This is a genomic window from Enterococcus sp. 9D6_DIV0238, from assembly GCF_002174455.2.
Lineage (GTDB): Bacteria > Bacillota > Bacilli > Lactobacillales > Enterococcaceae > Enterococcus_L > Enterococcus_L dunnyi.
This window is the reverse complement of record NZ_CP147246.1, coordinates 1-461,373: the sequence shown is the minus strand read 5'-3', so window position 1 is coordinate 461,373 and position 461,373 is coordinate 1. Positions and strand designations below refer to the sequence as shown.

421 protein-coding genes, 4 pseudogenes, 2 riboswitches and 2 other annotated features (1 of these 429 only partly in view) are annotated in these 461,373 nt (G+C 37.2%); of the genes and pseudogenes, 181 read left to right on the top strand and 244 right to left on the bottom strand.

The window, feature by feature from the left end:
• A protein-coding gene (thiD, locus tag A5889_RS02120) for a bifunctional hydroxymethylpyrimidine kinase/phosphomethylpyrimidine kinase (protein ID WP_087640228.1) crosses the window boundary here: on the bottom strand, window positions 1-402 show its 5' end (the start). 423 nt of this gene lie to the left of the window's left edge; only the first 402 of its 825 coding nucleotides appear in the window; its start codon is at window positions 400-402; its stop codon lies beyond the left edge, outside the window.
• A gap of 556 nt (window positions 403-958) precedes the next feature.
• Here thiD and A5889_RS02115 point away from each other — a divergent pair.
• From A5889_RS02115 to thrB, 8 genes are all read left to right on the top strand, one after another.
• A complete protein-coding gene (locus A5889_RS02115; protein ID WP_087640227.1) occupies window positions 959-2,401 on the top strand; it encodes a PLP-dependent aminotransferase family protein in 1,443 nt (480 codons plus the stop codon).
• Window positions 2,402-2,429: 28 nt separating this feature from the next.
• Window positions 2,430-3,155, top strand: coding sequence for a nitroreductase family protein (locus A5889_RS02110; RefSeq protein WP_087640226.1), 726 nt, complete (start codon window positions 2,430-2,432; stop codon window positions 3,153-3,155).
• A gap of 100 nt (window positions 3,156-3,255) precedes the next feature.
• On the top strand, window positions 3,256-4,980 hold the full coding sequence (locus A5889_RS02105) for a phospho-sugar mutase (protein ID WP_087640225.1): 1,725 nt from the start codon (window positions 3,256-3,258) through the stop codon (window positions 4,978-4,980).
• Window positions 4,981-5,054: 74 nt separating this feature from the next.
• Entirely contained in the window at window positions 5,055-5,831 is a 777-nt protein-coding gene (gene proC, locus A5889_RS02100; RefSeq protein WP_087640224.1) for a pyrroline-5-carboxylate reductase, read from the top strand.
• 126 nt (window positions 5,832-5,957) lie between these two features.
• Window positions 5,958-6,242 carry an ArsR/SmtB family transcription factor gene (locus A5889_RS02095; protein ID WP_087640223.1) on the top strand — a complete coding sequence of 95 codons (285 nt, stop codon included), beginning with the start codon at window positions 5,958-5,960 and terminating at the stop codon, window positions 6,240-6,242.
• 133 nt (window positions 6,243-6,375) lie between these two features.
• Window positions 6,376-7,665 (top strand): homoserine dehydrogenase, encoded by a 1,290-nt coding sequence (locus tag A5889_RS02090; RefSeq protein ID WP_087640222.1) that lies wholly within the window; start codon window positions 6,376-6,378, stop codon window positions 7,663-7,665.
• A 4-nt stretch (window positions 7,666-7,669) separates the two neighbouring features.
• Window positions 7,670-8,728, top strand: a complete 1,059-nt coding sequence (gene thrC, locus A5889_RS02085; protein WP_087640221.1) for a threonine synthase — start codon at window positions 7,670-7,672, stop codon at window positions 8,726-8,728.
• Window positions 8,725-9,588 (top strand): homoserine kinase, encoded by an 864-nt coding sequence (thrB, locus tag A5889_RS02080; protein WP_087640220.1) that lies wholly within the window; start codon window positions 8,725-8,727, stop codon window positions 9,586-9,588. Before thrC ends, thrB begins: the two co-directional genes overlap by 4 nt.
• A gap of 46 nt (window positions 9,589-9,634) precedes the next feature.
• Here the strand turns inward: thrB and A5889_RS02075 are convergent, their stop codons facing one another.
• A complete protein-coding gene (locus A5889_RS02075) occupies window positions 9,635-10,489 on the bottom strand; it encodes a pyruvate, water dikinase regulatory protein (protein ID WP_087640219.1) in 855 nt (284 codons plus the stop codon).
• Between the two features lie 98 nt (window positions 10,490-10,587).
• Here A5889_RS02075 and A5889_RS02070 point away from each other — a divergent pair, with 98 nt between their 5' ends.
• The 16 genes from A5889_RS02070 (at window position 10,588) to A5889_RS01995 (ending at window position 26,335) form a co-directional block, all read left to right on the top strand.
• Window positions 10,588-11,016 carry a Fur family transcriptional regulator gene (locus tag A5889_RS02070; protein ID WP_087640218.1) on the top strand — a complete coding sequence of 143 codons (429 nt, stop codon included), beginning with the start codon at window positions 10,588-10,590 and terminating at the stop codon, window positions 11,014-11,016.
• Between the two features lie 204 nt (window positions 11,017-11,220).
• Window positions 11,221-11,397 carry a 30S ribosomal protein S21 gene (rpsU, locus tag A5889_RS02065; protein WP_002356740.1) on the top strand — a complete coding sequence of 59 codons (177 nt, stop codon included), beginning with the start codon at window positions 11,221-11,223 and terminating at the stop codon, window positions 11,395-11,397.
• Window positions 11,398-11,421: 24 nt separating this feature from the next.
• Window positions 11,422-11,871, top strand: coding sequence for a GatB/YqeY domain-containing protein (locus tag A5889_RS02060; RefSeq protein WP_087640217.1), 450 nt, complete (start codon window positions 11,422-11,424; stop codon window positions 11,869-11,871).
• 135 nt (window positions 11,872-12,006) lie between these two features.
• Window positions 12,007-12,975: a PhoH family protein gene (locus tag A5889_RS02055; RefSeq protein ID WP_087640216.1), complete on the top strand. Its 969-nt coding sequence runs from the start codon at window positions 12,007-12,009 to the stop codon at window positions 12,973-12,975.
• Window positions 12,976-13,006: 31 nt separating this feature from the next.
• Window positions 13,007-15,205: an HD family phosphohydrolase gene (locus A5889_RS02050; protein WP_087640215.1), complete on the top strand. Its 2,199-nt coding sequence runs from the start codon at window positions 13,007-13,009 to the stop codon at window positions 15,203-15,205.
• A complete protein-coding gene (gene ybeY / locus A5889_RS02045; RefSeq protein WP_087640214.1) occupies window positions 15,205-15,681 on the top strand; it encodes an rRNA maturation RNase YbeY in 477 nt (158 codons plus the stop codon). The genes A5889_RS02050 and ybeY overlap by 1 nt, the downstream gene beginning before the upstream one ends.
• Window positions 15,665-16,066, top strand: a complete 402-nt coding sequence (locus A5889_RS02040; protein WP_176372801.1) for a diacylglycerol kinase family protein — start codon at window positions 15,665-15,667, stop codon at window positions 16,064-16,066. The genes ybeY and A5889_RS02040 overlap by 17 nt, the downstream gene beginning before the upstream one ends.
• Before the next feature lie 12 nt (window positions 16,067-16,078).
• A complete protein-coding gene (gene era, locus A5889_RS02035; protein WP_087640212.1) occupies window positions 16,079-16,981 on the top strand; it encodes a GTPase Era in 903 nt (300 codons plus the stop codon).
• A 149-nt stretch (window positions 16,982-17,130) separates the two neighbouring features.
• Window positions 17,131-17,940, top strand: a complete 810-nt coding sequence (recO, locus tag A5889_RS02030) for a DNA repair protein RecO (protein WP_087640211.1) — start codon at window positions 17,131-17,133, stop codon at window positions 17,938-17,940.
• 810 nt (window positions 17,941-18,750) lie between these two features.
• Window positions 18,751-19,659: a glycine--tRNA ligase subunit alpha gene (gene glyQ, locus A5889_RS02025; RefSeq protein WP_087640210.1), complete on the top strand. Its 909-nt coding sequence runs from the start codon at window positions 18,751-18,753 to the stop codon at window positions 19,657-19,659.
• A 1-nt stretch (window position 19,660) separates the two neighbouring features.
• Window positions 19,661-21,733 carry a glycine--tRNA ligase subunit beta gene (gene glyS / locus A5889_RS02020; protein WP_087640209.1) on the top strand — a complete coding sequence of 691 codons (2,073 nt, stop codon included), beginning with the start codon at window positions 19,661-19,663 and terminating at the stop codon, window positions 21,731-21,733.
• A 144-nt stretch (window positions 21,734-21,877) separates the two neighbouring features.
• Window positions 21,878-22,282: a DUF2177 family protein gene (locus tag A5889_RS02015; protein WP_087640208.1), complete on the top strand. Its 405-nt coding sequence runs from the start codon at window positions 21,878-21,880 to the stop codon at window positions 22,280-22,282.
• A 7-nt stretch (window positions 22,283-22,289) separates the two neighbouring features.
• Entirely contained in the window at window positions 22,290-24,110 is a 1,821-nt protein-coding gene (locus A5889_RS02010; RefSeq protein WP_087640207.1) for a DAK2 domain-containing protein, read from the top strand.
• A 1-nt stretch (window position 24,111) separates the two neighbouring features.
• The gene (locus A5889_RS02005; protein WP_087640206.1) at window positions 24,112-24,885 is read left to right on the top strand and encodes a DUF1295 domain-containing protein; all 774 of its coding nucleotides are present in this window, start codon (window positions 24,112-24,114) and stop codon (window positions 24,883-24,885) included.
• A gap of 16 nt (window positions 24,886-24,901) precedes the next feature.
• Window positions 24,902-25,702 carry a tryptophan-rich sensory protein gene (locus A5889_RS02000; protein WP_242585273.1) on the top strand — a complete coding sequence of 267 codons (801 nt, stop codon included), beginning with the start codon at window positions 24,902-24,904 and terminating at the stop codon, window positions 25,700-25,702.
• Between the two features lie 63 nt (window positions 25,703-25,765).
• Window positions 25,766-26,335: a TetR/AcrR family transcriptional regulator gene (locus A5889_RS01995; RefSeq protein WP_087640205.1), complete on the top strand. Its 570-nt coding sequence runs from the start codon at window positions 25,766-25,768 to the stop codon at window positions 26,333-26,335.
• A gap of 106 nt (window positions 26,336-26,441) precedes the next feature.
• On the opposite strand, the gene yidC is transcribed toward A5889_RS01995, so the two are convergent.
• Together yidC and A5889_RS01985 are read right to left on the bottom strand one after the other, a co-directional pair.
• The gene (gene yidC, locus A5889_RS01990) at window positions 26,442-27,371 is read right to left on the bottom strand and encodes a membrane protein insertase YidC (RefSeq protein ID WP_087640204.1); all 930 of its coding nucleotides are present in this window, start codon (window positions 27,369-27,371) and stop codon (window positions 26,442-26,444) included.
• A 124-nt stretch (window positions 27,372-27,495) separates the two neighbouring features.
• A complete protein-coding gene (locus A5889_RS01985) occupies window positions 27,496-27,771 on the bottom strand; it encodes an acylphosphatase (RefSeq protein WP_087640203.1) in 276 nt (91 codons plus the stop codon).
• A gap of 123 nt (window positions 27,772-27,894) precedes the next feature.
• Here A5889_RS01985 and A5889_RS01980 point away from each other — a divergent pair, with 123 nt between their 5' ends.
• The 15 genes from A5889_RS01980 (at window position 27,895) to A5889_RS01910 (ending at window position 47,966) form a co-directional block, all read left to right on the top strand.
• The gene (locus A5889_RS01980) at window positions 27,895-28,659 is read left to right on the top strand and encodes a TrmH family RNA methyltransferase (protein ID WP_087640202.1); all 765 of its coding nucleotides are present in this window, start codon (window positions 27,895-27,897) and stop codon (window positions 28,657-28,659) included.
• Between the two features lie 180 nt (window positions 28,660-28,839).
• Entirely contained in the window at window positions 28,840-29,601 is a 762-nt protein-coding gene (locus tag A5889_RS01975; protein ID WP_087640201.1) for a carbonic anhydrase, read from the top strand.
• Between the two features lie 333 nt (window positions 29,602-29,934).
• A complete protein-coding gene (gene rpsB / locus A5889_RS01970) occupies window positions 29,935-30,723 on the top strand; it encodes a 30S ribosomal protein S2 (protein ID WP_087640200.1) in 789 nt (262 codons plus the stop codon).
• A 330-nt stretch (window positions 30,724-31,053) separates the two neighbouring features.
• Window positions 31,054-31,935, top strand: a complete 882-nt coding sequence (gene tsf / locus A5889_RS01965) for a translation elongation factor Ts (RefSeq protein ID WP_087640199.1) — start codon at window positions 31,054-31,056, stop codon at window positions 31,933-31,935.
• A gap of 125 nt (window positions 31,936-32,060) precedes the next feature.
• Complete coding sequence (pyrH, locus tag A5889_RS01960) at window positions 32,061-32,783, top strand: UMP kinase (RefSeq protein ID WP_069665001.1); 723 nt, start codon at window positions 32,061-32,063, stop codon at window positions 32,781-32,783.
• Window positions 32,784-32,786: 3 nt separating this feature from the next.
• Window positions 32,787-33,344, top strand: coding sequence for a ribosome recycling factor (gene frr, locus A5889_RS01955; RefSeq protein WP_087640198.1), 558 nt, complete (start codon window positions 32,787-32,789; stop codon window positions 33,342-33,344).
• A gap of 240 nt (window positions 33,345-33,584) precedes the next feature.
• On the top strand, window positions 33,585-35,048 hold the full coding sequence (locus A5889_RS01950; protein WP_087640197.1) for an ABC transporter permease: 1,464 nt from the start codon (window positions 33,585-33,587) through the stop codon (window positions 35,046-35,048).
• Window positions 35,049-35,060: 12 nt separating this feature from the next.
• Complete coding sequence (locus A5889_RS01945; RefSeq protein WP_087640196.1) at window positions 35,061-35,735, top strand: ABC transporter ATP-binding protein; 675 nt, start codon at window positions 35,061-35,063, stop codon at window positions 35,733-35,735.
• The gene (locus A5889_RS01940) at window positions 35,728-37,275 is read left to right on the top strand and encodes a PASTA domain-containing protein (protein ID WP_087640195.1); all 1,548 of its coding nucleotides are present in this window, start codon (window positions 35,728-35,730) and stop codon (window positions 37,273-37,275) included. Before A5889_RS01945 ends, A5889_RS01940 begins: the two co-directional genes overlap by 8 nt.
• A gap of 202 nt (window positions 37,276-37,477) precedes the next feature.
• Window positions 37,478-38,281, top strand: coding sequence for an isoprenyl transferase (locus A5889_RS01935; RefSeq protein WP_087640194.1), 804 nt, complete (start codon window positions 37,478-37,480; stop codon window positions 38,279-38,281).
• The gene (locus tag A5889_RS01930; RefSeq protein ID WP_087640193.1) at window positions 38,278-39,078 is read left to right on the top strand and encodes a phosphatidate cytidylyltransferase; all 801 of its coding nucleotides are present in this window, start codon (window positions 38,278-38,280) and stop codon (window positions 39,076-39,078) included. The genes A5889_RS01935 and A5889_RS01930 overlap by 4 nt, the downstream gene beginning before the upstream one ends.
• Before the next feature lie 58 nt (window positions 39,079-39,136).
• The gene (locus tag A5889_RS01925; RefSeq protein ID WP_087640430.1) at window positions 39,137-40,297 is read left to right on the top strand and encodes a 1-deoxy-D-xylulose-5-phosphate reductoisomerase; all 1,161 of its coding nucleotides are present in this window, start codon (window positions 39,137-39,139) and stop codon (window positions 40,295-40,297) included.
• Entirely contained in the window at window positions 40,294-41,562 is a 1,269-nt protein-coding gene (rseP, locus tag A5889_RS01920) for an RIP metalloprotease RseP (protein WP_087640192.1), read from the top strand. The genes A5889_RS01925 and rseP overlap by 4 nt, the downstream gene beginning before the upstream one ends.
• Before the next feature lie 73 nt (window positions 41,563-41,635).
• The gene (locus A5889_RS01915) at window positions 41,636-43,348 is read left to right on the top strand and encodes a proline--tRNA ligase (protein ID WP_087640191.1); all 1,713 of its coding nucleotides are present in this window, start codon (window positions 41,636-41,638) and stop codon (window positions 43,346-43,348) included.
• Window positions 43,349-43,613: 265 nt separating this feature from the next.
• Complete coding sequence (locus A5889_RS01910) at window positions 43,614-47,966, top strand: PolC-type DNA polymerase III (RefSeq protein WP_087640190.1); 4,353 nt, start codon at window positions 43,614-43,616, stop codon at window positions 47,964-47,966.
• 79 nt (window positions 47,967-48,045) lie between these two features.
• On the opposite strand, the gene A5889_RS01905 is transcribed toward A5889_RS01910, so the two are convergent.
• Window positions 48,046-49,035: a D-2-hydroxyacid dehydrogenase gene (locus A5889_RS01905; protein ID WP_087640189.1), complete on the bottom strand. Its 990-nt coding sequence runs from the start codon at window positions 49,033-49,035 to the stop codon at window positions 48,046-48,048.
• A 266-nt stretch (window positions 49,036-49,301) separates the two neighbouring features.
• On the opposite strand from A5889_RS01905, the gene zapA reads away from it, so the two are divergent.
• The 9 genes from zapA (at window position 49,302) to A5889_RS01860 (ending at window position 58,578) form a co-directional block, all read left to right on the top strand.
• Window positions 49,302-49,742, top strand: coding sequence for a cell division protein ZapA (gene zapA / locus A5889_RS01900; protein ID WP_162288321.1), 441 nt, complete (start codon window positions 49,302-49,304; stop codon window positions 49,740-49,742).
• Between the two features lie 17 nt (window positions 49,743-49,759).
• A complete protein-coding gene (locus A5889_RS01895; protein ID WP_087640187.1) occupies window positions 49,760-50,308 on the top strand; it encodes a CvpA family protein in 549 nt (182 codons plus the stop codon).
• Between the two features lie 123 nt (window positions 50,309-50,431).
• The gene (locus tag A5889_RS01890; RefSeq protein WP_087640186.1) at window positions 50,432-52,798 is read left to right on the top strand and encodes an endonuclease MutS2; all 2,367 of its coding nucleotides are present in this window, start codon (window positions 50,432-50,434) and stop codon (window positions 52,796-52,798) included.
• An 88-nt stretch (window positions 52,799-52,886) separates the two neighbouring features.
• The gene (gene trxA / locus A5889_RS01885; protein WP_087640185.1) at window positions 52,887-53,201 is read left to right on the top strand and encodes a thioredoxin; all 315 of its coding nucleotides are present in this window, start codon (window positions 52,887-52,889) and stop codon (window positions 53,199-53,201) included.
• A gap of 165 nt (window positions 53,202-53,366) precedes the next feature.
• Entirely contained in the window at window positions 53,367-55,151 is a 1,785-nt protein-coding gene (gene uvrC / locus A5889_RS01880) for an excinuclease ABC subunit UvrC (RefSeq protein ID WP_087640184.1), read from the top strand.
• Between the two features lie 210 nt (window positions 55,152-55,361).
• Complete coding sequence (locus A5889_RS01875; RefSeq protein WP_087640183.1) at window positions 55,362-55,670, top strand: PadR family transcriptional regulator; 309 nt, start codon at window positions 55,362-55,364, stop codon at window positions 55,668-55,670.
• The gene (locus A5889_RS01870) at window positions 55,671-56,363 is read left to right on the top strand and encodes a DUF2812 domain-containing protein (RefSeq protein ID WP_087640182.1); all 693 of its coding nucleotides are present in this window, start codon (window positions 55,671-55,673) and stop codon (window positions 56,361-56,363) included.
• A 54-nt stretch (window positions 56,364-56,417) separates the two neighbouring features.
• The gene (locus A5889_RS01865; RefSeq protein WP_087640181.1) at window positions 56,418-57,317 is read left to right on the top strand and encodes an ABC transporter ATP-binding protein; all 900 of its coding nucleotides are present in this window, start codon (window positions 56,418-56,420) and stop codon (window positions 57,315-57,317) included.
• Complete coding sequence (locus A5889_RS01860; protein ID WP_207114544.1) at window positions 57,310-58,578, top strand: ABC transporter permease; 1,269 nt, start codon at window positions 57,310-57,312, stop codon at window positions 58,576-58,578. The genes A5889_RS01865 and A5889_RS01860 overlap by 8 nt, the downstream gene beginning before the upstream one ends.
• A 44-nt stretch (window positions 58,579-58,622) precedes the next feature.
• Here A5889_RS01860 and A5889_RS01855 read toward each other — a convergent pair whose 3' ends face one another.
• Complete coding sequence (locus tag A5889_RS01855; protein ID WP_087640179.1) at window positions 58,623-59,621, bottom strand: LacI family DNA-binding transcriptional regulator; 999 nt, start codon at window positions 59,619-59,621, stop codon at window positions 58,623-58,625.
• A 178-nt stretch (window positions 59,622-59,799) separates the two neighbouring features.
• On the opposite strand from A5889_RS01855, the gene A5889_RS01850 reads away from it, so the two are divergent.
• Window positions 59,800-61,194: a 6-phospho-beta-glucosidase gene (locus A5889_RS01850; protein WP_087640178.1), complete on the top strand. Its 1,395-nt coding sequence runs from the start codon at window positions 59,800-59,802 to the stop codon at window positions 61,192-61,194.
• 57 nt (window positions 61,195-61,251) lie between these two features.
• On the opposite strand, the gene A5889_RS01845 is transcribed toward A5889_RS01850, so the two are convergent.
• The gene (locus tag A5889_RS01845) at window positions 61,252-61,689 is read right to left on the bottom strand and encodes a hypothetical protein (protein WP_087640177.1); all 438 of its coding nucleotides are present in this window, start codon (window positions 61,687-61,689) and stop codon (window positions 61,252-61,254) included.
• 102 nt (window positions 61,690-61,791) lie between these two features.
• Complete coding sequence (locus A5889_RS01840; RefSeq protein ID WP_087640176.1) at window positions 61,792-63,078, bottom strand: NAD(P)/FAD-dependent oxidoreductase; 1,287 nt, start codon at window positions 63,076-63,078, stop codon at window positions 61,792-61,794.
• Window positions 63,079-63,215: 137 nt separating this feature from the next.
• Here A5889_RS01840 and gdhA point away from each other — a divergent pair, with 137 nt between their 5' ends.
• Entirely contained in the window at window positions 63,216-64,562 is a 1,347-nt protein-coding gene (gdhA, locus tag A5889_RS01835) for an NADP-specific glutamate dehydrogenase (RefSeq protein WP_087640175.1), read from the top strand.
• Window positions 64,563-64,783: 221 nt separating this feature from the next.
• Window positions 64,784-66,133 (top strand): glucose-6-phosphate isomerase, encoded by a 1,350-nt coding sequence (locus A5889_RS01830; RefSeq protein WP_087640174.1) that lies wholly within the window; start codon window positions 64,784-64,786, stop codon window positions 66,131-66,133.
• Window positions 66,134-66,431: 298 nt separating this feature from the next.
• Here A5889_RS01830 and A5889_RS01825 read toward each other — a convergent pair whose 3' ends face one another.
• The 4 genes from A5889_RS01825 to A5889_RS01810 form a co-directional block, all read right to left on the bottom strand.
• On the bottom strand, window positions 66,432-66,704 hold the full coding sequence (locus A5889_RS01825) for a hypothetical protein (protein ID WP_087640173.1): 273 nt from the start codon (window positions 66,702-66,704) through the stop codon (window positions 66,432-66,434).
• A 12-nt stretch (window positions 66,705-66,716) separates the two neighbouring features.
• Complete coding sequence (locus tag A5889_RS01820) at window positions 66,717-67,556, bottom strand: hypothetical protein (RefSeq protein ID WP_242585277.1); 840 nt, start codon at window positions 67,554-67,556, stop codon at window positions 66,717-66,719.
• Between the two features lie 463 nt (window positions 67,557-68,019).
• Entirely contained in the window at window positions 68,020-68,610 is a 591-nt protein-coding gene (locus A5889_RS01815; RefSeq protein WP_087640172.1) for a DUF5067 domain-containing protein, read from the bottom strand.
• A gap of 115 nt (window positions 68,611-68,725) precedes the next feature.
• Window positions 68,726-69,070, bottom strand: coding sequence for a hypothetical protein (locus A5889_RS01810; protein ID WP_087640171.1), 345 nt, complete (start codon window positions 69,068-69,070; stop codon window positions 68,726-68,728).
• A gap of 189 nt (window positions 69,071-69,259) precedes the next feature.
• Here A5889_RS01810 and lepB (A5889_RS01805) point away from each other — a divergent pair, with 189 nt between their 5' ends.
• From lepB (A5889_RS01805) to pheT, 6 genes are all read left to right on the top strand, one after another.
• A complete protein-coding gene (lepB, locus tag A5889_RS01805) occupies window positions 69,260-69,820 on the top strand; it encodes a signal peptidase I (RefSeq protein WP_087640428.1) in 561 nt (186 codons plus the stop codon).
• 136 nt (window positions 69,821-69,956) lie between these two features.
• Complete coding sequence (locus tag A5889_RS01800; RefSeq protein WP_087640170.1) at window positions 69,957-73,535, top strand: PD-(D/E)XK nuclease family protein; 3,579 nt, start codon at window positions 69,957-69,959, stop codon at window positions 73,533-73,535.
• Entirely contained in the window at window positions 73,528-77,331 is a 3,804-nt protein-coding gene (gene addA / locus A5889_RS01795) for a helicase-exonuclease AddAB subunit AddA (RefSeq protein ID WP_087640169.1), read from the top strand. The genes A5889_RS01800 and addA overlap by 8 nt, the downstream gene beginning before the upstream one ends.
• A 59-nt stretch (window positions 77,332-77,390) precedes the next feature.
• Entirely contained in the window at window positions 77,391-77,735 is a 345-nt protein-coding gene (locus A5889_RS01790; RefSeq protein ID WP_087640168.1) for a winged helix-turn-helix transcriptional regulator, read from the top strand.
• Window positions 77,736-77,774: 39 nt separating this feature from the next.
• Window positions 77,775-77,985, top strand: a binding site (T-box leader).
• A gap of 77 nt (window positions 77,986-78,062) precedes the next feature.
• The gene (gene pheS, locus A5889_RS01785) at window positions 78,063-79,109 is read left to right on the top strand and encodes a phenylalanine--tRNA ligase subunit alpha (RefSeq protein ID WP_087640167.1); all 1,047 of its coding nucleotides are present in this window, start codon (window positions 78,063-78,065) and stop codon (window positions 79,107-79,109) included.
• A gap of 6 nt (window positions 79,110-79,115) precedes the next feature.
• Window positions 79,116-81,539 (top strand): phenylalanine--tRNA ligase subunit beta, encoded by a 2,424-nt coding sequence (pheT, locus tag A5889_RS01780; RefSeq protein WP_087640166.1) that lies wholly within the window; start codon window positions 79,116-79,118, stop codon window positions 81,537-81,539.
• Window positions 81,540-81,664: 125 nt separating this feature from the next.
• Here pheT and A5889_RS01775 read toward each other — a convergent pair whose 3' ends face one another.
• From A5889_RS01775 to A5889_RS01760, 4 genes are read right to left on the bottom strand one after another with little or no spacing between them, the layout of a single operon-like run.
• Window positions 81,665-82,303, bottom strand: a complete 639-nt coding sequence (locus A5889_RS01775) for an amino acid ABC transporter permease (RefSeq protein ID WP_176372800.1) — start codon at window positions 82,301-82,303, stop codon at window positions 81,665-81,667.
• Between the two features lie 30 nt (window positions 82,304-82,333).
• The gene (locus A5889_RS01770; protein ID WP_087640164.1) at window positions 82,334-83,032 is read right to left on the bottom strand and encodes an amino acid ABC transporter permease; all 699 of its coding nucleotides are present in this window, start codon (window positions 83,030-83,032) and stop codon (window positions 82,334-82,336) included.
• Between the two features lie 47 nt (window positions 83,033-83,079).
• The gene (locus tag A5889_RS01765; protein WP_087640163.1) at window positions 83,080-83,898 is read right to left on the bottom strand and encodes a transporter substrate-binding domain-containing protein; all 819 of its coding nucleotides are present in this window, start codon (window positions 83,896-83,898) and stop codon (window positions 83,080-83,082) included.
• Window positions 83,899-83,922: 24 nt separating this feature from the next.
• Window positions 83,923-84,651: an amino acid ABC transporter ATP-binding protein gene (locus A5889_RS01760; RefSeq protein WP_087640162.1), complete on the bottom strand. Its 729-nt coding sequence runs from the start codon at window positions 84,649-84,651 to the stop codon at window positions 83,923-83,925.
• Window positions 84,652-85,087: 436 nt separating this feature from the next.
• On the opposite strand from A5889_RS01760, the gene racE reads away from it, so the two are divergent.
• From racE to A5889_RS01715, 9 genes are all read left to right on the top strand, one after another.
• Complete coding sequence (gene racE, locus A5889_RS01755) at window positions 85,088-85,912, top strand: glutamate racemase (protein ID WP_087640161.1); 825 nt, start codon at window positions 85,088-85,090, stop codon at window positions 85,910-85,912.
• Complete coding sequence (gene rph, locus A5889_RS01750) at window positions 85,905-87,251, top strand: ribonuclease PH (RefSeq protein ID WP_087640160.1); 1,347 nt, start codon at window positions 85,905-85,907, stop codon at window positions 87,249-87,251. The genes racE and rph overlap by 8 nt, the downstream gene beginning before the upstream one ends.
• A gap of 10 nt (window positions 87,252-87,261) precedes the next feature.
• Window positions 87,262-87,777 carry a metallophosphoesterase gene (locus A5889_RS01745; protein ID WP_087640159.1) on the top strand — a complete coding sequence of 172 codons (516 nt, stop codon included), beginning with the start codon at window positions 87,262-87,264 and terminating at the stop codon, window positions 87,775-87,777.
• Between the two features lie 183 nt (window positions 87,778-87,960).
• A complete protein-coding gene (gene cbpB, locus A5889_RS01740) occupies window positions 87,961-88,458 on the top strand; it encodes a cyclic-di-AMP-binding protein CbpB (protein ID WP_087640158.1) in 498 nt (165 codons plus the stop codon).
• Window positions 88,459-88,533: 75 nt separating this feature from the next.
• Window positions 88,534-89,235 carry a 2,3,4,5-tetrahydropyridine-2,6-dicarboxylate N-acetyltransferase gene (gene dapD, locus A5889_RS01735; protein WP_087640157.1) on the top strand — a complete coding sequence of 234 codons (702 nt, stop codon included), beginning with the start codon at window positions 88,534-88,536 and terminating at the stop codon, window positions 89,233-89,235.
• Between the two features lie 176 nt (window positions 89,236-89,411).
• Window positions 89,412-90,566 (top strand): efflux RND transporter periplasmic adaptor subunit, encoded by a 1,155-nt coding sequence (locus A5889_RS01730; protein WP_242585279.1) that lies wholly within the window; start codon window positions 89,412-89,414, stop codon window positions 90,564-90,566.
• Window positions 90,559-91,239, top strand: a complete 681-nt coding sequence (locus A5889_RS01725; RefSeq protein ID WP_087640156.1) for an ABC transporter ATP-binding protein — start codon at window positions 90,559-90,561, stop codon at window positions 91,237-91,239. The genes A5889_RS01730 and A5889_RS01725 overlap by 8 nt, the downstream gene beginning before the upstream one ends.
• Window positions 91,236-92,441 (top strand): ABC transporter permease, encoded by a 1,206-nt coding sequence (locus A5889_RS01720; RefSeq protein WP_087640155.1) that lies wholly within the window; start codon window positions 91,236-91,238, stop codon window positions 92,439-92,441. Before A5889_RS01725 ends, A5889_RS01720 begins: the two co-directional genes overlap by 4 nt.
• Window positions 92,442-92,590: 149 nt before the next feature.
• Window positions 92,591-93,718 (top strand): N-acetyldiaminopimelate deacetylase, encoded by a 1,128-nt coding sequence (locus tag A5889_RS01715; RefSeq protein WP_087640154.1) that lies wholly within the window; start codon window positions 92,591-92,593, stop codon window positions 93,716-93,718.
• A 75-nt stretch (window positions 93,719-93,793) separates the two neighbouring features.
• Here the strand turns inward: A5889_RS01715 and A5889_RS01710 are convergent, their stop codons facing one another.
• Window positions 93,794-94,726 carry a mechanosensitive ion channel family protein gene (locus A5889_RS01710; RefSeq protein ID WP_087640426.1) on the bottom strand — a complete coding sequence of 311 codons (933 nt, stop codon included), beginning with the start codon at window positions 94,724-94,726 and terminating at the stop codon, window positions 93,794-93,796.
• Window positions 94,727-94,893: 167 nt separating this feature from the next.
• Between A5889_RS01710 and A5889_RS01705 the strand changes: the two genes are divergently transcribed.
• Window positions 94,894-95,910 carry a branched-chain amino acid aminotransferase gene (locus A5889_RS01705; protein ID WP_087640153.1) on the top strand — a complete coding sequence of 339 codons (1,017 nt, stop codon included), beginning with the start codon at window positions 94,894-94,896 and terminating at the stop codon, window positions 95,908-95,910.
• A 372-nt stretch (window positions 95,911-96,282) separates the two neighbouring features.
• Window positions 96,283-97,107 carry an aldo/keto reductase gene (locus tag A5889_RS01700; RefSeq protein ID WP_087640152.1) on the top strand — a complete coding sequence of 275 codons (825 nt, stop codon included), beginning with the start codon at window positions 96,283-96,285 and terminating at the stop codon, window positions 97,105-97,107.
• A gap of 87 nt (window positions 97,108-97,194) precedes the next feature.
• Here A5889_RS01700 and A5889_RS01695 read toward each other — a convergent pair whose 3' ends face one another.
• Window positions 97,195-97,914: a gamma-glutamyl-gamma-aminobutyrate hydrolase family protein gene (locus A5889_RS01695; protein ID WP_087640151.1), complete on the bottom strand. Its 720-nt coding sequence runs from the start codon at window positions 97,912-97,914 to the stop codon at window positions 97,195-97,197.
• A gap of 232 nt (window positions 97,915-98,146) precedes the next feature.
• Window positions 98,147-98,521 carry a VOC family protein gene (locus A5889_RS01690; protein WP_087640150.1) on the bottom strand — a complete coding sequence of 125 codons (375 nt, stop codon included), beginning with the start codon at window positions 98,519-98,521 and terminating at the stop codon, window positions 98,147-98,149.
• A gap of 164 nt (window positions 98,522-98,685) precedes the next feature.
• On the opposite strand from A5889_RS01690, the gene A5889_RS01685 reads away from it, so the two are divergent.
• A complete protein-coding gene (locus tag A5889_RS01685; protein WP_087640149.1) occupies window positions 98,686-99,135 on the top strand; it encodes an NUDIX hydrolase in 450 nt (149 codons plus the stop codon).
• A gap of 88 nt (window positions 99,136-99,223) precedes the next feature.
• Here the strand turns inward: A5889_RS01685 and yidA are convergent, their stop codons facing one another.
• The 4 genes from yidA to A5889_RS01665 all read right to left on the bottom strand — a co-directional run bounded on the left by yidA (window position 99,224) and on the right by A5889_RS01665 (window position 102,860).
• A complete protein-coding gene (yidA, locus tag A5889_RS01680; RefSeq protein ID WP_087640148.1) occupies window positions 99,224-100,030 on the bottom strand; it encodes a sugar-phosphatase in 807 nt (268 codons plus the stop codon).
• Between the two features lie 27 nt (window positions 100,031-100,057).
• Window positions 100,058-101,428: an HD domain-containing protein gene (locus A5889_RS01675; protein ID WP_087640147.1), complete on the bottom strand. Its 1,371-nt coding sequence runs from the start codon at window positions 101,426-101,428 to the stop codon at window positions 100,058-100,060.
• A 231-nt stretch (window positions 101,429-101,659) separates the two neighbouring features.
• Window positions 101,660-102,508, bottom strand: coding sequence for a lipoate--protein ligase family protein (locus A5889_RS01670; RefSeq protein WP_087640146.1), 849 nt, complete (start codon window positions 102,506-102,508; stop codon window positions 101,660-101,662).
• Window positions 102,501-102,860 (bottom strand): hypothetical protein, encoded by a 360-nt coding sequence (locus A5889_RS01665; RefSeq protein WP_087640145.1) that lies wholly within the window; start codon window positions 102,858-102,860, stop codon window positions 102,501-102,503. Before A5889_RS01665 ends, A5889_RS01670 begins: the two co-directional genes overlap by 8 nt.
• A 193-nt stretch (window positions 102,861-103,053) precedes the next feature.
• Here A5889_RS01665 and A5889_RS01660 point away from each other — a divergent pair, with 193 nt between their 5' ends.
• From A5889_RS01660 to A5889_RS01610, 11 genes are all read left to right on the top strand, one after another.
• A complete protein-coding gene (locus A5889_RS01660) occupies window positions 103,054-104,052 on the top strand; it encodes a thiamine pyrophosphate-dependent dehydrogenase E1 component subunit alpha (protein WP_087640144.1) in 999 nt (332 codons plus the stop codon).
• Window positions 104,049-105,044, top strand: a complete 996-nt coding sequence (locus tag A5889_RS01655) for an alpha-ketoacid dehydrogenase subunit beta (RefSeq protein WP_087640143.1) — start codon at window positions 104,049-104,051, stop codon at window positions 105,042-105,044. Before A5889_RS01660 ends, A5889_RS01655 begins: the two co-directional genes overlap by 4 nt.
• Window positions 105,041-105,982, top strand: a complete 942-nt coding sequence (locus A5889_RS01650; protein WP_087640142.1) for a sugar-binding transcriptional regulator — start codon at window positions 105,041-105,043, stop codon at window positions 105,980-105,982. Before A5889_RS01655 ends, A5889_RS01650 begins: the two co-directional genes overlap by 4 nt.
• A 296-nt stretch (window positions 105,983-106,278) precedes the next feature.
• Complete coding sequence (locus tag A5889_RS01645; protein WP_087640141.1) at window positions 106,279-106,713, top strand: DUF1934 domain-containing protein; 435 nt, start codon at window positions 106,279-106,281, stop codon at window positions 106,711-106,713.
• Between the two features lie 75 nt (window positions 106,714-106,788).
• Window positions 106,789-107,415 (top strand): DNA-directed RNA polymerase subunit delta, encoded by a 627-nt coding sequence (gene rpoE / locus A5889_RS01640; protein WP_242585281.1) that lies wholly within the window; start codon window positions 106,789-106,791, stop codon window positions 107,413-107,415.
• Window positions 107,416-107,719: 304 nt separating this feature from the next.
• Entirely contained in the window at window positions 107,720-108,553 is an 834-nt protein-coding gene (locus A5889_RS01635) for a PRD domain-containing protein (RefSeq protein ID WP_087640139.1), read from the top strand.
• Window positions 108,554-108,575: 22 nt separating this feature from the next.
• Complete coding sequence (gene nagE / locus A5889_RS01630; protein ID WP_087640138.1) at window positions 108,576-110,564, top strand: N-acetylglucosamine-specific PTS transporter subunit IIBC; 1,989 nt, start codon at window positions 108,576-108,578, stop codon at window positions 110,562-110,564.
• A 260-nt stretch (window positions 110,565-110,824) separates the two neighbouring features.
• The gene (locus A5889_RS01625; RefSeq protein WP_087640425.1) at window positions 110,825-111,181 is read left to right on the top strand and encodes a hypothetical protein; all 357 of its coding nucleotides are present in this window, start codon (window positions 110,825-110,827) and stop codon (window positions 111,179-111,181) included.
• Window positions 111,182-111,193: 12 nt separating this feature from the next.
• Window positions 111,194-111,355: a hypothetical protein gene (locus tag A5889_RS01620; RefSeq protein WP_176372776.1), complete on the top strand. Its 162-nt coding sequence runs from the start codon at window positions 111,194-111,196 to the stop codon at window positions 111,353-111,355.
• A 180-nt stretch (window positions 111,356-111,535) separates the two neighbouring features.
• The gene (gene tuf / locus A5889_RS01615) at window positions 111,536-112,723 is read left to right on the top strand and encodes an elongation factor Tu (protein ID WP_087640137.1); all 1,188 of its coding nucleotides are present in this window, start codon (window positions 111,536-111,538) and stop codon (window positions 112,721-112,723) included.
• A 99-nt stretch (window positions 112,724-112,822) separates the two neighbouring features.
• On the top strand, window positions 112,823-113,698 hold the full coding sequence (locus tag A5889_RS01610) for a PhzF family phenazine biosynthesis protein (protein WP_087640136.1): 876 nt from the start codon (window positions 112,823-112,825) through the stop codon (window positions 113,696-113,698).
• Between the two features lie 121 nt (window positions 113,699-113,819).
• Here the strand turns inward: A5889_RS01610 and mprF are convergent, their stop codons facing one another.
• Together mprF and A5889_RS01600 are read right to left on the bottom strand one after the other, a co-directional pair.
• Window positions 113,820-116,399, bottom strand: coding sequence for a bifunctional lysylphosphatidylglycerol flippase/synthetase MprF (gene mprF / locus A5889_RS01605; RefSeq protein WP_176372797.1), 2,580 nt, complete (start codon window positions 116,397-116,399; stop codon window positions 113,820-113,822).
• An 18-nt stretch (window positions 116,400-116,417) separates the two neighbouring features.
• Entirely contained in the window at window positions 116,418-117,137 is a 720-nt protein-coding gene (locus A5889_RS01600; protein ID WP_087640134.1) for an alpha/beta fold hydrolase, read from the bottom strand.
• A 173-nt stretch (window positions 117,138-117,310) separates the two neighbouring features.
• On the opposite strand from A5889_RS01600, the gene A5889_RS01595 reads away from it, so the two are divergent.
• From A5889_RS01595 to A5889_RS01540, 12 genes are all read left to right on the top strand, one after another.
• On the top strand, window positions 117,311-117,928 hold the full coding sequence (locus tag A5889_RS01595) for a lysozyme family protein (protein WP_207114545.1): 618 nt from the start codon (window positions 117,311-117,313) through the stop codon (window positions 117,926-117,928).
• A gap of 136 nt (window positions 117,929-118,064) precedes the next feature.
• Complete coding sequence (locus A5889_RS01590) at window positions 118,065-120,401, top strand: cation-translocating P-type ATPase (protein WP_087640132.1); 2,337 nt, start codon at window positions 118,065-118,067, stop codon at window positions 120,399-120,401.
• Between the two features lie 29 nt (window positions 120,402-120,430).
• Complete coding sequence (locus tag A5889_RS01585) at window positions 120,431-120,664, top strand: hypothetical protein (protein WP_087640131.1); 234 nt, start codon at window positions 120,431-120,433, stop codon at window positions 120,662-120,664.
• A 52-nt stretch (window positions 120,665-120,716) separates the two neighbouring features.
• Window positions 120,717-121,622: an SPFH domain-containing protein gene (locus tag A5889_RS01580; RefSeq protein WP_412523567.1), complete on the top strand. Its 906-nt coding sequence runs from the start codon at window positions 120,717-120,719 to the stop codon at window positions 121,620-121,622.
• 283 nt (window positions 121,623-121,905) lie between these two features.
• Complete coding sequence (gene dnaG / locus A5889_RS01575; protein WP_087640129.1) at window positions 121,906-123,810, top strand: DNA primase; 1,905 nt, start codon at window positions 121,906-121,908, stop codon at window positions 123,808-123,810.
• Between the two features lie 77 nt (window positions 123,811-123,887).
• Window positions 123,888-124,994, top strand: a complete 1,107-nt coding sequence (gene rpoD, locus A5889_RS01570) for an RNA polymerase sigma factor RpoD (RefSeq protein WP_087640128.1) — start codon at window positions 123,888-123,890, stop codon at window positions 124,992-124,994.
• Between the two features lie 204 nt (window positions 124,995-125,198).
• On the top strand, window positions 125,199-127,130 hold the full coding sequence (locus tag A5889_RS01565; protein WP_087640127.1) for a cell division site-positioning protein MapZ family protein: 1,932 nt from the start codon (window positions 125,199-125,201) through the stop codon (window positions 127,128-127,130).
• Window positions 127,131-127,335: 205 nt separating this feature from the next.
• A complete protein-coding gene (locus tag A5889_RS01560; RefSeq protein WP_087640126.1) occupies window positions 127,336-128,043 on the top strand; it encodes an AzlC family ABC transporter permease in 708 nt (235 codons plus the stop codon).
• Complete coding sequence (locus A5889_RS01555; protein ID WP_087640125.1) at window positions 128,033-128,359, top strand: AzlD domain-containing protein; 327 nt, start codon at window positions 128,033-128,035, stop codon at window positions 128,357-128,359. Before A5889_RS01560 ends, A5889_RS01555 begins: the two co-directional genes overlap by 11 nt.
• Window positions 128,360-128,377: 18 nt before the next feature.
• The gene (locus tag A5889_RS01550; protein ID WP_087640124.1) at window positions 128,378-129,244 is read left to right on the top strand and encodes a CvfB family protein; all 867 of its coding nucleotides are present in this window, start codon (window positions 128,378-128,380) and stop codon (window positions 129,242-129,244) included.
• Between the two features lie 124 nt (window positions 129,245-129,368).
• Window positions 129,369-129,836 carry a Fur family transcriptional regulator gene (locus A5889_RS01545; RefSeq protein WP_087640123.1) on the top strand — a complete coding sequence of 156 codons (468 nt, stop codon included), beginning with the start codon at window positions 129,369-129,371 and terminating at the stop codon, window positions 129,834-129,836.
• Window positions 129,837-129,954: 118 nt separating this feature from the next.
• Window positions 129,955-130,198: a binding site (T-box leader), on the top strand.
• A gap of 64 nt (window positions 130,199-130,262) precedes the next feature.
• Window positions 130,263-131,291 carry a 3-deoxy-7-phosphoheptulonate synthase gene (locus A5889_RS01540; RefSeq protein WP_087640122.1) on the top strand — a complete coding sequence of 343 codons (1,029 nt, stop codon included), beginning with the start codon at window positions 130,263-130,265 and terminating at the stop codon, window positions 131,289-131,291.
• Between the two features lie 70 nt (window positions 131,292-131,361).
• Here the strand turns inward: A5889_RS01540 and gap are convergent, their stop codons facing one another.
• Window positions 131,362-132,372, bottom strand: coding sequence for a type I glyceraldehyde-3-phosphate dehydrogenase (gap, locus tag A5889_RS01535; RefSeq protein ID WP_087640121.1), 1,011 nt, complete (start codon window positions 132,370-132,372; stop codon window positions 131,362-131,364).
• Window positions 132,373-132,868: 496 nt separating this feature from the next.
• On the opposite strand from gap, the gene obgE reads away from it, so the two are divergent.
• Complete coding sequence (obgE, locus tag A5889_RS01530; protein ID WP_087640120.1) at window positions 132,869-134,182, top strand: GTPase ObgE; 1,314 nt, start codon at window positions 132,869-132,871, stop codon at window positions 134,180-134,182.
• Between the two features lie 90 nt (window positions 134,183-134,272).
• Here obgE and A5889_RS01525 read toward each other — a convergent pair whose 3' ends face one another.
• Window positions 134,273-134,713 carry an Lrp/AsnC family transcriptional regulator gene (locus tag A5889_RS01525; protein WP_087640119.1) on the bottom strand — a complete coding sequence of 147 codons (441 nt, stop codon included), beginning with the start codon at window positions 134,711-134,713 and terminating at the stop codon, window positions 134,273-134,275.
• A 266-nt stretch (window positions 134,714-134,979) separates the two neighbouring features.
• Here A5889_RS01525 and A5889_RS01520 point away from each other — a divergent pair, with 266 nt between their 5' ends.
• The 14 genes from A5889_RS01520 (at window position 134,980) to A5889_RS01455 (ending at window position 149,989) form a co-directional block, all read left to right on the top strand.
• Entirely contained in the window at window positions 134,980-136,167 is a 1,188-nt protein-coding gene (locus A5889_RS01520) for an MFS transporter (RefSeq protein WP_087640118.1), read from the top strand.
• A gap of 56 nt (window positions 136,168-136,223) precedes the next feature.
• Entirely contained in the window at window positions 136,224-137,495 is a 1,272-nt protein-coding gene (gene kynU, locus A5889_RS01515) for a kynureninase (protein ID WP_087640117.1), read from the top strand.
• Window positions 137,496-137,518: 23 nt separating this feature from the next.
• Entirely contained in the window at window positions 137,519-138,631 is a 1,113-nt protein-coding gene (gene ald / locus A5889_RS01510; RefSeq protein WP_087640116.1) for an alanine dehydrogenase, read from the top strand.
• Between the two features lie 168 nt (window positions 138,632-138,799).
• Window positions 138,800-139,528 (top strand): polyphosphate polymerase domain-containing protein, encoded by a 729-nt coding sequence (locus tag A5889_RS01505; protein WP_087640115.1) that lies wholly within the window; start codon window positions 138,800-138,802, stop codon window positions 139,526-139,528.
• Entirely contained in the window at window positions 139,518-140,195 is a 678-nt protein-coding gene (locus A5889_RS01500; protein WP_087640114.1) for a DUF4956 domain-containing protein, read from the top strand. The genes A5889_RS01505 and A5889_RS01500 overlap by 11 nt, the downstream gene beginning before the upstream one ends.
• A 10-nt stretch (window positions 140,196-140,205) precedes the next feature.
• The gene (locus tag A5889_RS01495; RefSeq protein ID WP_087640113.1) at window positions 140,206-142,062 is read left to right on the top strand and encodes a carbohydrate-binding domain-containing protein; all 1,857 of its coding nucleotides are present in this window, start codon (window positions 140,206-140,208) and stop codon (window positions 142,060-142,062) included.
• Window positions 142,063-142,132: 70 nt separating this feature from the next.
• On the top strand, window positions 142,133-142,705 hold the full coding sequence (locus A5889_RS01490; protein WP_087640112.1) for a DUF1269 domain-containing protein: 573 nt from the start codon (window positions 142,133-142,135) through the stop codon (window positions 142,703-142,705).
• Between the two features lie 92 nt (window positions 142,706-142,797).
• Window positions 142,798-143,490, top strand: a complete 693-nt coding sequence (locus A5889_RS01485) for a response regulator transcription factor (protein ID WP_087640111.1) — start codon at window positions 142,798-142,800, stop codon at window positions 143,488-143,490.
• Complete coding sequence (locus A5889_RS01480; protein WP_087640110.1) at window positions 143,483-144,778, top strand: sensor histidine kinase; 1,296 nt, start codon at window positions 143,483-143,485, stop codon at window positions 144,776-144,778. The genes A5889_RS01485 and A5889_RS01480 overlap by 8 nt, the downstream gene beginning before the upstream one ends.
• A gap of 68 nt (window positions 144,779-144,846) precedes the next feature.
• Window positions 144,847-145,791, top strand: a complete 945-nt coding sequence (gene rnz / locus A5889_RS01475; RefSeq protein WP_087640109.1) for a ribonuclease Z — start codon at window positions 144,847-144,849, stop codon at window positions 145,789-145,791.
• A complete protein-coding gene (locus A5889_RS01470; protein ID WP_087640108.1) occupies window positions 145,791-146,591 on the top strand; it encodes an SDR family NAD(P)-dependent oxidoreductase in 801 nt (266 codons plus the stop codon). The genes rnz and A5889_RS01470 overlap by 1 nt, the downstream gene beginning before the upstream one ends.
• A gap of 11 nt (window positions 146,592-146,602) precedes the next feature.
• Window positions 146,603-147,028, top strand: a complete 426-nt coding sequence (locus A5889_RS01465) for a LapA family protein (RefSeq protein WP_087640107.1) — start codon at window positions 146,603-146,605, stop codon at window positions 147,026-147,028.
• Between the two features lie 133 nt (window positions 147,029-147,161).
• Entirely contained in the window at window positions 147,162-149,474 is a 2,313-nt protein-coding gene (gene recJ, locus A5889_RS01460) for a single-stranded-DNA-specific exonuclease RecJ (protein WP_087640106.1), read from the top strand.
• Window positions 149,475-149,476: 2 nt separating this feature from the next.
• Window positions 149,477-149,989 carry an adenine phosphoribosyltransferase gene (locus A5889_RS01455; protein WP_087640105.1) on the top strand — a complete coding sequence of 171 codons (513 nt, stop codon included), beginning with the start codon at window positions 149,477-149,479 and terminating at the stop codon, window positions 149,987-149,989.
• Window positions 149,990-150,076: 87 nt separating this feature from the next.
• Here A5889_RS01455 and A5889_RS01450 read toward each other — a convergent pair whose 3' ends face one another.
• Window positions 150,077-150,277, bottom strand: a complete 201-nt coding sequence (locus tag A5889_RS01450) for a hypothetical protein (RefSeq protein WP_087640104.1) — start codon at window positions 150,275-150,277, stop codon at window positions 150,077-150,079.
• Window positions 150,278-150,439: 162 nt separating this feature from the next.
• Complete coding sequence (trhA, locus tag A5889_RS01445; protein WP_176372775.1) at window positions 150,440-151,093, bottom strand: PAQR family membrane homeostasis protein TrhA; 654 nt, start codon at window positions 151,091-151,093, stop codon at window positions 150,440-150,442.
• A gap of 130 nt (window positions 151,094-151,223) precedes the next feature.
• Here trhA and A5889_RS01440 point away from each other — a divergent pair, with 130 nt between their 5' ends.
• The 17 genes from A5889_RS01440 to A5889_RS01360 all read left to right on the top strand — a co-directional run bounded on the left by A5889_RS01440 (window position 151,224) and on the right by A5889_RS01360 (window position 168,003).
• Window positions 151,224-152,066, top strand: a complete 843-nt coding sequence (locus tag A5889_RS01440; protein WP_087640102.1) for a DegV family protein — start codon at window positions 151,224-151,226, stop codon at window positions 152,064-152,066.
• A gap of 271 nt (window positions 152,067-152,337) precedes the next feature.
• The gene (locus A5889_RS01435) at window positions 152,338-153,225 is read left to right on the top strand and encodes an SGNH/GDSL hydrolase family protein (RefSeq protein WP_087640101.1); all 888 of its coding nucleotides are present in this window, start codon (window positions 152,338-152,340) and stop codon (window positions 153,223-153,225) included.
• Window positions 153,226-153,308: 83 nt separating this feature from the next.
• Window positions 153,309-153,905: a YpmS family protein gene (locus A5889_RS01430; RefSeq protein ID WP_087640424.1), complete on the top strand. Its 597-nt coding sequence runs from the start codon at window positions 153,309-153,311 to the stop codon at window positions 153,903-153,905.
• Window positions 153,906-153,907: 2 nt separating this feature from the next.
• A complete protein-coding gene (msrA, locus tag A5889_RS01425) occupies window positions 153,908-154,417 on the top strand; it encodes a peptide-methionine (S)-S-oxide reductase MsrA (RefSeq protein WP_087640100.1) in 510 nt (169 codons plus the stop codon).
• Window positions 154,418-154,421: 4 nt separating this feature from the next.
• A complete protein-coding gene (locus A5889_RS01420; RefSeq protein WP_087640099.1) occupies window positions 154,422-154,640 on the top strand; it encodes a YozE family protein in 219 nt (72 codons plus the stop codon).
• An 84-nt stretch (window positions 154,641-154,724) separates the two neighbouring features.
• The gene (locus tag A5889_RS01415; RefSeq protein ID WP_087640098.1) at window positions 154,725-156,170 is read left to right on the top strand and encodes a S41 family peptidase; all 1,446 of its coding nucleotides are present in this window, start codon (window positions 154,725-154,727) and stop codon (window positions 156,168-156,170) included.
• Between the two features lie 156 nt (window positions 156,171-156,326).
• On the top strand, window positions 156,327-156,881 hold the full coding sequence (gene lepB, locus A5889_RS01410) for a signal peptidase I (protein WP_087640097.1): 555 nt from the start codon (window positions 156,327-156,329) through the stop codon (window positions 156,879-156,881).
• Between the two features lie 8 nt (window positions 156,882-156,889).
• On the top strand, window positions 156,890-157,753 hold the full coding sequence (gene ylqF / locus A5889_RS01405) for a ribosome biogenesis GTPase YlqF (RefSeq protein ID WP_087640096.1): 864 nt from the start codon (window positions 156,890-156,892) through the stop codon (window positions 157,751-157,753).
• Window positions 157,743-158,510, top strand: coding sequence for a ribonuclease HII (locus tag A5889_RS01400; protein WP_087640095.1), 768 nt, complete (start codon window positions 157,743-157,745; stop codon window positions 158,508-158,510). Before ylqF ends, A5889_RS01400 begins: the two co-directional genes overlap by 11 nt.
• 67 nt (window positions 158,511-158,577) lie before the next feature.
• Window positions 158,578-159,459, top strand: coding sequence for a DNA-processing protein DprA (gene dprA, locus A5889_RS01395; RefSeq protein WP_087640094.1), 882 nt, complete (start codon window positions 158,578-158,580; stop codon window positions 159,457-159,459).
• 120 nt (window positions 159,460-159,579) lie between these two features.
• The gene (gene topA, locus A5889_RS01390; RefSeq protein WP_087640093.1) at window positions 159,580-161,658 is read left to right on the top strand and encodes a type I DNA topoisomerase; all 2,079 of its coding nucleotides are present in this window, start codon (window positions 159,580-159,582) and stop codon (window positions 161,656-161,658) included.
• A gap of 97 nt (window positions 161,659-161,755) precedes the next feature.
• The gene (trmFO, locus tag A5889_RS01385; protein ID WP_087640092.1) at window positions 161,756-163,075 is read left to right on the top strand and encodes an FADH(2)-oxidizing methylenetetrahydrofolate--tRNA-(uracil(54)-C(5))-methyltransferase TrmFO; all 1,320 of its coding nucleotides are present in this window, start codon (window positions 161,756-161,758) and stop codon (window positions 163,073-163,075) included.
• Window positions 163,076-163,304: 229 nt separating this feature from the next.
• Window positions 163,305-164,204, top strand: a complete 900-nt coding sequence (xerC, locus tag A5889_RS01380) for a tyrosine recombinase XerC (protein WP_087640091.1) — start codon at window positions 163,305-163,307, stop codon at window positions 164,202-164,204.
• An 81-nt stretch (window positions 164,205-164,285) separates the two neighbouring features.
• Window positions 164,286-164,834, top strand: a complete 549-nt coding sequence (gene hslV, locus A5889_RS01375; RefSeq protein ID WP_087640090.1) for an HslVU peptidase proteolytic subunit — start codon at window positions 164,286-164,288, stop codon at window positions 164,832-164,834.
• 16 nt (window positions 164,835-164,850) lie between these two features.
• Window positions 164,851-166,254 carry an ATP-dependent protease ATPase subunit HslU gene (hslU, locus tag A5889_RS01370; protein ID WP_087640089.1) on the top strand — a complete coding sequence of 468 codons (1,404 nt, stop codon included), beginning with the start codon at window positions 164,851-164,853 and terminating at the stop codon, window positions 166,252-166,254.
• Window positions 166,255-166,323: 69 nt separating this feature from the next.
• A complete protein-coding gene (codY, locus tag A5889_RS01365) occupies window positions 166,324-167,112 on the top strand; it encodes a GTP-sensing pleiotropic transcriptional regulator CodY (protein ID WP_087640088.1) in 789 nt (262 codons plus the stop codon).
• A 15-nt stretch (window positions 167,113-167,127) separates the two neighbouring features.
• A complete protein-coding gene (locus A5889_RS01360; protein WP_087640087.1) occupies window positions 167,128-168,003 on the top strand; it encodes an aldose 1-epimerase family protein in 876 nt (291 codons plus the stop codon).
• 49 nt (window positions 168,004-168,052) lie between these two features.
• On the opposite strand, the gene plsY is transcribed toward A5889_RS01360, so the two are convergent.
• A complete protein-coding gene (gene plsY / locus A5889_RS01355; RefSeq protein ID WP_087640086.1) occupies window positions 168,053-168,685 on the bottom strand; it encodes a glycerol-3-phosphate 1-O-acyltransferase PlsY in 633 nt (210 codons plus the stop codon).
• A gap of 118 nt (window positions 168,686-168,803) precedes the next feature.
• On the opposite strand from plsY, the gene A5889_RS01350 reads away from it, so the two are divergent.
• From A5889_RS01350 to A5889_RS01320, 7 genes are all read left to right on the top strand, one after another.
• A complete protein-coding gene (locus A5889_RS01350; RefSeq protein ID WP_087640085.1) occupies window positions 168,804-169,229 on the top strand; it encodes a CoA-binding protein in 426 nt (141 codons plus the stop codon).
• A 123-nt stretch (window positions 169,230-169,352) separates the two neighbouring features.
• Window positions 169,353-171,422, top strand: a complete 2,070-nt coding sequence (gene parE / locus A5889_RS01345; protein ID WP_087640084.1) for a DNA topoisomerase IV subunit B — start codon at window positions 169,353-169,355, stop codon at window positions 171,420-171,422.
• 12 nt (window positions 171,423-171,434) lie between these two features.
• Window positions 171,435-173,900, top strand: coding sequence for a DNA topoisomerase IV subunit A (gene parC, locus A5889_RS01340; RefSeq protein ID WP_087640083.1), 2,466 nt, complete (start codon window positions 171,435-171,437; stop codon window positions 173,898-173,900).
• Between the two features lie 285 nt (window positions 173,901-174,185).
• Window positions 174,186-176,432, top strand: a complete 2,247-nt coding sequence (gene pflB / locus A5889_RS01335) for a formate C-acetyltransferase (RefSeq protein WP_087640082.1) — start codon at window positions 174,186-174,188, stop codon at window positions 176,430-176,432.
• 66 nt (window positions 176,433-176,498) lie between these two features.
• The gene (pflA, locus tag A5889_RS01330; protein ID WP_087640081.1) at window positions 176,499-177,263 is read left to right on the top strand and encodes a pyruvate formate-lyase-activating protein; all 765 of its coding nucleotides are present in this window, start codon (window positions 176,499-176,501) and stop codon (window positions 177,261-177,263) included.
• 96 nt (window positions 177,264-177,359) lie between these two features.
• The gene (locus tag A5889_RS01325; RefSeq protein ID WP_087640080.1) at window positions 177,360-178,286 is read left to right on the top strand and encodes a manganese-dependent inorganic pyrophosphatase; all 927 of its coding nucleotides are present in this window, start codon (window positions 177,360-177,362) and stop codon (window positions 178,284-178,286) included.
• 91 nt (window positions 178,287-178,377) lie between these two features.
• Window positions 178,378-179,295: a DUF1803 domain-containing protein gene (locus A5889_RS01320; protein ID WP_087640079.1), complete on the top strand. Its 918-nt coding sequence runs from the start codon at window positions 178,378-178,380 to the stop codon at window positions 179,293-179,295.
• Window positions 179,296-179,379: 84 nt separating this feature from the next.
• On the opposite strand, the gene A5889_RS01315 is transcribed toward A5889_RS01320, so the two are convergent.
• Entirely contained in the window at window positions 179,380-179,919 is a 540-nt protein-coding gene (locus tag A5889_RS01315; protein ID WP_087640078.1) for a DUF2179 domain-containing protein, read from the bottom strand.
• Window positions 179,920-180,124: 205 nt separating this feature from the next.
• Between A5889_RS01315 and cls the strand changes: the two genes are divergently transcribed.
• Complete coding sequence (gene cls / locus A5889_RS01310) at window positions 180,125-181,585, top strand: cardiolipin synthase (RefSeq protein WP_087640077.1); 1,461 nt, start codon at window positions 180,125-180,127, stop codon at window positions 181,583-181,585.
• Between the two features lie 250 nt (window positions 181,586-181,835).
• On the opposite strand, the pseudogene A5889_RS01305 reads toward cls, so the two are convergent.
• The 10 genes and pseudogenes from A5889_RS01305 to cysK form a co-directional block, all read right to left on the bottom strand.
• Window positions 181,836-182,147: pseudogene (locus tag A5889_RS01305) on the bottom strand (CorA family divalent cation transporter); the annotation flags it as partial.
• Window positions 182,128-182,250, bottom strand: a complete 123-nt coding sequence (locus tag A5889_RS01300) for a hypothetical protein (RefSeq protein WP_254909548.1) — start codon at window positions 182,248-182,250, stop codon at window positions 182,128-182,130. The gene A5889_RS01300 and the pseudogene A5889_RS01305, both read right to left, overlap by 20 nt.
• 250 nt (window positions 182,251-182,500) lie before the next feature.
• Window positions 182,501-183,844: an FAD-dependent oxidoreductase gene (locus A5889_RS01295; RefSeq protein WP_087640076.1), complete on the bottom strand. Its 1,344-nt coding sequence runs from the start codon at window positions 183,842-183,844 to the stop codon at window positions 182,501-182,503.
• Between the two features lie 204 nt (window positions 183,845-184,048).
• A complete protein-coding gene (gene metA / locus A5889_RS01290; RefSeq protein ID WP_087640075.1) occupies window positions 184,049-184,984 on the bottom strand; it encodes a homoserine O-acetyltransferase MetA in 936 nt (311 codons plus the stop codon).
• 226 nt (window positions 184,985-185,210) lie between these two features.
• Window positions 185,211-191,915 carry an Ig-like domain-containing protein gene (locus tag A5889_RS01285; RefSeq protein WP_339087823.1) on the bottom strand — a complete coding sequence of 2,235 codons (6,705 nt, stop codon included), beginning with the start codon at window positions 191,913-191,915 and terminating at the stop codon, window positions 185,211-185,213.
• A 433-nt stretch (window positions 191,916-192,348) separates the two neighbouring features.
• Complete coding sequence (locus A5889_RS01280) at window positions 192,349-192,978, bottom strand: YczE/YyaS/YitT family protein (RefSeq protein WP_087640074.1); 630 nt, start codon at window positions 192,976-192,978, stop codon at window positions 192,349-192,351.
• A gap of 143 nt (window positions 192,979-193,121) precedes the next feature.
• Entirely contained in the window at window positions 193,122-194,477 is a 1,356-nt protein-coding gene (locus A5889_RS01275; RefSeq protein ID WP_087640073.1) for an NADH oxidase, read from the bottom strand.
• 253 nt (window positions 194,478-194,730) lie between these two features.
• Window positions 194,731-195,111 carry a RidA family protein gene (locus tag A5889_RS01270; RefSeq protein WP_087640072.1) on the bottom strand — a complete coding sequence of 127 codons (381 nt, stop codon included), beginning with the start codon at window positions 195,109-195,111 and terminating at the stop codon, window positions 194,731-194,733.
• A gap of 8 nt (window positions 195,112-195,119) precedes the next feature.
• Window positions 195,120-195,557, bottom strand: a complete 438-nt coding sequence (perR, locus tag A5889_RS01265) for a peroxide-responsive transcriptional repressor PerR (RefSeq protein WP_087640071.1) — start codon at window positions 195,555-195,557, stop codon at window positions 195,120-195,122.
• 190 nt (window positions 195,558-195,747) lie between these two features.
• Entirely contained in the window at window positions 195,748-196,677 is a 930-nt protein-coding gene (cysK, locus tag A5889_RS01260) for a cysteine synthase A (protein ID WP_087640070.1), read from the bottom strand.
• A 287-nt stretch (window positions 196,678-196,964) separates the two neighbouring features.
• Here cysK and A5889_RS01255 point away from each other — a divergent pair, with 287 nt between their 5' ends.
• Window positions 196,965-197,960 carry a 4-hydroxy-3-methylbut-2-enyl diphosphate reductase gene (locus A5889_RS01255; protein ID WP_087642318.1) on the top strand — a complete coding sequence of 332 codons (996 nt, stop codon included), beginning with the start codon at window positions 196,965-196,967 and terminating at the stop codon, window positions 197,958-197,960.
• Between the two features lie 50 nt (window positions 197,961-198,010).
• Here A5889_RS01255 and A5889_RS01250 read toward each other — a convergent pair whose 3' ends face one another.
• The 3 genes from A5889_RS01250 to A5889_RS01240 form a co-directional block, all read right to left on the bottom strand.
• Window positions 198,011-198,838 carry a glucosaminidase domain-containing protein gene (locus A5889_RS01250; RefSeq protein WP_087642317.1) on the bottom strand — a complete coding sequence of 276 codons (828 nt, stop codon included), beginning with the start codon at window positions 198,836-198,838 and terminating at the stop codon, window positions 198,011-198,013.
• 430 nt (window positions 198,839-199,268) lie between these two features.
• Window positions 199,269-201,263: a transketolase gene (tkt, locus tag A5889_RS01245; protein WP_087640069.1), complete on the bottom strand. Its 1,995-nt coding sequence runs from the start codon at window positions 201,261-201,263 to the stop codon at window positions 199,269-199,271.
• A gap of 98 nt (window positions 201,264-201,361) precedes the next feature.
• The gene (locus tag A5889_RS01240; RefSeq protein ID WP_087640068.1) at window positions 201,362-201,604 is read right to left on the bottom strand and encodes a DUF896 family protein; all 243 of its coding nucleotides are present in this window, start codon (window positions 201,602-201,604) and stop codon (window positions 201,362-201,364) included.
• A 246-nt stretch (window positions 201,605-201,850) separates the two neighbouring features.
• Here A5889_RS01240 and lexA point away from each other — a divergent pair, with 246 nt between their 5' ends.
• Window positions 201,851-202,471: a transcriptional repressor LexA gene (lexA, locus tag A5889_RS01235; RefSeq protein WP_176372773.1), complete on the top strand. Its 621-nt coding sequence runs from the start codon at window positions 201,851-201,853 to the stop codon at window positions 202,469-202,471.
• A 43-nt stretch (window positions 202,472-202,514) separates the two neighbouring features.
• Here lexA and A5889_RS01230 read toward each other — a convergent pair whose 3' ends face one another.
• From A5889_RS01230 to A5889_RS01125, 22 genes are all read right to left on the bottom strand, one after another.
• The gene (locus A5889_RS01230) at window positions 202,515-203,024 is read right to left on the bottom strand and encodes a dihydrofolate reductase (RefSeq protein WP_087640066.1); all 510 of its coding nucleotides are present in this window, start codon (window positions 203,022-203,024) and stop codon (window positions 202,515-202,517) included.
• A 19-nt stretch (window positions 203,025-203,043) separates the two neighbouring features.
• Entirely contained in the window at window positions 203,044-203,991 is a 948-nt protein-coding gene (locus A5889_RS01225; RefSeq protein WP_087640065.1) for a thymidylate synthase, read from the bottom strand.
• Window positions 203,992-204,003: 12 nt separating this feature from the next.
• On the bottom strand, window positions 204,004-205,890 hold the full coding sequence (locus A5889_RS01220) for an ABC-F family ATP-binding cassette domain-containing protein (RefSeq protein WP_087640422.1): 1,887 nt from the start codon (window positions 205,888-205,890) through the stop codon (window positions 204,004-204,006).
• 69 nt (window positions 205,891-205,959) lie between these two features.
• Entirely contained in the window at window positions 205,960-208,014 is a 2,055-nt protein-coding gene (locus tag A5889_RS01215; RefSeq protein ID WP_087640064.1) for a cation:proton antiporter, read from the bottom strand.
• Window positions 208,015-208,040: 26 nt separating this feature from the next.
• Entirely contained in the window at window positions 208,041-208,319 is a 279-nt protein-coding gene (locus tag A5889_RS01210; protein WP_087640063.1) for a hypothetical protein, read from the bottom strand.
• 181 nt (window positions 208,320-208,500) lie between these two features.
• A complete protein-coding gene (locus A5889_RS01205) occupies window positions 208,501-208,983 on the bottom strand; it encodes a hypothetical protein (protein WP_087640062.1) in 483 nt (160 codons plus the stop codon).
• Between the two features lie 40 nt (window positions 208,984-209,023).
• Entirely contained in the window at window positions 209,024-209,215 is a 192-nt protein-coding gene (locus A5889_RS01200; RefSeq protein ID WP_087640061.1) for a hypothetical protein, read from the bottom strand.
• Between the two features lie 189 nt (window positions 209,216-209,404).
• Window positions 209,405-210,253 (bottom strand): DegV family protein, encoded by an 849-nt coding sequence (locus A5889_RS01195; protein ID WP_087640060.1) that lies wholly within the window; start codon window positions 210,251-210,253, stop codon window positions 209,405-209,407.
• Between the two features lie 75 nt (window positions 210,254-210,328).
• On the bottom strand, window positions 210,329-211,456 hold the full coding sequence (locus tag A5889_RS01190; RefSeq protein ID WP_087640059.1) for an LCP family protein: 1,128 nt from the start codon (window positions 211,454-211,456) through the stop codon (window positions 210,329-210,331).
• A gap of 114 nt (window positions 211,457-211,570) precedes the next feature.
• Entirely contained in the window at window positions 211,571-212,419 is an 849-nt protein-coding gene (gene pheA / locus A5889_RS01185) for a prephenate dehydratase (RefSeq protein WP_087640058.1), read from the bottom strand.
• Window positions 212,420-212,431: 12 nt separating this feature from the next.
• On the bottom strand, window positions 212,432-212,932 hold the full coding sequence (locus A5889_RS01180; RefSeq protein WP_087640057.1) for a shikimate kinase: 501 nt from the start codon (window positions 212,930-212,932) through the stop codon (window positions 212,432-212,434).
• 12 nt (window positions 212,933-212,944) lie between these two features.
• A complete protein-coding gene (aroA, locus tag A5889_RS01175; protein ID WP_087640056.1) occupies window positions 212,945-214,228 on the bottom strand; it encodes a 3-phosphoshikimate 1-carboxyvinyltransferase in 1,284 nt (427 codons plus the stop codon).
• Between the two features lie 32 nt (window positions 214,229-214,260).
• A complete protein-coding gene (locus tag A5889_RS01170) occupies window positions 214,261-215,358 on the bottom strand; it encodes a prephenate dehydrogenase (protein WP_087640055.1) in 1,098 nt (365 codons plus the stop codon).
• A gap of 28 nt (window positions 215,359-215,386) precedes the next feature.
• Window positions 215,387-216,553: a chorismate synthase gene (aroC, locus tag A5889_RS01165; protein ID WP_087640054.1), complete on the bottom strand. Its 1,167-nt coding sequence runs from the start codon at window positions 216,551-216,553 to the stop codon at window positions 215,387-215,389.
• Between the two features lie 12 nt (window positions 216,554-216,565).
• On the bottom strand, window positions 216,566-217,627 hold the full coding sequence (gene aroB / locus A5889_RS01160) for a 3-dehydroquinate synthase (protein ID WP_087640053.1): 1,062 nt from the start codon (window positions 217,625-217,627) through the stop codon (window positions 216,566-216,568).
• Window positions 217,628-217,695: 68 nt separating this feature from the next.
• Entirely contained in the window at window positions 217,696-218,718 is a 1,023-nt protein-coding gene (gene aroF / locus A5889_RS01155; protein WP_087640052.1) for a 3-deoxy-7-phosphoheptulonate synthase, read from the bottom strand.
• A gap of 29 nt (window positions 218,719-218,747) precedes the next feature.
• The gene (gene aroE, locus A5889_RS01150; RefSeq protein WP_087640051.1) at window positions 218,748-219,617 is read right to left on the bottom strand and encodes a shikimate dehydrogenase; all 870 of its coding nucleotides are present in this window, start codon (window positions 219,615-219,617) and stop codon (window positions 218,748-218,750) included.
• Window positions 219,618-220,087: 470 nt separating this feature from the next.
• The gene (locus A5889_RS01145) at window positions 220,088-220,540 is read right to left on the bottom strand and encodes a hypothetical protein (protein ID WP_010772458.1); all 453 of its coding nucleotides are present in this window, start codon (window positions 220,538-220,540) and stop codon (window positions 220,088-220,090) included.
• Between the two features lie 81 nt (window positions 220,541-220,621).
• A complete protein-coding gene (locus A5889_RS01140; RefSeq protein ID WP_087640050.1) occupies window positions 220,622-220,993 on the bottom strand; it encodes a thioesterase family protein in 372 nt (123 codons plus the stop codon).
• Window positions 220,994-220,998: 5 nt separating this feature from the next.
• Window positions 220,999-222,210, bottom strand: a complete 1,212-nt coding sequence (locus A5889_RS01135; RefSeq protein ID WP_087640049.1) for a CCA tRNA nucleotidyltransferase — start codon at window positions 222,208-222,210, stop codon at window positions 220,999-221,001.
• Window positions 222,207-222,995 carry a 4-hydroxy-tetrahydrodipicolinate reductase gene (gene dapB / locus A5889_RS01130; protein ID WP_087640048.1) on the bottom strand — a complete coding sequence of 263 codons (789 nt, stop codon included), beginning with the start codon at window positions 222,993-222,995 and terminating at the stop codon, window positions 222,207-222,209. The genes A5889_RS01135 and dapB overlap by 4 nt, the downstream gene beginning before the upstream one ends.
• Window positions 222,988-223,335 (bottom strand): nucleotide pyrophosphohydrolase, encoded by a 348-nt coding sequence (locus A5889_RS01125; protein ID WP_087640047.1) that lies wholly within the window; start codon window positions 223,333-223,335, stop codon window positions 222,988-222,990. Before A5889_RS01125 ends, dapB begins: the two co-directional genes overlap by 8 nt.
• Window positions 223,336-223,497: 162 nt before the next feature.
• Here A5889_RS01125 and A5889_RS01120 point away from each other — a divergent pair, with 162 nt between their 5' ends.
• Entirely contained in the window at window positions 223,498-224,388 is an 891-nt protein-coding gene (locus tag A5889_RS01120) for a YitT family protein (protein WP_087640046.1), read from the top strand.
• 57 nt (window positions 224,389-224,445) lie between these two features.
• On the opposite strand, the gene A5889_RS01115 is transcribed toward A5889_RS01120, so the two are convergent.
• The 6 genes from A5889_RS01115 to A5889_RS01090 all read right to left on the bottom strand — a co-directional run bounded on the left by A5889_RS01115 (window position 224,446) and on the right by A5889_RS01090 (window position 231,137).
• Window positions 224,446-224,985, bottom strand: a complete 540-nt coding sequence (locus tag A5889_RS01115) for a ReoY family proteolytic degradation factor (protein ID WP_087640421.1) — start codon at window positions 224,983-224,985, stop codon at window positions 224,446-224,448.
• Window positions 224,986-224,994: 9 nt separating this feature from the next.
• Window positions 224,995-226,254, bottom strand: coding sequence for a tetratricopeptide repeat protein (locus A5889_RS01110; RefSeq protein ID WP_087640045.1), 1,260 nt, complete (start codon window positions 226,252-226,254; stop codon window positions 224,995-224,997).
• Window positions 226,241-227,305, bottom strand: a complete 1,065-nt coding sequence (locus A5889_RS01105) for a hypothetical protein (RefSeq protein WP_087640044.1) — start codon at window positions 227,303-227,305, stop codon at window positions 226,241-226,243. The genes A5889_RS01110 and A5889_RS01105 overlap by 14 nt, the downstream gene beginning before the upstream one ends.
• A gap of 475 nt (window positions 227,306-227,780) precedes the next feature.
• Window positions 227,781-228,056: an HU family DNA-binding protein gene (locus tag A5889_RS01100; protein ID WP_010761417.1), complete on the bottom strand. Its 276-nt coding sequence runs from the start codon at window positions 228,054-228,056 to the stop codon at window positions 227,781-227,783.
• 247 nt (window positions 228,057-228,303) lie between these two features.
• On the bottom strand, window positions 228,304-229,614 hold the full coding sequence (der, locus tag A5889_RS01095; protein ID WP_087640043.1) for a ribosome biogenesis GTPase Der: 1,311 nt from the start codon (window positions 229,612-229,614) through the stop codon (window positions 228,304-228,306).
• Window positions 229,615-229,796: 182 nt separating this feature from the next.
• Window positions 229,797-231,137: an aldehyde dehydrogenase family protein gene (locus A5889_RS01090; RefSeq protein WP_087640042.1), complete on the bottom strand. Its 1,341-nt coding sequence runs from the start codon at window positions 231,135-231,137 to the stop codon at window positions 229,797-229,799.
• A 204-nt stretch (window positions 231,138-231,341) separates the two neighbouring features.
• On the opposite strand from A5889_RS01090, the gene A5889_RS01085 reads away from it, so the two are divergent.
• Window positions 231,342-232,118, top strand: coding sequence for a helix-turn-helix transcriptional regulator (locus tag A5889_RS01085; protein WP_087640041.1), 777 nt, complete (start codon window positions 231,342-231,344; stop codon window positions 232,116-232,118).
• 113 nt (window positions 232,119-232,231) lie between these two features.
• Here the strand turns inward: A5889_RS01085 and rpsA are convergent, their stop codons facing one another.
• A complete protein-coding gene (gene rpsA / locus A5889_RS01080) occupies window positions 232,232-233,443 on the bottom strand; it encodes a 30S ribosomal protein S1 (RefSeq protein ID WP_087640040.1) in 1,212 nt (403 codons plus the stop codon).
• Between the two features lie 191 nt (window positions 233,444-233,634).
• Entirely contained in the window at window positions 233,635-234,303 is a 669-nt protein-coding gene (gene cmk, locus A5889_RS01075; protein ID WP_087640039.1) for a (d)CMP kinase, read from the bottom strand.
• 1 nt (window position 234,304) lies between these two features.
• On the opposite strand from cmk, the gene A5889_RS16465 reads away from it, so the two are divergent.
• Window positions 234,305-234,532 carry a hypothetical protein gene (locus tag A5889_RS16465; protein ID WP_140405323.1) on the top strand — a complete coding sequence of 76 codons (228 nt, stop codon included), beginning with the start codon at window positions 234,305-234,307 and terminating at the stop codon, window positions 234,530-234,532.
• On the opposite strand, the gene A5889_RS01070 is transcribed toward A5889_RS16465, so the two are convergent.
• The 3 genes from A5889_RS01070 to A5889_RS01060 all read right to left on the bottom strand — a co-directional run bounded on the left by A5889_RS01070 (window position 234,423) and on the right by A5889_RS01060 (window position 237,503).
• Window positions 234,423-234,956 (bottom strand): SAG1386/EF1546 family surface-associated protein, encoded by a 534-nt coding sequence (locus A5889_RS01070; RefSeq protein WP_087640038.1) that lies wholly within the window; start codon window positions 234,954-234,956, stop codon window positions 234,423-234,425. The genes A5889_RS16465 and A5889_RS01070 overlap by 110 nt on opposite strands.
• A gap of 79 nt (window positions 234,957-235,035) precedes the next feature.
• Complete coding sequence (locus A5889_RS01065) at window positions 235,036-236,472, bottom strand: RecQ family ATP-dependent DNA helicase (RefSeq protein ID WP_087640037.1); 1,437 nt, start codon at window positions 236,470-236,472, stop codon at window positions 235,036-235,038.
• Complete coding sequence (locus tag A5889_RS01060; RefSeq protein ID WP_087640036.1) at window positions 236,469-237,503, bottom strand: helix-turn-helix domain-containing protein; 1,035 nt, start codon at window positions 237,501-237,503, stop codon at window positions 236,469-236,471. Before A5889_RS01060 ends, A5889_RS01065 begins: the two co-directional genes overlap by 4 nt.
• Before the next feature lie 39 nt (window positions 237,504-237,542).
• On the opposite strand from A5889_RS01060, the gene A5889_RS01055 reads away from it, so the two are divergent.
• A complete protein-coding gene (locus A5889_RS01055; RefSeq protein ID WP_087640035.1) occupies window positions 237,543-237,755 on the top strand; it encodes a ferredoxin in 213 nt (70 codons plus the stop codon).
• A 57-nt stretch (window positions 237,756-237,812) separates the two neighbouring features.
• Here the strand turns inward: A5889_RS01055 and A5889_RS01050 are convergent, their stop codons facing one another.
• From A5889_RS01050 to A5889_RS01005, 10 genes are all read right to left on the bottom strand, one after another.
• On the bottom strand, window positions 237,813-238,538 hold the full coding sequence (locus tag A5889_RS01050) for an alpha/beta hydrolase (protein ID WP_087640034.1): 726 nt from the start codon (window positions 238,536-238,538) through the stop codon (window positions 237,813-237,815).
• Window positions 238,539-238,657: 119 nt separating this feature from the next.
• A complete protein-coding gene (locus A5889_RS01045; RefSeq protein WP_087640033.1) occupies window positions 238,658-239,266 on the bottom strand; it encodes an ECF transporter S component in 609 nt (202 codons plus the stop codon).
• Window positions 239,267-239,620: 354 nt separating this feature from the next.
• A riboswitch (FMN riboswitch) is annotated at window positions 239,621-239,745 on the bottom strand.
• Between the two features lie 252 nt (window positions 239,746-239,997).
• Window positions 239,998-240,714, bottom strand: a complete 717-nt coding sequence (locus tag A5889_RS01040) for a pseudouridine synthase (RefSeq protein ID WP_087640032.1) — start codon at window positions 240,712-240,714, stop codon at window positions 239,998-240,000.
• On the bottom strand, window positions 240,715-241,329 hold the full coding sequence (gene scpB / locus A5889_RS01035) for an SMC-Scp complex subunit ScpB (RefSeq protein WP_087640031.1): 615 nt from the start codon (window positions 241,327-241,329) through the stop codon (window positions 240,715-240,717).
• Complete coding sequence (locus tag A5889_RS01030; RefSeq protein ID WP_176372793.1) at window positions 241,326-242,105, bottom strand: segregation/condensation protein A; 780 nt, start codon at window positions 242,103-242,105, stop codon at window positions 241,326-241,328. The genes scpB and A5889_RS01030 overlap by 4 nt, the downstream gene beginning before the upstream one ends.
• Before the next feature lie 44 nt (window positions 242,106-242,149).
• Window positions 242,150-242,512, bottom strand: coding sequence for a GNAT family N-acetyltransferase (locus A5889_RS01025; RefSeq protein ID WP_087640029.1), 363 nt, complete (start codon window positions 242,510-242,512; stop codon window positions 242,150-242,152).
• A 34-nt stretch (window positions 242,513-242,546) separates the two neighbouring features.
• Entirely contained in the window at window positions 242,547-243,437 is an 891-nt protein-coding gene (gene xerD / locus A5889_RS01020) for a site-specific tyrosine recombinase XerD (protein WP_087640028.1), read from the bottom strand.
• A gap of 161 nt (window positions 243,438-243,598) precedes the next feature.
• Complete coding sequence (locus A5889_RS01015; RefSeq protein ID WP_087640027.1) at window positions 243,599-244,531, bottom strand: alpha/beta hydrolase; 933 nt, start codon at window positions 244,529-244,531, stop codon at window positions 243,599-243,601.
• Window positions 244,532-244,649: 118 nt separating this feature from the next.
• Complete coding sequence (locus A5889_RS01010; RefSeq protein ID WP_254909547.1) at window positions 244,650-245,288, bottom strand: NUDIX hydrolase N-terminal domain-containing protein; 639 nt, start codon at window positions 245,286-245,288, stop codon at window positions 244,650-244,652.
• Between the two features lie 241 nt (window positions 245,289-245,529).
• Window positions 245,530-246,624 (bottom strand): DUF871 domain-containing protein, encoded by a 1,095-nt coding sequence (locus A5889_RS01005; RefSeq protein WP_087640025.1) that lies wholly within the window; start codon window positions 246,622-246,624, stop codon window positions 245,530-245,532.
• 177 nt (window positions 246,625-246,801) lie between these two features.
• Here A5889_RS01005 and A5889_RS01000 point away from each other — a divergent pair, with 177 nt between their 5' ends.
• Both A5889_RS01000 and A5889_RS00995 read left to right on the top strand, forming a co-directional pair.
• The gene (locus A5889_RS01000) at window positions 246,802-247,548 is read left to right on the top strand and encodes a peptidylprolyl isomerase (RefSeq protein WP_087640024.1); all 747 of its coding nucleotides are present in this window, start codon (window positions 246,802-246,804) and stop codon (window positions 247,546-247,548) included.
• 75 nt (window positions 247,549-247,623) lie between these two features.
• Window positions 247,624-248,133: an AAA family ATPase gene (locus A5889_RS00995; protein WP_242585290.1), complete on the top strand. Its 510-nt coding sequence runs from the start codon at window positions 247,624-247,626 to the stop codon at window positions 248,131-248,133.
• Between the two features lie 46 nt (window positions 248,134-248,179).
• On the opposite strand, the gene A5889_RS00990 is transcribed toward A5889_RS00995, so the two are convergent.
• Window positions 248,180-248,551: a YxeA family protein gene (locus tag A5889_RS00990; RefSeq protein WP_087640022.1), complete on the bottom strand. Its 372-nt coding sequence runs from the start codon at window positions 248,549-248,551 to the stop codon at window positions 248,180-248,182.
• Between the two features lie 135 nt (window positions 248,552-248,686).
• On the bottom strand, window positions 248,687-249,214 hold the full coding sequence (locus A5889_RS00985; protein ID WP_087640021.1) for a TetR/AcrR family transcriptional regulator: 528 nt from the start codon (window positions 249,212-249,214) through the stop codon (window positions 248,687-248,689).
• Between the two features lie 213 nt (window positions 249,215-249,427).
• Here A5889_RS00985 and A5889_RS00980 point away from each other — a divergent pair, with 213 nt between their 5' ends.
• Complete coding sequence (locus tag A5889_RS00980) at window positions 249,428-250,762, top strand: DUF1576 domain-containing protein (RefSeq protein ID WP_087640020.1); 1,335 nt, start codon at window positions 249,428-249,430, stop codon at window positions 250,760-250,762.
• A complete protein-coding gene (locus tag A5889_RS00975) occupies window positions 250,740-251,078 on the top strand; it encodes a hypothetical protein (protein ID WP_087640019.1) in 339 nt (112 codons plus the stop codon). Before A5889_RS00980 ends, A5889_RS00975 begins: the two co-directional genes overlap by 23 nt.
• Window positions 251,079-251,158: 80 nt before the next feature.
• Here A5889_RS00975 and A5889_RS00970 read toward each other — a convergent pair whose 3' ends face one another.
• The 8 genes from A5889_RS00970 to A5889_RS00935 form a co-directional block, all read right to left on the bottom strand.
• Entirely contained in the window at window positions 251,159-251,704 is a 546-nt protein-coding gene (locus tag A5889_RS00970; RefSeq protein WP_422389708.1) for a TIGR01440 family protein, read from the bottom strand.
• A gap of 107 nt (window positions 251,705-251,811) precedes the next feature.
• Window positions 251,812-252,057 (bottom strand): KH domain-containing protein, encoded by a 246-nt coding sequence (locus A5889_RS00965; RefSeq protein ID WP_087640017.1) that lies wholly within the window; start codon window positions 252,055-252,057, stop codon window positions 251,812-251,814.
• 11 nt (window positions 252,058-252,068) lie between these two features.
• On the bottom strand, window positions 252,069-252,344 hold the full coding sequence (rpsP, locus tag A5889_RS00960; RefSeq protein WP_010761445.1) for a 30S ribosomal protein S16: 276 nt from the start codon (window positions 252,342-252,344) through the stop codon (window positions 252,069-252,071).
• A 223-nt stretch (window positions 252,345-252,567) separates the two neighbouring features.
• The gene (locus tag A5889_RS00955; RefSeq protein ID WP_087640016.1) at window positions 252,568-253,269 is read right to left on the bottom strand and encodes a GNAT family N-acetyltransferase; all 702 of its coding nucleotides are present in this window, start codon (window positions 253,267-253,269) and stop codon (window positions 252,568-252,570) included.
• 298 nt (window positions 253,270-253,567) lie between these two features.
• Entirely contained in the window at window positions 253,568-254,986 is a 1,419-nt protein-coding gene (gene ffh / locus A5889_RS00950; protein ID WP_087640015.1) for a signal recognition particle protein, read from the bottom strand.
• A 4-nt stretch (window positions 254,987-254,990) separates the two neighbouring features.
• Complete coding sequence (locus tag A5889_RS00945) at window positions 254,991-255,329, bottom strand: putative DNA-binding protein (protein ID WP_087640014.1); 339 nt, start codon at window positions 255,327-255,329, stop codon at window positions 254,991-254,993.
• A gap of 50 nt (window positions 255,330-255,379) precedes the next feature.
• Window positions 255,380-256,024, bottom strand: coding sequence for an NUDIX hydrolase (locus A5889_RS00940; RefSeq protein WP_176372772.1), 645 nt, complete (start codon window positions 256,022-256,024; stop codon window positions 255,380-255,382).
• Window positions 256,017-256,493: a DUF523 domain-containing protein gene (locus A5889_RS00935; RefSeq protein ID WP_087640012.1), complete on the bottom strand. Its 477-nt coding sequence runs from the start codon at window positions 256,491-256,493 to the stop codon at window positions 256,017-256,019. Before A5889_RS00935 ends, A5889_RS00940 begins: the two co-directional genes overlap by 8 nt.
• 146 nt (window positions 256,494-256,639) lie before the next feature.
• Between A5889_RS00935 and A5889_RS00930 the strand changes: the two genes are divergently transcribed.
• Complete coding sequence (locus A5889_RS00930; protein WP_087640011.1) at window positions 256,640-257,353, top strand: response regulator transcription factor; 714 nt, start codon at window positions 256,640-256,642, stop codon at window positions 257,351-257,353.
• Window positions 257,350-259,107 carry a sensor histidine kinase gene (locus A5889_RS00925; RefSeq protein ID WP_087640010.1) on the top strand — a complete coding sequence of 586 codons (1,758 nt, stop codon included), beginning with the start codon at window positions 257,350-257,352 and terminating at the stop codon, window positions 259,105-259,107. Before A5889_RS00930 ends, A5889_RS00925 begins: the two co-directional genes overlap by 4 nt.
• 65 nt (window positions 259,108-259,172) lie before the next feature.
• Here the strand turns inward: A5889_RS00925 and A5889_RS00920 are convergent, their stop codons facing one another.
• On the bottom strand, window positions 259,173-260,072 hold the full coding sequence (locus A5889_RS00920; protein ID WP_087640009.1) for a phosphate ABC transporter substrate-binding protein PstS family protein: 900 nt from the start codon (window positions 260,070-260,072) through the stop codon (window positions 259,173-259,175).
• A 286-nt stretch (window positions 260,073-260,358) separates the two neighbouring features.
• Window positions 260,359-261,519: a pyridoxal phosphate-dependent aminotransferase gene (locus A5889_RS00915; protein WP_087640008.1), complete on the bottom strand. Its 1,161-nt coding sequence runs from the start codon at window positions 261,517-261,519 to the stop codon at window positions 260,359-260,361.
• A 197-nt stretch (window positions 261,520-261,716) separates the two neighbouring features.
• Here A5889_RS00915 and hisC point away from each other — a divergent pair, with 197 nt between their 5' ends.
• The gene (hisC, locus tag A5889_RS00910; RefSeq protein WP_087640007.1) at window positions 261,717-262,772 is read left to right on the top strand and encodes a histidinol-phosphate transaminase; all 1,056 of its coding nucleotides are present in this window, start codon (window positions 261,717-261,719) and stop codon (window positions 262,770-262,772) included.
• A gap of 49 nt (window positions 262,773-262,821) precedes the next feature.
• Here the strand turns inward: hisC and A5889_RS00905 are convergent, their stop codons facing one another.
• The 19 genes and pseudogenes from A5889_RS00905 to A5889_RS00815 all read right to left on the bottom strand — a co-directional run bounded on the left by A5889_RS00905 (window position 262,822) and on the right by A5889_RS00815 (window position 281,672).
• Window positions 262,822-263,433: a hypothetical protein gene (locus tag A5889_RS00905; RefSeq protein WP_087640006.1), complete on the bottom strand. Its 612-nt coding sequence runs from the start codon at window positions 263,431-263,433 to the stop codon at window positions 262,822-262,824.
• A gap of 71 nt (window positions 263,434-263,504) precedes the next feature.
• Window positions 263,505-264,398 carry a LysR family transcriptional regulator gene (locus A5889_RS00900; RefSeq protein ID WP_087640005.1) on the bottom strand — a complete coding sequence of 298 codons (894 nt, stop codon included), beginning with the start codon at window positions 264,396-264,398 and terminating at the stop codon, window positions 263,505-263,507.
• A gap of 14 nt (window positions 264,399-264,412) precedes the next feature.
• On the bottom strand, window positions 264,413-265,114 hold the full coding sequence (locus tag A5889_RS00895; RefSeq protein ID WP_087640004.1) for a carbonic anhydrase family protein: 702 nt from the start codon (window positions 265,112-265,114) through the stop codon (window positions 264,413-264,415).
• A gap of 183 nt (window positions 265,115-265,297) precedes the next feature.
• Window positions 265,298-265,414 (bottom strand): annotated as a pseudogene (locus A5889_RS00890) (DUF3788 domain-containing protein); the annotation flags it as partial.
• A gap of 10 nt (window positions 265,415-265,424) precedes the next feature.
• Entirely contained in the window at window positions 265,425-266,060 is a 636-nt protein-coding gene (pyrE, locus tag A5889_RS00885; RefSeq protein ID WP_087640003.1) for an orotate phosphoribosyltransferase, read from the bottom strand.
• Window positions 266,060-266,776 (bottom strand): orotidine-5'-phosphate decarboxylase, encoded by a 717-nt coding sequence (gene pyrF / locus A5889_RS00880; RefSeq protein ID WP_087640002.1) that lies wholly within the window; start codon window positions 266,774-266,776, stop codon window positions 266,060-266,062. The genes pyrE and pyrF overlap by 1 nt, the downstream gene beginning before the upstream one ends.
• A complete protein-coding gene (locus tag A5889_RS00875; protein WP_087640001.1) occupies window positions 266,773-267,702 on the bottom strand; it encodes a dihydroorotate dehydrogenase in 930 nt (309 codons plus the stop codon). Before A5889_RS00875 ends, pyrF begins: the two co-directional genes overlap by 4 nt.
• The gene (locus A5889_RS00870; RefSeq protein WP_087640000.1) at window positions 267,699-268,481 is read right to left on the bottom strand and encodes a dihydroorotate dehydrogenase electron transfer subunit; all 783 of its coding nucleotides are present in this window, start codon (window positions 268,479-268,481) and stop codon (window positions 267,699-267,701) included. Before A5889_RS00870 ends, A5889_RS00875 begins: the two co-directional genes overlap by 4 nt.
• 41 nt (window positions 268,482-268,522) lie before the next feature.
• The gene (gene carB, locus A5889_RS00865; RefSeq protein WP_087639999.1) at window positions 268,523-271,705 is read right to left on the bottom strand and encodes a carbamoyl-phosphate synthase large subunit; all 3,183 of its coding nucleotides are present in this window, start codon (window positions 271,703-271,705) and stop codon (window positions 268,523-268,525) included.
• The gene (locus A5889_RS00860; RefSeq protein WP_087639998.1) at window positions 271,705-272,784 is read right to left on the bottom strand and encodes a carbamoyl phosphate synthase small subunit; all 1,080 of its coding nucleotides are present in this window, start codon (window positions 272,782-272,784) and stop codon (window positions 271,705-271,707) included. Before A5889_RS00860 ends, carB begins: the two co-directional genes overlap by 1 nt.
• 2 nt (window positions 272,785-272,786) lie before the next feature.
• Window positions 272,787-274,070: a dihydroorotase gene (locus A5889_RS00855; protein WP_087639997.1), complete on the bottom strand. Its 1,284-nt coding sequence runs from the start codon at window positions 274,068-274,070 to the stop codon at window positions 272,787-272,789.
• A gap of 9 nt (window positions 274,071-274,079) precedes the next feature.
• Entirely contained in the window at window positions 274,080-275,006 is a 927-nt protein-coding gene (locus A5889_RS00850) for an aspartate carbamoyltransferase catalytic subunit (protein ID WP_087639996.1), read from the bottom strand.
• Between the two features lie 131 nt (window positions 275,007-275,137).
• Entirely contained in the window at window positions 275,138-276,424 is a 1,287-nt protein-coding gene (locus A5889_RS00845; RefSeq protein WP_087639995.1) for a solute carrier family 23 protein, read from the bottom strand.
• Window positions 276,425-276,463: 39 nt separating this feature from the next.
• Window positions 276,464-277,021 (bottom strand): bifunctional pyr operon transcriptional regulator/uracil phosphoribosyltransferase PyrR, encoded by a 558-nt coding sequence (gene pyrR / locus A5889_RS00840; protein ID WP_087639994.1) that lies wholly within the window; start codon window positions 277,019-277,021, stop codon window positions 276,464-276,466.
• A 323-nt stretch (window positions 277,022-277,344) separates the two neighbouring features.
• Entirely contained in the window at window positions 277,345-278,250 is a 906-nt protein-coding gene (locus tag A5889_RS00835; protein ID WP_087639993.1) for an RluA family pseudouridine synthase, read from the bottom strand.
• On the bottom strand, window positions 278,237-278,713 hold the full coding sequence (lspA, locus tag A5889_RS00830) for a signal peptidase II (RefSeq protein WP_087639992.1): 477 nt from the start codon (window positions 278,711-278,713) through the stop codon (window positions 278,237-278,239). Before lspA ends, A5889_RS00835 begins: the two co-directional genes overlap by 14 nt.
• A 6-nt stretch (window positions 278,714-278,719) precedes the next feature.
• Complete coding sequence (locus tag A5889_RS00825) at window positions 278,720-279,421, bottom strand: CBS domain-containing protein (RefSeq protein ID WP_087639991.1); 702 nt, start codon at window positions 279,419-279,421, stop codon at window positions 278,720-278,722.
• The gene (locus A5889_RS00820) at window positions 279,421-279,804 is read right to left on the bottom strand and encodes a hypothetical protein (protein WP_087639990.1); all 384 of its coding nucleotides are present in this window, start codon (window positions 279,802-279,804) and stop codon (window positions 279,421-279,423) included. The genes A5889_RS00825 and A5889_RS00820 overlap by 1 nt, the downstream gene beginning before the upstream one ends.
• A 197-nt stretch (window positions 279,805-280,001) precedes the next feature.
• On the bottom strand, window positions 280,002-281,672 hold the full coding sequence (locus A5889_RS00815; RefSeq protein WP_087639989.1) for a formate--tetrahydrofolate ligase: 1,671 nt from the start codon (window positions 281,670-281,672) through the stop codon (window positions 280,002-280,004).
• 182 nt (window positions 281,673-281,854) lie between these two features.
• On the opposite strand from A5889_RS00815, the gene A5889_RS00810 reads away from it, so the two are divergent.
• A complete protein-coding gene (locus tag A5889_RS00810; RefSeq protein ID WP_087639988.1) occupies window positions 281,855-282,055 on the top strand; it encodes a cold-shock protein in 201 nt (66 codons plus the stop codon).
• 78 nt (window positions 282,056-282,133) lie between these two features.
• Here A5889_RS00810 and A5889_RS00805 read toward each other — a convergent pair whose 3' ends face one another.
• The gene (locus tag A5889_RS00805; protein WP_087639987.1) at window positions 282,134-282,574 is read right to left on the bottom strand and encodes an EbsA family protein; all 441 of its coding nucleotides are present in this window, start codon (window positions 282,572-282,574) and stop codon (window positions 282,134-282,136) included.
• An 83-nt stretch (window positions 282,575-282,657) separates the two neighbouring features.
• On the opposite strand from A5889_RS00805, the gene A5889_RS00800 reads away from it, so the two are divergent.
• On the top strand, window positions 282,658-283,053 hold the full coding sequence (locus A5889_RS00800; protein ID WP_087639986.1) for a ribonuclease HI family protein: 396 nt from the start codon (window positions 282,658-282,660) through the stop codon (window positions 283,051-283,053).
• 55 nt (window positions 283,054-283,108) lie between these two features.
• Here A5889_RS00800 and ybaK read toward each other — a convergent pair whose 3' ends face one another.
• The 3 genes from ybaK to A5889_RS00785 are packed head-to-tail and all read right to left on the bottom strand — an operon-like array spanning window position 283,109 to window position 285,588.
• Window positions 283,109-283,594 carry a Cys-tRNA(Pro) deacylase gene (gene ybaK, locus A5889_RS00795; protein ID WP_087639985.1) on the bottom strand — a complete coding sequence of 162 codons (486 nt, stop codon included), beginning with the start codon at window positions 283,592-283,594 and terminating at the stop codon, window positions 283,109-283,111.
• 10 nt (window positions 283,595-283,604) lie between these two features.
• Window positions 283,605-284,369 carry a type I 3-dehydroquinate dehydratase gene (aroD, locus tag A5889_RS00790; protein ID WP_087639984.1) on the bottom strand — a complete coding sequence of 255 codons (765 nt, stop codon included), beginning with the start codon at window positions 284,367-284,369 and terminating at the stop codon, window positions 283,605-283,607.
• A gap of 46 nt (window positions 284,370-284,415) precedes the next feature.
• A complete protein-coding gene (locus tag A5889_RS00785; protein WP_207114548.1) occupies window positions 284,416-285,588 on the bottom strand; it encodes a class I SAM-dependent rRNA methyltransferase in 1,173 nt (390 codons plus the stop codon).
• Between the two features lie 356 nt (window positions 285,589-285,944).
• Between A5889_RS00785 and A5889_RS00780 the strand changes: the two genes are divergently transcribed.
• The 3 genes from A5889_RS00780 (at window position 285,945) to A5889_RS00770 (ending at window position 289,376) form a co-directional block, all read left to right on the top strand.
• Window positions 285,945-288,014, top strand: coding sequence for an LTA synthase family protein (locus A5889_RS00780; RefSeq protein ID WP_087640420.1), 2,070 nt, complete (start codon window positions 285,945-285,947; stop codon window positions 288,012-288,014).
• 96 nt (window positions 288,015-288,110) lie between these two features.
• On the top strand, window positions 288,111-288,812 hold the full coding sequence (locus tag A5889_RS00775) for an FtsX-like permease family protein (protein ID WP_087639982.1): 702 nt from the start codon (window positions 288,111-288,113) through the stop codon (window positions 288,810-288,812).
• Window positions 288,813-288,824: 12 nt separating this feature from the next.
• Window positions 288,825-289,376, top strand: a complete 552-nt coding sequence (locus A5889_RS00770; protein WP_087639981.1) for a hypothetical protein — start codon at window positions 288,825-288,827, stop codon at window positions 289,374-289,376.
• 120 nt (window positions 289,377-289,496) lie between these two features.
• Here the strand turns inward: A5889_RS00770 and A5889_RS00765 are convergent, their stop codons facing one another.
• Both A5889_RS00765 and A5889_RS00760 read right to left on the bottom strand, forming a co-directional pair.
• On the bottom strand, window positions 289,497-290,966 hold the full coding sequence (locus A5889_RS00765) for a sensor histidine kinase (protein WP_087639980.1): 1,470 nt from the start codon (window positions 290,964-290,966) through the stop codon (window positions 289,497-289,499).
• Window positions 290,967-291,683 carry a response regulator transcription factor gene (locus A5889_RS00760; protein ID WP_087639979.1) on the bottom strand — a complete coding sequence of 239 codons (717 nt, stop codon included), beginning with the start codon at window positions 291,681-291,683 and terminating at the stop codon, window positions 290,967-290,969.
• 150 nt (window positions 291,684-291,833) lie between these two features.
• Between A5889_RS00760 and A5889_RS00755 the strand changes: the two genes are divergently transcribed.
• Entirely contained in the window at window positions 291,834-292,607 is a 774-nt protein-coding gene (locus A5889_RS00755) for a Cof-type HAD-IIB family hydrolase (protein ID WP_087639978.1), read from the top strand.
• Between the two features lie 23 nt (window positions 292,608-292,630).
• Here A5889_RS00755 and A5889_RS00750 read toward each other — a convergent pair whose 3' ends face one another.
• On the bottom strand, window positions 292,631-292,819 hold the full coding sequence (locus tag A5889_RS00750) for a hypothetical protein (protein WP_087639977.1): 189 nt from the start codon (window positions 292,817-292,819) through the stop codon (window positions 292,631-292,633).
• Between the two features lie 496 nt (window positions 292,820-293,315).
• Here A5889_RS00750 and A5889_RS00745 point away from each other — a divergent pair, with 496 nt between their 5' ends.
• Both A5889_RS00745 and A5889_RS00740 read left to right on the top strand, forming a co-directional pair.
• Window positions 293,316-294,077, top strand: coding sequence for a threonine/serine exporter family protein (locus tag A5889_RS00745; RefSeq protein ID WP_087639976.1), 762 nt, complete (start codon window positions 293,316-293,318; stop codon window positions 294,075-294,077).
• Window positions 294,078-294,089: 12 nt separating this feature from the next.
• The gene (locus A5889_RS00740; protein WP_087639975.1) at window positions 294,090-294,545 is read left to right on the top strand and encodes a threonine/serine exporter family protein; all 456 of its coding nucleotides are present in this window, start codon (window positions 294,090-294,092) and stop codon (window positions 294,543-294,545) included.
• Between the two features lie 14 nt (window positions 294,546-294,559).
• Here the strand turns inward: A5889_RS00740 and A5889_RS00735 are convergent, their stop codons facing one another.
• The 5 genes from A5889_RS00735 to A5889_RS00715 all read right to left on the bottom strand — a co-directional run bounded on the left by A5889_RS00735 (window position 294,560) and on the right by A5889_RS00715 (window position 298,944).
• Complete coding sequence (locus A5889_RS00735) at window positions 294,560-295,342, bottom strand: ABC transporter ATP-binding protein (RefSeq protein WP_087639974.1); 783 nt, start codon at window positions 295,340-295,342, stop codon at window positions 294,560-294,562.
• Window positions 295,339-296,226, bottom strand: coding sequence for an ABC transporter permease (locus tag A5889_RS00730; RefSeq protein WP_087639973.1), 888 nt, complete (start codon window positions 296,224-296,226; stop codon window positions 295,339-295,341). Before A5889_RS00730 ends, A5889_RS00735 begins: the two co-directional genes overlap by 4 nt.
• An 11-nt stretch (window positions 296,227-296,237) precedes the next feature.
• Window positions 296,238-297,227, bottom strand: a complete 990-nt coding sequence (gene trpX / locus A5889_RS00725) for a tryptophan ABC transporter substrate-binding protein (RefSeq protein ID WP_087639972.1) — start codon at window positions 297,225-297,227, stop codon at window positions 296,238-296,240.
• 324 nt (window positions 297,228-297,551) lie between these two features.
• Window positions 297,552-298,094: a GNAT family N-acetyltransferase gene (locus tag A5889_RS00720; protein ID WP_242585293.1), complete on the bottom strand. Its 543-nt coding sequence runs from the start codon at window positions 298,092-298,094 to the stop codon at window positions 297,552-297,554.
• A gap of 172 nt (window positions 298,095-298,266) precedes the next feature.
• Window positions 298,267-298,944 carry a hypothetical protein gene (locus A5889_RS00715; protein ID WP_087639970.1) on the bottom strand — a complete coding sequence of 226 codons (678 nt, stop codon included), beginning with the start codon at window positions 298,942-298,944 and terminating at the stop codon, window positions 298,267-298,269.
• Window positions 298,945-299,145: 201 nt separating this feature from the next.
• On the opposite strand from A5889_RS00715, the gene A5889_RS00710 reads away from it, so the two are divergent.
• Window positions 299,146-300,819: a phosphoenolpyruvate carboxykinase (ATP) gene (locus A5889_RS00710; RefSeq protein ID WP_087639969.1), complete on the top strand. Its 1,674-nt coding sequence runs from the start codon at window positions 299,146-299,148 to the stop codon at window positions 300,817-300,819.
• Between the two features lie 377 nt (window positions 300,820-301,196).
• Window positions 301,197-302,315, top strand: coding sequence for a 5-methyltetrahydropteroyltriglutamate--homocysteine S-methyltransferase (locus A5889_RS00705; protein ID WP_087639968.1), 1,119 nt, complete (start codon window positions 301,197-301,199; stop codon window positions 302,313-302,315).
• An 80-nt stretch (window positions 302,316-302,395) separates the two neighbouring features.
• Here the strand turns inward: A5889_RS00705 and A5889_RS00700 are convergent, their stop codons facing one another.
• The gene (locus A5889_RS00700) at window positions 302,396-303,340 is read right to left on the bottom strand and encodes a radical SAM protein (RefSeq protein WP_087639967.1); all 945 of its coding nucleotides are present in this window, start codon (window positions 303,338-303,340) and stop codon (window positions 302,396-302,398) included.
• Window positions 303,341-303,543: 203 nt separating this feature from the next.
• On the opposite strand from A5889_RS00700, the gene efbA reads away from it, so the two are divergent.
• Complete coding sequence (efbA, locus tag A5889_RS00695; RefSeq protein WP_087639966.1) at window positions 303,544-305,250, top strand: fibronectin-binding protein EfbA; 1,707 nt, start codon at window positions 303,544-303,546, stop codon at window positions 305,248-305,250.
• A gap of 81 nt (window positions 305,251-305,331) precedes the next feature.
• On the opposite strand, the gene A5889_RS00690 is transcribed toward efbA, so the two are convergent.
• Both A5889_RS00690 and A5889_RS00685 read right to left on the bottom strand, forming a co-directional pair.
• A complete protein-coding gene (locus tag A5889_RS00690) occupies window positions 305,332-307,143 on the bottom strand; it encodes a penicillin-binding transpeptidase domain-containing protein (protein WP_087639965.1) in 1,812 nt (603 codons plus the stop codon).
• Window positions 307,144-307,373: 230 nt separating this feature from the next.
• Complete coding sequence (locus A5889_RS00685; RefSeq protein WP_087639964.1) at window positions 307,374-308,822, bottom strand: DEAD/DEAH box helicase; 1,449 nt, start codon at window positions 308,820-308,822, stop codon at window positions 307,374-307,376.
• Between the two features lie 137 nt (window positions 308,823-308,959).
• Between A5889_RS00685 and A5889_RS00680 the strand changes: the two genes are divergently transcribed.
• Window positions 308,960-309,586 carry a DUF998 domain-containing protein gene (locus A5889_RS00680; protein ID WP_176372771.1) on the top strand — a complete coding sequence of 209 codons (627 nt, stop codon included), beginning with the start codon at window positions 308,960-308,962 and terminating at the stop codon, window positions 309,584-309,586.
• Window positions 309,587-309,649: 63 nt separating this feature from the next.
• On the opposite strand, the gene A5889_RS00675 is transcribed toward A5889_RS00680, so the two are convergent.
• The 12 genes from A5889_RS00675 to A5889_RS00620 form a co-directional block, all read right to left on the bottom strand.
• The gene (locus A5889_RS00675; RefSeq protein WP_087639962.1) at window positions 309,650-310,165 is read right to left on the bottom strand and encodes a YjbQ family protein; all 516 of its coding nucleotides are present in this window, start codon (window positions 310,163-310,165) and stop codon (window positions 309,650-309,652) included.
• Complete coding sequence (locus A5889_RS00670; RefSeq protein WP_087639961.1) at window positions 310,162-310,869, bottom strand: triose-phosphate isomerase; 708 nt, start codon at window positions 310,867-310,869, stop codon at window positions 310,162-310,164. Before A5889_RS00670 ends, A5889_RS00675 begins: the two co-directional genes overlap by 4 nt.
• Before the next feature lie 14 nt (window positions 310,870-310,883).
• The gene (locus A5889_RS00665; RefSeq protein WP_087639960.1) at window positions 310,884-311,711 is read right to left on the bottom strand and encodes a class II fructose-bisphosphate aldolase; all 828 of its coding nucleotides are present in this window, start codon (window positions 311,709-311,711) and stop codon (window positions 310,884-310,886) included.
• Between the two features lie 11 nt (window positions 311,712-311,722).
• Window positions 311,723-312,007, bottom strand: a complete 285-nt coding sequence (locus A5889_RS00660; protein WP_087639959.1) for a PTS sugar transporter subunit IIB — start codon at window positions 312,005-312,007, stop codon at window positions 311,723-311,725.
• Entirely contained in the window at window positions 312,004-313,362 is a 1,359-nt protein-coding gene (locus A5889_RS00655) for a PTS galactitol transporter subunit IIC (RefSeq protein ID WP_087639958.1), read from the bottom strand. Before A5889_RS00655 ends, A5889_RS00660 begins: the two co-directional genes overlap by 4 nt.
• A gap of 18 nt (window positions 313,363-313,380) precedes the next feature.
• A complete protein-coding gene (locus tag A5889_RS00650) occupies window positions 313,381-313,836 on the bottom strand; it encodes a PTS sugar transporter subunit IIA (RefSeq protein WP_087639957.1) in 456 nt (151 codons plus the stop codon).
• The gene (locus tag A5889_RS00645) at window positions 313,826-315,808 is read right to left on the bottom strand and encodes a BglG family transcription antiterminator (protein WP_176372770.1); all 1,983 of its coding nucleotides are present in this window, start codon (window positions 315,806-315,808) and stop codon (window positions 313,826-313,828) included. The genes A5889_RS00650 and A5889_RS00645 overlap by 11 nt, the downstream gene beginning before the upstream one ends.
• Before the next feature lie 232 nt (window positions 315,809-316,040).
• The gene (locus A5889_RS00640) at window positions 316,041-316,355 is read right to left on the bottom strand and encodes a carboxymuconolactone decarboxylase family protein (RefSeq protein WP_087639955.1); all 315 of its coding nucleotides are present in this window, start codon (window positions 316,353-316,355) and stop codon (window positions 316,041-316,043) included.
• A 12-nt stretch (window positions 316,356-316,367) separates the two neighbouring features.
• Window positions 316,368-316,787 carry a cupin domain-containing protein gene (locus A5889_RS00635; protein WP_087639954.1) on the bottom strand — a complete coding sequence of 140 codons (420 nt, stop codon included), beginning with the start codon at window positions 316,785-316,787 and terminating at the stop codon, window positions 316,368-316,370.
• 12 nt (window positions 316,788-316,799) lie between these two features.
• Window positions 316,800-317,783, bottom strand: a complete 984-nt coding sequence (locus tag A5889_RS00630) for an aldo/keto reductase (protein WP_087639953.1) — start codon at window positions 317,781-317,783, stop codon at window positions 316,800-316,802.
• Between the two features lie 308 nt (window positions 317,784-318,091).
• Window positions 318,092-318,607: a cyclophilin-like fold protein gene (locus A5889_RS00625; protein ID WP_140405321.1), complete on the bottom strand. Its 516-nt coding sequence runs from the start codon at window positions 318,605-318,607 to the stop codon at window positions 318,092-318,094.
• Window positions 318,597-319,172, bottom strand: coding sequence for an acetyltransferase (locus A5889_RS00620; RefSeq protein ID WP_087639951.1), 576 nt, complete (start codon window positions 319,170-319,172; stop codon window positions 318,597-318,599). The genes A5889_RS00625 and A5889_RS00620 overlap by 11 nt, the downstream gene beginning before the upstream one ends.
• Before the next feature lie 114 nt (window positions 319,173-319,286).
• Here A5889_RS00620 and A5889_RS00615 point away from each other — a divergent pair, with 114 nt between their 5' ends.
• Complete coding sequence (locus A5889_RS00615) at window positions 319,287-320,156, top strand: LysR family transcriptional regulator (protein WP_087639950.1); 870 nt, start codon at window positions 319,287-319,289, stop codon at window positions 320,154-320,156.
• Between the two features lie 36 nt (window positions 320,157-320,192).
• Here the strand turns inward: A5889_RS00615 and A5889_RS00610 are convergent, their stop codons facing one another.
• From A5889_RS00610 to A5889_RS00545, 14 genes are all read right to left on the bottom strand, one after another.
• On the bottom strand, window positions 320,193-320,381 hold the full coding sequence (locus tag A5889_RS00610; RefSeq protein WP_087639949.1) for a hypothetical protein: 189 nt from the start codon (window positions 320,379-320,381) through the stop codon (window positions 320,193-320,195).
• A gap of 399 nt (window positions 320,382-320,780) precedes the next feature.
• The gene (locus A5889_RS00605; protein WP_087639948.1) at window positions 320,781-321,479 is read right to left on the bottom strand and encodes a M23 family metallopeptidase; all 699 of its coding nucleotides are present in this window, start codon (window positions 321,477-321,479) and stop codon (window positions 320,781-320,783) included.
• A 56-nt stretch (window positions 321,480-321,535) separates the two neighbouring features.
• Entirely contained in the window at window positions 321,536-321,739 is a 204-nt protein-coding gene (locus A5889_RS00600) for a hypothetical protein (RefSeq protein WP_087639947.1), read from the bottom strand.
• 284 nt (window positions 321,740-322,023) lie between these two features.
• Window positions 322,024-322,653, bottom strand: a complete 630-nt coding sequence (locus A5889_RS00595; RefSeq protein WP_087639946.1) for a VanZ family protein — start codon at window positions 322,651-322,653, stop codon at window positions 322,024-322,026.
• 46 nt (window positions 322,654-322,699) lie between these two features.
• Window positions 322,700-323,455, bottom strand: a complete 756-nt coding sequence (locus A5889_RS00590) for a MerR family transcriptional regulator (protein ID WP_087639945.1) — start codon at window positions 323,453-323,455, stop codon at window positions 322,700-322,702.
• Entirely contained in the window at window positions 323,442-325,457 is a 2,016-nt protein-coding gene (locus A5889_RS00585; protein WP_087639944.1) for a HelD family protein, read from the bottom strand. The genes A5889_RS00590 and A5889_RS00585 overlap by 14 nt, the downstream gene beginning before the upstream one ends.
• A 131-nt stretch (window positions 325,458-325,588) precedes the next feature.
• Window positions 325,589-326,236 (bottom strand): GNAT family N-acetyltransferase, encoded by a 648-nt coding sequence (locus A5889_RS00580; RefSeq protein ID WP_087639943.1) that lies wholly within the window; start codon window positions 326,234-326,236, stop codon window positions 325,589-325,591.
• Window positions 326,237-326,342: 106 nt separating this feature from the next.
• Window positions 326,343-326,882 (bottom strand): DUF1697 domain-containing protein, encoded by a 540-nt coding sequence (locus A5889_RS00575; RefSeq protein ID WP_087639942.1) that lies wholly within the window; start codon window positions 326,880-326,882, stop codon window positions 326,343-326,345.
• A gap of 409 nt (window positions 326,883-327,291) precedes the next feature.
• Window positions 327,292-328,008, bottom strand: a complete 717-nt coding sequence (locus A5889_RS00570; RefSeq protein ID WP_087639941.1) for an ABC transporter permease — start codon at window positions 328,006-328,008, stop codon at window positions 327,292-327,294.
• Between the two features lies 1 nt (window position 328,009).
• Window positions 328,010-328,738, bottom strand: coding sequence for an ABC transporter ATP-binding protein (locus A5889_RS00565; RefSeq protein ID WP_087639940.1), 729 nt, complete (start codon window positions 328,736-328,738; stop codon window positions 328,010-328,012).
• A 71-nt stretch (window positions 328,739-328,809) separates the two neighbouring features.
• Window positions 328,810-329,235 (bottom strand): VOC family protein, encoded by a 426-nt coding sequence (locus tag A5889_RS00560; RefSeq protein WP_087639939.1) that lies wholly within the window; start codon window positions 329,233-329,235, stop codon window positions 328,810-328,812.
• Window positions 329,236-329,263: 28 nt separating this feature from the next.
• Window positions 329,264-330,613 carry a ribosome small subunit-dependent GTPase A gene (rsgA, locus tag A5889_RS00555; protein WP_087639938.1) on the bottom strand — a complete coding sequence of 450 codons (1,350 nt, stop codon included), beginning with the start codon at window positions 330,611-330,613 and terminating at the stop codon, window positions 329,264-329,266.
• Between the two features lie 651 nt (window positions 330,614-331,264).
• On the bottom strand, window positions 331,265-333,100 hold the full coding sequence (gene lepA, locus A5889_RS00550) for a translation elongation factor 4 (RefSeq protein ID WP_087639937.1): 1,836 nt from the start codon (window positions 333,098-333,100) through the stop codon (window positions 331,265-331,267).
• A gap of 170 nt (window positions 333,101-333,270) precedes the next feature.
• Window positions 333,271-333,888 (bottom strand): histidine phosphatase family protein, encoded by a 618-nt coding sequence (locus A5889_RS00545; protein ID WP_176372769.1) that lies wholly within the window; start codon window positions 333,886-333,888, stop codon window positions 333,271-333,273.
• 140 nt (window positions 333,889-334,028) lie between these two features.
• On the opposite strand from A5889_RS00545, the gene A5889_RS00540 reads away from it, so the two are divergent.
• The 3 genes from A5889_RS00540 to A5889_RS00530 are packed head-to-tail and all read left to right on the top strand — an operon-like array spanning window position 334,029 to window position 336,481.
• A complete protein-coding gene (locus tag A5889_RS00540; RefSeq protein ID WP_087639935.1) occupies window positions 334,029-335,249 on the top strand; it encodes a GNAT family N-acetyltransferase in 1,221 nt (406 codons plus the stop codon).
• Between the two features lie 50 nt (window positions 335,250-335,299).
• Window positions 335,300-335,779, top strand: a complete 480-nt coding sequence (locus A5889_RS00535; protein WP_087639934.1) for a nucleoside 2-deoxyribosyltransferase — start codon at window positions 335,300-335,302, stop codon at window positions 335,777-335,779.
• Between the two features lie 27 nt (window positions 335,780-335,806).
• Window positions 335,807-336,481, top strand: a complete 675-nt coding sequence (locus A5889_RS00530) for a hypothetical protein (protein ID WP_087639933.1) — start codon at window positions 335,807-335,809, stop codon at window positions 336,479-336,481.
• Between the two features lie 269 nt (window positions 336,482-336,750).
• Here the strand turns inward: A5889_RS00530 and A5889_RS00525 are convergent, their stop codons facing one another.
• The 23 genes from A5889_RS00525 to A5889_RS00415 all read right to left on the bottom strand — a co-directional run bounded on the left by A5889_RS00525 (window position 336,751) and on the right by A5889_RS00415 (window position 366,090).
• Window positions 336,751-337,155, bottom strand: coding sequence for an organic hydroperoxide resistance protein (locus A5889_RS00525; RefSeq protein ID WP_087639932.1), 405 nt, complete (start codon window positions 337,153-337,155; stop codon window positions 336,751-336,753).
• A gap of 188 nt (window positions 337,156-337,343) precedes the next feature.
• Entirely contained in the window at window positions 337,344-337,790 is a 447-nt protein-coding gene (locus A5889_RS00520; RefSeq protein ID WP_087639931.1) for a MarR family winged helix-turn-helix transcriptional regulator, read from the bottom strand.
• 1 nt (window position 337,791) lies between these two features.
• Complete coding sequence (locus tag A5889_RS00515) at window positions 337,792-338,718, bottom strand: TMEM175 family protein (RefSeq protein ID WP_242585346.1); 927 nt, start codon at window positions 338,716-338,718, stop codon at window positions 337,792-337,794.
• Window positions 338,719-338,941: 223 nt separating this feature from the next.
• Complete coding sequence (gene clpB / locus A5889_RS00510) at window positions 338,942-341,545, bottom strand: ATP-dependent chaperone ClpB (RefSeq protein WP_087639929.1); 2,604 nt, start codon at window positions 341,543-341,545, stop codon at window positions 338,942-338,944.
• A 369-nt stretch (window positions 341,546-341,914) separates the two neighbouring features.
• Window positions 341,915-342,379 carry a hypothetical protein gene (locus A5889_RS00505; RefSeq protein WP_087639928.1) on the bottom strand — a complete coding sequence of 155 codons (465 nt, stop codon included), beginning with the start codon at window positions 342,377-342,379 and terminating at the stop codon, window positions 341,915-341,917.
• Between the two features lie 33 nt (window positions 342,380-342,412).
• Complete coding sequence (locus tag A5889_RS00500) at window positions 342,413-343,267, bottom strand: diguanylate cyclase (protein WP_087639927.1); 855 nt, start codon at window positions 343,265-343,267, stop codon at window positions 342,413-342,415.
• Entirely contained in the window at window positions 343,254-345,329 is a 2,076-nt protein-coding gene (locus A5889_RS00495; protein WP_087639926.1) for a cellulose biosynthesis cyclic di-GMP-binding regulatory protein BcsB, read from the bottom strand. Before A5889_RS00495 ends, A5889_RS00500 begins: the two co-directional genes overlap by 14 nt.
• Before the next feature lie 13 nt (window positions 345,330-345,342).
• The gene (locus A5889_RS00490) at window positions 345,343-346,605 is read right to left on the bottom strand and encodes a glycosyltransferase (RefSeq protein ID WP_087639925.1); all 1,263 of its coding nucleotides are present in this window, start codon (window positions 346,603-346,605) and stop codon (window positions 345,343-345,345) included.
• Entirely contained in the window at window positions 346,602-348,170 is a 1,569-nt protein-coding gene (locus tag A5889_RS00485; protein WP_242585295.1) for a hypothetical protein, read from the bottom strand. The genes A5889_RS00490 and A5889_RS00485 overlap by 4 nt, the downstream gene beginning before the upstream one ends.
• The gene (locus A5889_RS00480; protein WP_087639924.1) at window positions 348,154-349,668 is read right to left on the bottom strand and encodes a hypothetical protein; all 1,515 of its coding nucleotides are present in this window, start codon (window positions 349,666-349,668) and stop codon (window positions 348,154-348,156) included. The genes A5889_RS00485 and A5889_RS00480 overlap by 17 nt, the downstream gene beginning before the upstream one ends.
• A gap of 14 nt (window positions 349,669-349,682) precedes the next feature.
• Window positions 349,683-350,855 (bottom strand): hypothetical protein, encoded by a 1,173-nt coding sequence (locus tag A5889_RS00475; RefSeq protein ID WP_207114549.1) that lies wholly within the window; start codon window positions 350,853-350,855, stop codon window positions 349,683-349,685.
• A gap of 421 nt (window positions 350,856-351,276) precedes the next feature.
• Window positions 351,277-352,206, bottom strand: a complete 930-nt coding sequence (gene dnaI, locus A5889_RS00470; RefSeq protein ID WP_176372768.1) for a primosomal protein DnaI — start codon at window positions 352,204-352,206, stop codon at window positions 351,277-351,279.
• 2 nt (window positions 352,207-352,208) lie between these two features.
• The gene (locus A5889_RS00465) at window positions 352,209-353,609 is read right to left on the bottom strand and encodes a replication initiation and membrane attachment family protein (protein ID WP_087639922.1); all 1,401 of its coding nucleotides are present in this window, start codon (window positions 353,607-353,609) and stop codon (window positions 352,209-352,211) included.
• 12 nt (window positions 353,610-353,621) lie between these two features.
• Complete coding sequence (gene nrdR, locus A5889_RS00460; RefSeq protein WP_087639921.1) at window positions 353,622-354,107, bottom strand: transcriptional regulator NrdR; 486 nt, start codon at window positions 354,105-354,107, stop codon at window positions 353,622-353,624.
• A 233-nt stretch (window positions 354,108-354,340) separates the two neighbouring features.
• Window positions 354,341-355,969, bottom strand: a complete 1,629-nt coding sequence (locus tag A5889_RS00455) for a glycosyltransferase (protein ID WP_087639920.1) — start codon at window positions 355,967-355,969, stop codon at window positions 354,341-354,343.
• A 34-nt stretch (window positions 355,970-356,003) separates the two neighbouring features.
• A complete protein-coding gene (locus A5889_RS00450) occupies window positions 356,004-356,555 on the bottom strand; it encodes a pectate lyase-like adhesive domain-containing protein (RefSeq protein WP_087639919.1) in 552 nt (183 codons plus the stop codon).
• A 40-nt stretch (window positions 356,556-356,595) separates the two neighbouring features.
• On the bottom strand, window positions 356,596-357,825 hold the full coding sequence (locus A5889_RS00445) for a nucleotide sugar dehydrogenase (protein ID WP_087639918.1): 1,230 nt from the start codon (window positions 357,823-357,825) through the stop codon (window positions 356,596-356,598).
• A 269-nt stretch (window positions 357,826-358,094) separates the two neighbouring features.
• On the bottom strand, window positions 358,095-358,688 hold the full coding sequence (gene coaE, locus A5889_RS00440; RefSeq protein WP_087639917.1) for a dephospho-CoA kinase: 594 nt from the start codon (window positions 358,686-358,688) through the stop codon (window positions 358,095-358,097).
• A gap of 5 nt (window positions 358,689-358,693) precedes the next feature.
• Complete coding sequence (gene mutM / locus A5889_RS00435) at window positions 358,694-359,530, bottom strand: DNA-formamidopyrimidine glycosylase (protein ID WP_087639916.1); 837 nt, start codon at window positions 359,528-359,530, stop codon at window positions 358,694-358,696.
• A 120-nt stretch (window positions 359,531-359,650) separates the two neighbouring features.
• Window positions 359,651-362,290, bottom strand: a complete 2,640-nt coding sequence (gene polA, locus A5889_RS00430) for a DNA polymerase I (RefSeq protein ID WP_087639915.1) — start codon at window positions 362,288-362,290, stop codon at window positions 359,651-359,653.
• A 572-nt stretch (window positions 362,291-362,862) separates the two neighbouring features.
• Window positions 362,863-363,774, bottom strand: coding sequence for an aldo/keto reductase (locus A5889_RS00425; RefSeq protein WP_087639914.1), 912 nt, complete (start codon window positions 363,772-363,774; stop codon window positions 362,863-362,865).
• 60 nt (window positions 363,775-363,834) lie between these two features.
• Complete coding sequence (locus A5889_RS00420; RefSeq protein ID WP_087639913.1) at window positions 363,835-365,313, bottom strand: helix-turn-helix domain-containing protein; 1,479 nt, start codon at window positions 365,311-365,313, stop codon at window positions 363,835-363,837.
• A 213-nt stretch (window positions 365,314-365,526) separates the two neighbouring features.
• A complete protein-coding gene (locus tag A5889_RS00415; RefSeq protein WP_087639912.1) occupies window positions 365,527-366,090 on the bottom strand; it encodes a hypothetical protein in 564 nt (187 codons plus the stop codon).
• A 314-nt stretch (window positions 366,091-366,404) separates the two neighbouring features.
• Here A5889_RS00415 and A5889_RS00410 point away from each other — a divergent pair, with 314 nt between their 5' ends.
• The 3 genes from A5889_RS00410 to A5889_RS00400 all read left to right on the top strand — a co-directional run bounded on the left by A5889_RS00410 (window position 366,405) and on the right by A5889_RS00400 (window position 369,363).
• Complete coding sequence (locus A5889_RS00410) at window positions 366,405-367,223, top strand: helix-turn-helix domain-containing protein (protein WP_087639911.1); 819 nt, start codon at window positions 366,405-366,407, stop codon at window positions 367,221-367,223.
• 270 nt (window positions 367,224-367,493) lie between these two features.
• Window positions 367,494-368,801 (top strand): murein hydrolase activator EnvC family protein, encoded by a 1,308-nt coding sequence (locus A5889_RS00405; protein ID WP_087639910.1) that lies wholly within the window; start codon window positions 367,494-367,496, stop codon window positions 368,799-368,801.
• A gap of 127 nt (window positions 368,802-368,928) precedes the next feature.
• The gene (locus A5889_RS00400; protein ID WP_087639909.1) at window positions 368,929-369,363 is read left to right on the top strand and encodes a universal stress protein; all 435 of its coding nucleotides are present in this window, start codon (window positions 368,929-368,931) and stop codon (window positions 369,361-369,363) included.
• 52 nt (window positions 369,364-369,415) lie between these two features.
• Here A5889_RS00400 and A5889_RS00395 read toward each other — a convergent pair whose 3' ends face one another.
• From A5889_RS00395 to A5889_RS00360, 8 genes are all read right to left on the bottom strand, one after another.
• Window positions 369,416-370,174, bottom strand: coding sequence for a methyltransferase domain-containing protein (locus A5889_RS00395; protein WP_087639908.1), 759 nt, complete (start codon window positions 370,172-370,174; stop codon window positions 369,416-369,418).
• Between the two features lie 196 nt (window positions 370,175-370,370).
• Entirely contained in the window at window positions 370,371-371,744 is a 1,374-nt protein-coding gene (locus tag A5889_RS00390) for a glycoside hydrolase family 1 protein (RefSeq protein ID WP_087639907.1), read from the bottom strand.
• A 735-nt stretch (window positions 371,745-372,479) separates the two neighbouring features.
• A complete protein-coding gene (locus A5889_RS00385; RefSeq protein WP_087639906.1) occupies window positions 372,480-372,815 on the bottom strand; it encodes an antibiotic biosynthesis monooxygenase in 336 nt (111 codons plus the stop codon).
• A complete protein-coding gene (locus A5889_RS00380) occupies window positions 372,816-374,255 on the bottom strand; it encodes an ABC transporter ATP-binding protein (protein WP_087639905.1) in 1,440 nt (479 codons plus the stop codon).
• Entirely contained in the window at window positions 374,252-374,950 is a 699-nt protein-coding gene (locus A5889_RS00375; RefSeq protein WP_087639904.1) for an energy-coupling factor transporter transmembrane component T, read from the bottom strand. Before A5889_RS00375 ends, A5889_RS00380 begins: the two co-directional genes overlap by 4 nt.
• On the bottom strand, window positions 374,925-375,542 hold the full coding sequence (locus A5889_RS00370; RefSeq protein ID WP_087639903.1) for an MptD family putative ECF transporter S component: 618 nt from the start codon (window positions 375,540-375,542) through the stop codon (window positions 374,925-374,927). The genes A5889_RS00375 and A5889_RS00370 overlap by 26 nt, the downstream gene beginning before the upstream one ends.
• Before the next feature lie 302 nt (window positions 375,543-375,844).
• Window positions 375,845-376,489 (bottom strand): pyroglutamyl-peptidase I, encoded by a 645-nt coding sequence (pcp, locus tag A5889_RS00365; RefSeq protein WP_087639902.1) that lies wholly within the window; start codon window positions 376,487-376,489, stop codon window positions 375,845-375,847.
• Window positions 376,490-376,721: 232 nt separating this feature from the next.
• On the bottom strand, window positions 376,722-378,221 hold the full coding sequence (locus tag A5889_RS00360; protein ID WP_087639901.1) for an Lsa family ABC-F type ribosomal protection protein: 1,500 nt from the start codon (window positions 378,219-378,221) through the stop codon (window positions 376,722-376,724).
• A 439-nt stretch (window positions 378,222-378,660) separates the two neighbouring features.
• On the opposite strand from A5889_RS00360, the gene A5889_RS00355 reads away from it, so the two are divergent.
• From A5889_RS00355 to A5889_RS00345, 3 genes are all read left to right on the top strand, one after another.
• A complete protein-coding gene (locus A5889_RS00355; protein WP_176372767.1) occupies window positions 378,661-379,044 on the top strand; it encodes a VOC family protein in 384 nt (127 codons plus the stop codon).
• Between the two features lie 15 nt (window positions 379,045-379,059).
• Window positions 379,060-379,899, top strand: coding sequence for a Cof-type HAD-IIB family hydrolase (locus A5889_RS00350; RefSeq protein WP_087639898.1), 840 nt, complete (start codon window positions 379,060-379,062; stop codon window positions 379,897-379,899).
• A gap of 154 nt (window positions 379,900-380,053) precedes the next feature.
• A complete protein-coding gene (locus tag A5889_RS00345) occupies window positions 380,054-380,905 on the top strand; it encodes a MurR/RpiR family transcriptional regulator (protein ID WP_087639897.1) in 852 nt (283 codons plus the stop codon).
• 67 nt (window positions 380,906-380,972) lie between these two features.
• Here A5889_RS00345 and A5889_RS00340 read toward each other — a convergent pair whose 3' ends face one another.
• Window positions 380,973-382,085, bottom strand: coding sequence for a glycoside hydrolase family 3 protein (locus A5889_RS00340; RefSeq protein ID WP_087639896.1), 1,113 nt, complete (start codon window positions 382,083-382,085; stop codon window positions 380,973-380,975).
• Window positions 382,086-382,442: 357 nt separating this feature from the next.
• Between A5889_RS00340 and A5889_RS00335 the strand changes: the two genes are divergently transcribed.
• Window positions 382,443-382,841 (top strand): VOC family protein, encoded by a 399-nt coding sequence (locus A5889_RS00335; RefSeq protein ID WP_087639895.1) that lies wholly within the window; start codon window positions 382,443-382,445, stop codon window positions 382,839-382,841.
• A 253-nt stretch (window positions 382,842-383,094) separates the two neighbouring features.
• Here A5889_RS00335 and thiT read toward each other — a convergent pair whose 3' ends face one another.
• Window positions 383,095-383,688, bottom strand: coding sequence for an energy-coupled thiamine transporter ThiT (thiT, locus tag A5889_RS00330; protein WP_087639894.1), 594 nt, complete (start codon window positions 383,686-383,688; stop codon window positions 383,095-383,097).
• 54 nt (window positions 383,689-383,742) lie between these two features.
• A riboswitch (TPP riboswitch) is annotated at window positions 383,743-383,841 on the bottom strand.
• Window positions 383,842-384,008: 167 nt separating this feature from the next.
• Window positions 384,009-384,470 carry a phage tail protein gene (locus A5889_RS00325; RefSeq protein ID WP_087639893.1) on the bottom strand — a complete coding sequence of 154 codons (462 nt, stop codon included), beginning with the start codon at window positions 384,468-384,470 and terminating at the stop codon, window positions 384,009-384,011.
• Window positions 384,471-384,630: 160 nt separating this feature from the next.
• Here A5889_RS00325 and nrdI point away from each other — a divergent pair, with 160 nt between their 5' ends.
• Window positions 384,631-385,065: a class Ib ribonucleoside-diphosphate reductase assembly flavoprotein NrdI gene (nrdI, locus tag A5889_RS00320; RefSeq protein ID WP_087640418.1), complete on the top strand. Its 435-nt coding sequence runs from the start codon at window positions 384,631-384,633 to the stop codon at window positions 385,063-385,065.
• 55 nt (window positions 385,066-385,120) lie between these two features.
• Here the strand turns inward: nrdI and A5889_RS00315 are convergent, their stop codons facing one another.
• From A5889_RS00315 to A5889_RS00235, 17 genes are all read right to left on the bottom strand, one after another.
• Window positions 385,121-386,092 (bottom strand): diaminopimelate dehydrogenase, encoded by a 972-nt coding sequence (locus A5889_RS00315; RefSeq protein ID WP_087639892.1) that lies wholly within the window; start codon window positions 386,090-386,092, stop codon window positions 385,121-385,123.
• Between the two features lie 83 nt (window positions 386,093-386,175).
• Complete coding sequence (locus A5889_RS00310) at window positions 386,176-387,288, bottom strand: hypothetical protein (protein WP_087639891.1); 1,113 nt, start codon at window positions 387,286-387,288, stop codon at window positions 386,176-386,178.
• A complete protein-coding gene (locus A5889_RS00305; protein WP_087639890.1) occupies window positions 387,285-388,403 on the bottom strand; it encodes an ATP-grasp domain-containing protein in 1,119 nt (372 codons plus the stop codon). The genes A5889_RS00310 and A5889_RS00305 overlap by 4 nt, the downstream gene beginning before the upstream one ends.
• Window positions 388,403-389,764: a F390 synthetase-related protein gene (locus A5889_RS00300; protein WP_087639889.1), complete on the bottom strand. Its 1,362-nt coding sequence runs from the start codon at window positions 389,762-389,764 to the stop codon at window positions 388,403-388,405. Before A5889_RS00300 ends, A5889_RS00305 begins: the two co-directional genes overlap by 1 nt.
• A complete protein-coding gene (locus A5889_RS00295) occupies window positions 389,730-390,572 on the bottom strand; it encodes an MBL fold metallo-hydrolase (protein WP_087639888.1) in 843 nt (280 codons plus the stop codon). The genes A5889_RS00300 and A5889_RS00295 overlap by 35 nt, the downstream gene beginning before the upstream one ends.
• Window positions 390,569-391,561: a 3-oxoacyl-[acyl-carrier-protein] synthase III C-terminal domain-containing protein gene (locus A5889_RS00290; protein WP_087639887.1), complete on the bottom strand. Its 993-nt coding sequence runs from the start codon at window positions 391,559-391,561 to the stop codon at window positions 390,569-390,571. The genes A5889_RS00295 and A5889_RS00290 overlap by 4 nt, the downstream gene beginning before the upstream one ends.
• Window positions 391,562-391,565: 4 nt before the next feature.
• Window positions 391,566-392,582 carry an NAD-dependent epimerase/dehydratase family protein gene (locus A5889_RS00285; protein ID WP_176372765.1) on the bottom strand — a complete coding sequence of 339 codons (1,017 nt, stop codon included), beginning with the start codon at window positions 392,580-392,582 and terminating at the stop codon, window positions 391,566-391,568.
• A gap of 119 nt (window positions 392,583-392,701) precedes the next feature.
• On the bottom strand, window positions 392,702-394,549 hold the full coding sequence (locus A5889_RS00280) for an ABC transporter ATP-binding protein (protein ID WP_087639885.1): 1,848 nt from the start codon (window positions 394,547-394,549) through the stop codon (window positions 392,702-392,704).
• A gap of 13 nt (window positions 394,550-394,562) precedes the next feature.
• Window positions 394,563-396,944, bottom strand: coding sequence for an ABC transporter ATP-binding protein (locus A5889_RS00275; RefSeq protein WP_087639884.1), 2,382 nt, complete (start codon window positions 396,942-396,944; stop codon window positions 394,563-394,565).
• Window positions 396,944-397,390, bottom strand: coding sequence for a MarR family winged helix-turn-helix transcriptional regulator (locus A5889_RS00270; RefSeq protein ID WP_087639883.1), 447 nt, complete (start codon window positions 397,388-397,390; stop codon window positions 396,944-396,946). The genes A5889_RS00275 and A5889_RS00270 overlap by 1 nt, the downstream gene beginning before the upstream one ends.
• A 180-nt stretch (window positions 397,391-397,570) precedes the next feature.
• Window positions 397,571-398,392 carry a peptide-methionine (S)-S-oxide reductase MsrA gene (gene msrA, locus A5889_RS00265; protein ID WP_087639882.1) on the bottom strand — a complete coding sequence of 274 codons (822 nt, stop codon included), beginning with the start codon at window positions 398,390-398,392 and terminating at the stop codon, window positions 397,571-397,573.
• 213 nt (window positions 398,393-398,605) lie between these two features.
• A complete protein-coding gene (locus tag A5889_RS00260) occupies window positions 398,606-399,322 on the bottom strand; it encodes a GntR family transcriptional regulator (protein WP_087639881.1) in 717 nt (238 codons plus the stop codon).
• Between the two features lie 40 nt (window positions 399,323-399,362).
• Entirely contained in the window at window positions 399,363-400,274 is a 912-nt protein-coding gene (locus tag A5889_RS00255; RefSeq protein ID WP_087639880.1) for a class I mannose-6-phosphate isomerase, read from the bottom strand.
• A gap of 15 nt (window positions 400,275-400,289) precedes the next feature.
• Window positions 400,290-401,108: a PTS system mannose/fructose/sorbose family transporter subunit IID gene (locus A5889_RS00250; protein ID WP_087639879.1), complete on the bottom strand. Its 819-nt coding sequence runs from the start codon at window positions 401,106-401,108 to the stop codon at window positions 400,290-400,292.
• A gap of 15 nt (window positions 401,109-401,123) precedes the next feature.
• A complete protein-coding gene (locus A5889_RS00245) occupies window positions 401,124-401,957 on the bottom strand; it encodes a PTS mannose/fructose/sorbose/N-acetylgalactosamine transporter subunit IIC (RefSeq protein ID WP_087639878.1) in 834 nt (277 codons plus the stop codon).
• Window positions 401,958-401,984: 27 nt separating this feature from the next.
• Window positions 401,985-402,476 (bottom strand): PTS system mannose/fructose/N-acetylgalactosamine-transporter subunit IIB, encoded by a 492-nt coding sequence (locus tag A5889_RS00240; RefSeq protein ID WP_087639877.1) that lies wholly within the window; start codon window positions 402,474-402,476, stop codon window positions 401,985-401,987.
• A gap of 14 nt (window positions 402,477-402,490) precedes the next feature.
• The gene (locus A5889_RS00235; protein WP_087639876.1) at window positions 402,491-402,907 is read right to left on the bottom strand and encodes a PTS sugar transporter subunit IIA; all 417 of its coding nucleotides are present in this window, start codon (window positions 402,905-402,907) and stop codon (window positions 402,491-402,493) included.
• Window positions 402,908-403,067: 160 nt separating this feature from the next.
• Here A5889_RS00235 and deoC point away from each other — a divergent pair, with 160 nt between their 5' ends.
• Window positions 403,068-403,778 carry a deoxyribose-phosphate aldolase gene (deoC, locus tag A5889_RS00230; RefSeq protein ID WP_087639875.1) on the top strand — a complete coding sequence of 237 codons (711 nt, stop codon included), beginning with the start codon at window positions 403,068-403,070 and terminating at the stop codon, window positions 403,776-403,778.
• Window positions 403,779-403,868: 90 nt separating this feature from the next.
• Here the strand turns inward: deoC and A5889_RS00225 are convergent, their stop codons facing one another.
• Entirely contained in the window at window positions 403,869-405,890 is a 2,022-nt protein-coding gene (locus tag A5889_RS00225; protein WP_087639874.1) for a YfaP family protein, read from the bottom strand.
• A gap of 15 nt (window positions 405,891-405,905) precedes the next feature.
• Entirely contained in the window at window positions 405,906-407,138 is a 1,233-nt protein-coding gene (locus A5889_RS00220) for an RtcB family protein (protein ID WP_087639873.1), read from the bottom strand.
• Between the two features lie 157 nt (window positions 407,139-407,295).
• On the opposite strand from A5889_RS00220, the gene A5889_RS00215 reads away from it, so the two are divergent.
• Together A5889_RS00215 and A5889_RS00210 are read left to right on the top strand one after the other, a co-directional pair.
• Window positions 407,296-408,537, top strand: coding sequence for a WYL domain-containing protein (locus A5889_RS00215; RefSeq protein WP_087639872.1), 1,242 nt, complete (start codon window positions 407,296-407,298; stop codon window positions 408,535-408,537).
• Window positions 408,530-409,513, top strand: a complete 984-nt coding sequence (locus A5889_RS00210; RefSeq protein WP_087639871.1) for a WYL domain-containing protein — start codon at window positions 408,530-408,532, stop codon at window positions 409,511-409,513. The genes A5889_RS00215 and A5889_RS00210 overlap by 8 nt, the downstream gene beginning before the upstream one ends.
• 91 nt (window positions 409,514-409,604) lie before the next feature.
• On the opposite strand, the gene A5889_RS00205 is transcribed toward A5889_RS00210, so the two are convergent.
• On the bottom strand, window positions 409,605-411,746 hold the full coding sequence (locus A5889_RS00205) for a heavy metal translocating P-type ATPase (protein ID WP_176372764.1): 2,142 nt from the start codon (window positions 411,744-411,746) through the stop codon (window positions 409,605-409,607).
• Window positions 411,747-412,041: 295 nt separating this feature from the next.
• On the opposite strand from A5889_RS00205, the gene A5889_RS00200 reads away from it, so the two are divergent.
• Genes A5889_RS00200 through A5889_RS00185 form a run of 4 tightly spaced genes read left to right on the top strand, consistent with a single transcriptional unit; the run spans window position 412,042 to window position 414,973 of the window.
• Window positions 412,042-412,461 (top strand): MarR family winged helix-turn-helix transcriptional regulator, encoded by a 420-nt coding sequence (locus A5889_RS00200; RefSeq protein ID WP_087639870.1) that lies wholly within the window; start codon window positions 412,042-412,044, stop codon window positions 412,459-412,461.
• Window positions 412,462-412,477: 16 nt separating this feature from the next.
• Window positions 412,478-413,440, top strand: a complete 963-nt coding sequence (locus A5889_RS00195) for a ring-cleaving dioxygenase (RefSeq protein WP_087639869.1) — start codon at window positions 412,478-412,480, stop codon at window positions 413,438-413,440.
• Between the two features lie 12 nt (window positions 413,441-413,452).
• Entirely contained in the window at window positions 413,453-414,346 is an 894-nt protein-coding gene (locus A5889_RS00190) for a VOC family protein (protein WP_087639868.1), read from the top strand.
• Window positions 414,347-414,373: 27 nt separating this feature from the next.
• Complete coding sequence (locus A5889_RS00185) at window positions 414,374-414,973, top strand: alpha/beta hydrolase (protein WP_087639867.1); 600 nt, start codon at window positions 414,374-414,376, stop codon at window positions 414,971-414,973.
• A gap of 105 nt (window positions 414,974-415,078) precedes the next feature.
• Here the strand turns inward: A5889_RS00185 and A5889_RS00180 are convergent, their stop codons facing one another.
• The 20 genes from A5889_RS00180 to A5889_RS00085 all read right to left on the bottom strand — a co-directional run bounded on the left by A5889_RS00180 (window position 415,079) and on the right by A5889_RS00085 (window position 436,303).
• On the bottom strand, window positions 415,079-415,573 hold the full coding sequence (locus tag A5889_RS00180) for a restriction endonuclease (RefSeq protein WP_087639866.1): 495 nt from the start codon (window positions 415,571-415,573) through the stop codon (window positions 415,079-415,081).
• 248 nt (window positions 415,574-415,821) lie between these two features.
• Entirely contained in the window at window positions 415,822-416,643 is an 822-nt protein-coding gene (locus A5889_RS00175; protein ID WP_087639865.1) for a MurR/RpiR family transcriptional regulator, read from the bottom strand.
• 113 nt (window positions 416,644-416,756) lie between these two features.
• A complete protein-coding gene (locus tag A5889_RS00170; protein ID WP_087639864.1) occupies window positions 416,757-418,037 on the bottom strand; it encodes a PTS sugar transporter subunit IIC in 1,281 nt (426 codons plus the stop codon).
• Window position 418,038: 1 nt separating this feature from the next.
• A complete protein-coding gene (locus A5889_RS00165) occupies window positions 418,039-419,571 on the bottom strand; it encodes a DUF4127 family protein (protein ID WP_087639863.1) in 1,533 nt (510 codons plus the stop codon).
• A 5-nt stretch (window positions 419,572-419,576) separates the two neighbouring features.
• Window positions 419,577-420,365 carry a Cof-type HAD-IIB family hydrolase gene (locus tag A5889_RS00160; RefSeq protein ID WP_242585297.1) on the bottom strand — a complete coding sequence of 263 codons (789 nt, stop codon included), beginning with the start codon at window positions 420,363-420,365 and terminating at the stop codon, window positions 419,577-419,579.
• Window positions 420,355-421,056: an N-acetylmannosamine-6-phosphate 2-epimerase gene (locus A5889_RS00155; RefSeq protein ID WP_087639861.1), complete on the bottom strand. Its 702-nt coding sequence runs from the start codon at window positions 421,054-421,056 to the stop codon at window positions 420,355-420,357. Before A5889_RS00155 ends, A5889_RS00160 begins: the two co-directional genes overlap by 11 nt.
• Before the next feature lie 334 nt (window positions 421,057-421,390).
• Complete coding sequence (locus A5889_RS00150; protein ID WP_087639860.1) at window positions 421,391-422,509, bottom strand: glycerate kinase; 1,119 nt, start codon at window positions 422,507-422,509, stop codon at window positions 421,391-421,393.
• A 58-nt stretch (window positions 422,510-422,567) separates the two neighbouring features.
• Entirely contained in the window at window positions 422,568-425,159 is a 2,592-nt protein-coding gene (gene mngB / locus A5889_RS00145; protein WP_087639859.1) for a mannosylglycerate hydrolase, read from the bottom strand.
• 13 nt (window positions 425,160-425,172) lie between these two features.
• Entirely contained in the window at window positions 425,173-427,083 is a 1,911-nt protein-coding gene (gene mngA / locus A5889_RS00140) for a PTS 2-O-a-mannosyl-D-glycerate transporter subunit IIABC (protein ID WP_087639858.1), read from the bottom strand.
• A gap of 127 nt (window positions 427,084-427,210) precedes the next feature.
• Window positions 427,211-427,930 (bottom strand): MurR/RpiR family transcriptional regulator, encoded by a 720-nt coding sequence (locus A5889_RS00135; protein WP_087639857.1) that lies wholly within the window; start codon window positions 427,928-427,930, stop codon window positions 427,211-427,213.
• A 350-nt stretch (window positions 427,931-428,280) separates the two neighbouring features.
• Complete coding sequence (locus A5889_RS00130; RefSeq protein WP_087639856.1) at window positions 428,281-428,655, bottom strand: VOC family protein; 375 nt, start codon at window positions 428,653-428,655, stop codon at window positions 428,281-428,283.
• A 105-nt stretch (window positions 428,656-428,760) separates the two neighbouring features.
• Window positions 428,761-429,537, bottom strand: coding sequence for a helix-turn-helix domain-containing protein (locus A5889_RS00125; RefSeq protein ID WP_242585299.1), 777 nt, complete (start codon window positions 429,535-429,537; stop codon window positions 428,761-428,763).
• Window positions 429,538-429,935: 398 nt separating this feature from the next.
• The gene (locus A5889_RS00120; protein ID WP_176372762.1) at window positions 429,936-430,931 is read right to left on the bottom strand and encodes a serine hydrolase domain-containing protein; all 996 of its coding nucleotides are present in this window, start codon (window positions 430,929-430,931) and stop codon (window positions 429,936-429,938) included.
• Between the two features lie 489 nt (window positions 430,932-431,420).
• Window positions 431,421-431,729, bottom strand: coding sequence for a hypothetical protein (locus A5889_RS00115; protein WP_207114588.1), 309 nt, complete (start codon window positions 431,727-431,729; stop codon window positions 431,421-431,423).
• Between the two features lie 21 nt (window positions 431,730-431,750).
• Window positions 431,751-433,376, bottom strand: a complete 1,626-nt coding sequence (locus tag A5889_RS00110) for an ATP-binding cassette domain-containing protein (RefSeq protein WP_207114550.1) — start codon at window positions 433,374-433,376, stop codon at window positions 431,751-431,753.
• Window position 433,377: 1 nt separating this feature from the next.
• A complete protein-coding gene (locus A5889_RS00105; protein ID WP_207114551.1) occupies window positions 433,378-433,587 on the bottom strand; it encodes a hypothetical protein in 210 nt (69 codons plus the stop codon).
• 14 nt (window positions 433,588-433,601) lie between these two features.
• Entirely contained in the window at window positions 433,602-434,363 is a 762-nt protein-coding gene (locus tag A5889_RS00100; RefSeq protein ID WP_207114552.1) for a hypothetical protein, read from the bottom strand.
• Between the two features lies 1 nt (window position 434,364).
• Window positions 434,365-434,841: a hypothetical protein gene (locus A5889_RS00095; RefSeq protein WP_207114553.1), complete on the bottom strand. Its 477-nt coding sequence runs from the start codon at window positions 434,839-434,841 to the stop codon at window positions 434,365-434,367.
• Entirely contained in the window at window positions 434,838-435,830 is a 993-nt protein-coding gene (locus tag A5889_RS00090; RefSeq protein WP_207114554.1) for a radical SAM protein, read from the bottom strand. Before A5889_RS00090 ends, A5889_RS00095 begins: the two co-directional genes overlap by 4 nt.
• Window positions 435,831-435,832: 2 nt before the next feature.
• Window positions 435,833-436,303 carry a thioredoxin family protein gene (locus A5889_RS00085; RefSeq protein ID WP_207114555.1) on the bottom strand — a complete coding sequence of 157 codons (471 nt, stop codon included), beginning with the start codon at window positions 436,301-436,303 and terminating at the stop codon, window positions 435,833-435,835.
• A gap of 396 nt (window positions 436,304-436,699) precedes the next feature.
• Here A5889_RS00085 and A5889_RS00080 point away from each other — a divergent pair.
• Window positions 436,700-436,972: pseudogene (locus tag A5889_RS00080) on the top strand (site-specific integrase); the annotation flags it as partial.
• An 854-nt stretch (window positions 436,973-437,826) separates the two neighbouring features.
• The gene (locus A5889_RS00075) at window positions 437,827-438,093 is read left to right on the top strand and encodes a hypothetical protein (protein WP_087640415.1); all 267 of its coding nucleotides are present in this window, start codon (window positions 437,827-437,829) and stop codon (window positions 438,091-438,093) included.
• Window positions 438,094-438,192: 99 nt separating this feature from the next.
• On the opposite strand, the gene A5889_RS00070 is transcribed toward A5889_RS00075, so the two are convergent.
• Together A5889_RS00070 and A5889_RS00065 are read right to left on the bottom strand one after the other, a co-directional pair.
• Complete coding sequence (locus A5889_RS00070) at window positions 438,193-440,787, bottom strand: hypothetical protein (RefSeq protein ID WP_207114556.1); 2,595 nt, start codon at window positions 440,785-440,787, stop codon at window positions 438,193-438,195.
• Window position 440,788: 1 nt separating this feature from the next.
• Window positions 440,789-443,395 carry a hypothetical protein gene (locus A5889_RS00065; RefSeq protein WP_207114557.1) on the bottom strand — a complete coding sequence of 869 codons (2,607 nt, stop codon included), beginning with the start codon at window positions 443,393-443,395 and terminating at the stop codon, window positions 440,789-440,791.
• Window positions 443,396-443,799: 404 nt separating this feature from the next.
• Here A5889_RS00065 and A5889_RS00060 point away from each other — a divergent pair, with 404 nt between their 5' ends.
• Entirely contained in the window at window positions 443,800-444,018 is a 219-nt protein-coding gene (locus A5889_RS00060) for a hypothetical protein (RefSeq protein ID WP_242585302.1), read from the top strand.
• A 190-nt stretch (window positions 444,019-444,208) separates the two neighbouring features.
• On the opposite strand, the gene A5889_RS00055 is transcribed toward A5889_RS00060, so the two are convergent.
• The 5 genes from A5889_RS00055 to A5889_RS00035 form a co-directional block, all read right to left on the bottom strand.
• Complete coding sequence (locus tag A5889_RS00055) at window positions 444,209-445,762, bottom strand: endonuclease NucS domain-containing protein (RefSeq protein ID WP_207114558.1); 1,554 nt, start codon at window positions 445,760-445,762, stop codon at window positions 444,209-444,211.
• A gap of 87 nt (window positions 445,763-445,849) precedes the next feature.
• Window positions 445,850-449,071: a type I restriction endonuclease subunit R gene (locus tag A5889_RS00050; protein ID WP_207114559.1), complete on the bottom strand. Its 3,222-nt coding sequence runs from the start codon at window positions 449,069-449,071 to the stop codon at window positions 445,850-445,852.
• 34 nt (window positions 449,072-449,105) lie between these two features.
• Window positions 449,106-450,335, bottom strand: a complete 1,230-nt coding sequence (locus A5889_RS00045) for a restriction endonuclease subunit S (RefSeq protein WP_207114560.1) — start codon at window positions 450,333-450,335, stop codon at window positions 449,106-449,108.
• On the bottom strand, window positions 450,325-451,998 hold the full coding sequence (locus A5889_RS00040) for an HsdM family class I SAM-dependent methyltransferase (RefSeq protein ID WP_207114561.1): 1,674 nt from the start codon (window positions 451,996-451,998) through the stop codon (window positions 450,325-450,327). Before A5889_RS00040 ends, A5889_RS00045 begins: the two co-directional genes overlap by 11 nt.
• Window positions 451,999-452,255: 257 nt before the next feature.
• Window positions 452,256-452,468, bottom strand: a complete 213-nt coding sequence (locus tag A5889_RS00035; protein ID WP_207114562.1) for a helix-turn-helix domain-containing protein — start codon at window positions 452,466-452,468, stop codon at window positions 452,256-452,258.
• Window positions 452,469-453,000: 532 nt separating this feature from the next.
• Between A5889_RS00035 and A5889_RS00030 the strand changes: the two genes are divergently transcribed.
• Window positions 453,001-453,312 carry a hypothetical protein gene (locus A5889_RS00030; protein ID WP_087639847.1) on the top strand — a complete coding sequence of 104 codons (312 nt, stop codon included), beginning with the start codon at window positions 453,001-453,003 and terminating at the stop codon, window positions 453,310-453,312.
• 247 nt (window positions 453,313-453,559) lie between these two features.
• Here the strand turns inward: A5889_RS00030 and A5889_RS00025 are convergent, their stop codons facing one another.
• The 4 genes from A5889_RS00025 to A5889_RS00010 all read right to left on the bottom strand — a co-directional run bounded on the left by A5889_RS00025 (window position 453,560) and on the right by A5889_RS00010 (window position 459,474).
• Window positions 453,560-456,739 carry an SIR2 family protein gene (locus A5889_RS00025; protein WP_207114563.1) on the bottom strand — a complete coding sequence of 1,060 codons (3,180 nt, stop codon included), beginning with the start codon at window positions 456,737-456,739 and terminating at the stop codon, window positions 453,560-453,562.
• A gap of 698 nt (window positions 456,740-457,437) precedes the next feature.
• Complete coding sequence (locus A5889_RS00020; RefSeq protein ID WP_207114564.1) at window positions 457,438-458,364, bottom strand: hypothetical protein; 927 nt, start codon at window positions 458,362-458,364, stop codon at window positions 457,438-457,440.
• Window positions 458,365-458,375: 11 nt separating this feature from the next.
• Entirely contained in the window at window positions 458,376-458,993 is a 618-nt protein-coding gene (locus tag A5889_RS00015) for a hypothetical protein (RefSeq protein WP_207114565.1), read from the bottom strand.
• A complete protein-coding gene (locus tag A5889_RS00010; protein WP_207114566.1) occupies window positions 458,983-459,474 on the bottom strand; it encodes a hypothetical protein in 492 nt (163 codons plus the stop codon). Before A5889_RS00010 ends, A5889_RS00015 begins: the two co-directional genes overlap by 11 nt.
• A 734-nt stretch (window positions 459,475-460,208) precedes the next feature.
• Here A5889_RS00010 and A5889_RS00005 point away from each other — a divergent pair.
• Window positions 460,209-460,808 (top strand): annotated as a pseudogene (locus tag A5889_RS00005) (hypothetical protein); the annotation flags it as partial.
• Window positions 460,809-461,373 lie beyond the last annotated feature (565 nt).

Genomic DNA, 461,373 nt, shown 5'->3' with positions numbered 1-461,373 from the left:
TGCTTTAGGCAAAAGTAAACGAGTCATAGCAGCTACATTTTCCGGCTGTAGCAACTCGCTTGTTCCTTTACAAGCCATTACCGGATCGATAACGATATTTTCCATTGAAAAATTATCAATATACTTTCGAGTAATTTCGATTGCTTCGATCGTTCCCAGCATTCCGGTTTTCATTGCATCAAGTGGTGCCCCTGCAAAAATAGTTTTAAGCTGTCTTTCGACTAAATCAGGTTCTATAGGTGTAACTAAATGACTCCAACCCTCATCAGGATCCATTGTCACAATACTTGTCAAAGCAGAAAAACCAAATGTGCCATATTCTTCAAAGGTTTTTAAATCCGCCTGAATACCGGCTCCACCACTAGAATCAGAACCTGCTACTGTCAATACTTTTTTGATCATTTCCTAACCTCAATTCACATTTAATTTAATATCTGTATTGTAAAACAAATCAAAGTTGACAAAAACAGCCAATTGGGTTATTTTCAGGTCATCCAATTACTGTGAAACACAAAGAACGAAGAGAATTGATGTTGAACAGTACAAGGCGACCGAAGGGAGAGTTGTGACCTTCATAAGAAACACGAAGAACGAAGAGAATTGATGTTGAACAGTACAAGGCGACCGAAGGGAGAGTTGTGACCTTCATAAGAAACACAAAGAACGAAGAGAATTGATGTTGAGCAATAGAAGGTGATCAAAGGAAGAGTTGTAACTTTGGTAAAAAACACAAAGAACGAAATGAATTGATTTTTGGGAAGTATACCACAACTAAAGAGAGACACGACCTTTTCAAACACCAAAAATCATGGAATAATCAAATGTTGGGTAATATAAAATGAGAAGGACGAGAAGTATGATAACTAAATTTTTACAGATAAAAGAAATGTTATCTGAACTTCAGCTGTAAAAGACAAAAAAATTCAAATAGTGATCGTCAAAAAAGGAGAGAATAAGCATGTGGACGTTAAAGAAAGAAAAGAATGTTCCTATTTATGTCAGCATTATCGATCTGATTCTTTCATACATAAAAAACGGTGACCTCCTTCCAGGGGAACGTTTACCTTCGGAAAGAAAATTGGCTGATTTATTCAAAGTGAATCGTTCAACAGTCGTTCATGCATTAGATGAGCTAGTAGCTTTAGGCTGGATCATAAGAAAACAAGGAAGCGGGACGATCGTCAATGAAGGGAAATGGGGAATCACTACCGCTCCAAGAACGAATTGGCGTAATTATCTGGAACAAAATGCTTTTGCAAAAGTTGATCCCTTTGTTGAGCAGATCGAAGAGCTTATTCGATCTTCAAAAGAAAATATACTGGACCTTTATACAGGTGAGCTGCCGTTGGATTTGATTCCCAGCTTTGCTTTTCCTCCGCTTACATGGAAGCATTTTTTAGAAGAGGAGCAGCAGGATGATTTAGGCTATTTGCCATTAAGAACGTCACTAAGTCGAGAGATGGAGAAGGAATATCGTTTTAGCTTGCCGGCTGAAAGTATTTTGATTACCTCTGGTGCACAGCAAGCACTATTTTTGATTTTACAGGTTTTATTATCGCCAGGAGACAGCGTAGCAATCGAAGATCCCTCTTTTTTTTATGCACTGCCTATTTTCCAGGCCGCTGGAATTCGTTTATATGGAGTGAAAATGAATCAGGAAGGAATCTGTTTAGATGAATTGGAAAGAGCGATTCGTCAGCATCGAATCAAAATGGTCATGGTCAATCCATCATTCCAGAATCCTACAGGCAAAACAATGTCAATGAAACGACGTGAGGGATTAGTCAAGCTTTGTCAAGAATATCAGATCCCAATTTTAGAAGATGATGTTTTCGCAAAATTAAATTTTATTCCAAGTGAGGAAATTCCACCGCTAAAAAAACTAGATCCTGAAAATGTGCTCTATATTGGTTCCTTGTCCAAAATTTTAGGGTCAACGACCAAAATCGGTTGGCTAAGTGCTCCAGCCTCTGTTAATCAACAAATAGCAGAAGCAAGGAAGATGATGGATTTTTCTTTGAGTATTTTTCCGCAGGTTTTAGCGAATCTAGCATTGACAGATGAAGACTATACAAAAAAAATCGCTACGTTGACACACGAGGTTGAAGCAAGATGTCAAGCTGTTTATGACGTTGTCACTCAACTGTCTGATTGGGAAGCTGAAAAGCCAAAAGGTGGTTATTATCTCTGGGCTAAATGGCAGCATGGGGAATTACGTCAAAAAGACTGGGCTATATTTTTGCAAGAAGGATTGCTGATTGCGCCTAGCTTTTTTTACAGTGAGAAGCGTGATAGTATTCGCATCAATTTTTCTAGAGTCAGTCAACAAAATGTTATAGAGTTTCAAGAAAAGCTTGCTCGTATTACCGAAAAAATTAGATTAGATTTCCCAAGACTATGATAAAATGAAGAAAACGGAGGGGTTTACTATGAATGAAACGTTAGAATTATTGAAAAATCGTCGTAGTTTTCGGGACTTTGATGAAGAGTATGTGCTGCCTAAAGAAGAGCTGCAGGAAATTTTGGATGCGGCACGTCAAGCGCCTAGCTGGATGAATGGTCAATTTTACAGCATTATCGTCCTTCAAGATAAAGAGATAAGAAAGCAGCTGGTTGAATGGAATCCGGGGAATCCTCAGATACTAAAAAGTTCTGTATTTTTGATTTTTGTTGCAGATCTTTATCGGACGAAAATGGTTAGTGCTGCGTATGAATCTGCGTATCAAATAGAAGAGAGTGTTGAATCTTTGTTAGTCGCAACAACGGATGCGGCTTTGGCATTGGAAAATGCCGTCATTGCGGCCGAAAGCTTGGACTTAGGTTCTGTCGTTGTTGGTAGTATTCGTAAGCATGGAAAAGAAATCAGTCGATTATTAAACCTTCCTGAAATGACTGTACCGTTGTTTGGTCTTAGTATTGGAAAGCCGATCGTCGAAATGAATGTCAAGCCTCGACTACCGCAAGCAGCAGTTATACATTTTGAACATTACCAGCCATATACTTATGAACTGATCGAGCAATATGATCAAACCATGGAACTGTTTGGTGAAGCGAGAGAAACGAAACGCTGGAGTCAAAAATTTTCGGATTACTTTGCAGCTGATGCAACGATGGTTACGGATCAACTGTTAAAGATGCAAGGTTTACTGAAATAAGAGCAGCTGTTCTTTTTGCGAGCCATTACTTTCTTATAGCGCAATGGAATGGTATACTTACTAATGGGTAAGATCACAAATGATAAAAGAGGTGCTAAACATGTCTTGGGAACAAGTCTATGAAAAGTGGATAAATGAAGAAAATATACCAGAAAATTTAAAAAAAGAGCTAAAAGATTTAAAGGAAGACCCTGAAAAGTGTGAAGATGCTTTTTACGCGCCGTTAGAGTTTGGAACGGCAGGTATGCGTGGGATTTTAGGTGCGGGAATCAACCGTATGAACATTTTTACGATTCGTCAAGCGACAGAAGGTTTGGCTCGTTTTATGGATGCTCAAGATGCAGAGACGAAGCGACGTGGTGTTGCAATTGCGTATGATTCACGTCACATGTCACCAGAATTTGCGATGGAAGCCGCTAAAACATTGGCGAAGCATGATATTCCAGCATTTGTCTTTGAAAGTTTGCGTCCAACACCAGAATTGTCTTTTGCTGTTCGACACTTAAATGCTTTTACAGGAATCATGATCACAGCGTCGCATAATCCAGCTGCGTATAATGGATACAAAGTTTACGGAGCAGACGGTGGACAAATGCCTCCGGCAGATGCAGACGCTCTGACAAGATATGTTCGTGAAGTTGAAAATCCCTTAAAAGTGGAAGTTTTGTCTGAGAACGAAGCGAAGACAAGTGACTTGATCACGATCATTGGTGATGAAGTAGACAATGCATATTTGAAAGAAATCAAAGCTGTAACGATCGATCAAGCATTGATCGACGAGATGGGCAAAGAACTGAAGCTCGTTTATACACCGCTTCATGGAACAGGTACGATGCTAGGTGAGAAGGCATTGAGACAAGCAGGGTTTGAAAAATTTGTATTAGTTCCTGAACAAGCTATTGCTGATCCGGATTTTACAACAGTTAAATCTCCTAATCCAGAGGAGCATTCAGCATTTGAGTATGCTATTCGCTTGGGAGAAAAAGAAGATGCTGATCTGCTGATTGCAACAGATCCTGATGCTGATCGCTTAGGAGCAGCTGTTCGCTTACCGGATGGTTCTTATCAAGTCTTGACTGGAAACCAATTAGGCGCGATCATGATCCAGTATATTTTGGATGCACATCAAAAAGCAGGGACGCTTCCTGAAAATGCGGTCGTCTTGAAATCGATCGTATCCAGTGAATTAGCAACAGCAGTCGCAGAAAAATACAATACAAAAATGGTCGATGTTCTGACTGGATTCAAGTTTATTGCGGAAAAAATCGAGCAATATGAGGAAGATCATTCCCAAACCTTCATGTTTGGTTTTGAAGAAAGTTATGGCTATTTGATCAAGTCATTCGTACGCGACAAAGATGCGATTCAAGCACTCGTTTTACTGGCAGAAGTTGCAGCTTTTTATAAGAAGCAAGGAAAAAACCTTTATGACGGCTTGCAGGATATTTTTGCAGAATACGGCTATTTTGAAGAAAAAACTATTTCTGTGACCTTGAGCGGGATTGAAGGTAGTGCTAAAATCCAAGCCTTGATGAAAAAATTCCGTGATGAAGCGCCATCATCTTTTGCTGGGATCAATGTTGTTCAAACAGAAGACTTCAAAGCGTTGACACGGACATTTGTAGATGGAAGACAGGAGAAACTTTCAACACCACCGTCAGATGTGCTCAAGTATTTCTTGGAGGATGGCAGTTGGATCGCTATTCGACCGTCTGGAACAGAACCGAAAATCAAATTCTACTTGGCGACAAAAGCCTTGTCTAAAGCAGAAGCAGATCAAAAGATTTTGGATTTTGAAGCGGCAGTTAATGCATTAACTGAATAAAATGATCAGGACTGAAAAAACTAGAGATAAAGGTTGATTCAGTCCTTTTTTCGAAAAGAATAGGAGTGAAAGAGATGAATATTGGATTTATCGGAGCAGGACATATGGGAAGTGCGATGATCGAAGGATTATTGAAAGCTCAAATAGTAGCACCAGAACATTTATTTGTTAAAGGCGGTTCAAGTGGTACAGCTGAAGTTCTTCAGCAAAAATTAGGTTTTAACCTAATCAAAGATTATTCAGCATTCAAAGAATGCCAAGTGATTTTTATTGCTACAGGAGCGAAGATCGTTTTGGATATATTGAAGGAAGCTGCTTCATTCATGTCAGAAAATACCATTCTGATTTCTGTTGCAACAGGCCATACAGTTGCAGACGCAAAGGAAATACTAGGAAATGAAATCTATGTGGTTCATGCGATTCCTAATACACCAGTCAGTGTGAATGAAGGAATGATCGGTGCCGCTTTTGATCCTGACATGCCGAATGCAGTCAAAGATGAGGCGCTTCGTGTCTTAAGTTCTTTAGGAAAGGTAGAAGAAGTCAATGAATCGATTCTTGGAACCTTTGGTACAGTGGCTGGTTGTAGTCCAGCTTTTGTAGATATCTTTATGGAAGCTTTGGCTGATGGGGCTGTCATGGAAGGAATGTCTCGTAACTTGGCCTATGAAGTCATCGCTCAAATGATGCTAGGATCAGCCAAACTAGCGATCGAAACGAAAAAGCATCCTGGAGAGCTGAAAGATGGTGTGACCTCACCAGGCGGCAGCACGATCAAGGGAGTAGCCGCTTTAGAGAAAAATGGGTTCAGATACGCAGTTATTGATGCGATCAAGCAAGCAAATCAGTAAGAAAACGGCAACTGGAATTCTCAAAGGATTTCAGTTGTTTTTTCATATTATTAAAGAAAAACGTTCCTCTTTTGAAAAGATATTTGTTATAATAAACGAGACTGAATCACGAAAGGAGACACAACGGTGACTGAAGAAGAAATAAAAAAAGTTAGCCAGCTCTATAAAGTATTGAGTGACCCAACAAGATTACGTATTTTATTACTGTTGAAGCAGGGAGAATTAAATGTGACTTCAATTGGAGAAGAACTCTCAATGGAACAATCTGCCGTGTCTCATCAATTAAGACTTTTACGCGATACACATGTTGTGAGATCGAGAAGACAAGGGAAAACAATTTATTATGCCTTGGATGATCATCATGTCATCGATATTTTGAATCAAACATTTGAACATATCAAACACCAATAACTTACCTTTTCTTGGATTCTTAAGGGAAATTCAAAGAAAAGGGTAGTTTTTTTTGTGGCAGTTCGTTATACTAGAAACATGATTTATTAGAAGAAAATGAAATATTTCTAATTTTACAGTTGGAGGAAGAAAAATGAAGGAAAAATTGAACATCGGTTTACTCGGGTTAGGGACAGTTGGCTCTGGTGTACCAACGATTTTAAAAGAACACCAAGAAAAGATTTCTCAAGTGACCGGGATGGAGATCGCCATTTCTAAAGCACTTGTGCGTGACGAGGAAGAAAAAAGACGTCAAGCAGAGAAGTTTGATATTCAACTGACCACAAACATCGACGATATTCTTAATGATGATGACATCCAGATCGTTATTGAATTGATCGGAAAAGTAGAACCGGCTAAAACCTTCATTACTCAAGCTCTTGAAAAAGGGAAACATATTGTTACAGCTAATAAGGATCTACTTGCACAGCACGGCAGTGAATTGGTAGCTTTAGCCCAAAAGAATCATTGTGACTTGTATTATGAAGCAAGTGTTGCAGGCGGCATTCCTATTTTACGTACGATCGCTAATAGCTTAGCAGCGGATAATATTCAAAAGGTTTTAGGGATCGTCAACGGGACAACGAATTATATGCTGACCCAGATGGTTTCAGAGAAAAAATCATATGAACAGGCTTTAAAAGAGGCGCAAGAATTAGGTTTTGCTGAATCGGACCCAACAAATGATGTAGATGGAATCGATGCAGCATACAAGATGGTTATTTTAAGTCAATTTGCATTTGGCATGAATGTACGTTTAGACCAAGTGGATACACGTGGTATTAGGGGATTATCTTTAGATGATGTTGAAATGGCTGCTCAATTAGGGTATGAAGTAAAACTAATTGGTTCTTCAGAAAAGCAGTCTGGTCGTATTGCGGTCGAAGTTGGACCGATGTTAGTGGCGAAAGCTCATCCAATTGCTTCTGTGAGAAATGAGTTTAATGCTGTTTTTATTGAAAGTTCAGGCGTAGGTGAGTCGATGTATTATGGACCAGGAGCTGGTGCCAAACCGACTGCAACTAGTGTTGTTAGTGATATCATTACCATTGCTAAAAACATCCGATTAGGGACAACAGGCCATATGTTCAATGCCTATCAACATGACACTAAATTGGCAGATGACCAGGATACTTCAGGAAAATACTATTTTTCTATAGGAGTGCCGGACAGACATGGTCAAATCTTGAAATTGACTCAAATCATGACCAATGCCAATGTCAGTTTTGATCAGTTAGTACAGCAAAAATCAGATGGAACAAGAGCGAGAATCGTTGCAATTACCCATACGATCACTAAGGCGCAAATGAAAGCAGTCATCAAAGAAATCGAATCAACGAATGACTTTGAACTTTTAAACACATTTAAAGTATTGGAGGACTAGAAACATGTATGAAGGATTATTAAAACAATATAAGGAATATTTACCTATTACAGATAAAACACCTATGATTTCATTAGCAGAAGGAAATACTCCGTTGATTCCTTTACACAATTTATCAAAAGAATTGGGAATCAACTTATATGGAAAATATGAAGGGCTGAATCCGACTGGTTCATTTAAGGATCGCGGAATGGTCATGGCAGTTGCTAAAGCAGTTGAAGAAGGTGCAAAAGCAATTGTTTGTGCTTCTACGGGAAATACTAGTGCAGCAGCAGCAGCTTATGCAACCAGAGCAGGAGTAAAAGCCTATGTTGTGATTCCAGATGGAAAAATTGCTATGGGTAAGTTAGCACAAGCAATTATTTATGGTGCAGATATCATTTCTATTCCTGGAAATTTTGATGAAGCACTTAAAGCTGTTCGCGATATTGCTAAAACTGAAGCAGTTGCGTTAGTGAATTCAGTTAATCCTTACCGTTTGGAAGGACAAAAGACAGCTGCTTTTGAAGTTTGTGAGCAGCTTGGGAAAGCACCAGATGTTTTAGCGATTCCTGTTGGAAACGCCGGAAATATTTCTGCTTACTGGAAAGGCTTTAAAGAATGGCATGATGTGAAAGGGACACTTTTACCACGTATGCACGGTTTTGAAGCAGAAGGAGCAGCTGCGATCGTAAAGGGTGAGCCGATCGATCAGCCGGAAACAATTGCTACAGCAATTCGAATCGGTAACCCTGCTAGTTGGAAGTTAGCCGAAGCTGCTAGAGATGAGTCGAATGGACATATCGATGCAGTTACAGATGAAGAAATTTTAAATGCTTATCGTAAAGTTGCTGCACAAGACGGTGTATTTGTTGAACCAGGTTCTGCAGCATCACTTGCAGGCGTTATTCAACATGTTAAAAATGGGAAAATCAAAGCAGGTGAAACAGTGGTTGCTGTTTTCACAGGGAATGGACTTAAAGATCCTGATACTGCAATCAACGCAACAGATGTGAAAATTTCTAAAATGAGTGATTTAGAAGAGATGCGGATGCATCTACGTAATGGAGTGTCTGAACTATGAAAATAAGAGTTCCTGCTACGAGTGCAAATTTGGGTCCGGGCTTTGACTCATGCGGTATTGCATTGTCACAATATCTGAGTATAGAAGTCTTGGAAAATGCGGATGAGTGGCAGATTATTCATTCTTTAGGAACTGATATTCCGTCAGACAAAACAAATTTACTGCTTCAAACGGCACTGAGATTAGCACCGAACCTTACCCCTAAAGTGTTAAAAATGACTTCTGATATTCCTTTAGCTAGAGGGTTAGGCAGTAGTTCCAGTGTGATCGTTGCCGGCATTGAGCTTGCAAATCGCTTAGGAAATCTGAATTTATCACAAAAAGATAAACTTCAAATTGCGACAGAGATCGAAGGACATCCCGATAACGTTGCTCCTGCGATTTGCGGGGATTTTGTGGTTGCAAGCTATGTGGACGGAGATGTTCATTATGTTAAGCATCATTTCCCATTGTGTGACGTGATCGCATATGTCCCCGATGTTCATTTATTGACATCTGAAAGCCGTAGTGTGCTGCCTGATAGCATGCCTTATAAAGAAGCAGTCAAGGCGAGCTCGATTGCCAACGTTATGATCGCAGCAATTTTAAATGGTAATTTACCTTTGGCAGGAGTGATGATGGAGGAAGACCGGTGGCATGAAGCTTATCGTCGTAAATTAGTTCCTCATTTGGATAAAATACGTGCATTAGGCCAAGAGGTCGGTGTTTATGGGGCTTTTTTAAGTGGAGCGGGACCAACCGTATTAATTTTATCTCCGGAAGAAAAGACCAGTCAAATGGTCAGAGAACTGGAAAAACTACCAATATCAGCATCGATCAATGTCTTGTCGATCGATCAAGAAGGTATTCAAGTATTTTAACAATAAAAAAGACGACGGAGCATTACGATCCGTGCGTCTTTTTTTGTTATTCTGGTGATTCCGTTGCGTAATAGCTATGGTCTTCTAAGTTCAATGCATTTAAAATCATGGAAGCTGTTTCCTCAATCGATAAAGAAGCTACATTGATTACTTCGCAACCAATTTTTTTATAAAGATCGTTGGCGAATGTCAACTCTTTTTTGATTTTTTCGATATCTGAATAAGAAGTATCTGCCGGCAAGCCATAGGTTCTCATCCGTTCTTTCCGAATTCCATTTAAAATATCTGGATCATTCGTTAGACCGACAATTTTTTTAGGATTCGTTTCCCAAAGCTGTTTCGGTAAATGTGCTTCAGGGATCAATGGTAAATTTGCCACTTTCAGATTCTTATTCGCTAAGAAAAGGCTAAGTGGTGTTTTTGAGGTTCTTGAGACGCCTAGCAAAAGAACATCAGCCTCTAAAAATCCGCGAGGGTCTTTGCCATCATCGTATTTTACCGCAAATTCCATTGCTTCGATCCGCTTGAAATAATTCTCATTTAAATGGTGTAAGGCACCTGGCTCACGTGTTGGAGCAATTCCAGTCAAGCGCTCGATCTCAGCGACAGGAGGAGTCAATATATCAAAGTGGTACATATTGTGTTCTTCAAAAAAATCATTTGCAATTTTTACAAGACGATCATTAACAATAGTATGAAGAACCATTGCGTTTTCACGCTTGGCATCTTCTAAGGCTTTTTTCAATTTTTCTTCTTCTTTTGCAAAAGTTCGTCTAAATAATGAAAAGTCTACAGTAGGATATTGCGCCATTGATGCAGCTGCTAATTTGGAAGCAGTCTCACCTGCAGAATCAGAAATTACAAAGATCGTTACGCATTTTTTTTGTTCGTCATTTGTCATAGTAGCATTCCTCTCTTGCTTTTTTGATAATTTTATTATACCATACCTTCATAAATCTTATTCGTAATGATTCTGATTTATTGATTGGAGGAAAAGTTATGTCACAGTCAAATTCAAAAGTCGAGCAATCGTTAATGGTCATGAAGGAAAATGGTTTAAAATATACAAAAAAGAGAGAAGCAATCATCACCTACCTGATCCGACGCAACCGATATATAACAGCAAAAGAAGTCTATGAATTCATGAACAAAGAATATAAGGGGGTAAGTTATGATACAATCTATCGTAACTTACATGACTTTGAAATGATGAATCTATTAGAAGCAACTGATTTGAATGGAGAAAAAAAATTCCGTTTCCATTGCTGTCAAGAAGTTGGTCATCATCATCATTTTATTTGTACAGTTTGCGGAAAAACGAAAGAGATCCATATGTGTCCAATGGACTTCTTCAAAGAGCAATTGAGCGGCTGTGAAATTGAAGGACATCGCTTTGAAATTTTCGGTCGTTGCGAAGAATGTCGATGAGATGTTTCAAGAATTAAGCGTTCGATTCTGCAAGTGTTTAAAAAAATAATCATTTTGCTACTTTTTCCTATATTTTTTACGAGTAAAGGTTGACGTTAAAATAACCTTTCGATATAATATAGAAAGAACGGTATTTTGTTTATGACTAAATATTCATAAATATAAAAAACGGTTACTTTTTAAGCTCGGAGGGAGGGAATTAACATGTCAAAAACTGTCGTTCGTAAAAACGAATCTCTTGACGATGCTCTTCGTCGCTTCAAACGTTCCGTTTCAAAAGCGGGTACTTTACAAGAATCTCGTAAACGTGAATTCTACGAAAAACCAAGTGTAAAGCGTAAGAAAAAATCTGAAGCAGCTAGAAAACGTAAAAAATTCTAGTCTCGATGAATTGGAGTTGGTTGTATGTCATTACTAACAACATTGAATGACGATATCAAAACAGCGATGAAGTCTAAAGATAAAGAAACGTTATCTGTACTTCGCATGTTAAAAGCAGCCATTCAAAACGAGCAGATTAAAGCCAACCGTGATTTGGACGGAGAAGAAGAGTTGACAGTTTTATCTCGTGAGATGAAACAACGTAGAGACTCTCTATCAGAGTTTGAAAAAGCGGGACGTGATGATCTTGCTGACAAAGTAAAAATCGAAATCACAATTGTTGAAAAATATATGCCGAAGCAACTTTCTGAAGAAGAAATTCGTCAGATCGTTCAGACGGCAATTGATCAGACTGGAGCTTCTTCACCAAAAGAATTTGGTAAAGTCATGTCAGCTGTGATGCCCGCAGTTAAGGGGAAAGCAGACGGCAATCAAGTCAATGCAATTGTAAAAGAATTACTACAAGAGAAATAACCGAGATAAAAAAACCAGCGGATATCCGTTGGTTTTTTTGTCCTAATGTACATAAGAAAGTGATGACTTCTTTTTAATAAATAAATTGTGTGGTATGATTGTAGAGAACGAAAAAATAAAGGAGCTGGGCGTTTTTTGACAGAAAATCAGTCAATATCGTTGGAATTAAAATTAACAGATTCTGATGATGTGAGTATGCTTTTAGGAACCCACGATAAACATATAAAATTTTTAGAAGAAAATTCAGCGATAACGATCAATACTAGAGGAGAAACGATACAATTGATCGGGGAAGAAACCGAAGTCCAATTGATTGCATCAGTAATCCGTACATTAAAAGTGTTGATTCAGCGTGGAATCAAAATCAGTACGCCAGATGTCGTATCAGCCCTAAAAATGGCTAGAGCAGGAGATCTTGATTCATTTGTTGCAATGTATGAAGAAGAGATCATTAAAGATCATCACGGGCGTGCGATCCGTATTAAAAATATTGGCCAGAAAAAGTATGTGGATGCAATAAGAAAGCATGATGTTATTTTTGGAATTGGTCCTGCTGGGACAGGTAAAACGTTTCTAGCAGTTGTTATGGCAGTGTCAGCCTTAAAAAAAGGGGAGGTACAAAAAATCATTTTAACTAGACCAGCTGTTGAAGCGGGTGAAAGTTTAGGTTTTTTACCTGGCGATTTGAAAGAAAAGGTCGATCCATATTTACGCCCAGTTTATGACGCGTTATACCAGATTTTTGGGATGGACCATACAAATCGTCTGATGGAGCGCGGCGTGATCGAAATTGCGCCTTTAGCTTATATGCGTGGGCGTACGTTGGATGATGCGTTTGTCATTTTAGATGAGGCACAAAACACAACAGTTGCCCAAATGAAGATGTTTTTGACGAGATTGGGCTTTAATTCAAGAATGATCGTCAATGGAGATGCAAGCCAGATAGATTTACCAAAAGGTGTGACAAGCGGACTGATCAATGCTGAGAAAACATTGCGTTCGATCGAAAAAATCTCGTTTGTTCATTTTGATGCGGGTGATGTTGTTAGACACCCAGTGGTAGCTCAGATCATTCGAGCGTACGAAAAGGAAAATCAACAGTAAAGATCGTCCACGGAAAGGAGTGAGAATTCCGTTGAAGTATTCATTAATAAAATTACGTGATAAGTTAGGAAAAGCGTTTATTCCGATTTTATTATTGGTTTTTTCCTGTTTCTTATTTGTGATCATGCTTGGCAGTGTTCATCAGAAAAAAGTTGAAATCAAAGAAGGACAACTAGCTGAAAATACAATTCGCGCTAATAAAAACGTTGAAAATACCTATGAGACAGAGCAAAAGAAAAAATTAGCAGCAGAAGCAGTCACTCCAGAATATATTTATCAGGAAGAGACTGCTGGTATTCAGCATAAACGAATTGAAAAGCTCTTTAAGCTGATCACTACTGCAAATGAAAAAACAGATAAAGATTATGAAGAGAAAAAGGCAAAAGCTAAAAAAGACGAAACCATTCCGAAACCAACCATTGAGGAAAGGGTAGCCAACTTAAAATCTCAGTTTGAACAGTTAGATCAAGATGAGGTGGCTTTCTATCAAAAATTTCCAAATGTCTTTTATCAAAATATCTTTTCTTTAGATGCGACTCAAATTCAACAAGTAAAAACAGAAAGCTTGAAAATCATTGATGATAAAATGAAAGATCATGTTCGTGAAGCTGATTTGGAGAGTATTCGCCAAAGTGCGATCGAGAAGATCCAGTTTCTTGATGTGACCAGTGTGATGCAGCAGGAAATTCGTTATCTTGTCAATGAAGGAATTGTCGCAAATGATTTTGCAAATGATAAAAAAACAAAAGAAATGCGTCAAAATGCAATGGATGCTGTTCCACCTGCAATGATCTATCAAGGAGAGATCATTGTTCGTGAAGGAACGCAGATCGATAGTAAAGCGATGGAGAAACTTGAGCTTTTAGGGATGACAAATCAAAGTACTTCAGTATTTCCAATGGTCGCTCTGGGCTTAGCGATTGTTTTGCAAGTGCTTGTCTTGATTTTCTTTACAAAGCAAGTAACAGAAGAAGGCAAACGCCGTCACTTTATTTTGTTTTATGTAGCGGCTATGTCGCTAAGTGTATTGCTTATGAAGTTCTTCCAAATTTTTCAGACAGAACAAATGGCTTACGTATCATTATTTTTCCCAGCGGCCTTCACGCCATTGGTGTTGAATTACTTTGTTAACCGTAGAGCAGGGATTCTTGCTGCTATTTTTCAAGTAATTTTTGCATTGTTTGTTTTCTATAATTCTATTGGGACCAATTCTCTGACGATCATCATTGTCAGCTATCTATTTTCTGGTCTGCTTGCAACGGTCGTTAAACGCACACGGATCAGTGAACAAGGTATGGTAGCTGTATTTTGGGTGATTATTTTTCCTATTTGCTTAGACTTTGTCTTGATCGTTTATCAAGGAATGAGTTTGTTTGATGGAAAATCTTGGACAATGATGATTTGTGCATTAGCTGGAACGGTATTATCTTTCCTTGCTACTATGGGTCTTCATCCATATATCGAGTTGCTTGTGACTGATGATAGTATGATCATCTTGAATGAGTTGAGTAATCCAAATCATCCGTTGTTGAAACGATTGCTTGAAGAGGCGCCAGGAACGTATCATCATAGTATGATGGTTGCTAGTTTGAGTGCTAATGCGGTCGCTGAAATCGGCGGGCGATCATTATTGACGCGTGTTGCTTGCTATTATCATGATATTGGAAAGATCAAACATGCTAATTTCTTTGTTGAAAATTTACCTGCCGGAGCTGAAAACCCGCATAATTTTCTACTACCAGAAGACAGCAAGCAGATTATTTTTGGTCATGTCATTGATGGTGCAAAAATTTTAGAAGAATATCATATGCCTGAAATGGTGATCGATATTTGCCGTCAGCATCATGGGACTACATTGATGAAATTTTTCTATGTAAAAGCTAAGGAACGAAATCCGGAAATTTCTGAAGAAGATTTCCGTTATCCAGGTCCTAAGCCGCAAACAAGAGAAGCTGGGATCGTCAGCATCGCAGATACTTGTGAAGCTGCAGTACGTGCAATGGATCATCCGACAAATGAGAAGATCCAAGCGTTTGTGCACAATGTGATTCAAGACAGGATCTCAGATGGCCAGCTAGATGATTGCGGATTGACGATGAAAGAAATCAGAGTCGTCGAGAAGTCATTAGTCAGTGGGTTATGCAGCACATTCCATTCAAGGATCAAATATCCGAAAATGAAATCAGAGGCGGAAAAAATGAAAGATGAACAAGAAAAGAGAGATGACTAATGGATATAACGTTCATTGATGAAACAAAAAGCGTGTCAGAACTACATTTAAAAGAAGTTGAGGATTTGCTGCAGTTTGCAGCTGATTTTCTTGAAATTTCGGATGATACTGAGATTTCCGTAACTTTTATGGATAATGCGGGCATTCAAGTGATCAACAGAGATTATAGAGGAAAAGATGTACCGACGGATGTGATCAGTTTTGCTTTGGAAGAAGCGGGAGAAGATGAACTGCAGATCATCTTTGAAGACGAAGACGATATTTTCCCTAGGAATCTAGGCGATCTGATGATTTCTACTGAAAGAGCAGCAGAACAAGCAGCAGAATATGGACATACTTTTGAACGGGAGCTAGGTTTTTTAGCGGTGCATGGTTTTCTTCATTTGAATAGGTATGATCACATGGAGCCAGAAGACGAGAAGGAAATGTTTGGTTTGCAGAAAGAGATTTTAGATGCCTATGGACTCAAAAGATAAACAAACAGAGAAAAATAAACATTTTATTGCTTCGCTGGAGTTTGCTCTTCAAGGGATCAAAACGGTTTTTAAAGAAGAAAGAAATATGCGCACTCATGTATTGATGGGAATCATAGCTGTTGTTATCGGATTTGTTTTTGGACTGTCGATAGCAGAATGGTTATGGCTACTTCTGGTGATTTTTCTTGTACTAGTGGTTGAAATCATCAATACGGTCTTTGAAAATGTTGTCGATATGTTTACGGATTTTCATTTTCACCCAATCGGGAAAAAGATCAAAGATATGGCTGCTGGAGCGGTCTTGTTAACTAGCGGCTTTGCTGTTATCGTAGGATTACTTTTGTTTGTTCCAAAAATATGGCAAATAATTAAAGACTTTTTATAGAGGAGAGAAATAATGACAGAAGCACATAAATCTGGATTTGTGGCTATTGTAGGAAGACCAAATGTTGGAAAATCTACTTTATTGAATCGTATCGTCGGACAAAAAATTGCGATCATGAGTGATAAGGCACAAACAACGAGAAATAAAATTCAGGGGATCTATACGGTTCCTGAAGCGCAAATCGTTTTTATTGATACACCAGGAATTCATAAGCCTAAACATCGTTTGGGGGATTTTATGGTGGAGACTGCCTACAGTGCATTACGTGAAGTAGATGCAACTTTGTTTATGATCAGTGCAGATCAAAAAAGAGGTAAAGGTGATGATTTTATCATCGAGCGTCTGAAAACGATGAACAGTCCTGTTTATTTGGTCATCAATAAAATCGATACGGTTCATCCAGATCAATTGCTGGGAATCATCGAAGATTATACAAGCCAAATGACATTTACTGAAGTTGTGCCGATTTCTGCCACAGAAGGAAATAATGTCGATCGATTGATGGATGTTTTAGTTTCTCAAATGCCTGAAGGTCCGCAATATTTCCCAGATGATCAAGTGACAGATCACCCGGAATATTTTATTGTTTCTGAATTAGTTCGTGAAAAAGTTTTGCTTTTGACTCGAGATGAAATTCCTCATTCAGTTGCAGTAGTTGTTGATTCGATGAAACGCGATGAGAATGATAAAGTCCATATCCAAGCGACGATCATCGTTGAACGAGATAGTCAAAAAGGGATCATCATAGGTAAAGGTGGTAAAATGCTGAAGCAAATCGGTACAAAAGCGCGGCAAGATATCGAACACCTACTGGATGATAAGGTCTATTTAGAGCTTTGGGTAAAAGTGCAAAAAGATTGGCGCGATAAAAAAGTTCATTTGCAGGATTTTGGGTACCGTAAAGACGATTATTAATGAAGAAAAGAGGATGAGACAAAAGGAATTATTTCTGAAATAGATGCCTTTTTCTCAACTTTTATTCAGGTTTAGAGATCGAAACAAAACTGATTTTTGGTTTTGTCCCGGTCTCTTTTCTTAAGATATGCGAGAACGGAGGTTTGAAGATGACATTAGGTGAAACAAAAGGAATTATTCTTTTTACGAAGGATTACAAAGAAAAAGATAAATTAGTCAAGATTTTCACAGAGTCATTTGGCAAATTGATGTTCTTTGTAAAAGGAGCACATCGGAAGAACAATCCGATCGCTCCTGCTATTTTACCATTTACAGAAGCTGTTTATATTGGGGATTTTAGAGAAGAAGGACTATCTTTTCTAAATGGCAGTAAAGAAGTTGCACCATTTCGGAAAATTCAGGAAGATATTTTTATCAATGCCTATGCAACGTACATCTTAAATTTAGTAGATGCAGCTATCGAAGATCGCGTATATGATCCTAACTTGTATCATTTCACTGTTCAGGCGCTAACTTTGCTAAATGATGGGAAAGATGCAGAAATCATCACCAACATTTTTGAGATCCAGTTGCTCCATCGTTTTGGTATCACTCCTGAATGGTCTCATTGTGCAGTTTGCCAGGAAACAAGAGGGAAATTTGATTATTCATCAAAGTACAGTGGTGTTCTTTGTGAACGCCATTGGCTGTTGGACGAGCATCGTTATCATGCAGATCCTAGAGCAGTTCACTTTGTTCGTTTGTTTTCCGCAATTTCCTATGATAAAGTCCAAGATATCAATGTAAAAGCTGAAACAAAAACAGCGATTCGACAAATGATCGATGAATTGTACGATGAATATGTAGGAATTCATTTAAAGAGCAAGAAATTTATTGATCAAATGAAAAGTTGGGAAGATACTTTACGTATCCCAAAAAGAAAAGACAATGATAAATTAGATGAACAGTTAAACGATTGATCGTTGAGAATTTTTCGGTTTATTCTTTGATACTATAACAAAATCATTTGACAACTTACGCCGTAAAGATTATGATAAAGAAGAATTAAATACGTACATTGATAAAGAGGAGTAAAAAGATTTGCTTGTTTAGCGAGTCTGGGAGAGTGTGAGCCAGATACTAGCAGCTTTTGAAGGGCGCTTTTGAGTATGATAAATAAAGCTGTCGGCAAATGCCGGAAGTAGGGTGGAACCGCGATTATTCGTCCCTATGTCTCTTAGAGACATAGGGACTTTTTTGATTTGCTGAGAAACACAGTGAATGAAATGAACTGATGTTGAAGAGTACAAGACTTTCTAAGAAAGTGTTGATCATTATTGTTATCTAGCTACATGAGCCAGTCTCTCGAGAAAAAGATAAAACCTGAATGAGGCAAAAAGCGCCTCAGTCATGTTTTCCTATTTTCTTGTCGAGACTAAACAGGCTCATTCCGCTTTTACTGAGAAACACAGTGAGTAAAATGAACTGATGTAGAACAGTACAAGACTTTCGAAGAAAGTGTTGATCATTATTGTTATCCAGCTGCACAAATCAATCCTTAGGAAAATAGATAAATTGTCAGTGAGGTAAAAAGCACCTCAAAGGCAATTTCCTAATTTTCTACCGGATTAGACGATTTGTTCCGCTTTTATAGTTATCCAGCTGCACAGGCTAGCTCTTCGGAAAAAAGATAACTATTGAGTGAGATAAAGAGCATCTAACTCAATATTTCCTATTTTTCTGTCAGAGCTGGGCAAGCCTGTTCCGCTTTTATATTAAGGAGGATCTCAATGGAGAAGAAACTTACTGTGCAAGATATGATTTTAACGTTACAAAAATTTTGGTCGTCAAATGGCTGTATGCTCATGCAGTCCTATGATACGGAAAAGGGAGCGGGAACGATGAGTCCGTATACTTTTTTACGAGCGATCGGACCTGAACCTTGGAATGCGGCTTATGTTGAACCATCACGTCGTCCTGCTGACGGTCGTTATGGAGAGAATCCTAATAGACTTTATCAACATCATCAGTTTCAAGTGGTGATGAAACCTTCACCAGAAAATATCCAGGAACTGTATCTAGAAAGTTTAGAATTGCTCGGAATCGATCCGTTAGCTCACGATATTCGTTTTGTGGAAGACAACTGGGAAAACCCTTCAATGGGCTGTGCTGGTCTGGGCTGGGAAGTTTGGCTTGACGGTATGGAGATTACTCAGTTTACCTATTTCCAACAAGTGGGCGGGTTAGCTTGTCATCCGGTGACATCTGAGATCACTTATGGGATCGAACGACTAGCTTCTTATATTCAAGAAGTTGAAAGTGTGTATGATCTAGAGTGGACCAATGGCGTAAAATATGGTGAAATTTTCAATCAGCCTGAATACGAGCATTCAAAATACTCATTTGAAATCAGTGACCAAGAGATGCTCTTAGAAAACTTTGATAAATTTGAAAAAGAAGCAAAACGCTGTATCGATGAAAATTTAGTACATCCAGCATATGATTATATTTTAAAATGCAGTCATACTTTTAATTTACTGGATGCTCGCGGGGCAGTGTCCGTGACAGAACGTGCAGGATATCTTGCACGTATTAGAAATATGGCACGTGCAGTAGCGAAGATTTTTGTTGCAGAGCGTGAGAAATTAGGATTCCCATTATTGAATAAAGAAGAACAAGTTACGAAGGAGGCAAACTAATATGGCGAAAGATCTATTACTCGAAATTGGATTGGAAGAAATCCCAGCACATATTGTCACTCCAAGCCGTTTACAATTAGAACAAAAAGTAGTGAAATTTTTAGAAGAAAATAATTTAGCGTATGAAACAGTTCAAAGTTTCTCAACGCCTCGTCGTTTAGCTGTTCGTGTCACTCAATTACCTGAACAACAAGAAGACACACAGGAAGAGGTCAAAGGACCAGCAAGAAAAATTGCTCAAGATGATCAAGGAAATTGGAGTAAGGCTGCCGAAGGTTTTGTTAGAGGGCAAGGACTAAGAACGGACGCGATTACGTTCAAGGAATTGAATGGAGTAGAATACGTATATGTCACAAAGCATAATCATGGCCAAAAAACGATTGATGTATTAAGTGGATTAAAAGATGTGATCACAAGTCTGACATTTCCTGTAACGATGCATTGGGCTAACTATGATTTTGAATATATTCGTCCGATCCATTGGTTGGTTGCACTCTTAGGAGACGAGATCATTCCTTTTTCTGTTTTAGATGTGGAGACAAGTAATCAATCGCGTGGCCATCGCTTTTTAGGTGATGATGTGACAATAATGCACTCTAAAGAATATGAAGCGAAACTGAAAGAGCAGTATGTGATCGTCGATCCAGCAGAAAGAAAAGCGATGATTGTTGCCCAAGCTGAACAATTAGCAGAAAAAAATCATTGGACCTTAGATTTAGATGGGAAATTACTAGAAGAGGTAACCAATCTAGTTGAGTATCCAACAGCTTTTGTTGGTGGTTTTGATGAAAAGTATTTGTCTGTGCCAGATGAAGTTTTAGTGACATCAATGAAAGAGCATCAACGCTATTTTGAGGTACGTAACGATCAAGGGATGTTATTGCCGCATTTTATTTCAGTTCGAAATGGAAATGATGTACACCTTGAAAACGTCATCAAAGGGAATGAAAAAGTGTTGATTGCTCGCTTGGAGGATGCTGAATTTTTCTATAGCGAAGACAAGAAATTAACGATTGAAGAGTGTGTCGATAAATTGAAACACGTGACCTTCCACGAGAAAATTGGAACGATTTATGAAAAAATGCAGCGTGTGGGTCTTATCGGACAAGTGATCGGTAAAGAAGTTGGCCTTTCTGAAAATGAACTGACAGAGTTGAAACGTGCTTCTGAGATCTATAAATTTGATTTAGTCACTAACATGGTGGGTGAATTCCCTGAACTACAAGGAATCATGGGAGAAAAGTATGCCTTACTTCAAGGAGAAACTCCTGCAGTGGCCCAAGCGATCAAAGAGCATTATATGCCGACTTCAAGTGAAGGTGACCTGCCTGTTTCTGATATTGGTGCAGTCTTAGCGATTGCAGATAAGTTAGATAGCGTCTTTTCATTCTTTGCTGTGGGAATGATCCCTAGCGGTTCGAATGATCCGTATGCGCTACGTCGTCAAACATATGGTGTGATCCGCATTATTGAAAACAAGAACTGGAGATTCCCGCTTGATCAATTACAAAGAGAGATCGATGCTGCGATCAATGCAGATGACAGAAAATATGGTATTCAATTGAACAGTGGACAAGCAGAAGTTATCGACTTCGTCAAAGCTCGTTTGCGTCAATTATTATTGACGAAAGATGTACGTCATGATGTGATCGATGCTGTGATTTCAGCAGAACAAAAAGACTTAACGAAACTTTTTTCATCAGCAACGATCATCAAAAATCATTTGTTAGATAAAGAATTTAGACCATCGATCGAAGCGTTGACTCGTGTCATCAATTTAGCCAAAAAAGGACAAGATCAATCAGCAGAAGTAGATGTGACCTTGTTTGAAAATGATGCTGAAAAAGAGCTGAACAAGGCGGTCAATGCTGTTGAAGCTGGCTTTAAAGACAAGACGATGGCCGAAAATTACCAAGCATTAGTTGATTTACGTCCATTGATCGAGCGTTATTTTGATGAAACCATGGTAATGGTCGAAGATGAGCGTGTAAAAACAAATCGTTTGAATGAACTGAATCGTATTGCTAAAATGGCTTTATCTTTAGCAAGTTTAGATTTATTGATCGTAAAATAATATAAAAAGTGAAAAAGACTTCCCTATTAGTGCCTGTTCTTCTTTCATGAGCAAAATAGTTTTCTAATTTTTTTAAGCATGATACGATTACCTTATCAATTGATAAGGTAATCGTATCATTTTTTATTTTAGGAGGGAACATACATGAATTTTTCATTTAAACTTTTTGGTACCACCGCATTAGTTTTTTTGATTCTTGATTTTATCTGGCTATTTTTGATTTCTAAGAAAATGTATCAAAATTATTTAGGTGATCTAATGGGACAAACCAAAATTTTACCAGCTGTACTATTTTATCTCATTTATGTCATTGCTGTACTATTTTTTGTCATCCAACCAGCGATCGAAAAGGAAAGTTTGCTTTTTGCGATTGGAGCTGGTGCTTTATTTGGCTTAGTTTGTTACGGAACGTATGATTTAACAAATCTAGCAACGTTGAAGAACTGGCCAGGCGTTATAACCATCATTGATCTAATTTGGGGAATGTTTGTAACAGCGACAACTTGTGGTATCACTGTTTATCTTGCCGAACATTTCAACTGGAGGTAATATACCCATGGAAAAGGAAACGGTTAATCAAATGATCGATCATCAAGAATTATTATTTGCCTTTCAACAAGGGGCAATTCAATTGATTAACGAGAAAAAGGAGTTAAATCAAATCAATGTTTTTCCAGTATCAGATGGAGATACCGGCAGTAATTTAGCATCATTGATGCAATCGATACTAGAAGTAACTCATGAAGAATCACAATCAGTTCTTGATGTTTTTGAAAAAGTTGCTGATGCTGCTTTGGTTGGTGCTAGAGGAAATTCCGGTATTATTTTTGCACAATATTTTAATGGGATCTACACCCATTTATTGGATTCAGAGGAAAAAAATTCGGTGAAAAGTCTTGTGAGTAGTATGAAATCTGCTATTAGTGAGGCGTACCAAGCAATTGAAAATCCTGTAGAGGGAACGATCATTACAGTAATGCGTTCATGGGCAGAAGCATTAAACGAAGGTGAGCAAAGATCGACGCTTGAAATGAAATTATCTAAAGCACTTACTGCTGCAAAAGAAGCGTTGGAGAATACGACAGAGCAGCTAAAGGTGCTAAAAAAGAACCAAGTCGTAGACGCTGGTGCACAAGGATTTTACGTCTTTATCAAAGGATTCACGCAAGCCTTTATCGATAAAAAAAATGGAAGTCAGCATGTAGTAAGTGTTGAAACGCCATCTAATCCAGCATTTCAAACTATGACACACCCTGACACAGAAGAACCGGCTTATCGTTATTGTACCGAAATCCTTTTAGATCAAGTTGCTTTAACAAAGCAAGAAATCCAAGATAAAATCAAACATCTGGGAGACTCATTGATCGTGGCGGTCAATCGTGGCAAGGCAAGAATTCATATTCATTCGAATCAACCTGCTAAGGTTTTGGAAATAGTCGGTGAAATTGGAGATGTGCGACAACAAAAGGCAGATGATATGCTATTACAGTATCAAATCAGTCAGGATAAAAAAGCTTCTATTGCTCTAGTCACTGATTCCATCGCAGATTTGCCAGCAGATTATTTGTTGGAAGAACAAATCCATGTTTTACCCATGAATATTTTATTAGGTGAAACGAGCTATATCGATAAAGTGACGATTCAAAATCAACATCTTTTCACTTTGATGAAAAAGCAGCACCAACGTGCAACAAGTGCACAGCCCGCGGTAAGAACTGTTGAAAACCTCTTTTCGTTTTTAGAAAATAAATACGATTCGATCATTGTCATTACTGTAGCGGACAAATTGAGTGGAACATATCAAGCGGTGAAACAGGCAGTAAAAAGAACGACATCACAAGCTCGTATCGAAGTGATCGATTCTAGACTCAATTCAGGTGCCGAAGGACTTTTGGTGATGAAAGCAAATGAGTGGATCAAAGAGGGATTAGCTTTTGAAACGATCGTTGAACGAATCAAGGCGAAGCGGGCGCATATAAAAATTTTAGTGAGTGTTGATGACTTGAATCCGATGATTGATTCGGGAAGAATTCCGCAAATCGCAGGGAGAGCAGCGAAAAAAATAAATGTAAAGCCAATCGTTAGTTTAAGTGAAGAAGGCGAAGGGAAGCTCAGTAACTTTTCGTTTAGTTTAGAAGGAAATGAACGAAAAATTTTCAAAAAGCTAAAAATGATGCATAAGTCTCAAGGGATAAAAAGCTATTCCGTCCTTCATGCCGATTCTTTTGAAAAAGCTGAGGTTTGGGGCAAAAAATTAGAGACAGAATTTAGTTTGCCAGCAAGTTATATCATGGATATTTCTTCAGTTGTTGCGTTAAGTGCAGGACAAGGTTGTGTTGCAGTAGCAGTTGAATTAGCAGATAAAGGAGGAAATTAGAATGACGATTTGGATCATAAGTGGGGTACTATTTGTTTACTTCACGGCATTGTTCTTTTGGGCACAATATTTGAAAAATAATTCGATCGTGGATTTAGCATGGGGAATCGGTTTTGTCATCGTTGCACTAACAGGTTATTTGATCATGCCGAATAAAACAAAAGTAAGTACGATCATCGTAAGTTTAGTTGCAGTTTGGGGGATTCGCTTGTTTCTTCACCTAGCGAAAAGAAATATTGGTAAGCCGGAAGATTATCGCTATGTAAATATGCGTAAACGTTGGGGCACACATTTTGCCAAATTGAAAGCTTACTTGAATGTTTTTGTATTACAAGGTGTGTTGCTGATGATCGTATCATTACCGATTTTATTGGTCGTTACAGGATCTTCCAATTCATTTTACTGGTGGAACGGAGCTGGAATCGTTATTTGGTTACTTGGCTTTGGTTTTGAGGTGATCGGTGATTATGAATTAGCAAAATTTAAACAGGATAAAACGAATCATGGAAAGTTATTGACAACTGGTTTATGGTCGTTGACTCGACACCCAAATTATTTTGGTGAAGCACTTAGCTGGTGGGGCATCTTTTTGATCAGTTTGAATGAAGTGCGGAATGTTTGGGGGATCATTGGGCCTTTGACAATCACCTTATTATTATTATTTGTTTCAGGTGTACCTTTGCTTGAAAAAAAATATAAAGAACGTCCTGACTTTTTAGCATATGCAGCAAAAACACCAAAGTTTGTCCCTTTTATTGGAAAGAAAGGATTATAAAGAAGGAGGAGTTAACATGAACCAGATGAAAAAAGAGTTGTATCAGTGGCTGGTACCGATCATCTATGTTGTAATGATCGGCGTGAATGCTGCTGCGGTCTTATTGCCGATGAATGGAATGACGACACAAGAAGTTTTAGATAGTTATTCAAATTTGTTTGCTCCAGCAGGACTTACGTTTTCGATTTGGTCAGTTATTTACTTACTACTGGGTGCCTTTGTTGTATATCAATGGATAAAACCAAAAAATGGGTCGATTTTAGCCAATAGACAGATAGCGCAAAAAATACGTATAGTCTTTATTATTTCTTCAGTTTTAAATAGTCTTTGGTTAGTTGCTTGGCAATATTTATATATCAATATCACTATTTTTATTATGTTGGGATTATTGATCACCTTGATTTATTGCAATAGAATGCTAGCGATGATGTCTTTGACTAAGGGCGATTACTTTTTTATACGTTTGCCATTTAGCGTGTATTTTGGCTGGATCACGATTGCAACGATTGCGAATATCACTGCTTTTTTAGTTGATAAAAATATTGCTTTTTTACAAGACAATCAGCAAGTGTGGACAATAGTCATTTTACTTGTTGGTGTGGTGATCATTGGCGCAACAGTTATCAAGAATAGAGATATCGCTTATGGAATAGCTACACTTTGGGCGTATTACGGTATATTAGTGAAGCATCGTTCAGCAGATGGCTGGAATGGTGCCTACCCAATGATCATTACGACCGTTATGATTTGTTTATTGCTGATTTCACTCTTTTGTTTGTATGATTTATTTCTTTTATCTAAAAAGAAAGCTAGCTGATATGTTTTTCTTCAATTATTTCTGTTAAAATAAGAGTCATATCAATTATAGGTGGCAATGTAAATGGAAAAAGAAATAGTAAACACGAGAGATCGAATCATTCAAGTAGCAACTAGATTGTTCATGGATAATGGTTATTTAGGGACATCTACAAGACAAATTGCGCAGTTGGCCGAAGTGACGCAACCTAATTTGTATCATCATTTTAAAAATAAAGAAGAAGTCTATATCGGTGTCATTGAAACCTTATTAAGTGATGTGAATGAAGAATTAGTTGTGATAGTGGAGGATCAGACGCTGGATACGGTTAGCAAATTAAAAAGATTTGCTGAGTGCTTAAAAACAAAACATCCATTTGATTTTGATTTGATGATGCATGATTTTAATACAAAATTAATGGAAGAAACCCAATATAAATTATTTATGCTTTGGAATCAATCCTATAAAGAGCCGTTGCTCCGTCTGTTTAAAACAAGTGATTTTCCGATACGTTCTGGAGTATCTCCTGAAATAGCAACAACTCATTTCTTGAATACATTATCACCATACATCAAAGCAGAGCAGCGAACAACAACATTGACGATTGATCAAGTTGTGGATTTATTTTTAAATGGTATCACAAGTAACGAATAAAGTAGAAGTTGGAGCGGATTCTCAAAAGAGTATTTCTGCATTTGCTGTCTATTTGTTTTAAAAAGGACTGAGACCTAACTCTAAAAGTTAGGTCTCAGTCCTTTTCTTATTTTCTATTTTGTTTACCAGCGTTTCGACCTTTAGGTGAGCTAGTTGTTTTCGTAGGTGTTTTTTCTGCTGGTTTCAAATCAGCTGGAGTAACATCTTTTCTAGGTGTTACCACTTGTTTAGGCGGATTCTTTTTCAATTCCTCCGCAACCTGCGCTTTGATTCTTGGTTTTAATAATATGTTTGTAATAAATGTTTGGATACAAGTGAAAATACCGCCGACTACCCAATATAGCGTAACGCCTGCTGGCGAGCTGATAGACATAAAGACGATCATCAAAGGTGAAACGATCAACATAGATTTCATCGTTTTCTTTTGTTCTTCCGGAATACCGATCGTTGAAAGATACCCTTGTAGTAAGTAAGCAACTCCGGCTAAAATAACGAAGATCATACTTGGTTGACCAAGGTTGACACCAAGGAAGCTAGCTTCACTGATACCTTTCGTATAACGAGCTGCAAAGAATAAGGCAGAGAAAATCGGCATTTGGATCAATAATGGTAGACAGCCGATACCGCCCATCATACTCATGTTGTTTTCTTTATAGACAGATTGTAATTCTGCTTGCGCCTGCATTTGTTCTTCTCGAGTGGTCGCTTCTTTTAATTTTGCTTGTGCAGCATCAAGTTGAGGCTTGATCGCTTGCATTTTTTCTGTTTGGATCATACTTTTTTTCGATTGGCTCAAGCCTAAAGGCATGATGACCAGCCGTACAATGATCGTGATGAAGATAATGGCCCAGCCGTAGTTCCAGTTGAAATTATCAACAAGATATGTAATGGCGCTGCTCATTGGTTTTACTAGGAAGTTATAAATGATTCCTTCACCTGTTGGTTGACCATCAGATCCAGTTTTTACACAGCCTGATAAAAACAATACCAAGGTGAATAGGCCGGAACCCAGTAGCCACTTATTTAATTTTTGCATTTCACTCTGTCCTTTTCTAAAAAATTTGCACATGTCTAACTATACTTGAAAAAGCGTTTTTTTTCAATAAAAAATAGAAGAATCCGCCTCAAGTCTGAGTAGGATCCTTCATAATTGCTTTCGACTAGTTAGTGACTTTAAAAGAAGAATATTCTTCGAGTAATGGGTCGTCTTGTAGATCAACATAAGTTACTCGCCCAGCAGGACTAGGTGAGTCTTTGACTCTTTGTATGAATTCAGCCATTTTTTCATCTGTGCCGAATGCTTCTATTGAAACAGAACCATCGTCTTCATTTCGGACGGTTCCTGCTATACCAAGCTCATCTGCAGCAAGCTTAGTCATATAGCGAAAACCTACACCCTGGACTCTGCCTTGAACATTCATGCGTACTTTTCTCATAAGTGTGCACCTCGCTTTTAACTTACTATCAATGATAGCGTTTTTTTGATTATCTGACAAGTAAAGTAGTGATTGTTTGAGGTGAAATAGTCATGGTATAATAAATGCTGGTGAGGTGTAAAAATGAAAGAAATTTTGTCCAGCAAAAATACAATGATGAAAGAATTAAAAAAATTAAGAATAAAAAAACATCGTGAAGCGCAACAACGCTATTTGATCGAAGGTTTTCATCTGATCGAAGAAGCAATCAAGGCACATGCTGAAGTCGAGTGGATTTTGATCAATCAGCGTGGGATAGAGGAATGGGCTGAGTGGATTGCTTTACATGAAGATGAACGCTTTATTTTCGTGACAGAAGAAATTTTAAGTTCTCTTTCTGAAGTACCGACACCTCAAGGGATGCTAGCAGTTGTTAAGATGCCAGATCAGGAACAAGGGATGTCTCATCATGGGCGTTGGCTATTGTTAGATAATGTTCAAGATCCTGGGAATGTGGGTACGATGATTCGCACAGCAGATGCTGCTGGGCTGACTGGCGTTGTCCTAGGCTCTGGTTGTGCAGATATTTATAATACAAAAGTTCTTCGGGCGATGCAGGGCAGTAATTATCATTTGCCGCTCTTTCGTTTGCCGCTTGCAGAAGTAATCGAAGGATTTCAAAAAAACGGAATTTCTGTCTATGGCACTGAATTAAATAAAGAAGCAGTTGCTTATCAGACATTACCTAAACAAGAAAATTATGCTTTGATCATGGGAAATGAAGGACAAGGGGTCTCAAGAGAACTATTGGAAATGGTCGATCAGTCTGTTTATATTCCGATCGTCGGAAAAGCAGAATCATTGAATGTTGCGATTGCTGCTGGGATTTTGATGTATCATTTCTTGTGAAAAAAATTTTAAACAAAAAGATAAAATAACAAGGAGAAATTCCTGTTATTTTTGTTTGAAATATTGGCGCAGAAGCAGTATAATACTTTAGCCGGCAAGCGATGAAAAGAGCATAGCTATGTTTTTTATAATGATGGTAAATAGAAGTAAGTTTGCTAAATTTGAAAGAAGGAAACAAATATGAAAAGAACGTTGCTTATGTCGATGGTATTACCGTCGTTGTTATTAGTAACAGCTTGCAGTCAACAAACTGCAACAAAAACAAGCGAAAGCTCTTCACACACACAAGAAAGTACAACAAAAAAAGAAGCTGGTCATTTTGATTATGATGCACAGGAAGAGTGGGAGCAGGTTGCTGGGAAAATGCAGTCGCCGATCGATATTCCGGCTTCATCATCAGTAGAAATGACTGATAAAGGCGGAATCACACTTGACTATAGTGCTAAAATCACAAAGGCTGAAAATAATGGTCACAGCATTCAATTGACTGATTCAGGTACAGCCGTGATCAATGGACGAAATTTTGAATTGACTCAATTCCATTTCCATGCTGAGAGTGAGCATACTGTTGATGGCAAGCATTATCCAATGGAAGCTCACTTTGTCAATCAAGCACAAGATGGAAGACTTGCGGTGATCGGTGTTTTCTTTGAAAAAGGTCAGGAAAACAAAGGATTCCAAGAAGTATTAGATGACGTGAAGAACCAAAAAGATAGTGAGATCACAGATATCGAAACAATGTTCCCTGAGAATAAAAGTTACTATCATTACCTAGGTTCACTTACGACACCGCCACTTTCTGAAAACGTGGAGTGGTATGTGCTTAAAAATCCTGTCGAAGTTTCTGCTGAACAAATCAAAGATTTCCAAGAATTCTATGATCATAATAATCGCGAGATCCAACCGTTGAATGATCGTGTAGTATTGTCTCATAATGAATAGTCTACTATAGTAATGCAAAAATAGGATGAACAAAGAGACTGCACTAAAGTTCAAATATGAAGTGATTGAAATATAGCAGATATGTTATGTCTCAGTCACTTCTTTTTAATGGAGTTGTAGTCAACGGAAGTGAGAGGCAGTCTTTACATAAATTCAGAAAAACCTTTTTTTATTGTTGAAATATCTATAAGAGTAAGTTATACTAGTTAACGGTGTGAAAACACTAAATCCACATCCTTGTTTGATTTATAAGGCGGTGCTGCGTTTAGTAGTTCCTTATAAAGCTGAGAACAGGAGAGGGAACAAATAAAAACCAATTGGAGGAAACAAATCATGGCAGTAATTTCTATGAAACAATTACTAGAAGCCGGCGTACACTTTGGTCACCAAACTCGTCGCTGGAACCCAAAAATGAAGAAATATATCTTCACAGAAAGAAACGGAATCTACATCATTGACTTACAAAAAACAGTTAAATTAGTAGATGCTGCTTACGATTACATGAAAAACGTTGCTGAAGACGGCGGTGTTGCATTATTCGTAGGAACAAAAAAACAAGCACAAGAAGCAATCAAAGACGAAGCGATTCGTTCAGGTCAGTTCTATGTTAACCACCGTTGGTTAGGTGGAACTCTAACTAACTGGGATACAATCCAAAAACGTATCAAACGTTTGAAAGACATCAACAAAATGGAAGAAGATGGAACATTTGATGTACTTCCTAAAAAAGAAGTTGTTGGCTTAAACAAACAACGCGAACGTTTAGAAAAATTCTTAGGCGGTATCGCTGATATGCCTAGAATTCCAGATGTAATGTACATCGTTGATCCTCGTAAAGAACGTATTGCTGTTCAAGAAGCACAAAAATTGAACATCCCGATCGTTGCTATGGTTGATACAAACTGTGATCCTGATGAGATCGATGTAGTAATCCCATCAAATGATGATGCGATTCGTGCGGTTAAATTGATCACTGCTAAAATGGCTGATGCTTTCATCGAAGGAAACCAAGGTGAAGATCAAGTCGTTGAAGAAACATTCGTTGAAGAAGCACCAGAAGCTGCAACTTCTATCGAAGAAATCGTTGATGTTGTTGAAGGCAGCAACGAATCAGCAGAATAATATAAAATTACAGAGCTGTCTTGAAGGCTAGGCGAACAAAAGCCTGATTTTACCTTTGAGATAGCTTTTTTTAAACAAACATGAGCTAGCGCTTTGGAAAATGGATAAAAATGAAGTGAGACAAAAGACATCTCAATCAATTTTTCCCATTTTTCAGTCAAGGTTAAACGAGACTGTTAGGCTTTTAAAACTATCTAGCTTCATGAGCTAGACTCTCAGAAAAAAGATGAAATTTGCCTGTGATTAAAAGCATCACATTCATATTTCTCTATTTTTCAGTCGAGTCTTATCGAGCTCATTCAGCTTTCAAAACTTAGGAGGAACAAGAAAATGGCAGATATTTCAGCAAAATTAGTTAAAGAACTACGCGACATGACTGGTGTCGGTATGATGGACGCAAAAAGAGCGTTAGTAGAAGTAGAAGGAAACATGGATGCAGCTGTAGATTATCTACGTGAAAAAGGTATGGCAAAAGCTGCTAAGAAGAATGACCGTGTAGCAGCAGAAGGTTTAGCTAACGTTGCAACAGATGGAAACTTCGCAGCAATCGTTGAAGTAAACTCTGAAACAGATTTCGTTTCTAAAAATGAAATGTTCCAAGACCTAGTTAAAAAAATTGCTACTGAAATCGCGAAAAACAAACCAGCTTCTATGGAAGAAGCTTTAGCACTTAAAACAGATAAAGGTACAATCGAGTCTGAATTAGTAGAAGCAACAACTGTTATCGGTGAAAAAATCAGCTTCCGCCGTTTTGAGCTAGTTGAAAAAGCTGATAATGCTGCTTTCGGCGCTTACTTACACATGGGTGGACGTATCGCTGTATTGACAGTCTTAGATGGCACGACTGACGAAGAAGTTGCGAAAGACGTTGCGATGCACGTTGCAGCTATCAACCCTCGTTATGTGAACGAATCACAAATTCCTCAAGAAGAATTAGATCATGAAAAAGCAATTCTTTCTGAGCAAGCATTAAATGAAGGCAAACCAGCGAACATCGTTGAAAAAATGGTTATCGGTCGTTTGAACAAATTTAAAGCTGAAATTTCATTAGTGGATCAACCATTCGTTAAAGATCCTGATATGACAGTTGAAAAATATGTAGCATCTAAAGGCGCTACAGTTAAATCTTTCACTCGTTTTGAAGTAGGCGAAGGAATCGAAAAACGTGAAGATAACTTTGCAGACGAAGTTATGAGCCAAATCAAAAAATAATTCTGTTTCTGCTTTTGAGACAGTCGGGAACGCATGAAGATGCGCTCCCTTTTTTTAGGAATTAAAAGAAATAATAGTCGAAATATGTTAAACTATTGATAGATAAATGGTGGAGGGAAATCAAAATGGTAAAACCTAAGTATCAACGAGTTGTATTGAAGTTAAGCGGCGAAGCGTTAGCCGGAGAAGATGGGTTTGGAATTAAGCCTCCTGTAATCAAAGAAATTGTAGAAGAGATCAAGGAAGTACATGAATTAGGGATCGAAATGGCGATCGTTGTTGGCGGTGGAAATATCTGGCGTGGACAAATTGGTGCGCAAATGGGTATGGAACGCGCGCAAGCTGATTATATGGGAATGCTTGCAACAGTCATGAATGCGTTGGCGCTGCAAGATACCTTGGAGAATCTAGGCGTTCCTACACGTGTTCAAACATCGATCGAAATGCGTCAAATTGCAGAACCGTATATCCGACGTCGGGCAGAGCGTCATTTAGAAAAAGGTCGTATCGTGATTTTTGCCGGTGGTACAGGAAATCCGTATTTCTCAACAGATACAACAGCGGCTTTACGTGCGGCAGAAGTTGATGCTGATGTGATTTTGATGGCAAAAAATAATGTTGATGGTGTCTACTCAGCAGATCCTAAAGTAGATGCAAATGCAGTTAAATTTGAAGAATTAACACACTTAGATGTTATTTCAAAAGGACTACAAGTGATGGACTCAACAGCAAGTTCATTGAGCATGGACAATGATATTCCATTAGTTGTTTTCAATCTAAATGAAACTGGAAATATTCGTCGTGCATGTTTAGGCGAAAATATCGGAACAACAGTAAGGGGGAAATAAGGAATGAGCGGAACAATTTTAGCGACAGCAAAAGAAAAAATGGGTAAAGCAGAACAAAGCTTACAACGTGAACTAGGACAAATTCGTGCCGGTCGTGCGAATGCCAGTCTTTTAGATCGTATCCAAGTTGATTACTACGGTGCACCAACACCTGTCAATCAGCTTGCAGGAATCAATATTCCAGAAGCACGTGTTTTGATGATCACACCATTTGATAAAAATTCACTGGAAGATATTGAAAAAGCGATTCAAGCGAGCGATATCGGTATCAGTCCGACAAATGATGGAACGGTTATCCGATTAGTTATTCCACAATTGACTGAAGAAAGACGTAAAGAATTAGCGAAAGATGTAAAAAAAGCTGCTGAAAACGCGAAAATCGCTGTTCGTAACATTCGTCGTGATGCGATCGATGATTTGAAAAAACAACAAAAAAATAACGAAATCACTGAAGACGAATTACGTAATTTAGAAAAAGAAGCGCAAAAGCTGACAGATGATAGTGTGAAAAATATTGATACGATCACAGCTGAAAAAGAAAAAGAGTTGTTAGAAGTTTAAATTTTTTCCTAAATCGAAAAAATAGAAAACAGCAAAGATGCCTGATGTTAAAAGGATATCTTTGCTGTTTATTTATTTTTATTTTGAACATTTGTTATTTAAATAGAAAAAACTCAAAAATATAACTTTATAATTTATTAAAAATCAAAGATTAATAGTGGTAAGTAAAAATTAACTTGTTAATCAATCGGTGTTATGAAATAATGTAATCAGCTATATTTTTTTGAAGGAGATGAAAAAATGAATTTTATTAAGCGTGCATTATGCAGTGTGACAAGAAAAAAGGGAAAGTCACTTATTTTATTTGCTGTAATTTTTGTATTAGGGAATGTTATCGCTGGTGCTATTGCAATTCAGCAGTCTACGCAAAATGTTGAAAAAAGTGTAAAAAAAGAACTTGGTGGCATGGCAACGATTCAACTTGATTATGAAAACAATCAAGAAGAATTTATGAAAGAAGACGTTGAGATTGAACCACTCAAGGTAGACTTGATTAAGAAAATTGGAGAATCTCCCTACGTTAAATATTATGATTATAGCGCAATGACAATGGTTCAAACAAAAGACCTGAAAAGTGTATCTACAGAGTCAGAAGAATTTGGTATGATGGAAGGCTTTACCTTAAAAGGTGTGAACTATAATAAAGTTTTAGATATAGAAGAAAAGAAAATCAAGCTGATCGAAGGAAACATATTTACACAAGAAGATATCGAAAATGGTAAAAATGTCGGCTTGATTTCATCAAAAGTTGCTGAGGAAAACGGACTTTCTGTTGGAGACCAAATGGTTGCCGACTCAAGAGGCTACGACTATGCCGAAAATGGTGAAGAAAAAGAATTATTCAAGCAGGACATACCGATCCAAATCATTGGTATTTTTGAACCAACGACTGTTGAAATGAAAGAAAAAGATAAAGAAAAAAATTCTGAACAAAATATGAATCAGCAATTTATGTCTTTACAGCAGATCAATACAGTTTATTTACCGAATAAAACAGTGTTGGAAATCAATAAAAACTACATGGATAAGTTGAAAGAAACTTCCTCAAATAGTGAGATGTTCGATGGTGAAAATGAAGAAGAATACTATACACCAATATATGTATTGAAGAGCCCAGAAGATGTAGATGCTTTTAAAGAAGAAGCTCAACCGCTGTTGCCTAATCTTTATACAGTGAAAGCATCTGCTGATCAGTATGAACAAATCGGCGGGAGCATGAAAAAAATGTCACAAATTTCAGGTTATGTTGTTTGGATTGCTGTAATTGCGACATTATTGATTATTTCGCTGGTTGTTCTCTTATTTATGAGAGATCGTAAGCATGAATTGGGCATTTACCTGTCACTTGGAGACAAACGCAGTCACGTTATGGGGCAAATAATCATTGAAATGCTGTTGATCAGCGGAATCGCATTGGTTTTATCATTGATTACAGGAAACTTCTTAGGAAAAATGGTTTCTGATTCTTTATTGAATAGTGATATTTTAAACAATACGAATAATCAAATGAATACTTTTATGGTTATGGATGGACTTGGCACTGCTGATTTAACCGCAGATGACATCATGAATGCCTATGAAGTGAAATTCTCGCTTGGCTATATCGTGACCTATTTAGTTGTTGGTTTAGGAACGGTCCTACTATCAGCAATTTTACCATTACTATATATCGTACGATTAAATCCAAAGAAAATAATGATGTAGGAGGTCAGGAGAATGGCGATTTTAGAAACAAAAAAGCTTAGTTACTTTTACCAAGATGGTGATCAGCGCCGCTTCATTTTGAAAGATACCAGCGTGTCTTTTGAACAGGGAAAATTCTATACGATTTTAGGTCAGTCAGGATCTGGAAAAACGACCTTTCTTTCATTGATCAGTGCATTAGATACACCAAAGGAAGGACAAATTTTGCTGAATGGAAAAGATATCAAAACAATCGGGTATGAAAAATACCGCCGTGATGATATCAGTATTATTTTCCAAAGTTATAATCTCGTTCCGTATTTGACTGCATTAGAAAATGTGTTAGTTGCCATGTCGATCACAGATAATGAGTTACCACCAAATCAAAAAGAAGTTGCCTATAATCTACTGGATTACATTGGGATCACTCACGAAAAAGCGGATCGCTTAGTCAATCAATTATCAGGTGGTGAACAGCAGCGTGTAGCGATTGCCAGAGCACTATCGACGAATGTGGATGTTATCTTAGCAGATGAGCCCACTGGAAATTTAGATGAAGGAATGGAGCAAGAGATCGTTCACATTTTCAAAAATCTTGCGAAAGTTCATAATAAATGTGTGATCGTAGTTACTCACTCGAATGAGATTGCTGCCCAGTCGGATGAGACGTACTACCTGAAAAAAGGTGTGTTAAAAAAATATGAGTGATTTTCTATCAAATTTCAGCGGTGAGAATTATGAAAAGACCCGCGAAAATAAAAATAAGCAAAAAGAACAGAAAAAAACTAAAGCAATCAAAAATGACGAAGAACAATCATCTGCAAAAAAGGAGCCAACACCTGCTTTTGTTGGGCCTAAAAATACAGTAGATTCTACTTCAAAAAATATTCAGCAAACCACAAATGAAAAAGAAGAACCTAAACAAGTAGAAAATACTGACGATGTTATCTACACCAAGAAGCGTACAAAAAAGAAAAAATATGAACCAAAAAAAGAAGCAGAAACGCCAGTTGCTAAAGCGGAACCTGTGACTACGTCACAAAATCCGGATGAGTTTATCGAAACGGATCCAACGTACAAAAAGAAGCGTAGAACAAAACTGATTTTAATCGGTATGGGAAGTTTGGCGGCTGTAATTTTATTGTATGTTGGATACTATCAATTGACACATGTAAAAGTCCCTGATTTTGAAGGGAAAGAATTATCAGAGGTTCGTGAATGGACGGCTGAAAATGGAGTGAAACTTCAAGTCGACCAGAAATATGATTTTGATAAAGCAGCGAATTTGATCATTGATCAAACGGTCAAGAATAAAAAGATCAAAAAAGGCAAAGAATTAGTTGTTGATGCTAGTTTGGGTGCTGATCCGGAAGAGCAGATCCAGTTACCTGAATTTAAAGAAATGAAAATCAGCGAAGCAAAGAAATGGATCTCAGAGCAAAAAGCAGATAATTTAGCGATTATTGAAGAATACAGTGATAAAGTAGCACAAGGAGATTTCATTAAATTTGAGATCACGAATAAAGATGTAAAAGCAGAAGAATATAAACGTAAAGATAAAGCAAAAGTCTATTTCTCAAAAGGTAAAGAGATTTTTGAAAAAAATATTGCCATGCTAGATTTTACAGGAAAAACAAAAGAAGAAGTCACGGAATGGACGAAGAAAAACGAAATCACATTAAAAGTAGAAGAAGCAGATTCTGATAAAATCGAAGCGGGCAAGGTGATATCTCAAAGCATAGGTAAAGACACAAAAGTTGCCAAGAGAGATACACTGACAGTGACAGTCTCTACAGGAAAAGCGATGATCGTACCCGATTTTTCACAATTTACTGCAGAAGAAGCAGCGGACAAAGGGAATGGGCTGCAGGTACAAGTGAAACAATTGTATAACAACACGGTACCGTACGGGCATTTTATCAGTCAATCAGTAGAAGTCGGAAGTAAGTTTACCGAAAAAGATGATAAGCCTGTCATTCAGGTTGTATACTCGATTGGTAAGCCTTATATCAAGGATCTACGTGATAATACAGTAGAAGGCGATCTTCAAAAGATATTCTTTGATGACTATCAATCAAAGGGTGCAAACATAACCTATCAAGTGTATTATGTTGATTCAACTGTTACCAAAGGAACTGTTGTAAAAATGAGTAACTATAATGAGTTTGTTCCGATCGATTCAGTTATCCAAATTGGTATAAGTAAAGGGAATCTTAAAGCGGAAGCAACGAAAGAGTCAGAAGAATAAAAGTCAACAAGCGTGTACGGAAAACGATCTTGCCGTTTTCTTTGCACGCTTTTTGTAATGGAATAGGAGGGTGAATCGGGGATTTTTTTTGTAAATTAAGTGAATTTGTTAAATAATCTCGAAAAATTTTTCATTTGCATAGGCTTTTCTGAAAGATATTGCTATAATAGTCTAGACAGATTTTTGGATTGGAGGGAAAAATATGTTACGTTTTTTTCCGCAAAAGAATAAATATATACAGCAGGAAAGTGACTTTACTTTCAATAATGAGGGAGCGATCCCTAAACATGTAGCTGTGATTATGGATGGTAATGGCCGTTGGGCACAAAATCGTCGTTTACCTAGAATTGCTGGACACAAAGAAGGGATGAACACCGTCAAAAAGATCACAAAGCATGCGAGTAAATTAGGGGTCAAGGTTCTCACGTTATATGCCTTTTCTACTGAGAATTGGAAGCGTCCGACAGATGAAGTAAGCTTTCTTATGCAGCTGCCGGTTGACTTTTTTGATACATTCGTGCCGGAGCTGATCAAAGAAAATGTAAAAGTCCATGTGATGGGCTACAAGGAATTTCTACCAGAACACACACAAGACGCTATTACGCGTGCTGTCGATCAAACAAAAGAGAATACGGGCATGGTCTTGAATTTTGCGCTAAATTACGGTTCAAGAGCTGAGATCGTTACTGCGGTAAAAGAAATAGCTGGACAGGCAGCTAGTGGAGAGCTTCAGGTAGATGCTATTACAGAAGAGTCTATAGCGCAACATTTGATGACAGGTTTTTTGACTGAGGAGTTAAGAGATCCTGAATTGTTGATTCGTACAAGCGGCGAAGAAAGGATCAGTAACTTTTTACTTTGGCAGATTGCTTATAGTGAATTGTTTTTTACGGATGCTTTATGGCCTGATTTTAATGAAGAACTATTGGAAATGGCTTTAGCTTCATTCCAGAATAGAAACCGTCGTTTTGGTGGTCTGAAAGAAACAGAGGAGGAAAATAAATGAGACAGCGTGTTATTACGGCTGCCGTAGCTTTAGTTGTGTTTATTCCAATTATTTGGTACGGAGGTTTTCTGATCGAATTGGCTGCTGCTGTGCTTGCAGTGGTTGGTGTTTACGAGTTATTTAGAATGAAGGGGTTAGAAATCGTTAGTTTCGAAGGGGTCCTTTCTGCTTTGGGTGCAGTATTGCTAGTGTTGCCGAAAGAGCGTTGGTTTTTCTTTTTACCTGAAAAAGCTGACAATTTTATTTTGTTTTATGTTACAGTGATGATTTTACTAGGCGGCCTTGTGGCGTCAAAAAATATGTATACTATTTCTCAGGCTGGTTTTCCAGTGATCACTAGCTTGTATGTTGGTGTTGGTTTTCAAAACTTCGTCAATGCAAGAGCTACTGGCTTTGTTGTACTGCTTTATGCATTATTTGTGGTTTGGGCAACAGATATCGGCGCTTATTTCATTGGGAAACGCTTCGGTCAAAGAAAATTATGGCCGGAAGTTTCACCTAATAAGACGATCGAGGGTTCTTTGGGCGGTATTCTTAGTGCAGTAGTTGTCGCGTTATTATTCTTGACGTTAACACCAAACAAAGAATTATTTACGTATAATTTACCCATCATGTTAGCAATGACTGTGGTCTTTTCGATCGTTGGTCAATTTGGTGATTTAGTCGAGTCATCGATCAAGCGGCATTATGATGTAAAAGATTCTGGAACGATTCTACCTGGGCATGGCGGGATTTTGGATCGTTTTGATAGTTTGCTTTTTGTTTTTCCAATCATGCATTTATTCGGATTATTTTAATTTCTAAGCAAGAAGGGAAGGTGAAAAACTCTGATTGGTCAGAGTTTTTCTTTTTACTATGAAGAAAATAGCATTACTAGGAGCAACAGGTTCGATCGGTTCAAATACAGTTGATGTAGTCAAAGCTTATCCTGAATTATTTCAAATCGATTCCCTTACATTTCATTCAAATGTGGAGGCGGGCGCAGATTTGATTGAGCAGCTGAATCCTCGATATGTCGGGGTTGGCTCAGAAGATATCAAAGAAATTCTTGCTTCTCGTTTTCCGGCAGTTGAATTTGGTGTAGGAGAAATAGGCTTGGTTCAAGCTGCTACGTTAGATTCTGTAGATGTTGTCTTGACTGCTGTCACAGGAAGCGTCGGGCTTGCGCCGACGATGGCCGCAATAGAAGCAGGAAAAGATATTGCACTGGCAAATAAAGAAACTCTGGTCATGGCAGGCCAATGGGTCATGGAGGCAGCAGCTAAACACAAGGTGCAAATATTACCTGTAGACAGTGAACATTCAGCCATTTATCAGTGTTTAGAAGGACAACCAAAAGAAAATTTGAAGGAATTGATGATCACAGCTTCTGGCGGCAGTTTTAGGGATCTATCACGAGAAGATCTAAAAAAAGTTACTTTAGAACAAGCGTTAAAGCACCCAAACTGGTCGATGGGCAAAAAAATCACGATCGACTCTTCCACGATGATGAATAAAGGGTTAGAAGTTATTGAAGCCCATTGGTTATTTGGTGTAGATTATGATAAAATAAAAGTTGTTTTACATAAAGAAAGTATTGTCCACTCAATGATCGTTCTAACTGATGGTGCTTACTTAGCTCAATTAGGACCAAGTGACATGCGTGAACCGATCCAATACGCATTGACGTATCCCAAACGCTTACCGATAAAAAATGAAAAAGCATTTGATTTGACTCAGATCAGTCAGTTGAATTTTGAAGTAATGGATTTTGAGCGTTTTCCTATGTTGAGATTAGCATTTGAAGTAGGGAGAAAAGGCGGCGCTTATCCAACTGTTTATAATGCAGCAAATGAAATCGCTGCGACAGCTTTCATTGAAGGCAAAATTTCATACTTGCAGATTGAACACTTTGTTCAGCGAGCAGTGAACGAGTACAATGAAACAACCGAAGTCACTTTAGAAGAAGTGATTGCGATCGATAAAAAAACAAGAACTATCATAGAAAGATGGATCAAGGAAGAAGGTCATTTATGAAAACGATCATTACATTTATAATTGTCTTTGGTATTCTCGTCCTTGTGCACGAATTTGGCCACTTTTTCTTTGCAAAACGCTCAGGGATTTTAGTGCGGGAATTTGCGATAGGTATGGGACCAAAGATTTTTGCTCATCAAGGCAAAGACGGCACAGCTTATACGATTCGTATTCTGCCGATCGGCGGGTATGTCCGAATGGCTGGAATGGGGGAAGATGAAACTGAGCTAGCCCCCGGGATGACTCTTTCTGTTGAGTTGAATGAACAGGAAGAAGTCGTAAAAATCAATACAAGTAAAAAAGTTCAGCTGACAAACAGTATCCCGATGGAAATGTTGGAAGCAGATCTAGAGGAAGAATTATTCATCAAAGGTTACGTGAACGGTGATGAAACAAACGAAATCACGTATAAAGTAAATCATGATGCAACGATCATTGAACAGGATGGTACTGAAGTGCGAATCGCGCCTATCGATGTCCAGTTTCAGTCAGCTAAATTATGGCAGCGAATGTTGACGAATTTTGCCGGACCGATGAATAATTTCATTTTAGCTTTTGTTTTGTTTACATTATACGTCTTCATGCAGGGCGGTGTAACATATACAAATACAAATCAGATCGGCGATGTTCAGGCAGATAGTCCAGCACAAAAAGCAGATTTGAAAGCAAATGACAAAATTTTAGCAATCGATGGCAAAGAAGTTTCGACGTGGGAGGATTTTACAAAAATCATCCAAGCTAGTCCTGAAAAAAAATTAACACTAGACGTAGAGTCTGATGGAAAGACAAAAGAAGTAGCAATCACACCTAAAAGTCAAAAGTCAGGAGAACAGGAAATTGGTATGATCGGCATTACACCGCCGAAGAAAACTAGTTTCACAGACAAACTGGCTGGGGGCATCCAGACGACTTTAGAGAGTTCCATGCAGATCTTTAAAGCACTAAAATCACTGTTTACCGGTTTTAGTTTGGATAAATTGGGCGGACCGGTCATGATGTTCCAAATGTCTTCAGAAGCTTCTAAAGCTGGATTGAATACAGTTATCTGGCTGATGGCAATGTTGTCGGTCAATCTAGGAATCATCAATTTATTGCCGATCCCAGCTTTGGACGGCGGTAAAATTGTCTTGAACATTATCGAAGGACTTAGAGGGAAACCTTTGAGTCAAGAAAAAGAAGGGATACTAACACTTATTGGGTTTGGTTTTATCATGGTATTGATGGTGTTAGTGACCTGGAATGATATTCAACGTTTTTTCTTTTAATTAAATAAACTGCAATTTATAACGGACTACTTGAGGAGTTTTGTGGTATTCGTTTAAACAAAGGAGAGTTCTGATGAAACAGTCAAAAATGCTAATCCCAACATTACGAGAGGTACCAAATGATGCTGAAGTGTTAAGTCATCAAATGCTGCTTAGAGCGGGCTATATCCGCCAAGTATCAGCAGGAATTTATTCTTATCTGCCTTTAGCTAATCGTGTCCTCGAAAAATTGAAGAAAATCATGCGTGAAGAATTTGATAAGATCGATGCAGTCGAAATGTTGATGCCGGCATTACTACCAGCTGAATTATGGAAAGAATCTGGTCGTTATGAAACTTACGGTCCCAACTTGTATCGATTAAAGGATCGTAATGATCGTGACTTGATTCTTGGTCCTACACATGAAGAAACATTTACTGAGCTGATCCGTAACGAAATCAATTCATATAAACGTTTACCATTGAATCTGTATCAAATCCAAACAAAATATCGTGATGAAAAACGTCCACGTTTCGGTCTATTGAGAGGCCGTGAATTTATTATGAAGGATGGCTATTCATTCCATTCAAGCGAAGAAAGCTTGGATCAATCTTACCGTGATTATGAGAAAGCTTACTCAGCTATTTTTGAGCGCTGTGGTCTGAATTTCCGGGCGATCATCGGTGACGGTGGTGCAATGGGCGGAAAAGATTCAAAAGAGTTTATGGCCATATCTGACATCGGTGAAGATACGATTTGTTTTTCAACTGAAGGTGATTACGCGGCAAACTTAGAAATGGCAACTAGCCTTTATACACCAAAAAAATCGCATGAGACACAATTAGAAATTGAGAAAACGGCAACACCAAACGTCTCTTCGATCGAAGAAGTTGCAGCATTTTTCAATGTTGAAGCGCAAAAAATAATCAAGTCAGTTCTATTCATGGCTGATGAAGAACCTGTGTTAGTTTTAGTTCGTGGTGACCATGAAGTCAATGACGTCAAATTGAAAAACTTCTTAGGCGTTGATTTCTTAGATGAAGCAACAGAGGAAGATGCGCGTAAATATTTAGGTGCTGATTTTGGTTCAGTTGGACCAGTTGAGTTATCTGAAGAAGTTAAGTTATACGCTGATCGACATGTTCAGGATTTAGCCAATGCAATTGCTGGAGCAAATGAAACTGGCTACCATCTAACTAATGTGAATCCAGGGCGTGATTTTACACCGATCAGTTATGAAGATTTACGCTTTGTTCAGGAAGGGGACCCTTCACCTGATGGAAATGGACTATTAGAATTTACAAAGGGGATTGAAATAGGTCATATCTTCAAATTAGGCACACGTTACAGTGAGTCGATGGGCGCAACGGTCTTAGATGAAAATGGTCGTGAAAAACCTGTGATCATGGGTTGTTATGGTATTGGCGTCAGCCGACTGTTATCAGCGATCGTTGAACAAAATATCGATGAAAATGGTATTAATTGGCCAACTGGAATTTCACCATTTGACTTGCATGTCGTTCAAATGAATGTCAAAGATGAATACCAATCGAAACTGGCTCAAGAAGTGGAAGAAATGATGTCTGCTTCTGGCTATGAAGTTCTTGTGGATGACCGCAATGAACGTGCAGGAGTGAAATTTGCTGATGCTGATTTGATTGGTTGTCCGATCCGAATCACTGTTGGGAAAAAAGCGGTCGATGGTGTTGTTGAAGTGAAGATCAAACGAACAGGTGAAATGGTAGAAGTACGTAAGGAAGAACTTGAAAGTACTTTGACTATCTTGCTTAATCCAGAAAAAGAATAATTTAAACGTCTATGAAATCAGTTTTTATATGGTTTCATAGACGTTATGTCTTTTCTAGCAATTGTATTTCACTTTGAAAAATAGTATACTAAACTGTGGCGAGGCACTTGGCAGAAATGTCTAAGGGCCTCTTTCTTATCAAATGTTTCTGGCGGATTTTTGCTCAGATCAATAAAATTCGAGAAGATATGTTTAACTTGGCAAGACTCTTACAAGAGAAAAGAGCCGAGTTTGTTTCGTTTTTAAATTAAAGGAGGTTCGTTTGGTGGCAGAAAAAGCACAAAACTTATTTGAAAAGTTGATCGATCAGATTCAATTAAGCGAACAAGAACGGCAACATCCGTTGATCCAACAAGGAAAAATCAATAAGGTAATTGTTCACCAGCAAAGCCGTCATTGGGAATTTCATTTAGGCTTTTCAGAAATTTTACCAGTAATGCTGTATCAATCATTTATGCAGCAATTACAATTAGCATTTCAACAAATTGCAGGTGTTTCAGTGAAAATCACGACTGAAAAGACCGAGTTTACCGCAGATCAGTTAACAGACTACTGGCAAGTAGCGTTACTGAACAGCCAGTGTGATACTCCTTTAGTGCAGCGTGTGATCAAGAGTCAAACACCGATCATTGAAAATAAAAAAATTATTTTACCTGTTGATAATGATGCAGTCATTCCCTATCTAAAACAACAATATTTGCCGATTATCGAAGATCTATTTCTTGACTATGGCTTTCCTAAATTCCATATTGAACCTAAAATGGATGAACAACAGGCGAAGCGTGTTTTAGCCTTATTTGAGGAACGAAAACAAGAACAAGACGCAGCTTTTCAACAGCAGGCAGCAGAGTCGTTGATCAAGCATGAACAAAAGAAAAAACAACAGCAACAACAAGGTCCAGCGTTGGAAGGTCCTATTCGTTTGGGTAGAAATATTCCAAATGATGAACCAATTATGCCGATGGGCAACATTTTAGAAGAAGAACGCCGTATTACGATCGAGGGCTTTATTTTTGATAAAGAAGTACGTGAATTGCGTTCAAAACGAAAAATCTTGATTTTAAAAATCACAGACTATACCTCTTCTTTTATTGTTAAAAAGTTCTCGAATGGTGAAAAGGATGAACAAGTCTTTGATGCGATCCAGAAAAATAGTTGGGTTCGAGTTCGAGGCAGCATTCAAGAAGATACCTTTATGCGGGATCTAGTCATGAACTGTCAGGATTTGATGGAAGTCAAACATGCACCACGTAAAGACTATGCACCAGAAGGAGATAAGCGGGTAGAACTTCATTTACACAGCAACATGAGTACGATGGACGCAACGAATAATGTAGGTGATTTAGTCGCTCAAGCAGGTAAATGGGGACATAAGGCCATCGCGATCACCGATCATGGTGGTGCTCAAGCTTTCCCGGATGCTCACAGTGCTGGTAAAAAAGCGGGCGTAAAAATTTTGTACGGTGTCGAAGCAAATGTTGTGGATGATGGGGTGCCGATCGCCTATAATGAAGCGCACATTGAATTAAGTGAAGCTACTTATGTTGTGTTTGACGTGGAAACGACTGGACTATCAGCAGTTTATGATACGATCATTGAATTGGCTGCGGTCAAAATGCACAAAGGAAATATCATTGATACATTCGAACAATTTATCGATCCGGGACATCCTTTGTCTCAGACGACCATCAATTTAACGGGTATTACGGATGAAATGGTTCGTGGGTCAAAATCAGAAGAAGAAGTATTACGTCTTTTTAGAGAATTTTCAGAAGGCACGATTTTAGTTGCCCACAATGCTTCGTTTGATATGGGATTTTTAAATACGAGTTACGGTAAATATGACATACCAGAGGCTGAAAATCCAGTCATCGATACATTGGAATTATCTCGATATTTGCACCCAACCTTCAAAAGTCACCGTTTAAATACCTTGTCTAAAAAATTCGGTGTCAATCTAGAGCAGCATCACCGGGCGATCTATGACTCTGAATCAACGGGTCACTTATGCTGGATCTTCTTAAAAGATGCGAAAGAAAATCATGGCATGAATTATCATGATGAACTGAATATGCATATTGGAGAAGGCGATTCGTATAAACGAGCACGTCCTTTCCATGCAACGATTTTAGCAACAACACAGGCTGGTTTAAAAAATCTCTTTAAGCTGATTTCAATGTCTAATGTGAATTACTTTTTCAGAATTCCGCGGATTCCTCGTTCTCAGCTGAATAAATTACGTGAAGGCTTGATCATTGGTTCGGCTTGTTCGAGTGGTGAAATTTTCGAAGCGATGATGCAAAAAGGGGTAGAAGAGGCTAAAAATCGGGCAAAATTTTATGATTATATCGAAGTGATGCCCAAAGCTGTCTATGCGCCTTTACTTGAACAGGAATTAGTCAAAAGTGAAGCTGACTTGGAAGAAATCATTGCGAATTTAGTCAAGATCGGTGACGAATTGGATAAACCGGTTGTTGCAACGGGGAATGTCCATTATTTGAATGAAGAAGATAGTATTTATCGTAAAATTTTGATTGGTTCGATGGGGGGAGCAAATCCTCTGAATCGCCATAGTTTGCCGGATGTTCATTTTAGAACAACGGATGAAATGCTGACGGCTTTCCAATTTTTAGGAGAAGAAACAGCTCATAAGCTGGTTGTAGAAAATCCTAATATGATTGCAGATATGTGTGATGAAATCACTCCTGTTAAGGATGATTTGTATACACCTAAGATTCCAGGTTCTGAAGATGAGATCAGAAACTTGAGCTATACACGTGCCAAAGAATTATATGGCGATCCACTACCGGATATTGTTGAAAAACGATTGAAAAAGGAATTGGATAGTATCATCGGAAATGGCTTCTCAGTTATTTATTTGATTTCGCAAAAGTTAGTGCACAAGAGTATGGAAGATGGCTATTTGGTTGGTTCCCGTGGGTCAGTGGGGTCGAGTTTTGTCGCGACGATGACTGGGATCACAGAAGTTAACCCATTAGCACCTCATTATCACTGCACGAACTGTCAATATTCTGAATTCTTTGAAGATGGTTCTTATGGTTCCGGGTTCGATATGCCGGAGAAAAATTGTCCGAACTGTGGGCAGCGTTTGTTTAAAGATGGTCATGATATTCCTTTTGAAACATTCTTAGGTTTCCACGGAGATAAAGTACCCGATATCGATTTGAACTTTTCAGGTGATTATCAGGCTGAAGCTCATAACTATACGAAGGTGCTGTTTGGTGAGGAATATGTGTATCGTGCCGGAACGATTGGTACCGTTGCAGACAAAACGGCTTACGGTTTCGTTAAGGGCTATGAGCGTGATCACAATCTTCATTTCAGAGGAGCCGAAGTGGATCGTTTAGCAAAAGGTTCAACTGGGGTGAAACGGACGACAGGACAGCATCCGGGCGGAATCATTGTTATTCCGGATTATATGGATGTCTATGACTTTACACCGATTCAATTTCCTGCGGATGATCAAAATGCGGAATGGAAAACGACTCACTTCGACTTTCACTCGATCCACGATAATATTTTGAAACTTGATATACTAGGACACGATGATCCAACAGTCATTCGGATGTTACAGGATTTATCCGGAATCGATCCGAAAACGATACCGACAGACGATTCGGAAATGATGCGGATTTTTGCAGGACCAGAAGTTTTAGGTGTTACTCCGGAACAGATCTATTCTAAAACGGGTACGTTAGGGATTCCGGAATTTGGGACAAGATTTGTACGAGGAATGTTGGAAGAAACACACCCGTCGACTTTTGCAGAGCTATTACAAATTTCTGGTCTATCTCATGGTACAGATGTTTGGCTGGGAAATGCGGAGGAATTGATCAAACGTGGAGAAGCGAACCTGGCAGAAGTAATTGGTTGTCGTGACGATATCATGGTTTATTTGATCCATGCAGGACTGGACAGTGGGATGGCCTTCAAAATCATGGAAACGGTACGTAAAGGTTTATGGAATAAGATTCCTGATGAGCTGCGTGAAGAATACTTGAAAGCAATGAAGGAAAATAATGTACCCGATTGGTACATCGATTCTTGTTCAAAAATCAAGTACATGTTCCCGAAAGCCCATGCGGCAGCATACGTATTGATGGCTTTGCGGGTAGCGTATTTTAAAGTGTATTTTCCTATTCTTTACTACTGTGCTTATTTCTCTGTTCGTGCAGATGACTTTGATTTGGTGGCAATGTCTCAAGGTAAAGAAGCAGTCAAAGCTCGAATGAAAGAGATTCAGGATAAAGGACTGGAAGCCTCTACAAAAGAGAAGAATTTATTGACTGTTTTAGAATTAGCGAATGAAATGTTAGAGCGCGGATTTAAATTTGGGATGATCGATCTGTATAAGTCAGATGCTGAAAATTTTGTCATCGATGGAGATACCTTGATTGCCCCATTTAGGGCAGTTCCAAGTTTGGGTCTCAACGTGGCTCGCTCTATCGTAGAAGCAAGGTCTGAACCGTTTTTATCAAAAGAAGACTTAGCAACACGAGGAAAAGTCTCTAAAACATTGATAGAATATATGAATGAAAATGGCGTGTTGAAAGATTTGCCTGATGAAAATCAGTTATCCTTGTTTGATATGCTTTAAACAATGGAACTAGGTTTCTAGGGAATTCTACTTAAAAGGATCTGGGATATTTCCCAGATCCTTTTTAACCGTCTTATAATTAGATCAAAGCATCGCTAGAACCAGTTGTATATAGAGTAAATAAGCTGTTTAAAGAGCTTTCCATCAAAATTTTTGAGGCTTGTAATGTATAAAAAGCAATGTGCGGACTAACAACAACATTGTCTAATGCCAGTAATTCTTCAATATAAGGATTTTGCTTTTCTTGTTCAGCTTTTGTTTTGTTGACGAACATCATTTCGTCTTCTAAAGTATCTAAACCAGCACCAGCAATTTGTCCATTTTTAAGTGCTTGGATCAATGCAGAAGTATCAACTAGAGGTCCTCTAGCTGTATTGATCAAAAGAGCATCAGGTTTCATTTGCTTCAATAAAGCCGCATTGATCAAATGATGATTCTCTGGAATATAGGGAGTGTGGAGTGTCAGAATGTCTGCTTCTTGAGCAACTGCTTCTAAAGAGCTGCGGTAAGTCAAAACAGAACCAACATCATCTTTAGGGTTTTTATCATAAGCAATGACAGTTGCACCTAAGGCAGTGAATAATTCTGCGGTAACTAAACCGATATGACCGGTTCCGACTACACCGACTGTCAGATCGTGAATTTCTCTCCCAATCAAACCGTCCAATGTAAAATCTTGTTGCTGCTCTCTTTGTAGAAGTCTTGGAATTTGACGCAGCAGCATCATTGTCAAAGTTAAGGCATGCTCTGCAATTGCTCGCGGACTATATACTGGCACGTTGCATGCAGCGATCTGATATTTTTTTAGAAAATCTTTATTTAATCCGTCAATCCCTGCAGAACGTGTAGAAAGTAAACGAATATTATTTTCTGCCATGACTTGATAGATTTTTTCATCATGCACAGCGGCCATTTGTTGAAATGAGATTGCATCATATCCCTTTGCTAAAATAACTGTTTGGGTGTTCAATTCTTGATCCGTAAATGCAATCTCAACGTTATGCTCTTTGGCCCATTTTTCTGCAACAGGCTGTTCCTTTTTTCCAATCCCGTAAATAAAAATTTTCATGATTATTTCTTCCTTTCGTATAAACAGAACAGTTATTAAACTAATATAAATAACTTTTCTCTTGCTATTGTATGAAAATTAGACAAAATTTCCTAGTAAGAAGTCGTTTAACGAAAAAAATCTAATGAAAAACGTAATAATGCGCCTAGACCTTTAATTTTTCTGTTTAGTAGCATATAATAAAAAAGGGTTTATTTAAGAATACAATCGAATGATTTTCATGGTACAATAGCAGTTGATGGATCATTACAGGAGGGAACACGATCATGGTCAAAGAAAAAACAAGATATAAAGCAGTGATTGCTGATCATACGTATACAATAATCGGGCAAGAAAGCAAACAACATATGGATTTAGTCACAAAACTAGTGAATGAGCAGTTAGCTGAAATCAAGCACATCTCACCACAGACAGATAATGAGCAAGCATCCGTGTTACTTGCGATCAATGCAATTTCTGATCAATTAAAAAAACAAGAGAAAACGATCAATTTAGAAAAAGAAGTGGCAGAATACAAAAAACAAACAATCCGTTTAGCTGAATTGGAAAATCGAATCAAACGGATCGAAGCAATCGAAGAAGAGGCACGAGATGTTTTGAAGAAGAACGGTCAAGAAGGTGTTGAGATCCATAATCACATGGAAGCCCAACAAATACTCAACGAAAACCGAAAACAACAAATTCAAAACAAAAGTACAGAGCAATAGTCTGAAAGGATGACAGGATGTTAACATTACTCATTTTAGTAATACTAGCGATTGGATATTATACTGGTTCCAGACGTGGATTGGTTTTGCAGATTTTGTATACATTCGGTTATCTTTGTACGTATCTTATCGCAAAATCAAATTATAAAAGCTTAGCTTCTCATTTAGAATTGTATGTCCCTTATCCTTCGCCAACGGAAGAAACGAAATTGCTTTTTTTCAACCAAAAACTGACGTTGGATTTAGATCAGGCATTTTATGGTGCTGTTGCATTCTTACTGATTATGACAGCAGGCTGGTTAGTGGTTCGCTTTTTAGCGATTTTTGCTCATGGGTTGACTTTTTTACCAGTATTAAAACAAGCAAATGGATTGGCAGGAGGACTATTGAATTTTATTGTAGTGTATGTCGGGGTCTTTTTAGTACTGTATACCGTTTCGATGCTTCCTGTCGATGCCGTTCAAAATCAATTCAAAAATAGTGGACTTGCACAATTTATCGTTAAAGATACACCGATATTTTCCAAGCAAATCTACGATTTATGGGTCGAGCAAATGATTAAATAGAAAATAAAGAGAACATCTGGATAGCTAGAGAATGAAGGTAAACATAACTTGTTTCAATGCTGAATCAGTTACTGTTTGCCTAATTCACGTTACACAGTAAAAAAGAATAGAAGGTGAGAATCAATGAATACCCGTATTTTAACAACTTTAGGTTTTGATAAAGTCAAACAAATGCTTGCCCAATACATTGTTACAGCACAAGGGATGGAAGAAGTTGAGCATTTAGTTCCTGTCAATGATGAGCTGACGATCCAATCATGGTTGGAAGAAACCGAAGATAGCCTAAAAATACAGCGATTACGCGGTGGAATACCTATTCCCAAGCTGGAAAATATTCGTCCGCATATGAAACGAATCGAGATCGGTGCCGATTTGAATGGCTTGGAATTAGCACAAATCGGTCGAGTACTATCTACGACATCTGAGATCATTCGTTTTTTCAATGATCTACAGGATAGTGAAATCGACTTGTTACGTCTTTATTCATGGACAGAGCAATTAGTTGTATTACCTGAACTAAGTCGCCGTTTAAAAGAGTCCATCGATGAAGATGGACGCATTACGGATGACGCCTCCCCAGAATTGAAGGGCATCCGTAATAATATTCGTAAAAGTGAGCAAACGATCCGTGAGCAATTAGATGGTATTGTAAGAGGAAAAAATGCGAAATATTTAAGTGATGCGATCGTTACAATGAGAAACGAACGCTACGTTATTCCAGTGAAACAAGAATATAAAAGTGTATTTGGCGGTGTTGTCCACGATCAAAGTTCTTCTGGACAAACCTTATTTATCGAACCAAAACAAATCGTGGAACTCAATAACCGCTTACGTCAGCATCAAATTGCGGAACGAAATGAAATCGAGCGGATCTTATCAGAACTATCAGCTGAGTTAGTTCCTCATCGTAATGATATTCTGCACAATGCTTATGTGATCGGCAAATTTGATTTTGCCAATGCAAAGGCTCGTTTTGGTAAGGAACTCAAGGCAGTTGTTCCCGAAATCAGCGAAGAAAACCATATTTATTTCAAGCAGGCAAGACATCCTTTATTAAATCAGGAAAAAGCTGTACCGAATGATATTATGATTGGTGAGGATTATCAGGCAATTGTCATCACTGGACCAAATACCGGAGGAAAGACGATCACATTGAAAACCTTAGGACTGCTGCAGTTGATGGGACAATCAGGCTTGCCGATCCCAGTAGGCGAAGAAAGTCGTATGGGAATTTTTGACGAAGTCTTTGCAGATATCGGTGATGAACAATCGATCGAGCAAAGTTTAAGTACGTTTTCTTCCCACATGACGAATATCGTCAGTGTTTTAGAGAAAGTGGACAGTCATAGTTTAGTTCTCTTTGACGAGCTGGGTGCTGGTACCGATCCGCAGGAAGGTGCTGCATTGGCTATTTCGATTTTAGACGCATTAGGCAGTAAGAGTGCGTATGTCATGGCGACAACTCATTATCCTGAATTGAAAGTTTACGGCTATAATCGTGCAGGTACGATCAATGCCAGCATGGAATTTGATGTAGATACTTTGAGTCCAACGTATCGTTTGCTGATTGGGGTTCCAGGAAGAAGTAATGCGTTCGAAATTTCTAAACGTTTAGGTCTAGATCAAGCAATCATCGATGAAGCCAAGCATATTATGGATGGAGAAAGTCAGGATTTAAATGAAATGATCGCTGACTTAGAAAATCGTCGCAAGATGGCTGAAACAGAATACTTGGAAGTTCGTCACTATGTGGATGAATCAGAGCGTCTATATAAAGAATTGAAAGATGCTTACGGCTACTTCTTTGATGAACGTGAGAAAGAGATGGCTAAAGCACGTAAGAAAGCCAATGAGCTAGTTTCTGAGGCACAAGAACAAGCAGAAGCCATTATTTCAGATATTCGTAAAATGCAGTTGACCAGCGGCAATCAAGGCGGTATCAAAGAACATCAACTGATTGATGCGAAGTCGAAGCTTTCTCAACTCCATCAAGAAGAAACACGCTTAGAAAAAAATAAAGTATTGAAAAAAGCAAAAGAACAGAAACAGCTAAAAACGGGTGATGAGGTCATCGTCAATACGTATGGCCAACGAGGAACCTTGATTCGCAAAACCGGCTCGCAAGAATGGCAAGTACAGCTTGGTATTTTGAAAATGGCTGTGAATGAAAACGACATGACACCGGTAGCACCTGAGAAAGAACCAAAACAGCGGGTAACTGCTGTGCGCTCAAGCCAAAGTAGTCATGTACCGAATCAGTTGGATCTACGAGGAAAACGCTATGAAGAAGCTTTGGCAGAAGTAGATCAATATTTGGATGCAGCAATTTTAGCCGGCTATCCGCAAGTCACGATCGTTCATGGAAAAGGGACTGGGGCATTACGGACAGGAATCACCGAATATCTTAAAAATCACCGCAGCGTGAGCGGATTCGAATTTGCACCGGGGAATCAGGGCGGTAATGGGGCAACAATTGTTAAATTCAAATAGTGTACTTACCTTTAGTAAGCAGAAAACTAGTCGGATAAAGGAACAAGTGCTATAATCACAATAGAAGTAAAAGTAGGAGGTAAATCAAATGACACAAGTAATTACAGATAAAGAATTTGCAGCAGAAACAGATAGCGGTCTTGTATTGATCGACTTTTGGGCAACATGGTGTGGACCTTGTCGGATGCAGGCACCAATTTTAGAACAACTAAGTGAAGAATATGATGAAAGCGAACTGAAAATCGCAAAAATGGATGTGGATGAAAATCCGGAAACACCAGCTTCATTTGGTATCATGAGTATTCCAACGCTTCTTTTGAAAAAAGATGGCGAAGTTGTAGAAAAAGCAGTTGGTGTCCATTCAAAAGAACAATTACGTACATTGATCGAAAAATATTTATAAAAAGCAAAAGGTTGAGACGAATGATTTTTTCGTCTCAGCTTTTTTGAATGAGCGTTTTTGGTGAATGAGATAAGACGGAAAGTTTTGTCTGACTCACCTTTTTTCTGTCTAACAGTCGAGAAAATGGTATAATAAACTTTATCAAAGAAAGAGAAAGGAAGTACTATGAACGAAAGAATCAAGAATAAATTAGCATTGCTTCCTGATCAGCCAGGCTGTTATTTGATGAAAGACAAAAATGGTACCATTATTTATGTCGGGAAAGCAAAAGTATTAAAAAATCGTGTTCGCTCTTATTTTACTGGCAGTCATGATACAAAAACAGAACGACTTGTCAGTGAAATCGAAGACTTTGAATATATTGTCACCGAATCAAATATCGAAGCACTCTTATTGGAAATCAATTTGATTCATAAGAATGATCCTAAGTATAATATTATGTTGAAAGATGATAAAAGTTACCCTTTTATCAAAATCACGAATGAAGATTATCCGCGTCTATTGATCACACGTAAGGTTGTAAAAGATAAGGCTCTTTATTTTGGTCCCTATCCGGATGTTGGCGCAGCAAATGAAACGAAACGATTGCTTGATCGCTTATTTCCTTTAAGAAAATGCCGTGTACTTCCAAAGGAAGTTTGTTTATATTATCATATGGGGCAATGCTTGGCTCCTTGTGTATTTGACATCCCTAAATCAACATATAAAGAAATGGTGGGGGAGATCAAGAGCTTCTTGAATGGCGGACATCCTGCAATTCAAGAGGAGCTTCAACAGAAAATGGCTGCTGCTGCTGAAAATATGGAATTTGAAAAAGCAGCAGAATACCGCGACCAGATCAAAGCGATCGAGACTGTAATGACCCGTCAGAAAATGACCAATGCAGATCTAGTCGATCGTGATGTTTTTGGCTATTCAGTGGACAAAGGCTGGATGTGTGTGCAAGTCTTTTTTGTTCGTCAAGGAAAGTTGATTGAACGAGATGTTTCGATTTTTCCATTCTATAACGAAGAAGAGGAAGACTTTTTGACGTTTATCGGACAGTTTTATCAAGAAAATGAACATTTTATTCCAAAAGAAGTGTTGATCCCGGACAATATCGATATTGAAAGTGTTGAAGCGATGCTTTCAACAAAAGTGCTGCAGCCCCAACGAGGAGAGAAGAAAAAACTGGTAAAACTTGCTGGGAAAAATGCTACAGTCGCATTACAGGAAAAATTTGATTTGATCGTCCGCAAACAAGAGCGGACGATCGGAGCAGTTGAAAAGTTAGGCAATGCAATGAATATTCCAGCTCCTGTACGAATCGAAGCGTTTGATAACTCGAATATTATGGGAACTGATCCGGTTTCTGCGATGGTCGTTTTTGTCGACGGCCGTCCTGATAAAAAAGAATATCGAAAATACAAGATCAAAACGGTAAAGGGACCAGATGACTATGCATCCATGCGAGAAGTTATCTATCGCAGATATTCCCGTGTTCTAAAAGAAGGATTGCCATTCCCTGACCTGATCGTCATCGATGGTGGGAAAGGTCAGGTAGATGCGGCAAGAGAAGTCCTAGATAATCAGCTTGGTTTGGATATCCCGATCGCTGGATTGGCTAAAAATGATAAGCATAAGACAAGTGAGTTACTTTTCGGTCCTGAACTAGAGATCGTTTCTTTAGAAAGAAATTCTCAAGAATTCTTTTTACTACAGCGAATTCAAGATGAGGTCCATCGATTTGCGATCACGTTCCATCGTCAATTGCGAAGTAAGAATAGTTTTGCTTCACGTTTAGACGGAGTTGAAGGTCTAGGTCCCAAACGAAAAAAAGAACTTTTAAAGCAATTCAAATCTTTAAAAAATATTACTGCAGCAAGTATCGAAGAATTAAATGCTTCTGGACTGCCAAAAAATGTGGCTAAAAATGTCTATGACCATTTACATGAAAAAGAAGAGAAGTGACTAATTAGTGAAAGGGAACAAGATTACTTCTTAAACACTAATTTTCGGATTCAGAGAGCGGAACAAAACTGATTTTTAGTTTTGTTCCGCTCTCTCTTTTTATGATCAAAGAGGAAATTATGAATAAAAAAACAATTGACAGCAGAAACAACAAACGATACTATATCAGTATATGATATATCGCTTGACGATATAAAGGGGCGGAGCATCATGGAAGAAACATTGACAGACTCTACCTATTTGATTCTGTTAGCATTATTAAAACCACAGCATGGCTATGCTATAATGAAAGAAGTAAATCTTTTAACGAATGGTCAAGTTACGATTGGTCCAGCAAGCATGTACACTATCTTAAAAAAATTGCAAACAAGCAAATATATTTCATTAGAGGAAAGTAGTGATCGGAAAAAGATTTATTTGATCACTGATAAGGGACGAATCATCTTAGAGCAAGATGTAGAACGACGGAAACTTCTGTATCAAGCTGGAAGTCGTCTGTTAGCAAAAAAAGGAGATTGAATGAAGATGGTTAGGGGAAAAAAATACATTTTTTCTAGAGGTGTAGCATTTTATCCTGAGAAAGAGATGCAGATTTTAAAAATGATGGCTGAGGATGGCTGGCTTTTTAGAAAAATGAATCGGTTGGGATTTTTGGTTTTTGAAAAGGGAGAACCAGAACAGAAGAATTTTTCTGTTGATTTTTTTGAAGGGTCAAAAGAAGAATTGTCTGAATATTTGGTGATTTATGAGCAGGCAGGCTGGGAGAATATAGCAAATTACAAAAATAAATATTTTTATTTTAAAGCTGATCTTGATACACCGACTATATACTCAGATCCAGAGAGTTATTGGCAGCGAATGAAGAAAGAATGGCTTTGGATGCTGCGGAGTTATTGGATCTATTTTCCTATAGGACTCATTCTTTTAGGAATACTTCTACATACAAAGGAGTCGAATAATCTGATCCTTTCTAATTTAGCATTTCGAGTAGCTCTTATGTTTGTGGGTATGCTTTTTGTTGCACTGCCACCAGGAGTTGTGATCAGTGTGATATTTTCTCTAGTATTTTATCGAGACAGGACCAAATACTATAATCATCCGGAACGTTTCGCGAAACGACAAAAGGTAATGAGAGATTCTTTATTTCTAGGGGCAATTGGCTTTGTTCTGGGCGTCATGGTTAGTCTTATTTTAGGTGAAACATTTTATTGATACGTGAATTAGTTATTTACAAAATAAGTCAAGTATGAAAATAGGGGGATGAAAATGTTAGAAGTGAATAATTTAGTCAAAACATTTGGGGACTACACAGCTGTGGATGATATTTCTTTTGAAATTCCGGACGGAAAAATCCTTGGATTGATCGGCCAAAATGGGGCGGGAAAGACCACAACATTTCGTTTGATTTTAGATTTTTTATCGCAAGACAGTGGAACAGTCCTGTGGAATGGTCACTCGTTAAGCGGGAAAGACTATAACGATATTGGTTATCTGCCGGAAGAAAGAGGATTATATCCAAAGATCTCAATTCAAGATCAGTTGATTTATTTTGCAGAATTGAGGGGAAAAACAAAAAAAGAAATCGAACCTAAGATCGACGAATGGATGGAAAAATTCAAAGTTAAAGGAAAGAAAACAGATAAAGTAAAATCACTTTCCAAAGGTAATCAACAAAAAGTTCAATTGATCGCAACGTTGATCCATGAGCCGAAACTAGTTATTTTAGACGAACCTTTTAGTGGGTTGGATCCTGTGAACGCTGAGCTTTTAAAGGATGGGATTCTTGCATTGAAGGAAAAAGGTTCCTGTGTCATTTTCTCTAGTCATAATATGGATAATGTTGAGAAAATCTGTGACCATTTGGTGATGTTGCGTAGTGGAAAAATGGTGTTGAATGGGAAAGTCCATGACATTCGTGAAAGCTTTGGTCGTACTAAGGTTTTCTTGGAATCACCATTGGAACCAGCGGATGTCCTAGCAATCGATGGCGTTAAAGCCGCGGTCAAGCGTGGTGATGGAGTGGTCGAAGTAACCTTGGAAGATCCAAAAGCGGGTGAAGAAATATTTGCACGTGCGACTCAATTTGGGTATATCCCAATGTTCAATCAGCAGCCACCAACATTAGAAGAAATATTCAAAATGAAAGCAGGTGAACCAAATGAATAAATTTTGGATCATAGCAAGCGATGTATATAAAAAGAATGTGAAATCCGTTTCTTTTGTCATTATGATATTGGTGCCGTTTATAGTAATGGGGATCATCTATATTGCTGGTTCACTTGCTGGTGGTTTTTCTGAGGATACAAAAGTTGGACTTGTGTCAGATAACCAAGTATTGGCAGAACAGCTTGCAAAGTCTGAAAGTGATGAATATACATTTAAAGTTGTTACATCACAAAAAGATGCAGAGAAGCAATTGAAAAAGAAAGATATCGATGCTTTTCTTGTACTTGATACAAAAGAAGGACAGATTCAAGGAAAATTATACGTCGAATCTTCCTTAGGAACAACGACAGAATTGATGATGAGCCAAATGCTCAATGGATTACAATCTTCATTAAATGCAAGTAAGCTGAATCTAACTGCTGAACAAGTATCTAGTCTAAGTCAGCCCGCAAATTTCGAAAAAACAAAAGTTAGTTTTGATGAAAATGGCAAGATGACTACCGGTCAAGATAATACAGCGATTCAATCTGCTTTATCATTTGTCATAACGATTATTTTGTGGGTAATTATCATCACCTATGCATCGATCATTGCTCAGGAGATTGCTTCAGAAAAGGGCACGCGGATCATGGAAGTCATTTTGTCCAGTACAAAAGCTCAAACACACTTTTATGGCAAATTGACTGGGGTGATCTTGGTTGCATTAACGCAAATTGTGATATATGCTGCGGCAATCGGAATTGGTTATTCACAGTTAAAGAATTTAGAGATAGTCAAAACATTTTTAGATGGGATCTCATCCGCTAATATCTTTGGCAGCTTCTTATTCTTCACGTTAGTATTTTTTGTTTTAGGTGTCTTAGTCTATTCAGTTCTTGCCGCATTGTGCGGTTCATTGGTTTCTAAGCCAGAAGATACTGCAAAAGCAGTTCAACCAATTATCTATATCGCAATGATTGGGTACTTTATCGGTATTTCATTGGGACCGACCGATCCGCAAAATATTGTGATCAAAGTTACTTCTTATATCCCATTGATTTCATCGTTTATTATGCCGATTCGTTTAGCAAGTGAGACAGTAAGTACGACAGGCGCTGTGATTTCTGTTGTGATCTTGGTCGTTTTCGGTATATTATTGACACTATTTTCTGCTAAATTATACAAATCAAATGTATTAGTATATAGTGACGGTGGTGTATGGAAGTCATTGAAACAATCGATTTCTATTTTAAAAAATGAACGAAAAAAAGTAACTGATTAGGGAAAAAATCAATTTAACGAAAAAGGCCTGAACTAAAACTAGTTTTAGTTCAGGCTTTTTTCTGATTTATATTTTGGCACTGTATTTCTTTTGACTAACCTGACGTGAATTTCACGTTCAGGAAGCTGCGTTTTATTTAATTGATTATATAAATAAATGAAAGAATTCTCAGCCTGATGATTGATAGAATAATCGACCGTCGTAATATGCATTAAATCACTGATTTCACTGTTATCAAATCCAATAACTGCTACGTCTTCTGGGATAGAATAGCCTAATGTTTGCAATCTTGAAATAAATCCAGCGGCTACGAAGTCAGTATAAAAAGCCATTGCAGTTGGTTTTTCCATCATTTCATGCCACAAATCAGCAATAGACTGTCCATTGTTGCTGTTGCTTTCTTCATGAAAGGTCCAGTTTTTTCTAATAGGTAGTTGCTTTTCCTCATGAAAATCATCGATCGCTTTTAAGCGAGCTTTGGTATTTAGATTTTTTACGTTTCCTAAAACATGGCCGATAGAACGATACCCTTGATCGAAAAGATACTCTAATGACTTATAATAGCCTTTATAATGATCGATATAAGAAGAATAGATCCATTCAGAATCTATTCGGTGCCAGGTTGCGATAGGGCCATAAATGCTATAAGATTCTATGACATCCCATTCATTTGCTCTAGTTAAGATAAATACGCCGTCAAGCTGCTTGTACTTCATTTGATTGAGTGCTTCGATTTCTTTTTTCTTATCGCCATCAGTGAAATAGACAGTGACATAATAATTATAGGTTTTTGCAATTGAAATAAAGCTTTCTAAAAAAACACCCAAAGGACCAAAAGAACCATGAGCTAAAAAACCAATTGTTTTGGTTTCACCACTTTGAAGGTTGCGTGCAATTAGATTAGGAGAATATGCGAGCGTTTCCATTGCTTCCAATACTTTTTTTCTGCTTTCTTGACTGACATAGCCATTTCCGGAGATGACCCTTGAAACAGTTGATTTTGATACATTCGCTTGTTTTGCTACATCAATGATAGTCGTCATGTGTGTACACCTCATAGTTTAAATTGAGTAAGGAGAAAAATTGCCTCGACACTTACTAAATAAGTATACCATAAAAAAATTATAAAAAGTCCTTGACATGGGAACATTCCCACAGATTATCCTATAAATGTAAACGATGTCAGAACGTATTCTGAACAAAAAATCAGGAGGGAAACACATGACAAGAGATGCATTGAAAATCGCTACAATTGGTGGAGGATCTAGCTACACACCAGAGTTGATCGAAGGATATATCAAAAGAAAAGATGAATTACCGATCAAAGAAATTTGGTTAGTTGATATTGAAGCAGGAAAAGAAAAATTGGAAATCGTTGGCGAGATGGCAAAACGTATGGTCAAAGCGGCTGGCTTAGACTGGGAAGTTCATTTGACTTTGGATCGTCGTGAAGCCTTGAAAGATGCCGACTTTGTTTCTACACAATTCCGTGTAGGTTTATTGGATGCTCGTATCAAAGATGAGAGAATTCCTTTATCCCATGGTGTTTTAGGTCAAGAAACAAATGGAGCAGGCGGTATGTTTAAAGCATTCCGTACAATTCCAGTGATCTTAGGCATCATTGAAGATATGAAAGAACTATGTCCAAATGCTTGGTTGGTAAACTTTACAAATCCTGCTGGAATGGTCACTGAAGCTGCAATCAAACATGGCGGCTGGAAAAAGACGGTTGGATTATGTAATGTACCGATCGGTCACCGCAAACAGGCTGCTGAAAAATTAGGTGTTCCAGAAGAAGACTTATTCTTCAAGTTTGCAGGAATCAATCATTTCCACTGGCACCGTGTATGGGATAAAGAAGGAAATGAGCGAACTCAAGAATTGATCGATTTGATTTATGGTCCGCAAAATGAACAAGAAAGTCATCTGAAAAATATTTGGGATGCACCATTCCATTATGAACAATTAAAAGACTTAGGTATGCTGCCTTGTGGCTATCACCGTTATTACTACATCGAAGATGAGATGCTGAAACATTCAGTTGAAGAATTTGAAAAAGGTGAAACAAGAGCACAAGTCGTAAAAGAAACGGAAGCACGCTTGTTTGAATTATACAAAGATCCAAAACTAGATTACAAGCCAAAAGAATTAGAGCAACGTGGCGGAACACACTACAGTGATGCTGCTTGCGAAATGATTGCTTCGATCTATAACGATAAACGTACAGACATGGTCGTTTCAACAGAAAACAATGGTACAATTACTGATTTGCCATATGATTGTGTTGTAGAAGTTTCAGGTCCAGTAACTTCTCATGGACATGAACCATATAATTGGGGTGCTTTCCCGCCAGCAGCTAGAGGGATCATCCAAAATATGAAAGGAATGGAAGAAACAGTGATCCGTGCTGCAATCGATGGAGATTACGGAGCTGCTTTACATGCCTTTACAGTGAATCCATTAGTTCCTGGAGGCACAATGGCTAAAACACTCTTAGATGAGCTATTGATCGCACATAAAGATCATTTACCAAACTTCTCAGAATCGATCGCTAAAATCGAGAAAGAACAACCAGATACAGTTGCTTATGTGACTGAATTGATGAAAAGTAATTAATGACTTAAAAAACTCCGATGAAATAATCGGAGTTTTTTGCTTATATTTATATTTAAATTAAATAATTTTAGTTGTCATCGTGTTCTTCAAGAAAGAGCGAATGGGTTGCTCTGGTTCAACGCTAAATCGATAAGAACGGTAACGAAACAATTGGCTCAAGACTCCAAAAGAAATCATTTCAACGAAAAAGAAAATTTTCAAAGAATCAATGGAAAGGCTAATCAATGAAATAGCCAAAAATAATGTTATGAATAGAGCGAATAATTGCTGGATTTGGTTTGTATTTGTGATAGTTACTTCTTTAGTATCAGATGTGACTTTGATTTTTTGAGAAAAACGAAAAAGACCTTCTCTAAACTCTAACGTATCTCCTTCATTAACTTCTAATTCAGTTGAAAAATTATTGAATAGTTTCCCTTGGTAATCGCCATTTTTATACACAGAGAAATGACGAACACATCCCCACGTTGTTTGTCTTTTTAGTACAATTTTCATTCATATCACCTCTTGTAACTATTTTCCCATGATTTAAATAAAAAAGAATCAATCAAAAGACTGATTCTTTTTATCACTTTTATCGTTCTTAAGTCTTAGAAGTTAAATATCTTCTAAAGGAAGATAGGTATACTCGGCTATTTCAGCCGCATGAGTTCCTGCAACATGTCCTGTAACAAAAGCTGCAGTCACATTATAACCGCCAGTGTATCCATTGATATCCAATAATTCCCCTGCAAAGAATAAGCCATTGATCAGTTTACTTTCCATTGTTTTAGGTTGGACCTCTTTTAAAGAAATTCCGCCTCCAGTAACAAAAGACTTTTCGATAGGCAAAGTTTTTTCTGCTGTTATTGAAAAAGACTTTAAGGTTTTTGTGAACTGTTCTAATTGTGTTTCAGAGACTTTTTTTGCTGTGGTGTCAGTCAGCTCAAGCTCTGTCAATAGATAATCCAAAAGACGCTCAGGAATCAGATTTTTCAACGCATTTTTAAAAGATTTTTCAGGTTGCTCCGACATCATCGACTGGACGCTCTTATTTAATTCAGCTTGTGTATTTTCCGGGAAAATATCTAAGCGTAATGAGACAGCAGCTTCGGGATTTTTAGCTAATTCTTGATTGACAAAACTAGAACATCTCAAAGCTGTAGGACCAGAAATGCCAAAATGAGTAAAAAGAAGATCCATTTGGTGCGAAACAATGACTTTATTTTTTTGATTTAAGACAGAAAGCGAAACATCTTGTAAAGATAGACCTTGAAGTGTTTTTTTCTGAATAAATGAATCATTTGAGACAATAGGGGACTCAGTTGCATAAAGTGTGGTGATCGTGTGACCTACTTTTTTAGCTAGCTTGTATCCATCTCCAGTAGAACCAGTAGAAGGATACGTTCTTCCGCCAGTTGTTAGAATAACACAAGGCGCATATAGCTTTTGATCGGCTAACGCAACTCCGATCATTTGACCCTCTTTATGTAAAAGTTTTTCAACCTTTGCTTCTGTATAAATAGTGACATCAAGTTGTTGTAGCTGATTAAAAAGAGTTTCTACAATCGTTTTTGAACGGTCAGTGACAGGGAACATTCTTCCGTGATCTTCCTCTTTTAAATGAGTACCGTTTGATTCGAAGAACGCCATAATATCATAGTTATTGAATTGAGAGAAAGCACTGTACAAAAATTTCCCATTTCCAGGAATGTGGGAAATGATTTCTTCTGCTGGTCGATTATTGGTCACATTACACCGTCCGCCGCCAGTCATCAATAATTTTTTTCCGACACGTTTATTTTTTTCTAGTAATAAGACTTTACTACCTGCTTGAGCTGCGGCGATTGCAGCCATCATACCACTAGTGCCGGCACCAACGACAATAACATCAAAAAGTTTCATATATTTGCCTCCAATTCAATGGTAGTTTAACACAATTTTCAACTTTTTTCTCACTTTCTTGCAATTTACAGTAAAAAATTGTGGAAATTTTCTGAATTTAGGTTAAAATAGGATTATAACTATGAGAGGGTGATTAAATGGAAGCAAAACAGTATGTGGAAGAGATTCAAAAAAAGATTCATGAAAATGATCGAGGACAAGTAGAATACTTGCAAGCAGTCGATGAATTTTTACCAACGGTAGAGGTATTTCTAAAAGAAAACCCAGCATTCATTGAAGCCAATATTTTAGGGGTCTTGATCGAGCCAGAAAGAATTTTACAATTCAGAGTACCGTGGCAAGATGATCAAGGCAACTGGAAAGTCAACCGTGGTTATCGTGTGCAGTATAATTCTGCGATCGGTCCATATAAAGGTGGCTTGCGTTTTCACCCTAGTGTAAATTTGAGTGTGATGAAATTTTTAGCATTTGAACAAATTTTTAAAAATAGCTTAACTGGATTACCGATCGGCGGCGGTAAAGGTGGCAGTGATTTTGATCCTAAAGGAAAATCAGATGCTGAGGTCATGCGTTTTTGTCAAAGCTTTATGACGGAGTTACAAAAACATATCGGTCCAAGTACAGATGTGCCTGCAGGAGATATCGGTGTGGGAGCAAGAGAGATCGGCTACTTATATGGACAATACAAACGTTTGAGAAATTATGACGCGGGTGTTTTGACTGGGAAGCCATTAGGTTATTGGGGTAGTCAGGCTAGAACGGAAGCTACAGGTTACGGCTGTGTCTATTTTGTGAAACATCTATTGAACGATGCAAATGATTCTTTCCAAGGGAAAAAAGTTGTTGTTTCTGGTAGTGGAAATGTATCGATCTATGCGATGGAAAAAGCTAAAGAACTTGGTGCGACAGTTCTCACTTGTTCTGATTCAACTGGTTTTGTCTACGATCCAAATGGCATCGATGTGGAACTTGTCAAAGAATTGAAAGAAAAAAATCGTGAACGAATTTCTAAATATGTTGACACACATAAAGAGGCAGTCTATTATGATGGTCAATCTGTGTGGGATTTTGATGTGGCGTATGATATTGCTTTACCATGTGCAACACAAAACGAAATCAATGTAGAGCAAGCAAAACGCTTAGTTAAAAATGGCGGTAAAGTTGTAGCAGAAGGGGCAAACATGCCTTGTACGCTAGAAGCTGTGGATGTTTTAGCTGAAGCTGGTGTCTTATACTGCCCTGGTAAAGCAGCAAATGCTGGTGGTGTAGCAGTTTCTGCACTTGAAATGAGCCAAAACTCTGAGCGCTTATCTTGGTCATTCGAAAAAGTGGACGGCATGTTGGATGCTATCATGAAAAATATTTATGAGACTTGTCGTGACACTGCAGCAAAATATGATGCTAAAGATAACTTTGTTTTAGGTGCAAACATTGCAGGTTTTGAAAAAGTTGCAACGGCTATGCTGAGCCAAGGTTTAGTCTAAGAAAAAATCTAAACGTTAACGAGAGTGATGAAAGAACGATCGAATGCTTGGTCATGGTCGTTCTTTTTTCTTGGAATGAAGGCATTATGTTACGAGATAATTTCGTTATTTTAAATGAATTAACATAAAATTGGTACAGACGGTCATAATTTGCTTGAAAAATACAGGAAAAGAACGTAAAGTAGTTAATGTAGTAAGTTTAAATTCAAGGAGGAGAAGGAATGTCACACATTCAATTTGATTATTCCAATTTGACACCATTTATCGCTGATCATGAATTGGAATACATGCAGACACAAGTGACTGCAGTAGACAAAGCATTACGAGAAGGAACTGGAGCAGGCAGTGATTTTACTGGCTGGATCGATTTACCGGAAAATTATGATAAAGAAGAATTTGCCCGTATCAAAAAAGCGGCTGAAAAAATCCAGTCTGATTCTGAGGTTTTAGTTGTTATTGGGATCGGTGGTTCTTATTTAGGTGCTAGAGCAGCAATTGAATTTTTACATCATTCATTTAACAACTTATTACCAGCAGATGAAAGAAAAGCACCACAAATTTTCTTCGCCGGAAATAGTATCAGCTCAACTTATCTAGCAGATTTGATCAATGTTATTGGTGATCGTGACTTCTCAGTAAACGTGATCTCAAAATCTGGTACAACGACAGAACCTGCTATTGCGTTTAGAGTATTCAAAGAATTACTAGTTAAAAAATATGGTAAAGAAGAAGCAAACAAGCGTATCTACGCAACAACTGACCGCGCGAAAGGTGCTGTAAAAGTTGAAGCGGATGCTGAAGGTTGGGAAACATTTGTAATTCCTGATGATGTTGGCGGACGTTTTACTGTATTGACACCAGTAGGCTTGTTACCGATCGCTGTTAGCGGAGCGGATATCGATAGTTTGATGAATGGGGCAAATGATGCTCGTAAAGAATACGCTTCAACGACAGATTTAAGCAAAAATGAAGCATATCAATATGCGGCATTAAGAAATATCTTATACCGTAAAGGTAAAACAACAGAAATGCTGATCAACTACGAACCAGGAATGCACTATTTCTCAGAATGGTGGAAACAATTATTCGGTGAATCAGAAGGAAAAGATCAAAAAGGTATTTTCCCAGCTGCAGCTGACTTTTCTACTGACTTGCATTCAATGGGTCAATATGTACAAGATGGTATGCGTAACTTATTTGAGACAGTCGTTAAAGTTGAAACACCGCGTCATGTTGTTTCAATTCCTGAATTAGAAGAGGATTTAGATGGACTTGGCTACTTGCAAGGTAAAGAAATCGACTTTGTAAATACAAAAGCGTTCCAAGGAACGTTGCTTGCTCATACAGATGGCGGCGTGCCAAATATGGTAGTAAAAATTCCTGCAATGGATGCTTATTCATTAGGTTACGTAATGTACTTCTTTGAAATCGCTGTTGGGATTTCAGGATACTTGAATGGCGTAAATCCATTTGACCAAGAAGGTGTGGAAGCTTACAAGAAAAATATGTTTGCTTTACTTGGTAAACCAGGCTTTGAAGAATTAGCGAAAGAATTGAACGATCGCTTATAGGTCGCTATTTACAGCGCTCTAACAATAGTAAAAAAAATGTCGCCAAAGCAGATACTAAAATCGCTTTGGTGGCATTTTTTTAAGTTTTGGTTTTCATATAACTATTTAATTTATCCATAGCACTCTGTTTTACTTCTGCTGTTATATGAGCGTAGATAAGGGTAAGGGTGGCAGTTAGATTTTTATGTCCTAATATTCCCTAAAATTTGAGTATTGCCCGTCTCCAGTTTTCCGTTTTTCAAAAGATACTTAGCTTCAATGGCTGATTCTTTCGCTTTTGTATAAAAAAAGCAACCTATTAAGACTGCTTTTCCTTTTTGTATTTTGTTAGGAGAAAAGAAACGATTGTGTAAATAGTTAAGGCTATCAAAGGTACCTCACTTATTTTGATAAACAGATGCCCTAAATCGTAATTAATAGAAAATTGTTTTTGAAGATTAATCTTCTCATCCAATGTTAAAGTATCTGGATCTTGCATAGGGAGAAAATTTAAAGTTAGGATAACTCCTATTAGCCAAATTAGAAGAAGAACAAAATACAAGCTTTGTATTATTTTTTTTCTATTGATCACAGTAATAAACTCCTATCTTGACATAGTCCTCACAATTTCAATTTTATAAGGTTTGATGGCACCTAATGTTTGGACAAATACACAATAATTATTTCCGAAACCTACACCAAAATTATTACTATATCCATTAACTTCCCACTTAAAGTCAAATATATCAGTAACTTTCACCGTAGTAAAGTAGTTACCATTTGCTTGTCTTTTATATGATACGGTATAAGATACTCCTCTCAACGCAGTCATAAGATGTCCACTAGGGAAAGTATGTGTACCTGAAAACGATCCTGAAGCTCGTCCACCTCTGAACGCTTCAGCTTTTAAACGACTGTAATATGCAGTCATAAGACTTTCACTGTCTACCATTCTTGCCCAAGTATCGTCTTTATTATAATAAGTTGCTGGAGTGTAATTAGTACCAATTTTGTCTAACGGTACAATCGCGCGTCTCATATAGTTTGCAGTTTGCCAATGTCCCATACGATCAACAACAGCGATGCCTGCTTTATAAGCTGCAATTGCTGTTGGATATGGTGTAATAACTCTTTTTTGTGGAAGGTTGGAAGACTCAATCACGTCTTCTAGTTTTTCATCTTGTGTAGAATCAAAATTATCTAACTCGGATAGCGCAGAATTCAAAAAGGAATTAAAATCTTCCGCAGAATCATTTTCAGAAGCTGCCTCATAATACATGTCGATTGTACTTTCAATATAGTCCTTATTTGCAGGTTCAGAAGCTGAAAGTTCTGCAATTAAGTTACTATTTTCCTCATTGATTTCAAATTTTTCTTGGGCTTCAACAGTTGTACTAAAACCAAGACCTAACAGTAATAAAGTAACCCCTAGTAATTTTTTCAAAATATTCCTCCTTTTTGACGTGACAAAAGTATACTATATAATTCTATTAGAATCAAATTTATTTTTTATTGGTGGATTTTATGTGATGTGTAAAAAGGCGGTTGAAATTGTTCCTTTAACGTATGTCTCTTGAAAGATAATAAAAATCCCGACCGATTGAATAGACATACGAAGTAGGAGTTTTTTTGTATATCTAAAAGGGTGGCATATTTTGATAAAAGTGGCATAAAAAGATTTTTATGGTGAAAGTAGATAATAGAAATGCCTATAAGTAGCCAATTATGGCTACTGTGATAGTTATAATAAAGAATAACTTACAAGAAAAAAATGTTTGCTTTACTTGGCAAACCAGGCTTTGAAGAATTAGCGAAAGAATTGAACGATCGCTTATAATTTTGATTATTATTCAGTTGAAAAAGGAACGCTCAACTCATGAGCGTTCCTTTTTCTAAGTATAAATAAATTAGTTAACTGGAAAATCAGCTTTTCCATATTCTGTTCCTAATATGTCTTGTGCGATTAAAGTAACAGGTGTCTCAGTATCAGTCAATTCATAACCCATTGCACTTGCTACAGTTCCGCCAGGTTTGATTTCTGCCATTTGAGACTCTAAAAATTGAGCATCTGGTAAAGGTGAAACATTTAACTTGTTCACTTTATTTGGATCATTATCTTGAACAGCTTTGAAACTCATGATCCATGCCATATTTGGATTGATCTCAGCTTCATCTTTGTAATCAGGTGAAACTAAAGTATCAAACCAAAAAGCTAGTACTGGTTTTTCCCCATATTCATTGCCAGGTTCACCCGGTTGAATCACTTTATTGCTTGTGATTTTGATGGTGTATGAATTGCCTTTAAGTGTTGTACCATCAAAAGTTGAGTCTGCAGCTGAAGAAACGAAATCGCCCGTTGTTTCAGTCTTTTCCTCTTTTTTTGTAGTTGAGCTGGTTTCACTGGCTTTTGACTCTTTGCTTCCAGAATCAGTTGATCCGCAGCCCATAAGTGCAAATAAAAGTATACCACCCATAAACATAATACTTGTTTTTTTCATTTTCGAATTCCTCACTTTGTGATATAATATTTTTGCTAAGAGAAATTCTGTTTGGTTGCTCCGTTATGTGTCAGCATAACAGAGCTTTTTTTATTGATCGATTTTTAGCTAGTTGTTATTTATATTCATCATCTTTGGGATAAGGCAGGACGTGAAGATAGTCATCGTCTTCTACGGGGGCATCTACATTATCTACCTCGTGTTGTGAATAGGTGTTTTGCTGAAAGTCGTGTTGTGTTTCTTTTGGAAGGTCACTAGTATTCATTGTTGAATGAAGAGTGTCTGTCTGCTCTGGATTATGTTGAGCTAGACGAGCCTTGGCTTCTTCTTCAGCTTTGATTTGATTGTCGTGTTTAGTCGTGTGACCTTTTCCACTTGTAAAAGTTAAATAAATGATCAATAAAATCATGATGATCGTTGCTATGATCAAAGCAATAAACATACCGAATGAGATAAACATATTGATTCAACCTCCTTTATCCATTATTGACATGTACTAGTGTATCAAATGTTAACGCTATCGTCATCTGTTTCTAGCGAACAATTGCGTTTTTCTTAAGAAGGATTAATATAATTTGCATAAAAAGGAAAGAATTGTGTAGGAATTTGCTCCTTTGTGGTAAACTATAGAAAGCAAGTTTTTGGAGGAATGAAATTGAAATCAAAAGAGCTATTACATACAGTATTATATTTTGCAGCTTTTGCGCTGATCCTATTTTTATTAAGACAATTTGTCTTCACCCCGGTGGTTGTCAAAGGGCATTCGATGGACCCGACATTAGCTGATGGTGAACGAGTGATCGCGCTGAAAAATACTGAGATCAAACGATATGACATTGTGACATTCCCAGCGCCGGATGAACCTAAAAAAAGCTATATCAAGCGAGTGATCGGACTTCCAGGAGATTCTATCGAGTATAAAGACGATGCGTTATATATCAATGGTAAAGAAACAAAAGAGCCTTATTTGGATGAATTTAAAGGTGAACTGACAGATGGAATGCCATTTACCTTTGATTTTACCTTGAAAGAAGTCACAGGTAAGGACAAAGTTCCAGCGGGCGAATATTTCGTGATGGGAGACAATCGAAGGAATTCTAAAGATGGAAGAATGATCGGTTTCATCAACGAAAAGGATATTTCTGGTGATGTTAAATTTGTGTTATGGCCGTTCAGTCGTTTTGGAACTCTTTCAAAAGTTGAGCAGTAGATACGTTGCACTTACTAAAAAACAGAAAGCTCTCTTTTAATTAAGAGGCTTTTTTTGTTAGATATTGTCTATGATAGTCATAAAGATTATGTGCTACACTATAAAAAGAATCAACAGCTAAAAAGGATGTGACAAAATGAGTCTGCAATTTGTACGTGGAACAGCTGATATGGATTTGGAAGAAGAATTGATAAAGGCTTCATTGGACTGGCTTTCAAAGGACAAAAGAAATGAAGTTTTTTATCTAGTACCCAATCATATGAAATTCGAACAAGAAATCAATACATTGAAACGAATGCAATCACTCAAAAACCAATCGAATGATTCGATTGCGACAATGCGTCTACAAGTGTTCAGTTTTTACCGCTTAGCTTGGTATTATCTTCAAAATACACAATATTATAGCTCAGAAGTGTTGTCAGAAGCTGGAGCCGCTATGGTGTTTAGGAAGATATTGTCTGAAAGTGAAGAAGAGCTGAGTGTTTTTCGTGGAGAAATCAACAAAGCTGGCTTTATTCAACAGTTATTTGAACTCTATCAAGAGATGAAAGAGGGGAATATTGAAATCCAGCAACTCTCTGATTTTCTAAAAGAAACTAAACTAGGCGGGAAAGAACAGGATCTACAATTAAAGATTCAAGATATTCAATTGATTTTTTCACGATTTGAGGAGACTATGAGTCATTATGGCATCAAGTCAGCTGAGATCATCAATTATTTAGCGGAATATCTAGAAACGAAAGAGCTTAAACATGTTTTGTTTGTGATTACAGGATATCATCATTTTTCTGCGAGAGAATTAAAACTGATCGAGGTTTTATTGCGACAAAGTGGAGAAGTAAAGATATCTATGGTCGTCGATAAAAAATATGCCGTAGAAATACCGACATCAATGGATTTATTTTATGAAACTGGAACGACATATCAGCAGCTATATCAATTGGCTAGAAAATCAAATATCGCTGTTTTACCAGATATCGTCGAACATGATAAGCCATTGATCACAGAAGTAGATCTTCAAGCTCTTGGCGATTACTGGATCGATTCGCAAGAGAAAACAATCAAAAAAAGTAAAACAAGTATCAAAAATGACCATCTACAGATATGGCAGGCAGAAACGCCAAAAGAAGAAATCGATCATATTGCTAAAGAAATTAGAAGATTAGTTGTGGAAGATGGTTATCGTTATAAAGATATTCAAGTGTTAACTCGTGATCTGGATAGCTATGAGACACTTCTTGAACCACTTTTTTCACTCAACGATATTCCAATTTATTTGGATCGAGATATGGCGATGGAGCAGCATCCGTTGGTTGAATTTATTCAATCCTTATTCGCAATAAATGCTTATCGCTACAGATATCGCGATGTTTTACGATTCTTGCGAACAGAATTATTCTTTCCTATTGAAGATGAGATTTCCAGTGAAGAATGGCAACAACAACGAGATGAATGGCGCAGGAAAATCGATGTGACTGAGAATGTTGTGCTTGCTTATGGTTATGAAGGTTATCATTGGGAACAAAGTAAAGACTGGCGTTTTATCCGTTACGATTTTGAATCAGATCAACAAGATGATACTGAACAAATTGAACAGGATTCAAATGTCGTTCGTAAAATGATCCAGCAAACCATTCCTGCTTTTTTTAAAGCCATTCAAAAAGCGAAAATAGGAATTGAAGCTGCGGATTGCTTTTATCGTTTTTTAGTGCACAGCGGCGTTGAAAAGCAATTGATCATGTGGCGAAATCAAGCAGTTGATAATGGAGAGCTTGAAGCAGCTAGAAACCATGAGCAAACTTGGGAAGCTTTGATGACTTTGATGGATGAATACGTGACGATCTATGGTGGAGATTCGTTTGACCTATCCACATTTGAAACGATTTTTTCAAGCGGTCTAGAAGGATTACGTTATAATAAGGTACCTACAGCTATTGACCAAGTTCAGGTAAGAGCCATTGACTTAGCGCGTCCAGGTCAAGCAAAAGTTGTTTTTGTTATTGGCTTGACTGATCAAGTCTTGCCGCAAAAAATCGAAAATAAAACATTGCTTTCAGATGAAGAACGACAATTTATGAGTGAACATCTTGATGAAGGTCAATATTTGCTAAACGATACAAGAAAAAATATCGCTAAAGAGCCATTTATTGCTTATATCATGCTTAGTTCGGCTAGAGAACGTTTATATCTATCATATCCTAGTGTAAAAGATACAGTCAAAGATGTTAAAATGTCTCCTTATTTATTGAATATCCAAAAAGATTTAAATTTGTCTATCATAGAAAAAAGAGCACTGCTGATTTCAGATGATGAGCAGGGAAGCTTAGCACATATTGGGACTTATCGGACATTGATCAGTGATTTAACCAATCTAAAACGGCAGAAAAAGGAAACGCAAGCACCGTATTTAACATTTTGGGATCGTTTAGAAAAAGTGTTGATGAAAAAAGAGCAAAGTCTGTTGGCTCAGCATGTCTTTGAAAGTTTAGCCCACAAAAATGTTCCTGAAAATCTACAGGAACAGCTGGCGCAAAATTTATATAGTAAGCAGATCTATACTTCTGTTTCGAGAATGGAAAGCTTTTACCGTTGTCAGTATCAGTATTTCTCTCGCTTTGGTTTAGGCTTAAAGGAACGGGATGTATTTGGACTATCTCCAGCAACTACAGGTGATTTTTTCCATGAAGCACTTGATCAGTTTTTCAAATTATTGATCATGGAAAAGAAACAATTGACTGATTTGACAGATAAGGAAGTCAACGAGTTTACAGAGAAAATTTTGAATTCTGTTTTTGGCGAAATCAAATTTTCGATTTTAGATTCTTCCAGTCGAATGAATTATATTCGCTATCAGCTCGGTCAAACGATCAAAAAAGTCAGCTGGGCATTGAAGCGTCAAAGTGAACGGAGTGGAATGAGCACAGTCCAAACAGAAATTTTATTTGGGCAGCTAGCAAGTCAAAAAGGTATCAAGGGACTAGAACTACCTCTTAAAAATGGAGGGAATATCAGTGTACGCGGGAAAATCGACCGATTGGATCAATTAGTTACACCAGATGCTCTTTATTTAGGTGTTGTAGATTATAAATCCAGTCATAAAAAGTTCAACATCACAGAAGCATATTATGGATTAGCTATGCAGATGCTGACATATTTAGACGTTGCGTTGATGGATGCGGTAAGCTTGGTAGGTCAAACGGCTAAGCCGGCAGGATCTTTGTATCTTCACGTCCATAACCCGATTCTTCCATACGAGGTTGAAGATAAAAAGGAGCAGCAACTACTGAAGAAATTTCAATTTGATGGTTTATTACTAAATGATCCGGTTCTATTAGAAAATTTAGACAAAAGTTTGGAACCAAAAAAGAGTTCTTTACTTTATCCGATCGAAGAATCCGCTAAAGAGCTGATCAAACCTGGCCGCCGTCAGGAAGATAAATTTGTAACGGAACCTGAGTTAGATGCATTATTGACCCATAACCGCAGTAAATTTATCGAGGCTGGAAATAAGATCACAAGTGGCGAAATCGAATTGAATCCTGCCTATCAAGGCAAAGAAAGAATTGCTTGTAAGTTCTGTCCATTTAGAAGCGTCTGTAATTTTGATGTGATGCTAAAAGAAAATAACTACAACCGAATTGAAACATTATCCAAAAAAGAAGTAATGGAACGATTGATGCTTGATGAGCAGGAAGGAGGACGAAGTGATGAGTAAGGAGATTCCTTTACGTCCAGAGAATGAGCTTTTTACGGACAATCAGTGGCAAGCAGTATTTGACGGGGATGAAAACATTTTGGTTTCTGCATCTGCGGGTTCTGGAAAAACGACCGTCCTTGTTCGCCGTGTGATCGAAAAACTAAAAAGTGGGACCGATATTGATCGATTACTGATCGTTACTTACACTGAAGCTGCCGCAAAAGAAATGAAAGAACGAATTCAAGTTGCCTTGCAAAAAGCAATTACCAATGAAAGTGATGCTGAAAAGAAACAACATTTTATTCGTCAATTGACATTGCTTCCTACTGCTAATATCAGTACGTTACATGCGTTTTGTTTGACGGTGATTCGTCGGTTTTACTATTTGATCGATATGGATCCTGTATTTCGACTGTTAACGGATGAAACAGAAATGCTTTTGTTAAAAGAAGATGTTTGGGATGAGTTGAGAGAAACATTTTATGCAGAAAACCGCGAACCCTTCTACCAATTGACAGGGAATTTTTCTAACGATCGAAGCGACGAAAGGCTAACACGCTTGGTATTTTCACTTTATGAATTTGCTAAAGCAAATCCTGATCCTAAACAATGGCTTACTCATTTGGCGGATAGCTATCGAGCAGATGGTAAACTGGGAGATTCGATCTTATTTCAAGAATTTATAAAGCCCCAAGTGATGGAAACTTTAATGCGCTGTGTGGAACGTTATGAGGAAATGATACAGTTGACTGAAGGGGAAGAAAAACTCGAAAAAATCGCTGTACTTGCTCGAAATGAAAAGGAGTTTGTAGAGACATTCAGCAGTCTGTTAGCAGACGATGATCTAGAAGCTGGTTTTGAAGTTTCAAAAACAGTGACGTTTGAACGATACCCAACAGTTAGAGTTGAGGAATTAAAAGAAATTGCCAGTCAAGCAAAGGGATTACGTGAGCAAAACAAAAAGGCGATCACTACAGTTATTGACGATTTGTTTACTTTATCTCCGCAGAAAATGAAAGAGATCATGGCTCAGGCCTTCCCTGTTGTTGAGGAAATGGCACGAGTCGGTCAAGCTTTTATCAAGGCGTATGGTAGACAAAAATTAGCCAAAGGCTTGGTTGATTTTAATGATCTGGAACATTTTACCTTAGCCATTTTGGCAAAAAAAGATGCGGATGGCTGGCATGCCACAGAAGCATCCACTTATTATCGGGATAAATTTGATGAAGTACTTGTCGACGAATATCAAGATATCAACCGGCTGCAGGAAACGATTCTTTACTGGCTGAGACGACCAGATGCTTCAGAGGGGAATTTATTCATGGTGGGTGACGTGAAGCAGTCGATCTATTCCTTTCGTTTAGCAGATCCTACGTTGTTCATTGAGAAATATAACCAATATGGACAAAATAAAGAAGGAAAAAGAATTGTTTTAGCAGAAAATTTCCGTTCGAGAAAGAATGTATTAGACTTTACGAACTTAGTTTTTGAACAGCTGATGGATGAACGAGTTGGCCAAATTGCCTATGATGAAGCAGCGCGATTGGTTCATGGATTTGATCAATTTGAAGAAGCTGAAAATTATGATACAGAACTATTGATTTATGAAAAAAAAGCTGCTAAAACTGAAGAAGTGACAATAATAGATGAGAGCCAGCTGGTTTTAGAAGACAAAACAGAGGGCGAACTGCACATGACTGCTTTGAAAATCAGAGAATTAGTGGATCAAAAATTCATGATCTATGATAAAGCAAATAAAACCAATCGCCCTGTAACATACAAAGATATTGTGCTGCTGACGCCAACGAAGAAAAATAATTTGACGATCTTAGAGATTTTTAAAACAGCAGGAATTCCAATTCAAGTGAATGATGCACAGAATTATTTTCAAGCAACAGAAGTACAAAGTATGGTTTCTCTTCTACAGATCATTGATAATCCATATCAAGACATCCCACTCGCTGCAGTATTACGTTCGCCGATTGTTGGTTTGAAGGAAAATGATTTAGTCGAAATTCGTCTGGCAGCGAAAAAAAGTATGTATTATGATGCTTTTTTAGCATTCAACCAAAAAGTAGAGTTGACCAAAGAGCAACAGGCAATACAACTGAAAACAATGGAATTTGCACAAAAATTGACAAAATGGCGGGAAATGGCAAGACGTAATCAACTAGCTTCTTTGATTTGGATGATCTATCAAGATACTGCTTATTTAGATTATGTTGGCGGACTGCCTGCTGGTAAACAGCGTCAAGCAAACTTGTATGCGCTGGTCGATCGTGCTGCGGCATATGAACAAACAAGTTTTCGCGGGTTATTTCAATTTGTACGATTTATTGAAAAAATGCAGGAAAAGGACAAAGATTTAGCTGAACCTGTCATTTTGAGTGAGGAAAATGCTGTTCGTGTCATGACGATCCATGCTAGTAAAGGGCTTGAGTTTCCGATCGTCTTTATTTTAGATATGACTAAAGAATTCAATTTAGGAGATTTAAATGAACGATATATCTTTGATGATCGGTTAGGTGTAGGAATTCGTTATCTTGATCAGACAGAGCGGATGCTGTATGATACATTGCCGTTTTTAGCAATCAAGCAAGCAAAATTGAAAAAATTATTATCAGAAGAAATGCGTAAGCTTTATGTTGCATTGACCCGAGCTGAGCAAAAACTTTATTTGGTCGGTTCTTACAATGATCAGGATGCACTTTGGAAAGAATGGCTAAAAGTCGGGGATGTTACAACAAAAGTGCTGCCTAGTGAAAATCGTCTTCAAGGAAAAAGCAGCTTGATGAATTGGGTAGGGATGAGTTTGATCCGTCATCAAAGTATGGCAAAGTTTCAAACCGAATTTGTGACCGAAAAAATAGCGGGAATCACAACACATACGGCTGATTTTACTCTTTCATTTATGACTGAAAAAGAGATTCAAGAACAATTTGCTGCGCTTCAATTTACCAATACAGCTGTCGAGAACGCTCAAATAGATCAAACTGTTGATCCAAATAGGATAAAGCAAGCACTTCTTCGGTTGGATTATCATTACCCATACCAATTATCAACAAAAACGACCAATTATCAATCTGTTTCGGAAATCAAGCGTGTCTTTGAAGATCCTGATAATAAAGAAATTGCAAAAATCGAAGTAAGTGATAAAAACACCTTTCAGCCGACCCCCTTGATCGTTCATCGAATGACTGAGGGAGAGCTAGGAAAACCGAGATTTATTGAAAAAATCCAGCGGGCTACTTCAATGGAAATCGGTACGGCAACACACTATTTATTGCAGCTTTTAGACTTGAAGCAAGAACCAACAACAGAAACAATTGAACGACTAAAGAATGAACTAGTAAAAACAAAGATCATTCAGGAAAATATAGCAAGGGAAATCAATATTGAACAAATCCTGGCATTTTATCAGACGAGTTTAGGGAAGCAATTGTTAGCTGAGCCTGAAAACGTCGTTCGTGAACAACCATTTTCTATGTTGTTAAAGGCAGAAGAGCTGATCAAGGATTATCCACGAGAAACAGAAGATGATCTTTTGATTCACGGGATGATCGATGGGTATATCGAACAAGAAGAGTCCTGTATTTTATACGATTATAAAACCGATTTTGTAAAAGATCATAAAGATCCCGCTGAAGTGTCAAAAATCATTCAACGCTATAAAGGACAATTGAATCTTTATAAAAAAGCATTGGTAGAAGCAACGAATAAACCAGTAAGTCAGGTACTTCTAGTCTTACTGACTGCAGGGATCATCATTGATCTAGACAAAGAAGCAATAATTGAAGAAATCAATAAGAATTGAAGCAGATGTACTTACAAATTGTAAGTTGTGTGCTATACTCAATTCACGAGGTGAGGAAAATGGAGCAAGTAAAAACAACTGAATTTGCACTATGCCCCAAGTTTGAAAAGGCCTTTGCGATTCTAGGAAAGAAATGGAATGGTTTGATCATTGATGTGCTATTAGAAAATGGCCCTCAACGATTTGGTGAACTGCGCCAAAAAATTCCTGAATTAAGTGATCGCGTGTTAGTCGAAAGACTAAAAGAGCTTGAAGCAGAAGGCGTTATTGCAAAAGCTGTTCGTTGTGACGAAAGCAGTCGCTTAGAATATTTCCTTACAAATAAAGGTAAGGATCTGCAGCAAGCGATGGAACAAATTCAAGAATGGGCAGAAAAATGGGTCACTGCTGAAGAATGCAGTTGACCAAACACCAAACTTCTTGTAAACTATACTCAATTGAATAAAAAAATGTCGATGGAAAAGAGTAGTTTTCACTGGTACGTTCAAGGGAAAATCTGTCATAGACTGAAAGCAGATTACGTTATCGAAAAATGAAGTTCACTTCCGGAGTTTGTCTGCTCCATAAAAGCAGACCGGTGAAAGCCGTTATTAAAATTGAGTGCATGACTATTTGTCATGAAGTAGGATGGTAACACGATAGCTCGTTCCTTATTAGGAGCGGGCTATCGTTTTTTGTTTTACCGATAGATGAAAATGTGAACATTAAACAAAAGAAAGGGATAGAAAAAAATGACATTGAAAGCTCAGTTAGAAGCATTAAGAGATGAAACATTGACTAAGATCCAGCAAGTGGATGACCTTAATGCACTAAATCAAATCAGAGTAGAAACATTAGGGAAAAAAGGGCCCATCACAGAAGTTTTGAGAGGCATGAAAGATTTATCTGCAGAAGAACGTCCGATCGTGGGGAGTTTTGCAAATGAAATCCGAGATTTATTGACAGAAGCACTGGAAAAACGTAAAGAAATTTTGGAACAATCAGCTTTGAATGCTGCATTAGAGCAAGAAACGATTGACGTTACACTTCCAGGAAAACAAATGACTCATGGCACACGCCATGTCTTATCTCAAGTAATGGAAGAAATCGAAGATATTTTTGTTGGCATGGGCTATCAAGTTGTTGAGGGATATGAAGTCGAGTCAGATCATTACAATTTTGAACGGATGAATTTACCGAAAGACCATCCGGCACGTGATATGCAGGATACGTTTTACATTACAGATGAAACATTGATCCGCACACATACTTCTCCAGTTCAAGCACGTACAATGGAAAAACACGATTTTTCTAAAGGTGCACTTCGTATGATCTCTCCTGGGAAGGTTTTCCGTAGAGATACAGATGATGCGACTCATAGTCATCAATTCCATCAAATTGAAGGTTTAGTGATCGATAAAAATGTTACAATGGGTGATCTTAAAGGAACGCTAGAGGTTGTGATGAAAAAAATGTTTGGTGAAGATCGCAGCATTCGTCTGCGTCCAAGCTATTTCCCGTTTACAGAACCGTCTGTTGAAGTGGATGTCAGCTGCTTCAAATGTGGCGGAGCAGGCTGTAATGTGTGTAAACATACTGGCTGGATCGAAATTTTAGGTGCAGGTATGGTCCATCCTGATGTACTGAAAATGTCCGGCATCGATCCAACTGAATATACAGGCTTTGCCTTTGGCTTAGGTCCTGATAGGGTTGCTATGCTGCGTTATGGTGTCAATGATATTCGGAATTTCTATCAAAATGATTTACGTTTCTTAAATCAGTTCAAGGTAAAGGAGTAGTCGACAATGTTAGTTTCTTATAAATGGTTAAGTGAGTATTTAGATCTTTCTAAAATTTCTGCTAAAGAATTATCTGATAAAATGTCTGTGACAGGGATCGAAGTCGAAGGTGTGGAAGTACCTGAAGATGGATTGAAAAAAATTGTTGTGGGCGAGGTCAAAGAATGCATTCCTCATCCCAATTCAGATCATTTATCGATTTGCCAAGTGGACATCGGTGAAGAAGAATTGTCTCAGATCGTCTGTGGTGCGCCCAATGTTAAAGCTGGGATCAAAGTGATCGTGGCTCTGCCTGGTTCTCGTATTACAGGAAATCAAAAAATCAAAAAAGGAAAAATGCGTGGAGAGGTTTCAAATGGAATGATTTGTTCTCTTCAAGAATTGGGTTATTCAGATAATGTTATTCCTAAAGCTTATTCGGATGGAATTTATTATCTGCCTGATGAGGCTGTGAATGGGACAGATGTGTTTCCTTATTTAGATATGGATGATCATATCATCGAATTATCGATTACACCAAATCGTGCTGATGCGCTGAGTATGCGCGGTGTAGCTTATGAAGTTGGCGCGATTTATCGTCAGACACCTTCTTTCAATGACGAACCCTTGATGGAAGATATGAGCGAAACAGCCTCTGATTACATTGATGTTGAAGTAATGGATACAAAAGATGCACCAGCGTATCAAATCAGAATCATCAAAGATGTAAAAATTGCAGAAAGCCCACTCTGGCTGCAAAATCGTTTGATGAATGAAGGAATCCGTCCAATCAATAATGTCGTTGATGTAACGAACTATATTTTATTGCTTTTTGGTCAACCATTACATGCGTTTGATTATGATAAATTAAATAGCAAGAAGATCCTTGTTAGAAGAGGAAATAAAGGGGAAGAGCTAGTAACCTTAGACGGGGAAAAAAGAGAGCTATCAAGCGAGAATATCGTTATTACAAATGGTGACATTCCAGTTGCCCTTGCTGGTGTTATGGGCGGAGCAGATTCAGAAATCACAGATGGGACAACAACTGTAGCGTTAGAGTCTGCCTTGTTTGATTCATTATCTATCCGCAGAACATCCAAAGAATTCAATTTACGCAGCGAATCTTCCAGTCGTTTTGAAAAAGGAATCAATCAAGCAACGGTTGGAGAAGCGGGAGATGTAGCTGCTGCAATGATTGCAAAACTTGCAGGCGGAACTGTTGTTTCAGGAAAGAGTGTAGGTTCAAAAGTCACTCTTGAGGAAGTAAACGTTAGTGTGACGATCGATCGTATCAACGAATACCTTGGAACGACTTTAAATGAAGCAATCATCAGCGAAATTTTTGAAGCATTAGGATTTAACTATTCATTCAATAATGGAGAATATACAGTGACTGTACCTCCAAGACGTTGGGATATTTCAATTGAAGCGGATTTGATCGAAGAGGTGGCTAGAATTTATGGCTATGACAATTTACCTTCGACATTACCAAAAGGAGAAACAGTTGCTGGAAGCTTAACTGATAGTCAACAGCTAGTCCGTAAAATAAAAGGGCTATTGGAAGGCAGCGGACTTAGTGAAGCGATTAGCTATGCATTGACAACAGAAGAAAAATCTAGTCAATTTATGATGAGATCAAGCGAAGCAACAAAACTTCAATGGCCAATGAGTGAGGAGCGTTCTACGTTAAGAATGAACCTGATTTCAGGTTTATTGGATGACGTTCTTTATAACACGGCGCGTAAGAATTCAAATGTTGGCTTATATGAAATCGGACGAGTTTTTTATAAAAATGAAGATGAAGCTCAAGAATTACCCTATGAAGAAAATCATTTAGCAGTAGCTATTTCAGGAAATCAAACGATAAAAGATTGGCAAACAAAAGAAACACCCGTTGATTTTTATACAGTTAAAGGGATCTTAGAAGGTATGTTTGATTCGATCGGATTAAAAGATGTCGTGACGTATGAAGCGGTCAATGACTACGCTGAAATGCATCCAGGAAGAACAGCGTTAGTAAAAATCGATGAGAAGGTCATTGGCTTTGTCGGACAAGTTCATCCCACAATTGCAAAAGAATATGATATTCCAGAAACTTATGTTGCGGAATTGAACTTACAAGCGATCGTTGAAGTAAGCGGACATTCGTTTGTCTACCAACAAGTTACAAAATTCCCAGCGATTTCTAGGGATATTGCACTTTTAGTAGATGAAACTGTCACAAATCAAGCATTAGTTGAAACAATTACAATGAATGCTGGAAAATACTTGCAATCTGTTCATTTGTTCGATGTATATCAAGGCGCGAACATTGCAGACGGGAAAAAATCAATGGCTTACAGCCTGACATTTGTTAACTCAGAAGCAACGTTAGTAGATGAAGAAATCAACCAATCGCTAACAAAAGTGGAAAAAGCATTAGTTGAACAATTTGATGTAAGCATTAGATAAGTTAAAAAGGAGCCTCATACAAAACTAAAAAAGTTTTGTATGAGGCTCCTTTTCTATAAAAGATGCTAAAAAATAGCTTCTTCGGTAATTTTGCACCAACTAATTGAACTCAGGTGATTTTTGTTTTAGACCCAGTTTCGAGACAACCATCTTGAAAACTGAGAAATAGAAAAATTAATAACAAAATACATCAAGGCAACGAGACCGTATATCATAAAGACCTGCTCTGTCTGAGCATAGCGTCCCATCAAAATATAAGACTTGCCAAACAATTCTTGCAAAGCAATAACTGAATATAAGAAACTTGTATCTTTGATCACTGTAACGAACTGAGACACGATTGCCGGCAGGACATTTCGAATCGCCTGAGGTAAGACGATATACAAAATGATTTGAAAATTGCTGAATCCCTGCGAGCGTGCCGCTTCTTTTTGTCCTTTGTCAACACCATTTAAGCCACCGCGGATAATTTCAGCTAAAGCAGCTGTAGTGAAAACAGTGAAGCTGACGATTCCAGCTGGCGTTGATTTGATCTTGAAGATCAAAAATATTACATAAATCCATAGTAAATTAGGAATATTGCGGACGATCTCGATGTAGAGACTGGCCAAAAACTTTAAAGGTCCTTTTTTCTGATTTCGAAGTACAGCTAAAATAGTACCAAAAATCGTACTTAAAACGATCGAAATAAAAGAAATATAAAGAGTGAGCTTCAATCCATCGAATAAAAAGCGCAAATTATTCCCCGTCAAAAGTTGACTCATTTGTTCTGAAAAAGACATTTATGCACTCTCCTATCTGGTATAAGCTTTCTTATTATTTTCTTCTAATCTTCGTGCTAGTTTAGCTAACGGGAAGCACAGAATGAAGTATAAAAACCCTGCTAAAGCAAAAGCTGGAATATAATTCAAGTTGATAGAAGACCAACTATTTGCCGTGAACATGACATCTGCTCCCGAAATGATAGCGACCGTCGATGTATTTTTAATCAAGTTGACCACTTGATTTGTTAATGGCGGCAACATGATCCGCCAAGCTTGCGGTAAAACAACGTAACGCATCGTTTCGCCATAGGAAAATCCTTGGGAATAAGCTGCTTCAAATTGTCCTTTCGGAACTGCACCGATCCCTGAGCGAACAACTTCAGAAATATAAGCGCCATGATATAAACCAACACATAGAATGGCAATAAATGTTGTCGGAAAGGTCAAAGCGGGGCTGATCAAAGGAAATCCATAATAAACAACGATAAATTGAATCAATAATGGTGTATTCTGAAAAAACTCAACATAAATTCTACTGATTATTTTTGGTAGTTTATTATGCATTGAAGATAAACTACCGAAAATAATGCCGAGAATCATTGCAACGATCAGAGAGCCGACAGCCAGAAGAATTGTATAAAGAAAGGCGTCGCCAAACAGTTTCCAGTCCTTAAGCAAAGCTTCCCAACGGAAAAGAGCAAAAGGGCTGGCATTTAATATAATCAACATCTAATTCCCTCCCAAGTCCAGAAAAACTAAATAAAATCGACTGGGATTTAGTTTAGATTCCATGTTTTGTAGATTTTATCTAATGTTCCGTCTTTTTCCCATTTTTCGATCGATTCATTCAAGAAGTCATTTAACTCAGTATTCGACTTTTTAGTTGCAATCCCATATTCTTGTGGTGAGAATCCATCCTTGAGAATTTCAGTATTATCATCCACATAGCCGGTCAAAATAGATTTGTCGACAGAAAAAGCGTCGATACGTTTTGACGTTAATGCAGTTTTTAATTCTGGATAAGAACCTAGCTCTTGATATTTAAATGTGACACCTAATTCTTTTGCTTGCTTCTCGATCGCATCTTTTGTTGTCGAAGATTGAACAACGCCGATCGTTTTTCCATCAAGACTCTTAGTATCTGTAAATTTATCTGCTTTTCTTACAAGGAAGCCTACTTCATCTTTATAGTAAGGGGTAGTGAAGTTATAAGTTTCTTTTCGCTCATCGGTAATCGTAAAGGTTGCGATGACCATATCTAACTCACCGTTATCCAAAAGAGGACCACGAGTTTTAGCTGTTACACCGACAAATTCAACATTATCTTCGCTGCCAGTCAACTCTTTTGCAAGCAAACGAGCAATATCTGGTTCCATTCCTTCGTTTTTATTCGTATCAGGATTCATATAACCGAAATTAGGTACATCTTCTTTTACACCGACTTTGATAACACCCGCATCTTTTATTTTCTGAAGATCTGTCGTTTTACCTGATGAATCAGCTGACTTTGTATCATCTCCACTGCTGCAGCCTACAACTAAACCAAGTAATAAAGTAAGGGAAAGGGCTCCTACAATTTTTTTCATCTTTTTCATATTCAATTCCTCCTATTTTTATCATTAATTATGAATGATTTTGCTTAAAAATTCTTTTGCACGTTCGTTTTGTGTATTTGTAAAGAAATGTTCAGGAGTCCCAGTCTCAATAATTTGACCGTCATCCATAAAAATCACTTTATCGGCTACTTGACGGGCAAATCCCATTTCATGAGTAACGCAGATCATTGTAATATTTTGTTTAGACAAATCGATCATTACATCTAATACTTCTTGAATCATTTCAGGATCAAGCGCTGATGTTGGTTCGTCAAAAAGAATGATCTCCGGATGCATATTCAATGCCCGAGCAATGGCGACCCGTTGTTGCTGTCCGCCTGAAAGTTGCGAAGGGTAAGCATTTGCTTTGTCTGCAAGTCCGACTCTTTCTAAATATTCCATACCAGTTTTGGTTGCTTCTTCTTTGCTGACACCTTTTACTTTGATAGGGGCTAGGGTCAAGTTTTGAATAATTGTCTTATGAGCGTAAAGATTGAAGTTCTGAAAGACCATCGCTACTTTTTGGCGAACTTCCTGCACAGGGGCTTTTGGTTCCGTTATATCGATCCCATCAACGAAAATATGTCCATCACTAACTTTTTCCAAACGGTTGATACAGCGAATCAAAGTGCTTTTTCCCGAACCAGAAGGTCCGATAATAACAATTTTTTCCCCTTCGTTGACATTTAAAGAAACATCTTTCAAGACGTGATGTTCTCCAAAAAACTTATTTACATGCTCCAACGAAATCATAGCAAATCTCCTTTATGTATAGATTTATCACATGAATATCAAAAGATTATGAGTGAATAGGACAAAAGAATAGTGCAAGAAAAAAGAAAAAGTATTACCTTCAATGAAATGAAACAAAATAGAATTTTGTGAAAAAGCGTTTTATCGTCGTTCATTGACAGATGCCTCGTTTTTTACTCCGAAAGAATATTCTTTTTCTAAGCACATTTATCTTTTTAATCTAATCTAATAATCATAATTCTATTCGTTTGTTAATGTTAGAAATTATAACATATGAAAAAAGAGATTGCTAGTTTTTTTTGTTAATGGATAACAAACAATAAAAAAACATCAAGAAGAATGGTATAATAGAGGAGCTTTGATAATTAAACTTGAAATAAGACGTTAAAAAGTAGAAAATAAAAGTGTTGAAATATACTGTAAAGGTTTGATCAATTTGAATAATCGTGGAGCGATAGGTTTTATGGATTCCGGAGTCGGAGGACTTACGGTTGTTAAGGAAGCGTTAAAGCAGCTTCCCAATGAGCAGTTGATTTATTTAGGTGATACAGCGCGCTGCCCTTATGGTCCTAGACCAGCCGAACAAGTTATCCAGTTTTCCTGGGAAATGACTGATTTTCTATTAGATAAAAATATAAAAATGCTAGTGATAGCTTGTAATACTGCAACTGCTGTAGCATTGGAGTCTATCAAGGCACAATTAGATATTCCTGTAGTTGGCGTGATTCTTCCAGGTACTAGAGCGGCATTGAAAGCAACAAAAAATAATCGAGTTGGAGTGATCGGAACAGCTGGTACGATCAAAAGTGGTGCGTATGAATACGCATTGAAAGGAAAAGCGCCAAAAACATTTGTTAGTAGTTTAGCTTGTCCTAAGTTTGTTCCGATCGTTGAAAGTAATGAAACACATTCTTCGGTTGCTAAGAAGGTAGTATCAGAAACATTGCATCCATTGTTGCTTAAAAAGCTGGATACATTGATTTTGGGATGTACGCATTACCCGTTGTTGCGTCCGTTGATCCAAAATGTGATGGGCAATCAAGTAAAGCTGATTGACTCAGGTGCTGAGACAGTGGGAGAAGTTAGTATGCTTTTAGATTATTTTGACCTTGCTAATACACCATCATCAGAAAAGGCACCTCATGAATTTTATACGACAGGTTCCGCTAAAATGTTCAAAGAAATTGCGGATGAATGGTTAGGTTTAGAAGGTCTTACTGTAAAACAGATTCGATTAGGGGGAAAGTTAAAGAATGAATAGACATGATGGTAGACAAGCAAAAGAATTGAGAAAGATCATCATTGAGACGAATGTCTATAAACATCCGGAAGGTTCCGTAGTCATTTCATTTGGTGATACAAAAGTCATCTGCTCAGCAACGGTGGAAGAAAAGGTTCCACCATTTTTAAGAGATCAGGGAACGGGTTGGGTCACAGCGGAGTATAGTATGCTACCGCGTGCAACCAACACCCGAAATATTCGCGAAAGCGCCAAAGGAAAATTGACGGGCAGAACAATGGAAATCCAAAGGCTGATCGGCCGCTCTTTACGTGCAGTGGTGGATCTGACTAAACTTGGAGAACGAAGTATCATCGTTGACTGTGATGTAATACAAGCAGATGGAGGAACACGTACGGCAAGTATTACAGGAGCATTTGTAGCAATGAAGTTAGCAGTAGACAAACTGATGAAAAATGGAGAATTAAAAGAAGATCCGATCAAAGAATACTTGGCAGCTGTCAGCGCGGGAATTTTAGAGGATGGTTATTGTGTCTTGGATCTAGATTATGAAGAAGACTCTGCTGCTGCAGTTGATATGAATCTAGTGATGACAGAATCAGGAAATTTCGTGGAGCTCCAAGGGACGGGAGAGGAATCCACTTTTTCGGGAGATGAGCTGAATGCCTTGCTTTTTTATGGAAAAACGGGAATCGAAGAGCTGATTGCGTATCAAAAAGAAGCACTTTTAGCACCCGATCTACAAAACCATTCTGTAGAGGAAAATACGATCGTTATTGCAACTAGAAACCCTGGAAAAGCAAAGGAATTTACGAAAATTTTTGCAGAAAAAGGCTATCAGGTAAAAACGTTATTAGATTATCCAGAGCTTCCAGATGTGGAAGAGACTGGAAAGACATTTGAAGAAAACGCACGTTTAAAGGCGGAAACGATTGCTGAACTTTTACAACAGCCGGTCTTGGCTGATGATTCTGGTTTGATCGTTGATGCATTAGGCGGACGACCAGGGATTTTTTCTGCAAGATTTGCAGGTGAACCAACGAACAATGCTGCGAACAATGCGAAATTACTTCATGAAATGACGGGAATACCGCCAGAAAAAAGAACGGCAACATTTCATTGTACCCTTGTTTTTGCAGCACCACATAAGGAAAGTTTAGTGGTTGAAGGTGATTGGGCAGGTATTGTTGGTACGATTCCAAGAGGTGAGCATGGCTTTGGGTATGATCCATTATTTTTCGTAGCCGAAGAACAAAAAACTGCCGCAGAATTGTCTGATGAACGCAAAAATGAGATCAGCCATAGAGCTAAAGCAGTCGCAAAATTAAAAGATCAATGGGAAGATTGGTTGAAAAAGTAGGAGGAAATCAATGAAATATTTAGTAGTGAGTGACAATCATGGAGATCGTGATGTTTTAGTGGATTTGGCTGAAACCTATCGTGGCAAAGTCGAACGAATATTCCATTGTGGTGATTCAGAACTTGAACCAACCGATTCCTTATGGCAGGATTTTAAAGTTGTGAAAGGAAATTGCGACTATGATCCGGCATTTCCTGAGAAAATTGTTGAAAAAACTGAAATGGACACGATTTTTATGACACATGGGCATCTGGCAAACGTTCGTTATGATTTAACGACGCTCTCTTTGCAAGCATCACAGGCTTCTGCCAATATCGCACTATTTGGTCATACACATGAAATCGGCTGTGAAGTCCGGGCCAATATTTTATACCTGAATCCTGGAAGTATTCGGCTGCCCAGAGGACCGATCCAATTACAATCGTATGCGATCATTGAAAGTACAGAAGATAAATACCATGTTCAATATTTTGGACGGAATCATCAGCCATTTAAAGAGCTATCATTTAATTTTAGCAAATATTGATCATCTAACAGCAAGGTGTTGAACAATCGATTTGTTTTCACCTTGCTTTTTAAAAGTGAAGAAATTGTGTTCAAAGCTTAATTTTTTTTAAGAGTTATGAAAAAAGTTTGAATTTCAAGACATTTGCATCCGTTTTCGGTAAAATAGAGTTTGTGGCAAAGAAAATGAAATGGAGGCACTCCAATGATTGGATCTGCTGTAAAAGAATTATTATTAGAAAAAGAAAATACATTTTTAATACCTGCGGAAAACGTTGCAAACGTAATGTGTTTGAATCCGCTTAGTCATGCATTATTGGTTTTATCACAAGTAAAGTATTCAAAAATTCCTGTTTTGGATAAAGGGGACCGATTTGTCGGATTGATCAGTTTATCAGATGTTGTAGATAAAATGTTTGATATCAGCTCGGTTGATTTTGATAAATTGAAAGAATTTACGGTTGCAGATGTGATGGAGGTCAATGTTCCTGTGATCGGTGAAAATTGGGAACTGGAGGATATTCTACATTTATTAGTAGATGCAGCATTTTTACCTGTTGTTGATGATAATCAACGATTCAAAGGAATCATTACGCGCAAAGAGCTACTTAAAGCAATCAATCATATGGCTCACGAATTAGAGCGAAAAAATATCATTTTACCAAAATCAGAAGAGGATCATCGAGAAATAAAAGTTGTTTGATTTTTTTCGTTTTTCTGTTAAGCTAAAAATCTGTAAAATGATTATTTTACTGTAAAGTTTGAAGGGAGTTATTTAATGGACGCATATGAAATTATCAATTATATTGGAAATGCCAAAAAGAAAACGCCTGTCAAGGTGACATTGAAAGGAAAGCTAAAAGAAGTTACGTTTCCAGAAACGATCCAAGCTTTTACGAACTGCAAAACAGGAACGTTATTTGGAGAATGGGAAGATATTAAGGCTTTTCTAAGTGAAAATGAAGCAGCGATCGAGGATTACGTTGTTGAAAATGATGCTCGAAATTCAGCGATCCCGATGCTTGATATTAAAGAAATCAACGCACGTATTGAACCGGGAGCGATTATTCGTGATCAAGTGGAGATCGGGGATCAAGCGGTCATTATGATGGGTGCTATTATTAATATTGGGGCGGTGATCGGTGAATCCTCAATGATCGATATGGGTGCAATTTTAGGTGGAAGAGCAACCGTAGGTAAGAATTGTCATATTGGTGCTGGAACAGTACTGGCTGGTGTTGTTGAACCGCCAAGTGCTCAACCTGTCGTAATTGAGGACAATGTCTTGATCGGAGCAAACGCCGTTGTTTTGGAAGGCGTTAGAGTAGGTGAAGGAGCAGTGGTTGCTGCTGGTGCAATTGTGGTCGATGATGTTGCGCCGTACACAGTTGTTGCGGGAGTTCCTGCTAGAAAAATCAAAGATATCGATGCTAAAACTAAAAGTAAAACAACGATGCTGGATGAATTGAGAAAGCTTTGATCATCCACACTAAATGATAACGAGATATGAAAAAAAGAATAGGTGGGACGCTTAGGCTGTCTCATCTATTCTTTTTTAAGCTTTCAAATATGTAAGAAAACTGTTCGTTTATTCGCTTTTTGAAGTGTCATTAAACATCTATAATCATTATTAGATAGATTGTAGGAGGAATTATGATGATGAAGAACAAAAAAGTAAAATGGGTTATCGGCGGCGTTATTCTTAGTTTAGGGATCGGAGGATATTTTTTCTTATCTTCTTCAAATAAAAATAGTGAACCAAGTTATAGTGCATTTAAGCTGGAGCCGCTAGATCCTCTTGTACTAAAAGGAGAAATCAGCGCTACTCAAAGCGAAGATATTTTTTATGATCAAACTTTAGGAACGATCGCATCGATCCCAGTCAAAAATGAACAGGAAGTCAAAGCTGGAGAAGTAGTGCTGAACTATCAAAATAGTGATGCTCAGACTCGCGCCGATCAACAACAGCGAACAGTAAATAAAAGTAGCTTGACAGCACAACAAGCTGCGCAAAACTTAACGAATGCACAAACGAAATACAATGAGGCACAAGCTGCTTTAAACCAAAGTAAAGCAGACGTGGATCGTGAAACTGATCCAGAAATAAAAGAAACACTAAAAAGTAAGGTAGAGCAGCAACAAACTGAATTGACTGCTGCTAATAGTGAAGTGATTCAAGCACAACAGGCATTAGAATTAGCAAATACTGATGTGAATGACGAAGCAGCAGCACTGGAAACGGAGCAAGGAAAAATCGTGACGACAGTCCAAGCTACCCAAGATGGAATTGCAATCGTGAATGAAGCTGGGAAAAAGTCATTAGATATTCCTTTGGTAAGAGTTTTGAGCAAATCAAAACAAATTAAAGGAACTGTAACAGAGTATGATCTTTCAAAATTAAAAACAGGTCAGGAAGTTAGTGTTACTTCTATCGGTTCAAACCAAGAAGTTGCAGGGAAAGTTGGAACAATCAATCAATTACCTAAAACAAGTACTGGCGGAGAAAGCGAGATCCCGACCTATGAGTTTACTGTAGAAGGTGATTTTCCTTGGCCCTATGGCTCTTCAGCACAAGTTTCTTTGCAGCAGCCTCAATTGATCTTACCTCAAAGTGCAATTGTGACCGAAGGCAAACAAACTTTTGTTTATATCTATAAAAATGGCCGAGCTAAAAAAACTGAAGTGAAACTTTCTGACAGCAATAATGCTAAAGTTGTAGAATCCGGTGTTTCAAAAGGAATGACAATCATTGATAATCCTGATGAATCATTAAAAAACGATGCAGAAGTGCAGGTGGTCGAAAATGATTAAACTGGAACATATAAACAAGTATTACTCACTGGAAGAAGAACAACTTCATGTGCTGAAAGATATCAACTTTGAAATCAATGAAAAGGAATTTGTGGCAGTCATGGGGCCGTCTGGTTCCGGTAAATCAACCTTGATCAATTTGATCGGTTTTATTGATAAGAAATTTGAAGGGAAATATCTTTTTGAAGGAAAAGAAATCACTGATTTTTCAGATAAAGATCTTTCTGCGATTCGAAATCGCTCTGTCGGTTTTGTTTTCCAAAATTTTAGTTTGATTGAAAATAATACGGTTTTTGAAAATATTGAATTACCACTGCTTTATAATGGATCAGCTTACGAGAATACCAAAGAGAGAGTTCAGGAAGTTCTTGAAAAAGTAGGCTTGCCGGATAAGGGCAATAAATATCCGAAACAGCTTTCCGGTGGTCAGCAGCAACGTGTGGCGATTGCTAGGGCAATCGTCAATTCTCCTAAATTTATTATTGCAGATGAACCAACAGGCGCATTAGATTCAAAGACCTCAGAAGACATCATGCAGTTATTTCAGGAATTAAATCGTAAAGAAGGCGCAACGATCATTTTAGTTACGCATAATCCAGAAATGGTTTCTTACTGTGATCGATTGATCCGTGTAAAAGACGGCATGATCTTGGAAGAGGAGCTGATTAAATGAAAAGTTATGTTCTCTGGAAGACAGCACTAAAGTCTATTTTAAAAAATAAAAAACGTAGCTTTCTGACGATGTTCGGCATAATCATCGGTATTGCATCAGTAATTACGATCGTGTCGATCGGTAATGGGTTCAAACGAGATATGATCGATAAAATGTCAATGACTAACACTAACGAAAACGTCAACAATTTAACGTTTAATTATTATGATGTTGCTAATGCATTCACTGAAAATGAAGTTTTTAAAAAAAGTGATTTAGATTTAATAAAAAATGTAAAAGGTGTTAAGAAAGTAGATTTTTACGAGCCGAAGCAAAAATTGACTGAACGTCAAGTGGAAATTCATATCAGAGAAAAGAAGTTGACAAAAACAGTTGAACGTGTGGAACAAACGACTCTTCAATTATTGAAAGGCCGTCAACTTGAACCCAAAGACAGTGAAACATTGAATAAAGTTGTTGTGATCGATGAGATTTTAGCACAAAAATTATATGGTGACCCTGAGCAAGCATTGGGGAAAGGGTTTGAAGTTGGCAGCGAATTATTTACGATCGTCGGTATTACTGCTAATAAAAATGGCACGTTATCGATGGAAAATCAAGCACCTTTGGCTTATTTTCCGATAAACAGTTATGATCGTTACTTTAAGAAAAAGGAAAGCCAATCAATTTTAAATTTAGAAGTAGAAAATGTACGAGATAAGGAACGAATCACTGCAGAAGTATTGAAGCAGTTGAATTTTAATGGTAGTTTGCGTAATGTTGGAGAATATGAACAGTATAACCCTAAATCAGATATTGCTGAAATGGGTAAAATTTTAGATAACTTAACGTTGTTTATCTCTGCAGTTGCTGGAATTTCATTGTTTATTGCAGGTGTGGGTGTGATGAACATGATGTACATTTCTGTTTCTGAACGAACAAAAGAAATCGGTATTCGTCGTGCGTTGGGAGCAACAGAGAAAGATATTCGCAAACAATTTTTGGCAGAAGGACTGACATTGACTTTACTTGGCGGTTTGATCGGCTATCTTCTTGGTATGCTTTTAGGGCTTTTGACCTCTCTATTTTTACCGTTTGCGGTTCGCCCAGATTTATTTACAATCTTCTTAGCAGTAGGAATTTCAGCTTTGATTGGGATCGCGTTTAGTTATATGCCTGCATCAGCAGCTTCTAAAAAGGATCTAATCGATATTATGAAATAGTTGCTACTGAAGTAAGACCAAACAGAAATCTTGTTTGGTCTTATTTTTTTATTTTCTCGACAATCAGTGTTAGCGTAATTCAACGATTGACAGATTCTTTTTTTTGTTGAACAATAAGTCTTATGAAATAGAAAAGAGGCAGATAAATAGTGATTAATGATCGATTGATAGAGATTCGCAGACAGTTGCATCAAATACCTGAGATTGGCTTGGAAGAAATTGAAACACAAAAAAAACTATTGACGTTGATCCGTCAAATTGAGAAGGACTATATAGAAGTAAAGGTTTGGCAGACAGGTATTTTAGTTTTTATCCATGGGAAAAGCCCTAAAAAAACAATCGGTTGGCGGACAGATATCGATGGGTTACCCATTACTGAAGAGGTTATTTCTAATTTTAAATCGATGCGAGAGGGATTCATGCATGCCTGCGGGCACGATTTTCATATGACGATTGCTTTAGGACTATTGGAACAGTTAGCAAAAGAGCAACCTGAAAATAATTATTTATTCCTTTTCCAACCTGCTGAAGAAAATGAAGCAGGAGGAATGTTGATGTATGACGGAGGTGCCTTTGGAGAATGGTTGCCTGATGAATTTTACGGATTGCATGTCAATCCTGATCTGCCGGTAGGAACGATCACAACCAAAGTTGGAACGTTGTTTGCTGCGACTTGTGAGGTACAAGTTACATTGGTTGGCAAAGGCGGACATGCAGCGTTTCCTCAAGATTCCAATGATATGATCATTGCTGGTATGAGTTTTGTGCAGCAAGCTCAGACGATTGTCAGCCGCAATGTTAATCCGGTAGAAGGAGCAGTTGTGACTTTTGGGACGTTCAATGCAGGAAGTGCTACAAACGTGATCGCTGGAAAAGCAACGATTTCTGGAACGATTCGAACACTTACAGATGAGATGAATCAATTGACTCAAAAAAGAATCAGGGAAATTGGAGAGGGAATTGCAAAATCATTTAATTGCGAGGTAGATGTTTTTTTAGATCAAAAAGGGTATGTTCCTGTTATCAATGATCAAGTGACAACAGAGCGTTTTATGCGTTTTATGGAACAAGAAGAAGAGGTTTCATTTTATGAAGCGGGAGTAGCGATGACAGGTGAAGACTTTGGGTATTTATTATCGAAGGTTCCGGGAACAATGTTTTGGTTAGGTGTAGATAGTGTTTATGGACTACATTCAGCTAAATTCGATCCGAAAGAAGAAGCGATTCCTTTCGCAGTCAAGCACATTTCTGCATTTTTAAAATCATTAGATAAATAAAAGAGGGACTAGGGCATAACTCGTAGAGTTATGCCCTAGTCCTTTTAAAACGAATAAACGATAAGACGAAAACATCTATTTTAAAGTAATCGGTGTATTTGGTATGGAGAAATTCGCTTCTGACAATTTTTTGACGTACTGTGCCAAAAATTCTTCTCGGATCACTGCTTGTTTTCCATTTAATACATACATCGTCGTCCGAATAGCAAAGTTTCCGTTGCCTAAATCAACCATTCCAAAAACCGTTGGTCCAGACTGGATACTTTCGGAATATTTTTCTTTAAGCTCCTGATTTACCTGTTCGATGACTGCAACGATCTGGTCATATCCTTCATCAGGAATAATCCGCACATCGATCAACACCTGCATATTAGAGCGTGAAAGGTTACTGATAGTTGTAATATTACGATTAGGGATAAAATGGACAGTTCCGTCAAGAGCCTTCATTTGAATCGTTCTTAGACCAACGGAAGTCACAGTTCCTTCAATACCTAAGGCAGTCAGACGAACATAATCACCAACATCCATCTGTTGTTCTAAAATAATGAAAAAGCCGGTAATGATATCATTCATAAATCCTTGTGCGCCTAAACCAATTGCTACACCTGCGATCCCAGCACCAGCAAGTAAGGACCCTACAGGAACACCGACAGTTGTCAATAAAGAATAAATAAAGAAGAAAAATAATGTATACTGAAACGCATTGATGATCAATGTATGCAAAGTTTTTAGACGACTTTCGCTAAAAGATTGCTTTTTGCTATAGTTGTTATATGCTCGATCGATCAATAGTTTTCCAATACGATTTAAAACGATAAAAAGTAAAATCAATAAAACTAAATAGATCGTTTTTTCAATCACAACAGCTAAAATGTGATCCCAATTGATATCGTTCCAAAAACGCTGTAGAGCATTGACTTTTCGTTCAGTGGCTACTTTTATATCAAGCGTAGAATCTGTCGTGCTGTCTAATGTACTGCTGGAAATAGATTGTCCCAAAATAAGCAATAATAACCCAACTTTCTTTGACTGTTTTGAAAGGAGAAAGCATTCCTCTTCCATTTGTCCTCTTCATATTATACTTGAAATTGAAAAAAGATGTCATTATTTCTGTAAAAAGGTTAACAAAGTGATTGGGAATATGTTACAATATTCTGAAAATAAGGAGTGATTGCATGACATTAGATTGGGATAATTTAGGCTTCGACTATATAAAAACACCTTTTCGTTATATTTCGATGTGGAAAGATGGTCAATGGGATGAAGGGAAACTGACTGAAGATAATGTTCTTCATTTACATGAAGGCTCTGCAGCCCTCCATTATGGACAGCAATGTTTTGAAGGGCTTAAAGCTTATCGGTGCAAAGATGGTTCTATCAATTTATTTAGAGTAGATGAGAACTCAAAGCGTATGAACCGCAGTGCCAAAAGACTATTGATGGCTGAAGTTCCAGAAGAAAAATTTATTCAAGCAGTTGAAGAGGTAGTAAAGGCAAATGAAGCTTTCGTTCCACCTTATGGAAGTGGTGGAACCCTCTATATCCGTCCGCTGTTGATCGGAGTAGGTCAAGGGATCGGAGTTCATCCAGCCCCTGAATATTTGTTTACTGTGTTTTGTATGCCAGTTGGTGCTTACTTTAAAGGCGGCTTAGTACCGACTAATTTTGTGGTTTCAGAATATGATCGTGCGGCCCCTCATGGCACAGGAGCGATCAAAGTTGGAGGAAATTATGCTGCAAGCTTACTTCCAGGTGAAGAAGCAAAAGAGCGAAGTTTTTCAGATTGTATCTACCTTGATCCGGCGACACATACAAAGATCGAAGAGGTAGGTTCAGCTAATTTCTTTGGAATCACAAAAGACGATCGTTTCGTTACACCATTGTCTCCATCTATTTTACCGAGTATCACAAAGTATTCACTTTTGCATCTTGCCGAGCACAATTTGGGCTTGGAAGCGGTAGAAGAAGATGTTTATCTTGATTCGCTGGATCAATATAAAGAAGCCGGAGCTTGCGGAACTGCTGCTGTCATTTCACCGATTGGCGGGATCCAAGTTGGAGATGATTTTCATGTGTTTTACAGTGAAAATGAAGTTGGTCCAGTCACTCAAAGATTATATGATGAGCTTACAGGCATTCAATTTGGTGATATTCCAGGACCATCAGGCTGGATCAGAAATATCAGCGTATAGAACTTTGCAATAAAATCTTGAGAGCTCACTTGTTAAAAGTGACTTTCGAGTTTTTTTGTTTCTTTAAAAGACTTAGCTTAGATACAGAAAATAAAAAAAGGCAGGTTGTCATGGACGCTACTTTGCGATTAATAAGTCTTCATCAGATTGAGAAACTTGCAGCTCCCAAAATAGAATGATCAAGGTGTGATTAATAGTGGAGAGTCTATGTATAAGCTGATTTAAAGCTCTTTTTTAACTTATTAACTCTTTTATAAAAGTTATCAATTTAGGAAAACAGGGCTTTTTATAAAATGAGTTGTTTTTCATCTGGATACTTTAGGAGTATAATAAAGTAAGAAAAAATTTTATATGGAAAGGAATGACCGATGTATGTCTTTTGAAACAACAAAAGAATTGGCTAATGGTTCTATCATTCCTCGCTTAGGTTTAGGCGTTTGGAAGGTAGAAGATGGGAAAGAAGCAGTAAATTCTGTAAAATGGGCGCTTGAAACAGGATATCGTTTGATCGACACTGCTGCAGCTTATAAAAACGAAGAAGGCGTAGGAGAAGGGATTAGTCAGTCTGGAGTTCCTAGAGAAGAGATTTTTGTTACAACTAAATTATGGAATGCGGACCAAGGATATGAGTCAGCTCTTAAAGCCTTTGATAAGAGCTTAGAGAAACTTGGGTTAGACTATGTCGACTTATATTTGATTCACTGGCCAGTTGAAGGGAAATATAAAGATTCTTGGCGGGCGATGGAAGAGATTTATCATAGTGGCCGAGCAAAAGCAATCGGTGTTTCTAATTTCCACGAACATCACCTTGAGGATCTCCTTAAAGACGCAACGGTAAAACCTGTTGTCGATCAAGTTGAAATACACCCAACATTAACACAAGAGCCTTTACGTCGTTTCTTAGCTGAGCATAATATTGCTGCAGAAGCGTGGTCACCTTTAGGTCAAGGGAAAATCCTTGAAAATTCAGTCTTGGTTGAAATTGGGAAAACACATAATAAAACTGCTGCACAAGTTATCATTCGCTGGCATTTACAAAATGATATCATTGTTATTCCAAAATCAGTGCATGAGGATCGAATCAAACAAAACTTCGATGTTTTTGATTTTGAATTAAGTAAGGATGAAATGGAACGAATCGATCAGTTGAATACAAATGAACGTATTGGTCCAGATCCTGACAATTTTGATTTTTAGTTAGCGAAAATAAAGAGAGCAAAATAAAAAGTACGGGACAAAACGAATGATAAGTTTTGTCCCGTACTTTTATTTTTGTGATAATGGCTAAAGCTCATTGACGAAATAGTCGAACAGTTTGAACTCGTTTCTTTCAGCTTCAAAACGTAATTCAGGATGCCACTGAACACCTAGAATACGTTGTACAGGATCAATTGACTCAATGCTTTCTATCAGTCCGTCAGTAGAAGTAGCACTGACCTTTAATGTATCAGCTAATGTGTGGATCGCTTGATGATGGTAAGAATTGACCCGAGCTTTTGCACCGAAAAGTTGATAGAGAGCGCTATCTTTTTCTATGTTTACATCATGCGTCGCGAACTGTGGTTGTGTTGGCTGTTGAACATGCTTGACTTTCCAATTTGCATATAATGAGAGATCTTGGTACAATGTTCCGCCTAAAGCGACATTGAGTAATTGCATACCGCGGCATACAGCAAAGATTGGTTTTTGTTGTTTGAGTGCTTCCTCGATCAATGCAAGTTCAAAAAGATCACGGTTTCGATTCGTTTCTTCAAGCTTTGGGTGAGGTTCTTCTCCAAATAAATCAGGAGATATATCTTGTCCGCCAGCTAACAATAATTTGTCGATTTTTTCAATATATGCTTTCGCTGCTTCTTTTGATCCGATCGGTAATACTAAAGGTAATCCGTTCGCTTGCTGAACAGCCGTTACAAATCCTTGTGGAGTATACGTTACGTGATTTCCGTGAAAAACATCAACGTGTTGAATAATTTGGTTAGCAGCAATGCCTATTATTTGTTGCATATAAACACATCCTTTATTATCATGTAGCAATAGTTTATCATTCTTTCTCAAAAAAAGAATAGAAATAGCTTTATGAGACACCAATAAAAAAATACCCAAGACAAAACTAAAAAACGGTTTTGTCTTAGATACTAACTCTTAATAAATGAGGGCCAAAAGTCAGATTCTTCGGCAACTTCGCGAAAAAAGGACCGATTGTTCGAAGTGAGTTTTATCTCCTCTTCTTTAGTGATTAACGAGCACGAATGACTTCGATTTTATATCCATCGGGATCAGTAATAAAGTAATACGATGGCGGAGTACCAGGTAAACCTTTCATGTCAGTAACATTAAAACCAGCTTCTTTTTGTTCTTCGTGAAGTTTCTCGATTTCGTCTGTACTAATAGCGATATGACCATAGCCATCACCTAAATCATATGCTTCATGATCGTAATTATATGTTAGCTCAAGTTCGTATCCGTCGCCAGGAAGTGTTAGATAGACTAATGTAAATTTATGTTCTGGAAAATCACGACGGCGACTTTCTTCAAAATTGAAAGCTTTTTGGTAAAATTCTAGAGATGCTTCTAAATCTTTGACACGTACACAAGTATGGGCCATTTTCATATGAGGTATCATCCTTTCAAATATAAATCTATCGTAGAAAAATCTACTGACAATCTTATAGTAGCACAAATATTCCTCGATTTGTGATTGAAAAGTTTAGATAATACTTGTTCATTAGAAAATTCTCATGTAAAATTGACTTAAACGAAAAGGGAGTTGTTTGTATGGAAACACCGTCGTTCGGTGAAAAATCGGAAAAGTTGGTCTATAAAAAAAGGTTAGGTGCTTATATTATTATTTCCAGAAAAAACAATAGTGAGATTGTTTTAATCCAAGCACCAAATGGGGCCTATTTTTTACCAGGCGGAGAAATTGAAAAAGGGGAAACTAAAGAAGAAGCTATAGATCGTGAAATGATCGAAGAATTAGGTATTGAAGTAGCTATCGGCTCTTATTTAGGGCAAGCGGACGAATATTTTCACTCAAGACATCGTAGTACCGATTATTATAATCCTGGGTACTTTTTCGTTGCAGATGCTTGGAAACAAATTTGTGAACCTTTAGAAAAAACAAATGGAATTGAATGGGTCAGCGTAGAAGAGGGGAGCTCTCTATTGAAGCGCGGCAGTCATAAATGGGCAGTAAAAAAATGGCAAGCGAGTTTATTACACTAAGAGATCGAAATAGATAGGTTCCACTGATGACTCATTTTTAAAAGGAGCAGGGCATAACTCATAGAGTTATGTGCCTGCTCCTTGTTTGTTACAAATATTTTAATAAAACTTCAGCAACACCGTCTTCATCATTACTGCTGGTTTGAATATCTGCTGCCTGTTTCACACTCTCAGTCGCATTACCCATCGCTACACCGATTCCGGCATATTCGATCATAGATAAGTCATTTTCGTTATCGCCGATAGCCATAACTTCTGATTGTTGGATTCCTAAATGATCAGCTAATTTTGCTAGTGCATTTCCTTTACTTGCTTCTTTGTTTAAAATCTCATAATAAAAATCTGTGCTTTTAACTGTTGTATATTTATTAGAGAATTCTTCCGGTAACTGGCTGATTGCTTTATCCAAAATCTCCGGCTCGTCAATCATCATCATTTTGATAATTGACAAATCAGGTGTCATTTCCTCAACAGTACGATACTTTAAAGGCATGTCCACTAAATAAGCTTCGTGAACAGTGTATTTCCCAATATCACGATTTGCAGTATAGATTGCTTTGTCATCGATCGTATGCAGATGAGTACCAACTTTGCGAGACATCAATTCGATTTCTAAAAAGTCATCATAACTTAAAGAATATTCAGAAATGATTTTATTTGTTTTGGTAGCTTGAACTAAAGAGCCATTATAAGTGATAACATAATCATTATCACCATATAAATCCAATTCAGTTAACTGATCCTTCACTCCAGGTAATGGACGACCAGTACAAAGAACAATGTAAATACCTTTTTCATTGGCCTTTTGAAGTGTCTCTTTCACTTTCGGTGTGATCTTTCTGTTTGAATCAAGTAGTGTTCCATCGATATCTATTGCTACTAATTTGACTGACATAACTTCCTCCTGTATCTCTCTTTTTAATTATTGTTTTCCTTCGACTAATGCACCGTTATGAATGTAGGCTGCAAATTCACGATACGTGTCATCGAATAAATCAAAATGTTGCTGTCTTTTTGGGTCGATCATTTCCTTTGGAAAGAAAAAGCGTTCATCGATTTGGGTCTGACCAGCTAAAGCAGCAACTAAATGACTAACTTTAGATAACTCGACCAGAGTACCATCTTTTTGCATAATCTCGATTTGGGTGCGATGACTATGTTTTTCCGGCCGATAAAAATCATATGGAAGGTCATAGCTCGAATTGATCGCTGTATAATATTGAGGATTGTAACCAACTTTTTCGATCAATGCCTTTAAATGCCTGATTGTGACAGAATCGCGATTGCCTGAAAAAGTGGCTGATTTGAGTGGTCTACGAATCAAAAATCGATTTGCTAAATCTGTCAGAATAGGATCTGGCAATGACGTCCACTGAGTAAAGTAAGTATTCAAAACACCGTCATCCAATTTCAAATAATCCTGCAATGAATAATTTCCTTTAAAGAAAGGAACCAGTAACTGAGAATGAAGCTGGTAATCTTCTGGTGCTTCTTCATATAGCTCTTTTGCGCGATTAAGCAGATGGTCTAAAATCACTTCCATACCACGTGAAACAGGGTGGAAGTAGACTTGCACATACATCTGATAACGACTGACGATATAGTCTTCGACAGCATGCATACCATTCATTGCAAAGGCCAAGCCATTTTTATATGGACGAATCACGCGTAAAATTCTGGTTAAGTCAAATGTACCGTATTCTGTTCCTGTAAAATATGCATCACGAAGAAGATAATCCATTCGATCAGCATCGATCTGACTCGAAATCATTTGAACGACCTGTGGGTTAGGATAGGTTTTCTTGATAACATTAGCTACCTTATCCGGAAAATCAGCCGACACGCGATTTAATATCTGGAAAACTTCTGTTTCAGGTGAGGTAATGATTTCTACGGTGATTGCTTCATGATCCGTTTTAAAAATGTGCTCGAACGTATGAGAATAGGGACCATGGCCGACATCATGCAACAAAGCAGCACAAAGTGCCACTAATCGTTCATTATCATCCCAACCTTCTTCACCTAAATATTCTGCAGAGTAATTTCGCTGGAAAATATCACAAATTCTGCGTGTGATCTCATAGACGCCCAATGAATGAGCAAAACGACTATGCTCTGCACCATGAAAAGTAAAAGAGGACGTGCCGAGCTGCTTGATTCGACGTAGTCGTTGAACTTCTGCAGAATTGATCAAATCAAGGATTACCTGATGTTGCACGTGGATATAATTATGAACAGGGTCACGAAAGACTTTTTCGATCGGTAAAATTTGGTGTTTATATGGGGTTGGCATCTGTTCACTCCTTTAGTGAGGATGGGACAAAAGTATCAGGCTCCGAAAACCAAGTCCTTCAATTCTTAGTATCTTTGATATTTAGAGATTGATGTGATCGGAACAAAGTGAAGTAGGTACTATGCAACACAGTTTATCTACTTTTGTTTCCACCTTTTTTTAAGTTTCAGAGTGCAAAATAAAGCTGATTTTTTTTACTTTATCTCACGCCGAAAATTATTTTTGAAAAAATTAATCTAATAGCTGATTACGCTGCTTCATTTTTTCGAGTTGTTTATCTGTTTCAGTGATAAACCATTCTGATCGAAGTAACGTAGAAAGAGCTTGGTCATTTACTGTAAATTCATTTTTTGATACTAATGTATCAAACAGCCTTTGTTTGACGTCATCAACAGAGAGTCTGATCTGAAGTAAGTCTTCCAAATTTGCCATGACAGCCGGATTGACAGGTGGGTAACCATTTTTGCCGAAATCTATCCCTAAGCTTGCTTTGTAAAAATCACGGACACTCTCACTACGCTTTTGTTGATCTCCGTTTACGCTTAAATAAATCATAACAGAAATACCATCTTTGACGCGGCGTTGAGCAATTCCTGCAAATTTTTTTCCATCAATGCTTAAATCAAAAGTGCCTGGGCAGTAAGATTCTGTCACTTCAAAAGCATTGATTTTATGCGTAGAATCTTCAAACGTAAGCTTTATCAATTCCCACATCAGCGTGTACCCCTGATCGATACTCAGCTTTTTATCAGCAGTATTTGGTAAAATCAGTGAGATGTTCAAGACGCCCTCATCTGCAATCACGCCCAATCCGCCTGCATTACGAACAACAGGATGATAGCCAGACTTTTCTAAAGAGGTCAGACCAGCTGAAAGGTCAGTGACACGAGTGTCTTTCATTCCAAGGATCATCGCTTGATCTAACTGCCAAAAATGGATGATCGGCTGTTGGTGGATACCTGTATATGTCGTCAGAACATCAGTTAAGGCAAAAGGCAAAAAATAATCTTTTTGAGTCAAACACTGCTGATCATACAAAAAGATAGAATCGAAGTGGGATAAACGTTCTAAACTATTCATCTGCATCGTCATCCTGCTTCACCCGAGAGACATAATCTTTTACTTCTTTATTCATCTGGTTATATTCATTTGTAAACCGCATTGGCTTGCTGATGATACGCATAGGCATCGTTGCGAGAAATTTACTGAAATCTTGACGGGCTTCTTCTGTTAAGCGACCGGGTTTTGAAACTAAGCGTTCGTATAAGTAGTGATAAAATTGATTCATCGCATCAATGTCAATACTCATCTGGTTATGGCATTCAACGCATTCGATGCTGGAAATGATTTCATTCATATACTGAATATCATGTAGTGTTTCTTTTTGACAATGCATACAAAAGAGCATTGCTTTTTCATCGTGAAATAACATCTTTATCCACCTCCATTATCTATTATATACGATTTAAGCGAAAAATCATGCTTCATTGCGGATAAATAATAACTAAAGTTGAAAAATCTTAAAGAAATCAAAAAAAGATGGAGAAAATCTTGCTATTGAAGCAGGAAAACTATAATATATTTACATATGATCACAAGATGAACAATTGTAAAGGAGCAAGTGCATGAATCCGAAAATAAGCATGACCGAAAAGAATGGTCGACTTGATAATGTTTCTGCATTAAGAAAAATGTGGGAGATTCGAATATTCGAAGAAATGATCCAGCAACTTTTTGATGAGGGAGAGTTGCATGGCACAATGCATCTATGTATAGGTCAAGAAGCAACAGCGGTCGGTGGAGCCGGCATTCTTGATCAAAGTGACTGGATTGTGTCTACACATAGAAACCATGGGCATTGTATTGCAAAAGGAACAGACATCCGTGCAATGTTTGCTGAAATGTTAGGGAAAAAAACAGGAACGAATGAAGGAAAGGGCGGTAGTATGCATATCGCCGATTTAGATGTTGGTAATCTAGGTTCGAATGGTATCGTGGGCGCTGGTTTTCCGATTGCAGCTGGAGCAGCTCTTAGTGCCCAAATGCAAGGGTCAAATCAAGTAGTGTTATGCTATGCTGGCGACGGAGCCACCAATGAAGGCAGCTTTCATGAAGCATTGAATTTAGCGTCTATTTGGCAATTGCCGGTGATATATTTTATCGAAAACAATCAATATGGAATGAGCAGCTCGATCGAGCATATGGTCAATATCGACCTGCTGTCTGAACGTGGAAAAAGCTATGGTATCGAAGGGATTACAATCGATGGTAATGATTTGGATGAAGTTGCTCAAACGGTTGCTAAAGCCGTTGAAAAGGCAAGAAATGGCGGCGGCCCTACACTTATTGAAGCATTGACTTATCGGCATAAGGGTCACTCAAAATCGGATAAACTAATGTATCGATCAGAAGCAGAATGCCGTCAATGGCAAAAATATAATGACCCAATCGTTCGGCTGGAAACGAAGTTGATCCAACAAGATCAGATGACTCCAGAAGATATTCGTTTACTGGAAGGGTCGATCCGAAATGAGTTTTCAAGTCTTGTTGCTTCTGTCAAACAAGATGAAGAACCCACAAGCAATGATCTTTGGACACATGTCTATGCGGAGGAGAATAAATGAGAACGATCACTTACTTACAAGCAGTCAATGAAGCTCTTGACGAAGCTTTAGCTCAAGATGAACGTGTGTTTCTTTTGGGAGAGGATATTGGGATTTATGGCGGTGGTTTTGGTGCAACTCAAGGCTTGCAGGAAAAATATGGTGCACAACGGGTTCGTGATACGCCTATCTCTGAAAGTGCGATTGCAGGAGCAGCTGTAGGGGCAGCTATGACAGGGATGCGTCCGATAATGGAGTTACAGTTTTCAGATTTCATCACTGTAGCTATGGATCAATTAGTCAATCAGGCTGCAAAAATCCATTATATGTATGGTGGGAAAGCAAATGTTCCTTTGGTGATGCGAACGGCAGCTGGATCGGGAACAGGTGCGGGCGCTCAACATTCGCAAAGTTTGGAGAATTGGATGGCGCATATTCCTGGTTTGAAAGTTGTACAGCCGTCAAATGCATATGATGCAAAAGGGTTGCTGCATGCGGCAATCAAAGATAATAATCCTGTCATGTTTTATGAACACAAATTACTATATAAGACAAGCGGAGCTGTTCCAGAAAAAGCGTATGATTTACCGCTTGGTGTAGCAGATATAAAATTGACGGGATCAGATATTACGATCATAGCGACTGGGATTATGGTCGACAAAGCATTACAGGCAGCAGCAATCGTCAAAAAAAAAGGCATTTCGGTCGAAGTAGTCGATCCGAGAACTTTAGTACCGTTAGATGAACAAACATTGATTCAGTCTGTTGCAAAAACCAAACGAGTGATCGTAGCTACTGAAGCTGTTAAAAATAGTGGATTTAGTGCGGAGTTGACTGCGGTTATCGCGGAATCTGATTTGGCAATAAAATTAGCTGCACCGATTATACGTTTAGGTGGAGAATTTGTTCCAATGCCGGCTCAAAAATCACTCGAAGCACAAGCAACACCTCAAGTTGATTCGCTCGTTCAGGCAATCGAGCAATCGATGTCTTATAAAGAGGATCAAGCATGAAGATCAGTGAAAATCGAAGAAAAATGTTGAAGATCGTAACAATGTATTACGAACAAGGCCTGACACAAGCAGTTATCGCCAAAAAAATGGGCATTTCTCGTCCAGTGGTTTCTAAAATCCTCCAACAAGCGAAAGATAGTGGCATCGTATCTATTTCAATCAAAGATGAATCAGCTTATGTGGTAGAATTAGGATTGCGTTTGGAGAAAAAATTTCAATTGCGAGACGTACTTGTTATTCCTGCAAATGAACAAAAAAGACCCGAAGCGATCAAAAGAGAAGTCAGCAGTGCCGCTTCGATGTATCTTAAAGAACATTTGACACCGGATATGTCTGTTGGGTTATCGTGGGGAACGACCTTAGCGGATATGATCGATGAAATGCCTTATTGCTCTTTTCCTACGATCAAAGTTTGTCCTCTAGTCGGAGGGGTTTCAAGTGAGCATTTGTATTTTGATACGAACCATTTAGTTTTTCGTTTAGCGGAAAAATTGAATAGCCGCTGTCAGTATTTTTATGCGCCTGCACTTGCGGAAAGCATCGAACTGGCTGAGATCTTAAACAAGACTGATCTAGTCAAAACCGCGATGGATCAAGCAAAACATGTGGATTTAGCAATTATTGGTGTTGGAAATCCGAACGAAAGCTCTACTTGGAAAAGATTAGGATATATTGGCGTTGAGGAAGCACATATGATCGAACAAACCGCAGTTAAGGGAGATGCAGTAGCGTCACTATTTGACAAATATGGCCAAACAGTCAACAATGAAATAAGCAAACGAATGCTTGGAATCAAGGTAGAAGATCTTGCTGAGATGCCAGAAGTTATGGTGATTGCCATTGGTGAGGAAAAAGCAGAAAGTATTTTGCCGTTACTGATCGGTAAATGCTGTACAATACTGGTGATCGATCAGACAATTGCAGAAGCATTGCTATGAACAATGCACTCTAGGTAAGAATTAAAAATATGACGGTTTTTATTATCTAGTTTCATGAGCTAATTTTTCGAGAAAAAGATAAAATCTCAAAGTGGTAAAGAGCACCACCTTTCGATTTTCCTATTTTCTGTCAAAATTGAACGAGCTCATTCCACTTTTATTATCTAGTTTCGTGAGCTGACTTTTCGAGAAAAAGATAAAATCATAACGCGGTATAAAGCACCGTATTTGATTTTCCTATTTTCTGTCAAAGTCGAACGAGCTCATTCCACTTTAAAATTAAGGAGCGTGTCATTATGGATTTATCACAAGGAACACCAGTGTCGATTCAATTGAAGACAATTGTCGATCAAGAGGGAGAGAAGAAGAATTTTTATTTTGATTTAGAAGGTCAAATCGTCAAAATTGGCGATACACTTTATATTCGTTATAAAGAAGAGCAGGAAGAGGGGGAACCTGTACCTGTTACGATCAAGGTCGAGCCTGATGGGAAAATTCAGTTGATCCGCGCAGGAGGATTACGGATGCGTTTGAAATTTGCTTATCAAGAGCGTTTAGATACTAGTTACAGAACTCCTTATGGACTATTCCAAATCACGACGTTCACGCGCAATCTACGCTTTAGTTTGAAAGATCAGCCGGTAGCAGGAAGCATTCTAATCGACTATGATTTGTACTCTCAAGCAGAAAAAATCGGCGAATATCATTTAGAATTAGAATTTACTGCGTAATTATGTAAGAATCAATTGATTTTTTCTTCATGTTTTTGTATGATAAAGAGTAGACTGTGAAAGGACGTGTACCGTTTGGAAATTAATGTATTTGACGGGTTGAACAAAGATGAACTATCCATGATCGAAGTTGCGCACGCAATTTTAGAACAACGTGAAGATGTGATGGATTTCTCTGATTTAGTAAACCAAATTCAAAATTATCTTGGAAAATCTGACAGCGAAATTCGTGACTCTTTAGCACAATTTTATACTGACTTAAATATTGATGGCAGTTTTATCTCTCTAGGAGATAACCGTTGGGGCTTGCGCTCATGGTATCCAATCGATTCTATCGACGAAGAAGTAACACATGGTTTAGAAGATGATGAAGAAGATAAACCACGCCGTAGAAAACGTAAGAAAGTCAATGCCTTTATCATTGATGCCAATGATGAAGACGTGATCGACTACAACGATGATGATCCGGAAGATGCAGAATTAACGGATGAAGACGAAGACGATATTCTTTATGATGATGATGACGATGAGGATGAAGAAATCAAAGCATACAACTCTGATCTTCAAGAAATCGGTGCAGATTCAGATGATGAAGAAGAAGAGCTTCCTGGCATTGAAGAAGACTTGACTATTATTGATGAAGACGATGTAGATGACGACTTTGACGATGAAGACGAGTATGCCGACGAAGAAGAAGAGTAAACTGATTTCAGCGAATGTTTTTACATACAAACATTCGCTGATTTTTTTATTTTTCTGAATGGAAAATTTTTTTGATCAATTTTTTGAAAAAAAAGAAACAAATTGATTGACAAATGGTCTATATCTTTGTAAACTATCACTGTTAACAAAACGAATAGCGTTTTCATGTGACTGGATAATACTAGGCATGGAAGAATTTCTTTAAAATATGATATACTCATATTTTGACGGGATTGTTCTATGCTTTTTTTGTTGCTCTGGCACGTGAATGCGGACGATCTACTTCTGCAGAAGAGGAATGTTTATGAAAATCAAAAAGGTGCTTAATCAAAATGCAGTACTTGTTGAAGATGTCGGGCAGGAAAAAGTAGCTGTTGGCAAAGGAGTGGGCTTTAACAAGAAGAAAAATGACTTGTTATTCCCGCAACAGGTGGAGCGGATGTTTGTGATGGAACCAGACGGTGTAAAAAAACTGCAAGTTCTACTATCACAAATCGATGAAAAGTATTTCTTTGTAACAGAAGAAATCATTGCACATGCTGAGATGGTTTTAGGTGAAAAACTAAATGAGCATATCAATATCGGGCTAAGTGATCATATTGCCTTTGCGGCTGAAAATATTCAAAACAATATCATTGTGCGCAACAAACTTTTAAATGAGATCGAAATTCTTTATAGTGAAGAATTTTCAATTGCACAATGGGCTGTTGAATATTTAACACAGACATTGGAAATCCCATTTAGCTATGATGAGGCAGGTTATATTGCTATCCATATTCATAGTGCTCGCAGCGGGCGGACGGATAATAGTAAAAGTATCCGTGAAGTCACAATCGTTTCAGAAATCATTCATTTAATCGAGCAAGAATTGGGGATCAATATTCATGATGAAAAGATGAGCCTAAGTTATTCTAGGTTAGTCAATCATTTGCGCTTGTTTATTCACCGTTTTCAGCAAAATCAATATGCAGTACTGGATGATGAAATTTTAGATGTGGTCCGCAAGAAATATGCGGAGAGCTATGAAATCTCTAAAAAAGTCCAGGTTTTGTTAATGAGGAACTTTCACTATCAGGTTCCAAACGAAGAATTAGGTTATCTCGCGATTCATATCGAACGCTTGAGGATGACCAAATAAAAGAATAAGGGGAGAAACTAAAATGAAAGCATACATGCAAAGAATGGGACGTTCATTGATGCTTCCTGTAGCCGTATTACCGGCAGCAGCGATTTTGATGGGGATTGGTTATTGGATCGATCCAAACGTAATGACTGGATTAGGCGATCCGAATTTCTTATCTGTTTTCTTAGTGAAAGCAGGGGGCGCGATCATTGATAACTTACCAGTATTATTCGCGGTTGGTTTGGCATTAGGTATGTCTAAAGATAAAGACGGTGCAGCAGCCCTTAGTGGACTAGTAGCGTTCTTAGTTGTAACAACATTACTTTCAAGTGCAGCAGTTGGTGCGATGAAAGGAATTCCAGTTGAGCAGGTCGATCCTGCATTTGCGAAAATCGGTAATGCCTTTATCGGTATTTTATCAGGTTTGATCGCAGCTGCGATGTACAATCGTTTCAGCCAAGTGAAATTACCGATGGCTTTATCATTCTTTAGTGGGAAACGATTAGTACCGATCATGACTGCTTTAGCAATGTTAGTTGCTTCAGGCGTATTGTTCTTTGTTTGGCCAGTTGTCTTTTCTGGCTTAGTAACTTTTGGTGAATCTATCTCTAAATTGGGTGCTGTAGGTGCTGGTCTTTACGGATTCTTTAACCGTTTATTGATCCCGACAGGTTTACACCACGCTTTAAACTCAGTATTCTGGTTCGACGTAGCTGGTATCAACGATATTGGAAACTTCTTGTCAGGTGCTGGTGAAAAAGGTGTCACTGGTATGTATCAAGCTGGGTTCTTCCCAATGATGATGTTTGGTTTACCAGCTGGAGCATACGCGATTTATCGTAACGCTCGTCCTGAAAAGAAAAAAGCAACTGCTTCATTGATGATCGCAGCAGCTTTTGCTTCATTCTTCACAGGTATCACTGAACCATTAGAATTTTCATTCATGTTCGTAGCATGGCCATTATATGTATTACATGCTATTTTGACAGGTATTTCATTATTCATCTCAGCAATTTTCCACTGGACAGCAGGTTTTGCATTTAGTGCTGGACTAGTCGACTTTGTGTTAAGCTTACGTAATCCAATCGCGAACCAACCGTACATGTTGATCGTTCAAGGATTAGTAATGGCTGTTCTTTACTTCGTAGTATTCGACTTTGCAATCAAGAAGTTTAACTTGATGACACCAGGTCGTGAAGAAGGTGAAGGCGAAGAAACACCAGATGTTGCAACAAGTGGAGATAATAAATTCGCTGTATTAGCAAGCAGAATTTATCAAGGTCTTGGCGGAGATGCAAATGTTACTTCTATCGACAACTGTACAACTCGTTTACGTTTAACAGTGGCTGATACAAGTAAAGTCGATCAAGGGAAAATCAAAGCAACTGGCGTTCCAGGTGTGAAAGTCATTGATGATACAAATATTCAAGTGATCGTTGGGACAGAGGTTCAATTCGTTGCAGACGAAATGAATAAAATTCGTAATGGAGCTGCTCCAATTTCAGGTGAACCTGTAAAAAAGCCTGAAGTGAAAGAAGAAGTATCAACACCTGCTGCAACAACAAAAGAAACTGAGTTATTTGCAGTAGCGAACGGGAAAGTTATCCCGATTTCTGAAGTACAAGATGATGTTTTCTCAGCAAAAATGATGGGTGATGGATTTGCGGTCATTCCAACAGATGGTGAAGTAACAACACCAGTTGCTGGTAAAATCACTAGTATTTTCCCAACTAAACATGCCTTAGGAATCCAAACTGATTCAGGTATCGAAGTACTATTACACATGGGCTTAGATACAGTTGAACTAAAAGGTGCACCATTTACGCTTCATGTTGAAGAAGGGCAAATAGTAAAACAAGGCGATAAGATCGCTACAATGGATCTAGCTGCGCTTGAAGCGGCAGGTAAAAAATCAGATTTGATCGTTGTATTTACAAATCAAGATATTGTTGATAGCTATGATCTAGCTAAATCAGGTCAAGAAACTTCAGCCAATGATACAATTGGTAAAGTAACAGTAAAATAATAGCCGTTATTTACAGCTGAACAAAGATAGAGCCGTCGTGATTCTATCTCGTTCAGCTGTTTTTTTAACCCTCGTTTTATTTTTAATGTTTTTGTTCTCTTGCTTTATTTTTTTTCTATGCTATGGTTAATGTGTAATTGTTTTTAGGAGGAGATTATCTTGCGCGAATAAGGCTGGACACAAAGAAGTGCCAGTTGATGATCCTATGGTTTCTTTGTGTCATATTGATTGAATATGATGAAGAAAAGGGAGATAGATCAATGATTATTGTTAAAGGAAAGAATTCAAGAAAAATCGAGAAAGTCTGGGATTTAGTCAAGAGAGAGCACACTGGTAAGAAAGTTGCGGTTGTCGGATATTCTGGAGAGATTCCTTATAATTTTATTCGAGCAAAACAAATGCCAGCCTATGAAACAATGACAAGACATAATACGCTTAACGACTTAAAACGTTTTTTAAACGACACTAAAAATAGATTTGAAGCGATTATTCTTTATATTGATTGTGACACTCATATGATCGATCAAATTAAAGAGATGACAAGATCTTATCAAGAGAAATTTATTTTGACGGTTTATGATGAAAAGGAAATCGAGCAAGTCGTTGATAGAATTTAAGGTGGGAAAAACATGAAGGAAAATACAGAACGGTTGTTGGGACTGATCGAAAAATTTCAAACAGAGGAGCTTTCCCTGGATGATGCAATAGAGTTACGTCGCTTATCGGCTGAATTTGCAAATGTATGCGGCGAAAACGTCGAACGTAAGATGGATCAATTTTATAAAAAGTAATTTATTAAAAGGATGGTGCTTAAAACCATCCTTTTTTCTTTCTGTTTCACCACTTACAATTAGTAAGCATATAAGTTGTACTTTTTTTAAATAGGTATATAATAGCATTACAAAGGTCAATAAAGGTCAATTTAAAATCCTTTTACTGATCCTTTGAAGAAAATAGGAGGTTTGTAAATTATGGCAAAACAACATTATGACAGAAGTAAACCCCATGTAAATATCGGCACGATCGGTCATGTCGATCATGGGAAAACAACATTGACTGCTGCGATCACTACAGTATTAGGAAAAAAAGGCCTAGCAAACCCGCAGGACTATGCTAGTATTGATGCAGCACCAGAAGAAAGAGAACGTGGAATCACAATCAACACCGCCCATGTGGAATACGAAACAGACGCTCGTCACTATGCTCATATCGATGCTCCGGGACATGCGGATTACGTGAAAAATATGATCACAGGTGCAGCTCAAATGGATGGTGCGATTTTAGTCGTTTCAGCAACTGATGGTCCAATGCCGCAAACAAGAGAGCATATTTTATTGTCTCGTCAAGTCGGTGTTAAATATCTGATCGTCTTTCTTAATAAAACAGATTTAGTAGATGATGAAGAGTTGATCGATTTAGTTGAGATGGAAGTTCGTGAATTACTTAATGAGTACAATTTCCCAGGCGATGATACGCCGATCATCAAAGGCTCTGCATTAAAAGCACTTCAAGGAGATCCAGAAGCAGAAGCTGCCATCATAGAGTTGATGGATACTGTTGATTCATATATTCCTACACCTGAAAGGGATACAGATAAACCGTTATTACTACCAGTAGAAGATGTCTTTTCAATTACAGGACGAGGAACTGTTGCTTCTGGTCGTATCGACCGAGGAAAAGTGAGCGTTGGTGACGAAATTGAAATCGTAGGGATTAAACCAGAAACACAAAAAGCCGTGGTAACTGGAATAGAAATGTTCAGAAAAACATTGGATTATGGTGAAGCAGGAGATAATGTTGGTGTACTTTTACGTGGAATCACTCGTGATGAAATCGAACGTGGACAAGTAATTGCTAAACCGGGTTCCATTACTCCACATACAAAATTCAATGCAGAAGTCTATGTTCTTACAAAAGAAGAAGGTGGACGTCATACACCATTCTTTACAAATTATCGTCCACAATTTTATTTCCGAACAACTGATGTAACGGGAGTTGTTGAACTCCCTGAAAATGTTGAAATGGTTATGCCGGGTGACAATGTGACGATCGATGTTGAATTGATCCATCCAATTGCTGTTGAAAAAGGAACGACCTTTTCAATTCGCGAAGGTGGACGCACAGTCGGATCCGGCATTGTGACAGAAATAGAAAAATAGAAAACGTCGTACTAAGCGTGTATGTCAAAACAAAAATCTGTTTTGACGTATACGCTTTTTTATTATATGATATGGACTAAAAAAAGGGAGCGTTCGTTAATGGAGTGTTCGGTTTTGAGGGTAGATGCATTTACTAAGGTCATTGGGCAAGGGAATCCAGCAGGTGTTGTCTTAAACGGTGATCAGTATAGTACAAAAGAGATGCAGGAAATTGCGAAAAAAGTCGGCTTTAATGAAACAGTTTTTTGTTGTGCGAGTGATCATGCGGATATCAAATTACGATATTTTACACCAGGACACGAAACACCATTATGTGGTCATGCGACGATGGGGAGTATTTTTGCTTTATATCATGGAAAAGGAAATCAAAAGCGAGTCATTGAAACGAAAGCGGGGCTTCTTTCGGTCGATTATAATGATGAACAATGTGAAATCACGATGACTCAAGCGGAACCAAAGTTTATCGACTTTATGGGAGATAAAAAAGCGCTTTGTCAGAGTTTAGGGATCGAAAAGACAGATCTTGATCCCAGTTTACCGATTCAATATGGAAATACAGGCTCATGGACCTTGCTAGTTCCGGTTAAAAATGAAACAGTTTTGGACAAAATGTCAGCAGATACACAATGTTTTCCTGAGCTGTTGACTGAAATGTCAAAAGCTTCTGTTCATCCTTTTGCAGTGCTTTCAAAAGAAGCCGCTGTGATGACTGCAAGGCATTTTTCATCCCCATTTTCAGGAACGAAAGAAGATTCTGTTACTGGTACCGCTTCTGGTGTGATGGGAGCTTATGCTCTAAACCATATTTATCTTGATGATCAGAGAAAAGAAATCACTGTTTTCCAAGGGAAACATGTAAACAGATCAGGACAGGTTTTGGTTGATGTGATCAGAGGGGAAAAGGCAGCTCATTCGGTCAGAATAACTGGCACAGCCTGTTTGAACGAAGAGATAAAAATAACATTAGATGAGTAAAAAACGAGACAAAACTGAAAATCAGTTTTGTCTCGTTTTTTTCTAAATCATGATCAATGATGGTCTAAAAGTAGATTATTCAGTAATTCTGTAACGATTTGTACCAATTACAACGTACTTCTTAACGTTGAGATCTATTTCTAAGAATACGGCGAATCCCGTGAACATTTTTTTGCTTTTCAATAGGTGCGTTGTCAATGATCAATAGTGCGATCATAACATAGGCGATAAAACTTTCTCTGGAATAAAGGGTATAACGTGAAACCCAGGCAGTTGCATATTTTTCTTTATAATCCCGTAATCCTTGAAAAGAATAAAAGCGAGAGCCAAATTCATAAACAAGATAAGCGATCCGTTCTTGGATAAAGCTTTTTCTCGATGTTCCTACATTCGATAAGGGAGCCATTCCTAAATTGAAGTAAGCTAAGCCTTCTTCTTGCATATGTTGGAATAAGGAGATAAAAAGATAGTCCATTACGCCAGAGGGAGCTTCCTTGCTGTATCTCATTAAATCGATCGTTCCTTCTTCTTTTGTGTAAGTCGGCATGATATTTGCAAATGCAATGATTTTTCCTGATTGATTTTTCGCTACAGCGATTTGGCTGCGAGCTAGGTAATCTTCATTGAAAAAACCGAGAGAAAATCCTTTTTCTTTGCGGCTGCCGAGCCACTCATCTGAAACTTGTTTTAGCTCTGACACTAACTCATCTGAAAAAGGAGGGGACAGAACCTCGAAAGAATAGTTCTCTTTAGTGAAACGATTCATGACAGCCCGCTCACTTTTCATTTTTTTGCCGGATAAAGTAAAGCTTGGTAAATCAACATGAGCCTCTTCGCCCATTTTAATGAAATCATAGCCAAACTCGTGTAAAAACATTACACATTCTTCTGAAACTTCATAGAAAACAGGCAAATATCCCCAACGATCAGCTTCGTTGATGAACTGTTCGATCGCATCAGAAAAATCTTCTTTATTCCCGGAAGGATCTCCCATAACGATGCATTTGTTGTTGATCGTTTTAAATTGTATCAAGACAGTATCTTCCTGAGCACTATTTTGATAAATATACATATCTTTGTCACCAAGAAAAACCAATTGACTGTCAGTATTTCCTCCATAATTCAGCAAAAGTGATAATGCCCGTTCGTCATCTAGCGGCATACCGATTTTATAGCGTTTGCCTTCGAGATAACGAATGAATAAGTAGCTGACTAAAGTGACCAGTAAAATACCAATAAGACCAGATAACCAAATTTTCTCAGATGGGAATAAGAAAAAGGAAATAAATTTGTGCTTGTGGTGAGGGAAGGCCGGCAAGTTATAGACACCGATCACGATATATAAGATTGTCAGCGTTAGAAAAATCACGCCATCGACTGTGATCATCTCCCAAGAATACACAAGTTGTTCTCTAAATAATTGTCGCTTAGAAAAGACAATGATAAGTAAAAGTAAACTTAGAAATAAAATCACTCCCCAGCTAAAATCTTTCATAAAGGTATAACCAAGTGTAATGACGATCAATCCGATCGTGGGAAAATAAGCACGTTTCACACGAGCCGCGATGCCTCTACCAGTAATCAAGAGCAAAAAGCCTAGTAAAATTGCTGGAATTTGTGTAATGATCCGAAAAGAAAGTGGATTTAGCTGTTTGAGCCAAGTCAACTCTATAAAAGCTTCAGGAATCGTAGCTGATAAAACAATCATAATTCCAGAAAAATACATTAGGAAAACGACAAATTTATGTGCTACTTCAGTTGAAAGCTCTCTGGGAATACCAGAATATCTTTTATTTAAGGAATAACTCAAATTATTCATGAAGAAAATCACACCGATCAGAAACGGTATAATATAGTAAAAGAGTCGATAAAGTAGGATCCAAGCAACGACAACCTCGCGAGAGATACCGAGCGCAGATAATCCGAGGATCATCAATAAGTCGAAACTACCAAGTTCCCCAGGAATCATCGAAACGATTCCGATAACAGAAGCAGCAATAAATAATGGGATGATTTGTAATGGATTCATTTTGACACCCATCAGCATACCGATCAACAAGAAGCTGCCTAAAACGCCTGTCCATTCCATGAAAGAGGTCAAGATCAAGCCAGCACGCGTTTTTCTATCGATATCCCCGATATAATTGTCTTTCTTGAAAAAACTAACAAGTAGTACGATCGGAAAATACAGACTACCGCCAATTAACCAAACCCAATATTGTTGGATATAGTCATTTGTATGTCCCAGTGTTACTAATAAAAATGAAATAAGACTATAGATTGAAAGACCCGACATCAAAAATAGTAAAATTTTCGAAAGTGCCTGAACAACTCTTTTACCATCTTTTTCTTTACCGTAGAATTCAGAGCGTAGTCCGATACTGATCAATCCGCCGAAGCCTGCAATATTATTGATCGTATTGATCATCCAGCTGCTTTCAAATAGAAATCTTTTCTTGGGATGTTGTCCTAGTATCTTGTTGAGGATTACATCATAATTAAGCATCGGCAGCACAGAGACCAATCCAATAAGCAGCATCAAAGCAATTTTCCAAAGAGGAATATCTTGAAAAACGATACCTAATTGATTGAATGAGATCGTTTTACTGATCGTAAGAAGTTCACGCAAGATGATAATAATAACTGAAAAAATAAAGATTATTTTAAAATAACTGATTCGTTCCTTGAACCATTGCAGCATTTTTTTCACTAAATACACCTACTTTTCTAATAAAAATGAGAGCACTTCTTGATTAAATAACTCAGGATTCTTTCTTGCAAAAGAGTGTCCTTGTCTGGGGACTAAAACAAATGAAGCCTTCGGAATATTTTTTGCCAGATACATCGAATGGGCACGTTTGATCACATCGTATTTTCCGACAATAACTAATGTCTTAGCTCTAAATTGGCTTAAATCAGTTGTTGAGACATCGATATCTTTTCGCATCAACTGAATAACTGGCAAATATCTTTTTGCTGTTTCACTAATCACTGCAGCTAGGCGAACTAACAGATATTCTAATTCCGTTAATCCTCTAAAAAAAAGTTTGACTCCTGAAACGGTTGTATTACCAGCGTTTAATACAAGTCGATGAACAGCTTTGGGGTACTTTTTAGTGAAGACCATTGCAACATTCGCACCATCGCTGAAACCGACAAAATCAGCTTGCCGAATATCCTCCTGCTTCATAATCAAATGTAAATCTTCTGCCATTTGGTTAAATGACAAGGTAGTACTTTGATTCGTAGAACGCCCATGTCCGCGGCTGTCTACGGTGATCACTTTAAAATGTTGACTGAATTCAGGTAACTGTTTTTCGAAATATTTTCCGCTTCCGCTATTGCCATGAAGAAGAAATAAAGGGAAGCCGGTGCCGCAAATTTCGTAATAGATTTGACTGTGATCAGCTGCTAATAACACTCTTTTTTCTCGTTTCATTTTATTCCCACCTGTCGTTCTTAGTATATCGGTTTTTGACTCGTTTTCAAACCGAAAAGATATTTATTTAGGAACCTTTTATTAAAGAATAATAAAGAATTCAGCATTTATTTAGATTTTTTTTTTAGAATAACGTATGATAAGTAATACCTTAAAAAAGTTTGGATGATATGATGGGCAAATTAGCGAGATTATTTAAAAGATCACTATTATTAATATTATTACTATTGATTATTGTAGCGGGTTATCTTGGCTACGACATTCGTAAAAATGTCAAACATGTGATGACGTTTGAAGCAGAGGTCGAGGAAGCTGTGAAGGAAAACAACATTCCTGAATATAAGAATGTGATTTTAGCAATTATTTATACAGAGTCAAAAGGTAGAGCAGACGACCTGATGCAAAGTAGTGAGAGTGTCTATGGTCAACGACATATGATCGGAACGACCAAAGAAAGCATTGACGCAGGTGTCGCTTACTTAGCTCAATCAGTTGAAAAGGCTGAAGCAGCTGGTTGTGATCAGTGGACTGCGGTGCAGGCTTATAATTTTGGATTGGATTATATTGAATTTGTTAAAGAACGCGGAGGCAAAAATACGGTTCGTTTAGCTGAAGAGTATTCAAGAGATGTTTTGGCTCCTTTATTAGGAAATGACGAGCAAAAAATGTATCGTTATTATCGGCCGCAGGCAGTTTTTCATAACGGTGGTTTTTTATATCGTAATGGCGGAAACATGTTTTATGCAGATATTGTCAAGATGAACATGCAATTTATCAAATGGCTCAAATAAGTAACTACATAATCCTTGAGAATGATCGTTTGTTGAAATTATACGAATTCTCAAGGATTTTCTTGAAGTTCTTTCTATTAACAAGTAAACTAAAGAATGTGTATCTTTAACAAGGAGAAAGTAGGGAAGCTAATTCATGGCAAATAATTTTGATATAAAACAGGGTCTGACTCAATCGGAGGTAGAAGAGAGAAAGAGGCAAGGCCTACAAAATGATTACGAAGAAAATGTTGCAAAATCAACGAAAGACATTATTTACGACAATGTAATGACCTTGTTCAACTTTTTGAACTTTGCCATTGCTGTCTGTTTATTTTTTGTTGGGGCTTATTCTAATCTAGCCTTTCTAGCAATTATTTTAGTCAATATGGGTATGGGGATCTATCAAGAGATACATGCCAGAAATTTAGTCCAAAAGTTATCGATCGTTGCCAAAGAAAGCGTACATGTCGTACGTGATGGAAAAGAAGTCGAGATCGATACCAAAGAATTAGTCATGGACGATATCGTTGTGATTGCAGCAGGTGAACAGGTTCCTTCTGATTTAGAAGTAATTGAAGGAAAAGCAGAAGCAAATGAAGCCCTGCTGACGGGGGAATCTGATTTGATCGAAAAAGTGAGTGGAGATATCCTACTTTCCGGCAGTTTTTTAGCGAGTGGACAAGTCTATGCTAAAGTTATCCATGTCGGAGCTGAAAACTATGCGGTCAAAATTACAGCGGAAGCAAAGGTCCATAAACCAATTCAATCAGAGCTAGTAAACTCAATTCGAAAAGTATCGAAATTTACCAGTTTAGTGATCATTCCATTGGGTATCATTTTATTTTTAGAAGGATTTTTGATCAGAGATGCAGGTCTAAAAGGATCTGTGGTCGCTTCAGCAGCTGCTTTGTTAGGGATGCTGCCAAAAGGATTGGTTTTACTGATTAGTATCGCGTTGACAACAGGTGTTGCCAAGCTAGCTAAAAAACGAATTTTAGTTCAAGATATGTATTCTATCGAAACGTTGGCACATGTCGATACACTATGTCTAGATAAAACAGGGACGATCACCGAAGGAAAAATGAAAGTCCAAAAAGTAACAGTGCTTCATGCTGAATATCACGAGAACTTTCCACAGATTATAGGAAGTTATCTAGCTGAAAGTACAGATAATAATATTACGATGCAAGCGATTCGAGATCATTTTGACTTATCAAATCGTTATGGTGCAGAACAAACTTTACCATTTTCTTCTGAGAGAAAATGGGGAGCGATCGATTTTACCGAGCTTGGGACTGTGTACCTTGGAGCGCCTGAAAAATTATTCTCAGCTGAACGGCTACCTAAAGAAGTTTTAGATGCTCAGGAAAATGGCTATCGTGTGCTGATGCTGGGGATTGCTGAACACATTCGTTTGGATGAGCAAACGATGCCGCACCTAGAGCCTTTAGCTGTGTTAGAAATCGATGATCCAATTCGCCAAAATGCAAATGAGACACTAGCTTATTTACGTGAAGAAGGCATTGATTTAAAAGTCATTTCCGGAGATAATCCAGTGACGGTATCGAATATCGCTCGCCGAGCAGGTTTGTTCGGTTATGAGTCATATATCGATTTATCTACTTTAGATACAGAAGAACAGGTTCGTAAAGCAGTACATGAGTATACAGTTTTTGGTCGAGTGACACCACAGCAAAAACGAATCATCGTTCGTGAACTAAAAGATAATGACCATGTTGTCGCGATGACTGGTGATGGAGTAAATGACGTTTTAGCTTTACGTGAAGCAGACTGCAGTATTGCAATGGCAGAAGGAGACGGCGCAACAAGACAGATTTCTAATTTGGTTTTACTGGATTCTGATTTTACGACCTTGCCGGATGTTTTATTTGAAGGGCGTCGTGTGGTCAATAATGTCACAAAAGTTGCCAGTATCTTTTTCATTAAAACGATCTATTCATTCATTTTATCCATGATCTGTATGTTCACTGCAATCGCATTCCCATTTATACCGATTCAGATTACATTGATCGATTTGGCTATTGAAGGCTATCCAGCTTTCTTCCTGTCATTCGAAAGTGATAAGCGGAAGGTTAATGGGAAGTTCTTACCTACGGCTTTGAGAAATGCTTCTGTAAATGCCGTATTAGTTGTGTTAAACATCGTTGCTGTTTACCTGCTTGCTCAAGGACGAGGGTTTAGCCAAATGGAAACAACGACTCTAATGTATTATCTATTGATCGGGATCAGTTGTATGGCTGTTGTTAGAGCGTGTTTACCGTTTAATCCATTACGGATTTTCCTTGCGGTAACAACCATCGGCGGTATTTATGTTGCAGCGATGCTGTTCCACCATATTTTAGAAGTCGGATTTTTAACTAGCCAAACGTTACCGATCTTCGCTGTGATGATGGTGATAAATATTGTCGTAAGAATCATCATTGGATTTTATCAAATGAAACGCGCAGGTAAAACAATCAAGGAGCTTTAAAAGTGAGTGAAAAATAAGGAGGGGAAATGATGAGCGGCGAATATCAAATGCGCAAAACGATTGGAAAATGTTTTCGGTCTTCAACAGATAATTTTAATGGAGTCGTTCGAATCTATGGCAGTCCTTATATGTATCGTGTGATCAACGGTATCCCTGAAAAGGGTGCAATGTTGGAAGTCGTTGATTTTTCTAGTACAGAATTATTTGTAACTGTAAACAACTATTTATTCGAAAGTGATGTGAATTATATTGATAATCCTTAATATTTTAATTTTTATTGTCGTTCTTATTTTAATTTTGGTACTTGTTTCAAAAATGGTGATCATTGTACAGCAGGGAGAAGTGAAGATCGTTGAAAGCTTTGGTAAATATGTTAAAACGATCGATCCAGGGCTTCATTTTCTAATTCCTGTACTTTACAAGGTTAGAGGAAGAGTATCACTAAAGCAAACGCCTTTAGAAATCGAGTCTCAAAGCGTGATTACCAGAGACAATGTAATCGTGGAAGTTGATGAAGCAATCAAGTACCATGTAACCGATGTTCGTGCATTTGTTTATGACAACGAAGATTCTGTGACTTCGATGATTCAAGATTGTCAATCAAATCTACGCGGTATCATTGGGAAAATGGATTTGAATGAAGTACTGAATGGTACGGAAGAAATCAATGTGAGTTTATTCGAAAGTGTCAAAGACATTACTGCTGGGTACGGCTTATCTATCGATAGAATCAATATCGGAGAAATCTCAGTTTCAGATGAAATCGTTAATTCAATGAATAAATTGATCACCGCCAGTAGAGATAAAGAATCAACGATCACTATTTCTGAAGGTAGAAAGCAATCGATTATTTTGGATTCTGAAGCGAATGCGTCGCAAATGCAGATCGATGCTGAAGCACGTGCTAAACAGACAAAAATCGACGCTGAAGCTCGAGCTGAACGTACGAAAATCGATGCCGAAGCCGAAGCAGAAAGAATTCGCATTACAACTGAAGCCGAAAGACAAAGGATTTTTGCATTGAATCAGGCAATCAAGGATAGTGATTTAAATGATCAAGCCTTAGCTTATCTTGGAATAGAAGCATTTAAAGAAGTGGTGAAAAGTGATACTAATACAGTGATCTTACCAAGCAATATGACTGAATTAGGAAATATTCCTGTAGCAAAAGAATTATGGTCCGCTCAAGATAAGAAAGAGCATTCGACTCCAGAACTTTAAGGGAAATATCGTATTAAACAAGAAAAGAAAACGGTAAGCTGATTATCTGTCTTCTTTTTTTGTTTATATCATGATTTAGGTGACCATATTTATTTTATGTAAACTATAAAAAAGGATTTTTGAGTGAAGAAAATAAATAGGCAATTTACTTGAAAATAATGTTAAATATGATACAATGAACCATGTGTAATTGTGTCTTTTTAAAATCGCGCTGAAGGTTTCAGTGCTTTTTTACTGACTATCACGTGAATTAGCTTTTGGCTTTTTTTAGGAGGTGAGAACAGTGGCACAAAGAATTCCTCAAGAAGTGATCGAGGAAGTGAGGCAACGAACAAACATCGTTGATGTTGTTGGACAGTACGTTCAATTGAAAAAATCCGGCAAGAACTATATGGGTCTATGTCCGTTCCACGAAGAACGTTCCCCTTCATTTTCGGTAGCAGAAGACAAGCAGATATTTCACTGTTTTGGTTGCGGAAAAGGTGGAACTGTTTTTAATTTTCTACAAGAAATAGAAGGAATCAGTTTTCCTGAGTCGGTAAAAAGAGTCGCGGAGCTTGAAAATATTCCGGTATCTATCGACTGGAGCAATTCTTATGATGCGGATACAGCTGAAAATAGCCAAAATCGTAAATTGATCGAGCTGCATAAAAAAGCTGCTGATTTATATCACCATGTATTGATGAACACGCAAATCGGCGAGCCTGCGTTGAACTATTTACTAGAACGTGGCTTGACGAAAGAGTTGATTGAAACATTTAAAATCGGCTTTGCTCCGAAAAAAAGAGATTTTTTAAGCCAGGTTTTCCAAAATGAACAAACAGCCGAAGAATTGTTTAAAGAATCAGGTTTATTTATTCAAAGAGACAACGGTGAATTTTTGGATCGTTTTTATCAGCGTGTGATGTTTCCTATCAATGATGATCGTGGAAATATTATTGCTTTTTCTGGACGATTGCTCAAAACAGAAGATTTTTCTGGCGAAGACATGCCTAAATACCTCAATAGTCCCGAGACCGTCTTATTCAATAAAAGAGATACACTCTTTAACTTTGATAAGGCCCGTAAAGAAATTCGTAAAGAGAATACAGTCTTTTTGTTCGAAGGCTTTATGGATGTGCTTGCTGCTTGGCAGGCTGGCATCACTAGTGGTGTTGCCTCGATGGGAACCAGTTTGACGAATGAACAAATCCGAAAGCTAGAGCGAGTCGCTCAAGAACTTGTTATTTGTTACGATGGGGATAAAGCAGGGATCGAAGCAACCAATCGGGCGATTTCCTTATTAAGTGACCATAGTCGTTTTAAGTTGAGTATCGTTAGTATCCCGGAAAAGCTTGACCCGGATGAGTATTTAAGGAAATACGGCAGTGATTCTTTTCGTGAGCTTGCACTTCATGGTCGCGAGACAGTTTTCAGCTTTAAAATGCAGTATCATCGTTTATCAAGAAATATGAACAACGAAAAAGAACAGCTGGACTATGTTAATGATTTACTCCAAGAGCTGCTACTTGTTCAGTCACCATTAGAAAAAGACCGTTATCTGAACCAACTTGCTCAGGAATTTCAATTATCCTTTCATTCTTTGGAAGAACAGTTGAGACAACTTGAAACACAACAGCGTTCCGTCAAAAGAAGCGAACGACAGCAAGCAACAGCACCGCCGCCTGTTTTAGAAATAGACGGGATGATCGAACCACCTGAATTTTTTGAAGAAGAAGCGATGCCGTCTGCTCAAAATAAATTGCCTTTGACTCAAGTAGAAAAGGCAGAGCGAACATTGATTTATCGTTTAATGAATGAACAGGGGATTCGTAATCAGGTCATGCAGCTGGCTGACTTTAGTTTTGCTCATGATCAGTATCAAGAATTATATTTACTTTTGGATGGCTATATGAGTATTCATAGTGATTTTTTACTAGCTGATTTTGTTGATTATTTGAAAGAAGATTCGACAAAGAAACTCGCTATTGATATCTCTCTTCAAAAGATTTCTGAAGAAAGTTCGGATCGTGAAATTGCAGATGTCATACGAGTGATCCAAAATTCCAGCTTGGAAGAACAAATTTCTTTGAAACAACAGCAAAAAAAGGAAGCAGAACGTATCGGCAACAAACAATTAGTTGATGAATTATCCATTGAAGTCATCGGCTTAGTAAGACAATTGCAAAAAAGTCGTACAGCCTCTTAACGAACTGTTCAAGAGCATGTATTTGACTATTATTTATAGATTTAGCTGAATGGAAAAATGAAGGGGGCCTTCTTTTCATGGAAAAAGAAACAGAAAAAAAATATGCAGCTGCACTGGCAGCCTTTATCAAGAAAAACAAGCCTAAAGGAACTGTTTTTTATGATGATTTAACAAACACATTAGCAACACCATTTACATTGAATGCAGATGAAATGGAAAAATTGATTCAAAAAGTTGAAGACGCTGGAATCAGTGTTGTAGATGAAAATGGCGACCCTAGTGAACATAGTCTGAAAAAAGATGAAAAAGTTGCTGAAAAGGCCCAAATGGAAGATTTATCTGCTCCTACGGGTGTCAAGATCAATGACCCTGTGCGTATGTACCTAAAAGAAATCGGCCGCGTTCAATTACTGACAGCGGCAGAAGAAGTTGAACTTGCCTTGAAGATCGAAGAAGGCGATCAAGAAGCGAAACAGCGTTTAGCTGAAGCTAACTTACGTTTGGTTGTTTCTATTGCAAAACGTTATGTTGGCCGTGGTATGCAGTTCCTTGATTTGATTCAAGAAGGAAATATGGGCTTGATGAAAGCCGTTGAAAAATTTGATTATCGTAAAGGGTTCAAGTTTTCAACCTATGCGACTTGGTGGATCCGTCAAGCAATCACACGTGCGATCGCTGACCAAGCAAGAACGATCCGGATTCCAGTGCATATGGTAGAAACGATCAATAAATTGATCCGAATCCAACGTCAATTACTGCAAGATTTAGGCAGAGAACCAACGCCGGAAGAAATCGGAGCAGAAATGGATCTACCTACTGAAAAAGTACGTGAGATTCTAAAAATCGCTCAAGAGCCAGTTTCTTTAGAAACACCGATCGGTGAAGAGGACGATTCTCATCTTGGTGATTTTATCGAGGATCAAGATGCAACAAGTCCGGCTGAACATGCAGCTTATGAATTGTTGAAGGAACAATTAGAAGATGTCTTAGACACACTAACTGACCGTGAAGAAAATGTTCTTCGTTTGCGTTTCGGTTTAGATGACGGACGTACTCGCACATTAGAAGAAGTTGGAAAAGTTTTTGGTGTAACTCGTGAGCGTATTCGTCAAATCGAAGCGAAAGCATTGCGTAAATTACGCCATCCATCTCGTTCTAAACAATTGAAAGACTTTTTAGAATAAGAATGGGTACAGTTAAAAATGAATAAAAATAGCTGATAGGACGCTGTTTATCTAAGTTTTAAAGTGAAGCAAAACTTTTGTTTAGTTTTGCTTCACTCTTTTTTTAAATAATCGTAACAAAAAAGTTAGATAGTACATATTGGAAGAACAGCATTTTTATGGTAGATTAGATTTACTTGAATGATAGAATGTGAGGCGGAATGAATGACGAAACAATGTCCAAATTGCGGAACTGAAATAGATAATAAAGAAGAAGTCTGTCCAAACTGTGGTCATTCTTTTAAAGAAGACCAAAAAAGTGAAAAGATTTCAACTGAGGAAACGAACACTGAAGCGACGATCAATGAGGAAGAATCATCCTCAAGTTTTCTTAATAAGGAACAAAATGAAAATATTGAATGGTCTGAATTGAAAGATATGAGTATTGGTCATGTAATGACGATGTTCAATGAGCAGCAAGAAGATACAAGTGCGACTGCTGAGGAAATCACAAATGACTCTGAGGAAATAGTCGAAGAGAAAAAGACTAACCTCGAAGACACAGCTGCGTTAGCCCAATATATCAATGACCATAAAAATGAAGAAATAAAAGACGAGTTATCTTCTGATGAGAAAACAAAAGATGCTGAAAAGACCAATGAAAATGAAGAGCTTGAAGAGCCAATGACTTCTGAAGAGACAGAACAAGCGGCTGAGCCGGAAGTAGAATCTACTGATAAAGGACAAGATGAAGTGAAGCCTATAGAAGAGGATAAAAAGCAGAATGAAAAACCGATAAATAATACATCAAAAGAAGGAATTTCTAAATTCGTTAAACCAGAAGAAAAACCAATCGGTCCTAAAGCATTACCAAAAGAAACAACTGAAATCCCTTCAAATAGTAAAAAGCCAGAAGAAATCGAAATGGACGCAGCACCGATCTTTTTTAAAGATGGGGAAGAAGGATCGTCTTCTGCTAAAGATCATTTCGCTAAACCGGCGGCTCCATCTAGTAAAGCTGAACCTAAATCTGACAATCCAAAACCATCAAAACCAAAAAACTATAAAAAATTATCGATTATTTTGGCGGCGGTCGTAGTACTAGCAGGAGGATCGTGGTTTGCTTATAGCCAAACACAAAAGAAATCTTCTGATGGAACAAAAGTGTCTGAAACGAATGAAAAACTTGCTTCTCAAACAGAAAAAGAATTGAATAGTTATTTTACAGATGATAAACAGCTGTTTATCAAGCCGGAGATGGTCAATCTTAGTCCGAAAACCATCAAAGAAAATTTGGACACATTGAAAGATGATAAAGATCACAAAAAACTACAAACATTGTATGATAAAGTGACGACGAAGCAGGCTGCACTTTCACAGGTCAATGAGCTATTTGATCAACCAGTTATTTCTGGAAACAAATTAAATGATGTTGCAATCAAGGCCGATAAAAAAGTCGATATTAGTAAATATGATGAAAAAGATGCTTTTGACAAATTGATCAACCAAGGAATCAATCAAGCAATCGCACAATATGATCAATTACAAAAAGCCAAAGCTGCAGTTGAAGTTGTCTACAAGGATAACCAAACGACTGAAGCCTTGACAAGAGAAACCTATAATGCTGCAAAAGCCGAAGTCGATCAAGTCAAGAGTGAAACGTTACGTAAGCCGTTAACAGAAGCACTGGCAAAAGCTGATCAAGCATTGACTGAACTAGAAACAGCAAATGCAGCACAACAGCAAGCGGCATCTGCTCAAGCGAGCGGACAGTCGTCAGCGGGGAACACAGCAGTTTATGATGAGCAAGGAAATACTGTACAACCTGCAAATGGCGGACAACCAGATGCAAGTACATTCACACCCGCAAATGCTGATGGTGTTTATACAGCTCCTGTTTATACGGCAGATGCAAATGATGTTAGCGATATGAGTAACCCAGCATGGGTTTGGGCACCTGGGATTCAAGATAAAGTCATTGCTACTTGTATTGAACGTGGATACATTACAGCAGGTAATTACTCATTACAACCCGCTAGAATCATTGATGGGGAAGGCTATTATAACCTCTATGGTGGAGATGGTCAGTATTTAGTTACGATCAATGCTAAAACAGGCTGGTTCAAAGGAAATGCTTCAAGAAATGCTGGAAGATGATCATTTTTTGAGAAGAAATAGATGAGGCAAAGGTCTTTGTACTTTTGTCTCGTTTTCCTTCTGAATCAATCTATATAGGCGCTTATGCAAGCACGAAACAGAAAAAATGAGTTTCTGCATTTTTAAAGACATCACTGATTGTCTTGATAAACGCCCTATGGTGAAAATAGCCAATGACGATTGGCTAAATACAAGGAGAAACAGTATGGAAAAAAAAGAATATAACACATTCAAAGAAGGGGTAATGGCTTGTGTACCAACCATTTTAGGCTATTTAGGCATCGGAATCGCTGCAGGAGTCGTTGGGAAAAACGTTGGCCTATCGATTTTGGAAATTGCTTTAATGTCCATTTTGGTTTATGCCGGAGGTGCACAATTTATCATTTGCGGCATGCTTGCAATACATTCACCAGTTTCTGCAATTATCTTTACCACTTTTTTAGTAAATTTACGTCATTTTTTGATGAGCATGTCCGTTGCGCCATATTTTAAACAAGAGCCTCTGATCACAAGTATCGGGATCGGAACACTTCTGACAGATGAATCTTATGGGGTTTTGATGTCAGCTTTAAATAATGAAAATCGTGTCTCTTCGGCATGGACACACGGCTTGAATATCACAGCTTACGCTGCTTGGATTTTCGCCACCGTTATCGGAGGATTATTGGGTACTTGGATTCCAGATCCAAATTTACTTGGCTTGGATTTTGCGTTAGTTGCGATGTTTGCCGGCTTATTCATATTACAATTGGATGATCCAATAAAAAAACATACCAAAGAAACATTGATCGTTTTAGGAACGGTGATCGTTTCACTTTATCTATTTATGGGATTCTTTTCCCCAGAACTTTCTGTTTTATTTTCTACACTATTAGGTTGTACAGTTGGGGTGGTGAATTATCGTGATGAATAATTATGTGCTGCTGACTATTTTAGGATGTTCATTAGTTACTTGGATTCCGCGGATTTTACCGTTCCTGATCTCAAAACGTATAGATTTTCCTAAATGGTTTTTACGATTTTTATCGTTTATTCCTATTTGTATCTTGACTGCACTTTTATTTCAGAGTATTTTAGAGGCTCAGACAACAGGTTTCCCCCGGGTAAAAGTAATAGAAGCATTAGGCTGTATTCCCACTTTACTCGTAGCTATTCGTACGAAAGACTTAATGAAAACCGTTTTAGTCGGGATTGTAACGGTAGCTTTACTACGCATTTTTTTAGGCTAAGGCCAGAAGGAGCATACTATGAACGAATTATTAGCAAAAATTTTTACCGCATTGGTGATCGATGAAAATGACGGATATTACTTTTTACAAAAAAACGGGATCACTTTTCGTTTAGCAAAAGAAGAAGGAGCTCATGAAATCGGTGAGGCAGTTGAAGGATTCGGCTACTTAAATCAAAAACAAGAGCCGGAAATGACAACGGTGATCCCAGCAGCTCGAATCGGTCAATTTGCTTTCGGGACGGTAACGGGTACTAGAAGAGATCTGGGCGCTTTTGTCGATATTGGCTTAAAGGATAAGGATGTAGTAGTATCTCTTGATGAATTGCCTGTTATGCGCGAATTATGGCCTAAGAAAGATGACCAACTAATGATTGCACTCAAAGTCGATGACAAAGACCGTATTTGGGGTGAATTAGCAGATGAAAAATTGTTTAAAGCAATGGCTAAGCCTGGAACTGAAGACCTTAAAAACAAAAATGTCAGCGGCATCGTTTATCGTTTAAAGATGGCAGGTACTTTTGTTCTAACAGATGATTTTCAAATTGGCTTTATCCATCCTTCCGAACGTTATCAAGAGCCGCGTTTAGGTGAGAAAGTAAATGGCAGAGTCATTGGTGTGCGTCCTGATGGTGTGCTGAATCTTTCATTGAAACCTAGAGGATATGAAGTCATTAGTGATGATGCCCTGATGATTTTGACCTTCTTAGAAAGAGCCGCTGATCATAAAATCCCTTTTACTGATAAATCGAATCCTGAGGAAATCAAGCAGACATTCGGTATCAGCAAAGCTCAATTCAAGCGGGCGATCGGCAGCTTGCTAAAACAAGGGAAGATCAAGCAGGAATCTGGCTTTACTATTTTATTGGAAAAAGAAGAGAAATAAATCTTTTTTCATTCTAATTGAGAATCACTTGCAAATGTTCTTCAGTTATTTTATACTAATTATAATTTAATTCTAGGAATTACATTCCTAGTTTAAAATCATTCTAAATAAGGGGCTGCCAACTATGGATTCAACTGCTGCTTTAAAGAAAACGAAACAACAATTGCATGAATCTGGATTCAAACTAACGCCTCAACGAGAAGCAACGGTTTTAGTCTTACTAGAAAATGAAAAAGATCACTTATCAGCAGAAGAAATTTATTTTTTAGTCAAACAAAAAAGCCCTGAAATTGGTTTAGCAACTGTTTACCGCACACTGGAAATATTGACGGATCTAAAGGTCGTCGATAAAGTAAGTTTTAATGATGGATTAGCCCGTTATGATTTACGTAAAGAAGGTGCAAAGCATTTCCATCATCATTTGCTATGTTTGGAATGCGGCAATATTCAAGAAGTAGAAGAGGACCTTCTCGGTGAAGTCGAGCAAGTGATCGAGCAACGCTATCATTTCATGGTGAAAGATCATCGCTTAACCTTTCATGGTATTTGTGAAGAATGTCAGCAAAAAAAGAAAAATCAAACAAAAGAATAGTGTTCTATTTGAAAAAGCCAAACGTGTATTTTAGATACTTTTGTTTGGCTTTTTGTCGTTTATTTGCAAAAATGATTGACAATCCTTGAAGAATCTCATACAATAGCTTCAATAAACAATAAAAGTATCGATAAGAACTAGTAAGATAAGACAGTTGTACAGAAAGTAGCCGGTGGTTGAGAGGCGCACAAACTTGGATTATCCGAATTCCTCTTTGAACTTCACACCGAATGAAGTAGGCTGTGACGGTTAGTGCGCGCCCGTTATTGTGCCAGGGTATATATTTGTACCTATTAAGGCAATGAGTGTGAGCTGATTGTAAACAAAGGTGGTAACACGAGTCAATACGTCTCGTCCTTTTCAGAAATGAAAAGGCGAGGCTTTTTTTATTGTTTGAGTACTAGAAAAATGAGGGGGAGTTATTCTATGAGTTTTAAAGCATTAAGCAAGACAATCGATTTTGATCAAGTAAAATCTTTGTCTACATTAACGAAAGAGCAAGCGGAGAAAAAAGCACTTCGGGATCATGAATTGAAGGAGATCATAGAAGGGAAAAGTCAAAAGATTTTATTATTGATCGGCCCATGTTCTGCTCATGATGAAGAAGCTGTGATGGAATATGTTACTCGTTTAGCAAAATTGCAAGAAAGGGTACAGGATAAAGTTTTTATGGTTCCGCGTGTTTATACCAATAAACCAAGAACAAATGGCGACGGCTATAAAGGGCTGCTTCATCAACAAAATCCAGAAGGTGAAAGTAACCTGATCAAAGGTATCGCAGCTGTGCGCAGTCTCCATAATCGTGTAATCAGTGAGACAGGATTGACAACAGCAGATGAGATGCTTTATCCAGAAAATTTAGAATTTGTACAGGATCTAGTCAGCTACATTGCAGTTGGTGCTCGTTCAGTAGAAGATCAGCAACATCGTTTTGTGGCAAGCGGAATCGACCAGCCTACAGGAATGAAAAACCCAACTAGCGGCAACTTAAATGTACTGTTCAACTCTTTATATGCAGCACAACAAAAACAAGAATTTATTTTTAATGGATTAGAAGTGGAATCTAGCTCAAACCCATTGGCTCATGTTGTTTTACGTGGAGGGTTAAATGAGTATGGAAAAAATATTCCTAATTATCATTATGAAGATCTATTGAAAGTAGTAGAATTATACAAATCAGGTGGGTATAAAAATCCATTTATTGTGATCGACACTAATCATGATAATTCTGGTAAGCAATACAAAGAACAGATCCGAATCGTCAAAGAAACATTGATCAATCGTTCTTGGAACAATGATATGAAAGAATGGGTTCGCGGCTTTATGATCGAAAGTTTCCTTGAAAGTGGACGGCAAGAAGCAAACGGCAAGGTGTTTGGTCAATCTATCACCGATCCATGTTTAGGCTGGGATGAAACGGAACGTTTAGTTGAATATATTGCTGAGAATGCGTAAATAATTTCTGCAATGAAAAAAGCTCTCAAAGCAAAATAATTGCTTGTGAGAGCTTTTTTACGATCATGATTTATAAATTAGCAAATTTTTCCAGTAAGCGGATCATTTGGCAAGTAAAGCCATATTCATTGTCATACCAAGCAACGGTTTTAACTAATTGGAATTCACCAGCAGAAGTGACTTCTGTTTGAGTTGGGTCGAAGATCGATCCTTCTGTAGTACCAATGACATCACCTGAAACGATTTCGCGGTCGTCATAGCCGAATGAAGGATTATCAACTGTATGTTTTTTGATTGCTTCATTGACTTGGTCTGCAGTTACTTTTGTTTTTAGAATCGATACTAATTCAGTTAATGAACCGTCAACAACAGGAACACGTTGCGCATGGCCTTGTAATTTTCCATTCAATTCCGGAATAACTAAACCAATTGCTTTAGCTGCTCCAGTAGAGTGAGGGATCGTATTATCAGCTGCAGAACGAGCGGCACGCAAGTTTCCACCTTTGACTGGACCGTCTAAAAGCATTTGAGTAGAAGTATACGCATGGACCGTAGTCATTGTGCCGACTTCAATACCAAACTCATTGTTTAAGAAAAAGGCCATCGGTGCTAAACAGTTTGTTGTACATGAACCAGCTGAAATAATTTTGTCATCAGGAGTCAATGTATCATCGTTTACGTTGTATACGATCGTTTTCATGTCTCCAGCAGGAGCAGAGATCACAACTCGTTTTACACCAGCATCTAAGTGAGCTTGTGCTTTCGCTTCAGAAGTATAAAAACCAGTACATTCTAAAACGATGTCGACACCATTTTCTTCGACCCATTTCAATTTGCTGGCATCAGCTTCTGCATAGACTTTTGTTTCTTGCCCGTCAACTACAATTGAATCGTCAGTTGCAGTTACTTTTCCAGGATAAGTACCATGAGTAGAGTCGAACTGCAATAACTGAGCCAACATAGTCGGACTGGTCAAATCATTGATCGCCACCACTTCAATATCATCAGAAACCTCTTTGATTCGACGGAACGCAAGGCGTCCAATACGTCCAAATCCATTAATACCTACTTTTACTGTCATGCTAAATTTCCTCCTTTGATAGTTAAGGTTAAGACAATATCAAGAAATAGGTTAGCTATTTTGATACCTTCTCACCATTTATCCAAAATTTTGAACACAAAAACAGTACATAAAATGAATAAAGCAGTCAACGTAATATCCCTTTTGAGTTAAGAACAGATAGATATACGCTATACCTGTAGCATGAACGCTTTTTCGATTTTTGTCAAAAATCTTGTCTTTTGATCAATAAAGGTCACAAAAAATATTTGCTGTTATAGCGTAAAAGTGAAAAAAAGAAAACATGGACATTTGTTAATTTAAGCTCATAATAACGAAAGTAACTAGACAAATGCAGCATTAACCTTTACAATAAGAAAGGCTTTCAAACAGCATTTCCTTTTGAGGAAAATAGTAAAACACTAAGCTGTTTTACGATCATCAATTAAATCCAATGAATGAAATAATGAATATCGAAAGAGTTTATTTCAATTTCTTTAGAATAGGAGGACAAATTATGTCCATGTTTTTAGATCAGGTAACGATCGACGTCAAAGCCGGTAAAGGCGGCGATGGAATGGTAGCTTTTCGTAGAGAAAAATATGTACCGGACGGAGGTCCAGCAGGCGGTGACGGAGGTCGCGGCGGTGATGTGATTTTAATCGTTGAAGAAGGCTTGCGTACATTGATGGATTTTCGTTTTAACCGTCATTTTAAAGCACAGCCGGGCGAAAATGGTATGAGTAAAGGAATGAACGGGCGCGGCTCGGAAGATACGTTTGTCAAGGTTCCGCCGGGTACAACCGTACGCGACGCAGATACGGGCGTTTTGATCGGTGATTTAATCGAAAATGGTCAAACTTTGACTGTAGCTAAAGGCGGACGCGGCGGACGTGGGAATATTCGTTTTGCCTCTGCGAAAAATCCAGCACCGGAAATTGCTGAAAACGGTGAACCAGGCCAAGAAAGACGAATCGAATTAGAGTTGAAAGTTTTAGCTGATGTCGGACTCGTTGGTTTTCCTTCTGTTGGGAAGTCTACGTTACTTTCAGTCATTTCATCTGCACGTCCTAAAATCGGTGCCTATCACTTTACGACGCTTGTACCAAATCTTGGAATGGTTTCAACAACAGATGGGCGCAGTTTTGCTGCTGCTGATTTACCTGGATTGATTGAAGGCGCGTCGCAAGGTGTCGGCTTGGGTACACAGTTTTTACGCCACATTGAACGAACACGAGTGATTCTTCATGTGATCGATATGAGTGGGATGGAAGGCCGTGATCCGTACGAAGATTATCTGGCAATCAATAAAGAGCTTGCCTCTCATAATTTGCGCTTAATGGAGCGTCCGCAAATCATTGTCGCTAACAAGATGGATATGCCGGAAGCTGAAGAAAACTTAAAAAAATTCAAGGAACAGATTGAGAAAGAACGGACAGATGAATATGCTGATCATTTACCGATTTTCCCTATCTCTGGTATTTCCCGCAAAGGGATCGAGCCTTTGCTGAATGCAACAGCGGATCTACTTGAAGTTACTCCAGAATTTCTTTTATATGAAGAGGAAATCGTCGAAGATACTGTTCATTATGGGTTCCAATCCGAAGGTCCGCAATTTAGCATTGACCGTGACTCTGATGCCACTTGGATCTTGTCAGGTGAATCATTGGAGAAATTATTCCAAATGACGAACTTTGAACATGACGAAAGCGTGATGCGTTTTGCTCGTCAGTTACGCGGAATGGGCGTTGATGAAGCTCTCCGAGCACGTGGAGCAAAAGATGGAGATATCGTGAGAATAGCTGAATTTGAATTTGAGTTTGTTGAATAAGAATAGATGAAAGAGCTGATCATTGATCAGTTCTTTTTTAGATGATTTTGGTGAATTTATTCACATGATTTAAGGCAAAGACTCTTTGATTTAATTGTCTACTTCAAAATGATAGTGATTTTCAATAGGAGTTTCTAAGACAATTGAACTCTTGACTTTAGCAAATCTCATCCATTTTGCAAGCAGCTCCTTCATCTCAGTGGTATTTTGAACGGTAGCTTTTACAAGATAATTCACTTCTCCACTGACGATATGGACTTCGTTGACTTGCGGCAGCTGTTTTAGCATGGGAATTATCTTTTCAAGGGGCAAGGTGACTTGGCTTAGTTCGGAAAAGAAGGTGATTGTTTCGTTGTACTGATTTAAAGATGTTTGGATCGTAAAGCTTTTGATGATCCCTTTTTCGACCAATTTATCGATTCGTTCTTTTACGCTGGGACGACTTAAATTAACCTGACGAGAGAGCTCAACGATTGAAATACGTGAGTTTTCATGCAGGATCTGTAATAGCTTATAATCAGTTCTATCCATCGATCTACCTCCTAATAGTGCTGTGCGACTTATTTTGTACAATTATTATAGTGTATAACTCGTGTTTTTTCTAGCTATTTCAGATTGTAAAAAAAAGGAAGGAATAATTTCTAATATGAAAAGAATGCGCTTTCATTCCATGCTTTTTTTTATATACAAAAATAGAAAGAATCCTTTATGATAAACCTATCTTGAGATGTAAGCTATTTTACTAGTAAAAGCAGTGTTTCTTCAATCAAAAAAGGAACCAAGAAGGAGTGTTCTTTATGGTGGGAAACAAATGGTTGAAATTTTTGTTGCTTTATTTAGGTGGAGTGGTCGTTTCATTGAGCCAATTGAAGTTGGTTCCTATTCAGAATGAATTAAGTCAGGAGCTTGGCGTTAGTCTATCGATGATTTCATGGTTGATGGCGATCTTTACGGTTTCTGGTATCTTTTTAGCAATTCCAGGAGGCGCTTTAGTGGCGCACTTTGGAGCGAAAAAGCTATTAGTTGGGTTGATGAGTTGTTTAGCTATAGGGAACCTTTGGGGATATTTTTCCAAGAGCTATTTCACATTATTACTCTCCAGAGTCATTGAGGGAATTTCGTTTTCGATGATCATTATGGTAGGCATCGTATTGATCAATTTTTGGTTTAAGAAAGGAAATAGCGGCATTGCAACTGGCCTTTGGGGAACATTTTCAGCATTAGGTTCGATGTTGGCTATGAATGTATTTAAACCATTGACTCAATTGTACGGTCTTCGTTTCTTGTGGTTGCTTATCGCAGTATGTGCCGTTTTCTTATTGTTTATTTATCTGTTTCTATTCGACGAACCCGCAGTATATGAAAAGGAAAGTCAAAAAGAAGAGAAGACAACTATTAAAAAGACGATCAAAAATAAATCGATCTGTCTTTTGGCTTTAGCACAAGGCGGGATGGCTTTCATTTTGTTTGCTTTTATCAATCTTTATCCATTGATTTATACACAGCTATATGGATTATCAGAAACAGTGGCAAATCGGTATACAGGTTACTTTGGTCTATTCGGTATTCCTTTTGGTGCTGTAGCCGGCTACTTGATCGATAAAACAAGAAAAGGCAAAGTCGTGATTGTTTGTTCATTTTTCTTATTATTTGTTTCAACATTGTGGATGGCATTTTTATCCAGTGAAGTGACATTTATTGGACAATTGTTTACTCTATCTGCCGGAGCAAGTCTAGCATCATCCTGTGTGATGATCTTAGCACCAAAAGTGGTCAAGCAAGAGCAATCGATTGGTTCAAGCATCTCGTTTATCAACTTATTTTATTATATAGGTATTTTTATAGGCACACCCATAGTTACAGAAATCAGTGAAAAAAATCAATCGTGGACGATCGCGATTTATGCGCTGAGCGGTATTGGAATTTTCTCTTTGCTGGCGATCATAGCCTTTGTCAAATTGAATCGAGAAAAAGTTTTAGCCTGAAAGAGCGATGATTGATTTATTAAATAGGAATTGTAGAGAAAAGAAAGGTGATAGCAATGAAAAATAATTTTCAAGCAGATCGTGCATATGCACAATGGTTGGATGATAATGACCCGTTAAAAGAAATTAGAGGTCGCTTTTATGTACAGGAAGATGAAATTTATATGGATGGGAATTCTTTGGGGCTAGCCTCCAAAGATGCAGAAGAGGCCTTGCTGAAAATGCTGGAAACTTGGAAAAAGGAAGGCATCAAACTATGGGACGGCTTATTTCATTATGCCGGAAAGTTAGGCGAACTATCAGCACCATTGATCAATGCATATCCAGATGAAATCGTGATCACTGGAAGTACAACGATAAATATTCATCAATGCATTAGTACATTATATAAACCAACAAAAGATCGTTATAAAATATTAGTAGATGATCTAAATTTTCCAACAGACCGATATGCCATCGACAGTCAAGTACGTCTGCGTGGATACACCCCTGATGAAGCTGTTAAAGTAGTCAAAAGTTCTGATGGTCGTTTGATCGATGAAGAAGCGGTCATCACTGCAATGACAGACGATGTTGCGATCATACTGCTGCCAACTGTGTTGTATAGAAGTTCTCAAGTACTAGATATGAGGAAAGTAACAAAAGCCGCACACGACAGAGGGATCTTGATTGGGTGGGATCTGTGCCATGCGATCGGTGCGATTCCAATGGATTTTAAGGAAGTACAACCGGATTTTGCAGTGTGGTGTACGTATAAATATCTCTCAGCAGGACCAGGATCGATTGCTGGTCTATACATGAATAGAAAACATTTTAAAGAAACTCCCGGATTAGCTGGCTGGTGGGGGAATAAAGATGAGACTCAATTTGAATTGAAGCATCAGTTCGAACACCAACAAGATGCCAGTGGTTGGCAAATCGGTTCACCAAGCTTTTTAGCTATGGCGCCTTTAGAAGGAACCTTAAACATTTTTAATGAAGTGGGAATAGAAAAGATTCGTGAAAAATCATTGTTGATCACAGCCTATTTAATGTATTTGATCGATGAAAAACTTGAACGTTATGGTTTTAATGTAGGAAATCCTCGTGAAGACAATCGACGTGGCGGTCATGTTTGCTTAGAACATCAAGAAGCATACCGAATCTGTAAGGCATTAAAGCAAGCAGGGATTGTTCCGGACTTTAGGGAACCAAATGTCATTCGGTTGGCACCAATAGCTTTGTATAATACTTATCAAGAAGTGTATACACTTGTGGAAACACTAGAGAAAATCGCCGTAGAAAAGACATATGAACAGTTTAGTAATGAACGGACATTAGTTGTTTAAAATAAATCAGCGAGGTGATAAAAATGCGTATTGGAATTCCTAAAGAAATTAAGAATAATGAAAATAGAGTAGCCATCACACCTTCTGGAGTCGTTAGTTTAGTTGATGCTGGTCATGACGTCGTTGTTGAACGTGGAGCAGGTCTTGGTTCAGGTTTTACAGATCAGGAATACAAAACAGTTGGTGCAGTCATTGAAGCGGATACTAGTAAAGTTTGGCAATCAGAAATGGTGATCAAAGTCAAAGAACCGCTGCCGCAAGAATTTCAGTATTTTCATGATGATTTAATTTTGTTTACCTATCTGCATCTTGCACCTGAACCTGAATTAACGAATGCTTTGATTAGTAGTAATGTCACCGCTGTAGCCTATGAAACAATGAGCTTGAACCATACATTACCTCTATTGACTCCAATGAGTGAAGTTGCTGGTAGAATGTCTGTTCAAATCGGTGCACAATTTTTAGAAAAACCAAAAGGTGGAGAAGGAATCCTGCTTTTCGGCGTTCCTGGTGTTGAGCGAGGAAAAGTGGTCATTATCGGCGGAGGTGTTGCAGGGACGAATGCCGCAAAAATCGCTATTGGGTTGGGGGCTAAAGTTACTATATTGGATGTCAACCCGAATCGCTTGGCAGAATTAGATGATTTGTTCGGTAATAATGTGCAGACGCTGATTTCAAATGCTTATCATATCGAAAACAAAGTCAAAGAAGCGGATGTGGTCATTGGTGCAGTGTTGATACCAGGTGCTAAAGCACCGAAGCTTGTCACTGAAGAAATAGTCAAGCAAATGAAGCCTGGTGCAGTCATTGTTGATATCGCCATCGATCAAGGAGGAATCTTTGAAACAACGGACCAAATCACGACTCATGACCATCCGACTTATATCAAACACGGTGTTGTTCATTACGCTGTTGCTAATATGCCGGGTGCTGTACCGAGAACCTCTACTTTTGCATTAACAAACGCGACGATTCCTTATGCTGTAACAATTGCTAATAAAGGGATCGTTCAAGCAGCAAAAGAAAATGACACGATTGCCACAGGAATAAACACGTATAAAAATCATTTAACAATAGAGGTAGTCGCAAAAGATCAAAATAAAGAATATACACCAGTATATGAGCTCTTAATTTAAACGATCTATAGGCTATATCAACATTTATTCAATTTCCAAATGACTGAGAAGTAATTTCAAAAGATTACTTCTCAGTCATTTTTTATATTTCCCCAGAGCAATCAACCAACTTTAAGTTTTATTTATGTTTCCTTTTTTACAATAAATTCAGTTAAAGGAGAGACAAATATGGTTAAACTAAAAAATAGTTTTCAAAGAAAAGAAAAAAAATATGCGCTATCTTATGAAATGTATCATAAATTAAAAGAAGAACTACAGGTCTACATGCAAGAAGATGAATACGGACTACACACGATCATCTCTGTCTACTTCGATACTCAAGATTATGAAATGATCAGACAGTCGATCGCAAAGCCAAACTATAAAGAAAAATTTAGAATCAGAAGCTATGGTGTTCCCAAAGAGCACTCAGAAGTCTTCTTAGAGATCAAAAAGAAAGTTCAAGGAGTTGTTTATAAGCGTCGAATATCATTGCCTTATCGATCCGCAAAACGATACATTCAACACCCGCATTCACTTAAGTTAAGTTCAGCGAAAGAGCAGCAGATCAAACAAGAAATCGACTGGCTCTTTGCTCGAAAAAGATTACAGCCAAAAGTCATGATCGCCTATGACCGTCGAGCATTATTTGCTTTAGACAATCATGACTTCCGGGTCACTTTTGACTTTAATATCCGTTTTAGACAAGAATATTTAACTAAAGAAATAACTGATTTTGGCGAACGTGTGGCTCCAGAAATCGATGTTTTAATGGAAGTAAAAGCATTGGGTGCATATCCTTTATGGTTCTCTGAAATTTTAGCAGCATTCGGGGTCTATCCATGTTCATTTTCTAAATATGCCCAAGCGTATCAGCGTTATTTATATTGTAGGGAGGATTTTTATCATGTTGTCTAGTCTGTTAGTTGAAAGCTCAGTCGATCTATCCTTTAAACAATTGCTTATTTGTATCGTAACATCGGTTCTTTTAGGATTATTGGTAGCATGGGTCCACATGTATCGCAATGTTTACAGCAAAAACTTTGTGATCACATTGGCAGTCTTACCTGTTTTGGTACAGTTGGTCATCATGCTGGTCAATGGAAATTTAGGCACAGGCGTAGCAGTACTTGGTGCATTTAGTTTGATCAGATTTCGTTCGGTAGCTGGTGGTGCAAGAGAAATTACAAGTATTTTCTGGTCGATGGGGATCGGGTTAGCAACAGGTATGGGATTTGTTGGCTATATTGCACTATTTTCTGTGATCATTGCTCTATTCTTATTATTGTTGAATACTATCCATTTTGGTGAAAAACAAACAGTTGCGGAACGAGAAATCAAAATCACGATTCCAGAAGATTTAGATTATCCTGGTTTATTTGATGATTTGTTTCAAAAATACACTTATTCTTCCTCTTTGGATTCTGTTAAAACCACGAATATGGGTAGTTTATATGAATTACGCTACCGGATTAATTTGAAAGACAGCCGAAAAGAAAAAGAGTTGATGGACGCCATGCGTGTTAGAAATGGAAATCTAACGATCGTTTTTGGAAAAGTATCAACAAATAGAGAAGAATTGTAGGTGGCATATCATGAAACGAAAAAAACTAAGTTCAACTTTGGTAATCTTGATTTTGATGACACTTGCTGGTTGCGATCGTCAGGCGTCGAATACAGATGAAAAAACAACTACCGATACATCACAACAAGCAGCAAAGACCGTTGCACAAGCTACACAAACATCTGAAAATACATATGGCTCATATGACGATGAAGATTTTGAAGAAAGCTATGATGAAGCTAAAGCTACAAACATCACTTTAAAGAACTCTGGAACTGAGATCGATGGCTCCGGCGCTTCTGAAAAAGACGGGTCGATCGTGATAACTGCTGGTGGAACGTATGTTTTTTCCGGTGATTACAATGGTCAGGTGAGGATCAGTGCAAAAGATGAAGTCGTTCATTTAGTATTAAATAATGCGAACATCACAAACGATTCTTCTTCTGCGATCTACGTTGAGCAGGCGCAAAAAGTAATCACGACTTTAGTAGATGATTCACACAACAGCTTATCTGATGGAGCCAATTATACTTTTTCTTCTTCAGATGTGACTGAGCCGGATGCTGTATTTTTCAGCAAAGATGATTTGACAATAAACGGTTCAGGGACACTGAATGTGACAGGAAATTATAGCAACGGTATTCGTAGTAAAGATGATTTGGTTATCACGAACGGGACGATCAATGTCACAGCCAAAAATAATGCGCTGAAAGGCAAAGACTCTGTATCGATCGCAGACGGCACATTTAGTTTAAAGACGTCAGAAGGAGATGGTATCCAGGCAAACAACGCAACAGATGCTGAGAAAGGGTGGATCGCTATCGATGGCGGAAAAATCAATATTCAATCCGGAAATGATGGGATCCAGGCTGAAACAAATCTATCGATCTCTACTGGGGATATAACGATTCAAACAGCTGACGGCTATGACGATTCAGCTATCGATACAACCAAAAGCTACAAAGGATTGAAAGCTGCAGGGAACATTATAGTTGATTCTGGAACATTTGACCTAAATACCGCAGATGATTCGATCCACGCCAATGCAGCAGTTACCATCAACAATGGGACGTTTTCAATAACAAGTGGTGATGACGGGATTCATGCTGATACTGATTTATTGATCAATAATGGGAAAATCAAAGTCAGTCAATCATATGAAGGACTGGAAGGAGCAACGGTGACAATCAAAGACGGGGATATTTCTGTCAAAGCTTCAGATGATGGAATCAATGCAGCTGGTGGCAGCGCAAACGAAAATGAACAAGAAGGTCCTTTCGGTACGGATTCATTCGGAGGACCAGATGGAGCTGGAGATAGTACAAAATTCATAGAGATTTCTGGTGGCACGGTTTTTGTTGATGCACAGGGTGATGGAGTCGACAGTAATGGCGATATACGAATGACCGAGGGGACATTGATCGTAAATGGACCATTGGATAATGGGAATGCAGCATTAGACTATGATGGTTCCTTTACCATTGATGGCGGCACATTTATCGCGAGCGGAAGTTCAGGTATGGCAATGAGTGCGAGCGACTCCTCTTCTCAAGCTAGCCTTAGTATTTATTTTGACGAAACAAAAGCTGCAGGTACACTGATCAATGTGAAGGATGAAACAGGGAAAACCATTGTTTCAGTTGCACCAGCAAAAGATTTTTCTCACATTGCGATTAGTTCACCAAATTTAAAAGTCGGTGAGACAGTCACTCTTTCTATAGATGGGGAAGACTCCGGGACTATGATAAACGGGGTGTATCAAGATGGAAACTATTCAAACGGAACCCAGCTAGCTTCTATTTCGATCGACGACGTATTAACCTCAGTGGATCAGTCCGGGAATGAAGTCAGTGGGAATCAGATGGGCGGAGGACAACCGCCGATGTAATTGATTTTCATTGCTTTTGCTCCTACTTTATTGATAAAATGAAGACATCAAATAAAATGAGGTGGATACGATGTCAAAACGAGTAATTATTATGCATTTTGAAGTAGAAAGTCAAGCGTATCAAGCATTTTCAGAAATAAAAAAATTGTATGTAGAAAAACAGGTCAAAGGAGAACAAATGGCGGTAGTCACTCATATCAATGATGGCGTCCATCAATTTAAGATCGATGATTTTCTTGATTTTACAGGTAATGACCATACATCAAAAAATAGTATGATCGGGATGTTGATCGGTATTTTAGGTGGTCCCCTAGGTATTTTACTTGGCTGGTTTGCAGGAAGCCTTTTAGGTGCCAGTCAGGACGCGAAAGAAATTCAAGGGGCGCAAACCGTTTTCGAACATGTCACAAAGCAAATTGGCGAAGGTGAAACGGGACTGATCTTGATTGCAGAAGAAGATGATAATCGTCCATTGAATCATTTGATCATGAATGAATTAGGCGGTGAGATCACTCGTTTAGATTTTGAAGATGTGGAACAAGAAATCTCAGATGCTAAAGCTGTCGAAAAAGAAACAAAGGACTCAGCAGAAAGATCTTGGCGCAATAAAAAGCAAGAATCAAGCGAAAAAGTGGATCATTGATTTTTAAAGCAAATTGAAATAAATAGTTCATGAAGAAGACGTGACAAATGCTGCTTTCGTCTTCTTTTTTTGAGTAAAAAGGTGGGAATAAGATGCTTAAGATACTTTTAGTAGAAGATGATGAAATTTTGTCAGATAGTATTTTGGAGATTTTATCTGAAATCGGAGAAATCGACCAAGTCTATGATGGAGAGGAAGCTCTTTATGAAGGCGAGCGCGGAATTTATGATCTAATTGTTTTGGATCTGATGTTACCGTTAATGTCTGGAGAACAAGTTCTGACAGCACTCCGCAAAAAAAATATTTATACGCCAGTTCTTATTTTGACTGCTAAAGACGGTTTAGAAGATAAGGTAAATGGATTTAAAAATGGGGGAGATGATTATCTGACAAAGCCCTTTCACCGTGAGGAGTTACTACTTCGTGTTCAAGCGTTGGCGAGACGTTCTTTAGGAATGAATGGGAAGAATGAGTTAGTGGTAGCTGATTTACGTTTAGATCCAGATAATCGCCAGGTAAGCTTCAAAAAGCAAGAGCTAGTTCTTCAGGGAAAAGAGTTTGATCTGCTGCACTATCTTATGCAAAACCGCGGGAGAATCATTACTAAAGATCAGCTTTTCGATCGGATTTGGGGATTTCAATCGGATACGACATTAACTGTAGTCGAGGTTTATATGAGTAATCTGAGAAAAAATATGAAACCGTTCGGACTGGATAGCTGGATCAAAACATTACGGAATGTAGGTTACCTCTTTGAAGTGCCTGAAGGTCATGCCCATGAATAAACAACTCAACAAAAGGCAGCGGTTCAATTATTTCTTGATGAATTTAGTTTCCTTTGCCAGCATCTTTTTGATTTTAGGTGTTATCGTATTCCAGCTGGTTCAAACATCGATGTATCAATCTGTAGATAACGATTTGGAACGACTGGCGACAGATCAAAAATTTATTCAACATCAGTTGATGAAAAAAGAACAGCTGCAAAATCAATCACCCATGTTAGGAAAGCTTGACGGTCCGCCTCCAAACAATTTCCAACAGCAAGTGATCCTCTGGTCTGCAGATGGAAAAATTTTGAACGAAAGAGAGCTAGGTTCTCGGCTTTATGATTTTCAAGCATTAAAGCTATCCACTGATGACTTGAATAAAATTGCTAATGTCCAAACGAAAGACAGTAATGACCGTTCATTACAGTTTCGATCGATCATTCTTCCTACAGAAGGGAAAGAAGATATTGCATATATCCAATTATTAGTGAATACAGATCCTATCAAAGGAACTGTCGAGCGATTCAAACAAATCTTGATCATTTGTATGATCATTTTCGGATTACTTTCGATTGGATTAAGTTATTTTCTTTCAAAATGGTTTATGAAGCCCATATTGATTTCATGGAAAAAACAGCAGGAATTTGTTGAAAATGCCTCTCATGAATTGAGGACCCCGCTTGCGATCATCCAAGCAAAATTGGAAAAACTATTTACGAAACCAAATCATACCATTATGCAGGAATCTGAAACGATCGCACTTTCGTTGGATGAAGTACAGCGTTTGAGTCAATTGACGAGTGACCTATTACTATTGGCTCGTTCGGATTCCAACTCTTTGACATTAGAAAAAACACCTGTGAAAATCAATCACTTTCTAAACACATTGTTACTGCCGTATCAGGAGTTAGCTATTGCTGAAGAGAAACAATTCACGATTGATCTAGGTGAAGAACAGCAACTCTTTTTTGACAAAAAGAGAATCCACCAATTGTTGATCATTCTTTTGGACAACGCTTTGAAATATACGTCATCGGGAGAGCGGATCATCGTTTTTTCTACTGTAAAAAATAGTGAATGGATCATCAAAATCAGTGATACAGGAATCGGTATTCCTGATGATAAAAAAGCGGCGGTGTTTGAGCGCTTCTATCGCGGAGAAGAATCAAGAAATCGCAAAACAGGAGGCAACGGCATAGGTTTAGCTATTGCCCAGTGGATCGTAGACGAACATCAAGGAAAAATAGAGTTGACTGATACTAATCCGAAAGGGACGACCGTCACACTACGTTTTCCTGTAAAATAAATATTATTTGCTAAAGCGAGCACTTTCTTCTAAAATAAAGAAGAAGTTTAAAGAAAGTTAGGAAGCCGATGGAATTACAATTTTTAGGTACAGGAGCTGGGGTTCCAGCAAAACACCGCAATGTCAGCAGCATTGCATTAAAGTTATTAGACGAAAGAAATGCCGTTTGGCTATTCGATTGCGGAGAAGGAACACAACTGCAAATTTTAAAAAGCAATATTCGCCCTAGAAAAATCGAGAAAATCTTTATTACTCATCTGCATGGTGATCATATTTTTGGTCTGCCTGGATTATTGAGCAGCCGCTCATTTCAAGGCGGGAATGAACGACTAGAACTGTACGGCCCTGTTGGAATTGCTTCATTTGTACGTACAGCACTAAAAGTGTCACAAACGCGATTATCTTATGAATTGAAGATTATTGAGATCGACAAAGAAGGCGGTACTATTTTTTCTGACAAACAATTCAGTGTTTCATGTTTACCGTTAGATCACGGAATCGCTAGTTTTGGTTTTCGAATCGTCGAAGCAGATCACGAGGGAGAACTACAAGTTGAAAAACTAAAAGCTTTAAATATCCCATCTGGTCCGATCTACGGGAAAATCAAACGCGGAGAGACGGTCACATTACCGGATGGACAGGAAATCAACGGAAAAGATTTTGTTGGAGAACAAAAAAAAGGACGAACAGTAACGATTTTAGGTGACACTAGAAAAACTAAAAATAGTGTGTTATTAGCTGACCATGCTGATATTCTCGTTCACGAGAGTACGTTCAATAAAGAAGAAGAAAAGATGGCGAAGGCCTATTTCCATTCTACAAGTCATCAAGCTGCGCAGGTGGCTCTAAATGCTAATGTTGAGAAATTGATCTTGACTCATATTAGTGCCCGCTATTTAACTGGTGATATTATTCAACTGGAAAATGAAGCCAAAGAAATTTTCCAAAAAACAAAAATCGTGAAAGATATGGATATCATCGATATACCGTTTAAGGATGAGGGGGATAAGTGATGTTTAAAGGACAGGATTTAACAAATAAAGTGATCGTTGTAACAGGCGGTTCTGCTGGTTTAGGTGAGCAGATTTGTTATGAGGCAGCTAAAAAAGGCGCTATCGTTGTGGTGTGCGCTCGCCGAATCAATCTAATCGGCAAAGTCAAAGAAATGTGTGAAGAATTGAGTGGAAATGAAGCATACTCATTTCAACTAGATATTGCTGATCCGGATAATGTAGATGCCGTATTTGAAAAAATCGAAGCAGAAGTTGGACCGATCGATGTTTTGGTCAACAATGCTGGTTTTGGTATTTTTGAGAATTTTTTAGAAACAGATTTGGCTATTGCTAAAAACATGTTTGAAGTGAATGTCTTAGGAATGATGGTTTTCACTCAAAAAGTAGCTTTACAGATGGCTGAAAGAGGAACAGGTCATATCATCAATATCGCTTCTATGGCAGGAAAAATGGCGACAGCGAAATCAACGATATATTCTGCAACAAAATTTGCTGTACTTGGCTTTTCCAATGCTTTACGCTTAGAATTAAAACCTTTAGGAATTTCTGTAACGACCGTTAACCCAGGTCCGATCAAAACAGAATTTTTTGATAAGGCGGATCCTTCTGGAGATTATTTGGCATCAGTTGATTTATTTGTATTAGAGCCCAACAAGTTAGCGAAAGAGATCGTTTCAGCGATGGGGACTTTTAAAAGAGAAATCAATCGTCCATTGGCTATGGAGGGGGCATATCGTCTTTATGCGTTATTCCCGCACATTGGTGATTTTTTAGCTGGCGGTTTATTAAATAAGAAGTAGGAGGAAAATACATGAAAAATCAGTGGCGAGTAGTGATTGGCCTTGTTTTAGTTCTTATTATCGTAGTCTTTGCAGTTTTGAACAGTCAGACAGTTCCTGTTAATTTCGGAGTCGCAAAAATCTCAGGTCCTTTGATCTTAACGATTTTAGGATCAGCAATTATAGGAGCGCTAATTGGTCTGTTGACATCAACAACAACGATGTGGAAACAAAAAAAACAAGTAAAAGAACTTGAGAAAACGATTGAAACCTATAAAAATGATAGCGAACAAGCAACGCAGGCAGAAGTGGAAGAAATCAAACGCAGCTATGAAAATCAATTGGCAGAATTACAAGCTAAATATGAAGCGTCCCTTTCAATGAATACGGCTGAACCTGTTGATCCTGAATCTGTAGGAAGCCGTGTCGATCATTTCACTAAGCCGAGAAATAATTGATCCATACATCAAAAAGACTGATCAGACTGCTCGATGAGCCGCTTGTCCAGTCTTTTTTCTTTTGCATAAAGTGAGAGACTTTCTTTAGTTTTCCGTTTGAATTTGTTATAATTACTTGGTTAGGAGTGGTGACGTGAAAAAAGCAAAATATGCATGGCGATTGCAAGAAAAGAGCGAATTGCCGGCAGAGTTTACAGAAATACTAACAAATGAAAAAATCAATCCCTTATTAGGACAGATTCTATGGCATCGCGGGGTCCAGTCTGCGGAAGCCTTAGAAACTTTTTTACGTCCAACGATAGAAAATCTTTATGATCCTTTTTTGATGTACGATATGGAAAAAGCTGTTACTAGAATTCAAGATGCTGTTGCGCAAGGTGAAAAAATTTTAGTTTATGGTGACTATGATGCCGATGGGATCACAAGTACGACTGTGATGAAAGAGGCGATCGAGCTGATTGGCGGCGAAGTGGATTATTTCTTGCCAAATCGCTTTAAGCATGGCTATGGTCCAAATTTGTCTGTCTTTAAAGAGCAAATAGAAGAAGGCGTTCAATTGATCGTAACGGTCGATAATGGAGTTGCTGGGCATGAAGCGATTGAGTACGCTGAAACTCAAGGAGTCAATGTGATCGTTACCGATCATCACGAATTGCCTTCAGATTTACCGAATGCTTTTGCTATCATTCATCCAAAACATCCTAAAGGCTCATATCCGTTCAGTGATCTAGCTGGGGTGGGTGTTGCATTTAAAGTGGCCACAGCCTTGTTAGGAGAGTTGCCAGTTGAGTTTTTAGACTTAGTTGCGATCGGCACGATCGCTGATTTAGTTTCTTTAACAGACGAAAACAGAGTTCTTGTAAAAATGGGTCTTGAAATGATTCAGACGGGTGAACGAATCGGTCTAGATATGTTGATTCATTTAGCAGAATTAAAAAAAGAAAGTATCTCAGAAGAAAATATTGGTTTTACCATTGGTCCTCGTTTAAACGCGTTAGGCAGATTAGGAGATGCCGCACCTGGTGTTGAGCTGATGACGACTTTTGATGAAGAAGAAGCGCAGCAGATCGCAATGTATGTCAATAGCCAAAACGAAGAACGAAAAGAAATCGTATCAAGGATCACAAAAGAAGCCTTTGAGCTGATCGATCCTGCTGATTCAGTTCACGTTCTTGCAAAACAAGGATGGCATGAAGGGGTTTTGGGGATCGTTGCCGGCAGAATTATGCAGGACACTGGAAAGCCAACGATCGTTTTGACGATCGATGAGCATAATGAATTGGCTAAAGGATCTGGGCGAAGTGTTTCAGCACTGAATCTATTTGATGCTCTAAATGAGATTCGTGAATCGTTCACGCATTTTGGTGGACATCATATGGCTGCTGGAATGACTTTACCTGTTGAAAATATTTCTAAAGTAAAAGAACATTTGCTGAATTATCTGGAAGTAAAGCAAATTGATCTTTCTCAAGGTCAAGAACTATTGATAGATGAAACATTAAAAATAGAAGAGGTTACACTACCTTTTATTCAGCAATTGAAAATCTTGGCTCCCTTCGGTACGGATAATCCTGTTCCTAACTTCCTATTCGAAGATGTTTCCATCGAGCATAGCAAGCAAATCGGTGCGGATAAAAGTCATCTTAAGTTCCAATTAGTTCAATCTAGTGCAAAATTAGATGCAATTGCCTTTCAGATGGGCAGCCAAATCGATGAACTAGGGCAAGGGAAGACGAACGTCTCCGGACAATTATCGATCAACGAATGGAATGGCAATAAAAAACCACAATTGATGGTCAATGATTTTTCCGTTGATGGTATGCAGTTATTTGACTTGAGAGGAAAAAATAATCGTCAAAAAGAAATACCTGTCACTAACACTTTATTTATTTATTTTAACGAAAATAATCAAAAATTGATCGATAATCCTGCAGCAAATCGAGTGCTGTTTAGTCAACTCGAAGATATTTTAGAAACGATCAAAACAAATCAAATTGAACAACTAGTATTTGTTGATTGTCCGGATGATCACTCATTGATCAAGCAAATTACTTTGCAGGGACAGATTGAACGAGTATATTTGATGGGCATTTCACCAGAAGAAGCTTATTTAAATGGTGTGGGCACAAGGGAGCAATACGCGCAATTGTTCAAATTCGTCAAACAACAAGAACAAGTCGATGTTCGGTATAAGCTGGATAATGTAGCGCAATACCTAAATATTCAAAAAAAATTATTAATTTTTATGATTCAGGTGTTTTTTGACTTGGGATTTGTTACAATAGAAAACGGTGTTTTAAGAAAAGTTGAAAAACCTGAAAATCATCCGTTGACAGAGAGTACAGTTTATCAAACTCGCTTAAAACGAATCAAAACAGAAGAATTTTTGTTATACAGCGATCGTGAGACATTACAACAATGGCTGTGGAATGAGGAGGAAGTATAAAAATGAATTTGAAAGATTATATTGCTAGTATTCCCGATTACCCTGAAAAAGGCATCGTTTTCAGAGATATCTCACCATTGATGGCAAATGGAGATGCGTATCGTGAAGCAACAAAGCAAATCGTTGATTATGCAAAAGAAAAAAGAATAGACATGGTCGTAGGACCAGAAGCTAGAGGCTTTATCGTAGGCTGTCCAGTCGCCTATGAATTAGGTGTAGGATTTGCTCCAGTTCGTAAAAAAGGTAAATTGCCACGCGAAACAATCGAAGTTACTTATGATTTAGAATACGGAACAGATACATTGACGCTTCATAAAGATGCGATCCAGCCTGGACAACGTGTTTTGATTTGCGATGATTTACTAGCAACTGGCGGAACGATCAAAGCAACTGTTGAATTGATCGAATCTTTGGGTGGAATCGTTGTTGGCTGTGCCTTCTTGATCGAGCTAATGGATCTTCATGGACGAGATAAAATCAGTGACTATGAAATTGTTACATTGATGGAGTATTGATAAAACAAAAAGATGTTGAAGGGGGACCGTAAAGGTGGTCTACTTCAACATCTTTTTTAGTTATAAACACAACGAATCGTACTACTTTTATGGATACTTCCGATAGACATACCGTTGATGTTCACTTTTTTTTCGAGTATGAATATATCTTTTCTCATCCCATAACATAAACCATATAATAAAGAGAGGGCTAACGATAAGTAAAGCTAAACGCAACCCTAATGTTCCTAAGAAAATACCAATAATCAATACAACAAATAATAACCCGCCACGACGAATAGCTTTCATTCTTAATCACCTCATAATTTTTTGTCGAACAAATGTTTGTATAGTTATTATACGAATGTTTGTTCGGTTTGTAAAGAGATAAATGCAAAAAAAGTTCTTCTTTTTTTATAAAAGAAGAACTTTTTTGATTCGTGACGTAAAAAGATAAGCTGTACATGATTTTTAAGTGAAGAATAGAATAGAGAAAAACATAAAGCCAGCACCCAACATAACGAACAGATGCCAAACAACATGCATAAATCGTACACTCTTTAAACTATAAAATGCTGCTCCTAGCGTATATGAAACACCGCCGGCAACCAATAATGCAGTTCCTGTGAATCCTAAAGAATCATATAGTGGTTTAGCTGCGGTTAAACAAAGCCAACCCATGATAATATAAATCACTGTAGAAATATTTTTGACGGTCTCTTGCTTGTGTAGTGTAAGAGACTTATAAACGACACCGCTGATTGCCATCAACCAAATCAGTACGAACAATAACCAGCCCAGCCAACCTTTGACGCTTAATAAGCAAAAGGGGGTATAACTACCTGCGATCAGTAAGAAAATCGAGCTATGATCGAAAACCTGAAAGACTTTTTTTGCTCGCGTAAAAATTAGACTATGGAACAATGTCGATGACAGGAACAATAAAATCAAAGTTGATCCATAGATTGCATAGGAGACAACATGAACTGCGGAGCCAAGACGTGCCCCTTTGACGAGTAAAATCACAAGTCCAGCAATACTTAAGCCGGCACCGATGCCATGAGTCACTGCGTTGAGGACTTCATTTAAAATCATGTATTTTCTGGAGAATTTTGCTTTTTCCAAGAAATCAACTTCCTTCATTTTAATTTGGTGAAAAATACTTCTTTGTCTGTTATACTATAAACAGACATTCAAGCCTCAAAAGTATTTTACCACGAATTGGGGTTGTTTTTAAAGGAAGAGTGATAAAATTATGACAAATGTTAAAGTTGTGACGGATTCTTCTTGTACGATGTTGAAAAGTGTACGAGATGAACTAGACATTCAAATGATGCCTTTATCTGTAATGATCGATGGTGTTGTATACGCTGATGATGATCATTTGGAAGGTGAACACTTCATGGAACTGATGGCTTCAGCTAAATCTTTGCCTAAAACAAGCCAACCGCCAATTGGTGAATTTGTTGAGCTTTATGATCGTCTAGGGGCTGACGGCAGTGAAATAATTTCCATACACATGACTAAAGGACTAAGTGGTACAGTTGAAGCTGCGCGACAAGCCAGCAATCTAAGTACCAGTAAAGTGACAGTTATCGATAGTGATTTTACCGATCAAGGCTTGTCATTCCAAGTGATCCAAGCTGCAAAACTTGCTAAAAATGGCGCAAGCCTTCCTGAGATATTAGCTGAGATCAATCATGTCAAAGAAAATACCAAACTATTTATCGGCATTTCTACATTAGATAACTTGGTTAAAGGTGGTCGTATCAGTCGGGCAACAGGGCTTTTGTCGAATATTTTCAATATGAAAGTGGTCATGGACTTTGAACATACAGAATTGATTCCAGTGGCTAAAGGTCGAGGAATAAAAACCTTCAACAAATGGTTTGATGAACTTAAAAATGAATTAAGTCAATTATCCAATGTACGCCAAATTGGTATTTCACATGCTGATGGTTTAGAGTTAGCGAATGGGTTCAAAGAAGGTTTACAAGCTTTGTTCCCTGATATGGATATTCCTGTGCTGCATACTAACCCTGTTATCGCGACACATACAGGTAAAGGTGCTTTTGCCATCATGTATTATACAGACTAGCAATAAAACACTTAGCTTTAGTTTGATTTAGAATTATTTAAGATGTAAGACGAGCAATTTTTTGAGCTGTACCATTTCAGAAAATTTGTGACTGAGGAATAACTGGACAAGTTATCGCTCAGTCACTTTTTTCTAGTTTTCTGATGAAAGTGATATAAAAGCATAGAAAATCAGTCTGATTTTGTGTATCATAGCGATTAATAGTAAGTTTAAATGACCGTTTGGAGGTAGCAATCCTACCTCATTTGATTTATGTAAAGGAAGGGATAGAATGAACTATTTTTTTCAAAAAAACTGGCGAAGCTTTGCAATTTTCTTTGCCACGATCATCAGCGTTTTCTTGCTCCTGATGATCACAATCCCTAAAGCGAAACCGATTTTAGGAACTGGTGACCAAAAAACAGAAAAAAGAGCGACAAAAGAAGTGATACATTATGCGGCAATAGGTGATTCATTAACTGAAGGGATCGGCGATTTAACTAACTCTGGCGGTTTTGTTCCGTTAGTTGCCAACGATTTACAAGAAGAATATCATTTGAATGGTGTTCAAACAGATAATTTTGGTAAAAATGGCGACCGCAGCGACCAAATTCTTAAAAGAATCAAGAAAAAAGAAGATATCCAGACAGGATTAGCTTCTGCCGATTTGATTTCTTTAACAGTTGGCGGAAATGATTTGATGAAAGTCATTAAAGGAGACGTTTTTCGTCTAACACAAGATTCTTTCAAAAAACCGCTCAAAAAATATCAGAGCCAAGTGGAACAGTTACTTGCTGAGATCCGTAAATACAATCCAGAGGCGCCTATTTATGTAGTGGGCATTTATAATCCATTTTATCTCTATTTTCCTGAAATCACTGAGATGCAAGATATCGTAGATAATTGGAATGAGGGAACTAAAGAAATCGTTGAAGCTGAAGGGAATTCTTATTTTATTCCAATCAATGATTTATTATATAAAGGCGTTGACGACCAGGTTGGGATCGTTAGTGCTGATCAGACTACCTCGTCAAGTGAAAATCGTGATATCAAAAACAATGCTCTTTATGAAGAAGATCGATTCCATCCAAATAATTTGGGTTATCAACTTATGGCAAGTGCGATTCGTGATGAAATGGTCAAAACAAATAATAAGTGGCTAGAAAAAGGAAGTGAGTGAACAAGATGAACAATGAACAAGAGACTTCTAAAAAGGAAAAAGACGCTAAGCAGAGAAAACAAAAGAAAGACGTGCAAACGCCAATGAATCGTTGGAAGATCGCTTTTCTTATTTTAGTTGGTACTATTATTGCAAGTTTAGCTTTTATTTTTGTAAGAATCACTCAAGTTCGTGAGCCTAATTATAAACCGGTTCCTGAACTGGTTGCTAAAGAGGGAACACCTGTAATTGCTATTCAATCAAATAAAAAACAGGTCAATGCATTGATCGATTTTTTCCTTAGTGATTTTCAAAAGGATTCTGACATTAACTATAAATTTTATTTAGAAAACGAAGCTATGTTGAACGGAACTTTTGAAGTTTTAGGCTATCCAATTGAATTCAACCTTTATTTCGATCCATTTGTGATGAATGATGGCAATGTTCAACTAAAGGCTAAAAGTTTATCAATTGGAACGCTAGGTTTACCAATAAAAGAGATCTTGAAGTTTGTTCAGCGAGATTATAAGCTACCAAGTTGGGTAGAGGTAAATCCGGATGACAGTACTATTTTGCTGCGTTTAGATCAGTTTAGAATGCAAAACGGCCTGTTTATTCGAGCAGAAAAAATCAATTTAGTGGACGATGATATTCGAATGAACATCTATCTACCAAAAGATACTTCAAGTAAGGAGGATTAATTATGAGTGAAAAAGCAATATTTGCTGGAGGTTGTTTTTGGTGCATGATTCAGCCGTTCGATACCCAACCTGGCATTCTTTCGGTTACCTCTGGGTATACAGGAGGACATGTGCCTAATCCCACTTACGAGCAAGTCTTGAGTCATACTACTGGGCATACTGAAGCTGTCGAGATTGAATTTGATCCCGAAATCATGTCATATGAACGATTAGTAGAAATATACTGGCAGCAAACAGATCCTACCGATGCTCTTGGTCAATTCGAAGATCGCGGGGACAATTATCGACCAGTGATTTTTTACACAACAGATGAGCAAAAGGAAATTGCGATACAAAGCAGAAAAGCATTAGCAGAAAGTGGACGCTTTGATGATCCTATAGTTACAAAGATCCAACCGGCTGTCACTTTTTATCCTGCCGAAGACTATCATCAAGATTTTTATCAAAAAGATCCTGAACGCTACGAAGATGCTCACGCAAATCGAGCAAATTTTATAAAAGAAAATTGGTGAATCAATGAGAAGAAGTTTCTACCATTACTTAATGACTTTACGAGCTCCTAAAAAAACTGCAGAAAGTCAATTTGCCAATGACGCTGCAAAAGACATTCAATTCCCAAAACAATCTGAAGATTATCATGAAATATCCAGTTACTTGGAAATGAATGTAGATTATATAAGCAATATGCTCATTTTTGATGAGTTGTGGGAAAAATACTTAGAAAACAACAAATAAAAAGCGGGGAAGACTTTTCCTTGCTTTTTTTTCATGTTACACTGGAATGCATGCAGTATAAATTAGCAGGAAGGGGAGAACGCTATGAAAGAGAAACGACAAGTGCCTTATTATCAGTACATAATTTCAATTTTATGTGTCGCGTTTCTTGTTGGAAGTGGTAGTTATATTTATTTTGATCACCAATATAAAAAACAACTTGCTGATCGTCCAATGCAAAGCAGTGAGCTAAAAAAAGTTGACGCTCTTTACAACGAAATTGTCACAAATTACGTTGGAAAGGTCGATGAAGAAAAGCTAGTAGATGGTGCACTAAAAGGAATGACAGAAGCGTTAGATGATCCATATTCCAGCTATTTAAATGAACCCGAAGCAGATGAACTGGATCAAAGTCTTTCAGGAAGTTTTGAGGGAATTGGTGCAACCATGACCATGACCGATGAACTACCTACTGTGGCACAAGCACCGATCGACGGATCTCCAGCTGCAAAGGCAGGAATCAAAGCAAACGATCAAATCATCAAAGTGGATGATGAGGAAACGAAAGGAAAAACACTCACTGAAGTTGTAAGTAAAATACGAGGAAAAAAAGGGACAGAAGTCCGCTTAACCATCACTCGTGGTTCTGAAACTTTTGAGCTAAAATTAAAACGAGATACAATCCCAATCGAAACTGTTAAGGGAGAACCCGATGCCAAAGATAAAACGATCGGCAGCATCAAAATTTCTTCCTTTGGTGAAAATACATACCAAGAGTTGAAAGATACGATCATCTCATTAAGAAAAGACGGGGCAACCTCCTTCGTGATCGATTTACGTCAAAACCCTGGGGGCTTATTGGATCAGGTGGAACAGATGGCCAGTATGTTCTTAGAAGATGGTCAAACTATCGTGAAATTTGAAGATAAGCAGGGAAATACAAGTGAAGATACGGCTTCTTCTGAATTAGATGACGGGTTTAAAGTAAAAGAGCCAACTGTTGTTTTGGTGGACGAAGGCAGTGCGAGCGCTTCTGAAATTTTCGCAGCGGCTCTAAAAGAATCTGGAAATAAAAAAATCATTGGGATGAAAACCTTCGGCAAAGGCACTGTCCAATCAGTGAAGAATTTGAACGATAAAAGTGAGATCAAATTGACTGTGATGAAGTGGTTGACGCCTAAAGGTGAGTGGATTCATGAAAAAGGATTAGAGCCAACGATCAAAGCAGATTACCCTGACTATGCCTATCTAGCTCCGATTTCTAGAGACAAAACGTTGAAAATAGGCGATTCTTCTTCTGTTGTCAAAAATCTCAATGCTTTATTAAAAGCTTTGGGATATGAAGTAAATGCCGAAAGCAGTGATTTTTCTGAAGAAACGAAAAATGCTGTAGCTGCTGTTCAAACTGAGAACAGTCTTCCAGTTACTGGTGAAGTAGATAACGAAACTGCAGATCATATCGAAAAAGAAGTAGCGAAAAAAATTGTTGAAAATGATCAAGCCTATGATTTGGGCATCAAAGAATTACAGGAAGAACGAAACAAAAATTAAAAATGATGGTGTGAACTGGGGTGATTCATTAAACGATATTTTACCTTTTTCACACCTTTACTTTATTTTGCAAAAGGATTCATTTTTTTTCTATAAAAATAGTCGCTTTTTCTAATGTTCTTCCTTTATAATAAGATAGACGAAAGGATGGGGAAGATGGATCAAAAGAAAAATTATGTTGGTTACTTTATTTCTTTCATGAAATTACTCATTCCTTCTGTTGTCTTAGTTTTTATTTTGAGAGGTTTTTTCTTGATTCCTGTTCCGGTTGACGGAAGTTCAATGGCCAAAACACTGAATCAAGGGGATATGATCGTGATGGAGAAGTTCACTTCGATCAAGCGGTTTGATGTAGTTGTGTTTAAATTACCGAATGGATCGATTTATATTAAACGGATCATCGGGCTGCCGGGGGATGCAATTCGCTATGAGAACGATCAGCTTTATGTTAATGAAACTCCGATAGAAGAACCCTTCCTAGAAAAAAATCTGAAAAAAGATCATGAAACGGTTCCTTACACGACCAATTTCGATTTGAGCGATCTGATTGCAGAAAAGGTGCTGCCTGAAGATCACTACTTTGTACTAGGTGATAACCGTCGGATGTCAAAGGATAGCCGTTCTTTCGGAGCAGTCGAAAGTAAGTATATTTTAGGCAAAGCTCAATTTGTGTACTACCCATTTTCACACATGAAATTTATACCAAGATAGGTGATAAAATGACAATACAGTGGTTCCCAGGACATATGGCAAAAGCCAGAAGAGAAGTATCAGAGAAAATCAAATACGTAGATATCGTATTTGAACTGATTGATGCGAGGTTGCCGCTTTCATCCCGCAATCCAATGATGGATCAAATCGTTCAACAAAAACCTCGATTGATCTTATTGAATAAGGGAGATTTGGCAGATAAGGAGCAGAATCAAAAATGGCAACAATATTTTCAAGAAAAAGGTTACCATACCCTGATTATCAATGCTCAGCAGAATAAAGGAGTCAATAAAATCGTTCCGGAAGCCAAAAAGGCTCTGAAAGAGAAAATCGAACGTGAAAGAGCAAAAGGACTGAAGCCTCGCGCGATCCGTGCCATGTGCATTGGGATTCCTAATGTCGGGAAATCAACACTGATGAATCGATTAGTCGGGAAAAAAATAGCACAAACAGGCAACAAGCCAGGAGTTACCAAAGGACAACAATGGCTGCGTTCAGGAACGGAGCTAGAACTTTTAGATACGCCGGGTATTTTGTGGCCTAAATTTGAAGATCAGGAAATTGGAAAAAAATTGGCATTGACGGGAGCAATCAAGGATCAACTTCTTCATTTAGATGATTTAGCCATTTATGGTTTGTCGTTTTTTTCTCGTTTTTATCCTGAGCGTTTGATTGAACGATACCGTCTAACTGAAGAAGAAACTTTTTTACCACCTGCGGAGCTTTTGATGCTGATCAGTCAAAAACGTGGGTACCGTGATGATTACGATCGAGCAAGTGAAATGATCATCCAGGAGATCCGAAGCAGTAAATTGGGACCTTATACATTAGATCGTTGGGAAGAATTAGGAGCTATAAATGATGAAAGCTGAATCGATTCAACAAATAAAAATGGCTTTAGCTGAAATTGATAGAAGAGATGACGAACGAATTGAGCACTGGCAGCAAGATGAGCGCAGCGGAGTACAACAAGCTCTCAAGCAATGGGAACGCAGAATTCAACGACATGAAAAGGACATAGCGCTTTTAGATGAGATGCAAGTGTTTGAAAGGAATGCCCGCGCACAAGGACATCGTTTGATCGTAGGAATCGACGAGGTTGGTCGAGGTCCTTTGGCTGGACCAGTTGTTGCAGCAGCGGTTATTTTACCAGAAAAATTTCAATTGCTTGGTGTTAATGATTCTAAAAAGTTATCTGCTAAAAAAAGAGATGAGCTTTATGATCAAATTCAAAATCAAGCTATTTCTATCGGTATTGGCATGGTTGATCACAATAAAATCGATGAAATCAATATCTATCAGGCATCTAAACTTGCAATGGGAATCGCATTAGAAGATCTATGCTTCATTCCTGATTATTTGTTGATAGATGCAATGACTTTGGATGTCAAGATTCCTCAAGAAAATATCATAAAAGGAGATGCACGTTCTGTTTCGATTGCAGCTGCAAGTATTGTAGCAAAAGTTATTCGTGATCGATTGATGGAGGACTATGCTAAAATGTATCCCGGTTATGGTTTTGAAAAAAATGCTGGTTATGGAACAAAAGAGCATTTACAAGGGATCAAGGAGCTGGGAATTTGTAAAATTCATAGAAAGACCTTTGCTCCAATAAAAGATTTTTGCTAAAAAATAAAAAAGACCTTTTTTTGCGGATACTTACTATAACAAGTATACACAAAGGAAGGTTTTTTTTATGAATGAAGAACAACGGGCACTATTTTTTAAACTTTCGGTATGTAAAGGCATAGGCAATCTAGGAATGCTAAAAGTATTAGATTTTTCAATGAATTATAATAATATAGCTGATTTCTCCAAAGAAGAGATTATTCACATAGCTGAAATCCGAACCTATCAGAAGATTTTTTTACACTCTTGGGAGTATTGGACTAGAGAAAATAAGAGCCTAAGATCTTTTCAAGAACATCATAGTTTTATTACAATTTTAGATGATGACTATCCAACATATCTGAAGCAAATCTACAATTGTCCAGTTTTATTATTTTACCAAGGAAATATTGCTCTTTTAAAGAATCCTTGTTTATCTTTTGTTGGCGCTAGATCTTCTTCTGTTTATGGAATAAATGTCGTTAGGCAATTAGTACCTAAAATGATTGAACATGGGCTGACGATCGTCAGTGGATTAGCTAAGGGAATAGATAGTGTAAGCCATCAAGTAGCAATGCATCATTCAGGTCAAACGATCGGTGTAATCGGAACGGGACTAGACTATTGCTACCCAAAAGAAACAGCTCATGTTCAACGCAAAATGATGGCAGAACAGCTAGTGATCAGTGAGTATCCTAACGGAACAAAGCCAAGAAAATACCATTTTCCAATGAGAAACCGGATCATCGCAGGCATCAGTTTAGGTACATGTGTGATCGAGGCCGGTAAAAAAAGTGGCTCTTTAATTACTGCACAAGCAGCATTAGAATACGGAAGAGAAGTATTTGCAGTTCCAGGAAATTCACTAGATTTGCGTTCTGATGGCTGTCATACACTGATTCAAGAAGGTGCAAAGTGTACGATTTGCCCTCAAGATATCCTTGAAGAAATCCAAAATTTTTCAATTTAATACTATCAATCCTTGACAAACCTGTGATGAATAGATATGATGAAGTACGATTTGTGAGTTCTCTACATTTTGATATATATAATAGAAGAAACACAAAAACCGAAAGGAGCCACACGTTGAATGGCGTATAAATATCTAGTTATTGTAGAATCCCCAGCTAAAGCCAAAACGATTGAAAAATATTTAGGAAAAAATTATAAGGTAGTTGCCAGTGTTGGACACATTCGTGATTTACCAAAAAGTAAAATGGGTATCGATATTGAAAATAATTATGAACCGCACTATATCTCGATCAGAGGTAAAGGCGATGTAATCAAAAGTTTAAAAGCAGCTGCTAAAAAAGCTGATAAAGTCTATCTCGCAGCCGATCCGGACCGAGAAGGAGAGGCAATTGCCTGGCATTTATCTTACCTTCTCGGCCTTGATCTGAAAGATAAAAACCGAGTTGTCTTCAATGAAATTACAAAAGAAGCAGTCAAAGCTGCGTTCAAAGAACCTCGAACGATCGATCTAGATTTAGTAGATGCGCAACAAGCTCGTAGAATTTTAGACCGTCTTGTTGGCTATTCACTTAGCCCCATTCTATGGCGTAAAGTCAAAAAAGGCTTAAGTGCCGGCCGTGTTCAGTCTGTTGCATTGAAGATTATTATTGATCGTGAAAATGATATTCGTAAATTTATTCCAGAAGAATACTGGAGTATTGATGGAAATTTCCAAAAAGCAAAGAAAAAATTCAAAGCGAATTTTTGGGGTGTGGATGGAAAGAAGAAAAAATTACCTAATGCTGAAGCAGTCAAAGAAGTGACCACTAGAATTACGGGAAAAGATTATGATGTTACCAAAGTTGAGAAAAAAGAACGTAAACGTAATCCAGCATTACCTTTTACCACGAGTAGCCTACAACAAGAAGCAGCTAGAAAATTGAATTTTAGAACGAGAAAAACAATGATGGTTGCCCAACAGCTATATGAGGGAATTGCTTTAGGAAAACAGGGAACAGTTGGTTTGATCACTTATATGCGTACCGACTCAACCAGAATCGCGGATTCAGCGAAAGAAGAAGCTGCAGAATATATCGAAAAAAATTACGGCAGTGAATTTTCAGCACACGGCGGGCGTAAAGCGAAAAATTCACAAGGGGCGCAAGATGCCCATGAGGCTGTCCGACCATCAAGTGTATTGCGCTCACCAAATGAAATCAAGCAATACTTAGATAAAGACCAACTTAAATTGTATACATTGATTTGGTCCCGATTCGTTGCAAGTCAAATGACACCAGCAGTGCTGGATACAATGAAAGTAACCCTTGAGCAAAATGGCGTGATTTTCATTGCAAACGGTGCAAAAGTAAAATTCAAAGGGTTCATGCAAGTTTATGTTGAAGGTAGAGATGACGGAAAAGAAGACAAAGAAAATATTCTTCCTGATTTAGTTGAAGGAGATAAAGTCAAGGCTGTTGATATCGAACCAAAACAACATTTCACTCAACCTCCAGCACGATTCAGTGAAGCAACATTGATCCGCGCATTGGAAGAAAACGGAGTGGGACGTCCATCAACGTATGCACCAACTTTGGAAACTATTCAAAGACGTTATTATGTTAAATTAACGAATAAACGTTTTGAGCCAACAGAACTTGGTGAAATCGTTAATTCTCTGATCGTGGAATTCTTCCCGCAAATCGTTGATGTCCATTTTACTGCATCAATGGAAGGGGATTTGGATAAAATCGGCGTTGGACAGGAAAAATGGGTGGAAGTTGTGGATCGCTTCTACCAACCATTTGAAAAAGAATTGACCAACGCAGAAGAGAAAATCGAAAAAATTCAAATCAAAGATGAGCCAGCTGGTTTTGACTGCGATCTTTGCGGACACCCAATGGTCATCAAACTCGGACGCTACGGAAAATTTTATGCATGCAGTAATTTCCCGGAATGTCGAAACACTAAAGCCATCGTTAAAGAAATCGGTGTAACATGTCCAGTTTGTAATGAAGGCCAAGTTATTGAACGTAAATCTAAGAAAAACCGATTGTTCTATGGATGCAGCCGTTATCCAGAATGTGACTTTACTTCTTGGGATAAACCAATTGGACGTCCATGTCCAAAATGTGGTCAGTATCTTGTTGAAAAGAAAGTCAAAGGCGGAAAACAAGTTGTCTGTATCAATGGTGATTACGAAGAAAATGTTCAAAAATAGCTATCTTGACTACAAATAAAATAATCAATTATACAGAAGCAATTACTTTTTTAAAGTCAATTGTTTCTGTATCTATATAAAAGAAAAGAGGATCTAAATGACTACTACTTCTGTAACAGTTATTGGCGCCGGTCTAGCTGGCAGTGAAGCTGCTTGGCAAGTTGCCAAAGCGGGTGTGCCAGTTACTCTATATGAAATGCGACCAGTAAAAAAGACACCAGCTCACCAGACTGAAAATTTTGCTGAGTTAGTTTGCTCTAATTCCTTAAGAGGAAATAATTTAACGAATGCAGTAGGGGTTTTAAAAGAAGAGATGCGCCGTTTAGACTCAATTATAATCAATAGCGCTGATTTAACGGCAGTTCCCGCAGGAGGAGCTTTGGCGGTCGATCGAGATACCTTCTCTCAGGAAATCACAGATCGGATCAAAAATCATCCGTTAATTACTGTAAAAAATGAAGAAATCACTGCATTACCAGAAGGAATCGTTATTGTAGCAACAGGACCTTTGACCTCAGAAGCTTTGGCAGAACAAATCAAAGAATTCAATGGCTCAGATGGTTTCTATTTTTATGATGCAGCTGCACCGATCGTTGATAAAGCAACGATCAATATGGATAAAGTTTACCTGAAATCACGTTATGATAAAGGAGAAGCAGCTTATCTAAACTGTCCGATGACAGAGGAAGAATTCACTGCTTTTTATGAAGCATTAGTTTCTGCCGAAGTCGTTCCGTTAAAAACATTCGAAAAAGAAAAATTCTTTGAAGGATGTATGCCGATCGAAGTAATGGCTAAACGTGGAATCAAAACAATGCTATTTGGACCACTAAAACCTGTAGGACTTGAAGATCCTAAGACAGGAAAACGTCCGTATGCGGTGATTCAATTGCGTCAAGACAATGCAGCAGCGTCTTTATACAATTTAGTTGGATTTCAAACTCATTTAAAATGGGGAGAGCAAAAACGTGTTTTCCAAATGATTCCTGGGTTAGAAAATGCTGAGTTTGTGCGATATGGTGTGATGCATCGAAACAGTTTCATGAATTCACCAGAGCTTTTAAAACCAACCTATCAATCTCAAAAGAGAGAGAACCTGTTTTTTGCAGGTCAAATGACTGGTGTTGAAGGATATGTTGAGAGTGCGGCTAGTGGTTTATTGGCAGGTATCAATGCAGCGCGTTTAGCTAAAGGGGAAGAGCCTATTGTCTTCCCAAGAGAAACGACACTTGGCAGTATGGCCTATTACATCACTCATGCAGAAGGCAAACATTTCCAACCAATGAATGCCAATTTCGGTCTCTTTCCTGAGATGCCTGAACGAATTCGTGATAAAAAAGAGCGTTATGAAGCAATTGCCAATAGAGCATTAACAAAATTGGCTGAGACAAAACAAGAATTTGATCTTGTCGATTAGTAACTAAAAACTAAGGTATTTAGGATGGAAACATTCTGTACCTTAGCTTTTTTTGTCTGCCTTTTGACTTGTCACAGATTAGATTTCCCTTATAAAACACGAGTTATTTATCTTCAAATATGAATAAATTGTTACTAAATTTGAAAATATTAATTAAATTCTGACAATTCATTTGTTTTTTCAAAATGGTTATGCTAAAGTTACCTTGTAATTTGATGGAGGGAAAATTATGCAGCAAAAAAGCTGGCCGGAGATGTTCTTAACTTACTTGATCGTGGAACGCGGTTACTCTGAAAAAACACGAATTGCCTATGAAGAAGACATTCTAAATTTTTTTGATTTCCTGAAAAATTCTGGAGACGCTGATTATTTAACAGTCGATCATTTGGATATTCGTACATACTTAAGTTTTCTGTACGATAAGAAATACAGTCGCAATTCGATCAGTAGAAAAATTGCTAGTTTACGTTCATTCTATCAATTTTTACTTAAAAATGAAGTAATCAAAGAAAATCCATTTTCCTATGTTCATATGAAAAAAAAGCAATTAAGACTTCCTCGTTTCTTTTATGAAAAAGAGATGGATGCACTTTTTGAGAGTGCTAAGGGAACAAAACCACTGGACTTAAGAAATCAGGCACTGCTTGAAATTTTATATGGAACGGGTATTCGTGTGAGTGAATGCGCTAACTTAACGCTCCAGTCAGTGGATTTTTCTGCAAATGTATTACTCATTCATGGGAAAGGAAACAAGGATCGCTATGTTCCTTTCGGCTCATTCGCTCAAGATGCATTAAAAGAGTATCTTGAACATGGTAGAAAAGTTTTGATGGACAAACACGGGAAAGATCATGCATTTGTTTTCGTCAATCATCATGGGGATCAAATCACATCAACAGGGATCGAATATGTGTTGAATCAATTGATCAAGAAAAGTACGCTAAACGGGGATATCCACCCTCATATGCTGCGGCATACATTTGCGACTCATTTGCTGAATAATGGCGCTGACATGAGAACCGTCCAAGAGCTCTTAGGACATTCGGATTTATCGACAACTCAAATTTATGCGCATGTAACAAAAGAAAGTTTACAAAAAAATTATCGAACATTTCACCCTCGAGCTTAGCAAAAAAATATTAGCTGCTTTAAAGGCGTGGATCTATAAGACAACAAAAGCATGTGAGCTTTTGATTTAGGAGGAAGTATCATGGTTGAATCACAATTTCACTCCACAACGATTTGTGCGGTTGAAAAAGATGGAAAATTTGCGATGGCTGGTGACGGTCAAGTTACGATGGGTGAATCTGTCGTGATGAAAGGAACAGCTAAAAAAGTTCGTAGAATTTATAATGATGAGGTCGTTGTCGGTTTTGCAGGCAGCGTTGCAGATGCATTTACTTTAGAAGAAAAATTCGAAGGTAAATTGAATGAATATAATGGAAATCTGACTCGAGCAGCTGTTGAGCTCGCTCAGGAATGGCGTACACAGCAGTCTATGCAAAAGTTAGAGGCAATGTTGATCGTCATGAATAAAAAAGAAATGCTTTTAGTTTCCGGAACGGGAGAAGTGATCACACCAGATGATGGCATTTTAGCTATTGGCTCAGGTGGCAACTTCGCACTTTCCGCTGCAAGAGCGATGAAACATTACGGTGATAAAGAGATGTCTGCCAAAAGTATTGCGGAAAATGCATTGAATATAGCCGCAGATATCTGTGTTTTTACAAACCACAATATTATTGTAGAAGAATTATAGATGGAGGATTCTAGCTATGAATGAACTGAATAAAACACCTAGAGAAATCGTGAAGGAATTAGATGAATATATCATTGGCCAAGAAACGGCTAAAAAATCTGTCGCTGTTGCTTTAAGAAATCGATACAGACGTCTGCAGCTCGATGAAAAAATGCAGCAGGATATCACACCTAAAAATATGCTGATGATTGGTCCTACCGGGGTCGGAAAAACTGAAATCGCTCGACGTTTGGCTAAAATCGTCAATGCTCCATTTATAAAGGTTGAAGCAACTAAATTCACGGAAGTTGGCTATGTAGGTCGTGATGTGGAATCAATGGTCCGCGATTTAGTAGAAAATGCCATTCAAATCGTCGAAAAAAAACAATACAGTCGAGTCTATTCTCAAGCGTTAAAAAAAGCGAATAATCGTCTGGTAAAAGTATTGGTTCCTGGGATCAAAAAAGAACAAAAACAAGCATCAACTAATCAATTTGAACAAATGATGCAAATGTTCTCAGCAGCACAACAGCCACAGGAAACACAAGAAGAAGTAACGGAAGAAATCAAAATCAACCGAAAAACCGTTCTTGAGCAGTTAGAAAAAGGACTGTTGAATAATCGTGAAGTCACAATCGAAATCGATGAACCTAAGAAAAATATGCCAGCGATGAATGCAGGGATGGAGCAAATGGGAATCGATCTAAACGAAACGCTAGGGGCATTGTCACCAAAGAAAAAAATAGAGCGCACGGTCACTGTAAAAGAAGCGCAAGAATTACTAGTCAAAGAAGAATCAGCTAAAATCGTCAAAGATGCTGATATTCACAGCGAAGCGATTCGTTTAGCAGAGAGTAGCGGGATCATTTTTATTGATGAATTCGATAAGATCACATCAAAAAGCCAGCAAAATTCTGGAGAAGTGTCACGCGAAGGAGTACAACGTGATATTTTACCGATCGTTGAAGGCTCACAAGTCAATACAAAATACGGTCCGATCCAAACAGATCATATTTTATTTATCGCGTCGGGTGCCTTTCATTTATCAAAACCAAGTGATTTGATCCCGGAACTGCAAGGTCGTTTTCCGATTCGTGTAGAACTAGATGATTTAACCGCTGAAGATTTCGTTAAGATTCTGACTGAACCAAATAACGCGTTGATCAAACAATATATAGCATTGATCGGAACAGAAAATGTAACAGTCATTTTCACTAAAGAAGCAATAGAGCGTATTGCTGACATCGCTTTTGATGTCAATCGCGACACGGACAATATTGGGGCACGTCGTCTGCATACGATTTTAGAACGTCTTTTAGAAGATTTGTTATTTGAAGCACCAGATATGCAAATGGGTGAAATTACGATCACAGAAGCCTACGTGAACGAAAAATTGAACAGCATCGTTCAAAACGAAGATTTAAGCCGCTACATTCTTTAATCCTAGTAAACGTTCTTCGGACATCTTTTTAAAGCAAGCTTGATAGTTTTTAAATTAGGAGGAGTAAAAATGACTACTTTATTAGAAAAAACGCGTCAAATCAACAAATTATTACAGCAAAAGAATACGTTTGATCAAAAAGCTGATTTACCTTACGATAAAATGGCGATGATCTTAGGGGACGTATTAGACAGCAATGCTTACATCATCAGCAGTGAGGGCGTACTGTTAGGGTATAATGAAAAACTAGATGTTAATAATGCACGTGTCAAACATATGTTTGAAGAAAAACGCTTTCCTCAAAGCTATACAGATGCAGCGGACAATTTAGCTAAAACAGAAGCAAATATTTCCATTACAAGTGATCTGACAGCTTTTCCTGTGGAATGGCGCGAAAAATATCCGTTTGGATTGACAACGATTGTACCGATGTTTGGGGCAGGAGAACGTTTAGGGACGATCATTTTGGCGAGAGTGGAACAGTCTTTTGATGATGAAGATCTAGTTCTAGCTGAATATAGTGCGACCGTTGTTGGCATGCAGATCTTGTATCAACAATCCAGATCGATCGAAGCAAGTGTTCGCAGTGCAACCGCTGTTCAAATGGCGATCAACACATTATCTTATAGCGAACTGAAAGCTGTTCATGCGATTTTCAAAGCTTTAGATGGGGAAGAAGGTCGTTTGACAGCCTCAAGTATTGCAGATGAGATTGGAATCACGCGATCAGTGATCGTTAATGCGTTGAGAAAATTAGAATCTGCCGGAATCATTGAATCTCGTTCGTTAGGGATGAAAGGGACTTATTTGAAAGTCTTGAATAAGCAATTCATGAAAGAACTAGAAAAAGAGAACTAGTAGGGGGCATGACAAATGACTGTACAAATTGAAAATGAATTTTTGATTGCAACGATCGCAGAAGACGGAGCGGAATTGATCAGTTTAAAATCTAAAAAAAGTGATATCGAGTATATTTGGAACGGAGATCCAGCTTTTTGGGGACGTCATGCACCTGTTCTTTTTCCTTTTGTAGGCAGATTGAAAGAGGATCGATACACATATGGGGGCAAGACTTATCCGATGGGACAGCATGGCTTCGCGAGAGATCAGGTCTTTGAAGTGATCGAGCACGGGACAGAATTAGTTTCCTTGTCGCTTAAAAGTTCAGCAGAAACGAAGGAAGTCTATCCTTTTGATTTTGAATTGATTCTTTCTTATGCCTTAGAAGAAAACAACCTTACTGTAAACTATCAGGTTGAAAATACAGGCAATGAAAAAATGTACTTTTCAATCGGCGGTCATCCAGCTTTTAATGTGCCTTTAGAAAAGAACTTATCATTTGATGATTATTATTTAGGGTTCTCACCACAAAAGTCACGCATTCAAATTCCGTTAAGTGGTCCTTATGCTGATTTTGCTCACAAGACACTTGGACAGACAAATACAAGTCTAGATTTGCGCAGAGAGTTATTTAAAGAGGATGCGATCATCTTTGAAACAAAAGGAGTCAATACCTTTACGATCGCAACGGATGAAAGTCCTCACAGCATTAGTTTAAGCTATGCTGATATGCCTTATGTCGGCTTTTGGTCTCCTTATCCAAAGGAAGCCCCATTCGTCTGTATCGAGCCTTGGTGCGGAATTGCAGATAGTGTAGATGCAACAGGGAATCTTATTGATAAAATCGGCATCAATCAGCTTGATAGCTCAGGCATATTTAAGACACACTATACACTAACAGCGAAATAATAAAAAAAGCCAAAGACGAACACCTAATATGCTCGAGCTTTGGCTTTTTTTATTTACTATTTTTTGCACCTAATCCAAAGGACACACGGCTTTCTGTTCCTTCTTTGATTCGTTTGATGTTGTCTTTATGGCGGACAAAAATAAAAATCGTCAATGCCACAGCGATCAAAGTCAGCAACCAGTCAAATCTCGGCAAAATCTGTGGGATCGCGAAAGGAATAATGATCGTTGATAATGTGATCAACACAGCACTAACCATACTAGTCAAACTTACCATACTGGTAATATACAATGTAATAATAAAAATCAATGCAGAATAAACAAAAAATGTTGGACTATAGGCTAAAATCATCCCCGCGCTTGTTGCAACAGCTTTGCCACCTTTAAAATTCGCAAAAAATGGAAATGTGTGTCCCAATACAGCTGCTACACCGAAAACCAACGGATTGACATTCAAAGAAAATAAGAGTGGTAAACTAGTTGCTAAAGTTCCCTTTAAAATATCCATCAATAAAACAGTGATTCCAGCTTTTTTCCCTAATACTCTAAACGTATTGGTCGTTCCAGTGTTGCCGCTCCCGAAAAGGCGAATATCTTTTTTGAAAAAAAGTTTTCCGATCCAAACGCCAGACGGAATCGAACCTAATAAATAGGCAATGATCAATAATACTATAAATTTCATCAAGTGACCTCTTTCTGTTCAAGCTAGCCTATATTTTATCATGAATAGAAACAGCTAACAATAATTAACTATTCGTTGTATAATAAAAAAGAAGCGAAATTAAGAGAGGATGACAAAGATGTCTGTTGAAAATCCATCACAAGAACAAATCTTTACTTATTTGAAAGAAGCGAAACGAATCGCCGTTGTCGGTTTAAGTAATAAGCCTGATAGAACAAGCTACCAAATTGCAGAATTGCTGCAGGAATATGGATATGAAATCATTCCAGTCAATCCAGTCTTGGCAGGGCAAGAAATCCTTGGTGAATATGTGTATGAAAAACTTCAGGATATCCCTGGCTCAATCGATATTGTCGATATTTTCCGCAGAAGTGAATTCTTACCAGAAGTTGCCCGTGACTTTTTAGAAACAAATGCGACAGTTTTTTGGGCACAACTAGGGCTAGAAAGTGAAGAAGCTGCGGAATTATTGAAAAAAGCAGGAAGAAATGCTATCATAATGAATCGTTGCATTAAGATCGAACTCGCTAAAATGCCGAAATAAGCACAAATGATCTTAAGAAAGAGTTACCGAATAGGAAAGCTCTTTTTTTTTGAGAGTTTTTAGAGTATTATTGTAATGATGTGGCTAAGGGCCCTATAATTCAAGTATAAGGAGTTTTTTTCTTTGGCGAAAAAGGTAAACAATGAATACAATGACGCCTCCATCCAAGTCTTAGAAGGTTTGGAAGCGGTACGTAAAAGACCAGGGATGTATATCGGTTCAACAGATAGCCGCGGATTACATCATTTAGTGTATGAAATCGTAGATAATGCCGTCGATGAAGCATTATCAGGGTATGGAAATGAAATCAATGTAGTCATTCAAAAAGACAATAGTATAAAGATCGTCGATTCTGGACGTGGTATGCCCGTAGGGATGCACGCATCAGGAATACCAACTGTAGAAGTGATTTTTACCGTATTACATGCAGGTGGAAAATTCGGACAGGGCGGTTATAAAACATCCGGTGGACTTCACGGAGTAGGTGCCAGTGTTGTAAATGCATTATCCTCATGGCTGGAAGTAACGATCGTCCGCGATGGTGTTGAATATAAAGAGCGTTTTGAAAATGGCGGGAAGCCTGTCGGTACATTGAAAAAAATCGGTAAGACAAATAAAAAGAACGGGACAACTGTTACTTTTTTACCTGACGATACGATTTTTTCTACGATCCATTTCTCTTATGAAACATTAGCGGAACGCTTACGTGAATCTGCTTTCTTATTGAAAGGGGTAAAAATCACACTTGCTGATCTGCGAGGAGAAGAACCTAAAGAAGAAGTCTTCCATTATGAAGAAGGAATCAAGGAATTTGTCTCATATTTGAATGAAGAGAAAGATACCTTGACGCCAGTTGTTTATTTTTCTGGTGAAAAAGAAGGGATCGAAGTTGAATTAGCTTATCAGTATAACGATGGCTATTCAGAAAATCTTTTGTCATTTGTTAACAATGTCCGAACAAAAGATGGCGGAACTCATGAAGTCGGGATGAAAACGTCTATGACGAAAGCATATAATGAATATGCTCGTAAAGTAGGTCTATTGAAAGAAAAAGACAAAAATCTTGAGGGCAGTGACTTTCGTGAAGGTTTGGCTGCAGTTTTATCTATTCGTGTACCTGAAAACCTCTTGCAATTTGAAGGTCAAACAAAAGAAAAATTAGGCACACCTCTTGCTAGAAATGCAGTGGATAATGTTGTCGGTGAGCAAATGGGCTTCTACCTCCAAGAAAATAGCGAAATGAGTCAGCAATTAGTTCGTAAAGCAATCAAAGCACGTGAAGCACGTGAAGCCGCTCGTAAAGCACGTGAAGAAAGCAGAAACGGAAAGAAACGGAAAAAAGGGGAGTCTCTTTTATCCGGTAAGTTAACACCTGCTCAATCGCGAAACCCTAAGAAAAATGAACTCTACTTGGTCGAAGGCGATTCTGCCGGCGGCTCTGCAAAACAAGGCCGCGATAGAAAATTCCAAGCAATTTTGCCGCTTAGAGGAAAAGTGTTAAATACAGAAAAAGCAAAAATGCAGGATATTCTCAAAAACGAAGAAATCAATACGATGATTTATACGATCGGCGCCGGTGTTGGCCCTGAATTTTCAGTTGAAGACTGCAATTATGATAAAGTCATTATCATGACCGATGCAGATACCGATGGTGCGCATATCCAAGTCTTGTTATTGACGTTCTTTTATCGTTACATGAAGCCGCTGATCGAAGCAGGCAAAGTTTATATTGCTTTACCTCCGTTGTATAAGGTTTCAAAAGGTCTTGGTAAAAAAGCAATCACTGAGTACGCGTGGACTGATGAAGAGCTGGCTAATGTTACAGCACAAGTTGGTAAAGGCTATATGCTGCAACGCTACAAAGGTCTTGGTGAAATGAATGCAGATCAGTTATGGGAAACAACGATGGACCCTGAAACTCGTACGTTGATTCGAGTTCGTATCGATGATGCAGCTCAGGCAGAACGTCGTGTCACCACTCTTATGGGAGATAAGGTAGAACCGAGAAGAAAATGGATCGAGCGTCATGTTCAATTCACTTTAGAAGAAGACGGCAGTATTTTAGACCGTAAAGATGGCGAAACAGAGATTGCGCCCTCAATTTCAAACGACGTTTTGGATGAAGAGAAAAAAATAGAAAATGAACAAAAAAAGACAGAAACTGAAGAAATCAGTTTGTTCGATTTAGAGTAGGGAGTGATGAATGTGGAAAAACGCCAAGAAGTTCAAGAACTGACTCTTGAAGAAGTAATGGGCGATCGTTTTGGAAGATATTCCAAATATATCATTCAAGAGCGTGCCCTGCCAGATATTCGTGATGGATTAAAACCAGTTCAGCGCAGAATTTTATTTTCCATGAACAAAGATGGCAATACATTTGAAAAGAGTTTTAGAAAATCGGCAAAATCTGTCGGAAATATTATGGGGAATTATCACCCCCATGGAGACAGCAGTATTTACGAAGCGATGGTTCGTTTAAGTCAAGACTGGAAGCTTCGTGAAGTTTTGATCGAAATGCATGGGAATAATGGAAGTATGGATGGTGATCCGCCCGCTGCCATGCGTTATACTGAGGCCCGCTTATCAGAATTAAGTGGAGAAATGCTGAAAGATATCGAAAAAGACACCGTCGACTTTGTGTGGAACTTTGATGATACAGAAAAAGAACCAACAGTTTTACCCGCAAAATATCCCAATTTGTTAGTCAATGGCTCCACAGGGATATCAGCAGGTTATGCGACGGAGATCCCTACGCATAATTTGGCCGAAATCATAGATGGAACGATCTATCTGATTGATCATCCAAATGCTTCATTAGAAAAATTAATGGAATTTATCCCAGGACCTGATTTTCCTACAGGAGGTATTCTGCAAGGAAAAGAAGAAATCAAGAAGGCCTATGAAACAGGACGAGGAAAAGTGATTCTCCGTTCGAAAACAAAAATCGAACCATTAAAAGGCGGTAAACAGCAGATCATCGTCACTGAAATTCCTTATGAAGTGAATAAAGCGACACTAGTGAAAAAAATCGATGAAGTACGTCTGAATAAAAAAATCGAGGGGATCGCAGAAGTTCGTGACGAAAGTGACCGAACGGGGCTGCAGATCGCTATCGAGTTGAAAAAGGATACCAACGCTGAAGGAATCTTGAACTATCTTTTTAAAAATACTGAATTGCAAATCAATTACAACTTTAATATGGTTGCCATCGATAACATGACACCGCATCAAGTGGGGCTCAAACGTATTTTAGACAGCTATGTTGCGCACCGCAAAGAAGTGATCACAAACCGCAGTCAGTTTGAATTGGATAAAGCGCAAGCCCGTCAACATATCGTATCTGGTTTGATCAAAGCCTTATCGATCCTTGATCAGGTCATTGAAACGATCCGTGCATCAAAGGATAAAAAAGATGCAAAAAACAATTTAGTGAAAGAGTACGCGTTTACAGAAGCACAAGCGGAAGCAATCGTTACTTTACAATTGTATCGTTTAACAAATACAGATATTACACAGCTTGAAAAAGAAGCGGAAGAACTTAGTCGTTTAGTTGCTGAATTGACAACTATTTTGAATGATGAAAAAGAATTGTTCAATGTCATGAAAAAAGAGCTTCGCGAGGTCAAAAAGCAATATGGAAATGAACGCTTGACTCAAATCGAAAATGAGATCCAAGAGATCAAGATCGATACACAAGTATTGGTTGCTCAAGAAGATGTTGTAGTCACAGTAACACACGAAGGCTACATCAAGCGGAGCAGTTTGCGTTCTTACAGTGCATCCAAGCCGGAAGAAATCGGGATGAAGGAAGGGGACTTCCTGCTTTATACCGGTGAAGTCAATACGTTGGATCATGTTTTATTGATCACTAATAAAGCGAATGTGATTTATCGTCCGGTCCATGAATTACCAGATCTAAGATGGAAAGAAATCGGCGAGCACATTTCTCAAACGATTCTAAATCTGTCGATAGATGAGTCGATCATCGCTGTTTATACCTATAAAGAACTGTCACCGACAAAAACATTTGTTTTCATGACAAAAGAAGGTATGATCAAGCAAACAAAAATGACTGATTTTGAACCTTGGAGAACCTATAAGAGTCGACCAACAAACTGTATGAAACTGAAATCCGATACAGATGAAATCGTCAATGTTTATTTGACGAATGAGCAAAAGCTCTTGGATGTCTTTTTAGTTAGTCATCGAGGATTTGGCCTCCGTTATCCATTAGAAGAGGTGCCAGTCGTCGGAGCAAAAGCTGCTGGGGTAAAAGCGATGAACTTAAAAGACCAAGATTATGTGGTCAACGGTTTATTAGTTTATCAAGAAGGAGATACACCGGTCGTGATCTTAACGCAGCGTGGAAGTATCAAGCGAATGCTTGCACAAGAACTCACACAGTTAGGTAGAGCAAAACGAGGACTGATGGTCTTAAGAGAACTAAAGAAAAATCCACATCGTGTGAGCTTTATGTCAGAAAGCAGTACGCTAGAGCTTTTAGTAACTACTCAAAGTGGCAAACAATATACGATTGATTCTCAAACATACCCAATTAACGACAGAACTTCTAATGGTTCATTTATGTTGGATGAGAAACAAGATGGAGAAATCCTAGAAGTCCATGAAATGCATACAGCCGAGTTGCCTGAAAAAGAAGAGACTGAATAAATCAATTCTGTTCTATAGAATTAGAAAAAAGCTAGAACTGTACTAATACAGTTCTAGCTTTTTGTATTACAGATTTCTTACTTTTTATATAAAACTGATTCTAGTTCGTTAATCATATCACAAATATTAAATCCCTATAAATCAACGTTTCATACTGTTTTATTAAAAAAAATAGCGATTTCGCTCAAAATATAATAAGGAAAGGCTTGCATAAAAATCGCGATGTGTTATACTAATCACATAAAGCTGTTACAGTAATCAACAGCATACTAAGGAGGCCCATCAATGGAGCAATGGAAAGGCTTTAAAGGCGACAAGTGGAAAACATCAGTAGATACACGTGATTTCATTCAAAGAAACTATACTGAGTATACAGGTGATGACTCTTTCCTAGAACCGATCGCACCAAGCACAGACAAATTATGGACAAAATTACAGGAATTATTTGAAGTACAGCATGAACAAAATGGTGTGTACGACATGGACAATAATATTCCTGCAACAATCACTTCTCATGAACCTGGGTATTTGATCAAAGAAGAAGAAACAATCGTAGGTCTACAAACTGACGTACCTTTGAAACAAGCATTCATGCCATTTGGCGGTATCAACATGGCGAATAACTCTTTAACTTCAAACGGTTACGAAGTAGACGCTGAAATGTCTAAAATCTTTACTGAGTGGAGAAAAACACACAACCAAGGTGTTTTCGATGCTTATACACCAGAAATGAGATCAGCTCGTAAAAACAAAATCATCACAGGTCTTCCAGATGCATACGGACGTGGACGTATCATCGGTGATTACCGTCGTATTGCTTTATACGGTATGGATTTCTTGATCGCTGAGAAGAAAAAAGACTTAAGCAACACAGGAAACAAAGTGATGACTGACGATGTTATCCGTTTAAGAGAAGAAATCTCTGAACAAATCAGAGCAATGGCAGATCTTAAAGAAATGGCTTCAACTTATGGTTTTGATATTTCTAAACCAGCAGCAAATGCTAAAGAAGCAATCCAATGGTTATACTTTGGTTACCTAGGTGCAATCAAATCACAAAATGGAGCAGCAATGTCTATCGGACGTATTTCTGCATTCTTAGATATCTATATCCAACGTGATTTAGAAGCTGGATTGATCACTGAATTTGAAGCGCAAGAAATGATCGATCACTTGATCATGAAACTACGTATGGTTAAATTCGCTCGTACACCAGAATACAACCAATTATTCTCTGGTTACCCAATCTGGGCGACATTATCGATCGCTGGTATGGGCTTGGATGGACGTTCATTAGTAACTAAAAATGATTTCCGTATCCTGCATACTTTAACAAACATGGGACCATCACCAGAACCAAACTTAACTGTATTGTATTCATCTCATTTACCAGTAGGATTCAGAACATTTGCATCTAAAATCGCAAAACAAAGTTCTTCGATCCAATTCGAAAATGATGATCTATTACGTGCTAACTGGGGATCAGATGACTGTGCGATCGCATGTTGTGTATCTGCAACAGTTATGGGTAAAGATATGCAATTCTTCGGTGCTCGTGCCAACTTAGCTAAAGCTGTGCTTTACGCGATCAATGGTGGTGTAGACGAAAAAACAAAAATGCAAGTAGCTCCTAAATTCCGCCCAATGACTGGTGATACTTTAGACTACAACGAATTTATCGATCGTTACAAAGACATCATGGATTGGTTAGCTGAATTGTATGTAAATACATTGAATGTTATCCACTACATGCATGATAAATACTCATATGAAGCAGCACAATTAGCCTTCATGGAAAGTAACTTACAACGTACATTTGCAACTGGTATCGCAGGTATTTCACATGCTGCTGACTCAGTAATGGCTATCAAACATGGTAATGTAAAAGTTATTCGTGATGAAGACGGATTAGCGGTTGATTATGTTCCTCAAAATGAGTTCCCAACTTATGGTAACGACAATGAAGAAGCAGATGCAATGGCTAACTGGATCCTTGAGTACTTCATGACTCAAATCAGACGTCAACATACGTACCGTAACGCTAGACCAACAACTTCATTATTGACAATCACTTCTAATGTAGTTTACGGTAAAGCAACTGGTAACTTACCAGATGGACGTCGTGCAGGTAAACCATTGGCACCAGGTGCTAACCCAAGTTATCAAGATGGCAAATTCTTAGGTGAGAAAAATGGTCTTTTAGCTTCACTTAACTCAACTGCTAGACTTGAGTACACAAGTGCATTAGATGGTATCTCTAATACACAAACGATCAATCCTAACGGTTTAGGTAAAGATGATGAAACAAGAATCGAAAATCTACGTAACGTAATGGATGGCTACTTCGATAAAGGTGGTTACCACTTGAACGTTAACGTATTCACAAATGAATTGCTTTTAGATGCACAAGCACATCCAGAAAAATATCCAAACTTAACGATCCGTGTATCTGGATATGCCGTGAAATTCCGTGACTTAACTCCTGAGCAACAAGCAGACGTTATTTCTAGAACTTCACACGATAGACTGTAAGAACATACAATTGAAGGGGTGACCTCGTGTCATCCCTTTTTTCTAAAAAAGAAATGAGGAATCGAAATGACGACACCTGTAATTGGTAGAATCCACTCTACAGAAAATTTTGGAACGGTTGATGGACCTGGTGTCCGCTTCATCGTGTTTACGCAAGGGTGCCGCATGCGTTGTCAATTTTGCCATAATCCTGATACATGGAAAATAGGTTCAGGCGGCCGCGAAGTTACAACGGATGAAGTATTAGAAGAAGCTATCAAGTATCGTTCATATTGGGGCGAAAAGGGAGGAATAACTGTCAGTGGTGGCGAACCATTACTACAGCTGGAATTTCTCACAGACTTATTTAAAAAAGCAAAAGACAAAGGCATACATACAACGATCGACACTTGTGGGAAACCTTTCACAAGAGAAGAACCATTTTTCAGCCAATTTCAAGAATTAATGAACTATACTGATCTGTTATTATTCGATATCAAACATATCGATAATGAACAACACAAATTATTGACTTCTTTAGGAAATGAAAATATTTTAGAAATGGCTCAGTATCTTTCTGAAATTGGAAAACCAGTTTGGATCAGACACGTATTAGTTCCAGAGCGTAGTGACTATGATGAGTATTTGATTCGCCTAGATTCATTTATCAAAACCCTTAAAAATGTCGATAAAGTAGAAGTTTTACCTTATCACGTAATGGGTAAATATAAATGGGACGAATTAGGGTTAGACTATCCATTAAAAGGAATCGATCCACCAACAGAAGAGCGTGTGACTAACGCAAAAAAAATATTACATGTTGCAGATTATCAAGGATATGCAACTAGATAAGTATTAAAAATAGAAAAGTGCAGCAAATATTGTTGTTTCTTTTCTATTTTTTGTTATTATTAATAATGAAGAAAAAAGAAGGAGTGAACCCTTATAATGTCAAAAATTCTTGTTTTTGGACACCAAAATCCTGATACTGATGCAATCGGTGCAGCGATCAGTTTTGCCTATTTACAAAAAGAACTTGGAAAAGATACTGAAGCTGTAGCTTTAGGTGCACCAAGTGAAGAAACACAATATGCTTTAGATTATTTTAACGTAGATGCACCTCGGGTAATCGAGAATGCAGCTGGAGAACCGAATCAAGTGATGTTAGTCGATCATAATGAATTTCAGCAAAGCGTTTCAGATATTGCAGATGTAACGATCTTAGCTGTTGTTGACCATCATCGTATCGCAAACTTCGAGACAGCTGATCCATTGTATTATCGTGCAGAACCTGTTGGCTGTACAAGTACGATTGTTTTGAAGTTGTTTAAAGAAAATAACATTGTTGTACCAAAACAAATCGCAGGAATGATGGTATCAGCGATCATCTCTGACACTTTATTATTTAAGTCACCAACCTGTACTCAAGAAGATATCGATGCCGCTCACGAACTAGCAGATATCGCAGAAATAAACTTGAACGGCTACGGACTAGATATGTTAAAAGCCGGAACGAATCTAAGTGACAAATCAGCTGAAGTATTACTGGATTTAGATGCTAAAAGCTTCCCAATGGGCTCTAAAAACGTCCGAATCGCTCAAGTTAATACCGTTGACCTGAATGAAGTTTTAGACCGCCAAGAAGAGCTGGAAGCAGCTATGAAAAATGAAAATGCGATGAATGGATATGATTTATTCGTTCTGATCATCACAGATATTTTGAATAGTGACTCTGAATTACTAGTGATCGGAGAGTCACTAGATAAAGTAGAATCAGCTTTCAATGTAACCTTGGATAACAATCGTGCATTTTTAAATGGTGTCGTTTCGCGTAAAAAACAAGTAGTTCCTCAATTAACAGAAGTATTTAGTTAATCTGGACATATCAATGAAAGAGCTTGGGATATAACTCTTCGGGTTATTTTCTAAGCTTTTTCTTATTATAAAAAGAAAGCGTGGTCGAGCTTTGGAAAAGGTAACCTACTATTATAAAAGAGAAAACACCGCACAGCTGAACAAGTTGATTTCCACACCATTATTTGAAGAAATCATGCTGCATTTGATACGGAATCAGCAACAAGAACTTATTTTACGACAGTTAAAAGCGGCTATTCCAACAACAGAAAATTTAGAACTCTATTTAGAACAAATGATCAGTCAGGGGATCATCCAAAGAGTAAATCGACGCTATTATTTATCCATACCGATTTTTTCTCAGCAAAATCGCCTAGAGATACCAGCTTCTACCCAATTATTCTTAGATGATTTAATGAAAAAATCCAGCAACCAAGACCAGTTTTTTGGCGAAGTTTTATGGTCGGTATTCTTTGATGACAATACGGACTATTTTTTTGGTGTACAAACGGAGGATTCTTCGACTACTTTTGTGAAAAAAATAGAAGAGGGGAATGAGAAGCTGAAATTTGTTTCTCTTCATCTGGAAGATACGTTTCCGCTTTCTCTAGCCGACTATTTTTCTCTACTCTCTAAAAGAACGGCTTTACCAGATACATTCAAGCCAATAGAGCAATTGATCGGAGATGTTGATATTGATTATTTCATCACTCAAGCACTAAAAGTGATACGTTCTAGTATCAGGTCAAAGTCCAAACAAATGAAGAGAAATATTTTTCAGGAGACTTTTGTAATCACAAATGACTTGCAAGAAAGAGCTGATGCCACTTTTTCTTTGACTTCACCCATCTTAGAAAATGGTAGTTTAGCGACAGCAGACGAACTAGACGAACTCAAAAAAATCTTACCGCCACTTTGGGAAAATATCAAAGACGATAATGAACGCATATTCTATAAGAAACAATTATATTCTTACTTGTTTCATTATTATTTTCCTGAGATAGACTTTTTACACTACTTAAAACATTAAGTTACCTATAAAAATATTATGTAAACTTTGAAATTGATTAACTAAAGAGCAGCATCTAAAGTAGAATAGATCCTGCTCTTTTACTTAACTATTTCGTTTACGCACTTTTTTAGTCCAGAAACCACCTGAAATAAACTTAGGTTCATAAGAAATGATAAATGCTCTAGGTTCTTTTTCATTGATCAGTTTATACAAACTACGTTCATTTTTGCGAGGAGAAAGAATTTCAAGAATCATTCGTTCACCTTCACGACCGGCACCAAAGCTTTGGGTCACACCATATCCATTTTCTCTTAATATCTCCGGTAAATTCAGTTGTTCTGTAGAAGAAGGCAAGATCGCTGTAACCATGATATAGCCTAAAGCTAAGTAATCTTCGATTTTGATTCCAACGCTGATTCCGACTGCATACCCTAAAGCGTACACGATTAAATTGATGGGCTCATCTAAACGATTCAATACCATACTTAAGCCTAAAACGTAAATCGTGATCTCGGCCATGCTGACTAATGGTGCAATCAAACGATAGCCTTTCATGGTCAGCATAAAGCGGATAGTGTTCAAGGTAATATACGAAAAATTCACAAAAAAGATAGTTGCAAGCATCTTGACATCCATTCCAATTAATTCCTCTTTTCAATTAAAGATATCTGCATATTATAGTACACTATTCACTGAAATTAAATAGGTTGAACAAAATTAAAGAAAAAAACTTATGCTCTATTTTATTCAAAATTGATTATGAAAGATTAGAGTGTTTTGTGTTGGAGCAGGGGATAGTTTTTGCTATAATCAATGTATTATGTGTATAAGGGAGAAATGAAATTAAATGAGAATTTTTATCCTCATACTTGTGGGTTTATTGTTATTAAATACAACAGCAGCACTTATTACCGTATTTAGAAAGCCGCGAAGTATTTCCAGTGTTTTGGCCTGGATCATGACCTTGATTTTTTTACCAGGAATCGGCTTTATTATCTATCTTTTTTGCGGTAGAGGGATCGATGGGCAAAAAGTATTTCAATTAACTGACTATGATAACGAAAAAATAGCAGAAATCAAAAAAATTGTCGATAAAGATAATTTAAAAGCTGATAGCGGATTAAATATCAATTTATTGACAGATGCACGTGTACTGAATCGCTATTTCAGAAATATGGATTCATCTCCTTTAAGCAAGCGTAACAGTATACAGCTTTATACGGACGGTAAGGAAAAATTCGAGGCCTTATTTGATGATATCCGTAAAGCAAAAGAAACTGTTCATGTCGAATATTATTCTTTTTTCAACGATAAGATCGGTAATAAATTTCTTGATCTATTGGAGGAAAAAGTAAAAGAGGGGATAGAGGTCTATTTAATCTATGACCCATGGGGCTCACCTGGTGCTGATAAAAAATTCTTTGCTTCATTTGTTGCTGCTGGCGGAAATGTCGCACCTTTTATCACTTCAAAAAATATGATCAGTAAAACTCGACTAAACTATCATTTGCACCGCAAGATCGTTGTGATCGATGGGAGGATAGGCTGGACTGGCGGATTTAATGTCGGTGATCAGTACTTGGGTGAAAGTAAAAAATTTGGTTACTGGCGAGATACACATATTCGAATTGTCGGTTCTTCAGTCTTTTCTCTTCAGGAGATTTTTATCATGGATTGGAACGCGTCTGTTGCAGATAAAACAAAGAAAATGGACTATTTAGATAAGTATTTCCAATTTTCTGCTGATGATCAATTAGAAGATTTATCATTGCAAATCGTTTCTGATGGACCTGATTCAGAAGAAGAAATTCTAAAAAGCGGTTTTATAAAAATGATTTTAGCGGCCGAAAAATCGGTTTGGATCCAAACACCGTATTTAATACCAGATGACAGCATGATCAATGCGCTGCTGATTGCTGTTCGATCTGGAATCGATGTACGTATCATGATTCCATGTATGCCAGATCATCCGTTTATTTATCGCGCAACTCAGTACTATGCAAACTATCTTCATAAACGCGGCATAAAAATTTATCTGTATCAAAACGGTTTTTTACATGCAAAAACAATGATCATCGACAATGAAATCTGTATGGTCGGCACCACAAATCAAGATATCAGAAGCTATGCATTGAATTTTGAAGTAAGCACATTTATTTATGATACTAAGTTTTCTTGGAAGCTCACTCAAATATTCAAAGAAGACATAGAGCAAAGTCTTTTACTGACTGATGAGATGATCAAAAAACAGTCCCATTGGTTACGATTTAAGCAAAATTTCTCAAGATTATTATCACCAATCCTGTAGTTAAACTGAAAAGTAAGTAGATATCTAAATCTATTTGCTTTTCTATTTTTTTAGACTGGAGTATAGGGTCTTGAGTGATAATTTTTTATTTTATTCTAGTTAACATAATATACATTATACAAAGTAGTTTTGATTGAACAATTATCGTTACCTTTCAATAACATCACTAAGATGACATAAAACTACTTTTGAACTGGAGCTTTAATCGATGCTAGCTAGTTGTTATTGATTAATATTCGTATTTTTATAATTACTTCATCAGTCTTCGTAAAACCAATGACAAACCAAACCATAACACGACGCTGATCAAGATCGTGATCAACCATCCAAAAATATTATGCTCTAAAGGCAAAGGCATATTCATCCCAAAAAAACCAGAAATAATTGTAGGAATGGTCAATAATATCGATAATACAGTTAAAATCTTCATTGTATCGTTCAAATTATTGTTCAGTACATTATTATACGTTCCAGATAATTGTTGTAGAATTTGTGAAGACAGTTGTGTCATTTCAACAAGTTGCTTCGCCTCAATCAACACGTCATCTAATTCCTCTTTCTCTAATTTTATATTCTTGATAAAATTTTGTTAGTGTTTCTTTGTCATCAGTTGCAATATTGATCCAATAATCCCCTTTATGACTCAAGGCAGTTTTAGTAATCAATTTTTTCACTCCTTACCTTTGTGAAATATGAATCCCCTTCTATATTTTCTGACTTTTCAGAAAAAGTCTTTTCAAAATAAGAGGAGTATTCTGGAAAGTTCAAAAAGACTTTTTGTTCGAACCTCTTAATTATAATGAAATTATTCTTTTAAAACAACTAAGTTCAGGTAATAAATGTATAGTAAAAAAAACTGAAACAAAACTTTTGAAAGTAAAGTTAAGCTCCAGTTTTTTTATACTAATATTGATGCTATCTTTCGTTTTTCATTGCTTCTAAGGCTGCTGTATTAATAATATTCCAAGGTTTATCAAATGAAGGTTGGAAGAAGAAATCTGCATAAGCTAAATCTTCGATCGTCATTTTCGCTTTAATTGCTAAGGAAATGGCATTGATATTTGCTGTTAAATCGGCTTTAGACATCAATTGCGCACCTAAAACTTGTGTTGTTTCTGGATCATAAACTAATTTGAACCACGCTTTTTGTTTATCCGGATTAAAGTCCATTAAATAATCTTCAACCACTAGTGCTGATTTCGTTTGTTTATTTAGTTTTTTGGCCATCTCTTCATTGATACCAGTTGAAGCAAATTTATAGTCAAATACGGCTAGTCCTGATGAACCTTGAATTCCTGGGAATGGTTTTACAGGAGCCTCTAAGTTTTTCACTGCAAAGCGACCTTGTTTTCTAGCATTCGTAGCTAATGCAATATTTACCTCTGTTTGTCCAGGATTGTATTTGATCAAGGTTGCGTCACCGACAGCAAATACATCCGGCGCACTTGTCTGCATGTATTCGTCCGTCTTGATCAATCCATTAGGATGAAGTTCAAGGGTATCCTTCAGCCATTCTGTATTTGGGCGAACACCAACAGCTACAACAACTAGATCAGCGTCATATTCACCCTTATCTGTGACAACTTTTTGAACATGCCCAGCGCCTTTATAGCTTTGAACTGTTTCGTTTGTTACTACTTTTATATTATTTGCTTCCATCTCTTCAGTCAATACATCTGTAAATTCTTTATCGAGATAAACGCCTAGTGGTCGATCCAAAATATCGATGACAGTAACATTTTTGCCAGCTTTTGCAAATGATTCTGCTGCTTCGATTCCGATATAGCCACTACCGATCACTACCACATTATTTACTTCTGAATCTACGGTTTTTTGTTTTAATTTGATTGCCCATTTTCTGCCGCGCATCAAATAAATATTATCTAAGTCCTTTCCAGGAAGATTTAATTCAAATGGGACAGCTCCAGGACTGATAATAAGCTTATCATATTGCTCAGTACGCTCAGCTCCAGTTACTAAATCTTTCACAGTAACATAGTGATCTTCAGGTTTGATCGCAGTGATTTCTGTATTTGAAAATACGTTGACTCCTCTACTTTCCATACCTTCTGCTGTCATATAACGAACTGAATTTACATCTTTAACTTTACCTTCTAGATAAAGCTGCATTCCGCAAGAGAGAAAAGAAATGAAATCCCCTTTTTCGTACCATTGAATTTCTGCATCCGGATGAGAAATCAACAACTCCTCTACTGCTTCATAACCTCCGTGGGATGAACCTAAAACGATAACTTTCATACTTCTATTCCTCCAATACTATTTATTATATAATAAATAGTATCATATAAACAGCTTATAAAACAAGTCATTTATATATATATTCTCAATTAAGTGTAATTAAATGAGAATATGCAGCTAACTAAATGAACATAATAATTTTATTGTAACTAAAAATAGCAACCGATGCAGAGATCTCCCCTGAATCAGTTGCTATTCAATCTCTTACTCTTGCGCTTGTTCTTTGGATAAAGTTGATAAATCATAAGGTGTATTTTGATATACTGCATAGTTTAGCCAATTAGAAAAAAGCAACGACGCAGCCATGTGCCAACGCAATTGAGGCGTTTTTCCTTGATCATCGTTAGGAAAATAATGATCAGGAATATTTGGGCCGATCCCCTTCTCTAAGTCTCTTTTAAATTCTTGTTCTAGAGTTTCTCTATCATATTCCAAATGCCCCATTGCATAGAAAGCTCGGTTGTTTTTATTACCTACTAAAAAAATACCAGCTTCTTGTGATTCAGCCAAAATTTCCAGCTCAACCGTCGCTTCTATGTCCTTTTTTTGAATAGTTGTATAACGAGAATGAGGAGCAAAAAAAACATCATCGAAACCTTTCATAATACTCCAAGTTGAATCGAGCACATCGTGTAGATAGATTCCAGATAATTTTCTATTTAATTGATGTTTGTTAATATTATGATGATAATACAGACCTGCTTGCGCTCCCCAACAGATATGAAACGTTGAAAAAACATGGGTTTTACTCCATTTAAAAATATCCGACAACTCTGACCAGTAATCAACCTCTTCAAAAGGTAACTGTTCCACAGGAGCTCCGGTAATGATCAATCCATCGTAATAATTTTCTTTAACTTCATCAAATCGATGATAAAATCGTTTTAAATGATCTTTAGAAGTATTTTTCGCTATATGACTACTCATGTGCAAAAAATCAACATTGATCTGTAAAGGTGTATTGCTCAACAAACGTAATAATTGAACTTCAGTTTCATCTTTTTTCGGCATTAAATTTAAAATAAGAAGTTGTAACGGACGAATATCCTGATGCATGGCGCGATCTTCGTCCATTACAAAAATATTCTCTTTCTCTAAAACTTTAATTGCTGGCAGTTCTTTTGGCACTCGAATCGGCATGCACATATTCCTCCCTTTCTTATTATGTAAATCTATTCTACGCTATAAACAGCTATAAAGGAAGCTACTTATTGCTAAACGCCGTCTTTTAAAAAAATAATGGCTGATTCTCTCTAGTCACCTATATGAACGCCATACAGTTTTTGCATACTAAATAGAAAAAACATGAGATGAAGAGTATTTCTTCATCTCATGTAACTTATGGAAGTATAAAATGATCTTTTATTTATTCTTCTTCTTTTTTGTTTCTACGGTTAAGACCAAAGATTCCTAGTGCGCCTAATAATAATGCGCCTACTAAGCCCCAGTTGTTTACGATCTCACCATTGTTAGGGAGGTCTTTTCTAGAGCTAGAGCTTAGAGTCTTCAAGCCAGAACCATTATTGTTCAACCCGTTATTGCCGGTACCATTTCCATTTCCGTTGCCGTTGTTGTTATTACCATTCCCGTTACCATTTCCTGATCCAGGATCGACTGGGATTAAGAATTCAGTTGGCAAACTTTGATTACCATCTTCATCAAAAGCAACGGCCGTATCTGTTTCTCTAGGTGATACCATACCTTTAGGGATAGCGATTGTGTAATTTCCGTTTTCATCAACTTGGCCGGCACCTACCAACATACCTTCATCACTATATAAATTGACAGTGTTGCCAGGGTCAGCTGTTCCAGTTACTGTATAACCAGTTGTTGATGTTCCGGTAACATTATTTACAATTGGTGCAGAAACAGTTGCGCCAGGATCTGCAGGTAATTCAAATAATGTAGGAACACTTTCGTTATTTGCGTTATCTTTTGCAATTGAAGTCAACTGTTCATTTGGAGAAGCCATTCCCATTGGAATAGTGATCGTGAAGCTTCCCTCTGCAGCTGCTCTATTTGTATCTGTTGGAAGTTCTCCATCAGCTACTGCTTGTCCTAATAGGTCACCGTCTGCATTGTAGATTTCAACTTTATTACCAAATGTCGTTTTACCGAAAACAGTATATCCAGTAAGTGAAGTTCCTTCAACGTCTAAGATAATCGGCGGAGCGATATTTATTTTAGGATCTGCCGGCGTTGTAAATGGTGTAGCCGAACTTGTATTGCCAGCTCCATCTTTCGCTACAGCACTCAATTGTTCTCTAGCAGATGCAGCACCTACTGGAAGTACAATTGTGTAGTCTCCGTTGGAATCTGCTACGTCTGTTCCCAACACAGTTCCATTCGTATTGCGAATTTCAACTGTATTTCCTGCTGTTGCCTTACCAGTCACTGTATAGCCCGAAGTTGAGCTTCCTGTTACTGTATCAACGCTTGGTGCAAGGACATTTACAGGATCTGCTGGTGTCGTAAATGTAGTACCTGGGCTTGTGTTACCATCTGCATCTTTCGCAGTTGCAGTCAATTGTTCATTTGGTGTAGCAGAACCAGCTGGAATTGTTACCGTGTAATCGCCGTTTTCATCAGCTGTAGCTGAACCGATCACTGTACCACCACTATTTTTGATTTCTACAGTACTGCCAGCTGGTGCTGTACCTGTCACTGTATAGCCGGTAGATGAAGTTCCTGTGACACTATCTACGGTTGGTGCTGCAACGGCTACAGGATCTGCTGGAGTAGTAAATGTAGTACCTGGACTTGAATTGCCGTCTTCATCTTTTGCTGTTGCAGTCAGTTGTTCGTTCGGTGTTGCTGAACCAGCTGGAATCGTTACTGTGTAGTTACCATTCTCATCAGCTGTAGCTGAACCGATCACTGTGCCACCTGCGTTTGTAATTTCTACAGTGCTGCCAGCTGGTGCTGTACCTGTGACAGTGTAACCAGTAGATGAATCTCCTGTGACACTATCAACAGTTGGCGCTGCAACTTCAACTGGATCTGCTGGAGTAGTAAACGGTGTTGCTGGGCTTTGATTACCACTGCCATCTTTTGCTACTGCAGTTAATTGTTCATTTGGTACTGCAGAGCCTGTTGGAAGAGTGACTGTGTAATTTCCACTGCCGTCTGCCAAACCAGAACCGATCACCAGGCCTCCCGTATTCTTCACTTCTACAGTGTTCCCTGGTGTTGTCGTACCTGTCACTGTATAACCAGTAGATGAAGTTCCTGTGACACTGTCAACAGTTGGTGCTGTAACTTCAACTGGATCTGCTGGAGTAGTGAATGGTGTTGCTGGACTTGTATTACCATCTGCATCTTTCGCAGTTGCTGTTAATTGTTCACTTGCTGATGCAGCCCCTGTTGGGATTGTAATAGTGTAATCACCATTTGCATCTGCCGTTGCAGAACCGATGACTGTGCCGCCTGTATTTCTCACTTCTACTGTACTATCTGCTGGTGCTGTACCAGTTACAGTATAACCAGTAGAAGAAGTTCCTGTTACGCTATCTACTGTTGGCGCTGTAATAACAACTGGATCTGCCGGAGTAGTGAATGGTGTTGCTGGACTTGTATTACCATCTGCATCTTTTGCAGTTGCCGTTAATTGTTCACTTGCTGATGCAGCCCCTGTTGGGATTGTAATAGTGTAATCACCATTTGCATCTGCCGTTGCAGAACCGATGACTGTGCCGCCTGTATTTCTCACTTCTACTGTACTATCTGCTGGTGCTGTACCAGTTACAGTATAACCAGTAGAAGAAGTTCCTGTTACGCTATCTACTGTTGGCGCTGTAATAACAACTGGATCTGCCGGAGTAGTGAATGGTGTTGCTGGACTTGTATTACCATCTGCATCTTTTGCAGTTGCCGTTAATTGTTCACTTGCTGATGCAGCCCCTGTTGGGATTGTAATAGTGTAATCACCATTTGCATCTGCCGTTGCAGAACCGATGACTGTGCCGCCTGTATTTCTCACTTCTACTGTACTATCTGCTGGTGCTGTACCAGTTACAGTATAACCAGTAGAAGAAGTTCCTGTTACGCTATCTACTGTTGGCGCTGTAATAACAACTGGATCTGCCGGAGTAGTGAATGGTGTTGCTGTACTTTGATTTCCTAATAAATCTTTTGCTACAGCTGCCAATTGTTGACTTGGAGCGGCAGAACCAATTGGAAGATCAATTGTGTAATCGCCATTTAAATCAGCAATTGTTGACCCAATGACTGTACCACCAGTATTTCTGATTTCAACAGTATTTCCGACTGTTGCTTTACCTGTCACTGTATATCCAGTTGTAGAGGTTCCTGTTACATTATCTACTGTTGGCGCTGTGACAACGACTGGATCTGCTGGGGTAGTAAATGGTGTTGCTGGGCTTTGGTTGCCATCTAAATCTTTTGCTACAGCTGTTAATTGTTGATTTGGCGTTGCTTGTCCTGTTGGAATCACAACTGTGTAATTGCCACTGCCGTCTACGATAGTGGTACCGATGACTGTGCCGCCAGTATTCTTGATTTCGATAGTATTACCAGGAGTTGCAGTTCCTGTCACTGTATAACCAGTTGCAGATGTCCCAGATACTGTATCAACAGTTGGTGCCGTAACTGAAACTGGATCTGCTGGTGTGATAAACGGTGTTGCAGTACTTTGATTGCCTAACAAATCTTTGGCAATTGCTGAAAGTTGTTGATTTGGTGTTGCCAGACCAACCGGGATGACTACCGTATAATTCCCGTTTAAATCAGTGATTGCTGTACCGATCACTGTGCCACCTGTATTTTTGATCTCTACTGTATTGCTAGGAGTTGCAGTTCCTGTCACTGTATAACCAGTAGACGATGTTCCGGTTACTGTATCAATAGTTGGTGCCGCAACGAAAACTGGATCTGCCGGTGTTGTGAATAGTGTTGCAGAACTTTGGTTGCCATCTAAATCTTTCGCTACTGCTGAAAGCTGTTGATTTGCTCCTGCTAATCCAACTGGAATCAAGACTGTATAGTTGCCGCTACCGTCAGCGATCGTTGAACCAACAACTGTGCCACCAATATTCTTGATTTCTACTGTATTACCTGGTGTTGCAGTTCCTGTTACAGTATAACCAGTAGAAGAGGTTCCTGTTACCGTATCAACAGTTGGTGCTGTAACTTCGACTGGATCTGCTGGTGTTGTAAATGGTGTTGGTGAGCTTTGATTACCTAAGAGGTCTCTTGCAACTGCTGACAATTGTTCATTTGGTGTTGCTGCGCCAACTGGGATCACCACTGTGTAATCACCATTCAAATCAACGAGCGCTGTCCCAATTACCGTACCACCCGTATTCTTGACATCGATAAAATCACCAGGTGTTGCAGTTCCCTTGATCGCATAACCTGTTGTTGATGTTCCTGTTACACTATCAACAGTTGGTGCTGTAACTTCGACTGGATCTGCTGGTGTCACAAATGCTGTCGGTAAACTTTCGTCAGTTCCCACTATAGCTACTGCAGTTAAAGCTTCATTTGCAGTGGCTTGTCCTTGAGGGATCGTAACGGTGAAATCACCATTTCCATCAGCAATACCTGAACCGATTGTTGTTCCACCAATATTGTGGATTTCAATGGTTGCACCTGCTTCGGCAGTTCCTTTGACCGTATAGCCAGTTGCAGCAGTCCCTGTTGTATCCGTCACAACTGGAGGTGCAACAACCACAATTTGATCCGCTGGTGTGATAAACGATACTGGTAAACTTTCGTTTGCACCATTTTTGGCTACTGCAGTCAGCGGCTCAAGAGCCATTGCTTGTCCTTGAGGGATCGTAACAGTAAAATCACCATTCCCATCTGCAGTTGCTGTACCGATCGTTGTGCCGCCAAGATTTCGGATATCAACTGTATCACCTGCAGTAGCAGTTCCCTTAACTGTATAGCCAAGCGTTGAATTACCTGTTGTACTTGTAACCACTGGTGGGGCAACTACTACTGTATCTGCTGGTGTCGTAAAGGCTGTTGGTAAGCTTTCATTCGTTCCATCTTTCGCTACAGCAGTCAATGGTTCAAGAGCTGTTGCATCGCCTTGTGCGATAGTAATGGTGAAGTCGCCGTTAGCATCTACAGTTGCTGAACCGATCGTTGTACCGCCAATATTACGAATATCCACTGTATTTCCTGCCGTTGCTGTACCTTTAACGGTGTAACCTGTTGCAGATGTTCCTGTAGTACTTGTAACCACTGGCGGTGCAACTACTACTGCATCAGCCGGTGTTGTAAACGGCGTTGGTAAGCTTTCATTTGCGCCATCCTTTGCTACAGCTGTTAATGCTTCGTTTGCGGAAGCTTCACCTTGAGGGATTGTGATCGTGAAGTCACCGTTACTATCTGCTGTTGTTGTACCGATAGTTGTGCCACCAATATTACGAATATCCACTGTATTTCCTGCCGTTGCTGTACCTTTAACGGTATACCCTGTTGCAGATGTTCCAGTTGTACTTGTAACTACTGGCGGAACGACTAAAGCGACATCTAGCGGAGTTTTGAACGAAGTTGGTGTACTTTCATTCGTTCCATCTTTCGCTACAGCAGTCAATGATTCATCTGCAGTTGCTTGCCCTGAAGGGAGTGTAATCGTGAAATCACCATTTGCATCTGCGACTCCTGAAGCGATAGTATTGCCACTTCCGTTACGAATATCCACTGTATTCCCAGCTGTTGCTGTCCCTTTGACTGTATAACCAGTCAACGAAGTTCCGGTTGTACTTGTAACTACCGGCGGAGCAACTACTACTGCATCTGCTGGTGTTGTAAAGGCGGTTGGTGTACTTTCATCCGTTCCATCAATAGCGATCGCATTCAACGATTCATTCGCAGTTGCAGCTCCTTGTGGAATCGTAACAGTGAAATTACCACTTCCATCAACAAGTCCTGTCCCGATCGTTGTTCCTCCTGCATTTCTGATGGCGATTGAATTTCCTGCTGTTGCTGTACCTGTCACTGTATACCCAGTTGCAGATGTTCCAGTTGTATTTGTAACAACTGGAGGGGCAACAGCTGCTGCTGTTCCAGCATAATAAATATCAGATACACCATTCGCCGTTTTTATCAAAGAAACATCGATAGCATCTGCTTTGATAACTGTTCCAACAAATTTAGCGTCTAAATCTTGTGTTAAGTTTTGTGGGCTAAGCACCGTTGTTGGAATATTGATGGTTGTTCCACCTAAAACAGATGCATCAGCTAATTCATTAACTCCTGAACCGCCAATTGCAATAAGAGGTAGAGCAGCATTGATCGCTGTGTCAACCGTTCCTTTCACTGGAAGTAATGCCGCATTGATACCAGCTGCAACAACATTACTTGCAATGCCACTACCAGTCGCATTTAAAGCATCGACTGCTGCTTTTAAGTCTTGCAGCAAAGATGAAACATTTTGTGCTAAGACTAATCCTAATCCGTCATCAATATTAGCGTGAATATAAGAACCATCTGGTGAGAGTACTGCATTACTAGTGAATGAAGCACTTCCAAAGTTTTCAAGATTATTCAACGCATCGATTTTTTGATTGACTGTCGTTAAATCAAGTGTAACACCTGTTAGACTTCCCAAGGTCCCATCGGTAATGTCCGTTAATAAATTAGTCAATTGATTAACGGCATTTAAAGTTCCTGTCAAAAATGTTAAATCCCCAACGGTTATTGTAACGTTTGTATCTATTTGTGCTGCTCCGTTAGGAGATACACGCCCTTGTAATTCATTTGGTATAGCTAAAACTGCTTGCTTTGTTCCGTTTGTGATAACTGAACCACCAACTAGCTCACCACCAGAAATGGAAAAATCAACATTTTGGGAAGAACCATCGGCTGTCCAAGGATTAGCCGCACTTGTTCCACTGTTGTTTGAACTAGAAATATTAGATAAGATTTCGGCATCTAAAACCGCTGCTGAAGCAGTAATTCCTCCTGGCAGATAAAATGATAATGGAACAGTCAACGGAGCAATGATTAAACTACTCGTCATCACTAAAGATAATGCACGGTACTTATTTTGTTTTTTTGACTTTGTAGTGCTTTTCTTTTTTTGCTGATCATTTTTCATGATTGTCCTCCTCTTTACTTATAAGACTTAATAACACAAAACAAACAGATAGAAGCTTTCCAAAACCCGTAAGACACTCTCCCTTCATAAATTGTGAGCAACATAAAAATTTATTTAAGCTTCTACCAAAGGATTTTATAACCTTTATAATATTTTTGGAAATAATATGTACTGAAAACCAACGTTTTTTTAATAAAGATAAAAAAATAAGTAGAAAACAAGAATGGAACAATCTTAAAAAAGCCTTTAAATCAATGTTAATTGGCTATAATTAAACTAATCTATATTTAATAAAAATAATAAAAAAAAGAATCAACATATTATTCAATTAATATGTTGATTCTTTCGAGCTTCTGGGTATCCGCTTACATTTTTCTTTTTATAAAAATAACAACTACGATGACTCATTTTTTTGATTTTCAAACGATAAATATTAAACTTTCGTACTTTTCTTGATCAGTGGCAAGCTGACTTTCTTATTCCAAAAATCGATCAGCGGGCCAGTCAAGAATGCATTGATAACTGTACCGATTCCAACAGGTCCGCTGAATATAAAGGCTAACAAGACAAAAAAGACATCTTGCGAAATTCGAACGATTTTGTATGAACCATGTGTTCTATCTACGATGATCGGCGCAATCGCATCATAAGGAGCATTTCCTAATTCAGCAGACATATATAATGATGCACCGAAAGTAAAAACTATCACCCCGATCAATAGTAACAACACCTGTATGAAACGTGTGATCTCAAACGGAATAAATGTTTCATAAACCCATGTATAGAAATCAATAAAAAAACCTGTAAGAACCATATTGACAACCGTACCGATTCCAATGTATTTTCTTCCAAATAGAAATACTAGCACTAAAATGATACAATTCACAATCAATTGGTAAACACCTAAAGAAAGACCTAAACTCTTACCGATCCCGATATTTGCAGCTGTATAGGGATCCAATCCCACCTTACCAACACGTAAGGTCGCTGCACCGAATGCCAAAATAGCCACTCCTAAGAAAGCGTAAGCAGTTCGTATGCTAATTTCTTTTATATTTTTCATTCTATTCGATCTCCCCATTCTTATATAGATAAAGCATCTCAAACTAATTAAAAAAAAGCAAAAAAACAAACTCAAAAAAGTCAAAAAAATGAGCTCGGAGCAAAACCAAAATTTAGTTTTGCCCCGCACTCTAAAACTTGATACTATTTTTGATTTTCAGCAATATCTTTTAACGCTGCTTGTGCTAATAGGTTTAAATAGTTCCAAGGACGATCGAAATGCGGCTGGAAGAAGAAATCAGATAAAGCAAGATCTTCAACAGTCATTTCATTTTGAACTGCTAATGACAATGTATTGGCAGATTGTGTAATATCATATTTAGACATCAATTGTCCACCAACAATTCGATTTGTTCCTTTTTCATATACTAATTCCATCATAACATTTTCAGTCGTTGGCATAAATTCTGGGCGATAATTATCTTCGAATAAAGTTGCATCTACTTCTAAATTGTTCATTTTCGCACTTTCTAAAGTGACCCCAGTTGAACCTATTTTCCAACCGAATAAATATAAACCAGAAGTTCCCTGAGTACCACGATAAGCTAATTTTTGCTCAACTAGGTTATACCCAACGAGCATCCCTTGGCGAACAGCGTTCGTTGCTAAAGGAATGTAATTTGTCGAACTGCTTGGGTTATAGTGTACAACTGCACTATCCCCTGCAGCAAGGATATCAGGATTACTTGAGCGCATAAACTTATCTACAACAATTGCTCCATTAGGCAACATGTCAACTTTATCTTTCAACAGCGTTGTATTAGGGCTGAAACCTACGCACATAATTACCATATCAGCATCAAATTCTTGACTAGGAGTAATTACTTTATTCACATGACCAGCCGCATCAGCTTTAAATTCTTGAACATTTTCTCCAAGCGCTAGAGTCACACCACGATCAACAAGTTCTTTTTCTAATACATCAGTGAAAGGCTTGTCCAAGTATTTATTTAGAATACGATCCAAACCATCGATTAGAGTGACTTCCTTACCAGACTCTACAAAAGCCTCAACCAATTCGATACCGATATAACCGCCGCCTACTACAACAACCTTTTTCGCATCTTTGGCACGTTCGATAATAACATTCGCCTGATTAAAGTTTTTACACAATAAAATATTTTCCGCTTCAATGCCCTTGATTGGAGGCACGATCGGCCAAGAACCTGTAGTCATTACTAATTTATCATATAAAACTGTTTCAACATTACCAGTTGTTAAATCTTTCGCTGTAACTGTTTTATGATCAACATCGATGGTTTCGACTTCATGTTCCATTTTAACTGTAGCACCTAGTGACGCTAGTTCTTCAGGACTTGAATAAAATAAGCTATCAGCCTCCTTCACTACCCCGCCAACATATAGAGCGATACCGCATGATAAAAATGATACATTATCATTTCGTTCATAAACGGTTACCTCCGCATTTGGGTGATTTGTTAAAATACTTTTGACTGCAGCTGTTCCTGCATGCGTACATCCTACGACTACGACTTTCATTTTGTAAATCCCTTCTTTCAAGTTAAATTTTTCACCAATATAAGTTGTATTCTACACTGGTCTGCTTAAAATATAACAAAGCAAGGAGCGACTTTCGAGTTCTTTGCTTGTGAATCACAAACATATTTTTTCACAAACTATTGTTCATTTAATCATTTTCACAGCATAATCTAAATAGACGATCTCATAATCGTTGATTTAACAACAAAAAAAGTTGAGGATATTTCATTCCTCAACTTGTGAAAACGCTATGCTATTGATTAACAGCTGCAATAATTTCTATCTCTACAAGAACATCTTTTGGCAAGCGGGCTACCTCAACTGCAGAACGAGCAGGTAATTTTCCCGAAAACGCTGAAGCATAGACTTCATTGAACCGCACAAAATCATTCATGTCCTTTAAAAAGCAAGTCGTCTTAACAACATGATCAAAATCGCTACCTGCTTCTTCTAAAATTGCTGAGATATTTTTCAATACTTGCTTTGTTTGTTCTTCTATCGTTGCTCCCACGACCTCTCCTGTTTCAGGATCTAAAGGAACCTGACCGGAAGCAAACAATAATCCATTGATAATATTTCCTTGAACATAAGGACCTATCGCTTTGGGTGCTTTTTCAGTATGTATCGATCTCATTTTTTCACTCATTTCTTTTCAGCGGCTTGGCATTCTGGACACAAACCATATAACTCTAATCTGTGTTCATTGATTTCAAAGCCCGTTAGTTTACTAGCAGCCATCTCTACATCTTCCAATCCTGGATAATGAAAGTCAACGATCTTGCCGCAGTTTTGACAAATCGCATGGTAGTGTTTTTTAGAACTAAAATCAAAACGGCTGGATGCATCTCCATAGTTCATCTCTTGAACGAATCCAATATCTGTGAATAATCGTAAATTATTATATACGGTTGCCACGCTCATATTCGGAAAGCGATCTTCCAAAGCACGGTAAATTTCGTCAGCTGTCGGATGACTATGATTCTCAATTAGATATTCTAAAATCGCATATCTTTGAGGAGTGATACGGATATTGGCTTCTTTTAGCTCTTCAAGTGCATTTTTAACCAATACATTGTCCATTTTGTTCCCCTCCAGTCTTCTTTCTTAAATAATACTATTTCTAATCTGACTTGACAAGAATAATTGAGCAATAAAGCGGGAAAATCCCGCTTTTATTTCAATTTTCCACATAAAAAAGAAATAATACTTGCTTTTTGACAAAATATATAGACGCATCCCGTTTTGCGTGTTCATTCTTTTAAATGATCAATCATTCAGGAAAATTGTATAGTGCTGTTGATAGATAACGTTCGCCATTATCTGGAACAACAGTCAAGACTTTTTTCCCTTTGCCTAATTCTTTTGCTTTTTCAATCGCAGCGTAAACTGCTGCACCAGCAGAGATCCCAACTAATAGACCTTCTTGAGCGGCTAACTGGCGTGCTGTTTCCATAGCCGTTTCACTTGGAACAGCAGCGATTTGTTCATAAATTTCTGTGTCTAATATTTTCGGTACAAAGCCTGCACCGATCCCTTGAATTTTGTGAGGAGATGGACTACCGCCTTCTAAAACAGGAGATTCTGAAGGTTCTACTGCAATAATGGAGATCGTTGGGTACACACGTTTCAATTCTTTTCCAACACCAGTGATTGTCCCACCGGTACCAACGCCTGCCACAAAAGCATCTAACCCAGAAGGACCAAAAGCATCCTGAATTTCCTTTCCAGTCGTCTTTTCATGAGTTTGTGCATTTGCTGGATTTTCAAATTGCATTGGCATGAAGTAACCGTCTTGCTCTGCTAACTCAGAAGCTTTAGCAATAGCGCCTTTCATCCCTTCTGATCCTGGAGTCAATAATAGCTGTGCACCATAAGCCTGCATCAACTTTCTACGCTCAATACTCATTGTGTCAGGCATGACAATGACCACTTTATACCCTTTAGCTGCACCGACCATCGATAAGCCGATACCTGTATTGCCGCTTGTTGGTTCTACGATCGTATCCCCTTTTTTTAAATGACCATCTTTTTCAGCCGCTTCGATCATACTAAGTGCAACTCGATCTTTGACACTTCCACCAGGATTAAAGAATTCCAGTTTCACAAATACATCTGCGGCATCTTCAGGAACAATTTTCCCTAACTTGACAATGGGTGTCTTTCCGATTAATTCTGTAACTGAATGAAAAATTTGAGTCATTAGCTATTCCTCCATTTTCTATTATGAGACTTGGTAATTTTATAATAGCTCATATTTTTTCGTATGGCTATCATTTTGCAAGTATTTAACGAGCATTATGAATGGGTTTCTCGTTTTTGTTCATTAAACTACGTTTGAATAGCCTTAGCAACCAATTTTTTATGATATAATTGCTGTCTAAATAGTTACACTTATTCTCCCCTTTCTTATCATTTAAGACAAACTTAATAAAAATAGTGTATAGTAGTAAAGATAGTAAAAACTTAAAAATAGGAGTTATTTTATTTATGAAAATAGTAAATATTAGTCCTAGAGGCTATTGTTACGGCGTTGTTGATGCTATGGTCATCGCCAGAAATGCTTCTCTTGATGAAAGCTTGCCTCGCCCTATCTATATTTTAGGAATGATCGTTCATAACAAGCATGTCACTGATGCCTTTGAAAGTATTGGTATCCATACATTAGAAGGTGAAAATCGTGAAGATATCTTAGCGCAAGTCGATCAAGGGACTGTTATTTTCACTGCTCACGGAACATCCCCTAAAGTAAAAGAAATGGCTATTGAAAAAGGCTTGACGGTTATCGATGCGACTTGCCCTGACGTGATGATCACTCATGAGTTGATTGCTGAGAAAGCCGCTGAAGGCTATGAAATTATTTACATCGGTAAAAAAAATCACCCAGAGCCAGAAGGAGCACTCGGTGTTTCTCCTGAACATGTTCATCTAGTATCGAATAACGATGAAATCAAACATTTAGAATTAGTTGCTGATAAGATTTTTGTTACGAACCAGACAACAATGAGCCAATGGGACGTCAGTGATTTAATGGATTTGATCAAAGAAAAATATCCCAATGTGTTGATTCACAAAGATATTTGTAAAGCAACACAAGTTCGACAAGAAGCAGTTGTCGAACAAGCGAAGGGTTGTGACCTGACGATCGTTGTAGGAGATCCTAAAAGCAACAATAGTAATCGATTAGCTCAAGTTTCGATCGAACAAGCAGGTGTCAATGCTTATCGTATCTCGGATGTTTCTCAAATAGATCCCGCTTGGCTTTTGAATGTTGAGACGATAGCCGTGACCGCTGGGGCCTCAACCCCAACTCAAATCGTTCGAGAAGTAATCGAGTATTTAAAAGAATTCGATCCAAATGATCCACAAACACATAAAAAAGAATCAACAACGGTTCCTGAAGCAATATTACCAAGACCTAGAATCAAGGACTTGACCAAAAATCGACAACGACGTTTAGAAGAATTACGCTCAGGAAAACGTTAAAAAAGCAACAGCTTCACATATTCTGTGAAATGCTGTTGCTTTTTTATATACTATACTTGTAAAGTTTGGCCAACAGTGATCAACTCAGCAGATAATCCATTCATTGCCATCAGTTGATCAACAGAAACACCGAAGTTTTCTGCAATCCCCCATAAGGTATCTCCTGAAGCAACTGTGTAAGATTGTCCTGAAATAGTTGCTGTTTCAGTGCTTTGGCCAATCGTCGATTGATCAGTTGCGGTCACCGAAGTTTCAGAGGAGCCCCAATCGTATGCTGTTAATCCATAAGTAGAAATCAACCAATTTAATTTATCTGCATAATTGGGATCAGTCGCATAACGTCCTGTCAAAGCAGCTGTAGCATCCATATAGCTCGTCGTATTGCTTCTCCAAGCACCCGCATAGTGTGCGCTCATAAGAACATTAGCATGGTCCTGGAATGAATCTGCATAAGAAGGATAACTTCTAAATGGTTCGGTAAGAGTGACCCACTCTCCATTTAAATATTCTTTCGTAGGCATGTAGACAGTTTGTCCACCATAGCTACCTTTCACTCCAAATAAATTATAATTAGGCGCCGATGCTAAGCCTGATGTACCGTAGCTACTTTCTAGCAAAGCTTGGGCAATCATAACAGATGCATATAAATCATTCGAACTAGCTACAGAAGCAGCTGAATAACCAATAGAATCAATAAATGCTTGTTGAGAAACCGCTTCTTGTTGTTCATACTCTGTCGCTTGTGCACCTAATGGAAGTAAATTCCCAGCAATTGGTAAAAATATTAATGACGTTCCAATCACCGATGCAGCTTTTTTGCTGTTACGTTGCTTCGCATTAAGTTGATGCCTGCTACTTCTTGTCATTTTCTTGTCCATCCATTTGTTCCTCCTCAATAGAACATCGTACAATCATTCTACTAGGAGTTTTTTTTATAAACAATCATTTAGATTCGAAAAATAGATATTTAAAGCTAGTGTAATCCTGTTGAAATGTTTGTTTTATTATTTTATTGTCATTTGTTTTACATTTTTCACACTGTGTTTTTTATATTTATGACTAATTATTGAATAAAACGCTCACTGATAGCTTTCTGAGAAAAATATTAATAAAGTAGAAAAACTTTCTGCTCATTTCTGTTTTGTTACATTTGTTACACAAACTTGATCAAACAAAAAAGAGACTAAAACATAACTCTTAGAGTTGCGTTTAGTCTCTTTAACTTTTGAAAACGGCAATATCAGAAATCAATCTTTCTTATTTCTCGGAAGTTGACCGTTCTGTCTCAGCCCTTTTTTTATTTAGCAATTATAAGGAGTTGAATTTGGCAGAAACATTTTCTGGTGTGAAACCAAACTCTTTTAAGACTAGATCACCTGGTGCAGAAGCGCCGAAATGATCGATCGTTACCGTTGTACCCTCAGTGCCGACATAACGCTCCCAACCGAATGAAGAAGCCGCTTCAACTGCTACTCGCTTAGTTACTTCTTTAGGGAGAACAGATTCTTTGTATTCATCTGATTGTTTTTCAAATAAGTCGAAACTTGGCATTGAAACAACTGAAACATCTTTTCCTTGTTCTGACAACAATTTTTGCGCTTCGATTGCCAAATTAACTTCAGAACCTGTTGCGATCAAAATACCTTCAGGTTTCGCTCCTTTTTGAGCTGATATCACATAGGCACCTTTTTTAACAAGATCACCTGCATGTTCTTTAGTGCCTTCAATGACTGGTAAATTTTGACGGCTCAATACTAAAATAGTAGGTGCATCTTTTGTTGTCATTGCGATCTTCCATGCTGCAACTGTTTCATTACCATCTGCTGGACGAATAACTTGGACACCAGGCATGCAGCGAATGCTTGCCAATTGTTCCACAGGCTCGTGTGTTGGACCGTCTTCTCCGACCGCAACTGAATCATGTGTCAAAACATACGTCACAGGTGTATGCTGAATAGCTGCTAAACGAACTGCCGGACGGAGATAATCAGTAAATACAAAGAATGTTCCTCCGTAAATACGGCTTCCTCCGTGTAGCTGAATACCGTTCATAGCCGCCGCCATAGCAAATTCACGAACACCGAACCAAATATTGCGGCCTTCATATTGTCCAGGTTCAAAATCTTTTTCAGCAGCAACCATTGTATTGTTTGAGGCCGATAAATCAGCAGATCCGCCCCAGAAGCTAGGAATAGCTTTAGATAGAGCTTGAATCGTTTCTTTACTAGTCACACGGCTTGCTGCACTAGTTCCAACTTCATAACTTGGCAACTCACTATCCCAATTTTCAGGAAGTTCATCTGCAAAAGCTTGTTTGAATTGTTTTGCTAGTTCAGGATGTTCTTTTGTATAGTTCTCAAACATTGCATTCCATTTGTTCTCAGCCTTTTCGCCTTCATCAACTACTGTTTCTTTGAAACGTGCTGCAACTTCATCTGGAACTGTAAAATCTGGATAATCCCAGCCGTACACTGCTTTCGCTGCAGTAATACCTTCTGCTCCCAGGGGTGCTCCATGAACAGCTGACGTTCCTTCTTTAGGTGAGCCAAATCCAATCACTGTTTTCACTTCGATCAATGTGGGTTTGTCAGTCTCAGCTTTGGCTGCTTCGATTGCTTTTGAAATAGCTTCTAGGTCATTTCCATCTTTTACGAGGATATGCTGCCAGCCATAAGCTTCATAGCGTGCACCGACATTTTCAGTGAATGCTTTAGACGTTGGACCATCTAATGAAATATCATTTGAATCATATAACACGATCAATTTACCGAGTTTCATATGACCAGCCATTGAACTTGCTTCTTGAGAAACACCTTCCATCAAGTCACCATCACCGCAAAGTGCATAAGTGTAGTGATCGATCACAGGGAAGCTGTCACGATTATAAACTGCAGCAGTATGTGCTTCAGCCATTGCCATTCCTACAGCCATCGCAATACCTTGACCTAATGGACCAGTCGTTGCTTCAACACCATCTGTGTGATGGACTTCAGGGTGACCAGGAGTTAGGCTTTCCCATTGACGGAACCCTTTCAAATCATCGATAGAAAGGTTATAGCCTGCTAAATGAAGCAAACTATATAACATCGCCGAACCATGACCAGCAGAAAGAATGAACCGGTCTCTGTCAGCCCAGTTTCTTGAAGTTTTAGGATTTACTTTTAAATGTTTTGTCCAAAGTGCATAGGCCATAGGTGCTGCCCCCATTGGTAATCCAGGATGACCTGAATTAGCTTTTTGGATCGCTTCGATACTTAAGGTACGAATGGTATTGACGCCTAATTGATCAGTGTTGTCGAACAAAAAAATCATCTCCTATTTAGGTTTTTTTTACCTTTATTAAATCCATTTTAGCGTATTTCTTTTATGAAAGCAATTACTTTCAGTAAAAAAAACTGAAATTATTTTCTATTATGCAGCCCTTTTTGTTTTTGGATTTTCTTCAATTTATCTGGGGTCACATCTTTTCCTTCTGGGTCTACAACTTTCATTCCTTCGATATGATGACGCATACCGCTGCGGAATGTAGCCAAATATTCTTGTCTAAGTTGATTTTGTTCTTCTTTTTCAATTTCTGATAATCCGCTTTCTTTCGCTTTTTTAGCAAGCTCGTTGATACGGTTCATTTTTTCTGCTGATAGCATTCATTGTCCTCCTTTAATAAAAGGTCATCAAAATTAAGATAGTAATTACATAAGAAATAAGAGTTTACTTTCCATGTCTATCTTATAAGATGTGCTATAAAAATACAACTATATTCTAGATAAAACCATGTTCTCGCCCCTTTTTTCACATTTAATAATACTTTCAACAAAAAACACGAACGCTTGTTTGATTCCTAAAGAATTCTATGGTACACTAAATTTATAAATTGAAAGAAGGTGCGGGTTTTGGTGAAACGTACAGATACAAGACAAGTCGAAGTATTAAAATATATATATGAGCAAGTCGAACTTAAAGGATACCCCCCAACCGTTCGAGAAATCGGAAAAGCAGTAGATCTTTCTTCTACCTCTACCGTTCATGGACATTTAGCACGTTTAGAGAAAAAAGGATTGATCCAACGAGATCCAACAAAGCCTAGAGCAATCGAGTTGACTGCTGAAGGCTTAGAAAAAATCGGCATCAAGCCATCCGTCATTCCTATGTTAGGAGTAGTTACCGCCGGTGAACCAATTCTGGCTGTTGAAGAGGCATCTGACTTTTTCCCATTGCCTCCTGATTTACAATCCGAAGAAAATTCCCTATTCATGTTGACGATCCGCGGAGAAAGTATGATCAATGCGGGAATACTAGACGGCGATCAAGTCATCGTTCGTAAACAAAGTGCTGCAGCAAATGGGGACATCGTTATTGCGATGACGGATGAAGATGAAGCGACATGCAAACGGTTCTTTAAGGAAACAGACCATATTCGCCTACAACCTGAAAATGACGCATTAGAACCAATTATTCTGCCTAATGTCAGTATCCTTGGTAAAGTTGTTGGTTTATATCGCAATCATATTTAATAAAAAAGTTAGCAGATCTTTTTATAAGATCTGCTAACTTTTTCTAATTTTCCTGCTCTGGGCAGACTTTCCTTTGATATGTTTCAAATTGATAAGGATAGTGATTCTGCTCGTCCTGCTCACCTGGGCTAAGATTGATCAATGTCCAATCTTCCCAAGAAACTTCTGGAAATACTGAATCTCCATCAAAAGTATGGTTGATCACTGTACGATATAAAACGTCACAGTACGGCAAAAATTCTTCGTAGACTGCGGAACCTCCAGCAATAAACGTAATTCCTGAAAATTCTTGGGCGTAGGCCAATACTTCGTCTATATCATGAACAACAATAACACCAGAAGCCTGATAGTCTTTGTCCCTAGTCATAACGATCGTTTGGCGATTAGGCAGCGGACGACCTCCCATCCCTTCAAAAGTTTTTCTTCCCATGACGATTGTATTATCCTCCGTCATTTGCTTAAAAAATTTTAGATCATTCGGCAGATGCCATGGTAATCGATTGTTCTTTCCGATCGTTCCCTGTTCATCTTGTGCCCAGATAGCTGCTAACATAAGGTGCTCCTTTCAAATCTTAGACGGCGATAGGTGCTTTGATTGCTGGATGAGGATCGTATCCTTCAATCACGATATCTTCCATTTCAAAATCAAAAACAGATTCTTTCTCTTGGTTTAATTTAAGTGTAGGAAATGAACGAAGCTCTCTCGAAAGCTGCTGTTTCATTTGATCAACATGATTTGTATACAAATGCGCATCACCTAGTGTATGAACGAAATCCCCAACTTCTAAGCCAGTTTCATGAGCAATCAAATGAGTCAATAACGCATAACTAGCAATATTAAATGGTACTCCTAGAAAAACATCCCCGCTACGTTGATATAATTGACAGCTTAATTTACCATCATTCACATAAAATTGAAACATGGTATGACAGGGTGGTAAAGCCATTGACGGTACATCTTCTGGATTCCAAGCAGAAACGATCAATCGACGAGAATCCGGTGTTGTTTTGATCATCTCAATGACATTTTTCAATTGATCGATAAATCCACCATCTTTTGTTTCCCAATGCCGCCACTGTGCGCCATAAATATTACCAAGTTCTCCATACTTAGCTGCAAATCCGTCGTCTGATACGATCTTTTCACAAAACGCTTTATGTTCAGCCTCATAGCTTATTTTGAATGCGTCATCCACTAAAACTCTACGACCAAAATCAGTCATATCCGGCCCTTGATAGTCTTCACTTTTGATGTATCGCTCAAAAGCCCATTCGTCCCAAATATGATTATTGTGCTCCAATAAGTAACGGATATTCGTGTCTCCTTTTAAAAACCACAACAACTCACTTTTGATCAAGCCAAAAGGAACTCGTTTTGTCGTAAGCAATGGAAACCCTTGGGATAAATCAAAACGCATTTGATGACCAAAAATACTTTTGGTTCCAGTTCCAGTCCGGTCTTCTTTTACATGACCCTCTTCTAAAATTTTACGGCCCAGCGCTAAGTATGCTTCTTCCATCGTTATTGCCTCCTAATTTTCTGCAAATTCACTCAAATATTCCCAACGTTCCAATTTTTCTTCCAATTGTTGTTCAACAGACGTCAATTCTGCCTGCAACTGCTGAAGCTTTGTGAAATCATCTCCTTGGTGATTCATCTCTTCTCCAAGTTGAGCTGAACGATTTTCTAGTTCACTGATTTCAGTTTCAATTGTAGCCCATTCTTTTTGTTCCATATAGGTCAATTTTACTTTTTCTTTTTTTTCGGTCACTTGAACTTGTTTCGGCTCAGATTTAACTGTTTTTTTAGCAGATTCCTTATTTTGTGTCAAGTAATCACTCATCGAACCAAAATACGTACTTATCTGCCCTTCTCCTTCAAAGACAAGTAGTTTTTCCATTGTTTTATCAAGAAAATAGCGGTCATGTGATACGGCAATAACTGCACCTTTGAATGTACGAATATAATCTTCTAAAATTGTCAATGTGTCGATATCTAAATCATTTGTCGGTTCATCAAGCAGCAAAACATTTGGCTGTCCTATCAGTAGCTTCAATAAATACAAACGTCTCTTTTCTCCACCGGAGAGCTTACCTATGATGGTGCCATGCATAAAACGCGGGAAAAGAAATTGTTCAAGCAGTTCAGCGACTCCAATGCTGCTACCGTCATTTCTTTGTACCTGTTCAGCAGCTTCTTGAAGATACGCAATCATCCGCTGATTTGGGTCCATGGCTTCATTTTGTTGGGTGTAGTATGCTAATCTCACTGTTTCACCGATCGAATAGAGACCACTATCTAAAGGTAGACGTCCAGCTAAGATATTTAACAAAGTTGATTTTCCTGCGCCATTTTTTCCTGTGATCCCAACGCGGTCTTTTGCCTGTACTAGAAGGTCAAACTGCCTTAAAATAACCTTCTGTTCAATTGAATAATTTCCGTCTTTTATTTCAAGTACTTTTTTCCCAAGCCGCTGTCCAGCGATATCGATCTCTAATTGCCCTTTTTGATTGACCTGATGCAAGTTTTCCTTAAGATCATGAAACCGATCTTGTCTAGCTTGTTGTTTGGTTCCGCGAGCCTGAACTCCTGCGCGCATCCACTCAAGCTCTTGTTTATACAGTTGTTTTCGTTTTTCTTCTTGATCGACTTCGATCCGCTCACGTTCAGCCTTAGCTAAAATATATGCTTCGTAATTTCCTTTATATTCATATAATTGTCCAAATGACAGCTCAAAAATCCGATTGGTTACTCGATCGAGAAAATAACGATCATGTGTCACCATCAAGATGGATCCGCGATAACCATTCAAAAAGCTTTCAAGCCAGCTGATTGCTTCGTAATCCAGGTGATTGGTCGGCTCATCCAAAATCAGTAGATCTGGTGACTCGATCAATACCTGTGCTAAACTAACACGCTTTTTTTGACCGCCGGATAATTCTCCAATTTTTTTATGAAGTGTTTCGATTCCCAATTTTTGTAAAATGATTTTAGCATCTGTATCTGCTGTCCAAGCATCTTCTTTGTTCATCAATTCTTCGGCCTGAGCATATTGTCTTTGAGCAGCTTCACTACTGCCGTCTTTTGCTAAAGCAATAAGTGCCAGCTCGTAACGCTTGACCGCTTGAATAATCGGAGTTTCTCCTTGGAAAATAGCATCCACGACTGTCAATTCTGGATCAAAGAGCTGATCTTGAGAAAGGTAGCCGATTTGATAATCATTTGGTTGCTGAATTGCTTGAACATCACCATCTCCACTATCTTTACCAGCTAATATATTTAACAAAGTAGTTTTACCAGTTCCGTTCGTCCCAATTAAACCAATACGATTTTTTTCGTGGATATGGAAGGATATATGATCAAATAATGTTTTTTCCCCATATGTTTTGGTTAGTTCTGTCACTTTTAATTCTTTCATCTGTTTGCTCACACCCTTTTCATCCTGCTTATTGTATCAAAAATAAACAAAAAAAAGAAGCTTGTTTTCTCACTCAGCTTCTTTTTCTAATTTTTTCGCTAACTTTCTAAATGGGATCGTATTAGAAACATCATTGATCGAATACGATTCTAGTAAATTAACATTTTTTCTAAACTCGTTTGCTTCTATTGAAGATATCTTATCACATAATTCATATTCATCGATCACTTTTCGTTCTTCTTGATAACCAATCAATAGCTCTTTGACATAATTTGATTGAGAATGAACAATAAAGGAATCGATAAATGTTCCATCTTCTAAACGCTGTGCTAATTGTAGGCGGCTATCAATGAAGAAACGGATGATTTCATCGTCATAGACACCTTTTAAATTATCCAAACTCTTTAAAATAACTTCCGTATTTTGTAAGAAAACTTGTCGGACATTTTCTAATTCTTCTGATTGCAGCTCTCGTCTGTCTTCTTCATTTTTACGTGCAAAAAGAAAATTTGGATGAACGAAAAAAGCAACGATTTGCCGGACGAACAACAGCCAAAAACCAATAATTGAAAGAAGCTGTCGCGCAATGGATCGTTCCATTCTAGAAATCAGACGGGCATAAAGGCGATAGCCGTCAACGCCAATTTCTTTTTGACGAAAGCTTTCTTCCAAACCATCACGCTCAATAGAAACGATCAAGGCCCGCAGTTCCTGAACTTCTTGTTTCTGATCAGAAGGTAGTTGACTGGTATACAGTTCTTTTAAGCGGTCTTGGTAATTCTCAATGACCACATTCATTTCTACATGCGGATCTTCTTTGTTGATAACTTTCAGTTTTTCAATCACTTCTTGCAACAAGGTGATTCCTTGAGGATTTATCTCCTCTACTTCTTCTGAATCTGTCAGAAAAGGTAATACTAAGATACCCCCAACTAGTGTAACTAAAATGACACAGGCCGTTATGAATAATAGTAAGGAACGTTCTTCAAACGTTTGCCCATTGATCGTGATCGGTAAAATAAAAATAGTGGCTAGACTGACCGTTCCTTTTACACCGCCAAACGTTAAAATCAACATTTCATTCATAGATTGCCAAAGATTTTTGATTCCTTTTTTTACACTATAAATCAAGACGATCGAAAGGAAGCGCGCAACAAATAACGTTACACTCAAAAGTAAAATGACCAGCATCAAAAAGCTGTTTGAATAGGTCTCGCTATTCCAAATCGGTGAAAATACTTGAGATAACTCGATCCCAAGAAATAAAAAGACTAACGCATTCAATGTAAATGTGATCGTGCCCCAGGTAGTCTCAGACACACTAGAAAGTTCTGCTTCAAATAACGATACTTTTTTGAAAGTCGCAGCTTGCATGACCCCAGCGACTACCGCAGCAATAATTCCTGAAACATTAAACAATTCTGCCACCATATAAGCTAAAAATGGCAGTAATAATTCTAATAATAAATACCCAGTTACATCTCTTGCTGATGCTTTTTCTAATATCATAACTATTTGTCTTTTGATCATCACTAAAATTGCTCCAACGACAGCACCGCCAATACTGGAAACAATCAACATGATTCCCGCATCTGCTGCAGAAAAAGAGCCTGTAAGCAACGCAGCCAATGCAAATTGAAAGGCAGTAACGCCGGACGCGTCATTGATCAGTCCTTCACCTTCAAGAATGTGCATCGCTTTTTCCGGGATTTGAATTTTCCCTGATAATGAACCAACTGCCACGGCATCCGTAGGTCCTAAAGCTGCTCCCAAAGCAAAACACGCTGCAATCGGCAACGCTGGGAGAATTATATGTAAGGCCCAGCCAACACTGATCAGTGTGATCAGCACACCGAAGAATGCTAAAAACAAGATCACACTAAAATTTTTCAGTGTGGATGAAATATCATTTCTCTCACCTTCTCGAAATAACAAAGGTGCAATGATCATTACTAAAAATATTTCTGGTTCAAATACGATTTCATGCCCGATCTCAGTGATTCCGATCAGTACACCCACGATGATCTGTACGATCGGCAACGGAATGATCGGAAAGATACGGTTAAAGACATTAGAAAAAGTAATAGCAAAAGCAAATACAATAATTAAATAGACAAACTCCATCTTGTATCCCCCTTTGACTAATGGTTTTATTGATCGATTTGTTTTCCTAAATAACGAAGTAATTTCTCTTTTTTACAGCTGATTTTTTTCTCAATCAAGCCTAGTTCTTTTTCTCTATCACAAAGTTCCAGTTGTGCACGTCGAGCTTCCAAACGAAGCAAATCAGATTTAATGTGCTCAATCTTCTTATAGTTCAGGAAATTTTTCTTTTTAATATGGCGTTCCAGCTCTGCTTTTTTCTCTGGCGGCAACGCTTTATACTTTTCACGTAATTCAGCAAGCCGCTCTTCTATTTCTTTATGCACAATGATACTTCCTTTCAGAATTTCTCTGACACATTATAGCAAACTGTTGAGAAAATACCTATCAAAATTGATCATTATTTTGAAAAGGAAAGTTCTTTTACTCTTTTCTCTTAATAATTTAATAAAAGTGAAAACGACGTACCTTATTGCATACGCGATTTCACCTTTACTTGGCTATTACTTATTGATTTTCATCAACAAGTATGTTGATTTCTGCGTCTTCATTCAATCGCCCAGAGAGAAAGGTCAGCAATTCTTCTAATGGAATAGAAAATTTCAACACCGGACCTCTCCTGTCATCTTTGAAATAATTCAACCAAATTTCTTTTTCTTTTAACAACAAAGCCATCTTGTCGATCTCATGATACTCTACCCCTTTACGGTCAAAAGGTCCTAAGATCAAGCGATCATCTGAAAAGCCTTTTGCATCTAATAAGAAGCTTAAGACAAGTAAAATCGCAAGAAAACTGCGGATCCGCTGATCAAGAGTTTGTTCAACACTTAAAGCTAAAAATAAAATCAGCAAACTGACTATACTGATAAGAACATAAATAATTTTTTTCTTCACACTTTTGATCAGAATACTTTTTCTGACTAAAAACAAATAAACGTATAAAAGTACGACAAAAATGAAAAGTATTACAGTGAAAAAGTCGATAATCAAATCAAGCTCCTTTTTGATGAATAACCGCCTACATCAGAGACTATTCTTTATTATTTAATTCTGTTAATTTTTGATTGATTTTTTTTATTCTATCTTTACATGCGAGTATATCGCGGATCATCTGGTCTCTCTCGTCTCCAAGGGGCAAACGGTTGATCACCTGGTAATATGCAGCGAGCAGTTGAACCTGCTTCATTTTTTCTTTCTGTAACCGCTCTTCATTTAGATTCATCCACTCGCCTCCTTTTCTTTAAGTATACCTTACTTTTAAAGAAAAATGACTATCGAACCGTTATTTTTATTAAAAAATAGGATCTGTCTTCTATTTTAACATACTATTCATTATCTGTTGAATTATATGAAAAACATAGGATAAAGTAAAACGATCGATCCGTCTTACTTCATCCTATGTCACCTATTATTATTGAGCTGAGATACATAAACCAATTGCTTTTTCACCTAAATGTGTCCCAATAACAGGACCAAAATGACCGATTTCAATAATTGCATCAGGATATTGTTTTGCAAGCTTTGCTTTTTCTTCTTCAGCGACTGCCAAATTATTTGCATGGATCACATATAATTTTACTGGACGATCAATTTCTTTATCACGCATACCGATAATTTTTTCCGCTCGAGCAAAAGCTTTCTTAGTCGAACGGATTTTTTCAAACAGGACTATTTTCCCTTCTTCGAAGGTCAAAATCGGTTTGATTTTCAATAAACCGGCAATCAGTGCTGCTCCATTTGTCAAACGTCCGCCACGAACTAGATTATTTAGATCATCAACGATCAGATAAGCGTAAGTATTATCTCTAATAATATCCAATCGTGCAAAGATCTCTTCTAGGCTTGCGCCTTCTTGGACTAAATCAAGTGCAACCTCTACCATATGGCCCATCGGCACACTTGTGATCTTAGAATCATAAGGATAAAGAGTGATTCCTTTCACTGCATCTGTCAAAGAAAACAATGTATTGACAAAACCAGAAATTCCAGCAGAAAGATGAATACTGATGATCGTATCGTAGCCTTTTTCTGCAATTTTTTCATACAAATCGATGACTTCTCCTAAAGCTGGCTGAGACGTCGTTGGGAATTCTTTACTGCTATTCAATAAGCTGTAATATTCATCTGCTTCAATGTCGATTCCTTCGTTATATATTTTACCGTCCAAAATGACTGGGATCGGTATTACAAACAAATCAGGTGAATTCTTAATTCGCTCAGGTAAATAAGCGGTACTATCTGTCACAATAGCGATTTTCATTCTGTAACCTCGTTTCACTAATTTTACACGATATTATAAATATAGCATAGATTACCTGATATTTAAATAAAATAGTTATTGATCAAGAAAATTTTGTACAGCTGCACGGTTCATATCTGGATCGATTTGAAGCACGCTGCCAGCGTAATCATAATCGACGTTCTGCCAAGAATTTTCCACTGGAACTGTTAATCTTTCGATGCCGCTGCCGCCTTTTAAAAGAAGAGACGGACCATTTTTGATCATAAAACTAGTTGGAACATCGGTTGACATATATCCTACTAAACGCCCAAGCGATTCTGGTGTACGCAATAATGCTAATGGATTTTTCAACTGTCCCATCACTGCCGTCATCACTTGTTGTTGACGACGAACTCGGCCAAAGTCACCTTCTTCATCCATTCTAAAGCGTGAATATTGTAATAACGTATGTCCGTCCATCTTCTGACTGCCTTTAGCAATATCGACACCATCTAAATTCAAATCTTTTTCTGCATCTATTTTGACACCGCTAGGGAACATCGAGTCAACGATTTTTTCAAATGATTGAAAATCGACTTTTGCATAGTAATTACATTGGATATTAAAGTTTTCAGCTAAGGTTTGGCGAACTAACTCTGCACCACCTAAAGCGTAAGAAGCATTGATTTTATTATCATCATAGCCTGGAATATCAACAAAGGTATCACGCATGAAAGAAACCAACTTAGGTTTTTTAGAAGGTCCATCTAGCTGCAGAACCATGATCGTATCTGCACGACCGCTATCTTCTCCCCGTGTATCACTTCCTAAAATCAAAATATTGTGAGCACCATTGGAGCTTTTCACTCCATTAAATATTTCAAGTTCTTCTTTGGGAAGAGAAGTATCATTCTCAGCATAAGACTTACCTTTGAAAAAGAAGCCAACAGCTAATACGATCAATAATAGCAATACAAGTAAAATTCTCTTCGGCCAACTAAACCTTTTTTTCTTTTTTGGTTTTTTAGGCGACTTTTCTTTTTTAAAAAAACGTTTCTTTTCATTCGGTTGATCCATAGGTTCATTTGAACGTGATTCTATTTCCGGTTCTTTAAATGACTCGGACTCCTTGTAGGATGCTTCATCACTGGAATTTTTTTCTTTTCTTGGATTGAATGATTTTTTCTCTTCAATTGGTTTTGCTTTTTCATGGATATGTTTATAACGATCCACTCGGCTCATCATTTCCACCTCACTTAAATATTACAACACTAACAAGCATACCTTATTTTACACTAAAATCCTAATGCTTCGTTAAAATTTTAACAAAAAAATAAAAAGACCTTTGCAGATCTTTTATACACCTTCTATCAAATGAACATTATAGTTACCGAATACTTTGACCGTTCCACCCATTAAACGCAGTTCCTCAAGTGCATAGTCAATCAATGGTCGTGGTTGCTGGATATTGATATCGATAAGAAAGAAATACTCCCCCAAGGTTGTTTTTAAAGGTCTAGATTCGATTTTACTCAGATCGATCTCTCGCCAACTAAATACGGAAAGTGCTTTATGCAGCGCACCTGGCATATTATTCGGCATCGTCACAGCAATAGTCATCTTTTGGTTTTCGATAGCCAACGGCAGATGAACATCTTCAGCACCCAAGATCCAAAAACGTGTCTGATTGCTTGCAACATCTTGAATGTTTTCCCCAACAACAGCAAGTTCATATGTTTCTGCAGACTTTTTCGGTGCGATCGCCGCCATCTTTTGCTCCGGATGGTCAGCCACAAAACTCGCAGCATAAGCGGTTGAAGGTGTTGCTTCTAATCGAGCATTTGGAAAATACATCCGAATAAATTCTTGTGATTGAGCTAATGCCTGCGGGTGAGACAAAATCCGTGTTGTTTGCTGCCAATCTTGTTGGTTTGATTTAGCGACCATAAATTGTTGATAGATCGGCAGAACGATTTCACCGCCAACTGGAATCGTCGTCTGATGAAACAGATAATCTACTGTTGTATTGACAGAGCCCTCGATCGTATTCTCGATTGGTACAACGCCAAGATCGACTTCGCCAAATTCGACCCCTTTGATACAGGCTGGAATTGAATGAAAAGGAACCAATTCTTCTTGTGGAAAAGCTGTTTTTGCTGCATTATGTGTAAAAGAAGCTTCTGGTCCTAAAAAACCCACTCTCATTTGCTCACCTACTTATATTTTTTCTAGAATCTCTTGAACAATGCTTTCTGGTGTTCGATCACTTGTTGGAATGATCAGACTTGCACTTTCTTCATAAAAAGGAATCCGTGGTTCAAAGATTTCTTGGATTTCCTCCGCTGTTTTTGATATGATCAAAGGCCGTACATTTTCCTGATCTTCTTTTAACCGGGAAAGAAAAGTTTCTGGTTCTGTCTTTAGATAAACGACTGGCGCCAATTGTTTCAATAACTGGCGGTTTTCTGGCTTTAAAACAATACCGCCACCAGTAGAAATGATTTGTTCATGATCGATATAACGTTTCAATAATTTTGTTTCTTGATCTCTAAAGGCTTTTTCTCCATAAAGGCCAAAATACTCCTGAATCGTCATTCCCAGTTCGATAACTAACTGTTCATCGAAATCGACGTGCTGCATTCCTGTTTTTTCAGCTAACAATTTTCCGACGGTCGTTTTTCCTGACCCCATGAATCCTATTAAAATGATACCTTTCATTTATATCACCGCCTATTGATACAACTTGTTTAAATCATCGAAAAAGGCTGGATAAGAAACGGAAATGGCTTCTGCTTTTTCAAGTTCAACAGTACCAGATTTAACTAAAAGCGCTGCGATCTGTAACATCATCCCGATTCGGTGATCCCCGTAACTAGTCACTTTTGCCCCATGTAACGGTGTCTTTCCATGGATGATCAATCCATCATCGGTAGGTTCGATCGAAGCCCCCATTTTGTTCAATTCTGTTGCTACAGCATCAATTCTATTTGTTTCTTTGACTTTTAATTCTTCCGCATCGCGAATGATCGTTGTTCCCTGTGCCTGTGTTGCTAAAAGAGCAATAACCGGTAATTCATCGATCAAACGAGGAATGATTTCTCCACCGATCTCGATCCCTTTTAAATCGCTTGTTTCAATAATCAGTTTGCCCGCTTTGTTTTCTTTATTACCAGTTTCTTCTACGGTTAGTTTACCACCCATTTGTTCAATGACTTCAAGAATACCCGTCCGAGTTGGATTCAATCCGACATTATTCAAAATGATTCGGCTATTTTCAATGATGGAGCCTGCAACAAGGAAAAAAGCAGCGGATGAAATATCTCCTGGGACATTTATCTCTTGACCAGTCAGTTTTTGCGGTCCTTTAATGCGAATTTCTTTGCCTGAAATTGCAATCTCACCGCCAAATTGACGAATCATATCCTCAGTGTGATCTCGCGTCTTTTCTTTTTCAATGATTACTGACTCGCCTTGCGCCTGCAGTGCTGCAAATAAAATAGCTGACTTGACTTGTGCACTAGCAACCGGCATTTGATAATGAATGGGTTTCAATGTTCTTGTGCCTTTGATCGTCAACGGTGGAAACTCTGTACCATCATGTCCAGAACATTCTGCTCCCATTTGATTGATGGGGAGCATCACTCGATTCATCGGACGCTTAGCTATGGAGTGATCACCGAATAATTCCGTACTGAAATCTGTTCCAGCTAAAATTCCGGTGATCAAGCGGATCGTTGTTCCAGAATTTCCTACATCGATTGCTTTTTTTGCTTGGGTCAAACCGGAAATTCCCTTTCCATGAACGGTAATTGTTTCACCATCATCTTCAATCAAAACGCCAAGATCTTGAAAGGCTTTTAGTGTACTTAAGCAATCATCACCACGCAGAAAATTCTTGATCGTTGTTTTCCCATTTGCAATCGCTCCGAACATAATACTTCTGTGAGAAATTGATTTATCGCTAGGTATATCGATTTCTCCATTCAATCCAATCTGGTTCACTACTAGTTCCAAAATATCCCTCCTTGATTTAACTATTTTCATACTTATTTTTCATAACATAAATAATTTGTTTGTTTTTCTATATATTCTTTGGCTGCTTCTACATCTTTTTGTCGTTTAAACGTCAATTGTAGAATACCATAAATATCTTCTCGTGTTTCAAGAATTTTTAAATTGATCAATGACAGTTCCGCTTTTCCTAGTAAGCCCGTGATTTCAGCAATCACACCTGGAACATCCGGTACATCTACAAACAGATCATGGAATGCCGGAATCGCCCCTTCTTTATGGACAGGCAGCTGGTTTCTCGTTTCTTTTGCCTCAAAGAAAAATTGAAAGATAGCTTCAGAATTTTCAGAAGCGATCCAGTCAGCCACTTGTGTCATTTCCTTTTGCCAAAGATGCATTAGGTCCAACAGCGCTTCTTTATTACTTAATAAAATATCTGTCCACATTTGCGGATCTGATGAAGCAATTCTCGTAATATCTCTGAAACCACCTGCAGCTAATTGCTTAGACCGAGGGTGTTCTTCATTAAATTGCTTACTTTGGTTCACTAAACCTGCAGCAATAATATGTGGAAGATGACTAAGCATTCCTGTGATTTGATCATGTTCTTCTGCTGTTAAAACGACAAATTTTGCTCTGGTTCCCTGCAGTAATTCCTGCAATTGTCGAACATTCTTCGCATTTGTTTGATCTGAGTTTGTGAGGATATAATAGGCATTCTCAAATAAATCTTCATCAGCTGCTGTTACTCCGGACTTGTGTGAACCAGCCATTGGATGACCGCCAATAAAAGAATCTAGTCCTAATGATCGGGCTTTAGCTACGATTTCTTTTTTTGTACTGCCGACATCTGTGATCACCACACCACTTTTAAGGTCTGCACTACTTAAAATTTCTAGTTGTGTTAAAGTACTTTTGACTGGGGTACATAAAAAAATTATATCCGCTTTGGCAGCTGCTTCTTTTAATGAATCCGCTTTTTGATCGATGATCTGCCTTTTCAAAGCAAAAGCCACCGAAGTTTCTTCCTTGTCTAAACCAATGATCGTTACTGAAGGATGTATTTTTTTGATACACAATGCTATAGAACTGCCAATCAATCCTAATCCAACAATTACTACTCTTTTTTTCATATCGTGTCACTCTCCACTTATTTTTTGATCAAAACGATTGAGTATAACGACGATATGCTGAAACCTCTTCTTTCATTTGTTCAAAGGCATCACTGCCAAATTTTTCAAGCATTGCTTGAGCAACTTCTGTTGCAACGACAGCTTCACAAACAACACTGGCAGCTGGGACAGCAGTGCTATCAGAACGTTCCACACTTGCTTTGTATGGCTCTTTCGTGTCGATATTGACACTTTGTAATGGTTTGTAGAGCGTTGGGATCGGCTTCATCACCCCTCTAACAATAATCGGCATACCGTTGGTCATTCCGCCTTCAAAACCGCCCAAATTATTTGATGTCCGAGTATATCCAGTTTGTTTATCCCAGACGATTTCATCCATGACTTGACTCCCTGGACGACTGCCCATTTCAAAACCGATACCAAATTCAACACCCTTAAAGGCATTGATACTCGTAACAGCTTGAGCAATTTTAGCATCTAGTTTCCGGTCCCATTGGACATAACTACCTAAACCAATCGGCACTCCGCCAACGATGACTTCAACAACTCCACCGATCGTATCTCCGTTTTTCTTAGTTTGATCGATCAAGTTTCGCATTTTTTCTTCAACCTCAGGATCTAACACTCGAACATCTGATTGTTCGGAGCGCTCACGGATTTCAGAAACAGTCAGATTTTCCGGGATTTCAGCTCTGATCCCGCCCAAAACAGCCACATGACCAGCTACCTCGATATCCAGCTCTTTCAATAATTTTTTGGCGACAGCACCGATCGCGACACGCATCGTTGTTTCACGCGCTGAGGAACGCTCTAAAACATTTCTAAGATCGTCATGTTGATATTTGATTCCGCCAACTAAATCTGCATGTCCTGGTCTTGGTTTGTTGACACGACGAATTTTCTTTTCTTTTTCAGTCACTTCTTCAATAGACATAACTGAGGTCCAGTTCTTCCAATCTTTATTTTCAACGACTAGCGTCACTGGCGATCCCAGTGTTTTGCCATGTCGAATACCAGATGTGATTTTCACTTGATCTTTTTCGATCAACATTCTGCCGCCGCGCCCATATCCGCCTTGTCTTCGTGCCAATTCAAAATTGATATCTTCAGGTGATAAAGGCATACCGGCTGGCAAACCTTCAATGATTGCTGTCAATTCTGGTCCATGAGATTCTCCTGCAGTAATAAAACGCATATCTATTCCTCCCTAGTCTAAATAACTCTTCATTTCTTCAATCGGCATACGAACGATCTTAGCTTCACCAATTGATTCTAATAAAATAATATTGATTTTCCCGCCACGTGTTTTTTTGTCATGCGTCAATGCATTATACAGTGCTTGTTTGTCCCAATTTTTAGATGAAGTAGGCAAATGAAATTTTTGAATCATTTGGCTCAATTGTTCCGTTGTCCCTACAGGTGTCAACCCGTTTTGCTCTGCTATACGAGTAATTTGAAGCATCCCGATAGCTACTCCTTCTCCATGAGTCAACTTACCATAACCAGCTGTATTTTCCAATGCATGACCAATCGTGTGTCCAAAGTTTAGCAACAGTCGTACACCGTTATCAAGCTCATCTTCCTCTACAACTTTTTTCTTGATCTTACAGCAAGCTGCAATAATTTCAGTTGCATGGGCTAATAAGTCATGTTCATCTTTTAAAGCAGCTAATTGCTGCCAAAGTTGTTTATCAGCAATTGCCGCCGATTTGATGATTTCAGCGATTCCTTCTTGAACGCGACGGACTTCCAATGTATTCAAGGTGTCTGGATCGATCAAAACGCCATCTGGCTGAGCAAATGTTCCAACTAGATTTTTTGCTTTAGATGTATTGACTGCTGTTTTGCCGCCGATACTGCTGTCAACTTGAGCCAACAAAGTAGTCGGCACTTGTAAAAAGTGCAGTCCGCGCATATAAGTCGATGCTACAAATCCGGCTAAATCACCGACCACACCTCCACCTAAGGCAATGATCCCATCACTTCTAGTTAAACCTTCCTCTGCTAAAAAGTCATATAGCTCAGCAGCGACTTTTAACGACTTACTTTGCTCTCCAGCTTCTATAACAAATGTTGCTGCTTCAAATCCGGCATTCTTCAAACTTGTCTCAACCTGAGCTCCATATAAAGGCTGAACATTCGTATCAGTTATGATAACAACCTTTTGCGGAGACCAAATAGTCGCAGCCCATGAACCTATTTCAGTCAACAAGCCCTTTTCAATCGTCAAATCATAGGAATGATTTGGTAAGGTTACAGTCAATTTCATTTTCGTTCAACTCCTGTATTTGATTGGAAGAATGACCGTCCTGGAACATTCTGCCTTCTTTTTTTGGATTAGTCTAATGCATTGATTTCCTTCATCGCTTTTTCCATGATATGCACTTCTTTCATCATTCGCATGTATGTTTTTTCATTTAGCGATTGTGGACCATCTGACCAAGCATTGACTGGATCTGGATGGATTTCAACGATCAAACCATCAGCACCAGCTGCAACACCTGCACGAGCCATTGGCGGAACGAGATCCCAAATACCTACCCCATGACTAGGATCAACGATGATCGGAAAATGGCTCAATTTTTTGATTAGCGGCACTGCACTTAAATCTAACGTATTTCGTGTAGCTGTTTCGTATGTCCGAATCCCACGTTCAATGAAAATCACATTAAAATTACCTTGCGCCGCGATGTATTCAGCAGCATTCAACCACTCATCAATTGTACCAGATATCCCGCGCTTCAGACCAATCGGTTTTCCTGTTTTCCCAACTGCTTCTAACAGCTTAAAGTTTTGCATGTTTCTGGCACCGATCTGTAAGATATCACTGTATTCAGCTACCATATCGATATGCGCTTCATCCATTACTTCTGTGATGACTTTCATGTCTAGTTCATCTGCTGCTTGACGAATGTATTTTAGCCCTTCTTCCTCCAAGCCTTGGAATGCGTATGGAGATGTTCTTGGTTTAAAAGCACCTCCGCGCAAAATAGTCGCGCCGCCAGCTTTAGCGATTCTAGCACATTCACGGATTTGATCCAGCCCTTCAATCGAGCAAGGACCAGCCATCATTGTCATGCTTCCGTCACCGATTTTTACCCCATCTACATCGACTATTGTATTTTCTGGGTGAAACTCACGACTTGTCAATTTGTAGGTCAAAGAGATTCTTACTGCATTTTCTACTCCATCATAGCTGTTAAACGCTACATCTTGCATTTTACGTGTATCTCCGACCAATCCAATGATCGTTTGTTCTTTTCCTTCGCTTAAATGGACCTCAAGTCCTTCTTTTTTTACGCGTTCAATCACTGATTTAATTTGTGCTTTCGTTGCTTCTGATTTCATGATTACGATCATTCTAATTCTCTCCTCTAGTTTCGTTCTTTTTATATATTCTCAATAATGGGTTTAACTAGTTCAATAGGTAATTCTTGTCCAGTCCATATTTTAAATGCTTCTGCTCCTTGATAAAGCAGCATTCCCAAGCCATTTGCAGTGTTTGCACCACGTAATCGTGCTTGCTTTAAAAATTCAGTTTCTCTTGGTGTATAAATAGCATCATAAACTGCTAAATCGGATCGGATAACTGAAAAATCTTGAATAGGTGTTGCTTTCTCTAATGGTTTCATCCCAACAGAAGTTGTGTTTAACAGTAAAATACTTTCTTCGATATCTTTAGCTAAAGCTTGTTCGTCAGCCAAGTCATTTAAAATAATACTGCAACCCGTCTGTTCAGCGATGGCTTTTAACTTCAATTGAGCTTTTTCGTATGAAGGGCTTTTGCGGTTGTATACGGCAATTTCGTTAACCCCATCCAGTGCTGCTTGTGCTATGATAGCTGCTGCCGCTCCGCCTGCTCCGAGAATGGTTATTTTTTGACCAATAATATTGACATTCATATCTGTTAGGCTTTTTAAAAAGCCGATGCCGTCCGTATTGTGGCCAATTAGTCGACCATTGTCATTTTTGATCGTATTGATCGCCCCGATCAATCGGGCCGACTCACTTAACTCATCCATGTAATCAACCGCTAAAATTTTATTCGGCATCGATAAATTGGCACCTAGCATATCTAAGTTTTTGATTGAATCGATCGCCCTTTCAAGACTACTTGTCCCAACATCAAAAGCTAGATATACAGCATCGATCCCTAATGCCTGAAATGCTGTATTATGGATCATTGGCGAAACACTATGTCGAGCCGGTGTGGCAAATAGTGCAGTCAACCTCGTATTTCCTGTAATTTTATTGCCCAACTCATCTCCTCCTCTAACAATCTTTTCAACAAAAAAAGGGTTCACGTAAATTTTCAGAAAAATCTACAGTGAACACCTTGCAAAAAAATAGGTAAAATAAAAGCCACTATAGATTTCTCATCTACGCGGCTGAAAGTCATCTCAAAATTCCCTAGCCATCATAGATACAAACGCGTCTGTTTGCATCCACAATGTTCATGAACACAAACTCATCTAAAATAGCTAAAGTAATAATTATTCAGTTGTAATTGGTTATGCTTCATGCTTGTCATATGAATCACTCCGTAACTGATTTATTTAAGAATTGTTTTTAGTATATACCTCAAATTTATAAGTGTCAACAATTTTTTTCTGGCATGTTTAAAACAGCCACTCATTTTATCTGAATTTTCTTATTTTTCTAATTATTTTCGATCGTAAAATGAAGAGGCAAAACTATGAGATTTGCCTCTTCATTAGATCATTTACTATTAAAGCTCTTCACCATAAACATCATCAACTGTTTGTGTTGGATCGATCACGATATACAAGCTTTTTGTTTTTTCGCTGACTTTAGTTGATTGGTATACGTTGTCTAAACCTTCGTCAGTTTTGTCTTTGTATGGGAAGTATACTAAGTCGGGTGTACCTGTTTTGTATAAAATTTCCATACGTTCAATATCTTCATATTTTAAGGCACGGGCGAACATACCTAATTCTAATCCACCAAGGTTGATGTCATGTGTTTGAACATGATCCCCTTCTTGGAAAATTTCGATTTTAAAGCCTTCACATGGATGGATTTCCATAAATTCGCTTCCGTGGATGCGACCAAAACTTGTCGTGATTTGTTTAATCCATAGGTCTCCGATAAAACGGCGTCCGATCGTCCATGTTTCACCATTTCTAAAATAAAACTTCAATCCTGTCATTTCTCTACTCATGATATAAGTCTCCTCACTAAAATATTTTATACATTTTTAAGTTTAGCATAACTTTTAAACTAGGTCACTCTATTCGCTTCATCATTTAGAAAGCGCTAATTTGCTTAAAAATACATCTGTTAAGATAACAGCTCTTTGATGTGTTCCAGAAGCTACGACTTGCTCATTGTCTAAAACCTCAAAAGAAAAATCGACTTTAGATTTCCCCCTTGTTTCAACCTTGATATGAACGAAAATTTCAGCTCCTACTTTTGAAGGTCTTGAATGTTTCGCACTGATCATCGTACCGACTGTCGTTTCTTCTGGTGTCAACTCTTTAGCCAAGAAGTCTTTAGCTGTATTTTCAACCATCGTGATCAATACAGGTGTTGCAAGAACATCTAGATCACCTGATCCGATCACTTTTGCAGTATCTTTTTGACTGACAATAAACGACTTAGAAAATTTTTCCATGGCGCTCACTCCTTCTCAAGGTTGTCTTTTGCAAAAGAAAGTAATGCTTCCCGCGTATTTTCAACCTGTCCATCAACAACCGCTCTCTCGATCGTTTGAATTAGATCACCCAACCATTTTCCAGGATTTTTGTCAAAAGACTTCATCAGGTCATTGCCTGTAATGGTTAGCTCTTTCCGATCATGGATAGGTAGACTTAAATATAGTTTACTTGCTTCTTCAATTTTACTCTTTTGGTTGTAATAAAACAATAGTTTTTCAACGGATACGACCGCTTCTAATCCTAAATCGAACAAATCGATGGCTTGCCAATCAGCAATGAGACGTTGCTCTAAACCATATAATAATTGTTGTACTTCCTGAAGTAAATGATTGGAAAGCTTCCATGATTTTAAAAAGCTGCGCAGGTCATTTTCTTTTAGCCCGATCGTTTTGATCAGTAATGTCCACGCTTGCGCTTCCGTCTCTATCCTTCGTTCTGGGAAATCAGCAAACCTTAGTAAAGCGTCACCTGATTGTTTTAATCCTGGACAATATTGATAACATTCCGTCTCGACAAAAGGTAAGATTCCAGCCCGTCTATTTTTCCCTAATAACAATTTGCTGAACTCAACAGCGATCCGCTCCACCGAGATTTTTTCAAGTAACGAATGAAATTCTTGGATCGCAGCTAGAGTATTATCTTCAATCGAAAAATCAAGCTGACTGGCAAACCGTAAACCGCGCATCATACGTAAAGCATCTTCATGAAACCGTTCTTTCGGGTTTCCTACTGCTCGAATGATTTGCTGATTCAGATCTGACATACCATCAAATAAATCAATGATTTCACCTTCGACAGTCATTGCCAATGCATTGATCGTAAAATCACGTCGTTTCAGATCCTCTTTTAGTGTACGGACAAAAGTAACTTTGTCCGGTCTTCTATAATCTTGGTAGGTAGATTCCGTTCGAAAAGTCGTAATCTCATATTGTTCTTCGCCTACTAATATTAGAACCGTTCCATGATCGATCCCAACATCGATCGTCCGTTTAAATATTTGCTTGATCTCTTCTGGGTAAGCACTAGTAGCAATGTCTACATCATGAATTTCTTGACCTAATAAAGCATCACGAACACTGCCCCCAACAAAATAAGCTTCATATCCATGCGAATGGATTTCTTTTAAAATATCAGATGCTTTGATAAATTCATCTGGAACTATCTCTAATTTCATAGAAGATTTTCCAATCCATAAACTAATTTGTCTAAATGAATCACTTTTTCACAACCTAAAGCGACTCCAGTCATAAACGAGCTACGGTCATAAGAATCATGTCTAATCGTCAATCCTTCACCAACACCGCCAAATTGAACTTGCTGATGTGCGATCAATCCCGGCAAGCGCACACTATGGATTTTCATCCCATCAAAATCTGCGCCTCGTGCACCGGCGAGCAGCTCTTTTTCTTCTTGATGTCCTTGCGTTTTCTTTTGACGAACTTCACTCATCATTTCAGCTGTTTTAAGTGCAGTTCCGCTCGGAGCATCCAGCTTATTATCATGATGAAGCTCGATGATTTCCACATCTGGAAAATACGCTGCCGCCTTTTGAGCAAACTGCATCATCAAAACTGCACCAACAGCAAAATTAGGTGCTATTAACCCACCGACTTTAAGTTCTTTAGAGAGCGTCGTTAATTCAGACAGTTGTTCTTCTGTTAACCCCGTCGTTCCAACTACTGGTGAAATGTGGTTTTCGATCGCAAAACGAGTATTTTCATAGGCAACTGCTGGAATAGTAAAGTCGATCCACACATCTGGCTTAACAGATACTACTTCTTTTTTATTTTTAAAAATAGGGACATCGCTCCCTTTATATTCAGCTAATTCATTCAGATGATTTTTTTCCTCAAACGGATCTAATACACCTACTAATTCAAAATCCTCATGGTCTAACACCATTTTGGTCGCTGTAGCGCCCATTTTCCCTTTGAAACCTGCTACTAACACTTTAATCATTTGTCTGACCATCCTTTCGTTCAAAACGATATTTGTCTCGCTGATTGAATTTTTCCATATTCTTTTGAAATGCTTCTGTTAAATCTATATCTAGAGAGTTGGCCATGATCATCGTCACAAACAATACATCTCCTAATTCTTCGGTAACTGTTTTTGGCTGTTCGTTTGCCTTTTTAGGCTTTTCGCCATAATAGTGGTTGATTTCTCTTGCTAGTTCCCCAACCTCTTCAGTCAAACGAGCCATCTGACTCAATGGAGAAAAATAGCCTGTTTTAAATTGCTGGATATACGCATCGACTTCTTGCTGCATCGAGTACAATGACTGTTTATTCTCTTTCATTTTATCGCAACCTTTCTTACTCTATTCATCTTATCAAAAACTTTGTGATCTGGAAAGGTTCTACTTGTTGTTTTATCTGTAGAATGCTAAAGTGAGTACTGGATATAGACAACTTATCATAAAGAATAATAGCTAAATCTTGTGTTGTTAGGGAGTGGAGTTATGGAAGAAAAGAAATTTTATATGAAAGACGTTTTGCTGATTTTAGCCGGGACCTGCCTCTATGCGTTTGGTTTAGTTACTTTCAATATTGCAAATGACTTAGCCGAAGGCGGCGTGACAGGGATCACCTTGATTTTACGAGCATTATTTCATATTGATCCAGCGTACTCAACGCTGATCATCAATATTCCACTGATTTTGATCGGTGGCAAAGTTCTTGGTAAACATTCATTTTATTATACTATTTTAGGAACGGTCTCTTTATCCGTTTTCTTATGGCTATGGCAACGTTTCCCGATCGAAGTTAATCTAGATCACGATTTGTTGATTGCCTCTTTACTTGCGGGGTTAGCTGCAGGCTTAGGCAGCGGTTTTGTCTATCGTGTTGGCGGAACCACTGGTGGAACAGATGTTATTGCTCGGATTTTAGAAAAGAATTATGGGGTCAGCATGGGACGCTCATTACTGATTTTTGATATTTTAGTCCTTGTTCTGTCACTAAGTTACATTGATGTTAAACGAATGATGTATACACTGATCGTATCGTTTGTATTTAGCCGCGTGGTTGATTCTGTGCTGGATGGAGCATATGCTGCAAAAGGGATGTTGGTCATTTCTGATCATACAGAAGATATTGGTGAAGTCGTTATGGCTATTTTAGAACGTGGTGTTACTTATTTGAATGGTCAAGGTGGTTACTCTCAGGGAGAGAAAAAAGTGCTTTATATGGTCGTTAGTCCAAGTGAATTGATGGAAATCAAACGAATCGTTCATGAACTGGATCCGAAAGCGTTCATCTCAGTCATCAATGTTCATGAGGCCATTGGTGAAGGCTTTACTTATGCCCGTCCAACTAAAACATTATTCAAAAAGAAAAAGGTCTTAAATTGACTTTAAAAGGAGTGAAGCAAAGGGTCAAGCCTTTCGTTTCACTCCTTTTAATATTTATCATGAATTTTTCAAATGATTCAGTTCGTCTGATAATTCAAGAAACGCTTCATAATTATCATCTTCCAACGCTAAATCAATTTGACTATACAATAAGTCGATTTTAGCTTGTTTTTCTTCTTGAGCAAAAAAAGTATTGATATTTCTCACGATTTCTTCACTGACCTGTTCATTCCAGCGAGCATACGGATTATCCTCCAAAATGGATAAATATTGGCTATTTTGCCAAGAACCATCGAATATACATTCAATATACAGGGCCTCTTTCCAGTTCATTCGAATTTCATGAAAAATCTGATCCGTATCTGTAAACTCTTTTCCTGAAAGAAATAAAATAATAGGGTCATCTTCCATTTCCTTTGATGTGACTTTTATCCCTCGCACCGCTTTATCTGCATGCTCAACAAAATGCACATTATTTAAAATCGCTTCATGGTTGATCAAATAATTCAAGATCCATAAAACTTCTCTTTGACTAAAAGAAACGTTGTTCACTAACCAAAGTAAAAATTCTTTCTTATCAGAGACATTGACAAACATCGTCATCACCTATCTTTCTTCTATATCATCCAGTAATGATTGTGCTTCTGTATCACCAGGCTCATGGTGGAGATAATGCTGTAATAATTCCTTCGCTTTTTCCAACTGACCTTCTTCACGTAGAAATACCGCATATTCTTTCAAAAAATCAGGTTCGTGGTTAAGCTCTTGATATGCCTGCTCGTAGTGAACTTTTGCCAATGCAAATTCTTCCAGTTCATTATATGCATGAGCGAGATTCCATTCAGCATATGGATGTCCTTGTTCTTCCATCTTTTGAACGACTTCGACAACTTCATCAAAGCGTTCTTCATTTAAATACAAATTACTTAAGGTAAGAAGCGTTTCATCTGTTTTTTCCCCAAGTTCTAGAGCTTTTTTCAATAACTCTTCTGCTTGTTCTGTATCATGTAAACGATAAGCATTTTCAGAAGCAAGATGGTATAAATCAACTTGAAATGGATTTTCTTTGATTCCTTCTGTCAAAACGCTTTGAGCTTCTTCAAGTTGTTCCTCTTCTTGTAACGCTTCCCCTAATGAAAGATACAACGACTGATAATGAGGATTTAAAGCTCTCAATTGCTGCAGCAATGCAATAGCTTTTTGATTTTCGTGCAGCTGTAAATACGTGAACGCAAGCTGAAATAGACGCTCATCTGTCTGCCCTTCTCCCAAAGCCTTTTCCAAGTAGGGAATAGCTTCTTCAAATTCACCAGTCATACTGTAACAGCTTCCAAGGCGTTCATTGATCGAAACTCCGGAAATTTCTGTTACTTGTTCCTCAAGCAGAGTAGTGTAGGCTTCTACAGCTTCACCAAATTGTCCATTTACAAAATATAACTCGCCTAAAGCGAATAAAATAAGTGGTTCATTCGGTAAAATCTGTTGTGCTTCCTTCAATTTTGCTTCACTGACTTCCGGAATACCGATCACTTGATATAAATCTGCTGTAACAAGCAGGCTTTGAACATAGCTATCACTGTCTTTCGTTACTTTTTCTAAATATTCAAAGGCTTCATCGATCAAATTATTCTCGATCGCAATCTCTGCCAACGGAATATTTAATCCTTCCGCATCTGGGAAAATCGATAGTAAATGGTCAAAAATCAATTTTGCTTCTTCTAGGAAACCTAATGACAACAACTCTTCACCTAAATCTGCAAGAGTATCATCGTCATCTTTTCTAATTGCTTCTGCAAGCATCAATTGCGCTTGCGCTAAGTCATCTTCATGTAATGCTTGTAGCATTTTTTCGCTATATGTTGTCATCGTTCTGCCCTCTGATTTCGTTTATTATTCGTCTATATTGTTCAACAGTCTGTAACAAGTCTTCTGCTTTTGGCTTTTCAAGCTGATCCCCATTGCCGATTTCGCTTAACAAAAGTGCCCGCTCTCCACGGTCAACACAGGTCAAAATCCCTTCCACATAATCGCTAGTCAAAATTTGTTCTGGAAAATCGACAGGAAAGCCTAAGTGGATCAACCAGATGACAAAATTTTTATAATGAAAAGAAAAACCACTAATTTTCTGTGCCCAAAGTAACTGTAATAAACAACCTAAAAGACGCTTCATATTTCTAGATAAAAGATGTCCATTGGCTGCTTCAGAAAAGCCGTGCTCGAATAGTGTACCAAACTGATCTATTTTTTGTCCATCTATCTCATAATAATGAATCATTTCATTCAATAAAGCAGCAAATGACTGCTGATTTAATTTTGAACGATCATTATAGTTTTTAAAAAGGACTCTTAAATAATCATGACTTCGCACAATACCGCATCGGATAAAAATCAGAAAATCTACCAATTTTCCATCCCCATGGTCTGTGATCAGCGTATGATCATAGATAATTTGTTCCGGGAGCACTGTATTTTTTAATACAGGATGATTGCTTAGTTCTATTTCAGCATCACCAAGTAAGCTCTTACTAAGTGCACGAACTGATAAAGGGAGTAACCAGCAGGTCGATGTCAGCACTGAGGTACTGTGCAAAAAACTAGTCAATTGAATTACTCCTTCATTTCCGATACCTAAAAACAAGAAGTCCTGTTGCTGGTCAAAATCTGCGATAAACGTGAGAAGACTTTCAAGTTCGTTCATATTATTGCAATGCGCATCATTCTTACAAATAAACCAATCGATCTCCTGTCCCTCATCAAAAAACTGAATAAATTTATCCGCAAACCAATCATAGTATCTTTGATTGGTGATCAAAAAAACATGTGTAGCCTTCACCGTCGTTGCTCTGAGCTGAGAAGCGAAGGTTTTTCCATATGTAATCGTGGTTTCTTGATCATTCTTTGCATAAGTGAACTCCATCGCTGTCACCCCTCTTCTTTATTCTACCATTATTTGCTGGAAAACATAAAGAGGGAGGACTATTTTCCCAAACGATCACTTTGACCCAATAATAATGCTTCTTTAGGGTTTCTTAAAGAACAGACATTATTGATTCATATTTCCCTACAAAATATTCCTTTTTCCAGCATATAAAATTCTCATATGCAACTTATAATAAAATTGCTTCAAAGAAAATGTATGATGTGGACTTTAGCGCACTCCTTAAACATACAAATTTCTAGGAGCATAGTGATTCGATCTAATTTGAATAATTAGTCGCTTTAACTGTTCATAGGAAAACTTGTTTTTGACATAACTAATTATTCCTTATCCTTAAAAAACTGAGATAAATGCTGTCAATATCCATCTATTATGGAAGCAGCACTTATCTCAGCTTTTTATCATTCCAAAATAAAGAAAGAACCCCTGAATATCAAGGGTTCTAAGAACTGTCTTATTTAACAGCATCTTTCAAGGCTTTACCTGGTTTGAACGCAGGTACTTTACTTGCAGCGATTTGAATTTCTTTACCAGTTTGTGGGTTACGTCCTTTACGAGCCGCACGTTCGCGAACTTCAAAGTTACCAAAACCGATTAATTGAACTTTTTCACCTTTAGCAAGAGATTCTTGGATTGTTGAAAATACAGCATCCACTGCTGCAGTTGCGTCTTTTTTAGTTAGACCAGTTGAAGATGCAACGTTTTCGATTAATTCTGCTTTATTTGCCATGGATTATTTCACCTCCTCCACAAGGGATAGGATATCTAATAGATATCGAATTTACGTTCATTTTTGAGTGGTCCAAAAATGACGTACAAATATTGATTTGGTTCAATATTCTGTTATCACGATATCATAGGAAGCTTGTAATAGCAAGGTTTTTGATGCTTTTTAACCAGTTTTTTCAAAAAATGTCATTTTTTTTTAGAACTCAATGAATTTGTTTGTACATTTGAAAAAAGTGTGGTAAAATGCGCTATTTCCGTCTTCTTGGAATAATTTTGATCGGTGTTCCTTCAAAAGTGAATGCTTTTCGAATTTGATTTTCTAAAAAGCGTGCGTAAGAAAAATGCATCAATTCTTCTTCATTCACGAAAATCACGAAGGTTGGCGGTTTGATAGCCACTTGTGTAGCATAAAAGACTTTCAAACGTTTCCCTTTATCTGTCGGTGTTGGATTGATCGCGATCGCATCCATCACTACGTCGTTCAATAACGCTGACGGAATTCGTAGGTTTTGGTTCATGCTGACAGTTTCGATCAGCTCAGGCAGCTTATTTAAACGCTGCTTCGTTACAGCTGAAACGAAAATGATCGGTGCATAGTCCAAATATTGGAATTCATCACGAATTTCTTCTTCAAAATCACGCATGGTATTTGTTTCTTTTTTCAACGTGTCCCATTTATTGACGACAATGATGATGCCTCGGCCAGCTTCATGTGCATAACCGGCAACTTTTTTATCTTGTTCACGAATACCTTCTTCCGCATTTAGAACCATCAAAACAATATCTGAACGTTCGATCGCACGCATCGCACGCATTACGCTATACTTTTCAGTACTTTCATAGACCTTTCCGCGTTTACGCATTCCTGCTGTATCGATCATCAGGAACTTTTGCCCATTTTCAGATTCAAAGTGTGTGTCGATGGCATCTCTCGTCGTGCCTTCAATATCAGAAACGATCACTCGTTCTTCACCTAGAATTGCGTTGATCAATGAGGATTTCCCTACATTCGGACGTCCAATCAGGCTAAACTTGATTATGCCTTCCTCTTCTTCTTCGATTTCAGTTGAAAAATGCTTAACTGCTTCATCCAGTACATCACCGATACCAAGTCCGTGACTTCCTGAAATTGGAAATGGATCTCCTAATCCTAACGCATAAAACTCATAAATATCATTACGCATTTCTGGGTTATCGACTTTATTCACAGCCAAAATGATTGGCTTTTTACTACGGTATAAAATTTTTGCTACAAGTTCATCTGCATCTGTCACGCCTTCTCTGCCGCTGGCAACGAAAATGATGACATCGGCCTCTTCGATCGCGATTTCTGCCTGATGCTTGATTTGTTCCATAAACGGCTCGTCACTAAGATCGATACCACCTGTATCGATTATACTAAATTCGCGACCTAACCACTCTCCTGTGGCGTAAATACGGTCTCTGGTGACACCTGGTGTATCTTCAACGATAGAAATTCGTTCACCAGCTATACGGTTAAAAATCGTCGACTTTCCTACATTCGGGCGACCGACAATTGCAATTGTTGGATTTGCCATTCAAACTACCTCCTTGACAAGTTTTCAATCTTTACTAGTTTACCTAATGCCTGTCGAAGATGCAAGAAAAACTAGTGAAATATATGTTTAAAGATGAAAAAAGAACGGTACTGTACAAATGACTTCATTTGTCATTAATTACAGTACCGTTCAACTATCCCTGTCATTCTTCTAATGATCGATCATTCTACACCATAAGCTATACGTTTGATATTCATCAAATGACGTGCTGTTACATTATCCGTTGTACTACTGCCGCCCATGGCACCACAGCCTAAAGTCATCGAAGGTGCCAGTTTTGTCGTCGCTCCGATTGCGCCTAAAGCGCCAAGTGTATTGACTAAAATACGAGAGGCTTTCATTTCTAAACCAAACGTTTCCGCATTCGCATCCGTTGTCGTATGAAGAACAGCAGTATGACCTGTTCCTTCATTTGCTAGTAAAGCTTTACATGTATCGACACCTTCTTTGAAAGAAGTTACAGTATACAACCCTAGGATCGGTGTTAGTTTCTCTCTAGAGTATGGATTGTGCCGACCGATCTCTGTCTGTTCTGAAATTAAAATACTGGTACTTGCTGGTACATTAATACCTACTAATTCCGCTACATCGACTGCACTTTTTCCAACTATTTCAGGATTCAGAGTGCCTGTCTCTCTCAAAATGTAACGGCTGACTTTAGCCGCTTCTTCCTCATTCATAAAATAAGCATCCTTCGCTTTTAATTGTTCAATAACTTCATTTTTGACAGATGTTTCCACGATCAAAGCCTGTTCTGAAGCGCAAATGATACCATTATCAAAAGTTTTACTGCTGACAATACAGTTTATTGCATGATTAATATCTGCAGAGTGATCGATCAATACAGGAACATTGCCAGGCCCTACACCAATTGCTGGATTTCCCGAGCTATAAGCTGCTTGGACCATTGCCTTGCCACCCGTCGCAAGAATCAAAGAGACATCCGGATGCTTCATTAAAGCTCCTGTTGCTTCTAAAGTGGGCTCTTTGATCACTTGAATCAAACCTGCCGGCGCGCCAGCAGCAACAGCTGCGTTTTCAATAATTTCAGCAGCTAATAAAATTGCATTCAATGCTTTCGGATGTGGTGAAAAAATAATTGCGTTTCCAGTTTTTAGAGCAATCAATGATTTAAAAATGACCGTTGCCGTTGGATTTGTTGATGGAATCAAGCCAGCAACCACTCCTAAAGGTATACCGATTTCGATGATTTTTTCCTGTTCAAGGCGATTGATGATTCCAACTGTCGCTAAATCTTTGATGCTCTCATACACTTGTTCACTTGCAAAAGTATTCTTGATGATTTTATCAGATACTTTCCCAAATCCTGTCTCTTCATTTGCTGCAATAGCTAATTTTTCTGCATTCTTTAGCGTAGCTTGGTAAACACTCCTAACAACCGCATCTACTTGTTCCTGCGTAAAGTGCTCGTACTTCTTTTGCGCACTCTTTGCTGTCTCAACAAGAGTTTCGATTTCTTTTACTTTGATTTCTTCTGTCATATCGGCCACCCCTTCTTTTTTAAACGCTTACAAATAGAGTTTAATTTATTTTAGCCAATTTGTTAGGGACAAATTTAAGAAGATTATGGACAATATTTACTTTTTTCTGTAATTTTTTCACAAAGAATTACACTTGAAAGCGCTACTTATTCAATGTATGATAAGGTTGTAAAATAAATTTCACAAAGAAATGAGGGTTTGTTTATGTGCCGACTATTGATTGTCAGTGATGATCTACAGGAACAATCGATGCTTCAACAATCGATCAACGATTCTTTCATGAATATAAAAATCCTACCTCCAGCTACAACTGAAGTAGAAGCACTAAAAATCACAGAAGAATTTTTACCTGAGATTTTGTTGATTTCGATTGACCATTTGGACATCGACGGATTTATTGTGAAACGAAAAATAGTTCAAACTTTGCCGAATATCAAAGTGATCATTTTGACTGAACACGAGAGCTTTCAAAGCCTTCATCAGGCTCTGCGCTGTGGAGTCATCGACTATTTACTTACACCCGTTGATTTTGATGAATTGAAAGTTGCGATCGACCGTTGTGTCAGATCCTTAAATCAAGTTTCACTCATGGATATATTAAATAATAAACCAACTGTTTTAGCTAAAGAACAAATCAATACTATCTTAGATTATATTCACGAACACTATAATGAGGAGATCAACTTGACCACCTTAGCTGACATCATGCACCTAAATCGTCACTATGTCAGTCGCTTCTTTAAAGAAGCTGTCGGAATGAATTTCATTGATTATTTAACTGCTTATCGGATTGAAAAAGCGAAACAGCTATTGATGAAAACAGAGGAGCCTATTACTGAAATTTCAGGAACAGTCGGTTATATAGACTCAACCTATTTCAGTAAATTATTCAAGAAAAAAGTGGGACAATCGCCTCATCAATTTCGTAAACAGTATCATGGGGAACATACCCCAGCTGATTTAAGAATTATTTATCAATGAACAAAAAAAATCCACGATAAAACTAGAAAACAGTTTTATCGTGGATTTATATTCTTGATAAACGGTGATAAAAATCAGACCGAGCATTTATACTCTACCTTCAGACTGAAAAATTATTCCGAGTCTGTGTCCTGACCTTTTAATGCATCACCTAAGATATCACCCATTGTGAATCCAGTATTTTCTTCTGGAAGTTCATAATCTTCAACATCTTTTGGTTCTTCTTTAGATTCTGGTTTTGCTTCTAATGCCTTAATACTTAGAGCAATACGATGTTCTTCAGGATTGACTTCTAACACTTTTACTTGGATCGCATCGCCTTCTTGCAGTACTTCATGAGGAGTTGCAATATGTTTATGCGAAATTTGAGAGATATGCACTAAGCCTTCCACACCAGGGAAAACTTCAACAAATGCACCAAAGCTAGTTAAACGCTTAACAACTCCGTCAAGAACAGAGCCGACAGCTGCTTTATTTTCGATATCTTCCCACGGTCCTGCCAATGTTTCTTTGATAGATAATGAAACACGCTCTTCATCTGGATTGATCGAAAGGATCTTGACTTTCACATCATCTCCAACTGATAAAACATCGCTTGGTTTACCGACATGCTGATGAGCAATTTCTGATACATGAACCAATCCGTCAATACCGCCTAAATCGATAAATGCACCGAAATCAGTTAAACGAGCAACTTTACCATCCACGATATCACCATCATGCAATGTTGCTAGAATATCTTTTTTCTTTGATTCCTTTTCAGCTTCAACAACAGCTTTATGAGATAAAATCAAACGATTTTCTGAAGGTTCGATTTCAATGATTTTGAACGTCAACGTCTTCCCTTTGTATTCAGAGAAATCATCTACAAAATGATCTTCAACCATTGATGCAGGAACAAATCCACGTACACCAACATCAACAACTAAACCGCCTTTTACAACATTTGTAACAGGGGCTTCGATGATTTTTCCAGCTTGGAAATCTTGCTCGATCTCTTCCCAAACTTTTTTAGCATCTAAACGGCGTTTTGAAAGTAAATAACTGCCATTTTCTTTATCTTTACCGATTGATGTGATGACTACTAAATCTAATATGTCACCGACTTTAACTAATTCATTGATATCTTCTACTTGAGTCGTAGATAACTCTTTAGCGGGAACTACGCCTTCAACACCGGCGCCTTCAATACCAACAATCACTTGTTTGTCCTCAACGGCAAGTACTTCACCCTTAACGATGTCGCCAACGTTTACTTCTTGGACGCTGTTCATTACATCTTCCATTGTTTCATTGCTGTTTTCCATTTGTTTGTCTTCTGTCATGAATACTAATCCTCCTATGCCACCAAAAATTCGTAAAAAACTGACCTACTCCCTTAATAGTACGGGATTTTCCAGAAAAAATAAAGCGATTTCTCTCATTTTCTTTTTTTTCTTTCAGAGAAGAAGAAATTTTCTTGCTTAAAGACAAAGAAACTATATCCTTATCTGATTTGTAAAGGTGAAAGTAGCATTTAACTAGCTGCTAAAATACCTTGCTCAATCGCTGCTACGACCTCTTCTATAGTTAAACCTGTCGTATCGATCTTCACTGCATCTTTCGCTTGCTTCAAAGGTGACACAGCTCGAGTTGAATCAAGGTGATCGCGCTGCTCGATTTCTTTTTTCAATGTTTCAAAATCTGTTGTGATTCCTTTTTCCTGATTTTCTTTATAACGTCTTTCTGCCCGTTCTGAAACACTGGCAACCAAAAAGATCTTGACTTCCGCATCTGGCAAGACTGCTGTACCGATGTCTCGGCCATCCATCACTACTCCTCCTGCTTGACCGATCGCTTGTTGCAGTTCGACCATTTTTTCTCGAACTTCTTTATGTTTCGCAACGATCGAGACAGCGTTTGTAACATCCGGCTGTCTAATTGCTTCCGTGACTTCATTGTTGTCGACAAAAACTAATTGCGCTTTATCAGTTTGCTTAAATGAAATCGTATGCTCCAAACATAATTTGACTAAACCCGTTTCATCTTCAAAATCAATATTCTTTTGGATCGCTAAATAGGTCAATGCACGATACATCGCACCTGTATCACAGTATATATAATTTAGTTTTTTAGCTAAAATCTTTGCTACAGTACTTTTGCCGGATGATGCCGGACCATCGATTGCAATACTAATCTTTTTCATAATGCGCTCCCTTGTTTATCACATAGTAAAAGAGTCTGGGACAAAACGATCACTGTTTTGCTTCAGACCCTTAATAACAGCAGAAAACATTGGGACATTTCCTGCTGCTTTATTTTTTATTATTTTACACGTAATTGATCACCTGGTTGCAGTGTTTCGTCGCCAGTCATACCATTCAATTGTAATAGTTCCTCTAATGTTATGCCGTTTCTTTGAGCAACTTGGTTAGGACCTTCTCCAGACTGAACAGCATCATAAACTGCACCAGTCTCTGTTTGACTTGATGATGGTGTTGTTACACCATTTGGATCTGTTTCACCTTCTGATGATGAAGTAGACTGCTGTTGAGATTCACTTGATGACGAAGGTTGTGTCGTGCTGTTTTTAGTTGACGATTGAACGACAACTGACGATGACGGCTGACTCGCTTGTTTACTTGCATCAGGCTTTTTATCTCTCATTACATAAAGGTAAGTTCCTACTGGAAGTGAAATGATCAATAGTAATAAGATAACTAAAATCGTTAGAAAAACTGTGTTTCCTTTCTTTTGTTGACGCTTTTCTGAACGAGAACCTCCCGCACCCTTTTCTGTATCATAAATTGACTGCTCCCATGGTTCGCGTACACCATTTTTCTTATCTCGTTTACTCACGTATCTGTTCCTCCTAAAAATTCTCTTTTGCTATTATACCACAGCTTTTTCTATGCTGCAGTCTAAAAAAAGATTATTTTCATTCTTTAAATAATCTTATCAAAATGTCCTCCCACCGATCGAGGATTTCGTTTTCTTCTGGTGATTGTACTATTTGTGCTTGATAACTGTCAAAGGATAAGCCACAATTATCACAGCAGAATCTTTGATGATTTTCTTCTACTTCCTCTGAGAAATACTGTTGAATGAATCGACGTCGGCAGTTTGAATGCTGGATATAGTTTAACATAATTCTCAATTGTTGTTGACGTTCTTTCTCTTTTCTTAATAATCTTTGTTCCAACTCTTCAATTGTATATTCTTGATCCAGAAACCCTTGAATCCATTTTTGTTGGATCTCACTCAATTCTAAATCTGCCAGTTCATTTTCAGAAAGTGAAGATATCAATGCATGTAGGATTTCACGATCCATCCGACTTTCAGTTTGAAAATAATAATGGATCGATTCATCGCCTTTTTGATAAAGTAAGATCGCAATACTTTCCAGTCCATCTCGTCCTGCGCGACCGATTTCCTGAACATAATTTTCTAAACTATCTGGACAGTCATAATGAATAACAAAACGAACATCTGGTTTATCGATGCCCATTCCAAAAGCATTCGTCGCACATAAGACATCTAGTTGATTTTGGACAAACTGCTGCTGCAGTAAGCTGCGTTCAACAGGAGTCAAGCCGCCATGATAATACGCTGTTTTCAAGTTCGTTTGTTCTTTGATAAGACGGTCAAGTGCTTCGGCTGTTTTTCTGGTCGCACAATAAATGATCCCTTTTTGTTTCAATTGCATCAGATAAGAAATCAGCTGTTCTTCTTTTTCCGTCGTTTGATCGACCATGAGTCCAATATTTGGCCGATTGACAGAGTATACGATTTGCGACACTTCTCGGCTGTGAGAAAACAATTGAGCGATGATTTCCTCCTTGACTGCTGGTGTTGCGGTAGCCGTTAGTGCTAGAGTCAAAGGAAAATCACATTCTTGCTGAATTTGAGCAAGTTTCGTGTACTCTGGTCTAAAATCGACACCCCATTGAGCAACACAGTGCGCTTCATCTACAACAAATAGTGACACGGTCTCTTGAGCAAGCTTTGTCCGAACATCTTTTTGCAGTAATGTTTCAGGACTGACAAAAATATAGTTGTATTGACTCAAATGAGCCAACACATATTGTTTTTCAAAAAAATTCAAGCTGCTATTTAACGCTATCCCTCTTGTTTCTCCTTGCTTTTGTAATTGAATCACTTGATCTTCCATCAAAGATAGCAAAGGCGATACGATAATAACCAATCCTTCAGTAAGTTTTCCGATCATTTGGTAACAAAGTGATTTCCCTGTCCCTGTCGGCAAAACAGCCAAGGTATCTTTTTTATCCAGCAATTGCTGGATCACTTCTTTTTGTCCTGGTTTAAATGTAGAAAAGCCAAATTTATCATGTAAAAACTGCTCTAGATCGATCATGGCAATTTATCAGCTCTTTCTTTTTTTAGTTTTTCAATTTGATATAACCGATATTCAAAATAATCAAGTTGTTCATTTTCTTGTTTTAAGGAACGATATATCCATTGTGGACATGGGCTGGAAAGCTGGTCCAAAAATCGATAAGTTTCCTTTGAAATATAGTGTTCAAAAGGGATCTCTTCTGTTAAAGCAAGTTCCAGTAAATGATCTTGAATCGTACTTTTTTTCATCCCTCTTTGTTGTGCAATTGTTTCGATTGAAGTCTCTTGATGTAAGTAGCTTTTTGTTTGATTCATACTCTGATTATCATTTTTTGTTATAAAGGGTTGAATCGATTTTTTTAAAAACGTTTCTTTCGGCATATTTTCAATCTCATAGAGTAAATGGTGCAGCCGATCTTTTTTTATTAGAAGCTGTTCAAATGGAGTTGATTCTTTCTGCAGTATTTGAACGGCGATCTTGCCGGTTTGCTGATAACCAGAAAATTGCTGGGCAAAATAATCAGCTTCGCTTTTTGATAAACGTGATAGTAAAAAATGCCATTCGGCTTTCATCGTTTGAATCAATTGTTTTTTTGAAACGGATGCGATTCTGCGTTTTAAGTAAACTTGATAAAATGGTGATTGCTCGAGCGGGATATATTCTTTATCTCCATAAGATAAATGAGACGTCACTTGTACTAAAAATTGCAAAAAACGCCAGATTTCTTCGTCTGTTTTGCCAAAGCGATAATTATCCAACCAATGAATTGATTGATCGCTTTCTGATAATAATCGTTTTCCTTGCGTTGTTATCTGAACCTCTCCCGTTAAGTCTGTTACCAATAATTGAGCTTCGTTCAATGTGTGTATCTGCCTGTTGAATTCCTGTTCCGACAATTCTGGACACAGTTGAAAAAAACGAAGATTTTCATAAAGAAAACCATAGACTAAAACGGAGCTTGTTCGCTTTCCTTTTAAAAGGTGATATAATGTCGATGTTCGAACCTTGTATCCGTGCTGAAATAACGTTAAAATAAAGTGCGGCTCCATTGTTTCACCTCTTTAAATGCTAGAATAGGATGTGTCACTATGTTATGTAAAATAATTCCAGATAAATGTATTGCCTGCGGGCTATGTCAAATCTATGCGCCTGAAATTTTCGATTATGACGATGATGGGATCGTACTCTTAAATCATGATCATTCTGCCCAACAGGAAATGATCAGTGAAAATGAACAGTCTAATGTCTTAACAGCGTACCGCAAATGTCCTGTCCGTGCAATAGAGATCACTGAAAAATAAAGAATAACAGAAAATGGATGCCATTTATCGCCTCCGATTCTGTTATTCTCTATTTTTTTACTTTATATTCCTTAGCCAGTTTATTAAGTGTTCAGCTATTTCATGTTGTTGTTCTTCGTTATCGATTGATGCAGGATGATCCCCTTTTTGTTCGCCATAGCTTCCAAAACCTGCGTGATTCCCTCCGCTTATTTTTTCATAAAGCGTCTGTTTCGGTAAATATCTTTTTGACTCATCATAAGCTGTCCAGTTCAATACGCCATCTTCTGAACCTGTCAACGATAAAACCGGTCCTGTAAATTTCGCTAAACTTCCTTTTTCATCTGGGTAACTTGCAAGAAAAAAAACACCTTTAGGAGCAGCTTGTTTCTCTTGGTCTGCTGCGAAACGACTAGCCATGACACCACCCAAAGAATGTCCTCCGATCACATAATTGCTCAACTGGTTCTTTTGGATCACTGCTTCTGCCTTGTTTTGTCCTAATACTGCTAGATTTAAAGGTTGTTTCACTAAATAAACTGAGTATCCAGCTTCAGCAACTTGTTCAGCCCACAAACTGTAACTAGTATTTTCTACTAAAGCACCTTGATAAAAAATCACTGATGGTTTTTCTGGATCACCTTTAAATACTAAAGTCCCATTTTCATTTTTGGCTTTTTCAGCACTTTCGATCGCTGAGGTAGTTGGCGTATAGGTGATCGTTTTAAGATAAAACAGACCGATCAACAGCAGCGCAACAATCACTCCTGCTATCCAAAGCAAGCGTTTTTGCCATTTTTTCAATTTTAGATTCGCCCCTTTCTTTTCCCTTATATTTTATCAGAAAGAAGCACATTAGCAGATAATTTTGTTTTCAAATAAAAAAAGAATCGAGGATGCTCCCCGATTCTTTCATCTATACATTATTTCATTATTGGTTTTTTATTTCCTAACTGATGTTGTTTCCTAGAAAGCCATGGTAATAACTTGGCGTGAAGGACTAAGAAAACAGCACTCACGATAGCTCCTTTGATTAAATTGAATGGAAGAATACCGATCGTTACATATTTCGCTAAAGACATTCCTAAAAATTCTCCAGCTGACACACCAAACAGCTTCAAATAAATTGGCGTAATCACAAAGTAGTTGGCCACACTCATAAATATAGTCAGACTAAAAATGCCTGTTATTACACCTAATACCTTATTTGTTGTTTTATGGCTTCCTCGTTCAAAAAAGTAATACATTGGTAAAGTGAACATTGTGGTTGCAAAAAAGCTTGCAGCATCTCCCACAAAATTTTGCGGCGATATTCCCGTTGTAAACAAATGCAATGCAGATCGGATAAAAGCCGTACTGATTCCTGCTAACGGTCCAAATAAGAACATGCCGATCATGACTGGAATATCACTAAAATCGATTTTTAAAAAACTGAATGCTGGCATAATCGGAAAATCCAAGAATTGTAAAACCACACTGATTGCTGCTAGCATTGCTACACTTACCATTTTTTGTACCTTGTTGTTTCGCATATGAAATCCTCCTGTTAAGGACCCATCTTCAAATGAACTTTTCTAAACCAACACTTTCAACTAAGACTCTCGTTTAACTGTGAGCAGCGCTTGATGACCTTCTAATTATAAGACCCAAAAAACTCAAGTGACTCAAAACGGTAACAACTTCTGCTAAGCATCATACCTGATCTTGCACGGTCATAGATCATAAATAACATCATCTACTTCTAATTAATTAATTTTAGGTACATTAACTTTTAGCAGTTGATGAGATCGAAGCCTAGCGTAGTGATTCACAGCAAAAAAACTCTATTTTCCAACAGGGAAAATAGAGTAGAGTTATCTTATTTGAAAAATGCCAATTCAAATAAGCCCTATCTTCTTTATCCAGACTTTACTGTCGGTATTGGATTTTCACCAATTCAACTACTTCAAAAGAAGTAGGTCGTGGACTATAACCACCGGTCGGGAATTTCACCCTGCCCCTGAAGACGAACCTTTATTAATTTTTTAGTACAACTACAGTATACAACCTTTTTGAGAAAAATCAATCTTTATGTTCATATTATCACATAACTTTTCATTTATTCAGACAACATTTGCTAGCTTCACATTGTTTCTTGAATAATAATGAAACTATATACATTAACTGAGGGGACCGAAACAGTTGCTTCTGTTTCCAGCTTTTATAACGTTTTAGAGTGCGAAGCAAAACCATTTTTTAGTTTTGTCCCGCACTCCTTCTCTCTTTATTTTGACTGGTTCATCAACACGCTGATTTCTTTTTTATTCAACGAACGGTACTCACCCGGACGAAGTCCTTTTAATGTTAAATCACCGTATTTTTCTCTTTTAAGTTTTTGAACTGGATAACCAACTGCTTGGAGCATATTTTTCACTTGGTGGTTACGCCCTTCATGGATCGTCAATTCGACAATACTTGTATTTGTCTTTAAATCAACAGAAATGATTTGAAAAGCTGCTGGCGCAGTTTTATAGCCGTCGATTTTGATTCCTTTTGTTAAGGGAAGAAAATCATGCTTTTTAGCTAAGCCTTTGACCTTTGCTACATATACTTTATCTACCTCATGGCTCGGATGTGTCAAACGTTGTGAAAATTCACCATCATTTGTCAATAACAGCAATCCTGATGTGTCATAATCCAATCGACCGACTGGATAGATTCGTTCTTTGATATGAGTAAAGTAGTCAGTAACGACTTTCCTTCCCTTATCATCTGATACTGCTGAGATCACTCCTTTAGGCTTATAGAACAAATAATAACCGTACTCTTCTTTATAGATCGGCACATTATCGACTTCTACTAGATCACTTTTCCCAACTTGTGTTCCAAGTTCACGTACGATTTTTCCATTTACTTTGACCCGACCATTCACAATATATTCTTCTGCTTTTCTGCGGGATGTGATGCCGGCATGAGCAATTACTTTTTGAAGTCTCTCCATTTAGCTTTCTTCCTCCGATTCGTTGATCTCCGTTTGTTCTTCTTCATTTAATTCTTTATAGCGGTCAAAAAAGAGGTCTAATGGCAATTCTTCAGCGATTTCTTCTTCCATTTGCTGAATATCCGGCAACTCTTCTAATGATTTTAAACCAAAATAATCCATGAAATAGGCAGTCGTCCCATATAAAATTGCACGCCCCGGGCCGTCTACTCGCCCTTTTTCTTCTATTAATTGACGTGCAACCAATTTTTGCATGGAACCTGCCGACTGAACTCCTCGGATCTCGTCAACCTCTACCCTTGAAATTGGTTGTTTATATGCTACGATCGACAATGTTTCTAATGCAGCTTGTGATAAAGCATTTGAAATCGGTGACTGCGCATATTTTTTCAACAATGGCGCAAAGATTTTTTTTGTTGATAAGACAAAATGATTGCCAACTTCTAATATATTCAATGCAGATCGATCATCTGCTTCATAGCGCTCTTTTAATGCAGTCAGTGCTTCGTAAGTTTTCGCTGTAGAAAGTTCTAATAAATACGATAATTCTTCCAGTCCGATTCCTTCTTCACCAACAACGAATAGAATCGCTTCGATTTGACTAATTGTGGTCACGCTGTTTCCTCCGTACTAGATTCGATCTCATTTGCTGTATTGTACAGCAAAATCGTGCTGTAATTTTCTTCTTGCTCAACCTGGATCAACCCTTTTTTCATCAACTCTAATAAAGCCATGAAAGTTGTGACGATCTCTTGTTTTGAATGGGATGTAAAAAAATCTTCAAAATTCACTGGTGTTTGCCGATCGATTTGAGCCATCTTTTGTGAGATCGCAGTTATTTTTTCTTCGATCGACACATCATCTCCAGCCACTGTCGTTTCTACAGGCTGTCGATTTTTTTTCTTTTCAAGCATTGCATGAAAAGCCAAAAATAAATCGATCGTATTTAATTGATTGGGTTCCAGCAAAGGATTGTCTTCCTTATATTCATCGACATCCATTGGTTCTTTCGTAAAATAAAGACTTCGTTCAGACTCTTTTTCATGTAAAAGTCCTGCTGCATATTTATATTTACGATATTCCAACAATTGGGCAACAAGTGCATCCCGCGGATCTTCACCAGTTAAAAGCTCATCATCATCTGTCACTTCCAACTCTTGTTTCGGCAACAGCATTTTACTTTTGATAGCCATCAATGTTGCTGCCATAACGATATATTCTCCAGCCACTTCCAGTTCCAAGGTTTTCATCGTGTGAATATAATTCATATATTGTTCTGTTACAGCAGCAATCGGAATATCGTAAATATCAATTTCAAGTTTCTTGATTAAATGTAAAAGAAGATCAAGCGGTCCTTCAAATACATCTAACTTTACATTCATTTCTTGCAAGATCATCCAACTTTCTTTTTCGACTCTCTAGTTTACCATAAAAATTATTCATTGTGTTCTTTCCATTTAGATAAATAAGCAGAAGTGGCAGCAGTGCCGTATAATTTCAGCTCTGGATATCGCTCCAGCACTTCGTTCAAAAGCTCAAAGCCAAGTTTTTCGCCACGAAAAGAAGGCGTGATCGAAATATCATGAACGACTATCCCAACAGAATCTTCTAACTCGATCCCTATGATTCCTTGGATATTCTGTTCTCCATCCGGTGTCCAAAGAAGTAAATGAAGATTTTCGTCATTTTCATACATATCGATTTCTTTCAACAACGAACGATATTCTGTCAGTTTTTGGTGGAAACTCAACAAACCCATAGCTATTTTTCGCTGTTCTTTTCTATAATACGTTAACATGATCTCACCTTCTTCTGTAGAGTACCTACTTTGATCAGGCTCTTGGAAAATGCTGTTTATAAACATCTGCCATTCGCTGTTTTGTGATATGAGTGTATATCTGAGTAGTTGAAATATCCGCATGCCCAAGTAGTTCCTGGACGATACGTAAATCTGCGCCATTTTCCAACAAATGAGTAGCAAAACTATGTCTTAAGGTATGCGGTGTGATATTTTTATCGATCCCCGCTTCTTGGACGATCTGCTTCAAGTTTTTCCAAACTCCCTGACGAGAAAGCGGCTTGCCATGATGATTTACAAATAGATGTGTTTCATTGGGATTTTTTTTAGTTAACATAGGCCGGGCTTCTTCTAAGTACTTTTCGATCCATTGTATCGCATAATCCCCTAAAGGAATGATACGTTCTTTGTCTCCTTTACCAATCGTTTGTAATAATCCGATCGATAAATGTAGATCGCCAATTTTTAAATCTACAAGCTCACTCACACGTAATCCTGTAGCATACATCACTTCTAGGATCGTACGATTTCTGATGCCTAATGGTTTTGTTGTATCCGGGGTTTCGATCAAAGCCGTAACTTCCTCTATCGAAAGAGTACTAGGTAGTTTTTGCGCTTTTTTCGGTGAATCGATATGTTGCATCGGATCATGATCTGTCAGGCGTTCCTGTCTCAAAAATTGATGAAACCCTCTCAAAGTCGAGATCATACGAATGATCGTAGCAGAAGAATTACTGTCATTACTCAAGGATTGTAAATATTCCATGATTATGTATCGGTCAACTGATTGCCAAGAGTCTAGTTGTTGTTCTTTCAAAAAGGCATTATATTTATGTAAGTCGCGTTCATAGCTTTTTCGTGTGTTAAGGGAAAGTCCGCGTTCGATTTGCAAGTAGTGCAAATAATCGGTTATTTGTTCTTCCATTCATTTTACCTCATTTCTTTTTATTATCATATCAAAGAATGCTGACCTCTGACTAGTCTCCACAAGAAAAAAGCATAGCCTCTTCTCTCTAACACTTTAAAAATGACTGAAATATAACTCATCAAAGTCATATCTCAGCCACTTAAGGATTTAAGTTCTTGTTAATCCACGTATTGAGTTAGAAATTTATTGACCTCTTCCTTGTAGCCTTTTGGATCAATAGAATAGGCCTTCGCGTGTTCAGCACCTTCAACAACATATTTTTCTTTTGGTGCGTCAGTTGCATTATACACCTCATCCAGCATTTCAAATGGGACAAATGTATCAGCATCACCATGAATAAATAGCATCGGTGTTTTATTTTTTTTCAATTGCGCAACAGAACTTGCTTCACCAAAGAAATAGCCTGCACGAATTTTAGTGATCATACTTGTTACTGGAATCAATGGAAAGGCCGGTAAATTAAACATGTCTTTCAATTGATAAGTCAATTCATCATTGACTGAAGAATAGCCACAATCTTCAACGATCGCCTTAACATTTTGAGGCAATTTTTCACCACTTGTCATCATGACTGTCGCCCCGCCCATACTAATCCCATATAATGTGATTTGTGCATTTTCTCCATTTTTTTCGATCATTTGGTCGATCCAGTTAAGATAATCTTTACGTTCCGGCCAGCCAAAGCCGATATATTCTCCTTCACTTTCACCATGTCCGCGAGCATCAGGAACTAAAACATTATATCCCCAGTCGTGATACATTTTTGCAAACTTCGCCATTGTTTCTGCGGTTCCCATATAACCATGAGCCATAATCACATTTTTATCCGTTTTGTCATCCGCTGGCAAATAGATGGCATGAAGCTTTAATCCATCTTCCGATTTTATTGACCAATAAGAACGGTTTTGATCATCTTTGAACCACTGTTCTTCTGGACTTTTTGCCTCTATATTAGTGCCTGGAGTATCTCCTGCTAAAAAATCTTTTTCAGAGGGAACCACTGCGTAATTATAGAAGTACATCCCTGCGCCGATCAAGATGATCGTGATGACCACAAAAACGGCAATCAATATCTTTACTATTTTTTTCATTTACTGACCCCTTACTTCATAATAGTGCTTTATCATTGAGAATCACCATTTCTCTCAACGTATTATTCACTTTTTAAATCCTTAAATAGTATAAAGTTTTATTCTCTTTTTCGCAATCTTAATCACAAATCATTTCACTTTTTTCATGCTGGTAATCATGAAAAAGCATCTCATAATTTTGTTTGATCGTTCGCGCTTCAGAAAGTTTCAGTGAGTAAATTTCTTCAAGTGTAAAAAAAGCTGCGGCACTTGTTTCAATACCCGGCTTGATTTTTTGACTAACTGGCTGACATCGTATAAAAAATTTATACACATAGGTCAATGATGGCGGGTATTCATGTTTGGCTTTATCTAAAACTGCTATTAGTCGTTCCGCTTTGACTTTTAGTCCTGTCTCTTCGAGAACTTCTTTTTCCGCAACTTCTTTGGGAGAATACCCGATATCAGCCCAACCACCCGGTAAAGCCCAAGAATCATCACTTTTTTCTTTAACCAATAATAATTTACCTTCTTGATTGAAAACAACTGCTCGAATATCGACTTTGGGTATCGCATACCCTTCATCTTTGTCGAAAAATATCATAAGTTCTTGTTCAGATAACTCCGGATATAGTAAGTGAGTGAGTTCTTTAGCAACGATCGAGAGTTCCTCGTATCGTTCTTGATCAAAAATATCTTTGCCAAACTGTTTACCAGTCTGTGCGATCCCTTGAAGTTTCGACAATAAAATACTTAATTCCTTCTCCAATACTACCACCTCATTTTACCTATTATACCAAAAGGAATAGCTATTTACGCAGAATGAACAAAAAAAGGACTGAGACATAACTCTACAAGTTACGACCCAGTTCCTTTAAAAATGAATAAACAGTGAAAACAAAAGTAAATACTAAGCTTCAACCATACCGGCTAGCCAAATTGTAACTGCTGAAGCACTAAGACTTGAAGGCCTAGAAAATAAGCTCAACTCTTCTGTCTCAATTTCATTGTTTTTTCAATTATTTTTTGTTTTCGATCAATTTAAAACTTGACCATGGTTTTAGAAAGTCTAATAAAAATAGTTCGTCATCAGAGATACGGCCAACCACATTTACCCGACCATCGTTTTTCATTGGCTTCAGTGCAATTTGTGTTTCTCCTTTATATTGACCATAACCCACATTGTCGATCAAAACATCACCTTTAGTCATGTCGATCGTATTATGCGCTGGAAATTCACGATCTTTGAAATGGATACGGGTCATTGTAGAACGTAAAATATATTCTGAGCGATCACCGCGGTAACTGTGCAGACTAGTAAATAAAACTTCTTTTTCATCATCTGAAATATCAGCTGCGACATCTACTTTTACAGAAGGATATTCGGCATTGAAGGCCTCTGCCATTGCTTTTAATTCAGCTTCTGAAGCATAAGCGTTCCCTACTAAAATATCATCGATCAAGCCCGTTAAAACAAGATGTTTTACTTGTGTAGCAATTTCAAGATCACGATGATCTTCTAGCGAACACAAGCCATCTTGTGTCGGCCACGGACCAAACGTTGCGTCATGTGAATTCACAAAGGCCATTGTATTTAAATTATATTTTCTGAATTTCTCAGAACAAAAAACAAAGTGATCATAACTTAAACCTGAATAGCGGTGCGGATAAAAATTATGTGAACCTAATAAATTCTCCGTGTTAGGTGAATAGCTCATGATATTATCAACATAACTTGTACCGGTACTCATATTGATTTCTATTTTGATTCCATAAGGGTTACGGGTCATTTTTGCTTCTTCCGCTCCAGTAAAACCGATATCTAAACGTACACCATAAGCGCCCATTTCATTGAAGAATGATAAATCATCATAAGAAATCTCTAATTGTTCAAATAAAGCAGGATTGATATCTACCATTACTTCCATGCCCAGACTATTTGCGTAGTCTACGACTTTTTTAAATTCTGCTAATACTTTTTCTTTATTTTCTGTAATTTGAAGCAAGCTGGTAAATACACGTTTGAATCCATATTTATGCGCTAAGTCTAAATATTCTTTATCCTTTTCAAAAGTTGAACGTTCTGGATAAATCGAAATGCCTAATTTTCCCATTGTGCTGCCCCCTAAGAGTTTTATTGATTATAATGTATCCATTATCATTATAGCAGAATGAAGAAAAGTGGTCTACACCTTTCCTAAATTTTAAAAAAAATCTATTTTGACTAGCAGTTATATCGATCATTTGTTATCATGAAATGTAAACTATTTTTGAAAGGAAGAATTAACCTTATGAAAACAAAAAAATTCATTGCTGCTGCTACACTTCTAGCATCATTAGTGTTCTTTACAGCATGTGGATCTAAAACAGAAAACAAAGCAGATTCATCTTCAAGCTCAGAAACAAAAACGTCTGAATCCGTTGACCTAAATGCTTTAGAATTACCTCAACTATCAGAAAAAGTTAGTGAAGATGAAGATTTAGTTGAAATGGTCACAACAGAAGGCACGATCGAAATCAAGCTTTTTCCAAAACAAGCACCAAAAACAGTTGAAAACTTTATGACTCATGCAAAAGACGGTTATTATGACAATGTTACTTTTCACCGTGTGATCAAAGATTTCATGATCCAGGGCGGCGATCCTAAAGGTGATGGGACTGGCGGAGAAAGTATCTGGGGCGATTCATTTGATGATGAATTCAGCAACCAACTATACAATATTCGCGGTGCACTATCTATGGCAAATGCTGGTACAGATGCTGACGGCAACGGAACAAACGGCAGCCAATTCTTTATCGTCCAAAATGATGAAGATGTTTCTGATGGACTATTGAAAGATGACTACCCACAAAAAATCATTGACGCTTATAAAAAAGGCGGAACACCATTCTTAGATGGAAAGCATACTGTCTTCGGTCAAGTGACCAAAGGAATGGACGTTGTCGATAAGATCGCTTCAGCCGAAACAGACGAAAGTGACAAACCGAAAAAAGATATCCGTATCGAGAAAATCAACATTTTACAAGAAGCTAAATAATGATAAAATGAAACCGGACATGACCTTGTGTTATGCTTCGGTTTCTTTATTGTTCTTAATTAGGAGGTACGTATGATGAAAATAGTTATTGCGGGTCCTGTCGGTAGCGGGAAAACTACATTTGCCAGAGAATTAGCTAAAGAACAAAAAGTTCAACTATATGAACTTGACAATCTTATTTGGCAACGAACACCACAAGGAGATCAACGCTTTTCTAAAGAGAAATCTGCACAACTATTGCAAGATATTTTAAACTATCCAGAATGGATCATTGAAGGGACTACCACTCAATCTTGGATTCAGGATGCATTGATTCAAGCGGATAGTGTTTTACTTTTACTCCCACCTTATCATATACGCCTATATCGTATTCTGAAACGCTTCATCAAGCAAAAGCTGCAACTAGAACGAGCAAATTACACTCCAACGATGAACTTGTTAAAAATGATGTTTGTGTGGAATCATCACTATGAAACAAAAAATAAATTGGAACTGCAGCAATTGATTGCAACAAGTCCTGCTAAACTGCATATTTTAAAAGACCGAAACGCTTATTCTGCATACAAAAAAATGATTGAGACATAACTAGTTGCGTCATATCCCCATCATAATGTATTTTGTCTATTCTTTTTTAACCTATTTTATCTAGTGCTTGTTGCGGTACTTGGTCTTTTGTTACTTCTTCATAAGTTTCAACATGGGCACCCTTATTATAAATTTTTAAATAGCGATCTTGGATCAATTCATGATCTGCCGTGAAGGTGATTGCTCGTTTTTTGCCTTCTTTATCTACTGCTTCTTGTTTATATACCGCAATACCGTGTTCAATAACTTCATTAGCTTCTTTAGTCTTCACATAGACTTCACCTTCTGTAACCAATGGATTCAATTGATCCAATACACCTGGAAGCTCGCCAGACTGATTTTGCGTGTATGCTTTAGCTCCAAAAAGAGCAGCTGCTCCAAGTAAAAGAAAAATTCCGATCGTTTTAACTAATTTCATTTTTGTTCCTCCAAATTTATTTGATAAAACTACTTTAACAATAAATGTAAAAAATGAAATCAGACAAATTAATGAATTTTCTTTCCAACCTTCGACCTACTTTTTTCTAAGACCAGCAGTACATAAATGCCCAGTTCAATTATTTTTGAAAATAGCGATGATTTCTTCTTTTTTCAAGCTCATGATTCCAGAAGTACTTAACGAGGCCAATCCAGTCGCAATGACCCAGACTTTGATAAATAACTTGTTTAAATTTTCTGGTGAAATCGCTGTATAACGTTCGTCTCCTTTTAAACTTTTAGTGAATAAGTCCAAAGTCAACTGATTGATTTGTTGGCCATATGAATGATGCTCAACAAATAGAACGATAAATAAATTTCTTTTTGTCTTAGCGAATTCAATGTAATTCAAAACGAAGTTGATTAAAAAATCGTCCGATTGAATCGTCGAAAAATAGTCTTTCTCCAGAGATTTATAAATTGTTTGTAGCAGCGTCAATTTTAAATCTTCCATATTTTTGAACTCCAAGTAGATCGGCTGAGTTGAGATTCCCATGTGCTCAGCTACATTTCTTGCAGTTATTGCAGAAAAACTTTTTTTTTCTAGTAAATCAGAGGCAGCAGCTAAAATATGTTGCTTTTTATATACTTTTTTCCTAACCAAAAAAATCCCTCCATACCTATGCTTCTTTAAATATTTATTTAAATTCCATTTATTATTATTACATTTTACACTGTTTTAAGTGTTTATTTTCTCAATAATTATAGATATGGTGGAAAAATATGATAATTTTCAAACGAAATACGAAATAAGATTGACCAATCAGAGTTTGACAGGATATAGTAAACTTATCAATCGATAACGGAGGTAGTCTTCATGTCCAGCGATCAGCATTCGCGTCAGCCATTTTTTTTACATACTGATAAAAAAACAGAGAAAGAAATCATTCAAAACAGAAATTATTACCTTTTGATCGGCTACTGTCTACTCCTGATCTTGATCGGGCTGAGTAGTGAATCTTTCAATACACTTTTAGGAGGCATGCTTCGGATTTTAACTTCTCCTAGTAATTTACTTACTGATTACATTGCTTTAGGTAGCTTCGGCAGTGCCTTTGTTAATAGTGGTTTACTCACCTTATTTAGTGTACTGATTGCTAAGAAAGAAAAAATCCCTATCAATGGTGCTATGATAGCTGCGTTGTTCACTGTATCGGGGTGTTCTTTTTTTGGAAAAAATATGTATAATTCTATTCCAATTATCATTGGTGGAATTTGTTATGCTAAAATTGTCAAAAAGCCCTTTTCTCAATTTATTGTCGTTAGTTTATTCGGCAGTGCATTGTCACCGATCATTAGCTTTTTCACTTTTGGCTTATCGATCCCTTTGATGTTTTCTTTGCCATTAGGCTGCATTATCGGTATTTTTATCGGTTTGATCTTGCCGCCACTCGCTTCTCATGTTCTAACTTTCCATCAAGGATTTTCTTTATATAATGTTGGATTCACTTCTGGATTGATCGCTATGATGTTTACTGGTGTACTTAGAATGTTCGGCGTGAGCATCGAAGGAAAAAACGTTGTATCTGACGATTATCATAATCAATTACTATTTTTTATGTTATTTTTATTTTTTATGTTATTTATTGTAGGGTGTATCATTAACCACTTTTCCTTTAAAGGGATCAAGGAGATCAGTCGCACCTCCGGGAAATTGATTACTGATTTTACATTTATCTCAGGAATTGGTGCAACAATGATGAATATGGCTTTTATGGGGTTGCTCCTGATCGGTTATACTCAGTTTAGTCATTGTACTCTTAATGGCCCCATTGTTGGTGCTATCCTATCAGCAGTCGGCTTCAGTGCTTTTGGTAATCATCCATTAAATAGTCTCCCCTTGCTTATTAGTGTCTTTTTCACTGCACAATTATCATCTGTTTTTGCTGTCGATCAGACAACTGTAGCTCTAGCTGGAATTTTTGCCACTGGGTTGGCGCCGATCGCTGGATATTATGGTTTTCACTATGGTCTTGCTGCCGGTTTCTTGCATATGTCATTGGTTACTAATGTGAGTTACCTTCATGGTGGATTAAATCTTTATAATAACGGATTTTCTACTGGTTTTGTTGCGGCTGTCATGGTACCATTACTAGATAATATTTTACAAATCAGAAAGGTGAAACAACATGCAAGAAAGAGAAAAAGCTAAGCGTATTATAGATGAGCTTCTCACTTATTTTTTTTCAAATGATATTGAGGACATCCGAATTGGACTCGATTTTACATCTGAAGGTTTTTATATAGAAATGCAAGGACAAACCAAAGACGAACCAGAAGGTGTTTTGAACTTATTGGAATTGTTGAATACACCAAGAGATTTGAGTATTGAAAGCTATTATGATGAACTGCTGGGCATCACCCATCATGAAGAAGAAGATTATCATTTACTAGGTTTAATGATCGACGAGGCCGAAATCAATTTTGACTCTCCTATTTTCGATATTAAAGTTTTTAGAAAAAAATGATCGTAAAAAGCTTGATATAAAAGTATATTAAAAAATGTACTGGGACATAACTCTTAGAGTTAAAACCCAAGTACATTTTTTTAATATACAGCACGAGCTCCGCCAATCAATTTCGGTCGACTATACAAAAAAGTCGTATGCGCTTCACCAATTTCCTTGATAGTTGTTCTGATTGGGATCTGTACATGTTTCACATGCATGCCGATAGCCGTATCTCCTATATCGATTCCTCCTCTAGCAACGATTTTTTCTACCACGACTGGATCAGTAAATAAATGAAAGGCTGCAACAGCAGCTGCGCCGCCTGCATGAAGGGCAGGAACAACAGACACGATTTCAAAATCATGTGCTTCAGCAACTTCTTTTTCAATGACTAATGCCCGATTGATGTGTTCACATCCTTGTACAGCAAGGTATACCCCTTTTTTATCCAGATGCTCTTTTAGAGTCGAAACGATCCCTTCACCAATATCAAGTCTAGAATTTTGACCGATCACGCCACCAAATATTTCGCTGCTACTGCACCCTAAAACAAAAATGTCTCCAGCTTTGAATGACGTTTTTTCAAAATATTCTTGTATCCCTGTCGTTAACTGTTCCTGATAGCTATTTCGTTCATTCATCACTCACGCCTCCCGATCTTATTCATTTTGTTCATTATGCACAAGATTTATTCTTTAGTCAAAAAAATCGTGAAAAATAACTCAATGAGTTACCTTTCACGACCTTGATCTTATTTACCATCTACGATATTTAAACGAACTTTCTTAGGTCCATCCACGCGTACACTGTAAACAATCGTACGAATTGCTTTAGCAACACGGCCTTGTTTACCAATAATACGACCAATATCTTCAGGTGATACAGTTAAATTATATTCTAGAAAAGCATCAGACTCTTCTACTTCCAATTTAACCATCTCAGGTTGACTGACTAATGGACGAACGATAGTTAAAACTAACTCTTTCACATCTGCCATAATCGGTCACCTTATTTCTTTTCTAATTTAGCTTCGTGGTGTTTTTTCATAACGCCTTCTTTTGAAAGGATGTTACGAACTGTATCTGAAGGTTGAGCACCTTTAGACAACCAGTCTAAAACTAAATCTTCTTTTAAAACTACTTCTGCAGGATCTTTCAAAGGATTGTAAGTCCCAACAGTTTCGATGAAACGTCCATCACGTGGAGAACGAGAATCAGCGACTACGATACGGTAAAAAGGACTCTTTTTAGAACCCATACGTTTTAAACGAATTTTTACTGACATTTTATCTATTACACCTCCATTAACTTAATCACAAATGTTAGTTTAACAGATTTCAAGTGTGCTGTAAAGAGTTTTTTCTTGACACCCTTAAAATTGCTTCATTCTATTGATCTATACAGTTTTTCATCTTTTTATGATATACTACTATTACCTTGGCAGGGGCAATTATTTGCTTCAAAAATCAGTCTGGCGATTTTCTCTTGAGAAGAACCAGACTGATTTTTTAAAACACTGAAACGTAATAGTCGAAGCATGCTTTTTGCTTGAAACCGATCGACTGATAGAGGCCCATAGCAGCTGCATTCGTTGACTCAACTTCTAAATAAATTTGTGAGTAGCCTTCTCTTTTTAATTGTGAAACAATCGTTGTTAAAATTTTACGACCGATTCCTTTTCCGCGTTGGTCAGTTCGAACAACAAAGCCATGAATTCCACACTCTTCTTGATTTTTTTCGAGTCGAATACTGGCTATGAGTTCTTTCCCTTCTTTAAGCACAAGAGTTTTAGCCAAATCGACTTCATCAATCGGCTGAATCTTATCAAACTCTGATTCTCCATCCAGCTGTGCGATTTTACTAGCATCAGCTTTTTCAGCTGATACTAATGAGCACTCTTCTGAATGGATTTCTGTCTTACTATCGAATAACATCGCATATTCTGAGAAAGAGTGGCTATAAAGTTTCATTTCTTTGATGAAAGATACAATCAAGTTATCTCTTTGGTCAACGATCCATAATAACCGTACAAACTTTTTTTTCTGAGCAAAGATGCGTGCGGCTTCATGCATAGGAGCAATTGCTTCATTAGTCGTTGCAATCATAGTTACCTCTAACTCCTCAGGGTCATAGCCGCTTAACGCTGTATAGCCCAAAAGCTCTTCATCTTTCCAGAGCAACAGATGCTGGACTTTCTCCGTCGATTCCATAAAAAAACTTAAGTCTAACTTATATTCCACACCAAGTAATTGTTGATTTCTAGCTTTTAACAGCTTGATCTGGCTTAACTCCGTTTCACTGAGCTGTTGCTTTATACTAAGATTAATATCGAGTTCCTCACCTTCATGCTTTTTTACTGAATTGTAGCTTAATTTGAACGAAACAGCAATCCTATTTTGATCTAATTTATACTAAAATAGAGACAAGCATCAGTTCACCAAATCAAAATACAAAAAACTACCCAACTTTGAAAAATCGGGTAGTTTTTTTAATGAGCTTACTGTTAAATTATTTTTTCTTCTTTTTCTTCTTTTTGTTTTTCTTGACCATTCGGTTCATTGCCATTTTCCCAAGTTTTCCTTTGATACCGCCACCCAGCATTTGATCCATACCAGGGATATCCATATTACCTTTAGACATTTGCTGCATCATTTTCTTAGATTCTTTGAACTGTTTGATCATTCGGTTGACCTCAACAACACTATTCCCAGAACCTGCTGCGATCCTTCTGCGTCTACTTGGATTCAGTAAATCAGGATTTTCTCGCTCTGCTGGTGTCATTGAAAGCACCATAGCTTTTTTACGTGCAACATCTTTAGGATCTACTTTGACATTTTCAAGACCAGGCATTTGACTCATGCCAGGGATCATTTTTAAAAGATCTTCAATCGGTCCCATTCCCATGACTTGATCTAATTGCTCGATAAAGTCATTGAAATCAAAGCTGTTTTCTTTCATCTTTGTTGCAAGTTCTTCAGCTTTTTTCTCATCATAATCCTGCTGTGCTTTTTCGATCAGCGTCAGCATGTCTCCCATGCCTAATATACGGCTGGACATACGATCTGGATGGAAAATTTCTAGATCAGTTAATTTTTCACCTGACCCAATAAATTTGATTGGTGCACCTGTAACAGCACGAATAGAAAGCGCCGCACCACCACGCGTATCCCCATCTAATTTTGTGATCACGACACCAGTGATACCTAGCTGCTGATTGAAGCTTTCTGCAACATTCACCGCATCCTGTCCTGTCATTGCATCAACAACAAGTAAAATTTCATCTGGTTCAGCGACTGCTTTGATTTGTTTCAATTCATCCATGAGCGCTTCATCAACATGAAGACGTCCTGCTGTATCGATCAAGACGTAGTCATTTTTCTGCTCTTTGGCTAAGGCCATCCCTTGACGGACGATCTCAACAGGATCAGTATCTGTTCCCATATCAAAGACAGGTACATCTAATTGCTGACCCAAGACTTTCAATTGATCGATCGCCGCTGGACGATAAACATCAGCTGCGATCATTAAGGGACGCGCTTTTTCTGTTTTGATCAAGTGATTTGCTATTTTACCGCCGAAGGTCGTTTTACCAGCCCCTTGTAAACCAGCCATCATAATGACTGTTGGAATTCGTTCGGATTTATTCAGTCCCACCGTTTCAGAACCTAACGTTGCAGTCAATTCTTCATCTACGATTTTAACGATTTGTTGGGCAGGTGATAAACTTTCTAAGACCTCTACACCAACGGCACGTTCCCGTACACGCTTTGTAAAGTCTTTTACTACTTGTAAATTTACGTCTGCTTCTAATAACGCAAGACGAATTTCTCTCATCATTTCTTTTACATCTGCTTCAGAGACTTTCCCTTTGCGACGTAATTTACTCATTGCCTGTTGTAAGCGGTCTGTTAAACTTTCAAAAGCCATACTCTCATTCCTCTACTTCTTGTATTTGTTCTATATAATTTGCAATCGTTATATCTTTAGGATAGGTTTCACTCACATAGTTCTTAAGTGCATCCAATAACTCGCCACGTACGACATAATCGGAAAACAAATGAAGCTTTCGTTCATATTCTTCTAATATTTTTTCTGTTCGCTTGATATTATCATAAACGGCTTGACGACTGACATCGTACTCTTCAGCAATTTCACCTAAAGAAAAGTCATCAGCATAATACATCTCCATGTAATTCATTTGCTTTTCAGTCAGCAATGTGGAGTAAAATTCAAATAAAGCATTCATTCGATTGGTTTTTTCAATTTCCATAATTGCTGCTCCTATCTTCAATCCCTTTTAGGTTACCGATTTCAAGGGAATTAGTCAATAGTTCTCAAGTGATTTCCTTGGATTTCTTCAAAAATTTCGACCAGTGCCTCATAGTAGCTTTCCGCATTTGCACAGAAATCTTTTTTTGATACTACTGCTCGTGTGATCGTTTGTTGATAGTTTTCTTGGCGATAGCCTGTTAAGGCAACCTTTAAAGTAGGATCTGCCAGCATTCTTTTTAACTTAGAAAGCGGGACACAAAATAAACTTTCAACTTCTTCTTCCTGTAAAGTAAAATTTCCTATCTTGATTTCTTGCTGCACAAGATAAACATTCGTGAATTCATTATCGATAAAGGTTCCTAAGTTTATACTCACCGGAAAAACACCTAAAAACGCTGCTTCTTCAGGTAAAATCTCCACACCTAATTCTTCCCTGACCTCTCTAAAACCGTCTAAAACAGTTTCATTCGCCAAAAGATGCCCAGCAGCTGTGATATCCAACTGATTAGGAAAGTCTTTCTTTTTAGGTGAACGTTTCTGAAAATAAATGATTACTTCATCTTGTTCCATTATATAAAACCAACAATGAAAGGTTTCGTGCCACAAACCTTCTCGATGCGCACGTTCTCTGGTCGCTGTCCCACATTGCTGATAGTCTTTATCAAAAATCTTTAGTATTTCCATTTCAGCCATTTGATCCCTCATGCTGTACAATTGTTTGCCATTCATTTTCTGATACAACGCTGATCCCGTTCAAAATAAAATAAGCCGTCGCAACACCAATACCAGCTATTTTATTTCCGGAAAACGTACCATCATAGATCCTTCTGTATCCACAAGAAGGACTATCTTCTTTAACGATCAATGTATCGATTTGATGTTCTAGAAGTTTTTGATACGCAATTTTTGCCCCTTCTTTGAAACACTCGGTCACATCTTCACCCGATACTGTCAACACGCTTGCTTGTCCTTGCCAAACAGCAAAACCGTCTCCACTTGTTATTTCGGCCGGTTCTCTTGGAATCGGCAATCCACCTAAAACCTCTGGGCAAATAGGCATTGCCTCTTTCTTTTCAACTAATTCTTTTAAAAAAGATAGTTCTTTAGACTGACCATCATATCGACAACAAATACCACCCAAACATGCACTGATTCCGATCATTTCTTCCCCTCTTTTCAATCTTTATTATTATACCATTTCTTTGAACCAGAATGTAGCATTAGACCCATTCCTTAAAGTTTTTGATCGTTGCTGATTTATGATAAAATAGCGTTGTATTGATTTTCCATATAAAAGGAGCTAAACGAATGAAAAAAGTACTTGTGGTTGACGATGAACCTTCGATCGTCACATTGTTAACTTTCAATTTAGAAAAAGACGGGTATGAAGTTATAAGTGCCACTGATGGAGCTGTAGGTTTTGAATTGGCTTCAACCAATCAATTTGATTTTATTATCCTTGATGTCATGCTGCCGAATATGGATGGGCTGGAAATTACAAAAGCCTTGAGAAGAGAAAAAATCGACACCCCTATTTTGATTTTAACTGCAAAAGATGATCAAGTAGATAAAATCATCGGTTTGGAAATCGGTGCAGATGATTATTTAACTAAGCCTTTTAGCCCTAGAGAAGTTTTAGCACGAATGAAAGCCATTTTCAGACGATTGAAACCAACAGTTGAAAAGAAAGAGGACATTAGTGAACCTGTGAAAGCACCATTGATCATAGGAGACATTATGGTCGATGAACAAAACTACGCTGTCTCTGTTCGTGGTGAGAAAATCGAATTGACACCAAAAGAATTTGAATTATTGGTTTACTTTATCAAACGTAAAGATCGTGTGATCGATCGTGATACATTGCTTGATCGTATCTGGAATTATGATTTTGCAGGGCAAAGCCGTATAGTAGATGTCCATGTGAGCCATTTAAGGGATAAAATCGAAATTGATCCAAAGCATCCGGCTTACTTAGTCACAGTCAGAGGATTTGGCTATCGTTTTCAGGAGCCTAAAAAATGAAAAAGCGGCAACGTTTTGAATATCTTTTAGTCATACTTATGATGCTAGCTCTTTTTGTTGGCAGTATTTTTCTGACAAACTATTTTTTCCGAAAGGAATTATTGACGCAACAGGAAGAATATTTGCAAAAGAAAGCAACGCTGCTTTTAGATCAGTTATCTCCTGAAGTTTTCACTCAGCAGGCTTTTACTTCTCAGGAAAAAACATTAGTAGATCACTATTTGACTGATGAGAATGAACGATTGAGTCTAATGAATAACACAGGTGATATCTTCTATGACAGTGTAGACACAAGATTACATGACTCTAGAAAAAACCGGCCTGAGATCAAAGCGGTTCTTTCAGGTGCTGACTTCGGTTCTGCTCTGCGCAAAAGCGCCACTTTAAATAAGGAGTTGCTCTACCTTGCACTTCCTGTGAAGAAAAATGGCGATCTAGTTGGGATCATTCGCATGTCAGAAGAAACAACCCAATTTTCGAGTAGTATACAATCATTCAAACGGTATATTTTACTAACTTTAGGCATTTTATTTATCATTATCACTGGGTTTGTTTTTGTCCTGCTTCAGCAGAAAAATGAACCACTAGTCACTGTATTACCTGTATTGAAAAAAATCGTCAAATACCCTGATGAAGCCCGTTCGATCATCCAAGATTCTCCTGAATGGAATGAACTTTACCAAACGGTCAATCTTATCAGCCAGCAAATGAGTCAGACCTATTTAGCCTATACTTCAACTGAGGAACAATTTCATGCACTACTAGATGAACTGATGATCGGCGTTTTTATTATTGATGTCGAAGGAAAATTACAGTTGGTCAATCCAAAAATGCTGGATATTTTGAATATCCAACCGGATGCTGTCGGCAAAGATTATTTTGATGTGATCGAAGAGCCAGCATTGATCCACCTGATTCACCAAGTAATTACTGAAAAGACGACTCTTCATCAAGAGATTTCTTTAGCTGAGAGCTTGAATGAGACCATTTTGGATATGTCCTTACGTTTTATAGAAGAAAACGGTAATAATTACCAAGTGCTAGGAATCGCTTATGATTTGACGCGTGTCAGACAATTGGAAAAGATGCAAAAAGACTTTGTCAGTAATGTCTCTCATGAATTGAAAACGCCAGTCACTTCTCTATTAGGTTTCACTGAAACTTTACTAGATGGTGCGAAAGACGATCCTGAAACATTAACTCAGTTTTTACAAATCATGGAAAAAGATGCTTTACGTCTACAACAGTTGATCCAAGAAATATTGCAGCTTTCTCGTGACGGCAAAAATATCACTTATGATGATCAAATCATTGAGCTTTTCCCGTTTACAGAAGAAATTCTACGATCTTATCGAAAGACGATCAAAGAAAAGAATTTGACGATCCAAATCAGCGGTTCAAAACATATAACCTATACAACAAAATATGAACTTTTTTATCCTATCGCAAAAAATCTTATTGAAAATGCTGTTCAGTACTCACAAATCGATGAAACGATCACCATTGATTTTGGCTTTACAGATAGATTTTACTTTATGGTGAAAGACACTGGAATTGGGATCAGTCAAGAGGATCAAGAACGAATTTTTGAGCGGTTCTACCGTGTAGACAAAGCACGAAGTCGTCATTCCGGCGGGACTGGCTTAGGCTTATCGATCGTGCAAAATTACACTGAATTACTTGGCGGCAAAGTGACCATCGACAGTCATTTAGGTTTAGGAACGACCTTTACCGTCTATTTACCAAAAAAATAATCAGAGAGAAAACTTGATGATCACAAGTTTTCTCTCTGATTTTTTCTATTTCTAGGGGGAAATATTTATTTTTCTTTGATCGTTCCTGAAACGTCACGTTCAACTTTCATATCTGTGATCGGTAAGTAACCTAATTCTTTGACCACTCCTTTTTGAACATCTTCTTCCAACATAAAATCTAAAAAGGCTTTGACTTCTTTATCTGGCTCGCCTTTTGTATACATATGCTCATAAGACCAGATTTTCCAAGAGTTATCTGCGACATTTTCTTCAGTCGGCTTAACATCATCTACGCTTAAAGCAATCGTTGAGTCATCCATATAAGAAAAAGCAAGATAGCTGATTGCTCCTGGAGTTTGGGCAACGATTTGACGTACAGTTCCTGATGAGTCCTGTTCCTGTGATTGAACGGCTGTCGCTCCATCCAGTCCCCATTTTTCAAATGTTGCACGTGTTCCGCTTCCACTTGGACGATTGATCACTGCAATTTCCTGATCTTTGCCTCCAAGTTCTTTCCAATTTTTCGTTTTTCCAGTAAAAATATCGATCAATTCCTGTTTTGTCACGTTTTTAACGCCGACTTCTTTGTTAACAACAGGCCCCATGCCAACTACTGCAACTCGATGATCGACTAATTTTGACGCATCAACACCAGATTTTTCTTCTGCAAAAACATCTGAATTACCAATCGTCACAGCACCATCAGCTACTTGAGAGAGTCCTGTTCCGCTGCCCCCACCTTGAACAGAGATCGTATAATTAGGATGTTCAGAAATAAATTGATCTTTTGCTGCATCAACTAGCGGCTGTAAAGCCGTTGAACCGACTGCTACGATTTTAACTGGTTGATCGTTGCTTTCCTTACTTTTATTACTGCTTTCGTTAGTTGCTGCGCCTTGACTGCCGCAACCTGCGATTAATAGTCCTACACTCAAAACAATTGCTGATAATAAAGGTTTCTTCATTTCTGCACTTCCTTTTCAATTAGTTACAAGCTTAGTTTAACAGCGGAGTGTTAATTCTAATCCAATGTTTTGTAAATAATTCGTAAAGGAGTGTAAAGGTTTTGTTTAAGTGAAAAATAAAAAAGTGTTAAAGACAAGCCTAAAAACTGGTTTGTCCTTAACACTGATCAGAAGTCAGGTGCTTTAGCGATTGGAAAAAACAGAGAATATAAATATCCTACTATTCATTCTTTTCCAAAAGCTCGAACCTAAACGATTTACATCACATTCTCTATTAGCTTCTCATTTATTTTATATAAGCGCCAATACGTCTCATAGCTTCTTTCAAGGTACTCATATCGGCCGCGTAGCTGATTCTAACATACCCTTCAGCTTCTTTTCCAAAAGCAATACCGGGAATGATTGCGATTGCTTGTTTCTGTGCTAAATCAACACAAAACTTCATCGAGTCTTGCTCATAACCGGCTGGGATTTTAGCAAAAATATAAAAAGCGCCATTTGGTCTAGCAACTTCAAACCCGAATCCTGTCATTTGTTCATAAACAAAATCACGACGCTCTCGGTATTCTTCTTTCATCACAGAAGCATCATTGATACCTTCGACAAGCGCTCTAACAGCTGCTTTTTGTGAAATCGTAGAAGCTGCAGTAACCAAATACTGATGGACCTTGATGATCTCTGCAATCAATTCTTCGGCTCCAAAGATAAATCCGATCCGCCAACCGGTCATAGCATGGGATTTTGACAATCCGTTGATCAGGATCGTTTGCTCCGGAATAAATTCTGCAATAGATACATGTTCGTCTTCATACGTCAGCTCACTATAAATTTCATCACTGATAACGAATATTGGATATTTTTTTACTACATCAGCAATTGCATTCACTTCTTCACGTGTATAAGTGACCCCCGTCGGATTACTTGGATAATTCAAGATGATTGCTTTCACTTGATCCCCGTGCTCTGCCATAGCTTCTTCGATCATTTGTGGAGTTAAAACAAATTTATTTGGTCTCGTATCGATATACACTGGTTCAGCATTTGCTAAAGTGATCACCGGCTCATAACCTGGATATATCGGAGCAGGCATCAAGATTTTATCTCCTGGCTCCAAGATCGCCAATAAGCTTGCCGAAATCGCTTCTGTTGCACCTACAGTTACTAAAATCTCAGAAGTCGCTTGGTAGCTCACACCATACTTCTCTTTCATAAAAAATGCGGCTGCTTCTCGAACATCAGTCAACCCTGCCATACCTGAGTAGTGAGAGAAATTGTCATTAATAGCGTCATGTGCCGCTTTTTTTACATGCTCTGGTGTATTGAAATCAGGTTCACCTAACGTTAGTTTTAAAATTCCATCGATCGATGACACTTGCTCATCAAACTGACGAATCAATGATACAGCGATTTTAGATACTTGTTTATTGAATCTTTTAGTTAAATCCATGAACTTCTCTCCTTCTCTATTTAAATGCCCAAACCGTTCATACGGCTTATTTTATCAATGGAATTATCATAGCATATTCTCTTGCAAAATGAAATTTGTATTTAAAAAAAGTGTATTTTCTTTTCAAATTCTCAGATTGCACTTGCGAAACCTTCTTTGCTTCTTTATAGTAATAAGAAATGAAGGGAGTTATGTTTATGAAAGGACTCAGAAAAATCACACCCTATGTTCCAGGTGAGCAGCCAAATTATTCGGATATGATCAAGCTAAACACCAATGAAAATCCTTATCCGCCCTCTCCAAAAGTAACGGAAGCTTTAAAAAATTTCAATCCAGAATCATTGAAGCGCTATAGCTCCGTTGATAATTTTGAGCTAAAAAAAGCCTTGAGTGATAAATTCAAATTATCTCCAGAACATTTTTTGATCGGTAATGGTTCAGATGAGGTACTGGCATTTTGTTTTCTAGCTTTTTTCAATAGTTCAGATCCACTGCTTTTTCCAGAAATCACTTATGGTTTTTATAAAGTTTGGGCAGACTTATTTCATATCCCATTCAAAGAAATTCCATTGAAGAAAGATTTTAGTATTGATCTTGATGACTATCGTCAAAACAACGGCGGAATTATTTTAGCCAATCCTAATGCACCTACTGGACTATTTCAACCACTTGAAGCCATCGAAAAGCTATTGTCAGAAAATGCCGATGTTATCGTAATTGTTGATGAAGCCTACATTGATTTTGCTGGAAAATCAGCTATTACCTTGCTAGAAAACCATCCAAATCTCATTATCGTCAGAACCTTATCAAAAGCGAACTCTTTAGCTGGTCTACGTGTTGGTTATGCTATTGGAAATCCTCAGTATATCCGTATTGCTGAAAGTATCAAGTCTTCTTTCAATCCTTATTCGGTCGATCTACTAGCGGAAACATTGGCCACAGCTGCTATTGAAGATACAGACTATTATGACAAGATTACAGAAAAGATTTGCCAAACACGAGAGTGGTTCATTAGAGAACTGCATGCTGTAGGTTTTGATTCTCTACCATCAAAAACGAACTTCGTTCTGTCGACACATCCCAAACTCGAGATAAGTGACCTTTATCAACATTTAGAAGAACAAGATGTTTTTGTTCGCTATTTTCCTACTATTGAGCGTTTGCAATCTTATTTGAGAATTTCGATCGGCACTCAGAAAGAAATGGCATCCGTTTTAACAATTATCAAAGACTATTTATCTCAATTGCGATAAAAAAAATAGCTTGATGCACACCTTTCAGCTGCTTCAAGCTATTTCTTTTTTATTTAGATATATCTTGAATAGAATCTAAAACTTCTTCCAATTCTTTTCCATTCTTACTTTTTTTGCTATTCATCGTCCAAGCCATTTTCTGAACATAGTGCCCCGCATCAGATTGTGCGACATCATACACATAATAAGCGCGCATGCTATCAATTCTCGCTGTGATCAGATAGCGTGTACCTTTCCAGCCATTTCCATTGATTTCTTGTTCTGTTTCGTCATCTACTTCCAACCATTGATGAAAATCGATTGCTTCCTTGAAACTATCGAATCCATCATAGTCATCAGCTGATTCACTTAAAACAGCTGCATACATGATTTTTTTGTCATTTTCTAACGCAATATCCGCATCATCATTCAATTCCGTAGGTTCGATTTCTTCCCAACCATCTGGCAGTACTACAGAAAAATCTCCATTTTCAGTTTCGATCGTTTTCTTTTCCGCGTCCGCTTTACTTGACTCAGACGCTTTAACTGGTGCCTTTGATGTGTCGGTCTGTTCATTCTTTTCTGAATTTTTGTTTGCTTTTTCCACACGCGATGTTGTGCCGCATGCAGATAAAACAAATCCTAAAGCAATGACCAACGCTGCCTGTCCCATTTTTTTCATTTGTTACACTCCTTTTATTTCAATAAAATATACCAAAATAAGTATAGACTATTTAGAGTGTACTGGCAACTTTAGCTGAATAATCGTTTCAGTTCTTGAATAAAATAGTGACCAATTTGACTAATGCTTTTATTTTTCTGATAAAGTACACAAATTTTATTATTTGGACTATCAGCAAGCGGGATCAGCCGTATTTCTTTTTTTGTAAATCCAGTTACAACCCCTGAACCAGACGCATATGCATCAGTTTCTACCAGCAGATTCATCAAAGTCCCTCGATCATTTGTGTAAATCACCGTTTCCTGCTCTTGATTTTCAATCAAATCCTCCGAAAAATAGGCAAAATTACTTCCTTCTTGCGTAAAACGCACCTGAGGATAGCAGCATAACTGCTCTAATGAGATCTCACTCATCTTCGCTAGAGGATGATCATTGCTCACAAAAATATGGGTCTTAAAACTTCCAACAACATCATAGGTTAAATTCGCTTGTTCAAGATAGCGTTCGATCCCCGATTGATTCTGATGATTTAAATAAATGATCCCTAATTCACTATGATAACTTTTCACATCTTCAATGACTTTTAACGTCGTTGTCTCGAATACACGAAAATTTTTGTATTGCTCTTTAAACTGCTTGATCACATTCCCCATGACTACGCCAAGAAAATCATAATGTTGAGAAGAAATCGAAAACCGTTCACTCGTTGTGACTTCCTGATATCGATTCTCCAGCATTTCCATCTGGGTCAAAACCTTCTCCGCATGCTCCAAAAACACTAGGCCTTCCTCTGTCAAAGAAGCTCCTTTATTCGTTCGGATGAACAGACTTACCCCAATTTCATCTTCAAGCTCACGAATTCCGTTAGACAAGCTAGGTTGAGTGATAAACATCTTTTTAGCTGCTTCCCTAAAACTGCCATTATTAGCAACAGCAACGACATATTTCATTTGTTGAATATTCATTTTGGTCCTCCATTTTATTCCGTAAAATAAACTTTACGACCATTTAGTTCTTGAACAGGCCGATTATTGAATGGCAGCATTCCTTCATCTATTCGTTGGAAAAAATCATGGTCCATCTTCTGAACTGTATCAAAAACAAACCAATGCACGGGTCCTTTTGTTGGCGGAGTCGTTAGAGACCCAAGATAGTGAAAATGAGATTTTTTTTCAGGTAAAAAAATCGATGGATCAAACCACTGCTGATGGGTTTCCGTTTCCCAAATAAATGCTTTCTGATCTTTAGAAAACTTATTCGCTTCTTTAGTGATCGTAAATAGACAACCTACGACCAAGTTTTCTCCCGAATTATTCATATGCACTAGGTGAAATTCTAATGGACAATGTTCTCCATCAAATGTATGCTCACTTGGTGTATGAAAATGGATATCCGTTAGATAATACTTTTCTTCTTCAAAAATAACATAGCTTTCTGTATTTGGCGGTACAAAGTGAAAGGTATTTTTAAATTCTTTTTCTGTAAATTCTTCATTTTTATAAAAAAAAGTTATCTCTCTATTCGCTTTATTTTCACTAATCAGTGTTTTGGATAGATTTACAGGTGATTGATATGGATATTTGGCTCCAAGTGAAAACCAATCACAAAGCGTATGCCAATGCTCCGGCCCTGTATCTCCTGTATATCCCCATTCTACATCCATGTTTCGAATATTTTTCATCAAACCCCACCTTCTGATTTTTCATTTGAATGACTCTATCACTAATAGACATGTAATTCACTATTATCGTGTTGCTTTAAATTTTTAATAGTCAAAGTATAGCATAAAATAGCAAAAGCTTATAATAATAAAAAGTGTCTGGGAGAAAACTCTGCGAGTCAAACCCCGGACACCTGAAATCCAGATAAACGGTGAGAGCAGAAGCAATCCCTTCGGAAATAAGCTAGAATTCACAAAAATTTGGAAAACAATTTTCAGGAATTCTTTCTTATTTCTCGGGATTAAACACTTCTGTCTCAACCTCTCTTACTTATTTTTTTAACCAATTTTCAGGATCTTTTTTCCAATCCTGTAAAAGAGAAACATCTGTAGATTCGATATAATTTGATTCCAGCGCTGCATCGATCAACGTAGAATAATTTGTCAACGTAACTAACTTCGTGTTTTGAGCAGTAAAATTCTCGATCCCTTTTGGTAACTCATACGTGAAAATTGCTGCAACTCCTAACACATCAGCTCCTTCACGAGCAGCTGCAGATGCTGCTTCCAACACACTGCCACCTGTTGAAATCAAGTCTTCGATCACAACCATTTTCTGCCCTTTGAAAATGCGGCCTTCAATTTGGTTCCCTTTTCCATGTGCCTTAGCTTTACTACGGATATAGACCATTGGTAAGTCTAAAATATCTGCTACCCAAGCAGCATGAGGAATCCCAGCAGTGGCTGTGCCCGCGATCACTTCTACATCAGGAAAGTCTGCTTTGATTTTATCCGCTAATCCCTGTGCAATCTCTTTACGAACAACTGGATAGCTCATCGTAATACGATTATCACAATAAATTGGGCTTTTGATCCCGCTTGCCCATGTAAACGGCTCGTTTGGACTTAGGAAAACTGCTTCAATTTCTAATAGATCTTTGGCGATTCTTTTTGCTAATTCAGTCATTACGATTCTCCATTCCATTCTTGTTTGATTGTTTGATAAGCTTCATAAGGTCGATCGGCTTGAGTGATCGGTCTTCCCACCACGATAAACGTTGCGCCAATTTTTCTTGCTTCGCTTGGAGTCACTACACGTTGTTGATCGCCTACAGCGCTACCGCTTGGACGAATGCCCGGTGTTAGACAAACAAAGGCCTCGCTGGTTGCTTGATGAATATCTTTTGCTTCTAGTGCTGAGCAAACAACTCCATCTAGTCCAGCTTTTTCAGCACATGCAGCATAATGAGTCACACTTTCTTTTAAGGAGACATCGATCAATTGATCTTGATGCATTTCTGTCTCACTCGTTGAAGTCAGTTGAGTCACAGCGATCAAGATCGGAACATCCTGACCAGCTACGGTCCCCTTTTTCAATCCTTCTTTAGCAGCCTTCATCATCTTGATTCCGCCTGCCGCGTGAACATTTGTTATATCTACTCCTAATTTAGCTAATCCAGTCATCGCTCTCTCTACTGTATTAGGAATATCGTGAAGTTTTAAATCTAGGAAAACAGAATGGCCTAAGGACTTCAACCAGCGAACAATTTCAGGCCCTTCTTGATAAAAAAGCTCCATCCCTACTTTTACAAATAAAGATTCCTCTGATGGAAATTTCAATAAGAAGACTTCAACTGCTTCTTTTGAAGGAAAATCTAAGGCGATGATCGGTCTTTGACTCATTGATTTTTTGCCTCCTTCACTTCTTTAATTAGCTGTTCAAGCGATTCGATGCCTAATTCCGACATTCTAATCGGTAAATCTTCAATCAATTTAGGACAAATATAAGGATCAGTGAAATTAGCAGTTCCAACCCCAACGGCACTTGCACCAGCTAGAAACATTTCTAAAACATCATCGACTGTTTGAACTCCACCCATACCAATGATCGGTAAATCAGAGATTTGTGATACTTGTTTGATCAATCGTATTGCAACCGGCTTGATTGCAGGACCGGATAATCCACCTGTTTGATTGGCTAAAATCGGTTGACGCGTTTTTAAATCGATCCGCATTCCCAACAACGTGTTGATCATTGAAAAACCGTCAGCTCCTCCAGCTTCGATGGCTTGAGCGATTGGTACAATATCAGTAACATTTGGGGATAATTTAACGTAAATCGGAACCTCTGTTACTTTTTTTACTGCTTGTGTTAATTGGAATGCTACATCAGGATCCGTCCCGAAGGCGATCCCCCCATGCTTGACGTTTGGACAAGAGATATTTAGTTCAATTGCTTTCACATTGACAGCCTCACCAATTTTACTACAAACCTCGACATAATCCTCTTCGCAAGCGCCAGCTACATTAGCGATAATTGGCAGGTCGTACTTTTCTAAAGCTGGAAGCTTTTCTTTCATAACAACGTCCAGTCCTGGATTTTGTAAGCCAATAGCATTTAGCATACCGCTCGGCGTCTCCGCTACACGAGGTGTTGGATTACCAAAACGAGCTTGCGGTGTTGTAGCTTTGATCATGATCGATCCTAATTTTCCTAGATCGTAATATTTAGCATATTCTTCACCAAAACCAAAACAGCCACTTGCTGGAATAATTGGATTTTTCAGCTCTAAGCCAGGAATAGTTACAGCTAATGGATTTTTCATCATAAAACCACCTCACTTGCTCTGAAAACCGGTCCTTCGTCACAGACTTTCACACTTTTTGTCCCAGTTTCATCATCCGGCACATGACAAACACAAGCATAGCAAGCGCCCATTCCACATGCCATACGCTGCTCTAAAGATAGGAAAACATTTGGTTGATCAGGAAAAACCTGAGCGATCATTTTCAGCATTCCATTCGCGCCACAAGCATAAACAGCATCCGGCTGCTCTGTTTTGATTGCTTCTAGAATAAGATTACCAACATTACCTTCCACGCCAAACGAACCGTCATCTGTTGCAAAGCGAGTATCGCCTAATGCAAGAAACTCTTCTTCGAAGTAAGCCACTTCCTTAGAAGCATACCCTAAAAAATGAATGACTTCCACGCCTCGCTGCTTCAACTGCTTTGATAATTCATACATCGGTGGAATCCCGATTCCTCCGCCAACTACAAATGCTTTTTGTCCCTTATTTAAGCAATCGACATCAAAACCATTACCCAAAGGGCCCATGACATCAAGCTTATCACCTGATGTCATCATAGAAAATTCTTTAGTGCCGTCTCCTTCGGTCCGATAAATGATCGTACAAGTTTTAGCTTGTTGATCGATTTGATTTAAACTGATCGGTCTTCTCAAAAGAAGGTCTGCTCGGGGCACTTTTATATGAATAAATTGACCTGGCTTTTTCATTTCATTGACAAGCTCACCTGTCAACGTCATTTGAAAAATTCTAGGAGCTAGCTGCTTTTGTGAAACGATCGTCATTATTTCCTGTTTCATGTTTTCTACTCCTTTGAAAGATTATATATTGAGTTCTAAAATCAGATAGCGTCAGTAGAAAAAGCTCTTGATTCTAGAACTTTAAGAATTGCTTCCGCAGTGTCTAATGAAGTAAATAGTGGAACGCCATGTTCAACTGCTTCTCGACGAATCAAAAAGCCATCTTGATTTAGATCAGAACGATTTTTGTCCATGGTGTTGACAACGACTTGTGCTTCACCTGTTCGAATAAGATCGAGGACCGTTTCGTCATTGTCTTGATCGATCTTAGAAACTGTTTTAACAAATAAACCGTGCTCTTTTAAATACTCAGCGGTGCCTTTAGTAGCAATCAGACTATACCCAATGTCATTAAAGCGTTTCGCCAAATGTAATGCTTCTTCTTTTGTTTCATCAGCGATCGTGAACAACACCGCACCATAACTTGGCAAATGCAATCCTGACGCTTCAAAAGCCTTGTATAAAGCTTTTTCTAAGCTAACATCTGACCCCATGACTTCTCCTGTCGACTTCATTTCAGGCCCTAAGTAGGTATCCACTTTTTGCAGCTTAGTAAATGAGAAGACAGGTGCTTTGATGTGTACTTGTTTGCTTTCAGGATAAAGTCCATCTTGATAGCCTAGAGATTTTAAAGTTTGACCTAAGATTGCTTTTGTTGCCACTTGAGCCATTGGAATACCTGTGATTTTACTTAAAAATGGTACTGTGCGACTTGCACGAGGATTGACTTCAATAACATAGACCTTTTCCTCATGAATAACGAATTGAATGTTCATCATCCCGATACAGTTTAGCCCTAAAGCTAATTTTTTCGTATAATCTGCAATGGTTTGCTGGATTTCCGCAGACAAAGTTTGAGGCGGATAAACAGCCATTGAATCGCCAGAATGAACGCCGGCTCTTTCGATATGCTCCATGATTCCTGGGATCAACACTGTTTCCCCGTCACAGATTGCATCGACTTCACATTCTTTCCCTAAAAGATAGCTGTCGACTAAAACTGGATGCTCCGGTGAAGCTTTTACGGCATTTGCCATATAATCTTCTAGATCTTTTTGATTTTCGACAATTTCCATCGCTCGTCCGCCCAATACATAACTTGGTCGAACTAAGACTGGATAACCGATTTTATTAGCTACAGCTACGGCTTCCTGCGCACTGGTCGCTGTATCTCCCGGCGGTTGTGGAATATCAAGTTCTTGTAAAGCTTGTTCAAATAAGTCACGATTTTCAGCTCGATCCAAATCTTCGATCGATGTACCCAAGATCTTGACTCCTTGCTTAACAAGGGGCTCGGCTAGATTGATCGCTGTCTGCCCACCGAATTGAACGATCACGCCAGTTGGTTGTTCTAATTCGATGACATTCATGACATCTTCCAGGGTCAGTGGCTCAAAGTACAGTTTATCTGAAATTGAAAAGTCAGTTGACACGGTCTCTGGATTACTATTCATAATAATCGCTTCAAAACCGGCTGCTTGAATGGCTTTTACAGAGTGCACCGTTGCATAGTCAAATTCCACTCCTTGACCAATTCGGATCGGTCCTGATCCTAAAACTAAAACAGATGGTTTTTCAGAACGCAGGCTTTCATTTTCAAATTCATATGTGCTATAGAAATAAGGTGTTTGTGATTCAAATTCAGCCGCACAAGTATCGACCATTTTATAGACAGGTAAAACTTTTTCCTTATGACGATAGTCAGTGACTTCTTGTTCTGTCACTTGCCAAAGATCGGCAATTTTTCGGTCTGTAAAGCCGTTTTGCTTCGCTTCTTTTAGTGTTTCAAGATCTTTGACGTTCGCTTTCAACGCTGTTTCGATTTCATAAATATGCAGAAGTTTATCTAAGAAGAAGAGATCGATTTTTGTCAGCTCTGCTAATTCTTCAATTGTGTAGCCGCGGCGAATCGCTTCAGATAAATAGAAGAGACGATCATCTTGAGCTTTAACAACCTTTTCAGTCAGAAACTCATCCGTCACTTGCTCGATTTCTTTTAACTCATTATGATACGCACCGATTTCAAGAGAGCGAACAGCCTTTAGCAGAGATTCCTCAATATTTCTACCGATCGCCATGACTTCGCCTGTAGCTTTCATTTGAGTGCCAAGACGACGTTCCCCTTTTTCAAATTTATCGAATGGCCAGCGAGGAATTTTCGCTACCACATAATCTAAAGCTGGTTCAAATTCGGCATAAGTGGTTTCTGTAACGGGATTTTTCATCTCATCCAGAGTAAGTCCAACTGCGATTTTAGCTGCTAATTTAGCGATTGGATAACCTGTAGCTTTACTTGCTAATGCAGATGAGCGTGATACCCGAGGATTGACCTCGATCACATAATAATTGAAACTATGCGGATCAAGAGCTAGCTGAACGTTACAGCCACCTTCGATTTTTAAAGCCCGAATGATCTTTAAGGAAGCATCGCGCAACATTTGGTACTCGTAATCAGATAGTGTCTGGCTTGGTGCAAAAACGATCGAATCCCCCGTATGGATCCCAACTGGATCAAAGTTTTCCATATTGCAGACTACGATCGCATTGTCAGCTGAATCTCTCATCACTTCGTACTCGATTTCTTTGTAGCCGGCAATACTTTTTTCGATCAAACATTGCGTTGCTGGTGATAATTTCAACCCATTTTCTGCGATGATTCGAAGCTCTTCTTCATTATCACACATACCACCACCTGTGCCGCCTAATGTGAAGGCTGGTCGAACGATGATCGGGTAGCCGATTTTATTTGCAAAAGCTACTGCTTGATCAACTGTATTGACGATTTCACTTTCAGGAATCGGCTGGTCCAATTCTTCCATCAATTGTTTAAATAAATCTCGATCCTCAGCTTGATCGATCGCACTCAATTTTGTACCAAGCAGTTCAACATTCAATTCATCGAAAATACCTGAAGCAGCTAGTTCCATTGCCATATTCAAGCCTGTTTGACCGCCTAGTGTCGGTAGCAATGCATCTGGACGTTCTTTACGTAATATCCGCGAAACAAATTCTAATGTGATAGGTTCAATATAAACTTTATCGGCGATCTCTTTATCAGTCATGATCGTAGCAGGATTTGAATTGACCAAAACAACTTCATATCCTTCTTCTCTCAAAGCAAGACACGCCTGCGTACCAGCGTAATCGAATTCTGCTGCCTGACCAATGATGATCGGACCGGAACCGATCACCATAATTTTTTTGATATCTGTTCTTTTTGGCATTAGTCTTGCTCCTTCCATGCATCCATTAATTCCATAAATTCATCAAATAAGTGCAATCCATCATGCGGACCAGGTGCAGCATCCGGATGATATTGAACAGTAAATGCTGGATATTGACGATGTCTGACACCTTCTACTGAACCGTCATTGACCTCCACATGTGTCACCATTAACTTCTCTGGATCTACTGTTGCTTCATCGACCGCATAACCATGGTTTTGTGAGGTGAAATCGATTTTTCCAGTTGCGATTTCTCTAACAGGATGATTTAATCCGCGATGGCCAAATCTCATTTTGTAAGTGTCTGCCCCATTTGCTAAAGCAAAAAGTTGGTGTCCTAAACAGATGCCAAAAATCGGCACTTTTCCTTGGATTTTTTGAATCATCTCGATCGCTTCCGGTACATCCTTTGGATCACCCGGTCCGTTTGTCAACATCACACCATCTGGTGACAACTCTAAAATCGTTTCCGCATCCGTATTGTAAGGCAAAACGGTCAAATTACAATGACGCTTTGATAGCTCTCTTAAAATACTGTGTTTCAAACCAAAGTCCACTACGACCACGTTACGACCGATTCCTGGGCTAGGATAAGGTTTCGTCGTCGAAACCTGTGCTACTTGATTTTTCGGTAAGACAGTTGCTTTTAATTGATCAAATGCATGTGTTAAATCATCGCCTGCATCGATAAAACCAGCTTTCATTGTTCCTGCTGACCGCAATTTTTTTGTCAATGCACGCGTATCGATACCGGAAATCCCGGGAATCCCTTTTCGTTTCAAAAACTCATCCAATGTCATCTGCTCACGCCAATTTGAAGCTAGACGAGCATGCTCTTTCACAACTACACCTTTACATGTAGGAGAAATCGATTCATAATCGTCACGATTGACACCGTAATTTCCAACCATTGGATAAGTAAATGTAATGATTTGACCATTAAAACTTTGGTCAGTAATGGTTTCTTGGTATCCTGTCATACTTGTGGTAAAAACAACCTCACCAACAACATCTACATCAGCACCAAAAGCTTTTCCTTCAAAAACTGTGCCATCTTCCAGTATCAATAATCGCTTCAAATCTACGCATCTCCTTTAGACCATGCTGATTTTCCATCAACAAAAGTCATTAATGTATTCCCTTTTACTTTCCAGCCAACGAATGGAGTATTCACACCCATTGATTCAAACTGCTGGTCATCGATTTCTTCTTCAAGTTCTAAATCAAAAACAGCGATATCTGCTGGACTTCCGATCGTTAATGTGCCCGCATCCAATCCAAAGATTTCTGCAGGTTTTACAGCCATCCAGTCAATCACTTGTTCTAAAGTGAATTTTCCTGTTTCAACAAAATGAGTGTAGATCAGTTGAAATGCTGTTTCACTACCAACGATGCCGAACGGTGCTTTCAAAAATGTTTGATTTTTTTCTTCTAACCCATGAGGTGCGTGATCCGTTGCAATACAATCGATCGTGCCATCCAATAATCCTTCGATCAAGGCGTCTCTGTCTTCTGTCCCACGAAGCGGTGGATTCATTTTCCAAAAGCCGTTATCCTCTGGAATATTTTCGTCTATCAAAATTAGATGATGTGGTGAAACTTCCGCTGTTACGTGAACTCCTGCACGTTTGGCATCACGAATCACACGGACACTTTCTTTTGTTGAAACGTGGCAGACATGATAATGGACACCAGTTTCACCAGCTAGCACAACGTCCCGTGCAATTTGAGATGCTTCAGTAGAGCTTAAAATCCCAGGTAATCCTAGTTTTTTTGAAATTTCGCCTTCATGCATCACACCGCCGAACAATAATGACTCATCTTCTGTATGAGCAACCAGCGCCATTCCTAATGAGGCAGCTTCTTTCATTGCCAAGTACATCGTACCTGCTGTTTGTACGCCAACCCCATCGTTGGTAAAAGCGAATGCACCAACTTCTTTTAAGGCCTTTTGATCGGTAAGTGTTTCACTGCGTAATTCTTCTGTGATCGGTGCATATTGCAGCACTTTGACCACAGCATTTTCATGAATGATGTCATAAACTTCTCGTAGTTTTTCTGGTGTATCTGGTACTGGATTTAGATTAGGCATAGCGCAAACAGTAGTGAAGCCGCCTCTTGCAGCAGATTTGCTCCCCGTTTCGATCGTTTCTTTATAGGTAAAGCCTGGTTCTCTTAAATGAACATGGACATCCACCAAACCTGGTGTAATCAATTGGCCTTTGGCATCAAAAACTTCATCGAACATAGCTTCATCAAAAGTCGTTCCGATCGCCTTGATTTTTTTATCTTCGATCCAAATTTCTGCTGGGATCAGTTGATTGTCTTTTTTAATGATTTTTCCATTTTTGATCAGTGTCTTCATATTGCTCACCTAAGCCTTTCCGTGTAATACTGCTTCTAAAATTGCCATTCTCATATAAACTCCGTTACTCATTTGTTGAATGATTCGTGACTGAATGCCTTCCACCAGTGAATCTGCTAATTCAACGTCACGATTGACTGGTGCCGGATGCATGATGACTGCATGTTTTTGTAATCGTTTTGCTCGCTCAACAGTCAATCCATAATTTTGATGGTACTCTTCTTTAGAAAAAATTTCCGATCCATCATGACGTTCATGCTGGACCCGAAGCAGCATCATGACATCCACTGTTTCAACTAACTCATCCAACTCCATATAATGGCCATACGCCTCAAACTGTTTGTCATACCATTCTTCCGGACCTGAGAAAAAGATCGTAGCACCTAATCGTTTTAGCATCTGCATATTTGATTTTGCAACACGGGAATGTGTAATATCACCGACGATTGCTACTTTCAAACCTTCGAAATAACCAAACTCCTCGTAAATCGTCATCAAATCTAGTAAACATTGTGTTGGATGCTGACCACTACCGTCTCCCCCGTTGATAATAGAGCATTGGATCGTTTTACTTTGGATCAGTTCATCATAATAGTTTTCTTTGCCATGACGAATGACTGCCACATCTACACCGATCGCAGACATTGTCAGTACAGTATCGTATAGTGTTTCACCTTTTTTCACTGAACTCATGCTTTCTTCAAACTCGATCACTTCGATTCCGAGTTTCTTCTCAGCAACATCAAAACTTTTATGCGTTCGGGTACTATTTTCGAAAAACAAATTTGTCGCAAAGTATTGTTTTTTCTCAGGCTGCCAAGATGCACCTTGCTTAAATTCCTGCGCTCGGCGAATTAATCCCATAACTTCTTGATCGCTAAGTGCTTCAACGGTCAAAAGATGCTTCAGACTAATACGTTCAGATGTGATGATCATTCGTTTTCCTCCTTAATATTAAAAGCGTAGCGGGCTCGTTTAGTCTTGATAGAAAAATAGGAAAAGATGTTCGTGACACTGTTTATCACTGATACATCCTATTCTTTTTCTAAAAGACTATGCTTTAAAAGCTAAACAGACTTTTCTTCACTGCGTGCTGTTTCGGGTAAAATCAGGTTCAAGATAATACCTAAAACGGTTGCCAAGGCCATCGATGAAAGTTCAAATGTATTTAGTTTGAACACTAGCCCGCCGATTCCAATGACCAGAATGACAGAAGCAATCAATAGGTTCTTTTTCTTATCAAAGTTGATTTGATTGTCGATCAAAATTTTTAAACCGCTGGCTGCAATTACTCCGAATAAGACAAAGCTGATTCCAGAAATAACAGGTCCAGGAATACTTAAGATAACTGCACTCAATTTCCCAACAAAGCCAAGGCCTACTGCAAATACCGCTGCTCCTCCGATTACAAAGACACTGTGGACTCTTGTGATTGCCAGTACCCCAATATTTTCACCATAACTCGTTACAGGAGGTCCTCCCACAAGTCCGGCTACTATTTGCGCTGCTCCATCTCCCATCAATGTTTTCGATAAACCAGGTTCTTGGAAGAAATTACGCTTTGTCAGCTTATTTAACACCATCAAGTGTCCAATATGCTCCGTCATTGTTACAAATGCGATCGGCGCCATTGTTGTGATTGCATTTAGATAAAGTTTAGGCTGATATTGAACAAAAGGAATTTCAAAGTTCGGCATAGCAAGCCATGCTGCTTCTTTGATTGGCTCGACATCTACAATACCAAAAGCTAATGCGATCAGATACCCGCTGACGATCCCTAATAAAATCGGAATAAGTCCTAAAAACCCTTTGAAAAACATGTTGTAAAAGATCGTCAAGCCTAATGTCAGCAAGGCTACAGCTATATATTTGAAATCATACTCACCATTGTTGAACATTGCATTGTTCGCTGCGTTTGAAGCAAGACCTAATCCAATGACCATTACTACAGGGCCAACTACAATCGGTGGTAAAATTTTATCTAGCCAATCTGAACCGATTTTTTTAATGATCAATGAAACAATCAAATACACTAATCCAGTTGTGATCGCACCTTGAGCAATCGCCGGATATCCATCGCTTTTCATCAGCATCTGCATTGCTGCAATAAAGGCAAAACTACTTCCTAGATACGCTGGAATTTTTCCTTTGGTCACGAATAAGTAGACCATGGTTCCTAACCCCGAACTAACTAAAGCAATTCCTGGATCGATACCGACCAATATCGGTACTAGTACAGTTGCACCAAACATGGTGAATAGATGCTGTAAGCTCAGCCCGATCCAATGTGCCGGCTTTGGCCGATCGTGGATGTCTAAAACTGCTTCTTCATTACGAAATTCTTTTTCTGTCATGTCAAATTTACCTACCCTATCTTTACTATTTCAATTGTTTTATTCTTCAACGCTGGCAATCAAAATGCGGTCTGCGCCGTCTTTTTCTTCCACTTCAACGATAATTTCTTCTTTCATAGATGTTGGAATATTTTTTCCTACGTAATCTGCTCGAATCGGTAATTCTCTATGTCCTCGATCTACTAAAACCGCTAAGGAGATTTTTTTTGGTCTACCTAGATCCATTACTGCGTCCATCGCTGCTCGAATAGTCCTGCCTGTAAAAAGCACATCGTCGATCAAAATAACTTCTTTTCCTTCTAATGACACTGGAATACTTGACGAATGTAATTCTGGTTCTTCAAGCGAGCGTTCCTTCATTGTTTGTCCATCCATATCATCACGATATAAAGTGATATCCAATTCACCAACTGGAACATCGGTATGTTCTAATTGCTTAAGACGTTCGGCAATCCGTTGAGCAATATAGATTCCTCTTGTTTTGATTCCCACAAGTACAATGTCTTGGACCCCTTTGTTTCTTTCGATGATTTCATAAGTGATTCTTGTTAGTGCGCGTTTCATCGTTACAGCATCAACGACTTCTTTTCCTTGCATATCTATTCTCCTTTATCAAAATATTTTTAGTGTTTGCTGCCCTTCGAGCTTCCTGTTTCAGCGGCTGGGCTTCCGCTTGCTCTTTTAGCATTTTTTGTGTTGGTCATCCAAACAAATTCTGGACAACAAAAATCCTCCTACCCGTGTTTAGGTAGGAGGATGGAATACATCTATACAAAGATACCATGTATCACACACAGACCATGACTAAGCGCACCTAGTTGGATCCTGCATGTTTCCTTCTTAGCCTCACGGGACTATTCTTAAAGGAGAAATTATTCAATTTTCTTTCTCAAACAGTGTACCTTTTCTGAAGCAATAAATCAATCATTATTTCTTAAATCATCTAAAGTTTTTTCAAACAGTTCAGGTAAAGGTGCTTCAAAGACCATCATTTGTCCAGTTGTCGGATGTTTGAACCCCAGCATTTGTGCATGCAAGAACTGACCGTTACCTTTTAGCGTCTTTCTAGGTCCATAAAGAGGATCACCAGCTACTGGATAACCAATGTATTTCATGTGGACACGAATTTGATGCGTCCGTCCTGTTTCAAGCTGTAACTGTACTAAAGTAAAACCTTCAAAACGTTCCAACACTTCAAAATGCGTCACTGCTGGCTTCCCGCCTTCAATAACTGCCTGCATCTTACGGTCATTCTTGGAACGTCCGATCGGTGCATTGATTTCGCCTTTATCATGAGAAATCTCTCCGTGAACAAGAGCAACATATTTTCTAAGAGACGTTTTGTCTTTCAGCTGTTCTGCTAAAGCAACATGCGCATGATCATTTTTAGCGACCATCAATAAACCAGATGTGTCTTTATCGATACGGTGAACGATTCCAGGCCGAATCACCCCGTTGATCGAAGATAGATCTTTGATATGATACAACAAGGCATTGACCAGTGTTCCTTGAGAGTGACCAGCGGAAGGATGAACGACCATTCCCTGAGGTTTATTTATGACCAAAACATCATCATCTTCATAGACAATATCAAGTGGAATATTTTCCGCTCGGATATCCAGCTCTTCTGGTTCAGGAATCGTGATCAATATCTCATCAGATGGTTTGACTTTATAATTTGAACGGATGATTTCACCATTGACCTTTACGTGGTTCTCTTTGACCCATTGTTGAATTTGTGAACGAGAATGCTCTTTCAATAGATCACTTAACACCTTATCGATCCGGCCAGTTTCTGTGTTTATTTTTACATTAATTTGCTCCATTTTTTCCGTCCTTCGCTGCTTTTTCTTCCAATATCAAATAAATAAAAATACAAGCTACTCCGACTACCAGCACGCTGTCAGCCACATTGAATATTGGGAAATTCATAAATTCAGTTTGAAACATATCTACTACATAGCCTAAGCGCAAACGGTCGATAAAATTACCGATAGCACCTGCTAAAATCAAACTCAAACCGATCGTGAACCATTTACTTCCATGGATATTTTTGATCAAGATATAAAGCACCACTGCAACTACAATAATAGTGATGATATAAAAGAACCACATTTTCCCCTCAAGTAAACTCCAGGCTGCTCCTGTATTACGAATATTCGTAAACGATAAAACTCCAGGTATAAATTCTTTCGTTTCACCAAGATTTATATTGGCAACGGTCAAAAATTTCACCCACTGATCTAAACCAATCAATACGGCGCTGATAATAAGATAAACTGCTAACAAATAACTTCATTCCTTCTCTAAAATATTGTATATATCTCTCGGACGGATAATCCCTAGCAAATTGCCATTTGGATTCCCATCAGAGGTAATCAGAATCGCTTCCAATTTAACTTGGGTAGAAAACATCTCTTCCACTTGAAATACAGTCGTTTCTTGATCGACAAACTGATAATTACTTTCTTTGTAATTCGTCAATAAAAGCTCGGATGCTTTGCGTCCATCCAAATGAATATCTCCATGAGAACTTTCGATAGCAAGCCAAATCCCTAATCCGCGGGCAGTGATCAATCCTTTAAAAATACCTTTATCATAAATAGGAAATTGAGAATATTGCTTCCTAGCAACAATAGATAAAATCTCTTTGATCGAAATAGAGATATCAAAGCCCGTAACTTTTTTAGCAAAACGCGGTAAAACCTTATCCGGGCTGATCAATGCTTGTTCGATTTCTTCTATACGTCTAACAGCCCATTCGTTTGGTTCAGCTATGACAAAGTCATTTGAAATTCGTTCATGTACGATAGCATTCCTTAATTGAGCCATCTGCAGCAAATCATCCTGAAAGTGCAGCACTTGACTATCCTTTTTCCTGGCTAAACGCCGAACCATTTCACTGAAACCCATATTAGTCGGGTTATTCAGCTCTTCACGAAACCATTTTTCAATTCGATTAAATGCAGCTAAAAATGACTCAGCTCTTTCTCCCATTAGTGTGTCTCCTTAATGATATATGCCTTTTTAAACATAGAAAATAAAAACACGATATATGCAACAAGCAAAAATAAAATACCAAATATATTTAAATGAAAAACAGGAACTAAGAGCATCCCTATGAAAATTATAACATAATTTGATACCAAAATCGGATTCATTGTTATTTCTATACTAATTGGCTGTCCTTTATCGATCAAGATCAACGGCTCGCTTTTTAAAAGAAAGAAGCTCACCTGAACAGTACACTGATCCTCTGTAACTTCCAGTTCTTTTGTCTGATTATGATTTAAGTAAATCCACTTTTCTCCGTTTTTCTTTAGTTCGATCGGGCTGCCCATTCCATAGAATCCTGTATTTCTTGTACAACGAACATCCATTTTGATTCCTCCCTGAGCTTTAATTAGAAGTATATACCAAAAACTCGGACACGAAAAGAAAGAAGTTACTATAAAGAGCAGAACCATGACGTATCGTTCGGAAAAAATAACCACCAAACATTGTATTTTTTACGTACAACCTTTGGTGGTCACCTCAAAACTAAAAACCTGCTTTGTCCTGGTTTCTATTTATTATTTTAAAATAATCCAATTGCTTGTCCATCTTGATCTACATCCATATTCAATGCAGCAGGTTTTTTAGGGAGTCCCGGCATAGTCATCACATCTCCAGTCAGTACTACAATAAATCCAGCACCGATCTTTGGTACCAATTCGCGAACTGTGACTGTAAAATCTTCTGGGCGTCCTAACGCTTCTGCATCATCTGATAAAGAATATTGTGTCTTAGCCATACATACAGGCAAACGATCCCAACCGTATTTTTCAAATACCGCAAGTTGTTTTTGGGCTTTTTTTGAAAATAAAACACCGCTTCCCCCATAAATTTTTGTGACGATCGCCTGAATTTTTTCTTCTAGATCCATCCCTTTTTGATAAATCGTTCGAAATTCACCTTGTTCTTCTTCGATCAATTCAACCACACGTTTTGCTAAAGCAATCCCGCCTTCTGGTCCATTTGCCCAAACACTGGTCAACTCTACTGGAACATTTTGCGTCCCACAGAGCTCTTTTAGTGTAGACAATTCCTTTTTAGTATCCCCCGAAAATTCATTGACTGCAACGACTACTGGTAAACCATAGCTTCTCATATTTTCAATATGTTTTTGAAGATTGGCGAATCCTTTGACCAAAGCCGCTATGTTTTCTTTAGTCAACTCTGTTTTAGAAACACCGCCATGCATTTTCAATGCTCTTATCGTTGCAACGATGACAACTGCATCAGGTGCTTTTTTTAGATTAGGCACTTTGATATCCAAAAATTTTTCTGCACCTAAATCAGCCCCGAATCCTGCTTCTGTTACAGTAAAATCCCCAAGCTTCAATGCTGTTTTTGTTGCTAAAATACTATTACAGCCATGAGCAATATTCGCAAATGGACCACCGTGAACCAATGCTGCCGTTCCATAAATCGTTTGAACGAGATTTGGTTTCAACGCATCCTTCAACAATAATGTCAAAGCACCTTGAACCCCTAGATCACTAACGGTAACCGGCTCCAAATCAAAAGTGTACGCAATCACGATATTTCCTAAGCGAGATTTTAAATCCTCTAAATCAGAGGCTAAACACAGTACTGCCATAATTTCACTGGCAACTGTAATATCGAATCCATCTTCTCTTGGGACTCCTTGGATTGGTCCACCTAAACCGACCATCACTTGGCGCAGTTCTCGATCATTCAAATCAACCACACGTTTCCAGATCACTCTTCTTGCATCGATGCTCAACCCATTCCCCTGGTGTATGTGATTATCCAGCAACGCAGAAAGAGCATTATTGGCTGTAGTAATCGCATGCATGTCCCCTGTAAAATGCAAATTGATATCTTCCATAGGTAAAACTTGAGCAAATCCTCCGCCAGCAGCACCGCCCTTGATTCCCATAACAGGGCCTAATGAAGGCTCACGTAGAGCAATCACGGTTTTTTTGCCGATCTTATTTAATGCATCCCCCAAACCTATCGTGACAGTTGATTTTCCTTCTCCTGCCGGAGTCGGATTGATCGATGTGACTAATATTAGTTTTCCGTCTGGCTTTTTCGACAAATGTTGGATGGCAGAAAAGTTGATTTTCGCTTTATGTTGTCCATATAATTCTAAATCATCCTCTTTTAGATCGATCTTTTCTCCAATTTTAATGATTGGTGATAATTGAACTGACTGTGAAATTTCGATATCTGTTTTCATTACGCCCTCTTTTCCCGAACTTTTTCTGTACAACAAGTGTTTTTCGTTAAGATATTAACCATTATACCTTTTCTTTCTCCCTATTTCTATGGTAAAAAAAGCATTTTTGCAAAAGATTGACGAGGATTTGTTTTCACTTTATAATGATGCTAGACTTTAGAAAATAAAGGGGCGTGATTTGAATGGAAAAAGGGTTCGTCAAGTGGTTTGATAATAGAAAAGGTTATGGTTTTATTAAGTACAATGAAGACGATGAAATTTTTGTTCATTTCACAGCAATTGAAGGCGATGGGTTTAAATCATTAGATGAAAACCAAACGGTAGAATTTGAAGTTATGGAAGGTACACGCGGTCTCCAAGCTGCACACGTGAAGAAAGTATAAACAAAAAGCTGAGAGGCGTATTTCCTAGGAAATGTCCTTCTCAGCTTTTATTTTGCTTTATTCTATTTAGTCATTCCGTTATTGCTTTCCAGCCTTTTGGTTTGGGTCTTCATGAATAAGCACATGATCAAGCAGCATTGTTTCAATCTGAGAAATAAAAGCAACTTTCGTTTTTTTTGTCATTATATAGAGCTGACTGCCTTCTTTAAACTCACTAGAAATAATTTTGATCGATTTAGGACCAACAAAAATAGCCTCGATCGTTTGTACTTTTATTTTCTTACGTCTAATTGGTAATAATGCATGGATGATCAGCTGATCATCTTTCAAAATAAAATAACGATTCAATCCTAAAAGTGCGAAGAAAAAGAACACGCCTAAAACAATGTTGCTCACCAAATAAGGGCGAGTGTGCTCCAACATCAAAATCAAACTTAAAAATAAAATGCCAAATGTACAGGACCAATAAATTATCGTTGTTGATAATTCTGGCTGCCAATGATAGACTCTTTTCTTCATACAGCGACCCCTTAGTAAAAATTCAGTATGTTACAATAATAACATACATCAACTTTTAACGAAAAGAAAATAAGGAGATATTTATGTTACGAATATATGTCGATGCTGCAACAAAAGGAAATCCTGGTCCAAGTGGCGGAGGAATCGTGATCGTTGGCGAAGAACATCACGAACAACATCATATTCCTCTAGGAGAATGTTCAAACCATGAAGCCGAATTTAGAGTATTTATCCAAGCACTTCAGCTGTTGATCGAAAAGAATTATACGGACCAGACGATCGTGATTCATTCTGATAGCAAAGTGGTCGTTCAAACGATCGAAAAAGATTATTCAAAAAACCCTTTATTTCAGCCATACTTAGCTACTTATAGACAATTGGAGCCCAGCTTTTCGTTACTATTGATCAAATGGATCCCGGAAAGTCAAAATAAAGGCGCTGACACTTTAGCAAGACAGGCTTTACAAAAATACCATTAGACGAGAAAATAAAAATACTGATCGAATGCAACAATTAGCATTCGATCAGTATTTTTTACATTGTTATGTCTGCCATTTTCCCTTTAGTTATCTTTAAAATGGCCTCTGGAGCTAATTCTATCTGTACACCTCTTCTGCCAGCTGAAACAATGATTTCCTCAAATTCATTCGCTTCTTGAGCAATGTAGGTTGGAAAAAGTTTCTTCATCCCAATCGGCGAGCAACCTCCGCGAATATAACCTGTAGTTTCTTCGAGATCCCTCAAATGAAGCATTTCAACTTTTTTATTTCCGCTGACCGCTGCTATTTTTTTTAAGTTCAATTCCTTTTCACCAGGTATCACTGCAACAACAGGTCCAGTTTTATTGCCGACAGCGACCAGTGTTTTAAAAATTTTGCCTTCGGTCACGCCTAATTTTTCCGTAACACTTTCCGCACTTAAATGATCTTCACTCCACGCAAACTCATATTCTTTGTAAGGAATTTTTTGTTGTTCTACAATACGGATCGCATTTGTTTTTTGTGCTTTCTTTTTTCCCATAGTCCACCTCTCAGTTTTTTGATAATGACAGGAGATTTAAAAGTTGGCGTAGTTTCACAACAGAGATTTGACCAGGTGCAGAAGCTTTTCGATCAGCACCAAAGGTTAAAGCTGAACCAAAAAGCTCACCAGTCAATCGGCTGACCAACCCCAGTTGCCCCATGGACATCGTTACGATCGGACGATCTGCATGATCCTTTTTCATCTCATTGGACGCCGCAAGTAAGGTTATAACATCTTCGGAGGTTTGCGGCATTACAGCGATTTTACAAATGTCCGCATTCATTTCCTGCATCCGACAGAGCCTAGAAATAATCTCACTTTTTTCTGGCGTTCGATCAAAATCATGATTACACATGATCACTTTGATGCCTTTAGAATGAGCGAGCTGAATCGTCTGCTTCACAAGTTGCTCATCCATGAATAGCTCAATATCGAGTAAATCAAGACAGCCTCTTTGAATCATCGTTTGATACAATAAAAAATAGTCGCTATCTTTGAGATCAGTCACTCCACCTTCTTTTTTGGTGCGAAAAGTAAAAAGTAATGGTTTATCCAAAAGATATTCTGTGATTTTTTTAGATAATTCCGCTACTGCTTGGAAATCAGTAACCTGTTCAAAAAAATCGACCCGCCATTCCACTAAATCACATTCGATTTTTGCTAAATGTTTGGCATCATTGATTATTTCGTCTTCTGTTTTTCCAACAAGCGGCACAACTATTTTAGGACTGCCACTGCCAATACTGATTCCTTTAACATCAACTGTTCTCATCTTTCCTCTCCTTCTATCCCGAGTTGCAAATGATCCTATTTTTGAGCTATTTTTTGATTTCAATAAAGAATACTTTCAAATAATTACCTTCTTGAAAATGTTTATTTGTTTTGAAGTCAATTGGCAATTGATACGTTTCTATAAATTGATAGCGGACATGCTTTTTATCTAGTGCCTGAATGATTATTTTTTTATATTTTTCAATTGAAATATTCGCAGCATTTGTTGAAGCGATCAATAACCCTTTATCAGCTAGAATAGTCACTGCATCTTCTACTAAATCACCGTAGTTTTTTGCCACTGAAAAGACTTTCTTTTTGTTTCGAGCAAAACTTGGCGGATCTAAAACGATCACATCATAGTGTAGTTCTTTACGCACAGCATATTTAAAGTACTCAAAGACATCCATCACAATGATTTTTTGCTCGGCTGGGTCGATTTGATTTACTTCAAACTGCTCTTTGGTTTTTGGTAAACTTCTTTTAGCTAAATCAACACTGGTCGTTTTTGCAGCGCCGCCCATAGCACTCGCAACTGAAAAGGCGCCCGTATAACTAAACATATTCAACACAGTTTTACCAGCTGCTGCCCCATCGATCAATCGTCCGCGAACCTCTTTTTGATCTAGAAAAATTCCTGTCATCAAGCCATCATTCAGATAGGTTGCGTAAGTCACACCGTTTTCCAAAACCAATAAGGGTTCAGGAGCATCCTTACCGAATAATTTTTGTGATTCAGGCAAAGACTGAGTTGAAAAGCGAATTTTTTCGTATCCACCGATAATCTCAGGTACGCTTGCTTTGAAAGCTTGGATGATTTGTTCTTTCATATTATATAGCGTTTCATTGTACCAAGAAAAAACGGCAAACTCATCATAGCGATCGATCGTTAAACCGCCTAACCCGTCCCCTTCACCGTTGAACAACCGATAAGCTGTAGTCCCAAGATCTTGTTCGAAAACCGCTCGCTCATTTTTCGCCTTTAAAAATAGATTTTCCAAAAATTCGGAATCGATACTCCCTCGTCGATTGACTAGCCAGCCTATTCCTTTATTTTGTTCGCCAAGATAGCCTGATGCAACGAAATTTCCTTTGCTATCAAGAAAATCAAGCCATTCCGCAGAAAATTTTTGTGGTGTCTCCTGCAAATCTTCCTTTTGGACTAAGGGATAGCCTGCTTTAAGTTTTTTCTCTGATTTTTTTGTTATTCGTATGTTCATTTTCTACATCCTTTAGCTTTCAATTAAGTATTCTCCATTATATTCTTTCTTGGTCAGTATATCAAAAAAAGATCAAGCTGTCGTTACCTATAAGAATCGTTTTTATCCCTCTTTGACTGAAGATGAGCTAATTTCTACTGCTTCTTTTTTAAAGAAAAGTAAAATTTCATTAACAATCCGCTCCCAATTCTTGATTTAAATTGACAGGGCTTGAGGAACAGAGTAAAATTAATGCTGTATATGTAAAGCTTGTGAAAACTTTTCATTGGCTTTCTCTTAGATTTGATCGTAGAAAGGATTCGTTCACTTTGAATATTTTAAAAAAAATACATACACCTAAATTTTTAGATACCCGTATGGGACTGTTTCTCTTTATAGGTGTCCTGATTTGGATGAAGTCGATTTTTGCTTATGTTGTCGATTTTCATCTTCGTATCGAAAATGCTTTCGAATATTTTATTCTCTTTATCAATCCAATTGCTTCAACTTTTTTCTTGTTGGCAATTGCTTTGTATGTGAGAAGAAAAAGAGCTTCCTATATCACTATGATGGTGATTTATTTCCTAGTTAGCCTGCTTCTTTTCTCAAATGTTACTTATTATAGAGAATTTACTGATTTTATCACTGTTAATACTATGCTTGGTGCCGGAAAAGTTGCCAGCGGTCTTGGTGAAAGTGCATTGCGTCTTTTCAGACCTTATGATGTGATTTACTGGCTCGACTTTATTATCGTTGGTATTTTATTACTGACGAAAACAATCAAAATGGATGAACGTCCAGTTAGAGCTAGAGTTGCTCTTTCTATGAGTTTATTATCTGCTTTGTTCTTTGCTGCAAACTTAACTTTAGCGGAAACTGCAAGACCACAATTATTAGGTCGTCAGTTTTCTCGTGATTATATCGTGAAATTTTTAGGCTTGAATGCTTTTACTGTTTATGATGGTGTCACAACGTATCAGACGAACCAAGTACGAGCAGAAGCAAGCGAGAACGACATGGATACAGTTTCTGACTATGTTAAAGGTCATTATGCTGAGCCTAATCCAGAAACATTCGGAATTGCCAAAGGAAAAAATGTGATTTATATCCATTTAGAAAGCTTCCAACAATTCCTGATCGATTACAAGTTAAAAGATGAAAATGGTGTCGATCATGAAGTTACTCCATTCCTTAACAGTATTTTCCATAATAATAGTACGTATAGTTTCGACAATTTTTTCCATCAAGTAGGACAAGGAAAAACGAGTGATGCTGAAACGATGTTTGAAAATTCATTATTCGGTTTAGATCAAGGATCATTGTTCACTCAAGTCGGCGGAAAAAATACATTCGAAGCTGCTCCAGCAATTCTAGATCAAGAAGCTGGTTATACTAGTGCTGTTTTCCACGGAAATGCCGGTAATTTCTGGAATCGTAACGAAACTTATAAGCATTTAGGGTATGATTACTTTTTCGATGCTAGTTATTATGATGTTAACGAAGATAACTCTTTTCAATACGGATTGCATGATAAACCATTTTTCAACCAGTCCGTTCAATATTTAGAGCATTTACAACAACCATTTTATTCTAAGTTTATCGCTGTTTCTAATCATTATCCTTATTCTCAATTTACAAATGATGAAGCAGGATTCCCGATTGCAAATACGTCAGATGAAACAATCAACGGCTACTTTGCTACAGCGAATTACCTTGACAAATCTGTTGAAGAATTTTTCAATTATTTAAAAGCATCTGGATTATATGATAATTCAGTGATCGTACTTTACGGCGACCATTATGGTGTTTCGACTTCACGTAATAAAAATTTAGCTGAACTCGTTGGTAAAACAAAATCTACCTGGAATGATTTTGACAATTCAACAATGCAGCGTGTACCATATATGATTCATATTCCAGGTCAAACAAATGGCGGGATCAATCATACGTACGGTGGTCAAATCGATGCACTCCCTACCCTACTTCACTTGCTGGGTATTGATACAAAGAATTATATTCAAATGGGACAAGATCTATTCTCCAAACAAAATGAACAGCTGGTTGCGTTTAGAAATGGTAACTATGTTTCACCTAAATATACGATGTTAGGTTCTAATATCTATGATACAGCAACTGGTCTATTGATCAGTGAACCAACTGAACAACAACTGCAGGAAACGAAAGCGTTAAAAGACAAAGTAAGCTTACAGCTTGAGATGTCTGATCAAACGACGAACGGTGATCTTCTTCGCTTCTATACAAACAGCGGTTTGACGCCGGTAAATCCTGATAATTACAATTATAAAGATCAGCTGGAACAAATGAAAAAAATCGAATCTAAAAAAGGGAAATCATCAACGAGTGTCTACAGCAAAAATAACAACACATCCACCGTTGATAAATACCACACAGAATCCTACCAGGATTACCAAAAAGCAAATAAATAGTCATGAAAGCTTGAGTAATTACTCAAGCTTTTTTATACCTTTTTCATAGATTATTCATATTCTTATTTTATACTTGTTCCTGTGAGGTGAATCTATTTGAAAAACATTCGTTACGCCTATGCCAGTGTTTCCTATCATAAAAAAACATCCTTTAGTCTTGGACTTTTTTCTGGACTTTTTCTCGTACTATCGACAAGCATTTTGAACCTCATCGATTTAGAAAACACATTTTATCAACAAGTAAAGGATTTGGCGAATCTATCTGATTACTTAAAAAACCATCAGAAATTTATTCACCTATTCTTAGTGATGTACATAGTACTCTTAGTCGTTGCATTGTTTATTATCAGCCTTTTACTTTTTTCGACTCTTCGGTTAAAAAGACAAGACATGTTAAAATGGCGGATCATGGGATTTAAACGTTCTTTTATCATCAAGCAAGCTGTCTTAGAAACGCTGATTCCATTGATGATCGGGATTTTTTTCGCGGCTTTTGCTTTATTAGTTTGCCAGCATACCTATGAGTTTCTTTTGATCAGGATAAAACCTATATTAGCTGCTCAATTTGGAATTGAACGGGTTACGTTTTTTTCTCCGAATTTTGTTGTTGAAAGCACACCAAATCAAGTAATGACTGCTAATGGCAATACTACCTTTATTTCATTAGGCATCACCAATCTGCCTATTTCTGTCATATTCAAAGCTTTTCTAAAAAATTGTTTGATTCTTACTGGTACAACTACACTAGTAACATCGATTTCTACCTATTCATTTTTGAAAAAAAGAATTCAGTATTAAGGACGTGAATAAATGGATTTTTCTTTACAAAATTTCTGGACGCAAGAGCGTTTCAATGAATTATTTCAGGAACAACATATGACAGTCATTTTAGAAGATCAAAGCCGTATTCAAGCTGATTTTTTCTTTCTTATCGATAAGACATTTGATTTAAAACAAACGATGGCGATCGGTTTTATTCTATCTGAAAATACGTTTCTCCCTTATCTCTCGATTCGTGATAATCTATTTCTTGGTACATCGATCAAAGAGAAAAATAAAAAGCCTCTGCTAATAGAACAGCTTAGTTATGTTGGCTTAACACACGATGTACTGATTAAATCTGAATCTGATTTAAACACATTAGAAGTAATCAAGCTCCAATTAGTTCAACTGCTATTGCTTGATAAAGACATCATCATCATTGATGATATCTTCCAAAAATTATCAATTGGACAGCGGCAAGAGCTACTTCCATTGCTGCAAAAAATCGCTAAAGAAAAGAAAAAAGCGATTTTAGTATTGACTAACGACATTCAGATTGCAGAAAGTCCTTATATGGATAAAATCATTCATACAGCATAAAAAAGGTTTGGCGGCCCCTCTATGAGCGGATACTGCCAAACCTTTTTATAGCGATTAAATAAGCTGGGTAAAGAGAACAATCATCTTCACCCAGCTTATTCTTGTTATTATCCTCTTTCCTTACTCTTCGTCTTGAATTTCAACATCCGGGAATGAAATTGTAAAGCTTGTTCCTTTCCCCTCTTTACTTTCAACGTTGATCTTCCCTTTATGCAGTCTCACTAGCTGCTGAACGATAGACAATCCTAAACCAGATTCTCCATATTTCGTGTTTTTCCTAGATGGATCGACCTTATAGTAGCGATCCCAAATATTTTGTACTTGGTCTTCTGACATTCCAATTCCTGTGTCAGTAATCGTCACGATCGTTTCCAAATAACCTTTTTGTAAATGAACACGGATTTCTCCGTCTTGAGTAAATTGTATCGCGTTTTGCAGGATATTGACCATTATCTGAACGAAGCGATCATAGTCAGCATAAACGTCAATAGGTTCGTGTGTTTCAAGAATCAAGCGATCATTAGCAGATTCTGCTTTCACTTCTAATTGTGTTAAAATATTTTCCAGTGTCTCTGTAGCATCGAATTTTTTCACAACAATGCTGATTTGATTCGTTCTGATTTTCTCATAGTCTAGATTCTCATTGACTAATCGTATCAGACGAGAGGTTTCATTTTGCATCAATTTAATAGCATTAGCCCGTTGATTTTCAGGTATTGCGTCATACTGGAGTCCTTCTAACAAACCATTGATCGTTGTTAAAGGAGTTCTCATTTCATGAGAGGCATCGGCCATAAATTGGCGGCGGCGTTCTTCTTGACGATCGATTTCTTCCCTTGATTCTTTTAGTGACTCAGCCATCTTGTTGAAATCTTCTGCTAAGTCATCAAATTCATCTTTGTCATGGGTTGCTAATTTTACATCAAAGTTTCCACTGGTTATTTCTTTTGTAGCTTTCCTCATTCGATTGATCCGTTTAACTTGGAAACTCGCAAAGAAATAGCTCAAAATCAAGCCCACTATACTAGATATGATAAAACCCTTGAATAAATTCGATGTAATAGCATCCATACTATCAGACACGTTTTTTGCTGGTTGGGTAACCACTAACGCGCCAATGATCGTATTTTGTTGCGACTGAATATCGGTCATCGTCACAGGCAGCATAACGTAGGAGGAGACGTTCTTGTTTCCGTAAATATCTTTATCTACTGTGGCAAACTCCTGTTGTCCTTGCATCAATCCATCCCAGTTAGCTTTGATCACTGTATCGTCTAGCTTTTTTTCAGGATTAAGTGGGTATTGAACATTCATATTCGTATCATAAAAAACGAATTGAACATCCTGATTGCTTAAAAAGCCTTCAAACAGATGAAAGGAGGCATTCCACGTATCCTGATCTGTCATCCCTGGGGCTCTATTGATCGAGTCTTTCGCCTGCCATGCTGATTTGGCATAGCCTTGTAATTGTTCATAATTCGTATCCTGTAAGGTTTTTTTCGTTAATTGCGTAAAAGATGTCCCCACGATCAAAATGATTAAAATGATCACACCCCAAAAAGCGAGTAATTGCTGATGTAAATATTTCATCTAAGCAACTCCAGAATCATCAAATTTATACCCTACGCCCCAAACCGTTTGAATAACTTGCGGTCCCACTTTTTCAATCTTTTGACGCAACTTTTTGATATGAGCATCAACTGTTCGCTCATCTCCAAAATATTGATAATCCCAAACCATTTCTAGTAGTTGCTCACGGGAAAAGACCTGTCTTGGTTTTTTTGCAAGTGTATACAGTAAATCAAATTCTTTCGGTGTCAAACCGTCGATCGGTTTATTATCAAGATAAGCTTCCCTAGTTTTTGTATTCATTTTGAAATGTTCTGTTGTTACATCAAACTTTTCATCTGAAGGTTCAGAGCTATCAACATGCTCTCCGATCTCAGAACGACGATGAAGAGCTTTGATACGAGCGATCAAGGTCAACGGACTGAACGGCTTAGTCACATAATCATCTGCGCCCATCTCAAGCCCTATCACCTGATCACTTTCAGAATCTCTGGCAGTCAGCATAATGATCGGTACAGTATTTGATACCTTGCGAACTTCACGGCACACTGACATTCCATCCATCGTTGGTAGATTCAGATCCAGTGTGATCATATCCCACTTCTCCGGCGCTTCTAAAAAGGTATCCAATCCTTCTTTGCCGTCATATTTGAAAGTTGCTTCCCAACCTTCGTTCAAAAAGAACATTTGCATCATTTCTGATACAGATTCATTATCTTCGATCATTAATACATTCATTTATATACCGCCTCTTTTCTTCATAGTTAACGTCAGTAATATTATACTCTAAAAATCGCTAAGCTCCAATAACTTCTATCTTTCTTCAAAAAAGCTTTGTCTTTTTTTCAATCTTTGATAAGATTAAGCATGAAAGGACGTTGAAAATTTATGGAAAAGATTCAAGCAGTTGCTTTTTTTGATTTAGACGGCACATTACTGAACGAAAAATCTGAAATTACTTCTGAGATCTCAACCGCTATCCAGGCATTGAAAGATAATCAAGTATTACCTTTGATCGCTACTGGTCGGACGATAGTAGAGATCGAGCATATCATGAAAGATAGCGGGATCGATTCTGCTATTGTGATGAATGGTCAATTGATCCAAGTTGAAGGAAAGAAAGTGTATTCAAATGAGTTTACACCGGAAGAAGTTGCTAAGATGCAAAAACATGTCAAACAGCAAGGACACGAGATTTCTTATTATAATGATCGCCATATTTGGTGTTCAGGACACAACGAAATCGTTTCAAATGCCTATGCTTTCATTCATTCAAAACCACCTATGATCGATCCTTTTAACACTGAAAATAAGACTGTTAATATGATGTTAGTACTCTCAGAAGATGGCGATGAACATTATTTGGAACACTTCCCTGAGATGACGTTTTACCGAAATGGTCCCTACTCTATTGATACAGTCAGAAAAGGTGTTTCAAAAGGTTCTGGTGTTCAAAATCTATTCAAAAGTCTTGATCTTCCAAAAGTTCCGACATTTGCTTTTGGGGATGGCATCAACGACCTTGCGTTGTTTGAAGCATGTGATAATAAAATTGCGATGGGCAATGCTCGAGCTGAGTTGAAAGAACGCTCAAGTTATATCACAAAGAAAAATACGGATGGCGGTATTGTTCATGCTTTGAAGCATTTTGATTTGATTTGATCAAAAATAAAAATCCCACTTCTTTATTTAGAAGATGGGATTTCTTTTTTTTGTCTTTTTTGATGAACACAGATAACTGTTCCTGTCACTTGTACCAATAAAAGCACCGCTAAAAAAATACTTAAAGCAATATGCCCTCGTTCAAACGTTTTTACTAACAATACAAGTAAAATGAAGCTGCTTATTGAATACAGTGACCATTGTTTATCCATAATATCTAGACCCCTTTGGTTTGTTAAGATAAGGATAGGACTTTTACTGAGAAAAAGCAAGGATGTTTTGACTATCTGAGAGTTTTCCTCTGTTTTTTTAGTATATCTTTATAATTCTAAGCAAAATTTAAAGAATGGATCAGAAATACGATTATTTTTTATCTTAGAGTAGATTTCATAGCGTATACTCCTTATAAAAAGAACGATCTTATGGATGAAAGAAAGCAATCTCTTTAGTGTCAGCTCCGAATTATCACAGGTTTATTGACGTCTTTGCTCTGCCCTATATTGATCAGTAGTTTTTTTTGATAACTTATCTCAGAAAATTTTGTTATACACATTCGCTCACAAAAAATTTCACACTCTTTTTAGAGTATAGCGGAAATATGCTTTAAAGGTGTAAACATTTTTATTTCTAATCACTCAGTGATTTCAAACTTTCAGAAAAAGTGATACACTGTTTCTATCGCCTATCTTACTTCAAGGAGTTTTTTGAATGAAAGAATCAAAACAAAAAAATTTACAACTCATTTTAGATACTTGCTTATTAGCTGGAAAAATAATGACAGAAAGTGGTTCTGAAGTGTATCGTGTGGAAGATACAATGAACCGCATCGCAGAAAATGCTGGTCAAAAAGAAAGTGTTAGCTACGTAACTGCTACAGGTCTTTTTATGGGGTTTCGCTCGAGTAATTTTACGCAATTAGAAAATGTGACTGAACGCAGTATCAATTTGGAAAAAGTGGCCATTGTCAATAATCTTTCTCGACAGTTCGCTAACCAAGAAATTTCTCTAGCTGAGCTTAACCATAAATTAGTCAATATCGACACTGAAGCACCAACATATTCGATGACGCTGCAAATTTTTGCAGCCGGTATTGTCAGTTGCACCTTGATGTATATTTTTGGTGGGAGTTGGGATGATTTTCTAGCTACATTCTTTATTGGTATGATTGGCTTTAGTGTAGCTCACTTCACAAAGGAGTGGCTCCGCATTAAATTCTTAGATGACTTTCTGGCTTCTTTTACAATTGGTCTGCTCGCATATTTTGCAGTGACCTTCCATCTAGCTGGTAATGTCGATAACATCATTATTGGTGCTGTGATGCCATTGGTTCCTGGTGTGGCGATCACAAATTCATTCAGAGACATTTTAGCTGGACATCTGTTAAGCGGAACAGCACGGGCAACAGAAGCGATATTTATTGCAGGTTCGATCGGTATCGGCATTGCGATCGTTTTCAAACTATTTATGTAAGGAGAAATTATTTTGGAAATTGTGATTCATTGTCTTTTTAGTTATTTAAGCACCATTACATTTGGAATCGTGACGAATGTCCCAAGAAAATTGCTAAATGCTTGCGGAATCACTGGTACTGTTGGCTGGATGATTTTTTGGTCAACTAAAAACCTGGAGGCCGGAGCGATTTTTGCAAATTTTCTCGGCGCCATTGGTATCGGTTTGATGAGCATCTTTTTTTCACGACGGAAGAAAATGCCAATGACTATCTTTAATATCCCCAGCCTTGTTCCGCTAGTTCCAGGCGGTCCGGCTTATCAAGCAGTTCGCAGTATCGTTTTAGGTGACTACGTCAACGGCATGCATTTCATTATCAAAGTGATCATGACTGCTGGAGCGATCGCAGCTGGTTTCATGGTCACAGGAATCGTAGAACGTCTGTTAAAAAATATTTTAGATAAAAAAGAAGTCAAGACTAATCGATAGTCTTGACTTCTTTCTTAATCTACTGACAGCTCTGCTTCTTCTTCAAAAAACAGCAATAAATCTTGTAGGGTCAGTTTTTCCTTCTCGCTTTTATTCAAGTCTTTAATAATTCGACCTTTTTGTAAGACGATCAGCCGATTGCCATATTCTAACGCATCTTCCATTCGGTGAGTGATCATTAAACAAGTCAAATCAGCTTCTTTGATTCGTTGATCGGTTAGATGCATCAATTGTTTTGACGTTTTAGGATCTAAAGCTGCTGTATGTTCATCTAACAATAGCAACTCTGGTTTAGTCAATGTCGCCATCAGCAAGCTCAATGCTTGTCTTTGCCCGCCAGAAAGATTGCCAGTTGGGGTATCCAAATGATTTTCCAGTCCATTTCCTACTTCACTGCAGATTTTTGTAAAAAATGTTCGCTGCTCACTGATTTTTCTTAAGCGTAAGCTTCTTTTTTGTCCTCGGTACATTGCCAAAAGTAGATTTTCTGCAACAGTCATTCGTGGTGCTGTTCCCATTTTAGGATCTTGAAAAACGCGGGAGAAAAAAGTTGCCCGTTTTTCTTCAGAATAATTCGTGATTTTTTGTTGATTGATAAACAAGTCACCTTCACTTAGAGACAATGTTCCAGCGATGCTGTTGAACAGCGTGCTTTTACCAGCCCCATTTCCACCTAAAACAGTGACAAATTCACCTTTTTCAATCGTTAGATTCACATTATTCAAAATGATCTTTGTTTCATTTAGACCATTATCGATTCTTTTAGTCGCATGTTTCAATTCAAGTACAGTACTCATTTTTCAGCCTCCTTCTCAGGTAGAAAGTGAAGATTCAATGCTTTTTTCAACTGCGGTATCATTAAACAAACTGCTAAAATCACAGCAGAGAATATTTTCAAATAGGTCGTATCAAAGCCTAATTTGATCACAGCTAAAATCAATAATTGATAAATGATGCTACCTACAACGATCGCGACCAAACGCTCTGCAAATGTCAACTCACCAAAAAGCACCTCGCCAATAATGATCGATGCAAGTCCAATGACGATCACGCCTGTTCCCTTATTGACATCCGCATAGCCATCATTCTGGGCAATCAGCGCCCCTGATAATGCGATCACGCCATTTGATAACGTTAAACCTAAAATTTTCATTGAATCTGTTTTGATGCCAAGTGAACGAGCCATATGTTCATTGTCTCCTGTAGCAATATAGGCCTGTCCTAGATTCGTATTGAAGAAAAAAAGTAATAAACTAATGATGATCACAAGAAAAATCACACCTAGAAAAACGATATCGTAATAATTCGGTAAATCAAATTGTAAAAAGAAATCCTGAATTTTTGGCTTATTTAATAATGATAGATTGGGTGTCTGCATGACATACAAAATCACTGAATTTAGTCCTGACATCACTAATATTCCAGCTAAAATCACTGGTATTTTTCCTTTTGTGAATAGCAATCCTGTGACCAATCCAGCGCACATACCAGCTAAAACACCTAATAATGTCGCAAAAACTGGATGGATCCCTGAAGTGATAGCAGTCACACAAACCGCTCCGCCTAATGGAAATGACCCTTCTGTTGTCATATCCGGAAAATTTAAAATTCGATAGGTCATAAAAATACCTAACCCTAAGATTGCCCATAGCATCCCTTGTCCAATTGCTGAAACGATCATTTCTTCCACTCCTATTCTACGATTTTAGCTTTTTCTCGAATGTTTTCAGGAATTTTGATTCCTAATTTGTCTGCTTGTTTTTGGTTGATAATGATATCACCTGAATCAAAAGTATAAATCGGCGTCGTTGCCGGCTGTGATTTTCCTGAAAGAATCGCAGCTGCCATTTTCCCAGTTTGAACACCAAGATCAAATTGATTGATTCCTACAGTCGCGACTCCTCCTTGTTCGACCATTGTATCCACAGAAGGGAAAATCGGCACTTTCGCTTTGTCTGCTTCATTCACAACGGTTTGCATCGCATTAGCAATTGTGTTATCTGTCGGAATATAGATCATATCCACTTCACTAGCCATCACTTGAACCGTTTGCGCAATTTCATTACTTGATGGCACAGCATATGTTTTGACTGTCATGCCTTTTTTCTCTGCAACTTTCTTTGCTTCCTCGACTTGGTATTTAGAGTTTTCTTCGGATGAAGCGTATAAGATACCTACTTTTTTATTGTTCGGCACTAATTTTGCGATCAAGTCAAACTGAGCATCAACAGGAGACTTATCACTGACACCTGTAATATTCCCTCCTGGTTTTTCATTGCTTTTGACCAAACCTGCACTCACTGGATCAGTGATCGCTCCCAGAATGATCGGACGCTCAGAAGTTGTATTTGCCAATGCTTGTGCGGCTGGTGTCGCTATGCCGATCAGGACATCTGATTTTTTCTCCTGCACTAGCTGTTGACTCATTGTCGCAAGTTTACTTTGATCAGCTTGTCCGTTTTGAAAAACCAATGTCATATTTTTGCCATCTTCATAACCTTCTTCTTTCAGTCCCGCTTGGATACCTTTATAAATTTGGTCTAATGCAGGATGGCTCACAAATTGAAGCACACCAACTGTAGGTAATTTTTCTTTTTGCGTTTCTCTTTTTTCTATAAAAAATGACCCAATCAAAAAGATAATAATGGCAGCTACTACAAATGATAAACGATTTTTTCTCATTTTTTCTCCTCCTAAATTGAAATTTTCTAAACAAAAAAACAACAGCAAGTCCTAAAAAGGAGCGGCCGTTGTTTTAAACAAAAACCGCATAGATCAAACATCTATGCGGTCAGAAATCATTTTTAATAAACCGACATAGATACAAACTTTAGAAAAAATTCTAATTCGTTGTATCTATGAGAGCACCATACATACAACTATCTACGCCAGTTTTGCCATGAGTTATTCAATTGGTTGTTTGGTGTGGATAGCTTCATCATGTAATCACTCCTATAGTTTTTCTGTTAAATGTAGTCTACACTACTTATGATTTATTCGTCAAGGTCAAAAAACGTTAAATTGAATTTTTTTTTTTCGTAAATGCTGATTTTTCAGGCGCTTTCGATAGCTCCAACTATCCTTTTGTTTCTTGTATGGATAAAAGTTTAAATGGGTGAACATTTTTTGCGACGGTTCATTCCAGTTGAAAATCTCACTTACCGTGATTCGTTCTCTACCAAGTTTTTTTGCTTTATAGATAAAGTATTTGGTAACCATACGACCGATATGACGATTTTGAAATGCCTGATCGATGACAATTGCATAATCATCCTCTGCCAGCCAGACATCTCCGATCGTTTGAAAGCAATCGCCATCACGATATTCAATGTAGTAAAGAAATCCATGCTCATTTTGCCAATGATACATTTGCTTTATCTGCTCTTTACTGTAAATCGTTTCTATTCCTACGATATTACGCATATTTTCCGGATCTTGATACCATTTCAATGCTTCATTTCTAAATTTATCAAAAGGACTTAGCCGGATCGATTCATTTATACGGACTTTTTTTAGGCTATTTTGATTGAAAGAGGACTCAGTAGACATCTGAGTCCTCTTTCTTACTAAATCAGTTGCCAACGTCCGCCATTTAATACTTGTCACGTCGATCACTTCTTACATAAACACGCTGCATAGCAGGTTGGATTATCCCAAGCTTCAATAATAGGATCAAAATCAATTCTTTCATCGTAAGCCCTTCTTTCTAGTAGTTACGTCATTATTCTGCAGGAACTTCAGCTTCAGTCGGCTGTTCCTGCACTTGTCCTTGTTCGTCGACTTCTTGCGTTTGTGTCTCTTGTGTTGTCTGAGTTGTTTCAGCAGTTGAATGTGTTGTATTTTCTGCCGGTGTTTGGACCGTTGGCTCCACGCTTGACAATGGCAACTGATTCAAAGCAGGGATCAATGTTGTCTTTATATCTTGACTAGTTTCTAGAGTAAAGCGATTTTTTTCTTTGCCGCTTTCAAAAAAGATCACCGTAGTTTCATCTTTTTTTAGCTTATACTTTTCTTCGATTTTTTCAGCATTATAAACAATTGGGTAGATATAAATACTATGATTGAATGTCTTCATCTGATCCGTATCTTTTAAAACATCGATTACTGCATCATACGTCTTTCCACTCGGAACAGAAAATAAAACCGTCATTGCTGTTTTCTCACTAATTTGCTGATCTGCCGTTTTAGCATCTAAATAATTTGCTTTTTTTGCTAATTTGGTTTGACTCACAATCGATTGAATTTGAGAGGCACGAATATTTGCCTGTACTTTAGGGATCATAAAAAATAAACTAATAATAAATAAAACTGCGATACCAATAATGATAGCTGTCATTTTTTTCTGTTTATTTAAATAATCAATAACATCATCTTTTGCATCAATAAAATTTTTCTTCACTTTACTCTCCCCTTATCACTTCTCTCCTTTATTATACCTTTACTTCTTTTTTTTTCCTAGTATAAAATATTTTCCTGGATTTATTTTAAAAAATTATAATCTAACAACTTAATAAACCAATTATATAATTTTAACGCCATAGTTTTGCAAGCGGTTACTTTGTGATAAAATATACATAAAGAGAAATCAGGAGGGATGATCATGAGTTCTGTAGAAAAGTTGAGCGTCGATCAGATTACGAAAGAAAATCCACTTTTATCCAATTTTCGAAGCATCATTGAAACAAGTTTTTACAGGAATAACGTTCATAAAGTGACTCGATTAAGCGACTGTTATACCTTAGCAAAAAAGGCTTCGGGCACAATTGTCACTGATATTCCAGTCTATCAGCCAGAAAAACTCGAATTACCAGCCGATGCAATGGTCCTAGTCTCAAACGATGGAAAAATAGTCGGCAGAAGTGCGATGGCCAGAAGAATTATCGGTGATCCTGAGGTGGACACTGCCTTTTATAGCGGACTTTTACGTGAAGCAATCTATCAGAGTTCTCAAAAAGATTGTTATCATAGCGAGGTTTATGTCGGACTTTCAGCAGATTTCATGATCAAATGCCACCTTCAACTTCCAAAAGGCTTTGAACACAGTCTTTATGCCTATCTCTTAAATTTCCAATCCACAACGAGTGCTTACCATACGCAATACACTGCTTCGGCTCATTATGAGGAAGGAGATATTTATGTTTATGCCGATCCTACATGGGTGCACCCGGATTTTCCAGATGGTCTAGTATTGATCGATCACAAGCACAATGTTGCTGCTGTTTTGGGACTGCGCTATTTTGGAGAATTGAAAAAGGCTACTTTAACATTAGCTTGGGCGATCGCACATCGAAATGGCTTCATTGCTTGTCATGGTGGGCTAAAACAATATAACTTAGTTGAAAAAAAATATACTATGGCTGTTTTTGGTTTATCAGGTTCAGGTAAATCAACGATTACTTTAGCCGACCATCAAAATCAGCATGATGTGACCGTTCTTCATGATGATGCTTTTATCATATCTAAAAAGAATGGCACCACTACTGCCTTAGAGCCTGCCTATTTCGATAAAACACAAGACTATCCAATGAAAGATCCAAGTATAAACTTTTTTTTAACTGGTCACAATATTGGTGTTACTCTAAATGAACAGCACCAAAAAGTTCTAGTGACTGAAGATATTAGAAACAATAACGGTCGAACAATCAAATCACGGTATGCCACGCCTAATAGAAAGGATCATCTGCCAGAAAAGCTGGATGCTGTTTATTGGATCATGAAAGATGACAGCTTACCGCCGATCGTCAAGATCGATGATCCTGTGTTAGCTGCAATCTTTGGTTTGACCCTAGCGACCAAACGATCGACAGCCGAGAATGTCTTACCTGAGACAGACTTAGATCGATTGGTTATTGAGCCTTTTGCGAATCCTTTCCGTGCTTATCCATTAACAGAAGATTATCATGATTTCAAGGAATTGTTTGAACAGCAAACGGTCGACTGTTACGTTTTAAATACTGGCTATTTTAATGGACAAAAAATCAGCCCGCAGCAAACATTATCCTGCATCGAAGCCGTGATAAACAATACAGAGACATTTCTCCCTTTTGGTCCATTATCTTCAATGAGTTATGCACCAACAGATTCATTGCTTCCTGATTTTCATGATCCAAATTATTTAGTAAAAATCCAAGATAGTTTAAACTATAGGCTTGATTTCATTCAACAACAAAAAAACGAGCGACAAGACGATCCTGTCCTTCCAAATGAAATCGAGTTGTTCATACAGAAATTAATAAACGAGTTAGAAGCTGCCAAAGCAACGATCAGTGAATGAACTATAAACAGCTGTTGACAAACATTTTGACCTAGCCTATACTTTCAGTAATGATAAATAAATTAGAATACGATGAAAAGAAGAGTACTGTTTTTAGAAAATTGATTAGAGAGTCTCGGTAGCTGAAAAGAGATAATTTGCTATTACAGGAAAATGACCTTTTCGTAAGAAGATGTGAGCTGCGGTAAGCATGTTCTGGGTGCGCCCAATATAGTGCAATGGTATTGAAAAATTGATTCTGTACCTGGTTGAGGGAAATCTTGTGAGAGATTTCCAAAATGAAGGTGGTAACGCGAGCATTCGCCCTTTACTTTGAAAAAGTATAGGGTTTTTTTGTATTTTTGAACTTACTAAACTGAAATAATGGAGGAATTATTATGACAAACAACAAACAAAAAATCCCTTTTCGCTATGATATCGTTGGTAGTTTTTTACGTACAGAGCCTTTGAAAGAAGCTCGTCAAGCTTTTGCTGACGGAACGATCTCAAAAGAAAAGCTAACTGAAATCGAAGATCAAGAGATCATCAAATTGATAGAAAAACAAAAAGCAGCAGGGCTTTCAGCTGTAACAGACGGTGAATTTCGTCGTCGCTGGTGGCATTTAGATTTTATTGCAGGGTTGAACGGGATCACTGTTTTTGATTTTGAAACAACTGCTTTTGGAATTACCACTGAAGCTCAAGGGACATTTGTCAGTGGTCCGCTCTCTTTTTCGCAAGACCACCCGTTTCTTGATCATTTTCGTTTTACTCAACGCCATGCAGCACCACTTCTGGCTAAACAAACGATCCCTGGCCCGAATATGATTTTTCTAGACTCATTGATCTTATCCAAACAATATAATGAAAATCCGATCTATGATTCTTTGGCTGCATTCAAACAAGACTTGATCAAAACGTATCAAGATGCGATCCAAGCGTTCTATGATGCAGGCTGTCGATACTTGCAATTGGATGATACCAGTTGGGGCGGGTTGTTTGATGATCGTTTCCGTGAAATGATCAAAGCAAATGGCTTGAATCCAGACCAATTGCTTCAGGATTTTCAGGAAGTAACAGAACAAGCATTAGCTAAAAAGCCAGCCGATTTAGCTGTTACCTTCCATTTTTGTAAAGGGAACTTTCAGTCTCATTGGTTATATAATGGCTCTTATGAAACAATTGCCAAAAACCTCTTTTCGATCCATGCATTCGATGGTTTCTTTTTAGAGTATGACGATGAGCGTTCTGGCGGATTTGAACCATTAGAAAAATTACACGATCAGCGAATCGTTTTAGGCTTGATCACAACAAAAACAGGAAACTTAGAAAGTTCTGAGGCGATTATTGCTCGAATCAAAGAAGCAAGCCAATATGTACCTTTAGAGCAAATTTGCTTGTCTCCGCAATGCGGTTTCGCGTCCACCCACGAAGGAAATCATTTAACAGAAGAAGAGCAGTGGGAAAAAATCGCGCTTGTTAAAACAATCGCTGAAACTGTTTGGACAGATGCATAAACAAAAAAGCAGGAAAAAACGAATTCTTCGTTTTTTCCTGCTTTTTTAGTCGAACCGTATGCTTAATACATTCCTGTTCTCTATCGATTGACTGAACGAGCCATACGATTGATCGTATGGCGCATTCCTCGAATCGCCAATGACATTTCGTAAATATTTTCAGCTGGAGCTAATCCTCCATATCCAGCGTCTCCGATGTGTTGGATGTCTACTCCACAGATCTTATTCAGCAAAGCGATTTGACGAATCGTTTCTTTACTAGCACTTTCTTGACTCGTACCAATCGCTGACATTGTCAATAGATCGTATTTTTTGGCAATAGCGATCGCTGCCTTCATATCTTCTTCAGAGAATCCTTGAACCGTTCCAACCGCCGGTAATAGTAGAATATCTGCCCCTGCTTTAGCGTAAGCTTCAACTGCTTCGGTAGAAACAACTGGTTCATCTGAACCAGCACTGTGCATTTTCCCAGCAATGATCAACCCAGAAAAATTTTCCTTCGCTATTTTTACTGCTTTAGCAATTTCAGCATTTGTCACACCTGTTCCAGGATTTCCTGTTAAACAGATAAAATCAACGCCCATCTCTTCTGCTCGCTGAATCGTTTCTTTAGAGCTTGTACGCCCTTTTGCAATCGTCAGTTTTTCGCTAAACATTTGAGAAGATTCGTCTACAGGCTCTAAATTCACACCCACTGGACGCCCGATCAATTTTTTCAAGATCGGAATTGGGTTGATCTGATTTTCTTCTGGATGCTGCCAGTAGTTCATTACCTCTTCAAGGGACATCCCTGGAATCCCTTGTACGACTGGATTAAAACAATCAAATAAATTCAGTAGAATCAAATCGGCACCAAAAGCCGCTGCTACCTCTGCATTACTGATATCTCCTGCCTGTGGTGATGCAGCTACGACATTCTCTGAAAGGATCGTCCGCCCTTCACTTGCTTTGATGGACTGTTTTAGTTCCTGAGCAGTCATCTTAGCAACATCACTGTAGCTTGCACTGATCAATCTTTTTACCATACTTCTGCCTCCTTATAATAAAAGCCATTTGCTGATTAAAAATTGGTACTCCATTCATTATACTAAACATTTGAAAAATACGCAGACATTTACTGATCCATGTCTAGCCTATTCATTTTTTATGTTTTATTCCTCACTCCTTTATAAATAAAAAGAACTCCGTTATAATGGTACTATTATGTTTATAGAATTGAGGGATGTTTATGTCATTTGATGGCGTATTTACACATACCATGGTTTCGGAATTATCTGATACCTTAGTAACAGGCCGAATTTCTAAAATTCATCAGCCTTATGAAAATGAAATTGTTTTAGTTATACGATCAAAAGGAAAAAATCATAAATTACTTTTATCTGCTCATCCGAGTTATGCGCGAATCCAGCTGACAGACATTGCTTATGCAAATCCTGATACACCGCCTAATTTCGTGATGATGCTGCGTAAGTTTTTGGAAGGAGCGATTTTAGAACAGATCCATCAAGTCGATAACGATCGAGTCGTCCATTTTACTTTTACAAAAAGAGATGAACTAGGTGATTTACAAAATATTGTACTGATCGTTGAATTGATGGGTAGACACAGCACGATCATTTTAATGAATAAAGAAAATGGAAAAATCCTGGATGCAATCAAGCATATCGGCAGTTCACAGAATAGCTATCGTTCCTTACTTCCTGGTGTTGACTATATCGATCCGCCCAAACAGGAATCTCAGAATCCTTTTTCCGCAAGTAAAGAAAAAGTGTTTGCGATTTTATCCCAAGCTTCTGTTTTAGATGGTAAATATCTTCAGTCTCAATTTCAAGGCTTAGGCAGAGATACAGCAGATGAGCTTGCCCATCGATTAAATGAACGGCCAAATGAAAAAATGCTTGTTTGGGAAGCCTTCTGGTTCGATCTTTTAAGTAAGACCACCCCTACTTTGACGATAACTGAGAAAAAAGAGTACTTTACTCCTCTGCCGTTTAAGTCACTTGAAGGAACACAAACGACTTATCGAACCTTAAGTGAATTACTTGATGCTTTTTACGGTGGTAAAGCTGAGAAGGATCGTGTAAAACAGCAAGGTGGAGAACTGATCCACAAACTCGATAATGAGCTGAAACGCAATCAAACAAAAATTCTAAAGCTTCAACAAACATTGGCTGATACTGAACTTGCTGAGAACTACCGCCGAGATGGTGAACTTTTGACGACTTTCATGGCACAAGTTCCTAAAGGAGCTGAATTTGTCGAATTGCCGAATTATTACGAGGAAGACAAGCCATTAAAAATAAAATTGAATCCTGCTTTAAGCCCTAATCAAAATGCCCAAAAATATTTCCAAAAATACCAAAAACTTAAAAACGCCGTTAAAATCGTTCACAGTCAAATTGAACAGGCTACACAAGAAGTCGGTTATTTGGAGTCCGTTTTAGCTCAGTTGGAAATCGCAGGCCCCATGGATATTGATTTGATTCGTGAAGAATTGATTGAACAAGGCTATATCAAAAAACGCGCCGCTAAAAAACAAAAGCAGTCTAAGCAAAGCAAACCAGAAGAATTCTATTCTAGTGATGGTCCATTGATTTTAGTTGGACGTAATAATCTGCAAAACGATCAATTGACTCTCCGTTCTGCTAAAAAAACTGATATTTGGCTACATGCAAAAGATATTCCCGGTTCACACGTGATCATCAAGGATAACGATCCATCTGAAACCACATTACTTGAAGCTGCAATGTTAGCTGCATACTACTCTAAATATCGTTTATCAGCTCAAGTCCCTGTGGATTATGTTCAGGTGAAATACGTGCATAAACCGAATGGTGCTAAACCAGGGTATGTCATATATGAAAATCAAAAAACACTCTATGTTACACCAGAAGAAGATTCAATAAGAAAATTGAAAGAAAACAAAAGTAGTTGATTTTATAGGCTATGACCAAATTTAATCGAACAAAAAGAGGTATAAATTCGCATTGTACGCGAGCTTATACCTCTTTTTGCTTTATTTCTGGGCAACCATTGCCCGTTTGACTAAACTATTGGCTACTTCCGAAATAATGGTATTTGCTGAAGTCCCATTTAATACTGGTCTTTTTAGTGTCATATAAAAAATATATTTAGGATCTTCCGTCGGTGTGATCGTCACAACAGAATGCAAATAATCTTGTTTCTGATATATGCCGTTTTCAAAAAACTCCGCCGTTCCTGTTTTAGCAGATACATTTAGACCATCTATGGCATATTCTTTTCCCATGCCATATTTAGGATCTGTCGTTACATCTTTCATGTATTCCAATACTTTTGAGGCTGTTTCACTTGAAATCGGTGTGCCTGTCACTTGAGGCTCGACCAGCTTTTCTTCCCCATTTGAAGAAACAACACGACTGATGATATTTGGTTTCAACATTTGTCCATTGTTAGCAATCGCTGTGTAGGCCTGTAGCATCTGCAGATGAGTAACGGAAATTCCTTGCCCATAAGAAGTCATTGCTCTATCGACAGTCGTTTTATTCTGTATCTCTCCAGCGGCTTCACCAGATAAACCAAAATTAGTCGACTGTCCAAAACCAAACTTCGTTAAATAGTCTTGCCACAGTTCCGGCATTCGTTCTTGAAGTGTGACCATCCCAACATTACTTGACCACGCTAGCCCTTGCCTAAATGTCATATTCCCTTCGCCCACACCATTATTCCAATCACTGATGGTGGTATCATCCACCTTGATTTTGCCCGAAGTAAACTGTTCATTTTCATCAAATTTATGTTCTTGTAAAGCACTGGCGACCATCATACTTTTCATGGTCGACCCTGGTTCGTAAACTTCCTCCAACAAAATATTGGTCCAACGCGGATTAGGGCCATCCAGTCCTTTTCTTGTATCTAGTTCAAAAGAGGGACGCTGTGATGTCGCTAAAATATTCCCTGTTTTAGCTTCCATAAGTGTTGCCGTCACATGTTCAGGCTGATAAGTATTCACAACATTATCCATGAGTTCTTCTAAATAGAATTGAAGATTGCTATCTAATGTTGTGTAAATATCACTGCCATTTTCCCGTTTGGTTTCTTTTACACTTCCTGGCTTTACATCGCCGAGGGAAGAATTTTTTTCATAGCTTCTTGAACCGTTTTTACCAGCGAGTTGATCATTATAAGCTTCTTCGATCCCCATTACACCTTGCTCATTTCCCAGATCATCTTGTTGCGTGTAGCCAATAAAGTATGAAGCAAAATTGCCAACCTGATAGCTCCGTTTTTTCTCTTCTTTAAAATAAATTCCTGAAATCTTTTGATCATCTAATGCTTCTTGAATTTGTCGTTTCGTTTCAAAGTTCAAATTTTTGCCATTTGTACCAAATTCCACTGTAGTGATTGGTTCTCCGTCCTCGTTCACACTGGGTTTTAACTGTTTTAATGTCATATCTTTATCGATTCCTACCACTTTTTGAAAAATGTCAGCAATGGTATTCCAATCTTTTTCTTGTACATAAAGCTTTTTACCATCTAAATCTGTATAATTTTTATCTAAAATTGCATAGAGAGAAAAAGCACTGGAATCTTCGACTAATACATTCCCATCTTTATCAAAAATCGATCCTCTTTTTGCCTCTAGTGTTTCGTGTACTTCATAAAGTTCTTTCGTTTTCTCAGCCAAAGAATTTCCTGCAACTTTGCCAGTGATCACAATATAAGACAAACGAATGGTAAATAATAAAAAGATCAAAATGATCAAAAATAAAACGATCACACCTACTCGTTTTCGGTTTTTTAGTGTTGAAAGGTTACGACTATTGAAGAATTCTTTGATTTTTTTCATTCTTGTTCTCTCCGTTGGCAGTTTTATGGTGAAATCCGTTTTGACTCAGCATTTTTATTTTAACTCTTTTTCGATGTTATTTTTAGTTCTTCCACTTTTCTTAAGCAAAAATTAGACACTCATTTCTGTCCATTTTTTCAAAGAATTTGTAGAGAATCGAGCATTCGGAATTATGACTAAAAAAAGAGTGCTCCGAACATTTGCCGTTCAAGATCACTCTCATTTTTGCTTTATTTCTTTCTTGCTTTGTGAACCTTGAGTTGCTTCCCTTTGATCGTTCGATCTTTCATTGCTTGAAGGATAATGCTACCTTTCCCATTTAAGATATCAATATAGGTCACATTCTCTTGAATTGTGATGATGCCGATATCTTCAGCAGTGATTCCTTCGATTGAAGTAAGAGTTCCTACAAAGTCCAATGCGCGTAATTTTTTCTTTTTCCCACCGTTAAAATAAAGTTTCATGATATCCTGCTCTAATGCTTTACCTTTTGGCGATTGCAGCACTTGCTTAGTAGTGATTTTCTTCTTAAATGCTCCTCGGCTGCGTGCGACTTGTTTCGCATTTGGTAGACTTATCTGGTTCATTTTAAACCCACCGTATGCTTCTATTTCTTTTTTCAGTTCTTGATCTTTTGCTGTGAAAAAGGTTAACGCAAATCCCTCCTTACCTGCTCGTCCTGTTCTCCCCACTCGATGAATGTAACTTTCTTTTTCATAAGGAGCATCCATATTGATCACATGAGTGATATTCTCAATATCGATCCCTCTTGCTGCAACGTCTGTTGCCACCAAGTAACGAAACCGCTTATTTCTAAAGGCATCCATCACTTCAAAACGATCTTCTTGGATCATTCCCCCATGAATTTTACCAACAGGGTAGCCAGCGTCGACGAGATGATCGTAAGTATTATCTACTTTCTCTTGCGTGTTACAAAAAATGATACATGAGTCAGGATTTTCAACAACTGTCAGTGCTTCTAATGCAGCAAATTTTTCCTCATCAGCAACTGGTAAAAATGCATGTTGGATTTTTGGGACGGTCTTTTCAGTTGCTTCGACTGTTATCATTTTCGGTTCTGATAAATAGTTTTGACTCAATTCTACGATTTTTTCAGGCATTGTTGCAGAAAACAATAATGTTTGTCTTTGCTTCGGCAAAGCCTGAATGATCTCCTTGACTTGTTCGATAAACCCCATATTCAGCATTTCATCCGCTTCATCGATCACTACATAGCGGATCTTGTCAAGGGACAACGTACCTTTCAAAATATGATCAGATACACGACCTGGTGTTCCAACCACAATATGGCTTTTTTGTTTGAGCTCTGACTTTTGCTTGATAAATGATGCTTTACCATATACTGCTGTTGTTTTTACTCGCTTGTACCGTCCAATATTGATTAAATCTTCTTGGACTTGTTGGGCCAACTCTCTTGTTGGTTCGAGAATCAAAGCCTGTGGTTTGTTTTCAAGCCACTCAACTTTTTCACATAAGGGAATACCAAAACTAGCAGTTTTCCCACTGCCAGTCTGCGACTGAACAAGCAAATCTTTTCCAGCCAGAAGCTCTGGAATCACCGCTTGTTGGACGATCGTTGGGTATCTATAGCCTAAATCAGACACTGCTTTTCTTATTTCTTCTTCTAATGGAAAATCTGTAAACTTATTTTTTATCATAAGAACCTCATTCTTTTGTCTAGTCATCTTTTTGATTGTATGTAAAAAAAGATCGTAAGTGTAATGTTTGTTCAGATCAAACATTTTCCGCTACAATGGACTATAGCACAGCTAACTTATATAGAGAAGGTCTTTTTATGAACTTATTGAAAAAATCCGGTTTTTATTTACTGGTCATTGTTGTGATCGCCGAATTAAGCGTTCCCTTTTTTCTTGCTAGATACTATCCTAATTATGACTCTATCACTATGCTGATCAGTGATTTTGGCGAAGAAGGCAGTCCAGTACGACATATGTTTAAACTTTGGCAGCTGATTGATGGTAGTTTGTTTTTACTAACAATTCCTAGTTTTTATCTGCGTTTTAGCCAAACATCTCCCATTCTTAGTAAATGGCTAGGAATAATGATGGCGGTTTTCGCGATCGGTGATTGTATCACAACTGGTATTTTGGATCGTTCAACCAATCCGTTAGAAGCTGGAATTGAATCCTTTGTCCATGATTATGCTTCTGGAGCCGGTTTTACAGCTTTGTTGGCAGCGACTTTTCTGTTGATCCTGCTTTATAAAATGGAAAATAATTCCTTTGTGGTTCGGACATTTACGATGATTTTTATCGTTTCATTATGTTTGCTGCTTCTTTATGCTGCCCCAAAATTGCCTGGGCTAAATACACTGAATATACCTTTTCGCGGCTTATGGCAACGATTGAATCTACTTTTTTTGTATTTGCCGTTCTTTTTCGTTGCTTTGAAAAATCTGTAAATCAATCAATAAAAAAATCATTACTACACTAGAAATAGCTAGTGAGTAATGATTCTTTTTTTATCATTCACCGAGGACCATTAATTGACATTTTCGATTACGCTGACGGTTTTGATCGAAGTCGATGAAATAGATATAGCCAACGGAACCGATCTGCAGCTGTTGTTCTCTAAGGATAAATGTTTCACTTGCTCCAAACAGTGAAGCGCGGATATGAGCATCACCATTCAATATCGTTCCCGGATCACATGGGTAATTCGGATCATCTAAGCTCATCAAAAATTCAAGATGTTTTGGACCTGGATAACGGTAATTTGTTTCTTCTGACAATTCTCTTGGGATTATTTTATCCAAGATACGATTTAGATCTACTTGGAGAAATTCGTCTCCATTAAAATCCGTATCATGTACATATTCCTCAAAAATCACTGAGCAGGTTGTATGAGGTGATTGAACGACACACAATCCATTATTTATTCCACTTTCTGCTACAGCAGCTTTTACCTGCTCGGTAATATTGTGATAGCTCACACGTTGGCCATTAGAAGTCAAAACTAAGTCTTTGGTATAGGTTTTCATTTTCTTTGCTCCCTTTGTTCACTGTGAACTGCTGCAACTGTCTCCACCATTTCCATTAAGGTTTGTTCTGGATCTACCGCGCATACAATTCCGCTTGTACCGCCCGTTCCATCTGCACCAGACTCTATCGCCAGACGCACATCTTGCGCTGAACTGATTCCTGCAGCTTGTAGAACTAATGTATTTGGTGAAACACTTTTAACTGCTTCATTTGTTTGCTTCATATAAGAAGCATCACTTGTTTTGCCAGTTCCGATCAATTCTGTTGGCTCACAAACCATGACATCTGGCGCCAACGTAGCGATCGCTTGTGCTTCAGCGATCGAATCTGCACAGGCAATGACCAAAATACCCAACTCTTCTGCCCGCTTCATAATTTTGACTAGATCATTTACGCCAACTGGATGTTCAGCATGGTTCAAAAACGTTGCTTGAACACCTGCTGCCACAAGTCCTTCTGGTAAAATATAACCCATTCCCGGCCCTACATTCAGATTATCCATATGCTGAACAGTGATGATCAAATGCTTCGTTTCTTGTGCGATTCGAAAAGCATCTGCATACTGAACAGTGAAAAAGATATCGATTGAATATTTCTCGGCTAGTGCATCTGCTGTTTTAGCCAATTTTAAAGCTTCTTCTCCATATAAATAGGCTTTAGGATTCACACAGAAAAACGGCGGGTTGATTGTTCTTTTTTCCACTTATACTTCACCTCTCATTTTGTTTCAAAAACTTCGTAATAGTGACTTAACGTTTGTTCGATCGCTTGATTCGCTAATTTTTTCAGCTCAAAATAATCTGTAGGTTTTACTCCTTCGATTTCCTTCATCGCTGCTGTGATAAAATCAGTGAAAATATTGATTTTAGCAATTCCTTCAGTTGCACAGCGTTTCAGATTGGCATCTCCAGATGACGACCCGCCATGTAAGACAAGTGGTGTTGGTAGTGCTGCTTTCAATTCCGCCAAGCGTTCAAAACTGATTTTAGGTGTTCCTTTATAAAAGCCGTGAGCGGTGCCGATCGATACAGCTAATGAATCGACCTGTGTCTGATTTACAAACGCAACAGCATCAGCGACTTCTGTGTAGATCGAATCACTTTGATCATGATTTTCGTAATTCACACCGGAACCAACAAAGCCAATTTCTGCTTCGACTACGACCTCTCTTGCATGAGCGTAATCAACGATTGCTTTTGTTCGGCGAACATTTTCTTCAAAGGAATCTTGTGAAGCATCGATCATGACAGAAGTAAACCCTAGGTCAATTGCCTGCTTTATGATATTCTCATCCTGTCCATGATCTAAGTGTAAAACGACTGGTACTGCAGCTTTTTTAGCCAAATACTTACCGACCAGCGCTGCTTCTTCCAAAGACATCATCTCTAAATGTGCCTGAGCGAATGCTAATATCAGCGGCTTGTTCATTTGATTTGCGACGGATGTATAAGCCCGAGCAGAATCCAGATCGAAGAAATTGGCAGCCGGAATAGCATAATGATTTTCTTGTGCCTGTTTAAATAATTCTTTTGACGTAACTAACAAGGGTAGTCCTCCTATTCATTGAGTTTTGCTTCGATTTCTTGATACATTTCATCTGTCCCGATACCTGTTAACAAGGGTAAACCCATAATAACTTTTTCTTTGATTTGATCAGGAACAACCGTTGTACTGACGATAATATCGTAGTCATCGATTCGATTCATTTCATCAGCAACTTTTGATTGGTATAAACGAACATCATTTTCATATCCTTTACTTTTTAGCCATTCTTTCACCTTGTTCGTCACGATCGTCGAGGTTGCAACGCCTGTGCCGCACATGATCAACATTTTTTTCATTTGATTTCTTCCTCTCTATTCAACAACTTTATTTTTTTAGGGAGAACTTTATTTACATAGATCAAGCCTGCTAAAACTACAGCGCCGATGATCGCCAAGCCGCCCCAACTCAATACTTTTGTTAAGCCAACATACATCCATGTAGTCCATAATCCGCCTTCAGCAAGTGCTGTAATACTTGAATTTCCTTGCAGGTCAAAATTAGCTGCTTTAGCAGACATTGTTACAAGCGGTGCGACCCATGAAGTAATATACAAAATGCTAACCATATAAAGAGAACCTGCAATCACTGTTCGGACAATATTTCCACCAAAAACAGCAGCCATCAAGCAAACTAAGAATGGGATCGTTGCAAGGTCTCCAAACGGTAAGGTGGTATTTCCAGGAAGAACGACTGCCAGTAAAATAGTGATCGGTACTAATAATAAAGAAGAAGATAAAACTGCTGGATGACCTACAGATAAAGCCGCATCCATACCAATATACAACTCTCTTCCTGGGAAACGTTTTTTAACAAATTCATTTGCTGCTTCTGAAATCGGCGTTAAGCCTTCCATCAGCAAGGCCACCATTCTTGGCATCAAAATCATGACAGCTCCCGTTTTAACAGCCAACTGACCAACGCCAGCTACATCATACCCTGCAAAAATACCGATCACTAACCCGATCAAAAAGCCCATTACCGCAGAGTCACCAAAAATTCCAAAGCGTTTTTGAATCGTTTCAGGATCTGCTTTCCAATTCTTGATACCTGGAATTCGGTCAAATAGCCAATTCATCGGCAGTGCGAAGATAAAGCCCGGCGCTGCAGTTCCATGAGGAAACGTGATATTTGGGAATCCATAAAACTTCTTGACGATCGGTCCTAAAATATCTCCAAATAAAAGAATCATCATCATATAAACGACTGTTGCAGCAATTCCTATAGCAAAATTGCCAGTTAATGCATAGACAAGTGAAGCTACAAACGCAGCATGCCAAAAATTCCAAATATCAACATCTAATGTTTTTGTTAAACCTAAAATGATCAAGAGTACGTTTAGTAATACACCGATCGGAATCGCTAAACTTCCTAATACTGTTCCATAAGAAATTGCTGCAGCAGCAGGCCATCCCACATCGATGGTCGTCAAATTAAGCCCAAAACGCTCAACCATCGCTTGTGCTGCAGGCCCTAAGCTAGAACTTAATAGATCGATCACTAGGTTTAACCCCACAAAGCCAACACCAACAGTCAATGCTGAGGTAAACGCCTTTCCAGGCTTCGTTCCAAGAATAATACCAAACACAAAAATCAGGATCGGTAACACAACGATCGCACCTAAATCAACAAACCATTGTAATGCATTTAACATGTTTTTTCCCCCATTTCCTTATGCCAAGCCAACCTGATGAATAAGTTGAATAAATTCTGTTTTTGTACGGCAATGATACAGTTGCTCCATAATTTCCTGTTGCTGAATCATACTGATAAGCTTTTGCAGCATTTCCAATTGTTCGTGTGGTTCTTTTAACGCCAGCATAAAGATCATCTGAACCTCTACTGGTTTGTCACTTGTTCCCATTTCAAAAAAAGTGATCGGATTTTTCAAAGACATAAAAGCGATCTGCGACCGTTTGACATATTCGCTGTCTGTATGAGGGATCGCCACACCCATATTTTTGACTGCTAAACCAGTGGGAAAATCTTTTTCCCTTTCAATAAGATGCTCAAGAAAATCTTCTGTAATAAAATTTTTTTCAGTTAATTGTTCTGTCAAACGTTTAAACGCGTCCTCTTTATCTGTTACTTCAACTTGAAATTCAGCGATTTCACTATCAAAATACATCCTCCGCTGTCCTCCTTCTCACATAAGCCATCAGCTCTTCAGCATTTTGACTCTCGATTATTTGTTGTACGTTTTCTTTAGAATTGATAACATTATATAGATCAGAAACTAAATCTTTGGCAATAGCCATATCTTTTTCTGCAATCGCTATTGTGACAATCAATCGAACAGCATTTGTATCCCATTGTACTGGGTGTTTTGTTGTCATAAATGACAGACTTGTTTCTTTCACAGTATCTGGTGCACCATGAGGAATCGCTACACCGCTCACAATACTTGTATTACCAAGTTCCTCCCTTTGAAAAATCGTTTCTTCAAACCCATGCTCGACTAAACCCAATCGCTCATATTGTTCAATCAAATAATTCAGGATCTCCTTTTTCTCATTAAACGCCATGTTCAAAAAAATCAGATCTTCATGAATAAATGATGCTAGAGAAACAGTCGTATTCTTTTTAGAATACGTCATCGTTTTTTCATGTTCACTCATAGTCGATAAATAAGCGGCGATCATCGCTACTTCATCTGCTGTTGGTAGCGCTGATACATGCAGTACTGGAATCTGACTTATTTCAAGCGGCACTGCTGCAATGATCAAATCGATATCATCAACTGGATTTTCCTTGATCTGCTTTTCTGTTGCGATCTCTATTACGACACTTGCGGGCAAATTTTGTTTGATACGATTGAAGATCAATTCTGAGGTTGCCAATCCATTCCCGCAAACAATCAAAACATGTTTTGTCAATTGGATCTTCTCAAATGCAAGCTGAAAATGAATCGTCAAAAATGATACTTCATCTTCATTCAAAAATAATCCATAATGCTTTTCAAAAACGGCAGAAGCAAATTGTGTCAATGTAAACATAGTCGTATATTGTCTTTTTATATTTTCTTTCAAAGGATTGCGGACATAAATATCATTTTTTAGCCGATGAACCATAGGGATAATGTGCGAAATCAATGAGTGATACAATTGTTCATCCTCATCGACTCGGACATTCAACAAATGTGTCATTTCGTCGATCAAAGCAATGGTTATCATATGAAGCTTTTGATCGATCGGCAGATCGGCAACACCCGGAACGACCCCATGTGCAAATAACAGTGAACATAAGTATTGAATATCATGTTTGAAAAAAACACAGTTCAGCTCTTGACTCATATCTTCTGAAAATGCCAAAGCAATCATATAAAGCTGCATCTTTTTTAAATCTTTAAAGACAAATTCATTTTGCTCTTCAACATGATGTCCTAGATTCAAACGAGTCAACAAAATGCATAAAGAAAGTCTAAGTGAGTAAACAAAATAGTCATTTAATACTTTCCCAGTATGAATCATTAGTTTTTCAATGAATAAATTGACTTGATAAACAATTTGTGGATCTAGAATCTCTGAAAAATAGGTAAGGTTATCTCGTTGATCATGTTCGGCTTGTGGATGATACTTTTTGCTATAGCCGATCAGATATTTTTTAAATACCTTTTGAATCATTGTTTCTTTTTCCTGAGCAGTTTGTTTAGATCCAGTCTTCACAGTTAGACCATTTTTCTTTAGATAGGTGAAGACCTCATCCATATCCTTCTTGATTGACTGCTTACTGATCAAGAACTGCTCGGCATAGTCCTCGTATGTCCCTCTTTTTTCGTAAATCAATAGATCAGCCAATATGATTAATTGGCGATATGCAGGTGTAAATGCTTCATTTTCTAAAACTACCATCGTCTCGTTTGACAATACCGCTTTTAAATGTTCTTTCTGTGCATGACTCCCAATCAAATAGATTCCTTTTCTTGGTACCCGGTCGATCGTTAGTTTCGTTTTTTCCAAGTATTTCTGAATATTCTTTAAATCTGAATAAATCGTTTTGTTTGATACTGATAACTGATTTCCGAAAAACGTAGTTGCTTGATACTCATTTTGTAAAAGCAAAAGATCAAGTAATTGGTTCTCTCGTTTTGTTAATTTCATCATCACACCTCCGGAAAGCGCTTTCCACATTTAAAGTATATAGGCATTTACGCCGCTAGTAAATTACCTTTCGCTTCCACATTAATGTGGAAATCTGTATCATTGATTAAACTATTCAATAAGAAACAAAAAGAATGCAGGATAAAAGAAAAAACACTTTTATCCGCATTCTATTTTTAGACCACTGTAAAAAAATAAGCAATTATTTTCCTTACCTGTGTACACTGATCAGTTACTCTTCAAATATTTCTTTTGCTAGTGAAAATGCTGACCAAGCTTTTGGCCAACCGGTATAAAAAGCTAAATGAGTGATCAACTCTACGATTTCTTTTTTGGTTACACCGTTTTGCTTGGCAATTTTCATATGTGCTTCTAGCTGAGGTGCGCCTTGAGTGAGTAGGCTAGCACAAGTGATCAAGCTTCGATCACGGGCAGATAGTTTCTCTTCTCGAGACCAAACTTCGCCAAATAATATATCATCATTCAGCTCGGCAAATTTTGGTGCAAATTCTCCTAACTGATCACGTCCTGCTGTTTGTTTTTTCATTTTCCCTCTCCTTTAGTGGTTCGTGTTTAACGTATTATAAAGCTCATCCGTTACCGGTTCCAACCATTCAGGTGTTCCTGCTGTGATGGCAAGATGCGAAAACCAGCTGTCTTTTGCTGCACCATGCCAATGTTTTATGCCATCGTGGGTGACGATCACATCACCAGCAGTCAAGAATACCGCCTCTTTTCCCTCTTCTTGATACCAGCCTTCGCCGCCGGTAATTAAAAGAATTTGATACCCATCGTGATGGATATGCCAGTGATTACGGCAGCCTGGTTCAAAAGTCACATTTCCGACGCCAACAGAAACTGCCGGATCAGCCACTAACGTTTTCAGATAGCTTTGACCAACAAAGTAATCTGCATACGCATCATTTTTTTCGCCAGATGAAAAAATCACACCATCTTTTACTTCTCTATATTTTGCCATCTTTGATTCCTCCTATTGATGTCCGACAATGACATGGGGAACATAAGGTTCTTCTAAAAATCGAATATCTTCTTCTGTCAACCTTAATTCTAAAGCTGGAAGAGCCTTCGTTAAGTGACTTTCTTTTGTTGCCCCAATGATCGGAGCAACCACCTGTTCTTTTTGAAGGAGCCAGGCCAATGCAACTTGTACTCGTTCAACATTATATTTCTCTGCGATTTCTTTTACACGTTCAACGATGATTCGGTCTTGCTCTGCTGTTTTATCATATTTTGATTGAGCCATTTTATCTGTTTCAAAGCGTTTGGTTTGGGCGCTCCAATCACGAGTCAAACGACCAGAAGCTAGCGGACTATAAGGTGTCACCGCGATTTTTTGATCTTGACATAATGGCAGCATTTCCCGTTCTTCTTCCCGATAGAGAAGGTTCAAATGATTTTGCATCGAAACAAACTTTGTCCAGCCGTTTTTCTCTGCAACTGCTTGTGCTTTGGCAAACTGCCAGGCGAACATTGCTGATGCACCGATATAGCGGACTTTCCCTGATTTTACGACATCATGTAATGCTTCCATAGTTTCTTCGATCGGCGTATTGTAGTCCCAGCGATGAATGATATATAAATCGACATAATCCATATTTAAACGTTTTAAACTTTGATCGATTTGATGAAAGATTTCTTTTCTTGAGAGCCCGCCACTATTCGGAACATTCTTTTTCATCGTTGTAAATAATTTTGTTGCAACCACGATTTCATCACGGTTAGCATATTCGTTCAGTGCTTTACCCAAAATTTCTTCACTTGCACCATAAGAATAAACATTTGCAGTATCAAAAAAATTGATGCCTAGATTAAGAGCTTTCTTGATAACAACTTTGCTCTCCTTCTCTTCTAACACCCACTCGTGAAAACCACTTGCTGGATCACCAAATCCCATTGCTCCTAAGCAAAGACGCGAAACCTCCATACCAGTGTTGCCAAATTTTACGTATTCCATTATGATTCCCCCTACTTGATAAGTTGCACTTTTTATTACTAAAGTTAGTCTACCTCTTAAAGTGCACTCTAAGTCAAGCTGTTTGGCGAAAAATATTTTCTATTAAAATAAGTGACAGAAAAAAATACAAGTTAGTACAACCATTTTTATTGGTATAAACTAGTTTTTACTTTATTATCTTTACCGAAGCTGAATCATCAGTCTGCCAGAAACCTCATTTCTTCATGTCGTTAGAAAGTCTCTATTCCATTTTTTTATTAGAATTGCTTTAACTTCTTTCTTTTTTGGTGATTCATCTGCACTGATCACTAATCTATTTTTTCACTGGTAAACAAAACATTTAATTTCTTTTGGTGACTGATTTGATCCAAACCTTCAGGATCAATTACTTTTCCTAATCGTGTGTAAGCATAATTCGTTTCAAGATCTTCATAAAATAGTACAAGACAATCCTTGCCAAACAACATAACATCACCTTTACTTATTTTCCCAGGAGATTGTGCTTCTGTTGGAAGCGGCTTTGGTAAATAATAATATTTTTCATTGTTGTGGAGATCATCCATCATGATTTCAAGCGGGAACATACGCTGTAATGTTTTAGCTGATGCGTTATCACACCATTCAATATAAAAATCAATTTGATCGATCGTAACTTTGTTAATAGTTATCTTCTCTTCCTCACTCTCTGTTGGGTAGTTTTTCACCATACTTGTATCTAAGCGCTCTTCGCTAAACGATGGATCATTTCTCAGAACATTTTTACAACCGAATAAGAGTAGTAATGAAAATGAAAACATCATCTTAACACCAATTTTATTCATCATTTTCATCGATCATACGCACGATTTTCGCTGGGCTTCCTACAACAACTGCGTTCTTAGGAACATCTCTAGTGACAGTAGCATCTGCTGCGACAATGGCATTTTCTCCTATTGTCACTCCTGGTAAGATCGAGACATTTGCACAGATCCACGCATTTCTTTTGATTACAATCGGTGCTACCGCAACTCCTCTTCTATTTTGGGGATCAGTCAAATGATTGACCGTAATCAGCCGACTGTCTGGACCAATCAGCACATTGTCTTCTAATGTGATTCCTCCAAGATCCACAAAGGTTACATTCTTATTGATAAAGATATCTTTCCCAAAAATGATATGTCTGCCAAAATCAGTGTAAAAAGGCTGAGAAACAGTCACCGACGCGTCAATTGAATGACCAGTGATCTTTTCAAGATACTTCAGCATCTCGCTATTTTTACGATACTGTGTATTCAAATCCATTATTAATCGTTCGTTATTTTCTTTGATCATATGGACTTCTTTGAATAATGGTGAATCTGGTAAAATCTCTTTGCCCAGCAATCTTTTTTCTAAACTAATCACTTCCATCTTTTATTCCTCGCTCTCTATTTTATTACTAGCTTCATTTTACAAAATCATGTTATGATTAACTAATACTTATAAGTGATAGCTAGACATAATTTTTAATTATAGGAGGATCTAATGGATCTACGCGTATTGAATTACTTTTTAACTGTTGCGAGAGAAAAAACGATCAGCAAAGCTGCTGAAGTTCTTCATATTTCACAGCCTGCTTTATCTAAACAATTGAAAGAGTTGGAAGAAGAATTAGGTGTAAGACTGTTTACCCGAGGGAGTCGATCGATCACTCTGACCGAGGAAGGCGTCTATTTGGCAAATCGAGGAAAAGAAATACTTCAATTGGTAGAAACAACCACTACGAATTTAAGTAACCATGAGGTGATCAGCGGTAAAATCATTATTGGCGGTGGAGAAACACAGGCTTTTTCTTATATTGCTATGTTGATCAATGAATTACAGCAAAAACATCCTGATGTTCGTATCGAACTTTATAGTGGAAATGCGGATGATGTATTAGAGAAAATCGATAAAGGGATTCTTGATTTTGCGCTGGTCATCGATCCTGTAGAAAAGCAAAAATATGAATACATTCGTTTGCCTCTATCTGATCATTGGGGGATTTTGATCAATAATAGTCATGAATTAGCTAAGAAAAAAACGATATCACCAACAGACTTGCATAAACTTCCCTTATTGATTTCCAATCAATCGTTTGTCGATAATCAATTAGCCGAGTGGTTAGGAGAAAATATTGAACATTTTAATATTATTGGAACATACAACTTACTTTATAATGCTTCTTTATTAGTTAAGGAAGGAACGGTCAGTATACTTTGTATTGATGGTATCATAAACACAGCAACTACTGATTTGACCTTCATCCCCTGTTCACCTCCATTAACAGCGACCATCAATATCGTCTGGAAAAAAGGACACGTTTTCTCAAATGCTTCAAAAGAATTTTTACGTTTACTACACGATCTAGCATAAAAAAGCAGCGGCTTTCATAAAACAGCCGCTGCTTTTCTATTTAAATCGATCTTTGATGCCACTAGAAAGGTCTTTAAATTGCTTTCCTACTTCCTTTCCTTTGTTTTTATATTCTTCACCAATTCCTTTTCCTTCCTCAGCGTATTTCTCACCTAAAGCTTTTCCTTGTTTTTTAGTTTGTTGAAATGTTTCTTTTAGTTGGTCGATTTCTTCTTTAAATGACATGATTACTTCCTCCTATTATTTATGATTTAAGCTCTAAAGAATGGATTTCATGTTTCCTTTTTTGGATACCTTTAAAAGTTCAGTCGCATGATCATCCTATATTTACAGATATTATACATCTGCAGATATATATTGTCTATAGATAGAACAAAAAAGATGGATCACCTTATTAGGAGATCCATCTTTTGATTGCTATTTCTTCGGTTCACACTCGTCCATTGTCGCTGTGGATAGACAACCAATAAACAATGATAAATCAATATTTAAATTAGAAAAACTAGCATTTTGATAACCAAATCTCTTTAGCATGAACAATTAGTTTATCGCTCACGACATAATTTTTCCTTCTTCTAAAATAAATACTTCTACTCACTGTTTTCTACGTATACTGTAAAAAACTTAACTTTTATTAAAGCGAATTCGATCTGTTTCTGCTGGTATCTGATTATGGACTGATTCCCAGACACCATTTCGATATACTTCATATTCTTCAAATAAAAAGGGCAGACCATTTGACTGTGCGATATCGACGCTATCCATCAATTGAAAATGTAAATGCGGGGAGGTAGAATTCCCTGAATGTCCAACATTTCCCAGTCTCTCTCCTTTTCTGATCCGATCACCAACGGCTCCTTTTATCGAATTCGTTTGTAAATGGACAAATGCCATATAGACATTATTTTGACACTTTATAACAAGGTAGTTCCTAGCAATTTGACTGAAGTCGTCTTTATATTCATTAAAGAAGTGAGCATTTTTTATAGCAATTGCCGAATCTACTACCCAATGCACAACAGCACGTTCTGGAACACCATCTCTAACTGTTACGATTTCACCATCACAAGGCGCAAAAATTGGTTTCCCCCAGCAATAGCATTTATCTAACGTTACTCCAAAGAAAAAGTACTTAGCAAAACTAGTGTTGTAAAACGGCTTTCTCTTATTTTCCCAATCAACCTGTACAAAATCAAACGCAAATCTTAACCCCATTCGATCCGTACCATGGCTAGGAATTCTCTTTACTGGTGTGATAGGAGCATGCCATTCGCCTCTAAGAGGAAATTCGATAATAATTGGTTGACACTGGTCTTTATTCATCACTGTTTCCTCCTTTCAAAAAGATCTTCTCAAACCGCTTTTGAGGCTAGATAATCCTATATTTTTTTGAAGTGTACCTTTTTTTCTTTCATTGAAATTTTACCTACCTCATAGCCGTAGTTCTTCGCTTCTTTTTTATACGTCAGGAAAGAATGATCAATTGGAAACCCTAAAATAGTTTCTATTTCTTGAAAGTTCAAATAAATATCTTCATTTCCATTTAATACTAACGCTTTCCATAAATTTTCATATTTACTCATTGTTCATTTCCTCATTTCCATTTTTTACTTTTGGACTTAATAAGGCTGTTTTCTAGTGCTTTTACATTACAACAACTAAAATGCTGGAATTCACTTCTAATTTTCGATAACTAATCAATACATGCGTTTTTATTGTAGCTATTCACAGTCCATATAAATCTCTTTTTAGAGAGGTTTGAAGCAAGTTTCTGGAATTCGTTTACGGTTCACCATGGAGAGGTTTGTCAAATTATTTTGGTTCATTAGAAATAGTATTTTAATGTTTCCAGAAAATTCAACTCTTTCTAACTAAAAAAAGTCATTACAAAAGCCAGTAACACAATTAGTATAGGTATCATTCCGGAAAAAATAAATTCTTCATTAGGGCTTGCTGTCACTTTGTTTCTTGTTCGTTTTGATACTAATATAAAAATGATGCAACCAATCACTGTTCCCAAACTATTTGCAAGTAGGTCGTCAATATCTGTAGCTCTGCTAACGGTAAATAATTGACTGATCTCGATCACTAATGAAATGCTTATACCAATTAAAAAAGCATATTTTATTTTTCCATACACCCTACTAATTATCGGACACAAAAAGCCTATTGGTATAAAACAAGCGATGTTAAACAGAAAGCCTAAACTTATGCCTTCTCTAAATGGGATCAGATTGATGTTCGGATTGAATACTTGCTTTTTAAAGCCGTTAATCCTATATAACTCACTTAAAGTTGGTATACCGAAAACGTTCAAAAATGTCACACTCATATAATAAAATAGTAGCAAGGAGGCGACCACTATTCTTGAAGACTGTTTATTTTTTCTTGTAAGACACAATAAGAAACTAAACACGGCAAATGCGCCTAACCCATAGATTGGTTTCAAAGTTAAAATAGCTACTATTGATTCCCAAAGTCCAAGTTGTTGCTCCATACTTATGCCTCCTTCCTTTAAAACTTATAACTTTTTACATGACAGTTTACACATCCATTGTCGCAGCAATTTTTTTCAATGTATCGATACGTTGGGCTAATTCGACTGTATTCATTTTAGCCTTCTCCAAAGAGAGAATCAGCTTATCACAGACGGAGATGATGTCCTCTGACGGTTCAGGGGTATTCAAAATAGCTTTTATATCATGTTCTTCTTTGCGATCGACAAAATGAAGTAAGCGTAAAATGGATTCTAATGAATATTTTGCTGAACGTAATATACGAATGATTTTTAATCGCTTCAGATCATCTGCTGCATAAATGCGATAGCCATTTTGACTTCTCTTTAACGATAACAAGCCATTCAGCTCCCAGTTTCTTAACGCATCTGTCGTCACGCCTAAGTAATCCGCTGCTTCACTACGCTTTAAAGAAATGTCTTCCTCTTCGATCTTTCCATTGATCATATCTTCAACGATATGAATCGCTTCATTCGCCTCATCGATCTCTTGATCGATAGCCAATACATAATCGTTGAGCAGTGCTGTTGCTGCAGCAAATTCATATTTTGCCAAAGCTTTGATCAGCTCTCTCATCATTGCTCTTAATCCAGATTGGAGCACCTCGACCTGGAAAGCAACTTTTGCAGTTTTTATCAATTCAACATGATACTCATTGTATATTCTATAGCCATTTTTAGCTCTTTGAGGCTTAGGAATCAGTTCCCACTCTTCATAGCGTCGAATCGTGTTAGGATGAAAACCAACTATTTTTGCTACTTCAGAAGTTTTATACGTGTCCATCCGTTTCTCCCCCATCATTCAAAATAAAAAGCGTTAGTTCATGAAGTGCTCTAGAACAGCTTGTATACAGAAGATTGCTTTTTGCCGATAATTGTTCCTTCCTGATATCTGTCAGGATCACTTGGTCGAACTCTAAGCCCTTAGCATATTGAGGCGTCGTGATAATGATACCTTCAGTCATAGCTGAGGACTGCTTCCCAAAACGAGTGATCTCATAAGAAGAGAGCTTTTTTTTAATTTTAGCAACTTCATCCCAAGTTTGACAAATGATGCCGCAGGTTTTATGAGCTGACGTTTCAAATCTTTCTACTATTTTGATTAGCTTTTCTTGTTTTTCCTTTTGGTGATCAACATACATAAGTTCAACTTCTTTATTGTGACGTTCAATCGGAGTGAGTGCATTATTTGTCGTAAATCGTTTAGCAAATTTAATTATTTCATAGCTGGAACGATAACTGGTATTGAATGTGACTACACGGTTGTTTGGAACAACGGTTTGTAGTCGCTCTAAAAAATTCATTTCGGTTGTCAGTAAATCTTGATTGACATCTCCGCAAATTGTTTTTTGGCAAGGAAACAAACGATCCAGCACATAAAAGTGCAGCAGCGAATAATCTTGCATTTCGTCAATAACAATATGTTTGATTTGACGATTGGGAAGAATTCCCTCAATGTTCATTTTGAAATAGAGATATGGAAATAGATCAGCATAATCAATCTTATTTTTGTTTTGATTAAAGGGAATCTTTTCTAACATCAAGAAGTTCACGTACTCATTCAAGCTAGTTGTTATTTGCAACCTGTTTCGCAACTCTTTTTCTATTGCTTCGCGTATATGATTTTGTTCATTTTCAGGCGCGATCTTACTTAATTGCCGTGCTAATTGCTTAGCTCTATCGAACAATGCGCTTTCCGTAAGAGTATTATTTACTTTTTCCAATTCTTTTTTTGAAAATGTGTACTGATGATCAACGATGATATCTTCAGAAAACAATCTATTATTTAGCTGTTGGATATGGTTTTTCAAGGACAAAAAGAATTTCTCTGACCTTTTATACAAGTAGGTTTCAGCCTCTTTTGACTTTGGCTTTTCTACGATTCGATCTATTTCACCTTGTCTGTCAGTTACTGTTAGCTTTTCTTCAATCATTGGTTGGACAAGTTGCGTGATTTCAAGCTGATTTAGCTCATCTTCTCCTAATTCAGGCAAAACAGTTGAAATGTAACTCGAGAAAACATCATTTGGTGATAGAATCAAAATATCTGAAGCCTGCAGCTCTTCTCTTTTTTGATAAAGTAAATAAGCAATTCGATGGAGGGCGATAGATGTTTTTCCAGAACCAGCCACACCTTGGATAATCAAGTTCTTGGCTTTTACATCTCTGATTACTTCGTTTTGTTCTTTTTGAATCGTGTGAATAATGGTCTTCATTTCATTTGAAGTATTTTTACTCAGCTCATTCATCAAAAAGTCATCATTCACTGTATCATCTGTATCGACAACAAATTTAAGCTCGCCCTTTTCAATTTCAAACTGCCGTTTACCTTTTAAATATCCATAAAATCTCTTTCCTAATGACTCGTAGTAAGCAGAACCTAAGCTAAAATCATAATACAATGAGGAAATCGGTGCACGCCAATCATAGATCAGCTGTTGTCCTAGATCATCCGCAAATCCATACCTACCAATGTAAAAATTCTCTACGTCTTCGTCATCTTCAAACTGAAACTTAATTCTTGAAAAGTAAGGTGTTTCTTTTAAATATGCCAGCTTTTTTCTGATGTTCGTTTCAAAGTTATTACGCTTATCAATAAAACTTAAGTTTTGCTGGTGATTGTAAACCTCATACTTGTCCAATTCATTTTTATACTCAACTGTATATTTTTTGATATCTTTATAAGCTTGTTCATTGGCAATTACAGTCCCATCGATTTGTTCAATTTTCTTTTCAATTTTTTTTATGACTTCTTTTAGACGTTCATTTTCTTTAGTATTTGACATGATAACTTCCCCTTTCTCAATGATCTTATCAAGAAAGGGTACATTGGTGTTATAGTGTAGGGTTTCGAAAACTAAAAATGGATAGATTGTTCTTTTCTAATTTTCTATAAAAGTGATTCGCTCATTTTCAATCAGTAATCATACGTATCAATTTCACTGACAGCTTTTTCAAAGTCTGATTGATGCGGTAGAACTTTTTTTTCTTTTGGTGGGAATGTTTTGTCAAAATCATCTAAGATGGATTCATCTGGATACATCGCTTCTGAAAAATGAACGCTACCGCTTATGCCATCTAATGCACCTTCAAATAGAGGCAATGCCATTACGCCAGTATAAAATTTACCATCAGGCATCGATATATTATATTTCTTTGTCCCTACAAATCCATATGGATGGTAATGATACGTAAAGCCGCCAAGAATAATGGCATTAAAGCCTAGTCTTTTCGCTTCAGCAAGTGAGTGCTCAATCAACATCCGACCGAATCCCTGTCGATGATATTCTGGTGAAATACTCACTGGCCCGAAAGTTATGATCGGATGCTCGATCCCCTCCTTATCGATCACTTTCGCTTTTGTGTAGAAAATACTACCGATGATCTGATTGTCTAATTCAATAACGAAGGACAATTCGGGGATAAAGTCAGGATGTTTTCTGATGTTGTGAACCAGTAGATGTTCGACTGCTCCTGGAAAATATAAATTCCAAAATGCTTCTCGTGTGATTTCTTCTACGATTCTATAATCTTTTTCGTCTTCATGTCTAATCGTAATAGTCATATTTTCCTCCTAGTAATAGTTCTTTTATTTTTTTTAATATAATCTGTCTTAACAATCCGGCCATCTAAATGAGTATCATTAAGATATTGAATATGAATCTTCCTGACTAAATTTCAACTATTTTTCTTACTGTATTTGCTGTTCTAACTGTGATCTTGTCACTTACTTTAGAATGGGCAGTTTTTGACCACCAATTTGTCTTTTGATAATCCTTACGCTTAAAAGACCAGAAGATAGCATTTTTATAATTGTATACTTTCTCATACTCATCTTTAGGACTCCCAATCTCACTATAAAACTCGTCATACGATAATTTAGGAAACATAAAAATTAAATTATCATATAGTTCTTTGTTATTTCCCCCCCACCATGCAGGAGCCTTAGCTAATATATCTTCCAGTTCTTTCTGGGAAATAACAAAAACTGGTATGTCCAGTTTGAACTTATTTTTTATCGTCGTTTTTATTGTATCTGCAAGAATATCTATAGTGTCTGTATCACTGGAAAAAACAACATTCCCACTGTTGAGATGTGTAGAAACTGCTGAATATCCCAGTTCTGTAAAACTTACTTTTAACTCAGACATAGCTATCTTATTCTTGCCGCTTATGTTGATACCTCTTAATAGTGCAATATATCTTTCCATATAGCAATTCCACCTCTATAAATTTTGGTTTAGTAAATTGTAGCAGAATCAAAAGTAAAAAAGTACGATTGAATAATTATAGACGCATATTCAATGTTGTTTTTCAAATTTAATTTTGTTTACAGGCTTAGACGATAGTATAAAACTATCGTCTAAGTCTACAAAAATCCTATGATTCCAAAAAGACTACTTCTACCAGCTTAACAAATAGACCGTAGTCTATCCGTTTTTCAGCTTATTGATCAGATACCTGTGATGCTCACCAGACATGCTCCTTTCAATTTTTAGATGGTTCGATTATTTTCGAGATAAGTAGAATAAATAAGAGTAGCTATTTTAATCATGCTTTCGCACAAAGTTTATCTAAACTATTCTCAACATATGAAGAATTAGCTATAAACAACTATCCTTATTCCCATCTAAAATAGCGCACAGCAATAAAAATTCCAATAATGGAAATAGCTGTTAATAGTAAAACCATATAAAGTATCCCATTTTCTTCTCGAAACGTAACAGCCTTTAATAACTTGATGCCTTGCGTCAATGGCATAATATCCGCTATTTTCTGTAGTCCTTTTGGCATGATTTCATAAGGAACTGTCGCTCCTGATAAAAAGAACATTGGAAAGAAGATTGCTGAATTTATCGCGCCCGTTGCTTTTTCACTAGGAGATAAACTGGCAACGATCAAACCAATGGCATGAATGGAAATCATCACTAAAAGATAAGCGAGGATAAAGTAAGCCCAGTTGCCAACATAAGAAAATTGAAAGAAAGCAGCTAATACGCCTAATAATAAAAGCATCGATACAATGCTGATCGTAAAGCAAAAAAGTAGATGAGCCAAAAGTAATTGGATCGGACTAATTGGTGTAACCTGATATCTTTTCAAGATTTTTCGTTCACGGTAAGAAGATAATGCCAGAGGAAGACCCATCACACCTGCTGAACAAATTCCTACAGTCGAAACTGATACAAAAGCTGTATTCAGCGAATCATTACTAGAATCCATAAATCCCATAAGAGAAACAATGCCAAGCGGAACAAAAATACCAAAAATAATGGAAGACATTTCTCTTATCGACAGTTTTGCTTCTGATTTATAAAGTAACCAAAATGTCTTCATCTTAATATTCCTCCCCGATAAGTGTTAGAAAAGCTTCTTCAAGTGTGTCTTTTTTACTTTCTAATATTATTTCTGCTACTGTACCGCTTGCCACTTCTTTGCCCTCTTTTAGGACTAAAATACGATCACATAAGGTTTCTACTTCATCCATATAATGTGAAGTCAGAAAAATAGTCACACCTTTTTCTTTAAGCATCAGCAAGTACCGCCAAACGTCTCTTCTTGCTTTGGGATCAAGTCCTGTTGTCAACTCGTCTAAAAATATGATCTCCGGATTTCCCATGATCGCTAGTAGGATACATAGCTTTTGCTTTTCTCCGCCTGATAATGTAGCCAAAAACGAATTCAACTTTGCTGAAAGACCAAATTCATCCAGTGTTTTCATCCAGTCAATCGGCTTTTTGTACAAGGAATGAGTAATTTCACAGATTTCTTTGACCTTCAACTGATTTTGAAAAGCTGCTTCTTGAAACTGGACACCCACATATTGAAAAAGCTTCTTTCGCTCTTTTCTTGGGTCTTTGCCTAACAAGGTGATACTTGCGGAATCATATTTTTGCGTACCTAAGAGGCAATCGATCGTCGTTGATTTCCCTGCCCCATTATGACCGAGCAATCCAAATATCGTCCCTTTCTCTACAGTAAAACTCAATTTATCAACTGCACGTTTTTCTCCAAATGTTTTTACTAGATCTTTCACTTCAATTGCTTTGTTTTTTTGATCGATCATCTTTTCCCTCCAATCATTTTCTAGATTCATTCTAGCCAAAAATGATTGGAAGGTGGTCTAGTGGAGGGTTTTCAATAATGGAAAATTTCAAAACAAATACCATCTGGACTTTCAAAAAATAATGCGTAATAATCTGGTGCGATCCGCTCTTTATATTCCTTAGGCTTGCCATGAAGAATTTTTACACCCAGCGCTTGAATTTTTGGAAAAATTTCATCTACTTCTTGCTTACTCCCTGCTTTAAAAGCAATATGCTGAATAGAACCGGGTTTCCTTGAATCAACTTTCTCTTTAGTAAATGTTCTTTTGGGCGAAGAAATACCGAAATCAAATGCATCACTTAAATATTCGATCACTTCCATATCTGCGTGCTCTAAATAACCAGAGTATTTCTTTTGTATATCGAAACCTAAGAGTGCAAATAGTTGATCATAAAATGGCTCAGCTTTTTTTACGTCCTCTACTGTGATCTGTATATGATGGATATTGTAAGTCATAGCGTCTCCTACTTCTTATTACTAAAAGTTATTTTGTATTTTCTATTATAAAAGGCGGGTGTTGTATCGCTTTATTTGCTAAATCAACTAAACGATTTTGATCATCATCTGCTGCGATTCGATTTGACTTTAAGGTTCCGCAGCTTCTACAACGATGAATTATTGCCCACTCACCATCTTTTTTTGACCAAATACTGATTGCATCCATTTTTCCCTTGCATAATGAAGCACGATCGCCAGGTAAATTATCTGCATGGATACTTGTTAAACAATAAGGACAATGATTTCGGTGATTACTTCCAGCGTATTCTGGATTTACTAGTCTTCCACATTCTTTACAAATAAAACTTTCTAAGCAAGCATTGACTTGATAGATACTTTTTAATTCTTTGACTAATTTACTAATGCCTTTTTCTGTCTGCGTTTTTTCTTTTAAATAGGCAGTTTTGTTGCTGGTATATTTTGCTTCTGCGTGTAACTTCAAGTAGCTTTCCCATCTTTCAAGAGATAGGTCACCGGCTTGTAGCGCTATTTTAATGGCACAGTTTTGTTCACTTTGATGCTGACAATCTCTAAATTTACATTTTCCAAAGTAATGCTCTACATCAGAAAAACTTTGCCCCAGCCCTTCTGACGCATTCCATATGCCGACTTCCCGCATACCTGGTGTATCAATTATTTTGGCACCATTACTCAAAACAAATAATTGACGATGACTCGTTGTATGTCTACCTCTTCCATCTTTTTCACGAATTTCTTTGATCTTCATAACCTTTTTATCCATTAAACCATTGATCAATGTTGATTTGCCAACTCCTGAAGAACCTACTAAAACAATTGTTTTATCTGGTTTCAAATAACGATCAAGCTCCTTCAGTCCTACTTTTGTATGTGCACTAACAATATGAACGGTTGTTCCAATTGCGACTTGCTGTGCTGCTGAAATCAGATCAGCATGATTTTCATTGAGGTCACTTTTAGTCAAAATCACTACTGGTACTCCACCGGACTGCCATGCAAGAGTTAGATAACGTTCTAAACGGCGAATATTGAAATCTTGATTTACTGCTTGAAGAATAAAGATATAATCAAAATTCGTAGCGATTATTTGTTCTTTATTTTCAACATGGTCAGCTCGAGTTAAAGTAGAGCGTCGAGGCAATGTACGAAGAATTTGACTTTTATCTTCTCCTTGCCAATTTATCATTACATAATCACCAGTTGCTGGATAATCTACTTGTTCATTGAAGTAATGTCCTCGTTTAATATGGGCAAATCTTGTACCTTCCTCACTTATTATTTCAAATATATCTTTGTGAACAGCAGCTACTTGAGCTTTTATTTCAACTATCTGATTTACTATTTTTGTTGTATTCATACTTTTTCTCCTATTTTCGAAAGGGAAATCTTTTCATTGATACGAAAATCTATTTGATTTCATCGATTTGTAAATATTCCCATTTGTTCTTAAGAGATACCTGTCCAAAATAATCAGCCTTCTAAAAAATACAAAAAAAGACGATAGTCACCCTATCGTCTAAGATTACAATAATCCTATTTATTCGACAGATATCACTTCTACAAGCAAAACAAATAAACCTACGTTTATTTGTCTATTCAGCTTATTGATTAGATACCTGTTACACTCACCAAGCATACTCCATTCATTTTTAGATGGCTTAATTATTTTCAAGGTCAGTATAGCAAAATTGTTAAACTAAATCAACTTTCAATTTCGTATTTTGGAGCTTCTAAATCTGAACCATCAAAATGAAACTTTTTAAAGAAACAACGTTTCTTCTCTTATTTGGCAACTTATCTTGATTCATTTTTTTTTTAAAGATATTTTCTTCTCATAAGCTCGATTTCTTACTCAATTTGATTGTACAAAAAAAGTACCTTCTTTCGAAGATACTTTTATACTATACCAATAGTGAAACAAGCATGAATAAAAATGTTTATTAAAGAAGTTTGGATGTTTTTTAGCAACCAAAGACGGCTGATAACACTAAGCTTCCTATTTAAAATCCTATTTCTTCGGTTCGTCCTCGTCCATTTTCAGAACCGCCATGAAGGCTTCCTGAGGTACTTCCACCGAACCAATTTGTTTCATTCGTTTCTTCCCTTCTTTTTGTTTCTCTAATAATTTACGTTTACGAGAAACATCTCCACCATAACATTTCGCTAAGACATTTTTACGCAATGCTTTGATATCTGATCTAGCCACGATTTTTTGCCCGATCGCTGCTTGGATCGGCACTTCAAATTGTTGTCTTGGAATCAGTTTTCTTAATTTTTCTACGATAGCTTTGCCCCGTTCGTAAGCAAAGTCTCTATGCACGATAAAGCTTAAAGCATCGACTTTTTCGCTGTTTAATAAGATATCCATTTTCACAAGACGGCTCGTTCTATAACCAGACATTTCATAATCTAGTGAAGCATAGCCTTTTGTACTTGATTTTAGCTTATCAAAGAAATCAAAAACAATTTCCGATAGAGGTAATTCATACACTACATTTACACGATAATCATCTAAGTAATCCATGGTTACGAATTCTCCCCGTTTACGTTGAGACAATTCCATTACCGCACCAACATACTCATTCGGTACCATGATCTGTGCTTTAACAAAAGGTTCTTCTACAGAATCGATCGTTACTGGTTCAGGAAAATCAGCTGGATTATCAACAACGACTTGTGAGCCATCCGTTTTATTGACATGATAAATAACAGAAGGCGCTGTCGTGATAAGATCTAAATTAAATTCACGTTCCAAACGCTCTTGAATAACATCCATATGCAGCAATCCTAAAAATCCGCAACGGAAACCAAACCCTAAGGCTTGAGATGTTTCTGGTTCGAATTGTAATGCAGCATCGTTCAATTGAAGTTTTTCCAATGCTTCTCGTAAATCATTGTATCGAGAATTGTCAATTGGATATAGACCACAATAAACCATTGGATTCATTTTACGATATCCAGGCAAAGCTTCTTGTGCTGGATTCTCTGCTAATGTGACTGTATCCCCAACTTGAGTATCTTGTACTGTTTTGATGCTGGCCGTGATATAACCGACATCACCGACCATCAAATAGTCACGAGCAACCGCTTTTGGTGAGAAGACGCCGACTTCGGTTACATCAAATGTTTTACCATTGTTCATCATCTGAATCTTATCACCTGGTTTAACTACACCATCCATGACCCTAACATTCAATACGACACCACGGTAACTATCATAAACAGAGTCGAAAATCAATGCCTTCAACGGTGCATCTAAATCGCCAGCTGGTGCTGGCACATACTCTACGACCTGCTCTAAAATATCTTCAATACCGATCCCTGCTTTAGCACTAGCCAAAACTGCTTCACTAGCATCGATTCCGATCACATCTTCGATCTCAGTCCGAACACGTTCGGGATCTGCCGCTGGTAAATCGATTTTATTGATCACCGGTAAAATTTCTAAGTCGTTATCCAACGCTAAATAAACATTAGCTAATGTTTGAGCTTCGATCCCTTGGGCTGCATCAACAACTAAAACCGCACCTTCACAGGCAGCAAGACTACGAGATACTTCGTACGTAAAATCCACATGTCCTGGGGTGTCGATCAAGTGAAAAATATAAGTTTCGCCGTCTTTTGCAGTATATGTAAGCTCGACTGCATTCAGCTTGATCGTGATTCCCCGTTCTCTTTCAAGATCCATAGAATCCAACAATTGATCCTGCATCTCTCTTGATGTAACCGTATTTGTTTTTTCTAAAATACGGTCGGCAAGTGTCGACTTCCCGTGGTCAATATGGGCAATAATGGAAAAATTACGAATTTTTTCTTGTCTTTGTTTCATTTCATTTATATTCATTTATTGTCCTCATTTCTTTAATAAACAGCTAAATCAGTTTTGCTTTTTCAATACCTTCAGCAATGACTCTTAGCTCCGATCATTTTCAATCAGCACTTACCATTATAACAAGGTTTCACCTAGAATTAAAGAACTTTCCCATGAATCAAACGACTTATACTAGAATCAATCTACTCGTATTCGTCAAAATGGTCTGTCACGTAGATGGACTGTTGGTTTTCCAATAAAAAAAAGCCTCTTTGCTGCACTTCTAAACTTAACAACTCTTCTTCTTTCAGCTTTGAGAAACAGCCTCGCAGTACTCTCCCAAGAAGTCCATGAGCCATGATGATCACATGTTCTTCCTCAGCATTTTCCAAATCAGCTAACCATTCATTACAACGACTTTCTACATCAGAGAGAGTTTCGCCATTTGGTCCTTTAAAGTACCAATTAAAAGTATTTGACTCAAGCTCTGGCTGTTGTGCTTGAATCTGTTCTCTATTTTTCCCATTCCACTCACCGATATCAACTTCCTTCAAACGCTCGTCAGTCATTATAGTCAATTCTTTGCGATCTAATATTTGCTGTATTAGCTTTGAACTTTGAATAGCTCTTCCCAACGGACTTGATAGAAAAAGAATCTGTTGGTCTTGAACATCTGCCAACTTTCGTTTAAGTAAAAAAGCATTGGCCTGAACTTGCTGTACGCCCGCTTCCGTCAATGGAGAATCTAAAATCCCCTGATAGATCCCTTTTTTATTGAATTCCGTTTCACCATGCCGTAATAAATAAAGCTTCTTTTTCATTACATCATCTCCTCTCATCAAAGAGTAACATACTTTTAAGCCAATCGATTGCCTCTTAATTCTTTTTTAATAAGCAAATACTCTGTATATTCCATTTTTTTTGATATACTGAGGATAGAAAATTAATTGGAGATGGAAAAATGGACCAAAAAGAGTTCAGAGAAAATTTAGAGTTAAAAGTTGTTGATGAAAAATATGTTGATCAGTTCAATGAGCTATTGAGCTATGTTTTCCAATTTACGGAAGCAGATTTAGAAGAAAGCGGTTATGAAAGTAAAAAAGAATTGATTAAATCCAAACAGCCAATTTTGGAACAATCAAAAGTTTTTGGCTGGTTTCACGAAGATAAGTTGATTTCTCAAATCGCTATTTATCCCTGTGAAGTCAACATCCATGGTACCTTGTTCAAAATGGGCGGAGTCACTGGTGTCGGTACCTATCCTGAGTACGCTAATCATGGATTGATGCAGGATCTGATCCATCTAGCCCTTAAAAACATGCGGCAGGATAAACAATGGATCTCCTATCTTTATCCATATAATATTCCTTACTATCGTAGAAAAGGCTGGGAAATCATGTCTGACAAGCTGTCATTTAAAATACGTGACACACAGCTGCCCAAACAAGTGGCTGTTCCTGGAATGGTAGAGCGGGTCAATGTAGATCATGAGGATGTTTTTTCGGTTTATGCAAAGTTTGCCCGTCAAAATCACGGAGCATTGATTCGCAGTGAATTCAACTGGGAAGAATACTGGCGCTTTGAAAATGAAGAGGAACGAACAGCCGCCGTGTATTATGGCGCAAATCAGGAGCCTTTAGGTGTCTTGTTTTATTGGGTCGCTGAAGAAGTATTTCACATCAAAGAAATGTTTTATATCAATCAGGAAGCCAGAAATGGCTTATGGAACTTTATCTCCGCTCATTTTTCAATGATCTATTGGGCTACTGGCGATATTTATAAAAATGAGCCCCTCGCTTTTTTACTTGAGGATAGTCAAATCAAAGAGACGATCGAACCTTACTACATGGCGCGAATCGTTGATGTCAAAGAAATGCTTCAAGCTTATCCTTATTCAAGTACTGCAAAGCCGTTTCACTTCGTAGTCAGTGATCCGGTGGCTGAATGGAACAATGGCATTTTCAGTTTGATGTGGGATGAAGAAGATCAAGTCACTATTTCCGATGAACCCTTAGGACAGCCTGTAACGATCGATATTCAAACATTGACTTGTCTTTTGATGAATTATCGCAGACCAACCTATCTTCACAGAATCGAGCGTCTGATCACTGATAAAGAAACATTGCATTCATTAGAACGGATCATTCCTGATCAGGAAGCTTATTTTAGCGATTATTTTTGAGTCACTTTTTTAACGAGTAGCTATAAACAATTATTGGAGGAACTTATAAGATGAAAATTTACTTTGCTGGTCCCATGTTTGCTAAAGCAGACTTACTTTATAATGACTATTTGGTCAAGAACATCCGTGCTCTAGATGATAAAATAGAGGTCTATCTGCCTCAGGAGAACGGTGCAATCAATGATAAAACTGCTTACGCTGACAGCAAAATGATTGCTCTCGCTGATACCGAACGAGTCCTTGAAAGTGATTTGTTGGTTGCAGTTCTAGATGGCGCTGTCATCGATCCTGGTGTCGCTTCTGAAATTGGTGTAGCCTATGCCAAAAATATTCCAATGGTTGGATTATATACAGATACACGGCAGCAAGGGGCAGATAATCAAAAAAAATTAGATGCTTTAAGTGACACCGCTGAAAATCAATTTCACTACTTGAATCTCTACACAGTAGGTTTATTAAAATTGAATGGAACAGTGGCAACTGATGAGCAGACGTTTCTATCCTTGATCGAAGAACATCTGAAAAAATAGAGCACATATAAATCGGGAGGTTTTTTTATGAAAATAGAATTTGAAGATCAACAAGAAAAGCGGTTGTTCTATTTTTTACTCGCATTTGGCTTCATTACTTTACTGGTAAATATCGTCAAAAGTTTTGTCGTTCAGCCTAAAGAACAATACCTACTATTGACTGTTGAAATGATTGCAGGGATCGCAGTGATTTTTGTTCCTTTTATTTTTACACGATTCACTGGGTTGATTTTCCCAAAAATGGTTCGGCTTTACTATTGGTTTTTTCTTTGGATCGCTGTGTTCCTTGGTACAGGGTTACGATTGATCATCATCGTGCCATTCTGGGATAAAATTCTACATGCAGTCAGCCCTATCTTATTGGTAGCTGTTGGTTATGCGATTATCGGCTATTGCTTGAGAGAAGCTGATTTTTCCAAGATCAGTCCTTGGCTTTTTATTGTAATGGGCTTTGCTTTTGCTGGTTTGTGTGGTGTTTTTTGGGAATTTTGGGAGTTTTTATGTGATTCTATCGGGAATATGAATTTGCAGCGGTATATGACTGAAGCTGGGCAACCATACATCGGTCGTGCTGCATTGATGGATACAATGGGTGACTTATTGACCAATACAATTGGTGCATTGCTTTTAACTTTTTATAGTTTTATCAAACGTAATGATCCTGATTATTTTAAAGCATATGCGTTTAGAAAAACAAAATAATGCTTCACGCTAAAAAAAGGAGTTATTATTGTGACATCGATTTACAAGAAAACAGGAATCCTTTCAAGTGAAAGAGTGGAGTTTTATGACGCGGCGGCATTAATAAAAAGACGGGATTCTTATCAAGTGAGATGATCGGCTCATATGATAGTAAAGATGATGGCGCTGCGGCGGCTACATTACTTCTATTGAACTTATAGAAAAAGAGAGCTTGAAACAAAACTAAAAACTAGTTTTGTTTCAAGCTCTCTTTTATTTGTGTGAACTAATTATTCTACTTCTAACTCTACAGAAATGTTCCCTTTTGTTGCTTTTGAATATGGGCATACTTGATGTGCTGTATTGACTAATTCAACGGCTGTCGCATGATCTACATCATCGATTTTGACAGATAAGACAACACCAACTTGGAAGCCAGTCTCTTCATCACTAAACAAAGAAACAGTTGCTTTTACTGTACTCTTAGAGTGGATGTTCTTTTGTCCCATCACAAGTTCTAAAGCACTGTTGAAACAAGAGCTATAGGCTGCAGCAAATAGTTGCTCAGGATTGGTCTTATTTTCTTTATGCGGACCGGGTGATGTTACTTCGTAGCTGAATGATTTATCAGGCGAGTATACTTCACCTTCTCTTCCACCCGTATTGATAATTGTTGTTGAATAAATTTTTTTCATATTCTCTTCCTCCAAATCATAGATGTTTTATTTACCTTTCATACAATTATATTGTACACAATATTTTTAGGGAAGTACATTATTTTGCTTCAAATAGTTTACTCGATTTTCAACAGCTTTCCTTTTGTTTCCATCGTGTATTCAAAATTAAAAGGGAGTGGCACATAAAAGTTCCAGTCCCTCATTTATCATATTTTATGATCGATCTGTGCAATTTGTCCACTTAGCTCATTGAGTTGTTTGATCAAAGAAAAATAGTCATTTTCTTCAACATTCAACTGTGTCAAACAGCTCTCTACTTTTTCGTAGATTTCCTGCTCTAATTCGACTGCCTTTTCAGAAAGAGAAATAATCACGATCCGTTCATCTTTAGCTAAACGATTGCGATGAATGTATCCACTTGCTTCCATTCTTTTCAGCATCGGCGTCAACGTTCCTGTATCCAGTGCCAGTTTTTCTCCTAGGTCAGTGATCCGTTGATCAGAGTGCTCCCATAAAACAAGTAAAACTAGATACTGCGGATAGGTCAAATGAAATGGTTTGAGTGCTTTTGCATACATTCGATTAAATTGCTTATTTACTGTTTGTAAGGAAAAACATAGCTGTTCATCCAAACGTCTGCTCTTTTTTTCCATATCATCCCTCTTTTGACTCTCGTGGTCTTTGGTGTTTGTCTGAGATCATTCTTGCATAATCATCAATTTGCTTTCTCTGATTTTCCAGTTTTTCTTTTTTATGATTTAAGTATTGTTTTTGTGACGGATCATCTGTTTTCGCTAGTTCTTGATCTATTTCTGTAATTTTACGATCTACTTCTGACTGCCACTGATGATTGAACTGATGCCACCATTCTGGATCTTTTTGCGCACCTTGGGCATTATTCATAGAAGAACGCAATAAAGCAGCATATTTTTGAAAGCCATTATCCCAAGGCTGACTTTGCGACTGAAAATAATATTTTCTTTGTTCGTCATTCATTTGATCGACATAAATATCTTCCTCATGTGTGACGATGTTTTGTAAAAAGCCAAAAATTGGTAAACCAAGATACACAACAAGTCCTAGTTTAGGATAAAAATAAGCTAACACTAAAAGAAAAATTCTAAAAATAAAAGTTCCTCTATGTTTGAATCTGATCTTTCGTTGGACCCCATCTTTCACTTTCTTTTCCTCATTGATCTGTTGCTCCAGCGAATTAAGTAAGATTTGCAAAAAGATAGTAACGATAAAAGTCAACAGTCCATACATGAGGACGATCTCCCGATTCGTATCTTCGATCAACAATCTAGTGAATGCTGGCACAAGGGAAAGAAAAAACATCAGGATCATGTAAACAACAAAATCTTTATTCTTGATCTTATTAACGAGATTAAAAACTTGTGCAGTTTGATACCAAAAATTGCCTACAAAACAAAAACTAATAAAATAAATGCCTACAGAACGAAATAATAGCTCTAATTCTATATTCCCAGATTGATTTAATTTTATCGGCAGATCTAAGACCATGATCGTAATAATAATTGCTATGATTGCATCGCCAAGCATAACGACACGCTCTTTCATTTTCTCCAAAATATCCACTCCAATCTTCTACTCTTCATTATTTTATAGTAAAAATGATTTTTCGCAATCATTTTGTATTCAAACAGTCAAAACACTTCATTGACCAGAAAAAATGCAGGAAAAAAGTAGCATTTTACTTTCTCCTGCATTCTAAATTCAACTGGTGAAGATACCACTTGCTATAATCATGCAACGTTCTTTCTATCCCTTCAACTCACACTATCTACTCTTCAAATACTTCATTTTCAAAGACTAATTGATTGTTTAATAGACTGATCGTTACTTTTGTTTTTGGTAATACTCTACCAGAAACGATTTCTTTGGCTAGTGGTGTTTCTAGTTCTTTTGTAATGAATCGTTTCAAAGGACGAGCACCATATGCTGGATCATAACCACTTTCAGCGATCCAAGTTTTCGCCTCATCAGAAATCACTAATTCGATCTCTTGATGCTCTAAACGCTTAGAAAGCTGCTCTGTCATTTTTTCAATGATTCCTTTGACATTATCCAAGCTTAGAGGAGTGAATAAAATCGTATCATCGATTCTATTTAAGAATTCAGGTTTAAAGTTTCCACGTAAAATCGTCATCACCTGTTCTTCTACCTCTTCAGGAATCGTTCCTTCAGGTGTCACACCCTCAAGCAGTAATTGAGAACCAATATTGCTGGTCATGATCAAGACTGTATTTTTAAAATCAACGACACGGCCTTTAGAATCTGTCAAACGTCCGTCATCTAAGACTTGAAGCAAAATGTTAAATACGTCAGGATGAGCTTTTTCGATTTCATCTAATAAAACGATCGTGTACGGATTCCGGCGAACGGCTTCAGTCAATTGGCCGCCTTCTTCATAGCCAACATAGCCTGGAGGCGCACCGACTAAACGAGACACACTATGTTTTTCCATATATTCACTCATATCGATCCGTACCATATGATCTTCAGAATCAAATAAATCTTCTGCTAAAGCTTTAGCAAGTTCTGTTTTCCCTACACCGGTTGGTCCTAAGAATAAGAAGGAACCTAATGGGCGATTTGGATCTTGCAATCCTGCTCTTGAACGTATCACCGCATCACTGACTGCATCGACTGCCTCATCTTGTCCTATGACACGTTTGTGTAATGTTTCGTTCAATTTCATCAATTTTTCTCGTTCGCCCTCAACTAACTTCGTTACAGGGATCCCTGTCAAACGGCCAACAACCAAAGCAATTTCATTTTCTGTCACTGCTTCTTGAACCATTTTGACATTATCTTTGGCATTCTTAGCTTCTAGATTTTTTAATTCTTCTTCTAACTGTGGAATAGTTCCATGACGCAACACCGCAGCACGTTCAAGATCGTAATTGTTTTCGGCGTCTTCTAATTCATGTTTAGCTTTGTCGATTTCAGCACGCTTGTTGCTGACTGCATTGACCTCTTCTTTTTCTGTTTCCCACTGCATTTTCATTGCATTTGCTTCTTCACGCAAATCAGCGAGTTCTTCTTGTAAGGCACTTAGTCGTTTTTTACTTGCATCATCAGATTCTTTTTTCAATGCAGCTTCTTCAATTTCTAACTGCATCAAACGACGAGTGACCTGATCTAACTCAGTCGGCATCGAATTCATTTCCACACGAATCGTTGCACTTGCTTCGTCGACTAAATCGATTGCTTTATCTGGTAAAAAGCGGTCCGTGATATAGCGGTCTGATAAAGTAGCCGCTGCGACTAAGGCATTATCATGAATATTCACACTATGATGGATCTCAAAACGTTCTTTTAGTCCACGTAAAATACTGATCGTATCTTCGACAGTTGGTTCTTTCACCAATACTTTTTGGAAACGACGTTCTAAGGCTTTATCCTTCTCCATATATTGACGGTACTCATCTAATGTGGTTGCACCGATCAAGTGCAGTTCGCCACGAGCTAACATTGGCTTCAATAGATTTCCTGCATCCATGCTTCCCTCTGTTTTACCTGCACCAACAATATTGTGGATCTCATCAATGAACAAGATGATTCGTCCATCACTTTTCTTCACTTCTTTTAAAACAGCTTTCAAGCGCTCTTCAAATTCTCCACGGAATTTTGCACCCGCGATCAATGCACCCATATCCAAAGAGAAAATCGTCTTATCTTTTAAGTTTTCAGGCACATCTTTACGAACGATCCGTTGAGCTAAACCTTCAATGATCGCTGTTTTACCAACACCTGGCTCACCGATCAATACCGGATTATTTTTTGTTTTTCGCGATAAAATTCGAATCACATCGCGGATTTCCTCATCTCGTCCAATAATTGGATCTTGTTTGCCGCTTTTCACTTGTTGGACTAAATCCACACCATATTTTTCTAATGCTTTGTATTGCTCTTCTTGATTTTTAGAAGTCACACGATCGCCCCCTCTAATGTCTTCAATATTTTTACGTAATTCTTTTTCTGAAATACCTTGGTTTATTAAATATTTTGTTAATCGGTAATTTTTAAGTTTCATCAACGCTAATACTACGATTTCCGTTGCCAAAAACTCATCTTGAAAAGATTCTCTTAATTTATCTGCTTCGTTCAATAGGTTAAACAAATTTTGACTCATGCTTTGACCATACTGAATATTCCCACCTTGAACGATTGGGTACTCATCTAAAGCTTTATCTACCTCTCGTTCAAAAGCTTCGACATCAACACCTGCATCCGTATAAAAATTACGACCAAAATGATTCGGTTGTAAAAAAACTTTCCATAAATGGGCAATATCGATTTCCTGATGACGACGCGTAACTGCAATTTGCTGTGCTTCAGCGATCGCCTCTTGTAACGTAGTAGTCATTTTTTCGATGTTCATAGAATTCCCTCCTAAATTTAAAAGCTGATCAGGCTCGTTTCACTCTGACAGAAAAATAAAATACTGATCTATTTGATCTTCAACTTTTAAAAAGATTGTTTGCTTTAAATAATCTATATAAATAGTACCGTTTCTTGAGCAAAAAAGCAGTACTTCTTTTGGACTATTTTTTAAGGTTAAAATGACTGATCAATTTTGACCTTATGAATCAATTATACTCAATTAGTCAGTAAAGGTCAAACAAAATCAATTGGAAAACGATCGATTTCTCTCACTTTTTATGATAACTCAATCACTGATTTTAGCAACAGATATGCAGGCAAACAAAAAGATCAAGCACGAACCTTGTGCCTGATCTTTTAAACTTATTTAAATTTTTTCAACTTTAACAACTGCATTTCCCGCGATTTGCGGTGGAATCGACATCGTCATTACGGGTAACCCACTTAGTGTAAATTTAACACTATCGCCAGCTTTTAATTGATCTTCTGTAAGGCCATCTGCTAGCTGTTCCTTTGTGACATTCAAAATGACACCATCATTTTTCATTGTGCCGATGATTTCCTCTGGGTCCTCAACTGCTTTTACGTCATTTAAGAAAAGACGGATCGACTGGTCAACCGTTTCATTTTGCACGGCATCTTCCACTAAAACTGCCGTAAAAATTGATTCCTGATCCTCTTTAACATTAGAGCTTGTATTTGTACTTTGATTTTTTTGACTGCTCATTGTCGTATCTTCACTTCCTGATTCGCCTGTCTTCTTATTCCCGCTGCACGCGGCTAAAGAGATTGCTGCAAAAATCGTTACTAAAGTGATTGCGAGTTTTTTCATATAATTTCCTCCAATCTATACACTTTATTATAACTAGACATCATATTGAAGTCCATTCAGAGCTTCAGAAAGAAAATCTGATGCCTTTGTCATTTCTTCAGGATCATATTTTGCTTGAGAAACAAGTAAATCGATCGTCAAATTATTCAGGTTAGTTGTTTTTTCAAGTTCTTCTAAGAAGCGTTCTTTCAAAAGTTCCCGAAATTCACGCAATGATTCAGGGGTTGAAAACGTATAAGAGCTCCACGTTGGGGTTACTTGATTGACCATATATAAGCTATTGCTTTGATCGGAGCTTTCTTGAAAGACCCGCGTGATCATTTTCAATAACTCTTTAGTCTGTTCTTCTGTCATCAATTTTTTGAGACTGTCCCAATAGCGAATACGAACCACCACAGTGTACAAGTCTGTCTGAAAGCGTTCAGACATAGTGACAAACATCGGGAAATCACTTTCGTATAGCGTTAAGGTTCTCAAGTGTGTCTCAGCATCCAGTGCGTTGTATTGTACATTGTTCTTTTTCAATCGCTCGTTCTCTTTTTCCAATAAACGAACTTGATAGGTGATCAAAAAAATACTCAGGCAATATAATGGAGGAATGATCAACCAAAATAGCGAAGCATAAGTAAACTGTTTCATAAACACATATTGATAAGAAACATAGCCCAACTGAACGAAAACAAAAATCAAGGTAAAAATCAGGCCTGACACAATACCTGTAAAATAAGTAATGATCACAAGAATCAATGTGATCAATAAACTGATCAAGTCAATGAAAAAGCCGTTATTTCCCAAACCGACAAAAATGACGGTGATGGAGACTAGACTGATAAAAAACAAAAGGGACAAATCCATGATCGTACTCGCATAGCGTTTATTCAGTTTCATCGTCATTTCCCCCTTTAGTGTCTTTTTTCAAAATAAAGAATGCGGACAATCCAACGATCATGACCACAAGTAAGAAGACAACTAGGTAAATACCTAATTTTTGATTATTGATGAGCCTTTGACCTAAGTTTTCTTGTTGAGATTGACTTACTTCTTTTTTAAAGCGGTAGTCATAGCGTTTGTAATTATTATCGACAACCAGTGCATCGCCTTTATATGTCGAGGTATTTTTTTCAGTGGCGATTTGGGTCGAAGCCAGAAAAACATTCTCAGGAGTCGTTCCTGTCAAAATCAACATGGCCGCTTTGCTTTCAAAAGGTGAAAAGAGCAGTTGTGCTGTTCCGATACTTTTTCCATAGTCTTCCTCAATACTTAGTTTCTCATTCGAAACGAATGTAGCGAATGACTTATCGTAAGCGAAAAACAAGTCATTGTTCAACGATTTGATCAACGCATTATCATTTGGTGTCCCTAAAACAATTAGATTATGTGTCGATAGCGCTGATTCTTTCGGTTTTGTTTTATAATAAGTGATTTCTCCGACATTACTTTGAGTGTAGTTTCCAATCAAATTGAATATGTTTGTCAATGCTTTGAAATAATCCTTATTAAGTTTCTCAGGAAGCACCACACCTAAATCTGCAAACGACTGACTTTTGACAAACATATTAGGATAGTTTGTAAAAAGCATCGTATCAAGCTCTTGCGTTTTAATAAATGCGTTAGAGGTATTCTCGATATAAGCCCATGGAGTTTGGTTGCTTCGGATATTTTCCGGATTTTCAACGACTAAATCAAAGCTAACTTTTAAAACAAAGCTGTCAGTGATTCCTAGATCATTCGGAAACTCTACTAAAAATTCATCCCCGTTGGCTTTGGCTGCACTTAACCGCTGACTTCCAATTGGACGATCATTGACTGAGACCGTCACTAATGAGTTATCAAAGTCTAAATTATCTGCATATTTAAAATTCAAATGAACCGAGCTGCCATTTGCATTATTTTGATCGACAGGCAAATTGACGAAGTAAACTTGTTCCTGATGATTCACACCACTCAGTTTATCACCAGTAGAAGTTAACGGATATGTACCGTCAAACTCTAAAGATGAAGTAAAAGTCAACGTCTCTTTCGTGACTCTTTTTTCAGTTTTTTCTGTTTGTGTCATCAATTCTTCATTGCCGATATATCGGCCAGCTCTGATCAGCAGTGCTTCATCTTTTGAAGTGGCAACTAAAATATGCTTTCCGTTAGATTCAAAACGTTTTAAAACCGCTTCGTTCTCTAAATTTTTTGCATCGATTTGCTGACGATACTCTTTAGGTATTTTGTCATAAAGTCCTATGATCAGCTGATAAGGCTGGTCGTGCTGTCCATTTAATGAATCAAGCTGCAGTAGTTCACTTTTGGTTGTGATGATCCTTGAAACTCCAGCCAAAGCGTATGTTGCAGCAGATAATTCTTTTTCAGTAGCATCTTCTGGTACCAAGATCACGCTTTGTGCATTAGCGATCGTGTCTGCTCCTATAAAATGGTTGTAAAACGAATGAATACTTGCTTCCGGCAATATAAGATCATATTGAAAATTGACATTCGATCCTTCATAAATCGTCAGCCAGTTCGCGGGTGTTTCAATCAACGTATATGAATCTTCAACTGAATGATTGATGATTTGTCCCTCTACTGTCAACGTATTCGTTCCTTGAACTAAATCAAGCGGAATCGTAATTTCCTGTTCTTGGATCTCCGTTGTATTTTTTGGTCTGAAAGAGAAAAACTTTACACCATTGACTGCAACGGTCAAATCAGACTCTTGAGAATTTTCAAGTTGAGTAATTTGAAATTTCAAGTTCAATGTTGCTTTTTTTACATCCCAATAATCGATTTTTGTGAAATACATCGTTGCTTTTACAGAGGTTCCTGTAAGTGATGTTGTTGGGTTTTGAAACGGCTGAGTAAATGTATGGTTCTCTTGCTCTGAGGTTTCTGCGAATACTGTCCGACTCCCAAGTACGAACACTAGACTTAAAAAACTGATAAGAATGATAGGCATCTTTTTCATGATTAAACTCTCCTTATTTAAATCGTTCCGTCTTATACCATTTTGTTTGTGTCTGTTTATGAAATACTGATTCCTTAATGTACATGAACATACCGTATGCAGCAACAACCAGCCACATTTGGCTATAAGTGATATACATCAAAGCGATCACTAAGACATTTTGCAGCTTCATTTCTCCTTTTTCTGTGGAGATACTGACATAGGTGCTAAAAATAAAGAGTAATACCGCTAACAACCATAACGAATTACTGAATCCTTCTAAAGTTGTACTCAAATAGCCCGAAACGGACAAGACAAGCATGATATCCGATAAAACTAAAGAAGTCATTAAAAGAAAGTAAATCGATAAGAAGTATAAGATATCAAAACGAATCCGTTTTGCACTTGGATGAAAAATCAATTTCGCATTTTTAACAATGACATAAATATTTCCTTTGACCCAGCGTGTTCTTTGGCGGAACCAGACCGAAAGTGTTTGCGGCTCCTGCTCCCACGTGACTGCCTTCGGCTGAAACTTGATCTTATACCCCATCATATAAATTCGAAAGCTGATTTCTGTATCCTCTGCTAAAGCTTTATCATCCCAGCCGCCGATCGCTTCTATGATCGAACGTCGAACCACAAAATTCGTACCAGGGATCGTACACAGTTTAAACAATTCAAATCTTCCAGCCTGAGCCATCCATTGAAATGCGAGAGTCTCGATATTGATAAATCGGGTTAGGAGATTGGTGTCTTTATTACGTGTCCTAAACTTACCGATAACAGCGCCATATTCATTGCCATCCATCAGTTCGGCGACTAAGTATGTCAGCGCATGTGCTTCGGGTGTATTATCTGCATCGTAAATCGCGATAACCTCTCCCTTTGCTTCTTTAAAGCCGATATTCAAGGCATTCGACTTTCCTTTCCCTCCAGTAACTGCATCTGTGTTGATGACTTTCAAATTTCGTGTGGGAAATTCTTTGCCGAGAGCCTCAAGTAATTCAGCGCTGTTATCACTTGAGTTATCATTGATCACAATGACTTCATAGCGGTCAGCCGGGTAACTAAAATTTAATAACGCCTCAACTGTACGTACGATCACGATCCCTTCATTATGCGCTGGTACCATGATTGATACAAAAGGAATCTGCCCATTTTTTAGTTTTGGAGGTTCAAGATGATCTGTTTTTAAATAGTAAATATAACCGAAAATAACTAGTACAATATTTACAAGCAGCAATGACCAAATAATGATCGTTGCCGCAAGCATGATTCCGTCAGCTATTGTCATTTGCTCCCCCTCTTTTTCTGAATATATTTTGATCGATAGTTTCTTCGTCCAAAGATGAACAATATACTTAAAATGGCTAAAGTCGACAATACAAATACGATCAAAACAATGTTCGTCACATTGAAAAATCGAGCAAATTGCCCTCTAAATACTGTTTCAGTCACTTCAGTATTCGGTATATTTTTTAAGGAGTTGACTAATTTTCCATTTAAATACCTGCGACTATTAAGAAACTCGATATGCTGAGTCTGCGTTTGAACGTCAAACTGAAACCTGTGTTGACCTACTTTATAAAACTGTAATGGAGAGTCAGAGATATCTTGGATGATTTTTTTTATTTCTCTTTTGGAATCTGGAAACGAAAAACTCATAGTTACTGGCATTGGAAAATGATAATCAGCTGTCACACCATCTTTTTTCCACGAAATTCCAGCAAGATACTCAAAAGGAAAATTATAAAATGCCGTATTAAAGACATCTGAGTTGTTCGTCTTACCTCTATAATGTTGATCTTCAATCGGTGGATTCTCACGTAAAATGATCGTCTTACTGATTTTCAACCCATCCGCTTGATACTGTGCATCCTGATTCCAATAGCCATGAGCTGAGAATCCAACAGGAAATACACTTCGATCGATCAGAAGACTGATCTGCTGCTCTAAAAGCTGGGCTAAAGCATGGTTATCATTCAAATTGACATTATTTACGACCGGCATCTCTAAAAAAATGATTCCAGATCCCGATTCAAACGAGCGAAGCACATCTGTGAACACATTATATGGTTTTGTTGTATTGTTTCGGTTCACACTTGTAGTGGAAACAATATAAGGGATACTCACTTTTGATAACGCTTTTTGAAAATCAGAAGCAACACCCATATCTTTCATTGGATTTAAACCATCTATCGTCAAAATAGGGTTATACGACTGCTCTACTCCTAACCAAGAACCCATCAACTCTGCACTTTTCAAAAAAACTGCTCCTTTTTTATCAAAAAAAGTCAAAAATCCGTGACCATTTTCCAGCACACCAAATGGGATTGCTTGATCATCGATTTCTTGAGCTCTTAACCGACCAATTTTTTCTCCAGCTGCCTCTTCTAAAACGGTTGTCTTTTCTCGATAATTGAGAATTTGAGAATAACGGTCACGCTCATCTTCCAGCGTAAATTGACGGTGACTTAAATCCCGCCATTTTCCTGTAAAAAGCTGCTGCTCATCTGGTGCGACTTTCGAACCGATATGTAGCTTTTTCCCAGAAAATCGGCTTCTATCCTGTATAAACTGTTCATTTAATTCTTTATCAGACCAATTGATCATCGTAATGACTCCGTCAAATTTTTGATCGAACATCATCCCACTTATATATTTATCTTCTTCAACCGTTTGGACGCTTGCGCCAAAACTTGTTAAAAGACGCTGGATAGAATCTACATCATTTTGTTTATTCTCAGCAATATTTAAACTGTCATAGACAAGTAAAATGTGTTGTTCTTCCGCCAAAGCCTTCTGTGGAATGAAAAACAAGCAGCATAAAATGAAGAATAGACTATATCTGAGTTTCATATTCCAGCCCCTCCTTTTGCACTGGTTCATCATTCCAGATTCGCTTGCCTACAACATCTGACCAAAGCAATAACGAAATCAAATCGAAATAGAGTGATACGAGGAACAATAAGCGGATTAAATCTGAATCCCCATTGATCACTATAGATGAAAGAAAAATAAAGATCATATTCACTAAAAATCCAGCAATCAAAAAGAATCGTACGACCATACCTGGTCGTCTTTCCCTAAATCCATTGTAAAAGCCCACCCCATAAATGCCGATCAACACAATACTGAAAAGAATATAGAAACCAAAAGACTTTGGATAGCCGGCTGCTTTGATTCGATTGTATAAAGTAAAGAACCGTGTTTGTTGTGCCGGCTCTCCTCCAACTGATTTTTCATAATTGCCGAGTTCGGATGGCTTAACAAAATATACATCTTGTACGGCTATATCCAATAGCTTATTGAACTCATCTGGATGATTGATGTAATTGATGATCACCCAGATCGTACCAGCTTTTCCAAGGAAATTTTCTTTTACTTGCTCTGATTTTGGAGATACAGGACTATATTCATCAAAATAAGTCGTCCCTTTTTCCAATCCATATTGACGATTGATACCACCTTCACGCATTCGTGCGTCAGGATTCGTCGTTTCAAGCATGACACCTCTAGTTAAGCTGTGATATAGATCGATCTCGCGCGTCGAATAGGGGACAAAAATAGTGCCCATGATGAGAAAGCCAACAAATGTTACTAAAACAGCACTTAATGCTAGTCGTGCCCCTTTACTTTTAGTAAAAGCGAAAAGTCCAAAACCCATGATCAAAAGTCCAAAAATCAAAGAAAATTGCCGTTTAGTTACACCAAGCAAGATAACTGTACTGATAAACAACAGAAGCCAAATCAAGCCTCTTTTGCCAAAATCTTTTGTACGATATAAATAAATGACCGATGCAAAAATATACAAAGATGCTATCAGGGAGGTCGCTTCTGGATAAAATGAGTTGAAATAAATCGTATATGATGTATCTCCTAAAAGAAAAATCACAAACAAAGAAACTAAATAGCTCCGCCCTTTCGATAAACCAGCACTCAGTCCTCGCACCAGTAAATAGATTCCAGGTAAATAAAACAACAAATAAACCGCACCCAAAAATCGAATGTCAAACTGATGCGCACTGTAAAAAAGTTTATTTAGCCAAATAGCCAGTGTAATAAACAGTTGTTGAGAAGAGATAAATATACTGGAGGATTGGTTGTAGTATTGCATGATGGAAAAGTCTTTTTGAAAATAACTTAAATAAGAATGATCTTCAATATTTTGAATATAAAGACCACTGCCGTTTAAAATGCGATAATAATTGCCATTATCCGCTAATCCATTGACTGGTGGAATAAACAATAAAATACTTGTGACGATACCTATTACAAGTACAGCAAGTAACGGTGGAGAAATATACTTAGAGAAAACAGTAATATAATGTTGGAACCTGCGCACAAAACTCTTCACGCTTTTCACCTCGATCATAAATCATATGCTATAAGAGCCATTAAATTATTATAGGAAAACACATCTTTTGTCCGGATATCACCAAATCCTCCATAAAACAAACTACTTGGATCGGTGATTTGAAAATTATTTAAAATCAAAATCGAAGAGTCGTATAACTCCTTATCATGGATAATTGCTCCAATCACTGCTGCTAAAGCATACGCAGCAGCTGATTGATTTTTATCCACCGGAACGCCTGTTAAATCATAGGAGTTGAACAAGGTCCCCTTACTGACCTGATCCTTAATAAAATCAATACTCTCCTGCTTTTGAAGACCAGCCTCCCCTAAGTGCAGGATCGTAAGTAAGGATTCAATCACATTGATCGTTCCAGTATTTTCATATTTATTCGTTTTGTGGTTGTATCTAGTTTGATAAAATGGAAAGGTATCAGATATATAGCCGTTTTCAATCAAAGAATAATGATATTGTAAATAATCAGCAGATACATCATATTTTTTATAAAGATAACCCATTGTTTTTAAATCAATATAAAAAAGCGAGGTACTATCAGATTTTTTCTTTTGATCAACATCATAAAAGTCGATCAAGACATTATCATCCATTGATGTTTCCATAAAATTTTTAGCTAAGGTATCGATTTCCTTTGTATAGTCTTCGGAACCAAATCGAGCGCTAGCACCGATCAACGCTCGAATGATTCTTAAATCATCGACCGAAGCATTTACAGGAAATTTCTTGCCATTTTCATCTATACGATAGCTGAATTGGACTTTATCATAAAAAAGCTTCTTTGTTTCTTTATAATACGCATCAAAACGGCCTTTTGTATCAGTCATTTCAAGATTTCTTAGGTATAAACCAGAAGATTCACTTAGCATTTCATGCCCCGTTGCTACCTCAGTTGACTCTGTATTTTCCAGGAAGTTGGTTATTATTCCACCACTTGGAAGCAGCATCTTTGTATCGATAAAGAACTTAAGATTATCTCTGCGTTCTTGCGTCTCTGATGATTGTTTCACAGTTTTATGCCTAAAAGTCTGTTCATCCGTTGTCATCAGTTTCATGATTTCCGGTTCCACCTTTTTTACATTGATTTCTTTTGTCGTTTGTCTGAAAAAAAGAAAATAGGCGAACACGCCCAAAATTAGTATCCCCCCAAAAAAGACTACTTTCTTTCTCATAATTCACCTCAGTCATTTGTTTTTATGTCTTTAGTGTACACATTTCTTTGTAATAAAGCGAATAATCCGCAACCTAGCCAGCAACTTTAAAAAGAAAAAAAGGACTAGGACATAACTCTACGAGTTACGACCTAGTCCTCTTTAAAACGAATAAACGGTGGAAGCAGAAGTAACTACTCCGCTTCGATCACATCAGCTAATGCATACAGTTTCACTATTGTTCAAAGAACAAAGTGAAGCTAGCAACATTCTAAGTGCTAAAGCACTAAGAGTTGAAGGTTTCGGAAATAAGCTGAAATTGCTGTAAAACACAACAAAGAATGAGTTGATGCTTTCTCGTCAAAAACTCGTCGCAGATAAACAGTGTTGCACAGTACCTACTTGGTTCTCGGAGTTGAACACTTCTGTCCCATCCTCTTTTCTAACCATTTCTCCGATCATTTCCGGACATTGTGATTTCCTTTGCCAAGTAGCGAACACGCTCCATGATCCTACGTGCTTTCAATGGCTCTTGTTCCCCTCGTTGTGTAACAGTTAAATGTTTTTCAAGATCTTTTAAGTTTAGATTTGATGAAAAGAAAGTGACTAATTGCTCTTGCATTCGATATTGCAAGATAACACTCAATACATCGTCACGAATCCATGACGTCATCGATTCAGCGCCCAGATCATCGATCATCAACACTGGAGATTTTTTGACTGCATCCAGCTTTTCCCCTACTAGATCTTTCGCGATTGCCTGCTTCATTTCTACGGTAAAGGTTGGAAAGTGAACGATCGTTGTGACAAATCCACGCTCAGCTAAACTATTGGCGATGGCACCTAAAAGGAAGGATTTTCCTACACCAAATGTCCCTTGTAAATATAAGCCTTTATGAAATTCTTTTGGCGACTGCGAATATTCCTTAATAAATTTCATCGCTCCGGCAAACGCTTCCTCCCGTCCATCTGAACTTAGATCGAAGGATTTCAAGCGAGCCTCGCGGACATCTTTTGGCATATCCATCGCCTTCACACGTTTTCTGATCTCTTCTTCTTGCTGCTTTGCAATCAAAGCCTCTGTTGGAATATAAGTGACATCGATATAATGGAAGTTCAAAGCTAATTTTGGTTCGTAACCAGGAGCGATCATCGTAGGATCGTTTAGCTGATACTTTCTTTTCTCCTGAACAAACTCATATAATTTTGAATAGCTTTTTCGGATATCATCATCTGTCAAACGGTCGCGATGTTCTTCAATAAATTTTTGGACATCATCATCTTTCAAAACAACATTCACCAACTCGTTATAACGTTCACTCATATCCCTGTTTCGAATGATCTTTGACATTTCTTTTCCTACATCTTCCATTATTAATCACCTTCTTCTTTTAATAATTCTCGAAGCTCCCTTTCAAGCTCGGCTTGTCTTTCTGGAGATAATTTCTTTTCCTCCACTGGATTGTCTACCCAGTCAGGCAATGTTTCCTGACGAATGACTCGATTATTTTGTGGATAACGGGGCTTGCTTTGATTTGTCTTACTTTTTTGAGCTATTTCACGGACATGTTCGATGGCTTTCTCCGGTGAAACGATTTCGCTTTGAGCCCATTCATTGGCAATTCGATTTACATAGTCTGCCTTTAGCGTAGGCTGCTTTTGAATATTGTATACATAATTGATCAAAATATTGATCACACTATTCGGTAAGCCAGATTTTGAAACTAGATATTTCACTAAAGACCGCTCTTGCGGTGTTGTATACCCGCCTTTGCTATTTTTTAAGGCCTCTAAGTAGTTCAACGGGAAGTTATTTTCACTATCCATGATCATCTGAATATCCATTTCTGAAAAACCAGACATTTTCAATGAATTATATCGATAGGTCTGCTGATCCGCTTCTGAAAGATTCGCCTGTTCATTTTGAACGACTTCACTTTTTCTTTGTTGTTTGTCAGGGTCGTATGTTCTATAAACCGCACGTTCAAAATCCTTAGCATCGATCTTACCCGTATAATAATCAAATGATTTTGAACAAAAATCGACCATATCCAATTCTGTGATGCCAAACAAATTATGAAAAATAAAAACTTCTTCCTTAAATCCATCCTTATTATCCGGCAGTTTTATACCTAAACGCTCGATTCCCTGAATAAAATAGGCCCAGTCAAACGACTCATTTACAGCACTGATTTTTTTAGCAGGACGTGGATCCTCAAATGACGCTTCAATCTGTTGTAATTGCTTATTTTGAGCAACTATCTGTTCTTCTTTAAATAAATAGACATCCTTAAAACTTGCTGAAATCTCTTCATAACCAGCTAATGAGAAAAAGTTTGGCCTAAAACGAGCAAATAGCTTATCCAGCTTTCTTTGACCGACCGTATTCAAAAGAGTCAATGTCAAAACTTCATCTTTGAAAAAGCGCTCAACAGTTTCCGGGTGATTCAATCGATAGAAAAAAATAGTGCCTAACTCTGGATCGTTTTTGACAAACGTATCTAAAAGTCCTATTCCTTCTAATTTTTTTCTTGCGTCTAGAATTTGTTTGATACTCTTATTCATCATCGTGATCAATTCAGCATGAAACAGTGATTCACTCGTACCAGTAGTCTCTATTTCCGACAAAAGTGTCGTATACAAACTAAAGGCATCTGAGCCAATGATCGGTTGATACAAAAGCGTCAATACTTCCCGCTCTTGATCAGATAACGGTGAACTTATACCAACTTGAAAAATGCTTTTTGGTTGGACTTCTTTCCAATTACTTTTCAAGGAAAGACCTCCTTATTTATTGGTTGCATCATTATTTGACGACTTAGCTTTATCAACGATTCCTTGTAATTCTTTCAAAAAGACACTCATATCTTTAAATTGACGATAAACACTCGCAAATCGAATATAAGCAATCTCATCCAGATTTACAAGATCTTCCATCACGTATTCACCAACTAAAGTGGTCGAAACTTCATTTTCCCCTAAACTACGTACCCGGTTTTCAACATTATCAACAATTTGCTCCATTTGTTCCATTGCAACAGGTCTTTTTTCAGCTGAACGAATCAACCCACGCAAAATCTTTTCTCTATTAAATTCTTCTCGATCACCATTCTTTTTGATCACTAGCAATGGCGCCGCTTCGATCCGCTCAAAGGTTGTAAAACGGTAGTTACAATTTTCGCACTCTCTACGACGACGAATCGCACGCCCGTCATCTGCTTGACGGCTATCAATGACTCGAGAATTATTATGATGACATCTTGGACAACGCATAATATTCACCTCATTTATCTCTATTATTATCTATTATTTCGTATAATCGTTGTTTACTACTCGTATTATAACATGAAATGGCTGAGAAACCAGACATTAACTATCTATCTCTATTAATTTTTTCTTATAGTATGAGTTTTATTTAATAACAATTATCCATCGTGAAATAAAATAACAAACCACGCGAAGAAACTTTTCCTTACATGGTTTGTTACAGTTGTATGATTTAAAAGTTATAGCTCTATTTTATTTCTCGTCCCCCAGCCAGTTTTTTTATGAGTAATGTATCCCCAAATTCGCACAGGTGAAAGAACAAAAACCATCCATAATACGGTAAAGGGAAACGCACAAAACACGATCCACTTATCTCTTTTAGCCAAGTCATTTCTTGGAATCGAAATATATGATAACGAATAAACGGCACTAAAGGCTAATGGTGCTAAAAGTAAAAATGGAATATCTGTCATCACGAAAATCAGCCAATACAATAATTGCAGCTTGATCACAATCATCGAAGCAAACATTGCCCAGCCAAAAGCTTGCCTAAAAAACACAAAGCTATTGATCGGAAAAAGGGACAGACGCCAAAAGCCTCTAATAAAGCTTCCTCTGCTCCAACGAAGGTGTTGCCGAACATGATGGCTAAGTTTATTTGGTAACTCAGTATAAGAAACCGCGGTTGACTGAGCAACTGCTCTCCCTAATAAAAGAGCCGCCATCGTCAAAAAACTATCATCTGAAAACTCCACTCTTGCACGGCCAAATCGTTCATTTTCATACCCAAGAGTTTCCGCTAAATTCAGAACCTCCGCACGATAAAAAGCGATCGGTCCACTGTTAACTGCTACACTGCCAAACATCGAATTCATCGATCGTTCTATCAGCACCATATGGCCAACAACCAATAGGTCCGTAATGATCGTTAGGATATTATCTGTAATATTTCGCGTAACAATAACTCCAGCAACAGAATAAACTTGCTCGTCTTCAAAAGGGATAATGCCCTGCTCGATCGCATGCTTTTCAAAAACAGTATCACTATCCACAGTTAAAATAAGTTCATTGTGAAAATCAGCGATATTCAACGAGCGATAGGCTAGTAACTGAGCCGCCCGCTTCCCACTATTTTTCTGAGTTAAAAATTGAAATCGAATATCTTTTTCGGCAAAAATCCGTTGGTACTTAGCAGAAAGTTCAGCATAATCAACTAGTTGACTGCCATCATCCACTGCAACGAAAGAATAAGGTTTTGCTGTTTGATTCAAAATAGAACGAAAAGCATTCTCGATATTTTCAACCGGCTCATTATAGATGGGCATCAGGATATGAACGTTTCGTTCTTTAGTGCCATCACTTGTATAAGGCGTATATAAAGCACTCAAAACGAGTGTTGCAAGTGCCATTCCTCCACTCATCGTAAAAAATGGAGCAATACCACTCAAAGAGTGACGGGAACCACCTGAAAGTCGATAACCAAACCAGATAATACCTAAAATGATCGTCGCAACGACAGTGACAACTAGCATGCTCGTACTTTTTTTAAACAGGATCTGTTCTTTTCCGGTTTTTCGTTTTATTGACCAATAACCAATTTTATACCGTCTAATTTTTGGAATGATTCCAGAATCTTTAAGGACTCTTTTTTTCTGATTATTAAACGTAAAATGAATGATCAAAACGAATAGAACGACAAGAAAAAAGGCTGTCATTGGTAATTTTCCAGATAAAATAAACTGCTCGATCATCTGATCATTAAAATGAGTGAGCTCATAAAAAATAATGTAACCGATAGAAAAAACAGGAATTAAAAATAACAGAGATTTACCAGTTACCTCAAGCAAGAAAAAAAGACTTTTTTTCATTGAAACATCCTTTCTAAATAATCAGTAAACCCAATCAATAGTGATATGCTCTTAAAAGAACCACATCTTTAAAATCCAGCTCCAAACCTGCTGGAAGGTTCAATTCAACTTTACCTAAATCGATACTCTTGCCTTCCCCTTGAATCACCACAGATCGATCAAAACTTTTTTCAGGAAAGTTGAGCAGCAAAATAGAACGACGTTGCTGCTTCTTTTTAGTCTTATCAAAATGAAAGATTTTTTCTTTTTGAACCGTTATTCGATTTTCTGTTGTCAGTTCTTCTTCCGTTTGGGGGAACTTGATATCTTTCTTTAGATCGATTTCACTTATATGCGTGTTTGATAAAGCCTCGACCAGCTCGGACCATGAAGAAACCTCAGCATATTTTTTTTCCTTTATCACTAGTTGAGTGGGTTGACTTTCTTTCGTCGTTTTTTTAGGCGCTTGTTTAACTAGATGTACCCCAAAAACAAGAGCTGGTATAGATAAGAGTAAAAGCAATGGGGCCAGCACTGTTTTTAGTAATTTTTTTGAGCGTCGATTCTCAATAACCTGTTGTTCTTTACGCTTACTCTTTCTGGACATTTCAATCACCTCACCCATTTCCTATCCAGATTTCAATCATTTAGACTGTCGTCAAATCGTAAAAAAGACGGCTATTTTCAATGATCTTTGGCTTGTTTTCTTCATAGCGTTCATGATCCACAGCATAGATCACTAAATCAAAAGAAGTAAGTTCATGGTAATTGTTCTCTAAACAGCATATCTTCTCATCCTCTTTGGTGTAGTAAGCATGCAAGACATCGTCATAAGCAACAATGTGTTCGGTTGTTTCTCCTAATTTTTCCATCAATTTACGAACTGATGACATTCGGATATCTGCTACATTTTTCTTATAGGTTACTCCCAAGATCGCAACTTTCAGTTCTCCAAGTTTTTCTCCCCGTTCAACGAGATAGTCATTGATCTTATGTAAATGATAGTCGAGCATTGAATCATTGATTTGGCCTGCTGTACTGATCAATGGAGTATCGATTCCTCTTTTTTCCATCAACCAAGTGAGATAATATGGGTCAACTGGAATACAATGACCACCAATCCCTAAGTTTGGTGTAAACTTCATAAATCCAAACGGCTTGGTTGCTGCTGCCTCCAAGACTTCTCCTACACTGATTTCTAAATTATCCGTGATTTTTTGCAGCTCATCTGCTAAAGCAATGTTGACTAGTCTAAATGTATTTTCATAAATCTTTGCAAGTTCTGCTATTTTTAAGCTTGAAACCGCTGATACATGATCTCCGTATAACGCTTTTGCTTGCGCAAGACAGTTTTTAGTATATCCTGCTACGATCCTTGGAATTTTCGCACTTAAAGATTCTGTATTTCCTGGATCGATTCGTTCAGGAGAATACGCAATGTACAAATCAGTACCTATGTTGTAGCCTTTTGCAGCGAACTTTTCCACCAGATATTCTTCCGTCGTTCCTGGATAAGTAGTACTTTCTAAAATAATCAATGATCCTACTTTCACTTTATCTTCAATCAGACTTACTGCGGATTTCACATAACTCAAATCAGGAATTTTATGATCGTCAATCGGCGTTGGCACATCAATAATGTAGACATCTCTATCCTTCAGCATTTGTTCGTCAGCTGTAAAAACTGTTTCCTTTTTTAACATCTCAGTAATCGATTCGTTTGACATTGTATCAAGATAGCTGACACCTCTATTCAGTGACTCTATCTTCCTTTGGTCAATGTCAAATCCAATTACCTGATGACCATTTTCTACATGATTCATAACACTCGGTAATCCTACGTAACCTAAGCCGATCACAACTATTTCTTTTTTCATCCTTAATTCCCCTATGTTTGTTTATTTTTTTCATTTTTCTTTTACGTAAGATAACACAAATCAAATATAATTGTCTATATATTTTTAAAATATTTAGTTATTAAAAATTAACTATATAATTATTTCCTAAATACTAATAAATCGAATTAAACCTCATAAAAACGCAAAAATAGCCATGTGATTTTTTATTTTCACATCGCTATTTCGAAATTAACTAGCACTATCTATAAACATAAATAAAATAACTATATAACACTAATTTTATATAATCAAAAAATATTTTTTGAAAGCCATTTCTTGACTTGTTTTTTTGTCTCTTCCGTTGTTTTTTGATTATCAAAAATGATATCTGCACGATTTTTTTTCTCTTCGATCGGCATTTGACTATCGATTCTTTGTTCAGCCTCTAAAGCTGAAAGATCATCTCTCTTCATTAAACGAGATAATTGTAGCTCTTCTGGAATGTAAACCACTGCGACTTGGTCGACAACCGCATCATAGCCTCCTTCATAAAGCAAAGGAATATCTACAATAACTAAGGATGACAGATTTTTCTTCCGAGCGATATCCGTTAAGATAGCTTCTCTTAAAAACGGTGACAGTACTTGATTCAATCGCTCTCTCTTTTGCTTATCTGAGAAAATGATCTTTCCCAGTTTTTTTCTATTTAAGGAACCATCAGCAAACAATAGTTCAGAACCAAATGCATCAACGACCGCTTGAAGTCCGGGAGTCCCCGGCTCAACTATTTCTCTTGCGATTACATCCGCATCCACAATAGGAAAACCTTCCTCTTTAAAAATCTCAACGACTGTACTCTTGCCTGTAGCGATCCCTCCAGTTAATCCTAATATCATTCCCATCTATCCTAGCTCCTCACTTTCAGTGTTTGACATTTCGGACAAAAATGAGTGCCTCTTTGAGCGACTTTGATTTTTTTTATTGGTGTGCCGCATTTTAGACAAGGCTGATTTGTCTGACCATATACATTTAATGAAACTTGAAAGGTCCCAGCTTCTCCTAATGCATTTAAATAGCTGCGAATCGTTGTCCCGCCAGCTTCAACAGCTCGGCCTAAAACATCGATGATCGCATAATAAAGCTTACTTACTTCTTTGCCATTTAACGAATCCGCGGGTTGTTCTGGGTGGATTTGGGCCTCCCACAATGCTTCATCAACATAGATGTTCCCTAATCCAGTTACTAAACGTTGATCTAAAAGCAAAGGTTTGATTGCCTTGTGATGTTTTTTTAGACCTTCACGAAATGGTTTCAATTTGAACTCAGTTGGAACTGGTTCCGGGCCTAGAGCTAGAATACTTTTATAATTTATCCCCTGATCTTTTTCAACCAGCGTCATTCGTCCAAACTTACGAACATCTAAATAACGAAGTTCTGTGCCATCCGTAAACTTAAATATTACATGAGTATGCTTATCCACTGCATCTGCGCTATCGTGTGTTTCGTATTTTCCCTCCATACGTAAATGAGAGATCATATCATAATCAGTAAACTTAAATAGCAAATATTTTCCTCGTCGTTCCATTTTTTCTAAACGTTGACCAACAAGTTTTAAAGCAAAAATCTCTGCTTCAGGTGCTTCAATGATTCTCGGCCATAAAATCGTAACTTCTTGTATCGTTTGTCCGATGACTAATTTTTCCAACCCTTTTCGAACCGTTTCAACTTCTGGTAGTTCAGGCATTTTCCATCTCTCCTTAGCGGAAAGAGACTGATGATGATGGCAGTGAAACAGATAGGCTTATCTTCCGCATTAAGCATTCTCTGAACCAACCGATCAACCAGTCTCTTTTTAATTTATTTATTATTTTGCTTCATACCATGTTTTGCCCCAGCTACTATCTGTAATCAGAGGTACATGAAGGGCAACTGCATTTTCCATAACATCTTTGACTAAAGTGTTTAGTTTTTCAAGCTCTGTTTCAGGAACTTCAAAAACGAGTTCATCGTGTACTTGAAGCAGCATAGTCGCCTGCATTTTTTCTTCTCTTAAGCGTTGATCCATTTCGATCATTGCAATTTTCAAAATATCCGCAGCACTTCCTTGAATCGGCGTATTGATAGCTGTCCGTTCAGCAAATGATCGCAAATTAAAGTTTCGTGAATTGATATCAGGCAAATAACGGCGTCGATGATACAACGTTTCAACAAATCCTTTATCTTTTGCATCACGAACGATTTCTTCCATATATTTTTTAACACCTGGATACTTTTCAAAGTACGTATCAATGTACTCCTGTGCTTGCTTTCTAGTGATTCCTAGATTTTGAGATAAGCCATAATCACTGATTCCATAAACAATTCCGAAATTCACTGCCTTTGCTTGACGTCGCATGTTTGGCGTTACATCCTCTGCTTTTTCAATTCCAAAGACTCGCATCGCCGTACTAGAATGGATATCCTGTCCTTCAATAAAAGCTTCTTTTAGATGCTGATCGTCTGAGATATGCGCCAATACCCGCAATTCAATTTGTGAATAATCTGAAGAGAAAATACGCCAATCTTTTTCTCTTGGAACAAATGCCTGACGAATTTTTCTACCTTCATCCAAACGGATCGGAATATTTTGTAGATTGGGATCGATCGAACTTAAACGCCCGGTTTGTGTCAAAGTCTGCACATAACGTGTATGGATCTTATCGTCAGGCTGGATCACTTTGAGCAAACCTTCTACATAGGTCGATTGGATTTTAGCGATTTGACGGTACACTAAAATATCTTCGACGATCGGTGCCTGTTCCTTCAATTGCTCCAAAACATCCACAGCTGTAGAATAGCCTGTTTTCGTCTTTTTGATGACTGGCAAGCCCATTTTTTCAAATAGGATCACTCCTAATTGTTTTGGCGAATTCAAGTTGAATTCTTCACCCGCTTCAGCATAGATTTTTTGTTCGATTTCACGTAGACGATCTGAAAATTCGATGCGCATGTCTTTCAACCGCTGCGCATCTACTCTGATTCCAGTAATTTCCATATCAGCTAAAATACGAGACAACGGTAATTCCATTTTGTAAAATAGATCAGATTGATTTTTTTCAGCTAATTCATGATCCAGCTTTTCTGTCAGAAAATGAATCGCATTGACTTTTCTTGCCAAGTGACTAAAGAATACTTCTTCGTCTTCCGGTAAGCCTTTTTTAGCCCCTTTTCCATAGATCGCTTCATCTGATCGAATGTCACCATATCCGTAATATTGCGCAACACCTTCGATATCCGCACTATTGTCATTTGTATCCAACAGATATGCCGCCAATAATACATCAAACTTGATGCCCTTTGTTTTGCCAACATAACGATTAAGTGCTACATACGTACGTTTCGTATCATATACGACTTTCTGATATTTATCTGACAATAGCCAGTCGATAAAGGGCTGACTTTCAAAAAGAGCTAAATTGTTTGTTGTATAAATCTTTTTCTTAGTTCCCCACGCTACCCCGACGATCGGCGATGTATGATAATTGTCTTCCATCATTTCTACATACAAAGCCATATCTTCTGTAAACATTTCCTTTGTAAATGTGTCCACTACATCAAAATGAACATCCGCTAAATCAACGGTTTCTTCTTCAATGTCCAATTTACTTAAATGTTGTTTAAACTCCATCTCACGATAGAAAGGAACTAATTTGTCTAAATTTTTTCCATTATAAACTAAACTGTCGATAGAAATATCGATCGGTGCATTGACATCGATCGTTGCAAGCTTTTTACTTAAAAAGGCCTGTTCTTTATCATTGATCAAGTTTTCTTTCATCTTACTTGGTTTTAACTCATCGATATGCTCGTATAAGCCTTCAACCGAACCGTACTCTGCCAATAACTTGATCGCTGTTTTTTCTCCTACCCGAGTGACCCCAGGTATATTATCTGAGCTGTCTCCTGCAAGACCTTTCATATCGATTATTTGCAAAGGAGTCAAGCCATATTTTTCTTTAATAAATTCTGGTGTATAAGTGACTAATTCACTAACACCTTTTGCAGTCACCTCTACCCTGATATTCTTATCAGCCAATTGCGTTAAATCTTTATCCCCAGAGACAACAACTACTTCAAAATCATCTGCTTCCACACGACGTGCAAGAGTTCCAATAATGTCATCTGCTTCGTATTCCGGCAACTCATAATGTTGTATCCCCAAAGCATCGATCAGCTCGCGAATATAAGGCATTTGTTCTTTAAACTCACCTGGAGTTTTAGCTCGACCAGCTTTATAGTCATCAAAAAAAGCATGGCGGAAGGTCGTCTTTCCCGCATCAAAAGCAATCAAGACGTGGCTCGGCTCTTCTTTTTGCATGATATTGTCCAACATATTGTTGAAAAAAAGAATCGCATTTGTATGTAAGCCATTTTTTGTTTTAAATGACTCAAAATTTTGAACAGCATAAAACGCTCGAAACGCTACACTATTCCCATCTACTAATAATAACTTCTTTTTTGTCATTCTATTTCTCCTCATCTTCAGCAAACTGGTGTCCTTCTCTATTCTAACAAAAATCTTAAAACTTTGCAGTAGAGAAGAAAGGAAAGAGCACATTCAAATTTAAAGCACAAAAAAACCGCTCTGCACACATTCAGAGCGGAACATTAGGATTCACACAAATGAAACAAACACACACTTTTTTTGTTTTGTTTCGATAGTTAAATAATACAAGGAAGTTATGAATAAAATGTGAATGAAAGATTTCTAAAATGTAACTTTTCTTCGATAAAATCCTTCTTCTTAACTACTATTTTTTGATGCATCTTTTCTACCATCGATTTACATTATTTATTGAAAGACTACATGAAAATATTGGAAGATCACTCACTTGCGGATAAAATAGAGGAACAAATAAAAACACTACTTCAGCAAAAAGCATCATTACCAACGAATCAAAGCAAGTAACTTTAGCCAAAAAAGTCCATTCCCCACACACGGAATGGACTTTTTATATTATTCACACACAAAATAGAATTGCTTTACAAAAAGAATGATACTAAATCATTGTGAAGATTATATGAAAAACTTGTATTTTAAGGTAGAATATTCCCCGCAGCACGATAAATCTCATACCATTCTTCTCTTGAAAGTACGATATCAGCTGCTTGCGCTATTTCTTTGATACGCTTAGTATTCATCGTTCCTGCAATCACTTGCATATTCGCAGGGTGTCTTAAAATCCAAGACGTTGCTAAACCAGTTGACGAGCAACCATACTTTTCAGCAATGCGATCCAGTATTTGGTTTAACTCTGAGAATTTATCATTTCCTAGAAAAACACCTTCAAAAAATCCATATTGATAAGGAGACCACGCTTGGATCGTCATTTGATTCAATCTAGAATAATCTAAAATACTCCCATCTCTGTCAATACTTGCTTCATCAGTCATATTGACATGAATTCCTTGATCGATCATTCCAGTATGCTTGATTCCAAACTGTAGCTGATTTGCCAGCAATGGTTGTTTGACGGTTTTTTTCAGCAATTCAATTTGCATTGGTTTTTGATTGCTTACACCAAAATATTTTACTTTCCCTTGAGATTCTAATTGATCAAAAGCTTCAGCAACTTCTTCTGGTTCTACTAAAGTGTCAGGGCGATGTAATAATAAAGCATCAACATAATCCACACCCAAACGCTTTAAACTGCCTTCAACAGAAGCAACAATATGCTCTTTTGAGAAGTCAAACATTCCTTTGCGGATCCCACATTTTGTTTGGATAATGATATCCTCTCTATTAATTGCGGATTCTTTTAAAGCATTGCCAAAAATCGTTTCACATTCTCCTCCTCCGTAAATATCCGCATGATCAAAAAAATCAATGCCATTCTCATATGCGGTTTCAATTACTTCTGTAGGATTTTCTGCTCCATTCATCCTCATACATCCAAGAATGACCGATGCCGCTTCTAACTCACTTGTTCCAAATTGAATTTTCTTCACTGTGAAACCTCCTAAATTTGTCTTTACTTTTATAGTGTACCACAACTCTATGAAAGGGCTTCAACTAATCACTTTTTTTAAGTATTTTTCCAATTGAAAAAACTGTTTTTCACAAAATTCAATATCAATTAGCATCACTGGCCTTTCACACTGATGAAATAAATTTTGGTGGTATGTGGTCGTTAAAATAAGCGTTGCATAACCGATCGTACTGGATGTTCGAGCATAAATAACGACTAAATTATATTTGTATTGAAAAAAAGCAGTGATTCGCTTACCTAATTCGTATTCTTTTTCAATGGAGAAATCTGTCATCAAACAAATAACGATCTTTTTTTCATTGTAAACCGGTGATGTTAGTGTCGATAAGATTGTGAAATAGCGATGAACAAGTAATTCTCTCTTCACTTTTTTATAGATTGGAATTTCTACTATCAGTTCATCAACACACGTATGAATCCTTTTCAGAAACTTAGGGTACATTTCCTGCAGTTTGTTGACAGAACGATTTCGGTCGAATGATAAATCAGAAACTAATTCATAAAGTAAGTGAAAAGAGAGAAAGCTTATCACACTTGCTTTGGAATGCTCGATCCTTTTCTCCCAAAAAATCTGTCGAAATCTAGTTGTTGCTATTAGCGTATTTAAATAGCAGGTTGTTTTTTTCAAAAAATGTTCTTCAATAATAAAAGCTTGCATACTTGCACCATAGTAGGGTAAAAAATTTGCCTGAATCATTAAATACAGATAGGCAAATTCTGACAAAGGTATTTTTTTAGCGAAGTCTTCTTTTACAATCGTCTGAACAAAATTTGAAAAAATGGCACTTTCTTTTAAATAAGGAGACCACTCACTTTTTTGACGAATCTGATGTCCATTGTTTTCGCGCCATAATGCAATCTGGATCATGCGGGAAAAAGATAGTTTCTGAAGATCGTTGATTTTAATCTGAAAAAAATGAATGATCGTTTCTGTTAATTTATCACTAGATTCTATTTCAGATGAGAGAAAGCTGCCGATGGTTCCTCGGTAGACAAGCCAATAAAAATGCAAAATAAATGCCCGAATTTGTACTTCATCTCCTACAAGTTGATAACTGCCTCTTCTTAAAGAGAGTCCACTTTTGCTTAACCATAAATCGATTTTTTTTATTCGTCTTCTTAAACTAGACTCACTAATTGAAAGTCTTTCTGAAAATTCTTTCGTTTGAATAGTTGTATCGTCTATTATTGCCTTCAAAAAAATAATTTCAGGGAGCTCACACAAAAATCTAGTTAAAAATATTTCTACATAATAATCACTAGATTTTTTTAAATAATAGTAATTTATGGATTTGCGACTGATCGATAACTCCGCCTCCAATTGAAATCGTTTGATAAGAAGCTTTATCTTCTTTATGTAACGCAAAATCGTTTTTGCATTTATAGATAATTTTCTTGAGAATATCTCCAACTTTTCTTTGCCATCAGCAGAAGCAAGTAATAAGAAAAGATCTAGTAATTTTCTGGCATCGTAATCAATAAGTTCTTTGTAATCCATCTCCTATGTGTTCCCCCAATAATTAGTTTTTGATGTTTTCTAAATACAAAAATGAGTCTACATAGATAAACTACGCAGGACTCATCGATTTTCATTTTTTATTCAGTTTTTGTATTAGACAATCAAACTTTTGAGTACACAAATTAGAAAAATCATTATTGCGCCGCAAATAAAAAGACTTTTTATGCGTATGTTATTCATTAAGGAGTTCCTTTAACGCCATGTATAACTTTTTAGTCGCCAACAAATAGCTGCCTTTTTCATTTTCAATTTTTGGTAGCCCCTGTCCCATAACTCTTGCGCAAATTTCAATCGGTTTTGTTCAGATGCCTTTTTTATCACAATATACATTTGAGTGATCGCTTTACGGTTCATTTTATACTTTTTACGGTTTCCACCGGTGAACCCATAAAATATTTCTACGCCCTCAGATTTTTTTGTTCTAGGAGAATTTTGAACCAATTCATTGTGTGCCTTCTTGATTCTTTTTAATAACATTTCTGTGTGCTGAGGATCAAACTGATGATGGATGATGAATTTATGCAAACGTGTGTATTCTATCTTAGCGATATGATTATAAAGTCGTGAAGCATAATCAAGTCCTTTATATAATATATTCGCACTGAATGACATGTTTACCATCATCTTGTATTGCTGAACAAATGCTTCTTCTAGTTTTCGTCCGTCATTTTGAAAAGGAACTTCCCTATTCAATTTTTCCAAAAATTCATACAATAAATAATTTTTGCGTTCTTCCAATTTGGCCGTTTTTTTCATTTTCTTCTTCCCCCTCTTTATAAATAATGAATAAATTTCGGTAAAAAATAAATAAAAACAAAATGCTGAGATAGACAATTATAATTTTATGTACCAGTTTTTAAAACAAAGGAATAAACTAAAAACATTAGCTAAAATCAGCTCAATAGCATGTCGTGCTTTCACCTCCTTCACCAAACGAATGAAACTATTTCGGGATAAAAACAGATTATCATTTAAAAGAACAAAAATCAACAACAAATTGACAATTAAACACTACAATTAATCTTCAAAAAGTGATATAGTAGAAAAGAGAAAAAACAGGAGGTACTATCTTGAAAATAGATTTAAAAGCAGCAGGACAGCGAATCAAAGACATTCGTTGTCAGCATAATTATTCTATGGCACGTTTTTCAAAATTAGTCGGAAATTCTAGTGCCAGCACAGTAAACAATTGGGAAAAAGGCAACAATCTGCCAAAAGAAGAACGTTTAGAAAAATTGGCTATTCTTGGCAATACAACAGTAAATTGGATTCGTTACGGTAGCTTTGAAGAATATGTGATTCGTTTACTGTCTCAAAATAAATTAAAGGCTTCGCTTCAAAAAGATCAATTACAAGTACTGATGCAAACATTAACAAAACAGAAAATTTCTTATTTGCAAGATTTAGAAATCTTGACCACTGCCCATGAGCTATTTCCAGAATTATTTGAAACAACTTATCAAATCAAGCTCTCACAAAAAAGTAATTTAGTGATTTCAGAAGATCCTACGGTCTATAGGATCGAACAAGATCATCGATATCGGACAGATTTTCTACCAAAGATCGATGCTTTATTTCACAAATCGAGTCAGAAGCAAATCAATGATATTCTCTTATTTCAATTATTTGATCTATTAGAGCGCGCTGAAAAAAATCAACTTCTGCCTTCTCTTACCCAGATTTTCTCTATCATATCTGATGTCGTGACCAACGATATTGCCTATGATGACCCTCATGAAGCAAAAATCGTGGATTATTCAGCATTTACCGATAAAAAAATACGTCAAAAGAAGTTGCCTGATAAAACAATTCAAAAGAGGTTTACTCAGGAGAAGGATACTCTTCTAGCACTTTTGGATGCCTTCTACATTGATCACAATACAAAGTAATTTAAGGTGTCTTTCTATATACTTTTCTTACTGTAAAGACCTAGATGTCATATATTACAATTAGATGATAAGTTTATTTCCAGATTTTAAATTTCATCGTTTTTTATTAATCTTATGGTTCTTAAAGGATTATTCCTCGTAGATTATGGTATACTTTTATTTGTGTTATCAAAGAATATATGGTGGTGCAAAACTAGTAGCTGGATGTCTTTTGAGCAGCACTTCTTGTTCCATTTCTAAAATATGAAAATTAAAAGCGAGGATGTTACTTTGAAGAAGAAATTATTACTTACACTTTCATTTATATTGTTAGTCCATACAGCGCCTATGAGTGTATCTGCTGAAGACATCGATCAAAAAATCGATAGCCAAACGAAAAAAATAGAAGAAATCATAAAAAATGAACAAGATGCTAAAGAATATTTAGCTACTCTAGAAACTGAGATCGAAACAATCGAAAATGAATACCAATCTGTGCTATCTGAAAAACAAAAACATGAAAAAGAAATGAACAAACTAAATACAGATATCGCAACTTTGGAAACAAAGATCGAAAAAAGAAATGACCAGTTAAATGCTCAAGCAAGAGTTACCCAAACAAATAATGAACAAGAATCAGTTCTAGCTGTCATTCTAAATTCTGAGTCGATTTCAGATGCTATTTCTAAAGCGTTGGCAGTAAACACATTGGTCACTGCGAACAATGATATTTTGACCGCTCAAAAAGAAGATAAAGAAGAACTTGATAAATTGAAAGTTTCTTTAACTAAAACATTAGAAACACTTGAAAAGAAAACTGCTGAGCTTGAAGAAAAAGAAGCTGCATTGACTGAAGCGAAGTTAGAGCAAAATGTAAAAATCAATGAGATTTCAGCTGCCCTTGCAACTGAAAAAGCAGAGAAAGATAAATTTGTTAAACAAAAAGAAGAAGCTGCAAAGAAAAAAGCCGCTCAATTAAAAGCGATCGCCGAAGAAAAGAAAAAAGAAGCTGAAGCAAAAGCAATCGCTGAGAAACAAGCCAAAGAATTAGCAGCAAAAGAACAGCAAGCTGCAGCAGCTTCAAAAACAACTGATTCAGAGAATACCACTACAACAGTTCCAGATACAAACACAGTTAGTACGGTTGAGACCCCTTCTGACTCTAATGACAGTCAAGAAGTTGTGACGCCACCGACTTCTTCAGGTGGCTGGGCTTCTCCTGTTGCAAGCATGATCGTAACAAGCGGATTTGGCGGAAGAGAAGATCCTACGGGGATTTCTGGTTCTTTCCATGATGGTATCGACTTTGGGGGCGCTAGCGGCACTCCAATCATGGCCTCACGCGGCGGTGAAGTCGTAACAGCAAATTACGGCGGCATGGCTGGAAATCATGTTGTTATCAAACATGATAATGGCTATTATTCTTACTACTTACACATGAGCAGTCTGAGCGTTTCAGCTGGGCAAAGTGTTAGTGCGGGACAAACATTAGGTGGTATGGGAACAACTGGTAATTCAACAGGAGTCCATTTACATTTTAGTATTTCTACTGGTTTATGGAGCGGCTTTGTAAATCCTGCCCCATTCCTAGGTTTGTAATCATTTATATAAAGATAAGAATTTTGGGAAGTTCCTGATTTTCTTATCTTTTTATTTTGTGCAATTATTTAAAGTCCTGTACAGAACATGATATAATTAAGATAGATAAAGAAAGGTGATGAGTAAAATGATCAATGACTACAAAAATATTTTAGTTGCTGTTGATGGATCAAAAAATGCTGAGTTAGCATTGCAGCATGCAGTTGCAATCGCTAAAGAAAAAAATGCCACCTTATACTTGCTTTCTGTCGTTGATGAAAATGCAATCAGCCACAGCTCTTATGCATATTCAAAAGTTTTAGCTGAAGAGAAAGAAGCGATCGAAAAAGAATTATTGAAAAATATCTATTATGCCACACAACAAGAGGTCCATGATGTGATTCCTCTTGTTGAAATCGGAAATCCTAAAGAAACGATCGCAACAATCGTTCCCACCAACCAATCCATTGATTTAATCGTAGTCGGAGCAACAGGAAAAGGACAGATTCAGGCAAATCAACTCGGTACTACTACAAGCTATGTTGTACAGTATGCACCTTGTAATGTTTTAGTAGTTAAATAAATAATAAGTAAAAAAAGTAGGAACTGCTGATAAGCGCTCCTACTTTTTTTACTTATTTCTCTAGTTTAGCGATCAAAATAAAACGATGTTGAAGATTTTTGACTTCACCATTTAGTGATAATTCGTTTTGCAGCCTTAGTAACTCATCAAAATGGACCGATACCGAAAAATTGGGGTACTCCCAAGGAATTCTTTTCATGTAGTAAATCAGTCCTTCCACATCATAAAATTTTTGATAAGGAAAAAATTCTTGACTGAAAATCAAGCTAAAATTTGCTTTTTTTAGTCCTTCTCCAGCAACATTTAATGACCACTTTCTATGATCTCTTTGCTCAACCATCTTCATTTTTTCTGAAAGAATAAGCCCATTTTTTTCTCCAACCTGTTGAGTGATAAATAATCCACCCGATCTCAGAACACGTCTAACCTCTCTTGGATCATAGGACTCATGACTATTTAAAACGATGTCGAATGAATCATCTGGAAAATCTAAACGATCTGTTTCATCAACATAAACGATTGTAATTCCCAAAGGCTTCAGTACCTTTTGAAGTCGCTCATAGTTAGGCAGCCACCCTTCCGTTACACTTGTTCGCTTATAGGGGTGACCAAAAGTCAATAATCGTTCCCCTCCTCCTGTTCCCATATCTAATAGAAACATTGATTCTTTTAAATATTTATGAACAAGATCATCATAAGACCAAGGTAACTCTTCCACGTTCCACCGATTCTCCATATAAGAAAAATCCCATCCGAGAATATTCTCCTGTTCAAGTGATTGCCAATATTTCTTTTGTTTTTCTTTTTTCATAACCGCTTCTCCCTTACTTAATCGTTATACAGTAAGATCAATACAGTTATTTTTCTGATAGATAAAATTTAGCTCAATACAATCTCTATCAGTTCATAACTGTATTGAGCAGCTACCTCGATGCATCACTTTTCCTCCTTTCATTCTAGTAAAAAATAAACAGCCATTGAGATTTTTTTAGTTTAGTATACTGGTATTATTTTAGCCCATTATGATCGATCAGTTCTTTAAACCAATGTCCGCTTTTTTTCAATCTGCGCTGATCCGTTTCTAAATCTAACTGATAAAAACCATATCTATTTTTATAACCATTCAACCATGACCAACAATCGATGAATGTCCATGAATGATAGCCAAAGCAATTACTTCCTGCCTCGATCCCTTTATAAAGCTGTTCCAAATGTTCTTCCATAAATTCGATACGATAATCATCCTGAATCATCCCTGTTTCATCCATAAATCGTTCTTCATCAGCGACGCCCATACCGTTTTCAGAAACATACCAAGGAATATTTTTGTATTCATTTTTGATCATCATTGCCACGTCATAAAGCGCTTCTGGATAAATTTCCCAACCGCGGTAAGGATTGATTTTTTTATTTGGCCAGTCGTAATGAGCGTAGAAATCTTCTGGTGAGCTTGTCGGATGATTGACCCGTTCGGGTGCTTTAACACGGCGCGGCTGATAGTAGTTCATACCAATAAAGTCGACTGTATTTTGTTCAATTTCTATTAAATCTGTTTTTGCCGTAACTGGAAGTAACTGGCTCTCAGCCAAACAATCGATCAGTTTCTTTGGAATCGTTCCTAAAACAGCTGGGTCTAAAAAGCTTTTCGTGTTCAATAAATCTGCGATTTCCGCGGCCTGTCTATCTTCTACAGACTCACTTCTTGGATAACAAGGAGAAACATTCAAAATAATACCGATTTCACCTGGATAGTTGCCATTTCTAAACATTTTTACAGCCATAGTATGTGCCATCAACGTATGATAGCCTACTTGAACTGCTTTTTTAAAATCATTGACTGCCGGATAATGGTAGCCATACAAATAACCACATTCGACATGAACCATGGGCTCATTGAAAGTCGTCCAATACTCAACTAGATCGCCAAACAGATCAAAACAGGTCTTTGCATAAAACGCAAATGCATCTACAGATTCACGTACTTCCCATCCACCTTTTTCCATCAGCCACCAAGGCATATCAAAGTGAAATAAATTGATGATCGGTTTTACCCCATTGACACGAAGTTCCTCAAAGTAGGAACGATAAAATTCGACTGCTTCTTGATTGATGGTTTTTCCATCTGGTAATAAACGAGTCCAAGCAATAGACGTCCGAAAGGAGTTCATATGAATGTCTTTCATCCGCTTCACGTCTTCTTTATAAAGCTCGTACATATTTGTTGTGTGTTCAGGCCCTTGGTCTTTTTGGAATTTTTCCGGTGCTAATTCATACCACTTGTCCCATGTCGAAGGACTTTTTCCGTTTAATGAGCTGTGACCTTCTGACTGCGGAGCTGAGGTCGCTGCTCCCCATAAAAAATGTTTTGGAAATTTTTTCATCTACCCGTCTCCTAATTACCTATTTTTAATGTATCTAACACTAACTCGTAAAACATCATATTTGCCTATGAGAACCATTCATGAGCCCATTGGCTTGGAGCATTGATTGATTCTTTCAAGCATCAACTTGGGATCGTCTTTTGCTTGAATGAGCATCTGTTAGAGAACTTCTTTCTCTGCCTGATCATTCGCCGTTAAAAAGATTTTTTTTAAGAAGTTGCTTTATCGTATTCTGATAGATCTTATCATCCATCAATACGTAGTTCTCTACGTCATCTACTTCATAAGCATAAACGTTTTTCCCTTGATGTTCAACAATTCTCCATTGTTTTATAGCTATTTCTATTTATCTTGCTTGCTCTGTTTAGGATCGATCTGTATAGATAGTTAAAAAGATTTCCTTTAAGTAACCTAAATCACAACGGCAAACGATTTCACAAAAATCAGATAATTGTACGTACAACGAACGGCACTTAGACGAAATCCGAATCAAACTGAAAAAACAATTCCGATAATCTATTTTTTGAATTTTTTTATAAAATTATTCCAATGTCATTCATATTGAACAGATACAAAAAAGGCCATGACATAACTCTATAAGTTACGGCATGGTCTTTTAGCAATGAGTAAACGTAGAAGTAGAAATGACTTAACTTTGTTTTAATCATCTCTCTAAGTATCAACATCAAGGTCTTTATTCTCAAAGCTCTATGCTTCTGGTTTAACTAGTTTTCCTCATGTCAACACTTCATATTCGGCAATCGTGCTAGAAATAATCCCAGAGGATTTTGACTTTTCTCTCGACTCTTTCTTTTCTGAATTTCTTTGATGCATTTGTTTAAAAGACTGACTTTTTACCCAATTTTTTTGGTGCTCCTTTGATACCCAGCGACTTAGTACAACTAATTCTGTGATTTCTGGAGTTTCTGGCAACACTCGATACATCAACTGAAAATTTAAAAATCCTTCAACTGCTTCCATGCTTTCTTTCGTATGACCTGCAGTAAACTGCTGAATAATTCGCTGGGAATGTTCTGTTTCTGCCTGGATCGTATTCGTTACAATATACATTTATTTCCCTCCATGATCGATCTCTGTATTTTCAATAAAATAGTCATCGATGATTTCTCCTTGATCAAAATGCACGATTCGCTGGCATGTTTGGCTAAGAAATTCTTTATCATGTGAAATGATCAAAACCAAAATATCTCGCTCCTTCAACCAACGTATTGTTGCGGCAACTTCTTCCATATGCATCAAATCAAGTCCACTTGTAGGCTCATCAAAAATAATAATTTTCTTTCCAGATAAAACAGCACTGGCAATCGCAACCCGTTGTTTTTCTCCACCTGATAAGGTTTGAGGATGGCGAAAAAGCAGCGGTTCTAAATGAAGCATCGCGATGATTTGATCGATTTCTTCACTTTCTTTTGCATGTAGACAAATTTCTTTTTCTACAGTTTCAAAAAATAGCTGTAAATTCACATCCTGCATGACAACAAAACTTTCTTTGATCAGCTCTTTAGGCGTCATTGTTTTTTGGTTCAATAGGATTTTCCCAGAACGCGGCTTAATGAGACCTGATATAAGTTTCGAAAAGGTAGATTTTCCTGCACCATTATGACCAATGATACCTGTTACAGATGAACTAGCTAGCTCTAAATCAGGGATTCTTACAGAAACTGATCCGCTTCTTCGATAATAAAAATCCAAATTTTGACAAGTTAGTACATGTTCTCTTGAAACTTTCTGTGATTCTTTTTTTATAAAAGTCGTTTGCTTAAGCGAACGCAATCCTAACTGACCTATCTCATCAGGTGATTTTTCATTCATTTCTTGTCGTGTATATTGTGCAACGATCTCCCCTTCATCCATAAGTATATAGCGATCTACAAGCTCTTTTAAATAGTACAAACGATGTTCAGAAACTATGATCGTCATTCCTAAATTCTTGAAGATTTGCAAATACTCTTTCAGTTTTTCAACTGTTTCACCATCTAAGTTACTTGAAGGCTCATCTAATAAGAATAAGCGATGTTCCAACATACTTGCAGAAGCAAAAGCAATCAACTGTTTCTGCCCTCCAGATAAATGAAACATGCTTCTATCTAAAAATGGTGTCAACGAAAATAATTCTGTGATTTCATTGATCCTTTCAATAATTTCTGTCCTAGGTATACCATAATTCTCCATAGCAAATGCTAATTCTGAATAAACATCATTTGTAAAAAATTGTGTTTTTGGATTTTGAAAAACCGTACCGATATCACGAACATACTGGTTAAATTCTTTTGTTAAAAAGTCGTGTCCTAAAATCGTTCCTTCTCCTGTCAGATCTCCCGTATATAATTCCGGTATCAAGCCATTCAACAGTCTAAGCAGTGTCGATTTTCCACAACCGCTTTTTCCACATAAAACAATAAATTCACCAGGCTGAACAGATAGATCGATGCTCTTGATCACCGTCTCTTTATCCTCATAAGCAAATGTCATCTTTTTTAAGTCGATCATCCAATCTTCCTCCCAAACAACATACCTAGAATAATCAGGCCGATCAATACATAGTCCTGTATTTTTAAACGAATCTCATAAACACTTGTATGAGCTGTTGGGTTAGCCAATCCTCGAGCTAGCGCAGCTGCTGATAAATCCAATGACGTATTTTCTGCTGACATCAGTACGGGAACAATGATGTATTCCATTGTTTGAAAAGGATGCATAAATAAATCTACTGTCGAGACAGCGATCCCCCGATACTTCATGGCATTTCGGATACTTTTAAAATCTTGAAAAAAAGTTGGGAAAAAGCGGAATAGCACCGTTAAAGGAACGATCAAGCCAAAAGGTATACGGCATTTTTTTAATGCTGCGATCCATTCACTGATTTTTGTCTGATTCATTGCAAAAGCTGCTGCCATAACCGTCGGTAATAAACGACGATTCCCAACCAAAATAAAATCAAAAAAAGCTGCCGCTCCATTATCTATGTAGGGAAATAACAAATGATCACCAAGAATGAACAACCAGAAAATCGCATAGAAAATCGTTCCTTTTTTAAATGCACCATTTAAAATAAACAGTCCATATAACAAGCTCACAAAAAGTATTTCAGCAACAAATGGTAAAGGGAACATCAGCAAAAAGCTTGCAAATAAAATCGTACATAACTTACTTCTAGGATCAAACGTTACGCATACTTTGCTCATAATTCTTCCCTTTGGTTTTATCAAAATGTTTCACATAGATTTTTTGTCCAATCAATATACCTAAAACACTACAAACAATAACAGCGATTGTACAAAAATAAAACATGCCCGTCGTGATCGGTGTAAAGACTTTTTCGATGTACACTGAATCTTTGCCGCGAGCAATCAATGCATCGATGTATGCATTTTTCATAAACCACAATGGCAGCACAGGACCCATCAATCCAAAACTAAAAACAGTATAACTGATCACCGTCCGAGCTTTTTGTGGTAATCTCGTTTTATATTGCAGCAAATCTGCAGCGACTGCACAAATAATACTTGGTAAGAATGATAAAGGAAAATGTCCAGATATCAGGAAAAATAATCCCATCACACTCCCCATGATTGTAATCGCACCGAATCGAGGAATACGCTGGATCACTAATAAATAGACGATTCCAGCGAACAAAGCAGTCGCACTAGGAATCAAAACGTTGTTAAATGTAGGAATCGTGAATGTTAGGATCGCCAAGGCGATCGATACAATCAAAAAATAAATAGCAGTATAAATACCAATTGAAATAAAATCTTGAATTTTTAATTTTTTCATTTTTCCGGCCCTTCTTGTTTTACTATAGATAAAAATAATAACTGCCCATAGACAGGACTGTTTATTTTAAGTTGATATCGTCCTTTAGCCAACAGATCAGTTAAAAAAATAGCTGATTGTCTGTTACGTTTGAAAGGATGGATAGCCCGTCTAAAGAATCCTTGATCCACTCCTTTCCTTATTGAGTTAGTATAACACAAGCGTATGATAATGAGAATCATTATCAGTAAAATAAAACTCACCTTTTATAACTGATCAAAAACCAATCCCAGTCAGATATCTGCACTAGGATTGGCTTTTGATCATTGAAGTGTTCCAGCATTTTCTTCACTATCAAACGGATTCGTTACACACGCTTCAATAGCATAATAAAGACTGTCACAAATAGTTGGAAGTGGTAAACAAGCAGTTCCAGGTGCCCGATCCAGTACCTGTCCAGGCTCAAAAGGAACATGGATAAAGCCACCTCGTACATCGGGATATTCTCGATCGATCAGATATAATAATCGATACATCACTGCGTTACAGACAAAAGTACCTGCCGTATATGAAATATCTGCAGGTAACTCATGAGCTACTACATTTTTTCTCATTGCTTTGATCGGTAGGTTCGTAAAGTAGGCCGTTTCTCCATCTAGCTCTAGTTTAGCACCTATCGGCTGATTTCCTTTATTATCTGGAATTCTTGCTTCGGCCAGATTGATCGCTACACGCTCAAAAGAAATGGCACTACGTCCACCAGCTTGCCCAACACAAATGACGATATCAGGCTCCATTTCTTCGAGAAGTCTCTTCAAAATAACACTACTTTTTTCAAATTCAGTGGGAATTTCAGCTTTGACTATCGTCGCTCCAGCAATTCTATCCGGTAAGAGTTTTACAGCTTCATATGAAGGATTTCTTGATTCTCCTCCAAACGGATCGAACCCAGTTACCAATACTTTCATTGTACAAATCCACTTCCTTTCAGCTAAAATACACCGATTTCTTCTTCAGCGTTTTCATATAACATTTTTTTCTTCCCATCTTCCATCGTTTCCCAATTTTCATCATAAATGTGATCTAAACATCCATGATCATCATAAGAAAGAATGAATTTGTGCTCTCCCGTTTCGTCACGGAATAAAAGAAAGTGCTCTTTTATTCCGTACTCTACATTTAAATCATCAATAGCCTAGATCATGCTTTGACTAACGGTATAATCTGTGTGGCAATTTTTTCTAAAAAAGCTTGATCATGCTCTACTAAAAGCATGGTTGGCTTGACGGATAAAATCAATTGTTCTAACTGCTCTTGATTAAATATATCCAAATAATTCAAAGGTTCATCCCAAATATAAAATTCTGCTGGCATCGCCAAAGATTTTGCCAGTTCAACTTTTTTACGTTGCCCCATACTCATTTGCTCGATCCGATTATGAAAAACGTCTCTTTCCATCCCGAGTTTATGCAAATTATTGAGAAATTCCTGGTGATTTAGTCCTTGTGTTTCTGAGAACTCCGTCAATGTTCCTCGATTATCCTCATAATTTTGGCGGACATAGCTGATGTTCAATTTTTCAGGACGATTGATTTCTCCTGAACTTTCTCCTTCGAACTGATTCAGTAATAAACGAATGATCGATGATTTTCCTGAGCCGTTTGCACCAGTCAATGCAAGTCGATCTCCTTGACTTAAAGTGAAAGAAACAGGTTGAAACAGAGGCTCACCTTGATAGCTTAAAGCTAAGTGTTCAACTGTCAATAGGCGCTTATTATGTCCAGGTTGATAGTTCATGGTCAATGGATCGATATACTCGATATCTTTCAATAAGCTTTCTTTTTCAGCGAGCTGTGTTTCCATCCTACTCTCGATCGATTTTGATCGTTTCATCGTACGTGCTGCCCGAGCACCAATAAAACCTGTATCGTAAATTGCTCCACTACCTTTTTCAGAAGCTTTTCCATACTTATCTTGTTCTTTCGATCGAGACCATTCAGCTTTTTCAGCAGCTGTTTTTCGGAGACGAGTGACTTCTTTTTTTAGCTTTTCATTTTGCGCTAGCTCAAACTCATCTTTTATCTTCTTTTGTTCCTCATAAACAGAAAAATTTCCTTGATATAATTCCAGCTGACTCTTCTCGATCGATAATACATGATCAACGACGTCGTCTACAAAAGATCGATCATGACTAACAACGATAAATCCCTGACGTTTCTTTTTCAAGTATTCTGCTACTTGCTTGCGACCTGCGATATCTAAATGATTAGTCGGTTCATCGATCAGCGGAAAATACTGATCATCAATGAATAATAAAGCCAGCAGCACTTTCGTCTGCTCCCCACCAGATAATGTTTCAAACTCACGCCATAAAATTTGCGGATCGACGTTCAAAAGATTCAACTCACGTTCGATTTCCCATTGTTCAAAATCACTGATCTCCTGTAAAACATAAAAAGTCAGCTGTTTTTTATCCTTGATCGGCTGCGGGAAGTACAAAAATTCTAATTGATGGTTGATTTGTCCGCTATAGCTTAGCTTGTTCTGTAAAATATTTAGGAGCGTCGTTTTTCCCCGCCCATTTCTTCCAATTAGACCTAATTTCCAGCTGGTATCGAAATTTAGATTTGCTTGGTCAAATAAGAGTGTTCCTTGATTATCATATCCAAACGTTAGTTGTTTGATTTCAATTTTTGACATACTATCACCTCGTTAAAAAAAGCGGAAGGCTGCTTTAAACACCTTCGACACTTTTCAGAACTGGCTTACTCATTTATCTGTACACAAAAAGACCCGTACACTGAAAAATCATCGCCAATCCTGAAAATCTGCACACTGCTCCCTTGAAACACTTCAAGATACAGTCTGAATGCAGCTTCAACAAATTGACTTAATTTTTCAATGCACGGATCCCTCTCTTCGTTTTTATTGTTTTCAATATAGCATGAGGAAATATTACTTGTCAAGAACTGCCTTTTACGGATGGATAAAGTAAATAGCTCTGATACTTTTTTTTCAGAAAAAAACTTACTTTCATTATACTTTTGAAAAGATTCTATCAATCTTTCTAGTCCCATACTTTATGTGATGGTTTTGTTTTATACTGAGAGTGTAAACATTTGCAAACGGAGGGATTATTTTGAAAATAGAACATATTGGATTATGGGTTCGTGACTTAGAAGCCATGCGAACCTTTTATCAGACGTATTTCAATGTAACATCATCGGAGCTTTATCATAATACTAAAACAAGTTTTCATTCTTATTTTTTGACTTTTGAAGATGGTGCTAGATTAGAGATCATGCAGCGTGAAGATGTTACAAATAGCACTGGCACCAGTGAAAGCTTAGGCTTTGCCCATTTAGCGATTTCTTTAGGTAGTAAACAAAGCGTTGATGCGCTGACGAACGTTTTAGTGCTGGAGGGCTATGAATTGTTAAGCCCCTGCCGAACAACTGGTGACGGCTATTATGAATCAGTGATTGCTGATCCAGAAGGAAATCGATTGGAATTAACTGTATAGTGAGGAGAAACGAACATGACTATTAAAGCAATTGTATTAGATATCGATGGTACTTTGTTAAATGATAAAAAAGAAGTATCAAAAAATACACGAGAGGCCCTGATCGATGCACAAAAAAACGGGATCAAAGTCGTATTGGCTTCCGGCAGACCAACTCCCGGTATGTTAAAATACGTTGAAGAATTGAAATTGGATCAATATAATGGGCTGCTTGTTTCATATAATGGCGCACATGTTTTAGACGTTTGCACGCAAGAAGAACTGTTCAGTCAACCTCTTTCTACTGAAACAGCAAAAGCTATTTTAGAACATTTAAAACAGTTTGATGTGAAACCAATGATTGCTCACGGTGACTATATGTATGTGAACGATGTTTACGATGGTATCCTTGATCTTGGCGCTATGGGTAAACAGTTCAATATCATTGAGTATGAATCTCGCGGCGGGAACTTCCAGTTATGCGAAAAAACAGATTTAGCTGCTTTTGTTGAATTTCCATTACACAAAATTTTAGTGGCTGCTCAACCAGAATATTTACAAAAACATGCTGAAAACATTTTAGCCCCTTTTAAAGATACAGTGAGTGGCGTCTTTTCTGCTCCAATGTATTTCGAGTTTACTAATCAGGGGATCGACAAAGCTCATGCTCTGGAGCAATCGCTTAAGCCTTTAGGAATCCAGCAAGAGCATATTGTTTCATTTGGTGACGGACATAATGATTTGTCGCTCATCAATTACGCTGGAATCGGTATTGCAATGGGCAATGCGGTAGATGAATTAAAAAGTGCAGCGAACAAAGTTACAGCGACTAACAACGAAGATGGAATTGCAAAAGCGTTGGCAGAGTTACTTTAAAACAGCCGTTTCAGTTTTCATCATTTATTCAACTTTTGAGTGTCGAACCAAACGTAGAAATAATGCTTGGTTCGACACTCTTTTTTACATAAATGGTCATTATCAGGTATACTGAATTTAGTAACACGAACATCATTGAAAGGTAACTGATATAATGAGCCTATTTTTTAAATTAAAAAGCTTAGATTCTTTAACTGCTAGTGAACAAACTCTCGTTGATTACATTTTAGAAACGCCGGATGAGGTGATCCACTTTTCTCCACAAGAGTTGGCAGAACATTCTTACGTGTCGATTTCAACCATTTATCGTTTGATCAATAAGCTTGAGCTTGATGGTCTGAATGATCTTAAACTCGCCTTAGTCAATGATTTAAATGAGCACCGAACGACACCGATCATCGATATAGACTATCCTATTTCTGCCGAAGACAATCTCTATGCAATGACGACAAAATTGAAAACAGTATACGAACAAACAGTACAATCCACCATCGATACAAACAATTTTGATCAAATGGCAGCAAATAGTGATTTATTGAAACAAGCGAAATATATCGATGTTTATGCTTCTTCCGCAAATATATATTTTGCTCAAAACTTTCAATTTCAACTGCAGGAAATCGGGAAACGAATCAATGTCCCCATCGATGATTACACACAAAACCTGAGTGCAGCGAATAGTACACCAGACCATCTGGCGATCGTTGTTTCATATGAAGGACGAGGTTCCAGTGTCAAAAAAATCTTAGATACCTTAAAAAAGAATCAAAGTAAAGTACTATTGATCACCTCTAAAAATAGCCCTTTACTTAAAACAAAAGTTGATGGCGTCTTTCTTTTTTCATCCTTGGAGAACCATTATAACAAGATTTCTTCTTTTTCCACTCGCATGTCCTTGATGTATATCTTTGATTGTCTCTACCTTAGCTTTTTTAATCAAGATTATGAAAAGAACCTTGCCTATAAATTAGCCAACTATCAAAAGATGAATCCTAACTTGATATAAATGAAACAGCCAGCTGAAAATTTACTCTATCAGTTGGCTGTTTTTTCAACTGTTTAAAACTAGACATCTACCGATTTATCAAGCCTATGTCCATTTTCATTTTTAACACACGATACACAGATTGATCCAATGCCTCTGTTGTATAGACTCCTTGTTCGATTCCTTGCAGCACATAGGGAATCTGTTCTTGAAAGGAGGAAGATAGAATCAAGTCATTGCCGGCTTGCAGTGCAGCCAAACCTGCTTCTTCCTGGGGAATAAATTCGGCTAATCCCGCCATATCCATATCATCTGTCATGATCACGCCCTGAAACCCTAACTCATTACGCAATAAATCATGGACTGGTTTTGAAATAGATGCCGGCATTGTTTCATCAATACTTGTTACAATATTGTGAGATACTAAGACACTATCAGCACCAGCCGAGATCCCTGCTTTAAAAGGTAAAAAGTCGCTCGTTTGTAATTCAGCTAAAGTTCTTGTATCATAAACGATTTCGACATGAGAATCTCGATTATTCCCATAACCTGGAAAATGCTTCAACGTAGAAATAAGCTTTTGATTTTTCAACTCTTCTACGCTTGTTTTTATATACTCACTTGTTTTATCTGCATCTAATCCTAGCGTCCGATCGTAAATAAATGCTTGAGGATCAGTAGCAACATCAGCGTCAGGGAAAAGGCCGGCTTGAATACCGTAAGAGTGTAACACAGTGGCTTTTTGCTGAATATCCCTACGAATTCCCGCTAGACCTGAAGCTTGATAAATTTCTTGGGGTGACTGAAAAGCATCTGCAACTAAATCAGTTCCTCTACTTAAACGAGAAACAGTTCCCCCTTCCTCATCAGAGGCAATCAATAATGGAATTTTACTTGCTTCTTGATAAGAAGCAATTTTTTCTTTTAGTGTCTCTGGCGTCTCCATTTCTACATCGCGCCCAAAAAGTAAATAGCCGCCTAGATGATTCAGTTGAATACTCTCGATCTGACCTTCAACCGGCACACGAGCTAAGAATAACTGACCGACTTTTTCTTCCAAACTCATGGAAGCCATCAACTTTTTGATTGCTTCATCTTGCGTTTTAGCTGAAGTTCTTTTTTGTGTTGAAGAAGTTGTTGTACTGCTCGCCAAAGTTGTTTCTGATCGTTGACTTGTTTCCTTTTGTTCTTTTTGATTCATGACTAAAATCACTCCCAAGCTGATAACAAAAATAAGTAATAAGAGTAAGATCGCAGTAATAAATGTTCTTTTTTGATTGATAGTCGTTCCTCCTAATTTAAAAGCAGCTCATTGCTTTGATGCTGTTTATTTTCTTCATACCGCTATCACCCATCACTTTAAATCTCTATGTTAGCTTCTGCAGCGAAAGATCTAGGTGACAATCTAAGTATTCACTCCACTCATTTTAACAGTTTCTACCATTTAAGTGCCAGTCACACAACTTTTTTTGAAAAGTGAACGCTAATTTTTGACAAAAAAGTAGCTGCGTGAGATGCTCTAGTCGTATAAAAATAAAAAAAGAGAGGTTGATTTTCTATGGCTACAATGGTATTTGTCAATTTTCCAGTAAGTGATGTTAAACGAGCGACAGAATTTTATGAAAAATTAGGTTTTAAAAAGAATGAAGAGTTTTCTAATGAGGAAGCAAGTTCAATGGTTTGGGATGATAATTTTTGGATCATGCTGTTGAACCATGACTTTTACAGTAAATTTATCAAAGAAAAAACAATTGCAGACGCCAGAACGACAAGCGGTGTCTTAGTATCATTCAGTATGGAAAGTGCGGATGCTGTAAAAAAATTTGGTGAAACAGCCAAAGCAAACGGTGGAGATTTTTATAAAGTTGATATGGGCATACCAGAAGATCAGATGTATGGTCTTGAGGTACAGGACTTAGATGGCAATACATTAGAACCAACTTGGATGCAAATGTAAACCAATAAATAAGATGAAAAACGATGACTCAAAAAGTACGCGACACTTAAAATCAAAATTAGTGCATCTTTTTATCATCGAATATTTTAGAGGCTGTAATATAACTAATTGCTAGTTATATTACAGCCTCATTTTTTCCTATTATTCAAGTAAAATTTTCTTCTTTTTTAATGGACAGAATTTACTCTAAAATAAAGAATACGAGTTGATCTGTTAGCATAATTTACCTACTAAAACATCGGTCAAGTCTTTTTTATTTTTTTTGCTGAAGAACATTCACTAGTTTTCCTGGAAAAAATAAATTCGGATTGATTTTTAGCAGAGCAATCAAGAATAAAGCTGTCACAACTGCTGTTGCTAGACCGCTGATGCCATTCATAACAAATGAAAACAGCCATGGGTTCATTCCCCACAATGCAAAGCTTCCCCAGAAAATCACACCGGCAATAAAATGCCAGAAATAACGCATCAATGTCCCTAAAAATGTTGCATAACAAATGATCGACACACTCTTTTTAAATGTCCCATTTTGGATCGACTGCTGTAGCTTCCCACTAAAAACGCCAGCAAATCCTGCGAAACCAAAGGCCAAAATGTATTCAATCACCACTTGAACTGGGGTCAAATAATACACTTGGGCTAACGGAAAATGAAGTAATCCCCAGATGAATGCTGAGAAAAACCCAGCCTTCGCCCCTCTTCTTAAAGCAAAAAGAGTCACAGGAATCATCCCTAAAGAAATTGAAAAACTGCTGCCGATATTCGTTGGAATAAAAGACAAAATCATGGCAATCGCCGCAACGATCGTTCCTTCGATCCAGACTTGTAATTCTTTTTTTCGTTGCATAAAAAAACTCCTCCTTTAGAACAACCAATTCACAAAGGAGGAGTAAAATGCATATATTTACTCCATCACAATTCCTACGCTCGTATTAACGAACAGGTTCGAAGGGTTTAGAGTAGGTACTCAATCTCAGCCAAGGCTCCCCTTTGTGATGGGTTCTATTTAATTTTTAGTTCGCATCTATTAGACACTACAATAAGCCTATCATGTCTAGCGAAAAATGTAAAGCTTTCCATTTCGCCATATTTCCATTGGCTATAAGATACACAAAAAACGTTTAGAAACTAACTATAGACTTTTTTATAATGCTTATCCTCAATTATTCAATATTCACCTTTGATCACAAAAAATGATCCGCGAATCGTCCCCGCAAGCTTTGATTTTTGGCGTGCAAATTTAAATTTCCCTTCAAACTCAGCCGGGATATCGATTCCATCAGATAATTTGAATCCAACAGCTCGTTTTCCCCCTTCTTCTAACGTATACATCACGTTGACAGATAAACCATTCTCGTAAAACACATAAGCCATTTTGATTCCATCAACTTCAAAATTTGAAACTTCTAGTGGTTTATACGGAAACGTCAAATCACGTTCTGCCAGAATTTTTTCGATCCAAGCTAGCGTTTTTGGATCTTCACTTGCAGGTACTGTTACAAATTCATGCTTGTATTTATTCCAATAATAACGCGCCTCATTTGCTCGTAGACCAGCTAATGCTTCAGCTGCTGGTGAGCTTTCAAAGCCAACTGTCGATACATTTTTAAAATCTACTTTATAAGACATGAAGGTTCCTCTTTTCTAGTTTTATATGCTTATTATAAGAAGACGATCAATTCTTTACAACTATTAGAACTGACAATTATTAATAGAAAACTATTGTAATTTCGCTATCCTTTCACTATAGTAGACTTGTAAAACATTTAACAAGCGGAGGGGCTAAATGATGAAGATCTTATATATATCTATCTCGGGAAATACCCGTTCCTTTGTAAAACGTCTCGTTGATTATGCCGATACTCAGCATAATGTTCAAATCAACGTACAGGAAATCCATGAAAATTCAACGTTCGAAAATGAGACAGAACCATTTTTCACCTTCGTTCCTACTTACTTGGATGGTGGAAACGGCGTAGATAATGGTGATACCGAAATATTGACAGAAACGATGCGGGAATATTTAGATTATCATGATAATTATCGTTATTGTCTAGGAGTTGTCGGTAGTGGAAATAAAAATTTCAATCATCAGTATTGTTTGACTGCTAAGCAGTATGCAGAAAAATTTGATTTTCCTTTTTTGGCAGATTATGAGCTGCGCGGAACACAGGAAGATATCGAACATGTCTATCGTATTTTAGCCGATATAGCTAAAGACTAAATAAACAAAAAAGCTTGCGTTTCAGTTATAGCTGAAACGCAAGTCTTTTTGCTTATTATAATAGTTCTTTTCTTAATTCTTCATCTGTTTTTGGTGACAAATATTTCGGCGGAATATCTAATACAGTAAATGCACCGAACTGTTCCTCCTTAGCCAAACGAACACACGCTCTCGCATAAGCGACCAAAACGCTTGCTGTAAATTCTGGATTACTTTCTAGTTGAAGATTGTATTCAATGACTTGCTTCGTATCTTCATGCGTTGTTCCAGTGTGTAACACAGTACCTCCATGTGGCATTGCCTTATGCTCTTGATCCAATTCAGCTTGGGAAATAAAATGCACTTCCGTATCATAATCTGCAAAATAATTCGGCATCGAAATGATTTCTTCCCGGATTTTTTCTGCATCACTGCCTTCTTCCAACACAACAAAACATTCTCTAAAATGTTTATCTCTTGTTGTCAAATTCAATGTTTCACCAGCTTTAAGTTTAGCGATCACTTCGCTATTTGGGATCGTATATTGAACAGCATCACTAACACCTTCGATTCTTCTGAGCGCATCTGAATGTCCCTGACTGACTCCTTTGCCCCAAAACGTATTTGTCTCACCAACAGGCAAAATACTTTGTGCATATAAGCGATTTAAGCTGAATAGACCTGGATCCCAGCCAGTAGAAATGATCGATGTTGTTTGATTTTCCTTTGCTGCTTGATCAACTTTTTTAAAATGCTCTGGAATCTTCGCATGGGTGTCAAAGCTGTCGATCGTATTGAATTGTTTTGTCCACTCCGGTGTTTGTGTTGGCAGATCTGTTGCTGATCCACCGCATAGAATACACACATCGATAGCGTCTTTTTTACCGTTCAATTCATCCATCTTATAAGCTTTTGCCCCTTCGGTTTGAACGGTCTCAGGTGCTCTTCTTGTGAATACTCCGACTAATTCCATATCTTCATTTTGTTTGATCGAACGCTCAACGCCGCGTCCAAGGTTCCCGTACCCGATAATTGCTACTTTGATCATACTTACATTCCTCCACTTCTCTTGAATTTGATTATAACAAAAGAAAAGATTTTTTGACAATCCTCTTAAAAAATTTCTGATTATTAAAACACATGCTTCTTGCTGATATAAACGAGCAACTTGTTTAACTTCTGTAATAACCATAAAGAATACTTTTTTCTAGAGGAAGCCGATGATTTGAAATAGATATACTCAGGAAGGTACACTGCTCCCCGTGAAAGTTTAAAAGAGCCTACTCCAGAACTCATATGAAAGACTTTTGTTTCATCAACACGCAACAATGTATAATAGGTCAATAACCGATAGATCCCAACTTTTTTAGGATAACTTAAATCATAACCTAAAATAGGAACCGTAAGCATACCATCCAATTCCCAACTCATTGTCACTCCGACTAATTTTTCATCTTCAAATATTCCTGTAAAACAGGTATTTTCCGCACTTGCCATCGATTCAATAAATGTTGGTGTGTATTGCGGATTAATTTGAGAATATTTTGTAATGTACAATTGCGAATACAGTTCCACGATGCGTTCGCTGTACGCTTTAACATCAAAATCTGTACGCACATCCAAGGTTGTTTTAGCAGCTAGTCTACGGTCATTGTTAAAACTCTTTTTTTGTTTAATGGTTTGTGCTTGATGAGCGATAAACACCTGTCGAGATATAAAAGGCTGATAGTTTAGAGTAGCTAAATGGGTCATCAGCTGCTGATTTAGCAATTGATTTTGTGAACGATAAACGATCGTTTTAGTTGGGAATCGTTGCTTCAAAAGTGTTTCGATTTCTTGAAGCTCTTCCAATGAAAACTCTTGAAATAAATTTGTCGATAATAAATAATTTCCCACATAAACCGCTTCATCTATTGTTTTCGGGACAAATATTTTTATAATCTGAAACACCTTAGTTAAAATTTTTTTACCTTTTATATTGGTTAAGAACAGCTCCTCTTGCGCATAATCTAAATATTGCGCTCTTAAAGAGGTGGGATAAGTTTGGCTATCTTCGTACGTAGCATCAACAACTAGGAGAAGCTTTTGTCCGACTTCTAATGCATAACAATCAGCATTGCTGCAGTTTTCAACTAAATTGGAAAGATCATTCCTTAGAAAAGTTTGAATGTAACTGTACAATGGATGTTTGGTCAAGGGACATTCAGCAAAATCAACACTTGAATATAAACGTGCTTTCATCATTCCATTTCTCCTTTACTACTCTGCTGATAGGGGTATGAAATATCATGAACTACATAATCCGTGATACTAAGCTTTCGTTTTCTTGCTTTGATGAAATAAGACATTAAGACCCATGGCATCCACAACCAAGTCTGCCAATCGAATGCTTCAGCTAGCACATCACGTGATTGTCGATATAGCCTGAAAGTTTTTCTCCATTCACGATGATAAAGTATTTTCCCCAACCAAAGCAGTTTGATTCCATAATGTGTCTGATTCACCTCTGATAAACTGCTGCCATTTTCTTCTAGAAGACCTGCCAGAATCCGCTGACTGTCCAATATTGAGCCGAATGTCAGGCGCGGATTACACTCGATCGAAAAAAAATTTTCTCCATCAAACATAAAGTCAAAGCTAAAAATCCCTTGATCCCCTAAATTTTCGCTTAACCGTTTGACGATTTGGGTCAATGTAGCATGTTCAAATGGAATATACGTGATACTGGCATAATTTTCTATTCCTAAATTGGTATCATATGCACAATATGAAATCAAGCGACTTTCTCGAATTATCAATGAAACACAAATCTGCTGACCAACGATTTTTTCTTGGACAATCATTTTAGCCTTTGGTTGCTTTTGGACAAGCTCAATCTCCGAAGTTATGACTGATTGACCAAAGCGAGAATACACAGGTTTTAATAATTGACTGGAAAAGTCAATCGAATGCCCTTGATACAATTCAGTTTTTGGAGCAGTTAAACCAATATCTTTACACCAGTTGATAAAATCTAATTTATTGTGTAACTTTTCCAATAGGTCCTGAGAACCAATCAAAAATGTCGTTCCCAGCGCTCGAATTTCCTCTTGAAGCAGTCCATAGTAAAGCGTCTCTTCATTGATTGGCAAAAATAACTCGATATCAGTCACTTCTAGAAAGTTCAAAACTTCCATTCGAAAAGTTTCCCAATGAAATACAGGTGAAGCAACCACTTGAACTTTCGTAAAAATAGATGAATACGTTGCAAAAGTCGGTGAAAGATGTTCCAGCATAAAGATCTCATGACCTTGTTGCTTCAGTTTCTTCCCGAAAAAAAGGGCTAACGGAGAACGCCCGCCTGATAATGCGATCCGCATCAGCGCTCTCCTCCTTTTACATTAGAAATCACACGGCGCATTTTTTGGTCTTGTTCATAGTCTAACGAAGCGACATTAATAGTGATCGTTAATGCCTTTTGTTCATCGACATCTTTTACTAATGCTTTAAGCTTTGCTTTTACAGTCTGTATGATTTCTGATTCAAGTGCCTGCGGTGAAAGTTCCAAGGTTACCTCAATTATTTGTCTCGTTTGCTGGATGCACTTAAATTGTCGGATTTCCTCACTTGAGCGTGTGATCGCATAACGAATAAAATCAGGAAAAATGACTTGTGCTTCTTTCCCTTCACCAAAAATAAAACAATCATCCTCACGGCCTTCAATTTTTTCCAAGGCTATAAACGAACTACCACAAGGGCAAGGAGTCACCCGCTCAACTAAGATATCAGTATGACGATAGCGAATCAAAGGCTGAGTAGTTCTATAAAGATCCGTGATAATTGGTACAAATCGAGTAGAATCATCTGCTAAGTACTCTTTTTCAATATAAACAATCTCTTCATTCAAATGTAGTGTCCCATGATGACAGCTGATTCCAAGAAAGCCTTCCGTTGCTTGATAGATTTCTTTTAATCGACAGGATAATCGCTGCTCAATAAATTCTTTGTCAACTTCTTCCAAAACTTCGGCAATGCTGAAAACTTCTTTTAGTGAGAAATCCAGTGATTCTTTGTCAAAAAAATTAGCAATCATTCTGAGCATCGACGGCTGTGCAACGATCACATTGGGTTTCAATTGTTTTAACTGCTTCAAATTTTCTTCTACTGGATGCAACAAATCAAAAAAATGAAGCTGAATATTTCCTTGGTTGATTGTCTCATACAAATTGTTATTGGCGCGCATGAAAAAGGCGATCACAATTGCTTGTCCATGAAATTTTTTACGGTCTAAGGCTTTATTCATCATAGCTGCAGACCACTGGACAGTCTCTTCATCGCTTACTAAAAAGACGCCTTGATTCCCTGTAGTCCCAGAGGAAAGACCAACAGAAACTGTGCCTATTTTAGGGGCAAAATCACGATTCTCTTCCGCTTGAAGTGCAACTTTTTTGGCTTGCAACAGTGAAATTCCCTTGGTATTTAGCTGGTCGAACTCTTTCATCATCACAGCCTTATTCATGATTGGAAAATCGCTGAGACTGATTTCTTCTTGTTCGTTTATAAGGCTTCGATAGTAAGGGGATTTAGACACTATCCTTTTCAAATGACGGTTTAAACGTTTTTTCTGAAATTGTCGGAACCTTTCAGGGTGCTTTATGCTTAAATACCTTTGATAGCTTACATCTAAATAGGTACTTATAAAAGGTTTAATTTTCTTGATAGTCAACGATGCAGCCTCCATTCTCTTGATCCCATCGTTTTAGCCAATTCAGTGAGTTTTGACAATGGGAAAGCACGATTGGAAGATCAGGATTTTCTTGATGAATTTTCGCTAACATCCGGATATTGCGTTTCATTTCTTTATAATCGTGCACGATTAATTTAGTCACAATTTTTGGAAAACGGTGTTCGGTAATCGATTCTACATGCCAGGCAACATCAATGGCCAGTAAAACGGGGCCTTCTACTGTTTGAACATAAAAAATCGATTGTCCGACAGCATGTCCTTCCATTGGAATCGCACAAACACTGCGATCGCCAAATAGATCATATGCTTCAACTTGTAGCTCGGGTAGGTTTATTTTCTTACTATGTTCAATAAAATCCACCTGTTCTATTGATTTAGGCATTAGCTCTGTAAAAAAGCCTTGTCTTAATTGTTGAATACGCGGCTGCTTTATTAGCCCTTCGATTTCAGAAGATATTATCAATTTACGATAGTTCAGCTCCCCTAATCCGCCTATATGGTCCGGATGGAAATGTGATAAAATCACCCATTCGTAAGTCTGTACAGCTATAGAGCATTTTTCATTTACAGACTCTTTCTTTTCAATAAATAATTTCCCGTAGACAATTCGCGGCAGTGATGCTAAGCGAGATAAAAACTGATTGCCATAGCCTGTATCAATTAAAATCTTCCCTAGTTTTTCGTGCTCAAGTTCAATGCAATAAATGGGGTATTCCTTTTTTCGAAATGTTCCGCCAGCTTTGGTCCAAAACGGACGCTGCATCGCCTTCCCCGTTTTAATAACAGTTATATGATTGATCATCGGCGACTGATCCTTAGTAACTGTCCGCCGATCGACATTCCTGCCCCTGTTCCTAGAAGTAGAACAATCTTTTCTTTAAATTCTTCTTCTCGTTTCAACAAATACTCGAAGGTGAATGGAATTGAAGCTGCAATCGTGTTTCCAGTTTCTTCAATGATATTGATTAGCTGCTTATCTGAAAATTTAGCCAACCGGCCAGCGATCTTCATACCAGGACCACTCGCTTGATGCGGCACAACAAAATCGATAGCTTTTATCTCCACTTGAGCTTCTGCTAAAAGATCACTTAAAAAATCCGGCAATTTACGGCGCATCGCTTTGATCAATTCAAAACCGTCCATATGGAAATAGCGGTCTTGCTCATTTTCAGGAATAAAATCAGCGCTTCCTCCAGCTTTGATCTCTGCTGCATGAGCATATTCAGGATAGGTCATAAACCTTGCGCCTAAAACCTCAACATCATACTGTGCTTTGGGCTGCTTAGCTGTAGAAAAAATAAACGCTGCGCTCGCATTTCCGATTAAAGCACTGCTCTCAAACTCTTCTGGATCTAGAGCATCATCACCAGCTTCCGCAGAAACGATTAAAATAGTCGAGTATCTGCCAGTTGTAAGAAATGACTGTGCTATTTCACAAGCGCTGATGAAGCTTAAGCAGGTGGCATTAACATCAAAGCACGGAATCGGATGATCCTCTGCTAAAAAGTGTTCTGCAATTAAACTCGCTGTACACGGAATTGGCTGCTCAAATGTACCTGACGCACAAATCAAAAGATCTAAGTCCTGATACGTCAATTGTGCATCATTTAGAGCCGCAGTCACTGCTTTTGCCGCTAACTTTGATGTTCCTTCATCATAAAAATGACGTTTGGCAATACCTGTTCTGCGTTGTGTTTCTCCTGGTTCTAAATTGAAATGCTGATCGACTTCTGTCGATAAAACGACTCTTTCAGGCAAATGACGGCCTGATCCAACAATTGTAAATTTCATTTTTTCACCTATCCAATTTCATTTTATAGTCCGTAATATATTTTTGAATTCCTTCATCAACCGTCATGATCGGTGTATAGCCTAATCGCTCCTTTGCCGCACTGATATCTAGTGTTTGACTATAAGCCAAAATACTCACAGTATACCTTGTCAAAAGCGGTTCTTTATTCCGCTTCAAGCCATAGTGGATACCTTCTAACATGCTTGCAAAACGATAGATCAGCTGTGCGTTCAATTTACGATAATGGACTTCTTCTCCCAAAAGATCAAAAATCCGTTCAATCAATAGTTTAAAAGGCATCGGTTCTCCATTGGTGATATTAAAAATGCTTCCTTGAATGTCTGCTTTTTCAACACAAAGCCGTAAAGCATACGCCACATTTTCGACGCAAGTGATGTCCATGATATTTCCTTGTCCCTTTCGGAATAAAGGAATACCTATCTTATTATTTACTTCCATCAATCGAGGAAAAATACTAGTATCGCCAATACCAAATAAACCTCTAGGTCGAACGATAACTAATTCGATTTGTTCTTGATAAGTTAGCAGTAGTTGTTCAGCTTCAATTTTTGTCTGGATATAATAATTCAAGTAAGACTGCTTAGACAAGTCTTTGAATGGATCAAGCTCTTTGATATCAAAATCATCTCTGCATTTTGCATAGACACTTGGTGAAGATACAAAAACAAAGCGCGGAATGTGAGCTGCAATCGAAGCTTCTATCACAGTTTTTGTCACCATTACATTTGCTTCATAAAAAGCAGTATAAGGTCCATAAACAGTTGACAGTGCAGCGCAATGAATGCAAGCCGATACACTCTTCGGCCAAACCTTCAGCACTTGTTCTCGATTCGATAAATCCAATTGCAAAGCCGTTACACCATATTTTCCCACCAACATCGCCAGATGTTTGCTATTTCTACCAACCGCAATTACATCGTAATCTTGGGCAACTAGCTCCTGTATCACATACTCTCCTAAAAAGCCTGTTGCACCTGTAACGATTATTTTTTCTTTCACTGGCTCCTCCTTAAGTGTTTCCTTTGGTTTAAACTTGATAAGTCCTTCTTCATTTTACCATAATTAAAAAAAGCTAGAAACGACCTCTTAAAGATCATTTCTAACTTTCTTTTTACTATCTAGTTTTCGTCTGCTAAATCCTCAAACTGAGAATTGTAAAGTGACGCATAGTAGCCACCTTCAGCAAGTAATTCATCATGTGTTCCTTGCTCTTTGATATCTCCGTCTTGCATATAAAGGATCTTATCTGCATCTTTGATCGTAGATAAACGGTGAGCGATAACAAATGACGTACGTCCAGCCATTAAATTATTCATCGCCTCTTGGATCAATCCTTCTGTTCGTGTATCAACAGAAGAAGTTGCTTCGTCTAGGATCAAGATCGGTTTGTCGGCTAAAATAGCACGGGCGATCGTCAATAATTGTTTTTGACCTTGAGAGATATTAGAAGACTCTTCATTCAATTCCATATTGTAGCCGCCAGGCAATGTTTGGATAAAATGATGGACATGGGCCGCTTTCGCAGCAGCGTAGACTTCTTCATCCGTTGCTTCAAGACGACCATACCGAAGATTTTCCATGATGGTTCCTTTGAATAACCAAGTATCTTGTAAAACCATTCCGATATTCTTACGTAGATCGGCACGATTGAAATCTTTGATATTGTGGCCATCGATCTTGATTGCACCAGAATTGACATCGTAAAAACGCATCAGCAATTTGACCATTGTTGTTTTCCCTGCACCCGTTGGACCAACGATCGCAACTGTCTGTCCTGGTTCCACATGGGAACTGAAATCATGGATAACGATTTTATCTGGTGTATAACCAAATTGTACATGGTCAAAGTCGACCATTCCTTCGGCTTTATCGATTTTCACTGGATTTGGTACCGTTTGATCTTCTTCTTCCTCACCAAGGAATTCAAAGACACGTTCAGCAGCTGCCGCCATTGATTGAAGCATATTAGATACTTGCGCTAATTGAGCGATCGGCTGTGTTAAGTTACGTACATATTGGATGAACGCTTGGATATCCCCAACTGTGATCGAACCATTATATGCCATGATCCCACCAACGATCGCAACTGCAACATACCCTAAGTTTCCGACAAAGTTCATGATCGGCTGCATCAAACCTGAAAGAAATTGAGATTTCCAAGCTGATTTGAATAGCACATCATTTTGTTCTTTAAATTCATTCAAAGAGTTTTCTTCATCATTGAACAAACGCACGATATTGTAACCGCCGATCGTTTCTTCAACTTTACCATTGATCACACCAAGATATTCTTGTTGTGTTTTAAAGTATTTTTGTGAGTTTTTTACAACGATCATGATCAAAATAAAGGAAATCGGTACGATCAAAATCGCAATTCCTGTCATTTTAACTGAGATCGAAAGCATCATCACGATAACTCCAATGATGGTGAAGACAGATGTAATCAGTTGTGTGATCGATTGGTTCAATGATTGTCCTAATGTATCCACGTCATTTGTGATACGAGATAAAACTTCCCCAGTCGTCCGACTTTCAAAATAGTTCATCGGCATACGATTGATTTTCTCTGATATTTCTTTTCTCATGCGGTAGGTGATTTTTTGCGAAATCGTCGACATGATCCAGCCTTGGATGATCCCGAATAACGATGCAACAAGGTATAAACCTAGCATGAATAATAGGATACCACCGATTTTTTCAAAATCGATCCCACCGGTTCCTTGATATTTCTTGATTAAACCATTAAATAATTCTGTGATTGCTTTGGATAAAATTTTTGGTCCCCAAATATTGAATACGGTTGAGGCGATCGCAAAGATCATCACAAAGAATACAGGAATTTTATAGGCGCCGATATACGACACTAATTTCTTGATCGTTCCTTTGAAATCTTTTGCTTTTTCTACTGGAGCAATTTGTCCAGGACCACCGCCGCGACGAGGGCGGTTTTGTTTTTCTTCTGCCATTATTTGCTCCTCCTTACTCCGCTTCTTCTATGCCTAATTCAGCATTGCTTAATTGTGACTGAGCGATTTCTTGATATACTTTTGATGATTTCATCAGTTCTTCGTGCGTTCCTTGATCAACGATACGTCCTTCATTTAACACGATAATGTTATCTGCATGAAGGATCGTTGAAATTTTTTGAGCAACGATGATCTGTGTTGCATCTTTGATATTTTCAGACAAAGCCTTACGTAAAGCAACATCAGTTTTATTATCAAGTGCTGAAAATGAGTCATCAAAAATCAAGATCTTAGGATTTTTAGCTAGAGCACGAGCAATGGACAAACGTTGTTTTTGACCACCGGAAACATTCGTTCCACCTTGAGAAATCTCACGGCTGTAGCCTTTTTCATTCGAATCGATAAATTCTTCTGCTTGTGCAATTTGAGCTGCTTTTTTCATTTGTTCATCTGAAATATCTGCATCTCCAAATTTGATGTTTGACGCGATATCACCTGAGAAAAGTACCCCTTTTTGAGGAACAAATCCGATGATTTCATGTAATTTATGCAAGGACATTTCCCGAATATCGATGCCATCGATTGTGATTCGTCCACCTGTGACGTCGAATAATCTAGGAATCAAATTGATGACCGTTGATTTACCAGATCCTGTTGAACCAATCAATGCGGTCGTTTGCCCTGGTTTTGCCACAAAATTGATATGATGTAAGACATCCTCATCGGCATCGCCATATCTAAATTGAACAGCTTCGAATTTCACTTCGCCATTGAATTCATGGTCGTCTTTTGATTGTTTTGGATCTTCGATCGTCGGTACGGTCTCAAGAACTTCTTCCACACGGCCTGCTGCTACATTTGCACGAGGAAGAATGATCGATACCATCGACAACATCATGAAGGCCATAACGATTTGCATTGTATAGGTGATGAAGGCCATCATGTCCCCAACTTGAAGTTGGCCCATATCCATATTATGACCACCGACCCAAACGATCAAGACAGAAATCCCATTCATCAATAGCATCATTACCGGCATCATGATCGACATTGCGCGGTTGACAAATAATTGAGTTTTCATTAAATCTGTATTTGCACGGTCAAAACGTTTTTCTTCAAATTTTTCACGAGAAAATGCCCGAATAACAGGTAGTCCAGTGATGATTTCACGAGAAACTAAGTTCACTCTATCCACCAAATTTTGTAACGCCTTAAACTTAGGCATCGTTGTTGCCAATAAGGTTAGAACTAAAACCAATACCGCGCCGACCGCTACTCCAACGATCCAGCCCATACCAGTTCCTGTTCGGTAGACTTGGTAGATTCCGCCAATACCAAGGATCGGTGCATATAATACGATACGCATGATCATGACGATCCCCATCTGCATTTGTTGGATATCATTGGTATTACGAGTGATCAATGATGCTGGTGAGAATTTTTCCATTTCTGTGTTGGAGAATTGCAATGTTTTTTCATATTGTCCCACACGTAAATTTCGTCCGACAGATGCTGCCACGATCGAAGCGATCAAACCGACAATAATTGCAGCGACAGCAGAAATCAATGTTAACAAGATCATTTTTGATCCAGTTTTAATAATATAATCCGTTTGAATTTGTTGTGTGTCCATATTCAACGCCTTATATTCAGCTAACGTTAATTGGATCCCCACAGTTCTAAGTGAATTTGTTCCGAGATCACCTAAGTTATCTTCTGTTTTCTTTCTAGCAGCTTCCACTTTTGCGGGCATTTCATCCGTTCTTGTTTGTAAGGAATCTGCAAGCTTCTGTGCTTCAGCCCCTTTTTCCTGTGCTTGCGCCGCTAAAGATTGAGCTTCACTGGCATTGGCTGCCGCAGTAGCGGCATCTGTTGCACTTGCTGCAGCTTCGCCAGCTGCTTTTGCTTGTTCGCCTAATGCCTTAGCCTCTGCTCCTAACTTTTGGGCTTTTTCAGCATCGTTTCCGATTGCTTTATAGTCTTCGATGATTGCTTTGGCTTCACTTGCACTTTTAGAATCCTTTGCTTGAGAAGATGCTAACATCATCATCGGTAGATCAAAGACCTTAGCAAGCTTTTCTTTTGTCATTCCTTCTTGCAGATCTAGTTTATAAATGTCTACTTTTTCACCATCGATTTTTTGAGTTGTTTCTTTGTAGTTGTCCTCAATGGTTTTCTTTTCATCTTCAGTCATGAACATTTCAATTCCCTGAAGAGTTGATTTTCTGATTTTTTCAGGCGTAGAGTTTTCAAGCCCTCCTTGTTGAATACCGATATCAACAATGTCGGATGTTAAGTTTGGTAAGCTTAGATCACTATTGGCTTGTACGACTAAAAGCACAAGAACTGCGATGACCGCATACCAGTATTTGCCTAGATATTTAAAAATCTTCACTATTGGTCACCTTCCTCTTTCAGAGATAATTTTTGGGCGCAGTCAACAAATTTCGCAACGAGTTCAATAAACAGTACTGTATCGTCTTCGCCCATCATTTTGAAAATTTGAACGACTTTATCACGCATTTGCTTTTTCTCTTGTTTGGCCGCTTTCTTGCCGCACTCCGTCAAAGTAACATTGATTCTTCTACGGTCATTTGGGTCCATATTACGCTCGATCAGTCCCTTTTTTTCTAAACTTCCTAAAACAACAGCAATTCGGGCACTGGATAAATTCAGTGATTCCGCTAAATGCTTCGGGCTAGTGGGTTCACCATGTTTATAGAGAAATTTGATGACGATATTTTCACCTTGATTACTCTTTTCAAACTTGCTGAAGGCACTATTACGGTTTTCCACCATCAAACGAATAAGCTCTTGTTCAGCTTCCTCTGCGAATGACATATGACTCCTCCTTCTTTTAAAATAATCACTTTCACCGTTAATAGCTAACAGCGTTAGTAATTAATACTGTTCGATATTAACGCATATAGGTTTTATTGTCAATAGTCTTACAAGAAACAAAAAAATAAATACGTTTTCATTTTAATTCAGGGAAATTATCGACAAATTCAATTGCGTTTTCTATCTTTTTTTACGTTGAATTTTATTTTTAAGCTGTTGATATTTCATAAGATTTTGACGAGCACGCTTCATTTTTCTATATCGTTTGGGCTGTTTCTTATAAAATTCTTGATGATAATTTTCTGCAGGCCAAAATCCCGTTGCTGACTGAATTTTTGTCACGATCGGCTCTTTGTATTTTCCAGAAGCTTCAAGCGCCTCCTTTGATTGTTCAGCAATCTGTCGTTGTTGCGCATTCTGAACGAAAATGATCGGTCTGTATTGATTTCCGCGATCCTGAAACTGACCAAATGCATCCGTTGGGTCAGAAATCTCCCAGTATAATTCCACTAATTCTCTATAGCTGATCATGCGTGTATCAAAAATAATCTCAACTGCTTCTACATGACCTGTACTTCCTCCTATTATTTGATCATAAGTCGGATGTTCAACAGATCCTCCTGTATAGCCAGATAAAACAGAAATGATCCCAGGACGTGATTCAAACGGCTCGACCATACACCAAAAACAGCCGCCAGCAAAAACAGCTCGTTCTTGATGGTCGACATCTAAAACGATATGTTTTGAAAAGTCATACACCTTTTCTCCAATTGGGTCGTTTGTGATTTTCGAATAAAAGTCAGCTACATCAGGAGTTAGATTGTTTCTCGTATTCAGAGGGCGCAAGGCTGCTTCAAGTTTAGCTAGCTGGTCTTTGAAATTCGCACCAATTTCTATTTGATTCTTCGCTTCTATTAACTGCACTCGTTCCCAATCACGTGTTCCGGGATTTAAAATAAGGTTATAGAGCTCTTTCATTACTTCTTCCTGATTATTGGTCATCGCAACTTCACCTCTGGTCTTTTAATCGTGTAACAAAAAAAGCATGTATACTAAAATAATGGCACATTGACGTTCAATTGAAATGTAACATATTTTTTTATTCTTATCTAATAAATGATTTTCTAGTATAAAAAGAAAACAAAAAATGTGTATGAGACATCACCTACGGCATATCACATACACATTTTTTACAGTCAAACTATGATTCAAGTTCTATCCATTTTCAGTTATCTCAAACACAAAGGAATTTATATCTCCCCGATATTTTGAAATCGAATACTCGATCGGTAACTTCCCGTCTGTAAATCCTCGAGTATGGAAATAAAACAGCGGTGCGCCTACCTCAACATCCAATAAATCACTCACCGTATCATCCGCTTGAATCACATCTAGACGACGTGAGACAGTCTTGATCGGAAAGCCTTTTTCTTTAAAGATACTGTAAAGTAAATTTGTAGAAAAATCGACTTCATCAAGTTCCTTAAATAGAAATGCCGGGATATAGGTAGTTACTAAAACTGTCGGTTTTTCTCCAGCATACCGTAAACGAATCAGCTTATAGACGTCATCACCTTCTAGAATCTCTAAGTTTTCAGCCACTTCTTCATTGGCAGCGTCTTTTCTAAAAGCAATGACTTTCGTCTTTGGAACCAAGCCTTTTCGGCTCATCTCAGAATCGAAACTTTCGATCACTTTGGTAAATTCCTGCTCGATTTTTGGGCGTTTAACGATCGTTCCTCTTTTTTTTCTCTTCTCTAAATAGCCAGCATCCACTAATGTTTGGACCGCCTGTCTTACTGTCGGTCTGCTTACTTGATATTCTTCTGCTAATTCTAATTCTGTTGGGATCAGCTCATTTTCAGCATAGGTTCCATCTTCGATCTTATCTAATAGATCCTGCTCGATTTTTTTGTATAAAGGCAAATTCATAAACTACCTCCTCGCTCATGTATCTTCATTATACAATAAATTAGACAGAAGTCTCGCGCCAATATGCTTTTGGTGTGGCAATCATACATTCAAATGGTGTATCGATCACTAATTGTTCATCTGGCAAAACGATTATACTCTGGCCTTGCTTAATCTCTTGTTCTGCGATTTTAGTTGTTCCAGTCAAAACAGTGATCACTTGTGCTAAGGATTTTTGATTTCGGTAGTTCTTTGCTAAAAGAGCTCTTCTGACAGTAAATTCTTTCACATCTAGGGTTTGTCCTAAGTCAAAATTAGCCTTTAGCACAGTTTGTTGTAATTCTAGTGTTTCAGTCGCTTGTTTTGTATGCAGTTCTCTTTTGATGCCAGAATCATCGGAACGATCATAATCATAAAAACGATATGTGATATCTGTAGACTGCTGAATTTCATAGACTAATGCGCCTTTGGTCAATGCGTGAATGGTTCCAGAAGGAATATACACGACCGATTCTTTCGTCACTGTCGTTTTTCCTAAAATCGTTTCATACTTATTCTCTTGGATCGCTGTCATAAAGGTTTGTTTGGAAGCTGCTGTTTGACCCGCGATGATCGATCCACTTTTTGGTGGAGTTAAAAAGAACCAAGCTTCACTTTTTCCATACGGCTTATTGACTGTTTTTTCAGCATAGTCATCAGTAGGATGCACTTGAATGCTCAAATCCTCATCTGCGCCAGTCATCGAAATGATCAAAGGGTATTCTTCTCCTTCAAGCAAACCAAAGGATTGTGGATTTTTTTGAACTACCTCACGTAATGTCTGCTGTTTCGAAACAATAGGGCTATCGATTTCTTCAGTTGCAGATGCAGAATACACAGAACCGATTTTCCCCTCACAGCTTTCTGTTGAATAGGCTTGTAAACGAGGAGTTCCCCAAATTCTTTTTTTGGGGATCGATTTTAATATAAACATGCTTTTTCACCACTCCTAAAAAACGCCGACGGCAACACCGATCGCAGAAATAACCGTCAATACTAAAATAACTTTTGTTGCTGTCAATTGCTTAGACGTCAATAAATACCAAGCTAATAATACCATCGCCAACGGTAGTACCTTAGGAAAAATGCCATCCAAGACATCTTGTAAGGCTTGGACTTCTTCGCCCATTGGAATTTTTAGTTTTGTCACGAGCGCAATATTCGAAGCAGCTAAGCCTCCGACAACCATCACACCTAAAATGTTGAAGGCATCTGTGATTCGTTTCGCATTTTCGCCAATAATCACATCAATGGCGTTTACACCTAATTTATACCCATTCATAAACGCAAGGTAAGAAATCAGTACCCCAACTACTCCATACGATAAGATATAAAAGATCGGTCCTAGGGCATTCCCGCCAGAAGCCAAGCCCATACCGATCGACAATAGGATCGGTACGATGATGCCCTGAATGATCGAATCTCCAATTCCTGCTAAGGGTCCCATCAGCGTCGTTTTGATATTGATCGGCATTTCCTCCGGCACATCGCCGCCAATAGCTATCTCTTCTTCTAAAGATGCTACGATCCCATTGATCAGTTGTCCCGTTTGTGGTTCAGTATTATAGAACATTGAATGACGCATCAATAAACGTTTCTTTTTTTCTGGATCATTCTTATAGTATTTTTCAGCAAATGGCAGATAGGAATACGCCCAGGCATGCGCTTGTAATTTTTCATAACTCATCGAAGAAAGATGGGTGAAGCCCCAACGTTTCCAAATTTGACGTAACTCTTTCTTTGATAAACGCTTCGTTGTTTGTTCCATGTCAGTTCATCCTTTCTAGAATAGATCATCATCTTCAAATACAGTAGAATCAGCCGATTGATTTGCTGCTTTAGGTTGAGCATTAGACGCATTGCCTGTTGCTAAAAAGACGATATAAGCGACAAGTGCCGCTATAAATACTAAAGCGATCATATTCAACCCGGCAAATGCCATTAAAACAAAACCAGCAAAAAAGAAAATCAAGTGCGCCTTTTCTTTGACTACGATGCTCATTAGCATAGCGATTCCTAATGCCGGTAAGACGCCGCCCAAAACAGAAATAATATCCGTTACGACCTGAGGAACGTTTGAAAGAAGCCAATTCACTAATCCTTTTCCTAAAAATATTGCTAAAAATACTGGTACTGCACGCAATAAGAAGGTCGTGATCTGAGGATAAACAACATGATTCAAAACGATTCCTCGATCATCATTTTTCTCTGCGGCTGTTTGCGCCCGAGTATTCCAAAAAGAATACGCTGCCATTCTAGAATTGTAAAAAATAAGTCCAAATGTTTGCCCGATCAAAATCGCCAAAGTAACTGCAACAGCAGGGTCTTTAGTCGTTGCTAAAGCCAAACCGATGCCGCCATATGCCGCATACGTGATCTCACTGTTCGTTGCTCCCCCAGTGGTTAAATTGGCAATAAAAACGGCTTGAACAGCTAAGCCACAAAGAATCCCCGCCTGCACATCACCAAAAGCGATCCCTACCAGTAATCCTGCAACCAAAGGCCGGCCAACAATGTAAAAGCCGCCCGTCATGCCGAAAAGCCATGGGGTTTCGATCGCACCTAAGTAACAAAAAATTCCAGTCAATAATGCTGGCAATAATAATCCTGTATCCATTTTGGTTCCCCCTATCTGTTTTTCCCATTACATCCCATCATATTTGGCTTTTAATTGTTTCCAAGGTTTAATTTCATCATCCGGCAACAATTGAAATCCGATTTCGATTCCTTGTTGATCCATATATTCGAAAGCTTCATAATCTTTTTCATCGATGGCTACTGTTCGTCCTAACACTTTTGCTCCAGCACGAGTATTCATCGGTCCAACATTGAGTTTTTTACCAAAATCAACGCCAAGCTTTACCAATTTCGCAAAGGTTTGCGGCGAATTACTGATAAGAAAGAAATCTTTTTGTGAGTTTTTCCCTTTCGGCACACTTTCAACTGCTTGCTCTACGGTATAAATTCCTAATTTCAAGTTTCCAGCCGCTGCCTTCAGTACTTTTTTTCTTAAGTCATCCTGAGCGATATCATCCCCTACAACTAAGATCCCTTGGACAGGTCTTGCTTTGGTCCATCGTGTCGTTGTTTGTCCATGAATCACTCGGTCATCGATTCTTGCTAATGTAATTGTCATGTTGTTTTCCTCCTTTAAAAGTCGATCTCATCCTCTTGTTGTGCTAATACCTCAGTACCTTCAACAGAGCTTCTACCCGTATTGACTGCTAGTTCAAATAATTCTTCAAGCTTTCTACCGCTTTGAAGGGCGACGCCTGTTTCAATCAACATTGGTAGATTCATCCCTGTCACCACTTTTACTTGCTGCGGATTTGCCAAAAATTCCCGATACGCCTCATTGAAGGGCGTTCCTCCTTTAATATCACACAGAATCAAAAGACCTTCATCAAGATGCATTTGTACAACGTCCTGCAAACGTTTAGAGAAATCTCCAATCCCATCATCTGTCAAACAAATTGCAGAAATATCACTATTTTCGCCAGCGATCATGACATAGCTTTCCAATAAGCCAGTTGCAAAGGTTCCATGCGAGACAAGTAATAGCTTCATTTTATAACCTCCATTTATGTAATTACATTAATTCTTACCGCACCCAAATAGTAACCCCTTACAATTAATATGTCAATAACTTATTTGAATATTTTTTCTCTTGACAAGAAAAATTTTTCGTTTTACACTCATTATGTAATTACATATAGGAGGGATTTACATGTCGAATTATACTATCGATGAGTTAGCACGTTTTATCGATCATACCAACCTGAAGGCTGATGCTACCACCGCAGATATGAGCAAGCTTTGCCAAGAAGCGAAAGACTATCATTTCAAGATGGTCGCTATCAACCAAGTCCAGTCGAAGTTATGCGCTGAATTATTGGCAGGGACGGATATCAATATCGGCGCAGCCATTAGCTTTCCTTTAGGACAAACTTCTAAAGAAGCGAAATTTTTCGAAACAGAGAACGCAATCAAGATCGGTGCCACTGAAATCGATTATGTAGTCAACCTGACTGAGGTCAAAGCTCAAAATTGGCTATATATCGAAGAAGAGATGGAAGGTATCGTTGCGATTTGCCGTAAAAACCATGTGATTTCTAAAGTTATTTTTGAAAATGCTTACCTGACTGATGAAGAAAAAATCAAGCTTAGTGAAATAGCTAAAAAAGTCGAGCCGGATTTCATCAAAACATCGACAGGCTTTGCGCCGACAGGAGCAACTTTCGATGATGTTAAATTGATGAAAACACATGTGGGTGATAAAGTGAAGGTCAAAGCGGCCGGTGGAATTCGTGATGCCGAAACTTTCAAAAAAATGATTGCCTGTGGCGCGGAAAGAATTGGAACGAGTGCAGGAATAGAAATTATTGGCGAATTGAAGAAAGAATTAGCTGAAACTGCTAAAGAGACGATTACGATTTAATCGCTCTTACGAAAAAAAGAACAACCGTCTCAATAAAAATAATTGGGACGGTTGTTCTTTTTAAACATTTTTTTATCCATTTAATCGAAATCAGTCAAATCGATCAATTTTGATCAATCGCTCCATACCATCGATAGAAATTTTTAATAACACATTCCATTCAGCTTCTTTACTAAATCCAAGCCCGCAAGCTGTTGCCATCTCTGCCGCTTTGATCGGTGTCATCGCCGTATAAATTTCTAGAGTCTTTCTTATTTCCCTCAACTCAGGTATCAACATTTCGTTGAAGAAACCACGACCTTTGCCTTGACTCTCATCACGACAGTCCTTTAACAAGAAGAATGTATGATTTCCGTTTTGTTCCCAATTTCTTTCTCCCCAAAGATTGGGTGATTTAGTGATCCCTGTAACTTCCACAAATGCTCCTTGTGTAAGATTCCATGTATCATACTCTCTGCTTTGATTACTAGTCAACATTTTGGCTATCTGTCCTTTTTTATAGATGAACTCAAAAACTGTTTCTTGCGCACCTGTTACACTCAACTCTCCTTGATGAGTATAAACTTGCCCCGCGACTTCCAGCTCTACTTTAAAAGGCGTGCCCCATCCATTGCTCCTATCCCGATAATTATGAACATAAAACCGATAGTTTCCTTCCACACCTTCTCCTTTCGTCCAGCGAATATTTTCAACTGGATACATCGTTTCTCCACGAACATTCATATCAACATCCAGCCAACCATTTGTTTCACGTTTTCGGTTATAGAAAATATGTTTACCAGCCGGTGTCAAGCAATGCAAATCCAAATCCGTACGATTTTCCCAAATGAGCGAACAGCGGATATCATTTTCTTCATATCTGCCACCCGCTTCTTGGACACGACGCTTGATTTCACCATCTACCCCGCCGTGATAATACCAAGAGAATGGATTATCCCATTGGAAAATGCTTTTAGAGTCTGGTATATTCTCCGTCACTAAACTCATCAAACGATTCGTATCATCAACTCTAGCTTCAATTTTATTTACTTGCGGCAGAAGAGTTTCAGAAAACTTTTTCCAGGTCATTGTAGTGATCGGCCAATCAATAATCTTGACCTTTGGGATTTTCGGAATAATCCCACTAAACAATCCCATTTTTTGTTTTTCCACTTTCTTTTCAGGAGAACGCCAAATGAATTCTGGAATCTCATCTAAACGAGCAAAACGACGTTCTAACGCATCTGTTATGCCAATTTTTTCAACTAATTTTTCTGCTTCGATCAAAGCACCTTCAGTAGGAGCCGATTGCGCACGCATATATTGTGATGGGTCCATTTTATCGTTATAGCGTCGGATCAATTCATCAGTATTTATACCTGCCTGATAATCATCAAGCAAGGTGCCGATCATCGAATTTTTCAAATGGCAATAGCCTGTTTTGGCTTTTGCTATATAACGCCACATCAAACGTTCTCTCACGAGAGCATCTTTTTCTTTCAAAATCACTTGTTGTGCTTCGTCAAACCATGAGATCATACCGATAAATCGTTCACTGCGATAAAGAGCACCTGAGTCGATAAGTGTTTTCATTATAGAAACACTGTCTCTAGAATACATGTGTAAGGTAGCTTCAAAAAGTTGAAATTCTGCTTTCTTTTCCGCCATCAGCTGATTGGCTGTTTTCAAAGCAGACTTACTTACATAGTGTTTAGGCAACATCAGTGATAAGTGGCTTCTTTCCCCAGAAAATGGCGTTCCCAGCTGACGCTGATCTGAATAAAAAACTGTTTTGATAGAACTCGCTTCAACCACTTTCTTGAGTTGTGTTACTGCTGCTTTAAAATAATCAGGTACAGTTTCTGGATGCCAAAGTGCAGATTTTATTTGACCATCCTCTGTCAGAATAACTAGATCTCCATACTTTCTAATAAATGCTTTGCAGCAACTACAGTTATACTGTTGTCGACTTGATAGCTCAAGTGATTCCAGATAATGAAGCCACAAATCGTCGGTAAGCGCGACTTTGAACAATGGTTGATTCTCATAAAGCAATTGATGAAATTCTTTTTGCATATTTTCCTCAAGCTGTCTATAATGCTGATTATTATTTGTAAATTCTTGATTTTTCATTTTACTCCCTGCTTTCTATCCTTTGATGACACCTATTGTAGTTAATTTTTTGATAGGCGTGACTAGTTCTTCTTGATTTCCCATCACTTCATCGATATTTTTATACGCAAAACGACTTTCTTCTGCGACATCTGCCTTTTTCACTTTGCCAAGGATAACTTCTCTTTCTTTCAAATCAACGATCACAGATTCAACAGAAATTTCTTCTTTCGCTTTTTTACGTGAATACACACGTCCAGCTCCATGAGAAGATGAATGAAAGCTTTCTGGTTCACCTAATCCTTTTACGATATAGCTCGATGAACCCATTGCTCCAGGAATAATCCCCAACTCACCTTTTCTAGCACGTGTTGCTCCTTTTCGATGTACCCAAACATTTTGACCATAATGATGTTCTAACGCTGCATAGTTATGGTGACAGTTCACACGCATACTGTAATTCACTTCTTTTTCCAAATACTTATCAACAAAATGAGAAAAGATTTCCATTGTTTTTTCAAGCATCTGTTCACGATTCTCATAAGCATAATCCAGCGCTATATTCATCCATTTTAAATACGATTTACCTGCTTCAGTTTCTGTCGGTAAAAAAGGCAATTGATTGCTTTCAGGTACTCGACTATGCCAGATTTCGTTTAAGTTTTTCGCTACTTTATTAAAATGTTGACAAATCTTAGCACCCAAATTTCTACTTCCGGAATGAAGCATGATCCCGATATAGCCCTCATCATCTTGCTGAAACTCGATAAAATGATTGCCTCCGCCCAACGTACCTATTTGATAATACGCATTCTCTAAAATTTCTTTTGCTTCTGGAAGTCTTCGATCATCCCTCATATCGATCAATGCTTGGTCGATCACTTTAGAAGATTGCTTTTCTTTATGCAATGCAAAGCCGACTGGTACATCACGCATCACTTGATTGACGATCAATTTTAAAAGTGGTTGTCTATCATGTTCTACTTTTTGCAAATCAGCGAACAAAATATCCGTTTGAACGTAGCACATCCCACAACCAATATCCATACCAACTGCATTAGGAACGATCACATCTTTTGTCGCTAAAACTCCTCCAATCGGCATCCCGTAGCCATAATGACAATCCGGCATCAAAGCAACCCATTTAAAAACAAATGGTAATTGAGCCAAGTCCAGCGCTTGTTCTAACACATTTTCCTCAAGCGTCCCCTTAGGCAGCCAAACTTTGATCGGTGCAGCATTTTTTGATTTATCATAATGTACAAACATTATTTTCACTCCTTTTTTCGATATGTTTTGTCAGTAATGACTTAACTGAATTCATTGTAAAACACCCCGTTCATTTCAGCCTTAAAAAAATGTTGCGAACTTTGATCAGTGAATTTGCTATAATAAAATGACCAAATAAAAATAGTGAGGAAAAAAAATGAGTAGGTCTTTTAATGAGTTGATCAAAGATTTTAATACGATTCGCTCGTATGCCAGAGAATTTTATATCAATGGTTTTAAACATCGAGAGGAATTTCAAGAAAAAAGTTTACGTAGCTATGATAATGAGCGTCGTCGCATAGAAAGCTTCTTAAGCGAATATACTGAATGGGAACAAACTGCCCAAGGGAAAACGATTCGACTTGAACTCAAGCAAGAACCCTTAGACACAAATCCACTCTTTAAATTATGGCAAACAAAAAGTTTCACTAAAAATGATGTTTTTCTTCATTTTACAATTCTAGATTGTTTGACAAGCTATGAGTCATTGTCCCTAAGTGAATTGACAGAATTGCTTCACCAAGAGTACTTGAATCATTTTGACGGTGCACCGACACTCTCAGAAATTACCATCCGAAACAAACTGAAAGAATACAGTGGACTAGGTGTCCTTCAAGAGATAGAAAAAGAGAAGCGACTTCATTATCAGTTAGTCGCTCCTCTAAGTTTAGAGAAAAAAATGATTCCTGTTCTGCATTTTTATAAAGAAGTTCTGCCTGGTGGTGTTATTGGCCAATTTTTATTGAATAAGCTAAATCAGAAAACCGAAAGTCCGTTTACGTTCAAGCATCACTTTATTGTTCACAGTTTAGATGAGGAAATTGTTTTAACCATTCTTGCTGCAATTACGGAGCACCGTTATATATCTGTTTACCAATATAATGGTAAAGAAGCTGAACTAATACCACTGTCTTTATATGTTAGCACAGAGACCGGCAGACAATATCTAGTCGGCTTGCTTCACAAAAACTTACTTACTTCGATCAGAATCGACAATATCAAAGAAGTTATTTTGAAAGAACCTGTTGAACAATATTTAGATTTTCAAGAACAGTTTTCTGAGAAGAAAGAGACTTCTTGGAACGGAAGTTTTAATCAAAAACCTTTAAAAAAATTACGCGTATTGCTTCAGATTTTGGAGGGATATGAGGATTATTTGATGACAAGAATCGCTCGCGAACAGCGAATGGGAATTAGCTATCGAATCGATCAAAAGACAGTCGTTTTTGAAATTGAATTGATTGATCTATTTGCTATCAACCCATTCCTCAGAACATTTGTCGGAAGAATCATTTCTATTGAAAGTACAGATAAAGAGTGGGAGACATTATTTATTAACGACTTAAAGGAACTTATTGCACTATACTCCCCTTCAAAGGAGGTAAAAATAGATGACTGATTTTTTATTTCATGAAATACATGGAATCTATTTTGCTATTGTAAAGGAAATTTTAAATCAGAAGCAAGCATTATCAACAAAAGAACTGGACCGTATCGTTCGAATGAAAGGATTTGACGAGTCTGTGATGCAGCTCCTTCCTTCTTTGCAGAACAAAAATAATCCTTGGTACTTATTATTTGAAAAAGAACCTGATTGCTGGTTTCCAATCACGAAAAATGAGACACCTAGCACATATACGGCTTTAGAACGTCGCTGGCTCAAAACGATAATGAAGGATCCTCAACTTTCATTTTTCTTAGAAGATCATGAGATTTCTGATTTAGATCAGCAACTTAAAGGAATTCAGCCACTTTTCGATTTAAACGCTATCACTTATTATGATCAGTTTAACCAAATCGATTCGATCATTGATCAGAAACAGCAGCAGCGCCATTTTAAATGCTTGATCGAAGCCATTCAGGAAAAAAGGCCTTTGTTGATCGACTATCAACGACATAAAAAAGTATCCAGCAAAATCGGTCTTTTTCTGCCCTTCAAATTAGACTATTCACCCAAGAATAATCTTTTTCGCTTAAAGGCTTGGCGTATCTTACGGACCAGCCGATTTGAAGTAACACTTAATCTTGATCGCATGCTTACAGTCCAGTTAGCTGAAGAAAAAAGAGACTATTTGGCTCTACCGATCACCTCTTATCGAAAGCAAGCACAAATGACTTGTCAATTGATCGATAAGCGACAAGCGTTAAAACGAAGTATGCTTCATTTTGCTGATTACCACAAAACGACTCGTCGATTGGATGAGTCTCACTATGAATTGACCATTCAATATGATACGAGCGATGAAACAGAGCTGTTGATTCGGATATTGTCATTCGGACCATTTTTGACCGTGACTAGCCCAGATAGTTTTATTATCAAGATCAAAGAACGGATTGAAGCTCAAGCTAAGTTAATGGAAAGCTTTGATCAATAGAGCTAATAAAAACAGAGGAGCTGCACATCAACTGATGATGATCTCCTCTGTTTTAGTTTGTTCTTTTATTTTTATAAAAAGTAACTCTTCTCTATTTTTTAATCTTCAACGTCATCGCATTCAACGCTACAATGATCGTACTTAAAGACATCAAAGCAGCCCCGACAGCAGGATTCAAGATGATTCCCCAAGGAGCTAAAACACCAGCAGCTAAAGGGATAGCAACGATGTTATAACCCGCTCCCCACCATAAATTTTGAACCATTTTGATTCGAGTTTGTTTCGCCAAATCAATAAAATGCAAAATATCCAGCGGGTTACTATTTGTTAATACAACATCTGCAGAATCGATCGCTACATCCGTTCCAGCTCCGATCGCAATTCCGATCGTCGCACGTGCAAGACTCGGTGCATCATTGATTCCGTCACCCACCATTGCTACTCGATGTCCCTCATTCACTAACTTAGCAACGATTTTTTCTTTTCCTTCAGGTAATAAACTAGCATAAAATTGTTCGATACCTAAATAGTTTGCAACACTAGATGCTGCTTCTTCATTATCTCCAGTCAGCATAACGGGCTCAATCCCCCGTGCTTTCAACGCGGCAATAAATTCCTTCGCTTCAGGTTTGACTTGATCACCTAAAGCAATCAAACCGACTAATTGATCTTCGATCAACAAATAGCTGATCGTATTGCCTTGTTCTTGATAGTGCGTAATAGCTGACTGATCAACTGTCATATTCAATTGACTCAATGCTTTGGCATTGATGATTTTTACCTTTTTACCTTCAACTTGCCCTTCTAACCCAACACCAGAAATATTTCTTTCATTCGAAGCTTTAAACGGTGTGATCTTCTGTTCCTTTAAGTAGTTCATGATTCCTGTAGCAATTGGATGATTTGCGCTAGTTTCTAAAGCACCGATATATTGTAACACCGCTCTTTTATCTAAAGTTTCAGCAAATGTTTCCACACCAGTTACAGTAAAAGTTCCTTGAGTCAACGTGCCTGTTTTATCTAATAAAATCATATCTAGATCATGAGCATTTTCAAGTGCATTGCGATTTTTTAATAATAAGCCATTTTTGGCTGCAATAGAGGTTGAACGGGCAACTACTAACGGGATCGCTAATCCTAACGCATGAGGACAAGCAATAATAAAAACGGTCACCATTCGTTCTAAAGCAGAAGGCAGATCACTGACAAACAACCAGACAATAAATGCTAGAATCCCAGCAAATAATGCCACATAAAACAACCATTTTGCTACCTTGTCTGATAGTGCTTCTAGTTTTGATTTGTCCGCTTGGGCTTTGCGCACCATGTCCATTACTTTTGCAAGATAACCGCTTTCGCCTGTTCCTGTAACTAAAATCGTCATAGTTCCATCTCCGTTGACAGAGCCACCGATCACACGATCTCCTACCTTTTTGATCACACCGCGAGACTCACCTGTAACAGCTGATTCATCAACAATGGAATTTCCTTTTTCAATAAGTCCATCTGTCGGCATTTTGTCACCCGCACGAACAATCAAATGATCGTTTTCGTGGACCGCTTGTAGAGAAACTTTTTCCTCAGTGCCATCGGCTCTAACTCGTGTCACCTCATCCGGCAGCAGTTCTGCTAATTCTTGCAACGCATCACTGGCATTCATCACCGCATTCATTTCGATCCAATGCCCTAACAACATAATAACGATCAATGTCGCAAGCTCCCAGAAAAAATCCATGACATGTGCATGAAAAAAGGTATTTGCAACAAACGAATATAAGCTGTAAAAGAAAGCGACAGAAATCCCCATTGCAATCAACGTCATCATTGCCGGACTTTTCATTTTCAATTCCATTTTAGCGCCACTTAAAAATGGTTGACCACCATAAACAAATAAAATAGTGGCTAACACTAAAACGACCCAGTTAGAACCTGGAAACGAAAATTGAAAAGGCAACTCCATTCCCATCATTGGTGATAGTATAATGATCGGAATAGCGATGATCAAAGATAACCAAAATTTTTGCTTGAAGTTCCCCATATGCATACTATGATCCATACCGCCCATATCGTGTCCTTCATGCATTGAATGGTCCATGTTGCTCATATCATGATCTTCGTGCATCGAATGATTCATGTTGCTCATATCATGTTCAGTATGGTCCATTCCTTTCATTTCATGATCTGCGTGCATTGAATGATTTTTTTCATCACTGCCTGTACTCTTATTACTCATTATTTATCCCTACTTTCGCTTATTTCACTTTAGCTGCTTTCGCTCATTCATCAAAACCAGATTATTTATATGTTCTAAAACCTTTCGACAAAACAAGCATAACAAATGCGACTACATTTGTAAACGAAAATGTTTTAATCCTCTAAAGTCAACCGCTCCTCTTTCTATTCTCTCTTAAGAGTACAACTGACGCTGCTTTTAAACAATCATTTTGAATGATCGAAACAAAAAGCTTGCATACTTATTAAAAGTAAGTTATATTTATTTCGAATTCGAAATAAAAAGAGGTGAAGTCATGGATCATCAAGAAGAATCATTAAAAACATATATCGGAATTTTACGCACCGCTAGTCAACTAGAGCAATTAGCCAAAAAGGATGTTACCTGTTACGGCTTGAATATTACTGAATTCTCAGTTTTGGAATTGCTTTTCCATAAAGGAAGACAAACGACACAAACCATTAAGGAAAAGATTCTGATTGCCAGCAGCAGTACCACCTATGTCATCGACCAGTTAACGAAAAAAGGCTATGTAAAACGGCAAACAAATGAAAGCGATCGTCGAATCATCTATGTCGATATTACCTTAGCAGGAAAAACTCTGATGGAGGAAATTTTTCCTACTCATGCTCAGCAAATAGCGGCTAGTTTTTCTGATATTACTATCGAAGAATTACGATCATTACAACACATATTAAAAAAAATAAACGATTAAAAGTGAGGCTATTAAAATGAGAAAAGAAGATCAATTATTAGGAGTACATCATGTCACAGCAATGACTAGCGATGTAGAAAAGAATTATGCATTTTTCACAGATATTCTAGGCATGCGATTAGTGAAAAAAACAGTCAATCAAGATGATATCTATACGTATCATACTTATTTTGCAGACGACTTAGGTTCACCCGGCACAACGATGACCTTTTTCGACTTTCCCAACAATCCAAAAGGAACCAAAGGGACGAATTCGATCAGCAGAACTGGATTTCGTGTACCAAGCGATGCTGCTTTAACTTACTATGAACAACGTTTTAATGAATTCAATGTAAAACATGAAGCTATTTCAACTGAATTCGGTAAAAAAGTATTACGTTTCTGGGATTTCGACGATCAAGCCTATCAATTGATTTCCGATGAAACAAATACCGGTGTCAAAGCAGGAATTCCTTGGAAAAAAGGGCCCGTCCCAGAAGAATTTGCGATTTACGGTTTAGGACCAGTTGAGATTTCTGTTTCTTATACGGCTGATTTTAAAGGTTTATTAGAAAATATTTTCAACTTTAAAACTGTTATCCAAGAAGACGATCGATATTTGATGGAAGTTGGCGAAGGTGGTAACGGCGCTCAAGTAGTATTGGTGGATGATACGACCAGCCCGCAATCTCAACAAGGTTTTGGCGAGGTTCACCATGTTGCATTCCGTTTAGCTGATCGCAAATCATTAGCTGTTTGGCAGGAAATTTTTGATAATCTAGGATTAGCCAATTCCGGCTATGTCGATCGTTACTACTTTGAATCTTTATACGTTCGTGTCGGCCATATACTTGTTGAGCTAGCAACAGATGAACCAGGTTTCATGGGGGATGAGCCTTACGAAACATTAGGAGAAAAATTATCACTCGCACCATTTTTAGAAAATCGTCGCGAATATATCGAAAGTGTCATCAAACCTTTCAATACCATACGCGCTTAAGGAGAATATCCAATGAACCCGATCGATAAAATCCATCACATTTCTGCCATAGTCGGTGATCCGCAAGAAAATCTACAGTTCTATCGCGATGTTTTAGGTTTACGTTTAGTCAAACAAACGGTCAATTTTGATGACGAATATACTTACCACTTGTACTACAGCAACCAATCTGTCGATAATGGAACGATCATCACTTTTTTTCCTTGGAGCAATGCGCATAAAGGACGTGTAGGCAGCGGCCAAGTGGGAACCATTGCTTTTCGTATTCCGAAGGGAACTACCGCTTATTGGAAAGAGCATCTAGCTAAACATCAGATTTCTGTAAAAGAAACGGAGCTATTTAATCAACCAACATTGGAGCTACAAGACTCTCATGATTTATCTTTGGCACTTGTTGAAGGAGTCGAAACTGCAGATTCAGCCGCAATTCTTGGATTTCACGGGACAGTGCTGCTTTCAGCTGATCCTGAGGCAACAAGCAACACCTTGGTAAACGATCTCGGATTAGAATCTGCGGTAACAACTGAGAAAAGCTATTCGTTTTACACAAAAGGCACTCAAAAGCATCAAATCATCGTGCCAAAAACGGTGATGAAATTTGGTCGCTGGGGAGTTGGTACCGTACACCACATTGCTTGGTCTGTGCCCACTTACGAATCACAGAAACAATGGCAGGATTATTTATATACTCATCATTATTCAGTAACTGAGATCAAAGACCGCAACTATTTTAAAGCGATCTACTTCCAAGAACACGGAGATATCATCTTTGAAATTGCGACTGAAACACCTGGTTTTACTGTTGATGAATCTTTTGAAAATTTAGGCAAACAATTAATGCTGCCGCCCCAGTTTGAAGCTCAGCGAGCAGAAATCATCTCTCGTCTACCAAGGCTAGATGTTTGATCACGATATACGATGGAGGGAACAACAATGAACTATATAATAGAACAAGGCAAAGCAGATGCTCCTGTTTTTATTCTCCTTCACGGAACAGGAGGAGATGAGCATTCTCTGCTTCCGATCGGAAAAGAATTGAATGCTGATGCTACACTGATCGGGATTCGAGGAACCGTACAAGAAGATGGCATGAATCGTTATTTCCGTCGGCTAGCTGAAGGAATCTATGATGAAAAAGACTTGGAATCACGGGGAAAAGAATTAGACGATTTTATTGATGGTTTAACACAAACATATGATTTTTCATTTGATCAGGTCACATTGATCGGTTATTCCAATGGAGCAAATATCGCCGTCAATTTGATGCTGAGAGATTCTAGATTGAAAAAAGCTATCTTACTACATCCCATGTATCCAATAAATGTAATGAACTCAGAGCATTTGAAAAATACCGAAACTTTTATGACATTTGGAACACATGATCCGATCGTACCGATCGAAGAAAGTCACCGTGTGCTGAATTTATTTGCGGAAAATCATGGAGATATCACTTATGTATGGACACAAAGTCATCAATTGACTTATGAAGAAATTAGCGAAGCAAAAAAATGGTTAGAAAATAAACGTAGTTAATACGATAAAAAAATCGATTTATCCTATCTTTTTTCTAGATGGAAAGGGATAAATCGATTTTTTTTGTTATTTTTTTCTATTTGAATGGATTTCTATAAAGCTTTGTCATTTTTTATTTTTCATCATTCTGAATAACTCGTCTCTATCAATTAGATGAACCCCTGTTTTGTGTGCTAATTCTTTTGCAGGTTTAGTAAAGTAACTGTTCGTCACGACATACACCTCATCTAATTCATAATAACTTTTACCAGCATGTGCCTCTTGAACGGCTTTATTTCCAACATTTCTTTTATATCGTTTACACTGATACCCTATTTTCCAATCATCATTGTGAGCTAGAACATCGATTCCCTGATCCCCCTGATATTGCGTAACCTTGACTCGCTGATAATTTGATTTTCTTAATAAATTGGCAAAATAATGCTCGAACTTTTCACCTGACATAGCATCGATGTCACTTAATTGATAGTTCTTATTGCGTTCAACAAAAAATGAAAAAATTTTAGAAAGATAATTGATAATAATCAGCACCATTAAAAACCACATTACTTTACTCTCAAACAGCGGCTTCAAACTATTTAGCAAATCGATCATGTTCATAACTTCTCCTAACTAACTCCAACATAAAATATATTCCTTTCTTAAAGTATACTATATACCAACAAGGATAGAAATAGATTTTTTCTATATTCATCAATTAAAAAAAGGTGCCTCTTCGCTTTTTGCTTGAGAACACCTTTCATACGGCTAATAAATTATTTATTTAACATTCGATCGCTAAAAATAGGGACTGTCCGTTATGATAAACTCTAATCCCATTATTTTCTAGTGGTTTAGATACCAACCGTTTAATTTATGCGATTCATCAACGCTTCATTACGCTTCATACGTAGCTCATGATAATGATCAGGAGCAAGCTTGACTAATTCTTTAGCCAATACATCAACAATGAACATTTGGTTGACCATCGCCGCAAATGAACCCGCATCCGAAATATATTCTTTAGATGATCCAATTAAGGCTAGATCGCTGATTTCAGTTAGTTTAGAGCCAAGATAGTTTGTTAATGAAATAGACTTACATCCATGAGATTTAGCCATCTCTACATTGATGATCACTTCATTCGTATTACCAGAGGTACTGATAGCAAAAGCTAAATCATCTTTTGTCATCATCGTTGCATAAATACTTTGTAGTTGCCCATCTTGAACAAACTCGACCCATTTTCCTAAACGCTTCAAGCGATTACTTAAGTTCATTCCGACAAGACCTGAATTTCCCACAGCAAATATATAAATACGTCTCGCTTCATGGATAGAAGTAACAGCTTTTTGAATTTGATCCTCTTTTAAAAAGCCCATCGTTTCAGCTAAACTATCGATATATTGCTGATAGATGATTCCCTTCTCCCCATCACTTTCTCTACTATCCTTTTTGATGACAGTTGCTTGATATTTAGCTAAAGCCAGCTTCAAATCTTGAAATCCAGAAAAACCGATTTTTCTAGCAAAACGAACAACCGTGCTTTCACCCACACTTGCCATTGCAGAAATTTCATTAATCGATAAATATTCTATTTCATCAGGATTACTTAAAATCAATTGAGCAACTTTCTTCTCAGACTTACTTAACGATGGAAAAAAGCTGCTGATCATTGCTAATAAATCCATATTACGTCCTCCTCTTTATAGCTTGATTATATCAAACTCGATTCAAATCTCCAAAAGAGGAAAGAAACTGAAGCAAACGCTGATTTTTAGTTTTGTTTCACTTTTTTTAATGATCAAGCACTTTCTTTGTTTGTCATGAAAACGAATGGTAGATAAATCAAGACGCCGATGATCAATAAAACAATTTGTAACAGTGCTGCGCGCCAATCACCATTCGTAGCCAAATACCCTGAAAGAATCGGTGGCGTGGTCCAAGGAATCAACACAGAAGTTTTAGCGATCAAACCAATGCTTGTCGCAAAATAAGCGAGCCCTGTAGTGACCATCGGAACAATCACTAACGGAATGCCTAGCAAAGGATTGAAGACGACCGGTATCCCAAACATCAGCGGTTCACTAACATTGAATAAGGAAGGAATCACACCAACTTTAGTAATTGAACGATAATCTGAACGTTTAGAGCCTATAAAGATAGCGATAACTAGACAAATCAACATTCCTCCTCCACCCATCCAGCCGAAAGCATCTAGAAATGGTTTAGTGACGATGTTCGGTAATTCTGCATTGTTTTTCAATGCGTCCATATTTTCCTGAATCGCAGTCATCATGATCGGTTCCCCGATCGAACCTAAAATGAACGTCCCATGTAACCCAAAAGCCCATAAAAGGTTACTTAGAAAAACATAAACCAACAGTCCACCGATCGATTGAAAAGATGCAACCAATGGCGCTTGGAAAAATTTTGTAATGATCGTTGGGATATCCGTATGAGCGAACCAAACGATCATTACTTCTACAAGTCCTATGATCGTTGTAACTAAAAAGGCTGGAATCAGTACATTAAATGACTTTGCAATCAATGGCGGAACACTCTCATGCATTCTAATTTTCAGCGCGTTCATTTTTGAAAATTTTGAAAGAAGGGTGACAGAAACCAAGGTGGCAACGATTGCCAAAAACATTCCAGTCGCACTAGTCTGCGCTTGTGTGAATGCTGCGGCTGTAAAGGTTTCTCCGTTACTATCTGTAACAATATTTTGAGCAGGCAAGACAAGGAAGAAAGCTATCACACCCATCACCGCACCAAATAGCCCTTCTTCTTGGTAGCTGATCGCTAGTTTATAACCAATCGTCGCAGCAATCAAAATCGCTAAAATTCCTAATGAAGAATTATAGATTTGATTCCCTAAGTCCATCCATCGAGCAGCACCGCTAAAATGTTTCAACAAACCGTTGGATGGACTCAATACGAGATTATTGATCAACACCCAAAAAGATGCAATGATCGTAACTGGTATCAAGGCCACAAAACCATCTCGAATCGCCGCAATATGCCTCTGACTAGAAAACTTATTTGCAACGACCAACATTTTTTCGACTACGTTTGATTTCATTTTATTCTCCCTCCGTCACTCTTACTTGACAGTTTATTTCAAACATTCGATTCCAAGGTGAAGACATTTCTGTAAATTCAATATGCTTTCCTTTAAGAGATTTCTTTAAATAACGTTTTTCTAAATGATTCATTTCACTTTCGACTTTCATTAGTACCGCTTCAACTTGATCTTTCAAATCAAAATAATTTGCATCGATCTGAGGTAAATAATTCTCAGTGACGTCCATACGAATAAGTGCTTGATAAAAGATATCTTCAAATAGATTTGAATACAAATTATTCATAAGTTGTGAATGATCGACCTGCTCATCGATCAGCGCCAACGCCCCTAATGCACTACCTAAGGAATTACAATTTGTATTCCACGCCTTATAAACAGAAAGTTGATTGATCAAGCCCAGTTTATCTAAAAGTTGAAGTAATTCACGATCTCCGCCATTCGCGTATGCGCTATCACATATTCCAATGATTTTCCCTGATTTTGCAGCACAAGCAATCTCATCGACAAAAGTCATAAGATGGCGATAAGAGTCATAAGTGACGTCTTTATTTTCAAGCTGATCCCATGATTCCTGCATTACTTTTCCAGGAGTATTATACGCTAAATAATAATCAGCAGAGTCCTGATTTTTCGTCAATCTCATTCCCGCAGCCATTACGTGAGCTTTTAGACTTTCATTGATGATTCGATCTTCGTATAGCGGAACGATTTCAGGACCTAGTGTTGAAGAAAATTGAACGTACACAGTAGGTACTTTATTTTTATACTGATTATAGGCTCTAGCTAATAAAGTAAAGCCAACTTCATCTGCCCCTGGATAAACCATGATTTGATCTTTTAAGTTTTTTTCCTCAATAGCATGATAAACCTTCTTTTGATCCATTGCAGTATAGCCGTAAGCTGCTGAATCATCTTGCGGAATCACAAGAAAATCGATCACTCCTTCTTCCACAAGTCGAATATTTAAAAGATTTACTTTAACGTTGAACGAACGACGGTCTTCATAATCCTTGATGATCGCAATTGGGAGCTCTTGTTTCAGCTGATCAAGCTCCAAATTTTCATCTGCATCTAAAGATTCCCTAGTTTTTTTGTCTAGCAGCCAGCCATAGCGAAAAATTCGTTCACCGTATTCTTCATAATACTCTGGTTCTTCATCTGAACTATTATATTTTGGTGTTCTCATGATCAAATTGGATGCATAAATTTTTAATCGAGGATTCGTTTTCTTTAACGATCGTATTCTTTTCTCATACGTTAGCAATGCAGCTTCTTTTAACTCATGTAATCTGGAAGCAAGCAACCCTCCATAAAGAACCATTTCTGTTGATATAACAGCTGCATCACTATTTTCGGCTGCTTCATTAATAAATTGCCAAATAGCATCAAGATCACCAGGCTTCTTTTTATTTCCCATCCTTTCTTTTGGCAACATCGTACACTGTATCTCTTTAGAAACTGCTGCTGCATTCAGCGGATAATCTGCATTGCACGGTCGCTCATCTAAAGGAATATACACAATTTTCAGCATTTTTTTCACCTTCCTTTATACATTTCGTCAATGATCACTCCAACATTCTCTGCGTAAAAATCAGCCTGCTCTCTTATTGCCGCCTCTGCCTGTTGGACAGCATAAGAATTTGGTGTCACATGAAACATTGACACATCACTTTCAGCATCTCCCGCAGTATAAACATTTTCACGTTCTAATTGCAATTGCTGAATGATTCGTTCCACCGCTTGTCCTTTCGATACTTTTTTTGAAAAGATTTCTAATGAATTGGGACTAGTCATGACAATGTTGACAGCATCTTCTCCTAACTCCTCTTCGACCTTTTCACGAATTTCCTGAAACTGTTGCTTTTCTCCAAACGTAAGATAGATCGTTGGATTTTTTTCTTGTTCCAGAACAAAATTCTCCAGATTCTCAATAATGATCGATGAATCAACAAACTCCGCAATATCTTTAGGATCTCTCGGACTAGGAAAAAGACGGTTCGTAACATTAGATACTTCCGTACGTAGTCCCACGCCAAAAATAATCCTGTTTAAAGTAGCAATATATTTTTGGGGGATCGTTTCATAGTACAATTGTTCACTTTTGTCATAAATCACAGCTCCATTTTGGCTAATTCGATATTCACTTTTGAACCCTAGCTTGTCTTCGATATAGCGAATGTCTGTATCCATCCTGCCTGTGCAAACAACAAAATGTCCACCGTCTTCACAAAACTGTTTTATTTTTTCTAAACTAACTTCATCAATGGCTCCATTCGCATCTAGCAATGTGCCATCAAGGTCACAAACCAATAATTTATCTTTCATCATTTTCCATCCTTACTACCTTATCTGCTGCTTCAACATAACGCTTTGTGATCAATTGCGGTCTTGTGATGATCGAGCCAACCACAACAGAAAATGCACCTAACTCAAGTGCTTTAGTCACTTGTTCTGGAGCATCTGTATGCCCTTCCATAATTACCGGTACATCAACTTGCTGAACGATCTCTTTAAGTAGATCAAAATCAGGCGTGTCCGTTTTTCTAGAATAAGATGTATATCCAGCCAATGTCGTTGACACTAAATCAAATCCATCCTTCTCCGCTTGCAATGCTTCCGACAATGTGGAGATATCTGCCATTGCTAATCTCCCTGATCGATGGATCCGTTCGACTAAATCACTTGCTTTTTCATTATCCGGTCTTGTTTGCTTCGTTGCATCTAAAGCGATGATTTCTGCTGAAGTCGTCAACAGCTCTTCAACTTCTTTCATTGTCGGCGTAATATATACCTCTGAATCATCATAATCCCGCTTGATAATACCGATTACTGGCAATTCTGTTTGTTTTTTGATCTCATTGATATCAGTTACTGAATTGGCTCTGATTCCCTTTGCACCACCTTCTTCAGCAGCTAGCGCCATCCTTCCCATTATAAACGAGCTATGCAGGGGTTCATTCTCCAACGCTTGACAAGACACGATCAATTTTCCTTTCAATGCTTCTAACTGGAACATTTTTTCACCTTCTTTACATTTATGGTGTAATTTTACATTATTTTCTAGTTTTTGTAAATGTTTTTCTTTATTTCGATCCTATAATTTTTAGAACCTTGATTTCTAAAGCTTTTTATCGTCTAATGAGCTTTCGAAAATAGAAAAATATAGTGGTTTTAAAAAAAAGAGTTCGAGACAAACACTAGAAAACAGCTTTGACTCGGACTAAGTGGTGGCAAAAACCAGATTTTTCGGCAATTTTACAATAAAGGAGCAATACGCATAGCGTATTGCTCCTTTATTGTCCCATTAAAAATGAAAAAATATATTCTCTTCTAATCTTAAACCAAATAAGCTACGTTAACAGAAAAAGAAGTTTTTTCGTTCTTTCTGCTGCCTGACGCAGATTTTGTTCAGCATACATAAGCGCTTCGTTCAAAGTTGTTACCTCGTTTACGATAGGAATGATCACTGATAGTCCTGCTTTTTCAAATTCGTCAGATTCTCCTTGCATCGCACCTACAAATACGAGAACGGGAACTTGATGCTTTTGCGCCATTGCACCGATACCTACTGGGACTTTTCCCTGTAAACTTTGGCTATCGATTTTTCCTTCACCTGTAATAACCAGATCTGCTTGTTGGATTATTTCTGGTAAATGAGACTGTTCAGCGATCAGGTCCAAACCAGATACCACTTTTGCCTGCAGGATCGCCCGAAGAGCTAATCCAATCCCACCAGCTGCGCCATCACCTTCTTGCGACTCTGCTCCTTCCAATAATAATTTACTATAATGTGTCATCTCTTCTTCAAAAGTAGCTAGCTCATTGCTTTGCAGACCTTTTTGCTCTCCAAATAAATAGACTGCTCCTTTTTCACCTGTAATCGTGCTTTTTACATCTGCAGCAACGATGATTTCAAGCTCTTTTAACATCATTGGCATTTTTTGGGTTTCTACTCTGGTGATTTTTTTAAAATTACGAGGAATCGGTGAAACCAATTGATTTTGGCTGTCGAAAAATTCAACGCCTAGACAGGCTAATAAACCGATTCCGCCATCGATCGTTCCTGTTCCGCCTAAGCCAATAATGATTCGCTTAGCTCCTTTTTGTGCTGCAGAAAGAATTTGTTCGCCCAAGCCATAAGAATTGGTATTGTGGGGATGTGTTTCAGATGTCCCCTTTAAAAATTGGATCCCGCAAGTCGCTGCCGATTCGATCACAGCCGTTTTTTCTTCTCCCAGCCAACCATAATCAGCTGTTATTTCATCTCCTAATAAATTATGACACTTAACTGATATTACTTCCCCATTAGCATTCGTTACAAAAGCCTCTACCGTTCCTTCCCCACCGTCAGCAATTGCAATTTCTGTGACCTCTATTTTTTCATCTCTAAAAACTTCTGCCACAATTTGATTCGCTTGCTTGCTCGTTAGGGAGCCTTTCATCGAATCGATCGCCGTCACAATTTTCATTTTTTCACCCTCTTCTGCAAAGAAACTGAACAGCTATATTAGCTGTTCAGATACTCATTTATTTTTTGATACTGACTGTCACTACTTTATTTGCACCGATTTGTTTTGAATCATTTTCCAAGATGAGCTCCTCGTTTAGTTGATAATGAGCTGGTGCTTGAACATCTTTTAACCTTAAACTTTGATCCTCTTTAGTCGGATTGAAAAATCTCGCTAAAAGGTGCGAGCCCTCTTCTGCTTTTTTGACTACACTTAAAATAAGTGTATCATTTTCTTGACGGAACAGCGAATAACTTGTTGGCACCTGTAACATTGAAGAGTTCAGTTTCATTGCATTATACCCCATCTGATTATAGGCTAAAATTGGTGTTAGGTATTCTTTTGCGTATTTTGCTGGATTCGCTATTTCGATCGGTTCATTCGAAAATAAAAGCGCAAAGTCTAACTTAATTGTTTTCAACATTTGCGAATCAGGAGTCGCCAGTTTTATTCCTGAGGGCCTTCCTGGACGACGCACTAAATTTTCTTTCCCCAACACACCAACGCTTCTGAACAATGTGATCGCCAAACAATCATAGTGTTCACCAACGACTTCATACTCTCTTGAGCTATTTGTTAAAACGGAGACCGTCCGCTCACTATTTGTTAATGAAACGTTTGTTAAAAATGGATAGATCGCATCCGGGCGTTCATCCCACTCTTCTTTTTGCCAAAATGTCATCGCTTCGTCGATCACTGATCGTTCAACTGTTCCAAATTGATTGTCTGCGATCGAAAAAGTCGAAGCAATTTCTGTCGGCAATAATAGGCGCATCCGATGATCTTCACATTGATTATTTACTTGAACAGACAGTTGGAGAATCGGCTGATTTTCTACCGCTTGAATGGTAAATTCCAGCTCGATTTTACCTGTCGTCTTTCCACTTTTACGTTCTTCAAGTTTTTTCGCTAATGACCACTCATAAGAAATATGCATCGAGCTTGCAAGCAAGCTATGCTTATAGGAGATATTTGCTGTGACTTCATCTTTTGATAGACGAGGTCGATCATTTTCTAAGGGTGAAAAATCATACTCATCACCATCATCCGCTACATCTTCCACTGCAAGAATATCTTTATACTCCTGATTATTTCGTTTATCAAGAACTGTTATTGTGCCATTAGGATTACCGAAAATCTTGAAATACTCCGTATCTATAAATTCTTTTTCAGTCAATTCCGATTTTGGAAGACTTTCTGCTGTTTCTATATACACTACTTCATAGCCCATTGCTGGTAATTTTTTTTCAAAGCAAATCGTATATTTAATAAATGGTTCATAGTTCCCGTAATGTACGATCTGTCGGTCAATCAATCCTGGATCGATTATTTCTTGCTGAATGATCTCAAAAGGAAGATTTTCCCCTCGATCATTCACTAAATGAAGAGCTGAACGTTTGGAAATAATCTCCGTTGTTACAACTTCAGTTCTTTCATAAGGCAATAGATTAAACAATATCAGTTTTTCTGAGTCCTCTTTATCAGGCGTACTCTCTGAAATTTTTCGTTGATAAAATTCGATCAGACGATCCGTACGTTCCTCAGCATTGATAAAACGCGCCATGATTTCAAAATGCACTTTATCCGAACAACAACAGCCGATACTATCATGCGCATGATTTTTCATGATTTCTTTCCAGATTCCTTCGATCAACCCATGATGATATTCGTGCCCTAGTGAATAAGCAATCGCTGCTAGAGGTTCTAAACTGTTCGTAAGCTTGTTTTCAATGCGCGCATTCGCTGCCTTGATATCCATTCTTGTCGAAAAAATGCTTCGATGAACACGACTATATTTCCCATCAATAAATTCCCCTTTGACCGTTGGTAAGTCCGTCTTCTTCTCTAAAATATTAAACACATTCTCATAGCGGCTAAGGAAAAATTTTCTTTCGGGATATAATTCTTCAAGCGTTTGAATCACTTGGAAAATATTCTTTTGAATCGGCATTTGATCGTGACCATTTGGAATAATTTCTTCATTACTTGTTGCCCCATGATCAAGAACGCTAAAATACTTGTCCATTCGTTCTTTCAAAGCATTCTTATCTTCCGGAAGATACTTTCCGATAGCATATCCCAATGGAAATAGTTGGGTCAGAACCTCAGATCCGTCATTTCCCTCCCAATAAAACTCGGTTTTGTCTGTGCCATGACGTTCAGAAATCCCCCGCCAAAAAATCGCTCGTTGAATATTGAATCCATTTAAAATTTGCGGCATCTGCCCGCTTTGACCAAAAGAATCCGGTAGATAGCCGATCATCATTGGATCACCCAATTTTTTGCTATCCTTGATGCCATAAAGTAGATTCCTGACGATCGATTCTCCGCCTACAACTAGTTCGTCTGTTTGGCTATACCATGGACCAATGATCAGTTTTCCAGCTTGAACAAGCTTTTTGACCCGTTTTTTTTGGTCTGGGCAAACTGCAAAATAGTCTTCTAAAACAGCTGTTTGTCCGTCTAATACGTAATAGGGATATTCTGGATCATTTTCTAACCTCTCTAAAATTTCTGCCATATTATTCACTAATAAAATTCTAGATTCCTCTGTTGAAAAATACCATTCTCGATCCCAATGCATATGGGGCACAATGTGTACATTCTTCATAAATTTTCTCACCTTATCTATTTGCTTGTTTTCGCAATTTATGTTGTCTTGTTACAATTAATAAAATAGTAGAAACCGCCGCACCTAAAATTGCTGCGCCTAACCAAATGAACGCGCCCATTACACTGCTATAGTCACCTTCCAGTAAAAACATCGAGAAAATTCCTGCTCCTGGAACATTCAAACCAAGTCCCGTATAAGCAACGATCGCCCCAGTGATGATAGAGCCTCCAATAAATGAACCAATCACTCGAATCGGATCGCCCATCGCAAACGGGATCGCTCCTTCAGTAATTCCCGCTAAGCCTAATAACCACGTTTGATTGCCGATTTCTCTTTCTTGTTCAGTAAATAAATTTTTCTTCAATAAGCACGCTGCGGATAAAGAAAATGCAGAAACCATTTTAACCGAAGCAAATGTACAATAAGGAATAAAATTACCATTTGACATCGCCGCAATACAAAATGCATAGGCAGCTTTATTGACAGGTCCACCCAAATCGAATGACACCATCGCTCCTAATACAGCGCCCAGCAATAACGCATTCGTTCCTTGCAAAGTATCTAACCAGCCAATCAATCCATTATTGATTGCTGCAACTGGCTTTCCGATAAGAAAAAGCATGACCACACCAACAACCAGTGAACCGATCACTGGATAAACCCAAAAGGTCACAAAGCCTGAAAAAACACCTTTAGCCTGAATATTTTTCTTCATCCAGTTCATCAAGAAACCTGCCAGTAAACCGGCCAACATCCCGCCAAGAAATCCACTATTGATCGTCATCGCAGCTAAACCACCAGCGAACCCTGGCGTCAAGCCTGGTTTATCGGCAATCGAATACGCCATATACCCTGCCAATACAGGAATCATCAAGCTTCCCAATAATCCGCCGCCGAGCCCTTTTAGTAAAAACAACCAACTACCTTCAGCTGCAGCCATCTCCTGCAACCCAAATAATTGAGTGATCAACACTGCAACCGTTGAAATCATTCCGCCTGCAATGATGATCGGAATAATATAGGAAATTCCTGTTAAAATTGCATCTTTTATCTGCTGACCGATCGATTTCTCTTGTTCATCAGTATCGTCAAAATCTGCCACATCATCTCCACTAGGTACATAATTCTCTGCCTTATCCAATAATCGCTGAACGACTTCATCAGGATGTTTGATCGGCTCTGCCACTGTGGTATCGACCTTAGGAAGCTTCGCAAAGCGTTCCATTCCTTTAAGAGACACGTCATGAGCCAAAATAATTCCCACTGCCTCATTGACTTCTTTTGCTTTGATCCGGTCTTCCATTCCTTTCGCACCTTGCTTCTCGACCCTAGCCTGATAGCCAAGTCGGTTCGCTGCTTTGGTGATCGCCTCAGCAGCCATATAGGTGTGTGCGATCCCTGCGGCACAAGCTGTGATTCCTAAGATCAATCCTTTATCACCTTGAGGAACTGTTACAGTTTCGTCTGGTTCATCCAATAAAGTCAAAATCTTAGAAGCAGTTTCTGCACGCTTGAATTGTTCTAAATAATCGCTATCGGATAAGCGGCCAGCCAATTTTGCTAAAATATCTAAATGAGTACTACCTGCCTCAGCCTCCGGAATTGCTAACATAAAAATCAACGATACTTGGTTCGCAGGATCTAAACTAGGATAATCTGCTAACGGCTCCTTCAATCTCAGTATCGCAAACGAAGCTTCCTTGACTACTGAAGATTTTCCATGTGGAATCGCCAGCCCATTTTCAAACCCCGTCACCGACAATGCTTCTCTAGCTTGAACTGCTGCTAAAAATTGCTTAGGATCTGATACCTTCCCTTGCTCATAGAGTTTTTTCGTCATAAATTCAAAAACTTCTTCACGTGTTTTAAAGGATGCTTCTAAAAAAATAAGTGCTTCTGACGTTGCGTGTGCTAGATTCATCTTCTTTCCTCCTCCTTATGGCTAAACTTTAGCACTATTTAGGCCCAGAACTTTGATTTTTAAGAAAAATAAACCCCTTTCATTCTTTTGAAAGAGGTTTATGTGTAATTTTACACGTCCATTGATCTCACGAATCGATATAGGTTTCAAAAAGACTGTTCATAATGACCAGCAACGGCGTTTTATCTGTGATATTATAATGATTCCTGATCACTTCAGGCGAATAACAAAATAAACTGATATCCGCTAATCTCGCTAAAGAATTGCTACTTAAACCTGTCAGAGATATCACCTTATGTTGATGCTCATGCGCCAATTTCGCTAATTCTAATATTTGCTCCTTCTCTCCTGAAAGACTAATAAAGAAAAAAACTTCGTCTGTTGCATGCTGAATTTTGTGCCTTAACTCATTCGCATAGGTATAAAAAAACGCCTTATCATCTATTGCATAAAAATTATCAACGACGATTTTTGCTGCATAGGCGGTTTGACCGATCGCAAAAAAATTGATCCGTTTAGCAGCTTTGAATAATTGTACGACACGCTTTTCCCGCTCAAAATCAATGAGTTCAAAATTTTTAAGTAACAGTTCTTTCTGCTTGAACGCGATATCTGATGGCTGTTCACTTTCTCGTTTTAGCTCATTTTTCAACTCAGAATACCCAGAGTAACCGAGCTTATGGCACAACCTAGTGATCGTATTTGGAACAGTGAAAAAAAGAGAGGCAAGCTCTATGATCTTCATTTTGGAAACACTCGCTTTATTTTTAGCGATATAGGCTACAAGCTCGTCTTCTAAATCAGTCAAACGATACTCTTGATTGATCACTCTTTGCTGAAACTCCATGAACACCCCTCACCTTCAATATCTATATAGTATGATTATAACGAGCGGTCAATCAAATAGCTAGAATTTAATTATTTGCATTTTGCTAGGTATTTTTTGAGTGATGCAAATAGTCGTTAACCACAATTCAATACTAAATTGTTCTGTCTTAGACTCTACCGTTCGATCAATTTTGATAAATTTTCTTCCGATAAAATCTCATATATACAAAAAAACAGCCGCTTTGATTTTCTCAAAGCCGCCGTTCTGCGTTAAATTAGTTCACTGTCATCATCTACCGCCAAACAACGGTTTCCACTTGCACAAATTGTTGCAAATTTTACTACTCGCTCAATCTCAACGAACGTAAATCAATTCGGCGAATGTAACCCTAGTTTATTCCCTTCAGTATCAATAAACAATGCAAAATAGCCGCTCTCATCAGCATGAGGTGTTTTTGGAGCAATAACCGTTCCACCATTTTTTTCGACTTTATCTAGTGCGACCTGAAGATCATCACCAGCATCCAGATAGACTGTTACACCATTTGAAGAAGGTGTCAGACCCTCTTCTTGCAACAATGTTACTACTACCATTTGTCCTTCTGTTGGGAATACCCCCATTTTCATGTTAAATTCTGGGAACTCAAATTTCTCAATTTCAATATCCAAAATTGATTGATAAAAATTAACTGCTCTTGAAATTTCTAATACTGGGACTTCTAATATAGCTGCATAACTTTTCATATCAATTTACCTCCATTTTTTTTGAGATCTTTAGCCTAAAAGTTAAGTGTACTTTCAAATTCATCTCAATTGTATTTTACTATGGCATCCAGTATTAATATTGTTCTAGATTGTGTTTTTCAGACTTGATATCAAGAGCTTCGCGACACTTAGCAAAATGGGAGGATCTTCTGGTATAGGCGGTCTTAGTTTTACTGTATAACGCTCCCCAGAGCACTCAGGAAAAGACAATTTCTCCATTACTCTTCCTCTCAAACAGTTTTGCAGATTAAAGTAGGAAAAAATATTGGTTGAACGATCAATAGCGCAAACCAGTAAGTAATATTCCCCATTCGGCACGTTCTTCAACACATTCAATTTAGTTCTTTTAGTAGCTATTCCAGATATCGGTCTATGATTTGGGATTGGTGTGCGGAATAATCCAATAAAAAACAATCCTTTGTCAAAGTTTTCAGGCACTTCGACCGTTACATTACAATAGGATGCATCTTGCTTTTCATAGTATTCCACTGCATGATATTCATTGCTGCTTTCGAAACTTTTTACCTCAGAGAATAATTCAGTCATTTCATTTTTATATTTTTTAGGAGCACTTCCAGTGAATTTTTTAAAGGTATTCGTAAAACTGCTACTGCTTTCAAACTCTGAAATATCTTGCAGCTCAATCATTTTTTTTGGTTGATCGATCGCTGTAACTGCCTTTTCAATTTTCAAACTTGATATATATTCTGCAATGCTGAAGCCATTTATTTCTTTGAATTTTCTGCTGAAATGATATTTATCATAACCAAAATGATTGGCGATTTCTTCACTGGTCATTTTTTTAGCTAGTGCTTCTGTTTTTATGAAGTCAATAATATCAGGCATCATGCTTTTTATCATATTGTTTTCTCCTTTCTTAATTTTCAGAAAGTTACTCAAATTTATTATTGTTGCTGATAGGATTACGTATCGACTTCAGATACCTTTGCTACTAGAACTCTCTTTTTCCGTGGAGTAATTCATTTATAATCAGTTGATTTTTTTCATGTTCATCTTGATTCTCAACGTTAGACTATTTAAACCTATTATATACTAAAAAAAAGCTGAGTAAGTTCTACTTTAGAACATTACTTAGCTTTACAATATTTTATAAAATTAAATACCTACAAGACCATTACTAATTAAAACAATTTTGACTGATAGCTGTATCTGAAATAATGAAACAAATATTTAAAGCTGCTTTGTAGCCTTTTAAATCAATCTGATGTCTCTAATTCAAGGTACCTTTTCTCAGCTATCTATACATTATTCTTTTTATCAGCTAAGTAATTTCGAGCAAGTTCCCAAACATTGTCTTCATAATTACTAAAAACTGTGTATATATCTTTTTCCAAAGGATTGAACAGTGAAATACAGGAAACACCGGGATCGCAACCTTCAATATAAATATGCGTATGTTTTTTTGTTGGATTCGCCAACCAAATTCCAAGTCCGTATTGTTCTTTTTCATTTCCTGTATGTTTTTTAATCATCTCTGAAATGCTCTTTTCAGATAAGATTTCATAGGAGAACAGTCCATCCCAAAAGTTACAAATGTCCATTACTGTTGTATAACATCCACCAGCTCCTGTTCCTTTACAATCAATAGAATAAATATTACTACGAGGTTGTTCACCTTGTTTTTTTATATAGCCAATTGCTGTATTCTCAGGTAAATTGTCCAATTCAAAATATCCAGTATTTGACATATGAAGTTTATCAAACACCATGTCTTTCAAAACTTGATCGAAATAACGATCCGTTATTTTTTCAATAATATCTGCTAAAAGCACATATCCTGCGTTATTATAAATAAATTCTCCTCGTCTTTTGCTATCTTGTTTTTTATCAACAAACAGCGGCATTATATCACTATTTTTTCGAATAGAGTAATTAGGAATTTTTTGCCAAAGTTGCTCGTAATCCGCCTCAATCGATTCATCAAAATAGTCCTGAATACCTGAAGTATGGGTCAATAATTCATATATAGTTATATCTCCATCAATTTCTTTTAAAGAAGTACCATAAAAATTATTCAAAGTTGTTTCTAATGACAGTTTCTCTTGCTCAATCAGTTTCATTATAGCCACTGCCACAAATATTTTTCCCATAGAAGCAGTTCCAAACTTGGTATCGATATGAATAGCTAGTTGATTTGACTTATCACGATGTCCATACATTTCAATCTGAAATTGTTGCTTCTCTCTTTTCAGAATAATTCCTGAAAATCCATTCTCTTTCTTCTCATTTTCCAATACTTTCACCTCCAATTAAATATAGTTAGTTACTAAAAGTTCTTTGATTGCTACTTCATCTAAATTCATTACTTTATTGATCACTTGTTTATACAAAAAATCGAATTGTTTGATCAAGGTTTTACAAATAAATAGTTCTAAATGATGAATCGAATTGATATTTTTAAGAAGTACTAAAGTGAAATAAAAAATGTACTAGAGGTACTTTAATCTAGCGGCGACTAGAGTATTTATATAATCGTATTTAAAATGTTGAATTGAAATACTTACGGTTTTAGTGACGTTTACAATTTCAAATTAAGGATTTCTTTATGCATTGACTCCATTCTTTTTCAAGAATACAAAAGCCTAGAGGGGATTTCCTCTAGGAGTCATACTGATCGATTTAATTCTTTGAATTTTCTTCACCAACATTAGCTAACAAAGAACTTTTTAGTAGTAGCTTGTTTATAGATTGTTTAATACTCTCTTTCTTACTAAATAGTTTCTTTATTTCCCATATTTAATGAAGTGTTTAAGATATTTGTATATTGCAAACATAGAATATACTATCACTATTACAACTACTGGAATGATTAAAAATCTCGTTTGAATACCAAAAAACATTAAAATATAAACGATTATTAAAAAGCCACCTACAAGAAAAGCAATAGATGAAGCTCCTATTGCACCTTTTTTTTGAACTTCAATCGGCTTATCTTTAAAAGTATTCCCAGCAACTATTCCATACCATTTGCCTCTTCTAAGTTGAATACCAACGACTATTAGTAAAAGTCCAATAACAACTAACATGAACAACACTACCACCTCCTTCGATCTCTATAGTTGAATTATTTTATTTGCCAATTGATCAAAATAATTATCATGAGTCACGACAAAATAAATTTTATTGTTTTTTGTAGCGGCTAAATATTCAAGTAAATTTTCAATTGATTGTTGATCCAATCCTGAGAATGGTTCATCTAGAATCATTATTTCCTTATCTCTAACAAAGGCTCTCATTAAATTTATTTTTTGTCTTTCACCTCCAGACAATACTCTAACATTTTTTTGAGTTAACTTATCATCAATACTTAAAATTTGCTTCATTTTCATATATATATTATTATTTCCATCACTTAAAAAGACATTTTCTTCAAGTGAATTTTGAAAAATATATGAGGTTTGAGTTGCAACAGATAATCGTTCTCTTAAAGATCTTTTTTCAACTTTATTTAAATCAATGTGATTTATATGGATATTACCACATTCTAATGGTAATAATTTTGATAAAATTCGTATCAAAGATGATTTCCCAGCTCCATTTTCCCCTTTGATCAAAACAAAATCACCCTTTTCAACAGATAAATTGATTTCTGGAGAAATAGTATGGCTATTCAAAATTACTTCTACATTTTCAAATGTGATTGAATCAATACTGTAAATCTTGACATCTCCTTCATTTAATTGAGAGTCTTCCATAAATGTTTTAAACCTTTGAATACTTACTGAACAATCTTGATACTCCCATACAGTATTTAATAATGAACCAATTGATGTAGGTAGAAAATATACCATCTGTGATAAAAGTACAAACTGTCCTAGAGATATATCTCCTGTACTCAATAAAACCATTGAAATTACTGTAATTCCTATTAACCAAACTTGTACAATAATAGAAGAAAAACTTACTCCTAATAAGTTAATTTTTTTTTGTTTCAGATATTTCGCAATAAGATCTCCAAATTTCAAATCAAAACTAATAAGCGAACTTGATTCTTTATTATATAGCTGAATTATCTCAATCCTATCAAAGTGTTCATTCATTTCCCCTACTAAATCTTGTTCCAACTTTTTGGTTTCCTCAAATGATTTTTTTAATGGTGATTGAAAATAAATAAACTGAATTACAAGTACAATAATCATGATAATCGAAAATATTAGGATGAGAAAACTAATTCTGGCAACTATAATAATCACAATTAATAAAGTAAGTAATACAGATGGTGTATTAATATAGAATGTTTCTATCCCCCTAATCATAGTTGCAATATCATTAAACATTCTATATTGAACTTCACCAGTTCTTTTTGTTAGAGAGAATGTTAAAGTTTTTTCTTGAAGAACACTTAAAAAATTTGATTTAAGGTTGAAATCTGTATAAAACAAAAATTTCGATTTTTTATATTCATAGAAAAACCTAAAAACCAAAAATATTATCTGAATACTAAAAATAAGAATAAGATTTCTTATATTTTCTACTAATTGCCCCTCTACATATTGACTCACTATAAAACTAGATAGAAAAGGAGTGATTAAATTAGAAAGTGATATAAATAAAAACAAAATACTAAAAGCTATTAACTTTTTTTTCGATAGTTTTTTACTTAAGAAAATAATATTTTTCATGTTAATATTTTGCAAGGAATTGAAAAGAGTAAAAGCCCCAAAAGGGCTTTTATCCACTCTAACAGCCTTTCACACCTGCAACACAAGCTAATAACCCAGCAAAAACTCCTGCTACATTTACTAAACCAGCATAATTTACAGCAGCGGCAGCAGACCAAACAGCCAGCGCATAAACCACACAAACAGCTCCTGCGACTCCGCAATAAGGTTGAATACCACCGGGATTTCTTACTTCTGTAATCTGAGGGGCTTGAAAATCTCCTTGCATTATAATTCTCCTTTCTATATTTTTTGTGAATATATATATATACTATTCAATCCAATTTCATTATTCAACACTCCTATAGGAGTTAAAGTTGGATTGAATGGTTTAACATCTCCACTAATATAAATAAGTTCCATCTCTTGAAAAGATTGGAAAGTTTCCCCAAAAAAGTCAAAGTATCTTAAAATACACTTTTTTATGCTTTCCCCATTATTCTTACAAAATTCACTTGTAAATTCTCCATAAAGACTATTGACAATATAAGAGTTTGTAAAACGTGTAACTTCAACAACTAACATACCTGTGCAATTTCCTATTTTATCAAATTTACCTATATAGAAAATCTTATATCCTAACTCTGATTGTAATAATTTGCTATCTTGAAATAGACTATCAATTAGTAGATAATTATGAAAGTTTAAAGATAAGCTATTAAGATAAGGTGTATCTATGAAAGATGGTAATACTACAAAATCCTCCATTCTTAGTTCTAATTGACATATTTTAAAATCATTTGTTCTTTCAAAGTATATAGCCTGTTTCCAGATTGATATAATAAAACTTTCAGTAGCTGCTACTATTTCACTTTTTTCAGTGTTAGGATATTCTCTCTCCAAAATTTCAACTATTTTGGAAGTTGGTGTATTCTTAAATATCTCTTCACAGATCAGCATCCCAACTTCATTTATTACAAGTGAATTTTCTCCAGAAAAAATTTCATTATTTTTTAAAAATACATGTTCTAAAAAGCTAAAGTTGATATCAATTAAACTCTCCATACTAGCTTTCCTCCAAATTTAATGAATAAATATAATCATTTCCTGAAAGATATTTTACGGTCTCTTTAATTCCAAATCCAAACTGCATTCCCAACTCATCAGCTTCTTCAGTTAAAGTCAACTTTATTTTATTGTATTGCTTTTGAAATTGCTCTATGAGAACATTTTCACTTAAAGCTATGTCAACTTGGTTTCCATAGTAATGAATTAATTCCAATGTAGTCGTTTTGGAAATTTTTGATGGCGTATAGAGTACATACACTGCTAAAATATTTTTATCATCTTTTATAAGTAAAACTCTACTATTATAATCAAATAATAATGTTCTTAAATATCTTGGATTAGCTATTCTTTGCCGTTCCAATTCATCTTTATAGTCTGCTAAAAAATTGAGAATTCTTCCATTTTTTTTTCTTAACTCACTAACAAAATCTATTATTTCTTTTAAGTCATTATCATTTGCAATTCTAAGTATCATACCTTCATCTCCTCAATTTCCCTCATAAGATTTAAATTGTCTTCTAAATACATTCTTGGAAGTTCCTTATCAGGGTAATACATATCTTCTATAGAATAAACTCTGGATATATATTTTTTTATCAATGGATGAACCAAAACTTTTTCTGGAATTCTTTTTTCAATGAACTCTGGTAATCCTTCTTCTTTTAAATCCCAAATTGTGAATGGTAAATATGGTGTTATTTCTATCTCACCATAAGCATTAATTGTCAAAAAAGGCAAGTACTCAACTTCTTGTAACATAAAATAATGATCTACAGGATCTCCCCAATTAATTTCAGTTCTTGATGATTTATTTTTTAGTTCAAAATCTTTCTTTTTAAAAATATTTTTTAACTCTTCATATTCTTCCGAAGACAATGCTAATTCCATATAGTTTTCTTTCCCTCTACCTAACGGCATAAGAGGCTGTGCACGTAGCTCATAAAGAGCATTATCATGGCAATAATCAATTATTTTTTCAAATTCATTTAAACTTTTTTTATGAGGCAATGTAGCAATACTGACCTCTAAACCCGATTCTTTAGCATTGATGATTCCTTCAAACACTTTTGAAAGACATCCATTTGATTGTCTCACAGCATCATAGGATTCATCTGTAAAACCATCTAAACTTATTTGTACCATATGAATGCCTGAGCTTTTTAGTCTCATAGCTTTTTCTTTAGTCAATAAAATACCATTGGTAACTATATTTACTAATGTTTGTGGTGAATTCTTTTTTATGATTGAACTTATTTCACAAACAAGCTCATATCTATATAAAGTCTCACCACCACATAAACAAATTGAATCTATATTCAATTTAGATAAATCCTTTGCTAGGTTTCTTAATTCTTCGTCTGTCATTTCTTGCTTGCGAGGTACCCCACTAAAATTAAAACAATGTTTACATCTTAGGTTACACCTATAAGTTATATCTATAGATGCAGTTTTTATATTATACATTCTCATTCCTCTTTTTCCTGTAACCATTGTTTCAAATCGTTTTCACCTGTATTTTTAAACTTGGCTACATTTTTTTTAAACAGTAAATCATTATTCAATCGATCATTCTCCTTCGAATTCTTATAATATATTAGTGTTGGGGTATAAGAGAATTCAAAAGTCTTTTTTACTTTATTCTTGTCTTCATTTTCAATATAAAATACATATACTTTCTCCCTTATATTAGAATCCAATTTGTTCAAGTGAACATTAAGTTCCTTGCAATAAACACAATCCTTTTGAGAATAGTAAATAATAACATCCTTATTTGATTTGATAGTTTTTAATGCTTCATCCGAACTTTTAATCGTATTTTTTGTTTCAAACTGCTTATCTTCCCTATTTGATGTTAATTTGTCAGAAAGATTTGTGGATAATATCACAATCAAGATTATCAAAACAATAGACAGTCCACCTAATAATTTCTTATTCATATTCTCCTCCTTTATAAGGCCAGTGTAGCAATTATAGAAAGCGCTGTCAATATAATGCTAACAAATAAATACAAATAAATAATTAAATGGAACTAAAAAAAATCATTTGGTATGAACTTACAATAAAGTTCCTAATAGGAAAATATGTTACCAAGAAAAGGATGCTGAACTTACGCTAAAAAAAATATCACAGTAGGCATTTTCTATTTATAAGAAAAGTTTGTTAGAACAGTTAAAAGGAGTAAGAAGGGATGGAATATGGAAACTCTTACTACTTTAGCACTTAAAGCTCAAAAAGGTGATCATGAAGCAATGGTATATTTTTACCAACTGTTTCATCCCTTATTACTAAAAGAATCTAAACGAGCTGGTGAGTTTAACAATATTTTAGGGTTTAAATATCTCCTTGCCTTCTTCAATAAAGAAAATAAATTTTGCGGTGCTGATCAAGCTAATGACTGGTATCATGTGATTATAGCTAAATACCACTTAAAACGAATTACCCTCCATGAATTTAGAAAGACCCATGTCACTCTTTGTGCATGGGCGAATATGAGCTTAGAGAATGTTATTTATTGAGTAGATCATAAAGATTCTAAAATGACTCGCCAAATTTATAACTACTTCTATCCTGAACGTGAAGAGCGAAGTGCAGATCAGTTCACATAATTTATTGAAAAGAGAAGCAAAAGAATCACTAATAATTCAACGCTTCTAGCGTCATAAAAGCTTTTCCTCGCTTTGAGTATACTTTAAGGAAATGATTCCTATTATTTCATACTAACCTAGTTTTTCAAGCTTCAGGATTATTTAAAAATTAATTTTATACTACAACAAAACCGAATTTTCGTTTGTTTTTTTCTCTGTTCGCCTTGATTCTCGCTGTCGATTTATTTATACTTAGTGTATAGAATGGAAATAAAAAAGCTGAGTAAGTCCTGATTCAGAACATCACTCAACTTTATGACAATTTAATCCTTGGCACCTTTTTGTTTGGCTGGCACCGAACGAAAATGGTCTTGAAAACAGCAGGAACTGTCCGCGCAAGTATGCCAATAGTAAATGAATCACTAGCTTTTTTGTCATGTCTCTTTTTGAGCGACAACTTGAAAAGAATGCTAGGTTTCTTTAAGGTACTATTGACTTATTCAGGTATTGGACATTGCGCCAATGCCTTTTTTGTTTCTATTCTATGGTTGATTTTTTCTAAAGTTACAATGCATGGAGTTAAAAATAGAAAAATAAAAAACGGCACCTTACAACCTGACTGGCATCACGTTGCAAGGCCCCGAATAAGCAGCAGGAACTGCATAATCGAGTTGCCGATAGCGCGTACCGAAGTACTCGCATGTTTTATTGTACTTAATTTTGATTGATTTGACTAGGGGTATTAGTGGATTCTTTCATTTTCTGACGATTTCATGCGTTCTTTGACGAACTATTGCACACGATGAGGCACAGGTAGGTCTGATCGTTTTTTATTTTCCTGTTGGTTTTACAAAAAAAGGAATGGATGTGTAATGATGAGTAAAGAACAGAATTTAAAGGCGGTACCTTATCAGGGTATTTTGGATGTGCAGAGTGAGTTGATCAAGCCTCGGTCTTGGCAGAAGTCATTGGTCTATTTGGATGAGTTTTTTGATGGAAAAGTTACGAGGAATAAGAAGGATATGCGGATGCGGTACTATTCTTGTCAGCAGTTGTATCAGGTGTTTTCTGGGGATTTTGAGGAGGTTTTGAAGGAGAGTGAGGAAGTTTTGGGTAAGATGATACAAACCAAAAAAATTTAACTACTAAAAAGCGCGAGTAATACATGCACTATTAATTATGCTGTTACTCGCGCTCGTTGATATATCTGGTATCTAATGATTATATGCATACATAGAGAACTAATATTCTGAAATAAAAGAATGAACATTTGACGCAATAGCTAATTTTTCGATATATGAATAGACATCAGTTTCGGAATATCCATCCCTAATGAGAGAAGCTGTTAACATCGAATACTCATTGACAAGATTCGTTAAAAAGATTGAACTATCGTCTGTATTGATGGACATTGGAATTTCAAGATTATTCAATTTACCAAAAATTGGACCACTAATATTTAAAGCTGGTAGTTCAGAATACTTTTGAACATAAGAAATTTTTTTATTAGATGATGGATTCGCTTCAATAAAAATATTCATTCGTAAAACCTTTTCCTGTAAAAGTCGCTGGACTCTTGCTACACATTGAACATATAACTCACTGGTTTCTATGTGAAAAACTTGTTCCGCTTGTTTTCGATAAGAATCATCAAAAGAGTAACGTAGATAGAGGGATCTTGCATCATAATTTAAAAAAGCTGCTTTATGTCTATTTGAATGAATATTTAATTTATAAGCATATTTTTTACACAAAAACTCATAATTTATTTCTGTTGATGCTTGGTCACTTAACTCCAAATGAAGATCAGGACAGTCTCCTCTTAAATAGTAGGCTGCTAAATATACGTTAAAATCTGGAATCTCTTTTAAAGGCATGATTGATTCAAAAAGTTCTAACTTATATTTTTCGAACTCATCTCTTAAAAAAAGTTTCAATGAGGCATCCTGATTTGACTCCACCAACACAGAATACATCCAAACTAAATCATCTAGATAATCACCAATTGAACACAAAATATTACTTCGTTTCTTTCCGTAATAATCATCAGGATCTATGCCTAAAGCAAGTGCATGCCCTAAACGATCATTAGATCGATAATCTAAAAAATTAAGCACTTCATCTATTGCACGTAATCCATTTGCTAATGTAGGAAACTCCTCTCCAACATGATAAGTTGCTTTCAAAACAAATCCTGATGTTCCACCTTGTCGTATCCTTCTATAGATAGGACCAAATAGTTCAGGACGATTATCTTTTTCATAATTTGCGGTATCTATCCCCACAATTGTATGAGTCAATTGTCCCTTAAACCAGCCTATATTTTTAGGATTTTCTGCATATTGTTTGATTGCATCCAAGGTTTCCAAAAGAGCAGTCGTTTGTTTAAAAAGATTCTTTCTTTTTTCTATCCAGTCTTCTGTCATAGATAAACTTTTTGATTTTAAAGGCTTAATAAAGTGGATGATCAAACCAAAGTTAATTTTTTTTAAGTTCAAGATACTATTTTTCTTTTTTAATTCCCGTTTCGCCTTTCGATATTCTAGATCGTTAAAAGTATGCATATCCTCAATAGTTTTAATATACTCTTTTATTGAACTTTCGGGCGTAATTCGTATCTCTACATTATTTATATAACGTTCTCGATAATATTTATGGAAAACACTTCGCTTTACAGCATTATTTTCAGCGAAGGAAGCTCCTTTCAAAAAATAGGTTTTCATCTCTTCCTTATCTTTAAATTTAGAAAAACCCATTCCTAGATTGTCTTGAATAAATTGAAATTTTAGATGCGTTGTTCCCGAGATATAAAGATTAAACAAAAGTGTGACAAAAATGGACGCTGACTTTTCTTCATAAATATACTTCATGATCTTTTGATAAAAAAGGAATTCATGTGAAGCATACTTTGTTAAATCATATTCATCTTTTAGCTGCTGTTCCCAATACTTCGTTTGCGTTTCCTCACAATGAATCATATCAGATAAGATATTAAGGCTATCTAAACAATTTAAAACATCATCTGATTGAAAGATTAAATTAAAATTATTAAATAACGTCTTTAATAACTTGTCTTTTTTAGTCGTTTCAAAAAATAAATTTTCTTGAATAATGTATAGATTTAAAACGATTCGTATGACTTTAATTTTTAGTATTGATTGAACTAAAAAGTTCGCATTCTCTTGCCCCCTATCCATTTCTTTAAATACTTCTTGCTGATTAATAAAATCAGTAAAACGATTCATTTCTTGTAATCCTAACTGTAAAAAATGATACCAATTGATATCATCTGTATAGCCAGAAGCTTTCAAATGCATATGATTTTCTGATATTCCTTGACGTTTGATAATTTCGTATAGTCTTTTATTATTGTGCTTAACAATACTATTTTCATAATAATTCGTTGCTTCTGGTAAATGTTCAACTTTATATGCAGCAATAAAAAGCTTTGCATCTATTTTATTTCTAAATCCATCCCATTCAATCAACTTGTCAAATTCTACATACAATTCATCTCGATCCAGCTTAAAAAGATGCTTTGCTGTATAAAAAATTAAAAAAATAGCATCCGTTTGACCATATTCTTCTTCTAATAGTTTCGTTATTGAATGAAGTAGAAACTTTAAATCATCATAATTATAATTATTAGGATATACTTGCAAATATTTTCCGAATATTCGTTGCTGAAAACTTTCATCCCTTAAATCAAATAAGTTTTTATAGTAATAAATATCATGCTCTATATTATATTTCTGATAGTAGTCATGCGTTAACTCTCTATAAATAAGCCGAATCATTCGATCTAAATCATTATAGAGTTGATTATAATTTGCCATGTCAAACCTCTTCTTGTTGCTTTTGCATATAAGCCGAACGGTGCCCATTTATTGTTGCATTCATTAATCGTAAATTATTATCTAGTTCTGCAAAATTTTGTGAGCGTTCTTTTTTTATAAAATTATTCATGCGTGTTATTTGATCTAGCGACATGTTTTTAGGCCACTTACCAAATGCTGAATAATAGGCTCTAGCAAAATCTCTTTTCACTCTTACATGAGACGAATTAATAGCTGAAATAGCTATAGCTGCCAGTTCATCATAATCATCTAGGCTTAAATTTACTTTTTTACCACCATTTTCATCTATATTTTCACGTACTTCGAACTCTTCAAATACTTCTTTTAAAATTTTAATTTCATTATTCTCAAACAAAGGTAAAAATAAATCTTCATTTTCACTACCATTAATTACTTCAGGTTTGAGTAATGGCGAAACCATGTTGCGACGAAGCTTTCTTTCATCTATATTAGATAGACGTTTATTATTAAAACAATCATTAACTCTTTTTAATGAATATTCTAATCTTTCACTTTTTTTAGAGAGCGAACGTCTCGTATAGTTTTTGTTGACGAAAAAATCAAGATCAAATAAAGAATAAAAAAGGTAATAAACTTTTTGTTCTTTTACAATTCCTAATAATTTTGCTTCAACTCTTTCAAGATCAGTCAATTGCGCAAATAGATCAATATAATAACTCGTTTTTTTGGTAAAATCACTTTTTTTATATTGATTCCGAGAGCGATAAATATGTGTTTGCCAATAACCTTCAAAAAAATTGTCTTTTTTCGGTAATGTACGAATATCACCATACGCTGCTACTGAGCTATATAGAATTTTATTTAAAACTACTTTTTTGTTTTCCTCTTCCTCTACACCATAAGGATAAGATAAAACGGTTGCTCCTGAAATAAACGACTCATTATATGGAAACCAATCCGGCATTACTTTTCCACGAGCTAAACACAAATATTGTTGTAAAAAATTCTGATTAATTTCATTCCCTTGGTTCTCTGATAAGATGATACTTTTAAGCAATAATTCTAACATTTCCAAAGAATATAACATTTTAATTGCATACAAAAGGTATTGAGTTTCATTAGAGTCACGATGTTGTTCACGTAAAAAACTAAGAACAGTATAGACATCACCCAGAGCAACATTAGTAGGCGCCTTCTTAGTTATTGAATCAAAACTAGCGACTTCATCTTCTTTAGCAAGGGTATAAACTAATTTATTACATAGATAACTGTTTCGAACTTCGACTTCATGCCCATACCAATCAGAAATAATACTATATAATTCCATAGAAAAATTATCCTTAAACGTTCCTAGAAGATATTGACGATAACGTATCACATTTTTTTTCAATAAATCAAGACATTCTAATACCTCTTTACCTCTATCAATTTCTTGTTGATAGTTTTCAAACTGATATATAAATTCTAAAAATCGTAAGGCACTCCTTAAATTAGTTGGATAATTATAATGAGTAACTTCTATTTTTTCTACTGGTTCCATTTGAATTCGCGTTTGTTCCATGATCATTTTTTGAACAAACGATTGGAAGGATAATTCTCTTTCCTCACTTTCTCTATAACGATCAAAAAATTGCAAGCATTTTTCTTGTCCCTCACTCTCAATAAATGGAGCAAGCAAATCTTTTATTCCAATTTGTAATTTAAAATCTAGATTCACTTGTTGAGGTAGTGGTAAGACCTTATCGATTAAGTTTAGTGCTTGATTTCTTAATTCTTCAATACTAATTTCTGGATGAGATAATAATTTTTTATTTAATACGTTCTCATTTTCAGAAATTAACTCACTAAGAACCGAGTTCACTAATTGTTCTCTTCGTAAAGCTACTAAAACATATAGATTAGGTTGATAATTCAAAAATTTTTCAAGTAGCTGTAATGTTTCATAAGCAAACTCGTTAGGAACCAAATCTAAGTCGTCTATTGATAAGCAAATAAAATTATATTTCGTTCTATTTGTACTTTTTAATTCTAAAAAAAGTTTAAGTAAATTAGTTATGGTTTTAGAGAAATATTGTTGTTTTTGAATATTTTCAAGTACTTCAATACTTGAATTTTTTTCGGCAAATGAAGAATTTTTTATTCTCATATTTTTTAAAGTTTCAACACTTTCTTTCACGATTTTATTAAATTTAGTTAATAGTTTAAAGTGCTCATTATCTTGATTGTTAACAGGATTGCAATCAATATCTTTTTTTAACATAGCAATAAATAATTCTAATATATTAAGCTTCCCATTAAAAATTGTTGGATCAATGATTGGCAATGTATAAATCGAATAATTAGTTTTTTGCTTATTGTTTTTGAATAAATCCACTGCTGATTTCACAAATGAGCTTTTTCCAGTCCCTCTCTCACCAACAATACTAAAAATATTGTTCACTTTTGACACTTTTGTACATTGAAGATTGTTATAATAATCTACCCATGAAACTAACTGCTTTAATTGATCTTTGTATAAATAGCCACTCTTATCTAGCTCAGTTGAATCATCAAATTCTACAAATAAAAATTCTTTAGCTGCTTTACTCCAATCGATTTTTAAATCTTGAAAATATACAGTTTCCATATTCCACCTCATAATAGTTGTTTTATCATACATAAAGTATACAACGGATGCTTCCAAAAAGAAATGTAGTTTTTATAAATAGTTTGAAATTAAATAAAAAAATTCTATCAGTTTCTTTTTTATAAAATAATACTTATCTCTTCTCTCATAAACGCAAATGGATGTTAAGAACTATCACAACATTTAAAGAACAAAAATAAGTCACAAGAAAGTGAAAAAAACTTAGAAAAGATTGCTAGGCTTCTTTAAAGTACTATTGACTTATTCATTTATTGAACATTGCGCCAATGCCTTTTTTGTTTCTGTTCTAGGTCTGATTTTTATCGATGGTGTTGACAGATAGGTCTGATCGTTTTTTATTTTCCTGTTGAGTTTTACAAAAAAATGGGAATAGATGTGTAGTGATGAGTAAAGAACAGAATTTGAAGGCAGTACCTTATCAGGATATTTTGGATGTGCGGAGTGAGTTGATCAAGCTTCGGTCTTGGCAGAAGTCGTTGGTTTATTTGGATGAGTTTTTTGATGGGAAGGTTACGAGGAATAAGAAGGATATGCGGATGCGGTATTATTCTTGTCAGCAGTTGTATCAGGTTTTTGCTGGAGATTTTGATGGGGTGGGATGAAGGAGAGTGAGGAGATTGTAACGAGGATAGTTCAGAGAGAAAAAATGTAAACATACACGCACTATTTAGGAACATCGCTATCGAAAAGAATACAAGTCCTGTTTTAGTTTTTAACCCTAAATTAAGGACTTGTTTTCATCTATTCATTTTTATAGACTAGAAATAATCTAAAGACAAGCTATCTACTTATTCATAATTTTAAATTATAATTTGAAAAGAGTTCTTTTAAATCTGAAACTAAAAATTGATCGTATTTCAAATAATCTTGAAAGAGTGTTTTCTCTTCACGAGGAATATAAAATATTTCTCCATATTCTGAAATACATACATCATAACAATCTGTTTTATCATCAGAAATATCATATCTCTTACTACTATATTTTAGCCCGATATCTTTCATTATATCCATTTCTTTCATATATAATTCTCCATAATTTAGTACAATAAACAACATCATGGGATTACTATTAAAATATCGCTCTAATAACTTTTCTAAAGAAATTTCTTTAAAAGTATACTCGATAGTTCCACGATAGATCTGCATTGTTCCGCAATCTTTATGATCTATAATAATTTCATATGTAGGCCTTATTCCATATACTATACATTCCAAGATACTTTCAGGATTTGTTATGGAGACAACAATCGTGTAGTTGTCGTATTTCTCTTCTAATTCATTAAAGATACAAGTAAAATGTTGTTTCCAAATTTTGTTACCATAAAAAACATTTTTTGCATTGTGAAACACTTCTTTTAATTTTGCTAAATGCTTAGAGTTGTCATAACCATAAAAGAAAACATAGTTTGTCTCGTTTAATCCTACTATGTCTTGTACTAATTTCTTTACTGTGTATAATTGGTCTTTAGCAAAAGCTCCTCCACATATATGATGCTCAATCTTCCAACTAGAATTCAACATATTCAAAAATTTCTCTGGGTAACCAATCTCAGATGTATCACAATATGATCGGTTGATCACTTCATCTAATATTGCTTGTTCTATTTTTCCTTGTAGTTCTTCTCCATCATAATTTTTTTCAATTTCTAATAATTCTTCATATAAATTTCCATAATCTATTAAGTCATTTTTATTCTGTTTTTCACGAAATTCTATATAGTTACTAAATGGTACTGTTTGGAAAGCAAGATATATCGCTTTTGGATAGATAACCTGATTATTATCACCTTGATAATTTAGATTTAATAAAATGTATTCCTTAATACCTAATTTTTCTAAAAGATAACTTATTATTGATAGTTCATCATCTATACAACGTTTAGCCTCATAGAGGAAAATATGTTGAATTCTTGATATTTTTCTTTGGATAGAATTAGGCACTGATTTTATCTTTCTTTTAGCTATTGGTATAAAATGATTATTGACTTCAATCTCATAACCTTCAACGAGTAAATCAGTCTCTAGTACAAATTGAGAAAAAGGAACCAATAATTCATTCCAAGTTGTAGAAATTAAAATAACTCTAATTTCACTTTGCTTAATATATAGATTTCTTTTTAATAGAGCTGAATATTTGAAAATTTCGTGTAGCGCTTGTCGTGCAGTTTGATTACTTCTTTTTATTTCAATAATCACGTAGTTTCCTTGCTTATCTTTAGCTAGTAAATCTACATATCCTTTTGTCCCATCATTATTGGGTAATAAGTACTCTTTTCCAATTAAACTTAGTTCATCCGATAAAAAGTTTAAATTTTCTGATAAATAATCCCGAATATGGGACTCCATTTCCAAACCTCCTTCATAGGTTGAATAAAAATTTCTATACAAAAATAGTATTGAAATTTGATCATTCATTCCAATACTATTCTTATTTTATAAGTTCCCTACATATCCTCTACCTGATACAGCTCTATTCAAGATAAATTGGAAGATGGTTTCTGTCTTATTTTGAAAAACTTCTTTATCGTATGAATCTGGCAATGCTTTGTCAAGCACTGTTTCTATTTTATTTTTCACTCGTTGTTTTGGTTGTTCATCTTTAAACCAGTCAACACTCAAAAATTTTCCGTTTTCTTTCATCAACGAATGATACAATTGGGTAGCTGCTGATTTCACTTGCTTTTCTTCTTCTTTTGTTAGTTTTTCTTTCAAAAGTAAATCATATAAAACCAATTCTTCTTCGGAAAGATGTTCTGTTGATGCACGAGCATCTTCTTTTTTCAAATCTTTTACAAATTTCTTTAACTCTTCAAAATAATTCTCATTTGCGGTGGCACCAGCGTTATATCCTTGAACTAATTTTTCATACCTTTGAGCAAAAGAAACTCTTGTTTCATTTTTATTCAGCATTGCTTCTAATTTTTGTTCGATAAAGTTTCTCAATTCGATAAGTTCAATATTTACAAATTCTGATTTTTGAATTTTTGCAATCATGGATTCCACATCTAACTCAGAAAGTGAGATTGTTTTATTATAATCAGCATCTGAATCTTCTTTGATATAAAATAAATTCTCCGAATCCACACTCACATCCAATAACGCTTCAACTTTCACTTGTGCATCTTCAATACGTTCATTTTGAATCAAATTTCCCATCATTTTTGACATGTATTGAACCAACTTATAGATACGATTATCCCAATCATAGTGGAAAATTTCAGGACAAGAAGCATCATAAATATTCTTTAATAAATTCGTATAAATAATAAATTGTGCTTTTTGCTCATCGGTTGCTACAACAGCATTAACTGCTGCTTTTGCCTTACAAGTTTTTGAAAATGTCTCTTCAGCATTTACTATTTCCATTAAATCAATGTTCAAGGATGCACAAAAACGAATCATTTCTTCTTGGGTTAAAACAAGCATTTCAATCAACTCATCTACTTGTTTTACTGGCAAGTCTAATTCAGCCTCATGATGAGAACCGCCGTAGTCTTTCAGGGCTTTTTTCATATAATGGAAAATATTCACATGATCCACAATCAAGCCATTGATCTTAATCCCACGTTTATCATCTGAATACACACGATTCGCACGGGCAATGGCTTGCATTAATGTATGACTCTTCATTGGTTTATCTAAATAAAGCGTTGAAACAGAAGGCACATCAAAGCCTGTTAGCCACATAGCGGTTACAAATACTAACTGTAAAGCATGATCTGGATCTTTGAATTGTTCTTCAATATCACGACCTTCATCATCAACTTGGTGATATCTTTTTCTATGTTGCGTAATATCTAAGCCAAACCGCTCGAATTTTTCTTCTTCTCCGCTTTCTTCGCTTACCACAACAGCCATTTCGACACTATTCATGAATGTTTTCTCTTTTAATAAAGCTTCTTTCTCTTCATGAGAATCTGTTTGTTGCAACTTAGAATTAATGGCTCGTATTCTTTTTTTCCAATGCTCTTGCACTTTGTTATACATCATAACTGTCGCATATTTATCGACTGAAATAACCATCCCTTTTCCTAAAAAACCTCTTTTTGGAAAGTGTTTCACGATGTATTGAGCAACTTCGTCTAAGCGATCGTCTCGCTTCATTACATTTAAAGAACTACGGTATTTATTCTCTAATTTCTTTCGTTCTTCGTCTGTCAATTCTTCCTTATCAATAATATCCAAAAATTCATCATTTAATAGATCATTATTTAAATTAACTGTAGGAACTTTTTTTGTATAGAATAAAGGAACTGTGGCACCGTCATTAATGGAATCATTAAATGTATATTCACTCACTGGCTTTCCAAAATAATCATAGGTTAATTGTTTGCTACCTAACAATGGCGTTCCTGTAAAAGCAATATATTGTGCATTTGGTATGCCCTTACGCATGTTTTCAGCTAAATTCTTATATTGGGTTCGATGTGCTTCATCTACAATCACAATAATATCTTTACGTTCAGAAAGAAGAGGAAAATCTTTGTATTTATCGTATCTAAATTTTTGTATCGTAGTGAAAATCATTGAAATATTACTTTTAAGTAATTTTCTAAGTTGCAACCCACTTTTTGGTTTAACCATGTTTGTATCTTCAACCACACCTGTTCGCACAAAATTTTTGATTAACTGCGAATCTAGATCATTGCGATCTGTTACAAGTAAAAAGGTATAGTTTCCTGCAAATTTCCGTCTTATTTTCCGAACATACATCACCATAGAAAAACTTTTTCCACTGCCTTGTGTATGCCAAAATACCCCTAATTTTCCATTTCTAGCTTCTCGGTTCTCAAAAGCTTCAATCGCATGATTGACACCTAAAAATTGATGATTTTTCGCAACGATTTTCGTATCTTTATTTAAATACAAAATAAAGTTTTCAATATAATCTAGTAATTTGGCCTTTGGCATAAGTCCTTTAAGTAAATATTGAATGGATAGCTCTTCATCATGAATTTTCGTTCGATCAATCACTTCTTTTTCATCCTCAATTTTAAGCCATTCAAAATAATGAGAGAAGGTCGAATTATAGCTGCCAGCCTTCGTAATATGCCCATTTGAAATAATACATAATTGATTGAAGAAAAATAATTGCGGAATGTCCTTTTTCTGATCCATCAGATTTTTTGAATACCCTAATTGGACATTTTCACTTGGTTTCTTTAACTCAATCCAAACTAAGGGGAGTCCATTGATATACACGATAATATCAGGTCGACGGTACCCAATCTCACCAGCAATCCAAACTTGTCGAGCGGCAATAAAAGAATTATTTTCAGGATGCTCAAAATCAATTAGCTTTAATGTTTCAATCTGTTCCTCATCATTAAGAGCGAATTTTATATTGATCCCATTAATTAAAGACTGATAATACTCATAATTTTTATCTTTTAATAACCTAGAATTTAAAGAATCATCCTTGATAATTGCTTGTACTTCCTCAACAATGAGTGCATCTGGAATTGAAGGATTTAGTTTACGAGCGTATTCTAAAAGAACATCAGGCAAAACGATTTGTTTTTTTGTCTGTCGATGTGTTCCGTCCTTAAGAGAAGAATTTGTTTTTGTGTAAGCATTCAAAAGTGAATAACCTAAATCTTCAAATTCTTCCATAATACGCAATTCCAGATCATCTTCCGTGATAAAATCAACCATTTTTAGACCTCCTTTAGTTCAAATTTCATTTTTCTTATTCTAGTTCAATTTCTCCCGAAAGAAGTTTTGGGAGTAGAGTATCTCTAAGTTCTTTTAAGGATTCAATTTCAATTCTTTTGTTTGCAATCAATTCAAAAATACTCATTACAGATTCATGAAACTTCAATATTACTTCAAATGATGGACTTATAAACTTATAACTTTCAAAATCATTTTTAGAAATATTAATATACACACTTCCTGATCCCGTATTCGCAAAATATTTAAACATTTCTTCTAATAACAAAAATACAAATTCTTGATAATGATTATTTTTAACTCTTGCTATACCTGCTCCTCTACCGATCGCATATTCTTGCTGAACAATTGTTGGATTCCCAATAGTTGCTCGAACTCCAAAAATAATATCAGCTTGTTTTGTCACTTTTTTAGGCTCAGTAGTATACTTTTTGGGGTTAACAAAACCATTCTTAAAATCACTCGCACCATTGATTAGTGGTAAGCCCATATCCTCATTATTATATGATGTTCCTTTTGGTGATTGTCCCATAATAATTTCTGTAATATTCTTTAATGAGCTTACTTCCCATCCTTCTGGAATTTCACCCAGTTCACTTTCAATCATTTTCCCACCGCTTGATTTGTATGGATTTCCACTTTTATCTGGAAATTCAAAATCAATGAACCAATGGTTGAAAAGAGTCGTTGCTGTTTCTTCTAAAGTGTTTATAATTTGATCGTTGAGTTCGATTTTTTTTCTAAGTCTATTTAGAATAGTTACTACCTTTTGCTGATAATCAATTTTAGGTAGCTTGATACATATTTCTTTTAACTTAATCATAGTTAATGCTTTTTGAGATGTACCAATTTGAATACTCTCTAGCTTTCTTTTTCCTATTGGTGATATCAACCAATAAAACAAATATTCATTTGATAAATCATTGCTAAAATTAGTAAACCATGTCAAGTTTCCATCTTTAAAATAAAACTCCTCATTTTCTTTCACTAGGTAAGGTACTCCAATTGTTCCAACCGAAGTTAGTAGCATATCCCCCTCTTTAGGAACTCCATACTTTTTTTTAATTTCAGTAAATTTTTCTTGATTTATGAATAATAATTCTTCTAGATAAACTCCTTGACTTTTTTTTATAATTTCCTTAGAACGATAAAATGGAATTCCTTGGGAAACATAATCTTTATAATATATTCTTTTACTTGAGCGAATATCTACAATATCCTTAAGTATATATTCTTCAAATCTCATACCCTATCCCTCCTAGGGCATGGCGAATTTCTTTTTCCAACTCATTTGATTGTTGGAACTGTTCCGATAATTGCTTCGTTAATCTTTCCATCTTCTCTTCAAATGGTTCTTCATCTGCTTCCATCTCTTCCACACCAACATATAAACCAGGGGATAAACTCCAATCTTTTGATTCAATGCTGTTTTCTCCATGAACTGGAACAACACTACATAATCCTGGTATATCCTGATACATTCCTTCTGGAAATTGTTCATTGACCCAATTTAGTTGTTTTTGCCAATATTCCTTTTGGTCATCGTTTAAATCAATATTTGCTTGATACCAGCTTTTGAGTTCTTCATACTCTTGGGTGTTTTCTTCATACAATCTTGTAATCAAAGCAAGATTTTTAATATGTGCTTCATCAAATTTACGATGTGCACGATCTACCTGTGTGTATAATTCTTTTTTATCTGCATTAATAAACAAAATTTCATCATGTTTTTTTGATTTATCAAAAAACCAAAGAGTTGCTGGTAAAGTTACTGTATTAAACATATTTGAAGGTAACACAACAATTTGAAAAACATGTCCACTTTCTAACAATCTTCTTCGTATCTCTTTTTGTTCACCATCTCCTGCCGTGGAAGCTCCATTTGGCATAACTAATGCTGCTTTTCCATCTTTTTTCAATGCAGTAGCAAATTGATTAATCCATAAGTAATTGGCATTTGGGACTTTCTCAATTTCATCATTTTTACTAGAATTTCTTGGAATGCCATATTCATTAAATCTTTTTTGATTGCATACGCGCTCGTATTCGACACCTCTTACATTAAACGGAGGATTGGCAAAAACAAAATCAAACTTTTCATAGCTCGTGTAGGGATCTTCGTAAAATGAATTGGCTTGAGTAATATCTCCATTCATGTTATGAAGCAATAAATTCAATTGTGCTAATTTTACAGTTGCCGGTTCTTTTTCAACCCCATAGGCTCTTAAAGCATTTGGATTATAGCCATGTTTTTTCGCATAAAGAGCCGATTGAACAAACATTCCTCCTGAGCCACATGCCGGATCTAATATTCTACCTTTTTTGGGTTGGACAACTTCTACCATATATTGAACAACTGATGCTGGGGTGTAAAAGACACCGCCACCTTGTCCTTCAGCCATGGCAAATTTTCCAAGAAAGAACTCGTAGATTTCTCCAAAAATATCAACTGAGCCCTCTGTTGGAATATCTTTGAAATTCTTCAGCAAATTTTTTAAATTCGTTGCTGGTATTTCTTTGTATTTTTCTTTGGGTAATGCTCCTTCTACAGAAGATGCGTATCTTTCCATTTCTGTCATTGCATTCACAATTGCTGGTGCGATAACATCTTCTTTTTCTGGAAGATTTAATAAATAATCGTACCTTGCGTCATCTGGTACATAAATTCCTGCTAATTCAAGGGCAATTTCACTTTTATTTGCTGAAATACGTGTACTTTTTTGTCTTTTTTCAAATTCTTCTTCAATAGATTTTTCAAATTTTTTATATTTAGCGTCAGCAAAACGCAAAAAAATTAGCCCTAAAATGGGTTCAGCATAATCATGGGCACTTAAATTAGAGTTGGCACGCATATCAATCGCCGTCGTCCAAAGATCGTCTTTCAGTTTTTTTAATTCTTTATCATTCAATTTCAGTTGCCCCTTTATCTATAAAAATATGTTTAATTATTTATATACGTAGTCAAGTAAATTATATATTAAACCGATGTAAAAGTATACTTTTCAGTGTATTTCATGCTATCTTTTACCTGTTTCGATGTAATTTATTCTGTATATCTAAATGAATAAAAAAGCCATTCTCAACATTTTAAAGAATGACTTATTCCTATATCCAATTAATTCAATACCATCAAGCAGATTCACATTAAATATTTACAGAAGTGAGCTTATTTCTTTATCAATAACTCATAAGGTTTTACTTCTAGTGCAAGAGCGATTTTTTCAATATTATCAATCGAAACATTACGTTTCCCTCGTTCAATATCAGAAATATAAGTACGATGCAGCTTACAAACGTAGGCAAGTCCCTCTTGGGATAATTTTTTATCTTGCCGAATTGCTTTAACATTATTTGCAAAAATAATTTTTAATGAAGTCATAATACTCGTTTCCTTTCTTTTATTGACTATGTTATATCTACATGATATAATTTTTGTATACTTTAAGTCTACAGATTATAAGTTACATTTCTTTTAACATTTAAATAAAAAATGCTTTAATATTTAGCGCCAACTAAATATTAAAGTAAGGATGGATAGCGTACACTATCAACAAAAAAAACTTTTTTCCTAATTAACGAACAGGTTTATTTACAATGTTTTTCTATTGTAGCAAACCTTAAACATACACAGGTAAAAAGCGGTGTTGGAGTGTATCCAATGCCGCTTTTTATTTACTTATTGAAAGATAGTAGATAAATTTAGAATTAAAGTAATTAAAAAGTGGCTCTTCAAAGTTTAGCGCCAACCAAACAATGAAGACTTGTATGAACAGCGTACACTAGACATACAAGTTGCCACAAATACTGATGCACAGCATCAGCAACTCTTATTTTACCTAAATATAATTGAATTATCTACTATTTTCTTTATTTATAGGTAAAAAAGTAAAATCGAAAAGGGAGGAACTATTATGAACGAAGAAAAAGTAAAGATTATGATGACACCAAACCAGCAACCAATCAAACAAGTCTCCTACCAAGACATGTATGCTATGAAAGATACTCTGGAACAGCTTGAATCATGGACAGATATTTTAATGGTAGTAGATAAACACTTTGCCAACAGAAAGCTACCGCTAAACAAGAAAAAAATTGCCAGAGACTACTACTCTTTATCTCAAATTTTTGGTTCATTTATGGATGATTTTTCTAACTGTATTGACCGATTAGAAACACAACTTGACCAATTAATGAAAAAAGAAAAAGTGAAAATCTCTCAATGAATCAATTATTATTTTATGAGTTCTTCGAACATTGATAGATCTAGCTAATAAACGAAGCCAACAGCTATGCTAAAACTACATAATAGCTGTTGACTTCTTTTTTTGCATTAATACGTGTAAAATATCATTTTATTCGTTTCATACAATTAGATAAGATAATCCTTTGTTCTATCCATATCACTTCATGTCGAACCTTCCAACACTACTTTAACCCAACGCCTTAATAGTCATCTTACAAATTTCAGCTTTAATCAATAGCTCTTTTCAACTCATCAATCTCTAATGGTGAAAGAACCGTTGAAAGATTTGCATGACCTGCAAGTCTTTTCTTTGATTCCAAAGGTAATTGTTGCATGATGCTTAATAAAGTACTACTGCCAAAATAACTTTTTTCAATTTTTGAATTTTCTAACAATAAAAAGAACAGCTTAATCAATAAATCTTTTTTCTCTCTATTTTTTTGTTCTTTAAGACTATCAGTAAGTGAATGAATGTTTACCTTCCCTTTGTAATCAGCAATATTTTCGCCAAATATCTGTAAAATCTTTTCTCCTTTAAATAATAAAGTGCTATCTTCGTCTAAATAATACAAAATGTCTCTTCCAAAATTCCCTTCCTTATCATGCAGCATTATTTCTCGAAGCCACTCCTCTTCATACTCAAACTCAGATTCACTTTGAAGAACAAAAACAAGCATCCAAGAAAAATTGATGTTATTCCAATTTATCTCCATTTCTTCATCACTAGGGTTTATCTTAGATAGAGCAAGCAAGAACAGATTATTTTGATTCACATTGTTTACATAGCCTTTTTTTAGTAACTCTTGACCTATAAGCTTAAATTTGTCTAAATCACCTTTCATGAACCCGCTTATTGAAAAAGAATATCCTTGGAAAGTATTGATCGTAACATTTTCTAAATCTGCTGAATTGTCAGTTGTTGTCAAAGCTCCCTGTGTAAATTCTCTAAATTGATCAAAACTAACTTTAGATACAATCTCTTTAATTACACCACGTTTAGATTTGTCCTTTTTGTTTAGTAATATCAGTATATTCAAATACCTTCCTAACTCAGTATTAATAAAATCATCAAGTTCAATTAATTCAGGCCTCTCTTTATTTGTATACACATAATTATAATTAAGATTATTAACGTTAACTTGAAATAGCTTTTCAAACGCTTTATGTTCAAATTCTTTTTTAGAAATCAACTCTTGAAAGAAGAATTTTTCTTCCCAACTAAAGCTATCTAAATTGAATTTTTCTAAAAATATATTTAAAGCCTTATCTTTTAACTCAGAATTATAATCATCCGTTAAAATTTTGAGAAACAGTCTATCAAATTTTGGATATAGCAGTGACCCCTTATCAATAATTATCTTTTCTATTTTTTGCGAAACTACATCATCTTTTCCCAATAAATTTAACAAATAATTGGAAGTTTCTTTATTTGTTTTTTCAGAATAAAAGTCTTCTCTCTGTGAAAATGACTCATCTTGACTACCTAATAAAATCTCCAAGATGGATTCTTCATTCTCTTTAAGAATCTGGCTACTGTCTATAAATGAACGAGGATGAACAACACAAATTGGTTCTGATTCAATTGCATTTTTATAAGGTTTAAGAGCCTTGTCTCCTATTTCTATTTGATGATTTTTTACAAATTCATTTAACTCAGTTCCAAAAACAGTGTCAGTAAAATCAATTTTAGCTATTAACTTTTTTAGAATTGGACTAGGCTGTTTCTTTTCATTATCAAAATTAACTAGCATTCGCTGAAATAAACGCGTTTCCAGTAAAGGTTCGGGGAAATTCTCTAAAATAAACGTATCTTCGAACAATAATTTTTCATCTAAGAGAGAATTATAGATAATTTCTATTAATCCACCCATTGAAACAATGTCATTAAAAGGCCAATAGCGATATATTCCTTCGTCTTTTATTGACTCGATAATTGGCAGAATCAATTCACTTCTAAGATTAATTTTAAGACTTTGTTCACCGTAAAAAATATTTCTATGGGGTGAGTTTTCTTGCTGAAATTGTTCACTTAACCAATACCCCACCAAATCTGAATCTTCAGAAAAAGAGGTATTAACTAACGATTGGTTTTGTGCCAGATGTTTTCTTATTTCATTAATATCTTCCTTTAGAATATTATCTGAGTTCAAAAGTTGTTCATATACTTCAAAAAGATCTTGGCAGTACATATTTAGTCTTTCAACCTTAAAAATTTCAATAATTCTTTTGAGTTGTTCAGTGTCTATAACATTAAAATTTTTACTAACCATATTCCAAAAACTACTTATATTGCAAATTTTCTTCAATAAAATTGAGCTGCATAGCGTAATTTTTAAAATCTTTTTTTGCATATCGATATCATCCGTTTTAAAAATATCGGATAAATATCGTTCATCTTCTGAATATTTTTCAAGTGTTTTCTGATAAATTTCATTATCGGTTGATATACTATGAAGTATAGCCCAATCCTCACTAGACTTAGATACTTCTAATTTTTTCTGAACGGCACTTACCACTTTCTCTACTTCTTTTGGCAAATCGCTATAAGTATCACCATACCAAAAAATGGTTGTACGATTATTTTTTTGATAGGTTTGATTATAAAGTTCTCTAAACTCTGGAGATTCATTCCGCTCTGCTTTCATCATAGCAAAATTTTTAGAAGTTGCTGGTAATAAGGATAAAATCTCTTCTTCTTCCATACTACTTCCAAGAAATAAAACAATAGGTTGTTTCGTTTCAAACCATGTTCTTAACTTCTGAAATTCCTGTGTCTCTTTTAAATATTGCCTAGAATAATCCAAGGATGAATTAACAAAATAATGCCCTTCTCCTTCAGTTGTTCCATGTAAATGCAAAATATCACCTGATATTAGTCTACTACTCCAACTGGTGAATTCATGTAGATTATTTATAGTTTTAAATGCATCTTTCTGCTTGATACGTTTCAAATGTTTCTCAATTTCGAAATCATAATTTGAAGTTATAAAGATTGGATCTAATTTTATCAATTCAACTAACACACTATTTTCTAAATAATCTGGTACGACTTCTTTAAAAAAATATTTTTCAAAATTAAGCTTTACATCGTCAAAGTCTTCTCCCAAAATATCGTGCAACAAAGTATGTAATAAATCAATCTTTCTTTTTGGACCATTTTTTGATCTCAAGATTTCATCAAATTGCGAAAGTAATTTATTTGATACTTCTATCTTTCCCCCCGCAACATGTTGTATATTGAATTGCCAAAAATGAATTAATTTTTCAATATAACCATTCCAGTTAGGATATCCTTGCGAAAGTGAAATACCTGCTCCTACAAAAACAACTAGATTAAAGTTTTTTACTGCTCCTGCTAATGAATCAACTAACTCATTAAATTCGTTTTCTGTATAATAGTTGTCCATAATAATCTCCCATCTTACTGTAAAAATTTGTTAGCAGTCCATTTTCGCCTATTTAATAAGTATTATTCACTTATTTTTTTCAATAATCCTAACACTTTTTCTTGCAATACACATACTTATCTTTATTATATCAAACTTTCTAGTGTTCAACATATTTTCAATCAACACCAATTTATAAACACATCGAGATAGAAAAAGATTTGCTCTAAAAATGCCCATTGGCGCTAGTATAAGTTCTACTTTTATTTCCATGTATCAAAAAAGCTAGAAATGCCTATATGATAGCGTTCCTAGCTTCTATTTTGTTATTAATCAACTGACCATTCCATTTGAGATTTTACAAATGAATGGGCTGGAAAACCTGTCATATTAACAAATCAATATTTTCTTATTAAAACTAAATGTCATTGAAAATCATTAAAAATCAAGCAAGCGGATTCATCGGTTGTTTTAGAATATAAACTAAATTCATTAAAACTGCAAAGAAAACAAACGATATTAAAAATGCTCTAAAATGACCATTTTAATAATAAAAACTCCTTTTGAAAAAGTCATTTGATAAAAAAACACCGCAAATGAGAGTAGATCTAAATAGACACGCCTCTGGATTCACCCAATAAAAAATGAGTATCCATATTCTATGATATTGTACTTAGCGGATCAGTAAACAGATTTACTTTTGTTTTTAAACCTCAAAATTATTTTTTTTTCAATAACTCTGTAATATTTTTTTTAATAGTTTTTCCTATTTCATTAAAAAATGCTCGCTCTTTTTTTTCACTCCAATTAGCCCTCGGTGGTGTCTGTTCATCTGAAAAAACTTTTATTAGGTTAGGTATAAGCTCTATGAATGATCTTAAAAGTATTTTTGATTTTACAACTTCTTCAATACCAAACATATCAGGTCCTTCATAATCAATTATAGACACATCTATGAAACTTTCTTCTCCTAATGTAATATCATAAAAATGGTTATCATCTTCAATTTCTATATTCACCTTCGATATATTTTGATTTTCAAATAAAAATAAAAGAGTTGTCAACATATTCAGAATTCTTTTCCCAGTTCCTTGGATTGTGTTTATTTTGTCTTCTGTTTTCCCCATAAAACCTGTTAGACTTTTTAGGTACAGGCTTGAATTCACACCTAACGGTAGGCTAGGATTTTCAATTAAATTATAGACTAACCAAATAAAAAGGTCTGACTTAATGCCACCTATAGTTTCTTCTTTAATTTCATATTTTCCCTCATAACCGTGCAATTTCCTTAGTACAGATAAAGTAGGTTGTGTATATCCTCTATTAACTATATACTTAACTTTATTTTTATGGCTGTAAATTATTATCTCATAATCTTCAGTTCTAACTCTCTTTTCTCTATTACTGTTATTTTTTTCACTATTTCTAACTCTTTCAAATTGAAACTCTAAAAAATTATACTCTACAGTTTCATTATCTAGTTGTATACTTTCATTTTTTGGAAAAGCTTTTGTTATTCTAAAAGATAAATTACTATTATCAAATGGATCTATACTAGGTTTAAGCCATTCAGAATAAGACATTATATGATCTATTAAGCTATCTATATCTCTATTTATCGTATTTTGCCACTTTGAATATACCATATTGACACTCCTTAATTTTGTTTCAATTCTAATTTATTCTTTTTAATACTAACAAAACCTAACCAGATTGGTTTTTCTAAAACAAGGTAATCTTTATCACCCTTGTGATATTCTTCCAAAACTAGACTTAATTTAATTGTTTTAACAGTTGAAACGTCCTTCTTATATCTGGATATCATTTTATTTATATCTAACTCGTAATTTGAACCGCCTGAGTCAATAGAAATAAATTTTCTACTCGAATTTTCATGTAACTGAATCATATAGGATTCAGGACATACCAAAGTAATACTCTTATAAGTTTTCCTGACTTTTCCTTTGGCTACTATTTTCATTTCTATATCCATGCTTTTTTCTAAATCTGATTCAGAAAAAACAATCTTATTAGTTTCTTGATTTGGGTAGCTAATATTTACGTCAATATGTAGTAAGTGATTGCTAACGAAATTAAACACTAATGCAAATATCACACTAAAAACAAAATTATAAAAACCAATGTCTAATGATGCCAAAACTTTTTGATCAGTTATATTTAAAAAAATGGTTGCCAGAGGAAATTTATATGCGCATATACATGAACCTATCATTATGAATAAAACTTTAACTTGTTTTAACACTTCACTCCCCATTAAAATACCTCGTTAAAACTGGAACAATGAAATTATTAAATATTTTTTCATCTCCGAAATATATACCATTTGATAATATTTTTGCATTGTCGTAGTTTTCGCCTCTACTTACAATTTTTATTTCACTAATATCTATAGATTCATTATCATAACACCAAGACAATTCCTCTATTAATCTTACTACATTTGAGTAATCAGTTCTCATAGAAAGAATTATCTTATTAATATTCTCTTGTACTTCTAAATCATCTTCGCTTCCAATTTTCAGAGCTGCTACTATATATTCTTTATTATTTATTGCAGTTTCTTTTATTAGCTCTATCATAACTTCAGAGTTAAACAAAACTTGACGGCTATTTTCCTGTTTTAATTTTTTTATCAATTGAGAATATGAAATTTTCTCAGCATTATAAGAAATTAATTGAAAAGAGTAACAATTATTTTGGAAATGTTTAAATATTTTTTTATTTATTGCATTCATATTCCATCCCCCATTTCTTATATCAGGATAATTATATCAAGCATTACAACACATTACCATTAAAATTCATAAAAATTTGGCCTTTATTTCTAATTGGTGCTAATTTTATTGTTACTCTCACCACCACAAAAACAAAAAGCCAGAAACACCTGCAATCAGACATTTCCAGCTTTAAAAATTTAATTATCCGACAGAACCTTCCAGCAAAAGGTTAGCTTTTTCCAGAGCTTCTGATAAGCTCTAATCGTTGGTATAACAGCATTCTAATTTTTCAGTGAATGCTGCGAAATTCTGATAATTTTTGTCAATTGTAGTTAGTTTTGATTTAGTTTCAAACTGTTTTAACTAGAAAATTGGGATATTTTGGATGTTTTTAGTAAGAAAATTGCGAGCTGGAATAAATACTTAAAATTCCCCAATAATTCTTTTGTTTATGTCTATCATTTTAGATTTACTATAAATACTATGATCATATGTTTTTTAGTTGATAAAGACTAGTTAAATTTTGAATTCAAATTATTTATAGTGCTGTTCTCAATAAATATGACACATACTCTTCTTAGCAAATATAAAAGCGAACCTTAGTTCCCTTTATGGTATAATATACATGTGATTATTATTTGGGAGGGAACTATTTGAGAAAAAGAATAGCTGATAGCGTTACTAAAGCAATTTTTCAAACTATTGACAACATTCCGTCACTAGGTTATGAAAGCAGAGAAGCTCAAGAAGATATGATGTTGAATATTACGGATTCATACAGAAATCAAGATAACTTATTGATAGAAGCCGGTGTGGGTATTGGGAAATCTCTATCTTATTTAATTCCGGGTATACTAATTTCAAAATTGTCTGGCAAGCCATTAATTGTTGCTACGTCCTCTATCCAATTGACTGAACAGTTATCACAAGATATCGACTTAGCAAAAGAGATACTCCAAATTGATATTGATAAAACTATTGGTAAGGGACAAAAGAATTATCCCTGTATCCAAAGAATTACTAAACATTTTGAAAATACAAAAGATGAAAAATATACACATTATCTTAATTCTGTAAAGACTGGTGTGGATAAGCAAAACCCAAAAAATTTGAATATTGACGAGTGGGATGATATTTGTGTGGATGGCTGCTCTTTTAATTCCTGTAAATACAAGTCAGAGTGCTATTTTTTCCAAACTAGAAATAAATTGAAAGAGCCCTGTAAACGAATTGGATTTACTGGAGTCTACATTCCGAAGGTAATAATTGTTAACCAAGATTTATTAATCAGTCATTTATTTAAGTTAAACAATACTTCAAGAGGTATTATTTACGAGGAACCTTGCCTTTTAATAATAGATGAAGTTCACAATATTGAAGAAAAAACAAGAAGTGCCTTAACGAATGAACTAAATAAGGCATCAATCAACAGAACTTTAAACGACTATCTTAGCTTTATTTCTCAAACTTCCAATAGTCAAAGCTCTATAAAAAATGCGAAAGATTGTTTTACTCGAATAAGAGAATCTTTTAATTATATTTCAAAAGAACTGTTTGAAGAATCAAAAAAATTAGACTATGAAGGAACCCTTGATCGACTATTTATTGAAGATGGAGATTCCGATACATGTGAGAAAATATGTTCTAGTATATATCAATGTATTGAAAACCTTAACATTGCTGCTACTTTCAAAATGAATGATAGACTAGAAAATATATATGATTTATTAGATACACAATTAAATAAATTGATCATATTTTTTGAGACATATGGAAAGCTGAACGATAAAAACTTGATGTGGGGTACTACCACAAAAAACGGAAAGAAAGTAACAGTTAACTACTGCCCAAAGAAAATTGATAAAGTATTAAGTCAATTAATATTTAGAAAAAAATATCCCACAATTGGTTTATCCG

Bases quoted from the DNA above. Each gene is read 5' to 3' on its own strand.
- A5889_RS00055 (WP_207114558.1), bottom strand. From the start codon at position 445,762: ATGGAGTCCCATATTCGGGATTATTTATCAGAAAATTTAAACTTTTTA.
- A5889_RS01005 (WP_087640025.1), bottom strand. From the start codon at position 246,624: ATGGGAAAATTAGGCATTTCGATTTATCCAGAACGTTCAACTTTTGAA.
- A5889_RS00185 (WP_087639867.1), top strand. From the start codon at position 414,374: ATGAACTATATAATAGAACAAGGCAAAGCAGATGCTCCTGTTTTTATT.
- A5889_RS02115 (WP_087640227.1), top strand. From the start codon at position 959: ATGTGGACGTTAAAGAAAGAAAAGAATGTTCCTATTTATGTCAGCATT.
- A5889_RS00660 (WP_087639959.1), bottom strand. From the start codon at position 312,007: ATGAAAAAAATGTTGATCATGTGCGGCACAGGCGTTGCAACCTCGACG.
- A5889_RS00720 (WP_242585293.1), bottom strand. From the start codon at position 298,094: ATGTCTACTGAGTCCTCTTTCAATCAAAATAGCCTAAAAAAAGTCCGT.
- A5889_RS01485 (WP_087640111.1), top strand. From the start codon at position 142,798: ATGCTTAAGATACTTTTAGTAGAAGATGATGAAATTTTGTCAGATAGT.
- A5889_RS00300 (WP_087639889.1), bottom strand. From the start codon at position 389,764: ATGGAGGCTGCATCGTTGACTATCAAGAAAATTAAACCTTTTATAAGT.
- A5889_RS01760 (WP_087640162.1), bottom strand. From the start codon at position 84,651: ATGATTTCGTTGGAGCATGTAAATAAGTTTTTTGGAGAACATCACGTC.
- cmk (WP_087640039.1), bottom strand. From the start codon at position 234,303: ATGAAAAAGATTAGTATTGCAATCGATGGTCCGGCATCATCCGGCAAA.
- A5889_RS01700 (WP_087640152.1), top strand. From the start codon at position 96,283: ATGTCTTTTGAAACAACAAAAGAATTGGCTAATGGTTCTATCATTCCT.
- topA (WP_087640093.1), top strand. From the start codon at position 159,580: ATGGCGTATAAATATCTAGTTATTGTAGAATCCCCAGCTAAAGCCAAA.
- A5889_RS00920 (WP_087640009.1), bottom strand. From the start codon at position 260,072: ATGAAGAAACCTTTATTATCAGCAATTGTTTTGAGTGTAGGACTATTA.
- A5889_RS01625 (WP_087640425.1), top strand. From the start codon at position 110,825: ATGATTATTGTTAAAGGAAAGAATTCAAGAAAAATCGAGAAAGTCTGG.
- A5889_RS01250 (WP_087642317.1), bottom strand. From the start codon at position 198,838: ATGGACAAGAAAATGACAAGAAGTAGCAGGCATCAACTTAATGCGAAG.
- A5889_RS01690 (WP_087640150.1), bottom strand. From the start codon at position 98,521: ATGAAAATGGCCCATACTTGTGTACGTGTCAAAGATTTAGAAGCATCT.
- A5889_RS00340 (WP_087639896.1), bottom strand. From the start codon at position 382,085: ATGAATCAAAAAGAACAAAAGGAAACAAGTCAACGATCAGAAACAACT.
- A5889_RS01975 (WP_087640201.1), top strand. From the start codon at position 28,840: ATGAAAAGAACGTTGCTTATGTCGATGGTATTACCGTCGTTGTTATTA.
- rsgA (WP_087639938.1), bottom strand. From the start codon at position 330,613: ATGAATACAACAAAAATAGTAAATCAGATAGTTGAAATAAAAGCTCAA.
- A5889_RS01505 (WP_087640115.1), top strand. From the start codon at position 138,800: ATGGTTAAACTAAAAAATAGTTTTCAAAGAAAAGAAAAAAAATATGCG.
- addA (WP_087640169.1), top strand. From the start codon at position 73,528: ATGAGTAAGGAGATTCCTTTACGTCCAGAGAATGAGCTTTTTACGGAC.
- recO (WP_087640211.1), top strand. From the start codon at position 17,131: ATGACATTAGGTGAAACAAAAGGAATTATTCTTTTTACGAAGGATTAC.
- A5889_RS00770 (WP_087639981.1), top strand. From the start codon at position 288,825: ATGGATTTTTCTTTACAAAATTTCTGGACGCAAGAGCGTTTCAATGAA.
- ald (WP_087640116.1), top strand. From the start codon at position 137,519: ATGCGTATTGGAATTCCTAAAGAAATTAAGAATAATGAAAATAGAGTA.
- A5889_RS00130 (WP_087639856.1), bottom strand. From the start codon at position 428,655: ATGAAAAGTTATGCAGCTATATTAGAAGTCCCAGTATTAGAAATTTCA.
- A5889_RS00415 (WP_087639912.1), bottom strand. From the start codon at position 366,090: ATGAAAAAAACGGCCAAATTGGAAGAACGCAAAAATTATTTATTGTAT.
- A5889_RS00335 (WP_087639895.1), top strand. From the start codon at position 382,443: ATGGCTACAATGGTATTTGTCAATTTTCCAGTAAGTGATGTTAAACGA.
- aroD (WP_087639984.1), bottom strand. From the start codon at position 284,369: ATGAGAACAGTTGATGTTAAAGGAATCAGTATTGGCAGTGGCAGTCCT.
- hslU (WP_087640089.1), top strand. From the start codon at position 164,851: ATGAATGAACTGAATAAAACACCTAGAGAAATCGTGAAGGAATTAGAT.
- A5889_RS01230 (WP_087640066.1), bottom strand. From the start codon at position 203,024: ATGTTAGCAGCTATCTGGGCACAAGATGAACAGGGAACGATCGGAAAG.
- A5889_RS01100 (WP_010761417.1), bottom strand. From the start codon at position 228,056: ATGGCAAATAAAGCAGAATTAATCGAAAACGTTGCATCTTCAACTGGT.
- A5889_RS01490 (WP_087640112.1), top strand. From the start codon at position 142,133: ATGTCAAAACGAGTAATTATTATGCATTTTGAAGTAGAAAGTCAAGCG.
- A5889_RS00585 (WP_087639944.1), bottom strand. From the start codon at position 325,457: ATGTCAAATACTAAAGAAAATGAACGTCTAAAAGAAGTCATAAAAAAA.
- A5889_RS00195 (WP_087639869.1), top strand. From the start codon at position 412,478: ATGAGAAAAGAAGATCAATTATTAGGAGTACATCATGTCACAGCAATG.
- A5889_RS00100 (WP_207114552.1), bottom strand. From the start codon at position 434,363: ATGGAGAGTTTAATTGATATCAACTTTAGCTTTTTAGAACATGTATTT.
- pyrH (WP_069665001.1), top strand. From the start codon at position 32,061: ATGGTAAAACCTAAGTATCAACGAGTTGTATTGAAGTTAAGCGGCGAA.
- A5889_RS00270 (WP_087639883.1), bottom strand. From the start codon at position 397,390: ATGTCATTCGCAGAGGAAGCTGAACAAGAGCTTATTCGTTTGATGGTG.
- A5889_RS01180 (WP_087640057.1), bottom strand. From the start codon at position 212,932: ATGAAAGGTATCATTTTAATAGGATTCATGGGGTCAGGAAAAACGACC.
- A5889_RS00700 (WP_087639967.1), bottom strand. From the start codon at position 303,340: ATGGTAAAAAGATTGATCAGTGCAAGCTACAGTGATGTTGCTAAGATG.
- A5889_RS01190 (WP_087640059.1), bottom strand. From the start codon at position 211,456: ATGAGCCGAGTGGATCGTTATAAACATATCCATGAAAAAGCAAAACCA.
- A5889_RS01935 (WP_087640194.1), top strand. From the start codon at position 37,478: ATGTTACGTTTTTTTCCGCAAAAGAATAAATATATACAGCAGGAAAGT.
- A5889_RS00255 (WP_087639880.1), bottom strand. From the start codon at position 400,274: ATGTTTATATTAAAATCGATCCCCAAAAAAAGAATTTGGGGAACTCCT.
- A5889_RS00485 (WP_242585295.1), bottom strand. From the start codon at position 348,170: ATGAAACTCAGATATAGTCTATTCTTCATTTTATGCTGCTTGTTTTTC.
- A5889_RS00090 (WP_207114554.1), bottom strand. From the start codon at position 435,830: ATGTATAATATAAAAACTGCATCTATAGATATAACTTATAGGTGTAAC.
- A5889_RS01595 (WP_207114545.1), top strand. From the start codon at position 117,311: ATGGGCAAATTAGCGAGATTATTTAAAAGATCACTATTATTAATATTA.
- pheA (WP_087640058.1), bottom strand. From the start codon at position 212,419: ATGAGAGTGGGTTTTTTAGGACCAGAAGCTTCTTTTACACATAATGCA.
- A5889_RS00855 (WP_087639997.1), bottom strand. From the start codon at position 274,070: ATGAAGACACTGATCAAAAATGGAAAAATCATTAAAAAAGACAATCAA.
- trxA (WP_087640185.1), top strand. From the start codon at position 52,887: ATGACACAAGTAATTACAGATAAAGAATTTGCAGCAGAAACAGATAGC.
- A5889_RS00475 (WP_207114549.1), bottom strand. From the start codon at position 350,855: ATGAGAAAGAAAGTAGTCTTTTTTGGGGGGATACTAATTTTGGGCGTG.
- A5889_RS01775 (WP_176372800.1), bottom strand. From the start codon at position 82,303: ATGAGTCAACTTTTGACGGGGAATAATTTGCGCTTTTTATTCGATGGA.
- A5889_RS00015 (WP_207114565.1), bottom strand. From the start codon at position 458,993: ATGGGGAGTGAAGTGTTAAAACAAGTTAAAGTTTTATTCATAATGATA.
- A5889_RS01135 (WP_087640049.1), bottom strand. From the start codon at position 222,210: ATGAAATTAGAGATAGTTCCAGATGAATTTATCAAAGCATCTGATATT.
- A5889_RS00730 (WP_087639973.1), bottom strand. From the start codon at position 296,226: ATGATCGTTTCAGCAATTGGACAAGGGATGCTATGGGCAATCTTAGGG.
- A5889_RS00990 (WP_087640022.1), bottom strand. From the start codon at position 248,551: ATGAAATTAGTTAAAACGATCGGAATTTTTCTTTTACTTGGAGCAGCT.
- A5889_RS00835 (WP_087639993.1), bottom strand. From the start codon at position 278,250: ATGGAGCAAATTAATGTAAAAATAAACACAGAAACTGGCCGGATCGAT.
- A5889_RS00560 (WP_087639939.1), bottom strand. From the start codon at position 329,235: ATGACTTACAATATCCATCATATACAGATCACAGTAGAGGACGTAAAA.
- A5889_RS00745 (WP_087639976.1), top strand. From the start codon at position 293,316: ATGAAAGAATCAAAACAAAAAAATTTACAACTCATTTTAGATACTTGC.
- A5889_RS00845 (WP_087639995.1), bottom strand. From the start codon at position 276,424: ATGACAGAAAAAGAATTTCGTAATGAAGAAGCAGTTTTAGACATCCAC.
- pcp (WP_087639902.1), bottom strand. From the start codon at position 376,489: ATGAAAGTATTGGTAACTGGGTTCGATCCGTTTGGAGGAGAATCAAGA.
- A5889_RS02110 (WP_087640226.1), top strand. From the start codon at position 2,430: ATGAATGAAACGTTAGAATTATTGAAAAATCGTCGTAGTTTTCGGGAC.
- plsY (WP_087640086.1), bottom strand. From the start codon at position 168,685: ATGAAATTTATAGTATTATTGATCATTGCCTATTTATTAGGTTCGATT.
- A5889_RS00060 (WP_242585302.1), top strand. From the start codon at position 443,800: ATGAGTAAAGAACAGAATTTGAAGGCAGTACCTTATCAGGATATTTTG.
- perR (WP_087640071.1), bottom strand. From the start codon at position 195,557: ATGGACAATGTATTGGTTAAAAATGCACTTGAAGAGCTAAAAGAAGCC.
- A5889_RS01765 (WP_087640163.1), bottom strand. From the start codon at position 83,898: ATGAAAAAGATGAAAAAAATTGTAGGAGCCCTTTCCCTTACTTTATTA.
- thrC (WP_087640221.1), top strand. From the start codon at position 7,670: ATGTATGAAGGATTATTAAAACAATATAAGGAATATTTACCTATTACA.
- A5889_RS00210 (WP_087639871.1), top strand. From the start codon at position 408,530: ATGACTGATTTTTTATTTCATGAAATACATGGAATCTATTTTGCTATT.
- mngA (WP_087639858.1), bottom strand. From the start codon at position 427,083: ATGAATCTAGCACACGCAACGTCAGAAGCACTTATTTTTTTAGAAGCA.
- A5889_RS00965 (WP_087640017.1), bottom strand. From the start codon at position 252,057: ATGGCAGATGTGAAAGAGTTAGTTTTAACTATCGTTCGTCCATTAGTC.
- rnz (WP_087640109.1), top strand. From the start codon at position 144,847: ATGGAATTACAATTTTTAGGTACAGGAGCTGGGGTTCCAGCAAAACAC.
- obgE (WP_087640120.1), top strand. From the start codon at position 132,869: ATGTCCATGTTTTTAGATCAGGTAACGATCGACGTCAAAGCCGGTAAA.
- A5889_RS00810 (WP_087639988.1), top strand. From the start codon at position 281,855: ATGGAAAAAGGGTTCGTCAAGTGGTTTGATAATAGAAAAGGTTATGGT.
- A5889_RS01675 (WP_087640147.1), bottom strand. From the start codon at position 101,428: ATGCCAACCCCATATAAACACCAAATTTTACCGATCGAAAAAGTCTTT.
- mutM (WP_087639916.1), bottom strand. From the start codon at position 359,530: ATGCCTGAACTACCAGAAGTTGAAACGGTTCGAAAAGGGTTGGAAAAA.
- A5889_RS01125 (WP_087640047.1), bottom strand. From the start codon at position 223,335: ATGAAAGAGAATAAACAGTCATTGTACTCGATGCAGCAAGAAGTCGAT.
- rpsA (WP_087640040.1), bottom strand. From the start codon at position 233,443: ATGACAGAAGACAAACAAATGGAAAACAGCAATGAAACAATGGAAGAT.
- frr (WP_087640198.1), top strand. From the start codon at position 32,787: ATGAGCGGAACAATTTTAGCGACAGCAAAAGAAAAAATGGGTAAAGCA.
- cysK (WP_087640070.1), bottom strand. From the start codon at position 196,677: ATGACTCAAATTTTTCATTCAGTTACAGAATTAATCGGAAAGACACCC.
- A5889_RS01655 (WP_087640143.1), top strand. From the start codon at position 104,049: ATGAGAACGATCACTTACTTACAAGCAGTCAATGAAGCTCTTGACGAA.
- A5889_RS01225 (WP_087640065.1), bottom strand. From the start codon at position 203,991: ATGGAAGAAGCATACTTAGCGCTGGGCCGTAAAATTTTAGAAGAGGGT.
- A5889_RS01635 (WP_087640139.1), top strand. From the start codon at position 107,720: ATGAAAATCAAAAAGGTGCTTAATCAAAATGCAGTACTTGTTGAAGAT.
- A5889_RS00735 (WP_087639974.1), bottom strand. From the start codon at position 295,342: ATGAGTACTGTACTTGAATTGAAACATGCGACTAAAAGAATCGATAAT.
- A5889_RS01360 (WP_087640087.1), top strand. From the start codon at position 167,128: ATGACTGTACAAATTGAAAATGAATTTTTGATTGCAACGATCGCAGAA.
- A5889_RS00645 (WP_176372770.1), bottom strand. From the start codon at position 315,808: ATGAAATTAACAAAACGAGAGAACCAATTACTTGATCTTTTGCTTTTA.
- A5889_RS00050 (WP_207114559.1), bottom strand. From the start codon at position 449,071: ATGGTTGATTTTATCACGGAAGATGATCTGGAATTGCGTATTATGGAA.
- A5889_RS01540 (WP_087640122.1), top strand. From the start codon at position 130,263: ATGAGTTTTAAAGCATTAAGCAAGACAATCGATTTTGATCAAGTAAAA.
- A5889_RS01830 (WP_087640174.1), top strand. From the start codon at position 64,784: ATGTCACACATTCAATTTGATTATTCCAATTTGACACCATTTATCGCT.
- A5889_RS01645 (WP_087640141.1), top strand. From the start codon at position 106,279: ATGGATTTATCACAAGGAACACCAGTGTCGATTCAATTGAAGACAATT.
- A5889_RS00535 (WP_087639934.1), top strand. From the start codon at position 335,300: ATGAAAATTTACTTTGCTGGTCCCATGTTTGCTAAAGCAGACTTACTT.
- A5889_RS00350 (WP_087639898.1), top strand. From the start codon at position 379,060: ATGACTATTAAAGCAATTGTATTAGATATCGATGGTACTTTGTTAAAT.
- A5889_RS01580 (WP_412523567.1), top strand. From the start codon at position 120,717: ATGGTGATCATTGTACAGCAGGGAGAAGTGAAGATCGTTGAAAGCTTT.
- A5889_RS01495 (WP_087640113.1), top strand. From the start codon at position 140,206: ATGAAACGAAAAAAACTAAGTTCAACTTTGGTAATCTTGATTTTGATG.
- A5889_RS01845 (WP_087640177.1), bottom strand. From the start codon at position 61,689: ATGAAAATTGTACTAAAAAGACAAACAACGTGGGGATGTGTTCGTCAT.
- zapA (WP_162288321.1), top strand. From the start codon at position 49,302: ATGGTCAAAGAAAAAACAAGATATAAAGCAGTGATTGCTGATCATACG.
- A5889_RS00750 (WP_087639977.1), bottom strand. From the start codon at position 292,819: ATGGATAAACAATGGTCACTGTATTCAATAAGCAGCTTCATTTTACTT.
- rpsB (WP_087640200.1), top strand. From the start codon at position 29,935: ATGGCAGTAATTTCTATGAAACAATTACTAGAAGCCGGCGTACACTTT.
- A5889_RS01550 (WP_087640124.1), top strand. From the start codon at position 128,378: ATGAACGAATTATTAGCAAAAATTTTTACCGCATTGGTGATCGATGAA.
- trpX (WP_087639972.1), bottom strand. From the start codon at position 297,227: ATGAGAAAAAATCGTTTATCATTTGTAGTAGCTGCCATTATTATCTTT.
- A5889_RS00565 (WP_087639940.1), bottom strand. From the start codon at position 328,738: ATGATCGATCAAAAAAACAAAGCAATTGAAGTGAAAGATCTAGTAAAA.
- A5889_RS01065 (WP_087640037.1), bottom strand. From the start codon at position 236,472: ATGATCGATCTAGAGCAGTTTTTACATGATAAATTTGGCTTTTCTACA.
- A5889_RS00345 (WP_087639897.1), top strand. From the start codon at position 380,054: ATGAGCCTATTTTTTAAATTAAAAAGCTTAGATTCTTTAACTGCTAGT.
- A5889_RS00150 (WP_087639860.1), bottom strand. From the start codon at position 422,509: ATGAAAATTGTGACGGCGATCGATTCGATGAAAGGCTCCCTAACGAGC.
- A5889_RS01980 (WP_087640202.1), top strand. From the start codon at position 27,895: ATGAAAGAAATTTTGTCCAGCAAAAATACAATGATGAAAGAATTAAAA.
- clpB (WP_087639929.1), bottom strand. From the start codon at position 341,545: ATGAACATCGAAAAAATGACTACTACGTTACAAGAGGCGATCGCTGAA.
- A5889_RS01450 (WP_087640104.1), bottom strand. From the start codon at position 150,277: ATGAAAGCTATTCGTCGTGGCGGGTTATTATTTGTTGTATTGATTATT.
- A5889_RS00755 (WP_087639978.1), top strand. From the start codon at position 291,834: ATGGAAAAGATTCAAGCAGTTGCTTTTTTTGATTTAGACGGCACATTA.
- A5889_RS00580 (WP_087639943.1), bottom strand. From the start codon at position 326,236: ATGACTATTACGATTAGACATGAAGACGAAAAAGATTATAGAATCGTA.
- A5889_RS01480 (WP_087640110.1), top strand. From the start codon at position 143,483: ATGAATAAACAACTCAACAAAAGGCAGCGGTTCAATTATTTCTTGATG.
- A5889_RS01105 (WP_087640044.1), bottom strand. From the start codon at position 227,305: ATGGAGTTCACTTATGCAAAGAATGATCAAGAAACCACGATTACATAT.
- A5889_RS01455 (WP_087640105.1), top strand. From the start codon at position 149,477: ATGAATTTGAAAGATTATATTGCTAGTATTCCCGATTACCCTGAAAAA.
- A5889_RS01500 (WP_087640114.1), top strand. From the start codon at position 139,518: ATGTTGTCTAGTCTGTTAGTTGAAAGCTCAGTCGATCTATCCTTTAAA.
- A5889_RS00400 (WP_087639909.1), top strand. From the start codon at position 368,929: ATGATCAATGACTACAAAAATATTTTAGTTGCTGTTGATGGATCAAAA.
- A5889_RS00570 (WP_087639941.1), bottom strand. From the start codon at position 328,008: ATGAAGACATTTTGGTTACTTTATAAATCAGAAGCAAAACTGTCGATA.
- A5889_RS00500 (WP_087639927.1), bottom strand. From the start codon at position 343,267: ATGAAACTGAATAAACGCTATGCGAGTACGATCATGGATTTGTCCCTT.
- A5889_RS01170 (WP_087640055.1), bottom strand. From the start codon at position 215,358: ATGAAAAAAAGAGTAGTAATTGTTGGATTAGGATTGATTGGCAGTTCT.
- A5889_RS00675 (WP_087639962.1), bottom strand. From the start codon at position 310,165: ATGAAAACCTATACCAAAGACTTAGTTTTGACTTCTAATGGCCAACGT.
- A5889_RS01890 (WP_087640186.1), top strand. From the start codon at position 50,432: ATGAATACCCGTATTTTAACAACTTTAGGTTTTGATAAAGTCAAACAA.
- A5889_RS00315 (WP_087639892.1), bottom strand. From the start codon at position 386,092: ATGATCAAAGTAGCAATTATCGGGTACGGGAACCTTGGACGCGGCGTT.
- A5889_RS00215 (WP_087639872.1), top strand. From the start codon at position 407,296: ATGAGTAGGTCTTTTAATGAGTTGATCAAAGATTTTAATACGATTCGC.
- A5889_RS02040 (WP_176372801.1), top strand. From the start codon at position 15,665: ATGGACTCAAAAGATAAACAAACAGAGAAAAATAAACATTTTATTGCT.
- A5889_RS01325 (WP_087640080.1), top strand. From the start codon at position 177,360: ATGTCAAAAATTCTTGTTTTTGGACACCAAAATCCTGATACTGATGCA.
- aroB (WP_087640053.1), bottom strand. From the start codon at position 217,627: ATGAAATTGACTGTAACCTTACCAAATCATTCCTATGATTTGACGATT.
- A5889_RS01145 (WP_010772458.1), bottom strand. From the start codon at position 220,540: ATGAGTAGAGAAATGACAGGATTGAAGTTTTATTTTAGAAATGGTGAA.
- A5889_RS01055 (WP_087640035.1), top strand. From the start codon at position 237,543: ATGTTATGTAAAATAATTCCAGATAAATGTATTGCCTGCGGGCTATGT.
- lepB (WP_087640097.1), top strand. From the start codon at position 156,327: ATGGATCAAAAGAAAAATTATGTTGGTTACTTTATTTCTTTCATGAAA.
- A5889_RS00200 (WP_087639870.1), top strand. From the start codon at position 412,042: ATGGATCATCAAGAAGAATCATTAAAAACATATATCGGAATTTTACGC.
- A5889_RS00105 (WP_207114551.1), bottom strand. From the start codon at position 433,587: ATGCAAGGAGATTTTCAAGCCCCTCAGATTACAGAAGTAAGAAATCCC.
- A5889_RS01620 (WP_176372776.1), top strand. From the start codon at position 111,194: ATGAAGGAAAATACAGAACGGTTGTTGGGACTGATCGAAAAATTTCAA.
- A5889_RS01045 (WP_087640033.1), bottom strand. From the start codon at position 239,266: ATGCGAAACAACAAGGTACAAAAAATGGTAAGTGTAGCAATGCTAGCA.
- A5889_RS00245 (WP_087639878.1), bottom strand. From the start codon at position 401,957: ATGGATACAGGATTATTATTGCCAGCATTATTGACTGGAATTTTTTGT.
- A5889_RS00530 (WP_087639933.1), top strand. From the start codon at position 335,807: ATGAAAATAGAATTTGAAGATCAACAAGAAAAGCGGTTGTTCTATTTT.
- A5889_RS00280 (WP_087639885.1), bottom strand. From the start codon at position 394,549: ATGGCAGAAGAAAAACAAAACCGCCCTCGTCGCGGCGGTGGTCCTGGA.
- A5889_RS01610 (WP_087640136.1), top strand. From the start codon at position 112,823: ATGGAGTGTTCGGTTTTGAGGGTAGATGCATTTACTAAGGTCATTGGG.
- A5889_RS00930 (WP_087640011.1), top strand. From the start codon at position 256,640: ATGAAAAAAGTACTTGTGGTTGACGATGAACCTTCGATCGTCACATTG.
- A5889_RS00260 (WP_087639881.1), bottom strand. From the start codon at position 399,322: ATGAATTTGCCTTTATACAAAAAAATCGAGCAGGATCTATTAGATAAG.
- A5889_RS01705 (WP_087640153.1), top strand. From the start codon at position 94,894: ATGACATTAGATTGGGATAATTTAGGCTTCGACTATATAAAAACACCT.
- A5889_RS00170 (WP_087639864.1), bottom strand. From the start codon at position 418,037: ATGAAATCAAACGTAGTCGAAAAAATGTTGGTCGTTGCAAATAAGTTT.
- A5889_RS00690 (WP_087639965.1), bottom strand. From the start codon at position 307,143: ATGAAAAAAATCAAAGAATTCTTCAATAGTCGTAACCTTTCAACACTA.
- A5889_RS00805 (WP_087639987.1), bottom strand. From the start codon at position 282,574: ATGAAGAAAAGAGTCTATCATTGGCAGCCAGAATTATCAACAACGATA.
- msrA (WP_087639882.1), bottom strand. From the start codon at position 398,392: ATGACCAATAATCAGGAAGAAGTAATGAAAGAGCTCTATAACCTTATT.
- A5889_RS01945 (WP_087640196.1), top strand. From the start codon at position 35,061: ATGGCGATTTTAGAAACAAAAAAGCTTAGTTACTTTTACCAAGATGGT.
- A5889_RS01420 (WP_087640099.1), top strand. From the start codon at position 154,422: ATGAGAAGAAGTTTCTACCATTACTTAATGACTTTACGAGCTCCTAAA.
- pyrE (WP_087640003.1), bottom strand. From the start codon at position 266,060: ATGACTGAATTAGCAAAAAGAATCGCCAAAGATCTATTAGAAATTGAA.
- trmFO (WP_087640092.1), top strand. From the start codon at position 161,756: ATGACTACTACTTCTGTAACAGTTATTGGCGCCGGTCTAGCTGGCAGT.
- A5889_RS00800 (WP_087639986.1), top strand. From the start codon at position 282,658: ATGTTACGAATATATGTCGATGCTGCAACAAAAGGAAATCCTGGTCCA.
- pyrR (WP_087639994.1), bottom strand. From the start codon at position 277,021: ATGCAAGGAAAAGAAGTCGTTGATGCTGTAACGATGAAACGCGCACTA.
- A5889_RS00065 (WP_207114557.1), bottom strand. From the start codon at position 443,395: ATGGAAACTGTATATTTTCAAGATTTAAAAATCGATTGGAGTAAAGCA.
- A5889_RS00205 (WP_176372764.1), bottom strand. From the start codon at position 411,746: ATGAGTAATAAGAGTACAGGCAGTGATGAAAAAAATCATTCAATGCAC.
- glyQ (WP_087640210.1), top strand. From the start codon at position 18,751: ATGGAGAAGAAACTTACTGTGCAAGATATGATTTTAACGTTACAAAAA.
- deoC (WP_087639875.1), top strand. From the start codon at position 403,068: ATGTCGAATTATACTATCGATGAGTTAGCACGTTTTATCGATCATACC.
- ybeY (WP_087640214.1), top strand. From the start codon at position 15,205: ATGGATATAACGTTCATTGATGAAACAAAAAGCGTGTCAGAACTACAT.
- A5889_RS00595 (WP_087639946.1), bottom strand. From the start codon at position 322,653: ATGGAGCAACAACTTGGACTTTGGGAATCAATAGTAGCTATTTTAACT.
- A5889_RS01215 (WP_087640064.1), bottom strand. From the start codon at position 208,014: ATGGAGTTTGTCTATTTAATTATTGTATTTGCTTTTGCTATTACTTTT.
- A5889_RS00370 (WP_087639903.1), bottom strand. From the start codon at position 375,542: ATGAAAAAATTAAAAATTCAAGATTTTATTTCAATTGGTATTTATACT.
- A5889_RS01720 (WP_087640155.1), top strand. From the start codon at position 91,236: ATGAAAAGTTATGTTCTCTGGAAGACAGCACTAAAGTCTATTTTAAAA.
- A5889_RS00870 (WP_087640000.1), bottom strand. From the start codon at position 268,481: ATGAAACAGGAAATAATGACGATCGTTTCACAAAAGCAGCTAGCTCCT.
- A5889_RS00995 (WP_242585290.1), top strand. From the start codon at position 247,624: ATGAAAATAGTTATTGCGGGTCCTGTCGGTAGCGGGAAAACTACATTT.
- A5889_RS00360 (WP_087639901.1), bottom strand. From the start codon at position 378,221: ATGTCAAAAATTGAAATCAAACAACTAACGTTTGGATATGATAATCAA.
- mprF (WP_176372797.1), bottom strand. From the start codon at position 116,399: ATGCTGCAATGGTTCAAGGAACGAATCAGTTATTTTAAAATAATCTTT.
- A5889_RS02090 (WP_087640222.1), top strand. From the start codon at position 6,376: ATGAAGGAAAAATTGAACATCGGTTTACTCGGGTTAGGGACAGTTGGC.
- A5889_RS00135 (WP_087639857.1), bottom strand. From the start codon at position 427,930: ATGGAGTTTCAGCAAAGAGTGATCAATCAAGAGTATCGTTTGACTGAT.
- A5889_RS01600 (WP_087640134.1), bottom strand. From the start codon at position 117,137: ATGAAACGAGAAAAAAGAGTGTTATTAGCAGCTGATCACAGTCAAATC.
- rpsP (WP_010761445.1), bottom strand. From the start codon at position 252,344: ATGTCAGTAAAAATTCGTTTAAAACGTATGGGTTCTAAAAAGAGTCCT.
- A5889_RS00655 (WP_087639958.1), bottom strand. From the start codon at position 313,362: ATGTTAAATGCATTACAATGGTTTGTTGATTTAGGTGCGATCGTTGTG.
- A5889_RS00705 (WP_087639968.1), top strand. From the start codon at position 301,197: ATGACAAACAACAAACAAAAAATCCCTTTTCGCTATGATATCGTTGGT.
- A5889_RS00240 (WP_087639877.1), bottom strand. From the start codon at position 402,476: ATGACAATTACATTAGCAAGAATCGATGACCGAGTGATTCATGGACAA.
- A5889_RS00095 (WP_207114553.1), bottom strand. From the start codon at position 434,841: ATGATACTTAGAATTGCAAATGATAATGACTTAAAAGAAATAATAGAT.
- A5889_RS00980 (WP_087640020.1), top strand. From the start codon at position 249,428: ATGTCCAGCGATCAGCATTCGCGTCAGCCATTTTTTTTACATACTGAT.
- A5889_RS00515 (WP_242585346.1), bottom strand. From the start codon at position 338,718: ATGAAAGAGCGTGTCGTTATGCTTGGCGATGCAATCATAGCAATTATT.
- A5889_RS01090 (WP_087640042.1), bottom strand. From the start codon at position 231,137: ATGACAGAAGAAATCAAAGTAAAAGAAATCGAAACTCTTGTTGAGACA.
- A5889_RS01350 (WP_087640085.1), top strand. From the start codon at position 168,804: ATGTCTGTTGAAAATCCATCACAAGAACAAATCTTTACTTATTTGAAA.
- A5889_RS00895 (WP_087640004.1), bottom strand. From the start codon at position 265,114: ATGAAAAATATTCGAAACATGGATGTAGAATGGGGATATACAGGAGAT.
- A5889_RS00640 (WP_087639955.1), bottom strand. From the start codon at position 316,355: ATGAAAAAACAAACAGCAGGACGTGATCAGTTAGGAGAATTTGCACCA.
- A5889_RS00540 (WP_087639935.1), top strand. From the start codon at position 334,029: ATGGACCAAAAAGAGTTCAGAGAAAATTTAGAGTTAAAAGTTGTTGAT.
- A5889_RS01200 (WP_087640061.1), bottom strand. From the start codon at position 209,215: ATGAATCTAAATGAAGAGCGGTTACAGAAAGAAAAAATGAAGCAGGTT.
- A5889_RS01905 (WP_087640189.1), bottom strand. From the start codon at position 49,035: ATGAAAATTTTTATTTACGGGATTGGAAAAAAGGAACAGCCTGTTGCA.
- yidC (WP_087640204.1), bottom strand. From the start codon at position 27,371: ATGCAAAAATTAAATAAGTGGCTACTGGGTTCCGGCCTATTCACCTTG.
- A5889_RS00070 (WP_207114556.1), bottom strand. From the start codon at position 440,787: ATGGCAAATTATAATCAACTCTATAATGATTTAGATCGAATGATTCGG.
- pyrF (WP_087640002.1), bottom strand. From the start codon at position 266,776: ATGAGTCAAAGACCGATCATCGCCTTAGATTTTCCTTCAAAAGAAGCA.
- A5889_RS01400 (WP_087640095.1), top strand. From the start codon at position 157,743: ATGAAAGCTGAATCGATTCAACAAATAAAAATGGCTTTAGCTGAAATT.
- A5889_RS00680 (WP_176372771.1), top strand. From the start codon at position 308,960: ATGAACTTATTGAAAAAATCCGGTTTTTATTTACTGGTCATTGTTGTG.
- A5889_RS01725 (WP_087640156.1), top strand. From the start codon at position 90,559: ATGATTAAACTGGAACATATAAACAAGTATTACTCACTGGAAGAAGAA.
- A5889_RS01525 (WP_087640119.1), bottom strand. From the start codon at position 134,713: ATGGATAGAACTGATTATAAGCTATTACAGATCCTGCATGAAAACTCA.
- nrdR (WP_087639921.1), bottom strand. From the start codon at position 354,107: ATGCGTTGTCCAAGATGTCATCATAATAATTCTCGAGTCATTGATAGC.
- A5889_RS02005 (WP_087640206.1), top strand. From the start codon at position 24,112: ATGACGATTTGGATCATAAGTGGGGTACTATTTGTTTACTTCACGGCA.
- A5889_RS00035 (WP_207114562.1), bottom strand. From the start codon at position 452,468: ATGACTTCATTAAAAATTATTTTTGCAAATAATGTTAAAGCAATTCGG.
- A5889_RS00605 (WP_087639948.1), bottom strand. From the start codon at position 321,479: ATGAATAAAGACCAGTGTCAACCAATTATTATCGAATTTCCTCTTAGA.
- A5889_RS00385 (WP_087639906.1), bottom strand. From the start codon at position 372,815: ATGTATATTGTAACGAATACGATCCAGGCAGAAACAGAACATTCCCAG.
- tuf (WP_087640137.1), top strand. From the start codon at position 111,536: ATGGCAAAACAACATTATGACAGAAGTAAACCCCATGTAAATATCGGC.
- A5889_RS01915 (WP_087640191.1), top strand. From the start codon at position 41,636: ATGAAACAGTCAAAAATGCTAATCCCAACATTACGAGAGGTACCAAAT.
- A5889_RS00045 (WP_207114560.1), bottom strand. From the start codon at position 450,335: ATGAGATTTGAAGAATATATACTTAAGGATATTGTAGATATTCGCTCA.
- A5889_RS00155 (WP_087639861.1), bottom strand. From the start codon at position 421,056: ATGTTCCAGTTAGAAGCATTGAAAGGAAAATTGATCGTGTCTTGTCAA.
- hisC (WP_087640007.1), top strand. From the start codon at position 261,717: ATGAAAGGACTCAGAAAAATCACACCCTATGTTCCAGGTGAGCAGCCA.
- A5889_RS01855 (WP_087640179.1), bottom strand. From the start codon at position 59,621: ATGACGACTATCATTGATGTAGCAAAACAAGCGAATGTATCAAAATCA.
- A5889_RS00295 (WP_087639888.1), bottom strand. From the start codon at position 390,572: ATGATCAATCATATAACTGTTATTAAAACGGGGAAGGCGATGCAGCGT.
- A5889_RS01590 (WP_087640132.1), top strand. From the start codon at position 118,065: ATGGCAAATAATTTTGATATAAAACAGGGTCTGACTCAATCGGAGGTA.
- A5889_RS00905 (WP_087640006.1), bottom strand. From the start codon at position 263,433: ATGAAAAAAATGGGACAGGCAGCGTTGGTCATTGCTTTAGGATTTGTT.
- A5889_RS00395 (WP_087639908.1), bottom strand. From the start codon at position 370,174: ATGAAAAAAGAAAAACAAAAGAAATATTGGCAATCACTTGAACAGGAG.
- A5889_RS00685 (WP_087639964.1), bottom strand. From the start codon at position 308,822: ATGATAAAAAATAAGTTTACAGATTTTCCATTAGAAGAAGAAATAAGA.
- A5889_RS02105 (WP_087640225.1), top strand. From the start codon at position 3,256: ATGTCTTGGGAACAAGTCTATGAAAAGTGGATAAATGAAGAAAATATA.
- thiT (WP_087639894.1), bottom strand. From the start codon at position 383,688: ATGCAACGAAAAAAAGAATTACAAGTCTGGATCGAAGGAACGATCGTT.
- A5889_RS00780 (WP_087640420.1), top strand. From the start codon at position 285,945: ATGGGACTGTTTCTCTTTATAGGTGTCCTGATTTGGATGAAGTCGATT.
- A5889_RS01220 (WP_087640422.1), bottom strand. From the start codon at position 205,890: ATGAAAGAATTAAAAGTGACAGAACTAACCAAAACATATGGGGAAAAA.
- A5889_RS00610 (WP_087639949.1), bottom strand. From the start codon at position 320,381: ATGTCATTTAAAGAAGAAATCGACCAACTAAAAGAAACATTTCAACAA.
- A5889_RS01120 (WP_087640046.1), top strand. From the start codon at position 223,498: ATGGAAGAAAAGAAATTTTATATGAAAGACGTTTTGCTGATTTTAGCC.
- A5889_RS00505 (WP_087639928.1), bottom strand. From the start codon at position 342,379: ATGAAAAAACTCGCAATCACTTTAGTAACGATTTTTGCAGCAATCTCT.
- A5889_RS01695 (WP_087640151.1), bottom strand. From the start codon at position 97,914: ATGCAACAAATAATAGGCATTGCTGCTAACCAAATTATTCAACACGTT.
- A5889_RS01435 (WP_087640101.1), top strand. From the start codon at position 152,338: ATGAACTATTTTTTTCAAAAAAACTGGCGAAGCTTTGCAATTTTCTTT.
- A5889_RS00165 (WP_087639863.1), bottom strand. From the start codon at position 419,571: ATGCTGAAAATTGTGTATATTCCTTTAGATGAGCGACCGTGCAATGCA.
- A5889_RS00925 (WP_087640010.1), top strand. From the start codon at position 257,350: ATGAAAAAGCGGCAACGTTTTGAATATCTTTTAGTCATACTTATGATG.
- msrA (WP_087640100.1), top strand. From the start codon at position 153,908: ATGAGTGAAAAAGCAATATTTGCTGGAGGTTGTTTTTGGTGCATGATT.
- A5889_RS02010 (WP_087640207.1), top strand. From the start codon at position 22,290: ATGGAAAAGGAAACGGTTAATCAAATGATCGATCATCAAGAATTATTA.
- A5889_RS01275 (WP_087640073.1), bottom strand. From the start codon at position 194,477: ATGAAAGTCGTAGTCGTAGGATGTACGCATGCAGGAACAGCTGCAGTC.
- A5889_RS01025 (WP_087640029.1), bottom strand. From the start codon at position 242,512: ATGTTAACGTATTATAGAAAAGAACAGCGAAAAATAGCTATGGGTTTG.
- A5889_RS01925 (WP_087640430.1), top strand. From the start codon at position 39,137: ATGAAGAAAATAGCATTACTAGGAGCAACAGGTTCGATCGGTTCAAAT.
- A5889_RS02060 (WP_087640217.1), top strand. From the start codon at position 11,422: ATGTCATTACTAACAACATTGAATGACGATATCAAAACAGCGATGAAG.
- A5889_RS00455 (WP_087639920.1), bottom strand. From the start codon at position 355,969: ATGAAAAAAAGTCTTTTTTTCTTGCTTGAGGTAACTGGTAAATCTCTG.
- A5889_RS00820 (WP_087639990.1), bottom strand. From the start codon at position 279,804: ATGGATGTTCGTTGTACAAGAAATACAGGATTCTATGGAATGGGCAGC.
- A5889_RS00380 (WP_087639905.1), bottom strand. From the start codon at position 374,255: ATGATCGACTTAAAAAAGATGACATTTGCTTATGAGGATAAAGAGACG.
- A5889_RS00615 (WP_087639950.1), top strand. From the start codon at position 319,287: ATGGATCTACGCGTATTGAATTACTTTTTAACTGTTGCGAGAGAAAAA.
- A5889_RS01790 (WP_087640168.1), top strand. From the start codon at position 77,391: ATGGAGCAAGTAAAAACAACTGAATTTGCACTATGCCCCAAGTTTGAA.
- dapB (WP_087640048.1), bottom strand. From the start codon at position 222,995: ATGATTAAAGTGTTAGTAGCAGGTTTCAAAGGGAAAATGGGCGCTACA.
- A5889_RS00160 (WP_242585297.1), bottom strand. From the start codon at position 420,365: ATGAAAGATAAATTATTGGTTTGTGACCTTGATGGCACATTGCTAGAT.
- A5889_RS02075 (WP_087640219.1), bottom strand. From the start codon at position 10,489: ATGACAAATGACGAACAAAAAAAATGCGTAACGATCTTTGTAATTTCT.
- A5889_RS01660 (WP_087640144.1), top strand. From the start codon at position 103,054: ATGAATCCGAAAATAAGCATGACCGAAAAGAATGGTCGACTTGATAAT.
- A5889_RS01060 (WP_087640036.1), bottom strand. From the start codon at position 237,503: ATGGAGCCGCACTTTATTTTAACGTTATTTCAGCACGGATACAAGGTT.
- A5889_RS01800 (WP_087640170.1), top strand. From the start codon at position 69,957: ATGAGTCTGCAATTTGTACGTGGAACAGCTGATATGGATTTGGAAGAA.
- A5889_RS00420 (WP_087639913.1), bottom strand. From the start codon at position 365,313: ATGGATTACAAAGAACTTATTGATTACGATGCCAGAAAATTACTAGAT.
- A5889_RS01930 (WP_087640193.1), top strand. From the start codon at position 38,278: ATGAGACAGCGTGTTATTACGGCTGCCGTAGCTTTAGTTGTGTTTATT.
- A5889_RS01195 (WP_087640060.1), bottom strand. From the start codon at position 210,253: ATGAAAATCGCTATTGTGACAGATAGTACCGCTTATTTACCTGAGCGA.
- ylqF (WP_087640096.1), top strand. From the start codon at position 156,890: ATGACAATACAGTGGTTCCCAGGACATATGGCAAAAGCCAGAAGAGAA.
- A5889_RS00650 (WP_087639957.1), bottom strand. From the start codon at position 313,836: ATGTATTTTGATAGTGAAATCGCTGAATTTCAAGTTGAAGTAACAGAT.
- A5889_RS00710 (WP_087639969.1), top strand. From the start codon at position 299,146: ATGAGTTCTGTAGAAAAGTTGAGCGTCGATCAGATTACGAAAGAAAAT.
- lepA (WP_087639937.1), bottom strand. From the start codon at position 333,100: ATGAATATAAATGAAATGAAACAAAGACAAGAAAAAATTCGTAATTTT.
- A5889_RS00175 (WP_087639865.1), bottom strand. From the start codon at position 416,643: ATGGATTTATTAGCAATGATCAGCAGCTTTTTTCCATCGTTAAGTAAG.
- A5889_RS01770 (WP_087640164.1), bottom strand. From the start codon at position 83,032: ATGTTGATTATATTAAATGCCAGCCCTTTTGCTCTTTTCCGTTGGGAA.
- A5889_RS01950 (WP_087640197.1), top strand. From the start codon at position 33,585: ATGAATTTTATTAAGCGTGCATTATGCAGTGTGACAAGAAAAAAGGGA.
- A5889_RS00310 (WP_087639891.1), bottom strand. From the start codon at position 387,288: ATGATGAAAGCACGTTTATATTCAAGTGTTGATTTTGCTGAATGTCCC.
- A5889_RS00235 (WP_087639876.1), bottom strand. From the start codon at position 402,907: ATGAAGCTATTACTTGTCTCGCATGGAACCTTTGCAACTGGCTTATTG.
- pheS (WP_087640167.1), top strand. From the start codon at position 78,063: ATGACATTGAAAGCTCAGTTAGAAGCATTAAGAGATGAAACATTGACT.
- A5889_RS01670 (WP_087640146.1), bottom strand. From the start codon at position 102,508: ATGAATAGTTTAGAACGTTTATCCCACTTCGATTCTATCTTTTTGTAT.
- dprA (WP_087640094.1), top strand. From the start codon at position 158,578: ATGAATGAAGAACAACGGGCACTATTTTTTAAACTTTCGGTATGTAAA.
- A5889_RS00290 (WP_087639887.1), bottom strand. From the start codon at position 391,561: ATGAAATTTACAATTGTTGGATCAGGCCGTCATTTGCCTGAAAGAGTC.
- A5889_RS00825 (WP_087639991.1), bottom strand. From the start codon at position 279,421: ATGGGAGAAAGAGCTGAGTCATTTTTAGCTGCATTTAATCGAATTGAA.
- A5889_RS01940 (WP_087640195.1), top strand. From the start codon at position 35,728: ATGAGTGATTTTCTATCAAATTTCAGCGGTGAGAATTATGAAAAGACC.
- A5889_RS01585 (WP_087640131.1), top strand. From the start codon at position 120,431: ATGAGCGGCGAATATCAAATGCGCAAAACGATTGGAAAATGTTTTCGG.
- A5889_RS00010 (WP_207114566.1), bottom strand. From the start codon at position 459,474: ATGAATGCAATAAATAAAAAAATATTTAAACATTTCCAAAATAATTGT.
- gdhA (WP_087640175.1), top strand. From the start codon at position 63,216: ATGGAAGCAAAACAGTATGTGGAAGAGATTCAAAAAAAGATTCATGAA.
- dapD (WP_087640157.1), top strand. From the start codon at position 88,534: ATGGACGCATATGAAATTATCAATTATATTGGAAATGCCAAAAAGAAA.
- aroC (WP_087640054.1), bottom strand. From the start codon at position 216,553: ATGCGTTTTATTACTGCAGGAGAATCTCATGGACCAGAATTGACAGCA.
- A5889_RS00020 (WP_207114564.1), bottom strand. From the start codon at position 458,364: ATGGTATATTCAAAGTGGCAAAATACGATAAATAGAGATATAGATAGC.
- A5889_RS00545 (WP_176372769.1), bottom strand. From the start codon at position 333,888: ATGAAAAAGAAGCTTTATTTATTACGGCATGGTGAAACGGAATTCAAT.
- tsf (WP_087640199.1), top strand. From the start codon at position 31,054: ATGGCAGATATTTCAGCAAAATTAGTTAAAGAACTACGCGACATGACT.
- gap (WP_087640121.1), bottom strand. From the start codon at position 132,372: ATGACAGTAAAAGTAGGTATTAATGGATTTGGACGTATTGGACGCCTT.
- carB (WP_087639999.1), bottom strand. From the start codon at position 271,705: ATGCCAAAAAGAACAGATATCAAAAAAATTATGGTGATCGGTTCCGGT.
- efbA (WP_087639966.1), top strand. From the start codon at position 303,544: ATGTCATTTGATGGCGTATTTACACATACCATGGTTTCGGAATTATCT.
- A5889_RS00915 (WP_087640008.1), bottom strand. From the start codon at position 261,519: ATGGATTTAACTAAAAGATTCAATAAACAAGTATCTAAAATCGCTGTA.
- A5889_RS01560 (WP_087640126.1), top strand. From the start codon at position 127,336: ATGGAAAAAAAAGAATATAACACATTCAAAGAAGGGGTAATGGCTTGT.
- A5889_RS01285 (WP_339087823.1), bottom strand. From the start codon at position 191,915: ATGAAAAATGATCAGCAAAAAAAGAAAAGCACTACAAAGTCAAAAAAA.
- glyS (WP_087640209.1), top strand. From the start codon at position 19,661: ATGGCGAAAGATCTATTACTCGAAATTGGATTGGAAGAAATCCCAGCA.
- rseP (WP_087640192.1), top strand. From the start codon at position 40,294: ATGAAAACGATCATTACATTTATAATTGTCTTTGGTATTCTCGTCCTT.
- cls (WP_087640077.1), top strand. From the start codon at position 180,125: ATGAGAATTTTTATCCTCATACTTGTGGGTTTATTGTTATTAAATACA.
- der (WP_087640043.1), bottom strand. From the start codon at position 229,614: ATGGCAAATCCAACAATTGCAATTGTCGGTCGCCCGAATGTAGGAAAG.
- A5889_RS01850 (WP_087640178.1), top strand. From the start codon at position 59,800: ATGACAAGAGATGCATTGAAAATCGCTACAATTGGTGGAGGATCTAGC.
- A5889_RS00125 (WP_242585299.1), bottom strand. From the start codon at position 429,537: ATGATAAAAAGCATGATGCCTGATATTATTGACTTCATAAAAACAGAA.
- A5889_RS01685 (WP_087640149.1), top strand. From the start codon at position 98,686: ATGGAAACACCGTCGTTCGGTGAAAAATCGGAAAAGTTGGTCTATAAA.
- A5889_RS02070 (WP_087640218.1), top strand. From the start codon at position 10,588: ATGTCACAGTCAAATTCAAAAGTCGAGCAATCGTTAATGGTCATGAAG.
- A5889_RS00575 (WP_087639942.1), bottom strand. From the start codon at position 326,882: ATGGAAAGATATATTGCACTATTAAGAGGTATCAACATAAGCGGCAAG.
- A5889_RS01650 (WP_087640142.1), top strand. From the start codon at position 105,041: ATGAAGATCAGTGAAAATCGAAGAAAAATGTTGAAGATCGTAACAATG.
- A5889_RS01465 (WP_087640107.1), top strand. From the start codon at position 146,603: ATGAAAAATCAGTGGCGAGTAGTGATTGGCCTTGTTTTAGTTCTTATT.
- thrB (WP_087640220.1), top strand. From the start codon at position 8,725: ATGAAAATAAGAGTTCCTGCTACGAGTGCAAATTTGGGTCCGGGCTTT.
- A5889_RS01015 (WP_087640027.1), bottom strand. From the start codon at position 244,531: ATGAAAAAAATAGTAAAGATATTGATTGCCGTTTTTGTGGTCATCACG.
- codY (WP_087640088.1), top strand. From the start codon at position 166,324: ATGACTACTTTATTAGAAAAAACGCGTCAAATCAACAAATTATTACAG.
- A5889_RS00305 (WP_087639890.1), bottom strand. From the start codon at position 388,403: ATGCGGATCGCATTATCAGGCGGGCGTTCTCCGTTAGCCCTTTTTTTC.
- mngB (WP_087639859.1), bottom strand. From the start codon at position 425,159: ATGAAGAATGTACACATTGTGCCCCATATGCATTGGGATCGAGAATGG.
- A5889_RS01840 (WP_087640176.1), bottom strand. From the start codon at position 63,078: ATGAAACTTTTTGATGTTATTGTCGTTGGTGCCGGCACTAGTGGTATG.
- rpsU (WP_002356740.1), top strand. From the start codon at position 11,221: ATGTCAAAAACTGTCGTTCGTAAAAACGAATCTCTTGACGATGCTCTT.
- A5889_RS01440 (WP_087640102.1), top strand. From the start codon at position 151,224: ATGACAAATGTTAAAGTTGTGACGGATTCTTCTTGTACGATGTTGAAA.
- A5889_RS00975 (WP_087640019.1), top strand. From the start codon at position 250,740: ATGCAAGAAAGAGAAAAAGCTAAGCGTATTATAGATGAGCTTCTCACT.
- A5889_RS01665 (WP_087640145.1), bottom strand. From the start codon at position 102,860: ATGTTATTTCACGATGAAAAAGCAATGCTCTTTTGTATGCATTGTCAA.
- rph (WP_087640160.1), top strand. From the start codon at position 85,905: ATGAATAGACATGATGGTAGACAAGCAAAAGAATTGAGAAAGATCATC.
- xerD (WP_087640028.1), bottom strand. From the start codon at position 243,437: ATGGAAGAACAAATAACCGATTATTTGCACTACTTGCAAATCGAACGC.
- A5889_RS00620 (WP_087639951.1), bottom strand. From the start codon at position 319,172: ATGGAAGTGATTAGTTTAGAAAAAAGATTGCTGGGCAAAGAGATTTTA.
- A5889_RS00875 (WP_087640001.1), bottom strand. From the start codon at position 267,702: ATGATGAAAAATCCATTAGCTGTAACTATTCCTGGCTTAGAGCTGAAA.
- A5889_RS00025 (WP_207114563.1), bottom strand. From the start codon at position 456,739: ATGGACAACTATTATACAGAAAACGAATTTAATGAGTTAGTTGATTCA.
- A5889_RS01860 (WP_207114544.1), top strand. From the start codon at position 57,310: ATGAATAAATTTTGGATCATAGCAAGCGATGTATATAAAAAGAATGTG.
- A5889_RS00590 (WP_087639945.1), bottom strand. From the start codon at position 323,455: ATGGACACGTATAAAACTTCTGAAGTAGCAAAAATAGTTGGTTTTCAT.
- cbpB (WP_087640158.1), top strand. From the start codon at position 87,961: ATGATTGGATCTGCTGTAAAAGAATTATTATTAGAAAAAGAAAATACA.
- A5889_RS00945 (WP_087640014.1), bottom strand. From the start codon at position 255,329: ATGGAAATTGAAAAAACCAATCGAATGAATGCTTTATTTGAATTTTAC.
- pheT (WP_087640166.1), top strand. From the start codon at position 79,116: ATGTTAGTTTCTTATAAATGGTTAAGTGAGTATTTAGATCTTTCTAAA.
- A5889_RS01110 (WP_087640045.1), bottom strand. From the start codon at position 226,254: ATGACAACATATAGCGAAAAAATGCTACAAGCATTACATGAAGATGAC.
- A5889_RS01985 (WP_087640203.1), bottom strand. From the start codon at position 27,771: ATGAGAAAAGTACGCATGAATGTTCAAGGCAGAGTCCAGGGTGTAGGT.
- A5889_RS00760 (WP_087639979.1), bottom strand. From the start codon at position 291,683: ATGAATGTATTAATGATCGAAGATAATGAATCTGTATCAGAAATGATG.
- A5889_RS01730 (WP_242585279.1), top strand. From the start codon at position 89,412: ATGATGAAGAACAAAAAAGTAAAATGGGTTATCGGCGGCGTTATTCTT.
- yidA (WP_087640148.1), bottom strand. From the start codon at position 100,030: ATGTCAGTCAAATTAGTAGCAATAGATATCGATGGAACACTACTTGAT.
- lepB (WP_087640428.1), top strand. From the start codon at position 69,260: ATGAAATTGAAATCAAAAGAGCTATTACATACAGTATTATATTTTGCA.
- A5889_RS00490 (WP_087639925.1), bottom strand. From the start codon at position 346,605: ATGACAATAGCTGACGGAATCATGCTTGCGGCAACGATCATTATTTGG.
- A5889_RS00495 (WP_087639926.1), bottom strand. From the start codon at position 345,329: ATGAAAAAGATGCCTATCATTCTTATCAGTTTTTTAAGTCTAGTGTTC.
- nagE (WP_087640138.1), top strand. From the start codon at position 108,576: ATGAAAGCATACATGCAAAGAATGGGACGTTCATTGATGCTTCCTGTA.
- A5889_RS01875 (WP_087640183.1), top strand. From the start codon at position 55,362: ATGGAAGAAACATTGACAGACTCTACCTATTTGATTCTGTTAGCATTA.
- A5889_RS00630 (WP_087639953.1), bottom strand. From the start codon at position 317,783: ATGGAATACGTAAAATTTGGCAACACTGGTATGGAGGTTTCGCGTCTT.
- rpoD (WP_087640128.1), top strand. From the start codon at position 123,888: ATGGAAAAAGAAACAGAAAAAAAATATGCAGCTGCACTGGCAGCCTTT.
- A5889_RS01115 (WP_087640421.1), bottom strand. From the start codon at position 224,985: ATGTTTGTCAATGTCTCTGATAAGAAAGAATTTTTACTTTGGTTAGTG.
- A5889_RS00600 (WP_087639947.1), bottom strand. From the start codon at position 321,739: ATGAGTAAATATGAAAATTTATGGAAAGCGTTAGTATTAAATGGAAAT.
- A5889_RS00850 (WP_087639996.1), bottom strand. From the start codon at position 275,006: ATGATCATCACATCTGAACGTATTAGTCTGAAGCATCTTTTGACCGTT.
- A5889_RS00390 (WP_087639907.1), bottom strand. From the start codon at position 371,744: ATGAAAAAATTTCCAAAACATTTTTTATGGGGAGCAGCGACCTCAGCT.
- A5889_RS00030 (WP_087639847.1), top strand. From the start codon at position 453,001: ATGAACGAAGAAAAAGTAAAGATTATGATGACACCAAACCAGCAACCA.
- A5889_RS01870 (WP_087640182.1), top strand. From the start codon at position 55,671: ATGAAGATGGTTAGGGGAAAAAAATACATTTTTTCTAGAGGTGTAGCA.
- metA (WP_087640075.1), bottom strand. From the start codon at position 184,984: ATGCCGATTCGAGTGCCAAAAGAACTGCCAGCAATTAAAGTTTTAGAG.
- proC (WP_087640224.1), top strand. From the start codon at position 5,055: ATGAATATTGGATTTATCGGAGCAGGACATATGGGAAGTGCGATGATC.
- A5889_RS00325 (WP_087639893.1), bottom strand. From the start codon at position 384,470: ATGTCTTATAAAGTAGATTTTAAAAATGTATCGACAGTTGGCTTTGAA.
- A5889_RS01810 (WP_087640171.1), bottom strand. From the start codon at position 69,070: ATGTTTATCTCATTCGGTATGTTTATTGCTTTGATCATAGCAACGATC.
- coaE (WP_087639917.1), bottom strand. From the start codon at position 358,688: ATGGGAATGATATTAGGATTAACTGGAGGGATCGCTACAGGCAAGAGT.
- A5889_RS00765 (WP_087639980.1), bottom strand. From the start codon at position 290,966: ATGAAATATTTACATCAGCAATTACTCGCTTTTTGGGGTGTGATCATT.
- hslV (WP_087640090.1), top strand. From the start codon at position 164,286: ATGGTTGAATCACAATTTCACTCCACAACGATTTGTGCGGTTGAAAAA.
- A5889_RS01000 (WP_087640024.1), top strand. From the start codon at position 246,802: ATGAAAACAAAAAAATTCATTGCTGCTGCTACACTTCTAGCATCATTA.
- A5889_RS01895 (WP_087640187.1), top strand. From the start codon at position 49,760: ATGTTAACATTACTCATTTTAGTAATACTAGCGATTGGATATTATACT.
- A5889_RS01040 (WP_087640032.1), bottom strand. From the start codon at position 240,714: ATGGAGAGACTTCAAAAAGTAATTGCTCATGCCGGCATCACATCCCGC.
- A5889_RS00190 (WP_087639868.1), top strand. From the start codon at position 413,453: ATGAACCCGATCGATAAAATCCATCACATTTCTGCCATAGTCGGTGAT.
- A5889_RS00375 (WP_087639904.1), bottom strand. From the start codon at position 374,950: ATGAGCAAAGTATGCGTAACGTTTGATCCTAGAAGTAAGTTATGTACG.
- A5889_RS16465 (WP_140405323.1), top strand. From the start codon at position 234,305: ATGCGCTCCCTTGTTTATCACATAGTAAAAGAGTCTGGGACAAAACGA.
- A5889_RS00635 (WP_087639954.1), bottom strand. From the start codon at position 316,787: ATGGCAAAATATAGAGAAGTAAAAGATGGTGTGATTTTTTCATCTGGC.
- A5889_RS01995 (WP_087640205.1), top strand. From the start codon at position 25,766: ATGGAAAAAGAAATAGTAAACACGAGAGATCGAATCATTCAAGTAGCA.
- A5889_RS00445 (WP_087639918.1), bottom strand. From the start codon at position 357,825: ATGAAAAAAGAAATAGTTGTGATCGGCTTAGGTTACGTAGGATTACCG.
- A5889_RS00525 (WP_087639932.1), bottom strand. From the start codon at position 337,155: ATGAAAAAAATTTATTCAACAACAATTATCAATACGGGTGGAAGAGAA.
- A5889_RS01865 (WP_087640181.1), top strand. From the start codon at position 56,418: ATGTTAGAAGTGAATAATTTAGTCAAAACATTTGGGGACTACACAGCT.
- A5889_RS00450 (WP_087639919.1), bottom strand. From the start codon at position 356,555: ATGTCCAGAAAGAGTAAGCGTAAAGAACAACAGGTTATTGAGAATCGA.
- A5889_RS01140 (WP_087640050.1), bottom strand. From the start codon at position 220,993: ATGGAAAAATTTTCTAAGTCGTTTATTGTCAGTCAAAAAGATACTGCA.
- A5889_RS00250 (WP_087639879.1), bottom strand. From the start codon at position 401,108: ATGGAACAAACAACGAAGCGTTTATCAAAGAAAGAGTTACGTCAAATT.
- nrdI (WP_087640418.1), top strand. From the start codon at position 384,631: ATGAAGATCTTATATATATCTATCTCGGGAAATACCCGTTCCTTTGTA.
- A5889_RS01280 (WP_087640074.1), bottom strand. From the start codon at position 192,978: ATGAAAAATATAAAAGAAATTAGCATACGAACTGCTTACGCTTTCTTA.
- dnaI (WP_176372768.1), bottom strand. From the start codon at position 352,206: ATGGAAGATGTAGGAAAAGAAATGTCAAAGATCATTCGAAACAGGGAT.
- A5889_RS01745 (WP_087640159.1), top strand. From the start codon at position 87,262: ATGAAATATTTAGTAGTGAGTGACAATCATGGAGATCGTGATGTTTTA.
- A5889_RS01270 (WP_087640072.1), bottom strand. From the start codon at position 195,111: ATGAGATCGATACATACTGAAAAAGCACCCAAAGCGATAGGTCCTTAT.
- A5889_RS01565 (WP_087640127.1), top strand. From the start codon at position 125,199: ATGACGAAACAATGTCCAAATTGCGGAACTGAAATAGATAATAAAGAA.
- ybaK (WP_087639985.1), bottom strand. From the start codon at position 283,594: ATGGGAAAAAAGAAAGCACAAAAAACAAATGCGATCCGTATTGTAGAA.
- A5889_RS01520 (WP_087640118.1), top strand. From the start codon at position 134,980: ATGGTGGGAAACAAATGGTTGAAATTTTTGTTGCTTTATTTAGGTGGA.
- A5889_RS00220 (WP_087639873.1), bottom strand. From the start codon at position 407,138: ATGTTTGTACATTATGATAAATCAAAAAATGCTGCACCGATCAAAGTT.
- A5889_RS00940 (WP_176372772.1), bottom strand. From the start codon at position 256,024: ATGGCTGAAATGGAAATACTAAAGATTTTTGATAAAGACTATCAGCAA.
- xerC (WP_087640091.1), top strand. From the start codon at position 163,305: ATGCAGCAAAAAAGCTGGCCGGAGATGTTCTTAACTTACTTGATCGTG.
- A5889_RS00900 (WP_087640005.1), bottom strand. From the start codon at position 264,398: ATGAATATTCAACAAATGAAATATGTCGTTGCTGTTGCTAATAATGGC.
- uvrC (WP_087640184.1), top strand. From the start codon at position 53,367: ATGAACGAAAGAATCAAGAATAAATTAGCATTGCTTCCTGATCAGCCA.
- A5889_RS01815 (WP_087640172.1), bottom strand. From the start codon at position 68,610: ATGAAAAAAACAAGTATTATGTTTATGGGTGGTATACTTTTATTTGCA.
- ffh (WP_087640015.1), bottom strand. From the start codon at position 254,986: ATGGCTTTTGAAAGTTTAACAGACCGCTTACAACAGGCAATGAGTAAA.
- A5889_RS01255 (WP_087642318.1), top strand. From the start codon at position 196,965: ATGAAAATAGTAAATATTAGTCCTAGAGGCTATTGTTACGGCGTTGTT.
- pflB (WP_087640082.1), top strand. From the start codon at position 174,186: ATGGAGCAATGGAAAGGCTTTAAAGGCGACAAGTGGAAAACATCAGTA.
- pflA (WP_087640081.1), top strand. From the start codon at position 176,499: ATGACGACACCTGTAATTGGTAGAATCCACTCTACAGAAAATTTTGGA.
- A5889_RS01240 (WP_087640068.1), bottom strand. From the start codon at position 201,604: ATGCTATCAGCAGAAAAAATGAACCGTATCAACGAGCTTGCTAAAAAA.
- A5889_RS00815 (WP_087639989.1), bottom strand. From the start codon at position 281,672: ATGAAAACAGATATCGAAATTTCACAGTCAGTTCAATTATCACCAATC.
- kynU (WP_087640117.1), top strand. From the start codon at position 136,224: ATGAAAAATAATTTTCAAGCAGATCGTGCATATGCACAATGGTTGGAT.
- polA (WP_087639915.1), bottom strand. From the start codon at position 362,290: ATGACAAAAAAGAAGTTATTATTAGTAGATGGGAATAGTGTAGCGTTT.
- A5889_RS01295 (WP_087640076.1), bottom strand. From the start codon at position 183,844: ATGAAAGTTATCGTTTTAGGTTCATCCCACGGAGGTTATGAAGCAGTA.
- aroF (WP_087640052.1), bottom strand. From the start codon at position 218,718: ATGATCGTAATCATGAAATCAGAAGCAACGAAAGCACAAATTAAATCA.
- A5889_RS01470 (WP_087640108.1), top strand. From the start codon at position 145,791: ATGTTTAAAGGACAGGATTTAACAAATAAAGTGATCGTTGTAACAGGC.
- A5889_RS02015 (WP_087640208.1), top strand. From the start codon at position 21,878: ATGAATTTTTCATTTAAACTTTTTGGTACCACCGCATTAGTTTTTTTG.
- A5889_RS01545 (WP_087640123.1), top strand. From the start codon at position 129,369: ATGGATTCAACTGCTGCTTTAAAGAAAACGAAACAACAATTGCATGAA.
- A5889_RS00075 (WP_087640415.1), top strand. From the start codon at position 437,827: ATGAGTAAAGAACAGAATTTAAAGGCGGTACCTTATCAGGGTATTTTG.
- A5889_RS00935 (WP_087640012.1), bottom strand. From the start codon at position 256,493: ATGATCGGAATCAGTGCATGTTTGGGTGGTATTTGTTGTCGATATGAT.
- A5889_RS00955 (WP_087640016.1), bottom strand. From the start codon at position 253,269: ATGGAATCGACGGAGAAAGTCCAGCATCTGTTGCTCTGGAAAGATGAA.
- A5889_RS00625 (WP_140405321.1), bottom strand. From the start codon at position 318,607: ATGATGAATAAAATTGGTGTTAAGATGATGTTTTCATTTTCATTACTA.
- era (WP_087640212.1), top strand. From the start codon at position 16,079: ATGACAGAAGCACATAAATCTGGATTTGTGGCTATTGTAGGAAGACCA.
- A5889_RS01085 (WP_087640041.1), top strand. From the start codon at position 231,342: ATGTGCCGACTATTGATTGTCAGTGATGATCTACAGGAACAATCGATG.
- A5889_RS00180 (WP_087639866.1), bottom strand. From the start codon at position 415,573: ATGAACATGATCGATTTGCTAAATAGTTTGAAGCCGCTGTTTGAGAGT.
- A5889_RS01430 (WP_087640424.1), top strand. From the start codon at position 153,309: ATGAATCGTTGGAAGATCGCTTTTCTTATTTTAGTTGGTACTATTATT.
- A5889_RS00785 (WP_207114548.1), bottom strand. From the start codon at position 285,588: ATGAACATACGAATAACAAAAAAATCAGAGAAAAAACTTAAAGCAGGC.
- A5889_RS00085 (WP_207114555.1), bottom strand. From the start codon at position 436,303: ATGAATAAGAAATTATTAGGTGGACTGTCTATTGTTTTGATAATCTTG.
- A5889_RS01415 (WP_087640098.1), top strand. From the start codon at position 154,725: ATGAAAGAGAAACGACAAGTGCCTTATTATCAGTACATAATTTCAATT.
- A5889_RS00520 (WP_087639931.1), bottom strand. From the start codon at position 337,790: ATGGAAAAAAAGAGCAGACGTTTGGATGAACAGCTATGTTTTTCCTTA.
- A5889_RS00225 (WP_087639874.1), bottom strand. From the start codon at position 405,890: ATGAAAAATCAAGAATTTACAAATAATAATCAGCATTATAGACAGCTT.
- A5889_RS02000 (WP_242585273.1), top strand. From the start codon at position 24,902: ATGAACCAGATGAAAAAAGAGTTGTATCAGTGGCTGGTACCGATCATC.